We start from the raw sequence: 461,373 nt of genomic DNA, 5'->3' as shown, positions 1-461,373 counted from the left end.
CACACCGCCATGGGCGTGGCGAAGGCCGCCGGAGACGCCCTGGCGCTGCGCCGCCACCTGGCCGAGGCGTCCAGCGTCACCGACGCTCTGGCGCTGTACAGTCATGAGCGCTGCGCCGCTGGTTCCGCCATCACCGCCTATGGCCGCCGCCTGGGCGCGGCATTGGAGTGACCGCCATGGACACGACCGTGACCACCCCCTCGCCCACGTCCGCCGGCGTCCGCTGGCTGCCGCCCGTCCTGCGCACCCTGGCCCTCGCCGGGGCCGGCCTGCTGGTCTGGGTGGTGGCCGGGCACTGGGACCGCTGGCTGGGCGGCGCCCGCCACCAGTCCTCATCCGACGCCTACGTCACCGGCGACCTGACGCCCTTGTCTGCCAAGATCGCCGGCTATGTCCAGACGGTGGCGGTGGACGACTTCCAGACGGTGCGCAAGGGCGACCTGATCGCCCAGATCGAGCCGTCGGACTACCAGGCCCAGCTGGACCTGGCCCAGGCCAGCCTGGCCGCGGCCCAGGCGGCACTGGCCAACCTGGCCAACCAGAAGGACGTGCAGCGCGCCCTGGTGCGCCAGGCCGAGGCCGGCATCGCCGGCGCCGACGCCGACGTGACCCGCACCCGGCTGGAGGCGGCACGCCAGCGCGACCTGCTGCGCACCAGGATCGCGGGAACGGAACAGAAGGTGGAGCAGGCCGACGCCGACGCGGCCAAGGCCGTGGCGCAGTCGCAACTGGCCACCGCCCAACTGGCCCAGCAGAAGGCCCAGCTGGCCAGCCTGGACGTGCAGGAGCAGCAGCTGTCGGCGCAAATCCGTAGCGCCGAGGCGCAGCTGGCCCTGGCGCGCAACAACCTGGCCTATACCCGCATCACCGCCCCCGCCGACGGCATGGTGGGCCAGCGCCAGGTGCGCCCCGGGCAATTCGTCAATGTCGGCACGCAGATCATCGGGGTCATGGCCCTGCCCAGGGTGTGGGTGGTGGCCAATTACAAGGAAACCCAGATGACCCATGTGCGGGTGGGCGATCCCGCCACGGTGACGGTGGACGCCTTCCCCGACCTGAAGCTGCGCGGCCATGTCGACAGCTGGTCCCCCGGCACCGGCAGCGTCTTCACCCTGCTGCCACCCGACAACGCCACCGGCAACTTCACCAAGGTGGTGCAGCGCGTGCCGGTGAAGATCGTGCTGGATCCCGTGCCCGCGCTGGGCACCCTGGTCCGGCCCGGCATGTCGGTCGTGTCCACCATCGACGTGGACGAGGGCAAATGAGCACCGCCACCGCGTCCGCCGCACCGCACCCGTGGCCGCCACTGGACGGCGCGCGGGCCTATATCGGCATCCTAGGGGTGCTGCTGGGCGCCCTTCTGTCCACGCTGGGGGCGCGCGCCACCACCTTCGGCCTGAGCGATCTGCGCGGCGACCTGCACGCCGGATTCGACGAAGGGGCCTGGATCACCACCGCCTATGGCGTGGGCCAGATGGTGGTGGGCGTGGCCTGCCCCTATCTGGGCATCGTCTTCAGCGCCCGCCGCGTCCTGTTCACCGGCATCGGCCTGTTCTTCGTGTCCAGCCTGCTGGCGCCGCTGTCGCCCAACCTGACGGCCTATCTGGCCATGCAGTTCCTGTCGGGTCTGGGGGCCGGCACCTTCATCCCCCTGACCATCCGCTTCATCGTCCTTAACCTGCCGGCGCGGCTGACGCTGTACGGCCTGGCCGCCTATGCCATGAATTCGGAATTCTCCCAGAACATCGGCGCGGCGCTGGAGGGCTGGTACGCCGAGAACTGGTCCATCGCCTGGCTGAACTGGCAGTACTGCCTGGTCCTGCCCCTCATGTTCCTGTGCGTGTGGATCGGCGTCCCGCGGGAACCGCTGAATACCGACCTGCTGAAACAGCACGACTGGCCCGGTGTCGCCTATGCCGCCGTGGGCTTCGGCCTGCTGTACGCGGGATTGGACCAAGGCAACCGGCTGGACTGGACGGGCAACGGCCTGGTGGTGGGCCTGCTGGTGGCGGGCGGCCTGATCACCGCCCTGTTCGCGATACGCGAGCTGATCATCAGCCGCCGCCCCTTCCTGAACCTGCGCCTGATGCTGCGCGGCAACCTGTTCCTGCTGATGCTGCTGCTGGCGGGTTTCCGCTTCATCATCCTGTCCACCGCCTACATCATCCCCGTCTATCTGCAGGTGGTGCAGAACTTCCGCGAGCTGCAGGTGGGCCCGGTGCTGCTGTTCATAGCATTGCCCCAGTTCGCCCTGATCCTGCCGCTGGGCTGGCTGCTGGCGCGGGTGGATGGCCGCTGGGTGCTGGCCGTTGGCGCCCTGCTGATCGCCGTCGCCTGCCTGCAGGCCACCAGCCTGACCGGCCAGTGGGCCACCCTGGACTTCCTGCCGTCCCAGGCCTTGCAGGCGGTGGGGCAGTGCCTGGCGCTGACGGCCCTGGTGGTGCTGGTGGTGCGGAACATCACGCCGGCCGACGCCATCTCCATCGGCGCCCTGTTACAGGCCGCCCGCCTGTTCGGTGGCGAGATCGGCGTCGCCTTCATGCAGACCTTCGTGCGCATGCGCGAACAGCTGCATTCCAATCTGCTGGGCCTGCATGTCGACCCCTTGGCCGGCGCCACCGCCGACCGCCTGGCCCGGTCCCAGGCCGTGCTGTCCGCCCATGGCGTGGACCCCGTGTCCGGCGCCACCCGGCTGCTGGCCAGCGCGGTGGCGCAGCAGGCCTCGGTCCTGGCCTATATCGACGGCTTCGCGGCGGCGGCGGCCGGCGCCTTTGCCTGCATCGCTCTGGCCGCCTGGCTGCGCCCGCCGCCGGCCAAGGCTTGAAGGCGAGGTAGGTTTGTGCGTAAAACGCTGAAATAAAAGGATGATTGCGTCATGCGGTTTGGGGGTTGGCGGTTCGGATGATGAACGAGCAGGGCGTACGCTACACCTTCGGCAGCTTCACCTTCGACGTGCCGCAGATGACGCTGGCCAAGGCGGGGCAGCCGGTGAAGCTGGGCGGCCGCGCCGCCAACCTGCTGGCCGTGCTGGCCGCCGCCGGGGGCGGGCTGGTGACCCGCGACCGCCTGCTGGCCGAGGTCTGGCCCGGCCAGGCCATCGACGAAAGCGCCGTGCGCGTGCACCTGTCCGGCCTGCGCAAGGCCCTGGGCGATGACGGCCTGGTGGTGAACGAGGCCGGGCGCGGCTATCGCCTCACCCTGCCTGTCACCCGCAACGCCCCGGCCCAGACACCGGCGGTGGAGGTCCCCAGCCGCCCGGCCCCCGCCCGCCCGCCCGTCGAACCGCCGGCGCCCCGCCCCCTGGTGCACTTGCTGGGACGGTCGGAGATCGTGGCCACCCTGGCGGCGGAACTGCCGGAGCGGCGCTTCCTGACCCTGGCCGGCCCGGGCGGCATCGGCAAGACCTCCGTCGCCCTGGCCACGGCGGCGGCGCTGGCCCAGATGGCCACCGTGCGCTTCGTCGACCTGGCGCCCGTGTCCGACGCGGCGTGGGTGGAGGGCACCCTGGCCACCGCGCTGGGTCTGCCCGCCTCAGGCGTGGACTGCTTCGCCGCCATCGCGGCCGCCCTGTCCGCCAGTCCCAGCCTGCTGCTGCTGGACAATTGCGAGCACCTGGTGGACGCCGTGGCCGACCTGGCGGAGCGGCTGTTGCTCGCCGTGCCCGGCCTGCTGATCCTGGCCACCAGCCGGGAGCCGCTGCGCGCCGCCGGCGAATGGGTGCACCGCCTGCCGGCCCTGCCCATCCCCGACGGCCAGGCCCAGGACGCGGCCACCGTGCTGTCCTATCCCGCCGCCGCCCTGTTCTTCGAGCGGGCGCGGGCCGTGCGGTCCGACTTCGCCGTGGACGACGCGACCGCCCCCGCGCTGGCCGAGATCTGCCGCCGCCTGGACGGCATCCCCCTGGCCATCGAGCTGGCCGCCGCCCGCGTCGACCTCATGGAGCTGCCGGAACTGGCCAGCCGCCTGCACGACCGGCTGAACCTGCTGACGCGCGGCCGGCGTACCGCCCTGCCCCGCCACCGCACCCTACGCGCCGCCCTGGACTGGAGCTATGAGCTGCTGGCACCGGAGGAGAAGGTGCTGCTGATCAGCCTGTCGGTGTTCCGCGCCGGCTTCGACGCGGCGGACGCCCGAGGGCTGACCGGCGGCGGGGAGATGGAGGTGCTGGACGGCCTGGCCGACCTGGTTGCCAAGTCCCTGGTGGTCAGCAGCCGCGAGGGTGGTGCCGCCCGCTACCGCCTGCTGGACACCACCCGCTATTACGGGCATGAGCGCCTCGCCGACACCGGCATGGACGGCCGCATCCGCGCCGCCCATGCCCGCCACATGATCTCGCTGTTCAGCGATGCCCAGGCCTCGTGGGAGGGCAAGGCACCGCGTGACTGGCTGGCCACCCACAGCCGCCGTATCGATGACGTGCGCGGCGCCCTGGACTGGGCGGTGGGCGAAGGCGGCGACATCGGCCTGGGCCTCACCCTGATCGTCGCCAGCGCCTCGCTGTGGTTCCACCTGTCGCTGCCGCACGAGTTCCTGGGCCGGGCGGAGCGCATCCTGGCCATTCTGGATGAACAGGGCGCCGCCGATCCGGCACGGCGTGTGGAACTGCTGGCCGCCTACGGCCATGCCCTGTGGCACACCCGGGGGCCCGTACCGGAAATGGGCCAGGCCTTCCGCCAGGCGCTGGCTATCGCGGAGAGCATCGGCAACGAGGGCCTGGCGCGCCGCGCCCAATGGGGCATTTGGGCCTACCACACCCTGGCCGGCGCTTACGCGGACAGTCTGGCGGCGGCCGAGGCGTTCGCCGCCCGCGTGGGGCCCGAGGGTGGACTGACGGAGCGGCTTACGGGCATGCGCATGCGCGCCATGTCCCACCATTTCCGGGGGAACACGCGGCAGGCCTGGCGTTGCTGGAAACGGTCATGGCCGCCGATGCCGATCCGGTGCGCGTCAACCTGGCCAACCATGCCCAGGTGGATGCCACGCTGGCCGCCTTGACCCTGCTGATGCGCCTGCGCTGGGCCATGGGGGACGTAGACGCCGCCCTGGACTTGGCGCGCGCGGCGGCGGAGGACGCCACATCCATCGATCACGCCCTGTCGTTGTGCTACTGCCTGGCCATCGGCGCCATCCCTGTGGCCATTGCCGCCGGGGAGAGGGATCTCGCCACCGGCTGGATCGACAGGTTGGCCCAGCGCACCACCCGCCACGCCCTGGACCACTGGAACATCTTTGTCCATGGCTATGGCGCCGCCCTGGGCCGATTGGGGACCCACACCATCGCCACCGCCAGCGCCATGCAGGTTGAGATGTTCGCCGTGGCCGGCAACGCCGAGGCACGGGCCATGGTCCTGGCGCGACCGGAGCCCCGCGCCGGCTGGCACGGGCCCTTGCTTTAACACCCCGGCTTAACGGCGTGGGGACGGTACACAACGCTTCACATCGCTTAACTCCCAGCCTGACGGTCGCCTGACCGACACTGCCTTCATCACGGTCCCCCGCCCGACATGCCCGCGGAAGGGGACGCCCACCGGATGGAGGAAGACATGACCGCCCCTGCCGCCGCCCTGGACGCCTTTCACACCCTGGCCGGCCTGCCCCCCGCCGGCTTCCCAGCCGCCAGCCACCTGGCCACCGTCGCCCGCCTGCTGGAAGAGGCCATGCACGCCGTGGAGCATGACGTGGCCCAGGCGCGCGACCGCATCGTCAAGGTGCGCGACCTGCTGCTGCACCGCCCGCAGGAAGAGGCGGCGCGCGGCGGCCTGGCGCCCTGGCAGGCCCGCCGCGTGGCGGCCCTGGTGGAGCGGCGGCTGGACGGCACCCTGTGCAACGAAGACCTGGCCGCCGAGGCCAAGCTCAGCACCAGCCATTTCTGCGCCGCCTTCCGCCAGACCTTCGGCATGTCGCCGCACGCCTTCGTCGTCAGCCGGCGGGTGGAACGGGCCAAGGCCCTGATGCTGGACACCGATGACGCCCTGGCCGAGATCGCCGACGCCTGCGGCTTCGCCGACCAGGCGCATCTGAGCCGCCTGTTCCGCCAGGCCACGGGCAGCAGCCCCGCCAGCTGGCGCCGCGCCAACGCCGTCGACGTCTCCCTGATCGCCTGATCCCCGCTTCCGGACAGTTCCCATGACCCACGACCCGCCCATCCGGAGCCCCCGGCTGGACTCCGCCGCGCAATGCCTGACCCTGGATCCGGGGGTGCAAAGCTTCCTCGACCGCGCGGTGGAGGCGGACTTGCTGCCCTACGCCCCCGGCCTGGACCCGGCCGCGCGCCAGGACATCGCCGCGCGCCTGCAGGTGGCGGCCCCGCCGCCGGATGGCCCCGTCACCCGCGTGGCCGTACCGGGCGCCGAGGCGATATCGGTGCGCCTTTGCCGCCCCGGCCAAATCCGAGGGCGCGGGGCACCGGTGGTCTTCTACCTGCACGGCGGCCTGTGGGCCCTGGGTGGCTGGAACACCCACGGCGCGGCCGCCGCCGCACTGGCCCGGGCCTGCGGCGCCGCCCTGGTCTTCGTCGACCACGGCCGGGTCCCCGCCGCCCAGGCCCTGAAGCAGGCGCGACCGCCCTGGACTGGACGCGCGCCCAGGCCCCAACCCTTGGGTTGGATCCCGCGCGCATGGCCGTGGCCGGCGACGGCAGCGGCGGGGCCATGGCGGCGCTGCTGGCCGCTAGCCTGCCGCCCAGCGAGGGCTTTCGCCTGCTGATGCTGTTCCACCCCCTGCTGGGGCCGGCCGCGCCCGATGCGCCATCCTCCCCGTGGCTGGACCATTGCGACCTGCCGGCGCTGATGGCCCAAGCCTTCCCCGGGCAGCCGGCCTGGGCCGGCCTGTCGCCCCTGGACCTGCCCCTGGAGCGGCTGCGCCGCCTGCCACCCACCCTGATCCTGACGGCGGAGGCGGACCTGGCCCGTGAGGGCGGCGAAGCGCTGGCCCACCGCCTGATGCGGGCGGACGTGGAGACCAGCGCCCTGCGGTTGATGGGCACCATCCACGACTTCTTCTGGCTGGAAGGGCTGGCGGACACCGCCCCCACCCTATCCGCCCTGGCCGTGGCACGGAGCGCGCTGGCCGACGCCTTCGGCCGCTGATCCCGTCCCATCCGCGACGATCTTCGAGGGAGAGCCCGATGGCGACCAACGCCCCCGCCTTGCGCGTCCTGCTGGCCCTGGCCGGCACCTGCACCGGTCCAGGGCGGTGACGCCCTGCTGCTGGCCCAGGTCGACTGGCTGGTGCCGCGCCTGCGGACCTGGGCCTCGGCGAACTGGGTGCAGGGCGACCGGGCGCGGAGAGGGAAGAAAGAGGGGAGGTTGCCGCTGACAGGCGGAGAATCCGGACAGACGCCCGCCTTTCCTTCAATCCCGCCAGGCTGAGGGCCGGTACCGTCCCCCCACCTCCCACGAGACCGAGGAAATCCCATGAGCATCCTGACCCTGCGCGACGGCACCGACCTCTATTACAAGGACTGGGGACATGGCCAGCCGGTCCTGTTCAGCCACGGCTGGCCGTTGAGCGCCGACATGTGGGAATACCAGATGCTGCATCTGGCCCGGAACGGCTACCGCGCCGTGGCCTTCGACCGCCGGGGTTTCGGCCGGTCCAGCCAGCCCTGGGACGGCTATGACTACGACACCCTGGCCGACGACGTCGCCCGACTGATCGAGCATCTGGACCTGAGGGACATGGTGCTTGTGGGCTTTTCCATGGGCGGCGGCGACGTCGTGCGTTATCTGACCCGCCACGGCGCGGATCGGGTGGCCAAGCTGGCGCTGGTCAGCGCCGTGACGCCCTTCTTCCTGAAGACCGACGACAATCCCGAGGGCATGCCGGCCGAGGGCTTCGCGGGCATGCGCGACGCCCTCGCCAACGACCGCCCCCAGTTCGTGGCCGATTTCAGCACCCTTTACTTCGGCACCAACCGGCCCGGGTCCGCCGTGTCGCAAGGCATCCTCGACCAGACGCTGCAAATCGCGGCGCAAGCGTCCATCAAGGCCACCATCGACTGCGTCACCGCCTTTTCCGAAACCGACTTCCGGCGCGAGATGGCGGACATCCGCCTGCCCACCTTGATCATCCATGGCGACGACGACCAGACGGCACCCATGGGTCCGACCGCGCTCGCCACCGCGCGCCTGATCCCGGGGGCCCAGCTGAAAATCTATCCCGGCGCGCCGCACGCCACCTGCACCACCCACAAGGATCAGGTGAACGCCGACCTGCTGGCCTTCCTTCGCGACTGAGGCCCGGCGAATGCGGGGGCGTGATGGTTTTCTTTCGGAACCCTTCGCGCCACAAACCTACGTAGGGGGGTGGCAAACCTAGGTATGGGATGTCCCGCGACGGACGAAGGAGCACCGTAGCGACGTCAACACGCCCTGCCAGGAGCCTGTCCCATGCAAACGCACCTCCAGACCCAGACGCGGCCCGTTCCCTTCCCCCCGCAGTCCCAGGCCGCCCCCTGGGACGACCGCCGCATCGTCACGCTGCTCACCGCCGCCCAGGCGGCGCTGGACCACGACCTGGAGCGGGCGCGCGGCTGCCTGGACCAGCTGGCCGCGCTGCTGGACGGCACGGACAGGACGCCGGTGGACGAGGCCATCCTGCTGCCGGCGGCACCCACCGCCGACACCGGGGCCAACAGGGGCGGCCTGGCGCCCTGGCAGCTGCGCTGCGTCATGGGTCACATCCAGGCCAACCTGGCCCACCCCCTGCCGGTGGACCAGCTGGCCGGCCTGGCCAACCTCAGCACCAACCACTTCACCCGCGCCTTCCGCGCCAGCGTCGGCGAAACGCCGCACACCTACGTGGTGAGGCGCCGCGTGCGCCAGGCCCAGATCCTGATGCTGACCACCGACCAACCGTTGAGCGAGATCGCCTACGGCTGCGGCATGGCCGACCAGGCGCACCTGACCCGGCTGTTCCGCCAGTTCGTGGGCGAGACGCCGTTGCGCTGGCGCCGCACCTGGCGCCGCCCGCCGCACAGCCTGGATAATTGAGGCCGTCCGTTCCGCTTTCCGGCGTGGGTCGCAGCGTTCCAGGCAACGGGCGGCCCTTGCCCGCCTAACCTTCAAAGCACCGGCACCTCCGACAAGACCGACACCCGCGCAAAGGGAAAGATCGGGATCATCCACATCGCTGACGGCGATAGGGCGCGCCGTGGCCTGAGGAGCGGCGCGCCCGGCGAGGTTGCCCGGGCGCTGCGGGACGAGACGCCGCTGCACGTCGTGAACCGCAAGGTCCTGGGGAACCCATGCCCCCGGGGTCCGTTTGCCCCTGATCCGCCCTCATGAGGAGACCGCCGCCCATGTCCATGACCGTTGCCGACCAATTCGCCGCCACGCTGGCCGCCGCCGGCGTCAAACGCATCTACGGGGTCGTAGGCGATAGCCTGAACGGCCTGACCGACGCCTTGCGCCGGCGGGGCGACATCACATGGATCCCCGTGCGGCATGAGGAGGTGGCGGCCTTCGCCGCCAGCGCCGACGCCCACCTGACGGGCACCATCGCCGTTTGCGCCGGCAGCTGCGGGCCGGGCAACCTGCACCTGATCAACGGGCTGTTCGACTGCCACCGGTCTCGCGTGCCCGTGCTGGCCATCGCCGCCCACATCCCCTCGCCCGAGATCGGATCCGGCTATTTCCAGGAAACCCATCCCCAGGACCTGTTCCGGGAATGCAGCCATTATTGCGAGCTGGTGTCCGACCCGGCGCAGATGCCGCGCAGCCTGGAGATCGCCATCCGTACCGCCATCGGCGAGCGGGGCGTTTCCGTCGTCGTCATTCCCGGCGACATCGCCCTGAAGGAGGCGGCGACGGAGACGCGACCCAAGCCCGCCGGCCTGGTGCCCAAGCCGCCCCTGGTGGTGCCGGCGGACGCGGAGCTGGACGCCCTGGCCGATCTGCTGAACCGCAGCGGCCGCGTCACCCTGCTGTGCGGCTCGGGCTGCGCCGGTGCCCATGATGCCGTGGTGGCGCTGGCGGAAGCGCTGAAAGCTCCCATCGTCCACGCCCTGAAAGGCAAGGAGCATGTGGAATACGACAATCCCTACGACGTGGGCATGACCGGCCTGATCGGCTTTTCCTCCGGCTATTACGCCATGCTGGACACCGACATGCTGCTGATGCTGGGCACGGACTTCCCCTACCACCAGTTCTACCCCAAGGGGGCCGGCGTGGCGGTGGCGCAGGTCGACATCCGCCCCGGGCAACTGGGCCGGCGGGCTTCGCTGGACCTGGGCGTGGTGGGCGATGTCGGCGCCACGGCGCGCGCCCTGTTGCCACGCTTGGCCCCCAAGACGGACGGTGCCCATCTGGAAAAGGCGGTTCGGCACTACCGCCGCGCGCGGGCGGACCTGGATGCCTTGGCCGCCTCCGACGCCGGCGGCGGCGTCATCCACCCGCAGCAGGTGGCCAAGGCGGTCAGCGACCTGGCGGCCGACGACGCCATCTTCACCTTCGACGTCGGCCTGCCCACCGTATGGGCGGCGCGCTACCTGGCCATGAACGGCCGGCGGCGTCTGATCGGTTCGCTCTGGCACGGGTCCATGGCCAACGCCATGCCCATGGCGCTGGGCGCCCAGGCGGCCTTCCTTGGCCGGCAGGTGGTGTCCCTGTCCGGCGACGGCGGCTTCACCATGCTGATGGGCGACCTGTTGACCTTCAAGCAGCGGCGGCTGCCGGCCAAGATCATCGTCTTCAACAACGGCGCCCTGGGCTTCATCGAGGTGGAGCAGAAGTCCACCGGCTTCCTGCCCTTCGGCACCGGCCTGGACAACCCCAACTTCGCCGCCCTGGCGGAGGCGGTGGGCATCAAGGGCATCCGCCTTGAACGCCCCTATGAGGTGGAACCCGGCCTGCGCGAGGCCTTCGCCCATGATGGCCCCGTGCTGGTGGACGCGGTGGTGGCACGCACCGAACTGCCCATTCCGCCGGCCATCAACGCCGAAATGGCCAAGGGCTTCACCCTGTACATGCTGAAGGCGGTGATGAGCGGCCGGGGCGACGAGTTGGTGGACCTGGCCAGGACCAACCTCTGGCGGTAAGGCCTTTGCCCGCCTTCCCCCGGGCCTCTACAGTGCGTCCGGGGGGATCGGGGAATGGATCGGAACGAGAGGCTCCCGCGCCATCTGCTGGGCCAAGCGCACGCTGGAGATTTTCGACCGGCTGGGTGTCGTCGGGCCCATGGTGGACAGGGGCGTCACCTGGAAGGTGGGGCGCCCGTCCACCATGGGCCCCGCCAGGTCTACGCCTTCGACCTGCTGGATCATCTGGGCCGGGGCTTCATCCTGCTGGCCGTGGGCGACGTGCCCCTGATGCTGGCCGCCATCGAGCGGGCACGGACGGCGCTGCCCCACCAAGGTTGCCACGACCAAGGTTGAATGCCACCGGCCGGTCGGCTGTGGCACCTTGGTCCTGGTCCGGGACATGTGCCCCGGCGCGAGGAGGCACGGATGCACGACCGTCATGATCCCGAAGACGCCGGCCAACTCGGCACGGCCAAGGACGGCTTCGTCCGGGTGCGCGGCGCGCGGGAGCATAACCTGAAGAATGTCGACGTGGACATTCCGCGCGACGCGCTGGTGGTGTTCACCGGCGTCTCCGGCTCCGGCAAATCCTCCCTGGCGTTCAGCACGCTTTATGCCGAGGCGCAGCGCCGCTACTTGGAATCGGTGTCGCCCTACGCCCGCCGCCTGTTCCACCAGATGAGCGTGCCGGACGTGGACGCCATCGAGAGCCTGCCGCCGGCCGTGGCCCTGCAGCAGCAGCGCGGGTCGCCCACCGCGCGCTCCTCCGTCGGCAGCGTCACCACCCTGTCCAACCTGCTGCGCATGCTGTACTCGCGCGCCGGCGACTACCCGCCAGGCCAGCCGCACCTGGAGGCGGAGGCCTTCTCCGCCAACACGCCGGAGGGAGCCTGCCCCACCTGCCATGGCCTGGGCCGGGTGCATGAGGTGACGGAGGCGAGCATGGTGCCGGACCCGTCGCTGACCATCCGCGAACGGGCGGTGGCCGCCTGGCCCACGGCCTGGGGCGGGCAGAACCTGCGCGACATCCTGATCACGCTGGGCATCGACGTCGACACGCCCTGGCGCGACCTGCCCCGGGAGACGCGCGACTGGATCCTGTTCACCGAGGAACAGCCCGAGGTGCCGGTCTATCCAGGGTTCAACGCCGCCGAGGTGAAGGAGGCCATCCGCCGAAAGCTGCCGCCCAACTACATGGGCACCTTCTCCAGCGCCCGCCGCCACGTCATGCACAGCTTCGCCACCACGCACAGCGCCATGATGAAGAAGCGCGCGGCCAGCTTCATGGTCGGCAGCCCCTGCCCCACCTGCGCCGGCCGCCGCCTGCGGCCGGAATCGCTGTCCGTGACCTTCGAAGGCCGGGACATCGCGGCCATGGGCCAACTGCCCCTGAAGCGCATCGCCGGCCTGTTCGGCCCTTACGCCGAGGACGGGTCCGACCGGCTGGCGGCGTTGCGCCGGACACGGCCCGAAACCGCCCTGGTCATCACCCGGATCGCCGCCGACCTGTGCCGGCGCCTGGCCGTGCTGATGGATCTGGGCCTGGGCTACCTGACGCTGGAGCGCGGCACACCCACCCTGTCGCCGGGGGAATTGCAGCGCCTGCGGCTGGCGACGCAGGTGGTCTCCAACCTCTTCGGCGTGGTCTATGTGATGGACGAGCCGTCGGCCGGCCTGCATCCGGCCGATACCCAGGCGCTGCTGCGCGCGCTGGACGGGCTGAGGGCTGTGGGCAATTCCCTGTTCGTGGTCGAGCATGACCTGGACGTTGTGCGCCATGCCGACTGGATCGTCGATGTCGGCCCCGCCGCCGGCGAGGGCGGCGGCCAGATCCTTTATAGCGGCCCGCCGCAGGGACTGCGCCGGGTGGCGGGGTCGGAGACCGCCCGCCATCTGTTCGCGGAACGCCAGGACCAAGGGCGGACGCGACGGGAACCCCAGGGCTGGCTGCGTCTGGCCGGCGTCACCCGCAACAACCTGGCCGGCGTGGACTGCGCCTTCCCCCTGGGGGTCATGACCACGGTCACCGGCATTTCCGGTTCCGGCAAGTCCAGCCTGGTCAGCCAGGCCTTGGTCGACCTGGTGGCCAAGGCCCTGGGCGCGCCGGTCGCGGTGGAGGAGCCGCCGGCCGACGCCGAGGCCATGCTGGAACAGGAACCGGTGGCCGAGACCGAGGGCCGCATCGAGGGCGGGCCCAAGGATGCGCTGGGCGGCATCAAGCGCCTGATCCGGGTGGACCAGAAGCCCATCGGCCGCACGCCCCGGTCCAACCTGGCGACATACACCGGCCTTCTGGACCATGTGCGCACCCTGTTCGCGGAGACGCCCGAGGCCAGGCGGCGGCGTTACGATGCCGGCCGCTTCTCCTTCAACGTGGCCAAGGGGCGCTGCCCCCGTTGCGAGGGCGAGGGCTTCGTCATGGTGGAGCTGCTGTTCCTGCCCAGCGTCTACGCGCCCTGTCCCGTCTGCCACGGCACCCGCTACAACGCCCAGACGCTGCAGATCACCTATCGCGGCAAGACCATCGCCGACGTGCTTGGCCTGACGGTGGCGGCGGCGTCCGACTTCTTCCACGACGTGCCCGCCGTGCGCCGGTCGCTGGACGTGCTGCGCCAGGTGGGCCTCGATTACCTGCGCCTGGGCCAGCCGGCCACCGAGTTCTCCGGCGGTGAGGCGCAGCGCATCAAGCTGGCGACGGAGCTGCAGCGGGCGCAGCGGGGTGGCGCCCTGTATGTGCTGGATGAGCCCACCACCGGCCTGCACCCCACGGATGTGGAGCGGCTGGTGGCCCAGCTGGACGCCCTGGTCGCGGCCGGCAACACCGTGGTGGTGGTGGACCACGACATGGGCATGGCGGCGGCCAGCGACTGGGTGATCGACATCGGCCCGGGCGCCGGCGACGAGGGCGGGCGCGTGGTGGCGGCCGGGCGGCCGGAAACGGTGGCGGCTTCGCCCGACAGCCGGACGGCGCCGCACTTGCGGCCTTTCCTGCCCCTGGGTTAGGGAAGGCCGAACCACGCCGCCACCTGAGGCCCGACGCCGATGCCCACCCTTCCCTGGATCGCCCTGGCGCTGGCCACGGCCGCCGCCTGGACGGACCGTTTCCGCCTCTGGGCCCTGGGTCTTCTGGCCGTGGGATACGCGGTGGCGATCATGAACGGGCAGCTGGGCTGGCCGGCGGGCGGGGCCTTGGCCCTGCTGGGGATCGCGGCCTGCGCCGTGGGGCCAAGGCGCCCGCCCCTGATCCGGTACCTGGGCCACGGCCTGTTCCTGGCGCTGGCCGTCGCCCTGTCCGCCCATCTGTGGCCGGGCTTCCACAACCCGCGCGTCATGGGGCCGGCGGCCATCACCCCCGACGCCGTGCCCTTCAGCCTGTACCTGAACCTGGACAAGCCGCTGGTTGGCCTGTGGCTGCTGATGGTCATGCCGGCGATCCGCGACCTGCGCCCCCCGCCGGCCACGCTGACGGCGGCCGCAACCGGATGGCTGGTCGCCTCGGCCGCCTGCCTGACGGCGGCCCTGGCGCTGGGAACCGTCACCTGGGCGCCGAAAGCCCCCGCCGGCGCCGGGCTCTGGCTGTTCGACAACCTGGCCTTCGTGACGGTGGCGGAGGAGGCGCTGTTCCGCGGCCACATCCAGGGCGGACTGACGCGCCTGCTGGAGCGGTGGCGCTGGGGCCAGGGCGCCGCCCTGGTGGCCGCCTCGGTCCTGTTCGGGATGGCCCATCTGGGCGGCGGTCCGCGCTGGGTGGCGCTGGGCGCCATCGCCGGCGTCGGGTATGGCCTGGCCTACCGCCGGGGCGGGTTGCCGGCAGCCATCCTGGCCCATGCCGGCCTGAACGCCACCCACTTTTTCCTGTTCACCTATCCCATGCTGCGAACGGCGGGGTGACGTGCTGCGCTTGGGAACGTGGGCTGCAGGACGATGACCTCAAGCTCATATTCGAGGCCGTCGAGCGGTTCACCGCCGAGGAGAAGGCGACCGCCAAGACCGTCCTCCAGGGGCTGGTCTTGCAGCACCAGGCACGCCGCTGGGCCAACGCCTCTTAGCGGCGGACAAGGCCGGCGGCGGAGAACAACACCTGGTTTTACGGGTGGATCGGGGGTGGCGGGACGCCACAAGCGGCGAGCAGCTCAGCCGCTAAGGTAAGCTGCTGTTCTAAAACAGAAAATCCACATCGGTGTGGATCGGTGTGGACTTTGCTGTGGATCGGTGTGGACTGGTGTGGATTTAGCGGCGACCGATAGGCGCGAGAACTCTGGCTAAACGGCTGATTCTCAATGGAGAATGGGCGTTTTTAGGGCAGCGGCCGCAATCGGCCGCGCCAGGCGCCAAAACGGCGGCAGGGGCGCAAAAACGGCCGCGACCCCGCTCCGCAGCGTCAAAAATGACAGGATTTAGGATTACACCTGTGCATCAGATATGCACGAAAGTTCAACGATAGCCGGTTAGTGCTTTTATTTTGTGGATCATTCAGGATTTTATGTGCCGATGCAGCTGCGCCTGACTTTGACGCTAGCCACCTAGCTTAGATACCTAAGATTCCAAGTCATCACCCTCTGCGAATCATTAGAGATATAACCGGAACGATATAGCGCCTATTCTTCATCAGCGTAAAAAGAATATCCTTTTTTCTTATTAAAGAAATCAAACAATGTTCCAGAATATATTTTGTCTACGCTTATCTTTACATTCCCGCTTCTATTATTCACAGAAAGAGGAGGAAGTTTCCAAGCCGTTTCTTCCTCCGCTCTGGCCTTATTTATAGCTTCCTCAGCACTGAGCGCAAAAACAGTCCTCGTCGTATAAAAACCCACAGCCCTATCATCTGCCGAATCGCAGCCTTCAACTTGAATATCTATACCACTTCCATGTAGTACTACTTTATAAACGCCAAGCATTTTCACCTTCTAAATATTAGCTGCAAGGAAGCCTGCTTGCGCAAGCTCGGGATCCGGTGATTAAGCTCCCATTAATTTCGAATGGCGGCTGCACTGAACTCCCAGGCTTCCCATTTTCATCAGGCTTCCACCTGCTAATATCCTCTATGGTGAAGTGCGGAGCGGAACTGCTACTAGATCTGGGCTCTGTGAAACTGGTGAGAAAATCGAAAGCGTCCTTCGCGTCCGCTACTGGATTGAAGAAATCAATAACGTTAGAAGCGATTTCATTATCTGTATAGTGCGACGCCGTTAGATAAGATGCCATAGAGGATACGATGCCAGCGGCTGAATAGAAGGTGTGCCCATACTTCCCTTCCGTCTGGAAATGCGGCATACCTTTACCTCCACCCTCCAGATCATGGCCTTCATGGTGCAGTATTTCATTAGGATTCTCTGTAGAAGCGCGCTCAACAGCACCTGCAGATTGCCTATTCCTCATGAGAACATTCTTACTCCCATCACGCGCACGAACCGCTTCGGCTTTGTCAAAGAGCGGACGAACCTTCCTGTAACTATCTCCGACTAGCTCGATAATCCAACCGACAGCACTTTTCAGTCCTGTAGGATCAACTTTACTCAGCGGATCGTTCTGAACATAGGCATACCGGTTGAGCCCATCGGCTATCCCCGCCGGGTCCATTTGCAACCAGCGCCCGATGCCCGGCACGTAGGTGCGGTTGGGCGTCACATACAGCCCGATCTCGTCATACCGCATGCCGGCGTAGCGATACGGCGATCCGGTGCTCCCGTCCTGGGCACTCTGGCCAAAGTCATTATAGGAATAGGTACTGGTGGCTTGGCCCGCGCTGTTCAGCACCGCGATCACGCTGCCCTGGCGGTCGTGCACCACCAGCGAGCGGTTGCCACCGCCATCCACCATGCCCACCACATCGCCGCCACCGGCTTCACCCGTGGCGGTAGACCGCACATAGCGCCGCAGCAGGTTACCGTTGACGTCGTAATCGCCCCACTCCACCCCCAGCGCCTCGAACGTCAGCGTCGTCACGCCGTTGATCTGCTTCCAGGCCCGCCCGCCCTCGGGATAATACCCCATGGTCTGTACCGTCGCCCCTTGCTGGAAGCGCGTCAGCATGTTGCGGCTGTCGTAAGCCATGGTCGTCAGACTACCCGCCGCGGTCAGGTTGCCCCGGCCGTCGTAGGTGTAGTTGTTATTGTTCACACTGGGGTAGCCATTGATGGAGTTGGCCGTGCCGTAGTTTTGCGATGCCCCCACCGTCGACAGGAAGGCGTCGTTATCGACGGCCGTGGTGATCAATTGGCCGACGACGTCATAGCCGTAGCCGTAATTCACTGTGCCGCCATTCCAGCCATAGCCCATGCCCGTCAGGCGGCTGGCGTTGTCATAGCTATAAGTCGTACTGCTGCTGACGCTGTTCCCCCGCCACGTTCCCGTCCGCCAACTCAGCACGTCATAGCTGTACGATGACCATGTGAAGCCACCCTCCGTCACCGACGCCACACGCGCCAGACCATCATAGCTCCACGTCACCGTCGACCCGTCCGGCCACCGTGCCGATGTCCGGTTCCCCGCCGCGTCGTACCCGAATTGCATCGTCAGGCCGACAGGCCCCGCCCCCGGACGCGGCACATAGGTCGTCGCCGTCACCAGATGGTTCGCGCCATCATACCCCAGCGACCGGCCCGACGAGCCATCCGACGTCGCTTGCTGGCGCAGGCGGCCAATCAGGTCATAGCCCAGCGTCACCATCGGCAGATTCGCCCGCGTCACGGTCACCAGCCGGTTGGCCGCGTCATAGCTCATCGACGCCCCAGTCCCATCCCGCAGGTGCTGGACCGTCTGGTTGTCGTTCGCGTCGTAATCATACCCGTCCGCCGCACCGTCCGGATAGACCAGCCAGGCCACGCGCCCGAATCCGTCATAGACGTAACTCAGCACGTTGTTGCGCGGGTCCGTGATCGTCGATACCAGGCCGTCGGCGTCATAGGTGTAAGCGGCGGACACCTGCTCCACCGCCGTACCAACCGCGCGACGCTCCCGCACTTTCTGGCCCGCGGCGTCATAGTCCGTCACGCTGACACGGCCCAGAGGGTCCGTCGTCCGTACCAGGCGGTCCACCGCGTCATAGGCGTAGGTCGTCGCCTGGCCCGCCGGATCCGTAACCGTCGCCTTCTGGCCTGTCGCCGTGTAGGTGGTGGAGACCGTCGACCACTGGGTATGTCCAGCGTCCTTCGCCTGACGCTCGTACAGCACCCAGCCATTGGCGTTATAGGACCATTCCGTCCGCGCGCCCTCCGGCAAATCCACCGAGATGGGGCGGCCGTTGGCATCATAGGTGGTGGTGGCGGTCTTGCCCCGGGGGTCGGTCACGGTGGTCGCCTGGCCCTGGGCGTCATAGCCGAAGGTCGAGGTGATGCGCGCGGCGCCGGAATCCACGATCTCCTGCGTCGGGCTGCCATTCACGCCGTCATAGCTGAAGTCCGTCAACATGCCCGTGGCGTTCTGGGTCCGCGTCATGCGGCCCAGGGTGTCGTACCAGAAAGATGTGGTGGGGCGCGTCGTCGACGTGGTGATGCCGTTGGTCGAATCCGCGATAGGCGCGCCGTACATGTTGGACAGCAGGCTGGTGTTGCCGTCGTAGTTCAAGTCCGTGGCGTTGCCTTTGGCATCCACGATGTGCATCGGCTTGGCGAAGTTCTGGTGCCAGTCGACGTGCACATGCGTCGTTCCCAGCGACGAACCTGGCCGCGCCACTCGCCACATGTCGGTGGTGTTGTTGCGCGCGTCATAGGCGAAGGTCTGCTTGCCGCCGGCGGGGTAGTCATACTCCGTCACCCGGCCGCGCCCATCGTACAGGGCCGTCGTCGTCCGCCCCAGCTCGTCGGTATAGCGGAAGGGCATGCCGTAGGTGTCGTACATCACCTCGTATCGACCGCCGGCCGGGTCCGTCCGAAAACCGCGAATGCCGTTGGCGATGCGGAAACCCCACAACCCGCGATCCCCGACCTGCAGGTTTTCCGCATCCATGACCCATACCACCCGCTGCAGCAAGTCATAATTGTATTGCAGGAAGGGCGTGTTGGGCGTGGCCGGGTAATAGACTTGGTCCAAAAGATAGCGGTTGCCCGCGTATCTCGCGTTTATTTTATAGACATCCCAGTTTGTGCCCGTGACCGTCACCGTGCCGGTGCCATCAGTCGCCCCCCGCGCGATGGTGACCTGGCGGAAATCACCGCCCGACAAATTATTATTGAAACCGGTATCGCCGCTGTTGGTGAAGTTGATCTGACGGCCCAGGTTGTTGGACACCGACAGCAGTTCCGGCACGCCGCGGCTGCCTGACCCGTTGTCGTAAGTCAGGGTGATGGTCACCCCTTGCGGGAAGGTCCATTTCTCCAGCCGAAATCCCTTCATGCTGGCGCAGGTGGCCTCGTCCCCCCTGTAGAGGAAGTTCCACTGGTTGAATATTTGGGTATCGGCTTGCGAGCCGGTCACCCGGATCGACATGCCGGTGCTGTCCCAACCGCGCGTCTGCGGTTGGGTCGACTGTGCGGTGACGGTCAAGCAGTCGGTGTTGCGATAGGCCACGCGGTTGCCGATCACGGCGGCGGTAGCAGCGGCACCCGCGCCAGGGCTGACCCAACTGCCGTCGATCAGGTGCACGAACTGCTGGGTGCTGGTTCCCACATTGGTGGTGACGACATTGCCGGTCATCTGGCTGAGCCACCAGGCGGCCGCCAGGGGGCCCGCCACCTCGCGCTGCGCGCTGGGGCTGGCCGTATAGACATCCTGCATGGCGGCGAAGGCGCTAATTGTGGTGGCCGCCGCGCGAAGGTCGCCATCCTGCATCATCTCCAGCGCGCTGGAGGAGATGGAAGCCATGTTGTTCCAGTTGGTGGTCCACGGCGCCTGCGGCTGGGTGTGGACGGTCGGCCCGAATTGACTGGATGTCTTTTCGCCGCCGCGCCAGATCACCTGCGCGCTCAACTGATACGGAAACTTGCCGCTGCCGACCTTCAGGCTTACGGGAACGGTATAGGACAGGCTCCCGGACTTTAGGTCCACGCCCATGACCTTGGAGCGGTCGACGAAGCGCGCCTTCAGCACGTCGGCGGCCTGCGAGGGATCGTACTGCGCCTGGTGCTCGGCCTGGACGCCGCCGCCGCCGCCCTTGGAATTGGTGGTAGGCCCCACCAGGATGTGGGCGATCTCCACCGGGTCGCCATTGCCGTTATAGCGGGTCGCCACCAAGGCGCCGCCACGCTGCTCGCTGGGGCGATGGGTGTAAGTCGTGGTGTTGCCGGTGACCTGGGGCACGAACGCACCGGCGCGGCCCCCCGGCCCAAGGAAGGCCTCTTCCGAGCCCACCACCTTGAAGCCAGCGTTGGTGTAGTTGACGATGGCGGTCGACAGGGCGTTAGCGCGTTGATTGGCCTCGGCACTGCCGATGACGACATTACCGGCGCCGTGCTGGCCGGTGCTGCTGGCATAGGCCGATACCGCCTGCCCTTCGACCTTGGCCAAGGCCAAGGACTGACCTCCATTGGAGTTGTCATAATAATAGAAACGGCGGCCGCCGACATTGGACGGGTCCTCCCCGTCCGAGGGCGGGGCATTGCCCCAGGAGAAGCGGGTGGCCGTGGAACTGGTATCCGGCAGGTCCGATACCTGTGCCACGGCGGCCGATTCCAAGGACTCCAGCGTCGCGGCGATGGCGTGCAGGCCAGCGCGGCGGCGGGCCGAATCCGCCGTCCTGCTGGTCAGGCTGATAGCCGATTCGACATCAATACGGTCGAAATTGTCGGAGATCGAGTAGTAGAGCTGGTTGGTGCTGGACTGCTTGTCGTTGTCGACGACGTTGATCTGGTTGTCCGCGGCGACCACGCCCAGGGAATGATGGTGGCCATAGACGGACTTGGCGATGGCGGCATGAAGGGACGCCGCCTTGGCCGACTGCACGACCCAGGTGGCGGCCAGTTGCTCACGCACACCATCACCGGCGCTGGCGAAAAATTCGTTGCCGCAATTATCGCATCCGAAGCGCGGCACAGTGGGCACGGACTTATCCGGGCGGGAACCCCATTTATCGAGTATGCCCTTGCTGCTGACATCGCCCCAGGCGTGGACGATGGTGAACGGCGTCAAGACCTTAACTGGGCGAGTGACGACCGCATCCATGTAAGTGCCGTTGGCGTTGCCGCTGCCATCGGCCGCGGCGGCGTAAGGATGATTGGCGGTCAAGCTGATGGTGGCGTCCTGGCGGTACGCAATCTTGTCGTCGTTCGAGGTGCTGGTCGCCAACACCTGGGCGGTTCCGAACTCATCCACCAGCTTCAGCGTGCCCGTGAAGTTATTGAGGCTGTCCACATTGGTGCCAGGTCCGGTGAAATTGGTGTCATAGACCAGCTTGCGGCCATAGATCTCGTCCACGAACAGGGTTACGTCAGCCATCGTGACGGTGCTGAGCGTACCGCTCGCCATGTTGGCGACTGGCCTGGAAATCTGCACCCGCAGGCTGGTGCGGTATTGGTCGGGAACATTGAAGGTCCAAGTATGGGTGGCTGTCGCCCCGTAGGGCAACGAGGTCTGCCGCACTGGCCCTTCCTGACGCACGATGATTCCGCCGCCGACCACATCCTGGATGTGCGCGCCCGGCATGGTGTTGATATTGTTCAACAGGTTCTGCGCGTAGGCCTTCATAAAGAGGCTGAGGGCGCCGCTATAAAGCTGGCGAACATAGGGGACGCCATTCGCCGACCCGGTCTCAAACGGCGTGCCCGCGCCGCCGGTTGTCGTCTGGGACAGCAACTGCCCGGGCTGCATGGCCGCCGCCCCGGCCACGTCGATCCCCGACTTCCAGGAGTAGGCTTTATAGCTGGGATCGAACAGATAGGTTCCGCCGGCCACATTGGCGGAGACCCACACGTGGGCCATCTGCACCGAGGTGACGGACGCGCCGCCATAATTGCAATCGGCGTTCACGCCGCCGTTGATCGTGGCCGGGATGCCGCCGCTGGACAGCAATTGGCAAGCGGCGTTGGCGTTGGTGATGCCGGTCCAGTCATAGAACTGCTGACCGTTCAGGGTGATGGTGCCGGCCAGATAATTTGCGGTGTAGCCTGACTGGCGCAGCAACTCGATCATCAGCGCCGCTTGGTCGAACGGGGTGCCGGCCCGGTCCACCAAGGCGCCCATGGCCCCCTTCTGCAGGCCATAGAGGAAGGTGGTATCGATGTTGTTGCGGACGTAGTCGTAGATCAGGTCGGGATCGTTGCGCAGCGCAAGGGCCAACTCAACGATCTCACTGGGGCGGGTGCCGACTCCAAGGCTGTTTGTCCAGTTGGTATTGGCTCCGTAATAGCCCTCCGCCACCGAAGGGGACAGCAAGGCTGCCGTGCCAATCTTGACTGATGGCAGAGGGTCGGCTTGAGACGGAATGGAAGCTAGGGAAATTGCCAGAAAAGCGGAAAAAGAAGCTTTGAAAACAAGTGGCAATTTCTTAAACATGGATGCCCCATATCATTTTATATTGGTATATTTACCAATTCGCAAATTTACTTGTCGCCTTGGCACCCAGCGCCTTTCCGGCTATCCTCGGCAACCCAAGCGGCGTACACCTTTCAGCTTAACCCTATAACTTACCCTAACTTGCAAATCAGCGAAATTCCAGCGCTTCGGAAAATATGTGACGGCGCACCATATCTGATTGACCGAGCGCCTGGGGGTATGGCCATACTTATGCAGATCATATTGTCCTTCACCGCACGTTTCCGGTTAAGTTGCGCATACGGCCAAACGTAATACCCGCGGTATCCAAGATGCCGGTGGCATTTAGAATCAAAGGCTACTGATGAAGCGTGTTGAAAGCCGGCAAGCAACCACTCTCCGCCTGTCGCGGACATATGCGTTTGTGCTCGCCCTCTCCTGCCTTGCCATGCCGGCACGCGCTGGGTCCGTCACCTATACATACGACGCGCTGGGCCGGGTGATCAAAAGCACGACATCTAATGGCGCCACAATCCAGTACAGCTATGACGCCGCCGGAAATAGAACCACGGTAGTCGCGACGGGAACCAGTTCTCCCGCCATTGGCAGCGTATCTGGCAGCCCTGTAGTCGTGCTGCCTTTGCTGGGTGGAATGGTTCTGCCCCTAGCCAAGCCCTGGTAAGTCGCAACCCAGCGCCTCTGACCGCCCGCCAACCACTACGGCTGGGTTGGAAGGCCTAACGGACCTGAATGTCTTTGGGCCAATCTCGGGCACGAGAATCAGCAGTCATCAAGGTAGAACCAACATAAAAGTACGGCAACGCTGCGAAATGACAAAAAAGAAACAAAAATCCATCAAAGAGATGGTGAGTAAAATTGCGGCGGCCGTACTCGTCGCGGAGCTGCTGACTTCGCCCACCGCACTGGCCTTCGACATCCAAGGCGAAGCCAAGGTGGTTGTGGTTGAACCCACCTACATGCCGGGATATGTGACGTTTCAATTAGATACCGACATCGGGCCATGCAAGGCCTACACATGGTTATATTGGTATGCAAGAGGCCCTGACCAGGCATCCCAAAACGCCAACGTCGCCGCCGCGTACTCAACTTTTTTGACTGCGGTATCAACCGGCATGACGGTTAAATTATATGGGAACAGCGGCAATTGTTCTTTTGATTTTTTGAACCTGAAACGCCCTTGATATTTGGCATAGCGATAGAATTATTCCCCACGCCGACAGATTCCTGATCTTAGCCGCATCAGTAGGGGCAACTGGTTCCCTCGGCCACAGGGCGCATCCATTCCAGAACCAACCATGGCGCCGGTGTAATGGTCCGCGCTCCGGGCTGTCGCGCCGGAGTGCCGCGATATAGCGCGATGGTCCGAAAAGCGCCCCCGGTGGTGGTGTCGGTGGCAAGAAGCCGCAGCATGGTGCCCGCGATCAGTCCGCCGCCCCCGCCAAAACCAGTTGTGGCGAACGCCTGCCCTTCCAGGGCGGCTTTTCCCCGAAACGGCGCGCGCGCATGGACGGTTCCCCAAATCTGGAGGCAGGTCCGGACCACGCCATCCAGACTAGGCACCGCATCCAGATCATCGAGTGACCAGAGGGCCGTGCGGCCGTTCATCCTCAGGTTCTTGCCGTCGGAGCCGGGCGGATCCATGCCCCGCCACTGGGCAATGGCGCCTGCCGCTTCCACCGCCTGGCGCTCGGGAAAACCCAGCCCGTGTATCGCCTCCGCCAGGTCCTTGCGGGAGAGGCCGTTCAGGTCGATGCGCCCCACCTCCGACATCACCGTGACGCCCACCATCTTGCCCTCGACGGCAACCGAACCGCCCTGGGAAGAGGACGGCGCCCTGCCGGACGCGGCGACGCCATCCAGCACCTGCCACGTGGCCAGGGCAGCCCGCTCCTCTCCACCCAGCGCCACCGACGCCGACCGCGTGAGCCGACGCGCGGCCACCCCGTTGCCGACGACAACGGCCCCCACCGCCGTGGCGATGGCCAGCAGGAACAGCGTCAGCAACAGGGCATAGCCGCGCTGCCCCGCCCAACGGTCCCCCTCAAGATCAGCGCGGGGCGGTACCATTCGCCCCCGCGAGCGCTTCCAGCTGGTTCATGCGGGCCTTCAGGGCGTCCGTCACCTCCCGGGCCTGGATCACGTTGCGCACGATCACCGGCCGCAGAAAGACCAACAGCTCAGTCCGGCCATGACTGTTCTTGTCACTGCCGAACAGCTTGCCCACCACCGGGATCTCGCTGAGGTAAGGGATGCCACTGCCGGACTTGCTGGAGGTGTCGCTGATCAGACCGCCCAGGGCCACCGTCTCCCCGTCCTGGATGTTGACGATGCTGCTGATCTTGCGCTGCTGGATGGTGGGGCTGTCGATGCCCGAGGTGGTCGTGGTCGCCACGCTGCTGACCTCTTGGTTCACGTCCAGCACCACGGCCCCGCTGTGGTTGATGCGGGGCGTCACCTCCAGGATCACGCCCGTGTTCTGGTACTGGATGGAGTTCACGACGGCGCTGTCGCTGGTCAGCGTGCTGGTCGCCTGCTGCACCACCACCGGCACCTCGTCACCCACCTGCAGCCGGGCCGTCTCATTGTTCAGCACCAGCAGCCGGGGGGCGGACAGGACCTGCACGTCCGTCACGCTGGATAGCGCGTTCAGCACCACCTGGGTGTTGGGCGTCAGGAAGGTGTAGTTGAAGTTGGGGTAGCTGGCACCCAACTTGGCGGCCGTGCCGTAGCCGGCGGTGCTGCTCCCCCGGTCCAGGAACCATTGCACGCCGAAATTGAGGTCGTTGTTGAGGGTGACCTCGGCGATCGTCGCCTCGATCAGCACCTGTTCCCGCGGGGAATCCAGACGCGTCAACGCCTGCTCCAGCATGGCGTACTGGCTGGCCGTGCCATAGATCAGCAGGGCGTTGCGCCGCTCATCGGCCACGACCTTGGCGCCTTTCAACTCCGGGATCGCTTCCCCCTCCCCTCCGCCGTCCGAGCCGCCGAAACCCGCCGATGCCGGGGATGGCACTGGACTGACCGGGCTGGTGCTCAGCGCGCCGCTGGAGCCAAAGCCTGAGGAATTGCTGCCGAAGCCGCTACCACCGGCGGAGGTGCCGCCAAGACCTCCGCCCGTCAGCGAGGAATTGTTCGTCGCGCTTGCCGCGGTCGTACGGCTTGATGAACGGCCGCTTTCGCCACTTCTGTCCGAAGAGGATGAAGAACCGCCGCCTCGGCCCATCAGGCGGTTCAGCGAGGCCGCCAGTTCCGCCGCCGATCCGTTCTGCACCTCATAATAATGCACCATGCGGCCCCCGTCCGTGGAGGTATGGTCCAGCCTCTCCACCCACGATCCGATCGTGGCCAGGAACTCCGGCCGCTTGGCCGCCACCAGCAGCGCGTTCAGGCGCGGCAACGGCACGAACTCCACCATGCCCTGCAGGGGCCCGGTGTTGAGCTGCAGCACCTGGCGCAGTTCCGCCTCAAGCTTGGCCGGCTCCACCGACTGGAGCGTGAACAGCGAGAACGATAAGCCAGCCAGCCAATCGACGTCGAAACTGGCGACCAGTTGGGTGAATGACTCGATTTCCCGGGCGGTGCCGCTGACGATGAAGATGTTGCGGTTGGCGTCCACCATCTGGATCAGGCCGGGCCGGGTCAGCGGCCGGACGATCTTGTCGATGTCAGCCGTGGAAATGAAGCGTACCGGCACGATGGCCGTGCTGAAGCCGGCCGCCTGCTCGGCAGCGGACAGCCGCTGGAAGGGCGCCTGGGCGGCCGCCTCGGAAACAGGAACAACTTGATAGAAGCCATCCCCGGCGATGATGGCGAAGCCTTGGGCCCGCAGGACGGTATCGATCGCCGCCAAGGCCTGGGCGCGGGGCAGAGGGCGCGTGGTGCGGATGGTGACCTGCCCCTGGACCTTGGGGTCGATCGTGTAGTTTAGGTTCAGCATGCCACCCAGGACGGCGTCCAGGACGGCGCGAACATCGGCGTTGACGAAGTTCACGTCGATGGGCTCGCCCTCGCCGCCGCCCAGGCCCCGCACCGAGCCCCCTGGCCGGACGAACTCCCCGGTGCCGCTGAAGGTCTGGGCCGGCTGGCGGGGCGCCGTCGATGCCGGCGCCGTGAACAAGGCGGTGTCCGGGCCGGCTTTTGGCATGGCGGGAGCCGACGGCAGGGGTATGCCGGTGCCCGCCTTCTCAGGTGCGCTGGAACAGCCGGCCAGCGCTACGCTGGCCAAGAGCGGGAAAGAGAGGAATTTGGGAATCATAACGTTGCTTTACCTGGGGCGCGGTGACGGCGCGAGAGGGGGCGGGGTGACGAGGGGATAGTCCTGCACTTGGTCGGCATGGCGCAGGCGAAGACTGGTCCGGGTGATGGCCTCGACTTGCCATTCCCCCAGCGTGTCGCCCGTCCTGAGACGGAAGGGTTTTTGCGCGCGCTTGTCCGTGCCGGTCGCCACCCCGCTGCTGGTCCCGGCGATGATGCCGACGACCTGCAGATCGGGAGGCTGGGCCAAAGTGGACGGGGGCGGCTGCGCCGGCTTCGGCGGAGGTGGCCGGCGGCTTTCAGCGAAAAGGGGGCGGCGGACAGCTTCGCCCATGTCCGCCATGGGCTGGGCCACAGCTGGCGCGGGCACGGTGCTGGCTGGCGGCAACGCCGGCACCGCCACGGCCGTCGGCCCGGCCGCGGACAAGATGCCCACCAGCGCCAGGGCGACACCGGTCGCCGCGCCAACGCCCCCCAGCATCAAGGCCGCGCGGTCAAGGTGGGGTAAGGTCGGCATAGGCGTCGATTTCCAATTCCATGCTCAAGGCCGCGGCGTCGTCGGACATCGCGGGGGCCGGGAGGCGAAGGCGCATGTCCCGTAGCAGTAGTCGCGGGCGGGCCGCTTCAAGCTGGGTCAGCACGTTCTGGACGGCCTCGGCCGTGCCGTCGATGACGAGGCGGCTGGTCAGCCGCTGACGGTGTGGGCCGATGGCTTCCGTTGCGGTGTCGAGACTGCGCAGGGTGGCGCCGGCCGGCTGGACCGCCATGCGTATGGCCGTTTGCGTCCCGGCGACGGTACCGCCCCTTTGGAAGATCGCCCCCTCATCCACCACGCGTTCCAGCTGGGCGGTTCGCCGCGTCAGTTCCTCCCGCTGGGCCGCGGTTCCCCGGGCCACGGCCAGCTGAACGGAACCGGGCCTGGCGCCGCTCCATGGCGGAGGTCACGCGCTCCATCAAAGGCGGCGTCAGCGCGTAAAGGGTGGCGGCGCCCAATCCCAGAACCAGGACCAGAACGAAGCCCGGCCGCAATTGAAGCGTCACTTTCATCGCGCCTCCCCCCTCGTCCCCGCCGCGGAAGAATCCCCGCTTATGGGAAGGACCAGACCGAAAGCGGCCCCGTTGGGCCCGGGCGGCGCCAGGAAACGGGCCCTGGAGAACAGGGGAACTTCCTGGAAGCGGGTAAGAACAGCCTGAGGGTCCGCCGCGCGGACCTGCAGGACAATTTCCCCGCCATGCAAGGATAGCTCCTGCAGCCAGGCGTCGTCGGGCAAGGCCCGCGCGACTTCATCCAGCAGCTGGCGGCGGGATGGCTGAACCAAGGCGTCGCTGTCACGGCTCAGCACCGCGCCCAGCACCTCCGCCCTTTCCTGCAGTTGGCGCACGGCTTTGACCTCGTCCGCCAGGGTTTTGAGCTTCTGCTCCATATGCGCGGTCTGCTGGTCCAGCGTCCAGGCGACCAGCAGGGGCGGAAGCGGCAGAACCACAGCCGCCACAGACAGAAGCGCCAGCATGCGACCCAGACGCCGACGCAACCGCATCACGTCCAGGCGCAGGAATTGCGGCCGCGGCCCCGGACCGGCCGTCGTCACGGACGCGACGCGCCCGCCCGCGCGCAACGCCGCCGCCAGCACACTCCGCCGAACCATGGATATACGGGCGATGACGTCATTGCCCTCCCGGACCGTGACCAGATCCCAAGCCAGCAACTCTGGCTTCAGGGGCATGTAGCGGTGCGCCAGCATGGCCGCCTGTTTCCAGGGGTCGATGCCGATCCCGCGCGGAATGGGCAGATCGACCGTGTAGACATCCTGGCTGTCCAGCAACAGGGTGAGCGGTCCATGTCCCGCCAGCCCCACCATGCTCATTCCCCCCGGCGCCAGTTGCACCGGTTGCGGCGACAGCCCCAGGTACCGCGCCATCCGCCGCGGCAATGCCGCGGCGACAGCCTCCGCCAAACCATCGATCATGCCGGCGGTCAACACCAGGGCGCGTCCGTGTTTCATGACGCGCTCCGCCGGCAGACATTGGCGATGGTGTCGAATTCGCAGAAAACGCCGCCCCCGAGCATCGGCGCCGCGATCATCGGTGGCCACCAGCCTGCGCCGGCCGTCTTCACATCCAACCGTACCAGGTCGGGCAGCGCGTCCCTGCGCGTCCACCGGGCCGACCAGCTGTCCTGCTGCCGATCAAAGTAAGACCAGGCGATTTGGGACGCGTCCTCCACCAACGTGCCGTCGGTCGCGGCAGGCGCATCGGGGCGCAGCCCCGCCACATGCAGATGCAACGCCTGGTGATCCGCAGCCCCCTCCACCGTCATGGTCACCCGGTAGAGGCCGCCGCGTCCCAACCCCGGCGGCAGGGTGGCCAGCAGCTCCAGATGGGTGGCGTCGGCGGCCAGGGGCGTCAATTCGGCCCCCACCGCGCCCAGATCGGCGACGGGCAGGGCGTTCTGCACAATGGCGCGGGTGAAATCGTGGACACGCTCCAAGGCGGCCGCCCCCCTCTGCAACGATCCGCTCCGATCCGACATTCGACTCATCAGGGGCAGCAGTTCCACGCCCGCCAGGGCGAGCAGGCCCAACAGCGCCAACACCACCAAGGCTTCGACCAAGGTCATCCCCCGCTGACCGGTGCCCTGGGAAAGGGTCGCGATCATGGCGTCCTTTCTCCCGGCACACGTTTCGTGGACACGGCCAAGGTCTGGCCGCTGGGCGTCGCCACCTCCACCCGATACGTCGCTCCCCCCTCTCCAAGGGCGCGGTTGTCCCTGAGCAGGAACGGCAGGCCTGTGATGGCGGGATCGGCCTTGGCCATGCTCCCATCCGCACCCACGGGCAGGGCGCCACCCGCGGTCGCCACCGATTGCGCCAGCCGCAGGGCGACGGCCTCGCTCCAGGCCTGTCGGGCGGCCCAGACACCCGACCAGGCGTTATGCGCCAGCATGGCCGTGACCAAGCTGAAAATGGTCAGCGCCACCAGCATCTCCAGCAAGGTGAAACCTCGCATCCCCTTCACGGCTGGCGCTCCTCATGCACGGTGCCCAGAGGCCAGTCCACCAGGACGGTCTTTTCCCGCCCGGCGTCGCGCAGCAGAAGCCGTCCTCCCTTGGACCAGCCGCCTGGCAGGAAACGGATAGCCTCGGGAAAGGCTGGATCCCCTCCCACGACGCGCACTTCCACCGCCGCGATGCGGCGCAGACGGACGCCACGGGCCCCCTCCGTCAGATCCTTGAGGGAGAACTCCGTCTCGCGCCGGGAAACGAGGGCGTCGGACTGGCGGTTGCGCAGTTCCTCCTCAAGGGCGGAGACCGCCGCGTTGAGGCGCAGGCCGGGCAAGCGCTGTTGGAGACCGAGGGAGAGCACGCTCCCGGCCAAGCCGATGATCGCCAGGACCACCAGCAGTTCCACCAATGTGAAGCCGGCGTCGCGCATGCCTACCAGTTCGTGACGTCGCGGGCGTCGCCCTCGCCGCCTTCCTTGTTGTCGCTGCCCCAGGAATAAAGATCGTAGGCGCCGTGTTGGCCGGGCACCTTGTAGCGATAGGCGTTGCCCCAGGGGTCGATCAGGGCCTGGCGCTTGCGCAGGTAGGGTCCACGCCAGTTGGCGTCGCCGGCCGGCGCCGTCACCAAGGCCTCCAGCCCCTCGTCGCTGGTGGGATAGCGGCCCATGTCGACGTAGAACAGGTCGACGGCGGAGACCAGGGTATTGATCTGGGCCTGCGCCGCCTCGCCCTTGGCCTTGCCCAGGCGGGACACGAGGTTGGGCGCCACCAGCAGGCCCAACAGGCCGATGATGACCAGCACCACCAGGACTTCCACCAGGGTGAATCCGCGTTGACCGTCCGCCAGCCGGCGCCGTGTTGTTTTCTCAGATGGCAATGTCATTGAGGCTCATGATTCCCGATATGAGGGCGGCGAAAATCGTACCAACCATTCCGCCAAGGATAAGGGTCAAGGTGGGTGTCAGGAGGGAAAGCGCGCGATCCAACGACGCTGCCCTCTCCCGTTCCAACGCTTTGGATAAGTCCAGCAGGGCCTGCGGCAGGCTGGCCGTCTGCTCCGCAAGGGCGATGAGCCTGACCAGACGCGTCGGGAAAAGCGGTTCACTCCCGAACGCCCGGCTCAATCCCTGGCCGCCCCGCACGCCGACGCGCACCCGGTCCGCGGCATCCGCCAGGGCCCGGTTCGCCATGCATCCGCCCGCCGTCGCCAAGGCGGACGCCAGCGGCACGCCCCCGGCCAGCAAGCTGGCCAGCGTGCGGGTGTAAAGCGTCAACTGGGCGTCACGCAGCAGGCGGCCGAAGGGACCGGTGGCGACCAGCGCCATACGATCGATGCGCAACCGGACTTCGGCCCGCCGATAGAGGCGGAGCAGCCCCAGCAACGCGATAGCCATGACGGCCAGCACACCAGGCCCGTAATGTCCCATAAAGTCGCCGACGGAGAGGACGGCGAGCGTCGCCGTGGGCAGCTTGGCCTTGCTGCCGGCGAACAGGTCCTGGAACTGCGGCAGGACGTAGCCGGTCATCAAGGCCAGGGCCGCCAGGGTCAGCAGCGCGATCAGGGCCGGATAGATCATGGCGCTGGTCAGGCGCTGCCGGAACTGGGCGCGATCCGCCTCCAGCACCGCCAGGTGCTCCAGCGCCGCCGCCAAGGAGCCACTCTGCTCCCCGGCCCCAACCAGCCCGACGAATTCCAGCGGAAAAACCTTGGGATGGCGTTCCAAGGCGCGGGCAAGGTTCTCGCCCGCCCGCACACGCTGCCGCAGATCCGCCACCAGGGTGCCGGCCGCCGGCCGATCCATCTGGTCGGCGACCAGGCCCAGCGCCGGTTCCAGCGCGATACCGGCGGAGACCAGGTTGGCCAGGTCGCGGATGAAGGACAGGCGCTCCGCCCGCGTCAACCCGGGCGCGCGGCGCCACCATCGGGAGACACCCTCCGTCTCGACCGAGATGGGCCGCAGGCCTCGCTGCAACAACTGGTCTATGGCCGCCGCCTCGCTGTCAGCGTCCAGCCCGCCGCGGCTGCGGCGGCCTTCCATGGACACGGCGCTGTACATGTATCGGGGCACTGGGTCAGTCCGCCTTGGTCACGCCTAGATTTTCTCCGGCGACCAGGTGACACGCAGTCCGCGATGGGCAGAGTTCACACATCATGACCCAAGCTTAACTGCAGTTATATTTGCCCTGTCAGCAAAGCAACCCGAAACATAAACCGCAATCGAACGACCGGTAGCGATCGCCGTTGTGACAACGGCCGCCATCATCTGAAAATTCTCCGACGAAACATTATCTAGAAGAATATCTACCCGGTTATTGGTGCCGCATGAATGAACCGGATCTTTCAGATCAAGGGTTATTATCGGGTGCCCAGGGGTTCCCTCAAAATAATTATCGGTAATCTTAGTGAAACCGGACCAGTCCGCCTTTGCGGGCTGCACTACGCACATCAGAATAACAAAGCAGGAATAAGAGAGTGGTTTTCTCATATCATCTCCATTTGACAACATATCATCCCATTTGGGAGTTCGCCTTAATCCGCCTTGGTCACGCGCAAAATTTCTTCAGGCGTTGTTACACCGTCCAACACCCGCTGCAGGCCGTCCTGGTACAGGGGCACCATGCCGCCGGTCGCCACCGCCGCCGCCTCGATCTCAGCCGACGACGCCCCCTGGCGGATCAGCGCCCGCACCTGGTCGTTGACGGGCAGCCACTCGGCGATGGCGCAGCGGCCGCGATAGCCCGTGCCGTTGCAGGCGGGGCAGCCCACGGCCCGGTGCACCGTGGTCATGCGCGCCGGCAGGCCCAGGGCCGCCGCGGCCGCCGCCGACAGGGCGTGGGGCTGGCGGCAGTGGGGGCACAGGGTGCGCACCAGGCGCTGGGCCAGCACGCCGTTGAGGGTCGAGGCCAGCAGGTAGGGGTCCACCCCCATGTCCATCAGGCGCGGCACCGCGCCGGCGGCGTCGTTGGTGTGCAGGGTGGACAGCACCAGGTGGCCGGTCAGCGCCGCCTGCACCGCCACCTTGGTGGTCTCGCCATCGCGCATCTCGCCCACCAGGATGACGTCGGGGTCCTGGCGCAGGAAGCTGCGCAGGGCGTGGGCGAAGGTCAGGCCGATGCCCGGCTTCACCTGGGTCTGGTTGATGCCGTCCAGCAGGTATTCCACCGGGTCCTCGACGGTCAGGATCTTGCGGCGGGCGGCGTCCATGCCCCGCAGGCCGGCGTAGAGGGTGGTGGTCTTGCCGCTGCCGGTGGGGCCGGTCACCAGCACGATGCCGTGCGGCCGGTCCAGCTCGGCCGCCAGCGGGTCCGCCACCCAGGCGGGCAGGCCCAGGCTGTCCAGCCGGCCGCCGGCGGTCTGCTGGTCCAGGATGCGCATCACCACGTCCTCGCCATGCACGGTCGGGGTGGTGGAGACGCGGAAGTCGATCTCGCGGCCCTGCAGGGTCTGGCGGATGCGGCCATCCTGGGGCAGGCGCCGCTCCCCGATGTCCAGGCCGGCCATGACCTTGACGCGGGTGATGAAGCCGGCGGCCACGCGGCGGGGCAGCACCTCCGCCTCGCGCAGGATGCCGTCGACGCGGTGGCGGACGACCAGGCGGTCGGCCATGGGCTCGACATGGATGTCGGTGGCGCCGGCGGCCAGCGCCGCCTGGATGGCGTTGCCCACCAGGCGCACCACCGGCCCCTCGCTGGCAAGGTCCCGCAGGCGTTCCGCATCGCCCTCCAGCAGGTCCGGCATCTCATCCTGGTTGGCCGCCGGCTGCGCCGCCTCGTACAGCCGGTCCAGCGCCGCGGCGATGGCGGTGCCGGTCATCACCACCGGGCGCACCGGCCGGCCGGCCAGGAAGGCGGCGGCCTTCAGCGCCTGGGCGTCCAGCGGGTCGGCCACGGCGAACACCGCCTGGGTGCCGTCGCCCGGGGTGCCGCCCGCGCTCAGGGGCAGCATCAGATTGGTCTTCAGGAAGGCCAGGTTGGCCGTTTCCATCATCACCGGCGCCTCGGGCAGGTGGTCGGCCGGCCACAGCGCCAGGCCCAGGGCCCGGGCGTAGGCCGCCGCCATATGCTCTTCCGACACCAGGCCCAGATCCACCAGCCGACGGTCAACCCGGCCCCCAGCCGCCTGCGCCCGGCCCAGCCCGCCATTGGACAAATGGCCCGCCGACGCCAGCGCGGACAGCACCTGACCCAAGCCATTCATGGGAGCCAGGAGAAGGTCGGAATTGGATGGGTAGTCAAAAGCCAGCATGGGGTATGTCGGACGATGGAAGCGGACGGTGATGGGCCCAACCGACTATACGGCAACCTAGCCAGGAAGGACTACCCCAGCGTGAGCACGAACGCTGACGATCCGCCAAGCAAGGTCGGCGGCGGACTTTTCCCGAGGGGCCGCCAGCATCATCTTCATTGCACGCTTCAGCTTCAGCTTGCCTTAAGGTTGGCCGGTTAGAGAGCGGCATCGCCCTTCCCTCAGCGAGCGGCCATGCCACGTCCTCCTTCCTTCCCCCAACCGCGCACCGGCACCGTGCCGTCCTGGCCTGTGTGGCGCTTGCCGCCAGCCTGGGCTTGGCCCCGGCCTTCGCCGCGACGCCCGACCCGGCACCGACGGCGGGTAGCATCCACGCCCTGTTCCTCCAGGCGCTGGAGCGTGACCCGACGCAGCAGGCGCTGGGCGCTCGGCTGGCAGCCGCCGATGCCAGCCAGAACCACGCCGACGGCCTGTTCCCCGTGCCGCCCCGGGTCCAGGCCTATAACCTGACCGACCGCATGGCCCGCAACCGCGGCTGGCAGGAGGCGGAGGTACAGCTGGCCCTGCCCATCTGGCTGCCGGGGGAATCCGGTGCCCTCGCCCGCAAGGCGGACGCGGAACGCCAGGTGGCCAGCAGCACGGCCCAGCGCCAAACGCTGACCGTGGCGGGCACGGTCCGCACCGCCGCCTGGGACCTGGCGCTGGCCCGCCGGCTGGAGACGCTGGCCCAGGAGCGGCTGAACCTGGCCACGCGGCTGGAAGCGGACATGGGGCGTGAGGTGGCACGAGGCGGGGCCGCCCGCCTGGATCTGTCGCTGCTGCAGGCGGAGCGAGCCAATGCCGCCGCGAACCTGGAGGCCAGGCGCGGTGTTACGGCAATGGCCCGCGAGGCGCTGACGGCACTGACCGACAATGGCGACATCGCCGGTGACCTGGCCGAAACCGATGCCGAAGAGACGGCGGGCAGCGACCCCCGGCTGGAGGTCGCCCGGGCCGGCGAAAGGCTGGCGCAGGAGACGGCCAGCGTCTCACGCATCGCCGACCGCGACCACCCGGAGGTGGGTGTCATCTATCGCCATAACCGCGATACGTTCGGGGGCCCGCCCAGCGATTATGTCGGCCTGCAGGTCACCGTGCCCTTCAGTGGCCCGTCCTACACCGCCCGCACCCGCGCCGCGGAGGCCGACCTGCGCCAGGCGACCGCGGAACGGGTGATGGCGGAGCGGACGGTGACGGCCGGCGTGCGCCAGGCCCAGGCGGCCCTTACCCACGCCCGGGCGCAACTGGCCGCCGAAACCCAGCGCCAAGCCGCCGCCGCCGACCGGGCCGGCAAGATGCAGCGCGCCCGCGCGCTGGGCGAGGCCGCCACCAGCGAGATGGTGCGCGCCCAGCAATCCCTGAACGATGCCAACACCGCCCTGGCCGAAGCGGAGGTGCGGCTGGGACGCGCCCAGTCCGACCTTCTGCAGGCCCGAGGAGTCCTGCCATGATCCATTCCCCATTGCCCCGGTTCGCCGGACCGGCCCTGCTGGCGCTGACCTTGCTGGCCGGCACCGCCTACGCCCAGGCCCCGCAGGAGGCGAGCCCGGCGACCCTGACCCTGACCGATGCGCAGGCCAAGGCCGCCGGCGTCGAAACCCAGACGCCGCGGCCGGCCGCCACCGTGGCCAGCCCCACCTATCCGGCAAGGCTGGATGTGTTCGAGCATTACAAGACCATCATCGCGGCACCGGTGCCGGGCATCGTCGACGAACTGGTGGGCGAGGTGAACGACGCGGTGGCGCGGGGCGCCTTGCTTGCCCGCATGCGCAGCCCCGACATGGCGCAGGCGCAGCGGGACTACCTGCTGGCGCTGGACGCCGCGGCGCTGGCCCAGCGCGAGGCGCAGCGCGACGCCGACCTGGTGGCCGAAGGCATCATCGCCGAGCGGCGGCAGCAGGCCAGCCGCAGCGCCGCCGTGCAGGCCGACGCCCACCTGCAGGAACGTCGCCAGGCCCTGCTGGCCCTTGGCCTGACCGCGGCCGAGGTGGAAACCCTGAAGCGCAGCCGCAAGGTGACGGATGAAATGACCGTCCGGGCGCCGGAGGATGGCATGATCCTGGACCACGGCGCCTTCCCCGGGCAGCGCATCGACAGCAGCGTGCCGCTGTACACGTTGGCGAAGCTGTCGCCGCTGCTGCTGGAGGTGCAGGTGCCGGCGGCCGTCGCCACCACCCTTCATGAAAAGGACAAGGTGCGCCTGGCCGACGATCCGGCGGACGCCGTCGTGGAGTCCATCGGCCATCATGCCGACCCGGCCAGCCAGACCGTGACGGTGCGCGTTTTGGTGGACAACCGGGCGGGACACTTGCGCCCCGGCCTGATGACCGCCGCCTCCTTCCTGTCGACGGGTGCGGGAGCCGCCTGGGCCCTGCCGCACGATGCCGTGGTACAGGTGGCCGGCCGGCCGACGGTGTTCATCCGCCGGGGAGACAAGGTGGAGGCAGCACCCATTTCGGTCCTGTCGGAAACGGCGGACGCCGTGGTGGCGCAAGGGCCCGGCCTCGCCGCCGGCAGCGCCGTGGTCGTGCGCGGCACCGTCGTGCTGAAGGGCATGCAGGCCGGCCTGGGGGGTCAGGAATGATCGCCCGTCTCATCGAATTCTCGCTATCGCAACGCCTGCTGGTGCTGATCCTGATCGCGCTGCTGGCCGGCGCCGGCCTGTTCGCCGCGCGCGGGCTGCCGATCGACGCCTTCCCTGACGTGTCGCCCGTCCAGGTCAACATCGTGCTCAAGGCACCAGGCATGACGCCGGAGGAGGTGGAGAGCCGCATCGCCGCCCCCATCGAGGTGGAACTGCTGGGGCTGCCGGGCAAGCAGGCCTTACGCTCCACCACCAAATACGGGCTGACCAGCATCACCGTGGTGTTCGACGACAGCACGGACATCTATTGGGCCCGCAACCAGGTGGCGGAGCGCTTGCAAGGGGTACGCGACATGCTGCCCCCGGGGGTACAGGGCGGCCTGGCCCCCATCACCACCCCCCTGGGCGAGATAGTGATGTTCACCATCGAGGGGCCGGCCAGCCTCGCGGAAAAGCGCAGCCTGCTGGATTGGGTCATTCGCCCGGCCCTGCGCACCGTTCCGGGCGTGGCCGACGTCAATTCCCTGGGCGGCTTCGTCGAGACCTTCGAGGTGGTGCCGGACCTGGTGGCGCTGGGCGCCCGCGGCGTGTCGCTGGACGCGCTGAAATCCGCCATCGCCGCCAATAACCGCAACGACGGCGCCGGCCGTCTGACGGACGGGGAAGAGGCGCTGCTGGTCCGCAGCGAGGGCAGCCTGCGCAGCCTGGATGATCTGCGCGCGGTCGTCATCGCCACCCCCGGCGGCACGCCGGTCCGGGTGGGCGACGTCGCCCAGGTCCGCGACGGCGGCCTGACCCGCTATGGCGCCGTGACCCGCAGCGGCAAGGGCGAGACGGTGGAGGGCCTGGTGCTGGGCCTGCGCGGCAGCAATGCCCAGGCCGTGGTCGAAGGGGTGCGCCAGCGGCTGGCGGAGCTGAAATCCCAGCTGCCCCAGGGCATTTCCCTGACCGTGTTTTATGACCGCGGCGAACTGGTGGACCATGCCGTGGGCACGGTGACCGAGGCGCTGCTGATCGCCGTGGCCCTGGTGCTGGTCCTGCTGATCCTGTTCCTGGGGGAATGGCGGGCGGCACTGGTGGTCAGCCTGACACTGCCCCTGGCGGCGCTGGCGACCTTCCTGCTGATGCGGGCGGTGGGGCTGACCGCCAACCTGATGAGCCTGGGCGGCCTGGCCATCGCCATCGGCCTGCTGGTGGACGGCGCGGTCGTGGTGGTCGAAAACGCGGTGGAGCGGCTGAATCACGCCCATGGCCGTCCGATGTCGCCCCTGACCGTCATCTACCGGTCCATGGCCGAGGTGACGACGCCGGTGGTGGCCGGCGTCAGCATCATCGTCGTCGTCTTCCTGCCCCTGCTGTCGCTGGAAGGGCTGGAAGGCAAGCTGTTCCGGCCGGTGGCCCTGGCCATCATGTTCGCGCTGGGCGCCTCGTTGCTGCTGTCCCTGACGGCGGTGCCGGTGCTGTCGTCGCTGATCCTGAAGCCGGGGCACGCAGGCGAGCCGTGGCTGATCCGTCATGCCGGCCGGCTGTACGCTCCCTTGATCCGGGGAGCGCTAGCCCGCCCGGCGCGGGTGTTCATCGGCGCCGGCATCGCGCTGGCCGCGGCCTTGGCCGTCTTCCCCTTGGTGGGGAAAACCTTCATGCCGACCATGGACGAGGGCACCATCGTCATGCAGACGGAAAAGCTGCCCACCGTCAGCCTGGCGGCCTCCACCGCGCTGGACACCCTCATCCAGCGCCGGCTCCTGGAACAGGTGCCGGAAGTGACCGGCATCGTCTCCCGCGTCGGCTCGGACGAACTGGGGCTGGATCCCATGGGCCTGAACGAGGCGGACAATTTCCTGACCCTGAAGCCCCAGGACCAGTGGCGCCGCAAGGACAAGGCATGGCTGCTGGACCAGCTGCGCCTGGCCACCGCCGACATCCCCGGCATTTCCTTCGGCTTCACCCAGCCCATCGACATGCGCGTGCAGGAGATGGTCAGCGGCAGCCGGGGCGACCTGGTGGTGAAGATCAAGGGCACGGACATCGCCACCCTGAACCGCCTGGCCGCCGACGTCGCCGCGGTGCTGAAGGAACTGCCCGGCAGCGAAGACGTGCTGACCACCCTGAATGAGGGCATGCAATACCTGACCCTGCGCCTGGACCCGCTGGCCGTCGGCCGGCTGGGCCTGACGGTCGACACGGTGGAGGAGGCGCTGCGCAGCCAGCTTGAGGGCACCCAGGCCGGGTCGGTGGTGCGGGGAAACCGCCGCACGCCCATCCTGGTCCGCGGGCCGGCCGACCTAGCACGGGCGCCGCAAGCATTCGCCAACCTGACCTTGCCCATGCCGGACGGCCGCCTGATCCCACTGTCCGCCGTGGGACGCGTCGAGCGGGTGGACGGCCCCGTGCTGCTGAGCCGGGAGGAGGCGCAGCGCCAGTCCGTGGTGCGGGCCAACGTCCGCGGCCGGGATCTGGTGGGCTATGTGGCGGACGCCCGCGCCGCCATCGCCGCCAAGGTGAGCGTGCCGGCCGGGTATGAGCTGGCCTGGGGCGGCCAGTTCGAGAACCAGCAGCGGGCGGCGGCCCGCCTGGCCATCGTCGTGCCCTGCTGCCTGGTGGTGATCTTCGTCATTCTGTACGGTACCTTCGGCGCAGCGCGCCAGGCCCTGCTGGTGCTGGGCAATGTGCCCTTCGCCCTGGTGGGCGGGATCATTTCCCTGTGGCTCAGCGGCGAATATCTGTCGGTGCCGGCGTCGGTCGGCTTCATCGCGCTGCTCGGTATCGCCGTGCTGAACGGCGTGGTGCTGGTGGCCTGCTTCAACCAGCTGCTGGCCCGGGGAGTGCCCATCGCCGAGGCGGTGCTGCAAGGGGCGCGACGGCGCTTGCGGCCCGTGCTGATGACGGCCACCATCGCCGCTTTCGGGCTGCTTCCGCTCCTGTTCCAGACCGGGCCGGGGTCCGAGGTGCAACGCCCCCTGGCCATCGTGGTGGTGGGCGGGCTGGTCAGTTCCACGGTCCTGACGCTGCTGGTCCTGCCGGCGCTTTACCAACGGTTCGGGCTGCCCCGCCCGAGGAGGGTCACGCCATGACAAGCCCGTCTTGTCCTTCCGCTTCCCCCGAGGCCGTCCATATTCTGCTGATCGAATGTTATGCGGAATTCGAGGCGGACATGGTTGACGTGCTGCTGGACGCCGGAGGCTTGGTCGACCGCTTCAGCATCTCGCCCGTGCGGCTGTATGGACGCGACCTGCCCTTGCCCACCCCCCGCGATCGCGTGGTGGGTTCCCGCCCGGGCCTGAGGGCCGTGGTGGAGGTGCGGGGCGACGTCCAAGTGGTGGCCGGCCGCCTGCGCCACCATCTGGGCCGCGCCGGCCTGTCCATTCAAGCGGTGCAGGGCCACCCCCTGGTGGTGGCCGGCCCGGGCCCGATGGGGGCCTGAGGCCATGCGGCTGCTGCTGGTGGAAGATGACACCCGACTGGCCGAATTCCTGGCCCAGGGTCTGGCGGAGGCCGGCTTCGCCGTCGATACCGTGGCCGAGGCCGGGGACGCGGAAGCCGCGCTGGACACCGTGCCTTACGACCTGCTGATCCTGGATCTGGGCCTGCCCGACGGCGATGGCATGGACCTCCTAGCCCGCCTGCGGGCCCGCGGGGAGATGCTGCCCATCCTGGTCCTGACGGCGCGGGGCGCGCTGGCCGACCGTGTGAGCGGCCTGAACCGGGGGGCGGACGATTATGTGCTGAAGCCCTGCGCCACGGAGGAGTTGGTAGCCCGGGCAAAGGCCCTGCTGCGGCGGCCGGGCGGCGCGCTGGGCGCGGTGCTGACCCTGGGCAATTTGCGCTTCGACACCCTGGCCATGGAATGCGCGGTGGAAAACCGGCCGCTGGACCTGTCCCGGCGCGAGCTGGCGGTCCTGGAGGCCCTGCTGCGCCGGGCGGGCCGCGTCGTGCCCAAACGGGTGCTGGAGGAAAAGGTCTATGGCTTCGACGATTCCGTCGCCTCCAACTCCATCGAGGTGCACATCTCCCGCCTGCGCCGCAAGCTGGAGGCGGAGGGCGCCACCGTCCGCGTGCACACGCTGCGCGGCATCGGTTATCTGCTGTCTGAGGAAAAATGACCCGGCCTGCCCCGTCGCTGCAATGGCAGCTGATTATCCGTGTGCTGGCCTTGACCCTGGCGCTGACCTTGCTGGGCAGCGCCGCGCTGGTGGTGCTGTTCCAGAATACCGTCGACAGCCTGCGCGACCGCAGCCTGCAGGGCCAGGCGGCGGACATTGCGCACCACGTCGCCGCCGGGGCCGACGGCACAGTCACGGTACGGCTGCCGCCGGCACTGGAAGACAGCTATCGCAGCTCGCGCGGTGAATTCATCTACGCATTGCTGGATGCGGACGGCCGGGTGGTAGCCGCGTCCGACGGCATCTCGGTCCCCCTTGTCACGCCATCGCCGGCGCGCGAAGCCGGGCTGTTCCAGATGCCCAAGCAGGGGCGCATCTTTTACGGTGCCAGCCAACCAATCGAGGTGGGCGGGCGAGGCTACTGGGTGCAGGTCGCGCAGGGGCCCAGCCATCATAACGTGCTGGAGGACAGCCTGCTGACGGCCATCGTCAACCAGGGTGGTTGGGCAATTCCGCTGTTCGTCCTGCTGTTCCTGGGGCTGACCGCGCAGACCATCCGGTCGGGCCTTAAACCGCTGGTCCAGGCGTCGGAACTGGCGGCGCGCATCTCGCCTACCAATCTGGAAGTGCGCCTGCCCCTGCGCCGCATGCCCAAGGAGGTGATCCCCCTGGTGCGGGCGGTCAACGGCGCCATCGACCGCCTGGCCCAGGGCCTGCGGGAACAGCAGCGCTTCACCGCCGACGCCGCGCACGAACTGCGTACCCCCCTGGCCGTCCTGCGCGCGAACCTGGACCGTTATCGGGGCCAGCCCTGGGTTCCCGGCCTGCTGGTCGACGTCGACCGCATGACGCGGGTCGTGCAGCAGTTGCTGGACGTCGCCCGGCTGGAGGAGGGCGCCATCGGAGCACCGCAGCCTGAGGTGGACTTGGCCGACCTGGCGGCGGAGGCCGCGGCCTCGCTGGCGCCGGCGGCGATCGAGACGGGGCGGTCGTTCGATCTGCGGGAGCGTGGGCCGAACCGGGTGGCGGGTTACCCCCACGACATCTATTCCGCCCTGCGCAATTTGATGGAAAACGCGCTGGACCACACGCCGGCCGGCACGACGGTGGAGGTCGACGCCACCGTGCCCGGCGTCGTGCGGGTTCGGGACCATGGGCCCGGCGTGCCGGCGGACCAGCGCGCCCATGTCTTCAGCCGCTTTTGGCGGGCCCCGGCGCGGCGCACCTTGCCGGGGGCCGGGCTCGGCCTGTCCATCGTGGCCGAGGTCATGCGCCGCCATGGCGGCAGGGTGGAGATAGAGGATGCGCCCGGCGGGGGGGCCGTCTTCGCCCTGATCTTCAGTCGGACCCCCGGAGCGTAAGCCGCACCTGGATTCATTCTACAGCCTGACGCCGGTCCTGGCGCCGAACACGACTCCGTGCCCGACCACGGCCACACGGCCGGTGCCAGGACATTGCCGCCCGGACGCATCACGTATTGCACGTCGGGCTGCACGGTGGCCCAGCCGATCCCGCAAGGTGGCCAGCGTGGTGGGGCGTCCGCGCTCCACTGGCTGCTTATGCAAGCGGGCGTGGAACCCTTCGGTTGCCAGACGATCGGTATCCACCCGGCAGGAGAACGGCATGCGCACCAACAGCGCCGATGCTGTGCTCCAGCGCTTTTTTCAACTGACCCATCGCGATGACGCTGGACTGGCGCGCCATGCCCAGCCCACATGCCTCACCTAAAGGATATCGCCCCAGTAAGTGGCCGCCGTCGTGTTGGATGACATCGGGATAAGCTCGATCTCTCACGTCGCGTCCCGCCGATGCCACCACCCTCCCCCCAGCGCGACGTAAAGGGCGGCCGTATCAGAGAACCTGGAGGCCATCGCGCCCAAGCGGGCGATGGTGGCGCTCTGATATTGCTCTTCGGCGTTGAGGAGGTCCGCGTAGCCGATCTTGCCGTACTGGTACTGGACTTCCGATATTTCCAGGCTCTGGCGCGCCCGCTCCTCCTGCCGGGTCGTGATCGACAGGTTCCGGGCATCGGCTTCAATCGCGGCCAGGACGTCACAGACATTTTGAAGGGCGCTGAGAACGGTCTGCCGATAGTCCGCCGCCGCCGCGTCATAGGTCGCCCTGCTGGCGTCCTCGCGCGCCGCCAGGGCGCCGCCATCGAACAGGGTCTGGGTCAGGCTGGCCCCCAAACCGATGACGCCGCCGGAAAACAGGTTCTGAAGCGCGCCCGAATTCGTCGACAGCGCCGCCGTCAGGCCGACATTCGGGAGCCGGGCGGCGACGGCCACGCCGATCGCCGCCGACGCCTGGTGCAGCGCCGCCTCGGCTTGGCGGATATCGGGCCTCTGCTCCGTGAGCTTGGCCGGCACGCTGGCGGGCAAGTCCGTCGGCAGCGTCAGGTCGGAAAGCGTGAGGCCGCCACCCGCGAAGGTGGCGGGATCGTCACCCAGGTAGACCGCCAGCAAGTGGCGGATCTGCATCCTCTGGGTCCGCAGCGTCGTCAGCGCGGCCTCGGTACCCAACAGCACGCTTTCCTGCGTCAGCACATTCGCGGGCGATTCCGCGCCGCTTTGCTGCCGTATCCGGATGATCTCCAACTGTTTGGCCTGGCGCGCCCGTATTTCCTCCTCCGCCGAAATTTCGGCGGAGAGCAGCGCCTCCTGCAAGGCGGTGGTGACAACGTTGGACGTGAGGGTGAGATAACTGCTTTCGACGGAGAAGCGCTGCAGGTCTAGCGCCGCCTGCTGCATCTCAATCATCCTGCGGACGCCGCCGAAGACGTCCACGGTATAGGATGCCCCGACGGACGCGCCGTACTGCGACGCCGTCGACGCATATTGTCCCGTCGTCCTGCTCTTGTTCGCCGAAACGGTTACCGTAGCCATGGGCAGCAGGCCCGCCCTGGCGGCGACAAGGTTGGCGCTGGCCGAGCGGAGCGTCGCCTGGGCCGCCTCCAACGTCGGGCTTCCCGCGATGGCGTGGGCGACCAGGGCGTCCAGCTTCCGGTCATGATACAGCGTCCACCAATCCCTTTGGATGTCGTCGGTGGTGCCGAAGCCCTGGGCGGCGCCGGCAGGCCCCTGGGACGCGGCGGTGCGGTCCGGATGCGGCGCCAGCGCATACCCGTCGGACCGGGGCTTCACGAAATCAGGCCCCACGACGCACCCCGCCAACGTGGCGGCGATGGCAAGGGGGACCAGCCTGAGAAGTTTCGGGACGTCGGCCATCAGCTTTTCCCCAGAGCGTCAACGGGATTGAGCCGGGCGGCGTTGCGCGCCGGGACGAATCCGAAAATGAGGCCGATGCTTGTCGAACTTGCGAAGGCGATCAGGATGGTCACCGGCGAGATCACCATGGCCGTGGCCGGGGCGATCTTTGCCAGCACCTCGCCGATACCAATCGCGCACAGGACGCCCAGCACACCGCCAATCAGGCACACGAAGACCGCCTCCAGCAGGAACTGGCTCAGGATATCGCTTTGCCGCGCGCCAACGGCCAAGCGCACGCCGATTTCCTGCGTGCGCTCCGTCACCGAAACCAGGGTGATGTTCATGACCCCGATGCCGCCGACGATCAGGGAGATGACCGCGATCATCGACGTCAACAGGGTCATGGTGTTATTGGCGCCCTCGATCGACTTGCGGATCAGGTCGGTATTATAGGTGTAGAAGTCCTTCCGTCCGTGCAGCAGCGTCAGGAGTTTGGTGACCGCCTGCTCGACAACCTCGGTCGCGTAGCCAGCCTTGGGCCGAACCGTGATGCCATCCAGCCGGGCCACCCCCGTCAGCCTGCCGGAAACGACGCTATAGGGTGTCCAGATGTTCAGGTCGCCCCGGCGTATGGCGCCCAGATTGTCCTCATCGGCGACGCCGATGATCCGGCACGGCACCATGCCCACCAGGATGACTTGACCGAGGGGTTCCATCCCCGATCCGAAGAACTTGTCGCGGACTTTGGAGTCTATGACGATCACAGGCGCGAGCTGGGCAACAGCGTCGTCGGCAAAAACCGTCCCGGAAGACAGCCGGACCCCGTGGACCCGAAAATATTGGCTTCCCACGCCACTGATGCTGGCGTTCGCGGCGAGGTTGCCAAAGCGCAGCGTGCCCTTGCCCGTGACGATTGGAGTGACGCTGTCGATATAATCGTGGCGGCTCAGCGCGGTGACATCGCTTGCCTTCAAGGTCGCGACGGCACCGGCGTGCATGTCGCCCCAGCCGGTCCCCGGATAAATGTCGAGGGTGTTCGTCCCCAGGGTGCTGATGTTGGCGATGACCCGCAGGCGGGCGCCTTCGCCCAGCGCCGCCACGGTCACCACGGCCGCGGTGCCGATGATGATGCCCAGCATGGTCAGCAGCGTGCGGAGGCGATGGGCGTTCAATGACGCCATCGCCATCCGTGCCGCTTCCAGATGACGCCACAGGCCGATCCAGCCGGATGACCGGGCGCGGGATGAGGCCTGCCGCCCCTCCCCCTGGACCACCCGATGGCCGGAATCCGCGATGATGGAGCCGTCCCGGATCTCGATGATCCTGTCGGCGTGCTGGGCCACCGTCATGTCGTGCGTGACGATGATGACCGTATGCCCCTTCGCGTGCAGTTCCTTCAGGGCCTGCAACACCTGCTCACCGGTATTCTGGTCCAGTGCCCCGGTGGGCTCGTCGGCCAGAATGACAGGGCCGCCGTTCATCAGCGCCCGCGCGATGCTGACCCGTTGTTGCTGACCGCCGGAGAGTTGATGGGGCCTATGATCGGCCCTGTCCTTCAGCCCAAGCCTTCCCAGCAGCATTTCCGCCCGGCGCAGCCGGTCGCGGCGCGGCAGGCCGTCGTAGATCGCCGGCATGGAAACGTTGTCGACCGCCGTCAAGCTGGACAGCAGGTTGTAATGCTGGAACACGAAGCCGACTCGCTCCCGGCGCAGCCGCGCCAGATCATCGGACGACAGCGCGCCCGTTTCCTGGCCCGCCACCCTGTAGCTGCCGGCCGTGGGGCGATCCAGGCATCCCAAGATATTGAGCAGCGTGGATTTCCCGGAACCTGAGGCCCCGACGATGGCGACCATCTCACCCGGTTCTATCGTCAAGGAGACGTCCCGCAGGGCGGCGATCGTATTCGGCCCGGAGATGTACTCCCTGGTCACGCGCGTCAGTTCGAGCCGCGTGTCGTTCATCGCCGCCCCCTATCGACGCGTGGATTTCTGGGATCCATCGCCCGGTGTCATCTCCCCGACGATCACGTTTTCGCCGGCCTCAAGCCCGCTTAGGATTTCCGCCTGCTCGTTATTGTCGATGCCGACGCGCACCGTCCGTGTGGAGACTCCCTCCGCGCCAAGGACCCGCACGGTCCGGTTCGGCGGCGGCGGAGGAGCCCAATGCGGGGGGACCCAGCGCGGCGGACGGAACGATCAGCGCGTTCTCCGCCTTGGCCAGCACGATGAAGACCTCCGCCGTCATATTGGGCCGTAACTGCCCATCCGGATTTTCCACATCGAAGCGGCCGTTGTAGTAAACCGGATTGGCCGTGGCCGCCGAACCGCTGCTGCCGTGGCTGCTGGAGCCCGTGTCCATGGAGGACGCGATATCCTCCGGCGCCGGATCTATGGAGCGCAGGGTCGAGTAATAGCGACGTTCATTGGACGCCAGGATCTTGAAATACACAGCCTGGCCGGGCTTCACCTTGACGACGTCCGCTTCGGAGATTTTGGCCTTGACCGTCATGGTCTTCAGGTCAGCCAGCAGGATGATCGTCGGCGCGGTCTGGTTCGCGTTCACGGTCTGGCCTTGCTCCGTCACCACGGAAACGACCGTGCCGTCGATGGGGGCGGAGATCTTGGTGTAGCGCAGATTGACGTTGGCCAGGTCGACGGCGATCTTGGCCTGGGATATCTGGGCGTTGAGCGAGGCGACATCGGCGCGGGCATTGTCGTAGGCCGCCCGCGCCGTCTCATAATCCAACCTTGAATTCGCGTTCCTGGCCGCCATGGCTGTCTCACGCTGGAAGTTGAGCTTGGCCTGCTCCAGCGTCGCCTGCCGCCCCCCGAGTTCGGCCTGGACATTTTCCAGCGCCGCCTCAGCGGCCTTCAGGGCGTTCACCTGCGGCGCGGAATCGATTTCGGCGATCAACTGTCCCTGCGTTACCTGCTGACCCAGCGAAACGTTGAGAAGCTTCACCTGGCCGGACACCTGGGCGCCGACGCTCACCAGCTTTTTGGGGAAGAGGACGCCACTGGCAAGGACCGTCCGCTCGACGGCGCCGCGCTTCACCGGTACCGCCAGGTACTGTGGCGCGGCGTGCGACGGCCACAACACAAGCTTCATCAGGACGCCCATCAGCGTCAGAAACCCGGCGACACTGATATAGGTTAGCTTTTTCACTTTAGAGTATACCCATCATGCCCAGGCCCAATGCGCGTAGGCTGAAGCCCAGCCAGTCTCGCTTACGACCGCGCCCGGACGAATGATTTTGCCGTGTTAAAAAACACCCTGTTCTTTACCGGAAAAGATTCCACACCCCTGCGTTTCCGGGAAAGTGAGGCTCCGATTTGAATAAGTCAATCTCGTTTATCTACAGAAGTGAAGCTTATGACGGCATAAGCATTATTTATATTGATAAAATATTTTCTCGCTTCAAAAAACAAGTGCCAGAATATATTGTTTTTATCTTGGAGTTACGAAATCATCCAATTCCCCCATCTCAATCCCTGAATTGACAAAGGGAAAGACGAAATCTCCGAGACCAGAGAGGTAAGGCGTACTCGGCCGCGGAAGATTCATACCCCTCTCACATTTAATCAAGCGGATACGGCAATGGGCGGCGGCCGGGCTGGAGGATCGGCAGATTCGAAATTCTTCGAACATGCTTCCAGCCAGCCTTCAGATGCGTAGCTGTCGCCGGTGAATAGTTGAAGCGGCCCATTTTCGATCGTCCTTCGTCCCAACCCATCCTCGAAGGAGATGGCGCCACCCCGTGGTGAATGTATCCGAGAATAATAATTTAAATACCCAGGAGATTAATTTGGGCCTCTTGCAAATCAATGGAGAAGATTTCGAGGAAAAGGTGCTGGCTGCCAAGGGGCCGATACTGCTCGACTTATGGGCGAATTGGTGTGCGCCCTGTCATGCCCTGATGCCAACAGTCGAGCGCCTGGCCAAGGCGTACGACACGGTGCTCACGGTCGCGCAAATGGACATGGACGCCAACAAGCCCTTCTGGGATCGCCTGGCGGTCCGCGGCATTCCAACCCTGTTGCTGTTCAGGGATGGCGGTGAAGTCGCGCGCATCACGGGTGTCCAACCCTATGGCAAGCTGGTCGCCTGGTTGGATGCGAATGGCGTGGCGCTGTCCGCGGACCATCCTCAACCCGTTCCGCAAGACGGGGAGTGGTGCGCCTTCCACGGCGACGCGGAGTTGAAGCGCTTTTTCCTCGACAGGGTCTCGGCCCATGCCGAGGCCGGTGAAATCACCAGCGCCCGCATGTCTTATTGGGGTCCCAAGGGGGGCACGATCTCTTCGGCGTTCATGCGGCAGGCGAAGCCATCCGTTTTTGAGCGGGCCACGGGTCTGCCGATTTCGTTGGGTTTGGCCATGGAGTTCGCCGGCATCACCACCGCCGAGCAGGTGGACCGGGTGTTTGATGCCATCCCGCTTGGCGCCAACCTGGCCGACGTCGCGCGGCGCCTGATGCTGGCCTGGCTGGGCGATCCGGCCACGCTGTCCCCGGCCTACCTCGACGATCCCCGTCTCGATGCGATCCGCATGGACTGGGCACGGCATCTGCGGGCGGCGCTGGCCGGCGATACGGTCGCCCCCGCCGTGTGGGTCGAACTACAGCGGCAGGCGGCGAAACTTCGCAAGGAAATGCCACAGGACCGCTCGGTGCCAAGGCATGTCGCCGCGATGCTGGCCGATCTCTCCCCGCCGCCCCAGCCCGATAACGGCGGTGAATGGACGGGCATCCTTTTGCTCCTGGGCAAATACACGATATCCACCCGTCTCTTATTCGAGGCTGGTTATTCGCACTACCATCTTTCCCTGGAAGATGTCCGGTATCAGTTTTGCGAAAAAGTCGCCGACGGGCGTGACCCCACCCGCGAGGTCATCGCGGAAATTCATCAGAAATGGGAAAGTCAGCACGAGGACCTGCAAAATCTCATCGAGACGATGCAGGCGTTCTCCCATGCCAATAGGGATGCGGAACTCAGCCCTTTGATGCCGATGCTCATCGCGGCCATCGAAGACACTGTGTCGTCCTGATACGGCTCCCTGGCCAGGATTTAGCCCGGACGGACACAGCGCCCTTGCCAAGGGAAAGGATACGCTTTGAGTCTTCCACTTCCGCCGATCAACGAGAATTATTTCCAGGAAGCCGCAGCATCCCGACCCTGCTGCTATTCAGGGATGGAGCCGAGGTCGCACAACTCACCGGGGTCCAATCCCATGGCAAGCTGATCGCGTGGTTGGACGCCAATGGTGAGGCACCGCCCGATGGCCACGCCAAGCCGGTGCAGCATGACGCGGCGTTGAGCGCCTTCCACGGCGACGCGGAGTTGAAGCGCTTTTTCTTCGACAGGGTCTCGGCCCCGCGCCCGATCACCGGAAACCAGTCCTCTTGCGGTCTATCAATCGAGCCAACCCCTTAATCAAAACACCCGCGAAGGACGTCTGTGCCCCCCAGCTGAACAGCCGGCGCCAATGAAACGTAAAGAGGTTGGCGACTACCTCATCGCCCTAGCATTGCAGTTGCAAAATTTTCTCAATGTGAGCTTGCCTCGCGCGAGCCTCGTGGACACGCCGCCCTGTTGACCACGTGCCGACATAGAACGGGCAGAAAACCGCGCCGCGATCGGGCGCAAGCGCACGACCAGGCGCGGGCCGGCGGCCTCCATCACGTGCGCGGCAGGGCGGCCGTCGACCCCCGGGCGACGCAACGGCCGGACAGCACCACTTTGCGCGTCGGAGCGTCCGGGGTCCTCAGGCGCTGGAACAACAGGGTCATGGCCTCACGGCCTATGGTTTCGACCGGCTGCTCGATGACGGTCAGGCCCGGTTCAACCAATTCCGTCCAGGGTTCGTTGTCGAATCCCGCGACGGCGATGTCCTGGGGGATGCGCAGCCCCAAGGCGCGGGCCGCCTTCACCACGCCGGTGAGGAACAGCCCATTGCTGACCAGCAGGGCCTGAGGCCGGTCGGGTTGGCGCAGCCAGGCGGCGGCGGCGTTTTCGGCGGCATCCACCGACGGCGGCACAAAGCGCGCCTCCGCCGTCAAGCCCCGGGCCGCCATGGCCGCCAGATAGCCGTCGCGCCGTTCGACGCCGGTGGTGCTGGTGGCACCGAACAGGCCGCCGATGCGGGTGTATCCCCGGGACACCAGATGATCGACCAGGGTGGCGCTGGCCTCGCGATTGTCCAGCAACACGGTGTCAAATTGCCCGCCCGGGACCGGCGCGGTCGATCAGCACCATGGGAAAATCCAGGGCATCGGCCTGTAACCGATCAAGGGTGGCGCGGGTCGGGGCGAAAATCAGCCCCGTCACCCGTTCCTCCTGCATCAGGGTCAGGTAAAGCGCCTCGCGCGCGGGGTCCTCATCGGTGTTGCACAGGATAACCCGCATGCCGGCGCGGTAGGCCGCGTCCTCCACCGCCCGGCCGACGGCGGTGAAGAAGGGGTTGCGGATGTCGGCGACGATCAAGCCGATGGTCTGGGTGCGTTGCGAGCGCAGCCGCCGCGCCGACAGGTTGGGCTTGTAACCGGTCGCGCGTACCGCCGCCTGCACCTGTTCCCGCACCTCAGCGCTGACCGGCCCCTCACCCAAGGCGCGGGAGACGGTGGAAACCGATACACCGGCAACCCGGGCGACGTCCTTGATGTTGACCGTCATGCTCGCAATCGTTTCCAGTTATTTTGCCCCAGTCTAAAGCCTTCCAGCGCGCGTTCAAAGGGAATACGGCGCATACGCCGAGACGCTCCCTGGGGATTCCCTTTGACAATTTTTGTGGAAACGTTACCACTAAGCGCAAGAATGAATTCGGGAGGTTCCGAGAATGCCCTTCGCCGTTGAGAGCGACCTGCTGCCCCGCGAGCTGATCCGCCTCGGCGCGCGTCCGGCTGGAAAGCGTGACGCCATTGGCGAGGCGGCACAGCTACTGGTCGCCGCCGGGTGCGTCGATCCCGCCTACGAACAAAGCATGGTCCGGCGGGAAGAGGTGGCCAACACCTTCCTGGGCCAGGGCGTCGCCATTCCCCACGGCCTGGGGGAGGATCGCCACCTGGTCCGCCGCAACGGCCTGGCCATCCTGCAGGTCCCTGACGGCGTGGAGTGGAACGCCGGGCAACGCGCGCGCCTCGTGGTCGCCATTGCCGCCCAGTCCGACGCGCACATCACCATCCTGCGCCGCCTGACCCGCCTGATCCAGGATGGCGACCGGTTGGATCGTCTGTTGGTGACCACCGACGCCGGCGAGATCGCGGCCGCCCTGGGCCGCGAAACGCCTCCGGACCAAAACGCGGCCGGCGCGGCGGTGGGTGACCTCGCGCCCGGTTTCGACTGGACGGTGGATTATCCCAGCGGCCTGCACGCCCGGCCGGCCGCCCACTGGGTGGACACCGCCCGCCGCTTCGCCGCCCAGGTTCGGATCCGCCACGGCGACCAGGCGGCGGACGCCAAGAACCTGATCGCCCTGCTGCAACTGGGCCTGCGTGCCGGTGATACGGTGGTGGTGTCCGCCGCCGGCGGTGACGCCGCGGGGGCGATGGCGGCCATGCGCCAAGCCATGACTAGCCTAAGCGCCCAGGAAAAGATGGACGCGGCCCTGGCGGCCAGCCGCGCGCGCCAAACACCCCGCACCGGCTGGACGCCCCCGGCGCCGCTGACCACCATCGGCGGCGTGCCGGCGGCACCAGGATTGGCCATCGGCCCCTTGCATGTGCTGAAGGCGGCGGACCCGGTGGTGCCGGACAATCCCGCCGCCCTGGCGGAGGGGGGCAGCCTGCTGCAGGAGGCGTTGAGCCGCACACGCCAACAACTCAAAGCGCTGGCCGACGACACCGCCCGCCGGCTGGGTGCGGCCGATGCCGGCATCTTCAAGGCCCAGGCGGAGTTGTTGAACGACACCGACCTGATCACCCTGGCCTGCCAGTTGATGGTGGACGGTCATGGCGTGGCCTGGGCCTGGAATCAGACGGTGGATCGCATGGCCGGCCGGTTGGCCGCGCTGGGCAATCCCGTCCTGGCCGCCCGCGCCGCCGATCTGCGCGACGTGGGCCGCCGGGTCCTGGGGCATATCGATCCCTCCTTGCGCGCCAACTCGCTGCTCGACCTGCCCGACACACCCTGCATCCTGGTGGCACAAGACCTGTCCCCGTCGGACACGGCCGGCCTGGACCCGGCCCGGGTGGTGGGCTTGGCCACGGCTTCGGGCGGCCCCACTTCACACACCGCCATCCTGGCCCGCACACTGGGCCTGCCGGCCCTGGTGGGGGGTGGCGCCGCCCTGCTGGAACTGGCGGATGGCACCAGCGCCATCCTGGATGGCCAGTCGGGACAATTGTACTTGGAGCCGGGCGACGCCGACTTGGCATCCGCCCGGCAGTGGCTCGCGGTCAAGGCGGAGGCCCGCGCCCGTGAAGCGGAGGCTCGCGCCCTGCCCGCGCGCACCCGCGACGGCCACACCGTGTCCATCGGGGCGAACATCAACCTGCCCGACCAGGCGGCCTTCGCCCTGTCTCAGGGAGCGGAGGGCGTCGGCTTGATGCGCACCGAGTTCCTGTTCCTGGAAAGGGGCGAAAGCCCCAGCGAGGACGAACAGTTCGACATCTATCGCGCCATGGCCGTGGCCCTGGGCAACCGGCCGCTGATCGTCCGCGCCCTGGATATCGGCGGCGACAAGCAGGTGGCCCATCTGAACCTGCCGCATGAGGAAAACCCCTTCCTGGGCGTGCGTGGGGCCCGGCTGCTGCTGCGCCGGCCCGATCTGCTGGAGCCGCAGTTGCGCGCCCTGTACCGCGCGGCGCGCGCGGGCGCCAGCCTGTCCATCATGTTCCCCATGATCACCACGGCGGCCGAGATCATCGCCCTGCGCACGGTCAGCGAGCGCATCCAGGCCGAGGTCGAGGCGCCGGCGGTGCCGCTGGGCATCATGATCGAGGTACCCGCCGCGGCCCTTCAGGCCGAAAGCCTGGCCCGCCATGCCGACTTCTTCTCCATCGGCACCAACGATCTGACCCAGTACACCCTGGCCATCGATCGCCAGAACCCACAGTTGGCCGCGCAGGCGGACAGTCTGCATCCCGCCGTGCTGCGGCTGATTCAGGCCACCGTGGCGGGGGCGGCCAAGCATGACCGCTGGGTTGGCGTCTGCGGCGGCATCGCCGGAGACCCTTTCGGCGCCGCCTTGCTGACCGGCCTGGGCGTGCATGAGCTGTCGATGACCCCGCGTGAGGTGCCGTCGGTGAAGGCGCGCCTGCGCGATAGCGAGCTGACGGCGCTGCGCGCGCTGGCGGCCCAGGCCTTGGCTTGCGAGGCCGCCGAGGACGTGCGGGCGCTGGAAGGAGGCATGGCATGAGCATTGATCTGCACACCGTCACCCTGAACCCGGCGATCGACGAGACCGTCACCCTCGACGACCTGCGGCCAGGCCATGTGCACCGGGCCGCGGCCGTGCGCCACAATGCCGGTGGCAAGGGCGTGAACGTGGCCTCCTGCCTGGCCGACTGGGGCCTGCATGTGGCCGCCACCGGTCTGATGGGCATCGACAACACCGCCCCGTTCGAGGCGCTGTTCGCCGCAAAGGGCATCCTCGACCGCTTCTTGCGCGTGCCCGGCGAAACCCGCACCAACATCAAGCTGCTGGATCGCCACGACGGCCGCACCACGGACATCAACCTGCCAGGCTTGGCGGCAGCCCCGGAAACGGTGGAGCGGATCCAGACCTATCTCGAGGAATCCGTCGGCCCCGGCACCTTGGTGGTGCTGGCCGGCAGCCTGCCCGATGGATTGCCCCCCGACACCTATGCCAGCATGGTGGCCGGCCTGGCCCATACCGGCGCCCGCGTTGTCCTGGACAGCAGCGGTGAGCCGCTGGCGCGGGCCCTGGCCGCCGACGTCCTGCCCCACTGCGTGAAGCCTAACCGACATGAGTTGGAGGGCTGGGCCGGCCGGCCCTTGGCTCCGCCCGACTTGCTGGCGGCGGCGCGGCACCTGCAAGGGCATGGCATCCCCCTGGTGGTCGTATCCTTGGGCGCCGGCGGCGCCCTGTTCGTGGACGCCGGCACCGCCCTGCACGCCCAAGCCCCCGAGGTGCGGGGCAACAGCACCGTGGGCGCCGGTGACGCCATGGTGGCCGGGCTGGCGGCCGGTCTGCATGCCGGCCTGGGATTGGAGGCGGTCGCCCGCCTGGCGACCGCGTTCGCCGTGGCCAAGTTGGGCCGCGCCGGCCCCCACCTGCCGGGGGTGGAGATCGTCCGGGCCCTGGCCGACCAGGTCACGATGACACCCGCCGATGATTGGGCATCAACCACCGCGACGCATGCGCCGCACTGAAGGATGAAGGGCGGGCGGGCCGAAGACCCGCCCCCGGGGAGGAACCATGTCCGCACTGTTGGCTGTAATCGGCGCCGGTGAAATGACCATCCATGCCCTGCTGGCGGCCGAGGCCCTGCGCAGGGCCGCCACCGGCGGGGGCCATACCATCGCCGTGGAGGTGCGCACCGGGCAGGGCGTCCTGGGCGCGTTGGAACCGGCACAGATCCAGGACGCACACGCCGTCCTCCTGGTGGGATCGGGCATCCTGGACGCTGACCGCTTCGGAGCGCTGCCCCACCACAGCGCCAGCATCGAGGCCGTCCTGGCCGATCCCGCCGCGGCCTTGGACGCGCTGGTCCTGGCTGAACCGGAATCGGCCAAGCCGCCTCGGGTCAAGCGGGACCAGGCCGCGGCACTGTCGAAAGCCGAGGGTCCACGACACATCGTGGCCATCACCTCCTGCCCGACGGGCATCGCCCACACCTTCATGGCGGCCGAGGGCCTGCAGCAAGGCGCCAAGACACTGGGGCACATCATCCGCGTGGAGACGCAAGGATCGGTCGGGGCCCGCGACGGCCTGACGGATGACGAGATCGCCGCCGCCGACATCGTCATCATCGCCGCGGACCGCCAAGTGGATCTGGGCCGCTTCGCCGGCAAGCGCGTGTTCCAGTCGGCGACCAAACCCGCGATCTCCGATGGCGCCGGCCTTATCCAGCGGGCCCTGGCGGAAGCGACGCCCCTGGCCGAGGCGGAAGACGGCGCGCCGGACGCGGGGCGGGTCGCAGGCGCTTCGCCGCAAGCCGCTGCCGGGGCGAAGGCCGGGCGCGGCGTGCGCACGGGTCCCTATAAGCATCTCATGACCGGTGTTTCCTTCATGCTGCCGTTCGTGGTGGCGGGGGGCCTGTTGATCGCGCTGGCCTTCGCGCTGGGCGGCATCTACGCCTATGACGACGCCCACAAGGGCACGCTGGCCTACGCCCTGTTCCAGGTTGGGGCCAAAGGGGCGTTCGTGCTGATCGTGCCCGTGCTGGCGGGCTACATCGCCCATTCCGTCGCCGACCGGCCGGGCATCGCGCCCGGCATGATCGGTGGCATGGTGGCGGCCAATCTTCAGGCGGGCTTTCTGGGGGGCATCCTGGCCGGGTTCATCGCCGGCTACGGCACCGCCTTCCTGAACCGCCATATCCGCCTGCCCCGGACCCTGGAGGGCCTGAAGCCGGTGCTGATCCTGCCCTTGCTGGGCACCTTGCTGACGGGCCTGCTGATGATCTACGTCGTGGGCGGGCCGACGGCCGGCGCGCTGGCCGCCCTGACCACCTGGCTGAAGGGCATGCAGGGCAGCAGCGCCATCCTGCTGGGCGTCCTGATCGGCGGCATGATGGCCTTCGACATGGGCGGCCCCATCAATAAGGCGGCCTACGCCTTTTCCACGGGCCTGATCGCCAGCCAGGTCTACACCCCGATGGCGGCGGCCATGGTCGCCGGCATGACCCCGCCCTTGGGCCTGGCCTTGGCCGCCCACGTGTTCGCCAACCGCTTCACGGCGGAGGAACGGGAGACGCGCGGCGCGGCGGCGGTGCTGGGCCTGGCCTTTGTGACCGAGGGGGCCATCCCCTTCGCCGCCCGCGATCCGCTGCGGGTCATCCCGGCCCTGGTGGCGGGGTCCGCCGTAGCGGGCGCCATTTCCATGGCCATCGGCGCGGAACTGCGGGTGCCCCACGGTGGCGTGTTCGTGCTGCCCATCCCCAACGCCGTCAGTCATGTCGGCGGCTATGTCGCGGCGCTGGCCATCGGCGCCGGGGTCACGGCCGTCGCCCTGCGCGTCCTGAAGCGCCCGGTCTGAAGGCCGGGACCACCCAATCAACATGGCCGCCACAAGGCCGTGCCCAGAAGAACCCAGGGAGGGATGATCATGCGTCACATCGCACCTTCGGTGCCGGCCCCATTTTTGCGCCCTGTTGTGGAAACGTTTCCAATGGCCGTCCTGGCCATGATGCTGTCCGGTGCCGCCCTGGCCGCCGAACCAGGCACGGGCGAGACCATCGACTGGCTGGCCAGCTACACGGGCGAGGCGGCAGCCAATCCCAGCGGCGGCATGCGCCAGGGGGCGGCCTATGCCGGCCAAATCCTGCTGGGCGCGGACGTGAACCTGAACAACGCCCTGGACTGGGGCGGGAGCACCTTGCATGTCGCCGCGGTGAACCGCCACGGCAGCAACCTGGCGGCCCAGTATCTGGGCAGCACCACCTCGCTGCAGGAGATTTATGGCGCGCAGAACACGCGCCTGGCCCGCTTCACGGTGGAACAGTCCCTGCTGGACGGCCGCCTGGTGGTGGAGGGTGGGCGCACGGTGGCCAACATCAGTTTCCTCGGGTCGTCGCTCTGCGCCAATTTCCAGATCAACTCCGCCTGCGGCAACCCCACCTTCGTCTTCAAAACCAGCAGCTTCACCTGGTGGCCGGTATCCAGCTGGGGTGCCCACGCCACCGCCTGGCTGACACCGACGGTCTATCTGCATGTCGGCGCCTACGAAGTGAACCCCAGCCACCAGTCCAGCACCGAGCATGGCTTCGATTGGGGCACGGCCACCGCCACAGGCGCCATCGCGCCGATGGCGCTGGGGTATCAGACGACGTTTGACAACGACCGCCTGCCCCGCAAATACGAAGTCGGCGGCTGGTACGATGGCGCCGATTATACCGACCCGCTCCGCGACGCGAGCGGACGCGCCGCCGTGGTCAGCGGCCAGCCCAACGCCACCCTGAACGGCCGATCAGGCGTGTTCTTCCGTTTCGAACAGATGGTGCTGCGCCCCGACGACACGTCGCAGCGGGGCTTGACCTTGTTCGGCGTGGCGATGACGGGCGTGAGTGGCCGGCTGATCGAAGACCATTTCCTGGAATTGGGCTTGGTCCAACGCGGCACCTTCGCTGGGCGCGACGACGATACCATCGGTTTCGTCGTGAACCAGCAGAAGTACAGCCACGACGCCCTGGAGGCGCTACGCCTGGCCCGCGCGGCGGCTGGCGGCCGCGGCACGCCGGCGGATGACCAGATCATGATGGAGTTGAGCTATGGCGTGCAACTGGACCGCGCCGTTCGCATCCAGCCCAACCTGCAATATGTCATCCATCCAGACCAGTTCAGCAACCCCGCCCGCCTGCGCGACGCTCCGGACGCTTTCGTCATCGGCTTGCGGTTCGATCTGGACCTCGCGGCGCTCCTCCGGGGGCGCTAGCACCCCGATACGGACATGCGTCATGGACGCGGGCGGAATGTAAACGTATGGCCCACCCCCTCATGCCGCCACGGCATGCGCCGCATCGACGCCCTGTCCACCCGTCAGGACGGCCAGGCGATGCGCGCCAGTTTATTGGTGAGCGCCGCCACCACGGTGGGATGCCGAGCAGCTTGGGGCGCCAGCCCCAGCCAGGCCGCGCGCAAACGCACGGCCATCACCTACGGCCGCCACCAGTGCCGTCGCGTTGATGCTGCCAATGCCGGGTACGGACGTGACGCCGTCCCCGGCGAAGGAATTACAAGGTTGGCTTCGGCGCCTAACGGCGGTGATCGTCCTTGATCATGGCGGCGGCCTTTTCGGCGATCATGATGACGACGGCGTTGGTATTGCCGGACGTGACCATCGGCATGATGGATGCATCGACGACCCGCAACCCTTCGAGCCCCCTCACCCGCAGCCGTGAGTCGACCACCGCGTCCGCATCCTCCCCCATGCGGCAGGTACTGACCGGATGGTCTCCGCGGAACGCGGCCGAACGTAAATAGGCCGTCCAATCGGCATCGGTTTCGGGCTTGGCGGCGGGCGCGATCATCCCGGTCAGCACGTCTGCCAGGGGCGGCGTGTCCAGTATCCGCATCGCTTCCCGGCAGCCGGCCACCAGATCGGCGACATCCTGGTCATCCCCCAGCAATTGGTGTTCGATGACGGGATGATCCATCGGATCGGACGACCGCAAGGTGATGCGCCCCCGCTGGCGGGGGTGAAGCAGGCACGTCGCCAAACTCATGGCCGGTTTCGGATGAAGGCGCAGGCCGTCCTGCAGGGTTTCCATCTGGTAGGCGGCCGGAACCAAAATCGCCTGGATGGTCGGCAGGGCATGGTCATCGCGCGTCCGGAAGAAGGTCTGGGCATGCCCCACGGGGCTGGTCAGCGGCCCCCGGCGCGTCAGCAGGAAGCGGGCGCCATGGAACAGCGCCTTCCACCACGCCGTCTCGGTGTTGAGCGTGGAGACTTTGGAACCGCGCGTGATCATGACGCAGGGGTGTTCCTGAAGGTTTCCACCGACGCCCGGGGAATCCCGCACCACGTCGATGCCCATGCCGCGCAGGTGATCGGCGGGTCCGATGCCGGACAGCATCAGAAGCTTGGGGGAGCCTATCGCCCCAGCGCTGACGATGATTTCCCGGTGCGCCCGCGCCCCGTATTCCTGGCCTTCCCACCGGTACCTCACCCTGGTCGCCCGCCCCCCTCCGTCTCGATCCGCAGCACCCGCGCCTTGGTGCGGACGAACAGATTGGGGCGCTTGAGGACGGGCTTCAGGAACGAGCGGGCGGAACTGTAGCGGAGGCCGGCCTTCTGCGACGCCTGGCAAGGCCCCACCCCCTCTTGCGCCACGCCATTCTGGTCAGGATTGTAGGGATGACCCAAGGCCATCGCCGCCTGGATGAAGCGGTCGGTCAACTTGTGCTTCAAGCGCAAGGCGGAAGCGGGTTGGGGACCCATTCCGCCGCGGGTTTCCGACGCCCCGCCCTCGTTCGTCTCGGCGCTCTTGAAATAAGGCAGCACCTCCGCATACGACCACCCCCGGCACCCCATCCGGGCCCAGGCGTCAAAGTCGCCGGGATTGCCCCGGACCCACATCATGCCGTTGATGGAACTGCCGCCCCCCAAGATCTTGCCTGCCGACCAGATGTCCCTCAGGCCGTTGCGGGAGGGGTCCGGTTCAGCGGGATACGCCCAGTTGACGTCGCCGGCACCAAACCATTTCCCCAGCGCGGAAAACAGCATCGCCTCGCCCGCCGGGATGTGGATGAAAGGTGAGCGGTCGCGGCCCCCCGCTTCCAACAACAGAACCGACGCGCCATCGACGCTCAATCGATCGGCCAGCACACATCCCGCCGAACCGGCGCCAACGATCACGTAGTCAAAGCTCTCTTCCACCAATGTCATGAAGCACCAGACCGCCAAAGGAAACAACGGCCCCATCGTGCCCGTACGGCGGTCGCCGTCTTTTGATCAGGGCAGATAAAGGATTGCGTGCCACCTTACCGAGGGGGAGGCCATGGCGGCAAAAGGGAATGGGCGCACGCAAAGAACTGCCCCCCTCCCCCAAATGCCGGCGGCGAAACTAACTGCTAGCCTGGTTGGCTGAAGTTCCGCGATGGGAGGCTTAATAGGTGAACAAGCAAGGATCGGGTGTCGGCCCCTCCATGGCGCTGGTGTGGCTGTGCAGCGTCGCGCCCCTCGCGGCGATTCTGGTTCCCCTGCTGCTGCCGGTGTACCAGCAAAGCTACGCGCTGGACGCCAGCGCGATGGGGCTCCTGGCGTCGGCCGACTTGGCCGGGGCCTGCCTGGCGTCGATCAGCGCGCCGCTCTGGCTGGGGCGCACGGGGTGCCGCGGCGGTGTCATCGGGGGCCTGGTGGTGGTCGCCACCGCCAACATCGCCGCCGCCTTCGCCGACACCTCTCTGTTGCTGTTGACGACCCGCCTGGTGGCCGGCGTGGGAACGGGCCTGGTGCTGAGCAGCGCCATTCCCATCGTCTCGGCCAGCCAGCGGCCGGCCCGGCTGATCAGTGCGGTCCAGGTGCTCCAGCTTCTGCTGGCGGGCGCCGCACTGGCGGGCGCCGGGCAATTGCTGGCCGCCGGCGGCCCCCGTCCAGTGCTGTTGGCCGTGGTGGCCATCGCGATCCTGTCCTTGCCCGCGGCGATGCTGCTGCCGGGCCGAAGCGGCCAGGCGCACAGCTTGCCCACGCTTGCCGAGATGCGGCCCGTTTCACTGATCCTGGGCGGCATCTTCATCTATTTCGCCGCCGCCGCCATCATCTCCAACTACGCCGGGCAACTCAGCACGCAGCAGGGGCTGTCGATCGAAGCGGTCAGCACGGCGCTGGCGGTCGGCAACCTGGGGGCCCTGCCGGGCTCGCTCATCGCCATGCTGGCGACCACACCGGAACACCGCCGCCTGATGATGGTGGCCGCCGCGGGACTGCAATGTCTGGCGGTCGCCGTCATGTTGTGGGTGCCCGGCGCGCTGGTGTTCACCGCCGCGTTCTTCCTGGTTCAAATGTGCATCACCATCCTGGGACCCCTGCAGGTCGCGGCCCTGGTCGACCGGGATGCCAGCGGCCGTGGCATCGAGGGCCTGGCCGCCATGCAGAGTGGCGGCCAGGCCCTGGGCCCCTTGCTTGGCGCGTTGTTCATCAGTGGGGGGCGGGTGGACGGCGCCTATCTCTGCGGCTTCGCCATCGTCGTCGTCAGCACCGCCATGGTGGTGCGGCGGCGGTCAGCGATCCGCTGAGCGGCAGGGCCCACCCGCCAGCACCACCCCCTTGATCGCCGTATAGCTGCGCAGGCTGTCCAGGCCGGTTTCGCTGCCGAATCCTGAATCGCCGCGCGGCTCTCCGGCCAGGGACATGCCCGGGCCCTCATAAGGCTCAACTGTGCCGTTGACGGTGATGTGCCCCGTCTTGAGCCGGCGAACCAGGGTTTGGGCCGTGGGATAGTGCGCGGTCCAGACCGTGGCGGCCAGGCCGTAACTGGTACCGTTGGCCAAGCCGACGGCCTCTTCCGTACTCTCGAAGGATTGGACCGTCAGCACCGGGCCGAACACCTCGTCCCGGACGATGGCCATCGCCTGCGACACGTCATCGAGGATGGTGGGGGCCACGCCGCAAGGGCGATCGACGGGGCCGCCGGCCACCATGCGGGCGCCGTCGCGCAGGGCACCGGCGATATGGCCCAGGACACGCTCACACTGGCGCTGCCCGGCCAATGGCCCAAAAGTCGTGGTCGGTTCCAGGGGATCACCCACCGCGTACTGCCGAACCTCCCGCTCCAATGCCGCCATCAGATCGGCCTTGCGTGATGCATGGACCAGCAGGCGGGACCGGGCGACGCAGAGCTGGCCTTGATTGGCGAACGCCTCTCCCAGGATGCGCGGGGCGACCAGATCGGATGCGGGGGCGTCTGCGAAGACAATCTGGGGGGATTTGCCGCCGCATTCGAGAATGACCGGCCGGATGCGGCTTTGCGACGCCGTGGCCATGATCGCCCGGCCCGCCTGGGTCGAGCCGGTGAAGGTCACCATGTCGACCAGGGGATGCCGCGCCAGGGCCGCCCCCGTGGTGACACCGTCGCCCGGTATGACGTTCAGGACCCCCGGCGGAACACCGGCCTCCAGCGCCAGCTCGCCTAACCGCAGGGCCGACCCGGGCGTCAGTTCCGAGGGCTTGAGCACGACGCAATTGCCCGCCGCCAGCGCCGGCATGACCTTGATGACCGCGTTCGGCAGCGGATAGTTCCACGGCGCGATGGCTGCCACGACCCCCCGGGGCTCACGCAGGCTGAAGGCCAAGCTGGCCGCATCGCTGCCGGCCACGTCTCCATAAATCTTGTCCGCCGCCTCCGCATAGTGCCGGCACAAGGTCGGCGCCAGATCACGGATGTCGACCAGGGCGGAGGCGATGGGCTTCCCCATCTCCAGGGTGTCGCGCAACGCCAATTCTTCGTGGTTTTCCACGATAAGTTCGGCCAGGCGCAGCAAGATCATGCCTCGGGCGCGAGGGCTGAAGTCGCTCCATACGCCCCGCTCGCAGGCGCGGTGGGCATCCACAACCGCCTGGTCGACCATATCGGCCGAGCACAGCGCCGCCTCGTACAAGAGACCGCCATGAACGGGCGACCGGACGGCCATCGCCCCCGTCCCTTCACGGCGCGTGCCGCCGATCAGTGGACGGCCGTCCCAGCTCAGCGCGGCGGCGCGCCCACGCCAGTCGGTTTGCATCGCTTCATGTTCAAGATTCACCATGGGAAGAACACACCCCTCAGTCATCAGCGCCGGTCATGACACCGGCTGGCGGAGTCGCCGCCGCCCCTGTCATGGCCGGCTGTCGTGTCGCGATGGACCTCGCGCCAAACGCATCTGAGCCTTCCCAAGACCGGCCTACTTTTGCGTCCCCGTCTGACCTTTTTGCGTGACGCACAACCTTGTCCCGGCGCGGGGCGGACGTCTTGCCGGTGGCGAGCGGCCCCTCCACTCTCGCCTGCGGGATCCGGCGCCGGACATAAGAACCGGCGGACAGAAAGTGAGGGTGGGGATCGTCATGGACGAATTGTTCGACATCATCGTCGTCGGCGGGGGTATCGCCGGGTGCGGCATCGCCGCTTTCCTTGCGGAGCGCGCCCGTGTGCTGGTCCTGGAAAAGGAGGCGCACACAGGCATGCATGCGACGGGCCGGTCGGCGGCCCTTTTCTCGGAAACCTATGGCGCCGACCCCATCCGCGCACTGTCCCGGGCAAGCAACGCCTTCCTGAGCAATCCGCCGGACGCCTTCAACATCGCCTCCCCCCTCCTGCCGCGCGGCTGCCTTTACGTCGCGTCGGCGGCACAGGAGGGGAAGCTGCTGGCGGCCGCGCGGAATCCACTGATGCGGTCGGCCGCGACGCTGCTGAGCCGCGATGAGGCATTGAGCCGCTGCCCCATCCTGAAGCCGGATCATGTGACCGCCGCCCTGTGGGAGCCCGGCGCGCAGGATCTGGAGGTGAACGCCTTGTTACAGGCCTTCATACGCCGCTGCCGGGCGCTCGGCGGCGTGGTGCGGACGGACAGCGCGGTGGTCGACTTCGATCGGAGGGACGGGCTTTGGCGGGTCGCCACGGAACAGGGCCGCTATCAGGCACCGGTCATCGTCAACGCCGCCGGCGCGTGGGCGGACAGCCTGGCGGCGCAGGCCGGGCTGGCGCCGCTGGGCATCCAGCCCCTGCAGCGCACGGCGTTGCTGGTTCCATCCCCGGAGGGTGTCAACGTCGCGCCCTGGCCCTGCGTCATCGACATTGACGAGGCGTTCTACTTCAAGCCGGACGGGGGCCACCTGCTGCTGTCGCCGGCGGACGAACATCCGGTCGAACCCTATGACGCGCAACCGGATGAAATGGACGTCGCCATCGCCGTGGACCGTGTTGAACAGGCCACCAGCCTGAGGGTCAGGCGGGTCCTGCACAAATGGGCGGGACTGCGCAGCTTCGCGCCGGACAGGGTGCCCGTGGTCGGCTTCGATCCCAGGAGCGACGGCTTCTTCTGGCTGGCCGGCCAGGGCGGCTACGGCATCCAGACCGCGCCGGCGCTGAGCCAAGCGGCGGCGGCACTGCTGCTGGACGGCGCCATTCCAGGACAGATCGCGGATCACGGGGTCGATATGGCGGCGCTGCGGCCGGACCGGCTGATCTCGGCGGCCGTCCCGTACTGACACCAGCGGACAAAACACGAGGCGATACGACCATGCGGATATTCACCACCCAACTGGTGACCGAGACGAACACCTTCGCGCCCATCCCGAGCGGGCGTCGGGCTTACGAGGAAATGGGCATATACCAGGGCGACGCCAGCCGTGTCGCCCCTGACGGAGTCTTTGGAACCCTGGCGCTTTGGCGCCGCCTCGCCGAAGCCCAGGGACATGAGGTGGTCGAAGGGCTGGCGGCGCAGGCGCAGCCGGGCGGACGCACGCTGAAGGCGGTCTATGAGGGCTTCCGGGCCGAGGTGCTGCGGGCGATCGCGGCGGCGCCCCCCCTGGACGCCATCCTGCTCAACCTGCACGGCGCCATGTCCGCAGAGGGCTATGACGACTGTGAGGGCGACTTGCTTGAGGAAGTCCGCAGGGCGGTGGGGCCATCGGTGGCGATCGGGGTCGAGTTGGACCTTCATTGCCACCTCACCACCCGGATGCTGCGGGCTGCCGACATCATCGTCGCCTACAAGCACTATCCCCACACCGACATAGCGGACCGGGCGCGGGAAGTGCTGGAACTGACCCTGGCCACGGCGGCGGGGCGAATAAAGCCGGTGATCTCGGTCGCCGATTGCCACATGGTCGGCCTCTGGCACACCACCCGCGAGCCGATGGCCTCATTCGTACGCAGCATGGAAGCGTGCCAGGATGGCAAAGAGGTCCTGAGCGTCTCCCTGGGTCATGGCTTCCCCTGGGGGGACGTGGCCGAGGCGGGCGCCAAGCTCTGGGTCATCACCGACGGCCGCCCCGCCCTGGGTGAACAGCTGGCGCTGGACCTGGCCAACAGGTTTTTCCAGATACGGAAAGACACGGTCCAGCCGCTGCTGTCGATCGACCAGGTGCTGGATGAGGTGACGCGGAGCGACGTCTTCCCCATCGTCGCCGCGGATGGCGCCGACAACCCCGGCGGCGGCGCCCCGTCCGACAGCACCTTCGTGCTGCGGCGCATCCTGGACCGGGGACTGGAAGGGGCGTTGATCGCGTTCTTTTATGACCCGGAAGCCGTCCGGGTTCTGTCCGATGCCGGTGTCGGCGCCACCCTGGACATGCGCATCGGCGGCAAAACCGGCCCGGCGTCGGGCGCGCCGGTGGACCTGCGCGTACAGGTCAGGCAGGTCATCCCCGACCACTACCAGACGGGCCTGGGCCTGCGCTGGCCCCTGGGCGCGACTGTCTGGGTGGGTGGGCCCCACGACCTGGACCTGGTCCTGACCTCGGCGCGCAGCCAGGCGTTCGATCCCGTCTGCCTGGAACAGCTGGGCATCGACCTGTCCCGCAAGCGCCTGATCGTCGTGAAGTCGATCCAGCACTTCCATGCCCTGTTCGCCCCCATCGCCCACGGGGGGGTGCTCTATGTCGCCGCGCCCGGTGCCCTGACACCGGACTTCGCCAATATCCCCTACCAGGTGAAGTCCCTGGACTATTGGCCCCGGCGCGACGATGTCAGGCCTGAAATCATAAGCTATTGATTCTTAATGGAAACACCATGACGGCTCCACATCTCAGCCCGGCCGTGGCGCTGGGTGGCTCGCTTCTCCTGTCCGGCCAGATCGCCTTTGACGACCGGGGCGCGGTGACCGGCGACGTCGCCCAACAGACCCGCCGCTGCCTGGACCGGCTTGAAGCCGTGCTGCACCGGCACGGCCTCGACCGCGACGCCATCGCGAAGACCACGGTATGGCTGACGGACGCGACGTCCTTCGCGGCCTTCAACGACGCCTACGCCTCTTTCTTCGGCGAGCACAAGCCCGCGCGCTCGACCGTGGTGGCCGCGCTGGCCATCCCCGGCGCCCTGGTGGAGATAGAGGCCATCGCGCGGCTGGGCGGCTGATTGCCCGCGGAATGAGAGTGTAACCGCCACATCTGGCTGTGGAGAACTTGCCCGGTCTGCTGTATTCTCAGCCCGTTAATCCTCAAGCAATCATGTGGGAACCATGCTTCAGGAATGGGCTGATGTGGGCCTTCCGCCCAATAGTCCGCCGCAAGATCCGGATGCCGAAATCATTTCCTTTGGCCCGAATTTTTTAGTTGGCCTTTCCCGATTCAACCCAACGGTGGAAATCGTCGATGAGGAGATCGGCCAGGACTGGTTAAAGTTCCACTTTCAGCTGCGCGGCACGGTGTCTTATACCGTGCCGGGGCAGTCGCGGCTGGCCGTTGACGACCTGACCTGCGTGGCGGCCCTTCATGGCCGGGGTATTACAAAAAGGAGCTTCGTCGCCCCACGGCCAGGCTTCGCCGTGACGGTGCTGTGCCGTCCCGAGATGCTGCGCGAACGCTTTGGCGTCCACCCGTCGGACATGCCAAGTCCGTTGTCACGATACTTGGAACAGGGCGAACCCACCTGGTACGCCGAAACCGGCAAGATGACGCCCGAAATGGTGATGAGCGTGCGCGCGCTGGAGGCCATGTCCTTCAAGGGCGCCATGCGCAACGCCTATGTCGAGGCGCGCGGCGTGGAATTGCTTTGTGAATTCTGGTCGCAGATCAGCCGGGGCGGAACACCGCCCAACCCGGCCGTCGATGAGCGCACGCTGTCCAAGGTGGAGCGGGCGCGCGACCATATCGACACCTATTTCAGGGAACCGCTGGCCATGCAGAAGCTGGCCAGGCATGTCGGCACGAACGAGACCAAGCTGTCCCAGGCGTTTCGCACCGTCTTCGGCATGACCATCTTTGAGTACATCCGCGCCCGCCGCATGGAAGAAGGCCAGCGCCTGCTGCGCGCCGGCAAGCTCTCGGTCACGGAGATCGCCTTCGAGGTCGGCTACGACTACTCCTGCAACTTCAGCGTCGCCTACAAAAGGCATTTCGGCATCACACCAAAGGAAGAGCGGGCCACCGCCAGGCGGTGACCCGCTCGGTGATTTCAATACTGGAGATTGAAGTTTATCAGCCGGAAAGCGATCGCGACCCACCATACCTGGGCCAGGGCGGCCAGAAGAACCAACGCCCCCGCCTTACGCCACGCCCTGGAATGCCGTCGCCACTGCGCCATCGTTGAAAGCATCGCCAGCCCCGTGGCGCCACAGAGCAGCAGCAGCGTAACGCCTTCCAGGACGTAGGTGATGCCGTCGGTTCTGGCCGAGAAGTAGGTGAAATCGGCGGACAGGACGGAAAGCAACACGGGATAGCCCGCCAGGGCCGCGATCAGGGCCAGGCTCAACAGCTTCGGGACCCGGTGGTCCAACCATTGTGCACTCGGCTTGTTCTCCAGGCCATAAACGCGCCGGGCCAGCGCACCCGCCGGCAGCGCGAGGCCATGGAGCAATAGCACGGCCAGCGCGCCCACCAGGCCGGGCACGATCCAACCCGGTGAACGCCACCAGGGAACAGGCAGGAAGGCGATGGGTGCCGCGACATCAAAGCCCAGCAGGGCGGGGCGTCCATCCTGCGGCAGAACCTGCATCCTGTCCCGCATGTCGTCCGATCGCCAGAGATTGGGGGCGATCTCGCGCCAGCGCGCCGTGCTACGCGTAGGGATGGAAAAGCTGACGCTGCCATCGCCGTTGTCGTGAATGGCGACGGGGGCCAGAAGGTCTGCCACGCTCAACCACGATGCCGTGTGCCGTTCCGATAGTCCCCAGTATCCCGACAAGGCCTTGGCATCATCGAGAACCGTTGCGGGCGGGGCATCCGCGACGGCGGGACCGTACGCCGGGGCCATGGGCGCCGCCGGGAAATATCGGTCCATGAAGCCGTTGAACAGGGCATTGTGGATCCTGGTGGCGGCCTCGTCGTTCCCGGCACTGTTGAGCGAGATGAAGATCCCCACCCCGTCATCCAGCAGCAGGTGAAGGTCGCTGTGGAAGAACTGGGTGCCGCCATTGTGGGCAATGGACCGATGGCCGTTCCGGGTCGTCTCGTAAAAGCCGGTCGCCATCCCGTTCAAGGCGGGGAACACTTTGGGCTGGAGCGCGTGCATGGCGCTCGCCGACTCTTCCGTCAGGATGCGACCGTCCGCCAACCGGCCCAGCTGAAGGTGAGCCAGCATGAACTTCGCCAAGTCCGTCGCGGTCGATGTCAAGGCGCCGGCGGGCGAAGGTCCGATATATTCGTAATAGCCGGGGGCCGTGCTGGCCGTGATGTATCCCTGGCTCAGGTTCGGGCGCCAGGCCGCCGGCACCGGCTGGTCGAAGGTGGAGTGATCCATGCCCAGGGGGCGCAGGATATGCTGGGCCGCATAGGCGGCGAAGCCCTGGCCGGAAACACGCTCAACCACATAGGCCGCCAGGGCCGTGGCGTAGTTGGAATAGGCGGGGACGGCGCCCGGCGCGTAGATCCGCGGCGGTAACCGCGTCTTCACATAATGCTCCAGGCTCTGAGGCGGGTACCGCCCCATGATGTCCTTCAGCACATCCTCGAAGCCGCTCCTGTGCGTCACGATGTTCCGCATGGTGATTGGCCGGCCGTCATAGTCGGGGATGTGGAAATCCAGATAGCGGTTGATGTCCGCGTCCAGGTCCAGCCGGCGCTGTTCCACCAGTTGCATGACGGCCGTCCATACGAACAGCTTGGAGATGGAACCAGGCCGGATGAGGGTGGTGTCGGCGGCCATGGGCGTGCGGCTGTTCGTGTCGGCATAGCCGTAGCCTTTGGCCAGAAGCAGCTGCCCATCCTTCACGATGCTGACGACACCGCCGGCGATGTCGCCCTGCTGGATGGCATAGGGCAGCAACCCATCCAGCCAGGCCTCCGCGTCCCCTTGTGTCAGGGCCCGGGCCGGCTGCCCACCCTGCGGCGCCGGAGCCTCAGGCTGCGACCAGGCCATGGGGGCCTGAGTGGCCGATACCAGTATCGACAGCAAGGCCCCGCGCAGCAAAGTGATGCAGCGCCGTTTCACACGATTACCCTTCATCGGCAGTCCTTGTTTCAGAGTGCGCTGACAGATGCCCATCATTCCGGTCCCGCCTTTCCCGCCCGCGCGAATGGCAGATGGCGCGTGCGCGCGGAATGCAGCACGAAGCCCGACGACCAGCCATGGGGAAACCACAGCACCGCGCCGAAGGCTGCGGGGTCGGAGCTGGGCCGCATGTGCAGCCAGGATCGGCCAATGGCCGTCAATTTGAAGTCGGACACGCCCCAGGCGTCCCGAAACTGCACGATGGCGGCGCCACCCTGGGGTTGGATCGTGGCCGAAAGCCCGCTCTCTTCGCTTTCATACTGTCCGGCCAGCGCCGCCCAATCCGGCGTTTCATCGGCCGCCGGTGCGGGGAGGCGGTGGAACAATTCCTCGCGCCCCCCGAAGCGCAGGCTGATAGAAGGCTGCCCGTCCGCCCACTCGCACCGCAGGCGTATGGTGCCGATGCCGCTGAGGCCGGTCACCAGGCTGCCATCCGCATCAAGGATCAGCGCCACCGGCGTGGCATATTTGGCGATCCGCAGGCACAAGACCCCGTCCTGGTGTTCCAGGCTGTACAGGAAACCTGTGTCGGCGCTGACGTAATCGCCCAACCAGGCCGCGAAATCCTCCAACAATGGGCGCGGCGCGGGCGGGTCCAGTTTGTCCGCCAGGACGATGTCCATCACGCGGTCCGCGAGCGCCGTTGGCGACGCGCCCGGCGCACCGTTGCTGAGGATGATGATGTCGAGATCCTCATCCACGGCGGAAATGCATTCGGACGCCCCACCGACCACGCCGCCGGGATGCCGCCATATCGCCATTCCCCGGTAGGTGATGGTCATCAGCCCCAGCCCGTACCAGCCGGACGCGCCATCCCCGTCCGCTTGGGACTGAAGCAACTGCCCCCAACTTTCCGGCGCCCCGAAAGCGTCCCGCGAACGTAGGTGCGCGGCCCAGGCGAGCATGTCGTCTACGGTGGAAACGATGCCGCCCTCGCCCAGGATTTCCAATGACGGGTAAAGGCCCCGCCGCCACTGGCCATCCACCAGCGGCGGCAGGTGCATGCTGGCCATGCCCGGCATCATCACATGATCGCTGGGCGCCAGCGTTGTGGATGACATACCCAGCGGATCGAACAGATGGCTTTTGAACAACACGTCCAGCGGCTGCCCCGTCACGCGCGACGCGGCCAGCGAGACCAGATGGTAGCCGCCATTGTTATAGATCATCGCCTCCCCCGGGGGAAAATTGGCGCCGGTCTGCCGCAGCAGCGTCCGCAGGCCGCAGCCCTCTGGCGCGGCAACCATTCCGTGACCGATAAAACCGAGGTCCAGGTGGCACCGCGTTCCGCCACGGTGCTGCAGCAACTGGCGTAGCGTTGGCAGGGCATTGGTCCCCGCCAGCTCCGGCAGATACATGCCGATCGGATTGTCGAGCTGGAGTAGCCCCCTCTCCTGCAACAGCAGAACCAGCAGCCCGAGGAAATGCTTGCTGGTGGAACCGATCCGCATCCGGGTCGTGATGGTGTTGGCGCAGGCCGTTTCCAGGCTGGCCATGCCGAACGCCCGCCGGTAGATGGGACGCCCGCCGCGCTGAACCCCCACCACCAGACCCGGGCAGTCACTCCGGTTCCAGGGCGCGAACAGCGCGTCCAGTTGCGACGGCAGTGTCGCCGCCTGATCCATGATAGTCGTCATTGGGGAACCCCGTACGTCATGGGCGAACACCCGGACACTTCGGATGAGGTGTCCGGGCGAGACAGGGATGGTGAATTCCGGTGTTTCAGTAGTCGTAGCGCAGGGTGATCCCGACCGTACGCGGCCGGCCCAATATCTGCCGCTGGTCCGGCAGCTCCGTATCCACTTCCAGCAATTGCTTGGTATTGAAAATATTGGTGGCGAATATCTCCGCCTGCAGGCCGCTGCTCACATCCATGCCGATACGGGCGTCGACCACGGTGAAATTGCCGGCGGGTTGCGCCTCCGTCGAGGCCCCCGGGAAACGGTTGAGGTAGCCGGAAATGTAGCGGACATCGACCCTGGCGAAGGCGGACCTGTCCACCACCGGGAAATCGTACTGCGCCCCACCCTGCACGCTCCATCGCGGGATACCGGGCAGCCGGTCTCCCTTCTTCCCGCCTATCCCGGTTGAGGGCGGGGAGTCGCTTTGCAGGGTGGCGTCGGTGAAGGACCCTGACGTGTTCAGGGTCAGGCTCTTGGTGACCCGCCAGGAGAAGTCCATTTCCAAGCCCCGGCTGCGGGCGTCGCCGGCGTTGCTGGCGAATGAGAACCCGCAGTTGGGCAGCAGGAAGCCGGTCTGAATGTCCGTCCAGTCGATGTAGAAGGCCGACGCGTTCAAGGATGCGCTGCCGCCGGCCAAGGTCCGCTTGACTCCCGCCTCGTAACTCCACAAGGAGTCGGAGTTGACCGACGACGGCGCCCTCGTAAGGCCGATGGCGGCGAGGTCGGCCGCGCATGTGCTTGGCAACGGCTGGTTGGGCGCGCCGAGCCGGAAGCCCTTGGCGGCGCGGGCGTAGTAAAGGCTGCCCTCTTCGGGCTTGTACTCCACCTGGAAGCTGGGCGTCGGCACCGTTTCCTCGGTGCGGAGCCGAATACGACGTCACCACGTTGCCGTTGAGGGCGCCGTCCTGGAACGCGTCGGTCGTGAGCGTGTAGTTCGCGACACGCAGGCCGGCGGACAGCTTCAGGCTTTCAATGGGGCGGTAGGACAATTCACCGAAGCCGGAAAGCTGTTCACCCACGTTGCGATCGTTCTTGTGGAAAAGCGAGGAGCCTGCCGCCACCGGACTTCCCAACAAGACCGAGGTGAACTCCGGCAGGGATTGGGCCGTGCCATGCCAGGCGGCATCCTGAATCGCGTGGGCGGTCGTACGCGAATAAAAGCCGCCGAGCAGGATGCCGAATGGGTTGAGGGCATCCGACGAGAACCGGATTTCCTGGCTGAAGTTCTTGTTCTCGTTGTCGTCATCCAGGGATATGGGCGCCCCGAGGAAAGAGGCGGAGACGTCCCGATATTGCACCTGGCTGCGGTTCACATACGCCGTGACGGAGGTCAGCCTGCCGAACCCCAGGTCATAATTGATGAGGGCATCGTAAAGCTGATAGTTATCCTTGAGCATTTCCGGCAGGAAACGCGACTGGGTATACGTGCCCAGGGTAGGCATATTTTCCGGCAGACCATTGGCCTTGGAACGCTGCGCCAGGGCGGTGAGGAAGATCTCCAGTTTTTCGGTGGGCTGGAAGGTGACGCCGGCGCGGGCCCCATCCACATTGGCCGCGTTAGCGTCATCCACCGACCGCGCCGGCATGCCGAACGAGGACACGCCCACATCCGCCCACGACGCCCCACCCAGGGCGGCCACAGGCGCCGACGGATTGGGGGAGCCCGGAAACCGGTCCTTGATGAAGCCGGCCTCGTGATAGTGATAGCCGGCGACACGCACGGCCAACGTGTCGCCCAGCGGCGCGTTGACCGCGGCGGCGACCTCATTGCCAAGGCCGCCACCAGCCGTCGACGACAGGGAGGATTCCGCCTTGACTTGCCATTCGCCGATCTTGGCGCGGTTCGGCACCACCTTCACCGTGCCACCCATCGATCCCGCGCCATACAGCGTGCCCTGCGGCCCGCGCAAGACCTCAACCCGCCCTACGTCGAAGGTACGCAGATCGGGGAAGCCATTGGCGTTGATGCCCAGGCCGGAACTGACGGGCACCTCGTCGATATAAAACGCCACCGTCGGATTCTCGGACCCCACCACGGTGGAAATACCGCGAATGACGATCTGGTTGCGCGCGGGGCCACGGTCCTGGATGACGACGCTCGGCTGCGCCAGAAGATAGTCTCCCATCCCTACCAGGCCGCGCTTTTCCAGGTCGGCCCCAGTCAGGGCGGTGATGCTGATGGGAACATCCTGGATACGTTCGGCACGCTTTTGCGCCGTGACGACAATCTCATCAAGCTGAAGGCCGTCGCCCGCGTCCTGGGCAATCGCCATTGCGGGCGCCGCAGCGATCATCAGCGCGCCCAGTCCCCCACCCAGCAGCCTTTTCCGGTTTGGCGCCAAGGCGCTCACCCTGCCCTGTTGTCCCCTCAATGAAGCCTCCATTCGGTGTTTTATGGTGGCATTGTTAAATAAACCTTGGCGAACCCGTGTTTGATCGGCCGTCAAATTTGTTTGCCCCAGCATGGGAGTGTTGCGCCGGATGGGGTGCCCGCAAAACAAACCCCCACGAGCCTCCTATACTCGTGGGGATTCCGGTATTCGCCTTATCTATAAATAATGGAATATGCTTCAGAAGACAGAAGACGAATATCGAGCTGCTCCGGTGTCTGTGTCGCCTCGTTGGAATCCCTGCTTACGCAAGTTTGTCGGCGGCCACCGTGGTTTTCGTATGGCGGGCTCCGGCTTTTGCCTTTTCGGTTCGTGCGTCAAATATGAAACCGAGGAAGTTCAACAAAGTCTGAGCAGCAAGAATTGATGTGCTGCCGGTGGCATCATAGTCGGGCGCCACCTCCACGAGGTCCATACCGACAATGTCGTGTCGATTAGCGAGGTGCTGGAGCATTTCAAGCACCTCATAGTAGAGGAATCCGCCATGACTTGGGGTGCCCGTACCGGGCGCAATCGACGGGCAGAAACCATCAATATCCAGCGTTACATAAACCCGGGCGCCTTCGGGAACGCGCGCGATAACAGCTTCCGGACCCAAAGTGCGCATTTGTCGGACTGAAATGATATCCGAACCCAGCGCCCGGGCCTCTTCATACCCATCCCTGGCTGTAGAGGAGACGTTGCGAATGCCCACCTGGGTCAGGCCCGTGACATAGGATTTCTCCGCAGCCCGGCGCAGTGGATTGCCGTGGCCAAAGCGTACGCCATGGCGCTCATCCACGAAGTCGAGATGGGCATCGATATGGAAGATGTGAAAACTGTCACGACCTTCATAGGCGTCGATGCAGGGAATGTTGATCGAATGATCGCCACCGATCACGATTGGTAGAGCGCCAGCATTCAAAATCGCCTCGACGCCAGTTCGAATATTGGCATGGCTTTGAATTGTGTCGGTATGAATGATGTCCGCATCGCCGATATCAACCATCCGAACATTGGGGCCAAGGTAGATGCGATCATCCTCGTGATCATATGCGCCCGCGTGCCCGAAACTGAACAGCGTGGACGCTTCCCGCACCGATCGCGGCCCGAACCGTGCGCCAGCGCGATATTGCGTGCCGGCGTCGAATGGCGCGCCAAGGATGGCGACGTCGGCATCGATCCGGGACCAGTCCTGCACATAGGGACTTTTCCCGAAGGTGCAGATGCCGACGAAAGGCAGGTTCAATCTCCCTGCTTCATATGCGTGACCGCTCATCAAGCAAACTCCACAATCTGAGGCAATCGACAAGTTGGTCGGTCGTGAGGCGAGAAAATAATCGCCAAATTTTCACCTTATCCTGCCGATAGCGTGACCCGAAGTAACGAATTCTAAGGCCAGAAGCGGCAGATTTCCTTTGAACCCATCCTAAATTTATTTGAGACGCTACGCAAAGCTGAGCATCGGATACCCGCCACTGGTCTGGCGGAGTGACTGTCATCGCATCGCAAACGAAGCAAATTGGAAATCAAACGCGTGTTTGCGCGGACTGCCTAAAGATGTCTGAGGCAACCTTTCGAAGAGCGTTCGGACGGATTAGGAACGGGTGGAGGCTCCATATGAAAAATGTGCAGACGCACGGCGTTATCTACGCCCGGCTCGACCGACCGTGACCTCCAGCTTGGCCATAGAAGGCGCGCTAGCGGAGATCGACGCTGTTGCTTTGTCAAAAGCGGCGCGCATGATCGGCTCGATCTGATGGCAGCTGACCAAAGCGGCGCCGGCGTGCATCCGGCTCAGGGCGGATCAGGGGCTGCGGTGCCATGGCCGTCCAGTCCACGGGGATGGCTCACGGTCGTCATCTTTTTCGTAACGGCGATCCTTTCCTACACGGATCGCCTCATATTCAGCCTGCTCGTCGATCCGGTGAGAAACAGCCTCGGCATTTCCGATTTCCAGGTCGGCCTCGCGCAAGGCACCTCGTTCGCGATCATTTATGCGCTGGCGGGCCTACCGGCAGGCCGGCTTGCCGACATCACCAATCGCCGCAACCTGCTGCTCATCGGCATAATCATCTGGAGTACCGGAACAGTCCTATGTGGCCTGGCCACCGGCATGGCTTCACTGATCGTGGCAAGAATATTCGTCGCTGCTGGTGAAGCTATTCTAGCACCAACAGCCATATCGATGATCTCCGATCTTTTTCCTCAGGAACGCAGGGGCCGTCCAATGGCGGTTTTCCTATCCGGAATGAACGTGGGAAGCGGCCTGGCGATCGTCATAGGTGGAGGGGTTTTGACGCTCGCTCAGTCCGGAGCTTTCAATAGTCTTGGCGGCGGCCATTTCGCGCCGTGGCGGACGACACTCGTGCTCATCGGCCTCCTTGGCTTTCCGGTGCTGGCTCTGCTCCTGCTCATTCGAGAGCCGCAACGAAGAGCCGGTCAAAGCCAGTGGAAACGCCCGTTCAGGGTCGTGCTGAATGAAATGTGGGGCCGTTGGAGGCGTCTTCTTCCCATATTTGTGGCGTTAGCGGCTTTGGCGGCCGTCGATTTTGCGCTGATCAGTTGGATGCCGACGCTGTTGCTGCGCGAATTCTCTTCCTCCGCCTGGGAAATTTCCAATGGCTTTGGACTGGTGGTCCTGATTTGCGGCTTTCTGGGAACGGTAGTCGGCGGATTTGCCGCTGATAGACTATTTATCAGGGGCGGTAACGCGCTTCGGCTTCGCTTCGCCGCCGTGTTGGGATTGTCGGGCGGACTTTCGCTCATCCTCCTTACAACTGCCACCGCCGGATATGTCGTTGCACTAAGCGGATTTTGGCTCTTCGTTTCCGCTGTCGCGACAATCTGTGGCATCGCGACTGCCCAAGATATTGTCCCGGACGATGCCAGAGGCTTATGCATCTCCTTCATCAGCATGGGGAATATCAGCCTAGGGCTGGGAGTTGGCGCCTCGCTGCCCGGCGCTCTGACCAGTGGAGTGATTGTGCGCATTTCCGGATTGTCATGGGCAATCGCAGCGGCCGTGGTTCCTTTGGCGCTGATGGCTGCATTGCTCTTCGGCGCTAGCAACCGGACGCCTCAGGGACACTAACGCATGCCACGCCCCGAAAATCCCCTCCCTGAGAAGGGCATAGAAGCAGTGGATATTGCTGCGGAATCATTCCTTCGTCAGATGATCGAGGCGGAACATTTTTCGGGCGTTGTCATGGTAGCCCGCAATGGGCAGGTTCTGCATAAACGCGCTTATGGCCCCGTGTCCGAACATTTCAAAAATCGCGTCGCTGGTCGCTTCCATGTCGCGTCCATAACCAAGCAGTTCACGGCTGCCGCGATTATGCAATTGATTGAAACGGAAATGGTGCAGCTTGATGGACGGATCAATAAGTTCCTCCCGGAGCCTCACCAATCGGCGATCTGGGAGACTGTCAGCGTGCAACACCTCCTGTCACATACCAGCGGCATCCCCGACTACGCCGTAACACGCGATTATTATGATGTTATTGATGGCTGGGCCTTTGGGAAGACCATGGACGGGATGATCCGCGAGGCGATGACGCTTCCGCTCGATTTCGAACCGGGGACGCAATTTCGCTATTGCAACCTTGGCTACACCCTTTTGGGCGAAATTATTGAGGCCCAGACGGGCCTCCGTTACGCGAACTATATTAAGCAGGCGCTCCTTGATCCTATGGGAATGGAGAATTCGCAGATCCACGATGAGCGCTATATTCCTACGTTGGACGATGCGATCGGCCTCCGATGGGAGGATCAGCTAGGTTGCCATGTGAGAGATGACGTAGTGTCCCTGCCTGTGACACCAGCGGATGGCGGATTGGTGACGACGCTCGACGATTTCGCTCGCTGGGTGACGGTCTACAAGTTTATGGAGCATCCCAGACTATCGGCCGCCTCTCTCGAGCGCATGCTTGCCCAGGCGGCGCCATCTGATACATATCGTTGGCCCGAGCGGAACATCCGGGGTCAAGGTTTCTACGGCTTGGGACTCATGCGAAGCGGTGACTTGATCATGCATGAGGGGTCTATCGTCGGCTTCAGAAGCTTCTTCTTGTACAGCCGCGATGATGATCTCCTGATCGCCGTCTTTTCCAACAATACTTACAATGACGTTTTTCATATTACTTCTGGTATTTTCGGGATTTACGGCCGATCGACTGAATAAATTACTTCGGGTCACCTGCACCGTAGGTTTGGTCGCCGTAAATCGACACTGATCGCGCCGATTATAGGATGGCCCGCCCGCCCCTCTCGAAGCGATGGGTTAAAATCGCAGACCTTTGCGAGAGGGAAAGGAGCAGACCGATGGATATCGTTGTTCTTGGGATCGACCTTGGCAAGAATTCCCGCAGCGTTGCCGGGCTGAACGCCGCCGGCCGAAGCGTGAGTGTGAACCGGCATCGAAGTGGGACTCTTGGGAAAAGCGAGGCAACGTACTGTTCAGATTTACTTTCCTCTTTGTTCCGCCGCCACCAGTGCCGCACAGGCCGCGGCCTGGCGGCGAATGTCAGGGACGGCGATGCACTCCCAGAAGGTGCCGCGCACCATCGGCCCCAAGGCCCAGAGCCCTGACACCACGGTGCCGTCAGCGCCCCTCACGGAGAGGTCGTCACCAACATCGAGCCCGATACCCAGCGGGTCGAGCCGAGCCAGACCGCGCGCCATCAGACGGTCGATCAGGCCGGGACGCACCTCACGCATGCTGGTCAAGCCGACAGCCTCAACGACACGCTGACACAGCAAACGCTGTTCACCACCAGGTCCGTTCCAAGCGACATGCACCCCGTCCGAACCGGGCTTTAGTTCAAACAGCCGGCCCTTTTCTATGCGGAGGTTTCCCATTTCCAGTTCACCAGCCAGTTGGTCGGCAACCGTGGGCGCCATGCGGTGACGGTGGACGTCCCACCAGCGGCGGGCATGGCGCAGGAAACGGCGGCGTTCGTCGAGGTCCCATCCTTGCCATAGCTCGGCGGTGATCGGACGGATCGAATCCACCACCGCCCGCCAATCCACGCCCTCTTTCGCGGCCAAGGCGACCTCCCGGCGCAGGCGACGCATGACGCCGAGGACCGTTTTCCTGCCGCGGGGCTCCAGCGTTGGCAGAGGCCAGGGCGGCGAGGCACGATGCGCTTGCGGCAGCAATCCGCGCCGCGACAAGGCGATGACGGGACCGCCGAAGCCGACCTCCCGCAAGGTCAGCACGATGTCCACCATGGTCAGCGCGGTGCCGCGGATCAGCACCGGCCGCGACGGATCGAGCCCGGCCAGCCATGCGGGATCCCAGGGATCCGTCACATGCCGGGTATCTTCGGCGGGAGGCGGGGCCACATGGCCGGTGGTGAGCACCACCGCCGCGACCTGATATTCGGCACCATCGGCGCTAGTCAGGACGAAACCGTCTTGGGATCGGCGGCAATCGACGATTTCGGCGCCGATCCGCTGGGCGCGGGTTCCCCCTTGCTCATCAAACGTGTCGCACAGATAGCGCGCGTAGAGCTGCCGGGAGGCGAATAACCCGGCCTCCGTAGGGTGACGGTCGCCAGGTTGCCCCGCGTCGTCGGCCAGCCAGCGCTCGAAATGGGAAGGGTCGTCGGGAAAGGCGCTCATATTGGCCGCCCGGACATTGAGCAGATGGCTGGGGCTGACGGTGGCATACGCGAGCCCGGGCCCGACACGGCCGCCGCGCTCGAACAGGATCACCGGCGGGCCGTCGCGGAGCCGGCGCGTCAGGTGGAGCGCCGTCGCGGCACCGCTGAAACCGCCACCCACGACGGCCAGCGGAAGTCGGTTGGTGGCCATCAGCATACCTCCATCGGGAACACGGGGAGTCCGGGACGGGCCACGGACATGGGCCACGGACATGGGCCACGGACATGGGATGGAGGATGCTATCCCGTTTCCCCCGTTGGGAATTTGATGGATGTCATCTTGGGCCGATGTACGCGGCCCTCAGCGTTTGTGGGCAACCCGCCGCGCCAGCCAATCGCCGGCGGACTGCAGGCCCTGCACCAGGCCCACCAGCACCACCACGGTCGCCACCATCACCTGGGTGTTGAAGCGCTGATAGCCATAGCGGATGGCAAGATCCCCCAGGCCGCCGCCGCCGACCACGCCGGCCATGGCGGAGAAGCTGACCAGCACCACCGCCGTCAGGGTGACGCCGGCGACCAGGGCCGGCAACGCCTCCGGCAGCAGCACCATCAGGATGACGTGGCGCAAGGTGCCGCCCATGGACACCACCGCCTCCACCCGGCCGGGATCGACCTCGCGCAGCGCCGCCTCCACGATGCGGGCGAAGAAGGGGATGGCGCCCAGGGTCAGCGGCACCACCGCCGCCGAACTGCCCAGCGAAGTGCCGACGATCAGGCGGGTCAGGGGGATGACGGCGATCAGCAGCACGACGAAAGGCAGGGAGCGGCCGGCATTGACGATGCCCCCCAGCACCGCATGCAGCCGGGGCCGGGATGCCGCCCCGCCGGGTGCGATGATGAACAGCGCCACGCCCAACGGCAAGCCGATGCCCACCGACAGCAGGCCGGACAACCCCACCATGTACAGCGTCTCCGCCGTCGCGGCCGCCAGCAGGGAGAGGAGTTCGCCCCAGCTTTCCGGGTTCATAGCAGCACCGCCCCCACGCCGTGGGTGTTGAGGAAGGAGAGGATGGTTCGGGGATCGGCGACGGCACCCTTCAGGGCCACCTGGAAGCGACCGATGCGGCGGCCGCCGATCAGTTCCACCCCGCCGCCCAGCAGGGTCACCGCCACCGACAGCTCCCGCGCCAGCAGGCCCAGCAGCTGGGTCACCGCCAGCGGGTCGACGAACGTCAGTTCCGCCAGCACGCCGGCGCCATCGTCCTCCGGCACCGGCGCCCGGGCGGGCAATAGGGCGCGCCCCAGGATGGAACCGGGATCGGCCGCCAGATCGGCCAAGCGGCCATGTTCCACCAACCGTCCCCGCTCCAGCAACGCGGCCGAACCGCAGATGGCCTTCACCACCGGCAATTCATGGGTGATCAGCAGGATGGTGACGCCCAGGCGCGCGTTGACGTCACGCAGCAGATCCAGGATGGCGGCGGTGGTTTCGCTGTCGAGCGCGCTGGTCGCCTCATCCGACAGCAGCACATCCGGCTCCGCCGCCAGGGCGCGGGCGATGCCCACCCGCTGCTTCTGGCCGCCCGACAGCTGGCCGGGATAGGCGTCCGCCCGATCGGTCAGCCCCACCAGGTCCAGCAGATCGGTCACGCGGGCGCGGCGGCGGGCACGGTCATGCCCCAGGATCTCCAAGGGCACCGCCACGTTCTCCGCCACCGTGCGGGATTGCAGCAGGTGGAAATGCTGGAAGATCATGCCAATGCGCCGGCGCTGCTGCCGCAGGGCGGCGGCGTCCAGCGCGGTCAGGTCCTGGCCACCGACGACGACCCGCCCGGCGGTGGGCCGTTCCAGCAGGTTCAGGCAGCGGATCAGCGTGCTCTTGCCCGCCCCGCTGTGCCCCAGGATGCCGAAGATCTCCCCCTTGGGCACCGTCAGGGTGATGTCGTCCAGCGCCACGATCTCACGCGCCGTCCGCCCCGCCCCCTGGCGGTAAACCTTCCTCAAACCGTCGATGGCGATCATCAGGGATGGACCGGAATGACGGCGCCCTTGTAGCGCTCACGGATGAAGGCGGCGACCTCCGGCCCGTCCAACAACCGGGCCAGGCGCTGGATGCGCGGGTCATGTTCCAGCGCCGGCGTGGTCACCAGCAGGTTGGCATAGGGGTTGCCCGCCGCCTTTTCCAACGCCAGGGCGTCCTTGGCCGGCTGCAGGCCCGCCTCCAGCGCGTAGTTGCCGTTGATGACCGCCAGGGTCACGTCCGGCAGGGTGCGGGGCAACTGGGCCGCGTCGACCTCGATGATCTTCAGACCTTGGGGGTTGGCGGTGATGTCGCGCGCCGTGGCCAACTGGCTGTCGCGGGCGTCGGCCCCCTGGCGCAGGGTGATCAGCCCGTTCTCCTGCAACAGGTAGAGCGCTCGGCTGAGGTTCACGACATTATTGGGGATGGAGACCTTGGCCCCCTGCGGCAGGTCCCGAAGCGACGTCACCTTGGTGGAATAGACGCCCAGCGGCTCGATATGCACGGCCGTGACGGGCGCCAGGGTCACCCCCAGCATCTTTTCCTCGGACTCCAGGAAGGGACGGTGTTGGAAGAAGTTGGCGTCCACGTCGCCCCTGGCCAACAGTTCGTTCAGGCGCAGGTCACCCGACGCCTCGATGATCTTCAGCTTCAGGTCCGGCGCCAGCTTGCGCTGGACGAACTGCAGGATCTCGGCATGCGGAATGGGGGAGGCAATGATGCGCAGCGGGGCATCCACCGCCCAAGCTGCCTGCCCCGCCAGCATCAGCGCCAGCAGGGCCGCCAGCGGCAGCCAGACCCGGGCCCAAACGCGGGCCATCCGGCCCGGGCCCAACACCATCATCGTCATTCCCTTCAACGGGTCACGGATCTCAGGCATAACCGCCCGCCTGCGGCAGGGCCGCCACCTCGGGCAGGTCGGCGTAGTGGCGGCGGGCGACATCGGGGTGGGAGCGCAGGCGGCCCTTCATGTAGTTGGCGCCGATGTCGCGGAAGAGCGGATTCAGCGGATCGCTGCTCAGTCCCCGCGCCTCCGCCTTCAACTCGGGCGGCAAGGTCAGCAGGGGCATGCGGGCGTCCAGCCGGGCCCCGAGGAAAAAAGCGATGGAGGTGCGCTCCGCGCCCGCGGGGGGCGCCACCACCCGGTGGACGGTGGCGCGGATATAACCGTCCGTGGCCAGTTCCAGCAGTTCGCCCGCGTTGATGATGAAGGTGCCAGGGATGGGAACCGCATCCACCCAGCCGTCGGCCGTTTCCACCTGCAGGCCGCCCTGGTCGTCCTGCAGCAGCAGGGTCAGCAGACCGCTGTCCTTGTGGGCGCCCACGCCCTGGCCGCGCCCCTCCGCCCCCGCCGGATCGTCAGGGGAGCGGCCGGGATAGCGGATGATCTTCAGGTGCTGGTTGGGCGTCTCGGCGAAGATGGGGTCGAAGGCGTCCGCCGCTTGGCCCAGAGCCAGGGCGAAGGCACGCAGCAGCCGGATGGCCACGGCGGTCGCCGCCTCCTGCCAGGCCAGTAACGCGTCGCGCAGCGCCGGCTGCGCCGCCGGCCATTGGTTGGGGCCCGGCAGGCGGGTCCAGGCCGGCGCATCATCCGTGCGCGGCAGGGCGAACCGCTCCGTGCCCACGTCCAGCTGTTCCCGCCAGTCGGGCTGGCCGCGTGTCCGCTCGGCCCCCGCCCTTGTATATCCCCGGAAGTGCGGGGAATTGACCATGTCGATGGCATCCTTGTCGCCCTGCGGCAGGTCGAAGAAGCGATGGGCTTCCGCCCAGGCCGCCGTTGCCAAGTCGTCGGGAATGCCGTGGCCGGACAGGTAGAAGAAGCCCACGTCGCGCACCGCCGCCCGCAAGTCGGCCAGGAAGCCGTCGCGTTCGGCGCGGCCGGCGTCGAAGCGGCTGAGATCGAGGATGGGCAATCGGGCCGTCATGATAGTCTTCCGGAAAGAGGATGGGGACGCGGAACAGGGCAGATGTCCGCGTCCCCAGGCACATCAGAAGTGGTAGCTCAGGACACCGGGGTCAGTAGTCCTGGTCCAGGCCAGCCGTGGCCTGTCCCGTCTTCTTCTCCGCCTTTTCCGTCACCAGGGCCTCGGTGGTGATCAGCAGGCCGGCGACCGAGGCCGCGTCCTGCAGGGCCACGCGCACTACCTTGGTCGGGTCGATGATGCCGGCCTTCAGCAGGTCCGTGAACTCACCCTTCTGCGCGTCGTAGCCGAAGTTGGGATCATTGGCCTCCAGCAGCTTGCCCACGACGATGGAACCGTCGGTGCCCGCGTTCTCGGCGATCTGCCGCACCGGTGCCTGCAGGGCCTTGCGGATGATGGCGATGCCCGCCCGCTCGTCCCCATTGGCCGGAACCAGGGCGTCCACCGCCTTGGACGCCTGCAGCAAGGTGACGCCACCGCCGGGCACGATGCCTTCCTCGATGGCGGCGCGGGTGGCGTGCACCGCGTCATCCACGCGGTCCTTGCGCTCCTTCACCTCGATCTCGGTGGCGCCGCCGACACGGATGACTGCCACGCCGCCCGACAGCTTGGCCAGACGCTCCTGCAGCTTTTCCCGGTCGTAGTCGGAGGTGGTCTCCTCGATCTGCGCCTTGATCTGGCTGATGCGGGCGGCCACGGCCTCGGTGCCGCCGCTGCCGTCGATGATGGTGGTGTCGTCCTTGGTGATGCGCACCCGGCGTGCCGTGCCCAACTGGGCCAGGCCCACATTCTCCAGCTTCACGCCCACATCCTCGGACACCACCTCACCGTTGGTGACGATGGCGATGTCCTCCAGGATGGCCTTGCGGCGGTCGCCGAAGCCGGGCGCCTTCACCGCCGCGATCTTCAGGCCGCCGCGCAGCTTGTTCACCACCAGGGTGGCCAGGGCCTCCCCTTCAACATCCTCGGCGATGATCAGCAGGGGACGGCCGCTCTGCGCCGCGGCCTCCAGTACCGGGAGCAGGGGCTGCAGGCCGCCCAGCTTCTTTTCGTGGATCAGGATGTAGGGGTTGTCCAACTCGGCCACCAGCTTTTCGGCGTTGGTGACGAAGTAGGGGGAGAGGTAGCCGCGGTCGAACTGCAGGCCTTCGACCACGTCCAGCTCGGTCTCCAGGCTCTTGGCCTCTTCCACGGTGATGACGCCTTCGTCCCCCACCTTGGCCACCGCCTCGGCGATGATGCGGCCGATCTCGGCCTCGCCATTGGCGGAGATAGTGCCGACCTGGGCGATCTCCTCATTGGTGGAGACCTTCCGGGAGCGCGCCTTGACGTCGGCCACCACGGCGGCGACGGCGCGATCGATCCCGCGGCGCAGGTCCAGCGGGTTCAGGCCGGCGGCCACCGCCTTGGCGCCTTCCCGCGCGATGGCCTGCGCCAGCACGGTGGCGGTGGTGGTGCCATCGCCCGCCAGATCAGCCGTCTTGGTCGCGACCTCGCGCACCAGCTGGGCGCCCAGGTTCTCGAACTTGTCGGCCAGCTCGATCTCCTTAGCGACGCTGACGCCGTCCTTGGTGATGCGCGGCGCGCCGAAGCTCTTCTCGATGACGACGTTGCGGCCCTTCGGACCCAGGGTCACCTTCACGGCGTCGGCCAGGATGTCCACGCCGCGCAGCAGGCGCTCACGGGCATCGGTGGCGAATTTCACGTCCTTGGCAGCCATTTTCTTATTCCTTCTTCTTTGGGTGGATCAGCGGTCGAAGACGCCGATGACGTCGCTTTCCTTGAAGACCAGCAGGTCGACGCCATCGACCTTGATCTCGGTGCCGGACCATTTGCCGAACAGGACGCGGTCACCGACCTTCACATCCAGGGGCTGAAGGCGGCCGTGCTCATCCCGGCTGCCGGGACCGACGGCCACCACCTCGCCCTCCTGCGGCTTCTCCTTGACGGTGTCGGGAATGATGATCCCGCCCTTGGTCTTCTCTTCCTGGTCCAGACGCCGGACGACGACGCGGTCATGCAGGGGACGGAACGACATGGGAATTGGTTCTCCGTATTGGCTTGATACGTAGAACCCTAGAAATTCACACCGCCATCCGTCAACCAACATAAATTTAACGATTTATATTTGTCATTTTAAACCATGGCGCGGTGCCCGGCGGCAAAGCACAGCCCATGCGCCACCGCCGCCCCTCTAGGGGGCGAAGGCTTGCTCCGGGCTCTTGAGGAAAATTGAATATATTCCCGGCGGATATAATATGCGCCCGCCGAAAGATGCACTTGAGCACAAATAGATATTTAACAGGTTTATCCCGAGTCATCGTTCCTCTCACCAATATTCAGAATTGATGAGAGTTGAGATGACCGCATCTTGGGGGATGTGCGGGCGCGCCGTCTTGCGTCCGGCGATGCGCCGCCACCGGCGATCACCACCGTGCCGCGCCAGGGCAATGAGCCGCGCTGGGAACTGCCGGCGCCACAGCCAACACCGGAGGCGGAGCGCCAGCACCGCAAACAGCGCTTGGCCGCCGCTTTCCGCCTGTTCGCCCGCCACGGCTTTGAATCCGGGCTGGCCGGCCATTTCAGCGCCCGCGACCCCATCCACACCGATCATTTCTGGATAAACCCGCTGGGCGTTTCCTACAGCCACATCCGCGCCTCCGACCTGATCCTGGTGGACGGGCGGGAGGACGTGCTGCACGGCGATGGCCTGCTGAACCTGTCCGGCCTGCCCTATCACGACGCCATCCAGCGGGCGCGGCCGGAGGTGGTGGGCATCGCGCATGCCCATTCCTTCTACGGCAAGGTCTGGTCCGCCTTCGGCCGGCCGGTGGAGCCCATCACCGCCGATGCCGGCCTGTTCCACGAGGACCAGGCCCTGTTCGATCCCGTCCGCACGCCGGGCCGCAGCTATGAGCAGGATCGCGACACGGTGGTGGCGCAGGCGGTGGCGGCGCTGGGCGCGCACAATACCCTGATCTGGCAGAACCACGGCTTCTGGACGGTGGGCGCCACGGTGGAGGCGGCCGCCTGGCGCTTCATCGCGCTGGAGGATGCGGCACGGGCGCAGTTGCTGGCCCAGTCCGCCGGCAATCCCATCGTCACCAGTCTGCCCAGTCCCACGGCCGCCGCCCGCGCGCGGCTGGAGGTGCTGGCCTATCTCAGCTTCCTGCCGCTGTGGGACCGGGTGGTCCGCGAAGAACCAGACCTGCTGGATTGAACGCCATGGCCCTGCGACTGAACCGTCGTGACCTGCTGGCCGGGGCCGGCGCGCTATTGGCGGCGCCCCGCCCGGGCCAAGCCGCCATACCGCCCGACCTGACCCTGTCGGTCTGGCGCTACAAGCTGACAGCCTCCTACTTCTTTGAGGACGCCGGTGTGGCCGACGTGCCCTACCGTGTCGCCTATGGCGACCTGCCAGGCGGCACCATGGTGCTGGAGGCCTTGTCGGCCGGTGCGCTGGACTACGCGTTCATGAGCGAAATCCCGCCCATCTTTTCCGTGCCGTCCAATGTGCCGCTCAGCCTGATCGCGGTGGTGCGCGGCGACGTCAACAATTCCGGCCTGCTGGTCCAAGGCGGTAGCGCCATCCACCGGGTTGAGGATTTGAAGGGCAAACGCGTCAGCTACGTCCGCGCCACCAACAATCACTATTACCTGATCAAGATCCTGGCCACCGCCGGTCTCACCTTCGCCGACATCGTGCCGGTGCCCCTGAGCGTCCAGGATGGCGCGGCCGCCTTCATCGCCGGGCATATCGACGCCATCGTCTCCGGCGGCTACGCCACTTGGCAGTTGCTGCAACATAACAACGCCCGCTGGCTGATCAGCGACATGGAAGGGCTGTATTCCGGCAACTTCGTCATCGCCGCCAACCGCAATTCCCTGAAGGATCCCGCCAAGGCGGAAGCCATCGGCGACTATGTGCGGCGTGAACAGAAGGTGTGGGCCTGGACGGCGCAAAACGGACCCCGCTGGGCCAAGCGCTGGGCGGATGTCACCGGCGCGCCCGAGGCCTTCTACCTGCAGCAATACCAGAACCAGCACCGGCGGTTCCGGCTGACGGCCGTCAGCGAGGACGTGATCCGCGACCAGCAGGACATCGCCGACACATTCCTCGCGGTTAACGCCATCGACCGCCGCATCGACGTCCGCCCGCTGTGGGACACGCGATACAGCGCCCTGCTGGGCACCTGACCCCAAAACACCAAGAAGAGGAAATCATTCCCGTGCGCCGCCGTCCTTCGACCCTCCTTTTGCTGACCACCGCCTTGCTGACCAGCCCGCTGCTGCTGCCCGTGACCGCCAGCGCGCAACAAAGCGCCCCTGACGCGGCCGGACCGGCGGCCGACGCCGCGGGCGACATCGGCGATGTCATCGTCGTGACCGGCATTCGCGGGCGCGGCCGCACGGTGGCCGACAGCCCCGCCCCCATCGATGTCTTCTCCGGCGATGAATTGCAGGCCCTGGGCGCCAACACCAGCCTGCGCGACGCGTTGAGCACGCTGGTGCCGTCATTCCAAACGCAGACCGTCAGCAGTTCCTCCTGGGACAGCCTGGTGCGCCCGGCGGGCCTGCGCGGCCTCAGCGGCGCCCACGTCCTGGTGCTGGTCAACGGCAAGCGGCGGCACAACAGCTCACTCATCAACTTGACGTCCGGCAACCTGGACAATGGCGCCAACCCGGTGGACATCGACCTGATTCCGCAAGGCGCCATCGGTCATGTTGAAATCCTGCGCGACGGCGCCGCCGCCCAATATGGCTCCGACGCCATCGCCGGCGTGATCAACATCATCCTGAAATCCAACGACCAAGGCGGCACCTTCACCGCCACCGCCGGCCAGCGTGAGCCCTACAGCTATGACGGCCATGTCGATGGCCAGAGCCTGCAAGCCAGCCTGGAGCACGCCTTCGCCCTGCCCGGCGGCGGGTTCATCGATCTGGCCGTGGATGCCCGCCGTGACCGTGCCGCCACCCGGTCGGTGGCCGCCACCGGCGCCTTTTATGACACCGTCAGCGGAAAGGCGGACCCGCGCGACGCCACCGTGAACAAGACGGTGTTCGGCGGCGGCCTGCCCAAGTACTGGAAGGCCGACGTCTCCTACAACGCCGAGCTGCCGCTGACCGACGCCATCACCGCCTATTCCTTCAGCACCGTCAGCAAGCGCGACGCCTTCATCGGCCAGAACTTCCGCCGTCCCAATTCCACCAACGACGTGACAGCCATCTACCCCGACGGCTTCGTTCCCTATTACACCTTGTCGGAGGAGGACTTCCAAAGCCTGGCCGGCCTGAAGGGCAAGGCCGGCGGCTGGGATTGGGACCTCAGCTCCACCTATGGCCGCGACACCGTCGACAACGGCGCCACCAACACCCTCAACGCCTCGCTGGGACCCAGCAGCCCCACCAGCTTCAACACCTTCACCTCGGTCTTCAGCCAGTGGACCACCAACCTGGATGTCACCCGGCAGGTGGATTTCGGCCTCACGGCCCCGGTGCAGGTGTCGGGCGGCGTGGAGCATCGCTATGAACGCTACCAGACCATCACGCGCGATGCGGCGTCCTACGCCAACGGCGGTTACATCTACACCAGCGGTTCCCTGGCGGGCAAACCGGCGTCCGTGGGGGCCCAGGGCGCCATCACGGTGACGCCGGGTGACCAGGCCGATCTGGACCGCAACAACTACGCGGCCTATGTCGACCTGGCCTTCAACCCCACGCCGGACTGGTACGTCGACTTGGCCGGCCGCGCCGAATATTACGACGACAGCGCCGGCGACACGGAAAGCGGCAAGATCTCCACCCGCTATGAGATCCTGCCCGGCATCGCCGTGCGCGGCACCATCAGCAACGGCTTCCGCGCGCCCTCGCTGGCGCAGGAGGGCTATGCCCAGACCTCCAACCAGTACACCATCGTCAACGGCGTCAACCAGTTCATCACGTCGAAGTCGGTGCAGGTGGACAGCGCCATCGCCAAGGCGCTGGGCGCCACCCCCCTGCGGCCGGAGGAGTCGACCAGCTACAGCGTCGGCCTGACCCTGGCGCCGACCCACGACATCAGCGTGACCATCGACCCCTACCTGATCGACCTGGACAACCGCATCGCGCAGACCGGCTTCCTGTCGGGGTCGGCGGTGAACGCCATCCTGGTCGCGAACGGCTTCCAGCCCAACCAGTACATCAAGTACTTCACCAACGCGATCGACACCCGCACCAAGGGCGTGGACGTCGTCGCCAGCTACCTGCAACACCTGGATGACTTTGGCAGCCTGCGATGGACGGCGGCGTTCAACTGGAACAAGACACGGATCACCAAGATCAGGGACACGCCGACACAGCTGGCCGGACTGGGCCTAACCCTGTTCGACCGGGCGGCCCAAGGGGCGGTCACCGTCGCCAATCCCGAAACAAAGCTGATCCTGAGCCAGGAATGGTCCGTGGGCGACCTGGCCCTGACCCTGCGGGAAACCCGCTACGACGGGGTCGCCTACCTGAATGTGAACCCGTTGTATGACCAGTTTTACGCACCGCGCTGGTTGACGGACATCGACATCGCCTACGCCATCACCGAACGGGTGACCATCGCCGTGGGCGCCAACAATGTTTTCGATGTCTATCCCAGCAAGAACACCGTGGCCGACACCAACGGCTTCCCACCGTATTCCAGCATCTCCCCCTTCGGCTTTTATGGCGGTTTCTACTACACCCGCCTCAAAGTCTCGCTTTGACGGAAAGGGCCCTGGCCATGACGCAGCGCTTCCTGAAACTGGGCGCCTTCCTCACCGGCAACGGCAGCCACGGCGGCAGCTGGCGCCTGCCCGGCGTGGCGCCCGATGCCGGCACCAGCTTCGACCTCTACCGCCATGTGGCGCAGAAGCTGGAGGTCGGGAAATTCGACGCCCTGTTCATGAATGACACGGTGAGCGTGCCGGAACTGGACCCGCACGTCCTGGCGCGCAACACCCAGGCGACGCGCTGGGACCCGCTGACCCTGTTGCCGGCCTTGGCGGTGGTCACCCGGCACCTGGGCCTGATCGCCACCGCGAACACCACGTACAACGAGCCCTACACCCTGGCGCGCCGTTTCGCCTCGCTGGACCAGCTGAGCGGCGGCCGGGCGGGATGGAACCTGGTGACGTCGCTGGGCGGTGGGGAGAACTACAACCGTGACGACCACGTCCTGCACGCCCAGCGCTATGAACGGGCGGAGGAGTTCTTCGACGTCATCACCGGCCTGTGGGACAGTTGGGACGATGGCGCGGTGGTGGGTGACAAGGACAGCGGCATCTATCTGGACGTGGGCAAGCTGCACGTCCTGAACCACAAGGGCCGGCATTTCCAGGTGAAGGGTCCCCTGAACGCCCCCCGTCCGCCGCAGGGCTATCCGGTGCTGGCCCAGGCCGGATCCTCCGACCCCGGCCGCGAGCTGGCGGCGCGCACGGCCGACCTGGTGTTCACGGCCGCCCAGACGCTGGAGGAGGCGCAGGCCTTCATCCGCGACGTGAAGGGCCGCGCCGCCAAGTACGGACGCGGCCCCGATAGCCTGAAGGTGCTGCCCGGCGTGTCGGTCATCACCGCGCCGACACAGGCCGAGGCCCAGGCGAAGTATGACCAGCTGCAGGACCTACTGGACCCGGCGGCCAGCCTGAAAAGCATTTCCAACTTCATCAACATCGGCGTGGATTTGTCGGCCCACCCACTGGACGGCCCGGTGCCCCTGCCCGATACCATTCCTGAGACCAATACCCATAAAAGCCGGCAGCGCCTGGTGCTGGACCTCATCCGGCGGGAGAACCCGACCATCCGCCAGCTGTTCCGCAAGCTGACCGCTGGTGGCCACCGCATCCTGATCGGCACGCCGGAGGCGGTGGCCGATGACTTCGCCGCCTGGTTCCACCAAGGCGGGGCGGACGGCTTCAACATCATGTTCTCCCACCTGCCTGGCGGCGTGGACGACTTCGTCGACCTGGTGGTGCCGGAGTTGCAGCGGCGCGGCCTGTTCCGCACCGACTATGAAGGCCGTACCCTGCGGGAGAACCTGGGCCTGGAACGGCCCGCCAATCGCTACGCCCAGGGTGGCCGGCCTGTGACGGCCCTGGCCAAATGAAAGGGCCCCTGGAATGGAACGCGATCATGGCGGATCGCGCTCCCTCCAGGGGCCTACGTCGTTGAACCGGCGACGGAGGAACCGCCACCGGAAAGCGTCACGGGGTCACGGCCGTTTCACCGGCTGGAAATGCGATGGGTACTGGACCGGCCGTCCAAACAGCGCGTAGGCCCCAACGTTCTTCACGGCCAGGGTGATGGGGTCGTGCGTCGACAAGGTGCGCACGTCCCGCCAGTAACGATCAAAAGACAGCGCCCGGTTGGTGGTGCGCCCGCCGCCGAATTCGAAAATCTGGGCGGTGATGTCCAGCGCGGTATTGGAGGAGTGGCTGCGCAACGCCAACGTCTCCGTGGCGATCACCGCCCTATCCTCCGGCGTGGAGTTGTGGCGGCGGTCCCACAAGGCCTGGGTTTTGGCAATGATCTGGTCGAAGTAAGCCAGGGCCGCCTGCTGCTTGATCCAGAGCTGGCCATAATGGTTTTGCACCAGCACGTCATCGGCCGTCACTTGCGCGCCTGGCAAGGTGGATTGCCGCCGCGCGCCGGTGGCGAACTCCCGCGCCGCGTCCAGGGCCCCTTGCGTGGCCCCCAGATAAACGGCGGAATAGAAGATGGCGCCAAAGGTGGTCCACAGCGGCAATACCAATTCCTGGACGCCGCCGTGCCCCCAGTGCAGCACCTCGTCGGCATGAACGCGGACGGCATTGAAGGTCAAGGTGCTGGAATCCGCGCCGCGCAGCCCGATCTGGTCCCAATCGTCATGGAAGACCAGGCCCGCGCGGTTGGTGGGAATGTGGGCGTAGATGTAATGGTCGCGGTCGGGATGGACCAGCAGCAGCGTCGTGTGTTCCGCCAGCGGCGTGCCGGTGTTCCACTTCTTCACTCCAGTGATGGTGAAGCCCCCCTCCGGATGCGGTTCGGCCACGAAGTCCTTGTTCACGTACTGGGTGACGTTCCCCCACTGCCACCGGCGGGCCGCAGCCTCCTTCGCCACATGGTCGTTGGCGCCGTTATAGTCCAGCAGCAGCGGCACCAGGGAATTGTAGAAGTGGAAGCACAGCAGGGCGCCGACCGAGGCATCGGCGCGGGCGATTTCATACACCGCGTGCGCGGCGTCGTGGATGGAACCGCCCCCGCCCCCCAGTTCCGCGGGATACAACAGGTTCACCAGCCCGGTTTCCCGTAGCCGGCGCACCTGTTCCACCGGCAATTCGCCGCTGGCGTCGCGGGCCGCGGCGCCGGGGCGGAACTCGTCGGCCAGGCTTTTGGCCAGAGCGGCCCAATCCTCGGAATAGGGCTCCTCGGTGCGGGGCGCGGTGTCGGGCCGGATGGCCGTGGGGGAAAGATCGTTCATGACGGAACTCCCTGATAGGAAATGGCTTTGGAGGAGACGCCGCGCAGCACGGCCCAGCCCCAGACCAGGGCGGCCAGGGCATAGCACGCGGGACCCAGATAGATGGCGGTCGGCAGGCCATAGCGGTCGGACAGGACGCCGAGCAGCCAGGGGGCCACGCCGCCGGAAATGCCGGTTGAGATAAGGGCCGCCAGGGAACCGGCGAAGGAGCGTGCCGCTGGCGGCACCGTCTCCACCGCCAGCAGGGTGAGGCTGCCGGCCGTGGCCCCAAAGGCCACGATCGCCGCCGCTGCCAGCGCTTGCGCCAGCGGCAGTGAGCGGGTGGCGAAGGCTCCGACGAACAACACCGCCGCCAGGCCGGAACTGATGGCCAGCGAGGCGGCCACACCGGTGGCGCGGGGAACCAGGTATTTGCCCGTCAGCCAGCCACCGACAACGCCCACTGGCAGCGTGGCCATCATGACGATGGAGAGATACCCGGCCGCCGCCTGGTTGCTGATGCCGTAAACACGATGCAGGTAGGCGGGGAACCAAAGCTGGGCGGTGGTCACACCGGCGTAGAAGAACACCAGCGCCACCAGATGCACCTTGAAAGCACCGATCTTGAGGATGCGGGCCTGCTCCCGCAGGGTCGGCGCCCGGGCGGCCACCTTCACGCCATCCGCCTCCCCCGGCTTCGGCTCCCGCAGGGTCAGGACGGCCAGCGCGAGGATAACCCCCGGCAGGCCCGTGGCCAGGAACGCGACATGCCAGTCGTAATGGGCGGCAAGCGCTGCCCCCAAACCGAAGGCCAGGGCGCTGCCCACCTTGTTGCGCAGCATGAACAGGGAGAACACGACGCTACGGCCACGGCTGTCGTAAAGGTCGGCGAGCCACCCAGGAACCAGGGCGTGATAAGCGGCGGTGGCGAACCCCGTCAGGCCGCGCCACAGCAGCAGGGCAAGCACGCCATCGGCCAACGCGGCGCCGGCCGAGGTCAGGCTCCATATCACAGCGGCGACGGCCAACAGGGTCCGGCGCGCCACCCGGCCGGCCAGAACGCCGAACAGTGGCGCCCCCACGATGCCGGCCAGGGTGGTCACGGAAACGACCACACCGATCGCCTGGTCCGACAGGCCCAACGCGGCCTTGACCGGGGTGATCAGCGCCGCCATGACCATGCCGTCCAAAGCGTTGAGCGTGCCCAAGGCGAGCAGCACGACCAGGGCCCAATGTCGAAAGCGTATGCCCCCGGCCAAACCAGCCACCGGGGCATCCGTCAGCGGGAGGGGTATGCTCATGCCGCCTTCCCCGCCGCACGGCGCGCTTCCCATATCCGGCGGGCCTCCGCCAGGGGGGCGGGATCGACGATGTCGGACAGATCAAGGTCGCGGGCGATCAGGCCGTGCTTCAGCAGGAAGGCCTTCTGCACCGTCAGGGCCTCAAGGTCGACCGGCTCCAGCGACAAGGCCACGCCCTGGGCCACATTCTCGTAATAGGCGGCCACGGCCTCCGGCGCCAAGGCCAGGTCTTCAGCGATCAGGCGCAACGCCTGCAGGGGATTGGCCAGGGCGAAGTCGGCCGCCTCCAGCAGGCGGACCAGGACGCGCACCACGATGTCCGGACGTTCGCGCAGCAAGGGGCCGCTGACCACCACGCCGCGCAGCACGCCGGGATGCACCCGCGCCAAGGGGTCCGCGGCCAGGCGCGTGTCGTACAGCACGTTGAACGCGGGGATGTCACCGGCATCGGGCGGCACGGGCCAGGTGCCGGCATCGGCCTGATTATCGCCCAGAATCTGCAGCAGGTCCAAAAAGCGCTGTCGCCATGCTTGCCCGGGCGGCACCTGGTGGAATTCCGTGGGCGGCGCCAGGGTCACCAGTTCCACGTCATCCAACGTCAGCCCGGCGGTTGCCAGGGTCGTCTGGTAAATCTTGAGCTGCTGGTTGACCAGAAGATCAAACGCGCTCTTGCCCTTGAAGACCACCAGCCGCCGGCCCCGCAGCGCCGCCACATCGCTGATACCGGACGACGCCAGGCTGATGACGGGATAGGTCCCGTCCAGAAAGGACAGGCCGACGAACTTGGAATCAACGCCTTGGGCTTGCTTCCACAGGCCCGGCGCGTGCCCGGCGTTGCGGATCCAGAAGCGTTCGTCGTGGCCGTAATCGATCTTGGGCGAGAAGCCCACGGACTTGTGGTCCACCTGGATGTCCGGCTCATCGGCGAATTCCGCCTGCAACAGGCCCAACTTGTAGGCCAGGGCGCTGATCGTGGGCACCGCCGGGCAGCGGGTGTAGGAGATGATGGCGCGGGTCATGGAACGGGCACTCCTATGGTGCGGCGGCTTAAAGGGGACGGACGTGACGGGACAGCAGCGCCTGGGCGTTGCCGGCGAAGATGGCCGCGGCCTCCGCCTCATCGCGGGCGGCAGCGCGGACACGGCCGATGACCGGCGCCGTGTCGGGTACCGGTCCGAAGTCGGTGCCGAAGACGATGCGGTCGGCCCCCAGGACGCGGACAGCGGCGGCGATCGCGGCGCTGCCGCTGCCCGCCGCCCCGGTATCCAGCCAAATCTGCCGGAAATTCTCCCGCACATCGGGAACGAGGCCGGCGGCCTCCGCCTGTTCCGCCACGGTGGCGGCGAGGCCGGACCCGCCCAGCATGGCCACCTGCACCGTCACATCGGGGAACGGCGCCAGGAAGTCGCTGAAGGCCAGGGTGGTGACGCCGCTGGCGAAATGCCAGGCACTGTCCAACAGCCAATTCAAACGGTTGCCCAAGGCGCCGGTGTTGGCGGGCGGCTGGTGCGGCACGCTGGGATGGGCGAAACCGGTGTGCAGATAGATATGGCTCTTGAAATGCTGCGCCGCCTCGAAGATGGGCAGGAAAGACCGCGCCGTCTCCTTGCTGAAAAAGCCATTGACCGGCAGGGTGCCGCCAATCAGCCCCAGCTTGGTATGGGCGCGCTCCAGTTCCCGCACCGACCAGGCGATATCGCTGGTGGACAGGGCGGCGAGACCACTGAAGCGCCCGGGGTGGCGGGACACCAGGGCCGCCACGTCGTCATTCCATATTTCCCACAACGGCAGGGACTCCTGCGCGCTGAGCGCCGCGTCCACACCCAGCGTGGTCGGCCAGGAAATCAACTGGTGGGCGATGCCATTGTCATCCAGGTGCTTGAGACGCGCCTCGACATCGAACCACTGGGGGCCTAAGGCCAGGCCACCGCCGTCACGGTCGCTGTGACGAATGCGCAGTGTGTCGCCCACCTGCTCGATGCGGGGAACCGCCGAGCGGCCGCGCAGGAAATCGATGGTGGAACCACTGAACCAGTGGGCGTGCAGATCGTAAATCGGCTGCGATGTCATCTATCGCCCTCCTCAGAAATGATATTTCGCGGAGACCAGCCAGGTGCGTGGCGCGCCGTACTGGTAGTAGAAGAGCTGTGTCGTGGCGGAGTATGGCTGGACCTGAACCTTGTATCGGGTGTCAGCGATATTGTTTATGATGCCACTGAACTCGAAATTGCTGTTCTTCGGGACGAAGAGTAGATGAACATCGCCCAGAAAATAGCCGTCTTGCTGAAGGGCCGGTGCCGTTTCATTTGAGACGATGAAGAAGTAATGCCCAGTGTAGTTCCAGTTACTGCCGACGCTGAAATCACCCACCGTCGTGTCAAAGCTGTAGTCGGCGCCCAGGTTGGCGGTGAAATGCGGTGCGCGGGCGAACTGGTTCCCGTTGAGGGAGGCGGAACTGGGGCCGGTGAAGTCCGTGAACCGGGTCTGCAGAACGCCGACATTGCCGCTGACCAGCAGGGCCTGGGTGGGGCGGGCCCTGAAGCTGAACTCCCCCCCATAACTTTCGCCGGACGCCGCATTGGCCAAGGAGATCACTGTGGCCTTGGTGGCGGCGTTGGTCGCGGTCCAGGAAACCTGGATATTGCTGTAGTCGCCGTAGAAGCCATCGACCGCCAGTTCCAGGCGCTTGTCGAACAAGGTCGCCTTGTAGCCGACCTCATAGGAGATCAGGCTTTCCGGGTTGACCACGCCCGGCCCCTGCAAGGGTGTCGCACCGGGAGAGGTCGGGTTGACCGTCAGCTGGGTGTTGAAATTGCCGGCGCGGTAGCCGGTGGCCACGCGGATGTAGAACATCTGGTCCGGCGTCAGGTGGAACTCCGGCTCCACTTCCCAGCCCAGCTTACGCCAACTGCGGGTCGTGGACAGCCGCGCCACTTGCTTCAGAGGGCTGGAGACCGAGGACGGGTTCCACCAGTTCGTGAGGTTCGACCAGCTGACGCTGCCCGTTCCTTGGACCCCCGTGTAGTCGATGGCCATGTTGTCATGGGTCCAACGCAAACCGCCGGAGATCGAGAACTGGTCGTTGAAGCGATAGGTCAGGTTGCCGAAGACGGCGGCGCTGTTGGTCGACTGGTCGTATGAGGCGGACGAGAACGCGGGCTGGCCCAGGATCGCCGGCGTGGTTGCCGCCCCCGGCGGCAGGATGGCGCTGGATGTCCTGTCGGACAGATCCTCGTGGAAGAAATACGCGCCGGTGATCCAGCTGAAGGGCTGATCGGTGGCGGAAGCCAGGCGCAATTCCTGACTGACCTGTGTCGGCCGCGTGCGGTAGTAGCCCCGCCCATATTCCTTGGCCGTGTTGTCGGTATCGGTCACCCCCTCGCGGTCGCCACGCTCGACGGCCGAAATGGATGTCAGCTTCAGTGTGTCGTCGAAAGCCCAATCGACCTTGGCGCTGGCCCCGATCTGGGTCAGTTTTTGCCGGCTGTTGACGTTCGCCGTGGTGGTGTCGTAGCCGCCCAGCCGCAAGGGGGTGTTCACGTTGCTGGCGGGCGACGCGTAATAGGGTGTGCGGGTGCCAAGATAATCCCGGCCGTGGACGTTGATCAGGATTTCCCGGCCTTCGGCGATGCGATCCCGTATCTGGAAGCGGCCAGCCAGATCCCCGAAATCGCCGCTTTGCTTGCCGGTCGTGATGTCCTTGGCCCATCCGTCCTGGTTTTCGTAGCGCACCGACAGCCGGCTGGCCAACTGATCGTCGACCAGGGGGGTGTTCAACACCACCTCCCCCCGCCTTTGGCCGAAATTCCCCAGATCGATGGCGGCGGATCCGGATGTTTCGAATTCGGGCACGTTGGAAATGAACTGAAGCGCACCGGCGGTGGCGTTCTTGCCCCACAACGTGCCCTGAGGGCCGTTCAGCACCTCAACCCGCGCCTGGTCGAACAAGGGGAATCCCTGCAGGGACAGGTTGTTGAGATAGACTTCGTCGTTGTAGACGGCGACGGCGCCCACGGCGTTGTCGGCGACGTTGCCGTTGCCAATGCCCCGGATGTAGAAGCGGGGCCGTTCCCGGCCGTCCATATTCCAGCCCGACGCATTGGCGGCCAAGCGGGGGATATCCACCGTGCTGTCCAGATGACGCTCGGCGATGTCCGCCGGGCTGACGACGGTCAGCGCGCCCGGCACGCTTTGGGCGGATTGGGTCCGGCGGGTGGCCGTTACGACAATGGTTTCCAAACTGTCGGACGCCCCCTCGACCTCCGGTGCCGGTACAGAGACCGGGCCCTGGGCGTGGCCAACGGTAGGGGCGGTGACAGCGAGCAGGGCCAGGGCCGGCAGGAACTCCAGTTTGATTCGCATTGTAGAACCCATCAATCCACAAGTTATATTGGTTATACACACCACCCAGACGGACCTTCCCCATCAGGTCCAGGTCAGGGGCGCGGCTCAGCGATACCGCCAGGTCCTGGCAGTCTCATTATTCAATGGCTTGTCGGATGTTTCGTGGGTGCCGCCTACCGTCCGGGGACGGTGATGGCTGGCACCTGAGTGTCCCGGCCGCGTAGGCTGTTGAACGCTCGCGCTGTTCGCAGCCGCCATCCGCCGGGACATTCACCATGCCCAAAACATGGGATTGATGGTAGTAACGGTTATATAGAATCTTGTGGTAACAGTTTATTATACATTATTTGTTTGTTTTTTTAAGAGCGGCTTGATGGCGGTGGCGAGCCTGGCCACCGCCTCGCCCATCACACCCTCTGGGGTCGCGGCATAGTTGAAGAGCAGGGTCCGTTCCGGGGAAACAGCTTGTGGCTGGCGGGAGGGTGGTGCCAGCCGGGCCACAATGCCAATTCCCACCCGCTGCGCCGCCTGCGCCAACACCGTGGTGTCCGGCGCCCCGGGCGGCAAAAGATAGGTGAGGCGCGGTCGCACCCGTACCCCAGAGGCGTGAACGTGGGCAGGTGCTGCCCGACATGGTGCATCAGGGCATCGCGCCGCGCCCGGTGCAGCGTGCGCTTGCGCCGCAGATAGGCATCCAGTTCGCCGGACACGATGAACCGTGTCAGGACCGTTTGATCCAGCCAGGATTGGCCACTATCCATGCCAAGCTTCACCTGGATGGCGCCATCCACCAGCGCCGGTGGCATCACCATGAAGCCGAGCGCCACCCCGGCCCCCAAGACCGGCGCCAGCACGCCGGCGAAAATGGCACGATCCGCCGCGACCAGGTTGCTCAGGACGGGAAGATCGGGGCCGTCCAGCCGCAGCATGTCGTACATGGTTTCCTCAACCAGCCAGGCGCCATTGGCGGCCAGCCAGGAGGAGACGGCACGACGCCGGGCCAAATCCATGGTCACGGCCGTGGGCAATTGGCTGCCCGGGTTTACGCACAGCAACCGTACAGGCCCGGCCGGCAGGCCATTGGGATCTATGCCCTGACGGTCGACGGGCACCGGCACCACCACGGCCCCCACCTTGTGGTAGAGGATGGGCTTCCCCTCATAACAAGGGCTTTCCACCACCACCCTGTCCCCGGCGGAGATCAGCAGTTGCCCGATGATGGCATGGGCCTGCTGCAAACCGGAGGTGATGAGGATCTGTTCGTGATCCGCCCTGAGGCCAAAATGAACCTGTATCCACTGCGCCAAGGCCTGGCGTAAGGCCACCATGCCGCGATTGGGCTGGAACTGCCCACCAAGCCCGCCGTTGCGCAGCAGGACCTGCTGGGTGATCCGGCGCCAGCTTTGCTGACGGAACACCGGATAATCGTCCGTATGGTCGAAAGAAACGGGAGGGCCATGGTCCTCCGGCAGGATCACGGGCGGGGCGTTGAAAAACACCAGGTCGTTGGGGCTGGACGATGCCGTGTCGCGGCTTGGACGCGGCGCCTCCTTCAGGGGCCGCGGGGGACTGCGATGCACGAAGGTGCCGCGTGCCGGCTGGGTTTCCAGATACCCTTCGTCAACCGCCCGCGACAAAACCAGGATGACGGTATTGCGTGACACCGACCAGCCCTGCGCCAACTGGTTGATGGACGGCAAGCGGCTGCCGGCGACCAGATGGCCTTGCTCGATCAGACGGGTCAGATACGCATAGATTTGATCCTGAAGGGATATCAGACTGGTGCGGTCGAGCGGAATATGGAAGGGCATGAGGGCTCGGGCGAGGTGCGGACAGGGCGCCTGATCATCCCCGATGGCGCCCCCCTAGGCCAGGGGCACGCGACCGATGCCAGATCCTATCCGGTCAAACGGGCGGCGATCCGCTCCCGCATATCTGGCGATACGCCCAGCACTGATTCAATATAGCCCTCAACCGACCCATGCCGGTCGGTGAGCGACCGGAATGCCCCGTCCAGGAAATCGGGCCGCACCTCCATGACCGCACGCACAGCCGCTTCCGACGGGAAGACAGCGCCATGAATGGCGGCCAAGCCAGCCGCGACCTCGGCGCCATGCACCTCGTAGGGCCAATGGGTGTTGGTGGCCAGATAATCGGCCAGGATATCGTCACGATGGACGCCCAGGAGATGATGGGTGAGCGCGATCACCAGGCCGGTGCGGTCCTTGCCGCCGGTGCAATGGACCAGCAGGGCGCCTGGTCCATCCGCCAGAGCCTGGAAATAGCGGGCGAACAGGTCGACATGCCGCGCCTGGAAAGCGGCCTCGGCATAAAAGCGGCGGATATACTCTTCCAGGGCGGCGGCACTGAGATCGCTGGCGCGCAAGAAATCTGGCCATGGATCGACCGCACCGCCAATATCGCTGGTGACCACCGCGAACGCGCCCGCCCATGGGCCGGTGGGGTGATGGCGCCGCTCGTCCGGCCATCGCAGATCGACGATGGTGGCGACACCCAGGTCACGCAGGGTGGCGACATCCGAGACGGTGGCCTGGGCGGGGCGGCCTGACCGATAAAGCCGACCCTTGCGCACGGCCCGGCCATGACGGGTGGCATAGCCACCGGCATCGCGGAAGTTGGGCACCCCTGACAGCATGGTCCCTCATGCGAAAAAGCGGTTGCGCGGCACGGGCAAGCCCAGTGTATCGCGCAAGGTACGACCAGGGTAATCCTGGCGGAACAGGCCGCGGCGCTGCAACTCCGGCACCACCAAAGTGACGAAATCCTCAATGCCGGCAGGGGCCGATGGGAACATGATGGTGAAGCCATCGGCGGCGCCGGTGGTGAACCATTCCTCGAAATCATCGGCGATGCTTTGCGGGGTCCCCACCAATACCCGGTGACCGCCGGCGGTGAACTTGCGGTACAACTGGCGCACGGTGGGGCGATCCTGACGGATCCAGTCCACCATCAGGCGCTGCCGGCTTTTGTGGCTGTTGGTTTCCGCGATCTCGTCCGGCAGCCGGATGGGCTCATCGAACGGCAAGGTGGACAGGTCCACGCCCAGGCTGGCGTAGTTGGACAAGCCACGCAGGGTGGCCACCTGGTCACGGTACCGCAGCAGATCCTCGTACTTGTCCTCCGCCTCCCCTTGCGTGCGGCCGACGAAGGGGGAAACGCCGGGCAGGATGCGCACATGGCCGGGGTCACGGCCATGGCGGGCCGCCCGCGCCTTCACGTCGGCGTAAAAGGCGCGGGCCAGGCCGATGTCATGTTCCGCCGTGTACAGCACCTCCCCCACCCGGCCGGCCAATTCCTTGCCATCATCCGACGCGCCGGCCTGGGCGATGACCGGATGCCCCTGCACGGGGCGAGGCGTGTTCAGCGGCCCCTGCACCTGGTAGAAGCGGCCCTTATGGTTCAGCACATGGACCTTGGACGGGTCGGCCCAGCGCCCTGACGCCTTGTCCTTCACAACGGCGCCCTCGGCGTAGCTGTCCCATAGGCCCGTGACCACGTCGTGGAATTCATGCGCGCGCTGATAGCGCTCAGCATGGTCGACATGGGTGTCGAGATTGAAATTCTCCGCCCCGCCGGTGGCGGTCACCAGGTTCCACCCCGCGCGGCCGCCGCTGAGATGGTCCAGCGACGCCAGGCGGCGGGCGAGATTGTAGGGTTCGTTGAAGGTGGTGCTGGCCGTACCGATCAGGCCGATACGGTCCGTCACCACCGCCAAGGCGGCCAGCAGGGTCAGCGGCTCCCACCGTGGCAGGCCAGGGTTGGCGGTCAGCAAAGCGGGGTCCGGAACGCCAAGGACATTGTCATAAAAGAACAGGGCGTCGAATTTCCCCCGCTCCAGCGCCTGGGCATAGGCCTTGTAGCGCCCGAAATCGAGATCGGCGCCGATGTCGCTGTCGGGGTGGCGCCAGCTGTCGCCATTGACGGCGGATCCGCTGAGGAAAGCGACCAGGTTCAACTGGGTGCGGGGCATGGGACCCTCCGGTTGTGGCCCGTCACCACGTGTAGGTCAGGCGGGCGTAGTAGTAGCCGCCCTCCGACCCGTAGATGGACGCGGAGCTGTAGCTGGGGTTGGTCTGGTAGATGGGCGACGCCGCCTGGGCCAGGGCGCTCAATGTCTCCGGCCGCTTGTCGAAAATGTTGTTGCCGCCGATGGAGGCCTTCAGCGTCTTGGTGACGGCATAGGTCACGTCCAGATCGAAGATGTAGGCGGGCCGCACGATCTCGTCATAAGCCGCCCCACGGTCGCTGTAGGTGCGGGTCCAGGAATAGCGCGACACGCGCAGCGTCGTCTCCCAGTCATCCAGGAACCAGGTGGCGGACGCGCGGGTGGTGTTGCGCGGATAGGCCGCCGTCAACGCGCCGTAGGTGGACCGTGGCAGCGGCTGCACCGCCGATCCCAGGTTCACGGTCAGCGGATTGACCGATACCACCTCATGCACGCTCTGATTCACCTGCAGGCCCCACAGCACGTCACCCAGCGCCTGGGTGCCGATCTCGCCCAACCGGGTGCGATAGTGCAGGTTGAGATCCAGCCCCTGGGTCCGGGTGGGGGCGGCGTTGCGTTCGTAAACCACGGCGTAGTAGCGGCCGTCGTTGGGCACCACGCCGGCGGCGTGCAGCAGGTTCATGACCGCCGTGCCATTGACACCGGCACCCGACACGGTGATGGGCACGATCTGGTTACGGATGTCGATGCTGTAGGCGTCCAGGCTGAAGTCCAGGTCGGGCAGCGGGTTGGCAACGATGCCGACGCTGTAGTTCTCCGACTGCTCCGGTTTCAGCGGTGCGGCGCCCACCGCCTTGGCCAGCGGATCGGTCACGGCAGCGTAGTAGCTGAGGGTCTGGACGATGGAGTTGTCGGTCAGCGTGGTGTAGCTGAGCGTCGTGCCCCGGTAATATTCCTGCTGCAACGTCGGGGCGTGGAAGCCGGTGCTGGCCGTGCCGCGGACCGCCAGGCCATCCAGCAGCTGGTAGCGGCTGGAAACCTTGCCGCTGCTGGTGGTTCCGGCGTCGCTGTAGCTTTCATACCGGCCGGCCAGCGCCACTTCCCATTCGGGGGTCAGCTTCTGGCTGAAGTCCAGGTAGGCGGCACCGTTGTCACGCGAATGCTCCCCCGCCTGGGTGGGGTTGTAGGACCCCAGGGCCGAGGCGCCGGGAAGGGACTTGCCGCCGTTGGGGAAGATGTAGCTGACGGGGAAGACGTAGCCGCCATCGGCGTACGCCGAGGGGTCGCCCGCCTTGATTTCAAAGCTGTCGTAACGGTACTCCGCCCCCGCCGCCACATTCAGGGGTGCCGAGAACAGGCCGGTATCGACCGGTCGCCGGACATCGAGATTGGTCGTCCATTCGCTGTTGATGAGGGAGCCGAGATAGAAGTTGTGCGGGCTGTTGACGCCCAGCGAGGTGTTGATGGAATTCTCCACCCCGATCCAGCTGTCATCGCGGCCATAGGTGGTGCTGAGATCCCAGTCCCAACCCGCCAGGGCCCCCTTCAGGCCGGCGGTGGCCTGGAAATCCGTATCGTCGGTGACGTCGCGCGGGATGTAGCCCTCAGGGTAGACCTGGATCAGGTTCTGCTGGGAATTGCTGGGGCGGTACCAGGCCCAGGCGCGGCTGTAGCGGTGGGAGAAGGTGGAAAAGGAATAGGCGGTGACGTCGTCGCCCAGCGGCAGCTCGGCGTTATAGGACGCGGACTCCTTCACGATCTCCGGCAGGCCGGAGACCTGGCGGTAACGGTCGCCCTTCTCCCGCGGGTCCTGGCTGCCATTGGCCAGCAGGGGATAGATCAGCACCGGCTTGGCCGTCGTCCCCGTCGGCACATAGCCGGCGGTGTTGGTGTAGTCGTTGCCCACCACGTCCAGGCTGAGGCTGATGAAACCACCCTTGCCGATGTCGAAGCCCTGGTTCAGCAGCAGGCTGCCACCCCGGCCAAAATTGCCCAAGGGGCCGACGCTGCTGCCGTACTGCCCATAGGACAGTTGCGCCGCACCGCCATCGGCATTGGATTTCAGGATGATGTTGAAAACGCCGGCGATGGCGTCGGAACCGTACTGCGCCGCGGCACCGTCCTTCAGGATTTCGATATGGTCCACCGCCGCCGTGGGAATGAGGTCGATGTCCGTGGGCGACTGACCCGCCCAGGAACCGCCGAAGAAGATGGACGACATGGTGTGGCGCCGCTTGCCGTTCACCAGCACCAGCGTCTCGTTGGCGCCCAGGCCCCGGAACGACGCCGTCTTGGTGGCGAAGCCCAGCTGTCCGGGATATCCGGGCGTGTTGTCAAAGGACGGGTCCAGGTTCACCAAGGCATCGCGCAGATTGGGTCGGCCGGTGGCCAGCAGGTCGCCGCTGTTGACCACGGAGACCGGCGACAGGCTTTCCGCCAGGGTCTTACGCTCCCGCGTGCCGGTGACGATGATGGTGGACAGATCATTGGCGTCATCCCCGCTGGCCGCGGGGCCGGCCGTGGTGTCCGAAGAGGTGGCCGGAGCCGGCGGGTCCGCCGCCATCGCCGGGGCGGCCAGCGCCAGTATCGCCAGCGCCGTGGTCAAGAGCAGGCGCCGCCGTTCCCCAAAATTAAGTCCACCTGACCGTCCAACCATGCCGACCCCCGTCACGCTCTTTGGCGCTGTTCTCGTTAAAACAAGTCGGGGCCATAATCGTTCTATTACGGACAATATCCATCGACTAAGACAAAACTGTTAGATCAATATTTGTTAACTTAACACTCACATAATTACATTTTTATCACTACAAATGTATTCAGGCTTGATGGCAGGCGACAGTCCGTTCCGTCGCCATGGGGCGCAGCACCGGCGCCTCCTCCCGGCAGCGGGCGGTGGCGTAGGGGCAGCGTGGATGAAAGGCGCAGCCGGTGGGTGGATTGGCGGCGTCCGGCGGATCGCCCGCCAGGGCCGGGGGGCGCCGCGCCGTGCCGGGAACGCTGGACGGGACGGCCGCGATCAAGGCGCGGGTGTAGGGATGCAGCGGCTCCCGCCACAGCTCATCCCGGGTGCCGGTTTCCACGATGCGGCCCAGATACATGACCGCCACCCGGTCGGCGATGTGCCGCACCACGGACAGGTCGTGGGAGATGAACAGGTAGGCGGCCCCCATCTCCGCCCGCAAATCCATGAGCAGGTTCAGCACCTGGGCCCGCACCGAGACGTCCAGGGCGGATACCGCCTCATCACAGATCACCAGATCGGGGCGCAGCATCAGGGCGCGGGCGATGCCGATGCGCTGGCGCTGGCCGCCGGAGAAATGGTCGGGATAACGCTGCGCCATGTCCGGCCGCAGACCGACGCGGGCCAGCATGGCGGCCACCGCCTCGCGCCGTTCCGCCGCCGTGCCGCGCCCATGCACGGCCAGCGGCTGCTCCAGCGTGCGGCCCACGGTGGCACGGGGGTTCAGCGAGGCCATCGGGTCCTGGAACACCATCTGTATACGGGCGCGACGGGCCAGGCGGTCCTGGCGGGGCAGTGGTGCCGCCAGGTCCTGCCCATCCAGGGTGACCCGGCCCGCATCCAGCGGCAGCAGTTGCACCGCGGCCTTGCCCAGGGTGGACTTGCCGCAGCCACTTTCGCCCACCAGGCCCACCACCTCGGCCCGGCGCACGGCCAGGTCGATGCCCGCCAGCGCCTGCACCGCGCCATAGCGCTTGGCCACGCCCTCGAAGCGCAGCAGGTCGGTCGTCACGCTCATGACAGCGCCAATTCCGCGATACGCTCGGCCCGGGGGATGGACAGCACCTCGGCCCAGCAGGCCGCCTGCCATCCATCCCCGCCGTCCAACATAGAGGTAGCCAGCACGGGGGTCGCCAGGCGGCAGGCGTCGGTGGCCTGGCCGCAGCGGGGCGCGAAGGCGCAACCGGGCGGCAGGTCCAGAAGCGACGGCACCGTGCCCGCGATCTCCGGCAGGCGTGTGCCGGGCACCGCATTTTCCAGCCGCAAGGAGGCCAACAGGCCCCGGGTGTACGGATGCCGGGGCCGGTCGAACAGGCCGGCCACCGGCCCCTGCTCCACCACCCTGCCGGCGTAGAACACGGCGGCGCGATCCGCCACCTCCGCCACCACACCCAGATCGTGGGTGATCAGGATCAGGGCCATGCCCATGTCACGCTGCAGGTCGCGCAGCAGGTCAAGGATCTGCGCCTGGGTGGTGACGTCCAGCGCGGTGGTCGGCTCATCCGCGATCAGCAGGTCGGGTTGGCAGGCCAGCGCCATGGCGATGACCACGCGCTGGCGCATGCCGCCCGACAGCTCATGCGGGTAGCTGCGGGCACGCGTGGCGGCGGCGGGAATGCGGACCCGGTCCAGCAGCTCCACCGCCCGGTCCCAGGCCTGGCGCCGGCTGACGGGACTGTGCAACCGCACCGCTTCCGCCACTTGGGCGCCCACCGTCATGACGGGGTTCAGCGCCGTCATCGGTTCCTGGAAAATCATGGCGATGCGACCGCCGCGCAGGGCGCGCAGACGGGCGGCGTCCAGGGTCAGCAGGTCGACGCCGTCGAACAAGGCGCGGCCCCCCACCACACGGCCAGGCGGCGCCAGCAGGCGCAACAGGGAATAGGCGGTGACGGACTTGCCGCTGCCGCTTTCCCCCACCAGGGCCAGCGTCTCCCCCCGGTCGACATGGAAGTCCACACCGTCCACGGCGCGGACCGTGCCGCGCGCCGTGTCGAACCAGGTCTTCAGGCCCCGTACCTCCAGCAGTGCCATGGCCCCCTCCTATCGCTCGCCGAGACGGGGGTTCAGGGCGTCGTTCAGCCATTCCCCCAGCAGGTTGAAGGCCAGCACCGTGACCAGGATGGCCAGGCCCGGCAGGCCGCAGACGTACCAGGCGCCCATCAGGTCCTGCTGCCCCGCCCCGACCATGCCGCCCCAGGTCATGACGTTGGGATCGCCCAGGCCCATAAAGGCCAGCGCCGCCTCCGTCTGGATGGCCAGGGCCACCGTCAGGCTGGACATGACGATGATGGGCGGCAGGGCGTTGGGCAGGAACTGGGTACGGATCAGCTGCCAGTCGCCCATACCCAGGGTGCGGGCCGCCTGCACGAATTCCCGCTCCCGCAAGGCCAGGAACTGCGCACGCATCAGACGGGCGGTGGGCGGCCAGGAGACGACGCCGATGGCGATGACGATGGTCGCCACCGATGGCTTGATGATGGCGACCAGCACCACGGCCAGGATGAACTGCGGCACAGTCTGGAACAGCTCTGTCACGCGCATCAGCACCGCGTCCACCCGGCCACCGTAATAGCCACCCAGGGCACCGATGGTCATGCCCAGGCCCACGGTCAGCGCGGCGCTGACCAGGCCGATCAGCAACGAGACGGGAGCGCCGGCGGCGATACCGGTCAGGATGTCGCGGCCCAGCGCGTCGGTGCCCAGCGGGAATTGGTCATCCTCCCCCGGCCACAGCAGCGGCGGCCCCGCCATCTCCCACGGGTCGCCGCGCACGATGAGGCGGACCAGGGTGGCTGTGGCGATGACACCCAGGGGCAGCACCAAACCCAGGAGCAAGGGGCGCAGGCCGCCGTGCCGTGCCCGCAGCCGGGACAGCCGGCCGGCGCGGGGTCCTTCGACCTTGGACAGGATATCCGCCGTCATCGCCGCCCCCCGACCGCGACGCGGGGGTCCAGCAGGCGATAAGCCACGTCCACCGCCACGTTCAGCAGCGTGACCAGGATGGAACTGAGGAACAGGATGCCCAGCAGCAGGTTCAGATCCCGAGCCAGCACGGCGTCAAAGATCAGGCGGCCCAGGCCGGGCCAGCCGAAGACGGACTCCACCACCACCGAGCCGCTGAGCAGCGAGGCCAACTGATAGCCCAGCATGGTGACCAGCGGCAGCAGGGCGTTGCGCAGGGCATGCACCAGGATGACGCGCGCCTCGCCCGCCCCCTTGGCCCGGGCCGTGCGGACGAAATCCGCCCCATGCAGCTCCAGCAGGGAGGAGCGCACCAGCCGGGTGTAGACTGCCAGGTAGAAAACGGCCAGCGTCGCCGCCGGCAGCACCAGATGGCGGGCGACATCCAGCACCAGGGCGCCCCAGCCCTGCCCCGCCCGATCCAGCGAGACCATGCCGCCCGAGGGCAGCCAGCCCAGCTTGGCCGAGAACAGCACAATGGCCATCAGGCCCAGCCAGAAGCCGGGGATGGAATGCGCCACCAGCACCAGGATGGAAATGCCCTGGTCCACCCAGGTGCGCACCCGGGTCGCCGACAGCACGCCCAGCGCCGTGCTGACCGTCACCGTCAACAGCAGCGACACCCCCATCAGCAGCAGGGTGGACGGCAGGCGGCTGGCGATCAGCGCGAAGACCGGCATGCCATGGCGGTAGGCGTAGCCGAAGTTGAATTGCGCCAGGTTCAGGAGATAACGGTAGAACTGTACCCACACCGGCTGATCCAGGCCGAAGCGATGGCGCAATTCGGCCATGTATTCCGGCGTGGCGCCGCCGGAATCCCCCGCCAGCACGTCGACGATGTCGCCCGGCGCCAGGTGCAGGATGAAGAAATTCAGCACAGCGATGCCCAGGACCACAGGCACCACCTGCGCCAGCCGGACCAGGATGAAGCGGCCGAGGCCGCGGGCGCGTGGTGACAGGACGATCATGCCGTCAGCCACGCGTCGGCCAAGGTGTCGAACAGGCCGTCGCCCTGGGGCGTGGGCCGCCGCAAACGGGTGGTGGCCACCGTCACCCACACCTGTTCCACCAGATCCAGGATGGGCACGTCCGTCGCCGCGATCTCCTGCCAGCGGGTGATCAGGGCCTGGCGCTTGGCGTCGTCCGGCTCCCGCTGCGCCGCTTCCATCACCTGGTCCAGCTCGGGATTGGCGTAGCCGGAGCCGTTGGTCCAGGGCGCGCCCTTGACGATGTTCTTGGACCAGTACAGCCGCTGCACGCCCAGCGTCGGGTCGGGCAGCATGTGCAGACCGACCAGCGACAGGTCGAAGTCATTGTCGGTGAAGATGCGACGCAGGTAGTTCACCTGGTCGCTGGCGCGGATCTGCACATCCACGCCCACCTTGCCCAGCTGCTGCTTCAGCACGTCGGCGGCGTGGGTCTGGTCGGCGCTGGGGATGTCCAGCACCAAGCTGAGACGGGTGCCATCGGCCTTGCGCTTGAACCCGGCCTCATCCAGCAGCGCCTCCGCCCTTTTGGGATCATAGGGGAAGGCCGGCACCTTGTCGGTGTAGTAGCGCTTGTTGGTGGACGGCACCGGGCCGGTCGCCGCCTTGGCCAGGCCGCGATAGACCAGCCGCACCAGGGCGTCGCGATCGATGGCCGACAGCACCGCCTGACGGACCCGGCGATCGGCGAACTGCGGCCGGCGGGTGTTGAAAAAGGCCAGGGTGATGGACGACAGGTAGCGGCCGTCATCCGTGTTGATGGAATAGCGCCCCTTGTCACCGAAGCGGTTGATGGCCGAGGGCAGGATGGCCCCGCCCAGCGCCAGCTGCACCTCCCCCGATTCAACGGCCACGGCGCGGGCGGAGGCGTCGGGGATGAAGCGGAAGATCACCTCGTCCAGGTAGGGCAGGCCCGGCCGCCAGTAGCTGGGGTTGCGCGCCAGACGCACATGGCTGCCGCGCTGCCATTCCTTGAAGACGAAGGGGCCGGTGCCGATGGGGGCGGCGTTGGCGGGATTGGTCAGGATGTCGGTGCCGTCATAGATGTGCCGGGGCAGAACCTGGGCGCCGTAGACGTTGAGATAGCCGAACAGGTACTGCGCCGGGGCCGACAGCCGCACGATGGCGGTGTGGGCGTCGGGCGTGTCCACGCCCGTGACGGTGGCGAAGGCGGCGCGGCCGAAGGGGTGCAGCGCCTTCCACACCTTCATCATGGAGAAGGCCACGTCGGCGGAGGTGAAGTCGTGGCCGTCGTGCCATTTCACGCCCTGGCGCAAGGTGAAGGTGATGGACTTGCCCCCATCCCCCACCACCCAGGCCGTGGCCAGCGCCGGCTGCGGGTTCAGGTCCAGATCGTAGGTGACCAGACCTTCCAGCACCTTGGCCCCGACCATGCCGATGGTCATGGTGGAATCGAAGGCGGAGACCAGATGCGTCGGCTCCCCGGGAATGGTGGCGACCAAGGTGCCGCCGCGCCTTGGACCGGCATCCGCCAGCGCCACCGGGACGGGTGCCATGCCCGCCAGCAACCCTACCCCCGCCATGCCTTCCAGGAAATCCCGCCGCCGCATGCCTTGTCCCTGCCATCAGACCGGCGTCCTTCACGCCCAGCCCCAGCATGCATGGGGAAGTGCGGTTGATAAATACTTTTACATCATAAATATGTATATTTAAAATCTTTCACATATATTCGCCATAAGATCAACCGGTTGGTTTTCATATGGTATTTCGCACCTCCCCCGACATCTGGTTGTTTTTCTTGGGCGCGCGCAACACCAGCGCGCGCAGGCCATGCGGACGCGCTTGCAATCCATGTGTCCGGCGCATGCCTCGCTCTTTTGCCCGTAGCCCACAGGTGGCCTCGCAAGGTCAAGGCGACGCCCCCCTCACGCCCATATGGAACAGGCCGAAGGCCCGCCCCACCTGTGGCCGGGGCGGGCCTTATGTTAACACTTTGACGCCAGCAGGGTCATCCGCATCAGACTGGTCTGGACATCCAGGATCATGGCCAGGTGGCCTTTCTCCCTGCCGTCCCCAGCTTGGTGGGCGTGATCTCTACCTGACAGCGGCGGATCAGATCCCCAGGGTGTTGCGCTCCGCCTCGGCGCGACCGACGAGGGCGCCACGGGAAATTTTTGATTTCGTCTCGGCGGCCCAACGCTTGGCGCAGTCCTGGCCTCAAAGGTTTTGGATTGGATTGGGTGAGGAGGCTGTTACGCCGGATGTTCACCTGGTAGCCAATGACTTGGCGGTTCCGGTTCTTCCAGGAGGCGATGGTCGCCACGGGAATACAGTCTCGCCGGGTGTCCCGCGGATCCATCTGTCCCAGATTGTCCCGCAAAATCCAGCCGAAACGCTGGAAGCGTGGTGTCCCCTACGGGATTCGAACCCGTGTCGCCGCCGTGAAAGGGCGGTGTCCTAGGCCTCTAGACGAAGGGGACATGAGGCGGATGGAGGGTAATCCATCCTATGTGCGGCCACCCGGGGGATGGCCTTCCTACGGCAGACTTCACCGCAAGGGGATACAAGATACTGTATTCGCTTGCGGAAAATACGCCACCTCTTGAAAAAATCGGGGCGCCGCAAGCGGGGTGAACATATGGCACATGGGATCGGCTTGGCGCAACTGGGTTTCGCAGATGTCCGACATCTTTCTGACGCCGCCCTGCAAGGCTTAGACTCTCCACGCCTTCCGCGCCCAGGGGGTCCTTGAAGACGGGACCTATGGCTTTGCCAGCCGTCAACCTCTGGCGGCTAGGTGGCCTTTGAAAATCCACCCCGCCATCCCGCACTAAAGCGATAGCAACTTACCAGCGTATTGATGCCACGCTCTTTACCGTGTATCCGGGATCCGGACACTGGTGGGGGATGATGTCATGTCGCAGTCGGAACTGGAAAAACTGAAGGCCCTGATCGCCTCGGACAAGAAAATACTGAAGGGCATAGCCGGCGGGGGCGATGTGAAGGCGGCGGCCAAGGCGTTGGCGGACTTCGCGGCCACGCGCGGCATCCAGCTGACCGCCGACGAGATCGAGGGCGTCTTCGCCGCCCGGGCCGGCAGCGCGCCCACCCAGATGGAACCGCTGGACGACGACGCGCTGGACCATGTTTCCGGCGGCGGCTCCCCCTACTGCATATACACCAAAGGCTGCTACTGCATTTTCACCAGGTAAGGCCGGGCAAGTCGCCCGCAGTGACGGCGTCGCCTGTGGACACCCCGTTCCTGGACATCCTGGCGCCGCTGGTCGACCGGGCGGCGGAGCGTCTTGACCGGTCCCTGGCCGGCGGCGTCGTATTGCCGCTGTCGGCCCGGCGAGGCGCGATCGGGGCGCTGGCAGCCCGCCTGAGCGAGGTCGCCGGCCCGGCCCTGACGGCGGCGTTCCAGGAGATCGAAGCGGTGCCCGCCATCGCCCGCCTTTATGATGAGCCGCCAGCCTGGGTGCCCCGCGACCGTTATCGCGCCTTCGCCACGGCCGCCCGGGGACCGCACGTCGATACGCTGCTGGCCGACTGGCCCATACTGCGCCGCCGCCTGGACCGGATGTGCACCGATTGGGTGGACGCCATCACGGCCTTCGCCCGCCATTTCCACCAGGACGCCGCCGCCCTGGCCGTCCGGCATCCCGCGTGGCGGGGCACCGTGCCGGCGATCGCCGACGGCACCCCCGGCCTGTCCGACCCCCATGGCGGCGGCTGCACGGTCATCCGCGTGACCTTGGCCGACGGCACACGCATAGCCTATAAGCCCCGCGCCCTGGCGGCGGAGGCGGCGTTCGGGCACCTGCTGGACCGGCTGAACGCCGCCGGCACCGCCCCGGCCCACCGCGTCCCGTGGGTGATGGACGGCAGCGACCATGGGTGGATGGAATGGGTGGACCCTGCCCCCCTGCCCGATGCGGCCGGGGCGCACGCCTATATGGAACGGTGCGGCGGCCTTCTGGCCCTGATGTTCCTGCTGCGCGGCAGCGACATCCATCCCGACAACTTGATCCCGGCGGGCCTCTTTCCCGTCATCGTCGACCTGGAATGCCTGTTCCAGCCCGGCCCGGCGGATCTGGGTGTGGCCGATCCCCTGGACGACCCGCACCTGTTCGCCAACGGCATCCTGCCGGTCTATACCTCCTTCGACGGAGGGGCGACGCTGGCGCCCCTGGCCGCCGCTGGCTCCGGCCCCCTGGCGCCCCGGCCGCAAACCGTGGTGCGTCACGCCGGCACGGATTGGCTGCACCTGGGCGAACAGCCGGTGCCCAGCTTCGCTCCCGGCCCCAGTCTGGGCAGCGTCCCCCTGGACGTACGGAATTTCAGCACGGCCGTCCTGGACGGCTTCCAGGCCACCCTGCGCACCCTAGTGGCGCACAAGACGGCGCTGATGGCGCCGGAGGGTTCGCTGGCCCGGTTCCGTAATGTCCGCTGCCGCCTGCTGCTGGCCGCCACCAACCTCTATGGGCTGGTCCTGGCACCCGCGCTGATCGGCGAGGGGGCCAAGGATGAGGCCGCCTTCACGCGCCAGGTGGCGCGGGCCGCCGGCCGCGCGCCACTGCTGGGCGATCCGGCCGCCTGGCGGCGGGCGCTGGCGGCGGAAGCGCGGGCCCTGGACCGTCTGGACATCCCGGCCTTCACCTTCCGTCCCGGCGGCCGCGAGGCCTGGAGCGTTGAAGCCGCCGGCACGGCCGCCAGCCCCCTGGGCCCGGTATTCGCCATCCCCCCGTACGACCAGGTGACGGCGGCGCTCGCCGCACTGGATGATGCAACGATCAACCGAACAACGGCCCTGCTACGCGCCGCTCTGCGCCCCCCCGCCCGGCGTCCCCCCACCCTGCCTCCCCAGGACGTGGGCGTCGTAGCGGAAGCCGTCCCAGGCCCCGACTTCCGCACCACCCTGCGCGCGCTGGCCGACCGGGTGGCCGATCTGGCCGTGGGTCAGGAACCGGGAGCGCTGCGCTGGGTGCGGCTGTGGGAGCAGATGCCGGCCCTGACCGCCCCGGCGGGGCCGGGCCTGTGCTACGGCGCCGGTGGCATCGCCGTCTTCCTGTCGGAGGCCGGGCGCGCCTTGGACGACGAGCGCCTGCTGGACCTGGCGCGGCAGGCGCAGCAGCCCTTGCGGGCCGCCATCCATCGGGGGGAGGCACCGCGCCTGGCCCGCCGCTTCGGGCCCGGCTATGGGCGCGGCCTGGGGGGGATGATCGCCGGCTTGGCCTGGTGCGCCCGTCTGCTGGCCGACCCGGCCCTGGCCCATGACGCCCTGGCGCTGGCGGTCGAGACGCCCCTGGCGCTGGCGATCGAGAATGGCCCGGTGGGCGATGCGTCCGATGTGATGGACGGCGCCGCCGGCCTGGCCTGGGGTTTGGCCGTCCTGGAACCCGGGCCGGTCGTTGCCCAGGCCATGGCCGCCTGCGGAACGGCACTGCTGGCCGCCTCCCAAACCGATGGCGTGGGTGGCCGGCACTGGCCCGGGCGGCGGCGGGCGGGGTTGGCCGGCCTGTCCCACGGCGCCGCCGGCATCGCCACCGCCTTGGCCCACATCCATGCGGCCACCGGCGATGCCCGGTGCCACGCCGCGGCATGGGAGGCCGTGGCCTACGAGAACGCGCTGTTCAATCCGGCCGCCGGCGATTGGCAGACAGGCCGCCAGCAGGGCTCGTCCACATGGTGCCATGGCGCGCCCGGCATCGCCCTGGCCCGCACGCTCTTGATGGATATGCTGGGGGACAAGGACGGCCGGCTGGCCGCCGACCTGCACACCGCACTGGCAACCTTGCGAGCGTCCCCCCTGGACCAGGTGGACGACCTGTGCTGTGGCGAGGCCGGACGGCTGGAGATCCTGGCCACGCTGACCACCCGGTCGCCGGGCGTGGAGGATGAAATCGACACCGCCCTGAACACCCGGCTGGCCGACTGGGCGGCCGGGCGGGGCCGACTGATGGTGGCGGACGTGGCGGGCGCACCCGACGATGCCGCCCTGTTCCGGGGCCATGCCGGCCTGGGACACCTGCTGGTCCGACGCCTGGCGCCGGACTTCGCCTGCGACGTGCTGCTGCCCCGTCAGGTGTCTCGCGTCAGTTGACGCCGGGCGAAGGCGGCGAAGAAGCCGTCGCGGGCCATGAGGGTATCGAAGGCGCCCTCTTCCTCCACCCGGCCCTGGTTCAGCACGATGATGCGGTCGGCCCGCCGCACCGTGCTGAGGCGGTGGGCGATGACCAGGCGGGTGCCGGCGATCTTGTCCAGGCTGGCGGTCACTGCCGCCTGGGTATGGTTGTCCAGCGCGCTGGTCGCCTCATCCAGCATCATGATGCGTGGCCGGGCCACCAGGGCACGGGCCAGCAGCAGGCGCTGGACCTGCCCGCCCGACAGGCCGGCGCCGCCGTCGGTGATCAGGGTGTGAAGGCCCATCGGCATGCGCCGCACGTCGTCGGCCAGTGCCACCTGGGCCAGCGCGTCCCAGGCGGCCTCCTGCCCCAGATGGGTGGCGGCACCCAGCACATTGTCCATCAAGGTGCCGGGCATCAGGCGGCCGTGCTGCAGGACCACGCCGCACTGTCGGCGCACGGCCCGCAAATCCAGACCCGCCAGGTCGACGCCATCATAGAGCACCAGGCCGGCGTCCGGCCGCTCGAAACCCAGCAGCAGGCGGAACAGCGTCGACTTGCCCGTACCGGACGGGCCGACGAAGGCCACGAACTCCCCAGGCCGGACGCTGACCGACAGGGCGTCCAGGATGCGGGGAGTGTCCGGCTGATACTGGAAGGTGACGCGCGACAGCTCGATGGCGCCGGTCAGCGTGCCCGGGTCGGCCTTATCCGCCGCCTCCGGTAGGGCCTGGAGGATGGGGCGGGCGTGCTGCACGATGGGCGCCAGGCCCACCATTTCCACGGCAGCCGCCGCCAGGCCGCGCAGGCCTTCCAGGGCGGCGGTGAAGGCGGTGACGAAGGCGGCCAGCAGGCCCAGGGCGACGGTGTCGGTCCAGCCGCCCATGACGCAGACCGCCAGCAGCGCCGCCGTGGCGAAGGCCTGGTAGCCCACGCCCACCGTGTCCAGCAGGCCGGCCGCCCGGTCGGCGCCGAACTGGGCGCGGCTGGCCTCGGCGTACAGGCGCGCCCAGCGCAGGAAGGCCCGGTCCTCCGCCGCCGCCAGGCGCAGTTTGGCGATGCCGCTGGCGAGTTCCAGCGTCAAGCCGGACATGCGGGCGTCCCCCCGGATGGCCGCGGCCTCGTGCCGGACGCGCAACAGCCCCAGCACCACGGTCACGACGGCCAACATCAGGGTCAGCGCGATAGCCACCAGGCCCAGGCGCCAGGAATAGCCCAGCATGACGGCGTAGGAGACCAAGGCCACCATCCCCGTCATCACAGCATTGATGGTGGAGGCGGTCAGCGCCTTTTCCAGGCGGGCCACGGCCATGACCCGGGTTGCCATGTCGCCGGTGGAGTAGCCCCGGAAGAAGCCGGTGGGCAGGCGCAGCAGGCGGTCCATCACCGCCGCCTGCACCCGGCTGCCCTCCAGCCCCTCAATGCGCAGCATGGTCAGTTGGGTGGCCAGGCGCAGCAGCAGGGTCATGACCGCCAGCAAGGCCAGGGCGACGGCCACCTGCACCACCCGGCCCAGATTGCTGTCGGGGATGGCGCCTTCCAGCAGGTAGCCCATGGCCAGCGGCACACCCATGGTGAACACGCCGGCCAGCAGGGTGCCGCCGGCCAGGGTGGCGATGTCGCCCATCCGGGCGCGCAGCAACCCGTTGGCCAGGCTGCCCGGCGTCAGTGCCTGGTCCGGCAGCGGCGGGTACAGGGCGTAGGCCTGGCCGGCCAGCAGCACCGCCTCGGCCGCCGGCAGCGGCCGCGCCACGCGTGTGTCGGGATCATAAACGGTGTAGCGGCCCCGCCCGCCGGGGCTGAGCGCCAGGGGCGACAGCGGCGCCGGCCGTAGCAGCAGGAAGGCGCCGCTGTCCTGCCGCCACCAGCCGGGATCCAGTTGGACGCCCCGAAGGCGCACGCGGCTGGCCTGGGCCAGCGCCTCCAGCGCCGGCATCGGCGCCCCCTCCTGCTGGCGGGGCGGCAGGCGCACCTCAAAGCCCAGCACCGCGCCTAGATGCGCGAAGGCCAATACCAGGGGCTGTTCCGACAGGGGAGCGTAGGTGGCGCTGCGGTCCGGTCCCAATACCCCGCCCAGCGCCTGTATGGCCAGCAGGCCGGCATGGCGATCGCGGGCTGCCCGCTCCTCCCCCTCCAGCCGGTCGGCATCCTCCATGCTCACGACTCCACCAACTGGCGATAGGCGCCGCCCGCCGCCATCAGCGCCTCATGGCCGCCGCGTTCCAGCACCCGGCCGTCCTTCAGGACGATGATCTCGTCACAGTCGCGAATGGCGCTGAGGCGGTGGGCAATGATCAGGCAGGCGCAGCCGCGACGGCGGACATTGTCCATCAACGCCTGTTCTACCGTCGGATCCAGGGCGCTGGTGGCCTCGTCCAGGATCAGCAAGCTGGGCTCCATCACCAGGGCGCGGGCGATTTCCAGCCGCTGGCGCTGGCCGCCGCTCCAGTTGCGGCCGGCCTCCTCCACCCGGCCACCGTAGCCGCCGACGCGGGCGACGATGTCGTCGTGGATCATGGCGTCCTTGGCCGCGCGGATGATCCGGGCTTCGGGCACGGCCTCGTCCCACAGGGTCAGGTTGTCGCGCACCGTGCCCTCGAACAGCAGGATATCCTGGTCCACCATGGCCAGCGACGCGCGCAGCCGGTCGCGCGGCACGGCGCGCAAGGGATGGCCATCCAACAGGATGTCGCCGCCCAGCGGGTCGAACAGCCCAGCCACCAGACGGCCGACGGTGGACTTGCCGCTGCCCGACGCCCCGACCAGGGCCACCCGGGCGCCGGGAGCGATGTCCAGATCCACGCCGTTGACCACCATCGCCCCTTGAGGGGTGTAGCCGAAGGCGAGGTCGCGGACGGCCAGGGCGCCGCTCAGCTTGGCGCCATCGCGGACGGTGGGTGCCGCCGGCGCGTCCGGCCGGTCGCCCGCGAATTCCCAGGCCAGGGGCGTGGTGGCGACGTCGGCCAACTGGTCCAGCGGGCTGCGCACCTGCTTCAGGCTGGTGACCTGACGCATCAGGGTGGACAAGGCAGCGGCGAAGGCGGTGATCAGGGTCTGGAAGGCGGCTAGTTCGCCCACCGTCATGCTGCCCGCGATGACGAAGCCGGCGGACAGGGCCAGCACCAGGCCCCGGTTCAGCAGCATGACACCGTCGGGCACGGCGCCCAGCAGCGCCTCGATACGGCCGGCCGCCTGACGGTCGCGCACCAGGGCGGCCAGCAGGCCGGCCCACTGGCCGAAGAACACGTCGTCGGTACCGCTGGCCTTCAGGGTTTCCACCATGCCGATGCCCTGGACGGCCCGGCCATGCACCTTGATGGCCGCCATACCGGCCTTGCGGACCCGCTCCTCCAGCCGGCGTTGCGTCAGCGCCAAGGCAGCGATGGGAATGGCCGCGGCCAGCAGGGTGACCAGGGTCAGGATGGGGCTGTAGAGCAGCATGGCCAGGGTGAAGAAGACGCTGGACGCCAGGGCCAGCGCCGCCTTCACCGGCTGTTCCGCCGCCTGCAGGCCCAGGGGACGGGCCAGGTCCACCCGGCCGGCCAGGGCGCCGGCGTGGCGCTGGCCGAAGAAGCGCACGGGCAGGCGCAGCATACGCCAGACCATGCGGCCGGCCGCCAGGATGGCGATGCGGGTGTGCAGGCGCACCAGCAGGCTGTTCTGCAGGCCCGTCAGTCCCCACTGCACCACCGCCGTGGCCAGCAACACCCCCAACAGGGGCACGCCCCAGTCCGCCTGGCCCTGCACAAGATAATAGTCGACGAAGACCTGCGTCGCCGCCGGCACCACCAGCCCAGGCAGGATCAGGGCGACGCCCGCCAGCACCGCCAGCGCCAGGGGCCCATGTGTTCCCGCCACAAGGGCCGCGATGTCGCGCCAGGTGCTGGGCACGGCGCCGGACCGGCGGAAATCCGCCCCCGTCTGGAAGGTCAGCACGATGCCGGAAAACAACGCGTCGAACTCCGCCGCTGTCAGGACGCGGCGGCCGGCAGCGGGGTCGTTCAGCTGCACCCTGCCGCCCGTCATGCCCTCCAGCACCACATAATGGCTGAGATCGACGAAGACGATGCAGGGCATGGCGATGTCGGCCAAGTGGTGCGGCTCACAGCGGAAGCCCTTGGCCTCCAGCCCATAGGCCCGGGCCGCCCGCACGATGTTGGAGGCGCGGCTGCCGTCGCGGGAAACGCCGCAGGCCTCGCGCAACTCCGGCAGGGGCACCCATTTGCCGTGGTGGGCCAGCACCATGGCAAGGCAGGCGGCGCCGCATTCCGCCGCCTCCATCTGGAAAACCGTTGGAACGGGGCGTGGACGTGCCGCCATCGCCTTCCGGACCGCGCCGGACACCGCCGCCGCTGCCGTCACGGCTCAAGCCCCAGGGCGTCCAGCACCGGTTCGATGGCGGGGAAGGCCAGGGCGATGATGCGCGTGCGCTCCACCACCACCCCGCCCTTGATGACGGTACCGCTTTCCACCGGCCGCGCGGCGCCCCGGGATGATGACCAGGCGAAACCGCTGACGGTCGCGGGATCGCGCCGCAGGGCCACCCGCACCTCGAACGGCGGACCGTTGGCCATCAGACTGGTGACGAAGGCGTCGTTCTTCAGCGTCTGCTGCACCGCCTCCCGCGTCGCCGCCGTCTCGGACACGCGGATGACCTCGCCATGGATGAAGCCGTCACGCTCCACCTTCACGGTGGAAGGAATGATCTGCACCGCCATGCCGGGGCGTATCTTCTTACCATCGGCTGGGGCGACGTAGAGGATACCCACCAGCCCGTCGCCCGCCACCACCCGACCTTCCGGTACCAGGCGCATCAGGGCCGAACCCGCGGCCACCCGGTCGCCGGTGGCGGCCGACAGCTCAATCACCCGGCCGGTGATGGGGGCGCGAACTTCGGTCCGTGCCGCGCGTTCGGCCATAGCCTCGGCCAGATCCTGTCGACCCTGACCGATCTTGCTCTCCAGTTCCAGCATCTCGCGCTCATCCTCGATGGCGCGCTCGTCCGCCTCCACGCCTAGGGTGTTCAACGCGTTCAGGGCGGCGGTGATGTCGCGCTGGGCCTGGGCGCGGTCGTTCTCCGTCATCAGGATGCGCTCACGCGTGGCATAACCGCGGCCCATCAGCTCATGCTGGCTGGCCAACACCTGGCCCAGCGCCGCCTCCCGCTGGCGGGCCTGCTGCAAGGCCTGCTCCCACCCCTGGCGCCGCTGCTCGTCATCGCGGGTGCGGGCCGCCCGGGCGCGGGCCTGGAAGTCCTTCAGCCGCCCCTCCTCCGCCTCCAGCCGGGCCAAGCGGGCCTGGACCGTCTCCAGCCGGGCGTTCAGCACGGGGTCCGCCAGCACGGCGACGATCTCCCCCTCATTAACGGCGCCGCCGACACTGGCCTTCAGCGCCGTGATGGCGGCACTGCTGGGCGCCGTCACCAGGGCCACGCCGCCGCTGCCCTGCAGCACGCCGTTGCCCGCCACCTTGACCGGCGCAGTGGCGACCAGGGACCAGGCCAGTCCGCCCAGCACGGCCGCCAGGAAGATGCCGAACACCAGCCAGCCCAGCGGGAACGACACCCGCACCATGCGGTCGAGCTGGTCCGGGTTCGCAGGCCGGAAGGCGGGGGCGGAAGAACTCATAAAGGCGACCGCTATGACGGGAAACAAACGTCATTGGTGCGGAAGTTCATCCGAAAAGGCAAGGTGCGCGAGGAGGATGGAAAGTAATGCCAACGGCATGAGACCGGCGACTGCCTTTGCAAAATGCGATCGCAACCCCCGGTGCGGTCGCGACTTTTCCGTCCAGGCCGGCACCACGCCGCGTCATCGATCTGACAGGCGGCCTGGATTAAACAGGCTCCACCCCGTGGCCTCGGCCAGGCGCTCCAGGGCGAGGCTGCCCAGCTGGGAGTTGCCGTTGGCGTTCAGGCCGGGGGACCAGACGGCGACGGAGGCCCGGCCGGGAACGATGGCCAATATGCCGCCGCCGACGCCGGACTTGGCCGGGATCCCGACGCGGAACGCGATGTCGTCGCTTGCGTCATAGTGGCCACAGGTCAGCATCAGGGACAGGATGCGGCGGGCCCGTATGGATGAAATGGTGCGTCCGCCCCCGGGATGGCGGCCATCCAGCATCAGGTAGCGTCCGGCGGCGGCAAGCTGGCGGCAGGTCATCTCGATGGCGCAGGCATGAAAATAGGTGCCCAACACCAGGTCGGGCGCATGCCGCAGCACGCCATAGGATTTCATGAAATGGGCCAGGGCCCGGTTGCGCTCGCCTGTGCGCTCCTCCGAGCGGGCGACCTCTTCATTGATGGCGATGGTTTCATCCTCCGCCAGATAGCGGACGAACTGGACCAGTTCGCCGATGGCCTCACGGGGCGAATGCCCCGCCAGATTCACATCCGTCACGACGATGGCGCCGGCATTGATGAAGGGGTTCCGCGGAACGCCCCGCTCCGCTTCGAGCTGGACGATGGAATTGAACGCTGTGCCGGATGGCTCGCGCCCCACCCGTTCCCACAGCTGGTCCCCCGCCTTGCCCAGGGCCAGCGTCAGGGAAAAGACCTTGGATATCGACTGGATGGAAAAGCCGACCTCGTCATCCCCGCCGGCGTGGCATTCCCCATCGACGGTATAGACCGCCATGCCGAACCTGGCGGGGTCGACCTTGGCCAGGCTGGGGATGTAGGTCGCGACCTTGCCACGATCAGGCGCGGCCCGCATCTCGTCGACGATGTCCTGGATGATACCTTGGAGAGTCACGGGCGCTGCCATATCAGACGGGCGGGAAAGGGGCCGATGCCCCGGCGGTTGGGCAGGGTAGCAGCCGCGCCCAGCAGCGTCACGCCGCCACCGGGCCGGTCCCTTGGGATCAACCGGGCCATTTGGGGATTAGCGGGCCGCCTGTGGCAGATGGAGCGAGACGCTGAGCCCACCGGTCGGCGATGTGTCCAGGCTGAGGCTTCCGCCATGAAGGCGCGCCAACTCCTCCGTTATCGTCAGCCCCAGGCCGGTACCCGGCACCGCCTCGTCCAGGCGGGCGCCCCGGGCCAGAACGTCCGACCGCCTGTCCGCCGGAATGCCGGGCCCATCATCCTGGACGGTGATGACAACCCCGCCGCTGGCCGCCGTGGCCGTCACCCGGACCACCGCTGTGCACCATTTGGCGGCGTTGTCGATGAGATTGCCGGCCATTTCCTGCAGGTCCACCGGGTCGGCTCGAACCCGGGCTAGCGCGTCGCCATCAACCTGGATATCGACCCCGCGCTCGGCATGCAGGTGAGCCACGGTGCGGGCGATCTGCCGCAGCACCGGCAGGACAACCGTTCCGCCTGAGGAATGAAGCAGCGCCGGCGCGGCCCGCGCCCGGGCCAGGTGCCGTTCGATCTGACCCCGCATGCGATCCGCCTCGGCCGCCACCACCGCCGGGTCCATGCCGCCCGGCGCGGCGGCGGCGTTGGCGATGACGGCCAGCGGGGTTTTCAGCGCATGCGCCAGATCAGCCGCCTGCGCCCGCGCCCGCTCCACCATCATCCGGTTCTCCTCCATCAGCAGATTGAGGTCGTCCACCACGGGCTGGACCTCGCCAGGGAAGGCGCCCTCCAGGCGGTTCGACCGTCCGGCGCGCAGATCGGCCAGGGCCGCCCGCATCCGCCGCAGCGGTCCCAGCCCCAGGCGCACCTGGATGGCCGCCGCCGCCAGCAGACCGGCGGCCAGCACCGCCAGCGACAGGCCCAACACCCGGGAAAAGCCGGCCGTCGCGGCCTGCACATCGCTGGCGTCGACGATCACGGCCGCGCGCACCGGTGTTGCCGTTCCCGGCAGGCGCAGGCTGCGCTCCCATGCCACCAGCGGGGCCCGGTTCGGTCCCGTCAGGCTGTGGCGATGAACCTCACCATCCTTGGGGGTGTCCGCCGGCAGGTCCAAGGCCTGGTCCCAGAGCGACCGCGACCGCAGCACCTGGTTCCCAGGGCCATCGACCCGCCAATACAACCCTGACAGCGGGCGGCGGAACCGGGGGTCGCTCAGGTCCCGGGCCAGCGCCACCGCGCCGTCCGGCGTCACTTCCAGCACCGCCGCCAACTCATCCAGGTGCTGGGCCATGCGCCGGCTCAACTCCGCCTCGGCATGGGTGCGGAACAGGTCGGTCAGGATGATGCCGGTGATGACCAGCGCCGGAGCGATCCAGAGGACCGACAGCAGCAAAAGGCGCCGGGTCAGTGAGGAGGTCGTCAGCGAAGAAGGTATCACCGCGCCGCCTCCAGGCGGTACCCCAGGCCCCGTTCCGTCCGGATGAGGTCGCCGCCCAGCTTGCGGCGCAGTCGGCCGACGAACACCTCGATGGTGTTGCTGTCGCGATCGAAATCCTGCGCGTAGACATGCTCGGTCAATTCGGTGCGGGACACGACCTTGCCGGGGTGGTGCATGAGATAGGACAGCACCTTGAACTCATGCGCCGTCAGTGCGACGGGCCGGCCGTCCACCGTCACCCGGCCGGTGCGTGTGTCCAGCGTCACGGGGCCGCAGCGCAGTTCCGCCGCCGCCAGCCCACCGGCCCGGCGGATCAGGGCGCGCACGCGGGCCAGCAGTTCCTCCATCCGGAACGGCTTGGCCAGGTAGTCGTCGGCGCCGGCGTCGATGCCGGCCACCTTCTCCTGCCAGGTTCCACGGGCCGTGAGGATCAGCACTGGCACCGTGATATCCGCCGCCCGCCACGCGCGCAGGACGGACAGGCCGTCGCGCACCGGCAATCCCAGATCCAGCACCACGGCGTCATAGGGCTCACTCTCCCCGAGGAAGGCGGCCTCCTCGCCGTCAGGGGCCATGTCGACGGCGTAGCCTGCATCCGCCAGCGCCTCTGCAAGCTGACGGCGCAGCGCCGGATCATCCTCGGCGAGCAGTATCCTCATGGCCTGCGGTCTTTCTCCGTCCCCCGTTCCTTGACCGCGAGGAGGTCGCCCGTTCGGGCGTCGTAATGCAGCTTCACGACACGCCCGCCGTCCATCAGCAGTTTGATCTCATAGACCAATCGGCCGTGCTCCTCCTCCAATTCCGCTTCCAGAAGCTGGCCGGGGAAGCGGGCCGCCGCGCGGTCCAGGATGGTGCGCAGGGGCAACGCGCGCCCCTGTTCCACGGCGGCGCGCGCGCGGTCCTGGTCCTGGTCCGCGTCCGCCAGGGCGGCGGGCATGGCCAGCAGGGGCAGCAGAAGGGCAACGGTCCATCTCATCGGCATAGTTGACCGTTCCTTTCCTGAACGCAGCCTGAACGCGCCGTTCAGGTCCCGTTCAACGGAACCCCGCCAGGATGATGCCACCATCCAATCCCAATACGGAGGACACCATGATGTATGGCAAAATCGCCGCGGCGGCGCTGCTGGCGGGTTCCCTGGCCATCGGCGGCTACGCGCTGGCTGTCGAGACCGCGCCCCCCGGTCAGGCTCAGCCGGGGAAAGCAGCGGACGCAAGCGCCCTGACCGTCCCGCAGTTGATCGAGCGCCTGACCGCCCAGGGCTATTCCGACATCACCGAAATCAAGCGGCACCGCGACAGGAATTACAAGGTCGAGGCCCGCGACCCGCAGGGCAAGCGCGTCGAACTGGCCATCGACGCCCGCACGGGCGATATCCTGAAAACGGAAAAGGACGAGGACTGATGACCATGCCCATCCCCTCCGACGGCGCCCCCACGGGCGCCGCTACTCCCAAAGTGTCCACCGGCACGGTGACGGTGTGGGATCCGGTCATCCGCCTCTTGCACTGGACCATCGCCGCCTCCTTCGTCGTCGCCTGGCTGTCGGCCGAAGAGGTCATGCCCGTGCATGAGGCTGCCGGCTTCGTGATCCTGGTGGCGGTCGGGGTGCGGTCCCTGTGGGGCCTCATCGGCACCCCGCATGCCCGGTTCGCCGAGTTCGTGCCCAGCCCAGGCGGCTTCCTCTCCTACATGGGAGCCTTGGTGAAGGGGCGGGCGGGCCGGTATATGGGCCACAACCCGGCGGGCGGCGCCATGATCGTGGCGCTTCTGGTCAGCCTGCTCCTGACCGTGGCCACCGGCATCGTTCTGGATACGGGTGGCGGCGTTCTGGGAGAGGACGCGATGGAGGACATCCACGGTGCGGCGGCCACGGTAACCCTTATCCTGGTGGTCCTACATGTCGGCGGCGTGATCCTGTCCAGCATGTTGCACCGGGAAAACCTGGTCCGCGCCATGGTCACGGGGCGCAAGCGGGCCTGAGGCCCCACGGCCTGCGTGAAACCCCTGCCTTAGGTGAACCAGATGGGGTTTTGGCGCCGATCAGCACGGTAACCGTTTGATGCCATTGGGATCAGCAGCGTCATTCCCTAGCTGCCCAAACCGCCCAGGCACACATACTTGGTATCGATATAGTCATCGATACCCTGGCGCCCCCCTTCCTTGCCAATTCCGGATTCCTTGAAACCGCCAAAAGGGCCCTCAACAGTGGTGATCAAACCTTCATTGATGCCAACCATGCCGTACTTGAGACTACCCATGACGCGGAAGGCGCGGGCGAGGTCGGCCGTATAGAAGTATGCGGCCAACCCGAACTCGGTTTCGTTGGCTCGGGCGATTGCCTCCTCTTCGGTTTCGAAGCGGGACACCGGCGCGATGGGACCAAAGATCTCCTCCTTCATGCACAGCATTTCGGAGCCGGCGCCAGAGATGACGGTGGGCTCGAAGAAGTTTCCACCAAGCGCATGACGCTTGCCGCCGATGGCGATGCCCGCCCCCTTGTCGATGGCGTCCCGGATCAATTCCTCAACCCGCTCCACCGCCCTTAAATCGATAAGCGGACCTTGTTGCGTGCGCGGTTCCAAGCCGGGGCCAACTCTCAGCTTCCCAGTCTCCGCCGCCAGCTTCTCGACGAACCGATCATAGATGCGCGACTGTACCAGGAACCGGTTGGTGCAAACGCAGGTCTGGCCGGAATTGCGATATTTCGAGGTGATGGCCCCTTCCACGGCGCGATCGATATCGGCATCGTCAAAGACGATGAAGGGGGCGTTGCCGCCCAGCTCCATGGACACCTTCTTCACAGTGGCGGCGCATTTCGCGAGGAGGACCTTCCCGATTTCGGTCGACCCGGTGAAGGTCAGCTTCCGGACAATGGGACTAAAGCAAAGCTCGTCGCCGATCTCGCCGGCGCTGCCGGTCACAATGTTGACGACGCCCTGGGGGAAGCCGGCCTCTTCACACAGCACCCCCCAGGCCAAACCCGAGAAGGGCGTCTGGGTCGCCGGCTTGGCGACAACCGTGCAACCGGCGGCGAGAGCGGGGGCAAGCTTGCGGGCCAGCATCGATGACGGGAAGTTCCAGGGCGTGATCGCAGCTACCACCCCGACGGGTTCCTTGGTGACCAGAATGCGGCGGTCGGCCCAGGGGGAGGGCACCACCTCACCATAAACCCGCCGCGCCTCCTCGGCGAACCAAAGGACGTAAGCGGCGGACGCGCGAATTTCACCCGTAGCCTCGGCCAACGGCTTCCCCTGTTCCAGCGTCAGCAGTTCAGCCAAGGCCTGCTGATTTTGCAGGATCAGGTCATGCAGCTTGCGCAGGAGTTGCGACCGCTCCAGCGCGGTCGTCCGGCGCCAGGTTTGAAACGCGGCATCCGCCGCCGCTATGGCGCGCCGAGTTTCCATCTGGCCAGACCTCGGAACGGTGCCGATGCGCACCGAAGTCGCGGGGTCGATAACGTCTATCGTGGCCCTCGAATCCGCGTTCACCCACTTGCCGTCGATATAATTTTGTTCGCGCAGATAGCGATTTGCCACGATACGTCTCCAACCCAAGCGTCTAAATCAGGACCCAGTGCCGTCAAATCATCCGCGAAAGCGGATCATTGTTTTTATTCTTGTCGAAGATGCGATGCTTCAACGCCCCCAATACATGGATGACGATGACGGCCAGCAGTGTGTATGCCAGCACCGCGTGAATGGAACTCAACGTCTCGGAGAGTGCGTCGTTCTTCCCCAGAAGTTCCGGGACCTTGAGACCGAACAAGGTAACGCCGTCGCTTTCCGAGAAAGTGCTCGAGCGTGAATATCCGATCACAGGAACGACGATCATCAGCACATAAAGCGCCACATGGGCGATTTTGGCCGCAATGGCCTCGAACTTCGAAAGGCCAGTGGCCAGCGCCGGCGTCGGCACGAGCACCCGCAATACCAGCTGGACGGCCACCAGGATGATCACCACGAGGCCGAATGACTTATGAAGGGGGTAAAAATCCTCGAACTTCGCCGGGATGTTGTCGCCCAGCGACACCATCTTCCAACCAAGCCAGATCATCCCCAGGACAATCGCGGCGCGGAACCAATGAATGAGCCGCATGGCCAAAGGGTATTTCTTTGCTGAGTTCAAAACTCCCTCCGGAAATTTGTGGATCTCGGGCCAAGGCCCGGGTCGGCGTTCCAAGCCGGCCCGGGCCCTACACCAAGAGCGCTCAGAACTCCGTCTCCGCCGTGACGCCGATCGTCCGGGGCCGGTTGATGAACACGCGGGCATAATAAGGGTTGTTTTGGGCCACGTTCCGATTGATGCCGGTGACCGCGCGGCGGTCAAACAGGTTGTCGACGTAAAGCGACGTCGTCCAGCTGCCACCCGCCAACCCGATGCGCATGTCGACCAGGTCGTAGGCTGGCTTTTGGAAATAACTGGCCGGCACGGCGCTGTAATCGTACTGCGCATCGACAAACCGGTTCGTCACCAGGGCGCTGAAGGTCAGATCGCCGGCTATGTCACGCGAATATTCCAGGGAGGTCGTCGCCGTCCAACGCGGCACATCGGGAAGCTGCTGACCGATCGGGGAGTTTCCGGGCAAGGCCGCATCCGTCAGCGCCGACCGCGTCGTCCCCAGCGACTGGTTGAGCCGAAAGCCACCCCCCAGTTTCACGCTGGCCTCAACCTCGGCACCCTCCGAATAGGCTTTGCCCGAGTTGGCGGTAAAGAAATACCCGCATGCGAGCGTGGTCTGGAGTTGGATGCGCTGCCAGTCGATATAATAGAAGGACGAATTCAGCGTCATCCGGCCATCGAGAAGCTTCGCCTTCTCGCCGATCTCATAGTTCCAAACCGCGTCCGGACCGAAGGTCGACGGCTCCGTCTTGATGCCCAGCTGCTGGTATGAGGAGGAACAATCGACGACGCCGCTGGTCGGGATGGGCAGGTTGGGACCGCCAGGACGATAGCCTTTTGAGGCCGTGGCATAAAAAAGAAGGTTCTTGTCCGGCGTATAGGTCAGGGTGAATTTGGGCGTCAGGCCATAGGCGCCGGCGGCGCCGCTGAACGTCCCCGTCTGGGCGGCCAGACCATCGGCGTTCTGCTGATATTCGAACCGGTAGTGGAAGTAACGCAAGCCAACCGTCGCCTTCCAGTCCGGCAGGAACTGATAGTTGACCTCGCCGAAAAGCGCCTGTTGCGTCAGGCTGTCGGGCTCGACGTCGGTGAACGCATTGGCGGTGCCATAGATCGGAACCAAGTCGTTCACCGTGTTGCGCACCAGGAGATGGTCGGAGAAGCGGCTGTAAAAGCCGCCCGCCACCCATTGCAGGATGGAGTCATCGTTCGAGGATACGCGCAGCTCCTGATTAAACTGGTGTGAGGAATGCCGTTCGGTCGTGCTGTTGTCCGTGGGCAATCCCGTTGGCCCCATGGGACCGAACGCGAAATACTGGCTTTCGGCATCATCCTCTTTGACGTAGGAACTTCCCCGGAGCAAAGACGTGATCGACTGCAACGATATATTGCTCAAATCATACTTGATCCGCAGGCTGTAGTCGTCGAACGCCTGTAAGGAGGACTCCGGCACGTCATAAGGCTGGTAATGCGCCATGGTGCCGGGCGGCATGTCGATGGCCGACAATGCGCCGGTGGTGAGCCGCTGATGGAATATCGCCGGCTCGATGCTCAGATCCTCGGTGGGCTTGAAAAGCAAGGTCGCGCGGAAGCCGGTTGTCCTATCGTCATTATCATTGGAATGGACCTTCGCCACCGGCGCGCCGGCGACGTCGCCGCGCATCGTGCCGTTCGGCAGCGGGAAATCGTTGGTCACAATACGGTCGATGAAGCCTGAATTGTACTTTTCCGTTCCAACCAGGCGTAGCGCCAGCTTGTCACTGACAATCGGGACGTTCAGCATGAAATTCCCGCTATAATTGACTCCACCGCCGTCGGTGCCGGATACACCCGCCTGGACACGCCCGGAGAAATGTTCGAGATCGGGATCGTTGGTGATCAGACGGATGGTGCCGCCCATCGAACTGGCGCCGTACAAGGTGCCTTGGGGGCCTCGGAGGATTTCCACGCGTGCCAGATCATACAAATCTGGATCGATCATGACCTTCCCGGCCGATGCCAGCTGCGATGTCGGCGGCGTAACCGGCACGTCATCCAAGTAAAAGCCCACCGTCGGCGATGACCCACCGGAACTGGACAGTCCGCGAATGTTGAACTGCGTCCGCCCTGGGCCCTCGGACGCCATGGCGATACCCGGAACCTGGGACGCCAGGCGCCCCACGTCAGTGATCCCTTCCTTCGATAACTGGTCGCCACTGACGGCGGTGATGCTGATCGGCGTCTGTTGAACCGTCGACACACGCTTTTCAGCTGTGATCACGATTTCCGTCAGTTGGTCCCCGTCGGTCGATGGTCCTTGCTGTTGCGCCCACGCCCCGCCAGGCAACCCAGCCAAGATGACCGGCAGCATGATGGGAAGGAGTCGTGACGGCTTGCCCGAGCCGCCCCTGCTGGATAATTCCATAAGACAACCCTCTCTGTTCACGGCCATCGAGTTTTTTCGACGGCATGTTATTTTCGTCTGGATTGCATTGTTTTTTCTTATGGGGGCCTTTGATTGGACCCATCACTTGGTGGCGGGCAAAAGGACATACCCGGACGTTTTTTTTCTTAAAACTGAGACTCCGCCGCTTTCCATCTCCCAGCATCAGGCGGAGCCAATAACGTGATCGGCATTTGGCCGCGAAGGTCAGGGCAGATCGACCTGGATCAGGAAAGGACCCGCCTCATCGAAGCCCTGCTTCAGCGCCAGCTGCAGATCCCGGCGGCTGGCCACACGGGTGGCGGGAACGCCGTATCCCTGCGCCAACGCTGTCCAGTCCACCCGGGGATTGTCGAGCCGGGTCAAGCGGCCCGTCACATCGCCATCGATGGAAGCGTCCGCCCGCTTCAACTCGGTCTGCAATATTCCATACCGGTGATTGGCCGCGATGATAACGGTGACCGGCAGCTTCTCGCGGGCGATCGTCCAGAGGGACTGCACGGTGTATTGGGCGCTGCCATCGGATTGCAGCGACACGACGCGCACACCCGGCGCCGCCAGGGCAGCCCCGGTGGCACAGGGCAAGCCCTGGCCGATCGCGCCACCCGTATTCGTCATCACGCGGTGCTTGCGGGCACGGTAGGCGCGTTGCAGAAAGGGGCCACCGAGGGTGGAGCCCTCCAGGGAAATGATCGCCCCCTCCGGTAGGCGGTCGATTAGATCATCGACGACATCCACCGGGGAGAGAGGCCCGGCGCCGCCCGCGTCGGATGGCACCGCTGGCGTGGCAGCGGTTTCCGCAGCCAGCGCCGGCGCCTCCATCCGGGCCACCAGGGCTTCCAGCGCCGCGACGCTATCCTCATCCGGCCGCGACAGTTCGATGATGCGGTCCGATTGAACCAGCGCGCTGGGTTGCCCTTCGTATCCGAAGTAGCTCACCGGCGCTTTCGCCCCCACCAGGACCACTGTGGCCTCCCCCACCTGCTTCAGGACATCCTGCGGGAAGTAGGCCAGGCGTTCGAGACGCGGGAGATCGCCGCCCAGACTTACGATCGCCGGATAGGATTCCATGAGCAGCCGTGCGGACACGGCACCGGCGACGCGCGCCGCCGCGCGCTGTCCCCGCTCCGTAAGGGCGTCGGCGCCGAGCAACAGGATAAGCGGACCACCGCGTGACAGCGCCGCCGCAGCGGCATCGACAGCGACATCCGAAACGGCGCCTTTGCCCGATGGCCGCGTCGGCGAAGGGGAAGTCGCCTCCGCCACCTCGGCATCCATCACGTCCGTCGGGGCGATCACGGTGACCACCGCGCCATTCGGCCCCGACGCGATGTCGAACGCCTCCTGCAACTGGGCCGGCAAGCTGGCCGCGTCCCGCAAATAGATGACGGCCTTTGACACCGGCTTGGCGAAAGAGTTGATGTCCGACGTCAGCGGCGCATCGAACGGCAGATGCCAGGTGGCATGATCGCCCACGATGTTCACCACCGGCGACCTGGCGCGCCGCGCGTTGTGCAGGTTGGCCAAGCCGTTGGCCAGGCCGGGACCGAGGTGCAACAGGGTGAGCGCCGGCTTGCCGGAAACCCGGGCGTAGCCGTCGGCCGCGCCAGTGCACACACCCTCGAACAACCCCAGGACGGGCCTGATGCCGGGAACATCGTCAAGGGCGCTGACCAGGGTCAGTTCCGTCGTTCCGGGATTGGCGAAGCAGATGTCTATTCCTCTCGCCCGGGCGGCCCGCAGCAGACGATGGGCCCCGTTCCAGCGGGTGGTCGTCATGATACCTCCTGGGCGACGGCGTCCAGCCCCGCCTTGAAGAGGGAGATGATTTCATCGAGGTCGGCCTTGGTGGCGACCAGCGGTGGCGCGAACACCATCGTGTCGCCCAGGGCTCTGGAAATCAGGCCGCGACCAACGAGGTCCTTCAGCAGTTTGCGCCCAACGCGCAGCTCCGGCGCGAACGGCGTCTTCGCCGCGCGGTCGCGCACCAGCTCGATGCCCATCATGAACCCCAGACCGCGGATTTCGCCCACCAGCGGGTGGTCCCCCACGGCTTCGCGCATGGCCGCGTGGAAATAGGGGCCCAGCTGTGCCACATTCTCCACCACGCCCTCCTGGTCAATGGCCTTGAGGGTGGCCAACGCCGCCGCCGCCGCGACCGGGTGAGCCGAATAGGTGTAGCCATGGCCGAACAGCCCGGCCTTTTCCGATCCCGCCTCGATCACGTCCCATACCTTCGGCGACACGAAGCAGACGGACATGGGGAAGTAGCCGCTGGTCACACCCTTGGCGGCCGTGATCAGGTCAGGTTCCAGGCCAAACCGCTGGCTGCCCCAGTAAGTGCCCAGGCGGCCGAAGCCCGACACCACCTCGTCCAGGACCAGCAGGATGTCGTGCTTGCGCAGGATGGGAACGATCTCCTCGAAATACCCTTCGGGAGGAGGAATGAGGCCACCGGCGCCCATGACGGGTTCGGCGAAGAAAGCCGCAATCGTCTCCGCCCCCTCGCGGGCGATCAGCGCCTCGAGTTCGGCGGCGAGCTGACGGGAGAACTGCCGCTCGGACACCCCCTCAGGCGCCTTGCGATAGTGATGGGGATTCGAAATATGGAGGATCGGTCCCTGCGGCAGATCGAACAGCGCGTGCATGCCCGGCAGCCCGGTCAGGCTGGCAGTGGCCACACCTGATCCGTGATAGCTGTTCCACCGCGCGATGACCTTCTTCTTCTTCGGCAGGCCCCGCAGATTGTTGTAGTACCAAATCAGCTTCAGCTGGGTCTCGTTGGCGTCACTGCCCGACGCCCCGAAGAACACGCGGGCCATCGGAACCGGCGCCCGCTTCAACAGGGCGTGGGCGCATTCGATCGCCACGTCCGTCGACAGGCCGTTGAAGGTGTGGAAGAAGGACAGCTTGGTGCTCTGCGCGGCGATGGCGCCGCTGATGTCTTCGCGCCCATACCCTAGGTTGACGCACCAAAGACCGGCCATGCCGTCGAGGTAGCTTCGCCCCTCGATATCCTTCAGGCGCACGCCCTTCCCTTCGGCCATGATCAGGGGCCCGTCGCGCATCAGGTCGGCCACGGAGGTGAAGGGATGGAAAAGGGAAGCGCGATCGATTTGCCCGGCGCGTTGGATGTCGAACGTCATCATTGTTTCCTGTCAGCTTGAACCGAGCGGATGTGCGGCCAGGAACCGGCCGACATGCTGGGCGTAAGGGATCGGGGCGTCGTCGTGCACGTAGTGGCTGGCGCCGGCGACCGTGACCGAAGAAATGTTGGAATTGCGCCGGGTCATCTCGCGAACGGTATCGGCGGCGCAAAAGTCGGAACGCTCCCCCCGGATGACGAGGGTTGGAACACGCAGCGCCTCCACGGCCGGCCACAGGTCGACAATCCGCTGCGGGTTGGGGGCGATCCGTGTGTGGCTGATCCCCTCGGCGTCGTAACGCCAGGCGATGCGGCCGGCGGCGTCCTCTCTCAGGCTCTCGGCCATGCGCTGCTCGATGGCCTCGGCACTCAGCATCGGCCGGCTTTTACGCCAATACGCCCGCGCCTCGCCCCAGGTGGCAAACTCCCGGGGCAGCGCTGCCATCTCCGCAACGATGCGCTCAGCACCCGCCCCCCGCGCCGAAGAGCCCGGCGCGATGTCCTCGATGATCAGCGCCGCCAGGCGCGTGGGGTGCTTGGCGGCATAGACATAAGAGGTCGTGCCGCCCATGGAGTGGCCTATCAGGTGGAAGCGCGTCAAACCGAGGCTGTCGACGACGCCCTCAAGGTCGGCCAGGTAGCTGTCCGTATAATAATTGCGGCCGGGATCCCAATCGCTGTCGCCACGGCCACGCTGATCGACGGCGATGAGCCGATGGGACGGAGCAAGCGTCCGCGCCAGGGTCCGCCATGTGCTGGAATATCCGCGAAGCCCATGAAGAAGCACGACCGGCGGCGCGTCCGGCGGACCCCACTCGCGAACCGCGAGCCGCAGGCCATTGATCATCCGGATGCTTAAACGTTCACCGGGAAGCAGGCCTTCGGCGACGGGGCGGTCATTGCCCGGGGCCGGTGAGGTGGGGTCCGTCATCGCCATCCGCCCTTAGCGCAGCCCGTCTTCGCCGATGATCTCATCCACCGAGATGCCGCCCAGGCGGGCGTGCAGGCGCCCACGCGTCGCAACCGCCATGGCGATGACGACCTCGTCCGGGCCGGGGGAGTCGGTGAAGGTCACGGAAAAGGTGTCGTAATGGGAACGGACGTAAAGGGCGTCCTTGTGTGCCAGCGGAATATCGATCTCCGTTCCCGGCCCGCCACGCTTGCCGGTGGACGGGACCCAGGCCTTGCCCCCGCCGACGGCTTCGCGAATGGGTTCGGCGAAGGCCGTGGTCAGGAAGGCGTTGCCGTGCTCGTACTCGCCGTTGGCGCCGACCAGAGCCGCCTTGCCGTAGCTCTGCACCGCGCGGCCGGCGAGCCGGGTGGTCAAGCGCCGCGCGAACTCGATACCCAGATGTTCGGACGCGGCGATGACCTCGTCAAACGAGGCGACGAAGCGCCCGGCATTGGGATTGGCGATGGCGGCCGCCACCACCAGTTTCACGACCGGTTCACCATCGGCCAGCGGCCCGGTCTCAATGGCGAGGGTCTCCTCCTGGAACTCATACCACTTGCGGATATGCAGGCCGTGGAAGTTGGCGGGGCGGCTGGACATGGGAACTCCCGTTCGCTGAGTTGTCAGTTTCTTGAAGGAACTTTTTCACAACAATATGGCTATATCAAGTTAATAGTTCCTTTTTCGGAACAATCACACTTGGTGCATTCCGATCAGAGGAACACCGCCCGGGACAGTCCCCCGTCCACCGCGATGGACTCGCCCGTAAGGCCGCTGGCAAGCGAAGACGCCAGGAACACGATGGCGTTCGCCACCTCATCGGCTTCCAGCATCCGCCGGATCGCCGCTGGGTCCGCCGCTTCACGCTTGATGATGGCGTCGACGCTGGTGCCTTCCGCCCGTGCCATGTCGGCGAACCAGGCCTCGATGTGCTCGGTCCGCGTCACACCGGGATGGACGATGTTGACCGTGATGCCATCGACACCCAGTTGATCGGACAAAGTCTTGGTCAGGTGGACCAAGGCCGCGTTGCGCATACCGCTGAGGGCTTCGGTGGAACGCGCGGTAAGGCCGCCCACGTTGACGATGCGTCCCCAGCGCGCCTGACGCATGTGGGGAACGCACGCCTTGCACATTCTGAAATAGCCGACCAGCTTGGTGTTCAGGTCCGCAATCAGGCCGTCTTCGTCCGCCTTTTCGATCTCGTTGCGGACCAGCCCCCCGGGAGCCGCCGCGCAATTGACCAGGATATGCACACCGCCAAACCGCCGGACGGTCTCGGAAACGAGGTTTTCGACCGACGCACGAAGGGTCGTGTCCACCGGGACGGCAACGATCTCGCCACCGGTTTCAGCCCGCAACGCCTCGGCCGCAGCCTCAAGGGCATCGCGCGTCCGGGCGGCAATGACCACCTTCGCGCCCTGTCTGGCCAACTGTCGCGCCGTCTCCTTGCCGATGCCGACGCTTCCCCCGGTCACGATCGCCACCCTGCCGGCAAGGCCGTAATCCACACTCATACCCTGTCCTCCTTCAGCCCGAATGCCTGAACAAACCTCATCGACACGCTACCGAGCGAGCCGAAGGTCGCCGTCACCTCTTCATCAGGTCCGAGTACCGTCATGCCGGTGCAGCTGCCACTGGCGACGAGCTGGCCTGAGCGTATCCCTTCCCCCCTCGCTGCCAGCCAGTTGGCCAGCCAGGTCGCCGCCTCCAGCGGATGACCGAGGACTTTCGCGGTGGAGCCGCGCACGTCGGGCCGCGTCCTGCGGATCAGCGTGACCGTGAGGCCCCGCAACGCCTCTTCCGACCAGTCGCGCAAGGGCTCCCCCACGACCAGCAGATCGGCATTGCCATTATCGGCCACGATACGCGCGAGGGTGTCATCATCGCCCATGAACCGCGTGTCGCACACCTCGATGCCCGCGAAGGCGCAGCCGATACCGCGCATCACGTCGGCTTTTGAAAACGGTGCCGCTTCGGGCGGAAGATCCTGATCGAAACGGAAAATCACCTCCGCCTCGACAATCCTGAGATGGCTGCCCGCCTCTATCCGTGCCGGGGAAAACCTGATGTCGGGCGGCGCCAGCCGGCCCGCTATCGGTTCAACCGCCCCCAAACCTTCCTGCGCCGCAGCGCTGGTGAGGCCGATCTTGAATGCTGCCACTGCGGCGCCCCTGAGCCTCACGGCCGCCGCCTGTACTTCATAAGCCTCGGCCAGATTGGCCGGAAGGTACGCTGCCGTCGCAGGGTCAACCGGACGCCCTGTACAGCGCGCCGCCACCAGGGCCGTGGCGAGTTCAATGGCAGGGGACGGAACCATGGGATCACCTTGTCTAGGGTGGGCGTCCCGTTCTATGCCCGAATTGTCCCGATTACGCAACAGTTCATCGATATCACGCTCATTGTTTATTTTTGTTGACCATGCTATCTAAGCCGCCATAAGCCATTCAGGACATCCTTCAACGTCGGGACCGGGAGCAAGCGCGTGACGACAACGACCGCCATCGAAAGAGCCGAGCACCTCAAGGCAGCCTTGAAGGCCCGACCCCAGCGCCTTTTGATCGGCGGGGAATGGGTCGACGCCCTGTCGGGCCGTACGTTTGAAACCGTCAACCCCGCCACGGGGGAAGTCCTGGCCCATGTCGCCCACGGCGCGGCGGCGGATGTTGACTTGGCCGTGCGCGCCGCCCGGAAGGCCCTGAGCGATCCCGCCTGGAGCCGCATGACCGCGGTGGACCGGTCCCGCGTCCTGCTCCGCCTGGCGGACCTGGTCGAGCGCGACGCCGAGAACCTCGCGGTTCTCGAGTGTCTCGACAACGGAAAGCCGGCGACCTTGACGCGTGCCGTCGAGGTCGAGGGAACCATCAGGACATTCCGCTACTTCGCCGGATGGCCCACCAAGTTCGGTGGCGAAACGCTGCCGGTGTCGCCGCGCAGTGGCGCGCAGATCCTGAACTATACGACCCGTGAACCCGTTGGGGTCGCGGGCCTCATCGTTCCCTGGAACTATCCGCTGTCGATGGCGGCGTGGAAGGTGGCGCCCGCGCTGGCGGCGGGATGCGCGGTGGTTCTGAAGCCCGCCGAACAGACCCCGCTGACCGCGTTGCGCCTGGGTGAATTGGCGCTGGAGGCGGGTGTTCCGCCCGGTGTCTTCAACATCATCACCGGCTTCGGCGATGCCGGTGCCGCCCTGGTGGAACATGACGGCGTCGACAAGGTGGCGTTCACCGGTTCCACGGCGGTCGGCAAGGCCATCGTCAGGGCCTCGGCGGGCAACTTGAAGAAGGTGTCACTGGAACTGGGCGGCAAGTCGCCGCAAATCGTGTTCCCGGATGCGGACCTAAAAGCGGCGGCGGCCTCAATCGCCCAGGGCATCTTCTTCAACCAGGGACAGACGTGCACCGCCGGATCGCGCCTTTACGTCCATAAGAGCCGTGCCGATGAGCTGCTGGACGCCATCGCCGGTGCCGCGGCCCGGCTCAAGATCGGCGACGGGCTGCGGCCTGACGTGGACTTCGGCCCGCTGATTTCCCAAGAGCAATGGGACCGGGTCAATCATTACGTCGAGGTAGGTTCCACGGAGGGTGCCAAGCTGGCCGCCGGCGGGCGGCGCCCTCCCGCCCTAGACAAGGGATTCTTTTTCGAGCCCACCATTTTCGTCGATGCGGCGCCCACCATGCGCATCGTCCGCGAGGAAATTTTCGGGCCCGTCCTGGCCGCGCTGACCTGGTCCGACCTGGACGACCTGGTGGCTCAGGCCAACGATTCCGAATACGGCCTGTCCGCCGGAATCTGGACCAACGACATCAAGGCGGCCCACCGCACCGCCGCCGCCATCAAGGCCGGCACGGTTTGGGTGAACTGCTTCAACATGATCGACCCCGCGAGCCCCTTCGGTGGCTTCAGGCAATCGGGATGGGGGCGGGAGCATGGCCGGCAGGCCATGGAACTCTACAGCGAAACCAAGAGCGTCTGGGTGAACCTCTCCTGACGCCACGCCGGCGATTTGCAGTCCGCGATAACGAGGCAACCGACATGAACAAGACATTGATCGTTTCGACCGACGGCCAGGCGGTCCTGCGCAGCCATGACAATGGCGCCACGTGGCGACGGCTGACCATCAACCAGGAACTGGAATACGACGACTGCGTCCGCTGCCTTTTGGCCGATCCGCGCGATCCCCAGGCCCTGTTCGCCGGGACGGAGAAAGGCCTATTCCACAGCAGCGACTGCGGCGCCAACTGGACCCGCATCGACAGCGCCCTGAACGACTACACCATCTGGAAGCTGGCTGTGCATCCGGATCATCCCGACATCATGTATGCCGGGACCGGTTCCCCGTCGCTCGCCATCCTGTTCCGTTCCCGCGACGGCGGTAAGACCTGGAGCCGGACCGGGCTGGAAATGCCGCCGAAATGCGCCGGGGTGAGCCGCCCCCGCATGCTGGCCCTGGCCGTCGACCCTGACGACCCCTTGGGCGTGTGGGCCGGAGTGGAGGAAGGCGGGCTTTTCCGGTCGCGCGACGGCGGCAACTCCTGGCAGCGCGTGGATACCGATTGGGCGCCCAGTCGCGGCAACTCGGACCTGCACGACATCGTCGTGTTCCCCGGCGAACCGAAAACCATCCTGGCCCTGGTCGTCAACGGCATCTACAAATCGGTTGACGATGGCGTGACCTGGACCAGAATGGACGCCAAGGAAACCTGGGGGCTCTATTACACGCGTGTCCTGCGACGGCGCCCCCAAAGCGGTGAGCTGATCCTGGGCATCGGCGATGGCACGCCTGGCTCGACGGGCGTCATCCTGCGATCCGAAGACCGGGGGCGTACCTGGAGGGAAACTCCCTTGCCCACCCAGCCGAACTCCTGCTTCTGGGCCATCGGCACCAACGTGGCCGACCCGGACTTCATCCTCGCCGGCACGAAGTTCGGCCACCTTTACCGGAGCGAGGACGGTGGCCTCAGCTGGCGCAAGGAGTGGCGCGAATTCAGCGAGATCACCGACATTGTCTGGCTGCCGGCGGTACCCGGCGCGGAGGCTGACGACCATGCCCATCACCCCTAAGGTCAAGCGTATCGGCCATGTGGTCCTTTATGTCCGCGACCCGGAAAAGTCCGCCCGGTGGTACGGCGAAATCCTGGGCATGAAGATCAGCGCACGCGTTGCCGAGGGCCCCTACGCGGGCGGCATTTTCTTGAGCTTCGGTTATTACGATCACGACATCGCCTTGTTCCCGGGCGGAACCGATGCCCCCAAGGGCAAGGAGTTCGAGCATATCGGCCTCGAAATCGATGTCGGCGGCGATATCGGCAAGCTCAAGGACATATACGCCACCTTCCTTGAGAAGGGCGTCGTCATCCACGAGGTCCTGGACCACGGCGTTTCCAACGGGATTTATTTCTATGATCCGGATGGACATCAGCTGGAAGTGTTCGCCCAGATCATTCCGCCCGACAATGGGGCCGCCATCGCCGAGTTGGGCGCGAACCAGGGGCAGGCTGACCTGATCACGTTCGATCGCTGATGCCGTCCATCCTCCGGTGGCCCAAGCATGCGCAGTCACGTCCGCCCCGCAGGGACGGGCGTGATTGCCGTTTGGCCATCATCACCCATGCCCGCTGTGCCCAGTTTCAGGCCCCGGCAAGGCGCCTTTTGCGAGAAAAACATTGGCGGAGACCGATCGAATTGTTGACCTTCAGGCCAACCTTGGCGCTATTGTTCACTTAATGCAAAAATAACGACGCATGCGTGCCATGGATGACAAGATTGAAGTTGGGAATGCCGTCGCCTTGATGTCGTTCGCGGCGGTGGTCAGCACAGGTAGCTTTTCGGCGGCCGCGAAGTGGCTGAATTGTTCGAAGGCGGCGGTCAGCCGCCAGATCGCCCAGTTGGAAAGCGACGCTGGCACCAAGCTTCTGGACCGGACGACCCGCAGCATCTCGGTCACGCCCGCCGGGCAGCAGATCTACGACCGGTGCGCCCGCATCATCGACGAGGTCAACGAGGCCAACCAGGTCATGGCCGGAATGCTGACGACACCCCGCGGCGACCTGAAGGTCAACGCCCCCGTCGTGGCGTCCCTATTCCGCGTGACCGAGTTCATTCCCCAATTCCTGACCCAGCATCCCGATGTCCGGGTCCACCTGAACCTTTCCGACAGCCAGGTGGATCTGCTGCGCGGGCATTTCGATGCGGCCTTCTGGGTCGGGGAGCCTTACGATTCCGCTCTCGATGCCGTCAAGCTTTGCGAATACGACATGGTGCTGGCGGGATCGCCGGATTATTTCGCCAAGCACGGCACCCCCTCCTCCCCGGCGGAGTTGAAGGAACACGACTGCGTCGTTGAAACCCATCTCTCCCGGCCGGGGGAATGGCAACTTTCCAAGGACCTGGTTGTCCCCGTCGTCCGCGGCCAGTTGACCTCAAACAGCGTCCGGATGACCCGCCAGGCCATCCTCGCCGGCATGGGGATCGCGTTCCTTCCCCGTTTCCTGCTGGAGCAGGACATCGCCGGCAACAGGCTGGAGGTGGTGCTTTCAAACCACGTCTCGGCCAAGGTGCCGCTGTACCTCATCTTCCCCAGGGGCAACTACCTTCTGGCCAAGGTCAAGGCGTTCGTCGATTTCCTGTCCGCCAACCTTCCCTCCGCCAAGGCCCGAAGCGATGATGAGGCCTTCGGATATGCGGACGCCTCGTAGGACGCCGCCGGAACGGGGCGTCGCGCGGACGCCCCGCCATCCCGCTTAGATATCCCCCGCTTAGATATCTAGGGAATCGTTATCAAATCCGAAACGCACGGCGCCCAGGTTGCGGGCATACGGGTAGGGATTGTTGGCCACGTGGGCCCGCGCCGTGTGAATGTCCAGGAATGCCTGCTGGACGGGGTTGCCCCGGAACACAGCCTTGGCGCCACTGAACGCCATCAAGGTGTCGATGGCACCGACACAGCGATCCACCATGCCGGTGGTCGATGCCCCCAGCGCCGCTCGTCTCTCGACTGGCCAGTCGCCGCCGATGGCCCTTTCCATCAATTCGCGGCAATCCCGGTCCAGCACGAGGGAAAGCTCGTCCAGCGCCCTTTCCACCTGGGCCACGGCGTATTGGATGGTGGTGTCCCGGGCGAGACGATCACCGGTGTAGGTGGCCCTCTTCTCCTTCGTTGTTTCGACGAAGACATCCAAGGCGCGTTTCAGCGCGCCCAGGGAGGTGGTGGACACCGTCCTGTTGAAGATCTGCGCGAACGGCATCTTGTAGAGGGCCGCCGTGTTGTGGGCATGCCCCGGACAGTTCATGTTGAACATGTCCAGTTCCCTGATAGTCCGATGCTCCGGCACGAAGGCATCGTCGACGACGATGTCGTTGCTGCCCGTCGCGCGCAGTCCCATGACATCCCAGTTCTCGACGATCCGGTAATCGGACCGGGGGATCAGGAAGTTGCGCGGGTCGGGCCTGCCGCCCGGTTCCGCCGAGGGCACCATCGCGCCAAGGATGACCCAGTCGCAATGCGCCGAGCCGCTTGAGAACGCCCATCGCCCCGACAGCCGATAGCCACCGGGGACCACCGTGACCTTGCCCACCGGCATGTAGGAAGAGCTGATGCGTACGGCCTGGTCCCCGCCCCATACCTCCTGCGCCGCGCGATCGTCGAACAGCGCCAGTTGCCAATTGTGGACGGCGATGACCGCGTAGACCCAGGCACTGCTCATGCATCCCTCGGCCAAGGTCCGGGCGATGGCGCAATACACCTGCGGCGGCAGTTGGTATCCGCCATAGCGCGCGGGCTGCAGCACCTTGAAAAAGCCGGCGTCCGCGAAGTCCTGAATTGTTTCCGCGGGAATTTGCCCCGCTTCGATGGCCCCCCGCGACCGCGACCTCAGCGTCGGGACCAAGTCTTCGGCCCGCCGCAGCAAACCGGCGACCAGGTCCGACGCGTCGTTGGCCACCTGGCCCGACCTGGGGGCCTGGGTATATGCGGACGACGCCCGCGCCTCCTCTGTCTGCACAATTCTTCTCCTTACAAGTAGATGCCCCGCGTGATGCCGCCATCGACCGCGAGGGACTCCCCCGTTATGGCGGCGGCCAAGGGCGACGCGAGAAAGGCAACAGCGTACCCCACCTCCTCCGCCCGAATGACACGCCGAATGGGCGTGGCGGCGGAGAATTCGGCCTCGATCTCGGCGGGCGTCACGCCGCGCTTGGCTGCCTCGGCCTCAAAAAGCTCCACGATGTGCTCGGTCTGGGTGACGCCGGGATGCAGGGCGTTCACCGTCACGCCGTCGGGGCCCAATTGATCCGACAAGGTCTTGGTCAGGTGGCAGACGGCCGCGTTGCGCATGCCGCTGAGCAGGCTGGATGACCGGCCGGTCAGTCCACCGATATTGATGATCCTGCCCCAACGGCGCCGCGCCATGTGGGGGGCCACGGCCTTCGCGCAGCGGGCATAGCCCACCACCTTCGTGTCCAGATCGCCCAGCAAGGCGCCGTCATCCAGATGCTGAATCTCGCCATGCGCCGGGCTGGACGGGTTGGCGGCACAGTTGACGAGGATGTCGATGCGGCCGAAGGCGTCGATGGCGGCCGTCACCATGCTGTCGACCCGGGCTTGGTCGGTCGTGTCCGAAGGAATGGGCAGGACTGTCCCCGCCGTCTCCGCCTCCAGTTCCGCCGCCGCCCTGCTCAACTTGTCGCCGCACCGGGCGGTGATGACCACCCGGGCGCCCTCTTGCGCCAGCACCTTGGCCACGGCCCGGCCAATGCCGGAACTGCCGCCCGTGACGATGGCGACGCGCTCATTCAATTCCAGCTTCATTTTCTTCCCAACATGTGCGGCTGCGTTCACGGCACAGCGGAATTGTGGGGTAGGGCTTGCAGACCACGGGCCCGCAAGCCGCCGAGGACGATGGCGAGGCTGCAGATCAGGACCGCCGTGCTCATCCACGCCGCCGGCACGAAGTTGTGGCCCGTCAGCAAGGCCGCCGCCAAGGCGGGGCCGACGCCGAAGCCCACGGTCTGGATGCATCCCATGGCAACGACGACACGCCCCCTCGCATCCGCTTCCGCGCAGACGCCGGAAAGGAGGGGTTGGGCGAGGTTCCATCCGAAATTGAAGAGGATGCCGGCGACGAACAGCTGCGCAGCCGACACGGTCCCCATCAACAGCCAAAAACTCAGCAAGGAGATGGCGCCGCTGCCGGCCAGCAACCAGGCGCGGCTGACCCGGTTCGTCAGAAGAACGGCGACCAGCGCCCCGCCCGTGCCTGAAAAGGAGGAGACCCCCATGGCCTGGCCGATGATGTCCGGGTCAATGCCGTTGCTCGCGCCAATCCGCTCAAAGTAGCTCCACATGGCACCTTGGGCGATGAAATACAGGAACACGCCCGCAAGCCCGGCGACCGTCAGGACCTTTTGGACGGAAACACCGTCCAGGGCGTTGGCGGCGGACATGGAACTGTGGGTTGGCAGCCATTTCACGACAGCGGCGGCGGACACGGCAATCAGCGCCAGCCCGATGAATATCGCCGACGGCCCGATCGACACCTGCAGGGCGGGCAGGACCACAAGGATCCCGGCGCTCACCGCCAGACCGACCACCAGGTAAATGCCGAAAGCGCGATCGGGATTGGGGGCGCTTCCCAAGGCGGCGAACGACACCGCGATCGCCAGCCCCTCGCCGCACCCGGCCAGCACACGCGCGGCGACAACCGCGGGATAGGTCCCGCACGTGGCCGTCCAGAGATTGCCGATACCGATGATCGCCAGGGCGAGAAGCGCCAAATGGCGCCAGTTGAACCGGGAGATGAGAAACGTCCCGGCGCCGATTGCGACAGCCATGGCGTTGATGTCCCATGACGCCACATACCCAAGTGACTGATCGTCCAGTCCGGTGAGACTGCCGACCAAGCCAACAAAGCCGGGCACGATCATGATCGTCAAACCGCCCAGGGTGCCAAGCACCACGGCGGCGAGCAGTCCCGGTGTACCAAGCCGGGTGGGATGCGCCATCACCATATCCGCACGGCGAAGGCCGGCCCCTGAGGCCAGGACACGGGCATGCTCTCTGCAGTCATTCTGGATAGCCCCCCAACAAATTATATGGCCCGGTAAGCATACCTCAATTGTCTCTCTTTAGCAACGTTTGTCTTGTTAACCGATGATTGTTCCAATTATGATCCAAAAACCGGCCAGCGCGGCGTTGGAACGCGGTCCGGACCAATGCATCGGAGAGAGACCATGCCGGTGGAAAAAGATCAGTTCCGGGCTGCCATGGCGCGGCTGGGGGCGGCCGTCAGCATCATCACGTCCAACGGCCCCGCCGGCCGCCATGGCATGACAGTCTCAGCCGTCTGTAGTGTCACCGACCAGCCGGCGACCTTGCTCGCCTGTATCAACCGGTCGTCGCGGGGCTACCAAACCTTGAAGACAAACGGCGTCGTCTGCGTCAATGTCCTGGCCGCGCGGCATGAATCCCTATGCAGGCTGTTCGCGACACCGGGTTCCCCGGCCGCTGAGCGATTTGCGAACGAATTGGAGTGGGACACCCTCCAGACCGGCGCGCCGGTCCTGCGCGACGCCGCGGTGGCCTTGGACTGCACGGTGGACGCCATAAACGACGTGGGCACCCATGGCGTGCTTTTCGCCCGGGTGCAGGCCATCCGCATCAATGATCGCGCCGATGGCCTGATCTATTTTGACCGGGCCTTCCATTGCGTCCGCCAGTCCGTGGCGTCAGGCGCCGACACCACGGACTGAACCATCCCCCGGTCAGCGGGGGGCCGCTGACTCCGGATACCAGAAGGTAACGTGGCACCCCTCGCAAGCCTGGTCGATCTTGCCGCCCGCCACGACCAGCGCCTTGACGTCCCGCTTGTCGATGGCTGCGAGGGCCTCGAGCGTGGTGGCCCTGACATCGTCGGCGAAAGCGGCGAATGAGGGCTTGTTCGCCCGGATGAGGACGTCAATCTGCTTGGGGTCGAGTTCGCCGAGCTTCGGCTGAGCCCCCGGCGGCGCGGCGTGGCGCCCCTCCATCACCACAAGGTTCATCGCCTCGAGAAGAGTGAGCGCATGGCGTCGGACTTCCTGCCATTCCTCCGGCGTCCGCGGCTCCCGCTTTTCGACGCCCGCCTCGGTGCTGATGACCGCGACGGAATCCCAAACGCCGTCCGCCGCAGGGTCGACCGTACTGTCCATAAGCTCCTGGATGGTCGCGAACACCTTGAAGGGCGATCCGGACTTCGCCTCACGCGCTGAGGCGACCTGGGCCGATTCCGCACGCGAAACGTACCAGCGCCCGCCCCCAGCCACAGCACCGCATACCAAAAGGATGGCCACCGTGGTGCGGGACAGGCGCAGGCGGGGCCGCGGGGCGGCCGCCATAGTTGCACGGGCTTGGTTTTCCCTTCCAACGTCGGGCCTGGTCATACGCGGTCACCGGAGCAATGGGTTGCGCCAGGATCGGCACCGCCGGCGGCAGGCCCGCACCCGTCCCGCAGCACGATACATCTTCCACTCTTCATGACTGAAACCTCCACATCTCGGCTCGCCCGTTGTCCCTAGGGATGGACGGCACGCCTCGCAACGTGCCGGCCGCTTCCGGCGGGGCGCTTTCGAACGATCGCCCGCGCGCGGGTTCCTCATGACAGGGTAACGGTTCTGAAACCGTTCGAACCTGGGGTGACGCGCCCGGCGTCGACTACCGCCGGGCGCCGCGATTGGCGTTTTCCAGTAAACGCCTGCCGCCACGGATTTCAGAAATCGACCTTGTACTGGATACCGATCTGGCGAGGCCGGCTTACAGCAGCCATTGGCAAGCTTTGGGAGGTTCCGTTCGGCAGGAATTGCTGGCGGACGAAGCCGGACGGATAGAGGTTGCCGTAATTCAAATGTTCATTGAACAGGTTCTTGCCATAGACTGACAGCGTGGACCCACCGAAGCGCACACCAATATTGCCGTTGACGATATTGAAAGGCTGACGCCTCAAAAAGCCGTCGGCGCCGATATTCGGGACCAGGACCGACCCCGTATAGCTGTAGTCCGCCGCGACGAACAGATCGGTGGAAGCGTTGATCGGGGTTTCATAATATCCCGATACCGTCCCGGTCCATCTCGGGACCTGGGTCAGGCGGGTGTCCGGCGCCTGGGGAATAAGGCCAGGGTCCTGCAGCACGGCGTCGGTATATCCCAAACCGAGTTGAAGTGTCAGCGGGATGTCGGCGAACGGGCGCCCCGACAGCTCCAGCTCCCCGCCGCGAATTTGCGCCCGGCCGGCGTTGGTCAGGAAACTGTAGGAGCATTGAGGAAGCTGGACCTGCTGCTGAACTTGTGACCAGTCGATTTGGAACCCGGCCACCGAGATGTTCAAGCGCCCATCGGCCAGCCGGTCTTTGGCGCCGACCTCGTAGCTCCATAGGGAGTCGGGCTGGTAACGTTGCGCCTTCTCCGCGCTGACACCGATCGCCGCGAGATCCGCCGCGCAGAAGGCGGGCAAGGGCGCCTGCGCCCCGCCGACGCGGAAGCCTTTGGCCGCCGAGGCATACACCATCGCATCGTCGTCGATCTTGTAGGACACCACCCCTTTGGGCACCAGGCCCGACTGGTAATTGTTCAGCTCCGGAGCGTAGGCCCCATCGGGGGGGTTGACCACGCCCGTGGCCACATGCGCGTCGCCATGCTGCGTGATCCAGTATTGCCGCAAGCCGAGCGTGACGGTCAGCTTTGGCACGACCTCATAATACAGCTCACCGAATGCGGCGACGTTTTCTTCCTGCGTCGGGATCGTATCCGAATTCTGGTAGTCCTGCGGAAGGCCGGCGGTAATGAAATCCGGCACCTGAACCGGCGGCTGACGGAAGGTCACGTCTTTTTCTTGATAGAAGACACCGGCTACCCCGGACAGATGAGGCAGGAGGGTACCCTCGTCGAAGGAAATTCGACTTTCTTGCGTGACTCTTTTATCTTGCACAATATCAATGACATAGAGCGCGGGGTCATTCGGGAGATTGATGCCCAAACCGGACTGGAAGTATTGATTCGTGCCCTCGGTATCGTCCTCCAGTTCCCGTACCTTGCGGTCGAAATAGCTGGTGGAAGATACGACGGAATAGCCGTTGCCGTTGTAGGTCAGGACCAGGGAACCGAGACCCCAATGATCCTTGGAGTATTCCTGAACATCCCGGTCACGATGAACGGTGTAGGAAACCGGCTTGAAGTCCGGCAGGGGAACATAGGCGGCTGGAAAGCCATGCAGTTCGGACACCTCCCCCATCGCGGTGAGTGAGGCCTCCAGATCCTCGGTCAATTGGACACGCAAGGTGGTCATTCCCGAGAAGTCGTCCTGGCGTCCCTGCCCGTCCCTGGTAACAGGATTGCCCCCGGCGTCCGGGAAAACACGTTTGATATAACCGGAGTCCCGCTGCGCGCCGGCGGCGAAATTCATCGCCACCTTGCCCGGCGTTATGACCACGTTCGTCAGCGCATTGCCGCCTACGTCCATGCTGCCGCCGTCCGTACCCCCCGCCTGGACCTGGACCGAGGATTCGCTGTTCGTAAGGGACGGCTTCTTGGTGATGAAGCGCACGTTGCCGCCCATCGAACTGGCACCGAACAGCGTCCCTTGCGGCCCCTTGAGAACCTCGATGCGCTCAAGGCCCAATGTCTGCGGGCTCACCGTTTCCGGTATCGGTGTGTCATTGAGATAGTATGCGGTGGTGTTCGTCCCGGTAACCCCGCGTATCGTCGTCTGACGCCCGCCGCTGAATCCTACCGACGTTCCATCCGATCCCTGCCCGTATTGGAACGTCAAGTTGGGGATTTTGGTCGCGTAGTCGGCAAAGCTTTGTATGTTCTGCTTTTCCAGGAAGTCCGAAGACATCGCCGTTACGGAAACAGGAACGTCCGTCAGCCGCTCGTCCTTCCGGCGTGCGGAGATGACGATTTCCTGCAAGGGCGGCTGCTCGTCGCCGGCGGAGGTGGATGCGGAATTATTCTGCTGTGCCGCGGCCGTACCAGCCTGGAGCACCGTCAAGGCGTAGCCCGCCAGCAGTGCGCAGGAGGCAGCCCGCCTCATGAACCGGCGTTTGCTCACCATAACCCGCCCGCCAGCCGAAATCTTGGCCGCCACCGCCAGCGGCCGCGGCTCACTATTGAACATCATGTCTCCTAACTCCCTGCTTTGTCATTTTTCTCTATTCCGCGGTTGAGCCTGCGGCCCATACCGGGGAGAGCGTGAACGCTCTGGATCTTGTCGCCACCCCATCACCGGAGCGGGTGCATGACTGGCGCGACGAACACCTTTGGCGGAATGACCAAAACGGCCAGCCTTGCCCAAGCCACCGATTGATCGACCGAAGTGGACGTCCTGGGGCACCGGGGACCTGAACGGTCACGTCCATCTCCGCGCCAGACACCTTTTCCTCCGACCTCGCGTGCCAGCCGGCCCCGCGACGGCTGCCACACCCGGCCAATAAAGACAGGCGTACGCCCTGTTACGGTTAAGTTAACGGTTGCGAAACCGTTTGATGGGTGAACAGCCCCGCCGCTTTCCATAGCTTTCCGGATCGAGTGAACGGCCGCACTGGTCGTGAGGCGGCTGAACGTCCTTGAGCGTCGAACCGGATGGAGGACGCGATTATTTTCCCTGACGCCGACCGCAGTTATGTCCTATTCCCGCCCCTCGCGCCTCACCGCGCGTTGGGCCACCACGTTGACGGTCAGGGTGAAGATGTCGGGCCGCGCATAGTGGCCCGCGACGTCAAAGTCATATTTGCCGCGTACCACGTCAGCCGGATCAATATCGGCATACAGGATGGATTCGCCACCGAAGTGCGGCCCGGCGAGCACCGTCCCGAGGGGGGCCACGATCATCGAACCACCGCGCAACAGGACCGTGCCGGGATCGTCCCCCAATGCGCAATCAAAGTCGGCGGGATATGCGCCCCGCGTGATGTGCTGGCAGGCCGACAGGACGAAGCAGCGCCCCTCCAAAGCGATATGCCGCATGGTGGCGGCCCAACTGTCGCGGTCGTCCGCCGTGGGCGCGCAATAGAGCGTGATACCCTGGTCATACATCGCCATGCGCATCATGGGCATGTAATTCTCCCAACAGATGACGGCGCCGATCCGCCCCAGCGGCGTCTCGATGACGGGCATCGTCGATCCGTCGCCGAAACCCCAGATCAGCCGCTCCGCCCCCGTGGGCATCAGCTTGCGATGCTTGGCAACCAGGCCTTTTTCCCCATCGAGGAACAACGCGGTGCAATAGACCGTCCCGCCGTCACGTTCGATCACCCCGATAACGACGAACGTCCCTGTCGCCGCCGTCGCTTCGGCCAGCAGCTCGACCTCGGGCCCGTCCAGCGCGATCGCCGCCTCATGATACCGGCGGTAATCCTCACGCCCTTCGGGCATGCGCATGCCCACGGGCGTGCCAAACGAGGCCCCTTTGGGATACCCCCCCAGAAAGGCCTCCGGGAAAACCACCAGGCGCGCACCGGTCACCGCCGCCTCACGAATGAGGTCCGCCGCTTTGCGCGCCGACGCCAACGCGTCGTGCGGCAGGGACGCCGCCTGCACGACGGCGACACGAAACTGCGACGAGGGCATGTCGATCCTTTCCACGCTGGATGCGCCTTCAAGGCGCCGATATGCCCGCCAAGATACTTGCATTTGGCCAGCAAGCAAGATATTTTAAACCTAAAGCATTGACCTTCAGGGGAACATGCGCTGCGCCGGCACAAAGAAAGCCCGAAGGGCACATCAATTGCGGCGCATGCGTATATTATATTGTTTTTTCAGTATATTTTTAAATAGCGAAGCCGCTATCCACACTGGCAGGAGGCTTCCATGAGCCATGCCTCGCCCGTTATGGACCGGCTGCGTTGGGCACACATATTTTAATTTAAGCGTAAACAAAATTTGGCAGACGCCTATCGGCTGACACATCGACATGCAGGGGCCGCTGCTCACGATAACGTCGCAGCCCCCGCTGACCAGTTCGCGACACATCCCCACCGCCTTCCCTCCCACCCCTGGACTGCAATCCGTCATGACCCGTCCCGCATCCTATCCTGCCCCCCGAACCGGTCTCTTTCCCGGCATGCTGGGGACGGGCGACATCATTTTCATGATCCTAGCCTGCGCGGCCCCTATGGGCGTGCTGGCGGGGATCATCCCGCTGGCCTTCGCTTTCGGGAACGGTGCCGGAATGCCGGGAACCCAGCTCGGCATTTGCGGCGTCATGCTGCTGTTTGCGGTCGGATATGTCCGCATGATACCACATGTGAGGAACGCGGGCGCCTTCTACGCCTATATCGCCGCCAGCCTGAACAAGGAGGCGGGGATCGCCGCCGCCTATACCGCCGTGCTGGCCTATATCTGCGCTGGCACCTCCACGCTCGGCGCTATGGCTTTCTTCGCCGCGGACTTCCTGCGCAGCACCTTCGGCATCGAAAGCCGGTGGGAATTGTGGGCCGCGGCCGGCATCGCGATCATCGCCTGGCTGGGTTATCGCAAGATTACGATGGCGGCCAAGGTCCTGACGGTGGCGTTGTTGCTGGAAGTGGGCCTCATCCTCCTGATCGACGGTCTGGTCCTTTATGAGAAGGGCTTCTCGGGACTGGATTTCAGCAGCTTCACGCCATCGACCGTGTTCGCGCCGGACCTGGGCATATCCGTGATTTACGCCATCAACGGCTGCATCGGCTTCGAGGCCACCGCGATTTACCAGGAAGAGGCGAAGGAACGGCAGGTCACCATTCCGCGCGCCACCTATGGGGCGGTGCTGATACTCGGCACCTTCTACGTGCTTTCCGCTTGGTGCCTGGTGCTCGCCGTTTCACCCGACGCCATCAAAACGGTCGCTCTCGCCGATCCAGGTCGGCTTGTCACAGGTATTGCCGGACGCTATCTGGGCGGGCTTGGCCGGGATGCGCTCAACCTTCTCACCGTGACCAGCCTGTTCGCCGCGGCGCTTGGCTTCTTCAACAACATCACGCGCTACCTGTTCGCGTTGTCGCGCGATGGGCTTCTGCCCGCCCCGCTGGGAAAGGCGCATCCCGTCCACGGGTCGCCCTACATGGCATGCGCGTTATTGACCGCGATCTTTTCAGGCATCGTCGCCCTTTTTGCCCTGGCTGGCCTTGACCCGCTGCTGAATCTGGCCACCAGCCTTTCCTCGATGGGGGCGGTCGGCCTTGAAATACTCCTGACGGCGACCTCGCTTTCGATCCCCTTGTACTTCGCCCGCCGGCGCGAATTCTCAGCGGGCAAGACCGCCGCGCCCTTGATCGGCGGGTTCCTGATCGCGGTCGCCACCTACTTATCCCTGCGGAACTACTCCGCCCTGACCGGCACGGACCTTCTCGCCATCAACTGCCTGCCTTTTCTTTTCCTGGCGGTCGCGGCGATTGGCCTCACCCACGGCACCTGCCTCCGGAAGTTCCACCCGGACATGTATGCGCGTGTTGGCGCGACGCAAATCGAAGAAGTCCTCCCGGGGGAGGACATCCACGAGATCAAGGTCAAGGCGACCGCGTGACGACCGCGCCGCCCGCATCGGAATGGCCATGCGGCCATCGGCGCGGCGGCCAACCTTCCTGGAGTGAACAATGACGTCGAACGAGTCCGAACGGGCGCCTTCCGGCAAGGCGGCCATCCCACCCTCGCCGCCCCTGCCCAGCGGCCTGCTGCTGATCGACGGCCAGTTGGCCTCCCCTCTCCGGCCAGGCCGGATGATCGATGCGCTCGATCCATCGACCGGCCGTAGGATTACTCAGTTCCCCGCCTGCTCCCGTGCGGATGTGGATCGCGCGGTGATGGCGGCGCAACGCTGCTTCGAGAGCCGCGCGTGGCGCATGATGCGCCCCTTGGACCGCGGCAGGCTGCTGGAACGCCTGGCCTTGCTGGTGGAAAAGCATAGGGAGGAACTGGCGGCCCTGGAGTCGCTGGACAGCGGCAAGCTGTTGGCCGTCACGCGGGCGATTGATCTCCAGTTCACCATCGACGGCCTGCGGCACTACGCGGGGTGGGCTTCGAAAATCGCGGGTGACTATGTCTCCCATTCGCCGCTGGTGCCTGAAGACGCCGTCTATCGCGCCTACACCCAACGGCGGCCCCTGGGCGTCGTCGGCGGCATCACCCCATGGAACTTCCCCCTGGGCCAAGCGATCCAGAAGATTGCGCCGGCCATCGCCTTTGGCTGCACCGTTGTCCTCAAGCCTTCGCCGGAAACCTCCCTGACCACACTTCGGCTTGGTGAACTGATCGTGGAGGCCGGCTTTCCGGCAGGGTCGGTCAATATCGTGACCGGCGACGGCATGGAGATTGGCGCTGCCCTTGTTGGTCACCCGGCCGTGCGCAAGGTCGCCTTCACCGGCTCCACGGCCACCGGCCAAAGCATCCTGGCCGCCTCGGTCGCGACGATGAAACGGGTCACCCTCGAATTGGGTGGCAAGTCGCCGACAATCATTCTTGCCGATGCCGATCTGGACCGTGCAATTCCGGGCGCGGCGGCGGCCATCTTCGCCAATTCAGGTCAGATTTGCACCGCCGGTTCGCGGCTGCTGGTCGAGGCGCCCATCTTTGACAGGGTGGTCGAGGGTGTGTGTGAAATCGCGCGCGGCCTGAAGATTGGCTCGGCCTTCGATCCGGCCACCCAGATGGGGCCGCTCATCTCGGCCCAACACCGCGATCGGGTTGATGGCATCGTGGAAAATGGCCTGGCTGAAGGCGCCGTGGCCTTGGCCGGCGGCGGCGCCGTCGACGGTGGCGGGTGGTTCTACAAGCCCACCGTGCTCGGCGGCGTATCGGCGCAAATGTCCGTGATGCGGGAAGAGATCTTCGGACCCGTGGTCTGCGCCGTACGTGTCGAGGACCCGGGTGACATCGTGCGCATGGCCAACGACACGCCTTTCGGCTTGGCCGCCAGCATCTGGACGCGCGACCTCGACCGCGCGCACCTGCTGGCGGAACGGATCGACGCCGGCACGGTGTGGCTGAACACCCACAACGTCCTGGATCTCACCATGCCATTCGGGGGGCACAAATTGTCGGGCCTGGGGCATGAGTTCGGCGGCGACGCGATGCAGGCGTTTACCGAGCCCAAGGCCGTGTGCATGCGGCTCGACCCCGGTTCGATGCGGTACTGAGGTGTCGCCGGCGGCTTAAGCCCTCTCAGGCCAGCGGCGGCACAGTCAAGGCCCGCCGCGTTTTTGCCCATCACGCGGCGGGCCATTTTTTGCTCAAGGACCGATCAGACCTGGAAACGATCAAGCCGGTAGGGAGCCGGGTCGATGAGCGGGACCCTGCCCATGACCAGGTCGGCGGCAAGCTGTCCGGCGGCCGGTGCGGTTCCGAAGCCGTGGCCGGAAAAGCCGGAGGCCAGGATCAGGCCGGGGATTCCAGCCACCGGACCGATCACCGGCAGCGAGTCCGGCGTGACATCGATCATCCCACCCCATGCCTGCGCCACCCACGCCTTGCGGAAAGCCGGCCAGGCCGCCGTGAGGTTAACCATGGCTTCCTCGTTGAGGCCCACATTGACCGGCGGGTCCATCGTGCGGACCAGCTCGAACGGGGAAACCGAGTCCGGCCCCCAGCGCCGCGGCAACGCCAGATCATCCAGGAAGTCCCGGCCCAGCGTGACGCGCAGATTCTTCCATTGCGCCATCAGCGTTGAAAGATAGCGGGGGCCGATCAGCAAGTGATCGAGCAGCAGCGGCGCGAACAGCGCGCCCCGCTGTGTGATGGTGTAGCCGCCGTCGTGCCGCTTCCGGAAAGAGAAATCCGGTCCGCCGACGGCGATATCGGTGGGGCCCTGCATCGGATCAGTGCGCAACACGGACGCGACCAACGGCAAGGTCAACAACCGGATCCCGAGATTCCCCAGGAAGCGCCGCGACCAGACGCCGCCAGCCAGAATGACCTGCTCACACCGTATTTCCCCGCGTTCGGTCACAACGCCGCCGACGGCACCCGCCGCCGTCGACAGTGTACGGACGGCACAGTTCTCGACGATGACCGCCCCCTTCGCCATGGCCGCCCGGGCGATGGCACTGGACGCGAGCGTGGGTTCGGCTCGGCCGTCGGACGGAGTGTATATGCCACCGACAAACGGTTCCGCCGCTCCTGGCGCCAGTTCCGTGATTTCCCGGGGACTGAGCAGGCGGCTGTCGAGCGACGCCCCCTTGACCGAGTCCAACCAACGCTCGTGCGCGGCCATTTCCGCCGGCGTTCGGGCGACGTACATGATGCCGGCCGGACGATAGCCGCAATCGCCGCCAACCCGCCGCGGCATCTCCGCCCAAAGGCCCTCGGCTGCCTGAGCCATCGGCAAATCCGGTGTCGGCCGCAGCATCTTGCGCACCCAGCCGAGGTTGCGGGACGACTGTTCCCCGGCAATGCGGCCCTTTTCCAGCACCACCACCGGAACGCCACGCTCCGCCAGCGTCAGCGCCGCCACCAGGCCGACGATGCCGCCACCAATGACGACGACGGTGGTTGCGGCCGGAAAATCCGAGGACGTTTCTACAGGTATTATGTCAGGAGCCATGGTCCGTTTCTTCAAACTGGATGCAGGCGCCCATCCCCCATGCCGCCAACGGGCCGCCACGCGGGGTGGACGCCACGCTCACAGGGTGATCCGCATTTCCTTCACAGTCGCCTTGGACGCGCCGCGCCAGGCCGTAACCTCGATTTCCACCTTGTATTGAAGGGAGCCGAGCGGCGGGCAGGTCATGGTCAGCGTGGGGTTGATCCCCCGCATCCGGCTTCCGTAGGCGGCCATGACGGTTTCCACATCGTCCGGGAACTGCACGAAAACCCGCGCGGCAACCACGTCCTCCAGCGTGGCGTCGACCGCGGCCAGCGCGCCTTCGATATTGCTCAGCGCCTGCAGGGCCTGTTCTGCCGGATCATCGGACAGCACCTTGGTGCGCGGGTTCCGGCCGGCTGTGTTGGACACGAAGATCAGATCGTCGACGGCAACCAAACGCGAGTAGCTGCCGTGTTCCTCGAACTTATTCCCGGTCTTGATCTTGATGACATCGGGCATCTCAAGCTCTCCATGCGATATGAGGTGTATGGGTAGGGGGGGATTTGCGGCGGGTGGCACGGGGGGGGTTATCGCAGGGCGGGCTCGTCCCACAGGCGCAGGCTCACGCCAATTCCGTTGGCCAGAGCGTTGCGGTAGACCCGCGTGCCCCAGGCGACGTCTTCCACGGCCATGCCGCCGACCGACAGGATGATGATCTCATCATCGTTGCGGCGGCCGGGGGCATCGCCCGCGGCAATCCTGCCGAGATCCTCAAGCTGCCCGCGCGCGATGCGGCCTTCGTCCACCAAATCGAAGAAACGCACGCCCACCGCCGGGATAAGGTTATGGACCGGCTTGGGATTCTCTTGCTGATAGGTTTCGTAAAGGCCGGTGAAATCCAGCACCTTCCGAATTTCCGGAGCCTCCATCCCTTCGTCGATATTGCAGGGCGCGGGCATCGACAGAAAGGTCCCCGGGCTGACCCAGTCACGCTTGACCGTCGGGTACTTGGATGGGTCACCCGTCGCGACCGACGCGCAGAAGGTGGCGATGTCGGAACCGCGCACCACCTCCTCATCGGTGTCTACCACCGTCACGGTGGTGACTTGCGGATAGGTCTGCTTCAGCCAGGCGAGGAAGGTGTCGATGTTCTGCTGCCCCCGCCCCTTCACCTTGACCGTATCGATGTGGGGGCAGGTCGCCATGAAAGCCGAAAGCGAGGTCTTCGCCATAACCCCCGGGCCCAGGATGCCGACCACCCGCGACTCTTTCCGTGCCAGATGCCGGGCGCCCACCCCCGGCACCGCGCCGGTCCGATAAGCCGACAGCAGGTTGGCCGACATCACGGCCAGGGGGGCGCCCGTGTCGGCATCATTGAGGATGAACATCAAGATGGAACGGGGCAGGCCCTTACCGCGGTTCTCGATGTTCGAGCCGTACCACTTCATTCCCGCGGTCCGGAAGCTTCCCCCAAATAGGCGGGCATGGCCATGAACCGTCGATCCGCCGTCGGTTTCGGCATGTCCGGAAAAGGCAAGTCCTCCGGAAAGACCACGATGGCGCCGTGCGAATTGCTGTCCGGCCCCGCCATGCGATAGTCGCCGACATGGAGCAGGCGGAACATTTCCTCCATGGTGTCGACACAGGCGGCCATATCGGTCACGCCGGCCCGGATCATGTCCGGTTCGGAAAGATAGATAAAATCGATCTTGGGCAAGGTGTTCATGATTCCAGCTCAGGAGAGGGGCGGGTTGCTGACGACCTGGACAGGCCCCGTAGCGGCGCGGCACCGCGGCGGCCTGAACTGGCGTCGATTGATGGAACCGCTCAGGACGGAAACGACCGCCGTCAGCATTTCCCCGAACCTTGCGGTCACCGGCCGCCGTGGCTGGGAAGCGGTCCTGGTCTTGTGCGGACAAGGGCAATTTCAACGAAGGGGAAGAATGTGTAAATTGCAGGGGGGGACCGCTGCTTTGCAGAATTGGTCAGGGAAGGTTCCAAGAAATGCCTAAAACCGCTGCCGCATCGCCGAATGATGCCGACGCCGCAATGATCGATCAGCCGACGATCCGGGTGCTATTTCTCACCGCACTGTTGAACGTCCTCTCTGAGGTGGACGACCGCATCGATCCTTTGCTGCGGGACTATGGGTTTTTCCGGTCACAACTTGATAAGCCCTACGAACGCGTGCCTCTGCATCGCTACGTCGCGCTGCTGGAACATGCTGCCGCCAAGTTCCAGCGACCAGACCTTGGTCTTGAGATGGGGCAATCGTTCGGCCTCGCGGATCTGGGACCATTCCACGCCCTGCTACGCGCGTCCGGGACGTTGCGCGGCGCATTGGACTGTCTCACGCTGTTCCAGTCGCGCTTGCAGAGCAAAACCTCGTTCGACAGCCAAATCGGCCCCGACCGCACCACCTACAGCTATCGCATCGAGGACCCGCGGATCTGGCCCCGGCAACAGGACGCGGAATTCGCGCTTTCGGGATACGCCAACCTGGTCAGGCAACTGACGTCCGCAAAATGGTCCCCGGCCGAGGTTCATCTCGAACATCCGATCACCGGACGGGACGCGTTCCTCTCGCGGTTTTTCCGAGCGCCGGTTCTGGGCAACCAAGTGGCCAACGCGCTGATCATCCGCAACGAAGACCTCGACAAGCCACTTGTGAGCGTGTTGTCTCCCGAGGATGAAAAACTCAAGTCCGTCCTGGAACGGCATCTGCTGGACCTGATGGGGCCGGCGGCCGCGCCGGGCGGAGGGCTGGTCGCCCTGACTAAGGATATTATCGCCCGCAGGCTGGGACGCGCCCGGGTCGATTGCGCCTTGGCCGCGGCGGAACTGAAGCTTTCCGAACGTTCCCTGCGCCGGCGCTTGATGGAGGAAGGAACCTCGTTCCGGGCGCTGCTTCAGGAGGCCAGGCAGGAGCGGGCAAGGCTGATTCTGGCGGCAGCCGATCTTCCGCTTTCCGTAGCGGCCGAACAGCTGGGATATTCGGACACGGCGACTTTCTCACGCGCTTTCAAGGACTGGACCGGCATTTCACCTGGTCGCTACTCAAAAAATACGCGATAGCCCCATCATGTGGCGGGGGCATGCCAATACGCCAATTCCCGGCGCAGGACCAACATGGCCAGCGACCGGAAAGCCCCGGGCCTGCCCAGCCAGAATGACGCATTGCGAGGTTTTTGGCGCGTCATTAACAAAACATTTTTGAAAGGCTGTGATCCTTGCTGCTACCCTAGCAATTCCTCGCGATCGGCCGGCGACCGGCGCCGTGCCGGGGAGAGATTTCCGCAACACAAGGGGCAGGTGCGCGGCTGGGTGGCCGACGACGGGCCGTGATCGGATAAAAACTTGACCGATACAGAATGGAGCGAGGCGTGAAGGTTCCCCGGTCAGGTGATACCCCCGTTTCTGCGTCAGCGTTCGATGAGGAGGTGGCGAAATTCAGGGTCGCGCTGACAGCCGCCCGATCGGCCGCCCTGCTGCAGCTGTTCGATTTTCTGGTCGAGCGATCCAATGACGAGCGCGCGCCGAAGGAGATCGAAATCGCCTTCGCCGTGTTTGGCCGAAACGACGCTCCGGGTGCGACATCGCAGTCGCTGGATTCCGGGGTCCGCGTCTATGTCCATCGGCTGCGAAAGCGGCTTCATGACTTCTACGCCGGCCAGCCGGGTCCCAGGTTGGAAATTCCCAAAGGCGAATACCGCATCGTCCTGGCCGTACCGCCCGGCAAACCCGACGGCCGCGCCCCGAGGCTGACGCCGGGGAATTGGGCCTGGCCGAAGCTGGGCACGCGGCCGCGGCTTGTCGTGCTCGGCGCGTTGTTGATCATGACCTTCAGCGGGCTTGCGTTCTGGTTCCCGGGGCCAGTGCATTGGGCAGAGCGGGGGGACCAGGAGCAATTGCGGTCGACGGCGTTCTGGCGACCGCTGGCGACGGACGAAACGGCGCAGTTGGTGGTGGGTGACGCTTTCATGGTCGCCGAAACGGAAGACCAGCGGGAAGTGCAGCGCATGATCCTGGAGCCCGGCATTCGCTCGCGCGACGATCTCGGGGCTTATCTGAAAACGCATCCCGATGCGTTCTACCGGCTTTACGACCTGGATCTGAATCTCGCACCGGCCGGCACGGTGGTCGCCGCCTGGACCGTGCAGAACGCCATCGCGCGATCCCGTCCGGACAATGCCAGCCAGATGCAGCTCGTCCCGGGGTCGAAACTCAGAGTCGACCTTCTGGGAACGGAAAACCTCGTCTACGTAGGGCGGTTTTCCGACCTGGGGCGCGTGGCTGCCTCAATATTCCAAACCTCCCACCTGCGACTTGGCGATTCCTATAACGAACTGGTTGATGCGACCTCCGGCAATCGATTTGCTGCCGATCTGGATGCCCTCCAGGAAAACAAGCCCGTGGTGGATTACGGCTATATCGCCAGCCTGCCCGGCCCCATGGGCAAACATATTTTCGTAGTTGCCGGGATCGGGGATGCGGCCGTGCGGAATATGGCCGGTCTTGTTTCCAATTCAAAGCAACTGCGGACCATCGAATCCCGGGCTGACATTCACGGGGACTATGAAGCCCTTTTCGAGATCCGCGTCGTCAATGGCGTGGCCCTCAGCCAACGTCCGGTTTTCGTGCGGGCGATCCGCTGAAGCGTCGGCGGCCGACCGCCCCCAACCTGGTATTGCGGATTTCCGGCGCCGAACCCAGGATATCCGGGTCCGGGTAATCCACTTGGACAAACCGCCTTCTTGCTTTAAACCTAAACTAAAGCGGAGACGGCTGGGCCAGCCGCGGCCAAGGGCCAGCGGATTCCTGTCATCCAGACGCACACATCCAGACGCACAAGAGTACACATGACTGCCGATAGCGAGACGAGTGACGAGCGCTCCCCCATCGGGGCGGGTTCCACGGAACTGCGCATGTGGGTTCGATTACTCGGCTGCGCCAAGATTGGCGAGAAGCGCCTGAGGCGCAATTTCGAAGAACAGTTCGACACCACGCTGCCGCGGTTCGATGTCATGGCCGCGCTTTACCGTGTCCCGGGCGGCCTCAGCATGGGGGCCCTGTCGCGGGCGCTCCTGGTCTCGAACGGCAACGTGACTTCCATCGTGCGCCAGCTGCAGGTGCAGGGGTTGGTGCAGTCGGCGGTTGACCCGCAGGACGCCCGCTCCGCGATCGTGTCCTTGACCAAGGCTGGACGGGCGCGGTTCCTCACCCTCGCCGAGGCCCACCACCAATGGATCGCGGATGTGTTCCGCGACTTCCCCCCTGAGCGGATGGCGACATTGCTGGAGCTTCTGACGGACCTCCGGTCGCTTCTTTCCAAAGAGAACTGACATGCCTTTCGAAACCACCACCCAGGTCCGCTTCGCCCACATCGACGCGGCCGGCATCGTCTTTTATCCACGCTATTTCGAGATGCTGAATGCGGCGGTAGAGGACTGGTGCGCGCAAGCGCTCGGACAGGACTTCAGGACCCTGCATCTTCACCACCGCATTGGGGTACCGACCGTCAAGCTCGACGTCGAATTCGTCTCCCCCAGTGAACTTGGCGATGTGTTGACGATCTCCATATCCCCGCGTGAAGTCGGCCGCAGCAGTTGCCATCTGCACGTCGTGTTCAGCGGAGACGACCGGGTGAGATTGCAGGCCAATGTGGTTTTGGTCTGCATGGATCTGCAAACCCGTCGAGCGACCCCATGGCCCCAGGACATGCGGTCAAGCATTTTGGAGGGAATTGTTCACGCGGTCTAGCGCGCCCGGTTCCCGACCTCCAAAGGGTAACCGCCGCCCTGCTGCGGCGAGGGCGGCGATGTCGGGGTCAAAAGGACGTACGATCAGAAAAGTATGTCCAACGTGAACCCGATCCAGCGGCCGACATAAATCACCGCCACCCATAATATGAGGGATGTCACCCCGGCCAACCGCGCGGCGGTCGGCGGTGGCACGCTGTCCCACACGGCGATGCGCCGATGGGCGGTCATATGGAAGATCACCATGTTGACGCCCGCCGCCAGCATCACCAGCATTTTGAGCTGGAACTGGGTGTTATTCGCATAAGCTGGGGCGTTCGCCGTGAAAAGCAGGCTTCCCGTCACCACAGCGAGGATAAAGGCCCCCCAGGTGAAGGGCAGCAGTTCGGCGATGAGCTTGTTGGCGCTTCGCCGGTGCGAGGCAAAGCCGAGCAGACGCAGATCGACTATCATGATCGTGCCGAAAACCAACGTGATGGCGACCACGTGCAGCGATTCAATGATGGGGAAGATGGCGGGGTTCTGGCGGATCCACAGGGAGAGGCCGGAATTCTGAATACTCTGCAGGACGGTTTGCAAGGACATGATGGGCCCCCTGGCTTAAGTCGAATAACGATCGCGCGCCATGTGGCTGGATCAGGTGTAGGCGATGAAACGGCCGCAAAAGATCACGGCCAGCCAAAGGCCCAGCGAAAGCCAGGCTGCGGACTTCGTCATGGTTGACCTGTCGGGGCCATTGTCAGCCGACTGGCGGTTGAGCAGCGGCTTTTGGAAAACCAGCGTCAGCACGAAGGCGAACAAGACCAGCGCCATCTTGGTCCAGAAAACCGCATTGTTCAGCGTGCGGCCCGGCTCGGCCACGATCAGCAGAAGGCCCGTCAGCAGCAGAACCGCCAAGGCGCACCACATCCAGGGCAGATAACGGCGTATGATCGTCGTGGGCGCCTCATCAGCCGCGAAGACGCCGGCCAGCCGCAAATTGGAAACCAGGGCCGAGCCGACCAGAACCGCGATGGAAAGGATATGAATGGCCTGGACCGTGGGAATGACCCAGACGGTCTCACGGATGGCGGCTGCGGCAGGCGTCGTGTAGAGCCACTGGCCGAATGCTTGTACAGACATCCCTCGATTTCCCCCTGATGGGTGATGGGCGACGCGGCGGCCAATGGGACGGGCCCCCGATGTTTCTCTGTCGATGACAGTCGTGCGGCGCCGCGTGGGGCGCGTTAGGACTATCCCGCTGCCAGGAATACCGCCATGCCCCGCCATCCCGGCATGGTGAAACGGTTTGATACGGGAACAACACGCCATGAAACGGTAATGCACATGGACCATACAGCGCGGGCTTTGGGGTGATGTCGGTGCGATCAGCCCGAAGCCCGCGAATGGATGAAAGCCTGCCCCTCCCTTACGCGACCAAGGCGATCACGCGCAGTGGACTCCCCGAACCGCCCTTGATCTTGAGCGGCATCGCCATCACCACCGCGCCGAAGGTGGGCAGCCGGTCGAGGTTGGTCAGGCATTGCAGGCCGAAGCGCCCGTTGCCATGCAGGATGGAGTGCGCCGGCAGGGGCTCATCGAAATGCGCGGCCTGCCCGGCGTCGGTGCCGACGGTTTCAACACCCAGGCCGACACAGTCGCGGTCATGCACCAGGAAGCGCATGGCAGTCGCATCCGGCCCGGGTGAATGGGCGCCATCCTCCCTGAGGTTGAGATAGGACACGGTACCCACCCGCTTCGACCAGTCACTGCGCAGCAAAATCCAGTGCCGGGGCGGAATCGCGCCGTTACGGGCCTCCCAATCTTCAAGGAAAGCGCGGGTCAGGACGAAGTCCTCGTCGGCGGCGGCCTCCCGGCTGATATCAATGACCACTGCGGGGTGGATGAAGTCGTCGGGGTTGACCTCGTCCACCGTGCCGTTCGGCACATCGCGGCCCGTGATCCAATGCGCCGGCGCGTCGAAGTGCGTGCCGGTATGCTCGTTCATCGAGATATTGTTCCAGTACCAGGCGGGGCCGTTCCCGTCATAGCGGGAAACGGTTTCCATCCTGAACGGCTCGCATTGGCCGAACTCCGACGGCAGGACGATGACCGGAAAATCCGGTGACAGCGTATTGGTGAGATCGACGGTGCGGATCCGCCGTGAAGCGATGCCGGCGAGCAGGCCGGCAAGCGTTGGGTCCATCGCGATCATAGGTTCTTCTCCCTCATGTAAAGCGCGGGATCGGCCAGCCAACGGTCCATGGCGTCGACGGCGACATCACCAACGCATGAAACCTCCCGCCCCGCCTCCAGCGCCTCGATGATCGCCCGGGCGAGCCGCAGGGGCGCGACCTTGGGGGGCGGAGCCGATTGATAATCCTCGTCATCGCTGGGTCCGGTGAAGACCGACAGCACCCGGACCCCCACGGCGCGCATTTCGTGACGGAAGCTCTGCAAGAGGGAGTGCCGGGCCGCTTCACCGGCTGCATAGCCGGCGCAATCGGAATCGCCGGCCAGCGCCTGTGCGGACAGGAGGTCGACGAAGGCGCCGGATGGACGGCCCTGCAACAGGGGGGCGCTGGCCTGTGCCAGGCGCATGAACCCCAGAACGGCGATGTCCAGCATTCGCCGCTGCTCCACCAGGTTGCCGTCCGCGCTGACGCCACCGCCCCGCACCAGGCGTGCGGTGTTGATGACGATGTCCAAGGGCCCGGCTATCTTGCTCATGCATTCCGCGACCATGACCGGATCGGTCAGGTCAAGGGGGACCGGCTGAACCCGCGTCAGTCCCGACACGCCGTCTGACTGGTCCGCCACCCGGGCGGGTGGGGCCAGTCCGGCAACGATGTGGCCGGCGCCGGCCGCGTGCAGCGCGTGGACGACAGCGCGGCCGATCGCGCTGCGGGCGTCACTGACCAGGATCGTGCGGTCCTTCACCGGAACGACAAATTCGCGCCATTGCCGATCGCCCATGTCGGGTTCCCTTCCGGCGGGCAGGGCGAAAAGCGCCGCATTTCCACCCCTGTCCAGCATCAACCGCATCTCAGCCCGTTCTCCCACCTTCAGACCGGCGTGCAGATGGGCAAGCGCCACCGGACCGGCATCCAATTCGACCTTGCCCATGCGCCAGGGCAGCTGGCCGCAGAAGTAAAGATCGGTCGAAACACGGATGGTGGTTTCCGACAGCACGCGCGCCCCCCGGTCGCGGTCAGTCCATTGCAGCTCACCCCAGCAACGGGGACAGGCATCGCGCGGGGGATAGGTGACCTCGCCGCAGTCCACGCACCCCTGCAACACGAAGCGCCCCATGGCCGCCCTGGCGGACATTGCATGCATCGCGCGGCTGCGCGCACCTGGGGGGACGTGCCGTTCCTTGCGTCGGGCGAGCGGGTCGCGCTTCTCACGGTTCATCGGCATGCCTCGACAATGGCGGCGGCGGTGCACACGCCGCGGTCGTAGTTCACCAGGCCGAACCCGGATATCGCCGCGATATCGGCATCCGGCACTTGGGTCCCCAATGGCTGGCGCAGCACCTGGCGCAGCGCTTCCGTCACGTTCTGGAAACCACCCGCCGCCCCCGCCTGACCGAACGACAGCTGGCCGCCATTGGTGTTCAGCGGCAGGTCGCCGCCAATCTCGAAGGTGGTCGCCCGAATGAATTCCGCGGCCCCGCCTTTGGCGCAGAAGCCCAGATCCTCAAGCTGCATCGCCACGATCACCGGATAATCGTCATAAGCCTGAAGCATATCGACCTCGGCCGGGGCGATCCCTGCCGACGCCCACAGGGAATCGGCATCCATCGCCCATCCCCCGCGCAGTTGCACCGGATCGTCCGGATAGGCGTTGTGCCGCTCGATCGTCGCCAGGATGCGCGCCATCTGCAGACCACGCCGCGCGGCGATCTCCGGGGTCGTCACAATGAAGGCTTCCGCCCCGGCGCAGGGCATCACGCAATCGAAGAGATGGACGGGATCGGAAATCGGCCGCGCCCGCAGGTAGTCGTCCAACGTCAGTTCCCCGCGCTGAAGGGCGAGCGGGTTGGAGCGCGCATTGCGGCGCTGGGCGACACACAGCTTGCCAAAATCGTCGCGTGTGACGCCATAGGCGCGCATGTAGGCATCGGTGATAAGGGCGAAGGTCGCGTTCGGCCCGCCGAAGCCATAGGGATAAACGGCATCCTGGGAGAAACGCGAGAACGTCGCCAGGGTGTGCCGGAAACTGTCCAAGCGGTTGGTGTCGGCGGCCACGCAGGCGACGACATCCGCGTCACCGCCCTGCACCGCGCGGGCGGCGCGGCGCAGGGCCATGACGCCACTCGCGCCGCCGGTCGGAATATGGTCCAGCCAGCGGGGGGAGAGGCCCAGATGCTGGACCAGGCCGACCGCCGTGTCCGGCATCGCCGAAAAGCTGGCGAAGCAGAAGCCGTCGATATCGGCCGGGCCGAACCCTGTCGCTTCGGCAAGAGACCGCATCGCCCGCCCAGCCCACCAGTGGGCAGGCTGGCTGGAATAGCGCTGGTAAGCCACCGTCACCGGCGCGCAGAGGACGACACCATCGTAGGAAGCTTGGGCGCGGATCATGTTTGCCGCCGCTTCAGCGCGCGCGTATCGAAGAAGGCGCCCCCGTCCATTTTCTCGGCAACCAGCGCCTTGAGCGCCGCCCGCAGGATCTTCTCCGTCGGGGTCCGCGGCAATTCCGCCACGAAAGCGACCCAGCCCGGCACCTTGTAGTAGGCTAATTGCCCCAGGCTCCACCGCACTATTTCCTCAGCCACCCCCCTGCCCGCTTCGGTAGCGGGCGTTACGATCAGCGCCGCCACCTCATCGCCGCGCAGGTCGTCGGGTGTGGCGGCGACGGCCGCCTGCTTCACCAGCGGATGCTTCATCAGGACCGCCTCCACCTCGACCGCGGCGATGTTCTCGCCAGAGCGGCGAATGACGTTCTTTTTGCGATCCACGAAATGGAGATCGCCATCGTCATCGCGGGAAACGATATCGCCAGTGTGGAACCAGCCGCCCTGCCAGGCTTCCTGTGTCGCCCCGGGATTTTTGAGATATTCCTTGAAGAAGCCGTAACCTGGATTGTCCCCCGCCCGCCGGACGAGCAACTCGCCCGGCGCGTTGGGGGCGGCCTCCCCACCCGCGTCGTCGATAATGCGCACCTCGACATCCCCCGTCGACCGGCCGAAACAGTTGGTGCCGATCTTGCGCGGCGCATGGCTGGCGCAAATGACGCCGCCGCTGCCCGTCTCGGTCATCGCCCAAGCCTCGATCAAGGGAAAGCCAAAGCGTTCCTCAAAAGGCGCGTGAAGTTCGCGGGGCGTGCCGGCACCGAAGCCGAAGCGTACCGAATGATTCCGGTCCTGATCGCTTGCCGGCGCCTTCATCAGCATGGATGGCATGACCCCAAGGTAATGCAGGCAGGTCGCACCGCTGCGCCGCACGGAATCCCACCAAGTGGTGGGATGGAAGCGGTCCAGGATGGTCAGGCACCCGCCAACGGTGATCATGGCCAGCACCGATACGGCCATCGCGTTCATATGGAACACCGGCAGGGGGGTAAGCATGCGCTCCAGCCCAGGGCTCAGCGAAATCAGCCCCCCAACATCGCGATACCAGTCACCGGAATGGAGGAAATATTCATTGGCCAGCACGCAGCCCTTGGGATCGCCGGTGGTGCCGGATGTGTAAAGCAGGGCCGCCTCCGTGGATCGATCCGGAGCCGTCAGGTCAGGTGCCGCCCCCGGGAATTGCGGGAGCGGTTCTTGCGGTAGCAGCGTGACCATGGCGCTGCCAATGGCCTGTGCCGCCGCGGCCACCTCCGCCCGCCGATCCTGCAGAACGAAAGCGGCATTCATTTCCGAATGGCCGATCAGATATTCGAGTTCGCTGCGCCGCAGGTCGGGATTGATCGGCACCACCGAAGCGCCAAGCCCATTGGCCGCGAACCAGATCTCGATGAAGTCCGGCCTATTTTGCAGCAGAAGACCGATCCGGCTGCCCTTGCCGAACCCAGCAGCGCGCAACGCCTTCTGCCGCGCCCGCACCCGCTCCAGCATGACGGCATAGGTGATCTCCCCGGCGTCGATGCCATATATCTCCGCCGTTTCGGGAAGCACGTTCAGGAAAGGGTTGCCCGGATATTTGCCGGCCGCCGACACGAACCTCGAAAAGACAGTTTCGCTGCTCACAACACCCTCACTCAAACAGGCGCGCAGCCTGATGTCGATGCACCGGGGCTTATGGGCCCATGTGTACGAATTACTATTTTAGGCCTAAACTTTTTAAATTCAGGCCTGCAGGCCTGGTCCGGGAATCGCACCGGCGAAGACTCTCTCCCTGCCTGCGGGCGCCTCTTCAGGATCCAGTTGGGCCAGCGGCGCGGAACCCGTCGAGCGGTACTTGCCGTCGCGATTCCAGCCTGCTGGCCATGGTGCTTTTCACCACCGGCCATTCGTCATTCGAGACGCTGAAGACGACCACGTCGCCGAATGTGCCATCGCCCATGGGGATCACGCGGCGCAGCATCCCGTCCTGGCGCGCCCCCAAACCGGCGATAGCGCGCCGTGACGGCAGGTTGCCTTCATATACGAGGAATTCGACCAGTATGCAGTTCAGCACGTCGAACGCGAAGGACATGAGCAGGAGCTTGGTCTGAAGGTTGGCGATGCCCTTGCGATGGGGCGCAGCGTACCAGGTGAAGCCAATCTCCAACTTCCTGCGCCATGGATCGAACACCCGGAACCAGCTGGTACCGATCGGTTCCCCCGTCTCCAGACACACGGCGAATGGAAAGCTCCGCCCCGCCCGCAGATCGTAAATCGCCCGGCTGACATAGACCTTCATGTCGTCTGGCCTGGGAACGAAGCCCATGTCCCATTCATGGTCGGTCGCGGTCGCCGCCGCCTCGGTCAAGCCCGCGACATGATCCAGGGACAGCGGCTCAAGCCTGATGCCACCGCCCTGCAGGTTCCTGATGCCCTCCGGCCATACCCACGACATTCAACGAGCCTCCTGAAGCGTCACAGGGTGTGTTCACTATAATAAACAATATATGTAAATTTACGTCATTGTCTCATAAATGATCCGCTGCGTGCCACCTTTCAGAAATCATCCGGCCTTGCGATCGGAACCAGACGCGCAGCGTCCGCTGGCAGCAGATAGCCTTGCTTTTCGGAAAGCACCTTCGCCGCCTCGAACTTGCGGGCATATGCGGCGAAGTTGCCGTAGAGCGATCTCAACGTGTCCCGCGCATAGGGCACCTTGGTGTCGTAGACCATGCCGCAGCCGGTCTCCTGGTCGGTGAGATAGGCCGCCGCAGGGACCTCGACCCAGGCGGGCCGCACGCCCCCCACCATGTTCCCGGTTCGCGCGTCCCGCGCGATGCCCCGCCCCTCCCGCTTGAAACGGGGGGCCCTGGGCATCGGGCGGCCCTCGCGAACCCAGCGGTCCATGTCGTCAAAAAGGGCGAACATGATCATCTGCGCGGGTTCGTCATAGAGATGGCGACAGCGCGGGTCCGACTCCTTGCCCACATCCGCCGGCAAATCCTCAATTTCCTCGGTTCCCAAATCGGCAAGGCGCAGGTGGGAAACACCGGCAACCTCGTAATAGCGCAGGCGCGGCCGGTCGCTGTCGACCGGCAGGTCGATCTGTTCAATCGCGTCGTGCATGGCTTCCGATTGACTGTAGACAACCACGAACGGGGCATCGTCCGGCATGTGACGGGGCACGCGGATGGCATCACCCCCAACCTCACCGAAGGACATCTTGCCCGTCATATAAGCGTCGATTAGGGGCCGACCGTCCGGCATGCGCCACTGCTGGTGCCGGCCTTGATCCAGATAGTCCATCCAGACCTGCGCCGTGACCGCCCAGCTGTCGACATAGACCCGCCTTACCTCCAGCCCCCGCACCGGACCATCCGCAAGATTTGACTTCAGCGCCAAAGCAAGCTGAGCGCCTATACCCTGGGACTGCGGAACGAAGGGATCGGCGTGACCGCCCCGCTGGAACCGCGCGGGATCGTAATACGTCCCGAGAGAGGCGTAGCGCGCGTAGTCGAACCGGCGCATGAAGTCGAGGTTGAGGTCCTGCGGTTCCGGATCGGGCCGCCAATCGAGATCGGTGGTGGTCTTGGGATCCTGCGCGGGCTTGTTGATGTTGAGGGTGTATCCCACCCATGCGTAGCCCTGCCGGATCAGATAGTCCTTGGTCAAAATCCAGCCCGCCCCGCGCTCGCCGATCCAAGTGAAAGGCTCCATCACCACGGTGCCGTTGAACTTCCTTGGATCCTTGGGCTTACGCACCAGAATGCGGGTGATATAGGGGACCTGGAAAAGGGTCGCTCCCTGCGCCGTGATCGCGGGGGCGACGCCCGACATATAATACTCCTCCTCGGCATAGCCGCTCCCGTCGAGATCGATATATTCGGTCCCGGGGTTGGTGACCCGCAGCGCCGAGGACAGGGGCGGCTGGTCGCTCGGCGGCACCGGAATGATCGTCGGCATTGCAGGCACCTCTCCCGACGCGCCGCAGGCCCAGCCGGCAAGCATGAGGAAAGCCAGGAACCCCATCCTCCGGGAGACATCCTCCAGGAAAGAAAGCCGGCGGCGCATCGTCCACGCACTCACCTCCGGACAGCCTCGGCCCATCATCAGCAGAAGGAGCGGATCGTGCGGATCAAGCCGTCCAGATCGCCCCCCTCCCCGTCCTTGATGGCGGTTTCACGCAGGCGCCTCGCCCAGTTCGCCGCATCATCGCGGTGGGCGAGACGGCGGATTTCCGCGATCACCTTGTCGAACCTCGAAAGTCCCCGCGCGTGCGTGTCCGAATAGCCCTTGACCAGCCGGCGGCATTTCAGCACCTCCCCGCCCAGGACATAATCCTTGCGGACAAGGTCGCACGCGCAGGCCAGCCAGACCTCGCGGTGCGCCACCTCCTCGGCATGCCGCAACGAGCGCCGGCGCAACCACCGCATCCCGCCCAGCGTGTAGAGCGTCAGGAACCAGGCGGGCGAATAGGTCCGCACGCGGCGCCCCTTGTTCACCCGGCGGTCCAGCCACGCATAGATCGCACCCTGCCGTTTCAGCCAGCGCGCAAAGCCGGCCGGCAACAGGCCGGCGATCTCCTCCATGCGAGGATGCATGAATTCGGTGGTGGTCAGCACATGGTGCGGCCCGGCCCCCACCTCGCTTGCGATCCGGCTGCGCCGGCCAGCGCGCGTCTTCAGGTCGGCGACCCGGATGACATCATCGTAGGTCATCGCGTTCGCGACATACTTGGCCGCCGTCACGGTGAAGTCATGGCCTCGGTCCTGGCCCCCCGCCTGCCGGTCGACGGCATGCAGGCGCGCCAGAATTTCCAGATACTCGGTCCCGTAGCGCTCATCCTGATAATCCACGACTTTACGCAGGCCCGCCCACGCCATCGGCCAGGCGGCCTCGGGCAGGGAGGTGCGCAGCAGGTCAAGCAGACGGGCCACGCGCGGATCGGCGGAGGATGAGGGCACACCGGCCGTCCGCGACGCGGCCGGGATTTCCGCCCCGACATGCGGCGGGGACGGATTTGCCGCCCGTTCAAAGGCGGCGTCGAAGGTCTTCAGGCTTGCGGCCACCCCCTTGCCGTCCTGCCTGATCACGGCGTGATACGCGTCGCGGTCGAAGGGAAGCCCCCCCGATCCGGCCAGCGCGCCGAACATCGCCGAGGAGATGACGCTGCCGTTGCGCGCCGCCAGCTCATCCATGTTGAAGATGATCTGCCGCCGCGCCGTCACGCCGATGGCATCGGCCACCGCATCGCTGTCGGCGATGCCATTGCCGGGCGCGCTCTTCTCGGAAATCGCGAAGGAGCGGTGGTCGGAAGCGATCAGGATCGTCCGTTCGGGGGTGACGATCCCCCTTAGGATCGAGCGGCCGGCCTCCATGAATTCCGACGCCAGGACGACGTCGACATCGCCCGGCGTCGGCATCTGCGCCAGTATGGGCTTCCGGCCCGCCGCGAGCGGCATCATCTCGATATAGTAGATGGTGGCGCCCGTACGTTGCGCCACGCCGGGCACCGATGTCGACTGCGCCACCCAGCCGGCATTTTCGGCCAGCTGGACGATCCACCCGGACAGGACGCCACCGCCCTGTCCCCCCATGGCCACGATGGCGATGGAAATGGGCCGTTCGGTCGCGGCACCCGCGGCGGCCAGCGGCAGCCGGACAATATTGTCCCCCATCACGCCACCTCGAAGGCGACGCGGCGGCGCGCTCGCCGCTGCTGCAGGAAGCCGATCAAGGCCATGGAAAGCCGAGCCGTCACCCTGTCCCACCGCGTCGGATTGTGGATCACCTCGGCACGATAGAAGGACGGGCAGAGGGCGGCCGCCTCCGATACCTCGCCGCAATTGCCACAGCCGACACAGGAATTGTCAATCGCGGCGACCGGATCGTCACGCAGTGGATCGTCGAGTTGCTTGACGGAAAGAGACGGGCAGCCGGACAAGCGGATGCAGGCATGATCGCCGGTGCAGACATCTTCATCGACGCCGAAGCGCTCCTTGACTACGCGCTTGCCGTCCTTGATCGACTTCGCCGTGAGGGGCCTCTCCCGCCGCTGCCGGTTGAGCATGCATTCGGAGGAGGCGATGATGATCTTGGGCCCCTCCTCCTTGGTCGTCAGCGCCTCTTTCAGCACCGCGCGCATCCTGCCCACATCGTAGGTGCGATCGACCTCACGGACCCAGGTGGCGCCCACCCCCTTGACCGCCTTGGATATGGGGTTGTTCGTCTGGCGGCTTTTGTTGTGCGCGCGGGAGGAAAGGATGTCCTGCCCGCCGGTCGCCGACGAATAGAAGTTGTCGACGATGACGAAGACGCCGTCATGCTTGTTGAAAACGGCGTTGCCGATCCCGCTGGTCAGGCCGTTATGCCAGAAACCGCCATCGCCCATGACCGCGATCGAGCGCTTGCCGGTTCCTTTGCTGAAGGCGGCGGCCGAGGCGGCACCCAGGCCGAAGCCCATGGTGGTCGTCCCGATATTGAAGGGCGGCAGGATGGAGAACAGGTGGCAACCGATGTCGGCCGACACGTGATGGTCGCCCAGCTCCTGCTGCGTCAGCTTCATGGCGGCGAAGATCGGGCGTTCCGGGCAGCCGGTGCATAGGCCCGGCGGACGGGGCGGGACAACGGACTTCAGCCTTTCGACCTTGGGATCCGCCAGCACCGGGCTGGCATCCGGAACCGGGGGGCGGTTGCCCAGCAGATTGGGGGAATGATCGTCCAGGAACGCCTGAATGCCCTTCGCGAGCGCCTGTATTGTGTAGTCGCCGGCCATCGGAAGGACGTCCTTGCCGCGGACGCGCGTATTGATATCGCGCCGGCGCAGCACCGTATTGACGGCCTGCTCCAGATATTCGGGCTGTCCTTCCTCCACCATGAGGATGGCGTCCTTGCCCATGGAAAAATCGGCGATCTCGCTGTCGATCACCGGATAGGTGACGTTCATGACATAAAGCGGGACCTGCGTGTTGCCGTACGCGTCCGAAAGGCCGAGATACTGCAAGGCGCGGATCACGTTGTTGTACATTCCACCCTGCAGGGCGATACCGACCTTGCCCGTGGCCGGACCAAACAGTTCGTTCAGCCGGCGCGCGCGAATGAAATCGACCGCCGCCGGCAGGCGCCGGGCGATCTTTTCCCGCTCATGATCGTAGGCCGCCGGGGGCAGCACGATGCGGCTGAGATCCCGCTTCGGCGCGTTCAGCGCGTCATCGATGGTGAAGGATGGGCGGACATTGTCCTTGCACACGAAACTGCCGTGCATGTGGCAGGTGCGGACCCGGACCTCCAGCATGACCGGCGTGTTCGAGGTTTCCGACAACTCGAAGCCACGGGCGATCAAATTGACGATGCACGCATGGTCAGGGCGCGGGTCGAGCAGCCACATCTGCGATTTCATCGCGAAGGCGTGTGTGCGCTCCTGCATGATGGAGGAGCCCTCACCATAATCCTCGCCGATGATGACCAAGGCGCCGCCGGTGACGCCGCCGGACGCGAGATTGGCCAGCGCATCGGATGCCACATTCGTTCCGACCGTGGATTTCCATGCCACCGCTCCCCGCAGGGGATACATGACGGAGGCCGAAAGCATGGCCGCCGCCGTGGCCTCGTTCGCCGAGCTTTGAAAGTTAACGCCCAGCTCGTCGAGGATGTCCTTCGCATCAGCCAGGACATCCATAAGGTGGGAAATGGGGGAGCCCTGGTATCCGCCCACATAAGAGACGCCGGCCTGAAGCAGACCCTTGGTGATCGCCAGAATGGCCTCGCCCCGGAAGACGTCGCCGTCTCCCAGTCGCAGATGCTCAACTTCTCTGGCAAAAGAACGCTCAGCCATGTCCGTCATCCATTGATATGCATGCGCATATGTTTAGGCCTAAAGTATTCCGCCGGTTTTCATTCCAACCGCTTGGCCCGGGGCGGTACGGCTCTTGCCCTCAGCCGAGAACCAGGTCGATCCGCTGCGCGTTGAAGGAAAAGCCCGGCATGTACTGGTGAAGGAAGTTCGCCTCGATCCCGGCCCGCGCCTGGGCGCCATCCGCCTTTTCAAGCGCGGCTGCCAGCCGGTCTTCATCCTTCGCGAAGGCCCGGATGCCGTTCAGGTCGGCCCAGGCCAGCCAAAACGACTTGCCGTCAGGCGCGATCCACTTCGGCGCGATCTGGGGCCCGTAGGCGCGCGCCGCAATGTCACCCCCGGGCATCCAGGCGGTTTCTTCATGCACCTGCCGCCAGGGCCCCCACGGCGCCGAGGCAACCCACAGGCCGAGATAGCTGGGCTTGCCGAACTCCGTTCCATCGGGCGCGCAACCGATGCCGGCGCTGGCCATCATGTAAAGGTCGAGTGGCTCATTGTAGACGACGCTGGGCAGCCAGGATTCCAGGACGAGGTCACCTGGGAACAGGTTGGCATGATTGACCCATCCGCGCGGAAAGGTGTGCACCGGCTTGCGATCCGCGATGTTCCCGACCCAGCGCGCATCGCCCCCCGCGAGGTGGCCGCCGAAGAACTCATAGGCGCGCCGCTCAAGGATATGCTCGACACGCACCCGGAACATCACGAGCTCATTCATCCGGCCATCACGGCTTCCATTCGGGCTGTAGACATAGACATGGCCATCGCGATTGGCGCGATAGTCCTGCCCCATCTGCAGGATCGAAAGCAGCGAGAAGCACCCGTCCTGCTCATCGAAAAACGCGAACCGGTCACGGTTCTGGTCCCCCCAGTCCTCCCATACCACCGGTGCGGAGCCGTCCTGGTTACGCCAGCTAAGGCCGCCGTCATCGGAATGGATAAGCTTCGCCCCCGTCCAGTGCCGTGGCCGGTCCTTGGCATCGTCCAGCGTGCTCAGGAACTGGTACAGCCGGCCACGCACCGACAGCAGGCCAAAACCATAATAGGACGGCGCACCTTCCGGCCGCGTGGCGCGGTCGAGTTCAGGGTAGCCGGTGATGTCGCCGAATGTCGCGCCTTGGGCGGGCCCGTCCATCGCCCACAGTCGCGTGTTGTAGAAGGCGGCGGGGGGATCGGCCCAGCCGGTGCCGTCATTGACGATCACGACCTGGCGATCGGCGGCGGTCCAGGTCATGTGATAGCCGTCGCCCAGGTTCCGCGACCGTCGGGTCGTGTCGTCGCGCCGGATGGCCGAGACGATGTCGTGGGCACGGCTGGCACCCGGCCGGGCAATGGCAAGGATCGCCGGGGCGTACAGGGTGTGCGCCGCCCCGACCCCTGTTGCCAGGGCCCGCTTAAGAAAATTCCGTCGATGCGACATGCTGTCCTGCTCCCGGGAAAAGCGAGCGGCTTGCCTGGGGGAAACGCGCGGCCGCCCGAAAGCGGCCGACGGTGCGGAAGGGCTGACGACAGGGCCGCCGTACCGGCGGGGCGATCCGAAACCCGTTTACTTGATTTCGCTGATTGATTTCATTTCGATGGTCCCATCCGGCTTGACCTTGAACAGCGGATCTTCCCGGTCACAGTAGTATTCCATGATCTGGTATTTATCGTTCCGCTTGTAACCATAGGTGAAGCGGTAGGGTTCGAGGAGCATCTTGGGGTCATCGATCGTGATCTGGTCTTCCATCATGTCCGGCGCGGTCAGACGGATGCGCTCCGTGATCGTCATGTCGCCGCTGTGAGGAATTTCAAAGAAGCGAACGTCCTCCTTCACGCCACGCGTCGTGACGACCAGGGTATCACCCTCCCAATGGCCGATGGACATGCCGTAGTAGGATGGCACCAGCTTGTTCGGGGGGGGCATCGGCCGGTCGAGATAAATCCGCCGCGTCTGGCTGAGGAACTCGGCCAGCACGGTCAAGCGCCCCTTGGTCTGGAGGAATTCCAGCGGGAAAATGGCCCCCATGATCGTTGGCATGCCTTCGGGCAGGCACAGCGTGCTGGCATCGACGAGCGGGGTGCCGGCCTTGAGCTTGGCGTCACGCTCAGCCCGAAGCGCTTTCCACTGGGTCGCGTATGGCTCTTTCAGGTGCGGCCCGTCGCCGGGCACCGGAAGCTCCTTGAAGGTGTTTTCGTCGCCGGCGAAAGGGTCGGGATATATTTCCCAAATACCGGTCATGTAAGGCTCCGCCGCATGACGCGCGGGCGCCGCGGTGGCATGCCCCGCCGGCCCGGCGCAGATCGCCGCCACAGCCACGGCGAGCAGCAGGGGCTTCCCCATTCTCATCACAAACCTCCCAGTCCCTTTGACTCTTTATAAATTGGTCGCCATCCGGCACGCGGCGCCAAGGCGCCAGCAAGGGGATGCTGGTCAGGGCGCCGCGCCCTCCGCCATCGGCATCACCAGCCGCTCAAGGTCCTGCCATCCGGAACCGTGATCGTCTTCAGCATCCCGCCGGGCCGCCCATCGCGGAGCGGATAGAACGCGATGTTGACGGTGTCGCCCGCCTTGATCGTCGTCGGATCCCACCCCGCGGCACTCATCATGTTCACGCTGCTGCATTCCAAGGCGTAACTGGTCTTTCCATTCGCCCCCTCGGCGCTGACGACGACAAACGAATGCGGGTTGGCGAAGCGGAATTCGGTGACGGTCGCCTTGTTCAGCTGATCGATCTTCGTCTGATCGAACATCGCGAACGAGTGATGAGCCAAGGCCGGCATGGCGACCACGGCCGCGACGAGACCGACGCCGACAGCCGCCGATACCGCTTTCTTGACCAGTTTCATCAATCAACTCCTGTTTATTTAAGACCGCGTGTCGCGCGCCGCGCGGCCACGCCGTCGCCTTCATCCGGACGATGCGAAAAACCAAGGCGGGAACGTTCAGGCGCGTGTCTGAAGCAATCCCTGGCGCCCGATCCCTTGCTCCCTTTATCCGGCCGCCACAGGCGCTTCCCCGTTGCCACGTGCTGTTCCCACGTGCGGCTCGGACCCCGGCGGATGTCTCGCGCCGGTAAGGGATGCCCTGGAAAAGTCTTAGCACTTGCTCCGAACTCGTGGCGGCGATTACAGTTGTGAAACCGTTACAGGGCGGGAACGCGGGGACGTTTCAATAGGGTTTCCGGCATCTTCCCCATTAAAATTGCTCCGTAATGGCCCCCGAATCCCTAAGCCAACCAGCCAGCGGCGGCAGCGCCGTGACAGTGGGGGAAGCGTTACAGGATTTGGACATTCCTGAAATGGACGCGCGTTGCTGAAGGTTTGAACGGCATGAAGCTTTGGTCTCATCGGCAACCTTCCCCACCCCAGCACGGTGCCGAGGAACCGGCTCCCGCTGGAGACGGCGCTCCACTCCGCGGAGACCGGTTGCGCGAAGCCGCGCAGGTCCTGCGCGACGAACTGGGCTCCAAGCGGTCGGACAAGCTTCTGCGCCTGTTCGATTTCCTGTTGGAACGAACCATCGACCTGCGGCCGCCGACAGAGCTGGAGATAACAAACGAAATATTTTCCACCGGCAGGACGCTGGACGCGCCCCAGGATGCGACGGTCAGGGTGTACATCCACCGCCTGCGCAAACTGATGGATGAGGTTTACAAGGACCGCCCCGACCCAGGCCTCATGATTCCCCTGGGGCAGTACAGCGTCCAACTGACCGGCGTTGCCGAAACGGTCGTGCCGAAGGTGGCCCCCGCCGAGCAGGTCCCTCCGGGCCGGGCGCGATCGGTGCCGCGCTCACGCCTGGCGCTGGGCGCTGCCTGCCTGGTGGCGCTTCTTGCCATTCTTTTCCTTTTTCCGGCCGTCCAGGACCGGCCGACATGGCCCGCCATCTGGCGGCCCCTTGCCAAGAGCGACCGGCCGATAACCATCGTGATGGGCGACTATTTCCTGTTCGGCCAGATGGGAAGCCAGGGCCCCACGTCCACCGCAGTGCCCCGTCTTGTCTGGGATCATTCCATTCTCACCCGGGACGACCTGGACATCTACCTGATGCGCCATCCGGAGGAGGGTGAACGCATTACCCCTCCCAGGGAGCAATATGTCTCATCCAGCACCATTATGGCGCTGGAGAAGGTCCAGGCCATCCTACGCGACCTCACGCGAGGGCAAGCACGCCCCATCAAGCTGATTTCGGCCTCGCAACTGGTTCCTGACGCATTCAAGTCGTCCGACGTTGTCTACGTCGGCCTGTTGAGCGGCCTCAGCGTCCTGCTGTGCGATCCCCTGTTCCAGGCTTCGGGCTTCACGCTTGGTGACACGTTCAATGATTTGACCGACGCCGCGACTGGCACGAAATATCAGTCCGACGGTGTCGTCCTGACCGAGGAGCGCATACCGCGCGTGGATTACGGCTATATGGCCAGCCTGCCCGGGCCCGCCGGAAACACCATCATGATCATCGCGGGAACCCGCGATCCCGGCCTGTTGGAAATGGCTGAATTGGCGGGTGATCCCGCTCGCATCGCCGCGGCCGGGTTTAACGGGAACGTATCCTTTCGTGGCCTTGAAATGCTTTACCGGGTTCGTGCCATGGCGAACCTCAATATTGGCGCCACCCTAGTCCTGCATCGCGAACTGCGGTCCCAGGGTATCTGGGATAAATCCGCGACAGCGGATGGCACACCATCACCATCGGACACGCCAGCGGCAGCACCGATCCCACACTAAGCTGTCAGGCGCACCGGGCTGACGGACGACCGCTTTCGCCAAGGAAATGACCGCTTCGGCAATTGTTCCATTTTTCCCCGTCTGCAAGGGTATTCGCCATGAACAGGATCGAATACCTTCTGGCCGCTGCCATTCTGCTCGGAATGCCGGCGCGCGCGACCGCGGAACCGGTCAATGACTACATCGCCGCCGAGATGACCCGCGAGGGCATTCCCGGCCTGGCGGTCGCGATTGTGCGCGACGGCAGGCTGCTGCGCGCCCAAGGATACGGTTCAGCCAACCTGGAGCATCAGGTGCCCGTCCATGCGGACACGCTGTTCAAGACCGGGGCGATCGGCATGCAGCTCACGGCCGCCGCAGTGATGCTGCTGGTCCAGGATGGGAAAATTCGGTTGGGCGATTCCATACGTCTCCACCTTCCCGAAGTGCCACCCAGTTGGCGGCCCATCACGATCCGCCAACTGCTCAACCACACGTCGGGCCTGCCGGCGACGCCGAATGGCGATTTCCGCGCCGACTACACCGATGCGCAATTGCTGGACATCATCGCGAACCAGAAGCTGAATTTCCCCGCCGGCGCCCGCTGGCGGTTCAGCTATTCCGATTACATCGTCCTCGGCTTCCTTGTGAAGCGGGTGAGCGGTCAATATTACGCCGACCTCTTGCGACAGCGCGTGTTCACGCCACTGGGAATGCGCACCGCGCGCGCCATCGATGAGACGGCCGTGATCCCCAACCGGGCGGCAGGCTACGAGGCGCGGGACGGCACGCTGCGCAACGCCGAATGGATCTCGCCAACCGCCAACTCGACCGCCGACGGGTCCCTGTACCTGTCCGTGCTCGACTATGCGGCCTGGGCGGTGGGCATGGCAGACCGCCTGGTGCTGACCGACGATTCCTGGGCCCAGGTCGCGAAGCCGGCCCGCCTGAACGATGGCTGCGTTTACCCTTATGGATTCGGCTGGTTCCAGCAAACCGACACCCAAAACAGCGTGTGGTGGCATTCCGGCACTTGGCAGGGATTCCAGACCTATGCCGTCCGCTATCTCGAAGGCCGCCTGACGGTGGCCGTCTTTGCCAACAGCGACAACGCCGACGCCGGGACCATCGCCCGCCATGTCGCGGAAATCGTGGAACCTGGCCTCGCCCGCGCACCCGCCACCCCGGCGAACGACGGGGAACCGCCCATGACCGAGCGGGTGAAGCGCCTGCTGGGCGATATAGCGGCGGGTCGGATGGCCTATGGCGACTTCACGGATTACGCCAAGCTGGACTTCACGGAATTGATGGCCGGCTACACCAAGACCATATCCGCGCTCGGCCAGTTGCGGGAGCTGGCACCGTTCGGCCGGCAGGACATGTGCGGCGACACGCTGTATCGCTACCGCGCGCGCTTTGAAGGTGGCGTCATCGAAGCCAGTGTCACCATCGCCGCCAACGGCAAAATCGGCAACCTAATCATCACCCCCCTTCGCGTCTGGGATGCGCCCCTGTAATCAGCCCGCCGCCCCCGGCCACTCCGAATAGGAGGGCCGTGAAAGCTGGAACAGGTCGGTCGAGCGGGTGTACCAGCCGGCGCCGTGCATCCGCGCGACCAGCGCCATGGCCAACGTGTCCACATGCAGGCGCCGTGGATCAACCAGATCGTCACGGATGTGAAAGTGCAGCACCTCACCCAGGACGACCGTGGACTGCCCGGCATCGACATGGTGGAAAAGCCGGCATTCCATCGCGACCGGAACAGAGGCGATCCGTGGAGGAGCGACCGCGACCGAGGGCGCGACGGCGACCCCCGCATGCTCCAGTTCGTCAAATTCCGGGGGCGCGTCAATGCAGGTGAAGTTCATCGCCGGCGCGTCCGTCTCGCTTACCAGATTCACCACGAATTCGCCCGTCTCCAAGATGTTCCTGGCGCTGTCCTTCAAGGTGCCGTCGGGGCGGCGCATCAATCCGATGGCAATCAGAGGGGGCTCCGAGCCCATCATGTTGAAGAAGCTGTAGGGCGCGGCGTTGCGATACCCCTCGGCCGAGAGGGTGGTCAGCCAGGCAATGGGCCGGGGGGTTATCGCGGCACTCATCAGCTTGTAGCGGTCCGCCGCCACCAGTTGCCTGAAATCGAAGTCCATATGCACGGCCACCCTCCCGCTTCCATCCGTGGACGCCTTGGCGGCGTTGTTGTTCCCGCCAAGATACTTGCATCTGCCGACCTGGCAAGATATTTTAAGCCTATAATAAATCCTTGGAGGGCGTCATGCCCGAGCTCAGCTACGACGCGTATCGGGAGGATGTCGTTGGCCGCGCCAATGTGTCCGATACACCTGAATTGATTGACTATTATCGGCGGCTCAGCCGCTTGGGAACGGGTGCGCTGTGGACCGTCGCGAACAAGATCGAACCGTGGCAGCCCAGATCCTCATCGGTTCCGATGATCTGGCGGTTCCAAGACCTGCGCCAGGACGTGCTAAGGGCGCTTGACCTCGTGACGCCTGAGCAGGCTGGGCGCCGCGTGGTTTACCTGGAGAACAAGGGACGGTCGGATGTCGTCGCCGCGGTGGGATGGCTCTATGCCGGACTGCAGGTGATGAAACCAGGCGAGTGCGCGTCCAGCCACCGCCACAGCGCGTCGGCGTTGCGCTTCATCATGGAAGGCAGCGGCGCCTTCACCAATGTCGATGGTCACAAGATGACCTTGGGCGCCAACGACTTCGTGCTGACGCCGAACGGCACGTGGCACGAACACGGCGTGGCGGAGGACGGGACGGTCTGCATCTGGCAGGACGGGCTCGACATTCCCTTGATGAACGCGCTAGACGCCAATTTCTACGAGGTCCACCCGGAGCTTCAGCAGGCCGTCGCCCACCCCGTGGACGACAGTCTCGCCATGTGGGCCGGATCCGGCTTGCGGCCGGCGGGCCAGCACTGGGCCAAACGCTATTCGCCGCTGCTCAAGTATGAGTGGGCGCCGACCTATGAGGCGCTGTCGCGCTATGCGCGGGTCTCGGACGGCTCACCCTTCGACGGCCTCATCATGGATTACGTGAACCCGGCCACGGGCGGGCCGGTGATGCCGACCATCGGCGCGACGATGCAAATGCTGAGACCCGGGGAGAGAACCAAGGCCCACCGCCAGACCGGCAGTTTCGTCTATCAGTGCGCCAAAGGCCGGGGCTGGTCGGTGATCAACGGGCAGCGTTTCGACTGGCGGGAGCGGGATATCTTCGTCGTCCCATCCTGGATGTATCACGAACACGCCAACGCCTCCGCCACCGAGGACGCCTGCCTGTTCAGCTTCCACGACCTGCCCGTCATGCACGCGCTCGGTCTCTATCGCGAAGAAGCCCTGGGCGAGAACGGCGGACATCAGCCGGTCCTCTCCTGACCAACCCTGAAGGAATTTCAATGCGTCTCGTCACCTACCGCGCCGATGTGGAGTCGGCGGCGCGCCTCGGCGCCATCGCCGGCGATCTCGTGATCGACCTGGCCCGCTTCGGCGGCGCGAAAAACGTTCCCTTCCCCTCTTCGATGCTGGAATTCATCGATCTGGGTCCGCGAGCGGTGGCGATCGCCACCCGGTTGATCGCGGAGTGCGAAGGAGGGTTCCCACTCGGCACCGCCGTCCCGTTGGCGAACGTGACGCTGCTGGCGCCCATCCCCCGCCCCCGCAAGAACATCTTCGGCATCGGCCTCAACTACACCCAGCACGTCGCCGAGAGCGCCAAGTCGCTCGACACCTCGCCGGACCTGCCGCGCCAACCCGTGATCTTCTCCAAGCCGCCGACCAGCGTCATCGGACCGGGCGAGCCTATCCTGCATGACGGCAAGATCACGCAGCAGCTTGATTGGGAGGTGGAACTGGCGGTGATTGTCGGCACCAAAGCCAGAAGCGTGCCCCGTACCGACGCCCTGCGCCATGTCTTCGGCTATACGGTGTGCATCGATATGAGCGCACGTGATTGTCGCCGCGCCGGCCAATGGATTTATTCCAAGGGGCAGGATAGCTATTGCCCCTTGGGACCGGTCGTCGTCACCGCCGATGAAATCCCCGATCCGCAGTCACTCGACTTGTGGCTGACCGTCAACGGCGTGGAGAAGCAGCGCAGCAACACCGCGTACATGCTGTTCAAGGTCGACGAACTGGTCGCCGACATCAGCCGGGGCATCACGCTGGAGCCAGGCGACATCATCGCGACCGGCACACCCGCTGGCGTCGGCGCCGGCCGGGACCCGCAGGAATGGGTCTGGCCGGGCGACGTCATTGTCGCGACGGTCGATGGCATCGGCACGCTGCGCCATCCCGTGGTCGCGCGCTAGCCGGTACTCCCCGGGGGGGGGGTGCCTTTTCATCTCCAGGAAGAAGCCATGAAACAGATGCTTCGGCGCGCCAGGCGCGCCCTCACGATCGCGGCCGCCGGTATGGCGTTACTGACTCAGCAGGCCGTCGCCGCCGACCGCGACGACGTGATGAAGACCGTCAACCAATGGGTGGACAGCCTGAACCGGGGCGACGTCGCGACCGCGATCGCCGCCTGTGCCGAGGAAACGTCGATCGTTGACGAATTCGCGCCCTTTCAGTGGCACGGCAAGGACACGTGCGCCCATTGGGCGGCGGGACTGGCGGCATTCAACCAGTCGATCGGCCTGACGGACGGGGTCAACAAGCTGCGCAAGCCCTGGCGGGTGGATGTCGAGGCGGATAGCGCATACGTCGTCGTCCCCGCCGATTTCCGGTACAAGCTCAACGGCAAGCCGGGCGCGGAATTGGGGGCGATCTTCACCGTCGCCTTGCGCCGGGAAGGCGCCGGCTGGCGCATCGCCGGCTGGGCCTGGTCGCGGCCCAAAGGATCATAGGGGCCCGTCGCGTCTCGTCGCGCCGCAACCGCCTTCCCTGTCGTCCCGATGAGCGGATCGCGCCAACCCTGTTACCGGTGTCGCGCGATCCGCCCTGGGATGAACATCCACGGGAGTCAGAATTGGCGGGCGACGGTGAAGCGGACGGAGCGAGGCTCCAGCGGATGGATATGCATGTCGGGAACGCCTGACGCCGGTTCGCCCCGCAGGCGGTCGGTGTAATAATAGTCGGCGGCATCGTCCTTGCTGTTGAACATGTTGTAGACGCCGATACCCAGGCGCAGGCCGCTCTCCAGCTTATAGTCCAGGCTCAGATTCCATTCGCTATACCCGTTGGACTGGATGCTGTTGTCCTCGATCAGGGGATGGGAGCCGAGATAGCGGAATTCCAGCCCGCCCGAGAGCCGCCCTTCCGCCCAGGTGCCGGCGGCCCACGGCCCCACCCCGCCCCATGATCCCAGGTCCTTCAGGTACAGGGCCAGGGAACCGATGTATTTAGGGGCATCGGGGATGAAATCGCCCGCAGGATCGCGGTCGGTATAGCGGGCGTGGCTGAAGGCGACGCTGCCATAGAGTTCCAGCCAGGACCAGGGCGCGTAGGTGGTGTTCAGTTCCAGCCCCCGGCGCCGGCTGGGACGTCCCGCCGTCGTCTGGCCCGCGTCGGCGTTGTACGTCAGTTCCGACACGAAATCCATCTGGAAGGCCGTCAGCGTGGCCGTGAGGTTGGGAAGGAGGGTGCTGCGCAGGCCTACCTCCGCCCCGTCCACCTTGGGCAGCAGCGGCGCGTTGCCCTGCGTTGTGCCGCGCACGTCATTGCTATGGAAGCCGCGACCCGCGCTGACATAGACCTCCGTGCTCTCCCAGGGCGTGACGATGACGCTGCCCTTGGGCTGCGCCAGGCGGGCAGCCACCACGCCGGCGTTGGTGCCATGGTCAGTGCCGGTCAGGTAATCCTCGCGCGCGCCGACAACGGTGCGCAGCCAGGGTGTCCAATGGCTGATCGCTTGAAGGTAGGCGCCGCCGCCGGCCTCCCGGACGTTGTCGTCGCCCAGTGCCTCATAAAGCACGCGCTGGTGGGTGGCCAGCAGATCAACATTCACGTCGTCGAAACGAACATCCAGGCCGGTTAGCAGTTCATGGTCGACACCGAACAAGGACAATGTCTTGGCGTAGCTGACCGCCCCACCCGCCACCATGCGGTTCTCGTTTTGCTCGTGCTGGTCTCCCAGAACCGGATTATCCAGGAAATGGGTGAAGTTGTTCCACAGGGTCAGCTGGTTGTTGACGACATAAGCGTTGGCCTTCACGGCGCCGCCGGCCAGCCAGCCCTTGTCCACCGGCAGGGCGAGGGTGCCGGACAGGCTCATGCGCTGAGCCTTGCCGCCATCCGACGGGTCCAAGGTGCCGTAGCGGCCGATCAAGCCGTCATCGATGGCGCGCGCCGGCTGATCGGTCGTGGCGTTCCATAAGGCATGGTAATACATCGCGGTGACGGTGAAGCCATCGTAATGGTCGCCTTGGCCGTAACGCAGCACGGCGTTCCCCTTGCGCAGGTTGTCCGGATGGTCCCAGGGGCCGTCGTAATGCACCAGTTCCCCACCCGCGGTGAGGTGACCGGGCCCGAGATCGGTCGTGCCGGCGGCAAAGGCACGCTGATAGCCCAGCGTGCCGGCCGTCAACGCCATCTGGCTCGCAATCTGGTCGCCGTAGCCCATCTGGACCGATCCAACCGCCGAGAAGTCGCCCTGGGCCGCGAAATAGGGGCCCTTGGTATAACCCAAGCCGTTGGCCAGTTCCGGGATGACGAAGTTCAGGTCGGTATAGCCCTGGCCATGGGCATGGGTGCGCATGTTGACAGGCATGCCGTCGATACTGACGGCCAAGTCGGTGCCGTGGTCCAGATTGAACCCCCGCAGCAGGTATTGGTTGGCCTTGCCCTCACCGCTATGACTGGTCACCACCAGACCCGGCACCGTTTCCAGCATCTGGCCCACGCGATAGGCCGGCAGCAGGTCCAACTCGTCCTTGACCACCACTCCCTGACTGGAGGTCAGTGCGCTGCCGATCAAATCACGGCGCTCGGCGGTCACGATCACGTCTTCGGCGATATTGTTGTCCGTCTCCGCCAACGCGATGTGGCTGACAGTTGAAATCAGACAACCTGTCAGCATGGTCACCTTGAGGGCGCGTGTTCCTTTCCAACAGCTTCCAGCCTCACACGCGCGGCGTCCGCCCTTCTGGACCGCCCCTAAATCCTGCACGGTTCACCTCCCTTTTGTGCTTTCCACCCATATCCGGCAGGGGAAGGCTCAGCGCGCAAGTTACGTACGGTTACGACGCCAATGAAGCGGCGCGACAACAGACGCGCTCTTCCAGTCACGATGCCAAGACCCGGTAGCTGATGGAGATGGAAATCCAGGAATTGACTGGGACTGGCCTGTCAATCTGCACCGAACATTGACCCGGTACTGGAGTGCACTCCTTGGGGTGAACAGTTCCAAGCCGCAGAATTGACCGGTGGCCAGGAAGCCGTTGGTATTCGTGATGACTTGGTGCGGCGAACCACGCGCAGCAGCGTGCCGATGCCCACGCATCATCAACCGTAGCGCCAGGGCCGATGCCGGTCGCGCCTTGCCGTCCTAGTCACGCCTTCGGGGTCACGCCTTCGGGGTCACGCCTTCGGGCCCCCTGGTCGCCTTGACATGCTGTCCCTCCAACCGCGACCGGGGAACGTACACACGTACGGGCGCTCTCGGACGACGTTACGGGATACTCCGAAACGTTTCCGGACAGTTTCAAGCAGCCTTGCTGCGTTTATCTCGGGCATCGTTTACATTAAGCAACAAATATGCGTATTCAGCTTCATTGTTGTGATCCAAAAACGACCGCCAAGGCCGGCGAAGCACCAGCCAAATGACGGTGTCGAGGCTTGAACCGCGACAAGCGCTGACTGGGAGCGAAGCGCAAGCTGGCCAACAAACATATTTTCAAAATCGGGGAGAGCAAACCGTCATGACGGGTTTGAAGAATCGGCTGGTCTTGGAATGCGGCACCGCAATTCCAAATGAACGAAAAACGTTCATGTCTTTACGCGTACTACTGCTCGCCTGTTCCGTCCTGTCCACCCCAATGGGCGTGGTCTATGCACAGGAGCAAGCCACGAAGCAGAATGACGGCAGCGATGGACTCAATATTGCCGAGATCGTCGTATCGGCCAGGCGGAAGGATGAGAAGGCATTGGACGTCCCAGCCTCCATCACCGCCTATTCGTCCGATTATCTGAAGACGCAGAACATTCAGAATTTTACCGATTATGCGACCCGCATTCCCAACCTGACCTTCCAATATGGTCAAGGAGCGGATCTGTTGTGGAGCGGTAGCCGCCAGACCACCATTCGTGGCGTGGCCGGCAGTGGGACGACATCCTACTATATCAATGACACGCCGGTGCCCTCATCCGTCAGTCCGTTGACGCTGGACCTCGATCGCATCGAAGTGCTCAAGGGCCCCCAGGGAACCCTGTTCGGTGCCAGTTCCATGGGGGGCAACGTGCGCTTCATCACCCGCAAGCCTTCATTGACTGAGAATTCGGGCGAGGTGCAGGTGCAGGGCGGCGGAACCGAAGGCGGGGGGCTTGATTATGATGGCAACGTCGTCGCAAACGTCGTGCTTGCTCCCGGTCAGCTCGGCCTCGATGTCGCCATTGCCGATACTCGGGATTCCGGATTCATCACGCGCCGGTTTCCCGATGCTTCCGGCAATCTTGTCTCCAGGGATGGACAGGGTCGCAATGACACCTACGCGGCGTCGGTCACGCTTCGGGCCAAACTGACGGACGAGGTGGAGGCGACCATCAGCGCCATGGGCCAGTCAAGCGACCTGCACGGCTTTCCGGCCGCCTACGTACCCTACCCCGATTATAAACCCTTGTCCTACACGGTGGACCGTGCCCAAGACGTGCAGGAATATTCCCGAGATCGCTGGGGTATTGGGTCGTTCGTCCTGAACTATACCGGAGACGATTTCTCCGTGGCTTCTTCCACCAGCTATTTCGCGCGCCGGATCAACGAGCGGGAAGACGACACCGAGGGGAGCAACCTGTACCTTACCCAGGCTACGGGGATCGACTTCGGCAATACACCCATTTACCAGGATACCCACCATACCGAAACGCGGCTCACGCACGAAAGTCGCGTTTCCTTCGATGATGGCACGCTATTACCGCACCTTTCCGGCATTGCCGGGGTATTCTACCAGCATCAGAACCGCCGTGACACCGTGCCGGTCACTCCGATTCCGGCGCTGGCCGACGCGGGCTTCAATCCGTCCTATCTCGCCGCCAATGGCACGTTCATTCACAGCAACGATGCGGCGCTTTTCGGCGAACTATATTATGAGATCATCCCGAAGCTGACCGTCACGGCAGGCCTGCGGCAATATTGGACAAATCAGAAGACCGACGCAAACGAGGACCAGGGATTCGTCTTCCTACCCGCCGGGTCATCCTATGTGCCAGCCATTGGGAACAGCGAGTTGGGGCTCATTCCCAAAGCCGTGGTCTCCTATAAGCTGGACGAGCAGGGCAATATCTATGCCTCTGTGTCCAAGGGCTTCAGGGCCGGGGGCGCGCAGCAATCCCTCCCAGCGGATCTTTGTTCGGCCGACCTTGCGCATTTGGGCCTGAATGGGGATGCGTTGCGGCAGTATCGATCCGACACGCTGTGGAGCTATGAGGCCGGAATCAAGAGCCGGCTGGCAGAGGGCCGGCTCAGTGCGTCCGCGGCGGTCTTTCAAATTGACTGGTCCGACATCCAGCAGTCGGTTTATTTGCCCACCTGCACCCTGTCCGTCACGACGAATGCGGGTAAGGCGCGTATCCGGGGCGGCGAAATGGAGGTTTCCGGCCGTCCCTTCGCCGGGGTGCCGTTCACGATCGAGTTGGGGCTCGGCTATACCGATGGCGTCCTTCTGGATCCCGGCGTGCTGCCGCAACCCGCGAACAGTCCCCTTTCTCAGGTTCCGCAATGGAGTGGGACCATATCTGGATTCTACCAGGTGGACCTCAGTCATGACTATCAGCTCTTTATTGCTGCCGACTACAGCTATACTGGCTCCGTCGATGTCCCGACCGGGCGCGGAGGCTTTGTGGTGCGCCAGGCGTTCAACATGGTCAACGGCAATATCGGCGTGAGTTTCGGGCAATCCCAGGTCTTATTTTACGTCAAGAATCTGCTGGATGAACGCCTGAACTTTGGTGACCAGCCTGCCGCGGGCTTCGAACGCCAGATGCTTCTTGCTGACGGAACCTATGAACGCTACCCCCGTGGCGTGGTCAGCCGCCCACGCCAGTTCGGCGTGCAGTTCCAGCAGAGTTTCTGAGGCGGACTTCGCGGCGACCTGAATTCGAAGGTCGCCTGCTTGACCGGCCAGGGGCAGCCAGCCAGCCGAGGCGGCCCGCCCCGGCTGGAAAAAACCTCAAGTTCCTGCAGGGTGACCAACGCCTCGATCACGGAGTGATCTCGCATGCCGCAAAGACGCGATTTCCTGATACAGGCCCTGGCAATGGGTATGGCGGCCCAGACGCTGCCTACCGCCAGCACCGGTGTGCTGGCGGCACTCCGCCCTTCGGGGGGCGCCGCTTCCGTCCGGTCCCTGCGGCGGCAAGACGAAACGATACTGAGGCTGCCCAGCCTGGGGGACGGTTATAAGATGAGTTGGGGTGCGGACGATCGTCAATTGGTCGTCGTCAATGACGGGCCAGGTTGGCTCAATCCTCCCACGAAATCCTTCAAGAGGTCCTTGTGGAGCATCGGTGGCGGCCCGACCGACGCCACCGTGACCCAATTCGATGGTTACCCGCATGTCGATGAAGCCGGCGAACCGGAAGACGCCCCTCATTATCACGGACATGGCCTGCTGGCTGTGGGCGGCCGGATATATCAATTTCTGAGCGCGCTGGACCAGGCGGCAGAGCGGCCCCGCCGCTGGACAGCCGCCAAGCTCATTCAATCCGATGACGGTGGGCGGTCATGGCGCAATCAGGACGGTACCTCTCCGGTCAGATGGGAGGGATGGAGGGAGCAGTCGCGCAAGCGGCTCGCTTTCTTCAACGAACCAAACGGCTGTTTCTCACTGCTTTCCATTCTCCAGATGGGCCAGGATTATCGCGCGAACCGCGACGGGTATATTTATGTATATGGCCCGAATGGCAATATCGATGGCCTGATGAACGAGCTGATGATGTTCCGGGTGCCCATCGACCGGATACCCAACCGCGACGCCTATGAGTTCTTCGGAGGATGGGCGGGCCATGGCGTGGCACGATGGGTGGCTGACATCGGCGGACGAAAGCCGGTCCATGTATTTCCGCGTGGCTGGGTCAACCGCTCCAACCTTTTCCCCGGCGACATCGTCGTCGAAACATGGTTGCCGAGCGTGGTCTATAACGAACCCCTGGATTTGTACATGATGGTCAGCGCCGGGACGGGCTGCGCCCCTGACGGCACTGAATTCGCCAAGCCCGGCTATTTGGGCTTCTGGGTCTCCGCGACACCTTGGGGGCCCTGGCGTCAGGTACATGAGGAGGCCGCCTGGACGCCCGGTGGCGACCCCGCCGCGCGGGCGTATTCACCCCAGATCGCGCCTAAATGGATCGCACCCGATGGCAAGTCCTTCTGGCTTGTCTGGGCCGATCTCAAAGGAATCCGCGAGTTCAGCGGAAATACGGACCGTACCGGCACCGCGGGCCCGGTAACCTCGGAGGAAACGGCCATTGCCGAATCCGCCCTGATGCGGAGAGCCATGCCCGGCTACTCCTTCAACGCCCAGCGCGTCGACCTGGATATAGGTTGACGCGACGATCCAGGCCGTAACCGGCCGTGCTTGACGATAGGCCCCGGTTTCGCCAGCCTCGTCGCTGCAATGCCGAACTGTTTGAACAAAGGGGGGCGCATTGACACTCCGGATGGGGCAGGACGAGATACCTCCTGCTGGTAACCATTATGCGGTCGAACCTCACCGTGCCAACTGATCAGCCCGGCGATGAGAAAGAAGCGCTGATCGCCGCTGAGGCCTCGCAGTTCCGGGCGGTGCTGCTGGGTGAAAACCGCTCCGTGATCCTGACGCAGCTATTCGACTATCTTTTGGAGCGTTCGGCGGATCGCCGGGCTCCCAAGGAAATCGAAATAGCCATGGCCGTATTCGGCAAGAGCGCGGCGTTCGACACCTCGCAGGATTCGATGGTGCGAGGGCATATGTCCCGGCTCCGCCAGCGGCTGGATCATTTCAATACGGGAAAAAGCGGACCTCGCTTGCAGATCCCCAAAGGGGAATATCGCCTGATCTTGGCCCCCGGGCCTGAGGATACGGAGGAGAAGGAAGCCGTACCCCCTCCTGAACCGCCGCCCGCCCGAAGTGCGGCTTGGCGGCGGCTCGCGGTCATGTTCGCCGCGAGCGTGCTTGGATGGGCTGCCTTCTTCCTTTTCGAGCAGCTGAACCGTGGCCCGTCGCCCCTCTGGCAGACGGCCTTTTGGCGGCCGGTCGCGGTGCATAAACGGTTGCCTGTGATCGCCGTAGGCGACTTCTATGTGGTTGTAGAAAGTGGCCCCGATGGCAAGCCACGGCGCCTTATAATGAATCCTCTAATCCAGTCAGGACGGGATCTCGATAATTACCTGACTCTGCATCCCGACGACTTCAGCAAGCTGCACGATCGCGACATTCACCGGGTGCCGGCGCGCGTGGCCACCGGAGCGGCGGCGATCTTGCCGTTGGTATCGGCCATGCGCGCCGACCACGGCATTCCGGACATGACCCCGGTGTCGCAACTATCCCAGGACGCGATTGACTCGGGGAACGTCATATTTATCGACTATTTCGCACAGCTGGGGACGCCGCGTTCCCCCATCCTTCAAATGTCCGGTTTCGTCCCCAGCCAAAATTTCGATGAGATGAGGGACATAGCCTCAGGCAAAGTATTCACGGCGCGATCCGAATCCGCACAGAATTCGGACGCCACGCATCCAGCCGCGCCGGCCTACGGTTATGACTATGGCTATGTCGCCAGCTATCCCGGGCCGTCGGGCAACCAGATCCTTGTCATCTCCGGCATCGAGGATGCCGGGCTTTCCCGTATGGTCAAGCTTGTGTCCGACAAGCGTGAACTCGACCTGCTGGCCCGTCAGACGCATGGCGCGGCGGCGTTCGAGGCGCTCTATCAGGTCCGCACCGTTGGAGGGCTGATATTCGACACGAGCCTTCTGATCGCGCGACCACTGAAAACGGAGGGCCAGGGACCGCCAGTCGTTAGGGCACGGAACCATTATTTACCGATGTTTCCCAAATCCGGTCGGAATTGATCGGCCGGGCAATCAAAAGCAAATTTCCATAGCTCTGACTGAACATTGTGCGCACCTGGTACAGGGCCTCAAATGATCTGAGGTTCCCTCCGACCCGTTGGCGAAGCTCCTCTAGCTTGTTCGCGTCGGTGACGATGCCGGCCATCTGCGTAACTCCGGCGTCCCCCGTGCCGGAAACGATCAGGACCTGATTACCCGAAGGTCCCGGAAAGCCCGCTATATAGCCATAGTCGCGCCGGGGGATGATCCCGTCATCCAACAGGTAGGGGCTGTCGGAGAGGAACCGTCGGCCGGACGGCCTATCGACCAACTCGTAGCACGTGGTCGCGCAGTTGAATTGCGAAGCGCGGAAAAGCGGGTTCTTCAGCAATGGGTTAAGAGCATCGAGCGCGCCGACATAGACGATATTCGACGTTTTCATGATATTGGGATCAAGCGCCGACGATGCCACAGCGGTGAGCCGGTAATCCTTGAGGTAGGACCACAGCCTGCTGATCGAACCCACAATGTCCGAACTCACCGCATAGAGATCCTCGTTTCTGAGGCTGTCCCTTTCGCTTGCCGTCTTGGTGACATATTCATAAAACGTATCGGCAGAGTCGATGGACGGATCCTGGATGATTTCCTCAACCCCTTTTTCACTCGGCTTGCTGATGAACATGAAATAGTCGCCCATAGCGAAGACGGTGGTTTTTTCCCCGAACGACCGCCAGAACGCCGGTTGGTCAGCCGGGCCGCCAACGCCGATGGTGCCTCTGAAAAGCAACCAGACCAGGGCGACATTCGCTAAAAGCAGGATAGAGGCAGCCACTCGAACGGAGTGGCCATGGCGCGGCCGCACACGTTCGTCTTCGGCAGGCGCTTTTTCATTGTGGTTGGAGGCATCCGGCGATTTGAGGACGAACCCGTACTCGCCCTGCGGAATGATGAGGCGCTTCCCGGGCTTGTCCGCATAATAGAGATCAAGTTTTTTGCGGAGGCGATAAATGCCGACCCGTACCTGTGAGCCCTGGACGCCCGAAGCGGCAGGGCCCCCTGGAAACACCTCCACGGCGATCTCCGTTTCCTTGGGTCGCCGCCCCTCGATCGACTGCCGAAGAAGAAAATCGAAAAGACGCAGGAGGGTTTCGGATCGATTGGAGGCGATGAAATCCCGCACTTCGCGCGCCTCTTCGGCCAGGGCGTGCGAAGTCGCATCGGGTGCCGAGGTACTGATGGTCTTCATTTGCCTTCTTGGGCTGGCTCCGGCGGCGCGCCAGCGGTCAATGGCGCGGCGCTCCAGGGCAAGAGCAGGAGCGCCGCGAGACTATAAAGCGCCCTGAAGCCGTTGCGATTCATTTTACCCCTAGGGACACGGTCCCATCGGAATTGATCACGTCAAGGCGATGATCGCAAACATATTCGGATATCCGGTATTTGTCATTCCGCTTGTATTCATATGTAAAGCGGTATGGCGTATTGAGATATACTGGATCCTCAATGGAGATATCTACCCTCAGCCTGTTGGGCTTGATCAGTCGGTAATGTTCCGCGATGGTCATCGCATCGCTATGAGGAATTTCGAAGAACTGGACGTCCTTCCGAATACCGCGTGTTTTTACAACAAGGGTATCTCCATGCCAATGCGCGGATGAAAAACCATAATATGATGGCGCAAGGTCATCGGGCGCCGGAAACGGCTGGTCAATGTAGACGCGGCGGGTCTGCATGAAAAGCTCCGCCAGAACCGTGATTTGCCCCGGAGTCTGGAGGATCTGGATGGGATAGATGGCTTGCATGATCGTCGGCATGCCTTCAGGCAGACAACGCGTACTAGCGTCAACAAGTGGTGTGCCGGCGTCCAGCGCCGCTTGGCGTTTGGCCTCTTGAGCTTTCCACTGGCTGGCATAGGGCTCCTTCAGGTCGGGTCCATTACCGGGTGGTGGAATGTCGTCGAAGGCGGTGACCCCCTCCGGGAAGGCGCTAGGATAACGTTCCCAGACGCCGGTGATGTTCGGCTCACCCTTGGTGCGGGCGGTGGCCGTATCCGCCAACGCGGTGTCGGCGACCCACTCCGTACAAATAGTCAGCGCAAGAGCGAATCTCGCTATATCTTTAAAGTCCATTTTAGGACCTTCCCTTGTCCTTTTTTATTCTGATACGGGCTTGCAAGCGTCGATCATCACGCTTCCAACTTCTTGCCGTCGGACAGAGTCGCGACTTTGAGCGCTCCTCCCGGCTTGCCGTTGTGTAGCGGGTAAAACACGACGTCGATCTTGTCACCACCCTTGAGCGTATTGAATTTCCAGCCCGTCTCGCTCATGTTTGAAATACTTCCGCATTCCAGCGTGTAGGTCGTCTCGTCACTTTTGACAATAATATAGACGTGTGGATTGCCCCATGTGTATTGAACCACCGTCACGCTCTTGAGTTCGGACAGTTTGTTCTTGTCGAACATGGCGAAGGAATGATGCGCCATGGCGGGCTCCGCGAGCACGGCAGCGCAGATGCCCAAAGCCAGGGCATACTTTCCTATCCTGTACATCCGAAAATCACTCCTCTTCTGCGGCGCAAGGCGCCGCGCCTCACGGCACGGCATCCAAGCCGGGGCCTTGCGACAGCGTCGGCCGAGCCGGCCCGGTACCGTTCTAAAATAGCGGTCGCGATGGACCGGGAAATCGAGAAGCGGTCGTGAAACGGTTGTGCACATGTTGCGTAACATCGCGCACGCCGCATTTTTCCTATACATGTGCCCTGAAAAAGGTGGTCCTTCGTGCTGTCGATCCAAATTGGAACATCCTGCTCCATCAAGCTCGAGACCATCTGTCCGAGGACTGGAGTCTGCTTGACAACTCTATGGGTGCGCGAGGTGAAGCGCGCCGGGATTGTCGGAGGCTTTCACTCCTGAGAGGCTGAAGCCACGATGAGCAAGACGACGAACAAGTTTTCCCCGAAGTTCGGTCCCGCGCGGTGCGGCTGGTGCTGGATCATGAGAAGGATCATCCGTCCCGTTGGGCGGCGGTGATGTCGATCGCGGCGAAGATCGGCTGTTCGGGCCAGACGCTGAACGAATGGGTTAAGAAGGCCGAGGTTGAAGCAGGCACGCGGGCCGGTGTGCCCAGCGATGTGGCGGAACGGCTGAGGGCGCTGGAACGGGAGAACCGGGAACTGCGCCAAGCAAATGAGATCCTGCGCAAGGCGAGCGCGTATTTTGCGGCGGCGGAGCTCGACCGCCGGTTCAAGCCATGATTGCCTTCATTGATGAGCATCGGGGTGCGCACGGGGTCGAGCCGATCTGCCAGGTGTTGCCGATCGCCCCGTCGACCTATCACCGGCATGCGTCGCGGCGTTCCGACCCGGACCGCCTGCCGGCGCGGGCCAAGCGGGACACACGGTTGAAGGTCGCGATACGGCGGGTGTTCGACGAGAACTTCGCCGTCTACGGCGTGCGCAAGGTCTGGCACCAGCTCAAGCGGGAGGGCCACGCCGTCGCGCGTTGCACGGTCGCCCGACTGATGCGGGAACTGGGCCTGCGAGGTGTAATCCGGGGCAAGCCGGTGAGCGACAAGGCAGCGCCCTGTCCGCTGGACCACGTCAATCAGCAATTCCATGCGCCCCGGCCGAACATGCTGTGGCTGTCGGATTTGACCTATGTCGCCACCTGGCAGGGCTTCGTCTACGTGGCCTTCGTCATCGACGCCTACGCCCGGCGCATCGTCGGCTGGCGGGTGTCGCGGACGGCCCATGCCGCCTTCGTGCTCGATGCCCTGGAGCAGGCCCTGCATGAACGACGCCCAGCCAAGCACGGCGGCCTGGTTCACCATTCGGACAGGGGCGTTCAATACGTCAGCATCAAATACACCGAGCGCCTGGTGGACGCCGGGATCGAGCCCTCGGTCGGCAGTGTCGGCGACAGCTACGACAACGCCCTGGCGGAAACCATCAACGGCCTCTACCAGGCCGAGGTGATTCACCGGCGTGGGCCATGGCGATCCTTCGAGGCCGTTGAATACGCCACCCTGGAATGGGTCGATTGGTTCAACCACCGGCGGATCCTAGGGCCCATTGGCAACATCCCGCCCGCCGAAGCTGAGGCTCGCTTCCACGCCATGACGGACACTCCGGCGATGGCCGCCTGACTCAAACCAAAACGCCTCCGACAATCCCGGCGCGCTTCATTAGCGTACCGTTGCGGGTTGTCCACCACCAGCCTGAACAACATTGAACGCGGCCTGACCACGCCCAAGGACGTCACGGTCAACGCCATCCGACGAGCGTTTGAGGAGGAAGGCCTGGCGTTCATCCCCGCCAGCGGCACCTTGGGACCAGGCGTAAGATTATGCTTCTCCACCCCACCAGCTGTCATCGGCGGCCACCCCGTGATCCGCCCGGAAGGACTGAGCAGCGATAGAGTCTGCCGCCTCTTGGGCGAGGCGGTACAGGAACCGGGCTGCCAATCGCTGAGGCTATTCCTGTTGCCGAATAGCGTACCCGGAGCCCATTACAAATATACCCTTAATGCATTGCTCGAATTTGACGACCGGTGTTTGTTGACCGATCGCTCGACATTGTACCTGGCGCTGGACAATTTAAGACGCATGGCGGAGGTCCGAGCGGTCTATGATGCGGCCCTTAAGGGCCAGCAGTTGATGGAGTTCGTCCGCGCGCCCATAGCTCAGGATACCGAACCTTTGGAGGCGGCCGAAGCTCTGGACCTTATTCGCAAGCAGCCGGTCGATAAGCTTGTTGATTTCGAACAGCTGGAAGCCCTAGGTCGCGCATATCCTGCCCTTGTCACCACCGATGCGGAATGGTTCTGAACAGCCATTTCTTCATTAGCGCCTCAAGCATGACCACGCTGTTGAGCTTTACCCTCACGCCAGCCGCTGAGCCAGTTCCTCCGCATCGGCGTGGTAGTACCGGCTCAGCATCGACAGCGTCTTGTGCCCGGTGACCCGCATTAGCTCCAAGGGATTGGTGTAAACCTTGGCGAGCCGGCTGGTCGCCTCGTGCCGAAGGTCGTGGAAGGTCAGGTCGGGGATCTTCTTCCCCACTGTACGGGCGAAGGTGATTTTGAGCGCGTTCTGGTCGACCGGGAAAAGCCGGCCGGCCTTGGCCCCGAACCCGGGGAGAGAACGAATGGCCTCCACCGCGGCACTGGAAAGGGGCACCCTACGCACGTCGCCGTTCTTGGAGCCTACGCCGCTCAAGCCACGGATGGTCATGACCCGCTTCTCCAGGTCCACGTCCTTCCAGTCGAGCGAGCACAGTTCGCCCTGCCGCGCGGCGGTCTCGATGGCCAGCCGGGCTAGTGGCACCGTCAGAGCCGCGTGACGGCCCACCGCAAGCGCCTTGAACAGGATTTCCTCCTCTGCGGGATATTCCTCCTGTCCCGCGATGACGCGGGCGGGCTGCAACCGGCGTTCCCGCTTCCGGTCAGCCCCCTTCGGGCGCGCTGTGAGCTTGGCCGACGCCATATTGTCGACCACATGGACACCCCATTCAGACCGGGCGTGGTTGATGACGGTCGCGATAAGGTTCAGCCGGCGGACGATGGTCGCCGGAGCGTAAGCGGCGGCGGCCATCCGATCACGGAAGGCGCCCACGTCCTTCGACGCCAGCATGGTCATCCGCATCAGGCTGATCTGGTCATCCAGGATCACCGCCAAGTGGCCCCTCTCCTTGACGCCTCCCAGCTTGGTGGGTGTGATCTCCGCCTGATACCGGCGTATCAAGTCACCCAGGGTGTTGCGCTCCGCCTCGCTGCGATCGACGAAGACGCCACGGGAGATTTCCGATTCCATCTCGGCGGCCCAACGCTTCGCGTCGGTCCTGGTCTCGAAGGTTTTGGATTGGGCGGGGAAGCCGGTACGCCGGATCTTCACCTGGTAGCCAATGACCTGGCCGTCCCGGTTCTTCCGGGGGGCGATGGTAGCCATGGGAATGCTGTCTCCGCTGGATGTCCCGCGGATCCATTTGTCCCCAGATTGTCCCGCAAAATCCAGCCGAAACGCTGGAGGCGTGGCGTCCCCTACGGGATTCGAACCCGTGTCGCCGCCGTGAAAGGGCGGTGTCCTAGGCCTCTAGACGAAGGGGACATGAGGCGGATGAAGGGTGATCCATCCTATGTGCGGCCATCCGGTGGATGGCGTCCCCTACGGGAGGTTTCGCCATCTATGGCTCAGCTATTGATTTAGCTGAAACTCCAGCCTCGCGATCTGGAAGATCGCGAATGGCACCACAGTACGTCACGTCTCCGTAGGCTGCAAGAGCTGAAAGTTAAGATCTCGGTGCGGGGGCAAGCGCTGAAGTGTGGGAGGTTAGGGTTATCGCTTCACTATCTTCGAAGTCAGTTGGCATTCAGTCTCGGAGCAACTGCTATGGGGTCGTCTCCTGCCTGTCTGGTTGATGGCCCCCAACTGGGATAACCGCCATTCCCGACATCCACTCTTCGGTATCGGCTGCCGACAACGCGCCCAAGACTGGTCATATGTGCAACGCGGAATTAGTTGCGTCGCTACCGAGAGGTTGCTTAGGCGCCCCTGCTGCCGGCCGGAGATCAAGAGCGAGAGTACTGAGTGCTGCGATCTTCTCGTCACTGCCGCGCGCAAGGTGATTGACCAAATCCTCCTGGTTCGGCTGACCAAGGGCCAGGCGGTACAGCAAACGCTGGCGCTGGAGATGATCGAAGCGCGCGATCTCGCGGCTCTTCAACAATGCCAGAACATGTCGGTCAATATCGGCGTTCTCGAACGTCCACCACGGCGACAGTCCAGTGTCGTTGGCGAACAGCTCCTCGCCGAGTGCAGCAGCCGCATTCCAAGGCGATCGCCCGAACCTGCCGGCAGCCACCGCGTCCTCGCGCACCTTTTCGCCGAGCGGCCGGCGGACCAACAAACCGCCATAGCGCGATATTCGTCCTTCGCGTTGCTCAAGGTCGACCGGGTTCGACGGGAGATCCCAATGGACGATCCGCCGACACCAGCTGTGAAAATCGAGTCCCTCCTGACCGATCGACGTCGTGGCGAGGACATGCGGCCAGAACGGCGTGTTGAAAGCGCGTCTGAGACCCTCGGCACGCGGCGGCACATCCACCTCGGAATCGGAAAGCGCTCGCTCGGTCGTCTCGGCATCGGCCTTCTCCGTGCCGCTGAACGGCACGGCGGCGTGGCATCGCAGACGTATCGTATTTGCGGATGTCGGCATGCCGCGAAAGGTGAACCAGCCGCGCGAGGCGTGCAGCGCCGAGCCGAGCTCGTCCAGCAGCTGCGCGGCATCGACTTGCCCTTGTGCGAGCCAGAAATGCTCGTCGAGCACGCTTTCGAGGCAGCCATCCCGCACCGCGGCGACCAGCACTTCGGTGATGCTGCCATCGCCGAGCCGGCCCCAGAAGACACGATTGTCGAGATAGGTGCGGAGACGATGCCAGCAGAACCAAGTAAGATCGTAAACATGCTCGGCGCCGATAGCCTTCGGAAAGTGGCGCAGAAGCGCGCGACCAACGGCCACGGCAGGCGACGACAGCGCGATCTCGGCGAGGCGGTCAAATTCCTTGGTGCTGATCCACTCAATCGCCTCTAAGTCATCACGCTCCGCGACGATCCGCCCAAGCACGGCTTCATCACCTGCCGTTGCGACCCATGCCGCCTGGGTGGCGTCATAATCGCCCGATTTTTTCTCGATCGCGGCAAGTAGGCTCCACAGTGGGCGGGAGCGCTCTGCGTCTTTCTTCGGCTTATCGCGGACGGCAATTTTGAGAGCGCTCAGCGCGCGGCGGAGCTGGTTGGTCACAGTCTTGAGTGCAGAACTCACCTTTGCGTGGTGACCCTTTAGCGGATCTGTGGTGCGGATCAGGAACGGAGAAGGGTGAAATAGCCCCATCACCGGCAAGCCGGACTGTGGCGCGAGACGCTTGCTCTCCCACGTGCGACGGCGATCGGCGCCCACCGTGTTGAGGTAGGCATTTTCGACCCAAAGGCTCATCAGTGCGGCGACGCTCTGCGGCGTCGCACGAAAGCGGCTGAACAGCAGGACCTTCTGTGAGGGCGCGTTGGCCCATGGCCCCGCGAGCCGCCACCACCGCATTGAGGGCGCGACCCAAGGGAGCGCTAGTTCCTGGCTCTTCGCGATCTCTTGGAGCGCTCGCAGCTTCGCGCTGCCCCAGCCTTCCTTCGCCTCGGCAAGATGCTTGCCTGCCCGCAGATAAGGGGCGCCAGGCATGCGGTCGAACTGGATCTTATCCGCAATCTTGTAGCGGGATCCGAGCGCCTGCGCGGGGAGCGGGACTGACAGCCAGTAGGCTGATGCGGCAGTCTTGTTCCTTGCCGATACCTTACTAGCAAACTGCTTGAACACCCGCAGATCGCACGGTGAGACTGGGAGGGGAATGCAGCGTGTCCGATAATCCTCGCTGGTCGACGGCGGGCGCTCGGTTCGCGCGATGCATGGCCGCAACAGCGCGTCGATGCGGTCGCGTGTAGCTTCCGCGCGCTCGCGCAATAGGTGATCGATGACATCCCCCTCCGCGTCGCCGATCGCCCGCAGGATCTCGCCGAAGCTGGTAAACAGATGCTCGGCTTCCGCGCGGGCATCCTTGCTCCGGGTCAGGAACTCGATCGTCTCGAACAGTTCTTCATGCGCCTGCGGCCCGTCCTTGCCATCCCAGGACTCGCCGTAGAGGCGGTAGGGTGTCGCCGACAGAAGCAACATGGCCGGCTTCTTCCGCCCGATCCCGAGCAGCGCCCAGCCGAGGCGATCACGGGCTGCGGGAGCCAACATCTCTCGGAAGCGCTGAAATTCGTCGAATATGATGAGATCGGGCGGCGTGGCTTCCAGACACGCCTCGGCAAGCAGCCGCCTCAAGACGATCAGGGTGCGCGAGTGGGGTTTGGTGTCTGCAGCAGCGGCAATGCGGTCGGCCAGGCTAGGTTTCTTCTTGCCTTCCGGGTTGAAGCGCGCCTCCAGCGCGTTGCGATAGGTATCGACGAGCTTCGGATCGATACCGCCTATGAGCCGATCGGCGGTGCGACATGCGCCTTCCCAACTCTTTCCGGCGCGCTGCTGGATGAACAGCGCGGGCAGCTTCTCCGACACCCCCGGTACGGCGCGTTGGAGCAGGAGGCCGAGGAATGCCCTTTCGACGGCCGCCCCCGGCGACTGATGCTTGCCTTCGACCGGAAACGAGGTCTGCGGTGCAAGCGAATAAACCCGAAGCAGCGACCGCGGCTCGGTAAGCGGTCGTTGGTCGAGTGGGATCATCGACAGCCGGTCGACCTTAGAGAGCGCCCGCCGCCTAGCACCCTTGTTCCCAAGAAAGTCCACGAGGCGAGATGCATTCTGATCGGAAACGCGCGTGTTGTTGGTGACGTAGAACACTGTGAACGGCTTGGTGCCGCCTCGCGACAGATGACGCAGGACTTCGCGTGCGACCGTGGTCTTGCCCAATCCGACTTCGTCAGCGACGAGGAAGCGGCGGCTCCCCTTGCCGGTGAGCGCCTCGACGGCGGCGGCGACCGTGGCCTCCTGAAACGGGCGTGGGGTGCTACTCATTTCTTCAACAGCACGTCGCGTGCGACGCTCCAGGTCCCCTGAAGCGCCATGAGGTCGGCGCGATCCTCCTTCGAGAGATGCTCGCCATGCGCGAGGACGGCCTCGACATAGCGATCGAGCATCGCGTCGACCCGCCTAAGGGAATTGGCTTTCTGCACCTGATCCTTCGCCCAAGCCGTCAGGATATCCTCGAGCGCGAAGCCGTCATGCTTCCAGCTCTTGCGCCGGCCCACCCTTCCATCCGACTCAACATCCCAATCGTCCTCGGCACCCGCGCCGGCCTTACCCTCCAACATTTCGCGCAGCCAAGCCTGTATGCCGCCGACGCCGAGGAAGCGACTGATCGCCGCGGAATTGCGGTCGCCGTCGATCATCGGTGCGATCGGCACGCGCAGAAGCCAGGAAGCCGTCGGCAGGTCGCCGAGCGTCAGGCGGAACTGGACGAGATCGGTCTGCAGCGAAAGCGGGGCCTCGCCGAGCGCGACCTGCATCGCGCCGTGCTCCCAAGGATATAGCGCCATCGTCGCGAGGCCGACCTCGAGGCGGGCCGAGGCCGGCAGTGATGGTGCCTGTTCACTCTCAAGTGTGAATAGTTTTCTATCGCGCCGGAGCGTCAACGGCATGTCCGCCAGCATCCATCGAACCTGCTCCAGCTGGTGCTTGGGCGCATTGGCTTCCCCCTCGTCAGAGAGCACCTCCAGCAGCGCCGCCGATATCGGTGTGGCGGAGTTGATGATCGCGATGACGCCGTCTATCTCAGCGATGCCGCCGCTAAACCGGGCAACCGCCTCTGCATTGTGGCCCGACCAGGCGCGATCCGTGGCGTTGGCGCTGCCGGCGACGATGTCGATGCGCCCGCCGTTGATCGAAGCGAACAGCTTGGCATGCAAACCGGAATGCGCCGTGCCGGCCTGCCCCTCATCCTCCTCATCGGTCGCGGAATTGCGGGCGGCTTCGCGCGGGATGTCCTCCACATCACTCCCATTCGGGCTCGGCACGGCGAGCGAGAGCAATTTGAAGTCGGATAGGCCGGCGCGCCCGTCCGCCCCGAGCTTGCGTACCGCTGACAGGGTCGTGACGAGCGTGCGGTCGGAGCAACCAGCCGTCATATCGTTGAGTGTGGCGGCGAACGTGTCGCACAGGAAGGGGCTCAGGACCACGATCTTGCGAGCTTCCGGCCTGTCAAACGGCGGCACCGGCTCTGCGTCGCGCGTCCAGAGATCTACGCTGTCCACATGGATGCCCTCCGGGGCCATCCACCGAACCGTCTTTAGCTCACCCGCTAAATCGTCGGGATCGAGGTCGGCGAGGCCCGCCTCCCGCGCCAAGGTCGCACCAAGCGCGTCGATGCCGCTGATCGCTTGGCTTCCCTTGCGCCGGCGGCTTTCGCCGTCGAGCACGAGCCCAAGATCGAGGTCCCGGCTGGTCGTGAGGTTGCGGCTGCCTATCCAGAAGCGCCAGAAATGGTGCAACTTGTCGTCCTCGTAGCAGATCAGCGCGACCTTCGGGTGCCAGCTGTTCGAGCGCTCGCGATACGGCATCTCGACCACGAACTGGTCGAGCACTGCGGCGATCCGTGGAAGCTTGGGGCCGCGATGGATGCGCCCGCGCTGGACGATGAACCGGACCCGGTCGCGCAGTGCCTCGATTGCACCGGCAAAGTCGGACTTATTCCCGCTGGCATTGTCGCGGCCGCGCGCATGCAGGTTGAGCAGGGCGCCTCCCAGCACGATCGGATCGGCTGAATAGGCGGCAAACAGCGCGAACCGCGTGCGCATGAGCTTTGGCGGTCGCAGCAGTTCGAGAAACGCCTGGCCCGGGAAATCCTTCGGAGCCTTCTTCATGCGCCCACGAGATCCCTGAGCAACATCTGCACCCGGTCCCATCGATAGTGGAGCGGCTCGCCGCGCGGATGGTGATCATTGTCCCAGTTGGCACGCTGATCGAGCCCGGATTGATTGCGCGACAGCCGCGCGCGGCGGCCCTTCCGATGGATCTCTGCATCACGGTACACCGCCTCGAGCCGCATCGGATCGCTATGCCCGGCGCGGATCCACGACAACGTATCGCCCAGCGCGACCGAGACGACGGGCGAGAATTCGCTCCTGTCCTGCATGTCCTCGAGAAAAGCCGTCCAGTCGAGCCGGTCGGCCTGCCCCCCCATCGCTCCAGGACCTCCGGCAATGCGTCGCGCTGGGTCGAGGAGCGCTTGCTTCCGTCTAGCGTGTCGCACAGCGTCTCGACCTGCGCAGCATAGACAGCACGGCCGATCGCCGCCAACGCGGCGGCCCACCCCGCGCGCTCGAGCGCCGGCCGTTCGGTTTCGGCAAGGTCACGGATTTGGGGACTCCATGCGGTCCGGCTCGATGACACGTCTTGCCCGACCAAGAGCGAAAAGATCGACCGAGCCCCCGGGTTCTTCGGTGAGGTGAGGCTTCGCAGCCGCTTCGCCAGGAACTTCTTCTCTTTCGCGGTGAGATCGAAGCTGAGCGTGCCTTCCCCCTCCTGATACCATTCTTCGGGGGGCTCGGGACACACGAAAGGCCAGGAGATACCGTTCAGCAACGTCCCCTCGTCGTCCTTCAGTGGGCCGCCGGCTTTACCGGAAACGATGCGCTCGACCTGATACCGGCTGAGTGGCCCTGTCCCCTCCTGCTCGCGCACAATGCCCCAGCGTTGCAGCGCCCCCCAATATACCTGGCTGGGACGCTGCTCGACAGGTAGGGGGTAGTTTCGGATGCCGATGACGCCGAACGGTTCTTTCATCAGCCGCCCCGTGAGCAGATATTCGCGGCGCATTACACTGTCTTGGGTCCGCTGCCCCCTTGCCGGCTTCGCTTGTTCGTCTCGGTAGAGCCAAGGCACGAACAGGACGTAACGCAGCCGGGTGTGCAGGACCGAGGTGCCAGGAAAAAAGCGGTCAGCATAACGCTGATGGACGATCAGGAAGCCGATCTCGTCACGGACACCTTTTTGATCCGCGTTCATGAACTTGCGCGCATCGCGCATCGCGTCCGGCGAAAGATATGTCATCCCGAAAGAAGCCAAACTCCACTCCCCAATGCCTCGTCACCGAATAAAGGAGAAAGCCGCGTGGAACCAAGGCGTTCTCGTTGAGCTTGTATCTGCTTGCACGCCTCCTCGGCTCGAGCATCTCAAATTCTGGTGCATAAGCAACAGTGAATCCACCCACTTTCCATCTTTGCGCGAAATATACGGACCAGGATTTCCCAGATGACTTCGTGGTTTCGTGACGCCTGATTGTGAATCAGGCATAAAAATCAAGGTGATGTTTTTGGCAAGAACGCGGTGAAGTGAACCCGGCTGTCATGCCGGACGATGAAGGCCAGCGCGGTACGGCTCCAGCTTCACGCCCTGGCCTACAACCTGTCCAATTTCCTGCGCACCTGGCTCTGCCCGACGAGATTGAAAGCTGATCGTTGACTACCATCCGCGATAAGGTGGTGAAGATCGGCGCGAAGGTGCTCGCTCGCGCCCGCTACATGACCCTTGAGACCATCGCCCCGCTCAGCGATGATCCAGCCATCATGCTGGCAACCATGGCAGCATGACACAGCCGGCTATGCCGGAGAGCACGACGCCAAGGCGCGAGCTACACCACGTTCGGGGACGCGATCACAAGCGATAGGCGAAGTGTGTCCAACCTGTTGCAAAGCAGCCTAGAATTGTTCCACTGAGGCCCGGTCATGGCCGTCGGATTGGCGATTTTGCTGCGGCGAAAGCTGTCGCCGCGCCACTCCGCCTTTCGGTTGGACAAGGATCAGGCTATTCTGGCGAAAATCGGGGGCGGATGGCCATCCATATGGGAAATCTCGATTGAACCAGCTCTGTGCGACGGAAACACTAACACTGTATTCACCGATTAACCCCATGCCAGAGGCGATGGATTAGGAGAAAAACGGTGCTTGTCAAAGCTCTTTGCTACGAAACGGGCCTTATCGAACCAGCCGAATTGGCGCGAGACAAGCGTCGGGCAGGAATAGAGCATCATTATCTGTGTACTTTCAAAGACTGCTACGTGGAGGTTCATCCGAAGAAAAGCAGTCCAGCGAAAGGACCAGGGGTTCATTTCTATTCCGCGCAGCCACACGGGCATAAATCGTTGTGCGAGCATTACAATGAGCCGCGGAATGGCGACGGAACGGGCGTTCCTCCGCCGAAGAATCCTGAGACTGAGGAACCACTCATTCCGTCTGTTCTCGGGTTGATCGAACAACTGCCCAAGCGGAAGTGGAACGGGATACCGAATCCGGCTGAAGTGGCATTGATTTTGGCAGAGGCTCGTGCTGCAGAAATCCCAGGGACTCTGGAGCAAGTCGTAACGGCGTGGGAGACACTCGCGCCGGAGGTACGCAAGACCACAACGCTCCGAATTAACAACGTATGGACGAATTATAACGATGCGTTCGTACACATTAGTTTAATGCGTGACCCAATCGAGAGTAGTGACTGGGAAAATCGTATCATTTATGGAGAATATAATTTTACGCCAGGAAAAGTAAATGGATATTTTTTTGCCGATTCTAACGAACTATTCACTCTGGATTCAAAAAAGGTGAAGGTATCACTCCTTATCCGGCCAGAAATGTACGCGGATGAAAAAAGCTATGTTGCTGAGGTGTGCGCACGCGGCTCCGGAAATCTTTTTTGGCACGGTCCTGAGCCTCGTCCGTCAAAAAAGGGCAGATGGTTCGACTTGCAAATATCCGGCGACGGCAGATATGCGGGCTTTGCGCTACGCGACCAGACATAGCGGTGACTAACAGGCTGTTGAAGAAGTCAGATTTTTTGGGCTTTTAGGGTGACCTCGTCATCGTTGTCGTATGAGAGTTCGACTTCGAGTGTCCCGTCATCGTTGAGTTCGGCGGAGCCTGAGCCCGTAACCTCATCGCCCTCGTCGAAGCCGCCCCACCGGAAGAAGACGATGGATCGGCCCTATTGCAGGTCCAGGCTGGCTTGCATTTCGCCGAAGGCCATTTCACCGTGGCCGTCGTTGCCGATGGTCAGCGTGGCGGGCCCGGCCAGGTTGAGGTAGCTGCCATCCCAGAGATCAGCTTCAACGATCCGCCAGCGGCCGAGGACCCTGCAATCCGCCGGGCCGCTCATGGGGTGACCGCCAGAAGCTTGGGCAGGCGCACCAGGTCGTAGGCTGCGGCCGTGAAGGCGAAGGCCCAGTCCACCTTGGCAAGGCCACGCAGCTTGGTTCGGCGCAAGCCAGCCACCGTCTTTATCCAGCCGAAGGCCTCCTCGATGCGCTTGCGCGCCTTCAGGGATGCCGAATAGCCGGGGTGGCGGGTGGTGCGCCCATCGATGGCCGAACGCCGCCCGCTGGTGTTCTGGGCAACATGCGGGCGCACATTGAGCGTCCGCAGTTCCTCCACGAAGTCGGCGGCGTCATAGGCCCGGTCACCACCCAAGGTGATGGCGCGAGGCCGGTTGGCCCAGCCTTCGATCATCACCAGGGCAGCCAGTCGTTCCGCGTCCCCGATGCGCGGGTCAGCCGTGTGTCCACGATCAGCCCCAACCGGTTCTCCATCAGTCCATGCCCGATGAAGCACAGCCTGGCTTCCATACCGGCACCCTCCCGGTAGAGCCTGGCATCGGGATCGGTCGTGCTCTCATGCGTTTCGTTGGAACGTTTCTCACCGCGGAAGTCCGCAGGAGCGTTTCGCCCGCCACCAGTACCGCCATCTCCGTCGTCACCTTGGCCGTCCGGGGACGCCTTCGGCTTGAAGCTCTTCTGCGAGGCCCAAGCCTCAATCAACGTCCCATCGACACTGAAGTGTTCGCTCGATAACAACCGCTTCACCCGGGGCTGGGCCAGCACCGCAGCCAGGAACTTCGACGCAATTTCCCCGTCCAGCAGGCGGTCCCGGTTCTTGGAGAAGGTCGAATGATCCCACGCCGGATCATCCAAGCCCAAGCCCACGAACCAGCGGAACAGCAGATCGTATTCCAGCCGCTCCATCAACTGTCGCTCCGAACGGATCGAGTAGAACGCCTGCAACAGCATGGCCCGCAGCAGCATCTCCGGCGCGACCGACGGCCGTCCCATGCCGGAATAAAGCGCGCCGAAGTCACCCGACAGAACCGCCAGCGCCGTGTTCGCCATCTCCCGGATCGGGCGGAGTGGATGGTCCGCCCGCACCCGCATCTCAAGATCAACGTAGGAGAACAACTCCCCCGACCGTTCGTCCGATCCCCGCATGCCGCCCTCGGCTCCGTTCCAAGGCTAACAGTGAATCATGCCAACACTCGGGCAGCCATAGGCTTTTTCAACAGCCTGCTAACTGGCTGGCCGGCGCTTAAACAAATCACTTGCGATTACTGGAATCATGCCAGCATCTACGCGTTCATTCGCATAGCATCGGGCCAATAGATCATCCCCAAGGTATCCGTCGTATATGGCCCGCTTCATATCCGGCACCAGCCTCGCAAGCGCAACCGGTTCTGGCGCCGTTTCATCGGCCAGGCCTTGGAGAAAGGATTCCAGACAGAAGTATGGACTCGTTCTGTCCTACCGGACGCACAAAAGCCGTATCTCCTAATAAGATGTCATTCGACGCACCGCTTGGGAATGGCAGCAAAGTCCCAATCCCCGTCCTTGGGTCAGGCAGGTGCCGGTACGCCGGGGCAGCAGGTTTTTAGAAAGGAGCATCGGGCGCAGGAACGAACCAGATGGGACGCAAAGCAGACGTTGTCGGTATTCGTAGCGGCCTTGTTGCCTAGTTTCCCAGCCGGTTCATTCGGTTGTGACTGGTGGTGATCGCTGGATCAATTCACCCAGCACCAAGCAGGCATCCGCATCCAGCGCCTGAGCCACTTCAATGAATTCCACAACGTCCAGCCTCCGCTCACCGCCCTCGTACTTCGCGACGAAAGACTGGGGGCGGCGCAGCCGTGTCGCCACGTCGGTCTGCGTCAGGCCCTTCGCCTTACGCAATTCGATGAGCAGGTTTTGCAGTTGTTGTTGCTGGGGCGAACGAAGGGACTTGGGCATGAAAACCGGCGGATTGCTGAGGCCGATTTTTTCGATAATCCCAATTGCGGATTATCCCATTATAGGATAATGTGGTTTTGTAAGCCCGACAGAGCCCAGAGAACAGGCCCTATCATGACTGCCCTCCCCGTCGCCACCGGCATAAAACCTCGGTCGTCCTGAGGCGTTAATCGCCCTCGCTGTCCACCGCGTCCAGCAACGCACCCGGGGCCAGTCCCACGGCGCGGCAATAGCGGACGTAATCGATGACGTCGACCCGCCTTTCCCCCCGCTCCAACTTCGACACCTGCGATTGGTCCGTTCCCATGCGGGCGGCCACGTCCCCTTGCGTCAGTTTCCTGGATTTCCTGGCCGCGATCAGCCCCTCCACGATCCGCCGGTAGGATTCCGAAAATCGGTCCTTGTTCCCCATTTTTCACTCCACTGCCTATAGACAGCGGATAGGGCGTTCTGGCATAAAAGGACGAATTGCCCTATTTTGCTTCGCGTATCGGTAGCACCCCTAAACTCCATCTTCCCTCAAGCGGAATTACCCATCATGGCCGTCTTCTTCCGCACCACCACCCGCCTCACCGTGATCGCCAGCGTCGGCCTGCTGCTGACCGCCTGCGGCGACAACAACCCGGTGCTGGGGAAATGGGAGATGTCCAAGGCGGCCACGAAAGAGCAGCAGGAGGCGGCCATCTTCGGTGAGACAGTCGAGTTCACCGCGGGCGCTATGGTCCCCAGCAACGGCTTTCCTGCCGTCCCGGTGAGCTACAAGCACGATGGCGACACCTGGTTCATCGTCACAGCCGATGGTCACAGCATCACCGCCCACCGCACCAGGAACGACCTGACGCTCGAGGTCCCGATGCTCGGTTCCGTCCCCTACGTCAAAGCCAAAGGCTAGGCAGTCGCCAAGGCGGCTGCCGTATTCCCCGCCCCCGGCCCCAGCCGGCGGCCCACCTGGATTTGTGGTTTGAAAGCCCTTCCGGTTCGGCCGCCGTGCGCCCCGACAGACGTAGGTGCATCATGAGATCAGTGACTGGAAGACTCAGCCTTCTTGGCAATGGCATCGTTGCAGGAAAGTTCAGCAAGTATTCCGTGGTGAAGATCGGCGACATCGTCCTGAACAATATTCATATCGCGGAATCGCTGGATAGCTTCCTCAACGTCCACGCCCAAGGCGATACGACCATTTATTGGAACGGAAACTGGCTGAGTGGCCGACAAATCCGGGCGATCAGGACACCCTCTGGCGACCTGTACTACCTCAAGAGGTCCATTCTCTTCGTCACGTTCTTCGTTGTTTTCAGCATCCTGACTATCCCCATCCTGGGGTTTGGCCTCCTGCTACTGCCGGCCCTCCTCGCCGACTTCAACTATTGCCTCGCCGCTACCGAGTTCAAGGCTCAGGGCGGTATCCCGATCCCACTCTGACCGCCGGATAAAGGACAATCATCATGACCATGCGCGCCAAAACCAAACGTCCGCCGGTGGCCATAGCCACGGCTTAAGCGCGCCTGGGCTTCGCTGGCCTGGGCACTGTCCCAGGCCAGTTCCGGAGCCCCATCATGGTCCGTGTTGCCCTTTTTCCGACCTCCACCTCAATTCCGCCCCCTGGACACCACCCACCGACCTGCAGGCCGATATCGTCGTCCTGGCTGGTGATCTGAACGTCAAGGCCCGTGGCCTGCCCTGGCCCGACGCCAGGGCCATGTTCGGCTGCGACCATGTCCTGGCCGTCGCCGGCAACCACGACTTGTTCGGCACCAGCATCGATGACGGCATGGATAGGCTACGGACCAGGCTGGCCAGCCTGGGCGTAACCTTGCTGGAACGCGACGAGGCGGTCGTTCAAGGCATTCGTTTTTTGGGTTGTACCCTCTGGACCGACGTCCGGCTGTTCGCCGGTGCCGACGACCGCCTGGTCAGGGCCGATGCAGCGATGTTGGTCGGCGACGCCTACAGCCCGCACATGCGGGACTATCGGCAGATCCGGGTAGCCGGGGACGGCTACCGCCGCCTGCGCCCCCTGGACACGGCCACCCTCCACCATCAGTCGGTGGAATGGTTGGAAGGCCGGCTGGCCGCCCCGCACACCGGCCCCACCATCGTGGTCACTCACCACGCCCCGTCCGCGCGGTGCCTGCCGGCCTGGGCGCAGCAGGATCGGTGGTCCTGCGCCTACGCCAGTCACTTGGACTGGCTGGTGGAGCGGTACCAGCCGGATGCCTGGTGCTACGGCCACATCCACGACCCGCCACCCAACCTCGCCGTCGGCCGGACGCCCCTGTGGGCCAATCCCCGCGGCCATGGCGACAGCATTCACGATCACAACCCCTCTTTCGATCCCTACGGCTTGCAACAGGAGTTCTGAAGCATGGACAATCTTGACTGCCTCACCATCGCCGATGTGGAGCGTTTGCTCGACGCGGCCCCCGCCCACCCCGTCCTGCCCATCGACGTGGAGTTCGCCCGTCGGATGATCCTGGACACGATCGAGGGTACGGACTTGGACCTGCAATTGGGGGGCACCCAGAGCAGTGACCATCAGGTCATCCCCGATGCCCAGACCGCCGCGCTGCTGCTGGTACCGAGTGCTGATTGGCTCCGGCCGGTTCGGGCGGCCCTCCGCCACCTGCTGAACAACCGGACGGCCGACGACACTGCCGACCACACCGACGACCCGTGGATGGTGCCGGAAAGCCCCGGCCCCCTTTCGTGGGATACCGCAGGGGCTGCGGTGACGGACGCCTGGCATCGGGGACGAAGCATGGTCGGGGTGGCTTTCTCAGCCGATGACCTGCCCCTCGAGTTCTGGTGCTTGCCGAGGCGCGGGCAGGCCCGGCTGCCGGGGCCGACGAACCTGCAGGTCATGCAATTCATCGACGACCGGACGGGACAGTGGCCCAACTTCCCCTACGAACTGCTACCGGACCCCTTCGCCAGCCAGGTGGTCCCCGGTGACCTGGCACTGGGGTGGTACGACGGGATCACAGCCGACGATTGGCTGGCCGCGGTCCGCAAGTCCCTTGCCACGCGGACGAGTTTTCAGCGGGGAATGCAGGCGGCCACCGAAGCGCCGCCGGCACCCGAGGTTCAAGGACCTCCGGCGGGGCCGACGCTGGATCAGCTGGCGGGAATGGATGAAGCGGTGGCCTGGGGGCGTCAGTTGGCCGAGGACCTGGTCGACTACGGCGCGGGCCGGATCGGGTGGGACGCGGTTGAACACGGCGTCGTTTTGGCCGGCCCGCCGGGCACGGGCAAGACCACATTCGCGGCGGCCCTGGCGCGCAGTTGCGGCGTGCCCCTGATCCTCGGCTCCCACGCCAGTTGGCAGGCGGCGGGACACCAGGGTGAGATGCTGAAGGCCATGAACGCCACCTTCGCCGAGGCATCCGAGGCCAGCCCCTGCATCCTGTTCATTGATGAGATCGATGGCTTCACCAGCCGCACGGCCAACTCCCACGGCTACAACAGCACCTATCAGCGCCAGATCGTCAACGCCTTGCTGGAGCACTTGGACGGCGTGGCCGGCCGGCCGGGAGTGATCGTCGTAGGGGCCACCAACATGCCGGAGGTGGTGGAACCGGCCCTGCTACGGCCCGGCCGCCTGGAACGGGTGATCAGCATCCCGGTACCGGACACAGCGGCGCTGATCGGCATTTTCAGGCACCATCTGGGGACGGACCTGCCCGGTGCCGACCTCTTCCAAGTGGCGGCCATCGCCGCCGCCGCCGGCGCCACGGGGGCTCATGTGACGCAATGGGTACGGGGGGCGAGGCGGGCCGCCAGGAAGGCGCGGCGGTGCATGCGCCCGGGTGACCTGATGCAGCAGTTGGCGTCACTGGATCCGGCGGCTGATGAAACCGCCATCGCGGTCCTCGTCCCCATCGGCGGAATGCAGTGAACCCCCAACGACCACGCCAAGACACCCTGCGGATGCCCGAAAGGGCACCGCAGGCGCTTTCAACCAAGTGGCGACGTCCGCGGCAGCCACCGGCTTGGCCGCAGCCTTATTCGCTGTACCCGCGAAGGAGAGTGATGCTGTCGCCCCGAAAAACCTAAGACCAGTGACGAGCTGCTGCAGTTACTGGACGACACAGCCTAGGTGCCGTCCGGCTTGTACAATTCAAAACACGTTTATGTATTGTGATCTCCTTGGTGACCGCACTGTAAGAACCTCTATTCAAGGTGAAGAAGGTCAAAAATCTCAACCAGTTCAGGCGCACTCCGGCACTTATCAATAATGCGTGGGATCAACAGGTAAATCTTCTGACATCGGTACCCACGACGCCCAGATACTAGAGCAGATCTACAGCAAGAAAAGACCTGCCGACCTGATTCCGCGAACTGAGAGTTGGCGTGGAATGGAGATATCATCGACATTGTCGAATTGGGAAAGCCTCAACCGCGTTCGACGCCCGTTATTTACATGCCGTTCAGCTTCGAATTCCGTCGTTTTCCGGGGGTGATGTCTGCAACCGATCTCATGACACTCGCCTCCAGTTGGAGCCTCCGGCGAAGCCGGTACCGTTCAGATGTTTTTGCTGAGACCAAGCAAAATTCCTATCCCCCTAGGTGGTGGCCAATCAGAAAATTCCTTGCCAGAGTAGAGCCAGTGAGCCTACATCGACGTAGTCGCACAAATGAACATATTCTTGTTTTCGTCGAGTATCTTTGATTGGAACCCTTTCTGGTAGCGGCAATAAGATTTGGACAATCCGGCGTTCGCATAACATTGGATGTGTCAGGGCGCCCTGGGGGCTGATGTCCCGAGTAAGACCTCGAGGCGGAATGAGCGGCAGCTTGGGCTCATTGGGTGGTATCTCTCATGAGAAGGTACAGTCATACAGCTTGGTCTCGGCAAAAAGCACCCAAGAGGCCAGTACGTCGCTCCACCCAATGCGGAGGATACTCTGGCCATCTTCGCGGAAAGGCCGAATGCTTGCCTTATGAATGAGCCGACTCTCCTCGAGCGGAAGCGAATGACGCCCATTCTCCGGATGGCGGTCCTGTCTGGAGTCACGGCATCAGTGCAACTGCACCTTCGCCTTGGCGGGGCCGTCGACGCCATGGACGACAAGGGGCGGACGCCCCTCATCCTTGCCGCTTCCCGAGGCCATTCCGAAATTTGCCAGCTTCTGCTCGACGCGGGCGCAAATCTCACCCACGTCGACATGGACGGCAACGACGCGTTACGGGCAGCAACCACAAAAGGCCATCATGTTGTCGCCGGGATTATCCGAGCAGCGTTGTCCCTTCCGGAACCTACGCCAATCCGACAACAGGTGATCAGCCCCAACAGTCCAACCTTCCCGGCGGCAACCGCAACAGCTTCGTCTGTCGATCGGTCGATGATCGAACCATTTGCACACACCAGCCCCGCCAGCCTGTCCGAATTGGCGGAAAGCAGCACCAGATCAGCGTGCATTCCTCCAGACCCGGAAGTTCCGCAGAAAGCTCCGAACGGAGCCTTGCATGAGGCCACCTGTGGGTGGGCCCCCGCCCCTCCAGCGGACAGCGGAGGGGAGTTCGATCTATCGGGGTGGGAAGAGGAAACCGACTCTCCCCCTCCCCCGGCCGACCCCACCTGTGCCAGCCGGGCGGATAATCTCCAACAGCGGCTCTCTCGTCACACTCCCATCGACCCGGATGCGGGGTGGGAAGAGGTCAACATTGAACTGCCAGATATCCTGGTTTCAGTGCACCGAAGGGAGACGCTCGACGAGGATGAGGAGGCAGACCTCAAGGAACTCGTCATGGCGGCCATCGTGAACGGACGGATAAGGGAGGAAAACTTGATCCGGGTCGCACGGCGCGATCCGGACGATCCCGATCAGCCAGATCCTGATTATGTCACCAATCTTCGTACAATGTTCGGAGACATGGGGATTATCCTAGATGATGATCCTATCGCCCCCGACAACCTTGGTAGTCCGGAGGACAACGACCGCCTTTACGACGACATGGCGGAAGGGTTGGCGTTCTTGCGGAATCTCAATTCCAACAAGGCAAACCCTCTAACCCACTATGTAAGCAGGCTGCCCAGCGATCGCCTGACCCGCGAAGGCGAGGCGCTCCTGGCAACGGAGATCGAGCGCGGCACAAAGGCTGCATTGACTGCAGTTGCGATGAGTCCGGCTGCCGTGTCCGACCTTCTTGCGGCAATCGAAGCAGTCATCGCAGGGCAGATGGCTCCTGAGACGTTCCTCGAGTTTGACCAGGAGGATGACGCCCATCCCGAAGAGGATGGCGACCACGTCGCTGAGACGGACGATGCACAGGCGGAACCGTCACTGCCACCGGAGCTGCTGCATCGTCTGGAGGTGGTCCGGGAGCTCTGCCGGCGGTTGCTACAAGGGCAGGGCAGCAGCTTCGCCCAACAGTTCGGAGAGCGGCTAGCCACCCTAGGCCTTTCGCGCACTTTCGTTTCCCATCTCCAACATGCCGTGGAAACAGACCCATCGGGAGGTGATGCCCGCCGTGTAATGACGGCCGGTCTCGAAGACGCGCGGCAGGCAAAGGAGAGGTTCGCTCTCGCCAATCTCAAGCTGGTCGTGTGGGATTCCAGGAAATTCAGAGGCCTGACTTGGCCTGACAGGATACAGGAGGGGAACCTCGGGCTGCTCAAGGCCGTCGAACGGTTCGATCACCGTCGTGGTAACAAGTTCTCCACATATGCGACTTGGTGGATCAGGCAGGCAATCACCCGGGCAGTTGCAGATACGGAGCGCACCATCAGGATTCCCGTTCACATGCAGGAATCCATGCGCAAGCTGCAGAAGGTGCAGAACCAAGTCCTGGCGCTTACGGGCCGCGACGCGCTTCCGCAGGAGCTCTCCTCCTTGACGGAGGTTCCACTACAGCATGTCTTGAGGTTTCTGGCGATCGCCGAAGAGCCGCTTTCCCTGGACACTGAGGACATAGGCCATCATGCGGCAGAGATGGCATCGCCGGAACCAGATCCGGAAGAGAGTCTCGCCGCTGCGGAAATCAAAGCGCTGGTCAAGCAACAACTCGAACATTTGCCCACACGTGAGGCCACGGTCATACGCTTACGGTTCGGCATTGGATACGAACGGGAGTACACGCTCGAAGAGATCGGACAGCGGTTTGGAGTCACCCGGGAACGCATCCGCCAGATCGAGGCAAAGGCGCTTGGAAGACTAAGCCATCCCGGTCGTATCAAGACATTCCGGGATTGCCGCTGATGGAGCACATACCGATGCCTCCAGCGAGATCGCGATCGGCACCGCCTCGCGCGTCCGCCATGATCGAAGCGTTACGTGGACTCGGCTATTCCACGGCTACCGCGCTTGCCGACATCATAGACAACAGTTTGTCTGCAAACGCCCGCAACGTGTCGCTGATTTTCAGCTGGGCTGGCGGACGTAGCCATGTCGCCGTCCTCGACGATGGCAAAGGAATGGACGCCCTCACTCTTGACCTTGCAATGCGTCTCGGCGAGCGCAGCCCTCTTGACCAGCGAGAGGCTGGAGACCTTGGCCGGTTCGGCCTGGGCCTGAAGACTGCGTCCTTTTCCCAGTGCCGTCGGCTCACGGTGGCATCGGTGAACAGGGGTGAGATCAACTGTCTGCGTTGGGACCTCGATGTGCTCGCGGCTTCAGATGACGGTTGGCACCTTCTGGAAGGACCTGCCGATGGCTCCGAGGGACTGATCGCCCCCCTGGCCGACGCCGGCAAGGGAACGCTGGTTCTATGGGAATGTCTTGATCGTATCGTCACGCCCGGTTTCAAGGAACAGGATTTCCTCGATCTCATCGACATGGTTGAGCGGCACTTGGCCATGGTCTTTCACCGCTATTTGAGCGAGCCGCGTCCCAAACTCCGATTGACCATCAATGGAAGGTCAGTCTCCCCTTGGGATCCCTTCATGGCTTCTCATCCCGCCACATACAGCTCTCCTGTGGTTCCATTGGGCGATGTCCAGGTCCAATGCCACGTCCTGCCACATAAGGACCGCCTGACACCTGATGAGGTGGAGAGCGGCGGTGGACCGCACGGCTGGACGGCACAGCAGGGATTTTACGTCTACAGGAATGAACGCCTTCTGGTGGCGGGTAGCTGGCTTGGTCTTGGCCATGGACGGTCATGGACGAAAGAAGAAGCCCACCGTCTTGCCCGGATCAGACTGGACATCCCGAACTCTGCCGATGCGGCATGGAAGATAGACATACGGAAGTCCTCCGCGAAACCGCCTGTCGGTCTTCGGCCAGCGCTGACCAGGCTCGCTGAGGATGCCCGCTCACGCGCGCGGAAGGTCTTCGCGCACCGCGGCCAGCCTGTCCGCGTCGGTGGAGCAAAGCCCGTTGTCCAGGCATGGCGAGCCGAGCACTTCAAGGGAGGAGTGCGGTACCGCATCGATGATTCCCATCCCGCTGTCCGCGAGGTGCTGGACCAGGCCGGCCATCTTGCCCCGCAGATCAAAGCGATGATCAGAGTCATCGAGGAGACTGTCCCAGTGCAGCGAATGTGGCTGGATACAGCCGAGGGCAAGGAGACGCCGAGAACAGGTTTTGCGGGCGAAGCACCCGCCGAAGTCCGCTCAGTCCTCCTGCCCATGTACAGGAACTTCATCCTGAGGAAGGCCATGTCGCCCGAACTCGCACGGGAGCGCCTTCTCAGCACCGAACCTTTCCACAACTACCCGGAACTTGTCAGGAGCCTGCCCGACGTTCCGGATGCAGAGGGATGACATAATGTCTGCAGCCGATGAGACCCGTCAGAAGGTCGTCAAGCTGGTGCAGGAATTGCTGGTTGACGAAGACGACAGGTCAACAATCACCCCTGCCCTGATCTCCGAGAAGATCGACCAAGTCCTTTCCATGAAGCCCAAATGGGCTGAAGGCCTTGATCGCGAAGCGGTCACCGATGAATTGATACGTCGCTTCAGTCTCTGGATAGGCGAGGATACGACCCTGAAAAGCAACTCCGGTCATGACCCTTGGTTAGTGGCGGCGCGCAAACAGGATTGGAGATATTGGCAGCGTTATAGGGAGTGGCTTGAGCGCAAGCTGTCCTACAAGGCGGTCGAAGCCCTCGACAAATCGACGGACTCAGTTCTGGCCATGCTTGAGGATCCACGCCGTGAAGGGCCATGGGACCGGCGTGGTCTTGTCGTCGGCCATGTGCAATCGGGCAAGACGGGCCACTACAGCGGCTTAATCTGCAAGGCGGCCGATGCGGGTTACAAGATCGTTATCGTCCTCGCCGGCCTACACAACAACCTGCGATCCCAGACCCAAATGAGGTTGGACGAGGCTTTCCTGGGATACGAGACGAAGCCCAACCACGAGGACATCCTGCCGATCGGCGTCAGTGAGATAGACAGCGATCCGGCAATCCGCCCCAACTATGCCACCAACCGCACCAATGGCGGCGACTTCAACGCCGGCATCGCCCAGAAGCTCGGCATCACCCCAGAGCAACGTCCCTGGCTGTTTGTGGTCAAGAAAAACAAGACGGTGCTGGAGCGTCTCTTGCGTTGGATCCGCAATCACGTTGCCAACGTCCACGACCCTGAAACCGGCCGCAAGATCGTGACCAATCTGCCGCTGCTCCTCATCGACGATGAGGCGGACCACGCCAGTGTGGATACGGGCGAGACCGTGCTGGATTCCGATGGCAAGCCCGACCCTGACCACCAGCCCACAGCGATCAACAAGCTGACAAGACGAATCCTCCATTCCTTTTCGCGGTCAGCCTACGTCGGCTACACGGCCACTCCCTTCGCCAACATTTTCATCCATGAACGCGGGGAGACCCGAGAAGAAGGCCCGGATCTTTTTCCAGCCAGTTTCATCGTGAACCTCGCCGCTCCGTCGAACTACATCGGCCCCGGCAAGGTTTTCGGGGCAAGTGGCAAGGAAGGTCGCGAGGGTGGACTTCCGCTGGTCAGGCAGATCGATGACTACTGCACATCCGACGGCCTGAATGGTTGGATGCCGCCCAAGCATCGTAACGGCCACCAGCCGCTCATAAATGGGAAGGACGCGCTTCCCGAATCATTGATTGAGGCAATCAATGCCTTCGTGCTGGCCTGCGCGATCCGCAACTTGAGGGGACAGGCAGACGAACACAGTTCGATGCTCATCCACGTGACCCGGTTCACTGCTGTGCAGACTGCGGTCCACTCACAGGTTGAGGAACGCCTCCGTCAAATCAAGCAGCGTTTGACCAGGCGGATCGGCCATGAGCCGATTGTCTCCGCGCTCAGGCAGCTCTGGGAAAGAGACCTCAAGCCAACAACCTCCGGCATGACCGTAAGCCACCCTGATCTGGTGATTGGAGATACGTTCGGCTGGGACGAGATCGAAGCCAAGCTGGCGGACACCGTCTCGGACATCCAGGTCCGCATGATCAACGGTACAGCCAAGGATGCCCTCGACTATGCCGACCATGATGGCGCCGGTCTCAAGGTAATCGCCATTGGTGGTGACAAGCTTGCCCGAGGCCTGACGCTTGAGGGCCTGACGATCAGCTATTTTCTCCGTGCATCGAAGATGTACGACACCCTCATGCAAATGGGGCGTTGGTTCGGCTACAGGCCTGGCTACCTCGATCTCTGCCGCCTGTACACTACGGGAGAACTTTGCGCGTGGTTCGGCCATATCGCTGATGCGTCCGAGGAGCTTCGCGAGGAGTTCGAGTTGATGGCGAATAGCGGCGCGACACCACGGGATTACGGACTGAAGGTTCAATCTCACCCCGTACTTCTCGTGACATCGCGGCTGAAAATGCGCTCGGCCCGGAACCTCATGCTGTCGTTCAGCGGCCTGCTCCTCGAAACTGTGGCGTTCCACCGGGAGCGCGATGTGCTCGAGCGAAATCTCTCGACAGCCAGAAGGTTGGTGTCATCCCTTGGCACGCCGGAGGAAAACCCCACCAGGACCAGGGGCGGAACCAGGCAGACATGGCAGGGATACCTGTGGGAGGGGGTCCCCCCTTCCGATATCATCGACTTCCTCACCGCCTACAAGACTCACCCGGAAGCCCACAAGGTCAATGGCGCGCTGCTTTCCCAGTTCATAACGTCTCTCGTCGCGGAGGGAGAGCTGACCAGCTGGACAGTCGCGCTTATTGGCGGCGGCGACGGTATGCCTGTGCAGTTAAGGGCCGGCGTCTCCGTGGATATGCTTCGACGCGCAGCACACGGGTCCCATACCGACCGCTATTCGATCCGCCGCCTGATGTCACCCCGCGATGAGACGATTGATCTGGACGAAGCGAGCTGGAACGCTGCGCTCTCCATCACGCGGGCTGCATTCCACGCGGACCCGGCGAGGCACGGGTCGGGTGAACCTCCCGAAGCCCCCAATGGCCCATCCATACGGCGCGTAAAAGGCTTTGGGGCCGAGGGTGTTCCAGCCCGTCCGGATCGGGGAATACTGTTCGTATATGTCATCGATCCCAGTCTCGCCGGCGATGAAGCAGGTCTGCCGACCGATGCGCCTCCTGTGGTTGCTTTCTCCATCAGCTTTCCGGACAGCAATTCGGGCACCAAGGTGGAATACAGGGTCAACAACGTTGCATGGGAGCAGGAATATGGCGCCGCTGACTGACGCCGAGAGTCTGCGCCAGGCGTGGCGAGCCCTTTCCTGCAAAGACGGCGGCGAAGGATGGCGCACGATCCCCATCCAGTTGGACGCCCCATGCCGACTGCTTGCAGGGCGACACTGCCCTGGAGACGAAGAGGCAATCATCGTCGGCTTCCGCGGCATCAGGCCGCCACCGGAGGCCCACCTCCCGCAGGGCCACGGCTTCAGCGTCGCCAAACCGTTCACTGAAATATTGGGTAGCACACACGCCTGGCTGGCCCTTTCCCGCAAGGCCGCAGGAGGTCTCGATCTGTTCGCCATGATGGCAGGAGACGTGGTGCGACTGCTTGAAGGGTGTGCCACCGTCGGTGAGGAACGGCTTTTCCAGCTTTTTCTGGCGAGAATCCGCGCGTGGCAGGACTTCATGGAGCGCGGCCATGATGGTGTTCTCGGTAAAGAGGTTGAGACGGGCCTATTCGGTGAGATGGTGGTGCTGAAATCCCTGCTCGGAGCAGGCATGCCAGCCACTTCCGTCCTGGATGCCTGGCACGGCCCCCTCGACGGCCTCCATGACTTCCTTATTGGTCCCGGCGCCATCGAGGTGAAGACCACCCTGTCCGCCAACGGGTTTCCGGCCACGGTCAGCTCTCTGGAGCAACTCGACGAAACGCTCCGGCAGCCCCTTTTTGTTGCCGCAGTGCGGCTCACGCTCGGTAGCGCGGGCGTCAGCCTGCCGGAATTTGCCGACGACATCAGGGGAATTCTCTGTGCGGAACCGACGGCTCTCGGCACCTTCGAGAGCCGGCTGGTGCAGGCCGGCTATCTTCAGGCCTTCGCGGATAGGTATGTGCGTCGTTTCACGCATTCAGGCACGTCCATCCTGCCTGTCGAAGGCGCCTTTCCCAGGCTGACCCGGATGACTGTCAATCCGGGCATCGGAAAGGCTCGCTATGAGGTCGACCTTGACCTCTCCGGTGCTATCGATGTCGGCCTTGTGCATGCGCTTGAGATGTTAGGGGGAAAATAAATGGAGCTTGAGGAGTTTCTCAGACAGACCCAGGCCGAGGTCCGGGGCGAAACCGAGCTATTGTACCCCGAGCTCGTCTTCGCCGAGGTCGTGATGCAGCACATGGCAGAAGTGGGCATGACCTTTGAGCCGGTCGTATGCCACTACCTCCATACCGGCAGGGGAAACGTCGGAACGTTACGGCTGAGTGGATACGCCATCTCGGAGGAGGCTGATCAGATCGATCTTTTCGTCAGCCTTTATGCCGGCGTGGATGCGGTAACGTCCATCTCGGACGCGGACACCAAAACGGCGGCCGAGCAGTGCATCCGTTTCCTCACCCGAGCTGCGGACGGCAGCCTGCTCCAGAATATGGAGGAAACTCACGAGGCATATGGGCTGGTGCTCAACATAAGGGAAACTTACGAAAATCTGGACCAGATACGCATCTATGTCCTAACGGATCGCCTGGCAAAAGCGAAGAACTTCAAGACCCGAGAGGTGAAGGGCAAGACCATCAAGCTCGAGGTCATGGACATTGAGCGTCTGCACCGCCACTGGTCATCGGGCAAGCCACGCGACGAGCTGGTGGTAAACTTCGCGGAAGCATCGGGAGGGGCGCTGCCCTGCGTGTATGTGCCGGGCCAGGCGGCCGATTACGACTACGCGCTGACGGCCATTCCGGGCGAGGCGCTCAGGTTTATCTACGAGAAATACGGCGCCCGGCTGCTTGAGGCAAATGTGCGGTCGTTCCTCTCCGTCACCGGCAAGGTGAATCGCGGCATCCGGGACACATTGCGCGACGACCCGGAAAAGTTCATGGCCTACAATAATGGCATCGTCCTCGTCGCCGACGAAATCCATCTCGGAAAGACGGATGACGGTACCCCTGGCATCCTCTGGCTCAAGGGCATGCAGGTGGTCAACGGCGGCCAGACCACCGCTTCCATCTACTTCACCAAAAAACGCAATCCCGAGGTCGATCTGGGACGGGTCCGCGTTCCTGCAAAAATCATTGTCCTGAAGTCGAAGGATGGACCGGACGAAGAAGCCCTGATCGCTGACATCTCAAAGTACGCCAACAGCCAGAACGCAGTTAAGATGTCGGATTTGTCCGCCAACAAACCGTTTCACGTCGAGATGGAGCGTCTTGCCCTGTCAACCTATTGCCCGGACGGCATCGGCCGCTGGTTCTACGAACGCGCGGCGGGGAGCTACAACACGATGCTGGCGCGGGAAGGTTCCACGCCCGCCAAGCTCAGGGACCTGAAGGAGGCAATTCCCGCCGCGCGGAAGATCACGAAGACCGACCTGGCGAAATATCTCCATGCTTGGGACCGCAAGCCGCACCATGTCTGCTTCGGCTCCCAGAAGAACTTCGAGCGCTTCATGGAAGGGTTCAAGGAAGTCGATGGACAGCCCGCAGCAGCCCTACCTACCGTGGCGGATTACAAGCGGATGATCGCCAAGGCCATCATTTTCAAGAAAGTTCAGAAGCTCGTCCGTCCGATGTTCCCCGCATTCCAGGCGAACGTGGCCGCATACACGGTCTCCATCCTGGCAGACCGGCTTGGCCCAAAGATGGACCTGGATGGGATCTGGATCCATCAGGACCTCTCAATGCAATTGCAGGAACAGATCACGACCTGGGCGAAGGGCGTCAACGATGTCCTTCACTATTCAGCTGAGGGCAAGATGGTCTCGGAATGGGCGAAAAAGCCCGAATGTTGGGATGCTGTCCGGGAAAGCACCTATTCGGCTCCCATGGATAACATCCCCGAGATGCGCTGATGGGAGAGCCCGATGGCCGATCGTGTATCCAAAGCCGTCCGCAGCAGGATGATGGCGGGGATCCGCGGCAAAAATACCAAACCCGAGTGGGCAGTCCGGAAGGCACTGACTGCAGCAGGAGTGCGCTATCGCCTGCACCGCAAAGACCTCCCAGGCGCGCCCGACCTGGTCATGGCTGGTCGCCGGGCGGCCGTGTTTGTTCACGGCTGCTTCTGGCATTGCCACAAAGGATGCCGTCACGCAAAGGTCCCTTCGTCCAACACCGAGTTCTGGAAAGCGAAGCTGGAACGCAACGTGCAGAGGGACAAGGCCGCCGTCACGGAACTGCTCGCGGCAGGCTGGCGCGTCCTCACCGTGTGGGAATGCACGACAAGGAGCAGTTCGGAGACCGATCTGAAAGACCTTCTCGTGCGCTGGCTGGAAGGAACCGACCAAGGAATCTCCGAACTGCCACACCTGGAGGGATGTGAGGATGGAAATGGTCAATGAAGTGGAAAAGAGCTCCACAAGCCGGTAATTGTTGACGATGCGACTGAGAACGATCGATCTTTTCTGTGGCGGCGGCGGGAGCAGCTGGGGCGCGAAGAATGCGGGGGCGGAAATCGTCTGCGGCGTGGACGCATGGGACATCGCGACCAAAACCTATGAGGCAAACTTCGCCAACGCAAAGGCCGTGAACGTCAGGATGGAGGAGGATTCCGGCCCCTCCATTCTTGGCGAAATCGGCGAAATTGACCTTCTCCTTGCCTCTCCGGAGTGCACCAACCACACCTGCGCCAAGGGCTCCCGCCCGCGTGACGAGGGAAGCAAGAAGACTGCCCATTACGTCACAAATTTCGCAAGGGAGCTGCAACCGCGCTGGATCGTGATTGAGAACGTGGTCCATATGCGGAGCTGGGATGGATACGATCCGCTTGTCTCGGACCTCAATGGGCTAGGCTACAACGTCCTCCCGCAGGTGCTCGACTCTGCCGACTTCGGAACTCCCCAGTCCCGGCGGCGGCTGTTCCTGCTTTGTGATCGGGAAGCGGTACCCGTTCCCGTATCCCCACCCTGCAACTTGCCACCGGGTACAATAGCTGACGATGTCCTTGTGGACGGCGGTTGGCAGTCGAAACCACTCTATCGGCCCGGTCGGGCCGAAGGCACCATTGCCCGCGCCGAGCGCGCCATGAAGACCCTCGGAACGGGTGTGCCCTTCCTGATCGTGTACTACGGCTCGGATGGCGGTGGTGGCTGGCAGCCACTCGACCGTCCGATCCGGACGCTGACGACGCTTGACCGCTTCGGGTTGGTCACATGGAAGGATGGCGAGCCGATGCTTCGCATGCTCCAGGTGCCCGAACTCCGCCGTGCCATGGGCTTCGGGAGTGGTTATCAGCTACCCGTCGGATCGCGTAGGGACCAAGTCAGGCTGCTAGGCAATGGAGTATGCCCGCCGGTGATGGAGGCTATCGTCCGGTCCCTGATATCGGAGCAAAGAGTAGCGCTAGCTGCCGAATAATACTTGCAGAATCCCTAAGCCCATTGACAACAATCGCCTAAATGTGGGGCCGTATATCCATGGAATACAATCTGTGGATTTACGTTTTTATTAAAAAAACTCCCTTTGAATGGTCTTCAAACTCGCCTATTTTTCTAAAAACTCCATAATATGTATATTCTGATTTCATTTCATCTCGAGCAAATACGTGAATCGGAATATCTGAAGACCCCAAAAGAAGATGGTTATCTTTGCTATATTTTATATAGCCATCATTTATTTTCATTATCTTTAGGTAGTATTTAATACGAACACCCCTTTCCACCCATTCGTTTTTATATTTTGCCGACGACAATTCATTTTTATGATCAAAATATATTCCAACCGTTGCCTTTATTATGACGGCAGAATAGGCTCTATTTTTCCCAATCGCATAAATACCACCATGGCGATTACTGTAGACTTCAGAGAAAGTCGATATCAAATGACTGCTATATTTTTCGCCTATCTTAAAATCTTCTATTGTCCATTTATATTTTCTATATTTCCCATATTTTTCCACAAACTGCGCCGCCACAGCCTCAATCGATTGGAAAGAGGAATCGAAATCCAATTGCAGTTGCCTTTTATTTATCGGAGAATTCTTCTTATCCATGTAGACAATAATATCCCCTATCCTCTTCATCTCATTTATCCATGAGTGAATTGCGGCTGCCTTTGCCTTAGCTCTTCGAGGAATATTTCTTGTGTTTCTAATTTTTTCGAAATACTCCCTGCTAAGAAAATCTTTTGCCTCCATAAGGACAAGATCAATAGTCTCATTACTATCTGGACTATCACTATAATCATGGCCAATCTCCTCAACAACTATCGCCGATATCGCCCATATATTTTGTATCTCACCTAATATTTCGACACTATTTCCATTTATATGTTTTAATACATCTGATATTTTATCATAAAAAATACAGTCTCCCCTTACGTTATCAGAATATATAGTGATACTGTTATTGCTCATTCTTACTCTGATTAACTCTGCAATTCTCGGCAGCCCGTTATTTTGCTTGCTGTCTAAGTACGCCTCTACGTATAGACGCACAATGGGCGTAATTGCAGTCTCAAGAACCCATGAATTGGCAACCGAATCAGATGCAGAACGCGCTAACCATGTATATGCGTCACGGGCATCGATCGACAGTCTTTCTTTAAGACAAAAAAATGAACTAATCTGAAATCTTAATACTGGAAAATCGCGAAATACGCCTTCGTCCAGATTCGATGAAATTACATTACGTAAGGTCTCCTTCTTTCCAACGTAGAGCTTACCATCAGGGCATTTTATCGCATAAATTCCAGAACCCCCTACGTCGGCCCGCATTGATATACCTATGAATTCAAATTCTATATTTTCAGAAGCGAAATCTCTCCAAGAAACCACTATATCCGCGCTATTTATATTCTGAATACACATCGAATTGGATCCAGGAACGGAAAAAACCGGAACCTGAAATCCGAACACTCCTGGCATTGGGAAAAATATGCCAATCACATTGAGCGAATCAGTCATTCAAATAACCCTTTTCTTCCAAAAAAGTTCTCACGAGATTTTCTATAGATGCACAACATTCATTTTGCGTAAATCGACCATTTAGCGGATAAAGTAGTGGCTCCGCTCCCCAATCCTTTAATATATTTTGTATTTCATCTCGACACTGATATAGCGTATCAGCCATTGCCACAGCAATCACCGTACCGGCCAATTCAACTTTTCCCGCGAATTGTATCTCAATACTGTTAAGCCTGGAGTCGCCCAGATTGCTTCCCGTCCTCGATATCAAACTAACAAATGTCTCAACACAAGTATTATGAGTTGGATCTACACCAAACTCCGTTTTTGGATTTTCATCATAGTAATCTTTGTTCGATCCAAAGAATACGCCGACTATTTTCCCAGCCGCCGATCTACTTCTTGATTCAAAAACGTCTTTCTTCAGTCTTCTATGCGCATGCCCTTCACTGGTCATGACACCATTATGGTAAGCACCACTATCGAAAGGCAATACTCTTTTCGGCTCCACACCATCTGGAATTTTCAATACAAGACAAACAGGAGCAAATTGCTTCATCGAAGCTTTATGGATCTTTTCTCCGTCTTTGGGACGATAAGATGGCTTTCCATAAAATAAATATACTAACTCTTCATTATAGACCGGGCACTTCTCTGCCTTAAGCACTCCATCTGGACCTATGTGAAATTCAAAATCTACAGAAGATGTTGTATGAACGAATGGAAGCTCGGGACCTATAATGGCCGAATTGGCAATAGCATCATAGAATACTTTTGGCATCATATTTCCTTATTTTACAGCCACAGATAGCAATTTTTCCCGAAAATCCGCTTAATTCCTTGGTATTTTACCACGCCTGCGCGCTACGTTAAGAGAAATTCACACGTAGGTATCGTGGCAAGTTGCTACAGCGCTTATATATTCTAACAAGGTCACTGCCGATCTGGGCGGCATCTTCGGGCCCACCAGATGGCGCCGGATGCTGTCGACGGTGGCGGTCGATGGCGTCGTAAATCGCCAGGTCGCGCGGCGTGACGATCTCGCCGGGCCGCCGTAATGGTGGCGCCTGAGGAACACTTTGCCGGGGTGTCGTGCTGTTGACAGGTGGCGGCAGGACACGATGCCCGGCGATCAGGTGTCGGCGCCCACGCCCTTCCAGCACAGGGGGGACGGCGATCCGGCGGCCTTCCTCCAGGATGTGGACCTGGTCGGCGGTGAGGTGCACTTCGACGGCGCGGCGCCGGGTGCTGTCGGGGACGGAATAGAGGTTGCCGCCGACGGACACCATGCCGTCCTTGGTGATGCGGCGTTCCAGGGACAGCACGGTGGCATAGGGGATTGCGGGGACGGGCTTGAGGTGGGGCCGTTCATCGGCGTAGTGCTCGACGACGATGCGCTGGGTGGTGGCGTGGCGGCGGATATTGGCGACCTGGTCCAGCCATAGGCGCAGTTGGCCGTTGAGGTCATCGAGGTTGCGGAAGGTACGTCCCAGGAAGAAGTCCTGGCGGATGTAGCGGAAGGGCCGCTCGACCTTGCCCTTGGTCTTGGCGCGATAGGGTTTGCAGGCCTTGGGCAGGAAGCCGTAATGGGTGGCTAGGTCCAGCAGGCGGGCGTTGTAGGCGATGCCGCCATCGGCGCCGTCATCCTCCACCGCTTCGCCCAGCACGGCGGTCTTCATGCGGTCGTAGAGGATGCGGGCGGGTACGCCGCCCAGAGCCTCGAAGGCGGCGATATGGCACCTCAGCACGGTGGCCAGGTCCTGGCGGGCGACGAAGCGCGCCCACAGCATGCGGCTGTGGCCCAGCACCAGGGAGAACAGCCACACCACCCGTTCCACGCCGGGCTCATCGGTGAAGCTGGTCTTGAAGTGGGCGAAGGCCACCTGGGCCTGATGCCCCGGCGGCGTCTCGAACCGCTGCTCAAAGCCCTTGGCCGCTGCCGGTCGCACGGTGCGCAGGTAATCCTTCACCGCCGTATAGCCGCCGGGATAGCCCAAGGCCTGGATCTCCCGCAGCAGACGGCGGGCGCTCAGCCCGGGCACCGCGATCACCCGCTGGCGCAGGTAGGCTTCATAGGGCCCAACCACCGTGGGCTTGGGCGGCCGGAGGGTATAGCGGGGCGGCTCCAGCCCCTGGGCGATGTAGCGACGGACGGTCTTGCGGTCCAGGCCGGTCTGCCGGGCGATGGCGGAGATGGTTAGCCCTTCACGGGCGAGTTCCAGGATCATGACGAGTTCCCCAAGTGTGACCACCAGTCCCCTCCCTCGCTCCTGCGAGGACAGTCTGGGTGACCAAGCGGCCGCGAGGTCCCGGGGGCATGCCCCCCGGGACCTCGCCGGTCAGCGAAACTGGGGAAAATTCAGGCGCCACTTCGACGCGCCCGCCGCCGTGGACGCCATCCGCCCCGGCGCCTGGGCCGGCCTGCCCTATGTCTCCCACGTGCTGGCGGAGCAGCTGGTGCGCCGCTGCGACCCGGCGCAGCTGACCGACGCCCTGCGCCAACTGGTGGAGCGGCGGCGCGACCTGGACTTCCCCTGGTACCCCGCCCGCGTCGTCGGGCCAGACGGCCCTGGTGGACCTGGCGGGCCTGCGCGACGCCATCGCAGATCAGGGCGGTGACCTGACCAAGGTCAACCCGGTAGTACCCACGCAGCTGATCGTGGACCATTCCCTGGCCGTGGAATACGGCAGCCATGATCCCCAGGCGTTCGAGAAGAATTGCGGCGCGGAGTACACCGCTTGTCGGCCACTGCGGCGCACGTCTAGCGGGCTGCTACGCCCTAGATGGGCGGCGAGCCGGCTCTTGCCCGACACCAAGATCTGGCTACGGGGCGTAATGGAGAGCCATCGCTAGCTCACAGTACGCTCGTATTATCGCCAGCCAATATCTGACCAAACCCCTTTGGTGGCTGCCTAGGCTAGCTGGATGCCGGTTCTATCAGGGCAGTTTGAGGGCTTCAATGCGGGCACCAGCCGAGTCCTGTTTCAGCGCTTTTGAACACGGTAGTGGGAGTCGCTCGCCGACCGGCAGAGGCGGGGGTCCGTTACCCGGATCAGGATGATCCACTTCGACCGATCGAGTGATCCACCGACGCCAGATAAAGAGTGCCAATGTCGACGTGTTCGTGGACCGGGCCGATCTCGATAGAACCAGTCCAGAAAAGTGGGAACCGGGAGGCTCTATGTACGTAAGTGTGAAATTTGGACTCTGTCGGAAGGCGAACCGTAGGAAATTTCCTAGCTTTCGAGGCGGGATTTCACAAAAGTTCACTTTTTCTTTGTGCATCAATTAGTTGCATATAAAATTTGTTGCAGATCTCGTGCGCAACCAAATGAGGTCGAATTCCCATCCTATCTTGGCTCCGCGCTTCGTTCATGGCGCCCCTAATTCTGATTAACGATTCTGTTAATCTGCCAACATGGGGGTCGGCACGCAACCTATTGATATTAATGTGCTTTATTGACAACCAGCAAATCGGAGATCCTTTCTTTCCAGAGGGAAAGGGGGGAGTGTGTGAAATCCGCTGTCCATCCCCCGCTTAACAGAACTGTTAAGCTGCGTCGGCGCAGGTCGGCGTATAACGTATTGACTTCTATGGAAATCTGGACATCTCCAACGTCAAAGCCGGCTTTGGAAAAGTTGCAACCTACCCAAAGCGCTCTTTTTAGTTGATATCAACCGTGCCAGTCGGCCTCAGTCCCTATCGCGACCACCCCTTCCCCGACCCCCTGACATATACGACCGCCTCTGACGGGCAGCACCGTCGAGACAATTCATCAATCAACCACTCCGCAAAGTCCCGCTCAGTCCACCCACGCTGTTGGCTCCCTGTTTATGCGTGGGATCACCCGGAACACCGCCATGACCCGACAGAACGAGATAGTACATTTGTACTTTTTATGCGGAATGCAGTGTCGCTAGAAACCATTGACCTGCGTCCGCCTCGTCCTTCGGCTTTGGCCAGCGCGTGCCTGTTGGCAAGCATCCGCCCGGCGACGCCCAGCATGGCCGAATGTGGATTTTTGATTGAAGCTGGGCGGATATCTGGCTGAAGTCGGTCAGCACTCCGATCTGAAGCTGGCCAAGCGGCAGGCAGCATTCTGCGTTTTCCCTTCGGTCCGCAACTTGGGCATTGGGCATCTCGTGGTCATCGACGAGGCCCCCTGATGCTGGCGAATAGAGAGCTGATGAAGCGGCAGAGACTGCAGGTCTGACCTGGCTGACCCCACCGACAACACGCTGGAGGCCCTGCTATTCGCCAGGCCGGCGTTCAACAAGGATCCCCCCACGCAGCGGAACCAAATTGGCCGGCGCTGGCCCACGAGTTGAAGTGGCCGGGCGTCACACTGGCGGTGTTATGGAAGACGCACCCGGAATATTCTGGCCGCACCCGGTTCTGCAGCTCATTCCGCACGTTCGAGCGGCGCCTGTCGGACTATGCCCTCCGCTGACAGGCTGAACTGGGAAATGAATGAGCTTGACGATGCGTTCGGCCCGGACGTCGCCCCCATGGTCAACACCCTGGAAGAGGTCCGGTAGTTAATGATGGAGAACCAGTGATCACTCCGTTTCCTCGCCACATCCGTCCGTGGGGCGGCAATCACATCGCCCACGGCAAGGCGACGGAACACAGGCGGGATCATCCCTTCACCTGTCCGGCGTGTGGTGCCTCGATGTGTTCAAAGTACCGGAGCGTCCATACGGGCACGCTCCTCCTTGCGACGGACGTCGTGGCCTTGTACCTCCATGCCTACATTTCGAGGCTGGCTGCTGGCGCTGGAGCCGCGGCGATCTTCCTGGCGTGGCCTTTGGCAGTGCTGAAACCAGGAAACAGCTCATGGGTCTCGCCCCCGGTCGGCCTGGTTCGGCCGCCGGTTGGCGAGTGGAGGCGACAAGTCTGCAACAGCCAAGGCCGTGCCCCTCGCATTAGGCGCTGGGCACTCCTGTGGCTTCTTTCGGTCAAAAATCCACCTCAGCGCCCACGAGGCTGGGCGCCCTTATGCGATATCCCTCCAAGCCTGCAGGCGTCATGCCTGATGGATGAATAGGTGCTCCAGGTTCACCGGCAGCTTAACCCTTTCAATCACCTGGGCGGCCTCGGCGGCGGCGAGTTCTCGACCGTAGCCGGCGCCGACCGAATCCCCTTCATGCCCGAAGACCTTGTCGATCAATTCCGCGTGTAAGCCTGCTGTCCGCAGCGCTTGGCGGAACGAATGCCTCAGCGAATAAGTCACGAGGTTGGGCGCCTTGAGCCCAATGTTCAGCAGGTAGCGATTCGTCCACTTGGACCAATCGTCGTAGGCGTTCGGCCCCTGTACCATGCCCAGACCCAGGCGGCGCCGGCCATCCGCCCATCGCCGCAGGCCCATCTGCCAGAGCGCCGGCAACACGGGCACGAGGCGCGGACCTGCGGCGGTTTTGCCGGCGTGCATGAAATCGAAACACTCGACCGATCCAACCGTCACGAACTCGGCCGGCAGGTTCGCGACCTCCTCGACGCGGGCCCCTGTCAGGGCAGCGATCGTAAAAAACCAAAAGGGTTCATCCCGGTCGCGCATCTCTCCCGGCGTAGAGCGCTTGGACTGGTTTTTGAACCCGACGAACAGCGGACTGCCGAAGAGCTTGGCCAATTCCTCGTCATTGAAAGCCCGGCGCTTCTCCCGCCCCATCCTTTCATCGCGGGTCTCCGCCCTGGGCTGGACACCGGCAGCCGGGTTTCCGGTCGTCAAAAGCCCGGCGGAGACTGTCCAGTCCAGGTAGCCGCGGATGTGGCCCAATAACTTTATGATATTGTCGCGCGACATGGCGGTTCGCCCCGCCCGATTGATAGGACGGTCTCGGAGATGGTCACAGAAGGCCTTGATATCGGCCTTTGTAATTCCGCCCAGCTTCTTTCCCGGGAATAGATCGTTGAATTCACGAAACGCCTGCCTGTAACTGGCGAGCGACCCTTCGCCGAGGCCCGGCTTGTCGCGGTAGAATCCCTCCGTGAAGGCATCCCAGGGCATGTTCTCAGCCGGCGACGGTGCCGTGGCCGTTGGTGGAAGTGATGGTGGTGCCGGTCCCATCATGCGTAGCTGGGCCACCCCAGCCATGATTTCACGCAGCAAGGCCTTGGTCTCAGCCTGCTCGGCCAAGTCTCGCTTCTGTACAGACAGCTCCCGCGCCTTGCCGGACAGATCCAGGGCCATCTTATGAACGCGATGCAGCAGGTCCTGGCCCGCTTCCAGGCGCTGACGGTTCTCAACGATATTTGCCAGGCGCCGCGTCTCCATCGCCTGTCGGTCAGCTTGAACCTCAAGCCGCTCCGCCTCGAGTTCATCGCGCTCGGCCTGCAAGTCCATGCGGTCGAGCGCAGCCACCAGTTGGGCGCAGACCCGTGCCCGCTCCTGTTCCGGCAGGCCGTCGATCTGCGCATCAGTCAGGAACGGCAAATCGTCAGCCGTCACATCGTCGATCGACTTCCCCAGCAAGCTCGCGACCATGGACCGGCGCGCCTCCTTCCACTCGCTATGGGCCCGCGCCAGCAGCCCGGCCGCGGTGGGACGGGCTCGGCGAATATCCGCCGTCCGCAGGGACCGCGTGAGATGGCTCCGCCCCGTCAAGGTAGCGATATCCGAGGGCAGCCGGACGCGCAAGTAGAGCCCATTGCGGCGCTGAACGACGTATGGAATGGGGGACATTTTGACCTCCGCAGCGTGTGTCACATCCGTGTGTCACGCGATTTTTCCAGCGGAGGCTGATATGCGAGCTAAATCAGGCACTTAGCCAAATTTGGCGTCCCCTACGGGATTCGAACCCGTGTCGCCGCCGTGAAAGGGCGGTGTCCTAGGCCTCTAGACGAAGGGGACGGCGGGGTGGATACATAATGATCTGGCCCCCATAAGGCAAGCGGATAAAAAGCCCCGCCCGCCGGTTTTCGCGCATAGGGGGTCTGCCTGTTAGCGCGGCCGGGTCGGGCGGGAAAACGGGAGGACTCCTGGTCAGCGGAAACGTTCGATGGCGCGTTCCGCCTTCAGGATCAGGTCCAGCATGGGTTCGGTCTTGGGCATGGAGCGCAAGACCTTCTCCAACGCCTGCAACTGGGCGGACACGGCCTTGTTCTTGCCGCGTGCCCGCAGATATTCGAAACGGAAGGTGATGGCGGTGTGGAAGGTGGCCTCCAGGTCCGCCTCCTTGGCGCGGATGGACCGGTCGAAGCCTTCCTTTTCCGCCACCTTGCGGCAGGCGGTGAACAAGGTCGCGGCCGCCTGGGCCACCGACACCTCGTCATCCGTGGGGCTCTGGGCCATGTCCGGCACCAGCCGCACCTCCAGCTTTTCCCGTACCTCCTTCTGGGGCAGCACAAGGGCCGCATCGCGCACCGCCACGCTGGCGAACTGATCGGCCGCCTGGGTCACCTTCTGCCGGGCCTCGACCATCATGGTCTCCCACCCGGCGTTGCCGAATTCCTTCACCTCTTCCGCCATGCCCTGCACCATGGCGCCGGCGTCGGAGATGAGGCGGGCACAGGTCATCAGCCACACCCGGCGGGTCATGCCGCGGTCGCCCGCCGCCGTGCGCCCGATCTCCGCCAAGGTGCGGGTCAGGTCGCCGAACAGCTTGGCCGGAATCATCTGCAGTCCGGCATTGTCGCCGCCGGCGCGCAGCAGGTCGGCCGACAGCAGGCGCACCAGGCGCAACGATTGCCACGGCTGGGCCAGCAGGCGCAGCAGGCCGTGGAAGTAATAGTCGACCACCTCCCGGTCGGCGGCATGCAGGTGCATGTAGCCGTTCTTGGCGATGACCGTGCCCTGGGGGTTGAAGTCGTGCACCCGGCCGTCGGCCGTGCGCGGGCACACGGCACGGATCTGGTCGAACCAAGGGGTTAGCAACGGATCCAGGCCCAGAATGCGCGCGATCTCCGCCGCGTCCTCGAACGCGCGCTCGCTGCCCAGCAGCACCTCCAGTTCCCGCTTGCGCACCGCGGATTGCGCCGCCTCCGCCAGCAGGGTGGTGGTGGCCTCCGCCGCGATGCTGCGGCCGAACTGGACGACGGCGTCGATCTCATCCTGCCGTTCCGACGCCACGGCGTTGCGATACTCGGCCGTGGCCGCCGCCAGGCGCGGCCGGTAGGGGGAGCCCATGAGCAGGCGCCACCAAGGCGCCAGGCTGGAGCGGGACACCACCGCGCGCCGGATGGCGCCCACGGGAATCGAATCCACCAGGTAGGGTTCCAGGCAGACGCACATGGCGCGCTGGAAAGTGGGCACGCGCACGGGCCGCAGGCTGCGCAGCATGGGCCGCAGGCAAGTGAGGATCTGTTCGTCGGAGGCGGCACCCGTCTCCGTCGCCCGGGCCTTCTCCACGGCGGCGGCGACCCGGACCAGCGACCCTTCATCCAGGGTACGGAAGTGGGATTCCAGGCGGCTGAGGGTCGTTTCCTGCGTCCCGACATCAGCCGGTGTTTCCGGCGCGGCCGCGACCACCCGTTTCGTTCCAGGCTGTCCCGACATCAATACCCCCTCATCCCCCCCGGATATCCTTTTCGGCTGCCCGGGCGGACCCTTGGAACCTTCCTGCGTTGTAATGATCGGCCCTGCGGCTTTATGGCGGCCGGCCGCTCGAGAACAGCCCACCGCTAATAACGGCGAGATGGAACAGCCCCAGCGCCTTAAGGATCGTTTAATGCAATGCCGCTGTCAATCCAGTCCTTCCCTGAATCGGAAAATGATGAACCGGTGACAGCCCGGTTACGGCCAAGCATAAATTGGCACCAGCAGACGCCGCTACTGTCTGGAATCTCGAATACGCCAGGCAATAATTTGAAAACACCCGGTAATGAAGAAGGACCGATGGGGCTGCAATTCAAGCTGGATGGAAAGATGATTTTGGTTAAACCACCCAGCGCAACGGCAATTAGCCTCGGGCGCGCGGGCATAACGGCCGTCGGCACCTAGTGTAAATGGCGTTACGACCAGCATCATACATCCAAGCCGGGCGTGGAAAATGTGGATTGACCGCCGCCGTAGGTCTGGCAGGACCTGATGACGGTTTTCTTACTTTCGTACAATGGCCATCGGTGCAGACACAGCGCGGCTGCCCCACCCGACCGATATAAATGTCGCCGCCCTCATGATACGCCGGGCAAAGCGGCGTCGTCGATGGTCAGCTGCACGCCCTCCGCCCGGTTCCAGCGGTCGGCGCGCAGGGTGCCGGCCAGATGCATGGGGCGACCGCCGTGGTTCAGCAGCGCCGGGCCCAAATCCTCATCCATGGCGCGGAAGGCGATGGCCTTGAGGCGCGCGCCATCCGTGGAGGACAGGACACAGCGCACATGGTTGCCCCCCACCACGTCAGCCCGCACGATGCGGGCATCGGCCACCGCCAGGCGCGGTTCGGAATTGCCGGTGCCGAAGGGGCCCAGCCGGGTGATGTGGCCCAGCAGATCGGCGGAGGCGCCGCGCACCGACACCACGCCATCCAGGTGCAGGGTGGGCACCAACGGGCCCTGCCCCGCTGTCTGCTGCGCGATACGGTCGGCCAGGAAGGCGCGCAGGTCGGCCAGCCTGTCCTCCGCCACGGTGAACCCCGCCGCCATGGCGTGGCCGCCGCCGGCCATCAGCAAGCCGGCCTGGCGGGCGGCGATGACGGCCGAGCCCAAGTCTATGCCCCGGACCGAGCGGCCCGAAGCCTTGCCGATGCCACCCTCCAGCGCCACCACACAGGCCGGCACGCCATAGCGCTCCTTGAGGCGGGAAGCGACGATGCCGATGACACCGGGATGCCAGCCCGCCCCCGCGATCACCAGTGCCCCGGCGCCGGCCCCAGAAGTCAGCAAGGCGTCGGTGGCGGCTTGCGCCTCCACCATGGCGATGGCCTCTTCCAGCACCAGTGCCTCGATGGCCCGGCGCTCGGCGTTCAGGGTATGCAGCTGCGCCGCCAGCTCACGCGCCTCGACCGGGTCTTCGGTGGACAGCAGGCGGGTGCCCAGGTCGGCACGGCCCACCCGGCCGCCGGCGTTGACACGTGGCCCCAGGATGTAGCCGGCGTGGTAGGCGTCCATGCGTTCATTGATGCCGGCGACGTCGGCCAGGGCCGCCAGACCCACGTTGTTGCGGCGGCCCATGACCTTCAGGCCCTGGGCCACCAGGGCGCGGTTCAGGCCCACCAGGGGCACCACGTCGCAGACGGTGCCCAGCGCCACCAGGTCCAGCCAGCCCATCAGGTCCGGTTCCACCCGGCTGGCGTACCAGCCGGCGGCGCGCAGGACCCGGTTGACGGCCACCACTAGCAGGAAGCTGACGCCCACCGCCGCCAAGGTGCCCAGGCGGTCGGTCACGGTCTCGTCCAGGCGGTTGGGGTTGACCACCGCCCGGGCGGTGGGCAGGGCCGGCTCCGCCTTGTGGTGATCGACGACGATGACCTCCAGCCCGGCCTGCGCGGCGGCGGCCAGGGGTTCGAACGAGGTGACGCCGCAGTCGACGGTGATGACCAGGTCCACCCCGGCCTCACGCAGGCGCAGCAGCGCCGGGGCGTTGGGGCCGTAACCTTCATTGATGCGGTCGGGGATGTAGGCCTGGATGTCGGCGCCCACGGCCCGGAAGAAGCGCACCAGCAGAGCGGAGGAGGTGGCGCCGTCCACGTCGTAATCGCCGAAGACGGCCAGACGACGACCCCGCCGCACGGCATCGGCCAGATGCTCGGCCGCTGCCTGCATGTCCAGCAGGGCGTGGGGATCGGGCAGGAAGCGTTTCAGCGTGGGGCCCAGAAAATCCTCGGCCTGGTCCAGGTCGACGCCGCGCGCCGCCAGGACACGGCCCACCAGTTCCGGCAGGCCACCACGCTGGGCATGGGCCAGGGCCAGCCGCTCGTCATGCGGACGGGCGAGCCAGCGCCGACCGGTGGCCGAGCGGGCGACCCCTAAAAGGGGCCGTGGCTCACCGGCCGGGGTTTCCCCCGCCGGCGAGCCCACAAACGTAAGGTTATTCTGCATCCGGAATGAATTTGGTCTTGGTGCGGAGATTGTGATGCGCCTCGACATAGCGCACCGTGCCGCTCTTCGACCGCATGATCACCGAATGGGTGTAGGCGCCGCCCGGATAGCGGCGCACGCCGCGCAACATGGTGCCGGTGGTCACGCCGGTGGCGGCGAACATGACGTTGCCGCTGGCCAGATCCGTCAGGCCGTACTTGCGGTCCAGGTCGGTGACGCCCCAGCGCTTGGCGCGGGCGCGTTCGTCGTCATTGCGGAACAGCAGGCGGCCCTGCATCTGGCCGCCGATGCAGCGCAGGGCGGCGGCGGCCAGCACGCCTTCCGGCGCCCCGCCGGAACCGACATACAGGTCGATGCCGCTGTCGGGCTGCGCGGTGGAGATGACGCCGGAAACGTCACCATCGCCGATCAGCATGATGCGGGCGCCGGCGGCGCGCACCCGGGCGATCAGTTCGCGATGGCGGGGGCGGTCCAGGATGCAGACCACCAGTTCCGCCACGTCGGCATGCTTGGCCAGGGCCAAGTTCTTCAGGTTGGTCTCGATCTTCTCATCGATGTCGACCACGCCCTCCGGCAGGCCGCTGCCCACGGCGATCTTGTCCATGTAGACGTCGGGGGCGTTCAGGAAGCCGCCCGACTCCGCCATGGCGATGACCGCAAGGGCGTTGGGGCCACCGGTGGCGGTGATGGTGGTGCCTTCCAGCGGGTCCAGCGCGATGTCGATCTTGGGGCCGTTGCCGCTGCCCACCTTCTCACCGATGTACAGCATCGGCGCCTCGTCGCGCTCACCCTCGCCGATCACCACGGTGCCATCGATGGCCAGGCTGTTCAGGGCCTTGCGCATGGCGTCCACGGCCGCCTGGTCGGCGGCCTTCTCGTCACCGCGGCCCATCAGCAGCGAGGCGGACAAGGCGGCGGCCTCGGTCACGCGCACCGCTTCCAGGGCCAGGTTGCGGTCCATCACCAGGCTGATGTCGCCCTTCGGATCGACGGGCGCCTCGATAGCCTTGCTCATAGTCATCTTCCCCTGAGTTTGTTTGCCGTCGGACCCCTTATTATAAGGGCGGGGTCGGTGACGGTGGTGTGTCAATAATCCTCGATACGGATCATGCGCGGGGTTTCCTGAACCGCGTCCAGGCCGCCAATGACCGCCAGGGCGCGCAACATCGCCACCTCTTCCGTATCGTGGGTGGTCAGCACCACCGGAACAGCCTCACCCGGCGCCCGCCCCCGCTGCAGGAACGACTCCATGGAGACGTTCTGGTCGCGCAGGGCCGCAGCGACGTCGGCGATGACGCCCGGGCGGTCGACCACCATTAGGCGCACATAATACCGTCCGCGCCGCGCCGACAAGGGGGCAGGCGTCAGGGGTGCCAGTTGGCTGGCGGGTACGGCGAAGGTTGGGGTGCGCCGGCCGATGGCGATATCCACCAGGTCGGCGACCACGGCGGAAGCGGTAGGTCCGGCCCCGGCCCCCCGGCCCACCAGCGCCACCTTGTCGGCGAAATCGCTGTCGGCGACCACGGCGTTGAACACGCCGTCGGTGGCCGCGATGAGGGAACCCACCGGCACCATGCAGGGATTCACCCGCTGTTCGATGCCATTCTCCGTGCGGCGCGCGATGCCCAGCAGCTTGATGCGGTAGCCCAGCTGCCCGGCGTAGTCGATGTCCAGGGCGGAGATGTGACGGATGCCCTCGACATGCACATTGGCGAAGTCCACCCGCGTGCCGAAAGCGACGGAGGTGAGGATGGCCAGCTTGTGCGCCGCGTCCACGCCGTCGATGTCAAAGCTGGGGTCGGCCTCGGCATAGCCCTTGGCCTGGGCCTCGGCCAGCACGTCGCCGAAGTCGCGGCCCGTGGTCCGCATCTCCGTCAGGATGTAGTTGCAGGTGCCGTTCAGGATGCCGTGCACCTCGCGCACCTGATTGGCGGCCAGGCCTTCCCGCAGCCCCTTGATGACTGGGATGCCGCCGGCCACCGCCGCCTCGAACGCCAGGGTCAGGCCCTGGGCCTCGGCCTGGGTGGCCAGCGCCGTGCCGTGGTGGGCCAGCAGCGCCTTGTTGGCCGTGACGACGTGCTTGCCATGGGCCAGCGCCGTCTCGACGGTGCGGGCGGCGATGCCGTCCGACCCGCCGATCAGTTCCACCACCACGTCGACCTGGTCGTCCGCCGCCAGGTCGACCGCGTTGTGGTACCAGCGCACGGACGAGAGGTCGACGCCCCGGTCGCGGGCGCGGTCACGGGCGCTAACGGCCGTGACCACCAGCGGCCGGCCGCTGCGCCGGGCCAGCAGCCCGCCCTGGGTGGTGAGCACCTTCAGGACCCCGGCGCCGACGGTGCCCAGACCCGCAATGCCCACGCGCAGCGGTGCCGTACCCATGCTCTCTTCCCCCTCGACCTTAACCATTGGACCTCAGACCACTTTTTTGCCGGCGGCTTCCGCGCCGTTGCCCGTTCAGGTGCAGGAAGCCCCGGATGTTGCGGCAGGCCTGGCGGATGCGCTGGACGTTTTCCACCAAGCCGAAGCGCACGTGCTCGTCGCCATACTCGCCAAAGCCGATGCCGGGGGAGACGGCGACCTGCGCCTCCTGCAGCAGCAGCTTGGAGAATTCCAGCGAGCCCAAGGCGCGAAAGGGCTCCGGAATCCGGGCCCAGACGAACATGGTGGCGGCCGGCGGCGGCACGTCCCAGCCGGCGGCGGCCAGGCCGTCGATCAGGGCATCGCGGCGCGCCTTGTACATCTGCCGGATCTCCTCCACGCAGTCCTGCGGTCCGTTCAGCGCGGCGGTGGCCGCCACCTGGATGGGGGTGAAGGCGCCGTAGTCGACGTAGGACTTGAACTTGGCCAGCGCGCCGATGAGCTTCTTGGACCCCACGCCGAAGCCCACGCGCCAGCCCGGCATGTTGTAGGTCTTGCTGAGGCTGTTGAATTCCACCGTGATGTCGCGCGCCTCGGGGATCTGCAGGATGGACGGTGGCGGGTTGCCGTCGAAATAGATCTCCGCGTACGCGATGTCCGACAAGATGTAGATGCCATGCTTCAGGCACAGCTCCACGATCGGGCGGTAGAAATCCAGCGTGACCGTCTGCGTCGTCGGGTTGGCCGGGAAGCTGACGATGACGGCGATGGGCTTGGGCACCGAATGGCGGATGGCGCGTTCCAGCGTCTCCACGAAATTGTCCAGGCCCTCCACCACCGGGATATGCCGCAAGGCCGCACCCGCCAGCATGAAGCCGAAGGGATGGATGGGGTATGAGGGATTGGGCACCAGGATGACGTCGCCCGGGCTGGTGATGGCCTGGGCCAGGTTGGCCAGCCCTTCCTTGGAGCCGATGGTGACGCAGGCCTCCGTCTCCGGATCGATGTCGACGTCGAATTGGCGCTTGTAATAGGCGGAGATCGCCTTGCGCAGGCCGGGGATGCCGCGGGACATGGAATAGCGGTGCGTCTTGGGATTGCGCACGGCCTCCACCAGCTTTTCCACGATGTGGGGCGGGGTGGGCTGGTCGGGGTTGCCCATGCCGAGGTCGATGATGTCCTCACCGGCCGCGCGAGCTCGCGCCTTCATCGCGTTCACTTCGGCGAACACATAGGGCGGCAGGCGCTTAATGCGGTGGAACTCTTCGTTCATGGGACGGTCTGTACCGATTTCAGGGTGGATGGGAGGCATGGATCGCCGATGGTTTGTATCGTCCCGGCCGAAACCGGGCGACAGCAATTTCCACAGGGCGGGCATCCCGTTTCAAGACATTTGCTTACAAGAACGCCCGCACCCAGCTAATTTTCCGCCCCAATCCAGTCCCCAGGGGACACGAGTGGCCCCGGGGATGTGCCGGATCAGTTCTGGGGGGTCTGGCTGGTGCCGTTGGCGGCGGGGGCACCAGCCTGGCTAGCGGCGGCGCCGGTAGCGGCAGGAGCGGCGGTCGCGGGGGCGGCGACGGGGGCGGCCGGAACGGCATCGGGCACGCGGCCCGGGACCGTGGGCGGCGCGCTGGGCACAACCGGCATCTTGCTCTGGCTGGGCGCGGCCGATCCGCTGGACGGGCCGAACAGCGCGCTGGAGGAGGAACCGGCGCGCTGCACCGACTGCTGGTCCGGGGAGGCCTGATATTTGTTCAGGTCCGTGGCGATGGAACCCGCCGCCGTCCGGTTCGCCAGCAGCGCGTCCATGTCCTTTTGCCGAGTGGCGGGATCCGGCACGTCCTTCGGCCGCTCCGGCACCGAGGCCAGGTTGGGCCACACGGCGGGCGGCGGCCCCACGCGGCGCACGGGCCGCTCACCCAGCAACAGGGCCTTGCTGCTGGCGTCATTGGCCATGGGCTCCGGATCTTCGGGGCCATCGTGGAACAAGGCCTGAGGCACCAGCTGGCCGGCGCACCCGCCCAGGCTCAAACCAGCGCCCGCAAGGACCAGCGCCAGCAGGCCGCGACCGGCCAGGGCGCGCGCGCCGAGGACGGGGCGGGAACGGTTGGAGTGACCATCCTGGGTGGCTGCACCCGTGGGCCGTGCGTCAGCGTCGGTGAAAATCATGGCCGGATCGTGTATGAAATCCCCACGGGCCGCAAGCGCCGTGACCAGCCGTAACCCAGCCTTCTTACGGCGGCGGAACGGCCGGGCAGCGGGCGGGCGTCCTTACCGGGTCCCCGCGGAACACCTCGCGCGGGCGCCGCTTCCATCAGAACAGCCCCCTGGTAATCGAGGCGAAGGAACAAGAAAGCATGGCCGATACCCCGCCCAAGCGTACCCGGTCCCCGCGCGTTTCCAAAACTGCCCCCGAAACCGTCCCTCCCGCCCCGACCCAACCGGCGCCCCCTCAACGGGCCAGGGCCACCGCAGCGAAGGCGACGACGCCCAAGGCCCCGCCGCCCAAGCCGGCCGCCAAGGCCGCGCCCGTGAAGGCGCCGCCGGCGAAGAACACGGCCGCCAAAGCCGCGAGCGCGCCCAAGGCCGCCGCCAAGACCGCGGCCGCGCCGAAAGCGAAAGTGGTGCGCGCCACCCCCATCGCCCCGCCCGTGCCGGGCGCGCCGCACCTGAAGGCGCACAAGAACCTGACCCGGGAGCCGCTGGCCCCCGTGCCCGTGGCCGGTGTGACGGCGGAAAAAGCCAAGGACGCTCCGGGTGCCGCCCGAGGGCGCGCGAAACAGCCGGCCAAGGCCGCCGCCGCCCCAGCCGTGGCCGCCAGGGCCCCGCGCCGCAAGGCCGTCCCCCTGCCACCCAGCGTGGTGATGCCGGCCACCGTCCCGGAGGCGCCCAAGCCGCCGCCCTTCAAGCCCGTCGAAGCGCCTAAGGCCGAAGCGCCCAAGGCCGAGGCACCCAAGGCCGATATGCCCAAGGTGGAAGCCACCAGGCCCGCGGCCAAGGATGCGCCCGCCAAGGATAAGGATGGGCCGAAGGATGGCGAGGTCCGCCTGCCCGATCCGGTGGAAATGACCCTGGCCATGAACCGCATCGCGGAACAGGCGCAGAGGCTGGTGGCCGATTTCGTGGGCCGGCAGGCGCAGACGCCGGCCGACGGCACCGCCGCCGCCGACCCCATGTCCATCGCCGCGCCCTTCAGCAGCCTGCCGGCCAACCTGTCCAACCTGGACCCGTTCAACCTGGGCGGCGCCTTCATGGAGATGACGGCCCGGCTGATGGCCGACCCCAACCGCCTGATCGAGGCGCAACTGGGCCTGTGGCAGGACTACATGGCCCTGTGGCAGCGCACGGCCCAGCGCCTGATGGGGGAGGAGGCCGAGCCCGTCATCAGCCCGGCCAAGGAGGACAAGCGCTTCAAGGACAAGTCCTGGGAGGAAAGCGCCGTCTTCGACTTCATCAAGCAGTCCTATCTGCTGACCGCCAAGTACGTGCAAACCGCCGTGCGCGGGGTGGAGGGGCTGGAGGGCAAGACCGCCAAGAAGCTGGATTTCTTCACCCGCCAGTTCGTGGACGCGCTGTCGCCCACCAACTTCCCCCTGACCAATCCCGAGGTGCTGCGCGTCACGCTGGAGACGGGCGGCGACAACCTGCTGAAGGGCCTGGAGAACCTGCTGGGCGACCTGGAGCGCGGCCGCGGCCAGCTGGCCATTTCCATGACCGACTATTCGGCGTTCGAGGTGGGACGCAACATCGCCGTCACCCCGGGCAAGGTGGTCTTCCAGAACGATCTGATGCAGTTGATCCAGTACGCGCCGCTGACCGAGACGGTGCACAAGACGCCGCTGCTGATCATCCCGCCGTGGATCAACAAGTTCTACATCCTGGACCTGAAGCCGGCCAACTCGCTGATCCGCTGGCTGACGGAGCAGGGCCACACCGTCTTCGTCATCTCCTGGGTCAATCCCAATGAGAAGCTGGCGGCCAAGGATTTCGAGGACTACATGGTCGACGGGCCGCTGGCCGCCCTGGACGCCATCAAGGACGCCACCGGCGAGGAGGGCGTGAACGCCATCGGCTACTGCATTGGCGGCACCCTGCTGTCGGGCACGCTGGCCTATATGGCCGCCAAGAAGGACGCGCGCATCAAGAGCGCGATGTACCTGGTGACCCTGACCGATTTCACCGACGTGGGCGAGCTGTCGGTGTTCATCGATGAGGAGCAGCTGGGCGCCCTGGAAACCCGCATGAAAAGCCGGGGTTACCTGGACGGCCAGTCCATGGCCACCACCTTCAACATGCTGCGCTCGAACGACCTGATCTGGTCCTTCGTGGTCAACAACTACCTGCTGGGCAAGGACCCCTTCCCCTTCGACCTGCTGTACTGGAATTCCGACAGCACCCGCATGCCGCCGGCCATGCACAGCTTCTATCTGCGCAACATGTACCAGAAGAACCTGCTGGTGCGGCCGGGCGGCATCACCCTGAAGGGCGTGCCCATCGACCTGCGCACCATCAAGACGCCCACCTTCATGCTGTCCACCCGCGAGGACCACATCGCGCCGTGGAAAAGCACCTACGCCGCCACCCAGCTCTATGGTGGGCCGGTGAAGTTCGTGCTGGCCGCCTCCGGCCATATCGCCGGCGTGGTCAACCCGCCGGCTGCCAACAAATACAGCCACTTCCTGAACGACAGCCTGCCCGCCACGCCGGACGAATGGCTGGCCGGTACCACCCAGGTGCCCGGCAGCTGGTGGCCCGTCTACGCCGACTGGCTGAAGCCGTACGCCGGCCCGCAGGTCCCGGCCCGCGTGCCCGGTGAAGGCAAGCTGAAGGCCATCGAGGACGCCCCCGGCAGCTACGTGAAGGTGCGGGTGGTGGAGTAAATGTGGTTCCCGTCGAGCAGGGGATTTTCAGTCCCCTGCTCGACGGCCTTATTCAAGCCCCCTCGCGCTTGCGCCGGCGGAACTCCGCCACCTTGGCCTTGGTGCCGCAGCCTTTCATGGAACACCAGCGGCGGTCGCCGGCACGGGAGGTGTCGACGAAGAACAGGGTACAGGCGGGCGATTGGCATTGCCGGACGGGTGCCCCGCTGCCGAACAGATGCACCGCCTCGCGCGCCACGGTGGCGATGAAGGCCGACATGGGGCCGTGGAGCGCCACGGCCGCCGTGGAGCCCGCCAGCGCCAGGGCGGGTGTCGCCGCCGGCAGGGCGGCCACCTGGTTCAGCACGTACAACGCCGAATTGAGGCTGCCACCGGGTGGGCCGCTGCCGCCATGCCGATGGACGGCCAGATCGTAAATGGCCTCGCGCAGGCGCCGGGCCAGCGCCAAATCCCCCTCGCCCGCCGGCGGTGCCGTGTCGGTCAGGCCGGCCGCCACCATCCAGCGCCGCACATCCTCCGGCGTCGCCAGTAGTTCGCGCGGCGCGGGCTTCAGCCGCGCCTGCAAGGTGGCCGGCAGATCGATTGCGGGGCAACCGCCGCGGAAGCGGAAGCCGTCACGTTCCTCCGCCATAGGGTCGCTCTGTCTCATGTAACCGTATTGACAGGTTTCAGGAATGAGGGCAACCATCGTGTCACTGAAACCAGATGAACCGGTTACAAGAAGAAGGAAGCGATCATGCGTTTCGAAAGAGGGTTATCCGTCCTGGCCATGCTGGCGGCCATCGGCACATCCGCCGGCGCCCGCGCCGCCGATCTGCCCTCCCTGGAAGGCACCTGGGTGATGGACGCGGCGTACGAGATCCATGCCGACGGCAGCCGCACGACCAATTATGGCGAGCACCCGCTGGGCCTGCTGACCGTCAATTCGGCCGGCCGCTACAACATGCAGATCTTCCGGGTGGGCCGGCCCGCCTTCGCCAGCGGCGTGAAGGCCCAGGGCTCGGCGGAGGAGTACCGACAGGCCGTCCTGGGCTCCAGCACCCACTTCGGTACCGTCCAGATCGACCGGGAGCATCACCAGCTGGTGTTCGACGTGCAGGCGGCGTCATTCCCCAATTGGGAGGGCAAGCGCCAGGTGCGCGACTACACCTATGACGGCCGGCTGCTGAGCTATGGCGTGCCGGCCAGCGCCTCGGGCGACGGCACCGTGGCCTATTCGGTGTGGCGCAAGGCGCCGTGACCCCTGGCCGCACGACAGGACGTCAACCGCACCCGGCCTTGTGAAGCCACCCCGAGTTGCTTACAAGAAGGGCCCATGTCCATCCTGACCCCCTTCCTCTGCCTGTTCCTGCCCTTCCTGCTGGCGCTTGGCCTGGTGGGGGCGGCCACCTGGTGGCTGAAACGCCGCCAGGTCATGGACCAGCCCAATGAACGCTCCAGCCACATCTCGCCCACGCCCCGCGGCGGCGGGCTGGGTGTCGTGCCGGCCCTGCTGGGCGCCTGGGCCGTGACCGGCCTGGTGGCGGGGGACATGGACACGCTGTGGCCCACCATCGCCGCCGCCTTGGCCCTGGCCGTCATTTCGTGGTCCGACGATTTGGGTGGCGTGCCGCCCGGCTGGCGCCTGCTGGCCCAGGTGCTGGCCGTGGCCGTGGGCCTGTCGGCCCTGCCGGGCGAGGCCCTGGTGTTCCAGGGCTGGCTGCCGCATTGGCTGGACCGCTTCGTGGCCGGCCTGGCGTGGGTGTGGTTCGTCAACCTGTTCAATTTCATGGATGGCATCGACGGCATCAGCGCCGTGGAAACACTGTGCCTGGGCCTGGGCCTGGCGGCCGCCTACTTCGCCGCCGGCCTGATGGGGTTCATGAGTTCCTACGCCCTGGCCCTGGCCGGCGTGGCCCTGGGCTTCATCGCCTGGAACTGGCACCCGGCCCGCGTCTTCCTGGGCGATGTCGGCAGCGTGCCCCTGGGCTTCCTGTCCGGCTGGCTGCTGCTGCGCGCGGCGGGCGATGGCCTGTGGCTGCCGGCCCTGATCCTGCCGCTGTATTACCTGAGCGACGCGACCCTGACCCTGGCCAAGCGCCTATGGCGGCGGGAGCCGGTGTGGCAGGCCCACCGCCAGCACTTCTACCAGCAGGCGGTGCGCCGCCTGGGCCGGCACGATCTGGTGGCCCTGGCCATCCTGGCGGCCAACGCCGCCCTGGCCGCCAGCGCCATCCTGTCCTTCACCGACCCCAGCTGGGTGGTGGTGGCCCCCGTCACCGTCGCGGCCCTGCTGGCCTGGATGGCCCACGTCAAGACGGCCTCCAAAGGCCAGGCCAGTGATGGCGGCGCCACCTGAGTGGCAAGCGCCAACAGGTTCCTTATCCAGCCTTGAGAGGAGCGGGAGGCGGCCCTTCAAAAATTTAAGTTTGCTTGAGCCGCCAAATCGCCTAAATACAGAATTCGCGACGCACCCGCACGTGCCACTGGCCCCTGGGTCCCGGTCATTGAACATGGCCCGAACCCTTGGATGGTTAAGCAACGACGTTAGGCGTCCTTTTTAAGCAGATCCGGCCAAAGTGACTGGGCCGGGCCTTGAGAGGGAACCAACATCATGCTTTCCACCATAAAACGGGCGGTGAAGCGGTAAGCCCCTTCTGGTCCTGACGCGTCTGTTGACGCTTTGAGGTCTTAAGGTCGACGGATCGACCCGATGGCCCGGCAATCACGACGCTAGACCAGATCATTCCCCCTTCCCACCGATCGCTGACGTTGAACGGCCCCTGGCGTCACCCGCCACGCCCGTTTCCCCGCGCGGTCCCTGGATCAGCCGAATGAAGCCGGTTCCCCGTACGCCCGAGGGCGACGACCGAGCCGGACAGGGGTATTGCTATGGCCTATCGTTTCCGTTCCGCCGTTTCCCCCCTGCGCCGCGTGCGCGCGCAGTCCCGTCCCTCCGCCGTTACGGCGCCCGCCCCCACCGTGGACAGCCTGGTCGCCAGCCTGGCGCCGGCGGAGCCGATGCACTGCCTGCGTCCGCGTCAGGTGGCCGCCAACGCGCGCGAGTTCATCGCCGCCTTCCATGACGCGGTGGAGCAGGCGCTGGGCGACGGCGAGCGCGGCACCGTCATGTACGCGGTGAAGTGCAACCCCGACCCCACCATGCTGCGCGCCCTGACCGAAGGCGGCCTGCGCCATTTCGACTGCGCCTCGCCCGCCGAGATCCGCCTGGCCCGCCAGATGTACCCGTCGGCGGCCGTGCACTACATGCACCCGGTGAAGAACCGTGCCGCCATCCGCGCCGCCTATTTCGAGCAGTCGGTGCGGGACTTCTCCCTCGATTCGGCCGATGAGCTGGCCAAGATCGTCGAGGTGGTGGCCGAGGGCGTGCCCGGCGGTGACGGCGTGGACGCCCGCCTGGACCCGGTGGCGGCCGACCTGGGCCTCATCATCCGGCTGGGCATGCCCAAGGGGCAGGCCGCCTACGACCTGTCCGCCAAATTCGGCGCCGCCTTCGACGAGGCGGTGGCCCTGCTGCGCGCCGCCCGGCCGCTGGCGATGCGCGTGGGCGTCTGTTTCCATGTCGGCTCGCAGTGCATGGACCCACAGGCCTACACCCGCGCGCTGGCCATCGCCGATCGCGTGGTGAAGGCCGCCGGTGTCGCCATCGACGTGGTGGACGTGGGCGGCGGCTTCCCCGCCCGCTACCCGGACATGGACCCGCCTCCGCTGGCCGACTACATGGCCGCCATCCGCGACGGCCTGATGGCCATGGATTCTGGCGTCCAACGTCCAGGTGTGGTGCGAGCCGGGCCGTGCCCTGGTCGCCACCGGCGCCTCGGTCGTCGTCCAGGTGGAACGCCGCCGCGGCTCGGAGCTTTTCATCAATGACGGCGCGTACGGCAGCCTGGCCGACGCCGGCGCCTTGGGCATGCGGTTTCCCGTGCGCCTGATTTGCCCGACACAGGCCGAGGCGCTGCAGGAGTTCAGCTTCTGGGGTCCCACCTGCGACAGCGCCGACTATATGCGCGGTCCCTTCCTGCTGCCCGCCGACATCCGCGAGGGCGACTGGATCGAGATCGGGCAATTGGGCGCCTATGGCGCCGCCTTGCGTACGGCCTTCAACGGCTTCGACCAGGCCCGCCTGGTGGAGGTCCGCGACGCCCCGCTGGTGGCGACCGCAGGCCTGGTCTCCGCCCCGGTTCGGCGGAATTCGCGATACGGCATATTGCGTCGCCGCATCGCTTGAGGCAAACACGGCGCTCTTAATTCAACAGAGGGGCCGGCGCCCGTGAAGGAACGCCGGCGAATTCGCGACAGCAACAGACGGTCGGTCAACCGTTGGTAAAGCCCGGAGAGTTTATGATGTCCCATTCCGTGAAACATGCCGCCATCCCCGGGCGACTTTATATCATCGGTTTCGGCAGTATCGGCCAAGGCGTGCTTCCCCTGGTGCTGCGGCACCTGGACATCACCGCCGACCGCATCACCATCATCACGGCCGACGCGCGTGGCCGGGACGAGGCGGCGCATTACCAGGTGGATTTCCAGATCCGTCCGCTGACCCGCGACAACCATCGCGACATCCTGGTGCCGCTGCTGCGCAAGGGCGACTTCGTCCTGAACCTGTCGGTCGACGTCTCGTCCTTGGCGCTGGTGGAGCTGTGCCAGGAGGCCGGCGCCTTCTACCTCGACACCTGCATCGAGCCCTGGGTGGGCGGCTACACCGACCCCAGCCTGTCGCCGTCGCTGCGCAGCAACTACGCCCTGCGCGAGGCGGCGCTGGAGCTGAAGACCCGCTATCCCGGCGGCCCCACCGCCGTGCTGACCCACGGCGCCAACCCGGGGCTGGTGTCGCACTTCATGAAGCAGGCGCTGCTGAACATCACCCAGGACAACGGCCTGGACGTGGCCGTGCCCACCACGCGCGACGGCTGGGCCCGTCTGGCCCAGCGCCTGGACATCAAGACCGTGCATGTGGCCGAGCGCGACACCCAGGTGGCCGACCGACCGCGCGAGCGGGGCGAGTTCGTCAACACCTGGTCCATCGACGGCTTCGTCAGCGAGGGCTGCCAGCCGGCGGAACTGGGCTGGGGCACGCATGAGCGCCACTTCCCCGCCGATGGCCAGCGCCACGACTTCGGCAGCCAGGCGGCCATCTTCCTGAACCGCCCGGGCATCAGCACCAAGGTGCGCACCTGGACACCCATGGAGGGCCCCTTCCACGGCTTCCTGGTCACGCACAACGAGGCCATCTCCATCGCCGACTATTTCACGGCGCGGAACGAGGATGGCAGCGTCGCCTACCGCCCGACCTGCCACTACGCCTATCACCCCTGCGACGACGCCATCACCTCGATCCACGAATTCGTGGGCAAGGGCTATGTGCAGCAGGAGCGCCAGCGCCTGCTGATGACCGAGATCGTCGACGGCATCGATGAGTTGGGCGTGCTGCTGTGCGGCCACGAGAAGGGCGCCTACTGGTACGGCTCGCAGCTGACCGTGGCCGAGGCGCGCGAACTGGTGCCCTACAACAACGCCACCAGCCTGCAGGTCTGCGCCACCGTCCTGGGCGGCATGGTCTGGGCCCTGGAGAATCCGACCCAGGGACCGGTCGAGGCCGACGAGGTTTCGTTCGAGCGGGTCATGGAAATCGCCACGCCTTACCTGGGGCCTGTGGTGGGCGTCTACACCGACTGGACCCCCCTGGACGGCCGCGAGACCCTGTTCCCTGAGAACCTGGACCGCGAGGACGCCTGGCAGTTCAAGAACGTGCGGGTGGTGTGAAGGGGGCAAAGCCCCCGCCCTTCTTGGCCTTAAGTTGGCGGCATCAATCCGAATAAGGTCAGAAAGTCACGAACAGTCAGAATTTTAGTGCCCTCGAACCGCCGTAGGCTCAGCAAATCCTGTTTATCGCCAGTAATCAGGAAATCCGCGTCACCTGCCAATGCGGTGGCCAGCAGGTAATTGTCAAAGGGATCGGGTGAGGCGGAGACTGTCGGCAGAGGCTCCACAATCTCCGCAATCTCACGCATGTCATTGATCAACTGACCCGCTATGGCCGGCGGCAGACGCGCCCGTATCTTCGGGTAGCGGGTGACACGCATCAACTCGTCCAACTGGGGCGTCGAGACAAGCAGGCTGAAGCGCCCCTCTCGCCAAAGGGTCACCAAGCGGGCCGGCAGTGAGGCTTTTGCCAGCAGCGCGCTGATCAGGACGTTGGTATCAACGACGACGCGCACCGGTCAGTCAGGCTTTGGGCGTGCGATCTTGCCGCGTCGCGGCGACGGCTTCGTTCAGGAGATCATCCAGATCGTCTGGCGACATGTCATCGAACCCGCCACGTGCCTCCGCCATGGTCTGCTCGAACACCCGCCACTTGACCGCCTCCTCAATGAACTTGGAGAGATCGCCTTTCTTCATGCCACGTTGGGCCAGGAAAGTGCGAACGGCGATATCGGTCTTTTTAGAAACCGAAACGCTCCAGCGCGTTGTTTCAGAAGAGGTGTCGGACATGGCGCAGCCTATAGGCGGATAAGCATATAAGAGTATAAGCGCTTACCCGCCGAATACGAGAGGCTTCGCCTCAGTTTCTTGTGCTCCCTAAAGGCCAGGCACACGGTGAGGTTGGCCCCGCATGCCCCCTCCCCAGCGGGCGCGGGGCTTAAACAATTGCGTGCCGGGCGGCCAGCGATTAAAGACCCGTAACGGGCACTGTCGCCCTTACGACGCCCGGGACCCTTCTGCATTATGACTGACAGCGCCGACGAGGCCATTGCGGCCAAGGCCCTGCTGCCGGCCGGCTTGCGCGACCTTCTGCCGCCCGCCGCCCAGCACGAGGCCCGCATCGTGGAACAGCTGATGGCGGACTTCGGCCGCCATGGGTACGACCGGGTCAAGCCGCCGCTGATCGAATTCGAGGAGGGTCTGCTGGCGGGCCCAGGCGCCAAGCTAGCGCACCAGACCTTCCGCCTGATGGATCCGGTGTCCCAGCGCATGATGGGCCTACGGGCCGACATGACGCTGCAGGTCGCCCGCATCGCCCAGACCCGCCTGGGCAAAGCCCCCCGCCCCCTGCGCCTGTCCTATGCCGGCCAGGTGCTGCGCGTGAAGGGCTCGCAACTGCGCCATGAGCGCCAGTTCGGCCAGGTGGGCGTGGAACTGGTCGGCAGCCTGCGCGCCGAGGCTGATGCCGAGATCGTGCTGCTGGCGACCGAGGCCCTGACCAACCTGGGTGCCGAAGGCCTGACCGTGGACCTGACGGTGCCCACCCTGGTGCCGGCGTTGTTCCGTTCCCTGGGCCTGGATGAGGCCACTCAGCGCGCCGCGCGCGAGGCCCTGGACCACCGCGACGCCGCCGGCCTGGCCGCCATCGGCGGAGCCGCCGCCGAGCTGCTGGGCCGCGTGATGGCGTGCTGCGGCAACGCCCCCGCCGCGGTGGAGGCCCTGGCCGCCGTCGAACTGCCGGCGGAGGCGGAGCCGGAGCGCCAGCGCCTGGCCACCGTGGTGAACCTGATCGTCAGCGCCGCCCCGCACGTCCAGATCACGATCGACCCCGTGGAACAGCGCGGGTTCGAGTACCAGACCGGCGTCAGCTTCACCATTTTCGCCCGTGGCGTGCGCGGCGAGATCGGGCGCGGCGGCCGCTATCGCACCCTGGCGGGGGAACCGGCCACCGGCTTCACCCTGTTCACCGACACGGTCATTGAGTCCGTGCCCGGCCCGGCGCCGGCCCGCCGCCTGCTGCTGCCCCACGGTACCCCGGCGGCCCAGGCCCAGCGCCTGCGCGAGAAGGGCTGGGACACGGTGGCGGCGCTGGAGCCGCTGGACGATGACGCGGCCGAGGCCAAGCGCCTGGGCTGCAGCCATCTGCTGCGGGACGGCTGGACCGTCGAGGTCTGAGCGTCCATCTGAGTTGAGATTTCGCGGGGCCCGCGGCCAATCCCGCCGCCCCGCGTCCGTCATTGAGAGCGCCGTTTTAGAGGGAGAAGCATCATGGCCAATGTCGCGGTCGTCGGCTCGCAGTGGGGTGACGAAGGCAAGGGCAAGATCGTCGACTGGTTGTCCAGCCGCGCCGACGTCATCGTCCGTTTCCAGGGCGGCCACAACGCCGGCCACACGCTGGTCATCAACGGCGTCACCTACAAGCTGTCGCTGCTGCCCTCTGGCGTGGTGCGCCCGGGCAAGCTGTCGGTCATCGGCAACGGCGTGGTGGTCGATCCCTGGGCCCTGCTGCGCGAGATCGAGAACATCGCCGCGCAGGGCGTGCAGATCACCCCGGAAAGCCTGATCGTGGCCGAGAACGCCACCCTGATCCTGCCGCTGCACAGCGCGGTGGACAAGGCCCGCGAGGAGGCGCGCGGCGCCGGCAAGATCGGCACCACCGGCCGCGGCATCGGCCCGGCCTATGAGGACAAGGTGGCCCGTCGCGCCATCCGCCTGTGCGACCTGGCCGACGAGGCCGTGCTGGAGCACAAGGTCGACCAGCTGCTGTTCCACCACAACGCCCTGCTGCGCGGCCTGAACGCGCCCGAGATCGACCGCGCCGAGCTGCTGGCCCAGCTGCGGGAGATCGCCCCGCGCATCCTGCCCTACAGCGCCGTTGTCTGGCAGCGCCTGGAAGAGGCCCGCGCCCAGGGCAAGCGCATCCTGTTCGAGGGCGCCCAGGGCGCCATGCTGGACGTGGACCACGGCACCTATCCCTTCGTGACCTCCTCCAACACCGTGTCGGGCAACGCCGCCGCCGGCAGCGGCATGGGCCCCGGCGCCGTCGGGCATGTGCTGGGCATCACCAAGGCCTACACCACCCGCGTCGGCTCCGGCCCCTTCCCCACCGAGCTGTTCGATGACATCGGCGAACTGATCGGCGCCAAGGGCAAGGAATTCGGCGTGGTCACCGGGCGTAAGCGCCGCTGCGGCTGGTTCGACGCCGTGCTGGTGCGCCAGGCGGTGAAGGTGGGCGGCATCGACGGCATCGCCCTGACCAAGCTGGACGTGCTGGATGGCATCGAGGAGCTGAAGGTCTGCACCGGCTATCGTTACAAGGGTGAGGTCATTCACCACCTGCCGGCCGGCCAGACCGCCCAGGCCGAGGTGGAGCCTATTTACGAGACCTTCCAGGGCTGGACCGAAAGCACCTACGGCGCCCGCTCCTGGGCCGACCTGCCGGCCACGGCCATCAAGTACATCCGCCGCATCGAGGAACTGATCGAAGCGCCGGTGACCCTGCTGTCCACCAGCCCCGAACGCGACGACACCATTCTGATGCGGGATCCGTTCCAGGGTTAAGTTGGCTCCCAGACGAGGAGAGAGCCCGATGGCGTGCCTCACGCCATCGGGTAGCCCGCGACTGCGGGCGCCGGAGCGAGCACCGAAGGGCGCAGCGAGGACAGCCAAGCGGCCGGATGGCCGCGCCGGCGCTTGAGGAACAAGGAAAAAATGGGTACGGGCGCGACAACCATCATTCCGCCGCAGGGTCCGCTGAAGGGCCGGGTGGCGCCGCCGGGGTCCAAGTCCATCACCAACCGCGCCCTGCTGTTGGCAGGTCTGGCGGCCGGCACCAGTCGGCTGACCGGCGCCCTGAAAAGCGACGACACCCGCTATATGGCCCAGGCCCTGCGCGACATGGGTGTCGCGGTGGATGAGCCGGACGACACCACCTTCGTCGTCCATGGCACCGGCCGCCTGAACGCGCCGGCCCAGCCCCTGTTCCTGGGCAACGCCGGCACGGCCACCCGCTTCCTGACGGCGGCGGTGGCCGCCGCTGTGGACGGCACCGTGGTGGTGGATGGCGACGCGCATATGCGCAAGCGCCCCATCGCCCCCCTGGTCGCCGCGTTGAAGACCCTGGGCATCGCCATCGACGCCCCCACCGGCTGCCCGCCCGTCACCGTCAACGGCCAGGGCGGCTACAAGGGTGGCCGGGTGGAGATCGACGGCGGCCTGTCCAGCCAATATGTTTCCGCCCTGCTGATGATGGGCGCGTTGGGGCGCGAGCCCACCGACGTGGTGCTGACCGGCGCCGACATCGGCGCCAAGGGCTATGTCGATCTGACCACCGCCGCGATGGCCGCCTTCGGCGCCCAGGTCAGCCACCCCAGCGACACCGTCTGGACCGTGGCCGCCACCGGCTATCAGGCCGCCGATTTCGCGGTGGAGCCCGACGCCTCGGCCGCGACCTACCTGTGGGCGGCGGAAGCCCTGACCGGCGGCGCCATCGACCTGGGCACCCCGGCCGACGCCTTCACCCAGCCGGACGCCCGCGCCTACGACTTCATCCGCCTGTTCCCCCACCTGCCGGCCGTCATCGACGGCTCGCAGATGCAGGACGCCATTCCCACCCTGGCGGTGCTGGCGGCCTTCAACGCCACGCCCGTGCGCTTCACCGGCATCACCAACCTGCGGGTGAAGGAATGCGACCGCGTGGCGGCGTTGGCGACCGAGCTGTCCCGCATCCGTCCCGGCCTGGCAGTCGAGGAGGGCGACGATCTGCTGGTGGCTGGCGATCCCGGCCTGGCGGGCCAGAGCCTGCCCACCCGCATCGAAACCTACGCCGACCACCGCATCGCCATGAGCTTCGCCCTGGCCGGCCTGAAGATCAGCGACATCACCATCCTCGACCCGGGCTGCGTCGCCAAGACCTATCCGGGTTACTGGAAGGCGCTGGCCGGCCTGGGTGTGGCACTCAAGGACGGGGCCTGAATCAGGCCAGCAGAGGCAACACCTCGGCAAAAGACCACACCCAGGCACGCTGCTCGTCCGTATCCGGCACGGGCATGCCCCGCGCCTGGGCGATGCGCGCGAACGCCGTCGCCGCATCCAGGCCAGCGCAAGCCATCACGCAGGCCGCCAGCAGCGACGACCGGCCGATGCCCGCACGGCAGTGCACGGCAACGGGGCGGCCCGCCGCCAGCTCCTGGGACAAGCGCCGCGCCAGGGCGGTCACCTGGCGCAGCGAGTTTGGCACGCCCCGATCCGGGATGGGTAGGGTAGTGAAGGCCATTCCCCACCCCCGGCACAGCGCCTCCTCCTCCATCAGGGCCAGTTCCCTAACCTCCGCCGGTTCCAGCAGACTGACCACTTCGGCGACCCCGGCAGCATGCCAGCCGGCGACCTCATCCTCCAGCCAATCGCCCGCCCGGGGCCGCGCCATGATGGCCAACCGGCCCGTCCAGGGCAGGTCCTGGGCGTCTATCCAGTAAAGTGCCGCGTACATTTGAGTCCCCCGCGCCGGACGATGAGCGCCGACGTTTCACGATTCTCAGGACCAGCGTGGGGCCCGGCTTCCAAAAGAATGACACGTCCCCGGACCAGGCGCGGGATCGGCGCCGCGAGACGTCTGAGGATCTTCACGGCGGTGGTAACACCCATAACCGGCCTGTTCCTGATCCTGAATTTGGCAGGTGCGGCTGGACTGGGCGGCGATGCCTGTGACCGCATCCTGGAGTGGCCGGGCCAACCGTCCGGTGACGAACAGTCCATCGTCGTGCTTGCGATGATGACCTGCATCGGATTGATACTTCAAGGCTTTCTGAATGGCCTTCCCAAGCTCTTCGGGCTGGAATAGGCGTGGAGGTCAAGGACGAGGCCTGACCCCTCGCCCCTGACCCATCGCATAGCTATGCGTCTTATAGTTGCAATGACGCCCTAGTCAGCCGACACTACCGGCCTTCGCGCGGCCGCCGGCCAACAGCGGCGCGCCTCGCCCCCAGGATCGAACGGCTGGCCCGGCAGATGGACAATGCGGCGTTGTCATCCGGCACCATGGCGCGCGTGAGGAAGGGCCGGATCTTTATCGTCCTGCTCATGCCCGTCGTCGGCATCCTGCTGGTCCTGAACCTGGCGGAGTTCTGGGGCCTGGCCCCCCTGGTGGCGGGGCGGGGCGTCTTGGCCTGGCTGGGCTTGCCGCCGGCGTCCTGGGAAAGCATCCGCCTCTTGCTGCTGATCGCTTTTTTCGCGGGCGTGCTGCACCGCTATTTCCGCTTCATCGAAAAGTCGTTCGCCGTTTCCTCCGGCGGCGGAGACGTATAATCAGTCTCAAGGGCGCACACGGGCGCCCCGGGGAGGAGATGCCTTGAAGAAGCGCGGCGGTCCGGTCACGGAAGAGATGGGCGATGAGGCTGGCGGCGACCGGCAATTCGTCACGGCGCTGTCGCGTGGGCTGGACATCCTGCGTTGTTTCGAGCCCACCGATGGTCCCCTGGGCAATGCCGACCTGGCGCAGCGCTGCGGCCTGCCCAAGGCCACGGTGTCACGCCTGACCTACACCCTGGCCAAGCTGGGCTATCTGGATTACCTACCCGACAACGGCAAGTACCGCATGGGTGTGGCCGTGCTGGGCCTGGGCTATGCTTGCCTGGGTGGGCTGAAGATCCGCGAGACGGCGCAGCCCTACCTGCAGGCCCTGGCCGACCACGCCGGCGACGGCGTGCTGACCGCTCTGGCCGGCCGCGACGACCTCAGCATGGTCTACATCGCCTGCGCCCGGGCGCCCGGCATGGTCAGCCTGCAACAGGACGTGGGCTCGCGCCTGTCCCTGGGCCGGTCCAGCATCGGCCGCGCCTATCTGGCGGCCTTGGATCAGCCCACCCGCGCGCCCCTGATGGAACGCCTGCGCCAACGGGCGGGCGAGGAGTTCTGGCCCATGGTGGAGCGGGGCATCCTGCGCTCCGCCGATGAGATCCGCGCGCGCGGCTTTTGCCTGAACGTGGGCGAATGGGTGCAGGGGGTGAATTCCGTGGCCGTTCCCCTGCGCCCCACCCAACCGGGCCAGCCGCCCCTGGCGTTCAATTGCGGCGGCCCGTCCTACATCCTGACACCCGAGCGGTTGGAGAGGGAACTGGGCCCCCGCCTGGTGGAACTGGCCAACCGTGTGGCCCTGGTCGGCCGGGCGCTCTGATCCCTTCCCCCGTCCCGTTCTCCCGTTGACGGGTCGCGCCATCAGATTTACATTGTAGAAGAAATAGGGAAGCAGGGTGGGCGTGATGGGCAGGAACACACTGGGCACGTTGGAACAGGCGGTGATGATGGTCATCCTGGCCCTGGGCGACGGCGCCTACGGCGTGGCCATCCGCGATGAACTGAGCCGCCGCACCCGGCGGGAGCACACGCTGGGCGCGGTCTACACCACCCTGGACCGGCTGTCGGCCAAGGAACTGCTGGAGTCCTATCTCGGCGAGCCGACGCCGACGCGCGGCGGCCGGGCCAAGCGCTATTTCAAGCTGACCGGCGAGGGTCGTCAGGCGCTGGACCACGCCGTCAACACCCGTCACGAGTTGGAATACGGCCTGGGTCTGGCGGGCAAGGGGGCCTGAGCCATGACGACGCCGTCCGAAAACAGCAACGCCGTCGCCACCCCAGCCGTCCTGCCCCTGTTCCCCCGCCTTTGCCTGATGCTGGTGGCCACCCCCGATGAGGTGGAGGACCGCATGGGCGACCTGGAGGAATCCTACGTCAACGCCTTGGCGATCCTGGGGCCGGACGCCGCCCTGAACCGCTATCGCCGCGACATCGCCTCAAGCATCCTGGCCATCGCCAACCGGCGGCTGGAGAACCTGGTGCTGCTGCGCTTCCTGGATCGGGGCCGGCTGCTGCTGTCTCTGGCCACGATCGCCCTGGCTTTCAGCGTCTGCTACGCCATGATGTCGGTGCTGGTGCCCGCCCCATGGTGGATACGCGCCGGCATGCCCAGCTATCCCGGCCAGTTCCGGGGCTTCAATCAGCCCGATTATCCCGTCTGTCAGGCCTGGACCGACTATCAGGGCCGGAGCCGCCTGGCGCGCGACCTGCGCGGGCCCGGCATCCACGTGACCGAGGTCACCACCCGGGGCGCGGTGCGCCAGGGCACGGAACAGGATCTGGCGGTCCTGCTGCCCCAGGCGGCCAAGGTGACCGCCATCTATTGCGGCATCAGCCGGCCGGGCGCGGGGAGAACCGCTGTCGAAGAATGTTCCCGCGGTGGCTGCGGCACCGGTGTCTCGGCTTTCGTCGAGGATAGCGCCTACGTCAAAGGCCGTGTTCTGACCTTGGCCATGTCCACCCGCTCCGCCGGCCCCGAGGACGGCGTCACCGGCCATTTCTGGGTGGCCTGGCGCGACGACGGCAACAGCGTCCCCTGAATCCCCTACCCCGCTTCGCCCTTCTCAATGGGTGCGCTAATTTCTTCTACATTGTGCAATAAATTGGAAAGGGCGAAAGCCATGGACGCGAATTTGTCGCTTGAGGCCCAGATGCCGCTCCCCGTCGCGGTCATGGGGCGGTTTCTGGTGTCCCTGATCTCGGCCGCCCTTTCCGTCAGCCTGGTCTATGCCCTGATGACCGCCTCGATACCGGACCCCTGGTGGCGGCAAGCGGGACTGCGCACCAACCCCGGTTATTTCCGGGGCGCCAACGTCGTGGACTATCCCTTCTGCCAGGCCTGGAACGATTACCAGGGCCGGAACCGCATGGCGCGGGACCTGGGCGCCCCCGGGGTGCGGGTGACGGAGGCGCAGACACGGACCACCATCCGCCCCGGAGGGGAAGAGAACCTGTTCGTGGAACTGCCCGGGACCGCCCAGGTCGTCGCCATCTATTGCGGCATCTCGCAGGATGGGGCGCCCATGGGCGAATGCGCCCGCTATGTCTGCGGCGACGGGGTCGCCACCTTCGTCGGCGACAGCATGTACACAGGCAGCGAGTACAGCGGCACCCTGCAGGATGGCAACCGGATCCTGACCCTGACCCTCATGAACAAGCGGGCCGAAACGCGGCGGCGGACCACGGTCCGCTTCTGGGTGGCCTGGCAGGACGACACCCCACCACCCGAGGCCACGGCCCCGCAAACGGTCCCTCCGGCCCTGCCCCCAAAAGCCACGGCGAAGCCGTTTTCCAATCCGACCTGATCCGACCGACAGGGAACGGCGCCATGAACGGATCGAGAGGGCCAAGGCATTGTAATCCCGCCGGGCGCACAATAAATTCCGCTGCGCGGAATCATATTTCGCAAATCTTGCATCGTGTCGGAGCTTTGTTACTGTCGCTCCCGGAAGGCGCCGACCCAACCAGGCGCCGGTTTCGGGAGAGAGGTTCCATGGACGCCAGCGGCATCGCCACCGACCGCACCCCCGTGCGCTATGAGCGCCAGGGACGCACCGGCATCATCACCGTCGACCAGCCGCCCGTGAACGCGCTGGGTCAGACCGTGCGGGCGGGACTGCTGTGCACCCTGGCCCAGGGCCAGGCGGATGGGGAGGCGGACCTGCTGGTCCTGCTGGCGGCCGGCCGCACCTTCATGGCCGGCGCCGATATCCGCGAATTCGGCCAGGCGCCGCTGGTGCCCTTCCTGCCCGATGTGGTGGCGGCGCTGGAGGCCAGCTCCAAGCCCGTCATCGCCGTGCTGCACGGCACGGCCTTGGGTGGCGGGCTGGAGGTGGCGCTGGGCTGCCATTTCCGGGTGGCGCTTCCAGGAACCAGGCTGGGCCTGCCGGAGGTGAAGCTGGGCCTGCTGCCCGGCGCCGGCGGCACCCAGCGCCTGCCCCGCCTGGTCGGCCCGGCCAAGGCGCTGGAAATGATCCTCAGCGGCGATCCCGTCACGGCGACCACTGCCCTGGACATCGGCCTGGTCGACTGGGTGGCGACGGAGCACGACCCCTTGGAGGCGGGCCTCGCCTATGCCAAGCGGGTGCGGGCCAAGGGCCTGATGCCCCGGCGCACCGGTGCGCGGGGGGACCGCATCGCCGCCGTCAGCCCCCTGCTGTTCTCCGCCGCCCGCGCCGACCTGGCCCGGAAATCCCCCCATCTGTTCGCCCCCCATCGCTGCGTCGAAGCGGTGGAAGCGGCCTGTGCCCTGCCCCTGGCCGAGGGGCTGAAGCGGGAGCGCGAGCTGTTCCTGGCCTGCATGGACAACCCACAGCGCGCCGGCCTGATCCATTCCTTCTTCGCCGAGCGGGCGGTGGCCAAGGTGCCGGGCCTGGCGCTTGACGTGATGCCTCGCTCGGTACGGCGCGTGGCCGTCATCGGCGCCGGCACCATGGGCGGCGGCATCGCCATGTGCTTCGCCAACGCGCACATCCCCACCGTGCTGCTGGATATGACCCAGGAGGCGCTGGACCGGGGCCTGTCCACCATCCGCCGCAACTACCAGGCCAGCGTGGCCAAGGGCAGGCTGAGCCAGGAAGAGGCGGACACGCGCCTTGGCCTGATCCGCCCCAGCCTGGCTTATGACGACCTGGCCGACGCCGACCTGGTGATCGAGGCGGTGTTCGAGTCCATGGACCTGAAGAAGAGGATCTTCACCCGGCTGGACCAGGTGTGCCGGCCGGGCGCCATCCTGGCCACCAACACCAGCACCCTGGACGTCGACGCCATCGCCGCCGTGACCGCCCGGCCCCAGGACGTGGCCGGCCTGCATTTCTTCAGCCCGGCCAACGTCATGCGTTTGCTGGAGGTGGTGCGGGGCCGGGAGACGGCGCCCGACGTGCTGGCCACGGCCATGGACGTGGCCAGGCGCATCGGCAAGGTCGGCGTGGCCGTGGGCGTCTGCTACGGCTTCGTCGGCAACCGCATGCTGCATCAGCGGGCGCGCGAGGCCACGGCCCTGGTGGACGAAGGCGCGGCGCCGGAACAAGTGGACCGCGTGCTGACGGATTTCGGCTTCCCCATGGGCCCCTTCGCCATGGGCGACCTGGCCGGGCTGGACGTGGGCTGGCGCATCCGGGAGGAGCGACGCAAGGCCGGCGACCCCGACACCCCGCCGCCCGGCTGGCTGGACCGCCTGGCCGAACAGGGCCGCTACGGCCAAAAGACGGGAGCCGGCATCTACCGCTATGAGGCCGGCAGCCGCGCGCCCCTGCCCGACCCGGTCACGGCCGACCTGATCGCCAAGGACCGCGCCGCCAAGGGCATCACCCCGCGCAGCGTCACGGATCAGGAGATACTGGAGCGCTGTCTGTACGTCATGGTGAACGAGGCGGCGAAAATTCTGGAGGAGGGTGTGGCCGCCCGCGCGCTGGACGTCGACATGATCTGGGTCCACGGCTACGGCTTCCCCGCCTGGCGCGGCGGTCCCCTGTTCTGGGCTGACCAGGTGGGCCTGGGCGCCATCCTGGATGCCATCACCCGGTTCCATCAGGCGACAGGCGCCAAGCAATGGCAACCCTCGCCGTTGCTGGAGCGCCTGGTGCGCGACGGCCACGGCTTCGCCAGCCTGAACTGAGGGGGCGATTGCGATGGCCTTGGATCAAGAGACGCTGAGCCAGCTGCTGGACACCGTGAGCCGGTTCGTGCGCGACCGGCTGGTGCCCCTGGAACACCAGGTGGCGGAGGATGACGCCATCCCGCCACATATCGTGGACGAGATGCGGGATCTCGGCCTATTCGGCCTGTCCATCCCGGAAGAGTACGGTGGCCTGGGCCTGACCATGGCGGAAGAGGTGCAGGTGGCCTTCGAACTAGGCCAGACCTCGCCGGCCTTCCGCTCCCTCATCGGCACCAATAACGGCATCGGCTCGCAAGGGCTGGTCATCGACGGGACGGAGGAACAGAAGCGCCATTACTTGCCCCGGCTGGCGGCCGGCGACCTGATCAGCGCCTTCGCCCTGACGGAACCGGAGGCGGGATCGGACGCCGGTTCCTTGCGCACCAGCGCCCGGCGCGACGGCGACCATTATGTGCTGAACGGCACCAAGCGCTTCATCACCAACGCGCCGCATGCCGGCCTATTCACCGTCTTCGCCCGCACCGACCCCGCCAGCCGCGACGCCAAGGGCGTCACCGCGTTCCTGGTGGAGGCCGGCACGCCGGGCGTCAGCGTCGGCCCGGCGAACCGCAAGATGGGGCAGAAGGGCAGCCATACCGCCGACGTGGTGTTCCAGGACGCACGGGTGCCGGCGGCCAACATCATCGGCGGGCGCGAGGGCCAGGGCTTCCGCACCGCCATGAAAGTGCTGGACAGGGGGCGCCTGCACATCGGCGCCGTCTGCGTGGGCGTGGCCGAGCGCCTGATCCGCGACAGCCTGGCCTATGCCCTGGACCGCCAGCAGTTCGGCCAGCCCATCGCCGAATTCCAGCTGGTGCAGGCCATGCTGGCCGACAGCCGGACGGAGGCCTATGCCGCCCGCTGCATGGTGCTGGAGACCGCCCGCCAGCGGGACGCCGGCCGCGACGTGGGCACGGAGGCCGCCTGCACCAAGCTGTTCTGTTCCGAGATGGTGGGGCGTGTGGCCGACCGCGCCGTGCAGATCCACGGCGGCGCCGGTTATATGGCCGACTACGGGGTGGAGCGCTTCTACCGCGACGTCCGCCTGTTCCGCATCTATGAGGGCACCAGCCAGATCCAGCAGCTGGTCATCGCCCGCAACATGATCCGGGACGCGAAGGGCGGACGCTGAGGCTCAGTCGTCGAACAGCCAGACCTGGCCAACTCGGGCCAAGCCGGCCACCGCCTGCGCCACGGCACCACCCTCCATATCCGCGAGGGCCGGCTTTAGCTCCCCCAGTCGGGCGCCGTCCGTGGCCAGCAACTGCGTCAGCACCCGCCGCTGATCCGGCGGCAGTTTGGATGGAACCGGCCCCGGACCACGCGCGGCGGGATGGATCTCCGTGGTGTCCGACAGGGTGTGATCCAGGCCCAGGTTCATGGGCTGGAACGCCTCCCGCTCCCCATCCAGCTGGGTGAACAGCGCCGCCACGTCCGGCTGTTCAAGGGCGCCCCGCAGTAGGTCGGCCTGTGCGGACAGCTGCCGGCGCGTCGCCGCCCCGTCCGCCACGGCCATGACCTCTTCCCGGAAAGCGGCCTCGTCCCCCTCCAGCCGCCCGGCCAAGGCCCGCAGCATGTCGCGGGCCCGCAGGCCGCCCAGGTTGATGGTCAGGTGGACGGAATGGCCGCCCTCCGCCACCGCCGCCCAGTGGATGTCGCCACGCGGGATGTACAGCAGGTCCCCGGGGCGCAAGGTGTCCTCCCACTCCATCGGCCCCGCCTCCGCCACGGTGGGATAGCTGCGGCTGACCAGGGGATGGACGGCGCGAGCGCCATGGCAGTGCCAGCGCTTCTCCCCCGATATCTGCAGGATGATGACGTCGTGGTTGTCCCAGTGGGGCCCCAAGGCGCCGTCGCGCTGGAAGCTGACATAGGCGTTGGCGCCTCCCCGCACGCGATAGCGCCGCTCCACCACCGCGACCAGGGCGGCGATGCGGGGGGAGACATGGTGCAGGTGGTTCAAGGCGAGGCTGAGACCCTGATTGATCTGCTCCTGCAAGGCGGCGGCTTTGAGGGCCAGCACGCCCGCCTTGCTGCGGCCCACCACCGTTTCATAGGGCAGATCCTGGCCGACGCGGACCAGGCGCAGGCGCCCATTGTGCAACCCCGTCAGCGTCACCTGGGCGTTGATCAGCGACCAGGGCAGCAGCCGGGCGAAGACATCCGCCTGATTGGTGCGCAGATGCAGGCGCCGCTTTTCCAGAAGGGCCCGGTCCAGTTCGGCCGGGTCATGAGGGCGGACCAAGGCCGCCACGCCACCAAGCATATGCCCCCCAATTCCGGGCCATCCCGCCCACACCTAGGGGGCAAAGGATAGCATCCGGCGCTGCGAGCCCGCCACTTTTACGCGCCTTACGGGCGGGAGGTGTGATCCACCAAGCGGATATGAAGGTCCGGACGCCCCCCGTCCCCTTGTTCGGCGCCACGCAGCTGAAGCAGCCGCTCCATCTGGTTCACCGAGGCCGCGATCAGCGTGGCCGCCGCCAAGTGCCCCTTTCGGAACAAATCCACCACCATGGGGTCCGGCAGTTCCGCCAAGGCGGACGGCGACAGGGTATAGAGCCCGCTCACCTCATGCTCGGCACCATTGGGCAGGCGCAACACGACCTCAAGCGCCCTGACCAAATCCAGTTGGACGAAACCATCCACCATGTCGTGGGCGGCGTTGAGGTCGGCCACCAGACGCCGCAACCGGACGCGCATGGCTTCGACCGCCGCTGTTGGCGCCCCATCCGTCCCGAACAAGGGCTGTCCGGGCGCGGCGAACCGGTCGCTGTCCTCGTCAACGAGCAGACCCAAGGCGCTGCCGGCATCCAGGCGGAAGCCCTCCGCCATCACCGCGTCGGGCACGTAGGTGCATCGCCACCCGCCGTCCCGCCAATAGAGGTTCCGTGGCTGGTCCAGGCTGAGAAGCGCCACCAGGGTGAACCGGCCGGTCTCGCCATCCTTGGCGACGCACAACGGGAAGTCGGCGGACGCGAGGGGGACTTCGGACAAACCGACCCAGGCGTACCGCATCGCGCGCGCGTCCGCCGTGGGGCGCATTTGGACCGTCCCGTGCCGGGTGGGGTCGAGAGGGCGATACCGCGTCATAGGCGCTGCAATCCATGTTGGCGTATGGCCCGGATAAGGCTTCGGTGGGGCGGCAAACGGGCCATCGCGTCCGAGCGCTGGGCCGCCGCCCGCGCGAACAGCCGCGCGGCGGCCCTGCGTTCCGGCCCCAGCGTCGGATGCCCGGCATACCGGGTGGGGAAGCCCATGCCGTGCAGCACATACTGATAGCTGGGCCAGGAAAACACCTCGCGATGGCGGGGGAAATCCGCCGCGCAAGGCGGGTGATGGCGCCACAATTCCAGCCGTTCGCTGAGACCGTCAGGGAACGAGGCGGGATCAAGGTTGTCTTGCCAGAAGGGCTCCGGCCGGCGGGTCAGGATGTAGTGCAGCTTCAGGAACTCGATCACCCGCGCCCAGTGGTGATGAAAGTCGGCGTTGAACTGCCGGGCGATGAGGTCCATGGCCCGCCGGGTGGCCGGCAGCCGATCCGCGATCGTGTCCATGGACAGTTCGATCAGCATCAGCGCCGACGCCTCCAGCGGCTCGATGAACCCGGCGGAAAGTCCCACGGCGACACAGTTGTTGATCCAGAAGGTCTCACGGTGGCCCGCATTGATGTCGATGCTGCGCACGGACAGCGCCTCCGCGCCGGGCCCCGCATAGGCGCGCAAGGTTGCCTCCGCCTGGTCGGCCGAGGTGTGGGCGCTGGAATGGACATAGCCGACGCCGCGCCGGCTCCACAGACCGATGTCCCAGATCCAGCCGGCGGTCTGGGCCGTCGCCACGGTGTGGCAGGCGATGGGGGCATCCTCGACGGAATAGGGAATCTGAAGGGCCAGCGCCTTGTCGGCGAACAGGTATTGGCGGCAGCTTTTCAGCGGAACCCTGTAGACGCGGTCGATCAGCACCCCTTTGAAACCGGTGCAGTCCACGAACAGGTCGCCCTGGATCATCGTTCCGTCCGCCAGGCGCAGCGACTGGATATCCCCCTCCGCTGTCCGGTCGGCGGCCACGACGTCGCCCACGACGTGCCGCACGCCCAAGCGGCCCACGGCGTGGTCGCGCAGCAGCGTCGCGAACTTGCCCGCATCCAGGTGATAGGCGTAGTTGGCCAGCCCGGCGAATTCGGGATGGGTGATGGCCTTGGGCGCCAACCCCGCGTCGCACAGCGCCCCCTGAAAATCGACGCTGTGGGCGAAGTCCCCGGCCGATGGTCCCGTCGCGGCCCTTTCCTCCCAATGGGGCGACAGGTTCACCTCGCCCGCCCCCACCGGGGGATTCAGGGGGTGGTAATAGGCGTCATCGCCCCCCCAGGTCCAACCGACGAACCGGGCGCCCTGTTTGAACACGGCGTCGGCGCTGCGGATGAAATCCGTCTCCGACAGCCGGATCTTCGCCAGGGTGTTGCGCATGGTGGGCCAGGTGCCCTCGCCCACGCCGATCGACGGCTCCGTCGGCGACTCCACCAACACCACCGTGACGCCGTCGCCCCCGGAATCGCCCTCGGGGTCCGCATTGCGGGCGGCGATACGGGCGGCGGCGATCCACCCGGCGCTGCCGCCCCCGACGACGACGACGCGACGGATGGCGTCATTTTCGCTTGTCCCAGATGGGCCTTCGGTCATGGCCTCCCTCATTCTTGGCCATCCTCTTTTGGGGTCGAACGGCGGCGGGCGCGGATAGGCCCGCCACCATTCCCGGATCACCGCCGGCTGGACGGCGCCCCCAGGCTGGATTTGTAGCTTCCGTAATTGACCAGGGAAACCTCACCTAACCCGCCCGGCCCCTCTTCCGTCTTCCAGACGGCGATGTCGATGGTGTTGTCGCCCTGGGGCAGCAGCACGCCGTTGGGAATGGGGAAGCTGCGCTGCGGTCCGATATCGGAAACGTACTGGCCCATCTGCCAACCGTTCACGAACAGGAGCGCGCGATAGTGCCCGTCTGGCGGATCGCGAAACTCCACCCCCAGCGATGTATCCTGGTCCTTGGGCAAGGACAGCGCCACATGGGTGCGATACCAGGTCACGCCCGGCGCCTGCCCGCTGGCCGGCAGGGTGACCGGCTTGCCCTGGGGCAAGGCGCCGGGCTTGAGATGCCAGCCCTCACGCTCGCCGAACAGGCCGCCCTCGTTATAGGGGCCGCGCACCGGGTCCATCGCCGCCTCGGCCCCGGCGTGGCCCTGGATGCGCCAGGAAATGGCGTGGTCGGAGGCGCCCAACGCCGCGGCGTAGGCGATGCCCCGGCCGGTCCGGTTCTCGTTGCGGCTCTGGTAGTCCTCCTCGTGCCCCATGTTGACGGTCAGGACGGAGACGACGTTGTCGCCCTTTTCGATCCAGCCCTGGGGGAAGGGGAAGGTGCCGTCGTCCCCGCGCCGCACGCTGCCCAGGAAGTGGCCGTTCAGCCAGGCGGAGAAGGCGCCGCCGGTGGCCCCGCTCAACACCCGCAGGCGCAGGCCGCGCGGCACATCGGCACCGGCGCCGGAGAAATGCCCCCGGTACCAGGTGTTGCCGGTGTGGAAGCCGTAATCATCCGCCAGCAGCACGGGGTGGGACAGCGGGTTGGTGATGCTGTTGGACGTCGTCAGATCCGCGACACGCCATGTGTGGTCGTCAAAGCCGGGCGCGATTTCCGGGGCACCATCGCGCGCCTGCCAGTCCTTGAGCGCCGGCAGGGCCACGGGCACCGGCGTCGGCAGGGTGACCGCCAAGGCGCCGTCTTCCACGCCGGACGGCGTGATCGGGATGGACGCCCCGTTCCAGGTGACGGCGACGGCGCCGGGGCCGAACACGATGGCGTCCTTGTCGGTGTCGGAATCACCGGCCAGCGCCAAGGTCTTGCCGTTGATCGCGGCCGAGCGCAGCAAGTGCGATCCGACCATCAGCACGGGGCCGGCGGCGGTCTCCGTCCGCCAAATCCGTTCCGTGGCCTGGCGATCCGCCAGCAGGATGACCAGCGGCCGGTCCCCACCGGTGACCACCACCTCCGCCAAGTCGTCATGGGTGTAGTCCAATGACAGTTGGCCGTCCTTGATCTCGCTGTGGACCGCCCCGCGCACGACCCGCGCCTGGGCGTTCGCCGGGACGCGGAAACTGGCCTCGCCCGCGGTTCCCCGGTCCCCGTACAGGACCAGGAAGTCCCGGCCGCCGATGGTGGCGGCGGTCATGACCTCCGAGGTGGAATAACGCAGGTGCTGGGCGCCGAAGGGATACCCCACGACGATCATCTTCGCCTGGCGCCCATTGATGGCCAGGGCCGTCCCCACCTTTTGGGGAACGGTGATGCCTTGTCCATCCACGGTCACGGCGAAGCGGGCCGACGATTGGGCCGTGGAGGTCGAATCCGCATGCCGGATCAGGTGGAATTGCGTCCCCGTCTCGGGATTGACGCGGGCGATGTCGACCAGGCCGCGATCTTCCAGCCAAGCCGACGGCATGGGGTCCGTCCGGGCCAGGGGCGCCGTCGTCGTCACGAAATAGCCGATACGCTTGTCCTCGTAATATTTCCCCTCGAACTGTCGGGATTCGGTGATGGCCGCCCCATAGTCGTAGGACGTGTAGTTTTGCGGGATCGCCTGCCACCCCCAGGAGGTGCCGCCGTAGAGCATGTAGAAGTTCTGGCCGGTGGCGCCCGCCGCGATATTGGATTTGTAAAAGACGTTGGCGAAACTGTCGTTGATCAGTTCCGCGCATTTGGCGTAGCCGGGCCCGCCCCATGGGTCGAACGCACCACCCTGGAACTCGGCGGTGAACAGGGGCTCCCCCTCCTTGCGGCTGCGCGCCATGTCGGGCGCGGGCTTCCAGACCGAGGGGTTGGAGCAATCGAAGCCCTGCGGATAGAAGTCCCAGCCGCTGACCTCCATGGCCCCCTTGCCCTCGACATAGGCGCCGTCATGGTTGCCGAGCAAAGGGACGCGGACGCCATCGGCCCGGGCCTTCTGCTTCAGATGCTCCATATAGGTGCGGTTGTCCTCGCCATTCAGATAATATTCGTTTTCCACCTGATAGCCGATGACCGTGCCGCCCCCGTCGACCAGTTGATGGCGGGCGATGATGCGGTCGACCTGGGTCAGCCACTCGTCGGCATGGCGCAGATACTCCGGATCGGCGCTGCGGTTGTTCACCTTCTTCGTCGTCAGCCACAGGGGCAGGCCGCCGCTGTCCACCTCGGCGTTGATGTAGGGGCTGGGGCGGGCGATGACGTACAGGCCGGCATCGCGGGCCGCGTCGAGCATGCGATCGATGTCGCGGATGCCGGTGAAGTCGTAAACGCCCTCGCGCGGGGAGTGATAGCCCCAGGAGAAGTAAATCGACACCGTGTTGAACCCGGCCGCCTTCATCTTTTGCAGGACGTCGGACCACAGGGCCGGGCTGGGCAGGCGGAAGGGATGGAATTCACCGGACCAGAGATAGACGCGCTTTCCATCGATGAGGAAGCTGTGGGAATCGAAGGTCACCTCATGCGACGGCGCGGGTGCCGCCGTCGCCTGGGGCCCGGCGGCCCATGCCCCCGCCAACGCCAGGGCCGCGACCCGATTGAACCATCCCCGTCGTTCAGCCTTCAAACGGCGCTTCACGGCAACTTCCTCCGATCGTTATTACTGGTTCGCGGTCCTGGCAACCACAGGACCGCTGAGGGATGGCGGCGGCATTCCCGCCGCCATCCGGGCAAGGATGGAAAGATCCTCAGAATTTGTAGCGGACGCCAATATCGTAGCGGGCGCCATAGTCATACCAACCGCGAAGCTGATTGGAGTAGCGCGCGGTCGTCACGTATTTCTCGTCGGTGATGTTCGTTCCCTCGAACAGGATCTGCACACCGTCCATGATCTCGTAAGAGACGCTGGTGTCCACCTGGCCATAGGGCATCACGAACAGCGGCTCGCCACCATATCCTTGGGAAATCGATGACAGGAACCCGCCACGGTGGTTGTAGGCGATACGGGCGGACAGTCCGTATTTCTCATAGAACAGCGTGGCGTTCTGGGAATTGCTGAGACCGACGATGGCGAACCGGACATTGGGCGACATGTTGCCGAACGTGCGGTCGGTGGTCACGAAGGTGGCGTTGATCTGCACGCCGAAGCCATCGAAGGGATGGGGCATCCAGTCGAAGGTGTGGACCAGGTTCACCTCGGCCCCCTGCACGTTCACCTTGCCAAGGTTGTGCGGACGCGCGGCGGCGAAGCTGGCCGTATGGGGACCGGTGATGAAGCCGCCCACCGGCAGATTGCCGGAATTGGCGATGGTGACGGTCTCGGTCTCAATGGTCGTGACGATGTAGTCCTTGATGTCCTTGTTGAACAAGGCGCCGGACAGCATGGTCGTCTGGGTCGGATACCATTCGACCGAGATGTCGACATTGGTGGACTTGTAGGGTTTCAGGTCCGGATTGCCGCCGCTCAGCTCCATGTCCGCCGGACGGAGGACGTCATAAGACGTGACCGGGCGCAGATCCCCCAGGTTGGGCCGCGTCAGGGTCTGCGATCCAGCCAGGCGCACCACCGTGTCCGACGTGGGCTTGAGCGTCAGGTTGAAGTCCGGAAGGAAGGAATAATAGCGATGGCTCGCGGCGACGGGCACGTACTGGCCGTTGTTCTGATAGACGGCGTTGTAGATGGTTGGGTCGTTGGTGACCGGCAGCAGATCGACCAGGGCGCGTGACTGGGAACCGGCGCTCATGTCCGTGACCACGTAGCGGGCGCCCAGGTTCAGCAGCCAGTCGACACCATAGACATTGCCCTTGAAATCGGTCTCGGCATAGGCCGCGTAGACCTTTTCCTGAACGAAGTCCGCCGGATTGGCCACGGAATTGAACCCATTGCCCTGCGACTGCGATTGCAGGTTGGCGGCCGAGGTCCCGGGGGCCAGGTTCTGGGCGGCGTCCAGCGCCGCGAGCGCGGCCGGGCTGCTGAGATAGGCAAGGTAGGCGTTGGGGTCGTAGGCCAGGAACGACGTCGGCAGGTTGCCGCCCAGGCCCTTGACGGTGAAGGTGGACAAGAGCGACGACGGCGTCAGGGTGGGATAGCCGCAGTACAGGCAATTAACGTTCAGCGTGCCGGCGCTGAACGTCGTGCGCTTGCGGTCGGTGTAGCCGAACCCGCCGCGCAGGGTGTGAAACAGGCCGTAGTCCGGCGTCCAATCGAGGTCGAGCTTGGTTTCGGTGACCCGGTCGACCACGTCGTTGCCGGAACGCTGCGCCAGGTGGGTGTAGGCGCCGTTGGTGTTGGTGGTGGCACCCGGCGTGAAGCCGTAAACCGACGGCAACTCACCCACCGCCCCTTCGGTGAAGCTGTAGGTCGTGGGCACGCCGGTCACGGTGAAGAAACTTTTGCCCGCGCCATCGTTATGCGCCCGCGACGCCGTCGCATCCAGAACCACATGCAGCGTGTCGGTGGCCTGCCAATCGGCGTTGAGGCCGCCTTCATACGTGGTGGTGTCGCGCATGCTCGACTGGTTGATCATGTCGGCGTGACCGGCGGTGGTCAGCGACGTGACGGTGCGATTGGCGTTGATGGCGGCGGCGGTGTACTGGGACGGTTCGAACCACAATCCCAAGGACTTGTTGTCACCGTCGTCCTTGAAGTGGTCATACAGGCCGTCGACCGTGATGGTCAGGTCGCTGTTGGGCTTGAACTGGCCGACCAGGGTGGCGCCCAGCCGCTCACGATGATCCAGGGAGTTGTTGACGTTGATGTTTCGCGGCGCATAGACGTCCTGATACAGCGGGGCGGACGCGGGCCCGACGGCGACGTTCGGCAGATAGCCGTCGCTGGTCACGCTGTTGATGGAAGGACTGCGCTTTTGATAGGACACCGAGGCGAGCACGCCCAGCTTGTCCTGGGCGAAGGTGTCGCTGAGCAGCGCGAACGCCTGCGGTTGCTTGTCATCGCCGGCCGTCTCGAAATTCTCCTTGAGCGCGACGACGCCGTGCGGCCCCGGCAGATCGAAGGGACGGGCCGTATGCAAGTTGATGGTGGCGCCGATGGCGCCTTCCTGAACGCGCGCGACGGAGGTCTTGTATGTGTCGGCCCCGCTGATCAATTCGGCCGGCAGCAGGTCGAAGGAGAAATCCCGCCCATAGCTGTCGTTCGCCAAGGTGCGGCCATTGAACAGCACGGTATTGAATTGCGGACCCAATCCGCGAACCGTGACTTTCTGGCCCTCGCCGCTGCTGCGGTCGATGGAAATACCGGGCACACGCTGCAATGACTCGGCCACGTTGGCGTCGGGGAACTTGCCCAAATCCTCCTGCGCGATCGAGTCCATGATCAGGTCGGCATCGCGCTTGCGCTCAGCGGCACTGGCGATGCTCTTGCGAATGCCGGAGATGACGATGTCCTGCAGGTCGCCCCCATCATCGGCACTGGCGCCCGGAACCAATTCCGCCGCGCGAACCCCAGTGCCGGCCGCCATGCTGAAAGCGGCGCCGATGGCAACAGCGCAAACAGACTTATAAAGCCCCTCTTTACGGCCCCGGCGCCGAATCTTGTTCATAGCCACTTTTTACCCTCCCGATTTATTCTCATATTCTTGAATAGAAGGCAGAATTACTTCACATCGCCCGCGGATTTCCGCAAACGATATTGTTATCGTAGTTGTCAGGGACAGCTACGACGCAGCCTTCGCCGACGTGAGCCTGTCCGGCCCTTCATTTGCGAAAATTGAAAACCGACCTGAGAGGAATACCGGACCACAAGGCCATCAGCCCTCTTGAAAGGCGTCGACCATCCGAAGTGCGTCCGACATCACACCGGAAGCCACCAGGCCTTTTGATGCCATTTGTCGACATGGCATTTCCCTCCCCGCTTGTCGCCGATTTTGATTCATGCGGCTTATTTGTAATCTTACTTATATGATTAATGGACCAGCGACGCAATACCTTTAGGGGCATTGTCGCGACCAAAAACACTAATGCATTGAAACTTCGCGACTATCGCGCGATTCAGACCCGCCGGGAAAGCGTTGCGATGGCAAACCATTCAGGGTCGGAAAGGGCGGACGAACGGCCCCGTCGACCCCGGGGATGGGCGGGCGAGCCTGGCAACTTGGCCATGCACAGGCCGTCAATCGGGCACGAGGGCCGTTACTTCGGCCCTTCACCGCCGGCGGAAGTCCCGCCGCCGGCCTTGCCCGAGCCTTTCCGGGGGGCGGGCCTGGCCTCCGGCTTGCCATCTTCGTCCGTAGGGGACAGGAAGAACAGGTTGCGCAGGAAGCCGGGGGCCAGGACGGCCAGGGGGTTGACCGACACGTCCAGGTCGTCCAGCGGGCCCTTCACCCGGTATGTCGCGGATAGCAGGCCCTGCCCCTCGCCCCCCGTCAGGAGGTCACCGACGATGGGGATGGCGCCCAGCAGCTTGTTGAAGGTGCTGAAGGGCACGATGGTACCCTGAAGATCGGCCATGCCGCGGCTGAGGTTGATCTCCCCTTCCATGGTCAGGCCGATGGCCGCACCCGAGGTGCGTACGTCGTGGAAGCTGACGCCGGTGTCGGTCCAGTGGAAACCGCCTTCCAGCTTGCTGAAGGTGATGGGGGCGCCGCTCATGAAGTCGGAGAAGCCCTGAAAGCTGGCGGCCGACAGCAGGCGCGCCATCACCGGCGCCTCCACCACCTGGTAGTCGGTGACGTCCAGGGTGCCGTCCACCACCTCATGCGGGTCGCCAGGCGTGCTGTGGCCCTTCACCACCAGCTTGCCGCCGCGCAGATGGTCCAGCACGTCCAGCTGCTGCAGGGCCGCACCCGCGTCGTCGGAGGTGATGGTCAGCGCCATGGCGTTGCCGTCGGGCACATAGCGCAGGGCGAGGTGGCCGGCGTTATCCTTGCCGACCCGCGTGTCCAGCACGACGGAGCGCCAGCTGCGGCCCCGGCGGGCGAACTGGCCCTTGCTGGCGCCGATCTCGCGCCCGCCGTTGGCCGTCACCACCTTGTCGAAGTTGAAGTCGATGTCCAGCGGCGGCCGGGCGTCCAGCGCCTTGAGCTCCGCCTCCGTCAAGGGCCGGCCGTTGCCGCCGCCGCTGGCGGAGCGGCGGAAGGGCCGAGCGTCCATGGACGGGCCGGCCGCCTTGATGCGCATGCCGCCGGCATCGTCCACGTCCACCGTCATGGCGGCGTCGGTGCGGCCCTGGCGATAGCGGTCCACCGCGATGTGACCGATGGAGAAGTCGTGCTTCAGGTCCATACTGCCTGACGCCTCCATCCCATCCGACTTCAGCTGGAAGCGGGTGACATGCAGGGGACGGCCCTGGTCGAAGCCCACCTCGACGTGGCCGGACGCCGGCACGCCCGTCACCTTACGCCAGTCCATCAGGGACACGGCCAAAGCGGACTTGGTCAGGTCCAGATCGGCCAGGATGGTCTCCTGATGCTGGGCGTCGCGGGTATAGACCATGCTGACGCCCACGGGGCCGCGCACCCAGTCGGGGAAGTCCAGGTGGAACAGCTGGCGGTCGCGGTCGGTGGCGGTGGCCAGCAGGGCGACACGGGTGCCGATGGGCGCCTCCGCCGGGAAATTCTCGCGCCACAGGATGCGGGCCGGCATGCCGTTCAGGCGGGCGGTGCCGTTGGTGTCCATGCCCTTGTTGTCCAGCACCAGGTTCAGGTCCCCGTCCGACGCCTTGATGTCGGCGACGATGCCGTCGGCCGCGACGTTCTTCAGGTGCGCCTGCACGCCCAGCTTCACCTGGTCCATCTTCAGGGTGGCGACCAGCGGGAAGTCGAAGCGCAAGGTCATGTCGGCCGTGCCCGCCACCGTGGCCGGCACCAGGCCCACCTTCCTGGCGTAGCCCAGGGGCGGGGTGTCGATGACGGTGAGCGCGGAGGAGATGGGGCCGCTGACCGGCAGCGTCATTTCCATCTTCTGCGCCGTCTTGTCCAGGCCGGTGATGTCCAGGCGGGAGGTGCCCAGCGCCAGGTCCAGCAGACGGCCCTGCGTCAGCTCGATGCCCAGGTGCCCACCGTCGAAGGTGGCGGTGCCGCCCACATCCTTCACCTTGGGCAGGCCGTCCATGTAGTTCACGGTGGCGCCGGAAAAGGCGAAATTAGCCGTCATCCGGCTGGGCACCATGTCCGACAGGTCGGCCGGGGCGCTGCCCTCCAAATTGAAGGTGACCTTGTCGAAGGCGCCGTCCGACAGGTTCTGCATGATCCAGGCGCGCGGCTTGGGCAGAGCGTCCAGGGGCCACAGCGCATCCAGCGCGTTCAGCGGCACGGACTTGACTTCGGTGGCCAGGGTCACGCGATAGCTGCCGTCGTCCCGCTTCACCCCCCTGCCCGTCAGTGTGACCGTGGATCCGGGGGCGGCGCCGTTGGCCCCGGGCAATGTCAGGTTCAGGTGATTGAGGGTCAGGCCCCCCGGCTCCAGCCGCGCCTGCAGGTCCAGGTTGGCCACGGCCAGCGGCGCCTTCAGCCGGCCCGGCAGGGTGACCGTGCCGGCGGTGCCGCTGAGCGCCACGTCGAAGATGCGGGGGGAGAAGTCGGAGGCGAGGTCCAGCGTCACCGTGCCGGCCAGGGGCATGTCGATGCCGCCCACCGCCGCCAGCACGCCGTCGGACGCGCGGGTGACGCGCGCCAGATCCGCCGGGCTGACGCCGGAGAAATGGGCCACGGCGCTGACGGTGCCATCGGCTAGGCGATAGCCCAGGTCGGCCGCCACCTGCGTCATGTGCCCGCCCAGGTCCACCACCAGCTGGGCGTTGCCGGTGATGCCCCGGCGGTCACGGGTCAGGAAAATGTCGGCCCGGGGGGCGGACCACACCAGGCCCAGCTGGCGGTTGTCCACCGACAGCCGCGCCTCGGACACCACCAGCTTGGTCAAGGCGCCCAAGGGTTCCAGCGGATCCGGCGGCCGTTTCAGGGCGCTGATCAGATCCGCCATGAAGTCGTTGCCGTCGTCGGTGTCGTCATCCGACATCAACGCCAGGCGGAACCGGCCGTCCACCTCGCGGATGGCGTTCAGACGGGGCCGGACCAGGACGATGCGGGTGGGCGCCAGGCGGCCGTGCAGCAGGGCCGGCACCGACAAGGCCACGCGGAACTCCGGCAGCGTCGCCACCGTGGCGCCGCCCGTGCCGGTCAGCACCACGTCGTCGGCCAGGATCTCCACCGTGGCGCCCTTGACCGCCCTGGCCAGCATCACCTTGTGCACGGAGATGTGGACGGGGCCGCCGGAATTCACCGCCTGCTCAAGATAGGGCGCGAACCAGGAGATGGGCATGGGCCCCCGGCTGAGCCGCCAGGTCAGCAGGCCTACCGTGACCAGGGCCACCAGCAGCAGGCCCGCCGCCAGTTCCAGGACGACCAGGGCCGTGTGGCCGATAACGCCCCGGCGCTTGCGCGCCCTGCGCGGCGACTTGGGCGGCGGCGGTTCGGTGGGCCCGGCGGGACGCCGGCCAGGCACGCGCAGCCCCATCGCCTGTTCGCCGCCACCCTCGAGGCCGGACGCCTGCGTCCCGGTCGACACCTCGGAAGGCGCCTCGGCGGGGGGGATGGGCGGGATCGGACGGGGCAAAGGCTCAGACTTCCGGCATGGCTTGACCGCGTTGCGGGCCCTTGGGCACTCTGCCCGGGGAACCCACAACCGCGAAACGGCGAACAGCGAACGGGGCCCCGCCCCATCTCTTGTCCAGTCCCAGCAACATAGGGTCACGATGGACAGGTTTACACGGGGGCAAGACCCGTTTCCTGGCATAGCCCGGTCAGACATCCATGTTCAATGCGAAATCCCTACCCCAAGCGGCAGATACCGAACTTCTGGCCCGCGGGCTGGAGTCCTGGCAGCGCCGGGCGGAGGAGTCCGGCGACGCGGATCTGGCGGAATTCGCCCGGACCTACGCGGCCGACGAGGCGGGTGGCGCCCTGCTGCGGGCCATTTTGGGCAACAGCCCCTTCCTGGGACAGGCCTTGCTGAAGGAACAGTCCTTCTTCCGACAGGTGGCCACCGCCGGTTTCGACGCCGCCTTCATGGACATGCTGGAAGGGCTGTGGGGTGATGTCGGCGGGCCGACCACCACCGACCGTCTGATGAAGGCCCTGCGCGTGGCCAAGCGCCGCGCCGCCCTGCTGATCGCCGCCGCCGACATCGCGGAGGCATGGACGCTGGAGCAGGTGACCGGCGCGCTGAGCCAGTTGGCGGAGGCGGCGTTGCGGCTGACCGCGCGCCACCTGTTGCGCCAGTTGGCTGCCAAGGGGGACATCCGACTGCCCGACGCCGAGAACGATCCAGAGGCCGGCAGCGGCCTGATCGTGCTGGCCATGGGCAAGTTCGGGGCGCTGGAGCTGAACTACTCCAGCGACATCGACCTGATCGTCCTTTACGACGACGGCGTGGTGCAGGCCCGCGACCCGGATGAGATGACACGCACCTTCGTGCGCCTGGCCCGCGACCTGGTGCGCATCATGGAGGAGCGGACGGTGGACGGTTACGTCTTCCGCACCGACCTGCGCCTGCGCCCCGATCCCGGCGCCACGCCCCTGGCCGTCTCCGTCTCCGCGGCGGAGGCCTATTACGGCAGCTTAGGCCAGAACTGGGAGCGGGCGGCCATGATCAAGGCGCGGCCGGTGGCGGGCGACCGCAAGGCCGGCCAGGACTTCATGAGCCTGATCCGCCATTTCGTCTGGCGCCGCAACCTGGACTTCGCCGCCATCCAGGACATCCATTCCATCAAGCGCCAGATCGGGGCCCACAAGGGCCATCGCGACAAGGCGGTGAACGGCCACGACATCAAGCTGGGCCGGGGCGGCATCCGCGAGATCGAGTTCTTCGCCCAGACCCAGCAGCTGATCTATGGCGGGCGCGACGCCCACCTGCGTACCCCCGCCACCATGATGGCGCTGGACGCCTTGGTGGCCGCCGGCCGGGTGGGCGAGGACGCGGCGGAGGATCTGAAGGCCGCCTACCGCTTCCTGCGCCGGGTGGAGCACCGGGTGCAGATGGTGGACGACCAGCAGACCCACAAGCTGCCGGTGGACGACAAAGGGGTGGCGGCCGTCGCCACCTTCCTGGGCTATGCCGATCCGGATGCCTTCCGTACCGAGCTGCTGGCCACCCTGGGCCGGGTGGAGGACCGCTACGCCGCCCTGTTCGAGGAGGCCCCGCCCCTGTCCGGTCCTGGCAACCTGGTCTTCACCGGGACGGAGGACGACCCCGACACCATCACCACCCTGCGGGGCCTGGGGTTCCAAAACCCTTCCGCCGTGGCGGCGCAAATCCGCGCCTGGCACCATGGCCGTTACCGCGCCACCCGCAGCACCCGGGCGCGCGAGCTGCTGACGGAACTGGTGCCCAGCCTGCTGGCGGCCCTGGGCGGCACGGCCCAGCCGGACCAGGCCTTCCTGAAGTTCGATGAGTTCCTGAACCGCCTGCCCGCCGGTGTGCAGCTGTTCAGCCTGTTCTACGCCAACCCCAAGCTGCTGGAGCTGGTGGCCCTGATCATGGGCACGGCGCCGCGCCTGGCCGACAGCCTGTCCCGCCGCCCGTCGCAGCTGGACGCCGTGCTGACCCCCGGCTTCTTCGACCATTTGCCCGATGCCCAGGAATTGCGCCAGGGCCTGTTCCGCCTGCTGGCCGACGCCCACCACTTCGAAGAGGTGCTGGACCTGACGCGGCGCTGGACCAGCGACCAGCGCCTGCGCGCCGGCATCCAGATCCTGCGCCACCTGACCGATGGCGACCGGTGCGGCCCCTTCCTGACGGACGTGGCGGAAACCGCCCTGGCCGTCCTGCATGAGCGGGTGGAGATCGAGTACAGGCCCCGCCATGGCTGTTTCGAAACCGGAACGGATGGGGGTGCCGGCATGGCCATCCTGGGCATGGGCCGCCTGGGCGCCGGCTCGCTGTCGCTGGGGTCGGACCTGGACCTGATCACGGTCTATCAGGTGCCGGATGGGGCCGACCAATCCAATGGGCCCAAGCCGCTGTCGCCCAGCGAGTATTACATCCGCCTGACCCAGCGCCTGATCAACGCCATCACCGCCCCCACGGCGGAGGGCGCGCTGTATGAGGTCGACATGCGGCTGCGGCCCTCGGGCAACAAGGGGCCGCTGGCCGTCAGCCTGGACGCCTTCATCCGGTATCAGCGGGAAAGCGCCTGGACTTGGGAACACATGGCGCTGACCCGCGCCCGGGTGCTGACCGGCCCGCCGGCCCTGCGGGCGCAGCTGACCGAGGCCATCCGCGCCGTGCTGGTGCAGCGCCGGGATCCGGACAAGCTGCTGGCCGACGTGGCCGACATGCGCGCCCGTGTGGACCGGGAGCACCACACCAAGGACCCCTGGTCGGTGAAGCATGTGCGCGGCGGCATGGTCGACATCCAGTTCCTGGTGCAGTATCTGACCCTGCGGCATGCCGCCGATCATCCGGGCATCCTGGACCCCAACACCACCGGCGCCCTGACCCGCCTGCGCGACGCCGGGCTGCTGGACGCGGCGGACGCCGACGCCCTGATCGACATCCACCGCCTGTGGCGCCGGGTGCAGGCCTTCCTGCGCCTGACGGTGGCGGGGGAGGTTAAGGTGGCCGAGGCGCCCCCGGCCCTGCGCCTGGCCCTGGCCGAAGCCGTGGGCGACGGCCTTGACTTCGACGCGGCGGAGGCAAAGATCCGGGCCGCGGCCGCGCAGGCCCACGCCCTCTTCCAGAAGGTGGTGGAGGAACCCGCCGGCCGCCTGCCGGCGCCGGCCGCCTGATCCAACCGGCGGGCTGGGCCGTATCAGCGGCGCACCGTCATAAACCTAGGCCCGAACCCAGGAAGGAAAAGCACCATGGCCGTTGAGGTCGGAACCCCCGCCCCGGATTTCACCATGCCCACCGACGGGGGCGGCAGCGTCACCCTGTCGTCCCTGAAGGGCCGTCCGGTGGTGCTGTATTTCTACCCCAAGGACGACACCACCGGCTGCACGGCCGAAGCCTGCGGCTTCGGCGAATCCCTGCCGCATTTCGAAAAGGTGGACGCCACCATCATCGGCGTGTCCAAGGACAGCGTGGCCAGCCACGACAAGTTCAAGAAAAAGTACAACCTGCCCTTCACCCTAGCGTCCGACGCCGACAGCGACGTGTGCGAACGCTATGGCGTGTGGGTGGAAAAGAACATGTACGGCCGCAAATACATGGGCATCGAGCGCGCCACCTTCCTGATCGACAAGGACGGCCAAGTGGCCCAGGTGTGGCGCAAGGTCAAGGTGCCCGGCCACGTCGACGCCGTGCTGGCGGCGGTGAAGGCGCTGTAAGCAGAGGTAAGGCGGCGGGCCGGATACGCCCGCCGCTGGTCATCAAAGCGCCGTCCTCAAAGCGGCGCCCAAGGATCATAGGTGCCGAAGCTCCAGCTGTTTCCTTCCGGGTCGCGGGCGTGGTAGCCGCGGCCGGGGTAGCCTTCATTGTCGTGCGGCGGGGTCACGATCTCCGCCCCGGCGGCGCGGGCGCGATCGTGGTGGGCGTCCAGGTCGTCGACGATGATGTAGACGCACGCCGTGACGCCCCCAGCCTCCGCCGCCGTTTTCCAGCGATAGGCGTCGGTTGACAGCCCGGGCCGGGCTGATCCCAGCATGACCATGCCGTCGCCCAGCGTCAGCTGGGCGTGGTGGATGAGGCTGGGGTCCTGGTCGTCGGCGTAGACGGCGTGGCGTTGGAAGCCGAAGGCGGCGCATAGGAAGTCGATGGCGGCCGGCGCATCCTGATAACGCAGGCAGGGAATCAGGGAACGGGTGGGCATGGGGGCTCAGTCTCCTGTCAGGCGGCGACGATGCCGCTGGCCCGACCATAGGGCCGAACGGCGCGGCCTGGATTGGATCTAAATAACCTCCACCATCCCGGCCTCCACCAGGCCGCCGCCGTCCGGAAGGGACTGGGCCAAGTATTGCCCCGGCGTCAGCCTGGCGAACTCCCGAAATTCCCGGATCATGTGCGACTGGTCGCAATAGCCGGCGTCGATGGCGATGCCGGCCCAGCCGCCGCTGCCCTCATCCGGCGGCCCGGCCCCCAGCCGCTTGGTCAGCGTCTCGAACCGCATCAGGCGGCGGTAGGTGCGCGGCCCCACGCCCAGCGCGTCCTTCACACGGGCGGCGAGATGCTTGGCGCTCCATCCGATGTCCCGCGCGATGTCTGCTATGTCCAGGTCGGGCCGGTTGCGCAGCAGGGCCAGCGCGTGCGTCTGGGCCCCTGGTAGGGCGGGCATGGCGGCGAAGCAGCGGGTCAGCGCGTCGTCCAGCGCGGCCATGCGGCCGGTCCCGTCCGGCGCCTCCGCCAGCGCCTGGCCCAGCCGCGTCCCCGCCGGGCCCAGGACGGCGTCCAGAGGCACCGCGCGGTCGACCAGATCCGTCAACGGGCAGCCCAGCAGGCGCCGCAGGCTGGCGAGCGGCAGGAAGACATGCATCCCCGCCTGGGTGCCGCCCGACCGGGACAACGCCGGCGCCAGGTGGGCGCCGGCCACGAAGCCCTCCCCGGCCCGCAGGGTGACCGGCCGCCCGTCGCCGCCCACGATGCCGATCGGTTCCGCCAGGTTGACGATCAGCACGGCCTGGGCGTGGGGCAGTTCCCGGCGGGTGGTGAAACTGGTCCGCTCACGATAGTCGGCATACCCATCCACCAAGCCCGACAGCACCGGCGGGGGCGCCAGGTTGGCCACATGCCAGGCGTCCCGCGGGCCGTCATGGCGGCGGATGGACAGCAGGCGGGAGGACGGAACGGTCATGGACGGGCCCCGACAGCGCGGCTGCCGGCCAGCTTGGCACAGAACGCCCCGGCTGGGGAGGGCCCGGCGCCGACGCGCGGGCGTCCCGGTCCGCCAGCACCTACTTCAGCGGATAGTCGAACACGGCATAGTGCCCGCCATGGTCGAACCGCCGATTGGGCATGTCCGGGCGATGGTTGATGCCGGTGTAGTGGCCGATCAGCGACCGCCGCTCCACCCCCGGGCGGTTCGGCGCCGAGCCGCGGTGCATCAGCCGGCCGTGCCAAATCAGCACGTCGCCCTTTTCCCCCAGGAAACGCCGCGTTTCCACCCCCTGGGCCGCGATCTCCGCCTCGATGGCGGGAGTGACGAAGCGTTCCGTCAGATGGGGCCAGGAGGCGCTGCCGGTGGTGCCGGTGACGCGGTCGCGCTCCGCCGCGGACAGGAACTGCCGCACCTTCTCCCCCTGCAGCAGGGGCCAGCGGTGGGAGCCGGGCACGTATTCGAACGGCCCGGAATCCGGGTCGATACGGTCCAGGGCGATCCATACCGCGGCGTACCAGCCGTTGACGAAGGGCGGGCTGAGATATTCGTCCTGGTGCCAGTTGCGCTCGGTCGAGGCCCAGCCGGTGAGGTTCAGATGCAGCATCATCTCCTCCCCGATCAGGCCGTTCATGATGGCCATGAGCGGCGGGTGCAGGCAGATGCGCCGCAACTCCTCCACCTGCATATAGGGGGTGGGGGTGATCCAGCCCAGCGCCCGGTCCACCTGTTCGCGCCGTTTGATATAGGGGTCCAGCAGGTCGTCGTCGAGGAAGCCCTTGAGCAGGACGACACCCTCGCGCCGCCATTGCCTCTGTTCGGGGGTCAGCGCGCCCTCATCCACCGCCGGCTGGTCCAGGGGCGGCAGGCCCTCAGGGTCCGGATGGTCGCTCAACATGGAAAAGCGGATGCCGCCGCTGGCGTCCGGCGGCGTGCCGTAGCACAGGGCGCCCAGGGGCGGCCGGTCACCCAGCGTGCGGGCCAGGGCCAACAGCGCGGGCGTCAGCGCCTGGGCGTCCGGCGCCTCGTCCGCCTCGGCCACGAACAGCCAGTAGACGGGGCCGCACCCCATGGGGAACGCTGGCACGGTGACGCGGTCACAGCGCAGGTCGCCGTCGAACAGGCCATCCGGCGTGCGTGACACCAGCGGGCCCTGGCGCGCCAGACCGGTGGCCTCGTCGACCAGCAGGGCGTGCAGCTTACGCTCCGCCCGGCCGCCCCGGATGTCGCCCGGCACCTCCACGACCTCCAGGTTGGCCACCCGCGTCACCACCCGCTCTACGATCAGCAGCGGCGGAAGTGCGGCCGCCGGCGTGGCGACGGCGGCGGGATTCGGCCGGCGGCCGAGGAGGCGGGACAGGAGGTTCATGGGGAAGGCCGGCTCATGGAGTGGGGGGAGGTCATATCAGGGGGGTGTGGAACACGGCGTACTGTCCGCCCCCTTCGAACCGGCGGTCCGGCATATCGGGGCGGTGGTTCACGCCGGTGTAGTGGGCGATGAGCGACCGCCGCTCCAACCCCGGTTGCCGCGCGGGGGAACCACGATGCATCAGGCGGCCGTGCCAGACGAGCACGTCACCTTTTTCCGCCAGGAAGGCGCGCTTTTCGACACCGCGCCGGGCGATCTCCGCCTCCACGATGGGCGCGACATAGGACTGGGTGACGCTGGGCCAGGCGTCATAGCCGCTATCGGTCACGGCGGCGAGGCGCCGTTCCTCATCCGTCATGAACTGGCGCACGCGCGCGCCGCGCAGCAGGGGCCAGCGGTGGGAACCGGGGATGTATTCGAAGGGGCCGGCATCGGGATGGATGCGGTCCAGCGCGATCCACACGGCGGCGTACCAGCTGTTCACGAAGGGCGGGCTCAGATACTCGTCCTGATGCCAGTCGCGCTCGGTGGACACCCAGCCGGTGAGATTGAGGTGCAGCAGCATCTCCTCCCCCACCAGGCTGTTCAGCAGGCCCATCAGGGGCGGGTGCAGGCAGATGCGCCGCAACTCCTCCACCTGCATGTAAGGCGTGGGGGAGCGCCAGCCCCCCGGCCGGCCCACCTGCTCACGCCGCGCGATGTAGGGATCCAGCAGATCGTTGGGCAGGAAGCCCTTGAGGATGGCCACCCCCTCTTCCCGCCATTGCCGCTGTTCCGGCGACAGCGTGCTTCCGTCCACCACCGGTTGATCCAGGGGCGGCAGGGTGGCGGCCGGCGGCTCGTCGCTGATCATGGCGAAGCTGAGCTGGGCGCGGTCCAGGCGGGGGCCGTCGCAGCCCACCGCCAGCAGCGGCCGCTGCCCCAGGCTGGCGGCCAGGGCCAGCAGGGCCGGCACCAGCGGGGCGGGATCGGCCTCGCCCAACGGTTCGACCACGAACAGCCAGAAGGCGGGGCCCGTCCCGTCCGGGAATTCCGGGAAGGCGATGCGATCGACGCCGGGAGCGGACTGGGTGATCTGCCCCACCCGGACCTCGGCCCCCGCCTCATCCATGACGATGGCCTGCAGCGGCCGCCCGCCGCGGATGGCGCGCAGGTCACCGGGCACGGTGATGGCGTTCAGCCGGTGGATGAAGGCATGGAACGGTTCGGCGATGACCACGTCCGGCAGAACCGGCGCCGCCACCTCCACAGGTGCGGGCGAACGGCGCGAAAGCAGGCGCGACAAGATTTGCATGGCAACCCCAACCCAGCGCCGCCCAAGCCCCCCAGGCGGCTGGTCGGGTATACACCGCCGCGCGCGCCCCGTGCAATGAAGGCACCCGCGCGGATGCAGCCCAGCCTCAGGCGCTGGCGCTGCGGGTTCCGGACACCAGGGTACCGCCCAGCCGGGCCAGGATTTCGCCGGCCAGGGCGGCGATTTCCTCCGACCCCTTGGCGCGGCGGTCGGTTTCCTGCAGCGACAAGCCATCCATCATGGCGCCGGCGAAGCCGACGCGGTTGCCGATGGCAGCCTCGGCCATGGGCACGCCCAGGCCCGCCACCGCCTCCGTCAGCCGGTTCGCCAGCTTGGCGCGGGGCGGCACGCGGTTCAGCGCCACCAGCACCGCCCGCTTTTCCGCCTTGGCCATCTCCAGCGTGGGGCGGGTGGCCCACAGGTCCATGGGGCTGGGCTGCACCGGCACCACCACCAGGTCGGCCACGCGCACGGCGATGCGCGCCTCCGTCTCGGCATGCGGGGGGCTGTCGACCACCACCACGTCATGTTCCCGCGCCAGGCGTTCCACCTCTTTCTGGGTGCGCCAGCCGTTGATCTGCATATGGGTCAGACCGGGATCGTCCAGGGCCTGGGCGCGCAGGCCGAACCAGGCGGTCAGGCTGCCCTGGGGGTCGATGTCCACCACCGCCACGCGCAGCCCGGCCAGCGACCAGGCGACGGCCAGCTGGATGGCCAGCGTGGTCTTGCCCGCCCCGCCCTTCTGCTGCGCGATGGTGACGACGTGCCCCGCCATGATGGCTCCCCCTTTCAGGAATGACCGTGGCCGGCAGTGTGGACCCGGCGGAGGTGGCGGGCAAGTGTGCAGTGCACAATGGGTGATGCCCCAAAAGGGGAGGCCGGCCCTGCGGCCAGTGCCCTTGGACCGGGCGGACGGGTGGGCTAGATAGGGTGACCCCTTTTGCCAGGTGCCGCCCCGTGACCGAGTCCCATACAGCCCCCGACATGTCCCCGCCCACCAGAGAAGCGCTGGAGCGCGCGTCGCAGGCGCTGGCCGGCGGCAAGCTGGTGGCCTTCCCGACGGAGACGGTCTATGGCTTGGGCGGCGACGCCGGCAACGACCAGGCGGTGGCCGACATCTTCGCCGCCAAGGGCCGCCCCAGCTTCAACCCCCTGATCGTCCACCTGCCGGATGTGGCGGCGGTGGAGCGCTACGTCGTGATGGATGAGCGGGCGCACCAGATGGCCGACCTGTACTGGCCCGGCCCCCTCACCCTGGTCCTGCCCCGACGGGCGGATGCCGCCCTGTCGCTGCTGGTCAGCGCCGGGCTGGACACGGTGGCGGTGCGGGTGCCGCGCCATCCCACCGCCCGCGCCCTGCTGCAGGCCAGCGGCCGGCCCATCGCCGCCCCCAGCGCCAACCGGTCCGGCCACGTCAGCCCCACCGCCCCCGTCCATGTGCGCGAGGAATTCCGTGATGGCGGCGGCGGCCGCCTGGCCCTGATCCTGGCCGATGGCCGCTGCCCGGTGGGGGTGGAGTCCACCGTGCTGGACCTGTCGGGCGAGCACCCGGTGCTGCTGCGCCCCGGTTCCATCACGCCGGAGGAGATCGAGGCTGTGCTGGGCCCCATCCAGCGCGCCGCGACCCCGGGCACGGGCATAAAGGCGCCCGGCATGCTGGAAAGCCATTACGCCCCGGGCCTGCCGGTGCGGCTGAACGCCTTGAACGCCGCCAAGGATGAAGCGCTGCTGGGCTTCGGCCCCGACCGCTTCGTGCTGGGCGGGGCGGAGCGGCTGAACCTGTCGCCCACCGGCGATTTGAACGAGGCCGCCGCCAACCTGTTCGCCATGCTGCGCAAGCTGGACAAGCCCGGCCTCAGCGGCATCGCCGTCATGACCATCCCCGACGTGGGCTTGGGCCTGGCCATCAATGACCGCCTGCGCCGGGCGGCCGCGCCCCGGCCCTAAGACGGAACCGGTTAACGGACCACACCGTTAGCACTTGATCACAGCGGGCGGGAGCGGACACTCTGGCGCCAAACGCCCCTGGCTTCCCCGAGGTCCCGCCCATGGCCGATCCCCGGCACATCGTCCTTCTGGCCCAGTACAACGCCTGGATGAACGCCAAGGTGCTGGAGGCGGCGGCGCGCCTGCCGGCCGAGGCCCTGACCACCGACCGGGGGGCCTTCTTCCACTCGATCCTGGGCACGCTGAACCACCTGATGGTGGGCGACCTGTTGTGGCTGCGCCGCTTCCGCACCCACCCCGCCGGCTACACCACCCTGGACCCGGTCATGGACTTGCCGGTGCCCACGCGGTTGAACGAGGATCTTTATCCCGATCTGGCCAGCCTGGCGGCCGACCGCCAGACCATGGATGCCGCCATCAGCCGTTGGGCCGCCTGTGTGCGCCCTTGCGACCTGAACCACGTCCTGGCGTACACCAGCAGCGCCGGCAAGACCTGCGCCCGCCGTTTCGGCGACTTGATCGTGCATTTCTTCAACCACCAGACCCATCACCGCGGCCAGGCCACCACCCTGCTGACCCAGGCCGGCCAGGACGTGGGCGTCACCGACCTGGTGGCCCTGATTCCGGATGAAACCCCATGAGCCCCCGCCTTTCCGCCGTCGCCCAAGCCTGCCTGGCAGCCCTTTCCGAACTGCTGGGTCCCAGCGGCTACATCACCGACGCGGAGGCGCAAGCCCCCTATCTGGCGGAGGCGCGCGGCAACGCCGTCAGCACCCCGCTGGCCCTGCTGCGCCCGTCGACCACGGAGGAGGTGGCCGCCGTGGTGCGCCTGACGGCGGAGGCCGGCATCGCCCTGGTGCCCCAGGGCGGCAATACCGGCCTGGTGGGCGGCGCCCTGGCGGCGGAGGGCACCCTGCTGCTGAACCTGGGCCGCTTGAACCGCATCCGCGAAGTCGACCCACTGGACCATACCATGACGGTGGAGGCCGGCGTCATCCTGGCCACGGTGCAGCAAGCGGCCAACGACGTGGATCTGATGTTCCCCTTGAGCCTGGGCGCGGAAGGCAGTTGCACCATCGGCGGCAACCTGTCGACCAACGCCGGCGGCATCCTGACCCTGCGCTACGGCAACGCCCGCGCCCAGGTGCTGGGGCTGGAGGTGGTGCTGCCCGACGGGCGGGTGTGGAACGGCCTGCGCCGCCTGCGCAAGGACAACACCGGCTATGACCTGAAGCACCTGTTCCTGGGCGCCGAAGGCACGCTGGGCATCATCACCGCCGCCACCCTGTCGCTGGTGCCCCGGCCACGCCAGATGGAAACGGCGCTGGTGGCGGTGCCGGACGTGACCGCCGCCCTGCGCCTGCTGAAGCGCCTGCGCCAGGCCAGCGGCGACGCCGTCTCGGCCTTCGAGATCATGCCGCGCTTCGCCATCGACGGCGCCGCCCGCTATCTGGGCGAACAGAACGACCCGCTGTCGGAGCCGTCGCCCTGGTACATCCTGACGGAGCTGACGGCCGGCACGCCCGGCGACGCCCTGCGCGACACGGTGGAGGCGGCCCTGGCCGAGGCCATCGAGGCGGGGGAGGCGACGGACGCCACCCTGGCCGCCAGCGGCGACCAGCGGCAAAAGCTCTGGCGCCTGCGCGAGGGGTTGCCGGAGATCGGGCGCAAGGTGGGCGGCGCCCTGCATCATGACGTGGCCGTGCCGGTCAGCCGCATCCCCCAGTTCATCGAGCGGGCCGACCGGGCGGTGGCGGAGTTGAGCCCCGGCGCCCGGCCCTACCCCTTCGGCCATCTGGGCGACGGCAACATCCATTACAACATCGCGCGCCCCGACACGGACGACCCCGTCGACCGCGAGGCCTTCCTGGCCCTGGGCGAAAAGATCATGCGGGCGGTGCACGACGTGGTGTTGGACCTGGACGGGTCGATCAGCGCCGAGCACGGCATCGGCAACAAGAAACGCAACGAACTGGCCCGAGCGCGGTCAACCCTGGAAATCGATTTAATGGCAAGCTTGAAACGTCTGCTGGATCCGCGCGATCTCATGAACCCGGGAAAATCTTACCCCAATAGACAGGATTTGGCGCCAAAACCGGGCGCCGGCATAGGCCAACACTGACCTTTGGCGTCAATTGACGGCGACTCGGGGGGCATGAGACCCTTGGTTGCAGAGATAAAGGAGTCCGTGGCGTCCCCGTGTTTGATCCGGCGGCCCACCCCAAGAGAGGGAGAGAGCCTATGCCTGGCAAGACCTCGACCCCCATTGGCCCCCATACCTCCCCAATGTCCCTTTACCTTAGGCTGCTGCGGGGTGGTGCCACGACAGGCCGAGCCCCCCTGGCCCATGACACCGATGCGCCCGTGTCGGTCCCGCCGCAGATGGCGGGTGGCGTCTGTGGTGGCCAGATGATGGCCGGCCGGTCGGAAGATCCGGCCCTGGTGCATTTCTGACCACGCTATTTCTGACGGCTGTATTTCCAACGATCCTAGCCATCCGCAGTAGTGCGTTCGGCCGAGGCGACTGTATGATCGGCCGCCATGAAGCCGTTCATCACCACCTTCCTGTCCCTGCGGCAGCGATCGGCGCCCGTCCGCTATACCGGAGCCGCCTTGCTGGTGTGCCTGTCGTTCGGCGTGCGCATCGCGCTGGACGACGTGCTGGATGGCTATCCCGTCGTGCATTTCTTCCCGGCCCTGGTGCTGGGAACGCTATGGTTCGGGGTGGGGCCGGGACTGCTGGCCGTGGCCCTGAGCACCACGCTGGCCCTGCCCTTTTTCGCCCCCGCCGACGACGTCATGCCCTGGACGCAGCAGCTGGCCACGCTGCCCGACCGGTTGGCCGCCCTGCCGCCCAAGGGTTGGGCCGGGCCCGCCCTGTTCGTCGTCATCAGCCTGGTGGTGGTGTCCATCATCGCGGCATTGCATGACGCCCTGGACACCTTGGCGGCGGGAGAGCAGCAGCAGGCCATGCTGTTGCGCGAAATCTACCACCGCATCCGCAACGACCTTCAGTCCGTCTCCAGCTTGCTGATGGTGGCGGAAAGCCGGGCGGGCGCCATCGAGGCGGGAGAGCTGGCCAAGGCGGGGGAACGGGTTCGCGTCCTGGGGCTGGTCTATTCCAGCCTGCAGCGGTTGCAGCGTGAACCCTTCGTGCCGGCCCGCGCCTTCCTGGGACAACTGGTGGAGAACCTGGCCGCCGCCCATGTCGCCGGCCGGCCCATCACCTTCACCGTCGAGGTCGAGGATCTGAAGCTGCCGCAGCGGGCGGCCGTGACCCTGGGCCTGGCCGCCAATGAGCTGCTGACCAATGCGCTGAAATATGCCTTCCCCGACGGGCGCCGCGGCACCGTCGCCGTGCACCTGGCGACGGAAGGAACCCGGTGGGTGCTGCGGGTGGAGGATGATGGCGTGGGCTTGGCCCACTGCGGACCCAACGGCCAAAGCCCGGCAACAACGACCGGGTCGGCAGAAGATTCCGATGCTTATAGGCCGCGGCGCGCCGGCCTGGGCCATTTGCTGCTGGAACAGCTGGCGCGGCAATGCGGCGGCCAGTTGGGGCAGGTCAGCGACGGCGGCGTGAAGGCCTGGATGGCGGTGCCGGTGACACCGGACGCCCCAGGGCCTTGAGCGGGCCGCTCAGGCGCTGGCCATGTAGGCGGCGGCCATGTTGGGGGCACGGTTGATGGTCATGCGCTGTTCCTGCTGGCTGTAGCCGTCCTTGTTGTCCTGGTCGTCCTCCTCGGTGGGCGCGGCCAGGGCGTTCAGCATCATGATGGTGTAGGTGGACAGCGGCATCTTGGACGAGCTGGCGCCCCGCACCATGTCCCACGGCTGGGACGTGCTGTCGGCCGTCTGCACGGTGCCCAGCGTGGTGGACCCGGCATATTTGTCCGCGCTGGCACCGCCCGTGCCATCGAACTTCTTGGCGAAGCGGTCGTAGACCTGACCCAAGGACAGAGCCCTGCCGTTGTTGTCATAGAAGACGGCGTCGTTGGCGTCCGCCGCGTCCGGTACGACGGCGTCCGCCGCCTGGTTGGGGTTTTTCTTCAGCGCGTTCAGGAACTTGGAGGCGCCGCCGGCACCCAGGAAGTGGGCCAGGTAGAGTTCCGTCCCACCGATGGTGCCGCCCACCTGCTGCTGCAGGGTGGTCTTGTTGTCCTGGGCCAGCGCCGCCGCCATCATGGCGGAGGTGTCGGCGTCCTTGCGCAGATCGAGAATCTTTTGCCGGGTGGCGGGGTCGGAGACATAGGCGCTGCCGTCGCCACGGGTCTTGATGGCGCTGGCGTATTGGCCCAGGCCCACCTCGGCCCCGTGCTGCTGCACCATGTTCAGCCACGTGGAGTCGGTGAACTGGTAGAGGCCGGTGGCGCTGCTGGTGCTGGCCTTGGCATTGGTGTCGTAGCCGCTTTCCACCGATGCCTGCTTCAGCAGATAGGAAAAATCTACCCCGGCCTTGGTGCTGGCCTGCTGCACCGCCGCCACGATCCTGGCGGGGGCGGAGGACGCCAAACCCTGTGCTGCAGTCAACTGCGTGGTGGACAGTGCGCTGATCACGACCGGACCTCACTTACCTGGAAAACGACCGGCCAAGGGGGCCGATCCGATGCTGGCCCGGTGGGAAAGCAAGGTACGTGCCAGTCTGTCGCGTCTTCCCGGATCAGGGCGGATTTTCGGCGACGCTTGCCCGCCCGCCGCCATCCCGGCAGGATGGGCCCCGCGTCGACGGGACGTGGCCCTTCCGCTCAATGATCGGGCCCGCCCGCCCAATAACATTGAGCATACCCGCCGGCCGTGCCGGGTCCCGCCCCCTTGTCCTGAAGCGATGGGCGCCGGGCCCCACCGGCGGGTTCCCCGGGAGGACCCGAGAGACCATGACCTATCAAGCGCCCCTGAAGGAAATCCGTTTCGTCCTGAATTCCGTCGTCGGCCTGGACAAAGTTGCCGCCTACCCCGCCTTCGAGGCCGCCACCCCCGACTTGGTGGACGCCGTCCTGGAGGAAGGCGCCAGGCTGGCCGACAACGTGCTGGCGCCCCTGAACGTGGTGGGCGACCGCCAGGGCTCCAAGCTGACGGACACGGGCGTGCGCACCCCCGACGGCTTCAAGGACGCCTACCGCCAGTTCGTCGAGGGCGGGTGGAACAGCGTGCCCTTCGACCCCGATCATGGCGGTCAGGGCCTGCCCTGGACCCTGTTCATCGCGCTGCTGGAAACCTGGACCAGCGCCAACATGTCCTTCGCGCTCGGCCCCCTGCTGACCCAGGGGGCGGTGGAATTGCTGACCGCCCACGGGTCGGATGAGCAGAAGACGCTGTATCTGGAAAAGCTGATCTCCGGCGAATGGGCCGGCACCATGAACCTGACGGAGCCGCAGGCCGGTTCCGACGTGGGCGCCGTGCGCACCCGCGCCGTGCGCCAGGACGACGGCACCTATCGCATCAGCGGCCAGAAGATCTTCATCACCTATGGCGACCATGACTGGACGGACAACATCGTCCACCTGGTGCTGGCCCGCACGCCGGACGCGCCATCGGGCACCAAGGGCATCTCGCTGTTCATCGTGCCGAAGTTCCTGCTGAACGCCGACGGCACCCCGGGTGAGCGCAACGACGCCTATTGCGTCAGCCTGGAGCACAAGCTGGGCATCCACGCCAGCCCCACCGCCGTCATGAGCTATGGCGACAAGGGTGCCTGCGTCGGCTACCTGGTGGGCGAGGAGAACCGCGGCATCGAGTACATGTTCACCATGATGAACAACGCCCGCTTAGGAGTCGGCCTGCAGGGCGTCTCCATCGGCGACCGCGCCTACCGGCAGGCGCTGGAGTACGCCAAGACCCGGGTGCAGAGCCGCGACGTGGCCGGCGGGCCGCAGCCGGTGACCATCATCCACCACCCCGACGTGCGCCGCATGCTGCTGACCATGCGGTCCAAGGTGGAGGCCGCGCGGGCCATCGTCTATTTCACCGCGTCGTCCCTGGATGGCCGCCACCATCATCCGGACGCGGAGGCCGCCAAACAGGCCGGCCTGCTGAACGACCTGATGACCCCAGTGGCCAAGGCGTGGAGCACCGACATCGGCGTGGAGGTCGCCAGCCTGGGCGTACAGGTGCATGGCGGCATGGGCTTCATCGAGGAGACGGGGGCCGCCCAGTACTACCGCGACGCCCGCATCGCCCCGATTTACGAGGGCACCAACGGCATCCAGGCCAACGACCTGGTGTTCCGCAAGCTGGGCCGCGACGGCGGCGCCACCGCCCGCGCCCTGTTCGCCCTGATGGCGGAAACGGCCGACGAGGCGACCGCCCAGCCGGGCGACGACCTGGCCGCCATCGCCCAGGGCCTGAAGCGGGGCATCGCGGCGCTGGAGGATGCGACGTCCTTCCTGGTGGACCATGTGAAGGCGGACGCGCGCGCGGCGGCGGCGGGGGCCGTGCCCTATCTGACCCTGTTCGGCAACGTCGCCGGCGCCTTCCTGTTGGCCCGCGGCGCCATCGCCGCCAACCAGGCGCTGGCCCAGGGCCAGGACGCCGCCTTCCACGAGGGCAAGCTGGTCACCGCCCGCTTCTTCGTGGAACAGGTGGTGGCGCCGTCCTTGGGCCTGGCCGACCTGATCCGCACCGGCCACCGCACCCTGATGGCCCTGTCGGAGGACCAGTTCTGAGGTGAAGCACCGTTAGGGGGAAGAGGCCGGGGCGATGTCCCCGGCCTTTTTTCTTCAAATCCCCCCGCCGTCCATCAGGTCGGACAGCCGGTCGCGGATGCGGGTGGCCAGGGCCCGGGCGGCGTTGTCGTCGCGGGCACGGGGACGGGCGGTGCCTATCCTGTCCTCCGACCGCACGGTGGCGGGCGATCCCGCCAGCAGGATGACGCGATCGGCAAGGTAGACGGCCTCGTCAATGTCGTGGGTGACGAACAGGATGGTCTTGGAGGTGCGCCGCCACAGGTCCAGCAGTTCGTCCTGCAGGGTCTGGCGGGTGATGGCGTCCAGGGCGCCGAAGGGTTCGTCCATCATCAGCAGGTCGGGGTCGATCGCCAGGGCGCGGGCGATGGCCACGCGCTGGCGCTGGCCGCCCGACAGCTGGTGCGGCCAGCGGCCCGCCTTGTCGGCCAGGCCCACCAGGGCCAGGGCATCCTCCGCCCGCCGCCGCCGCTCCGCCCGCGCCAGGCCCAGCCCCTCCAACCCGAAGGCGACGTTGGAGCGCACGGTGCGCCAGGGCAGCAGGCGGGCGTCCTGGAACACCAGGCCATAGGGCCGGCGGCCCTTCAGATCACCACTTTGGGCATGGCTGACCGTGCCGCTGTTGGGCGGCACCAGGCCCGCCACCACGCGCAGCAGGGTGGACTTGCCCACGCCGGAGGCGCCGACGATGGCGATGAACTCCCCAGGCGCGACCAACAGGTTGAAGTCACGCAGCACCACGGTGCGACCGTCGGCCGACGCCGGGTTGGCACCCGTCGGGTTTGGAAACGCCAGGCTAAGATCACGGATCTCGATCATGGGAGCATTGGCCATCTCAGGGCTTCCACCGCATCAGCCGGTCGCGCAATGCGACAAAGCCCATGTCGACCAGACCGTAGAACAGGGCCATGGTGGCCATGTAGACGATGACGATGTCGGTCGCCAGCAGGGAACTGGCCTGCATCATGCGCTGGCCCAGGCCAGGCACGCCGAACAGCTCCGCCGCCACCACCGACATCCAGGCCTGGCCCAGGCCGGTGCGCAGGCCCGCCAGGATGGCGCCGGACGCGGCCGGCAGCACGATCTTGACCAGCTTGGCCAGGGTGGAGCGGTGGCCGAAGGCGTCGGCCAGTTCCAGCAGGTCGCGGTCCACCGCCTGCACCGCGCCCAAGGCGGCGAAATAATTGATCCAGAAGACGCCCAGCACGATGATGAAGGTGGCCGCCGTGGGCGTGACGCCGAACCAGATGATGGCGAAGGGTACCCACGCCAGCCCGGGGATGGGGCGCAGCAGGCGCACCACCCAGCTGGTGAAATCCTCCAGCCGCCGGGACATGCCGGTCAGCACGCCGGCGGCGATGCCGCCCAGGGACCCGATGCCCAGGCCCCATGAATAATGCACCAGGCTGTGCAGGATGGCCTCCGTCCAGGCACCGCTGCGCACCTCCGCCACGAAAGCCTGGGGGATGGCGCTGGGCGGCGGCAGCAGGACGGGGCGCACCAGGCCCAGGCGGGGCACCGCCTCCCACACCGCCAGGAAGGCGATCACGCCCAGCAGCGCCCACAGGCCGCGATACCGCTTGGACGGCTTGGCCAGAAAGGCGGATGGCGGAATGCGCTTACCCGGGACGACCACAGGGGCCGTCCCGGGCGCATCAGGCGGTGCGGGAGGGGTCAAACGACGATGCTCACTTATGGAGTTTTTCGTAATAGCTGGCGTCGAACAGCGTATCCAGCGGCTCCGCCTTCTTCAAGACGCCGGTCTTGACCTGGAAGTCCTGCAGGGTCTTGGTCTTTTCCACGATGCGACGGGGGTCGACCACGAACTGCGAGGCGGGGGACGTGAGGGCGCGCTGCATGGTCTTCACGTCCACGATGCCGCGGCCCAGCACCTTTTCCACGTCGGCGGCGGCGCGGGCCGGATCCTGGGCGATCAGGGTGACCGCCTTGTCCACCAGTTCCACCAGCTTCTGCACCAGTTCCGGATGGTCCTTGACCAGGGCGCCGGTGACGCCCAGCACGGTGCCCGGCTGGTCCTTGATCATGTCCTTGCCATAGGCCAGCACCTTCACCGCCGGCTGGCGGTCCTGGATGATGGTCAGGGCCGGCTCGCGCACGGTGGCGGCGTCCACGGCCCCGGCCAGCAGCGCCTGCTGGGTGGCGTCGATGCCCATGGGCACGATCTGCACCTTGGTCAGGTCGACGTGCTCATCCTCCTGCAACCAGTATTTCAACACCGTGTCGGGGATGGAGCCCACGGGCTGGGTGGCGATCTTCACCGGCCGGCCCAGCTTGGCCGCCAGGCGGGCGATGGCCTCGGCCTTGGAACCACCCTTGGCCGCCTCGGCCGACAGCTCCGGCCCGCCGGCCACCACCAACTCCTCCACCGCGGTGGAGGCCACGACCTTGACCGTGATGCCCTGCGAGCCCGCGACCATCAGGGGGCCGATGCCGCCCATGTAGGCCTCCAGCGTGCCCGAGGCCAGGCCCAGGATCATGTTGGGACCGCTGTCGAACTGCGTCAGCTTCAGCTCGAATCCCGCCTGCTTGTCCCAGCCCTCCTGGCTGATGATGTAGGCCGGCGCCGCGCCCAGCACGGGGATGTAGCCGATATGGACCACCGGCTCGGCGGCCTGGGAGGCGGGGGCCGCCAGCAGCGCGCCGATCAGCGGCAGGGCCGTCAGCAGGGACGAATAGGCACGACGCATGGGGCGGTTCCCTTTCGAGGTGTGACTGGAAATGCGGGGATTAAGCCGGCCGGCATAGGATCAGCGTGCGCGGGCAACTGTCAATGCCCGTGCCCGCGCGCGTGATCTACCATAAATTCAACACGACAATATGTTGAATTGCCGCACACCCGAACGGGGTAGTGGATGCGTGACGCCCGTCACCGACGGCTATCGTCCCTGCCGGCATGCTCCACCCCGCCGTCGCATGGGGACAGAGTCCCAGGAAAACAGCCATCCTGGACGGATCTTCAATTCAACATTAAAGATTCGTCATTATTATGCTTATTGACAGTGCGGATGGCGGATGACAGCCTTGGCGTCAAGGAAGGCGGCTTCCCAGCCCCCTTCCCGGCCAGCGCCGGGCCCCCCGCCATCAGGAACAACCGCCCGTTCGTTCCCATTCCTGGTGAGGGGCCCGGCCAACCGGCCCGCGGCCATTTGACGGAGCAGCTTGCGCCGCGTCACCAACCGCTAAAGCGCCACGAAGCCCCTTCGTGGTTCCTCCGGAACGTGAAGGACCAGGCCATGAACAGTACTTCCCCGACCCGACGCCCACTCCACCGCCAGGCTTCCGCCCTGGCCGGCCGCTGTCCCCTCATGCGCATGGGTTGCCGCTGTTGACGTCCGCCGGGTGCCGGTTGGCACCCGCCCCGTCCGGCCGCAGCGCTCATACCCCAGGGTCTGAGCCATAAAACCATCGTGTTGTTTTCACACCCCCGTAATGGCGGGGGTGTAGAGGGAGCTCATCATGAGCCAGCGAATTCAAAATCAGGACATCGTCCGGGCGCCCGCGCCCGCCGCCGTCATCATCGAGACCGCCCGCCACACGGCGGGGCTGGCCGTCCAGGACGGCCGGGACGTCCAGTTCTTCGCCTCGCACAGCCTGTTCCAGGCCCTGGACGGGCAGCGCTTCCGCAGCGTGCGCGCGCTGGAGCGGGCCGTGAGCAGCCTGGAGGCGGCCATCGCCGACCAGCGCCGTACCCGGGACAGCCGCGGCCAGATCTGGCGCAGCTGGGAAGGTCCCCAGCTGGACGGCAACGGGGCCGGTCAGCCCGAAGCGGCCTGATCCTTACCCGTCCTATCCTCGAAATACGTATCCCCGAACTCGGCGATCATCGCCTGGGCCTCGTCCACCAAGGCGCGGACCAGGCGGCGGTCGGGATGGGTGCATAGCGTCTCGTTCACGGCCTTGCCCAGCAGGGCCTGGGCCTGGGCCAGCAGCTTCACCGCCAACCGGTCTTCGAGTTCCATGCCGCTCATCCCTCTCCTAATGACCCCGGCGCCGGGGTCATTTCCCTTACCGCAAGCTTCTCAGGCCGCCTCGGCCAAAACCTCGGCATAGAAGGCCGGGTCGACATTGCCGCCGGACAGCACCACGGCGATGGTGCGGCCGGCCGCCTGGACCTTGCCGGACAGCAGCGCCGCCAGGGCGGCGGCCCCGCCGGATTCCACCACCAGCTTCAGGTTCGCGGCCGCGAAACGCATGGCGGCGCGCACCTCCGCCTCCGTCACCACCAGGCCGGGGCCCAGCAGCGCCTGGGCCAAGGGGAATGTGATGGTGCCGGGGATGGGTGCCAGCAGGGCGTCGCAGGAGGATTTGGCGCCCGGCGCGTTGGCCACCCGTTCGCCGGCGACCAGCGACCGCGCCATGTCGTCGAAGCCTTCGGGCTCCACCGTGTGGACGCTGGCCTGGGGACAAGTCTGCTTGAGGCCCAGGGCCGTGCCGGTGGCCAGGCCCCCGCCGCTGCAGTTCACCAGGCAGGCGTCGACCGCCAAGCCCAGCGCCGCCGCCTGGCGCCCGATCTCCAGCCCCACGGTGCCCTGGCCGGCGATGATGTGCACGTCGTCATAGGATGGCACCAGCACCGCGCCGGTGCGGGCGCTGAGATCCCGGCCGATGACTTCGCGGTCCTGGGTATAGCGGTCGTAAAAGACGATTTCCGCGCCCAGGGCGCGCGTGCCAGCCACCTTGATGGCCGGGGCATCGGCCGGCATGACGATGGTGGCCCTGGTGCCCACCAGGCGGGCGGCCTCCGCCACACCTTGGGCATGGTTGCCGGAAGACCAGGCGACCACGCCCCGCGCCCGCTCCTCGGCGGTCAGGCGGCCCAGGCGGTTGTAGGCGCCGCGGAACTTGAAGGAACCGGTGCGCTGCAGCACCTCGGGCTTCAACAGCACGCGGGCCCCCACCGCCGCGTCCAGGGCCGCGTTGGTGATCAGGGGCGTGGCCACCGCCTTGCCCGCCAACAGCTCCGCCGCCGCCTCGACATCGGCACCCGTCACCGCCATCGCCATGATCCGTTTCCCCTCGTTGAAGCAAGGGGGTCAGGCTGGACCGCCGCCCCGCCGAAGGCAAGCCGCCGCCAGGCATGGCGCCTATTCGCCGCCTATTCGTACCGCAGGGCCTTGACCGGCTTGGCCGAGGCCACCCGGGCGGCATGGCCCGCGACGGTGATCCAAGCGATCGCTAATGCGACCGCGCCGGCCGCGACGAAGACCAGGGGGTCGAGCGGCGTGCGCAACGTGAACCCCGCCAACCAATGCCGCAGCCCCAGCCAGGCAAGGGGCCAGGCGATCATCTCCGCCAGCAGGACGGGTTTGGAAAATTGCCAAACCATAAGGTGGACGATGTCGAGAATGCCTGCCCCCATGACCTTGCGCAGCCCCATCTCCTTGGTACGGCGCTCGGCGGTGAACGCCGCTAGACCGAACAGCCCCAGGCAAGCAATAACCAAGGCCAGTCCGGTGAAAACGCCCAACAGCAGGGCCTGGCGGCGTTCCTGCTGGGACTGGTCCGCCAGACTGTCGGTCAGGAAGCGGCGGATCATCGGCGCATCCGGATACATTCCCCGCCATAGCGCGTCGATGGCCGCCAGCGTGTCCGCCCCAGCGTCATCCGTCAATCGGATGGCCAGACTGCGAATCGACGCTGGATCAAGAACGTAGACCACGGGCTGCGTTGCCATGCGAGCGTCGGTGTAGCGCACCGGGTCCACCACACCGACGATGGTCATGGGATAGTTCTTGCCGAAGATCACCGTCTGGCCCACCGCCTCTTCCGCGGCGGCAAAGCCCAAGCGCCGGGCTGCGTCCAGGGAAAGCACGATAGTCCTTCCCGCCGGGTCCTGATCTTCGGGGGCGTCCACGCGCAGGGCATCGGCGGGGGCGGTACCGTCGAATAGGCGTCCAGCCAGCAGGTGGACGCCCAGCGCCTTCAGGAATTCGTAATCCACCGGCTCCGTCCGCAGGATGGCTGCGCCGTCATCGGGTGCGTCGGGCCGCCGAAAACTCTCGGCGTCGTCCGCGCCGTCACCTGGCATGGCGGGCGCGCCGCCAGCAGTCACCACGCCTTTGAGATGCGCGACCTGTTCCCGGAAAGCCTTCAGCCGGGGCAATTGCTCACCGGGACGGGGAAATCGGTCCCGTACCACCACCACCCCGTCGGGCTGGAAGCCCAGCGCCTGGGTGCTGGCATACCGTGCCTGCTGGAAAATAACGACGGCGGCGATGGCCAAGGTGATGCTGGCAGCGAACTGGAAAACCACGAGGCCCATGCGGAAGCCGGCACCGGCCACCGCGCCCTCGCCTTTCAGCAAGGTGGCGGGCACGGGACGAGAAAGGACCAGGGCCGGGTAAAGGCCGCCCAGCAGGCCGACACTGACGGCACCGGCGACGTTAGCCCCCAACAGCCAGGGACTGACCAGGAAGCGCGTGTCGATGCGAACGGCCAGGGCCTGCAGCAAGCTGGGCATGGCCAGTTCCAGCAGCACCTGCCCTGCCACCATGGCCACCAATGCCAGCAACACCGATTCCAGCAGAAACTGGGCCACAAGGGTTCGCCGCGGGGCGCCCAGAACCTTACGCAGCGCCACTTCCTTTGCCCGCAGGGAGGAGCGCGCCGTCGACAGGTTGACGAAATTGGCGACGGCGATCAGCAACACCAGAAGCGCGACACCCAGGAAGCCCTGAACCCCGGCGCCATCGGCGCCCTGTTCCAGGTTGATGTCGCCCAGGGCCGTCAGCGACAGGGCAATGGTCTCCTTCCCCGTCGCAGGCTCCCGATAGCCGGGGAAATGCGCGGCCAGGAAGCCGGGATAGCGGGCCGCAAGCGCCGCCGCATCGGCGCCGCGCCGCAGCAACAGGTAGGTGTCGACGAAATAACTGTCCCAGATCGTGGCCCGGTGGGCCAATTTGTCATCGATGCCGGTATTCAGCCGGGTATCAAGCCGCGTAACCAGGTCCCCCTGCAAATGGCTGTTGCTGGGCCGGTCATGCATCACGCCGGTCACCGTCAGGCTGGCGCCGGACGCCAGGGTCAGGACACGGCCTACGACATCGACGGTGCCGAAATACTTGCGCGCCAGCCTTTCGGTCAGGACGGCGGTGCCGGGCCGGTCAAGGGCCGTGGCCCCCTGCCCGGCCAGGAAGGGAAAATCGAACAGGCGGAAATAATCCGCGTCCGCCATGGCGGCAATCTCGGCAAAGGACGTGCCGTCGCGCATCACCGCGAGGCGTTCGTAATCCACCCGCACGATCCGCTCGACCTCGGGAAAATCGCGCAGCAGCGGCGCCGCCATGGGCAGCGACGTGACCGGATAGCTTACGGGTGCCCGGCCGGGTAGATATTCCGTAGTTTCAAGGCGATAGATACGGCCGGCGTCGTGGAAAAAGCCGTCGTAGTGCGTTTCGTGCCAGACAAAGAGGCCGATCATGGACGCAGCCGCCAAGCCCAGTGCCAGCCCGGTGACATTCAGCGCGGTATAGACACGATGACGCAAGAGGATGCGCACGGCGACGAACAGCAGGTTCGGCAGCAGGGCCATATTATTCATACCGCCTCCTTATTCATACCGCAGCGCCGTAACCGGCTTGGCCGAGGCCACCCGGGCGGCATGGCCCGCGACGGTGGCCCAGGCGACCAGTAGGGCGGCCAGGCTGGCCAAGGCGAAGACCAGGGGATTGAGGTCGATGCGATAGACGTAGCCGCCCAGCCACCTGCCCATCAGCATCCAAGCCACGGGCCAGGCGACCAGGTTGGCCACCAGCACCGGCTTGCTGAACTGCCAGATCAGCAGCTGGACGATATCGGCGACGGTGGCGCCCAGCACCTTGCGGATGCCGATCTCCTTGGTCCGCCGCTCCGCCGTGAAGGCAGCCAAGCCGAACAATCCTAAGCAGGCGATCAGGATGGCGAGGCCGGAGAACAGGGCCAGAAGATCCCCCTGCCGCGCCTCGTCCGCGTAGACCTGGCGGATGTGGTCGTCGAGGAACTCGCGCTTCAACGGCAGATCGGGGAACAGGCGCCGCCAAGTGTCGTCGATGGCGGCCAGGGTGGCGGCGTCGGCCGTGGGTGACAGGCGCACCAGCATGGCCGACAGCTCATCGCGCATGGCGAGGTAGACCGTGCCCTCCAACGCCTGGCGCGCCGTGCCGAACTGCACGTCCGCCACCACGCCGGCGACGGTCAGGGGCAGGCCCGCGCCATAGACCACCGTGCGCCCCACCGCCCGCTCCGGCGCGCCCAAGCCCAGGCGCGCCGCCGCCGTGACCGACAGGACCACGGGAATGGTGGTGCCGGCCGTTCCCGCCCGGATGGCCGCGTGGCTGGTGACGTCGCCTGGCCGCGCCGGGTCGAACAGGCGGCCGGCCAGCAGCGGCACGCCCAGGGCCTGCAGATAGTCCACGTCGACGGGCTCGGTACGGAACAGCAGATCGGGCGCGCCCTCCGGCGCCTCGGGCAGGCGATAATTGTTGGTCCATTCGCTGCGGTCGCTGGGCACGTTGGCGGTGGCGCCGACGGCGGCGACGCCGGGGATGCGCAGCACCGCGTCATGCAGGGCGTTGATCCCGGCCAGCCCCGCGGGCCGGTCCAGGCCGCGCAGCACCATGGCCCCGTCCGCTCGGAAGCCGAGGTTTTGCGTGCTGGCATAGCGCGTCTGCTGACCCATCACGATGGTGGCGATGACCAGCACGACGGCGGCTGTGAACTGCAGCATCACCAAGCCGGCGCGCAGCCGCCCGCCCCCCGCGGTCCGCGACTCCCGCAGCAGGTCGGTGGGCAGCGGCCGGGAAAGGACGAAGGCTGGATAAATCCCGCCGGCCAGCCCCACCACCAGGACCAGCGGCAGGATGGCCGCCACCAGCCAGACGCCCGACAGGAAACCCGCATCCATGCGCACGGTGAGCAGGCTGAGGAAACGGGGCATGGCCAGTTCCACCAGCACCAGGCCCAGCAGGCCGGACAGGCCGGCGACCAGCGTCGATTCCAGCAGGAACTGCCCCACCAGCTGGCCGCGCCGGCCGCCCAGGGTCTTGCGGATGGCAACCTCCCGCGCCCTCAGGGTCGCGCGGGCGGTGGACAGGTTGACGAAATTGACCACGGCGATGCCCAGAACCAGGCAGGCGATGGCGATGAAGGCCACCAGGGTGCCGGGCGCGATGCCCAGACCCGACAGGGGGTCGGTGTGCATGGCCGTCAGGGGCTGCAGTTCCAGCGTTTCCACCAGGCCCGGCACCACCGCCTGCAAGCCTTCGCGGTGGGCCGCCAGCAGCCCCGGGAAGCGGGACGCCAGGGCGGCCGGATCCACCCCCGGCCTCAACATCACGAAGGTCTGGAGGAATTCGTCCCGCCACCGCCCGTCCTTGGCAGCGAACAGGGGATCCCAGCCATCCTGGAACCGGGTGGCGATGCTGGTCCACAGCGTGGCGGGGAATTCGCGGCTGAACAGCGTGTTGGATGGCAGGTCGCGCACCACCCCCGTCACCACCAGGCCGGCACCCGACGTCAGCGTCAGGGTGCGACCCAGGGCGTCGGCCGTGCCGAAATAGCGGCGCGCCCGGCTTTCCGTCATGACCACCGTGCCCGGCTGAACCAGGGCTGTAGCCGGGTCGCCCGCCAGGAAGGGAAAATCAAACAGCCGGAAGAAGGGGGCGTCCGCCAGGTAAACGGTATCCTCCACCGGCGCCACGCCGTCGCGCAGCACGATGGCGTGGCGCACCACCCGCACCACGGTTTCCACCTCCCCGGCCAGATCCTGCGCCAGGGCGGGCCCAAGCGGCTTGGACGTTTCGATCCTGCGGGTGGGGGCCAGGGCGGGCGCGTATTGCGCTTGGATGACGCGGAAAATGCGACCGCCCTGGCTGTGGAAACCGTCGAAGTGTGTCTCATGCCAGACGAACAAGCCCATCATGGCCGCCGTGGCGATGCCCAGCGCCAGGCCCGCCACGTTCAGGGCGGCGTAAAGCCGCTGGCGCACGAGCACGCGAAAGGCGACACGCAGATGGTTCAGCAGCATGGGACGGACATCCTATTCGTAGCGCAGGGCGCGCACCGGCTTGGCCGCGGCTACCCGGGCGGCGTGGCCCGCCACCGTCACCCAGGCGATCAGCAGCGCCACCAGGCCGGCGATGACGAAGACCAGGGGGTCGCGGTCGACGCGGTAGACGAATTCCCCCAGCCAGCGCCCGGCCAGCACCCAGGCGACGGGCCAGGCGACCAGCGTCGCCACCACCACCGGCTTGCTGAACTGCCAGACCAGCAGGCGCACGATGTCGGGCACGGTGGCGCCCAGCACCTTGCGCAAGCCTATCTCCTTCGTCCGCCGCTCCGCCGTGAAGGCGGCCAGGCCGAACAATCCCAGGCAGGCGATCAGGATGGCCAGGCCGGAGAACAGGCCCAGCAGTTGGCCCTGATGGGCGGTGGCGGCATAGGTGTCGCGGATGTGGTCGTCCAGGAATTCCCGCTTCAGCGGCAGGTCGGGGTAGAGGCGGCGCCAGGTGTCGTCGATGGCGGCCAGGGTGACGGCACCACCCCCGGCGGCCACCCGCACCGCCATGACGTCCGTGAACCGGGGCTCGATCAGGTAGAGGGTGGGCTCCAGCACCGACTTGGCGCTGTCGAACTGCACATCGTCCACCACGCCGATGACGGTCACGGCCGTGTGGTCGCCATAGATCACCGTGCGGCCCAGGGCTTGCTCCGGCGACCCCAGGCCCAGCCGCGTCACCGCCAGGGCGGACAGCACGACGCTGTCACCCTGGGGCGCCTCCTCATCCTCCGGCGCGTCGGGTCGGGTGACCTGGCCGTCCATGGGGTGGGCCTGGTCGAACAGCCGGCCGGCCAGCACCTTCATGCCCACGGCCTGCATGTAGCCGAAGTCCACCCCCTCGGTGCGTAGCGCCAGCTCCTTCTCCTTGGGCGTGTCGGGCAGGCGGTAGGAGGAGAAGCGGTCGGCGCCGTCGCCCGGAATCCACAGGCTGCCGCCCGCCGCGATCACGCCCGGGATGCGCAGCAGCGCCTCACGCAAGGCCTGCTGGTGGGCATGGCCGGCCGGCGTGTCCAATCCGCGCAGCAGCACCACGTTTTCCGGCATGAAGCCCAGGCGCTGAGTGCTGGCGTAGCGCGTCTGCTGCAGCATGACGACGGTGGAGATGCCCAGCACGATGGCGGCGGCGAACTGGGCCACTACCAGGATGGCGCGCAACCGCCCGCCGCCGGCCGCCATGGGCCCGCCCTTCAGCAGATCGCCCGGCCGGGGCCGCGACAGGACCAGCGCCGGGTAAAGGCCGCCAGCCAAGCCCACCACAGCCACCAGGGGCAGCGACACCGCCGCGATCCACAGACCGGATATGAAGTGCGCATCCATGCGCAGGTCCAGCAGCGCCAGGAAGCGGGGCATGGCCAGTTCCACCAGCACCAGGGCCAGGGCGCCGGAGATGAGGGCCAGCAGCACCGATTCCGTCAGGAACTGCATCACCAGCATGCCGCGCCGCCCGCCCAGCGTCTTGCGGATGGCCACCTCTCGCGCGCGCAAGGAGGAGCGGGCGGTGGACAGGTTGATGAAGTTGATGACCGCGATCCCCAGCACCAGCGCCCCCACGCCCAGGAAGGTGACCAGCAGGCTGAGAGGCACGCCGTCGTCACTGATGCCCTCGACATGCACCCGGGTCAGCGGCTGCAGGTCCAGGGTCGCGCTGGGCTTGCCCGTGGCCGTGTCCAGGTACTCCGTCATGCGGGCCGCCAGGAAGCCGGGGAAGCGTGCCACCAGGGACGCCGGCTCCACCCCCGGCTTCAGCAGCAGGTAGGTGCGCAGGAAGCTGTGGTGCCACTGGGTGTCGGCCGCAGCGAAGGGCTCATCCCAGCCGTCGTTGAGACGGGTGGCGATGTTGGTCAGCATTTCCATATGGAAGACGGTGTTGGACGGCAGGTCACGGATGACGCCCGCCACTGTCAGCGTCACGCCCGAGGTCAGGGTGACGGCGCGGTCCAGGATGTCGACGCTGGAAAACAGCTTGCGCGCCGTCGTTTCCGTCAGGACCACGGTACCGGGTTGGCTGATGGCCGTGGCGGGATCGCCCGCCAGGAAGGGCCAATCGAACAGGCGGAAATAGTCCGCGTCGGCCAGGGTAAGGTGCACCTCGAACACGGCGCTGTCGCGACGCACGGCCACGGCATGGTTCACCACCCGCACCACGGCCTCCGCCTCCGGGAAATCGCGCGCCAGGGCCGGGCCCATGGGCTTGGCCTGTGCCGCCACGGTCACGGCGGCGCCGCTGGGCGTGTGGAAGGTGCGGATCAGGCGATGGATGCGGTCCGCGTGGGAAAAGAAGCCGTCATAGTGCATCTCATGCCAGACGAAGAGGCTGATCATGGCCGCCGTGGCCATGCCCAGCGCCAAGCCGGCGATGTTCAGGGCGGTGTAGAGGCGCTGGCGCACCAGGACCCGCACGGCGACCTTCAGGAAATTGCCGAACATGATGCCCCCTTCCTCTTCCCTCAGGGCGCCGGGCGCCCACATCCGTGGCCTTGGCTATCCTCGTTCCGCCCCCCTTTTACCGTATTGAGGGGTGCCCGCTCCGGCGGCCGCGGTCGCGGCCTAGTTCTTTCACTTCTACTCGTAGCGCAGCGCGTCCACCGGCTTGGCCGCCGCCACCCGGGCGGCGTGGCCGGCCACCGTCACCCAGGCGATGACCAGTGCCGCCAGCCCGGCGACGGCGAAGACCAGCGGGTTCAGCGCGATGCGGTAGGCGTAGCCCTGCAGCCAGCGGCTGAGCCCCAGCCAGGCCAGCGGCCAGGCGATGAGGTTGGCCACCATGACCGGCTTGCTGAACTGCCAGACCAGCAGGCGCACGATGTCGGTGACGCCGGCGCCCAGCACCTTGCGCAACCCGATCTCCTTGGTGCGACGCTGGGCGGTGAACGCGGCCAAGCCGAACAGACCCAGGCAGGCGATCAGGATGGCGAGGCCGGTGAAGCCCGCCAGCAGGGTTCCCTGGCGCATCTCGCCCGTGTAGGCGTCGCGGATATGGTCGTCCAGGAACTGCCGATTCCCGGGGATGGTGGGGAAGGTGTCCTTCCACAGCTGGTCGATGGCGGCCAGCGTCGTGGCCCCGGCGGCGGGCGTCAGGCGGACGGCCATGACATCCAGGCCCCGTTCGTCCAGCAGGAAGGCGGTGGGCTGCAGTTCCGTCCGGGCGCTGTTGAACTGCCAGTCGTCCACCACGCCGATGATGGTCAGCGGGTAGTCGACGTCATAGATCACCTGGCGGCCCACCGCCTCTTCCGCCGTATGGAAGCCCAGGCGCTGGACGGCCCGCCACGACAGCACCACCGTGCGGCCCAGGGGGTCGGTGGGGCGCACATTGTTGAGGCCCTCACTCGGGGCCGCCGCCGCTGGGTCGCGCAGCGCATCCGCCGTGGCGGCGCGGTCGAACAGGCGGCCGGCCAGCAGCCGCACGCCCATGGCCTGCAGATAATCGTGCCCGATGAATTCGCTGCGGAAGACGATGGTGCCGTCATCCACCGTGCCGGGCACATGATAGTTGTCGGTGCTGTCCGACCCGTCGCTGGGTGCGTGGAAACTGGCACCCGCCTGGGCCACGCCGGGGATGCGCAGCAGCGCCTGGCGGAAGCTTTCGATGTGGGTGCGTGCCTCCGGCTGGTGCAGCTCGCGCACCAGCAACACACCCTCGGCGTTGAAGCCCAGCTGCTGGCTGCTGACGTAGCGCGTCTGCTGGAAGATGACGATGGTGGAGATGGCCAGCAGGATGGCGGCGCTGAACTGCGCCACCACCAGCAGGGTGCGCACCGCCGATCCGCCCGACGACACCGTCCCGCCTTTCAGCAGGACCGAGGCGGTCGGCCGCGACAGGACCAGCGCCGGGTAAAGGCCGGCCAGGCCGCCCACCGCCAGCACACCCGCCAGTTCCGCCACCAGCAGCCAGGGGCTGTAGAGGTAGCCCCGGTCGAACCGGATGCCCAGCACGGACACGAAGGTGGGCATGAGCATTTCCAGCAGGACGTACCCCAGCACCGCCGCCACCAGGGTCAGCAGCACCGATTCCACCAGGAACTGGCCGACCAGCAGCCCGCGCGGCGCGCCCAGCGCCTTGCGCACCGCCACCTCGCGCACCCGCAGGGAGGACCGCGCGGTCGACAGGTTGACGAAGTTGACGATGGCGATGCCCAGCACCACGGCGGCCACCGCGACCAGGCCGCGCAGCACGCCCAGCAGGTTGGCGCCGACCCCGGTGGGATCGGTGTGGATGTGGGTCAGGCCGGTCAGCACCAGGGCCTTGGCCGGCTTGTTGGTGCCGGTCGACAGATAGTTGGGGTCGCGTGCCGTCAGGAAAGCCGGGAAACGCGCCGTCAGCGCCGCCGGGTCGGTGCCCGGCTTCACCAGGATATAGGTGCGGATGAAGTTGGTGTTCCACACCGTGTCCATGCGGGTGAACCAGCCGTCGAAATTCTCGCCCAGGCGGGTCCCGATGGTGGTTAGCATGGCCCCGCGCCGCAGGTGGGTGTTGGTCGGCAGGTCGCGGATGACGCCGCTGACCGTCAGGCTGACGCCGTTGGTCAGCGTCAGCGTGCGGCCCAGGATGTCCACGCCATTGAAATACTTGCGCGCCACGCTTTCCGGCAGCACGACGGTGCCGGGGGCGGCCAGGGCCGTGCCCGGATCGCCGGCGATGAAGGGCAGGTCGAACAGCCGGAAAAAATCGGCATCCACCACGAGCATCCACTCGCGAAAGGCGTTGCCGTCGCGCGACGCCACCACCGCCTCGCTGTGGATGCGCACCATGGCCTCGATCTCGGGGAAGTCCTGCTTCAGCGCCGGCCCCAAGGGCTTGGCCGTGGAATCGTAGGTGATGGGCATGCGCCCAGGCACGAATTCCGTCTTGTCCACGCGGTAGATTTGGCCAGCCTTGCTGAAGAAGCCGTCGTAGTGCGTTTCATGCCACACATAGAGGCCCAGCATGCTGGCGGCGGCGATGCCGATGGCGAGGCCGGCCACGTTCAGCAGCGTGTACAGCCGGTCGCGCACCAGGATGCGCACCGCCACCCGCAGGAAATTGCCCAGCATCTTCATGGCGAGGACTCCTTATTCATAGCGCAAGGCGACGACGGGTTTGGTGGCCGCCACCCGGGCGGCGTGCAGCCCCACCGTGGCCCAGGCGACCACCAGGGCCGACAGGCCGGACGCCACGAACAGCAGGGGATTGAGGGAAACGCGGTCGGCGAAGCCATCCAGCCAGTGGCGCATGGCGACCCACGCGACGGGCCAAGCGATGACGTTGGCCACCAGCACGGGCTTGGAGAACTGCCAGACCAGCAGGCGCACGATGTCGGTGACGCCGGCGCCCAGCACCTTGCGCAGCCCGATCTCCTTGGTCCGCCGCTCGGCGGTGAAGGAGGCGAGGCCGAACAGGCCCAGGGCGGCGATGACGATGGCCAGTCCCGAGAAGGCGGCGAACAGCTGGCCGGTCTTGGTCTCGCGCTCATAGACGCTTTGCAGCTGGGCATCCAGGAAGACGCGCGGCACGGGCCGGTCCGGCACCAGCTGGCGCCAACTGCGGTCGATCAGGTCCAAGGCTCCGGGCATCTCCCCCGCCTTCACCCGGATCAACAGCTGGCTGTAGTTCTTGGGCGTCACCAGGAATATCTGCGGCGCCACGGCGGTGTGGACGCTGCCCTGGTGGAAGTCTTCCACCACGCCCACCACCGTGATCTCCACCCCCGCCTCACCCTCCTTGCCGGGCAGCATCAGCGGCTGGCCCAGAGCCGCTTCGGGCGAGGCGTAGCCCAGGCGCCGCACGGCCGACTGGTTCAGGACCACACCGCCATGGCGCAGCTTCTGCGGATTGGCCGGGTCGGCCGGAGGAATGGTGTCGGCTGGATGGTCACGATCGAAGACGCGGCCGGCCACCAGCCGAACGTCGAGGGTGACGAAATAGTCCGGGTCCACGGCGTCGCGGCGCAGCACCAACGCCCCGTCATCGGCCGGTGCCCCAGGATGGTTCACGCCCGTGTTGTTCTCCGTGCCGCTGCCGGGATAGGAGTCGGCCAGCGACGCCGAGGCGATGCGCGGGTCCTGCCGCAGGGCGTCGCGCAGGGTCTCCGCCTTCCGCTGCAGGTCCGGGCCGTACAAGTCGGTCAGCACGACGACGTTTTCCTTGTTGAAGCCCAGCGCCCGGCCCTGGGCGTAGGCCAGTTGGCCGTAGACCACGCCCGTCGCCACCATCAGGCTGATGGAAATGGCGAACTGCAGCACCACCAGGGCCACGCGCAGGCGCCCGCCCGCCCCGCTGCCCCCGCTGTTGCCCTTCAGCACCGGCCCCGGCTGGAAGGCGGACAGGAAGACGGCCGGATAAAGCCCGCCGACACCGCCCACCACCAGCACCAGGGCCGCCAGGCAGCCCAGCACCCGCGCGTCGCGCAGATAGTTGAAGGCGAGCGACGGCTTGCCCAGGAAGGCGGCGAAGGACGGCAGCAGCACCTCCACCAGCGCCACCGCCAGGATCAGCGCCAGGCCGGTCAGCAGGATGGATTCGCCCAGGAACTGCGCCATGATCTGGCCGCGGCTGGCACCCACCACCTTGCGCAACGCCACCTCGCGCGCCCGCAAGGAGGCCCGCGCCGTCGCCAGGTTCATGAAGTTGATGCAGGCGATGGCCAGCACCAGCACGGCGACGGCGGTGAAGATGCCGACCTCCAGGGGGCTGGTCCCCTCCACCATCGCGTTGCGCACCGGATGCAGGTGGGCCTGCGTCAGTGGCACCAAGAAGAACTTGAACACCTCGCCCAGATGGACCTCGCCCGTGCTGGTGCGGATGGGCGGGATGGCGGCGCCGAAGGCGGGAAGGCCGGCCCGGATGGCGTCGGCGCCGGCCTGCGGGTCGATCTCCGGCTTCAGCTTCACAAAGGTCAGGGTCATCAGCCCTCCCCAGTGGTCCCGCAGGTAGTCCGGGGTCTGGTTGGCCTGGCTGTCCATGGGCAGCAGCAGGGCGAAGGCGAACTGGGTGTTGGCCGGCAGGTCGCGCATGACACCCGTCACCCGCAGCGGATGCCCGTCCACCAGCAGCGTCCGGCCCAGCGCGTCGGCGTCGCCGAAATACTTGGCGGCGGTCTTGCGCGTCAGCACCACGGAATTGGGGTCGTCCAGCGCCGTGGCGCGGTCGCCGGCCAGGAAGGGCCAGTCGAACAGTCGGAAGAAGCTGGCGTCGGCCACGGCCACCTGTTCGCTGAACAGCGTTTCATCCCGCTTGAGGCTGGATGTCTGGGGCAGGATGCGGGCCATCTCGGCCACCTGCCGGGGGAAAGCCTGCTTCAGCGCAGGCCCCACGGGCATGGGCAGCGCCGCCCCATCCTCCGGCGCGCGGCCGGGCAGGGTGGCGGTGACCAGCACCTGCTGGATGTGGTCGGCGTCGGTGACGTCGCGGTCGTAGGTCAGTTCGTTATGGACGAACAGGCCGATCAGGATGGCCGACGTCAGGCCCAGCGCCAGCCCCGCCACCGTGATGGCCGAATAGAGCTTGTGCTTGATCAGCGTGCGCAGCGCCACGGTCAGGTAATTGGCGAGCATGGGGCGGCATTCCCCCTTTCCGGCGAAGGGCGGCGGCAGACAGCGGGCGGGCGGACGAAAGGAAGCGCGGCGTCAGGCGGCGCGCAGGTTTTCCGCCACCACCTGGCCGTCGAACAGGTTGATGATGCGCCGGGCGTACTGGGCGTGGGGCATGGAGTGGGTGACCATGACGATGGTCGTGCCCTCGGCGTTCAGCTCGGTCAGCATGTTCATGACCTCTTCGCCGTTGGCGCTGTCCAGGTTGCCGGTGGGCTCGTCCGCCAGCAGCATGCGGGGGCGCGAGACGACGGCGCGGGCGATGGCGACGCGCTGCTGCTGGCCGCCGGACAGTTGCTGCGGCAGATGGCTTTCGCGATGGGCGATGTTGACCTTGGCCAAAGCCTCCTTCACCCGCTCCTTCCGCTCGCGCGCCGGGATGTCGTGGTAGAGCAGCGCCAGCTCCACGTTCTCGAACACCGTCAGCTCGTCGATCAGGTTGAAGCTCTGGAAGATGAAGCCGATGTTCTTCTTGCGGATGTCGGCCAGCTTACGCTCGCCATAGCCCGCCACATCCTCATCCCCGAACCAGTATTGGCCGCTGCTGGGGTTGTCCAGCATGCCCACGATGTTCAGCAACGAGGACTTGCCGCAGCCCGACGGGCCCATGATGGCCACGAACTCGCCCTGCTTGATGTGGATGTTCACCTGGTTCAGGGCCGTGGTCTCCACCTCTTCCGTGCGGTAGACCTTGGTCAGATCGACTAGCTTCAGCATCCTTGCCATCCCCGTCTTATGACAACAAATTCAATGATCGTTTCGCGAACGGATCAATTTAGTTCGATGCGGTCCATGCGCGCCAGGTCCCCGTAGGAGGAGACGATGACCCGATCGCCCGGCGCCAGGCCGTCGCGCACCTCGATCATCTGGGCGTTGCGCCGGCCCAGATGCACGCGCCGCTTCTCGGCATAGGCGCCACCCGGCTGCACCACGAAGATCCAGTCGCCGCCCGTGTCCTGGTAGAAGCCGCCGTTGGGGATCAACAGCGCGGCGGTGGCGGCCCCCAGCTTCAGGCGCATCTGCAGGGTCTGGCCGCTGCGAATATCCTGCGGCGCGGCTCCTAAGAATTCCAGATCCACCTGGAACTGACCGTCACGGACCTGCGGATAAATCTTGGCGACCTTCAGCTTGTACTCGCCGGCGCCGATGGCGGCCTCCGCCGTCTGGCCCAGTTCCAGGCGCGACAGGTAGAATTCGTCCATCTGGGCCTGGACCTTGAACCCGTCGTCACGGTCGATGCGGCCCAGGCGCTCGCCCTTCTGCTTGGTCTGGCCGATCTCCACGTCCAGCACGGTGATCTGACCGTCCACCGGCGCCCGCACCACCAGGCTGTCCAGGTTCTTGCGCGCCATGGCCAGGTTTTCCTCCAGACGGCGGGTGCTGTCCTGCATCTCGGTGTACTGGCTGGCGCGCATCTGGTCAGTGGTGCGCATGGTCTCCAGCGTCAGCTCGCGCCGGCGCTCGTACCATTTGATCTGGTCGCGGATGATGTCGATGTCGCGCTGCGAGGAGGCGCCCGTCTTGATCAGCGCCGTCTTGCGCTCCAGGTCCTTGGACAACCAGGAGACGTTGTAGTCGCACTCCGCCAGCTCGCGCTGGTTGCTGATGCGGTTGGTTTCCAGCTGCAGCTCGGTGTCGTGCAGGCGATTGATCTGTTCCATCACCTGCGCCTCGCGCGAGATGATGTCCAGCTGCAGCTGGGTGTTGGACAGCTCCACCAGCGGCTGGCCGGCCTTCACCTTCTGGCCCACCTCCACCAGTTTCTTTTCCACCCGGCCGCCCTCGATGCTGTCGAGGTAGACGCTGTTCAGCGGCTCCACCGCGCCGCGCACGGGAATGAAATCCTCGAACGTGCCCTGGGACACCGTGGCCACGGTCAGGCGCGATTCCGCCACGCGCACAGTCTGGCCGCCCTGGGTCTGGGTCAGGACGATCGCCCCGCCGGCCAGGGCCAGCACCACCGCGCCGGCCGCCCAGGCGCGCTTGTCGGTGCGGGCGCGGTGCACCCAGCCCTTCCAGCCCTTGGGCTTTTCCACGCGGCGGTCCATGCCGGCCCCCATGCCGCCGGTGCCGCTCACGCCCGTCGCCTTGACGATGTGAACGCCGCCGCCAACGGGCCCCTCCACGCTGGGCGAACCCGGCGCGCCCATCACAGCGCCCCCAGGCAGCGGATGGCCACCACCAGCAGGGCGCTGACCAGCCACAGGTCCGGATTGACCGACAGCAGCGCATCCTCGACCCGCTCGATCAGCGACCGGGTGTCGGCGACCTCTGGCATATCCAACAGGATGTCGTTCCGGACCATCATGACCCCACTTCCTTTTCAGTCGGGCAGGGCGGGCCGGGAAGGGCCACCCCGCCAGCGTCCCATCACAAGGCGGACGCTGCGGGCTTCCCAGTGGCAAAGGGTATGCCAGATCTAGATTTTGTTATTTATCAATGGATTGAACGCAAACACCCCGCGTCCGTTTGCGGACACTGTCCGGATGCGGACACCTGAGGGTGCGCGGAATCAGGCGGCGGGTGAAGGTCCGATGATCGGAAGCATTGAAAGCTGAAGCCACGCCGCCACTCCGTCACTTGGCTGGAGGATCATCCTCCATGATGTTCATCGTTGGACCAACAGCCCAGCGATGATATCTGTAAACGAACCATTTCCCGAAAACTTTTATCGCCATGAATTCGCCAGCACAAGAGGTGTTACAGAGTTTTACTTCTGATAAATATCTAAATAGCATCCTTTCAAATGTCACATACGCGATATTATATTTATGGCATTCCTTATTTTTCTCATATTCCAAAAAACTTGAACAACCATCTAATTCACTCACATTGTGAACTCTAGACTTATTGCTGGTGATTGTGTTTTTGAGGTCATCAGTCGGATCATGGTAATTAATAGAGAGATATATATCCTTCTTTCCCTCACTATCATCAACAAATCTTCGTGCAATCACATTTGCCGACTGATCAAGGTCCTCCGCAGAGAGATTCATATTGTCGCAATTCAGTATATATAGGAAAAATAGAGAAATTATGAAAGATAAGATCCCAACAAATCGAATAAATATTCGAATTGACATACGAATGCATCGCATCTCAGCCACCTATTTTCATATGAGATAGCGCAAAATCATCCGCGCAGCATTCCGCACCTGGATTGTCATCGGTCTTCACACCGCAATGACCACCTTGGTTCTGATGTCCCAGCTCATGTAGAATCACAAAGCGCATCATTTGCTCGCGGGTGAGGTTTTGAAGTCCCGCAATATTGCCTGATGCTGCGGCGCTCATGTAAATCGTCGAGGTGTTTGTTTCCGGATCCGTCAGACCGCCGGCCACTCGACCGCCTTTAAGTTGGCTTGCCGCAAATTTCGCCGCATCAAACGTTCCCAACTCTTGTGGATTTTTCATTCCATCCCCGATGGCGGCGTATGAAGGAGCAAAAGTATATGTTTGGTGGAAAATTTCATTATATAAACTTTCTTTTGGAACAAGTCCCTCCTCTCTCAACCCCGCCAATACCTTATCATACAACACCCTGGCAGCCGCAGGCTGAAGCAGGGTCTTCGGATCGATGTCGGCTACCCCACAGATCCTTGGAGAAGGGGCGGCAGGCACTGCGGATTTGGCCGGCGCGCCGCGACCGTTCGACGCCTTCGGCTTCACCTCAAGCGGCGCACGCGCCCCATTTCTCGCCCTGCCTTCGTCCGCAAAGCGCCCACCATCGTCGCGCAGCTGGTCGGGACTGTACTTCGCCAGGTTGTCATTGGCCCGCGCCAGGCGGACGGCAGCGTCCCAGTCCAGCTCGGGCAGGCGCAGGTGCACGGCGCGGATCATGGCTTGGGCCAGGTCGCCCCGGTTTAGGGCATCGGCGATCTTGGCCAGGCCAGGCAGTATAGCGGCCCCCTGCTCGGCACCGGCATAGGCGCGGCGCAGCAGTGCTTCCACTTCCGTCCCCGGTCGGGGCTGGAAGCCTCGCGCCCCCTTGACCAGCAGGGGCACGCCGGCCAGGGCCACGCCCTCACCCGTGCAGCTGACGCCCAGGCCGCCCGGGCAGTTATTCAAGCGATACCGACGCTGCCAACCATCCATGTTCGCTCTCCCTTATTGACGAAAGAGCAACATATGTTCCTTTTTTGTTCTTGTCAACCTTAAGCGGATCGTTCCGGGGATGCCCGCCCTGGAACGCGAACCTGGCGGTTCCGGCACTACCGCGTCACGCCGCCCGGATGCCGGTGAGGAAGGCCTCGATCTCGCGCTTCAGGGTGGCGGCCTGGCCGGAGAGGGAGCCGGCGGCGGACAGCACCTCGCCGGCCGCGGCGCCCGCCTGGCCGGCGGCGCGGGTGACGTGCACCACCCCGCTGGTCACCTCCCGCGTGCCCACCGCCGCCTGGGCGACGCTGCGGCTGATCTCGGTGGTGGTGGCGTTCTGCTGCTCCACCGCCGAGGCGATGGTGGTGGTGATTTCCGAGATGTCGCCGATGGTGGCGGCGATGGCCTGGATGGCGTCCACCGCCCCGCCCGTGGCCGTCTGGATGGCGGCGATCTGGCCGGAGATCTCCTCGGTGGCCTTGGCGGTCTGGTTGGCCAGGCTTTTCACCTCGCCCGCCACGACGGCGAAGCCCTTGCCGGCCTCGCCCGCCCGGGCGGCCTCGATGGTGGCGTTCAGCGCCAGCAGGTTGGTCTGGCCCGCGATGTCCTGGATCATCTGCACCACGGCGCCGATGCGGGTGGCGGCCTCCGCCAGGCTCTGCATGGTCTGGTTGGTGGCGCGGGCGTCGTCCACGGCGCGCGACGCCACCTGGGACGAACGCACCACCTGGCGGCCGATCTCGGCGATGGAGCTGGTCATCTCCTCCGTCGCCGCCGCCACGGTCTGCACGTTGGCGGAGGTCTGCTCCGCCGCGGCGGACGACATGGTCGCCTGCTCCCGCGTCTCATTGGCCATGCTGTTCATGGTGCCGGCGGCGCCGTGCAGGCGGTCGGCGGAGGTCGAGACATTGTCCAGCACGACGGCGACGGCGTGGTCGAAGTCCAGGATCAGCCGCTCCACCACCTGGGTGCGGCGCATGCGCTGTTCCTGCGCCGCCACCTGTTCCAGGGCCAGCATCTCAGCCCGCTGGGCGTTCTGCTTGAACACCTCCAGCGAGCGGGCGAGCGAGCCCACCTCGTCCTTGCGCGCCGTGCCCTCCACGATGATGTCCTGGTCGCCGCCGGCCAGGCGTTCCATGGTGTGCGCCATGCGCACCAGCGGGCGCGCCACCAGGCGCTGCACGATCAGCCACAGCACGGTGACGGCAGCACCCAGGCCAATGGCGCTGGCCACCACCAGCAGCATGACGGCGCGGCGGCCCTCGTCCGCCGCCGCCGCCTTGCCGGCCGCCAGCTCGCCGTCCGTCATCTTGACCTGCAGATTGATGGCGGCGGTCGCGGCCTTGCGCGCCGTGCGGCCTTCCTTGGCGGAGAAGTCGTAGGCCTGGTCCAGTTCCTGGCGCAACCCCATGGGGGCGACGATGTCCGACACCTCCGCCCGACGCTTCACCGCCTTGACCATCTCTTCCGTCAGCTGGCGGTCGGCGGTGGTGTCGACCTGGGCCAGGCGCAGGTTGGCCAATTCCACCGCCTGGGTGAAATAGTCCCGCCGCTGCTTGTCGAAGTTGGCGCGGGCCTCGGCGTTGCGCTCCAGCAGCAGGTTCTTCTCGGCGATGGTGCCCTCGTTCATGGCGTTGGCCAGTTGCATCACCGTCTGCCGGCGCAGGGCCAGCACGTCGACCAAGTGGTCCGCCTGGCGGTTCAGCGCGGTCATCGCCGCCCCGGCATAGAGGATGAGGCCGCAGACCACGATCAACAGCATGCCCAGCGGTATGGCCATCTTGCGGGTCAAGGCCAGATCGGAAACCCAACGCATCGTCATCACTCCTGAAACTTGAGGGGTCCGAGACCTGAGGAACCCCCCTCTCACACCGGCATTCTGTCCTGGGAGTCTGGTGAATCCCGTTAACGGCGACGACTTATGCTGAGGGATATGACCTTGACCTGGATCAACGCCCCGGCGGCGGGACGGGTGGAAAAGGAGGCATCGCCAGAGGGTCCGTCCCGGCTGGCCCCTCTCAAGGTCTCCGATCCATGCCCGCCCTTTCCTCCCCCGCCCCATCCGCGGTCCCCGTGCCGCCGGCCAACCGGACGGATGGCGTCCTGAACCTGGATGGCCTGCGCGCCTTGCGCCCGGCCACGGAACCGTTCCCCCACCTGGTGATGACGGGCTTCATCGCCCCCGTCGTGGCCGTCACCGCCCGCCACGACTTCCCCGACAGCCCCCACGGCGGCCTGGTGCCCGCGCCCTCGCGCGCGGAGCTGGAGCGGGGCGACCTGGACGGGTTCACCCGCCTGCTGGCCGCCTTGACGGCGCCAGAAACGACCCAGGCCTTCGCCGAGACCTTCGGTCTGGACCTGGACCCCGATGCCTTGATGGTCACGGTGCGCAGCCGTTGCGTGCCCAAGGACGGGCGCATCCACACCGACAGCGTGACCAAGCGCCTGACGGCGCTGCTGTACCTGAACGACACATGGACCGCGCCCGGCGGCCGCCTGCGCCTGCTGCGCAGCGCCGACGACATGGAGGACATGCTGGCCGAGGTGCTGCCCCTGGACGGGACGCTGGTGGCCTTCCGCCGCACCGACAATTCCTTCCACGGCCACAAGCCGCATGACGGCGTGCGCCGTTACATCATGCTGAACTGGATGGTGGATGCCGGCACCGCCCGGCGCGAGACCCTGCGCCACGGCGTCACTGCCGGACTGAAGCGCCTGGGCAACGCCTTCTCCGGCAAGGGAGAGATGTGATGAGCATGCCGGCCCCGTCCGATACCCTCGCCTTCGACCCCCAGGCCTTCGACGCCGCCACCGGCCGCCACGTTCGCGCCTGCCTCAGCGCGGCGGACCGGGACGATCGTCCCTACCGCCACTGGTATCTCAACAGCGTCTTCCCGACCGCCGTGGCGGAAGCGCTGGCCACCCTGCCCTTCGCGGCGCCGGAGATCGATGACACCCGGGGCCGGCGGGAGACGCACAACTCCACCCGCACCTTCCTGTCGACCGACAACCAGCTGCTGTATCCGGTGTGCGGCGCCGTGGCCGCCGCCTTCCAGGCGCCGGAAACGGTGGCCACCCTGGCGCGGCAGTTCGGCGTGGACCTCATCGGATCGTCCCTGCGCATCGAATATTGCCTGGACCGCGAGGGATTCTGGCTGGAGCCACATACCGACATCGGCGCCAAGCTGTTCACCATGCTGGTCTATCTCAGCACCGGTCCGGATGCGGAAACTCTCGGCACCGACATCATGGATGGGCCTGGGGGCGGCCATGCCGGCCGGGCGTCGGGCCAATTCAACACCGGCCTGGTGTTCATTCCCGGCGGCGACACCTGGCACGGTTTCGCCCGCCGCCCCTTCCGGGGCGTCCGTCGCACCATCATCATCAACTACGTGAAGCCGGAATGGCGGGCGCGGCATGAACTGGCCTTCCCCACCGAGCCTGTCGGCCTAACCTGAACGCAACTAAAAGGATAGGCCGCAACGCCATTGGAGATGGCCTAAACCCGACCATATGATCGGCCCTGGCCTGGATTCAGGGGCGCAAGGGCGGTCGTGACGGTCGATTCCGACATCGGAGCGGCGGGGGTGGCGGAGGCGGAGCGGTCGCGCGGCCCCTCCGCCATGGCGGCATTGCGACTGCAGATGCTGGCCGCCGTGCTGATCCCCCTGGCCCTGCTGGCCGCGGCGGGACTGGAAAGCCGGCGGGACATCGTCGCCCAGGCCGCCGACCGGGTGGAGCGCATCGCGGTCGCGATCGACGAACACGCCCAGAAGGTGATCGAGAGCGACCGGCTGATCCTGGACCGGGTGCGTGACCTCGACCCCGCCCATTCCCCGGACCAGGACGAGGTGCGTGCCGCCCTGGCGGGCATGGTCGCCGGCATCCCGCAGATCCAGACGCTGTGGCTATGGGATGCGGCGGGCCGGCCCCTGGCCGCGAGCCGCCACCATCCCGCCGCCGGCAGGCCCGACATCACCGATAGCCCCGCCTATGGCCAGCTGCGCGCCGGCCAGACGGAGTTGCTGATCCCACCAGCCGACAGCCTGGGGGCCAATGCCGGGGAATGGGCCGGTCAGCGCGTCTTCAGCCTGGCCCGCCGCCTGAGCCACCCCGACGGCAGCCTGGCCGGCATCGCCGCCGTCTCCATGTCGCTGGCTTATTTCGATGATTTCTACCGGCGGGTGACGCAGGACGACCCGGCCACGACCGTCATGCTGGTCAATCGCGAGGGCACCGTCATGGCCGCCCGCCCAATGGCGGCGGATGGCGCGCGGGTCGATCCCGCTTGCCCCGGCACCCGCGCCACCTGGCGCCCGCCCGCCCCCGAAGGGAGGCCCAATGATGGATGGGAGCGGCTGACGGCCTGCCGGCTGATCGCCAACGCGCCGCTGACGGTGATGGTGGGCGTGAACCGGGCGCAGTTGGATGCATTGTGGCAGCGGCGCCTGGGCTGGCTGGCGCTGCTGACCCTGCCTGTCATGGGCACGCTCTGCGCCACCACGCTGCTGGCCCTGCGCCGCACCCGGCGGGAGACGCTGGCGGCCCGGGCCCTGCGCGCGGCGGAGGCCCGGCGGAAGCAGGCGGAGGGCGCGCTGCTGCGCACCCAGCGGCTGCAGGCGCTGGATCAGATCACCGGCGGCGTCATCCACGACTTCGCCAACCTGCTGATGACCGTGCGCAGCGGGGCGGAGGTGCTGTGCCGCCGTCCTCACACCGAACCCCAGCGCGAGGTGCTGGACGCCATGCTGCAGGCCATATCCTGGGGGGAGCGGCTGACACACAATTTGCGCACCTTCAGCCGCCGACCCCGCCTGCACCTGGACCAGGTGCGGCTGTCGGACATGGCGGAGGACATCGCCGACCTGCTGCGCCCGGCGTTGCGCGGCGACATCCGGCTGGAAACGGCGCTGCCGCCCGGCCTATGGTCCTTGCGGATGGACAGGACGGAGTTCGACCTGGCGCTGCTGAACATGGCGGTCAACGCCCGCGACGCCATGCCCCGGGGCGGCGTGCTGCGCCTGGCCGCCGCCAATGTCCACATCGACCCGGCCAGCGACGAGAGCGAGCGCACCGGCGGCCTGATGGGCGATTTCGTGCGCCTGACGGTCTGCGACACCGGGTCGGGCATCCCGGCCGATATCCTGGACCGGGTTTTCGATCCCTTCTTCACAACGAAGCGGGACGGCCAGTCCACCGGCCTGGGCCTGGCCCAGGTGCACGGCCTGGCCCGCCAGTCCGGCGGCGCGGCCTTGGCCGACAGCCTGAACGCCGCCGCCCCGAACAGCGCGGCCGGCACCACCATCACCCTCTACCTGCCCCGGGCGGAAGAGGACGGCGCCACCCCGGTCGATGCGGTTCCGAACGTCGCCGGCAACGGGCGCCAGATCCTGCTGGTGGAGGACAACCCGGCGGTGTCCCGGGTGATGCAGGACATGGTGGAGGCGCTGGGCTTCCACGTCCTGGCCGCCACCACCGCCGACGCCGCCCAGTCCCTGTTGGCCGACCGGCCGGACATCTCGCTGATGGTCAGCGACATCGTGCTGCCAGGTGGCCGCGACGGCCTGGAACTGGCGCAGGCCGTGCGCCACCTGCACCCGGGCCTGCCCGTCCTGCTGGTCAGCGGCTATGGCGACCGGGTGGCGGAGGCGGAGAGCCTGGGCTTCGTCATCGTGCCCAAACCGCTGGACAGCACCCACCTGCGGCAGGCGTTGGCCCGCTGTCTCAGCACCCCTTCGTGAGCCGCCATCGGGAGTGGGACTACCCCGTTAAGAAAGGCGTCACCCATCCCCCATCGCGCCGGGTTTCATGAAACGCCCGTCGCTGCTATATCTGGGGCGCAGACCAGCCGCCGGCGGGTGACGCCGGCGCGAATGGAGGATGGGTGTGACCAGACACGAGGAACGGGTTTTCCGCTCCGCCAAGCCGAAAACGGACCTGGCGACCTTGCGCAATCAGTTGCAGCGCCTCAAGGGCGACCTGGAACAATATCTGGCGCGCAATCGCAGCAGCCCGATGATCGCCCCCTTGAAGGAGCGTATCCGCGAACTGGAAGGCACCATCGCCGCCGCCGAGGAGCGCAGCGCGCGCCCGCGGTCGTCCGGCTGGACCGGCTCCATCGACGGCGCCGCCGCGCAGCGGGCCGAAGCGCCGCCGCGCAGCCATGGCGGGCCCGCCGGGGGCGACCGCTTCCCGCCCCGCCGCCGCGCCGCGCCAGGCCCGACCGCCGAGGGCGACAGCGAAGAGTGACCGTGGGGGCCGGCGGGGCCCGGCATCATGCCGATGGCTCCGCCCCTCCCGCTCAGCCAGCCCCCACCAGCGTCAGGCGCCAGCGGCCCCTGGCTTTGTGGCGTCCTTGGGCGTCGCGTCCTTAGCCGCGCCGTCCCCATCCCTGTCGTGATCCCCGCCCTTGCCCTTGGGGTCCGGCGGCACGGCGATGATCTCCCGCACCGGCACGCGCAGGTGCAGGGGCTCGCCGATGATCTCGATATCCATGGGGGAACAGACCCAATCCGACCCGCCCGGTTTGGTCACGATGGCCAACTGCAGGCGGGTGGACAGGTCGGGCTGCGGCATGAACAGCTTCAGGTCATAGCGCTTGTTGACGCCCACACGGATGCGCACCGTGTAGGGGTCGATGCTGTTCCAGCCGTCGATGTCGCGGGTGAAGAAGCAGGCCGGCTGCGCCGCCATGGGCTTGGCGCCGGGCGCCTCGCTCGCCGGGACGGCGGCACCGCCGGCCGGGCTGTCCTTGTTGGCCGCGTCCGGTGGGGTGGACTGGCATCCCGCCAAGGCCAGAGCCAACACCGCCCACATCCGCATGTACCGCCTGGTCATCGCCCATACTCCCGAATTGCCGTGGAAACGGCCCTGGCAGGCGCCGGTTCCACACCCCTTATACGGGGGAGGCCCGGCCGGACCCGCTTGCGACAAAAATTCTACCCTGCCGCCGGGGCCGGGTGTACTTTCCCTAGTGGTTCAGGGGCTGTGGCATGACTAAAGCCTTCCCCTTCCGGAACAATCCGGTGGCACACCCCGCCGGACAGGAGACGACGATACATGGCGATCCGGGTACGTGAAGATTACCGGGGTCTGACGGGGCCGGAAAAGGCCGCCGTGCTGATGCTGGCGCTGGGCGAGGAACATGCCAGCCGCCTGTTCGCCCTGATGGCGGAAGACGAGATCAAGGAACTGTCCCAGACCATGGCCAACCTGGGCTCGGTCAGTTCCAACATCGTGGAGCGCCTGTTCGTCGAGTTCGCGGAGCAGATCAGTTCCACCGGCTCCCTGGTCGGCACCTTCGACAGCACCGAACGCCTGCTGATGAAGGTGCTGCCCAAGGAAAAGGTCGACACCATCATGGAGGAGATCCGCGGTCCCGCGGGTCGCACCATGTGGGACAAGCTGGCCAACGTGAACGAGCAGGTGCTGGCCAACTACCTGAAGAACGAATACCCGCAGACCGTCGCCGTCATCCTGACCAAGATCAAGGCCGACCATGCCGGCCGCGTGCTGCAGCTGCTGCCCGAAAGCTTCGCCATGGAAGTCATCATGCGCATGCTGCGCATGGAATCGGTGCAGAAGGAAGTGGTGGACGATATCGAGCGCACGCTGCGCACCGAGTTCATGTCCAACCTGGCGCGCACCAACCGCCGCGACGCGCACGAGATGATGGCGGAAATCTTCAACAGCCTGGACCGCAGCACGGAAAGCCGCTTCATCGCGGCGCTGGAGGAACGCAACCGCGACAGCGCCGAGCGCATCCGCGCCCTGATGTTCACCTTCGAGGATCTGGGCAAGCTGGACCCCTCGGGCGTGCAATCGCTGCTGCGTTCCGTCGACAAGGCCAAGCTGGCGACCGCGCTGAAGGGCGCCTCGGAAACGCTGAAGGACCTGTTCTTCACCAACATGTCCGAGCGCGCCGCCAAGATCATGCGCGAGGACATGGCCGCCATGGGCCCGGTGCGCCTGCGCGACGTGGACGAGGCGCAGATGTACATGGTGCAGCTGGCCAAGGACATGGCCGCCCGCGGCGAAATCGTCATCGCTTCCGGCAAGGGCGACGACGAACTGGTGTATTAGTGTTGTCGTTTGTTCCCTCAGGCGCCGGGCGCGGGCATCCGCCCGCTTGGCTTGTCCTCGCTTTCCAGTCCGCTCACGCTCCCCAGAAAGCTCCGGCGGACGCGGTCGCGTCCTACAGCGGCACAAGTCAAAGCCTCATGCCGCCGGCATGTCCCGCTGTGATGGGGGCCACGGCATAGCGACACTGACTGATGCACGGTGCCTGCCTCAGCCCCCGCCTGCCGGAAAGCCTGTCCCATGTCCAAGCGCCTCAGCATCGACTTCGTTTCCGACGTTTCCTGCCCCTGGTGCGTCATCGGGCTGAAGGGTCTGCAGGCGGCGCTGGCGCGGCTGGAGGGGGAGGTTGAGGCCGACATCCACTTCCAGCCGTTCGAGCTGAACCCCCAGATGGGGGCGGCGGGCCAGGACCTGGATGAGCACATCAGCCAGAAGTACGGCTCCACCCTCGACCAGATGGCCCAGACGCGGGAGATGATCCGCGCCCGCGCGGCGGCCGTTGGCTTCACCATGTCGGCCACCGGCGCCAATGGCGGCAAGCGCCGCATCTATAACACCTTCGACGCCCACCGCCTGCTGCACTGGGCCGAAACCCAGGGGTCCGAGCGCCAGCTGGCGCTGAAGCTGGCCCTGTTCGAGGCCTACTTCACCCGGGGGGAGGCGCCGTCCGACACGGGGGTGCTGCTGGCGGCCGTGGCCCAGGCCGGCTTGGACGTGGAGGAGGCCCGCGTCCTCCTGGCCGGAGACCGCTATGCCGCCGAGGTGCGCGAGGCGGAACAGCTGTGGCTGTCACGCGGCATCCAGTCGGTGCCCGCCGTGATCGTCAACGGCCGCTACCTCATCTCCGGCGGCCAGCCGCCCGAGGCCTATGAGAACGCGCTGAAGAAGATCGCCGCCGCCTGACTGGGCTTAACGGTCGCGCCGCAGCCCCCGCTTCTCGAACCAGTGCTGGGCGTAGGGATTGTCGTTATAGGGCGGAATTTCGTCATAGCCGTTGCGGGCGTAAAGCTTGCGGGCCTCGGTGAGGCTGCCGTTCGTGTCCAGCTGCAGCACGTCCACGCCGGCGGCGGCCGCACGGTCCTCCAGGGCCCGCAATAGACGTCGGGCGAGGCCCAGGCCACGAACGGGGGGCGCCACCCACATGCGCTTGATCTCCCCGTAGCCATCCCCCTTGATTTTCAGCGCGCCGCAGCCGACAGCCGCTCCGTCCAACCGCGCGACCAGGAACCAGCCTGAGGGTGGCACCAGATCCCCGGGCTCCGCCGGAGCGCTGCGCGCGGGATCGAAACCGGTGTCGAAACGCGCCGCCAACTCTTGGAAATAGGCCTGGAGGCAAGCCTGCGCCTCGTCGCCGAGGGGGTCGGCGGGCTCGATCACCACCGCCGACGCCCGCAGGAACCGCTCCACCTCCGCCATCGCGTCCAGCAGGCGTTGGCGCTGCGACGGACCCAGCGGTTCCAGCAATGCGACCGCCCGATCCCGCGAGCGCTGGTCGAGCATGTCCCATTCCCTTTCGCCCTTGGGCGTCAGGGTGACCCGCCGCACCCGCGCGTCCCGCGCGTCGGGCTCGGATCGCGTCAGCTGTTCCGCCTCGAAGGTCCGCAGCAGGCGGCTGACATAGCCCGAATCCAAACCCAGGCGTGCGCGTAGCTCACGCACCGTCGCGCCGTCCCGGCCAATCTCGAACAGCAGGCGTGCCTCACCCAGCGGGCGGCCGCTGCCCAGATAGTTGCCATCCAGCACGCCGATGCGGTGGGTCACCGCCCGGTTGAAACGACGCACGCGCGAGAGTTGATCGTCATCCATATTTCTGACTTTAGTCAGGCAATATCCGGGCGTCAATCGTCCCCACCCAATAACAAGCGGCCCGGGAGGTTTCCCCGCCGGGCCGTTGTCATCTGTGCGCCTTGCCGTCTTACCAGCTGAGGCGGAAGCCGGCGGTGAAGACGTGGTCGGTCTCGTGCCGGCGGAGCGTGCCGTCGTAGTTGGCGTAGAGGTTCAGGTTGTCGCCTTCCTGCAGCGTCAGGCCGCCACCGATCCCCAGCGCGTTGGCGCCGGTGTCGGGGCCGGTCACGGCGAAGGTGGTGCCCGCCAGCGCGGCCTGGCTGGTCAGTGCCCGGTCGCGGAAGTCGTGCAGCCAGGCCGCGCGCAGGGCCGGGGTGATCACCGTGCCGCCGTCCGTCTTCCAGCTGGCCGAGGCCCGGCCGCCCACGCTGCTCTGCAGCGCCGTGGCGTCCAGGTCCTGCAGCACCAGGTCCAGGGCGCCCGCCCCCGTCTCGGTGAAGCCGTCGCGGCCCACCTTCAGCCACTGGATGCCGGCCTGCGGCTCCAAGGTCAGGTTGGACACCCGCACCCGGTAACCGGCCGTGACACCCGCCGACAGCTCGTCACCCTTGGTGTGGCCGAAGGCCGTGCGGCTGAGGCCGCCGAAGCCAAGGGTCCGCGCCGTGTCGTACTGGTCGTAGGTGTAGCCGGCGTTGCCGGTGACGAAGAGGCCATCCCCCAGGTCGACGTTGCCGTAGGCCGACAGGCCGTAGCTGCTGGTCTCATTGGACCCGCCCGAGGTGCTCTGCAGCAGCACGCCGGCCAGGCCCACGGTCACCCCTGGCGCCACCGTGCGGTCGCCGCCGAACAGGCCGCCGCCGGTGTTGCTGTGGCCGCCCGCGGCGTTGCCGTCACTGTCCACCCGGGTGAACGCCCCCAGGCCCTGGGCCCAGAAGTGCCAGCCCGCCTCCGGCGCCGAGCCGGCCGCCGCCCCGCGCTCGTCCGCCACCGGCATCGCCACGGCGTCGCCGCCGCTGGCGACGCTGGTGTAGAGCGTGCGGCCGACCAACTGGGCCTGCATCGTACCCTGCATGCCGCCCGCCACGCCGTCCCGCACCGCCGCCAGGCGCTGGCCCAGCACCTGCGTCACCGCCAGGCCCCGGTTCAGGCTGTAGGCCACGATGTTCGCCTGGCTGCCGCCGCCGATCTGCGCCAGGGCATCCAGCGACGCCCCCACCGTGGGCAGGCCGTACAGCGCCTTCAGCACGGTGTTGAGGTCGGCGTTGCCGGCCCCGGTCAGCCCCGCCACCACGCGGCCCATGGTCCGCTGGTTCGTGTTGGCGCCCAAGGACGCCAAGCTGCCATAGGTGGGGGTGACGTACAGGTCGATGGCGTTGCCGCCATACAGCGCCGTGAACTGCGTGCCGGCCAGCAGCCCGCTGCCGGGCTGGGTGATGCTGGCGAAGGTGCCCTGCACGCCGCCAGCCGCCTGCACGATGGTGAAATCCGTGCCCAGGCCGGGAGTGTAGGTGTTGGTGGCCTTGCCCGACATGCCGCGCAGGTTGGGCTGCAGCACCGCGCCGGAACCGATGACGTAGCTGCCGCCCGTCACCAGGACGCGCGAGTAGTTGCCGTAGCCGGCCCCGGTGCCCGTGCCGTCGATGTCGATGGACAGCACCGACTTGGCCGCTTGCGTCAGCCCATTGGTGAAGGTCAGCGTGCCCGGCGAGTTGCCGGGCGCCAGGATGCCGGAGACGGAGGCCTGGCCAGTCACCACGCCGGCGCCGCGCAACGCGCCACCGGAACCAATGGCCACATTGCCGCTGATGGTGCCGTTCATCGACACCTTGCCCGCGTCCACCGTCACCGACTGGCTGATGGTGCCACCGGCATCCACCGTCATGACCGGCGTGGCGCTGGCGATCTGCGAGGCCGAAACCGTCGTGCCCGACACCTGCACCGGCGCGTTCACGTTGCCGGAGATCGACAGGCTGCCGCCCGTGACCTGCACCGGCTGGCTGCTGACGATGGTGCCGCCGCTGGCCACCGACACGTTGCCCCCGCTGACCGTCACCGGCGCCGTGATGGTGCCCGCCACGTTCACGCTGCCCGCGCTGGCCGTCACCGACTGCGTCACCACGCCGCCGCTGCTGATCGACACGCTGGCCGTACCGCTGTTGACCTGCACCGGCGCCGCGATCACGCCCGATACGTTCACATTGCCGCCCGATACCGTCACCGGCTTGTCGCTGGCGACCACGCCGCCGCTGGCGATCGACAGGCTGCCCGAGGACACTTGGATGGGGGTGGAGGTGTTGACCACGCCGCCGCTGGCGATCGACACGTCGCCGCCGCTGACCGCCACCGGTGCCGTGATGGTGCCCGCCACCGCCACCGAACCGCCGCTGACGTTCACCGTCTGCGTGCCGGCGATGGTGCCGCCCGCACTCAGATTGACCAAGCCACCGCTGACCTCACCTACCGATGGGCTGCTGCCGGCGCCGATGTTCACCGTGCTGCCCGAGCCGATGGTGCCGATGGTGGGCGAACCGTCGGACACGTTGACCGTGCCGCCGGAGACGGTGCCGACGTTGGCCCCACCACCGATGGTGGCGATGCCGCCCGAGCCAATGGACCCGATGGTACCGCCGCCAATGCTGCCGCCACCGCCATTGCCGCCGCCACCGATGGTGATGACCAGGTCGGTCAGGCCGCCGATGGTGGTGGCCGTGGCCGTCAGGCTGTGGCCCGGCGCCACCAGGTTGTAACCGGCATAGGAAGAGCCGCCCTTGGCCGCCACGATGGTGTAGGTCTGGCCGTCCACCAGGTCGAAGCCGCTGCCGGCGTTCAGGATGATGGCGCCGCCGCTGATGGCGGCGTTGCCGGTGACGTTCAAGCCGCCGTAGATGCTGGTCGACGCCACGTCGATCAGCAGCGCGCCCGAGCCGCCCTGCGCATAGTTGCCCACCACGTTGACGATGGTGTCCAGCCGCAAGGTGGCGCTGCCGGTGTTGGTCAGCGTGTGGCTGCCCACGTTCACCACCACGCTGCCGTCCAGCGCGACGTTGCCGCTGGACAGCACCATGTTGCTGAAGGTGTTGGTGATGGTGGCGCCGGCGATGGAGCGGCCCGTGTACGCCAGGTCGGTGAACAGGCCGTAGGTGTCGCCGCTGCCGCCGACGACCACCAGGTCACGGGACGAATTGTTGATGATGTTGCCGGCGACGATGCCGCTGTTCACCAGGGTGCCCAGCACGCCCGTGCCGCCGATGGTGAGCGCGCCCAGCGTGCCGCCGATGCTGCCGCCCGCCAGGTTCACGATGCTGTCGATGGTGCCGGCGCCAAGGTCGATGCCATAGCCGTTGCCGCCGATCAGCCCGCTGTTGGTCAGCACGCCGATGCGGCCGCCCAGCACCACGGCGGTGGTGCTCTGGTTGATCACCCGGCTGTACGCCGCGAGGCCATCGTTGCCACCGGTGATCGAGCCGCTGTTGCTCAGGCTGAGGATGGTGCCGCTGTTGGCGATACCGACGTCGTCCACCGCGATGGTGCCGGCATTGACCAGGGTGCCGATGGTGGCGACCAAGGTTGCCGCACCGGCGACGCCCTGCGTGATCATGCCTTCGTTCATCACGCCGACGGAGCCGGTTACCGCGCCATTGTTCCCCAGTGTGGCGATGGTGCCGCCCAGGTTGTCGATGGCCATGTTGCCGACGGTGATGCTGCCATTGATGGCATAGCTGCCGCTGGCGTCGATGGTGCCGTTGTTCACCAGGAGCGCGATATAACCGTTGGCGTTCTGCACGCCCGCCGCCGGCGCGATGGCACTGACGATGCCGGCGATCTCACCATTGTTGGTCAGGGTGCCGATGGTGCTGTGGACAGTGAGGCGGGTGCCGGACTGGCCGCCGAAATTACCCAGGCCGGTGCCACCAAAGATTCGGCCGTTGTTGGTCAGGTTGGTGATGGTGCCGGCGCCGTAGACACCACCCGAGGTATTGACCAGGCCGTAGGAGATGGTGTTGCCGTTGATGAGGCCGCTGGCCTCGTTGATCAGCGTGCCGATGCTGCCGCCCTGATTGGAGACACCCGTGCGCTCGCCGCCCGTCAGCTGGCCGGCGTTGTCCAGCGTGCCGATGGCGTTGTTGTTGCGCACCCCGTACCAGGTGCTCGTGATGATGCCCGCGGCCTCGTTCAGCAGGGCGCCGATGGTGCCCAGATTGTCGAGGCCGTAGTTCCGGCTGCTGGAGCTGGATGCGGTGATCAGCCCGGCATTGTCCACCAAGCCGATGGTGCTGTCCGTCGACTGGTTGTTGAGGCCGGCGGCCACACCCCGGATGGTGCCGCTGTTGTACACCGTCCCGATGCCACCGCCGTACAGATAGGTATGGGTGCTGGCGGAAACCGCCGTGCCCACGGTGGTGAGCGTCTGGTAGCTGACCGTGCCGGAATTCCGCAGGCCGAACTGGGTGGTGCCGACCAGGGTACCGGTGTTGGTCACCGTACCGATGACGCCGCTGTTGGCGATGCCGGCGGTGGCGCCGCGAACGGTACCGCCGTTGACGATGTCGGTGATGGTGCCGTTGGTGCGGGTGCCGAAGAGGGTGCCCGACGCGCCCACCTGGACGGGCGTCATGTCGGCCTCGTTGGAGATGCCGATGCTGCCGCTGATCAGCGCGGTGGCGTTGGTCCGGATGATGCCGATGCTGCCGGCGTAATTTTCCACGCCCATGGCCACGTTGGCGCCGTTGGAGGCGCCGCCGGCGACGATGCTGCCGGTGCCCAGGGTACCCGAGCCGTTGTCGGTGATGAAGGCGATGGCGCCGAAGATGTTCTGCACACCCACGCCCGGCGTCACCACGCCGTACACCGTGCCGCCCACGGCGTTGATGAGACCGGTGTTGAGGATGGTGCCAATGGTGGGACTCTGGGCGCTGGACCCGTTGTTGCCGACGCCGGAGCCGCCGACGATGGTGCCACTGTTGGTGATGGTGCCGATGACGCCGTGGCCGGTGATGTTGGTGGCGTTGACCACGCCGTAGGCATAGGTGACGCCGCTGATCACGCCGCCGGCAAGGTTCACCAGGGCACCGATGCCGCCCCAGTTGTAGACGCCGCTGCGGTCGGTACCCGCGATCGTGCCGCTATTGGCCATGGTGAGCAGGACGCCGCCGGCGTTACGCACACCCCACCAGCCCCCGATGCTGCCCCGGTTGGAGAGGGAGCCGATGGTGCCGGTGTTCTCGATCCCACCCTGGTGGACGTCGGTTTCCACCCGGTCGGTGCTGAGGATGGTGCCGGCGGTGCCGTTGACGATGATCCCGATGCTGCCCGGATTCACCACGCCGCCTTCCAGGCCGCTGATGATGCCGCCGTTGGCCAGCGTCCCGATCCTGCCGGCATAGATGGCGGCATTGGAGGCGGTGCCGGCAGAAATGGTGGCGATGCCGATGGTGGACAGGTTGGCGATGCCGGCGCCCGTGGAACCGATGAGGGTGCCGTAGTTGTTCAGGGTGCCGATGGCGCCGGAGTTGGCGACGCCCGTGCGCGCGGCCCGGATCAGGGCGCCGTCCAGGTTGGTGGCGGTGCCGATGGTGGCCGCCTGCAGCGCCCCGCCCGAGGTGGTGGTGCCCGACACGATGATGGGGCCCACGGCCTGTTCGTTGCTGATGCCGACCGTGCCGAAAATGCTGCCGGTGTTGGTCAAGGTGTTGATGGTGCCGCCGGCGTTCTGGATGCCCTCGGGCACATAGACGTTGGCCACCGTGCCGAGGCCCAACGACGGCCCGCGGCCGGCGATGACGCCCGCGTTGTTCAGGAGGCCGATGACGCCGTTGACATTCTGGATGCCGATGCCCGGCACGGGGTTGCCGTTGACCGTGCCGCCAACGGCCGAGATGCCGCCGCCCGCCGCATTGACCAGGGTCGCGATGGTGCTGCGCACGCCGCCCTGGTCACCAACGTTGCCGATGCCCGAGCCCCCCGTCAGCGTGCCGCTGTTGGTCAAGGTGCCGATGGACCCGCCCACGCCGGCCTGGGTGCCGTTGACGACGCCGTAGGCGTCCGTGGCGCCCGATATCACGCCACCGACGCTGTTGCTCAGCGTGCCCGCCTTGCCGCTGTTGTAAACGGCGCTGCGGCGGGTGCCGATGATGGTGCCCTGGTTGGTCACCTGGGTGATGGTGCCGGCGTTGCTGATGCCCCACCAGCCGCCGACCGTGCCGCCATTCGTGATGCCGCCGATGACGCCGCCGTTGGCGATCGCCGCTTGGTGGCCGGAGACCGCCTCGTTGGCGTCGGTGCCGAGGATGGCGCCGAGGTTGCTGATGGTGCCGATGGCCCCACTGGCCAGCGTGTTGACCACGCCGCCCAGGACGCCGCGGATGACGCCGTTGTTGACGATGACGCCGATGGTGCCGCCGATCGTGCCGGCGGTGGGGGCGGCCAGCAGGCCCAAGGCCACCTCGGGCGTGCCGTCGTTCTCCAGCGCCACGCGGCTGTAGGCGACGATGGTGCCATCGTTTCTCAGCGTGCCCGTGACGCCGCTGTTGATGATGGCGATCTGCCCGCCGACGATGGTGGCGCCGGAGACGTTCGTCAACTGCGCCAGGGAGCCCGTCACCGATGTGGTGGCGAAGTTGAAGACGCCGACGGTGCCGCCGTTGATGGTGCCGTGGTTTTCCACCAGGGTGATGGCGCCATCGCTGGCGACGGCGCCATGGCTGCCAGACAGGACGCCGAAGTTGGCCAGCGTGGCCATGTGACCGGTGGACGTCAGCGCGACCGCGCCGGTGCCGGAAACGATGCCGCTGTTGGTCAGCGTGCCGATCGTGCCGAAATCAAGGATCGCCTTGCTGCCGGACTGGATGGTGCCGCCGGCGACATTGACCAATTGGTCGATGATGCCGTGCGTGATGGTGTTGGTGACCGAGGCGCTGTTGCCCCTGTGGTCCTGGACCACGATGGCGTTGGCGCCCCCGGTGATGAGGCCGGCGTTGGTCAGGGTGCCGATGGTGGCGGTGTTGTAGAGGCCGACCGCCTGGGTGGAGGCGCCACCCCGGATCACGCCACCGGCCTGGTTCGTGAAGGTGGCGATGTCGCCGGTGTAATAGGTGCTGCTCACCAGGGTGCCGTTGACACGGACGCCGACGTCCGCGGTCGCGTTTACGAAGGCGGTGCCGTCGGCCTGGATGGTGCCGGCGTTGAGGACGTTGGTCAGCGTGGTCCGGGTGTAGACCGCCGGGGTGGTGCCGGCGCCGGTGATGGTGCCGGTGTTGGTGATGGTCAAGCCACCGGTGATATCCGTGATCGGACCCGCCACAGGGGTGGACACGATGGTGTCCGCCCGGGCGATGCCGGATGCCGTGAGCATCGTGACGATGGCGAGAGCGGATGTGCCGGCGAGAAGCGCGCGCGCACGATCGTTACGGCGGGCGGCGCCCACCGTCTGCTGAATGGCCTGCATGCTTAAATGCCCCTTCCCAACGTTCAAAGGGCTGGCCCTTCTGCCGGAGCCGCCCCACCCCAACCCGCCACGACAGCGTACCGTCGTAGCCCCCGAAGAAAACCCCTACTGATTTTGAGGTATGCCGTCAAGTCTTGGAGCTGATTTCATTCAAACATGCCGGCGAAACCATGACGTTAACCGCCGTTAACAATGATGTTTTTTCTCTCCTATCGAGCGATATCTTGATTCAAGTTACCCGAGATGATTCCACAACACGAATGCCGGAGCGGTGATTAGCGTCTTTATTATATTAAGTCAGGAATATCGCCCATTTGACACTTATAAATAAAAGCTCGCCGCGAATCGCGGAAGGCGCAATAAGTATCTGCCCGAAAAAATTTATCGGTAACATTTAAATAATGATGACAATATTTGATATTTTGTTTATATATCTATGGTCATACGCCCAACGACAAAATTACATAAACACATATCGTCTAGTTACACGCAGACAAGGACACAGATAATTATTTATATTGCGCTTTAGTTATAAACCAGACACCCAATATGAGCTTGGGCTCACATCCGCAAGCCACCGGAACCCTTCCCAGGACAGGTCGCAGGCACCCTTTTTCCTGACAGTCGCCAGCATCCGGAACAAACACAGCCCCTTTATTCACATGAACCTTTGCCGGCCGTGAATTGAATCTATCGCCTCGGCACATGCGTCCGGCATCGTTGAACGATCCGGGGTGAATGGCGATCCCGGCCCCGGCAACAACCCGCCCGTCCATCCCCGCCCTCGGCAGCCCCCACCCTGCCGCCCGTGGCGGCCTTTATTCACTCACCGCCTTCGGCGGCTGGGCAAACTGGATCAGATAGTTGGCGTAGTCGCCCACCTTCAGCTTGAAGTCCAGGCTTTCGTTGCCGGCCATGGCGCGGGCCACGATCAGGTGGTTGCCCACGGCGGTGGGCGTCAGCTTATACACGCCGGCAGCCCCCTTCAGGCGGGGATAGTAGTTGGGGTCGACGGGCTTTTCCTTGGCGGACAGGCGTTCCAGCGCCTCTTCCTCCGTCCAGTCGCCAACCTCGACCTTCTTCACCAGGGTCCAGTCCTTCTCCCCCGCCCAGCCGGCGGCCAGCGCGGCGGCCACGGCATCGACGCCGCCATCGACCACACCCACCTTGAAGATGTTCTTGGGCAGGCCGACATCGGACGCCCATTTCGACAGGTTGGCGCTGCGCGCGACGAACAGGGTGGCCATGATGAAACCGGTCTGTTGTTGAAAGGCGATGTCCTGGTCTACCCCAGGGCACCGGCGGAGACCAGATTTAGACGACCCCCAATCGCGACACTTTCGGAATTCGCGCAAACGTGTCACGGAAGCGGATGCAACGCCGTCCGCATCTGGGTATGGTGGGGCCGCAAACGCCGGGGGGCGGCGTTCAAGTAGACCCATATACCGTTATTTAACACCTGCGGCCGCATTCACACGCGCTGTACTAAAACGCTACAAGAGTTGGGCGATCATCCATGTCGGCACTTCACCGGTTCCGTTTCACCCGCTTCACGCGGTTCCTGGCCAGGACCCTGGCGGGCGCCCTGATGCTGTTCACAGGGCTGCTGTCCACCGGCGCGCTGGCCTCGTTCCGCCTGATCCCCATAGAAATGGACATGGAGCCCAGCGGGCGCGGCGCCACCCAGATCTTCCGGGTGGAGAATGACGGCAAGGACCCCGTGGCCATCGACGTCAAGGTCATGACCCGCGGCATGGACCAGGACGGTCAGGACGTCCTGACCGACGCCGAGGACAGCTTCGCCATCGTGCCCGAGCAGATCATCCTGCAGCCGGGCGAGAACCAGTCCATTCGCGTGCAGTGGTCGGGCGATCCCAAGCCGGCCAAGGAACTGCCCTTCCGCCTGGTGGCGGAACAGCTGCCCATCGACCTGGGGGGCACGCCGGTGCAGGGCGGCCAGGTGAAGCTGCTGGTGAAGTACGTCGCCTCGCTCTACGTCGTGCCGGAAGGGGCCAAGCCCAAGTTGACCGTCGTGTCCGCGGGCCCCAAGCCCGCCGCCGCCCCGGCCACCGGCACCGTCATGGAGGTGGTGGTGCGCAACGACGGCACCTCGCGCCAGGTCATGCGCGACCTGGAGGTGACCGCCCAGGTGAATGGCAAGACCGTCACCCTGCGCAAGGAGCAGCTGACCGGCATGGTCGGTGAAAACGTCCTTGCCGGGGTCACCCGCCGTTTCCATATCCCCTGGCCGGCGGACCTGCCCCAGGGCCCCGCCACGGTGACCCTGTCGGTGCCCTGATACGAGGACGGCGTTGCGCCTGTCGCGCCTGAATACCGGTAACCGCTTGATCGGCGGCGCCTTTTCCCATGACCGCCCCGGCCGTCTGCGCCGGGGCGCGCTTGTTTGCGCCCTGATGGCGGTGCTGGCCGGGATGCCAGCGGTGGCGCGGGCCCAGACGTCTCCCTCCGCCAACCAGAACACCGAGGCCCTGTTCGAGAAGACCTTCGGCAAGAAAAAGAAGGCGGAGAAGGCCACCACCCTGGACCTGCCGGTGAAGGTGGAGGGGCGCGAGGTCGGTCAGGTGCCGGCCAAGGTGGCGCCCGATCCCGCCGAGACCCAGGTGGACCTGAACCGCTTGGCCCTGCTGCTGCGCGACTTCGTCCAGCCCAAGGCGCTCAGCGACCTGGTGGCCCAGGCCGGCCCCGACGGCTATGCCAAGCTGAGCGCGCTGAGCCTGGGCGGCCCGGGTGCGGCCGCCATTTCCATCACGGTGGACCCCAAGGAGCTGACCCTGTCGGTCAAGGTGCCGCCGCAGCTGCGCGCCGTGCGCAACCTGACGGTGGTGAACCGCGCCAACGCCGCCAGCGGCTACCAGGTGCTGGAGCCGGCGGATGCCGCCGCTTATATCAACCTGCGCACCGCCCAGGTCTTCCTCGCCCAACCCGCCACCGACAGCGGCAACTACCGCCAGCCCCTGAACATCGGGCTGGATGGCGGCGGCAACATCGACGGCTGGTCCTTCGAATGGGAGGGGCAGTACCAGGAACAGTACAGCCACCACTTCATGCGCGGCACCACCCGGCTGATCCGCGACTTTCCCGAGGACGCCGTGCGCCTGCAGGCCGGCGACCTGGACTATTCCATCACCGGCATCCAGACCAACCGGCCCCTGACCGGGCTGTCCATTGCCCGCAATTACACCCTGCAGCCCTATCGCGCCATCCAGCCCACGGGCAGCCGCGACTTCATCCTGGATTCGCCGTCGCAGGTGGAGGTGCTGGTGAACGGCCGCCCCACCCGCGTCTTCCGTGAGGATGCCGGACCCGTGAACCTGTCCGACTTCCCCGGCACATCCGGCACCAACGACGTGCAGGTGCGCATCACCGACGCCTACGGCCAGACGCGCACCATCGACTTCCCCTTCTTCTTCGATTCCGAGCTGCTGGCTGAAGGCGTGTCGGAGTTCAACTACACGGTGGGCATCCCCTACACCACCGGCAGCGACCGCCTGATCTATGACCGCGGCCGCCCGACCTTCTCCGCCTACCACCGCCAGGGCATCACCGACGACCTGACCCTGGGCGCCAGCCTGCAGGCGGACAAAAGCCAGCAGGTCATAGGCACGGAGGTGCTGTTCGTCACCGGCCTGGGCACCATCGGCCTCAACCCCGGCGCCAGCCTGGGCGCATCGCGCGGGGCGTCGGTGGACCTGACCTACCGCGACTACACCAACGATGAGCAATTCTACCAGCAGCGCACCCTGACGGCGCAGGGCAGCTGGCGGTCCGGCGGCTATGCCAGCCTGGGCACGCTGGACCCGCGCAACACCGTTTCCTACGACCTGTCCGCCCGCTACGGCCAGCCGCTGGACGAGGATCTGACCGCGACCTTGAGCGGCCGCTACCAGCTGGTGCGCGACGACAGCCAGATCGACGGCTATTCGGTGGATTTGGGCTTTCGCCGCCGCTTCGGCCGCCACGCCACGCTGGAACTGACCTTCAGCCGCGCGCGCAACACCGTGACGCGCGAAGCGGACAACAGCGCCTACCTGGCCTTCCGCTACACCTTCGGCGACGGCGTGCAGTCCGCCGGCTTCACCATGGACACGCTGAGCCGCCAGCGCGAGCTGGACTGGCGCTACCAGGATCCGTGGCCCACCAATTCCTGGAACCTGTCGGTGGACGCCACCAACACCACCGGCACCTACCAGGCCAACGGGTCCGTCGGCTACACCATGGACCGGTTCGAGACGTCCATCCGCCATGACTACAGCCAGCGCCTGTCCACCCTGGACGAACCGCTGCAGAATGACGAGCGCACCACCCTGAACTTCGCCACCGGACTGGTCTTCGCCGACGGCCATGTTGGCGTCACCCGGCCGGTGACCAACAGCTTCGCCCTGGTGGTCCCCCATCCGCGCATCGCGGATGAGGAGATCGGCGTCGACCCCGTCACCGGCCACTACCTGTCGTCCAGCGACTGGCTGGGCCCGCCGGTGGTGCCCAACATCTCCGCCTACCTGGTGCGGCCGCTGCTGCTGGACGTGCCGGACGCGCCCATGGGCTATGACATCGGCAACGACCGCCCGGCCATCGTCCCCGGCAACCACACGGGCACCCTGGTGCCCATCGGCACCGACGCCACCGTGTCGCTGGATGGCGTGCTGCTGGATCCGGAGGGCAAGCCTGTGCCGCTGGCGGCCGGCGTCCTGCATCGCACCGACGGCAAGGGCGTGAAGGCCGTCAACGCCAAGGACCCCAAGGCCGGGCAGGAGGTGCAGTTCTTCACCAACCGCAAGGGCCGCTTCCGTGTGGAAGGCGTGCGTCCCGGCGAGTGGCAGATGCAGCTGACCGGCGTGCCCCACAGGCCCATCCCCGTGACGGTGCCGCCCCAGGCCGAAGGCATGTTCCCGCTGGGCACGCTGAAGCTGGAGGCGCTGCCCGGCCAGACCATCAACCTGTCGCCCGCCAAGCCGGCGGCGACGAGCGGCGGGCCATGAGGATCATGGGGATAGGATCCGGCCGCCAAGCCGCGAAGCAGGCCCGGCCGGAACGCTTCTTGCTTGCAGGCCCGCCATCGCCCGACGGCCCCCGCCGCCGGGCCCATTCTCTTGACCGGGTGCGCCCGGGCCGGGACGCCGCTATTTTGGATGCCATGGACCAGCCGACAAGCCTTAGCCCCACCTTCGCCAACTGGCCGCGGAGCGTTCACTTATGGATCCTGCTGGCGCTGACCCTGCTGATGGCCCTGCCCGCGACCCCGGCCCGGGCGCTGCAAACCTGCTACGCCCAGCTGAGCGGCCTGTCGCAGGTGACCCCCGTCACCAGCTATGACCCCTTCGCGGCCCTGCAGCCGCCCACCTACAACACGGTGACGGTGCAGTACATCGCCGGCAGCAACTGCACCTTCGGCATCGGCATCGACAGCGGCCTGTGGGGCGGCACGCGACGCATGTTGGGCCTCAGCGGCAATTGGCTGAGCTATGACCTGTACAAGGACGCCGCGTTGACCCAACGGGTGGGCGATTATGGCACCGGCAACGTCAACAACCTGATCACCGGCGCGGTCAACAACGGCCGCGGCACCCAGACAGTCACCACTGGCTTCTACGCCTCCGTCCCCGCTGGCCAGCTGGTGGGGTCCAATTACTACTTCGACCAGGTGACGGTGACGCTGTACCAGCTGAACAGCTCGGGCGGTGTCGTCGCCGTCATGGACAGCGCCATCGTCCAGGTGCGGGCGACCGTGCGCACCTCCGTCTCCGCCACCGTCAATGTCGGCGGCGTGCGCAGCAACCTGGGCGCGTCGACCGCCAACGTGGATTTCGGGGAACTGACCACCGGCGCCAGCCGCAGCTTCGACCTGGAGGTCTCGGGCAACACCGGCTACAGCGTGTCCATCCAGTCGCAGAACGGCGGCCGGCTGGAGAACAGCGGCGCCGGCACCTCAATCCCCTACAGCATGACGGTGGACGGTCGGGGCGTGCCGTCCAGCGGCACCACCTTGACCTATTACAGCTATTCCAGCCTGGACCGGCACACCTTCATCATCGTCATCGGCGACGTCACCAAGGTCATCGCCGGCACCTACACCGATTATCTGTTGATGACGGTGACGGCCAACTGACATAAGATCTGGATCAGCGTCCCGGATCACCCAATTGATCCAGGATAGGGTGCCGCAGAAGGCGGTGGCCCGTCATGAACGACAGATGGCGCCGGTTCGGCCGTCGCCCTTGGAGACTAAAATGTCCCAGCATCTGCCCAATACGCCCCATGTGCATGCGCGGGGCGTTTGTCTGGCCCTGACCGTCGCCACCACCCTGGCCCTGGCTTCTTCCGCCTGGGCGGCCGGCGCGACGGGCGCCATCCACATCAGCGCCACCGTGCCCACCGTGTGCACCGTCGCGGTCACCGACAGCAACGCCACGCTGGATCTGGTCAACGGCCAGAACGCCGTGACCGTGGGTTCGGTGACGGAGCAGTGCAACGCCGGCAACGGCTATACCGTCTCGGTCGCCTCGGCGAACAGCGGCACGCTGAAAAGCGGCGCCACCGGTTCCAGCGCCGTGGCCTACAACCTGACCTACGACAACACGACCGCCGCCAAGAACGGGTCGCTGACCACCGACCGCGCGGGTTCCCCCGACAGCCGCCAGAGCACCCTGGCCGTCAGCCTGCCAGGTAACAACCAGGCCGTGGCCGGGCAGTACCGGGACACGGTCACCATCTCGATCGCCGCCAAGTAAGCTTCCTCTTAAATCACTTGCCCTGTCCGGGTCCGGGGATTGATCCTGCGGCCCGGAAGGCGGCCCCCAGACGGTCGTCATGAGGAATGAAGGGGAAGCGATGCGTCGTTCGATGGTAGCCGCCCGGCTGGCGGTGGCCCTGGTTTGCCTGTCCGCCACCGCCCATGCCGCCGATGCGGCCAAACCGGCCGCGGCCAAGAGCGGCCCCATCGCCGCCGATGTGCTGGCCGCTTCCAGTCCCGCTGATTGGCGGTCCCCGGATCCGGAAAACCTGCTATACATGGACCTGGCCCAGGGCCGGGTGATCATCGAGCTGGCGCCCGCCTTCGCCCCGGCGCATGTCGACAACATCCGCAAGCTGGTGCGCGAGGGCTGGTTCGATGGCCTGGCGGTGGACCGGGTGCAGGACAACTACGTCACCCAATGGGGCGACGCCGACAACACCCGCACGCCCAAGACGGCGCAGACCAAGCTGGCGCCGGAATTCGTGGTGCGTGGTGCCGCCGTGGCCAAGCTGCCCTTCACCCCCCTGCCCGATCCCGACACCTACGCCCCCGAGGCGGGCTACAGCGACGGCTTCCCCGCGGCGCGCGACGCCAAGGGCCAGCAGGCTTGGCTGGTCCATTGCTACGGCATGGTCGGCGTGGGCCGCGATATGGCGCTGGACACGGGCAGCGGAGCGGAACTGTACGCCGTCATCGGCCAGGCGCCGCGCCACCTGGACCGCAACATCACCGTGGTGGGCCGGGTCCTGCGCGGCATGGACATCCTCAGCAGCCTGCCACGCGGAACCGCCGCCCTGGGCTTTTACGACAAGCCGGAGCAGCGCGTCCCCATCACCAAGGTGCGGCTGGCGGCCGACATGGCCCCCGACCAGCGCGAGAAGCTGACCGTGCTGCGCACCGACACCCCCACCTGGGCCGCCTATGTCGAGGCGCGTCGCAACCGCCGGGAAGATTTCTTTCCCGTGCCGGCCGGGCATGTGGACGTTTGTAATATCCCCCTACCCGTCCGTACGTCGGACGCGCCCAAATAGAGCCCATGGGGTAGAGGCGAGAGCGGGAACCCTCGCCCACCCTAACCCAAAGAACATGTTCCCGGCATTGCATCCTGCAAGGTCCGGCGTTGACAGCGCTGGGCGATTGCTTGAAAAACTGCAAGCTGCAATGCCTGACGCATTTCCGCCGAGGATAAGCGCAGGCTTCAAGTCTCGGTGAAAGCCTCCGCCCCATGGAAACCCGTCCGCGCCGCGTCCTGATCGTCGAACCCACGCCGTCCCTCGCCGCCGCCTACAGCCAGGCGCTGCGCAAGGATGGGCATGCCCTGCAGGTAGTGGACACGGCGCCGGCCGCCCGCCGGGCGCTGGCGGAGGCACCGGCCGACGTGGTGCTGCTGAACCTGCAGCTGCCGGGCGGCAACGGCCTGGATCTGCTGAAGGAGCTGAAGGCCGACGCCAAGGCGCCGCAGGTGGTGGCGCTGACGGCCCAGGGCTCGGTGCAGATGGCGGTGGACGTCATGCGCGCCGGTGCCGTCGACGTGCTGCTGCTGCCGGCGGGCACGGAGCGCCTGCGCCAGGCCATGGCCGCCGCCCTGGCCGAAAGGGCAAAGGTGCTGGAGGCGGCGCCGCCCGCCGCCCCGGTGGAGGATCCGCTGGGCTATCTAGGCTTCGTCGGCACCTCGCCCGCCATGCGCGGCGTCTACCGCATGATCGAGGCGGCGGCGCCGTCCAAGGCCACGGTCTTCATCACCGGCGAGAGCGGCACGGGCAAGGAGGTCTGCGCCGAGGCCATCCACCGCCGCAGCCCGCGCGCCGGACGCCCCTTCATCCCGGTGAACTGCGCCGCCATTCCCAAAGACCTGATGGAAAGCGAGATTTTCGGCCACGTGAAGGGCGCCTTCACCGGGGCGACGACGGATCACGCCGGTGCCGCGCTGCAGGCCGACGGCGGCACGCTGTTCCTGGACGAAATCGGCGAGATGGACCTGTCGCTGCAGGCGAAGCTGCTGCGCTTCCTGCAGACCGGCATGGTCAAGAAGGTGGGCAGCGAGAAGGCGGAGGCCGTGGATGTGCGCATCGTCTGCGCCACCAATCGCGACCCCTTCGCCGAGGTGCAGGCCGGCCGCTTCCGCGAGGATCTGTTCTATCGCCTGCAGGTCATTTCCATCGAGCTGCCGCCCCTGCGCGACCGTGGCGAGGACATCCTGCTGATCGCGCGGGAATTCCTGGCCAAGTACACGCAGGAGGAGCGCAAGTCCTTCACCGGCTTCAGCGATGAGGCGGAGGAGATCATGCGCACCTACAATTGGCCTGGCAACGTCCGCCAGCTGCTGAACGTGGTGCGCAACGTGGTGGTGCTGAACGACGGCGCCGTCATCCAGCCCTTCATGCTGCCGCCGCCGCTGAACAAGCCCACCATGATCGTGCCCCCCATGCTGAACGACCCGCGCTGGTCGGCCATGGCGGGGCCCATGCCTTTTCCGTTCACCCCGCCGCCGCCCGCCAACCTGGCCGGCCCGGTTCCTGGAGGAACGTCCCTGGGTGGCGTCGCCCCCACCGGATTCGGCATGCCGCCAATGGCCCCGGCGTCACCAGCGCCGGGGGGCGTGTCGGTGGGCGGTGTCCGCATCCCCGGCGTTCCCGCCGGCGCAACCAGCTGGGCCGCCCCCATTCCGCTGGACGACGCGCCCACCGCCCCCGAGTCCGATCCCAATCCCGAGCGCCGCATCCGGCCGCTGTGGATGGTGGAGGAGGAGACGATCGAGGAAGCCATCCGCCTCTGCCAGGGCAACATCACCCGCGCCGCGGCGCTGCTGGAGATCAACCCCTGCACCATCTACCGCCGCCGCCAGAAGAAGCGCGCCACGGCCTGAATTCCAAGGAAACGGTCATGATCACGGAAATCCGGCACATCATTTTTTCCAATGACGAACTGAAGCTGGTCTTCCAGACGGTGCCGCTGGAGGGCTTCGACGCCGGCCGCCGCATCCTGAGCATCCAGGTGGTGGAGGGCCCGCCGCCCACGGTGAAGCTGTCCAGCGACCTGCCCACCGGCGGCGGGCGGGAGGAGATCCAGGTGGAGTCCTACCAGCTGGCTCGCCTGATCGTCGCCTACTGCCGGGAAAAGCGCATCCCGCTGCCCAAGGACGCGCTGAAGACCCTGCACGCCCAGGGCGACCAGCTGTGCTTCAGCATCATGAGCTCGCTCAGCTAACGGAAGCTTCACAAAGGCGCCCGACTCTATGCCTTGAGCGGCGAGCCGATCAGCGCGATACTGCAAGCAATCGGCCGCCCCGTTAGACGCGGTCCCCGGAGTGGTTCAGATGCAGATCGACAGTCAGGCCGCCGCGGCCACCGCCGCCAACGTGCTGCAGGCCAGCCTGCAGTTCCAGGTGCAGGCCCTGAAGCAGACCACGGACGCCCAGTCCGCCGTCGCCACCGAACTGCTGACCGGGCAGAGCGCCGGCCCCGCCCCCACCGACGGTCGCGGCCAGCTGATCGACATCAGCGCCTGATTCCCCTTGGCGTCCCTATCCGAAGTATTGTCCACCGCCGTCGCCCATCATGAGGCCGGCCGGCTGGACGATGCGGAGGCCATTTACGCCGCCATTCTCGAGCAGGTGCCGGACCAGATCGATGCCCTGCACCTGACGGGCGTCCTGATCCTGCAGCGATCGCTTGGCGCCGTGCCGGCCGATCCCTCCCGGGTGGCGGCCGGCGTGGCTCTGATCCGCCGCGCCCATGCCCAGCCCGCCGCCGCCGCCATTCCGGACATCGCCGCCAACCTGGGTCGCGGGTTGAGCGCCCTGGCGCGCGCGTATGCCAGGACGGGCGCCAATACCAAGGCGCTGGAAGCCCTGCTGGAGGTGGACGATCTGGGCCTGCCCTTGACGCCGGCCGATCGCTTGACCCTGGCCGACACCCTGTCGCTGGCGCAGGCGGGGAAGGAGGCGGAGGGGCATTATCGCGCCCTGCTGTCGGCTGGCCCGGCTGCCCGCGCCGAAGAGCTGCCGGCCCGGGTGGGCCTTGCCAAGCTGTTGATCGCGCGCGAACGCCGGACTGAGGCCTTGTGTCTGCTGGACGGCCTTCCGCCACCGGACTCCCCGCAGGCCGTGCCCAACGCCGATGCCCAAGCCACGGCCCAGGGCCTGCGCGCGCAACTGCTCATGACCGCGAGGCCGCAAGACGCGGCGACCGCCCTGGCCGAGATGGAAAGCGGCGGGGGTGTCAGCGCCGACCTGCGCCATCTGTCTGGCATGCTTCTTCAGGTCCAGGGGAACATCGCCGGCGCCCGGGCCCTGTATGCCCAGGCCCTGGCGCTGGAGCCGGGCCACGCCGCAGCCCGGCTGGCCCATGCCGAGGCCTGCCTGCGCCTGGGCGCGTGGCGGGACGGCTTCGCCGATCTGTCGTGGCGCTGGATGCAGCCCACCGCCGCCCGTCTCCATGGAACCATCCCGCTGTGGGAGCGGGCGGATCAGGACATTTCCGGCCGCCGCCTGCTGGTCTGGGATGAGGTGGAGCCGGACGCCCTGCCCCACTTGGCGCGCCTTCTGCCCCGCCTGCGTGACCGGGGGGCGGAGGTGATCGTGGAGGTGTCGCCCGGCTGGGCCGCCCTGCTGCCCACGGGGCCGGGCCAGCCCCTGGCCGGCATCACCGTCGCCACGCGGGGAGTGGACGCCGTACGGGCCGATTTCCAAGTTCCTCTGCAGGAACTGCCCGACCGGCTGTCGCTATGGGATTCCAACCACTTCTGGAGCGGCCCGTATATGGCGGCACCAGGCGGCGCACTGCCGCAGCCTTTCAAAGGGCCAGGGGTGGGCGTGGCCGACGCCCCGCCATCCCTCGCGCCCCCCCTGCCGCCGGGCGTGACGGCCGTGCCCCTGGCCGTGCCCGCCGCGGATGAGCCCGAGGCCTGGGGCCGGCTGGCGGCGACCCTGGCCGCCGTCGATGCCGTGGCGCTGCCCGCCGGTCCGCTGGCCCATCTGGCCGGCGCCATCGGCCGCCCCGGCGTGGTGCTGGTGCCGGCGGATGCCGACTGGCGCTGGCCGGCGTCGGGGGAACGGACCCCCTGGTATCCGTCCCTGCGCCTGGCGCACGGCGCCAACTGGCCCGCCAGCCTGGGCCTGATCCCGGGAACGGTGCCATGAGCGGCATCCTGTATGTCACCGGCGCCGATGAGCGGTATTTCGCCACCACGCTACTGCTTCTGGAAAGCTTCGCCCGGCGCTTGCCGGACGCGCGGCTGATGGTCTGCGATTACGGCCTGGCGCCTGGGCAGCGGGCCTATCTGGCGGAACGCGGTCAATTGCTGCCGCGGCCCAGGGACCTGCCGGAAAGCCTGCATCCCTATGCCAAGAAGGCCGCCATCCTGGACTATGCCGGCGACCTGCCCTGGCGGGCGCTCTGCTGGATCGATGCCGACATGCTGGCGGTCGGTCTGGATGACACCGTCATGGCCCAGCTGCTCCAGCGCCTGGAGGCCAGCGGCGCCGACATCGCGCTGACCACCGACATCAACAGCCTGACCCTGTCCGACGTGGCGGTCATGGACAAGGGCGGCACGGGCATGGCGCCCTTCCGCGCCCTGCTGGCCGACAGCGGCGCCGATCCCGCCGCCCCTTATATCAGTGTCGGCTTCTGGCTGTGCCGCTCGCGGGCGCTGCTGACCGAGTGGGACCGGCGCAGCCGGGGAATGCGGCCGCATTCCTTGTTCGAGCAGAACGTCATGGCCCTGCTGATCCACGGCCCCCGCTGGGGGCATGCCGGCCGGGCGCTGTTGCTGGATCCGGTGGAATGGCAGCCGCAGAACCATCTGCTATCGCTGATCCGCCCGGCGGGCGACGGCTACACGGTGCGGGGCCGAACCGTGCGGCTGGTGCACTGCACATCGTGCGGCTACTGGTTCATGGACATCTACAAAAGCCATGTGGAAGTGAACGGACAAGCCTTGGCGGGGTATTTCCGCATCCTGCATAATCCGGCGTTGCGCACCCTGCAGACGAACCTTTTGCATGACCATGTGACGCGCCATGGTGACGCACTGGCCCGCCACGGCCTGCTGCAGGCCGCGTCGGCTGGGCGAAATCCCTGAAATGGCCGGTAAATCGGCGCCTGGTGGGCATATCTTGCCTCTGTTCACCAAGGGCGGCGCCCCCTATCCTCTCGCGATGAGAGAAGCAAGGCGGGCCCCAGGGGCAATCCCGGGACGGGGCCGGCCGGCGGAGGAAGCATGACCGACACGACCGACAGCACGCCCGCCACCCCGGAAGACGCGGCCGCCCTGACCCTGCAGGCGGAAGGCCTGGCGGCATTGGAAAGCGGCGACAACGCCCAGGCGGTATCGCTGCTGACCCAGGCCGTGGGCCTGCGCCCCGACGACGCCGTCCTGCGGGCCGACCTGGGCATGGCCCTGGAACGCCAGCAGGACAACGAGGCCGCCAAGGGCGCCTACGCCATGGCCGTGGCGCTGGACCCCGACAATCCCATCTACCGTTTCAACCTGGGTGCCGCCTGCCAGCGCCTGGGCCATGGGCATGAGGCCGCCACCCATTACCTGGACGCGCTGGAACGCGAACCGATGCTGGCGGAGGCCTATTTCAACCTGGCCACCCTGTTCCAGGACGCCGGTCACCTGGACATCGCCGAGCAGCACTATCGCAACGCCCTGGAGGCGCGGCCAGCCTATGTCGAGGCCGCCGCCAACCTGGGCCTGGTCCTGCGACGCCTGGGCCGGCTGGGCGAGGCGCTGGATTACCTGCGGGCCACGGCCCAGGCCCAGCCCGATGTGGCGCAAACCTTTTCCAACCTGGGCCTGGTCCTGAACGAGGCCGGCGAGTACCAGGAGGCGCTGGCCGCCTTCGACCGGCTGGCCGCGCTGCGCCCGTTCGAAGCCGCCCCCCACGTGGGACGCGCCCACGCCCTGCGCGGCCTGGGGCACCTGACCGAGGCGGCGGCGGCCATCCGCGAGGCGCTGAGCCGGCCGGAACCGACCGTTTCAGCGGAGCTGGAGGCGGCGCAGGTCGCGGGCGCCCTGCAGGCCGGCGGCAACGGGGCCGCCGCCCAGGCCCTGGTGAGCGCTTGGCGGGCCTGCGGCGTCACCCCCATCCTGCGCCATACCGAGGCCGCCTTGGGCGTGGCCCCCACGCCCCCCGGGCCGATCCCGCCTATCTGCGGCAGATGTACGACGCCCAGGCCGCCATGCTGACCGAGCAGACGGTGGCCAGCGCCGCCGCCACGCTGTCGCCGGCCCTGGCCGGCACCCTGGCGCGCCATTTGGGCCCGGCGGCCGGCACCCTCCAGGTGCTGGAGATCGACTGCGGCGTGGGTGCCCTGGCGCCGCTGCTGAAGCCCTACGCCGCCAACCTGGTGGGCGTCCACCCATCCGATTCCGCCCTGCGGATGGCGGCACGCAGCGGCCTGTACGACCAGCTGGTGCATGGTGATCACGCCCAGGTGCTGGAGCAGTCGGCCGGCAGCGCCAACCTGATCGTATCGACGGACATCGCCAACCATCTGGGCGACCTGGCACCCCTGGCGGCCGCGGCCGCCGACGCGCTCCTCCCCGGCGGCGCCGTCACCCTGGTGATGGACGCGGCGGAGCCCTGGGCCCCCGCCGTGGCGCTGAAGGAAAACGGTCGCTATCTGCACCGCCGCGACGCCGTGGAGACGGCCCTGCGCCAGGCGGGCCTGACGGTGCTGGAGGCGGTGCCCCTGCCGCCCGCCACCACCGCCGGCGTCGAGCGTCTGCTGGTCGTGGCCCGCAAGGGCTGACCGCGGCCCAGTGCGTCCGCCCGCCATGTCGCCACTCCCGTCCCCCGCCCCCCACCCTTCGGGGCGGGTCTTGGCCTTGCCCCGCTATGACCGGCTGGGGGCCAGCAGCCGGCTGCAATTCTTCGACCCGTTGCCCCATCTGGCGGCTGCGGGCCTGGGGGTGACGACGGCGCCCTTTTTCGACGACGGCTATCTGCGGCGCCTGTACGCCGGCCAGCCCGTCAACGGCTGGGCCTTGGCCGGCCGCTACCGCCGGCGCATGGCGGCCCTGAAGGCCGCCGGCAAGACGGATCTGCTGTGGATCGAGAAAGAGGCGCTGCCCTGGCTGCCCCCGGGCGTCGAGCGCCATCTGTTCCGGGGCCGGCCCTACGTGCTGGATTTCGACGACGCCTGGCACTTGCGCTATGCCGGCCATCGCCTGGCACCGGTGCACCGGCTGCTGGGGGACAAGCTGGAACGGCTGGTGGCGGGCGCCGCCCTGACGGTCGTGGCCAATGAGGCCCTGGCGGCGTGGGCGGAAAGCGCCGGCGCCGGCCGCCTCCTGCGCCTGCCCACGCCGGTGGAGCTCGCCCGTTACCAGGCGGCGCCGGCGCCGGAGCGGCCGGTGGGGGAGTTTCGCGTGGGCTGGATCGGTACGCCATCGTCCGCCCGTTACTTGGCCGCCCTGGCGGAACCGCTGGCGGCCCTGGCGGCCAGCGGCCCCTTGACCCTGGTGACCATCGCCAGCCACCCCGTTAACCTGCCTGGCGTGCCGGAGGAATTCATTCCCTGGAGCGAGGCGGGGGAAGCCGCCGCGCTGGCCGGCATCGACGCCGGCATCATGCCCCTGCCCCACACGCCGTTCGCGCAGGGCAAATCGGGCTTCAAGCTGCTGCAGTACATGGCCGCCGGCAAGGCGGTGGTGGCCAGCCCGGTGGGGGAGAACCGCCGCATCGTGGCCGACGGCGTCACCGGCCTTTGGGCCGACAGCCCGGAAGGCTGGGTGCGCGCCCTGGCGGCCCTGCGCGGCGACCTGGACCTGCGGCGGCGCCTGGCGGCGGCGGGCCGGGACTTGGTGGCTCGCGACTATGACTTGGCCGTCCTGGGCCCCCGTCTGGCGACGGCGCTGGCCCAGGTCGCCGGATAAACGCGAGGCCGTCCCGCGCGACCCGGCCAGGGAGCCTTAGGCCGGGAACGGGGTGCCGATGTCCGCCAGGGTGGGCTGCTTGCCATCCTTGTCCGACAGCACGGCGCCGGCGAACGCCGGCCATTGGATACCCAGCGCCGGATCATTCCACAGCAGGCCGCGGTCATGGGCGGGGCTGTAAAGCGCCGTCACCTTGTAGGCGATCTCGGTATCCGGGACGAGGGTGCAGAAGCCGTGGGCGAAGCCCACCGGGACCCACAGCTGCCAGCCTTCCTCGGCGTCCAGTTCCACGGCGACGTGGCGACCATAGGTGGGGGACCCTTGGCGCAGATCCACCGCCACGTCCAGGATGCGCCCGCGCACAACGCGTATCAGCTTGCCCTGGGCCGCCGGGGCCAACTGGAAGTGCAGGCCGCGCACCGTGCCCTGAATCCGCGATAGCGACTGGTTGTCCTGTACGAAGGGACCCGTGATGCCGGCGGCCGTGTGCTTTTCGTCGTTCCAGGTCTCCACGAACCATCCCCGCTCATCGCCGAAGCGACGGGGCTTCACCATGACCAAGCCATCGATCTCCAGGCGCTTCACGTCCATGCTGGGGTCCTATTTTGTCTGCCGGTTGTGCCGTGCCGCCCGGGATACGCCGGAGACCATCAGAAGTCCAGGGCCGCGCCGTCCCGCAGCACGGCGTCGGCCGCCGGCGTGTAGCGCCCGCCCTCATCATGCAACACCAGGCCCGACAGCAGGCGGGCCGGGGTGCGGGCGCCCAGGCGGGCGCGGACGATGACGCGCTTGGCCTCCGTTCCGGCGCGGGGCCACAAGGGATAGAGCACCACGGCGCCGAAGCGGCCAGCCAGGCGGGCCAGGATCTCATCCACCCGGTCGGCGCGGTGGATCATGGTCAGGGTGCCGCGCGGCGCCAGCAGACGGGCCGCCGCCGCCACCCAGGTGGCGAGGTCGGCCGTGCCCTCGCCGTGGGACGCCGCCTTCCCCGCGCGAGGGGAGCGGGTATGACGTCCGCCGGGATGGAAGGGCGGGTTGGTCATGACATGGTCGAAGCGCCCGGCCACCAGATCGGGGTCCGACTCCGGCGGCAGATGGACCGGGGCCTGGGCGGCGTCGCCCACCGTGATGCGCACCCGGGCGGCGACCTCGTTCAGGTCGGCGTTGCGCCGGGCGAGTTCCGCAGCCTCGGGCTGCAGTTCCAGCCCCGCCACCCGGACGCCGGGCAACCGGGCGGCCAGGCAGAAGGAAGCGGCCCCGGCGCCACAGCCCAGATCCAGCACCCGGTCGCCCTCTTCGGCCGGCGTGGCGGCGGCGAGCAGCACGGGGTCGATGGCCGCCCTGTATCCTTGCCCCGGCTGCAACAGACGCACGCGGCCGTTCAGCAGGCGGTCCTCGGTGATACCGCCGTCCATGGAACCTTCCACCGGGGGCTCCGGAGCGGCGGTCGCGGAAATCACGGCGCGGACTCCAGCTGCGCCCGCGCCACGGCCAGGGCGGCGGTGGCGGCCACGACGGCACCGTCCGCCACCATCAGGCGGCGGGGAATGGCGCTGATGCTGCCCTCCACCCCCGCGGTGTAGTCGTCCAGCAGCACCGTCTCGATGCCGGCGTCGGCCAGCACGGCCCGCGCCCAGGATATCTCCACCGCGTTGTTGCTGGTCAGGATGGGTTGCATGAAGGCCTCATTGGGGGTGCGCCGGTTGGGATGCGCCGGGTGCCGATTGACGCACGCGGCATAGATGGGGGGCGGCGATGCGGTCTGCCAGCTTGACCACGGGGGTTGCGCCGGTATGCTCGCTGTCCTATCCAGGGCCGTCAACAGGTCTGCGTTCCGCCACCGTTGGCCCCCACTGGCAGGAGTTCGTTTCGTGGCCGTCGTCACCCCCCTCGATCCCAAGCGCCGGAAGGCCGGCACCGATGCCCTGGAGGCGCTGGTGGAATTGGTGGCGACCGACCTGGCGGCGGTCAACGACCTCATCATTCGCCGCATGCATTCCGATGTGGAGATGATCCCGCGGCTGGCGGGCTACATCGTGGCCAGTGGCGGCAAGCGCCTGCGCCCGGTGCTGACCCTGGCCGCCGCCCGCCTGTGCGGTTACCAGGGGGAGCGCCACCAACCGCTGGCGGCCTGCGTCGAATTCATCCACACCGCCACCCTGCTGCATGACGACGTGGTCGACGAAAGCGACCTGCGGCGCGGCCAGCCCTCGGCCAACGCCGTCTTTGGCAACAAGGCCAGCGTGCTGGTGGGCGACTTCCTGTTCTCCCGCGCCTTCCAGGTGATGACCGAGGACGGGTCGCTGGACGTGCTGCGCATCCTGTCCAGCGCCTCCGCCGTCATTTCCGAGGGCGAGGTGCTGCAGCTGATCACCGCCAACGACACCACCACCAGCGAGGAGGCCTATCTGGAGGTCATCCGCGCCAAGACAGCGGAGCTGTTCGCCGCCGCCTGCCGCATCGGCGCCGTGGTGGCCGGCCGCCCGGCGGCGGAGGAGGAGGCGCTGCGCAGCTACGGCCTGAACCTGGGCATCGCCTTCCAGGTGGTGGACGACGTGCTGGACTATTCCGCCGTGCAGGCCCGCCTGGGCAAGTCCATCGGCGACGACTTCCGCGAGGGCAAGATCACCCTGCCCGTCGTCCTGGCCTTCCGCCGGGGTGATGACGAGGAACGCGCCTTCTGGCGCCGCACGCTGGAGGACATCGACCAGCGGGATGGCGACCTGGAGCATGCGCTGGCCCTCATGCAGCGCCACAACACCCTGCGCGACAGCGTGGAACGCGCCCGCCATTACGGCGCCATGGCCCGCGACGCCCTGGGCCTGTTCCCCGCCAGCCCCATCAAGCGCGCCCTGCTGGACGTGATCGACTTCGTCGTCGACCGGGATTTCTGAACTCATTCGAATCCGGATTTCGGAAAGGCGCGCCCTCACCGGCGCGCCTTTTTGCTTGGCTGTGGATGCCATCGCCCCAAAAGCGAAACGGCCGGCTTCGGAAGAAGCCGGCCGCTTGTGCGTCCCTGAGATGGTCGGAGAGAGAGGATTCGAACCTCCGGCCCCTGCCTCCCGAAAGCAGTGCTCTACCAGGCTGAGCTACTCTCCGTCTCGGGGTGGGCGGGTATATATCGACATCCGCCGGCCGCCGCAAGCCTTCTCTTTCATCCCATCGCACATCGCCGCCGCATGGGTGTCCCGCAGGGGGTACGGGGGCGACCTGTTGCCCATTGGCCACAGGGTTCCCAGGAGTCTGCGCCTGCCCCTGGAAGTTCCGGTTCTCGCCATGGTTCCGCCACGGTTGGCCGCGAGTTTCAATTCCACGCCCATCAGTCGTTCGGCCTAGCAGAAGACGCCGCTCGGGGCCGATCGTTTTATGGAGGTGGTACTATGACGACCGTTCGCAGCCTGCTCACCGGCCTGTTCCTGGGCCTGCCCTTCCTGGTCGCCCCCGCCATCCTGGTCGCGGCACCGCGCCCCGATGTCGCCGCCGTGGCACAGGGGACGCCCGCGCCCGCCGCGACGCTGGCGTCCTCGCCTTCCGGCAAGCTGAAGGTCATTCCCACCCGCGTGGACGGCGGTACCGCGGGAGCCGTCGCCGTGCCCTGCAAGGCCACGACCACCACCATCATCAAGGCCCATGCCGGACGCAGCGTCCCGCATCAGCTGATCGCCCTGAACTGATCAGCACGCACCTGGGACAGGCGCCGGCACCGGAACGACCGGCCCGCCCCATCCGAGTATCCTCATGAAGGTTGAAGCGCAGAGGGCCGGTCAGTGTCGCCACTGACCGGCCTTCATGCTACCCCCGCCAGGCCTTCAGGCGGCGGGCGGCCTCCACCATCTCGGCCTCGGCGCCGGCGAAGCTGATGCGCACCGTGTGATGGCCGCGCACGGGGTCGAAATCCACGCCCGGGGTCAGGGCCACGCCCGTCTCGTTCAGCAGGCGGGTGCAGAAGGCCTGGGAATCGTCCGCGCGGTCGGAAATGTCGGCATAGATGAAGAAGGCGCCGTCGGCCGGGGCCAGCCTGCCGAATCCGGCGGCGGGCAGCAGATCCAGCAGGATGTCGCGGTTGCGGCGGTAGCGCGCCACGTGGCCTTCCAGTTCGTCCACGCACTCGAAGGCCGCCACCGCCGCGTGCTGCGACAACGTGGGCGGGGAGATGTAGAGGTTCTGCGCCAGGCACTCCACCGACCGCACCAGCCGCTCCGGCACCACCGCCCAGCCCAGGCGCCAGCCGGTCATGGAAAAGTATTTGGAGAAGCTGTTGACGGTGATCGCGCCCCCGCCCCCGTCCATCGCCAACGCCGTGGCCGCCGGCACCGTGCCGTATTCGATGCCGTGATAAATCTCGTCCGAGATCAGCCAGACGCCATGGCGGCGGCACCAGTCGCCCAGGGCGGCCATGGCGGCGGGGTCCAGCATGGTGCCGGTGGGGTTGGAGGGGCTGGCCACAATCAGCCCCCGGATTGGTTCCCCGCCCTGCGCCAGCAGACCGTCCAGCAAGGCGGGCGTGGGCTGGAAGCGCGTCTCGGGCCCGGCGGGCAATTCCACCGGCACCAGGCCAGCCGTCTTCAGGATGTTGCGATAGGCCGGATAGCCCGGCGCGGCCAGGGCCACGCGGTCGCCCGGATCGAAGGCCGCCAGGAAGGCCAGGAGGAAGGCGCCGGACGATCCCGTGGTCACCACCACCCGCTGCGGCGGAATCACCACCCCATGGCGATCTTGGTACCAACGTGCTATGCCCTCTCTCAAGGCTGGCAGGCCCAGGGCATCGGTGTAGGCTAGGCGATCGGCGGCCAGGGCGTGGGCGGCCGCGGCGATCACCCCCTTCGGTGCCGGGGTGGACGGCTGGCCTATTTCCAGATGCAGGACGTCGCCGCCGGCGGCCTGCCGTGCGTTGGCGGCGCGCAGCACCTCCATCACCATGAAGGGAGAGATGGTGCTGGCGCGTATAGCGACAGCCGGGTGCCTCGCCGCGCGTGGAAATTCATCCTTGGAGTATGTAGGGATCATACCTTACCGCTCGCCTGTTCGGGTATCGACGGCACCGCCGATGGAATTGACAATGTTCTTGCGACCGCGCCGCCTTGCCCGCCTGATCCTGGTCAGCCTGCTATCCTCGGTCCTGGCCGTGGAGCCGGTGCTGGCCCAGGATCGCGGCATCAACCTGGTGCGTGACGCGGAAATCGAACACACGCTGCGCGTCTTCGCCACCCCCATCTTCCGCGCGGCCGGTATCGTCCCCGACGCGGTCACCCTGGTGCTGGTCAACGATGACGAGTTGAACGCCTTCGTGGCGGGCGGCCAGAACATGTTCGTCAACACCGGCCTGATCATGGCCGCGGACACGCCGGAGCAGTTGATCGGCGTCCTGGCCCACGAAACCGGCCACATGGCCGGCGGGCATCAGGTGCGCACGCGCGACGCCATCGAGAACGCCGTGATCCTGTCCACCCTGGCCACGCTGCTGAGCGTGGCGGCGGCCATCGGCGGCACGCGGCGGGGCGATGGCGGCGGGGCGGCCATGGGCGGCATCGCCGGCGCGCAGGAACTGGGCGCCCGCTCCTTCTTCGCCTTCAGCCGCGCGCAGGAGGCGTCGGCGGACGAGGCCGGCTTGTCCTACATGGAAGCCAACGGCTATTCGTCCAAGGGCATGCTGGAGTTCATGGAAAAGCTGCGCCGCCAGGATGCCGGGCTGCCGCAGACCAAGCAGGTGGAGTTCCTGATGACCCACCCGCTGACCAAGAACCGCGTGGAATACATCGAGAACTTCGTCGATCATATCTCGAAGTTCACCAACGCCAAGATGCCCTCGGCCTATTACGACATGCACCAGCGCATGCGGGCCAAGCTGTACGGCTTCATCCATCCCGACCTGGCCCTGCGCAAATACGCGGAGAGCGATACCAGCGTCCCGGCGCGCTATGCCCGGTCCATCGCCTATTACCAGGTGGGCGACATCAACAAGGGCCTGAAGATCGTCGACGGCCTGATCGAGCAGGAACCGAAGAACCCCTACTTCTATGAGTTGAAGGGCCAGATCCTGTTCGAGAACGGCCGCGCCAAGGAAGCGGTCGACCCCTACCGCAACGCCGTCAAGTACGCCCCCGACAGCGCCCAGCTGCGCATGGCCCTGGGTCACGCCCTGCTGGAGGCCGGCGATGACAAGCTGGTGCGCGAGGCCATCGACGTCCTGCGCTCCTCCGCCCGGGATGAGCCGCTGGTGGAGCTGACGTGGTTGCTGCTGGCCAGCGCCTACGCCCGCGCCGACATGGCGCCGCAACTGGCCTATGCCCGCGCGGAGGAGGCCCTGGCCCGGGGCGACATCCGCGCCGCCCGCTATCACGCCGACCGGGCGGAGCAGATGCTGCCGGCTGGGTCGCCCGACTGGGTGCGGGCCCAGGACATCCGCGTGCTGGTGGAAAGCCGCCTGCCGCACAACATGCGGCCGCAACTGGCGCCCGGCAGCGGCCTGGTTTCCCCCGATACGCCCATCATCTCCACCGGGCGCATGCCGGAGGACGCGCTGTCCACTGGCGGCGTCTCCGCCATCGGCCCCGGTTTCCCCGGCGTCGCCGACCTGCCCGGCGGCACCACCATCGGCAGCGGGCCCACCGGCCTGGGCACGCTGGGAACGCCCCTGGGGGGAACGCCCCTGGGGGGAACGCCCCTGGGGGGAACGCCCTTGGGAGGCACACCGGTGAGCGCCCCGGGCGGCCGCTGATCCCGGTTCAGAAAAGGCGGGGACGCACCGTCAACCCACCCGCACCGTCCGCAGGAAACCCGACGCCTCGCGGTCCAGAACGGCGGACTGGGTGGACAGTCGCTGCGCCAGGCCAGTCACGCCCTGGGCGGCATCCCCCACCGCCCGCGAGGCGCCAGTCAGATCTCCCAGGCTGCCGGCGACGTCGCCGATGCCCTGGGCCGCCTGCTGGACGTTGCGGGCGATCTCCTGCGTGGCGGCGCTCTGCTCCTCCACCGCCGAGGCGATGGTGACCGTCAGCTCGTTCACGTCGGCGATGGTGCCGCCGATGCGGCGGATGGCCGCCACCGTCTGGGTGCTGCGGCCCTGGATGGCGGTGATCTGGGCGGCGATCTCCTCTGTCGCCTTGGCCGTCTGGTTGGCCAGGCCCTTGACCTCGTTGGCGACGACGGCGAAACCCTTGCCCGCCTCCCCCGCCCGGGCCGCCTCGATGGTGGCATTGAGCGCCAGCAGGTTGGTCTGCGCCGCGATGGCCTGGATCAGGGTCAGCACCTCGCCGATGCGGCGGGCGTCCCCGTCCAGGCCCTCGACCACCGTGTCCGTCTCGCGCACCACGGCCAGCGCCTCGCCGGCGATGGTGGCGGAACGGACGACCTGGGCGCTGATCTCACTGATGGAAGCCGACAGCTGCTCGCTGGCCGCCGCCACGGTGTTGACGTTGGCGGAGGCGTCGGCCGCGGCGCCAGAGGCCGCGTGCGCCTGGGTCTGGGCCTGATCCGCCGCCCGGGCCAGCGTACCGGCCAGCCGCTCCAGATCGGTGGCGGCCTGGGTGACGGTGCCCACCACGCCGACGACGCTGGACTGGAAGGTGTCCGCCACGGCGCCCAGCGTCTGGCGCTGGCGGGCGGCGGCCTCGGCCTCGGCCCGCGCCTGCTCGGCCCTGAGGGCGGCCGCCCCCCGCATGTGCTCGCGGAACAGCGCCACCGCCCGGGCGATGCGGCCGATCTCGCTGCGGTCGGCCGTGTATTGAATGTCCACTGTCAGGTCATCGGCCGCCAACCGGTCCATGGTGCCGCACAGATCGGCCAGGGGCCGGGTGATGCTGCGGGCGATCATCACGGTGAACAGGCCGGCCACCAGTAAGCCCACCAGGGTGCAGCCGCCGGTCCACAGGCCTTCCCGCCATAAGGCGGCGTCGATGTCATCGATGTAGACCCCGGCCTGGACCGCCCATTTCCAGGGTTCATAGGGCGCCGCGTAGGCCAGCTTGAGCGCCGGCACCTCCGCCCCCGCCGTGCCGCGCGGCACCAGGTAGGTGGTCAGGCCCCCGCCAGCCCGCGCGGCGGCGATAATCTCCGCCACCACGCGCGTGCCCCTGGGATCCTTGAACTCCATGCGGTTCACACCTTCGTTCTTGGGGTTGGCATGGACCAGGGTGACGCCGTCGAACTGGTAGACGCCGTAATAGTCGCCCTCGCCCCAGCGCAGGGCGCGGATGGCCTTCTTCGCCACCTCCTGCGCCTGATCCAGCGGCATCCGGCCGGCCTTGACCTCGTCATCGTAGGCGCGGATCAACTTCACCACGCTGCCCACCATGTCGTGCAGCTTCTGCTCGCGCTCGGCATAGATGGCCTGGCGCAAGCTCCACACCTGCGCGCCGGAGATGGCGAGCATCGACACCACCATGATGCCCATGATGATGGCGATGCGGAAAATGAGGGAAAAATTGCGCACGGCGCACGGTCCTTCGTTCAGGCGTTCAACCTGCGCGGACATGTAGCATGGTTAAGAAACGGAGGAATGGACGCGAAAGGCGAGCCTGGCGCCAAAGGCGGTCAGGCGGGCTCGCGCGCCTGTTCCAGGGCCCAGGCGGTGACCAGCGCGTCGGCGATGCGCATCATCATCAGCAAGGCCAGCCGGCGCGCGATCTCATCCAGGGGGCGCACCAGATGCAGGTGCAGCATGGCGACGGCCCCGGCATGGGCGCCGCCGCCGGAGGCCTGGGGCGTCAGCGGCCAGGCCAGCGTCATGGCGTCGTCGGTGAACTCGTGCCGCAGGTCCCCCGGGCTGCGCAGGGCGGTGGCCAGGGCGCCGGTGTCGGCCACGGTGGCCAGGGGATGGCCGGCCGCGTCCTGATAGCGTCCGCGTCCCGCCAGGATGCGGGCCGACAGCCGGTCGGCACCGTAGATGACGCAGAACAGGCCGTCCGCCGGCTGTTCCAGCACCTCGGCGATCTGGTCCAGGGCGGCGCCGGCGGCGGAGGACGGACCGGACAGCGCCATCTGGCACAGGCCCAGGCCCGCCACCCGCTCCATCCCCAGGCAGGAGCGTTCCAGGGTGCGGATGTGGTGGTAGGCGCGCAGCGCCGTGATGGTGGCGGTGACCAGCTTGCGCGCCGTCAGTTCCGTCTTGGCCTTGTAGTCGTTGACGTCATAGCCGGCGATGACCGCGTCCTCCGGCGCCTGGCCCGGCTGGCCCGTGCGCAGGATGATGCGCACCGCCCGGTTGCCCAACTCATCCCGGATGCGGGGCACCAGCTTCAGGCCGGCGTCATCGCTTTCCATCACCACGTCCAGCAGGATCATGGCGATGTCGTGCTCGCCCTTCATGACCTCCAGCGCCTCGGCGGCGGAATAGGCGGAGATGAAGGCCAAGCCGCGGCCCTGGAACGCGAACTTGCGCATGACCAGGCGGGTCATGGCATGGACTTCGGGATCATCGTCGACGATCAGCACCTGCCAGGGCGGCATGCCCGGGACGAGTTCCGAGACCTCGTCAGCCTCGTCCTCTTCGTCATCCTCATCCTGGAACAGGAAATCGTCATCATCATCCGCCATGGTCATGGCCAACCCCACCGTCGTGCCCGGGCGTGGAAACACATCCCCGCCGGCGAAATCCTACGTGACCCCAGGCCCACCCATGACCGCACAGCGCCGCCGCCCTGGCAAGCGCGACGATGGACAACCTACAAACGTAGGCACCCGGCCATCGGCGCAGGACGCCGCACCCCCGGGCCCGCCAAGGCTGCGGGATTGCGCCCCGTCGCCGCCTGGTCCATGCTGCCGGCCTTCGCCGTTCCCCTCGAGGTCCAGGCCGCAACCGGAGTTCGTCTCGATGTCGCGTACCATCGCCGCCACCCTCTACGCCACCGTGGCGCTCGCCGGCCTGGCGGTCGTCAGCCCCGTCTTCGCCGCCGACAAAGCGATGAGCGACAAGCCGGTGGCCGACAAGGGCCCCTACGACAAGGCGCAGGTGGAACAAATTGTCCACGACTACCTTCTGGCCCATCCCGAGGTGATCGCCGAGGCGGTGCAGGCCCTGCAGGACAAGAGCGAGGCGGAAGAGGCCAAAGCCGCCGCCGATGCGCTGGTGAAGCACAAGGATGAGCTGTTCGCCTCCAAGACCTCGCCCGCCGGCGGAAACCTGAAGGGCGACGTGACGATGGTGGAATTCTTCGACTACCAGTGCGGCTATTGCAAGCACACCCAGCCGGAGATGGACGCCGCCATCAAGAAGGATGGCAAGGTCCGCATCGTCTACAAGGAATTCCCCATCCTGGGCCCGGCATCGGTCATCGCCGCCAAGGCCGCCCTGGCCGCCAACCTGCAGGGCAAGTACGACACCGTGCACGCGGCGCTGATGGCCGCCACGGGCAAGCTGGACAAGGACCGCATCCTGTCCATCGCCAAGGACGCGGGCGCCGACACCGACCGCCTGGCCAAGGACATGGAGTCCCCTGCCGTGCAGAAGGAGATCGACGCCAACCTGGCGCTGGCCGACGCGCTGAATATCCACGGCACGCCGGGCTTCGTCATTGGCAACACCCTGGTGCCGGGCGCCATCGGCGCCGACGCCTTCAAGGATCTGTTCGCCAAGGCCCGCGGCGCCAAGAGCTGACCCTGGCCGGCTGGCGCAGTAGGCGTCGGGCCGGTTCCAGCCCCGGGGCGCATGGGGGCCCACCGGTGTCGCCCTCGGTCTTCATGCGCGTGGATTCTTGCCCCCGCTGCTGCCCGTGTTATAAAGCGGCCTTCGACGAACGTCGTCCGGGGGACGCATACCCCCGCACGTTCGGTTTTTGAGACGTACGTACGCAAAGGCGATATACCCTTGGCCATCGCGCCCTCCGTCCTGATCCTGAACGGTCCGAACCTCAACATGCTGGGGATTCGCGAGCCGCACATCTATGGCGCGGAGACGCTGGAGGATATCGAGAACGCCTGCCAGGAGACGGCCGCGCGCCTGGGCCTGGAGGTCGATTTCCGCCAGTCCAACCATGAGGGCGAGCTGGTCACCTGGATTCAGGAGTCCCGTGGCGAACACGATGCCATCATCCTGAACGCCGGCGCGTACACACATACATCCATCGCCATCCACGACGCGCTGAGCGCCGTGGGCCTGCCGGTGGTCGAGGTGCATTTGAGCAACATCTTCCGGCGCGAGCCGTTCCGGCACCATTCCTACGTGTCGCCGGTCGCGAAGGGCGTCATCTGCGGCTTCGGCTCGCAGGGCTACCTGCTGGCGCTCCAGGCGGCGGCCCGCCTGATCGACAGTCCCTCGACACCCGCCTGACAGCGGGCAGACCGGCCTATCCCACAATCGACCGACCCATCGGCGGCTTAACCGCAGCCCAGTACCCAGGATCATGACAATGGCGACCTTCGAACTCGACAGCGAATTCGTGCGCAAGTTGGCCGAGCTTCTCGGCGAGACCGGTCTCACCGAGATCGAATACGCGGAAGGCGAAAAGCGCATCCGCCTGTCCCGCGCCGCCCCGGCCGCCGCCGTGGCACCGATCGCCGTGGCCGCCGCCCCGGTAGCCGCCGTGGCACCCGCCGCCGCCCCCGTGGCGGCCGTGCCGCCGGCCCAGCATCCGGGCGCCGTGAAGTCCCCCATGGTCGGCACCGCCTATCTGGCGCCGGAGCCGGGCGCCGGCACCTTCGTGAAGGTGGGCGACGCGGTGAAGGTGGGCCAGACCCTGCTGATCATCGAGGCCATGAAGGTCATGAACCCGATCAAGGCGACCAAGGCCGGCACCGTGACCCAGATCCAGGTTGGCGACGCCCAGCCCGTCGAATACGGCGAAGTCCTGCTGATCATCGAGTGAGGGTTTGACCATGGGCGGCCTGTTCGAAAAGGTCCTGATCGCCAATCGCGGCGAGATCGCGCTTCGCATCCACCGCGCCTGCCGCGAGATGGGCATCAAAACCGTGGCGGTGCATTCCACCGCCGACGCCGACGCCATGCATGTCCGCCTGGCGGACGAGAGCGTGTGCATCGGCCCGCCCTCGGCCAAGGAAAGCTACCTGAACATTCCGGCCATCCTGTCGGCGGCGGCCATCACCGGGGCGGACGCCATCCACCCGGGTATCGGCTTCATGTCCGAGAACGCGCAGTTCGCGCAGATGGTGGAGGAACACGGCTTCGCCTGGATCGGCCCGTCGCCGGAACACATCCGCATCATGGGCGACAAGGTCACGGCCAAGCGCACGGTGCTGGAGCTGGGCCTGCCGGTCGTCCCCGGTTCGGACGGCCCGGTGGAGACGGTGGAGGCCGCCCTGGTCAACGCCGCCCGCATTGGCTACCCCGTCCTGATCAAGGCGGCGGCCGGCGGCGGCGGCAAGGGCATGAAGGTGGCCTGGGCCGAGTCCGAGCTGCGGGAGGCTTATCAGTTGGCCCGGGGCGAGGCGCGCGCCGCCTTCGGCAACGACCAAGTCTACATGGAAAAGTACCTGGCCAAGCCGCGCCACATCGAAATCCAGCTGCTGGGCGACCACCACGGCGCCGTGGTGCATTTCGGCGAGCGCGACTGCTCCATCCAGCGCCGCCACCAGAAGGTGGTGGAAGAGGCGCCGTCGCCGGCGCTGAACGCGGAAGAGCGCGCCTTCATCGGCAACCTGGCGGCCAAGACGGCGGCGGCCTTCGGCTACCGCGGCGTCGGCACGATGGAGTTCCTGTACGAGAACGGGCAGTTCTACTTCATCGAGATGAACACCCGCTTGCAGATCGAGCACACGATCAGCGAGATGGTCACCGGCGTCGACCTGGTGCGCGAGCAGATCCGTGTCGCCACCGGCGCGCCGCTGGGCTACGGCCAGGACGACATCAAGTTCAACGGCCATTCCATCGAGTGCCGCGTGAACGCCGAGAACCCGGTGACCTTCGCCCCCAGCCCGGGCAAGATCGACGGCTATCACGCCCCGGGCGGCCTGGGCGTGCGCGTCGACAGCGCCCTGTACGACGGCTACCGCGTGCCGCCGCACTACGACAGCATGATCGCCAAGCTGATCGTCCATGGAAACAGCCGCAACGAGTGCCTGATGCGCCTGCGCCGCGCCATCGAGGAATTCGTCATCGGCGGTATCGACACCACCCTGCCCCTGCACCAGCGCATCATCGCCCAGCCGGACTTCATCAACGGCGACTATGACATCCGCTGGCTGGAGGAATGGATGAAGAACCAGCCCGCCGGCTGATCCTTCCCCATCGATCCACGCGTCAGGCCCGGGCCCGGGATCGACCGCCACACGGTCGGCCCCGGGCCTGTCGCTTTTCCGGGCCTGCGCGGGGCGGGGAAATGCACTACCCTTCCTGTCACTGAGCGCGATCCTGGGACCGGCATGGCCTTTCTTGTCTTCATCGCCCTGATGGTGGCCCTGTGGGCCCTGATCCGCAGCGAGAAGGCGGAGCGCCGCCTGGCGGAGATGAACGCCCGGCTGGAGGCGCTGACCGGGCGGTTGAGCCACCCGGAGGGGGGTGTCCCACCCGCCCAGCCCGCGATGGCGCCGCCGCCCGCCCCCGCCTTCCCGGCCTCCGTCCCGCCGCCCGGCCCAGTCGCCCCACCGCCGCCGGCACCCATTCCCAAAGCCGTTGCACAGCCTGCTTACCGGCCCGCCGCCCCGTCGCTGGAACAGGCGCTGGGCACGCGCTGGCTGGTGTGGCTGGGTGCGCTGGCCGTGGCGCTGGCCGGCGTGTTCCTGGCCAAATATGCCGTGGACCAGGGCCTGCTGGGCCCCGCCGTGCGTCTGACCCTGGGCGGCCTGTTCGGCGCGGCCCTCGTTACCGCCGGTGACGTGATGCGCGGCCGCGCCGGGGACGCGACCACAACCAAGGCGCCCCTGCCCGCCGCCTCCATCCCCGCGGCCCTGACGGCGGCGGGCCTTGCCATCGCCTTCGCCTGCGTCTATGCCGCGCACGCCCTGCACGGGCTGATCGGCCCCGGCGCCACCTTCGCCGGCCTGGGCGCCCTGTCGGCCGTGGCTTTCCTGTTGGCTCTGCGCCATGGCGGGGGGACGGGCTGTCCCCAGGCGCCTTCATCGCCCTGCTGGGCCTGGGCGGCGGCCTGGCCGTGCCCGCCCTGGTGCCCAGCGACCACCCCTCCGCCTGGGCCCTGTTCGGCTATCTGGCCCTGCTGAACACCGCCACCCTGGCCGTAAGCTGGCGCCTGCCCGCGGCTTGGCTGGGCCTGCCCGTGCTGGCCGGGGCGGCGTTATGGGTAGTCACCGCCGCCGCGCATACCGTGGAAGCCACGCCCATCGTCCTGTTCCTGGTGGCCTTGTCCGCCACCGGGCTGGGCTTCGGCCTGCTGGACCTGCGGCGGGAGCGGCCGGTTGTCACCGATGCCTGGGTCGTCGCCGCCCTAGGTGGCCTGCCCATGGTGCTGGATTGGTTGTTGCTGGTGGCCACGGACTACGACGCCGCCGGCGTGGCCGGGCTGGCGGCCCTGGCCCTGCTGGCCGTCGCCGCCGCGCGCGCGCCGTCCCACAGGCCGGAGGTGACGGAGGCGCTGGCGCCCATCGCCGCCCTGCTGGCCACGCTGGCATTGGCCCAGGGCTATACCGTGCGCACCGCCGGCCTGTCCTATCCCGTTCAGCTGGGCGTGGCCGCCGCCTTCGGCCTGGGCTTCGCGGCTGCAGGGCTGCGGGCCCTGACCGGCACGCACCGCCTGCCCCGGGCCTGGGCTTGGGGTGCCGCCCTGCCCCTTGTGGGGCTGGCCTGGGCCGGCTGGACCTTCGACCATACTGGCGCGCTGCCCGACCTCGCCTGGGCGGGCGGGGCCGTGGCGCTGGCCGGCGGCATGGCCTGGGCCGCCGCCTGGGCGGGGCGGGCGAGCGCCCCCAGCCCGTGCCGGGCGCCTTCGTCCTGGCGGCCTTGGCCCTGGCCGGGTTGGCGCTGGCCGCCCTGCTGCGCACCTCCTGGCTGACCGCGGCTTTGTCGCTGCTGGTACCGGCGGCGGCGCTGATCGAAAGCCGCACGACGGTCGCCCCGCTGGCCGATGCTCTGCGGCGCGGGGCGGTGGCCGTGGCGGTCGTGGTGGTGGCGCGCCTGACCCTGAACCCCTGGCTGCTGGACTATCCGCTGAACGGCACCTCCCCCCTCAACTGGCTGCTGTGGGGCTATGGTGTGCCGGCGGTGGCCTGTACTGCTGGCGCCTGGTTGCTGCGGCAGCGGCGGGACGACCGGCCGGCGCAGGGGCTGGCAGCGGCGGCCCTGGTGCTGGGCCTGCTGTTCGCCTGCCTGGAAATCCAGGTCATACAGGCCGGTAGCCTGGCCAGCGATCCCTTCGCCCTGTTGCCCACCAGCCTCCGCAGCGTGCTGTTCCTGGCGGTGGCCCTGGTCCTGACCGGGCGGGCCGGCAGCACCGCCGGGCCCGTGGCGCACCCCGTCGCCCATTGGGGCGCCCGCATCCTGGTACGGGCGGCGGCGGCCCAGGTGGTGCTGGTGCAACTGGGGGTGCTGAACCCCCTGTGGGCGGTGGAGCCGGTGGGGCCCTGGCCGGTGTTCAACCTGCTGCTGCTGGTCTACGCCCTGCCCGCCCTGCTGTTTGGCCTCGCGGCTTGGCGGCGGGAAGCCGGACTGGCCCGCCGCGCCCTGGTCATCCTGGTGCTGGTCCTGGCGTTCACCTGGGTGTCGCTGGAGGTGCGCCAGGCCTTCCACGGCAGCACCCTGACCCTGTGGGCCCATGGCGGCGAGCGCACGGACGCGGAGTGGTACAGCTATTCCGCCGCCTGGCTGGCCTTCGCCCTGGCCCTGCTGGCGCTGGGCGTGCGCACACGCCGGGCGGACCTGCGCTATGCCTCGCTGGCCGTGTTGCTGGTGACGGTGCTGAAGGTCTTCCTGTCCGACATGGCCGACCTGACCGGACTGCTGCGCATCCTGTCCTTCCTGGGGCTGGGCCTGTGCCTCATGGGCATCGGCTACGTCTACCAGCGGGTGGTGTTCGCGCCAGCACGGGTGCCGGCCAATCCAACGCCAGGTGAGACCTCGTGATGCGCCTGACACCGGAACTGCTGCTGCGCGCCTACGCCATGGGCGTCTTTCCCATGGCGGAGTCCGCCGATGACGACGAAATCTTCTGGTTCGACCCGCCGGAGCGGGGGATCCTGCCCCTGGACGGCTTCCACGCGCCGCGCCGCCTGCTGCGCACCGTGCGCCAGGGGCGCTTCCAGGTCAGCGTCGATACCGACTTCGAAGGGGTGATGCGGGCCTGCGGCAAATCCACCACCGACCGGCCGGACACCTGGATCAACGCCCAGATCCTGGAGGCCTACGTCGCCCTGCACCGCCAGGGCCATGCCCATTCCGTGGAATGTCGGCGGGAAGGCCAACTGGTGGGCGGCCTCTACGGCGTGTCGATCGGCGGGGCGTTCTTCGGGGAGAGCATGTTCTCGCGCGAGACGGACGCCAGCAAGGTGGCCCTGGTTCACCTGGTGGCCCGCCTGCGCGCCGGCGGCTACAGCCTGCTGGACACGCAGTTCGTCACCACCCACCTGTCGCAGTTCGGCGCGGTGGAAATCCCCCGCGCCGAGTATCAGGCCCGGCTGGCCCGGGCGCTGCCCCGGCCGGCGCGGTTTCACTGCGATTTGCCAGAGGGAAGTTTGGACGAAGGCGCCTTGGTCGCCGGGTTCTTGCAGTCCACCACCCAGACGTCATAGACGGGGTCTTCCATCGCCGACAGGGCGGGGCTAGAGGCGAACATCCAGCCGGTGAAGACCTTGGCCGCCGGATCGTCCGGCTTGGCCTCCACGATATCCAGGAAGGCGGCCGATTCCGGTTCCTCGATGGGCGTGGTCTTGCGGCAGGCCCGGGCGGCCACCGTCAGCTGCCCGAAGCGGCCGGTCTGGCCCACCGCGATCTCCACAGTGGAGACGCGGCCCGTCACCTTGTCCAGGCCGCCCAGCACGGCGATCTTCATATCCTCGAAGGTGCGCGCCACGGCTGGCTGCGGCGGCAGGGGCGGCAGCGGCGTCACGGGCGAGGCCGCGCCCTCGGCCGGGGCTGCGGCGGCGCCCTCCGCCGGGGCCTGCTGCGGCGGCTGGCCGGCGGCGCCGGGCCCGGTCACGGGCTGGCTGGTGGGCGGCTGCTCCTCCGGGGCCTGGTCACCGGACTTTTTCTGATCCGGAGTCGCGGCGGGCGGGGCCGGCGGCGTGCCGGGAATGGTGGGGGCGTTACCAGTAGGCGCGTTCTGGGGCGCGTTCTGGGCCCAGGCGCCGGCCGCGGCGGCCAGCACCAGGCACGAGGCCGCCGCCATCAGCAGGCGCCGCTGGCTCATTTGCCGCCGCCGTTCAGCAGCCCCTTGGACGGGTCGGCCTTGGGTTGCTGGGTCTGGGCGGGCTGCTGCCCCTGCGGGGCCGGCTGGGCGGGCTGCCCCTGCTGGCCGGCGTCGCCCCCCTTGTTGGCGTTGTTGCCACCGGCGCTAAAGATGAAGCGGCCGAGCAGGTCTTCCAGGTTCACCGCCGACTGGGTGTACTGGATGCGGCCGCCGGGCTTCAGCATTTCTTCCTCGCCACCGGGCTGCAGGTTCAGGAACTTGCCGCCCAGCAGGCTTTCGGACGCGATGCCGGCGCTGGTGTCCTCGGGCAGCTTCACCTGATTGTCGATCTGCATCTCGATCACGGCCTGGTAGGTCTTGGGATCGAGATAAGCTTTGGTGACCGAGCCCACCTTGACGCCGCTGATGCGCACGTCGCTGCCGGCGGTCAGGCCGCCGGTGCTGGCGAAGCGGGCCTGCAGGGCATAGCCCGACACGGCGCGGATGTTGGCCGTGGTGTAGGCGAAATAGAGGAAGAACGCCGCCACCACCAGGACGACGGCCCCCAGCACGGTCTCGATCACATTGCTGCGCATTCGCTTCCTCTGGAAAACCCTAGAAATAAGGCGGGTCCGGAAAGACGCAAGGCCCCGGGAGGGGCCTTGGCCGACGCCTGTCGGGGGAATGCCGGAGCCTTCGCCCCGTCCCCAGCCCTGTCACCCAACCTGTCACGATATGGTGGCCGCGTCACCGTCGGTGATCGCCCCAGCCCTTTCATGCCGGCCGGCAGCCCCTTACGCGGGGGTCCAGGGCTCGTAATCGCCGGTGGCGGCGGCGCGGTGGCCGCCTTCGTAGGTGTGCCCCGGCGGACGGTACGCATCCACGGTGCCGGTCTGGTTGGCCTCGTGCGGCTTCACCCACGGCTTGTGGTAGGCGCTGTTCTCCGGCAGGGGCTGTTCCATGGAGTAGTGCAGCCAGCCGTGCCACTCGGCCGGAATGGCCGAGGCCTCGGGCTCACCCGCGAACAGCACCCAGCGGCGCACCTTCATGCCCGGACGCGCCTTCTTTTCCCGGAAGTAGCGGTTGCCGAACCGGTCGGTGCCCACCAGTTCACCCCGCCGGGAAATCAGCAGGCGGATCGACAGTTGGGACAGCCAGGTCAGGATGGAGATGCGTTGGGTCATGGGCCAAAACCAGAAAGTGTGAACAGGGCCAAGCGCCTGGCAGCGGGCCCCCCGAACCGAACCGGCCGGACTATGGCAGTTTCAGCCTCCCGCGTCCATACGCTGAGGGGCCGCAGCCAGCGGGTAGCTCCCCCGCGTGACGTCTATTGGGATCGGCCGGCCTTGCGCGCCCGCCAGCGGCGCCAGGCGGCGACGGGGCCGTGGTCGGCGCGGATTTCCCAGGTCAGCAGCAGGATGCCGGCCAGGACCAGGGGCAGCACATAATACAGGAATTGATAGGCCAGCAGGGCGCCGATGGCGCCGCCGGCGGGGCCGTGGTCGCGCAAGCCCAGCAACAGGATGGTCTCGAACACGCCCAGGCCGCCCGGCACGTGGCTGACGATGGCGATGGCCAGGCCGGCGCAGAACAGGGCGGTGAACTCCATGAAGCCCACGCCCGTCTCCGGCGGCAGCAGGGTCCACAGGGCCGCCGCCGACAGCAGGATCTCCAGCGAGGCGATGACGATCTGCGACAGCATCACGCCCGAGGATGGCAGGGCGAAGGACCAGCGCCACAGGCGCACGGGCTTGTGCGTCACCGCCGCCGCCACCGTCATGGCACCCAGGCCCACCAGCACCAGGCCGGCGACACCCTGCAGCAGCCAGGCCGGCACGTTCAGCAGACCGGCCCCCACCTCCGGCCCGATGGCCACGCCCAGCGCTCCGGTGAAGGTGATTCCCAGGGTGAAGGTGGTGGTGGAGAAGACGACGATCTTGGCGATGTCCGCCGCCGACAGGCCGGCCACCGAATAGACGCGATAGCGCACCGACCCGCCGCTGATGACGGCGAAGCCGACATTGTTGGAAATGGCGTAGCCGGCGAAGCTGCCGAAGCCCACTGTGCGGTAGGGCAGCTTGATACCGAGATATTTAAGGGCGGATACGTCATAGAGTGTCATCACCAGGTAGGCGCCAGCCACCAGGCCCGCCGCCTGCGCCACGCTGGCCCAGGGCAGCAGCCGGACATAGGCCCAGACCTCCGCCGGGCGGAAGTCGCGCGCGACATGGCGGATGGCCAGCATCACCAGGCCCACCAGCACCAGGGCGGTGATGAGGGTGGTCAGGCGCTTCATCCAGTTGGGCTTGGCCGCATCACCGCCCACCGCCTTGTCATCCACCGCGCTTCCTTCCGGTTTTCCCCCCGCCGGGACGCGCGCCGCCGGATCGATGACCACCGGGTGATGATAAGTCGGTCGGTCGGGGCGCTGGTCTGGGCTGCGCTCAGGGGGCATTCGGGACGGGGATTCTCAAGGACAAGGGGCCAAGACGCCGCACCGCCAGCGGTGCCGAGGGGGCACCCTGCCATCTTCCAGGGGGGTTGGAAACCCAAAAGCGCGGGCGCGCCGGGGTTGTGCCCGAGCCTTTGGCGCCCTCAACCGGAAAGCGGGCGGCCGGACGCATTCTTCAGCTTGCGAACCAAGGTGAGCCAAAACCATGAAAGGCTCGGTTTCGTTGAAGAATCGCCCCCTACCCGAAGTGTCAACCACAACCGGTATGCACCTCCCCTTTAGAGACCACAAAATGTCGTTGATGGTCGAAACATGGTGGCATACGCTTGCCTGACATACAGCATCTAGGGGTGCTGTCGCGGCGTAGAGCACCGGGAACCAGCCCAGGTTTTGGGGTGGTTTTGCCTGTTTCCAGGACCCCAGGTCCGGACAACGATCTCCGGAATCGGCGCCCCCGCGACACCCACCCCACCATCGCGGCATTTCATTCGGGGGTCGGGGCACCATGCGCATCGAAAGACGGTTCACGGTCGACGGTCGGGACGCTTACGAGGGGATCGCCTTCCGCACGGCGACCAGCGAGATCCGCAACCCCGACGGCTCGGTGGTTTTCCAGGCCAAGGACATCCAGGTGCCGGCGGACTGGAGCCAGGTGGCCTGTGACATCCTGGCCCAGAAGTATTTCCGCCGCGCCGGCGTGCCGGCCCGCCTGAAGAAGGTGGAGGAGAACGACGTCCCGTCCTTCCTGTGGCGCCAGGTCGCCGACGAGGACGCGCTGGCCGATGTGCCCGCCAAGGAGCGTGTGGGCGGCGAGACCTCCGCCCGCCAGGTCTTCGACCGCCTGGCCGGCACCTGGGCCTATTGGGGCTGGAAGGGCGGCTATTTCGATTCCGAGGCCGACGCCAGCGCCTATTTCGACGAGATGCGCCACATGCTGGCCCGCCAGATGGCGGCGCCCAACAGCCCGCAGTGGTTCAACACCGGCCTGCACTGGGCCTATGGCATCGACGGCCCCGCGCAGGGCCATCACTATGTCGACTTCAAGACCGGCGAGCTGGTGGCCAGCACCTCGGCCTATGAGCACCCGCAGCCCCACGCCTGCTTCATCCAGTCCGTCGCCGACGACCTGGTGAACGAGGGCGGCATCATGGACCTGTGGGTGCGTGAGGCCCGCCTGTTCAAGTACGGCTCCGGCACCGGTTCCAACTTCTCCCGCCTGCGCGGCGATGGCGAGCGGCTGGCCGGCGGCGGCAAGTCCTCCGGCCTGATGAGCTTCCTGAAGATCGGTGACCGCGCCGCCGGGGCCATCAAGTCGGGCGGCACCACCCGGCGCGCCGCCAAGATGGTGACGGTGGACCTGGACCACCCGGACATCGAGGCCTACATCGACTGGAAGGTGGTGGAGGAGCAGAAGGTCTGCGCCCTGGTGGCGGGCTCCAAGCTGGCCAACAAGCATCTCAACGCCATCATGGCGGCGGCGACGGAAGGCATGGGCCCCGACGCCGATCGCCTGGACCCGACGAAGAACAAGGCGCTGAAGCGGGCCATCATCGACGCCCGCAAGGTCATGATCCCGGAAAACTACATACAGCGGGTCATCCAGTTCGCCGGCCAGGGCTATACGGAGATGGAGTTCCAGACCTATGACACGGACTGGGATTCCAGCGCCTACCTGACCGTCTCCGGCCAGAACTCCAACAACTCCGTCCGCGTGCCCGACGCCTTCATCCGCGCGGTGAAGGAGGATGCCGACTGGAACCTGATCCGCCGCACCGACGGCAAGGTGGCCAAGACGCTGAAGGCCCGCGACCTGTGGGACAAGATCGGCCATGCCGCCTGGCAGTCGGCCGACCCGGGCGTGCAGTACGACACCACCATCAACGATTGGCACACCTGCCCCGAGTCCGGCCGCATCAACGCGTCCAACCCCTGCTCGGAATACATGTTCCTGGACGACACGGCCTGCAACCTGGCGTCCCTGAACCTGATGGAGTTCCGCCGGGCCGACGGCTCGTTCGACACCGACGCCTTCAGCCACGCCTGCCGGCTGTGGACGGTGGCGCTGGAAATCTCCGTGCTCATGGCGCAGTTCCCCTCCAAGGAGATCGCGCGCCTGTCGTATGAGTACCGCACCCTCGGCCTGGGCTTCGCCAACGTCGGCGGCCTGCTGATGGCCGAGGGCATTCCCTACGACAGCGCCGAGGGCCGGGCCATCTGCGGCGCCATCAGCGCCATCATGACCGGTGTGGCCTATGCCACCTCCGCCGAGATGGCGGGTGAGCTGGGCACCTTCCCCGGTTATGCCCCCAACGCCACGGCCATGCTCCGCGTCATCCGCAACCATCGCCGCGCCGCCTATGGCGCCGGGGAGGGGTATGAGGGCCTGTCGGTCACCCCGGTGCCGCTGGATGCCGAGGATTGCCCGGACCAGCGGCTGATCGTGGCCGCCCGCCGCGCCTGGGATGAGGCGTTGGAGCTGGGCCAGAAGCACGGATATCGCAACGCCCAGGCCACCGTGGTCGCCCCCACCGGCACCATTGGCCTGGTCATGGACTGCGACACCACCGGCATCGAGCCGGACTTCGCCCTGGTGAAGTTCAAGAAGCTGGCCGGCGGCGGCTACTTCAAGATCATCAACCGCGTGGTGCCGGAGGCGCTGTCGCGCCTGGGCTATTCCGCGACGGACGTGGCCCGCATCGAGCGCTATGCCGTGGGCCACGGCACGCTGAAGGGCGCGCCGGGCGTGAACCATGAGACGCTGGCGGCCAAGGGCTTCGGCGCGGAACAGCTGGAGAAGCTGGAAGCGGGCCTGGCCAACGCCTTCGACATCAAGTTCGCCTTCAACAAGTGGACGCTGGGCGCCGACTTCCTGACCGGGGCCCTGGGCGTGCCGGCGCACAAGCTGGAGGAGTTCGGCTTCGACCTCTTGTCCCACCTGGGCTTCGCCAAGGCCGAGATCGAGGCCGCCAACGTCTACTGCTGCGGCGCCATGACCCTGGAGGGCGCGCCGGGCCTGAAGGCCGAGCATCTGCCCGTGTTCGACTGCGCCAGCCCCTGCGGCAAGATCGGCACCCGCTATCTGTCGGCGGAAAGCCACATCCGCATGATGGCGGCGTCGCAGCCCTTCATCTCCGGCGCCATCTCCAAGACCATCAACATGCCCAACCACGCCACGGTGGAGGAATGCAAGGACGCCTACATGCTGTCGTGGAGCCTGGGCCTGAAGGCCAATGCGCTCTACCGCGACGGCAGCAAGCTGTCCCAGCCGCTGAACGCCCAGGTGCTGGAGGAGGATGACGAGGACGAGGCCATCGCCGAGACCACGCTGGAAAAGGTGCTGGAGGCCCCGGCCGCCGTCCGCGTCGAGGTGGTGACCGAGCGCATCGTGGAAAAGGTGATTGAGAAGGTGGTGCGCGCCCAGCGCGAGCGCCTGCCCCACCGCCGCAAGGGCTACACCCAGAAGGCCACGGTCGGCGGCCACAAGGTCTATCTGCGCACCGGCGAGTACGAGGATGGCAAGCTGGGCGAGATTTTCATCGACATGCACAAGGAGGGCGCCGCCTTCCGCTCGCTGATGAACAATTTCGCCATCGCCATCAGCCTGGGCCTGCAATACGGCGTGCCGCTGGAGGAGTATGTGGAGGCCTTCACCTTCACCCGCTTCGAGCCGGCCGGCATGGTGCAGGGCAACGACGCCATCAAGATGGCGACGTCCATCCTGGACTATGTGTTCCGGGAGCTGGCCATCAGCTATCTGTCGCGCACGGATCTCGCCCACGCCACGCCGGACGACATCCTGCCCGACACCATGGGCGGCGGCGTGAAGCAGAGCGACCTCCCTCCGCACGCGGCCGAGGTGGCGGAGGAGACGCTGAACGCGGTGGCCCGCATCACCTCCACCGGCTATGTGCGCAACAACCTGCCCAACCTGCGGGTTCTGCCCGGCGGCCAGGCCGGCCGCGCCGTCGCCGCCTTCCAGACGGCCACCGCGACCGCCAGCGTGGAAACCCACGTGGCCACCGGCACCCACGGCGCCGCCCAGGCCTTCTCGGCCCTGAGCCGTGCTGAAAAAGTGGTAACCGGCACCAGCTACGGCGGCGCCGTCTCCGGCGGCGGCGACGCCCGCTGGGAAAAGGTCAAGGAAGCCCGCGCCAAGGGCTACGAAGGCGACCCCTGCCCCGAGTGCCAGAACATGACCCTGGTGCGCAACGGGACGTGCCTGAAGTGCGACACCTGCGGCAGCACGACCGGGTGCAGCTGAGGGTGGGGCGGGCGGCTGTTGTGAAGCGTCACAGAGTTTGGCCAAACGTCACTTAGTTTGGCCGGAAACGTCAGAAAGAAAGGTCGCACCCCTCGGGTGCGGCCTTTTTTGCCTCCAGGCTCCAGATGCCTATTATTCTGAAAAAAGCGCCGGAAAGAGCACTTCGACCGCCTGAACAGTGAAGTTCAGATAAAGCTCGCTCTTCGGCGTATCGGATCGAACAATACCGTTGGCCACCAGCTCCGACACCAGCTGGCGCGCCGTTCGCTCCTTAAGGCCGCTAACGCGAGGAGCGTCGCCGCGGGGCATTTCACCGCGAAGCAAAAGGTGGTGGAGAACATCCCTCGCCTCCGGACGCAGCCCCTGACGGATGACATAGTCCGCGAGCCTCCGCTCCAGTGTCACGAAATCGAACAAGGACCCCATGAACCGGATCTGGTCGAGGCAAACCCTCAGGAACCAGTCCGTGAAGGCCACAAGCGCCTTGAGAGAAAGATTGCCGCGCCCGTCAAGATCACCCTGCCGGGGCATGTCGGCATGATCCATGAGAAGCTTGTAGTCGCCCCGGCTTTCCAGCCCGCGCGCGAGACCCCGGCTGATCGACCAAAGTCCATGGGCACCGATACCGGCCTGCCGCGCCATTGCGTGGCTCATCAGGCGACTGACCCGCCCGTTGCCATCCGGGAACGGATGGATGTAGTTCAGACGATGATGGGCGGCCGCCATCGCCAGGATCTGTACGCCCTGGCGTGTGGGATCAAGCTTATACCGCTCCTCGAAGCGCTCCATGAAGGCCACGACGCGCTGGCTCGATGGCGGCAGATGGCGGCCCACCACAACATCGTGCTCAGCCTCGGTGCGGTACTCGCCCGGTACCATCGTGAAGGAGGTGGCGCCATGCTGAATGCGTAAATGCTCCGGCGGAGCATGGCGGTAAAACTCACGGTGCAGGTATTTGATAAATTCCTGGGAGGTCGGTTGCCTCCGCCCCTCGACCAGCGCCTTGTCGGTGTCGATTAGTTCCTGGACACGGATGTGATTGATGGCCTCCGTCAGCAGGTCGCGCCGACTAGCGTTATCAGGCACGCCTTCCGCCCCCGGGTGGGCTTCCCCAGTGAGCGCGCGTTCGATGTCCCGGGGGTGAGTTTTATGTCCCTCGATAAGGTTGCTGTAGAAGGAATTCATAAGGCGCACAAGAAAGCGCAGGCTCGTCGCCGTCTTGGGATGAACCCTGTTGCCAAGTTCGGTTGATGCAGAAGCGATCATGGCGACAACATCGGTCGTTTCCGGCGACACCGCTTCAATGAAACAAGGCTCGATGCGTGTCACCGCCTCGATAATATCCGCCATTGCCATTGCCGATCTAAAAAGAGGTCAACCGCCTGTAATATAAAGGAAAATGGACGTGATTTTAAGAAGTGTGCCGATATAGGCTGCCGATCCGGGAATCCATAATAACATTATGTTTTCAAAACGAAAATAAACGTCACATTGGCCAGAATTGCCGATGTGATGGGAAACGCGACGGTGCCCGGATGAGGACTTATGTGACCCTGGCCCCGGTGTAAGTCAAAGAAAATCAGGCATGCGTACTGGCGGCGGGCCCCCTCACGTCCATTCCGGAAACTGCGACCGATTGAGGTCCAGCCTAGCGATCTGGCCCATCTCGTCGGCGTCCAGATGGAAGTCGAAGATGGCCAGGTTCTCCCGCCGGTGGGCCGGGTTGGAGGAGCGGGGGATGGCGATCACGCCGCGCTGGTGATGCCAGCGCAAGGTGACCTGGGCGGCGGTCTTGCCGTGCGTGCGGCCGATGGCCTGCAGGGTGGGGTTGGTGAACAGGCCGTTGCGGCCCTCGGCGAAGGGGGCCCATGCCTCCATACGGATGCCGGCGGCCGTCAGGGAGCCGAGCGCCGCCGTCTCCTGGAAGTAGGGGTGGGTTTCAACCTGGTTGACGGCGGGCTTCACCGTGGCGTGGGCCATCAGGCCGGCCAGCTGGGCGTCGTCGAAGTTGCTGACGCCGATGGCCCTGATCTTGCCCGCCTTGTGCAGTTCCTCCATGCCCCGCCAGGCACCCGCGAGGTCGCCGCGCGGCCGGTGGATGAGATAGAGGTCGAGATAGTCGAGGCCCAGCTTGTCCAAGGTGGTCTGGAAGGCGCGCTTGCCGGACTCATAGCCGGCGTCATCGACCCAGATCTTGGAGGTCACGAACAGGGCCTTGCGGTCGATGCCGCTGTCCCGGATGCCGGCGCCGACCTCTTCCTCGTTGACGTAGACCTTGGCGGTGTCGATCAGGCGGTAGCCGGCGGCGATGGCGTCGGCCACGCTTTCGCGGCAGACGTCGCCGCGCAGGCCGTAGGTGCCGAAGCCCAGGGCCGGCATGACTACGCCGTTGCCCAGCGGCACCGTGGGGATGGCGGGCGCCTCAACGGCCAGGGCCCAGCGCCCGCCCCCGAAAGCCAGCGCGACCGCGGCGGCGGCGCCGCCGGCGAGCACAGTACGACGTCCCAGCATGTCCTGATCCCTATCCCATCTTTCCAATGGCCGACCTATCGGGGGGCGCCGGCTACAGCCCGCCGCCCACCACCGAGCCGTCCTTGCGGCGGGACAGCTGCACCTGACCGTCCATGCACTTCACATAGGTGGTCTTGCCGAGCACCAGCCCGTCGCAAATGATCACCAGGGCCCGCGGCAGGCCGCCGAACTCCTTGGAGCCGCGCGCGCCGGCGTTATAGGTCTCAAGATAGGTCTTGAGCGCCGCCTTGCGGACGGGCTGGCCGTTCTGGTCGATCATTGGTGGCGCGCGCTCCCTCACGGAATTTGGGGGATCATCACCCAAAGGGGAGGCGCGCCGCCAGCGGCATTTCACAAAAAGGAGCGACCCGGCGCCGTCACGGCAGCGGCAGGCAGTCCGGGTTCAGCTTGTTGGCGGTCTTGCCGGTGTAGAGCTGGCCGTCCTTCAGGTAGACGGCACCGGTGAAGCTGTTGCTTTTCCACAGGGGCTGGCAACTGGTGGTGCTGAGCACGAACAGCCTGCGGCTGCCGCCGGCCGAGGTGGTCACCAGCAGGTGCTGGCCGTCGCTGTACAGCGTGCCCTCGATGGGGCCCACGGCGGCATCGGCGGTGCAGGTGGTGCCATCCTGCTGGGTGATGGTCAACGGCCCCCTCCACGACTTGCCATCCCCATTGGCGGAGGGGCCCAGGTCCAGCGTCAGGACATCGGCGCGGACCTTGCCGGACGCGGGTTCCACCGGCTGATAGGGGCAGACCACGGGCAAGCGGCGCTGGGGGGCCGCCTGGGCGGCGACGGAAACGGTGGCGGCCAGCAGGGTGGCCAAGGGGACCCGGGCTTTGGCGAAAGCGTTCATGGGGCGCACCTGTCGTTAGGGAAGCCTGTCTCGATCAAGAGATCCACCCGCGCACGTCATCCGGCCACCCCACCCCGCCGGATTACCCCGTTGGGCAGCTAGGGGATATCGACTTCCGGCAGGCAGTGCGGCCCCAGTTTCCAGGTCTTGCGGCCGGTGCGCAGGGCGGTCGCCGACAACGCCACGCCGCCGGTGAAGGCCGGGCTTTTCCACAGCACCCGGCAGGTGGCGGCCTCGATGAAGAAGACCGTCTGCTGTTCGGCCGCGTAGGTCGTCATCACGAAGTTCTGGCCATCGGTGAAGAAGGGCCGTTGCAGCACGCCGGTGTGAAGGTCGGTGATGCAATAGCTGCGGTCCGGCCGTGTCATGATGATGGGACCCTGCCAGGTCTCCGGCGTCCTGGGGTTGTCGCCCGGCCCCAAATCCAGGGTTACCCAGCCCATCCGCATGCGGCCGGGGCTGGGTTCGAAAGCCTGGTAGCTGCAGGCCGGTACGCCCTCGGTCGACGCGGCCGTCAGGCGGGCGGTCGGAAGGCACACGGTCGACAGGCACAGGACGGCGGCGGGAAGACGGCTGATCCGCATGGCTGGGCGGCTCCTGCCCGCCCCGTCAAAGAATTGAATGCGTTGCCCGTTTCGCGCAAGCGACCCTAAAGAATATCCATCACGCGATGGGCTTCACGCTGGGCAGGAATTCCCGGCCCCGTTCCACCAGGAATGCCTTGACGGCCGCCGCCGCCGGGGCCAGGCGCTTGTCGGACCGCTTGGCCAGGAACCACTGGCGCACGATGGGCAGGCCTTCCACATCCAGGGGCGCCAGGCGACCGCTTTCCAGTTCCGCGGCGATGGTGTGGGCGGAGATGAAGGACAGGCCCAGGCCGGCCATCACCGCCTGCTTCACCGTCTCATTGCTGCCCACCTCCATGCTGATTGGGGGATGCAGGTCGGCCTGGGCGAAGAACCATTCCATCAGCATGCGGGTGCCGGACCCGACCTCGCGCACCAGGAAGGTCTCATGCGCGAATTCCGCCAGCTTCAGGTGGCGGCGGCCCACCAGCGGGTGGTGCGGCGGGGCGATCATGATGTGCGGGTGGTCGCCGATGGCATGCATGTCCACCTGCAGATCCCTGGGTGGGCGGCCCATGATGGCGATGTCGATGCTGTCGGCCTTCAGCGCCGCGATGACGTCCTCGCGGTTGCCCACCATCAGCGACAACTCGATCTGCGGGTATTCGGCGCGGAAGGCGCCCAGGGCGTAGGGCGCGAAGTACTTGGCGGTGCTGACCACCCCCACCGCCACCCGGCCGCCGGAGAGATTGCGCAGGGCCTCCATCGCGGCGGCACAGTTGTGCAGCTCCGCCTCGATGCGGGTCGCCGTCTCGATGACCTCGCGCCCCGCGTCGGTCGGCTTGAAGCGCTCGCCCAGCCGGTCCAGCAGCGGCACGCCCAGCAGGTCTTCCAGCGCCTGCACCTGCATGGTGACGGCCGGCGGCGTCACGTGCAGGCGTTTGGCCGCCGCCGTCACCGAGCCCGTTTCCGCCACCGCCGCCAGGGCGCGCAGTTGCTTCAGCGTCACGTTGCGCATGGGGTCCTCGGCATCGTTTTCAGGAAAATTGAACCTGGCGCTAAGTTTATTCGAATTTTCTAATGGCGCAATCGTCCGCACACTCCCCCTAACGAACGACACGGGGACGAAGAACCCGGCCACAGCGGGAGGACATCATGGCGGACGCCACGACATTGGCACGGCATCTGGTAGGCTGGAGCAACGCTACTCACAACGGCGCGGCGCATCGGCGGGCGGACGTGGTCCGCACCATCCTGGCCCTGGCCGACGCCGGCCTGGCCATCGCCGACCTGGTGGCCATGGGCCCCCTGGCGGGCGAGATGGCGGCCGTCCGCGGCGAAAGCAACGGCGACACCCAGAAGGAACTGGACCTGCGCGCCCACGACATCGTCATCGACCGCCTGGCCGCGGCCCCGGTGGCGGTGGTGGGGTCGGAGGAGGCCGACGCCCCCGTCTTGCTCAACCCGGCGGGCACGCTGGCGGTGGCCATCGATCCCCTGGATGGGTCCAGCAACATCGAAACCAACGTCTCGGTCGGCACCATCTTCTCCATCCTGGGCGTGGAGGATGCCGGCGATCCGGCGGCCTCGCTGCTGCAGCCCGGGCACCGCCAGCTGGCGGCGGGCTTCCTGGTCTACGGGCCCCAGACCGCCCTGGTCCTGACCCTGGGATCGGGCACCGAGATCTTCTTTCTGGACAAGCGGCCGGTGGCGCCCGTGGTGTCGGTGCAGGCCGGCAACGGCTGGGCCGCGCCGCCCCCGCCCACGCCCACGGCCGAGTTCGTGCGCATGGCCGGCCCCATCACGGTGGCGGCGGAAACCAAGGAATTCGCCATCAACGCGTCGAACCAGCGGCATTGGGCACCCAGCATCCGGGGCTATATCGACGATTGCCTGGCGGGGTCGGACGGACCGCGGGCCAAGAACTACAACATGCGCTGGATCGCGTCCCTGGTGGCCGACGCCTTCCGCATCCTGCGGCGGGGCGGGGTCTATCTCTATCCGACCGACGAGCGCCCCGGCTATCGCACCGGCCGCCTGCGCCTGGTCTACGAGGCCAATCCCATCGCCCTGGTCATCGAGCAGGCGGGCGGGGCCGCCACCGATGGGCGGACCCGCATCCTGGACCTGACGCCCGGCCACCTGCATGAGCGCACGGCCCTGGTCTTCGGCTCACGCGCCGAGGTGGAGCGGGTGGCCGACCACCATGCCGCCCCGCCCATCCTGGCCGACCGCGCCCCCCTGTTCGGGCAGCGCGGCCTGCTGCGCGCCTGACGAAAAGGACCGACAGCATGTCCATCCGCCATCCCATCATTTCCGTCACCGGCTCGTCGGGCGCCGGCACCACCAGCGTGCGCCAGATTTTCGAACATGTTTTCCGACGCGAGGGGGTGAACGCCGTCTGCATCGATGGCGACGCCTATCACCGCTATGACCGCGCCCAGATGAAGCAGGCCATCGCCCAGGCCGACAAGGACGGCGACCACCATTTCAGCCATTTCGGCCCCCACGCCAACCTGCTGGGCGAGTTGCAGGAGCTGTTCCGCCGCTATGGCGACGAGGGCACGGGCCGCACCCGCCACTATGTCCATGACGCGGCGGAAGCGGAGCATTACGGCTGCCCCCGGCACCTTCACCCCGTGGGAGGAGCTGCCGGGCCCCAGCGACCTGCTGTTCTATGAGGGCTTGCATGGCGCGGTGGTGGCCGACGGCTATGACATCGCCGGTCACGCGGATCTGAAGATCGGCGTCGTGCCGGTGATCAACCTGGAATGGATCCAGAAGATCCATCGCGACCGTACCGCGCGGGGTTACAGCACCGACGACGTCATGACCACCATCCTGCGGCGCATGCCGGACTATGTCCGCTACATCTGCCCGCAGTTCACGCAGACGGACATCAATTTCCAACGGGTGCCCACGGTCGACACCTCCAACCCCTTCATCGCCCGTTGGATACCGACCCCGGACGAATCCATCGTCGTCATCCGCTTCCGCAATCCGCGCGGCATCGACTTCCCCTACCTGCTGTCCATGATCGCCGGCAGCTTCATGTCGCGCGCCAATTCCATCGTCATCCCGGGCGGCAAGCTCGACCTGGCCATGCAGCTGATCCTGACGCCGCTGATCCTGCAGCTGGTCGAACGCAAACGCCGCGCCGGCTGAAGGAGGCAGGCATGACCCCGACCCTATCGCTGCGCCAGGTCGAGACCACCCACCCCCAGGCCGACCCCCAGGCCGCCCCCGATCTGGCCGACATGGCCAACGCCGTGCGCATGCTGGCCGTGGCGGGGGTGGAGGCGGCGAAATCCGGCCATCCCGGCATGCCCATGGGCATGGCCGACGTCGCCACCGTGCTGTTCGCCCGGGTGATGCGCATCGATCCCGCCCGCCCCGACTGGCCCGACCGCGATCGCTTCGTCCTGTCGGCCGGCCACGGCAGCATGCTGCAGTACGCCCTGCATCATCTGCTGGGCTACGCCGACATGGGGGTGCAGGAGCTGAAGCGCTTCCGCCAGCTGGGGTCCAGGGCGGCGGGGCATCCGGAATACGGCCACGCCCAGGGCATTGAGACCACCACCGGCCCCCTGGGCCAGGGCATCACCACCGCCGTGGGCATGGCATTGGCGGAGCGTCACCTGAACGCCCGCTTCGGCGACGCCCTGGTCGACCACCGCACCTATGTCATCGCCGGCGACGGCTGCCTGATGGAGGGCATCAGCCAGGAGGCCATCGACCTGGCCGGCCACCTGGCCCTGTCCCGCCTGGTGGTGCTCTGGGACGACAACGGCATTTCAATCGACGGGCCCACCGGCCTGTCCACCCGCACCGACCAGATGGCCCGCTTCGCCGCTTCCGGCTGGGCGGTGGAGCGGGTGGACGCCTACGACCATGAGGCCATCGAGGCGGCCCTGGACCGCGCCCGGGCCAGCGACCGCCCCACCCTGGTCGCCTGCCGCAGCGTCATCGGCTATGGCGCCCCCACCAAGGCCGGCACCTGCGGCGTGCACGGCGCCCCTCTGGGGGCTGAGGAAGCGCAGGCCGCGGCATCGGCCCTGGGCTGGGACAGCCCGCCCTTCACCGTGCCGGACGACATCCGGGACTCCTGGCGTGCCGTGGGCCAGGCCGGCGCGGAAGCGCGCGAGGCCTGGGAGCGGCGCGTGGCCAGCCACCCGGCCCGCGCCGATTTCTGGCGGGTCATGGCGGCGGAGCCGGGAGCGGCCGTGGCCGACGCCCTGGCCGCCTACCGCCAGGAACTGGTGGAAACGCGGCCCCGGATGGCCACGCGCAAGGCCTCGCAGCTGGTGTTGGGGGTGGTGAACGCCGCCACCGACCTGACGGTGGGCGGCTCCGCCGACCTCACCCATTCCAACCTGACCCAGACCAAGGGAATGGGGGTGCTGGACGCCGGCGCTTACGCCGGGCGCTACATCCACTATGGCATTCGCGAGCACGCCATGGCCGCCGTTATGAACGGTCTGGCCTTGCATGGCGGCGTCATTCCCTACGGCGGCACCTTCCTGGTGTTTTCCGACTACGCCCGGGGCGCCATCCGCCTGTCGGCCCTGATGGGCGTGCGCGTCATCCATGTGCTGACCCATGACAGCATCGGCCTGGGGGAGGACGGACCCACCCACCAGCCGGTGGAACATCTGGCCATGCTGCGGGCGACACCCAACCTGCACGTCTTCCGCCCGGGCGACGCGGTGGAGACGGCGGAGTGCTGGGAGCTGGCGCTGACCAGTCCCGGCACGCCGTCGGCCCTGTGCCTGTCGCGCCAGGACCTGCCCACCCTGCGCCGGGACGCCTCCTGGAACCGCAGCGCCACCGGCGCCTACATCCTGCGCGAGACTGACGGCCCGCGCGACGCCACCCTGCTGGCCACGGGGTCGGAGGTGGCGTTGGCGGTGGAGGCGGCGGAGCGCTTGGCCGAAGAGGGCATCGCCGCCGCCGTGGTGTCCATGCCCTGCTGGGAACTGTTCGAGCGGCAGCCGCCCGCCAACCGCGCCCTGGTGCTGGGCTCAGCGCCCCGCATCGGGGTGGAGGCGGCGGTGCGCTTCGGCTGGGACCGCTGGCTGGGCGACCAGGGCGCCTTCATCGGCATGGGGGGCTTCGGCGCATCCGCCCCCGCGCCGGACCTCTACCGTCATTTCGGCATCACCGTCGACGCCATCATGGCCGCCGTCCGCGCCCGCGTCGCCTCCCCTTGAAACCTGAGGAAAACCTGGGACGCGACCGCGTCCGCCGGAGATTTACGGGGAGCCGAAGGCGGACTGGAAATCGAGGATAGCCAAGGGGCGGACGCCCCGCCGGCGCTTGAGGAACACGAAAGGGAACCCCATGGCCCGTATCACCTTGCGTCAGCTCTTGGATCACGCGGCGGAACGCGATTACGGCGTGCCGGCCTTCAACATCAACAACATGGAACAGGGCCTGGCGGTCATGGAGGCCGCCGCCCAGGTGGACGCCCCCGTCATCCTGCAGGCCAGCCGGGGCGCCCGGTCCTATGCCGGCGACATCATGCTGGCCCACATGATCGACGCGCTGGAGGCGCTCTACCCCACCATCCCGCTGTGCCTGCACCAGGACCACGGCAACAGCGAGGCCACCTGCCTGACGGCCCTGCAGCACGGCTTCACCTCCGTCATGATGGACGGGTCGCTGATGGCCGACGCCAAGACGCCAGCACCTTACGACTACAACGTCGACATCACCCGCCGCGTGGCGGAAGCCGCCCATTGGGTGGGCGCCTCGGTCGAGGGCGAACTGGGCGTGCTGGGCAGCCTGGAGACCGGCCAAGGCGAGGCGGAGGACGGCCACGGCGCCGAGGGCGTGCTGTCGCTGGACCAGCTGTGCACCAATCCCGACCAGGCGCTGGACTTCGTGGCCGCCACCCGCGTGGACGCCCTGGCCATCGCCATGGGCACATCCCATGGCGCCTATAAATTCTCACGCCAACCGGATGGCGACATCCTGGCCATGGACGTGGTGGAGGCCATCCATGAGCGGCTGCCCAACACCCATTTGGTGATGCACGGCAGCTCCTCCGTCCCGCAGGAGCTGCAGGACCTGTTCAACGCCTATGGCGGCCAGATGCCCCGCACCTGGGGCGTGCCGGTGGAGGAGATCGTGCGCGGCATCCGTCTTGGGGTGCGCAAGATCAACATCGATACCGACTGCCGCCTGGCCATGGCGGTGCAGTTCCGCAAGACCGCCACGCAGAACCCGGCGGAGTTCGATCCGCGCAAGTTCCTGAAGCCGGCCATGGACGCCATGAAGGCGCTGTGCCGGGACCGCTTCGAACAATTCGGCGCCGCCGGCAACGCCAGCCGCATCACGCCCTTGCCCATGGCCGCCATGGCCAAGCGCTACGCCACCGGCGCGCTGGACCCGCGCCTGGGCAGCACACCGGTCGCGGCCGAGTAACCACCACCACCGCCCCGCCACGCACCTCAACCCTAGGCCCCGACCGGGGCCGCCGGAGATTTCCGGGGAGCGTCAGCGGACTGGAAATCGATAGCCCAAGGGGCGGATGCCCCGCCGGCGCTTGAGGAGGAAGAACATGAACGCGATCGACAAGCGGGACCGCCGCGACCGTTACGCCGCCGGGGTCATGAAGTACCAGGACATGGGCTACTGGCAGCCGGACTACGTGCCCAAGGACACGGACGTCATCGCCGTCTTCCGCATCACGCCGCAGGACGGGGTGGACCCCATCGAAGCGGCGGCGGCCGTGGCCGGCGAATCCTCCACCGCCACCTGGACCGTGGTGTGGACCGATCGGCTGACGGCCTGCGACAAGTACCGCGCCAAGGCGCACAGGGTGGAACCGGTACCCGGATCGCCCGAGAGCTGGTTCGCCTACATCGCCTATGACATGGATCTTTTCGAACCCGGATCGATTGCCAACCTGACGGCGTCCATCATCGGCAACGTCTTCGGCTTCAAGCCCCTGAAGGCCTTGCGGCTGGAGGACATGCGCCTGCCCGTGGCCTACGTGAAGACCTTCGACGGGCCGCCCACCGGCATCGTTGTGGAACGGGAACGGTTGGACAAGTTTGGCCGTCCCCTGCTGGGCGCCACGGTGAAGCCCAAGCTGGGCCTGTCGGGGCGCAACTATGGCCGCGTGGTCTATGAGGCGCTGAAGGGCGGCCTGGACTTCACCAAGGATGACGAGAACATCAATTCCCAGCCCTTCATGCATTGGCGCGACCGCTTCCTCTACTGCATGGAGGCGGTGAACCGCGCCCAGGCGGTGACGGGCGAGGTCAAGGGCACCTACCTGAACGTGACCGCCGCCACCATGGAGGACATGTACGAGCGGGCGGAGTTCGCCAAGTCCATCGGCTCGTGCATCGTCATGATCGACCTGGTCATCGGCTACACCGCCATCCAGTCCATGTCCAAATGGGCGCGGCGCAACGACATGGTGCTGCACCTGCACCGCGCCGGGCATTCCACCTACACCCGGCAGAAGAGCCACGGCGTCTCCTTCCGCGTCATCGCCAAATGGATGCGCCTGGCGGGCGTGGACCACATCCATGCCGGCACCGTGGTGGGCAAGCTGGAGGGTGATCCCGCCACCACCAAGGGCTATTACGACATTTGCCGCGAGGACTTCCTGCCCCAGCGGCTGGAGAACGGCATCTTCTTCGACCAGTCCTTCGCCTCGCTGCGCAAGACCATGCCGGTGGCCTCGGGCGGCATCCATGCCGGGCAGATGCACCAGCTGCTGGATCTCTTCGGTGATGACGTGGTGCTGCAGTTCGGCGGCGGCACCATCGGCCACCCCATGGGCATCCAGGCCGGCGCCACCGCCAACCGCGTGGCGCTGGAAGCCATGGTGCTGGCCCGCAACGAGGGCCGCGACATCGTCAACGAAGGCCCGGACATCCTGGCCGCCGCCAGCCGCCACTGCACGCCCCTGCGCCAGGCCTTGGACGTCTGGAAGGACGTGACCTTCAACTACACCTCGACCGACGCGCCGGACTTTGTGCCGACCGCCAGCGTTGCTGGTTGACGCCCTCAAACGGCGGGCGGCCGCATCCGCGGCCTTGCCTTACGGACCTGACCGGTCCCCAGAGACGTAAATGGCCCGGCAGTCGCCAGCCTCCGGCGGCATGAAAGCCGCCGGTGCACCTCACCTTCGACCGAGGAAATCGTCATGCGCCTCACCCAAGGAACCTTCTCCTTCCTGCCCGACCTGACGGACGAGCAGATCACGGCCCAGGTGCAGTACTGCATCGACCAGGGCTGGGCGGTGAACATCGAGTTCACCGACGACCCGCACCCCCGCAACACCTATTGGGACATGTGGGGCCTGCCCATGTTCGACATCCGCGACGCCGCGGGCGTCATGGGCGAGCTGGCGTCCTGCCGCAAGATCTACGGCGACCGCTACATCCGCATCTCCGGCTTCGACGCCAGCCACGGGTGGGAGAGCGTGCGCCTGTCCTTCATCGTCAACCGGCCCGCCAACGAGCCCGGTTTCGCCCTGGAACGCCAGGAAAGCGACGGCCGGCGCGTCCGCTACACCACTCGGTCCTACGCCACCCAGTTGCCGGAAGGGGAGCGGTATTCGTGATGGCCGCGACCCTCATGGCAATCCCGCCGGACGCCGCCGACGCGGCGCCGGCGGCCCCTGGGGCGGCCCCTGGGGCGGCCCCAGGAGCGGTGGATCTACGCAACGACTTCGAGGCCTCCGGCCTGCCGGAGATCTTCGACCAGCTGGACCGGGAAATGGTGGGCCTGGCGCCCATCAAGGGACGCCTGCGCGAGATCGCCGCCCTGCTGCTGGTGGACAGGGCGCGCCAGCGCTTCGGCTTGGCGGTGGGCGCGCCCACCCTGCACATGAGCTTCACCGGCAATCCCGGCACGGGCAAGACCACCCTGGCGCTGAAGATGGCGGCCATCCTGCACCGGCTGGGTTATGTCCGGCGCGGGCACCTGGTGACCGTCACCCGCGATGACCTGGTGGGCCAATACATCGGCCACACCGCGCCCAAGACCAAGGAGGTGCTGAAGCGCGCAGCCGGCGGCGTGCTGTTCATCGATGAGGCGTACTACCTCTACCGGCCAGAAAACGAGCGCGACTATGGGCAGGAGGCCATCGAGATCCTGCTTCAGGTCATGGAGAACCAGCGTGACGACCTGGTGGTCATCCTGGCCGGTTACGCCGATCGCATGGAGCGCTTCTTCCAGGCCAATCCCGGCTTCCGCTCCCGCGTCGCCCACCACATCGATTTCCCCGACTATGGCGAGGAGGAGTTGCTGGAGATCGGGGAGCGACAGCTGGAAACCATGAACTACCGCCTCAGCCCCCGGGCCCGGACGGTGTTCGCCCAGTACATCGCCCTGCGGCGGGGCCAGCCGCATTTCGCCAACGGCCGGTCCATCCGCAACGCCCTGGATCGCGCCCGCCTGCGCCAGGCCAGTCGCCTGTTCCGGCGTGAGGATGGCCCGCTGTCGGTGGACGACCTGACGGTGATCGAGGCAGAGGACATCCTGGCCAGCCGGGTGTTCGCCGGCAGCCCGGACAGCCAGACGGGAGAGTGGGAGGCGGCGTCATGACCCAGCCCTTGATCGCGCCCAGCATCCTGTCCGCCGACTTCGCCAGCTTAGGGACGGAGGTGCGGGCCATCACGGCGGCGGGGGCCGACTACATCCATGTCGACGTCATGGACGGCCACTTCGTCCCCAACCTCACCATCGGCCCCGCCGTGGTGAAGGCCCTGCGCCCCCACACGCGGCACCCCTTCGACGTGCATCTGATGATCAGCCCGGTCGATCCTTACCTGGAGGCCTTCGCCGAGGCCGGCGCCGACATCATCACCGTGCAGGCGGAGGCCACCACCCACCTGGACCGCACGCTGGAACGTATCCGCGGCCTGGGGAAGAAGGCCGGCGTGGCGCTGAACCCGTCCACGCCAGAGAGCACGGTCGCCTACGTGCTGGACCGGCTGGACCTGGTGCTGGTCATGACCGTGAACCCCGGCTTCGGCGGCCAGTCCTTCATCCCCGCCATGATCCCCAAGATCCAGGCCCTGCGTACGATGATCGGCCGGCGGCCCATCCAGATCGAGGTCGACGGCGGGGTGAACGCCGAGACGGCGCGCCTGTGCGTGCAGGCGGGGGCCGAGGTGCTGGTGGCGGGCTCCGCCGTATTCCGGGGCGGAGCGGGCCGTTATCAGGCCAACATCGCGGCGTTGCGCGGATAGGTGGCAATAGCCCATCACCCCTCTAGCAAAGCAGGCAGGCGGTTAAGAGGGGGACATGACCTATCGTATCCTGACGTTGGACGGCGGCGGGCCCCGGGCCCTGCTGGAGGCCATGTCCCTGGGCGACCTGTCGCCGCTGGCCCAGACCACCCTGGACGATCCGCCCGACACCGCCAGCCTGGAGGCGACATCCTGTCCCAACGCCTGGCCGGTCGGGATCCGGCCGCCTTGGGGCTGGTGCGCCTGAACATCTCCGTCCGGCCGGTGCTGGAAAGCGGGGTGTGGACGGCGCCGCCGGGCTTGGCCGACGGACGTTTCGCCCCGGTGGCGGCCCTGCCGGCCGACGCGGTGGAGCCGGCGCAGATCGCCCTGATCGCGCAACTGGGCCGCGGCTGGATGGCGGCCGACGTGCCCGACCAGCCGCTGATCACCCGCCTGCCGCAGTTGGACTGCGTGCCGGATGACGGCACCTATGGCGAGGCCAAGGCGCGTTGGCTCACCCTCACCCAGGCATGAGGCGCCACAACCAAAAAGACAAAAGATCGGGTGGCGGCACCCGCCTTATGGCATGATGGCCGGGCAGAGCGGGGCGACCGTTCCGGCGGTCGCCGCCCGCGCCAGCAACCGGGAGGAAAGCCTTGTCGCCCTTCGGCGTGTTCGCCTTGGCCGTCCTGGCCTTCGCCGTCGTCCTGGTCTACAGCAGCGTCAAGACCGTGCCCCAGGGCATGGAATACACGGTGGAGCGGTTCGGCCGCTACACCCGCACGCTGAAGCCGGGCCTGGCCATCATCGTCCCCTTCGTCGACCGCATCGGCGCCCGCCAGACCATGCAGGAGGTGGTGCTGGACGTGCCGTCGCAGGAGATCATCACCAAGGACAACGCCATGGTGACGGTGGACGGCGTGCTGTTCTTCCAGGTGCTGGACGCCGCCAAGGCCAGCTATGAGGTGCGCAACCTGGATCGCGCCGTCCTGAACCTGACCATGACCAACCTGCGCACGGTCATGGGCTCCATGGATTTGGATGAGCTGCTGTCGCAGCGCGACGCCATCAACGCCCGCCTGCTGACGGTGGTGGATGCCGCCACCCACCCCTGGGGCGTGAAGATCACCCGCGTGGAAATCCGCGACATCCAGCCGCCCCGCGACCTGGTGGACAGCATGGCCCGCCAGATGAAGGCGGAGCGGGAGCGCCGCGCCCTGATTCTGGAGGCGGAAGGCCAGCGCCAATCCGCCATCCTGCGGGCGGAGGGCGAGAAGCAGTCCGCCATCCTGCAGGCCGAAGGCAAGAGGGAGGCCGCCTTCCGCGAGGCCGAGGCCCGGGTGCGCCTGGCGGAGGCGGAGGCCACCGCCACCCGCGTGGTGTCCGAGGCCATCGCCGGCGGCAGCGTGCAGGCGGTGAACTACTTCATCGCCCAGCGCTACGTCGACGCGCTGAAGGGCTTCGCCGCCAGTCCCAACCAGAAGATCCTGTTCATGCCCATGGAATCGACCGGCATCCTGGGTGCCCTGGGCGGCATCGCCGAACTGGCCAAGGACAGTTTCGCCGGGGCTCCGCCCCCCAGCCAAGCCCGCCCCGCGCCACGCCGCCCGGATCCCCCGGTCCCGCCCCCCACCGGCGGCCCCTGGACCACGCCCGGCAGCTAAGGGAGATCCCCCATGCCCGACCTGGCCGACTGGACACCCCACGCCTGGCATTGGTGGGCGGCGGGCGTCGCCCTGGCGCTGGTGGAAATGGTCACCCCCGGCTTCGGCCTGCTATGGCTGGGGCTGGCGGCGGTGCTGGTGGGCACCGTGCTGTTCCTCATCCCCTCCTTCGCCCTGATGGGCCAGGCGGTGCTGTTCGCCGCGCTGGCGGCCGCCCTGCTGATCGCCACCCGCCGCTGGCTGGGTGGCGCCGGCGGGGGCGGGGAAACAGCGCCCTATCCCCCCTGAACGCCCGCGCCAGCCAGTATGTCGGCCGCGTCCTGACGCTGGAGACGCCCATCACCAACGGCCAGGGCCGCGCCCGCCTGGACGACGGCGCCTGGATCGTCCATGGCCCCGATGGCCTCCCGGCCGGATCCTCCGTCCGCGTGGTGGGGGTGGACGGCACGGCGTTGAGGGTGGAGGCGGCGTAGACGCGCTTACGCCTGCTTCGCCCCCGGCTTGCCCGGTTCCACCACGAAGCTTGCGCGGGTGCTGATGGCGCCGCCGGGGGTGGTGACATGGTCCATGACGCGGAAGTTGGCCGTCAGCTTGTCATGGCCGATGTCGCACATCAGATAGCCGCGCTGGTCGTTCATGAAGCGGATGTGCGGGTTGCCGCGCATGATCTCCTCATGGCGCGGGCGCTTGTCGGCGCCATCGCCGCCGGAGCTGATGGAGGTGCCGACGAATTCGGTGGCGACCACGCCGGCCTTGTCGCTGTGGTAGTCGGTCTTGAGGTCGCCCACGAAGTTCTGGTGCTCATCCCCCGTCAGCACCACCACATTGTTCAGGCGGCGATCATTGAGGTGGCGCAGCAGGCGCTGGCGCGGCTGATGATAGCCTTCCCAGCTGTCCATGTTGTAGATGGGGCCATGCCAGGGCTCGCGGTTCATGGTCATCATCATGACCTGCTGGCCGATGAGGTTCCAGCGGGCGCGGCCGCGGTCCAGCCCTTCGAACAGCCAGCGTTCCTGGTCCTCGCCCATCATCTCGGCGTCGTCGCTGTCCTGCCCCTCGCAGGCGGGCTTGAAGCCGTCGCCGCAGGGCTGGTCGGTGCGGAATTGGCGGGTGTCCAGCAGATGCAGGTCGATCAGATTGCCGAAGGCCAGGCGGCGGTAGATCTGCATGTCCGGCCCCTTGGGCCAGGAGGCGCGGCGCAGGGGCATGTGCTCGAAATAGGCCTGGGCCGCCGCCGCCCGGCGCAGCAGGAAATATTCCGGCGGGGCGATGCCGGCGCCGTCGACGGTGCCGGTCCAGTTGTTGTCGACCTCATGGTCGTCCCAGGTGACCATCCACGGGCAGGCGGCGCGGGCCAGCTGCAGGTCCAGGTCCAGGGTGTACTGGGCGTAGCGGCGGCGATACTCATCCAGGGAATAGGGCTCGTCCCCCAGGTGCCGGCGGGCGGTGGGCTGGGCCAGGCCGCCGTAATAGCGGCTGGTCTCGTGCGTCCGCACCCGATTCTCGTAGATGTAGTCGCCGTAGTGGAAGACGAAGTCCGGCCGTTCCTCCGCCAGGTGGCGGAAGGCGGTGTAGTAGCCGTCCTCGTAATTCTGGCAGCCGACCATGCCCAGGCGCACGCGCTCCACCTTGGCGCCCAGGGCCGGGGCGGTACGGGCGCGGCCCACCATGCTGCGCTCCGCCCCCACGGTGAAGCGGTAGTAATAGTCGCGCCCCGGTTCCAGCCCGCCCACCTCGGCATGGATGGCGTGGCCCAGTTCCGGCCGCGCCACCTCGGTACCGCTCTGGACGATGTTGCGCATGCGCTCGTCCGTCGCCACTTCCCAGTCCACCTCCACCGGGCGCTTGGGCATACCATAGCCGAAGGCCAGCGGTTCGGGCGCCAGGCGGGTCCACAGCACGAATCCGTCCGGCAGCGGATCGCCCGAGGCCACACCCAGCGAGAACGGGTCGTTGCTGAACGCCGCCTGCGCCAGGGCCGAGCCCATGGACGACGGCAGCAGGAAGGCCGTGGCGGCGCTGGCGCCGAAGGTCTTCAGCAGGGCGCGGCGGGTGGCCTCAGGAACGGGGCTGAACCGGGTCATGGGCGGCATCTCGGACGCAGATAGGCTTAAGGGATGGAGAATGCGCGGCAGAGTGCCCGCCGGTGGAACCGCGTTCAACCATGAAAACCTTTGGCGGACGCCCTGTCATGAAAGTGTCGCCAAGACCTTGCAACCTCGACGTATCGTGGGCCGCAACCCTACATGGCGAACCCGCCGGGCTTGCGCCCCATCTTGACCATTTGGTCAGGATCGGCCAGGGTTGGTTCCCGTGCCGTGCCCCCTAAGCCCCCGACTTGCCGGGACCTTGGGAAATGGACTAGGTTTCAGCAGAGCAGGCGGTGCGGCGCATCCCGTTCGCCACCGTCCAAAAGTATGCCCACGGAGGCAGGGACCCTTCATGAGTAGAGCGATCCGTGCGGCGTTGGCGGCGGCCGCCCTGTTGAGCTGCGCCTTCTTCGTCCCTGGGTCCGCCCCCGCCCGCGGGGCGGAGGCTGCCTTCTTTCCCGGCGTAGTTTTCGATTACGGCGGCAAGTACGACAAGTCCTTCAACGAAGGCGTCCTGACGGGCATCGAGCGGTTCCACCGCGAAACCGGCATCAATTACAAGGCGCTGGAGATCAGCAACGACGTCCAGCGCGAACAGTACCTGCGCCGCCTGGCGGAGCATGGCGCCGACATCATCCTGGCCGTGGGCTTCAGCCAAGCGCCGGCGGTGGCCAAGGTCGCCAAGGAATTCCCGGAGATCAAGTTCACCCTGATCGACGGCGTGGTGAAGCTGCCCAACGTGCAGTCCATCCTGTTTTCCGAGCAGGAGGGATCGTACCTGGTGGGCATGCTGGCGGCGCTGAGCAGCAAGACCCACACCGTGGGCTTCGTCGGCGGCATGGACATCCCCCTGATCCGCCGATTCGCCTGCGGGTATGAGCAGGGGGTGAAGGCCGTCGCCCCGGACGACCACATCATCGCCAACATGGTGGGCACCACCCCCGCCGCCTGGTCCGACCCCACCCGGGGCGGCGAGCTGGCCAAAAGCCAGTTCGACCGGGGCGTGGACGTGGTGTTCGCCGCCGCCGGGCAGAGCGGCATCGGCGTGCTGCAGGCCGCCAAGGACGCAGGACATCTGTCCATCGGCGTCGACAGCAACCAGAACCACCTGTTCCCCGGCTCGGTCCTGACCTCCATGGTCAAGCGGGTTGACGTGGCCGCCTACAACGCCATCAAGGCGGCGCGGGACGGCACCTGGCAGGCGGGGGTGCGCACCCTGGGCCTGAAGGAAGAGGGCGTGGGCTGGGCGCTGGATGAGAACAACGCCAAGCTGGTGACGCCGGAGATGAAGGCGGCGCTGGACGCGGCGTCCCTGGAAATCCAGGCTGGGACCCGCAAGGTCGCCAATTACGACGAAACCAACGGCTGCAAGTACTGACAGGCCACCCCATCCACGCCTCGGGGCCCGTTCCGGCCCCCCAAGAACCAGAGACCAGCCGCCCCGTGTCGCAAACCGTTCCCCTCTCCATGCCGCCGCAGCCGGGCCCCTGGGCCGTGGAACTGGTGGGCATCGACAAGCGCTTCGGCCCCGTCCACGCCAACAAGGCGGTTTCGCTGCGGATCCGCGCCGGGTCCATCCACGGCCTGGTGGGGGAGAACGGCGCCGGCAAATCCACGCTGATGAGCATCCTCTACGGCTTCTACCAGGCCGATGAGGGGCAGATCCTGGTGAACGGGGCCGAGGTGCGCATCCGTGAGCCCAAGGATGCCATCGCCCTGGGCATCGGCATGGTGCACCAGCACTTCATGCTGGTGGAGGAATTCACCGTGCTGGAGAACCTGATGCTGGGGGCCGAGGGCGGCGCCCTGCTGAAGGACGGCATCAGGAAGGCGCGGGCCGAGGTGGAGCGGCTGGAAAAGGCCTACCGCCTGGACGTGCCGCTGGACGCCAAGGTCGCCGACCTGAACGTGGGCATCCAGCAGCGGGTGGAGATCCTGAAGGCGCTGTACCGGGGCGCCCAGGTGCTGATCCTGGATGAGCCCACCGCCGTGCTGTCGCCGCCGGAGGTGCAGGACCTGTTCCGCATCCTGGACGCGCTGCGCGCCCAGGGCCGCACCATTCTGATGATCACGCACAAGCTGAAGGAGATCATGGCCATCACCGACGCCGTGTCGGTGCTGCGCCAGGGGGCGGTGGTCGCCAACTTCCACACCCAGGATACCAACGAGGCGGCCCTGGCCGAGGCCATGGTCGGACGGCGCGCCAACCCCGCCGTGCGGCGGCCGGGCGCGCCGGCGGGCGCGCCGCTGCTGACGGTGGAAGACCTCAGCGTGTTCGACGAGCGTGGGGTGGAACGGCTGAAGCACGCCACCTTCCGTGTGCGGGCGGGCGAGATCGTCGGCGTCGCCGGCGTCGCCGGCAACGGCCAGTCGGAGTTGCTGGAGGCGCTGTCGGGCATGACGCCCTTTCAGCGCGGGCGCGTCCACGTCAACGGGCGCGACGTGACGCCGGAGTCGCCCATGGATCCGGCCCAGGCCCGGCGCCAGGGCATCGCCCATGTGCCGGAGGACCGCCTGCGCCGCGCGGTGGTGAAGCCCTTCCCCGCCTTCCAGAACGCGCTGCTGGGCTATCAGGCCGACCCGGCCATGGCCGACGGCCCGCGCCTGAACTGGAAGCGCGTGGCCGCCGCCACCGCCCGGCTGATGGAGGATTGGGACGTCCGCCCGCGCCAGCCATCCCTACGCACCTCGCTCTTCTCCGGCGGCAACCAGCAAAAGCTGGTGCTGGGCCGCGAGATGGAGCGCGACCCCAACGTGCTGCTGGTGGGCCAGCCCACCCGCGGCGTGGACATCGGCGCCATCGAGTTCATCCACCGCCGCCTGCTGGCCATGCGCGACGCCGGCAAGGCCATCCTGCTGGTCTCCGCCGAGTTGGAGGAGATCATGGCCCTGTCCGACCGCATCCTGGTGATGTGCGATGGCGCCATCACCGGCGAGTTGGCGGCCGAGGACGCGACCGAGGGCCTGATCGGCCGCCTGATGGCCGGCATCACCGACGAGACAGAACACGGGTCGCGCGCTGACGCGGCCGGAGGGGCGGCATGAGCGCATCCACCAACAGCGACGGCCTGCCGCGCTGGGCCACGCTGGCCCTGCTGCCGGCCATCAACCTGGGCGCCGCCCTGGTGGTCTCGTCCCTGGTCATCCTGGCCATCGGTCAGGACCCCCTCTCGGCCCTGGCCTTCATGGTCAAGGGGGCGGTGGGCCGCGGCACGGGCCTCAGCTACACCCTCTATTACGCCACCAGCCTGATCTTCACCGGCCTGGCCGTGGCCATCGCCAACCATGCCGGCCTGTTCAACATCGGCGGCGAGGGCCAGGCCTATGTCGGCGGCCTGGGCACCGGCCTGGTGTGCCTGGCGCTCAGCGGCTGGCCCTGGTACGCGGTGCTGCCGGTGGCGGTGCTGGCGGGCGCCCTGTTCGGCGCGGTGTGGGGCCTGGTCCCAGGGTATCTGCAGGCCTATCGCGGCAGCCACATCGTCATCACCACCATCATGTTCAACTTCCTGGCCAGCGCCCTCATGGTCTATCTGCTGGGCGGGCCGCTGATCGAACATGGCCAGATGGCGCCGGAAAGCCGGGAATTCGCCGAAAGCACCTTCCTGCCGGCGGTGAAGGAGATCGCCGCCAGCCTAGGCTACCGCACCAGCACCCTGCCGCTGAACCTGTCGCTGCTCCTGGCGCTCTTATGCGCGGCCGGCGTCTGGTTTCTGATCTGGCACACGCGCTGGGGTTTCCAGATGCGCACGGTGGGCGCCAACGAGGCGGCCGCGCGCTATGCCGGCATCAACGCCCGCACCACCATCGTCATCGCCATGGCCATCTCCGGCGCGCTGGCCGGCCTGGTGGGCATCAACGAGCTGCAGGGCGTGCAGCACCGCGTCACCCTGAACTTCCAGGCCGGCATGGGTTTCACCGGCATCGCCGTCGCCCTGATGGGCCGGGGCCATCCGGTGGGCATCGTCCTGTCCTCGCTGCTGTTCGGCGCCCTGTACCAGGGCGGGGCCGAGCTGTCGTTCGAGTACAATGAGATCAGCCCCCGCCTGGTGGTGGTCATCCAGGGCGTGGTCATCCTGTTCTCCGGCGCGCTGGAGCACATGTTCCGCCCGGCGCTGGTGCGGTTGTTGAAGCCCAGGGCCCCGGCGACCGCCGGCCAGCGCGCTTAAATCCCCGGGGAAGAGATCATGGACGATACCGCCCTGTGGATCGTGTCGCTGCTGGCCAGCACCGTGCGCCTGGCGACACCACTGGTGCTGGCCTCGCTGGCCGGTTTTTATTCGGAACGCGCCGGCGTGGTCGACATCGGCCTGGAAGGCAAGATGCTGACCGGCGCCTTCGCCGCCGCGGCCACGGCCGCCGTCACGGGTTCCCCCTGGCTGGGCCTGGCCGCCGCCATCGCGGCCTCGCTGCTGCTGGCCCTGGTGCACGGCTTCGCCTGCATCACCCACCGGGGCGACCAGGTGGTCGCCGGTGTCGCCATCAACACCATCGCCGCCGGCCTGACCGCCGTGCTGGCCAACGCCTGGTTCGACCTGGGCGGCCGCACGCCCTCGCTGGACGGCGGGCAGCGCTTCCTGGGCCTGCACTTCCCGTTGGCCGAGGCCGTGCGCGGCGTGCCCCTGCTGGGCCGCTTCTATGGCGAGGTCATCGGCGGGCAGAACCTGCTGGTCTACCTGGCGGTGCTGGCCGTGCCCGCCACCTCGTGGGTGGCCTACCGCACCCGCTTCGGCCTGCGCCTGCGCGCGGTGGGGGAGAACCCGGCCGCCGTGGACACCGCCGGCATTTCCGTGCCCTGGCTGCGCTATCGCGCCGTGTTGATCACCGGCCTGCTGTGCGGCGTGGCCGGCGCCTACCTCTCCATCGCGCAAGGCGCGGGGTTCCAGGAGAACATGACCGCGGGCAAGGGCTATCTGGCCCTGGCCGCCCTGATCCTGGGCAAGTGGCGGCCCTACCCCACCCTGGCCGGCTGCCTGCTGTTCGCCGCCACCGACGCGCTGCAGGCGCGGCTGCAGGGCGTGGCCCTGCCCGTGGTGGGCGCCGTGCCGGTGCAGATCATCGAGGTGCTGCCCTACATCCTGACCGTGCTGCTGCTGGCGGGCTTCGTCGGCAAGTCCATCCCGCCCAAGGCGGCGGGCCAGGCCTATGTCAAAGACCGCTGAGCGACCTACATCAAAGCCGGTGGCGATGGCGTGGGTGTAACACCGCGCCTGTAGAGCCAAGGTGGGCCGGAATCCGTCCGGCCCCAGCCGCCTGTTCCCCGATACAGATCAAGGATGCCCCGCCATGCCCGCCTGCCGCCGCCTGGCCGCCCTGCTGTTGACCGGTGCCATGGTGCTGGGAGGCGCCAACGCGGGAGCGCAGGAGGCCAAGCCCGACCAGATCGACGTGCAGATCCTGTCGACCACCGACCTGCACATGAACGTCATGGATTACGACTACTACGCCGACAAACCCGCCCCCGGCATCGGCCTGGTGCGGGTGGCCAGCCTGATCCGCAAGGCACGGGCGGAAAAGCCCAACACCCTGCTGGTGGACGCCGGCGACCTGATCCAGGGCACCCCCATGGGCGACTATGTCGCCCGCGTCCAGGGCCTGGGGCCGGGAAGGTTCCAGCCCATCATCGCCGCCCTGAACCGGCTGGGCTATGACGCCGCCGTCATGGGCAACCATGAGTTCAACTTCGGCCTGGACTATGCCGTGGCGGCGGAGAAGGAAGCGAAGTACCCCGTGCTGGCCGGTAACGTGAACCGGGTGGAGGATGGCCAGCCCCTGTTCCCCGCCGGCGTCATCCTGGACCGCGACTTCACCGACGGCGCCGGCGCCAAGCACACGGTCCGGGTGGGCGTGGTCGGCGTGCTGACGCCCCAGATCGTGCTGTGGGACAAGGACAAGCTGGAGGGCAAGGTCACCACCTCCGACATCGTGGAGGTGGCGGCCAAGACCGCCTGGGATCTGAAGGCCCAGGGTGCGGACGTGGTGGTGGCGGTCATCCATAGCGGCCTGTCGGCGGCCCCCCACCAGAAGATGGCGGAGAACGCTGGCGTCGCGGTGGCCGCCATCCCTGAGGTAGATGCCGTCGTCACCGGCCATGCCCACCGCGTCTTCCCCGCCGCCGACTATGCCGACCTGCCGGATGCCGACATCCCGCACGGCCTGATCCACGGCAAGCCGGTGGTCATGGCCGGCTTCTTCGGCGACCATCTGGGCGTGATCGACCTGATCTTGTCGCCGGAGCCCAAGGCCCATGGCGGCAAGGGTGGCTGGATCGTGGCTGGCGGCCATGCCGAGACGCGGCCCGTTCTCACCCGCGTGAACGGCAAGGCCACGCCGCTGGTGGAGCCGGACGCCGAAGTGGCCGCCATCGCCAAGGACGCGCACCAGGCGACCCTGGATTATGTGCGCCAGCCCGTGGGCAAGAGCACCGGCCGCATCGAGACCTATTTCAGCTTCATCGCCGACCAGCCGGCCTTGGACATTGTGGCGGACGCCCAGCGCCAGTACGTGGCCAAGGCCCTGGCGGGCGGTCCCTACGCCAAGCTGCCCATCCTGTCGGCGGCGGCCCCCTTCAAGGCCGGCGGCAAGCCTGGCCCCGACTATTTCACCGACGTGGCCGCCGGGGAGATCAGCCTGCGCAACGTGGCCGACCTCTACCTTTATCCCAACATCGTCGCGGCGGTGAAGGTGACGGGCGCCCAGGTGCGCGACTGGCTGGAGATGGGTGCCCGCGTCTTCAACCGCATCGACCCGGCCAGGAAGGAGCCGCAGATGCTGGTGAACCGCGCCATCCCCAGCTTCGACTTCGACGTCATCGACGGCGTCACCTGGCGGGTCGACGTGACCCAACCGCCGCGCTTCGGCGCGGACGGCACGCTGGCGCCGGGTGACAACCACCGCATCGTCGACCTGCGCCACAATGGCCAGCCGGTGAAGGACGGGGATGAGTTCATCGTCGTCACCAACAACTACCGTGCCAACGGCGGCGGCAATTTCCCCGGCCTGGATGGCAAGAACATCGTCTATGCGGGAACGGAGACGATCCAGGAAATCCTGGCGGACTATCTGAAGGCCCAGGGCACGCTGATGCCCGCCACCAACCACAGCTGGGGCTTCGTGCCGATCACCGCCCCCGTGACCGTGCTGTACGACACCAGCGCCAAGGCCGCATCCCTGCTGACCCAGTACCCCAACCTGAGCGACGTGGGCCCGGGCGACCCGGGGCTGGAACTGTTCCGCGTCGACCTGTCGCCCACGGCGCTTACCGGCCAGGTGCTGGGCAAATGACGACGGGAAAAAAGGTCTGGCGGGCCTATCTGGCGGGGCCGGAGGTGTTCCTGCCCGATCCGGCGGCGGCGGCCGAGTCCCTGCGGGCCTTGTGCGCCCGCCACGGCATCGTCGGCGTCTTCCCCTTGGACGGCGCGGTGAAGGCGGCCCCGGGCGAGCCGCCGGCCGCCCATGCCGCGCGCATCCGCGCCGCCAACCTGGACCTGATCCGCGCCACCGACCTGGTGCTGGCCAACGCCAGCCCTTTTCGCGGGCCGTCGGCCGACGACGGCACGGCCTATGAGATGGGGTTCGCCACCGCGCTGGGCCGGCCGGTCTTCGCCTACGCCGACACCGACGCCAGCCTGCTGGAACGCACGGGCGCCCATTTCGCCCTGGCCCGGGACGGGGGCGGGGTGTGGCGCGACCCGGAAGGCCGGATGGTGGAGGATTTCGGCCTGGGCGCCAACCTGATGCTGACCGACCCGGTGGTCAGGGCCTGGGGCGTCGCTGGCCCGCACGGCCTATACCAGGGCGCGGAAGCCGCCGTGGCCGCGGCGGCGGCCTGGATCGCGGCCCAAAGTCCGGCCTGAAAAAGGAACAGCCGGGACGTTGCCGGCCCGGCTGTGTCGGTCCTTAACTTTCCACGCGGCGTCAGGCGGCGTTCTGCGACACGCCCATGCGGCGGAACCGGTCACTGTCCAGCACCACTTCCAGTGCCAGGCTGAGGCGGTCGCTGGAGCGGCCGTCGACCAGGAATTCAACATGGGGCGGATGACCCGCCCGCTGGTGGATGGCATGGACCAGCAGGCGACGCTTGGGCAGCTTCACCTCTTCCATCCATTCACCCGGTTTGGGCGGCTCGACCCCGCGCCTAGACAACACCATAGCTTCCCTACTCCTTAACAGCCCCAGGGCCCCTGCTTGCGCGGTACCACCTCATGGGGGTCGGCTCTCGAAACCCGGGCCGTTCGCCGGGCAGCTCGGCCCCGGGGACTGAACCCATGGGCTGTTGCGGTCAGCATAATCCAAATCAAATGCCAGGAGATATAGCTTAGGGGTACGTCATCACCTTGTCACCCGCCATCTTCCCCCGATTTTTTGGCCGTTGACGCCGGAGGAAAAATCCGCGTGGTTCCGAGGGGGCCCCCGAAGTCGTTACGAAATGATAACAAACCTTTCCTGGCTTATGTTTCCATTGGCCTCAGCCAGGCGTCAGCCAGCCGTCCCGCCAGGCGCTGGCGGCCTCGATATCACCCAAAGAGCCAAGCGCGTCGTCCTGATCAAAAGGATTAGACAAAAGGGCGTGCCCCTCGCGCCGGGCGGCACGTCCCATGGCATAGGCGATCAGCGAGAGCCCGGTGAGTTCACGGCCAAGGCCGCCGAAAGCCGGGGATGGAAATGACGACGCGGCGGTGGTGAGGATGTTCATGGAGGGATGTCTTCCTGACTACCGTTTCCGGGTGGGGCCCCAGGAATAGACCCCAGGAATAGACCCCAGGAATATCCGTCATCAGCCGCACCGTCCTTGAGCTGGATCAATCGGTGGGCGATTTGTTCGCCCGCCGATCTTTTCCAAGCCTCAGCCGAAGGCCTGCAGGCCCGTCTGCGCCCGACCCAGCACCAGGGCGTGAACGTCATGGGTGCCTTCGTAAGTGTTCACCGCCTCCAGGTTCAGGACATGGCGGATGACGGGGTATTCGTCGGACACCCCGTTGCCGCCGTGCATGTCGCGGGCGGCGCGGGCGATATCCAGCGCCTTGCCGCAATTGTTGCGCTTCATCAGGCTGATCATCTCCGGCGCCGCGCGGCCCCGGTCCATCAGCCGGCCCAGGCGCAAGGCGCCCTGCAGGCCCAAGGTGATTTCCGTCTGCATGTCGGCCAGCTTCTTCTGGATCAGCTGGGTCGCGGCCAGCGGCCGGCCGAAGGCGGTGCGATTCAGGGTATAGTCGCGCGCCGCGAACCAGCAGGCCTCCGCCGCGCCCATGGCGCCCCAGGAGATACCGTAGCGCGCCTTGTTCAGGCAGCCGAAGGGGCCCTTCAGCCCTACAACGCCGGGCAGCAGCGCCGTTTCCGGCACGATCACGCCATCCATCACGATCTCGCCGGTGATGGAGGCGCGCAGGGAAAACTTGCCCTCGATCTTGGGCGCCGACAGACCCGTCATCCCCTTTTCCAGGATGAATCCCCGGATCTGCCCTTCGTCATCCTTGGCCCAGACGACGAAGACGTCGGCCACCGGCGCGTTGGTGATCCACATCTTGGATCCGGTCAGGACATAGCCGCCGGCCACCCGCCGCGCCCGCGTCTTCATGGCGGCGGGATCGGACCCGGCGTCCGGTTCGGTCAGGCCGAAGCAGCCGATCAGCGTGCCGGCCGCCAAGCCGGGCAGGTAACGTTGCCGCTGCTCCTCACTGCCATAGGCGTGGATGGGATGCATGACCAGGGAGGACTGGACGCTCATGGCGGAGCGGTAGCCGCTGTCCACCCGTTCCACCTCGCGCGCCACCAAGCCATAGCTGACATGGTTCACGCCGGCGCAGCCATAGCCGTCGATGGTCATGCCCAGCAGGCCCAGGGCGCCCATCTCGGCCATGATGGCGGGGTCGAACACCTCATGCCGGAAGGCGTCGCGGACACGGGACGCCAGCCGGTCCTGGCAGAAGGCGCGGGCGCTGTCGCGCACCTGGCGCTCATCCGCCTCCAGCTGGTCATCCAGCAGCAGGGCGTCGTCCCACTGGAAACCGCCCTTGCCCTCATTGCCGCTCGCCATGGGTCTCCCCTCTGATTGGTGTTTGTTAGCCCACATTACAGGGATCCGCATTGCAGGCGGGAAGGTCGGGGCGGTCAAGAACATCCTGCGAACTTGCATTATGCAATGCGTATTTCGACGAACCTATCCCAAGGGCTCGATGCATGTTGCACCGCAAAACCAATAAGAAAGGACCTGTACCGTAGGAATAGGTTAAGGCTCGTTAAGACGCTATTATGTAACCAATTGAAATCAATAGACTTATGGCGATTCGACGGGGTCTTGGCACGTTGCCTGCTTATAACCGGATATGAATGAAACGGGCAAAAGCCCACTCGAACCGATAGGACTTTTCGTCATGATCCGCCGCATCGCCGCCGCCGTCGCCGCCTCCGCCCTGGTGACCACCCTGGTCTCCGCCCCGGCCCTGGCTGACACCTCGGGCACCATCAAGCTGAGCGGCACCGTATCGCTGACCTGCACCGTGGCCGTCACCGATGCCGGCGCCCAGCTGAACATCCTGTCCGGCTCCAGCAACGTCGCCGTCGGCAGCGTGGTCGAGAACTGCAACGACGGCGCCGGCTACACCATCACCGTCGCCTCGGCCAACAACGGCACGCTGAAGTCATCGGCCACCGGCGCCCAGGCCATCAGCTACACCACCAGCTACGACGGCACCAACGGCTCGGGCAGCAGCTTCGCCGTCACCCGCTCCGGCGCCCAGTTCAACAAGACCTCCAACGTCTCCGTCACGGTCCCGGCCAACGCCCAGGCCATCGCCGGCAGCTACGCCGACACCCTGACCATCACCATCGCCGGCAAGTAAGCCGCCAGCGACGGTCACCCACAGGTTCGGGAGAGGGCGCCCCACGCCGGGGCGCCTTTTCGCGCATCTGGCGAAGCGCAAAGCCTAATGCGTTGATTCCACGGGCATCCTAACCTTTCGCATGGTGCGTGACGCAACGGCGCGGCCGGTGTCGCCTGGGCACGCCTCGCGGCGATAAATCAGATAAATTAATAATATCAATGCATTAACCGATTAATGCCGCACCATCCCCGGTTCTGGCACCGCGATTGCTCTTACATCCCCCATCAAAGCAATCGGGCAACAAGCCCAGCCGAACCGATAGGAACCGTCATCATGATCCGCTTCGCCGCCGCCGCCCTGATCGCCGCCGTCTCCCTGGCCGCCACCCCCGCCTTCGCCGCCGCCGGCACCTCGGGCACCATCCAGCTGAACAGCTCCGTCGCCCAGACCTGCACCGTCAGCGTCACCGACGCCGGCGCCCAGCTGAACATCCTCACCGGCTCCAACGCCGTCACCGTCGGCAGCGTCGTCGAGACCTGCAATGACGGCGCCGGCTACCAGATCAGCGTCCAGTCCGCCAACGGCGGCACCCTCAAGTCCTCCGCCACCGGCGCCCAGCCCGTCAGCTACACCCCCATCTACGACGGCCAGTCCAGCGGCAGCAGCGTCAACGTCGTCCGCTCCTCCGCCCAGTTCAACAAGACCGCCACCGTCGCCGTCACCGTCCCCGCCAACGCCCAGGCCATCGCCGGCAGCTACACCGACACCCTCACCATCACCATCCAGGGCCGCTGATCCCGCCCCCCAACGACCGCGCCCCCGGCCGCACCGGTTCGGCTGACAATACGGCCCCGCCTGGATCACCCAGGCGGGGCCGTCGCCGTTGTGCGGTCGCAACAAAAAGACGGTGCGGCGCAGGTAATAAAAAACCCCGGCTGCCAGAAGGCGCCGGGGTTGAGTTTTCAGAAGGGAGGAAAACGCAACCAAGTTGCACCCCTGTTATCGCATCGAACTATGAATAATTCCTTTACCGCACCGCACACCCAATCCTTGGCGCGGCGCCCCGCGGACGGGGGCGCCGCCCCTGTCCAAGCGGCAAACGATCCTGTAATATCAACGCGGTCAGCCCTGGCGCGGCAATGACAAGGCCAACCCCGTACCGGCACCGGTCGCCCGGCACACCGGCCCGAGGGCCAGAGAATTCGAGGTAACCCCTGCGGCCAGGACTGGGGTGCGGGATTTCTTGGGAGGAAACGGAATGAACGGAACCGCCGGACGGCTCGTCTGGCTGATTGTGGCGCTTGTCGGCGCCGCGTCGCTGGGCGTCGTCGCGCTGTCGCGCGGCGAGACCGTCAACGCGCTGTGGGTGGTTGTGGCGGCCCTGTGCACCTACACCATCGCCTATCGCTTCTACAGCCTGTACATCGCCAACACCGTCCTGAAGCTGGACGGCGCGCGCTCCACCCCAGCCATGCGTCACAACGACGGCCTGGATTACGTGCCCACGGACAAGTGGGTGCTGTTCGGCCACCACTTCGCCGCCATCGCCGGCGCCGGTCCCCTGGTGGGCCCGGTGCTGGCGGCCCAGATGGGCTATCTGCCCGGCACGCTGTGGATCCTGATCGGCGTGGTCTTCGCCGGCGCCGTGCAGGACTTCATTGTGCTGTTCGCCTCCACCCGCCGCGACGGCCGGTCGCTGGGCGACATGATCAAGTCCGAGATGGGCACGGTGCCGGGCGTCATCGCCCTGTTCGGCGTGCTGCTGATCATGATCATCCTGCTGGCCGTGCTGGCGCTGATCGTGGTCAAGGCCCTGGCCGGCAGCCCCTGGGGCACCTTCACCGTCTTCGCCACCATGCCCATCGCCGTGCTGATGGGCGTCTACGGCCGCTTCATCCGTCCGGGCCGGGTGGGTGAGATGTCGGCCATCGGCCTGGTCCTGCTGCTGCTGGGCATCATAGGCGGCCAGTGGGTGGCCGAGGATCCCGCCTGGGCCGCCGCCTTCACCTTCAAGGGTGAGACGCTGGCCCTGATGCTGATCGCCTACGGCTTCATCGCCTCGGTCCTGCCGGTGTGGCTGCTGCTGGCGCCGCGCGACTATCTGTCGACCTTCCTGAAGATCGGCACCATCATCGCGCTGGCGGTGGGCATTCTGATCGTCATGCCCGAGTTGCACATGCCGGCGGTCAGCCGCTTCGTTGACGGCAGCGGCCCGGTCTTCTCCGGCCAGCTGTTCCCCTTCCTGTTCATCACCATCGCCTGCGGCTCGGTCTCTGGCTTCCACGCCCTGATCTCCTCCGGCACCACGCCCAAAATGCTGGAGACGGAGGCCCAGGCCCGCATGATCGGCTATGGCGCCATGCTGGCCGAAAGCTTCGTCGCCATCATGGCCCTGATCTCGGCCTGCGTGTTGCACCCCGGCGTCTATTTCGCCATGAACACCCCCGCCGGCGTCATCGGCACCACCGTGGACCAGGCGGCCCAGGTGGTCAGCAACTGGGGCTTCGCCATCACGCCCGACGAGCTGGCCCAGGTGGCCAAGAACGTGGGCGAGACGACCATCCTCAGCCGGGCCGGCGGCGCCCCCACCCTGGCCGTGGGCATGTCCACCATCCTGTCCAACCTGGTGGGCGGCCAGTCCATGACCGCCTTCTGGTATCATTTCGCCATCCTGTTCGAGGCGCTGTTCATCCTGACCACGGTCGACGCCGGCACCCGCGTCGCCCGCTTCATGATCCAGGACCTGCTGGGCACAGCAGTGCCGGCCCTGCGCGTGACCCAGAGCTGGGGCGCCAACCTGCTGGCCACAGCCATCGCCGTCGCCGGCTGGGGCTATTTCCTGTACCAGGGCGTGGTCGACCCGCTGGGCGGCATCAACACGCTGTGGCCCTTGTTCGGCATCTCCAACCAGATGCTGGCGGCCATCGCCCTGATGCTGGGCACCGTCATCCTGTTCAAGATGAAGCGGGAGAAGTTCGCCTGGGTCACCATCCTGCCCACCACCTGGCTGGCCATCTGCACGCTGACCGCCGGCTGGCAGAAGCTGTTCGATGACAACCCGGCCGTGGGCTTCCTGGCGCACGCCCGGAAGTTCTCCACCGCGCTGGCCGACGGCAAGGTCCTGGCCCCGGCCAAGACGACGGAGGCCATGGCGCGGGTCATCACCAACGACTATGTCGACGCCACCCTGTGCGGCCTGTTCATGGCCGTGGTCGTGTCCATGCTGGTGTTCGGCATTCTGAACATCCGCAAGGCCCTGGCCAACCCGCGCGCCACGGCGCACGAGGTCGGGATCGGTGGGGCGGCCATCGCCGCCGGGGACGACTGATGGCGGCCCAGGCCCAAAACGGCGGGACGCCCCTGCCCTTCGCCAAGCTGGTGGCCCGCATGGCCAACCTGATGGTGGGGTTGCCGGACTACGACAGCTATGTCGAGCACCGGCGGCTCAACCATCCGGACCAGCCCGTCATGTCGCGGGAAGCGTTCTTCCGCGAACGGCAGGAGGCGCGCTACAGCGGCAAGGTCGGCCGCTGTTGCTGAAACCACCGGATTTGTTTACCGAGAGGGGGCCCTGATCGGCCCCCTCTTCTTTGCCTGACGAAAGCCCCCGCATGCGCATCATTTCCGCCAACCTGAACGGCATCCGCTCCGCCACCACCAAGGGCTTCTTCGACTGGATGGCGGCCCAGGACGCCGACGTCGTCTGCGTGCAGGAACTGAAGGCCCAGGCGGAGGACATGACGCCCCTGATGCTGGCGCCCTCTGATTCCGCCGGCGTCACCTATAACGCTTATTTCCAGTACGCGGAGAAGAAGGGCTACAGCGGCGTCGGCGTCTACAGCCGCAAGGCCCCCGACCGCGTGATCATTGGCCTGGGGCATGAGGACATCGACGCCGAGGGCCGCTATGTCGAGGCGGTGTTCGGCGACCTGTCGGTCGTCTCCGTCTACCTGCCCTCCGGCTCCAGCGGGGAGCACCGCCAGGCCGCCAAGTTCGCCTTCATGGACCGCTTCCTGCCCCACATGGCGGCCCTGGCCCAGGCCGGGCGCCAGGTCATCATCTGCGGCGACTGGAACATCGCCCATAAGGAGATCGACCTGAAGAACTGGAAGGGCAACCTCAAGAACTCCGGCTTCCTGCCGGAGGAGCGCGCCTGGCTGACCCGCCTGTTCGACGAGCAGGGCTGGGTCGACGTCTATCGCCGCCTGTACCCCGACGCGGGCGAAGAAGGCTACACGTGGTGGTCCAACCGGGGCCAGGCCTGGGCCAAGAATGTCGGGTGGCGCATCGACTATCAGATCGCCACCCCGGACGTGGCCGCCACCGCCCGGACAGCCGCGATCTACAAGGAGCAGCGCTTCAGCGACCATGCGCCGTTGACCGTGGATTACGCTTAAGCCCTTCCTCAAACGCCGGCGGGCGCCGGCCTTGTAAAAACGGGCGAAAAAACCTCTTGAGCCGAACCTTGGGTCATACCCGCACCATTCGTTCATCGACGATGATCGGGGACGGACGGTGCTTACAAGAGCGAACGGCATGACCAGGAAGCAGGCGGCGGAACCGATGCTGACGGCGGCGGAAGCGGCCGCGCGCACCGGGCTGACCGTCCGGGCGCTGCGCGTCTATGAGGCCCGTGGCCTGCTGGACCCGCCGCGCACCGGGAAAGGCTGGCGGCTGTACGGCCCGCGCGAGTTCCAGCGCCTGGGCGTCATCCAGGCGCTGAAGTCGCTGGGCCTGCCGCTGGCCGAAGTCTCCAAGGTCCTGGCGGGGGACACCCCGTCGCTGCGGCGCGTGCTGGAGGTCCAGGCGGCCCTCTGGCGTGGCCGGCTGGCGGCGGCACAGGCGGGCCTGGATTTGGTGGAACAGGCCCTGGCCCGCACCGACACGTCCCGCCCCGGCACCACCCCGATCTCCGTCGAAGACCTGTGCACCTTGATCCGGAGATTGGACATGAACACGATGCCTGAAACCCTGCGCACCGTCCTGGCCGAGGACTACACGGCTGAGGAGCGCGCCACCCTGATGACACCCCGGGGGACCGAGGAGGCGGCGACCGAGGGCGCCCGCGCCTGGAACCAGCTGATCGCCGACATCCAGGCCCTGCGCCAGGCCGGCGTGCCCGCCAGCGACGCCCGCGCGCGGGACGCCGCCCGTCGTTGGCAGGGCCTGGTCGCCGCCTTCACCCAAGGCGACGCCGACGTGGCGCAGCGCACCGCCGGCCTGTGGCGGAAGGCGCTGGACCGCGACCCACAGGGCCAGGGCCTGCCCTTCGACCAGGGTCTATGGGACTATGTGGCTGCCGCCATGAAGACGCCCCAGGCCTGATCGAGCTGAAGAAAAAGGGCGGCGGCCGTTTGGCCATCGCCCTTTCTTTTTCCCGGCAGCCCGCGGTTACTTGACGGCCGGTGCCGCCGGGGCGGGAGCCGCGGCGGGCGCGGACGTCGGGGCCGGCGCGGCGGCGCCGACCGGCACCAGGGTAATGTTCACCGGGCTGTCGTACTTGTTGTCGGCACCACTGGCGCTGTCGATGGCCCAGCCAATGCCGCCGCCGGCCAGGATATTGCCGACCGTGGCGCCGGCGGTGCCGGATTTGTCCAGGAAGGTCACTTCCTGGAAGCCATCCTTGGTGCAGCGGACGGTGATGTCGTGCTTGGTCTTCTTCACCGTGGCCGACGCCGGGGTCTGGCTGACCCGGGCGATGACCGTGCCTTCCCGCTCCAGGGCGCAATTCGCACCGGCCGGATTGGTGTTCACGGTGATTTCCTGAGAGGTGCCCTCAATGATTGAGGAGCAGGCCGACAGGCTGAATATGGCGAAAGAGGCAGCAAGCGCTAACCGAATATGCATGAGGAGTCACCACTTAAGAGATAGAATGGCGCCAGCATATTGATTGCGGGTTTGTTGTTCATCGCATGATTGTGGTTAACCGCAGCCATGGATGGCGACATAGTGTCGCAGCGTCATGCCGCCTCATTCCTTACGTGGGGCGATCGCCCATGACGGCGTCGTAGGCCTGGCGGCTGGCGCGGATGGCGGGCTGGTGCAGGAAGGCCCATTGGGCCAGTTGCGCCAGGCGGGCGGAGAAGCTGCGGCCCAGATCGGTCAGGGCGTATTCCACCTGTGGCGGGGTGGTGGGGAACACGGTGCGGCTGGCCAAGCCGTCGCGTTCCAGCTTGCGCAGGGTCTGGGCGAGCATGCGCTGGGAAATGCCCTCGATGGCGCGGCGCAGGGCGTTGAAACGGGCGGGGCCCCCGTCCAGGTGACGGATGACCAGGACGCTCCACGCGTCACCCAGGCGGTCCAGCACGTCGCGCACCGGGCAGACACCGTCCCCCGCGTCCGGCTGGTAGCCGGCGGCCACCACATCCTCGGCGATGGCGGTCTCCACGGGGGTTGCCGGCGTGCGTCCGTCCATGGGTGTCTCCGTCATAAGCGCGCCAACCCGTGCAAGTACCAATTCACAGGGGCGCCGGGTGGTAATGCCGCGATAACCAGGGCACCGGAACATGCCTTCTTCAAACCCGGCGGCCAAGGTGCCGGCTCGCTGGAGGTGGCGCCCGGCGTGGCCCTGATCGACACGCCGGAATTCCCCGCCGCCTACAAGGCCGAGGCCAGCGCCGGCCGCGATGTGCTGAACGCCCTGCGCCAGGGTGCCGGCCAGGGCGTGGAATGGACCTTCCTGTCGCCGTCCGCCTTCTTCTTCGCCGGGGAGCGCACCGACCGGTTCCGCCTGTCCGACGACCAGCTGCTGGTCGATGCCACGGGCAAGAGCCAGATCAGCCACGAGGATTTCGCGGTCGCGCTGGTGGATGAGGTGGAGAGCCCGGCGCACGCCAACCGCCGCTTCACCGTCGGTTATTGATAATACTGGGAAATGGGGTGCGGCTATCCGCCGCCCCCGGGGGTCTTTGGTTTGATGCGGCGCAACAAAAATTACTCGGACAGGGAATGGTTTTCCGGGAATGCATCCGCCATCCTGGTCATCCCTTCGTCCGGGTATCGGTCCGCCGCCAACGTCCAGCAACCATCCCGCCTGTCGACCGGTCCCGGTGCTTCCCCCCTTTAGGCCCCGAATGCCTGGGAGTAGTGCCGACATGAATCGTGACGAGATCCTTTCTGCCAGCTCCATGCCCCTGTTCAGCCCCAGCTATCCCCGGGGGCCGTACCGCTTCATCCGCCGCGAATATCTGATCATCACCTATGAGAGCGATCCGGAGGCCATCCGCCGGGCCCTGCCGGAGCCGCTGGAACCGGCGCCGGGCAACCTGTGCTTTTACGAGTGGATGAAGATGCCGGACAGCTCCGGCTTCGGCGATTATGAGGAAAGCGGTACCGGCATCGTCGCCCAGCTGAATGGCGAGCCCTGCAACTTCTCGGTCCAGATGTACCTGGATGACGAGCCGCCCATCACCGCCGGCCGGGAGATCTGGGGCTTCCCCAAGAAATACGGCGTTCCCCGCCTGAAGGTGCAGAAGGACACGCTGACCGGCACCCTGCACTATGATGAGGAGCGGGTGGCCATGGGCACCATGACCTACAAGCACTTTAGCCTGGCCGACCGGCTGGACGAGGTCGCCAAGGGCATAGGCAAGCTGAACGTGAACCTGAAGTTCATTCCCGACGTGGACGGCGGGCCCAAGGTGGCGCAACTGGTCGGCTATAACCTGACGGACATCCATGTCCACGGCGCCTGGGACGGCCCCGCCCGCCTGCACCTGACGCCCCACGTCAACTGCCGCGTGGCCGACCTGCCGGTGCGCCGCATCGTCGGCGGCCGCCACCAGGTGGTGGACTTCACCCTGCCCTTCGGGCGGGTTCTGCACGATTATCTGGATTGATCCCGCTGGTGGGCGCGTCCGCGCCCACCTTCCCCGCGTTCCGGTTCCGTTCTTCAGAAATCTGCTGCGGTCCCCGATCGGGGACCGCCACATGCCGCTGGCTTCAGCGCGCCAAGGCCGCGTCGCGCACGGCGTCCGCCATCAGGCGCAGGCCCAGCGCCCCCATGACCGTGCCAGTCAGCCGGTCGATGCCGCCCTTGGCCTTCAGGTAGGCGCGGCGTGGCGCCTCCAGCGAAAAGGCCAGGGCCACGACACTGTACCAGCCGGCCTCGATCAGGAAGATGACCGGCGGCAGGACCAGCAGCAGATGGGGTGGCCGATCCCCAAACTCGGACTGGGCGGGCAAGAGGGCGGCGAAGATGCTGGCGTAGGCGACGGCGGTCTTGGGATTGCTGAGCTGGGTCGCCAGCGCCACGACGAAGGCCCGGCCCAGGGACGGCGCGCGGCCATCGGCGAGCATGCCCGCGCCCATGGCGAGCGGCGTGCCCGCCCCCTGCCACATGCGCAGGGCGAGATAGAGAAGGTAGAGGCCGCCCGCCAGGCGCAGCGCCATGTTCAGCCAGGCGACCTGGGCCAGCAGCGCCGTCAGGCCCAGCAGGGCCAAGGTTCCGAAAAAGGTCCCGCCCACGCCCATGCCGGCGGCGGCGGCCAGGCCATTGCGGCGGGACTGGGTGACGGCGGTGCGGGTGACCAGCACGAAACTGGGGCCGGGGGCCATGGCCCCCAGCAGCAAGGCGACGAGGATGGGGATCAGACTGGCAAGCATGGGACGCCCCTTTCCGTTCAAGACGGGTGGATGGCCCAGGCGTGCGGCACGAGGGTGCGTCCGCGCTTCCCGATGGTGCCCCATCTAGCCCCGCTGGTCGGGGGCCTACGCCAGTCACGCGGATGGAAAGAGCGTAACCGCCGCGGCCTTAGCCCGCAACCAGGGTGTGCCGGCCCGCCCGCCGGCCGAAGACCAGCGCCATGCCCAGGATGGCGGCGCCACACGCGGCCATGACCAGGGGCGTGGGCAAGAGGTTCAACAACGTGGGTGCCGCCGTCATGGCCGTCAGCGTCCCCAGGCAGTCCAGCACCAGGAACAAGCGGAAGACGGCGGCGATCTCACCCCCGCTGAACCGCGTCTGGCGCAGGGTGGTGATGGGGATCTGGCACAGCGGGCCGCCCGTGGCGGTGGCCGCGGCGGCCAGCGCCAGGGCCGGCAAGGTCCAGGGGGCGGGCACGACGGTCGCCAACGCCATGACGACGAAGCCGCCGCCCACCAACGCATCGCCCGCCACCACCAGGGCCATGGGCCGGCGTGTCAGCATGCCGCCCGGGTGCAGGCTGCCCACTACCAGATTGCTGATCAGGTTGCCGGCGCCGTAGGCCGAGAACAGCAGGGCCAGGGCCGACAGTCCGCTGAGGCCGAAGCCAGCCAAATCCTGCTGGCGCACCAGCAAGGGCAGCGACAGCCAAATGGTCAGGGTCCACAGGCCACCGGTCAGGCCGCTGCGCCACAGCAGATAGGTGAAGGGCGGTTCCCGCCGCGTCAGCCGCCAGCCGGCCAGCAACCGCCCCGCGAGGGCTTCCACCGCCGCCTTCCGCATGGGCGTCCGCGCCGCGGGATCGGCCAGATGCGACCTCACGCTGAACACCGCGCAGGCGGAGGCCAGGAAGCTGAGGCCGTTCACGCCCATCAGCGCCACGGGCGGCATCAGTGTGGCCAGGGCGCCCGCCAGGGTGGGGCCCACCAGGCGCGCCAGGCGCAGGGTGCCATCGAACAGGGCGTTGGTGGCGGCCAGCAGGCTGCGATCCGCCGTCAGACGGGGAAGGGAAGCCTGCAACGCCGGATCGAACAGTCCCGCCAACGCGGACAGCGCCACCGACGGCACCACCAGGGTCCAGAGGGTGAGATGGCCGGTCAGCGCCGCCAGCACCGGCACGGCCGCCAGGCCGGCGCGCGCCAGGTCGGCCGCCATCATGACGCCGCCCTGGTCCCACCGCTCCACCCAAGCGCCGGCCAGCAGGGCCACGGCCATCAGCGCCACCGTGTCCGCCGCCGCGACATAGCCCGTGTCCGGCCCCACCAGCCCAACGGCCAGCCAGACCAGGGCCATCTGATGCAGCTGGTCACCCACCGCCGACAGCGACAACGCGCCCCATAGACGGGCGATGGGGCCATGGGCCAAAGGTTTCAGCAGGCGCATGCGAAGACGTCGAGGATGGCGGTTGGACCGATCAGGCTCCCCTGCTTACAGCAAGCCGCCGAACTGTCCAGTGTCGTTCCCCACAGCTACCAATCCTTGCGGTCGGACTTCTCAAGATCGTCGCCTCTGCACAGCTTTGCGGCAACATGCCTGTAACAATCCTGAATTGCCCAATCGCTGTGCGACTGACCCGCCGCCATCGCCGCTGGAATGCTAATATCGCAGCCGCGAACGAATTGGCCCGCTTATTGCTGATAAACCCTGACAGAGTGAAAACGGTCTCACCTTCCTGAAAAAGGATGTGGGGTCGGAGTTTTGGCAGTTGGGTCGATAGAAGAGAAGCGCCAGAAAAGTTCCATACCACCCCAAATTTGACAGAGACGCATGACGAAACGGGCCGTCACCATCATTGTCAAAGACATATGCCGAATTCTGGGACAGATTGGCCTGGGCAAGATTCGGCACAAGGGAATGACTCCGACTCGCGTCGCTTATAATTTCACGGATTATAGTGTGGCCTTGGCCGCCCATGCGGGCGGCCATTCGCATTTTCAGCGTCCATTTCCTTTCCATACCCCTATCAACCCCAGCATGAGGACCCGCCCCGGCAACCGCGCGCGGCGCTGACCCGGCAGCGCACCCCTGTACCGGCCACTTGGGGAGCCTTGTGCATCGCACACTCTCCTGGTCGCCGCCGACTACCCCACTCCGCCCGCCGGGCCCGGCCCGGCGGGCCGGAGACGAAAATCCCGCCGCCCGAGAGGCGGGATGAAATCAAAAGTGGCACCGGCCACCCGGTTACGGCGGGTGCGCTGATACGGGACCACAAAAATAACGGAACAGGAGAGCCTTGCCTTGACCACGAATTCCCCCCGCAGTCCCGAGCGCCGCATGGTCCGCTTCCTGGGCGCCCTGGCCCTGACCGCTGTGCTGGCCGCCATCATCACCGAAGCCGGCATCATCTCCTCCAGCGGAACGGCGACCGCCAAACAGCCCATCACCCGCACCGACGCCGTCGGCGGGTTCCCCATCTCCGCCGCCGTTTCCGTGCCGGCGGGATCGGACGTGGTGTACCTCAGCGGCATGACGCCCTCGGTGGCCGACCCCAACGCGCCCAAGGGCAGCCCGCAGGCCTATGGCGACACCGCCACCCAAACCGTGAGCACCCTGAACAAGATCAAGGAGGCGCTGGCCGCCCAGAAGCTGACCTTGGGCGACGTGATCATGATGCACGTCTACCTGGTGGGCGACCCGGCCCATGACGGCAAGATGGATTTCGCCGGCATGATGTCCGGCTATACCCAGTTCTTCGGCACCGCCGACCAGCCCAACAAGCCCGCCCGCACGACGGTGCAGGTGGCGGGCCTGGCGGCTCCCGGCCTGATGGTCGAGATCGAGGTGATCGCCGCCCGCGCCCCCTGACGCCGCTGCGGCGGCCAAGAGGCCAAGTGACGCCCGTCGTGAACCGGCGGGCGGTCCCGCGATGCGGACAAGGAGGGGTGCATATGCCTGCCATGAGGAACCTGCCCGGCGCCGGTGTGACACGGCGCCATTTTCTGGAGAAGGCGGCGCTGCTGGGCGGCAGCGCCATGGTGATGACGGCGCTGAACGCCTGGGGGGCGGGCATCGCCTCGATGGCCAGCGCGCCACCGGCCCTGCGCGGTTCCGGCGCGGGACACAAACTGCTGATCCTGGGCGCCGGCGTGGCCGGCATGACGGCGGCCTATGAGATGTCCAAGCTGGGCTATCAGGTCACCATCCTGGAGGCCCGCGCCTTCGGCGGCGGCCGCTGCCAGACGGCGCGCAAGGGCTTCAAGTTGACGGAGCTGGGCGGGGAAGAGCAGGAGTGCAAGTTTGACGAGGGTCTGTACCTTAACCACGGCCCCTGGCGCATCCCGTTCTGCCATCGCTCCACCCTGCACTACACCAAGACCTTCGGCATCCCGCTGGAGGTCTTTGTCAACGAGAACGACGCCAGCTACGCCCAGTTCGACACGGTGAAGGGCCCGCTGGCCGGCAAGCGCGTGCGCCAGTTCGAGGTTCGGGCCGACATGCGCGGCTACACCTCGGAACTGGTGGCCAAAGCCGCCACCTCGGGCAAGCTGGACACCGGCCTGGCCAAGGACGATGTGGAACTATTCATCGAGTACCTGCGCGGCGAAGGCTATCTGGAGAGCGACCTCAGCTATCGCGGCACGGAAGGCCGCGGCTACAAGGTCAAGCCGGGCGCCGGCATCGACGACCCCGGTCCCGGCGTGCCCAGCGTGCCCTATGCCTTCCCCGACCTGGTGCAATCCAGGCTATGGCGCATGGTCCAGTCGGTCGGCACCTTCGACCAGCAGCACACCATGTTCCAGCCCGTGGGCGGCATGGACCGCATCGCCAAGGGTTTCGAGAAGCATGTCGGCCACCTGATCAAGTACAACGCGGAGGTGGAGCGCATCCGCCAGTCCGACAGCGGCGTCACAGTGGACTATCTGGACACCAAGACGGGCAAGCGCGCCACGGTCAGCGCCGATTACTGCCTGTGCACCATCCCGGTCAGCGTGCTGCGGACCATCGATGCCGACTTTTCCAGCGCCTATAAGCAGGCCATGGGCATGCTGTCCTATGATCCCGTCTGCAAAATCGGCCTGCAGATGAAACGCCGCTTCTGGGAAGAGGACGACGCCATCTACGGCGGCCACGTCTACACCGACGCGCCCGGCATCAATTTGATCAGCCTGCCGTCGTCCGGCTGGCAATCGGCCAAGGGCGTGCTGCTGGGTTATTACATGTTCGGCGCCGACGCGACGGACATGAGCGGCAACACCCCGGCGGAGCGCGCGGCCATCGCGCTGGAGGCGGGGCAGCGCATCTTCCCGCAATACAAGGACAGCTTTGAGACCGCGTTCTCCGCGTCCTGGCACCTGATCCAGTACAATCTGGGCGGCTGGGGCAACTGGAGCGCGGAGGCGCGGGCGACCGCCTATCCGGTGCTGGTCAAGCCCGACCGCCGCATCTATCTGGCGGGGGAGCACATCAGCTACATCGGCGGCTGGCAGGCCGGGGCCATCGAGTCCGCCTGGCACCAGATCGCCCAGATCCACCAGCGCGTGGCGGCGTGAGGGAGGGGAACGATGCGCAAGACCATCATCCTCACCGCCGCTGTCCTCACCGCTGGTGTCGCCGGCCTGGCCATGACGCCGCCCGCCCTGGCGCAGGACGTGGCCAAGGGCCAGGACCTGTTCAACCACAAATGCGCCGCCTGCCACCAGAAGACCGGCCTGGGCGTGAAGGGCGCCTTCCCGGCGCTGGCGGGCGACCCCTTCGTGCAGGGCGATCCGGAGCCGGTGGTGCGCACCGTGCTGCAGGGCCGGGGCGGCATGCCCACTTTCGCGGCCCTGCTGAGCGAGGAGCAACTGGCGGATATCATCAGCTACGTCCGGCAGGCCTGGGGCAACAAGGCCCCGGCCGTGGACACGGGCTTCGTCGCGCAAGTGAAGGCGAACGCCCATCCGCAGGACAAGGCGCCGACCGTCACCCATTGAGCGGGACGGCCGGTGCTGGGTTCAACGGGTCTTGAAGGACACTTTTCCTGGACGGGGATCGGGAAGCCCCCAGGCCAGAAAAAGGTCCGAAAAGCCCAAGGCGAGGGAAAGGAGTACTTCTGTAAGTCAAACCGCCTTTTAAAAAGGCAAGTTCACTTCCGCATCGCAATGGATGAGGAATTTGAAAAGAGGCGGCCGGGACAATGAGTTGCTTCATTTCATAAAATTCGTGGGGAATCGCGCCATCAAGCTGCCGTGATCTAACAAAACTTCCAAAGATCAGGGGGCCAACATGACGCTTACAAACAACACCAACGCCATAAGTGCGCGTAAAGCCTTCAGTATCGCCCTGCTGTGCTCAGCGGGTTGGATGGCCATGGGCACTGCCCTGGCGGCACCGGCGCCGGCGCCGGCCGCCGATGCCGACACCCTGTCGGAAATCGTGGTGACCGGTAGCCGCCGCGTCGACCGCTCGGTGGCAGACAGCCCGTCGCCCATCGACGTGTTCACGCCGGACGACCTGTCGCGCCAGGCGGGCGGCGACACCAACGACCTGCTGCGCCAGTTGGTGCCGTCCTTCAACGTCGCCCGCTTCTCCATCTCCGACGGGTCGACCTTCGTGCGCCCGCCGACGCTGCGCGGCCTGCCGCCCGATGAGACGTTGGTGCTGATCAACGGCAAGCGCTTCCACCGCTCGGCCCTGGTGCAGATCGGCGCCAACGGCCTGACCGTGGGCTCGCAGGGCCCCGACCTGGCGCAAATCCCGGCCATCGCCATCAAGCAGCTGGAAGTGCTGCGCGACGGCGCCGCCGCCCAGTACGGTTCCGACGCCATCGCCGGCGTCATGAACTTCACCCTGAAGGACAGCGCCGACCAGGGCACGGTGGTGGCCCAGTGGGGCCAGACCTATGCCGGCGACGGCGGCAGCGCCCACATCCAGGCCAATTCCGGCCTGCCGCTGGGCGACCGCGGCTTCGTGAACATCAGCGCCGAGTATGTGAAGAACGACCCGACCTCGCGCGGGACGCAGCGCCCCGATGCCGCCAAGCTGGCGGCTCAGGGCCTGACCATCCCCAACCCCGCGCAGCGCTTCGGCGACCCGGCGGTGGAGGCGGAGCGGCTGTTCATCAACAGCGGCGTCGACCTGGGCGACAATTCCAAGATCTACCTGTTCGGCAACTTCGGCCACAGCTATGCCAAGGAAAGTTTCAACTACCGCAACCCCACCACGGTGTCGTGGCTGATCACCCCGTTCACCCTGGCCAATGGCGCCACGTTCAAGTGGAACAGCGTCTTCCCCAACGGCTTCACGCCGTGGTTCTACGGCGACATCTTGGATAGCAGCATCACCGGCGGCTACAAGACGACGCTGAAGAACGGCCTGATCATCGATGCCAGCGCCAGCTACGGCAAGGATGAGCTGCGCTACAGCATCCGCAATACCGTCAACCCCTCGCTCGGGCCCAGCAGCCCGCACCAGTTCTATGTCGGCACCCAGATCCAGGAGGAGACCAACCTGAACCTGGACCTGACCTATCCCATCAACCTCAGTTGGCTGGCCAGCCCCCTGACGCTGGCGGGCGGCGGTGAATACCGGCGCGAGACCTACACCATCAAGTCGGGCGACGTGGCCTCGTACCAGGCCGGCCAGTACTACACGGCCGGCATGCCCATCGGGTCCAACGGCTACCCCGGCTTCACCGCCAACGACGCTGGCCAATACCCACGCGGCAACTACGCCTTCTACGCCGACGCCGAAGCCGACATCATCAAGGACCTGAGCGCCGGCGTGGCCCTGCGGTATGAGGACTTCGACGATTTTGGCGACACCACCAACTGGAAGATCTTCGGCCGCTACCAGCTGACCGACTGGGTGGCCGTGCGGTCGTCCATCAACACCGGCTTCCGCGCCCCCACGCCCGGCCAGTCGCACATCAGCAGCACGCAGACCACCTTCAAGGCGGGCAGTCCGGAACCCATCGTGTTGGGCACCTTCCCGGTCAACAGCGTGGTGGCCCAGTACTACGGCGCCAAGACGCTGAAGCCCGAGACCTCCTTCAACATCGCCGGCGGCCTGGTCTTCGACTTGCCGGGCGGCGTCAACCTGACCGTCGACTACTACAACATCAAGGTCGAGGACCGCATCGGCATCACCAGCGACTTCACCGTCTCCGCCGCCGACCAGATCAAGCTGGCGGCGCTGGGCGTGGTGGGCGCCAACACCCTGGGCAACGTCAACTTCTTCACCAACGCCTTCGATACCCGCAGCCAGGGCGTGGACATCGTCGCCAACAAGACCTTCGAGGTTTATGACGGCGACCTGCACCTGACCGCGGCGGCCAACATCAACCACACCGACGTCACCAAGTACGACGCCAGCGTGATCGACGCCAACCGCAAGGCGGATATCGAGAACGGCCTCCCTCATTATCGCGTGAACCTGACCGCCACCTATGACATCGGCGCGCTCAGCCTCATGTACCGTGGCAGCTACTACGGCGCCTGGCAGGACAATTCCAGCGCCGGCCAGCATTACGACCCCGCTTGGATCTTCGATGCGGAGATCGGGTACAAGGTGACCGAGGCTCTGACCGCCACCGTCGGCGCGCAGAACCTGTTCGACAAGTACCCGCAGAAGAACCGCAGCGCCGGCCGCCTGAACTATGGCGACCAGTACCCGGACACCTCGCCGTTCGGGTACGATGGCGGCATGTACTATTTCCGCGTGGCCTACAAGTGGTAAGCGCCTGATCCAGCCGTGATCAAGGAGGCCGCCCGGGTGACCGGGCGGCCTTTTCCTTTGGTGTTTGCCAACACCCCGGCACCCGGCATAGTGGGTCCATAACAACCTTTGGGGGACGTCCTTTCCATGGCCGTTATCGCGAATATCCTGGTGGCCGTGGTGGCCCTGCTGCACGCCTGGTTCCTGGTGCTGGAGATGGTGCTGTGGACCAAGCCGCTGGGCCTGCGCACCTTCCGCAACTCCCCGGAAAAGGCCGCGCAGACGGCCGTGCTGGCCGCCAACCAGGGCCTGTACAACGGCTTCCTGGCGGCGGGCCTGGTCTGGGGCCTGACCTATCCCGACCCGTCGGCGGCGCTGCACATCAAGACCTTCTTCCTGCTGTGCGTGATCGTGGCCGGCGCTTACGGCGCCTGGTCCGTCAGCCGCCGCATCCTGATGATCCAGGCGATGCCGGCGGCCGTGGCCCTGGCGACGCTGTGGCTGGCGTGAAAATCTGACAAGGCCCGGGGCAGCGTCAGGCCCCGGACTTGGCCGCGCTTCGCGTCGCGTCGGCGACGACGCGGCGGGCTTCGGCGATGGCGTCCGGGGTGCTTTTGCCGCCCTTGGCGATGGTGTCGGCCAGGCCCATCAGCGCCTTGCCGGTGACGGAGCCGTTGTTGGCCTCCTCCGTCACGCTTACCCCCTGGTGCCGGGCGATGGCCTGGTCCCAGGCGGCACGCACAGCCGCCCAGTAGGTGGACGTCTTGGCCCAGTAGTCGTCGGCCGCCGCGACGGGGAAATCGCTGAAGCGGACGTAGGTGTTGACCACCGTCTCATGCACGAAGGTCACCAGCGCGCCGTCACGAACGCCCAGCTTGGCGTTGTCCTGCTCATGCACCCAGCCGGCGGGCGTGAGCGCGTGGCGATTGGTGCCGCTGTAGCGGTCATAGGGCGGATGGCGGGTGGCGTCGCGGCGGGCCAGGGGCCGCCACGTCTCGTCGCCGGTCCAGCGCGAGACGCCGGCATCGTGGCGCCAGCGGCCCACCCCGCCATAGCGCGGGGAATCGTCCGTCTGCCAGACGGTCTGCGACCAGGCGCCCTTCGCGGCGGCGTCCACCGGGGTCAGCGACCAGCGGCCGGTGCCCTGGTAGGTCAGCACGGTGGCGGGCTGATAAACCCAATCCTGGCGCCAATGCTTCACCACCACGGGCAGGCCGTCGTCGCCGTCCACCACCAGGATGTGCTGCAGGCGGATGATGGAACCGGTGTCCTCCACCACCCGCACCACCTCCTCCCCGCCGCTGACCTTGGGCGCGATGGGCTTGTAGTCGGCCAGGAAGGCCGTGGTTTCCCGGAAATCGAAGGTCACCTTAAAGGTGCCTGCCATGGCCAGGATGGCTTTACGGTCCTGTTCCGGCGCGGTGGAGGAGGTTGCGGTGGTTTCGGCCGCGCGGGCGGCCGGTGGCAGGTGGGCGGTCACGCCCAGCAGGGCGGCGCCGGTCAAAAAAGACCGGCGACCGGTCTTCAGGGTGTCATGCAGGGTCATCGGTGGGCCTCTTGGGGCAGGTCATGCGATCGGGGAGGAAGGTGGCGGCGGGCACGGGCGGGGCCCGCCGCCACGCGCGACCCGGCCAGGCGTTCCCCCCACCGGCCGGATCGGGATCAGAGCTTCAGGGTCACAGCTTCAGGGTCAGGGAGGCGCCGACGTTGCGGCCCGGCTGGGTCCAGGCGTCCAGCACGGTGGACGTGGAGGCTTGGCCGCGCACGTCGCCCCACCACCAGTACTTCTCATCCGTCAGGTTGAAGATTCCGGCGCGGATGCTGGCGTTCTCCGTCACATTCCAGTAGGCGGTGGCGTCCAGGATGGTGAAGGCCCCAGGAATGAAGTAGGTCGCGCTGCTGACGTCGGACCGGTCCTTGGCCCCGGAATGGGTCATGGTGACCTGGCCGCCGAAGCGGCCCGCCGGGTCGCGGTAGGTGACGCCCAGCACCAGCTTCCACGGGTCGACACTATCCAGCGGCGTGGTGACGCCGCCCGACGTGCTTTCGCCGTGGGTGTAGGAGAAGGCGGCCAGCGCGCCGATGCCCGAGTTCAGGGTGACCTGGCCCTTGGCCTCCGCCCCCTGCAAGGTCACCCGCGACAGGTTCACGTACTGGTAGACGGCCGGGTTGGCGGCGGTGAAGGTACCGCCGACCTGCACCTGGTCGATGAAGTCGCGGTAGCGGCCGGCATAGCCGGTGACGCTGGCGTCCCAGCGGCCGCCGCCCAGCACAGCGTTCTCGACACCGGCGCCCCCCGTCTTTTCACCCCAGCCCCCGTTGAACTTGAAGCCGCCCTCGATGGTCTGGCTGGTCTCCGCCTTCAGGTTGGGGTTGGAAACGGACTTGTAGTTCTGTGTGGGGTTGGCGAAGCCGTTGTTCACCTGCGACGGCGCCGGCGCCTTGAAGCCCTCCGCCAGGTTCACGAACACACCCACATCCGGCAGCAGGTGGTAGAGGATGCCCAGCTTGGGCGAGACGTGGCTGTCGTTCTTGGAAATGGGCGTCAGCGCCGTGAACAGCGGGTCGTCCTTCTTGGGCGACAGGTCGTAGTAATCGAAGCGCACGGCCGGGTAGAGGGTCAGCCGCTTGTCGAAGGCGTTGATCTCGTCCTGCAGGAAGATGCCGGCCAGGGTGTAGTCGGTGGTGGGATAGGCCCGCGAGGGGAAGGCGTCACCGGCCGAAGGCACCGTACCGTCGCGCAACAACTCCTGATGGGTGACCGAGTAGTCGCCGCCGTACACGAAGGTGTGCGTCAGGTCGTGGCCCAGCGTCTTGCTCTGCCCCTGGAGGTCGAAGCCGTAGACGTTGGTATCGAAGGTGCTGTCGCGCGTGCGGTCGACGGCGGTGTTGCGATCCTCCGCCCCGTACTGGGTGGCGTGGGTCTCCTGGTAGTACGCCGTCCAATGCAGGCTGTCGATGACGTCAGTGCCGATGTCGTAACGGTGGTCGACGCTGACGCGGTTGCGATCCTGCCGATCCCTGGCGATCAGGCCCAGCACGCTGGTGGCGGCCAGTGGCGGCTTGGCGATGGCGCTCAACACCGTGGTGTTGGTGTGGTTGTCGTCATGGTCGAAGGTCAGACGCAGGCGGTGCGCGTCCGACGGTTCGTACACCACTTTCGCCAGCACGGCGTTGGAGTAGATGTCCTGCGGGTTGGCGGTGGTGCGGTCGGTGTTGGCGGCGTTGTTGCCGCCGTTGGTCGCGGTCTCGTTGCCGTCGCGGCGGGTGTAGGCCACCAGGGCCTGCAACTTGCCCACCCGGCCCGCGGCCACGGCCCCCTTGGACCAGGCGCCGTCGGCGGAGGTGTAGCCCACCGACCCTTGGGCCGCCCAGTCCTTACCTGCGGTCAGGAAATCATCCGGGTCCTTGGTGATGAAGCTGACCGCGCCGGCCACGCCGTCGCTGCCGTACAGGGCGGAGGCGGGACCGCGCAGGATTTCCACGGATTTCAGCAGGCCCAGGTCGACATAGTCGCCGCGCCCCATGTTCTGAGCGCCGAAGCTGTAGGCGTCGGGCACACGGATGCCGTCGGTCAGCATCAGGACGCGGTTGCCCTCCAGCCCCCGGATGTTGAAGCCGCTGTCGCCGTCGCGCCCGGTGGACCCACCCGCCAAGGTGAAGCGCGCCGGGCTTTTGCGGACGGAGACGCCGGGCTCGTACCGCACCAGATCCTTGATGTCCGTCGCCAGCTGTTCGTCGATCTGCTGGCTGGTGATGACGCTGACGCTGGCCGGCACGTCGCTGATGTCCTTGGCCGTGCGCGTGGCGGTCACGGTGACCGTCGCCGCCGGATCAGCATCGGCGCCATCAGCGGGGGCCGGGTCGGGAGCCGCCGCCAGCGCGGTATGGGCCAGAGTGACGCCCCCCAGCGCCACCAACAGCCAAACCGGAACGGTCGCCTTCAACAGCGTTTGCCGCATTCTTGTTTTCCCCATCAGGTTGGTTCCTGGTGCACCTATATGACTCATGAAATTAAGAATCAATCGCATTTTCATTGCTGGGTCCGGCACTGGCGCAACCCGGCCCTGAGCAGGCAGAGGTTTGACCCGGCGGCGGGAATCCGCCAAAAAGCCGCCAATCCCAATGCAGTTCGTGGCTTGCCCCACCCCGCGCGTCCAGCGGCGGGCACGGCAGTGCCGCCCTTTCAGGATGACAGTCCCGTGACGATTTCCCACCGCCGCCAAGCCCGCCTGATGCACTCCGTGGCGGTGATCGCCCTGGTTATGGCCGGGGCCGCGCAGGCCGAGCCGGCCGATCAGCCGGCCACCGTCATCGTCACCGGCGTGCGCGACCAGGGATTCCGCGCCAACGACACCCAGTTCGGCGCCGCCGGCACGGTGCTGGACACCCCGGCCTCGGTCAGCGTCGTCACCCGCGACCTGATGGACGACCAGCAGGCCCGGCGCCTGAGCGACCTGATCCGCAACGACGCCTCGATCGGGGAGAACTACGCGCCGGAGGGCTATTACGAGGACATCGCCATCCGGGGCTTCCCCCTGGACCTGGCCACCGGCCTGCGGATCAACGGCCTGACCATCGCCGGCGAACAGCCGGTGGCGCTGGAGAACAAGGAACGGGTGGAGTTCCTGAAGGGCCTGGCCGGGGTGGACGCCGGCGTGGTGGCCCCGGGCGGGCTGGTCGATTACGTCACCAAGCGGCCGGCCGACGTGCAAAGCCTGACCCTGGGCACCGACAACCGCGGCGGGTTCTATAGCGCGGTGGATGTCGGCAGCCTGTTCGGCGCGCGCAAGCAGTACGGCCTGCGCCTGAACGCGGCGCATGAGGACATCGCCAGCTACGTCGACCATGCCGACGGCTATCGCAATTTCGGGTCCATCGCCGGCGACTGGCGGGCGACGCAGGACGACACCTTCACCCTGGACCTGGAGTACCAGCGCCGGGTGCAGCACTCCGTCTCCGGCTATCAGCTGCTGGGCGGCACCACCCTGCCGGCGCTGGACACGGTGCCGCCCTCGCGCATGCTGGGCGCCCAGTCCTGGACCAAGCCCGTCACCATCAATGCCCTGAACCTGTCCGGCCAGTATGAGCACCGCTTCAGCGACGACTGGCGCCTGACGGTGCAGGTGGGCCACAGCCGCACGGTCATCGACGACAACGTCGCATTCGCCTATGGCTGCTATTATGTGGCCAGGTGTGCCGCCGGCAACTCGCCCGGCTATTACTTCGCGCCCAATGGCGATTTCGACGTCTACGACTACCGCAGCCCCAACGACGCGCGGGAGGATGACCAGGCCCAGGCCCAGCTGCTGGGCAAGGTGGCGACGGGCGCCATCGGCCACAGCCTGACCCTGGGCGCCAGCGTCTTCCGCCGCACGGTGACGCAGACCGACTACGTCTATGACTATGTCGGCAGCGACAACATCTACAACCCCACGCCGCTGGCCTTCGCGCCCTCGCCCAACAATCCCGGCGCCAATTACGAACGGCTGGACAGCCGCCAGTACGCGATCAGCGCCATGGACCGCATCGACCTGGGCGCCCTGGTGACGGGGCTGGAGCTGGACGCCGGGGTGCGCACCGTCTTCCTGCGCGAGCGCGCCTACGACATCGACCACGCCACCGTCCGCAACACGGCGGAGACCCTGCCCCTGCCGCAGGTGGCCCTGGTCTACAAGCCGCTGTCGACCGTGACCCTGTACGCCAGCCATTCCCGCGGCCTGTCCCTGGGCGGCCAGGCCCCGGCCTGGGCCACCAACGCCAGCGAGATCCTGTCGCCGTCCCTGTCCTGGCAGGATGAGGTGGGCGCCAAGTACGACTGGAACGGCCTGTTGCTGGGCGCCAGCGTCTTCCGCCTGAGCAAGGCGTATGAGTACGCCAAGCCCGACGACAGCGAATACGGCTTCACCTATGTGCGCCAGGGGACGGAGCGGCACGACGGCCTGGAACTGAACGCCGCTGGTCAGGTGACCGAGGCCCTGCGCCTGACGGCCAGCGCCACCTTCATGCACGCCGTGGCCTATGGCACCGGCACGCCCAGCTATGACGGCCACCAGGCCATCAACGTGCCCCACGTGCGCACCGCGCTTTACGCCGACTATACCCTGCCGCACCTGGACGGGCTGGCCCTGCTGGCCGGCTGGCAGTACGTGGGTGAGCGGGCGGCGGCGCGTGACGCCGTGGCCACCGCGCCGGCCTATCATCTGTTCACCGCCGGCCTGCGCTACGCCCCCAGCGCGCTGGACAACAAGCTGACCCTGCGGCTGTCGGTCGACAACCTGCTGGATCGGCGCTACTGGAAAGATGTTGGCGAGAGCGCCGGCGACGCCTATCTGCATCTGGGGGCGCCGCGCACGGCGCGCTTCACGCTGCAGTATTCCCTGTAAGGTCTTTTGCCCGCTTCATGAGCGCCTCCCTCGCCCGGTCCACGTCACAGAACCTGCACCATGCCCACGGCATGGGCGTGGGCGCGGTGCTGCCCGACTGGCCGCCCCTGACGGGGACGGAGGTGGCGGGCCTGCTGCGCCATTACCCGGACGCCGGCACGGTGCGCGGCATCCTGAGCCACAGCCCCCGCCCCTTTTCCGCCGCCTCGGTGGTGGCGACGGCCGGTGGGGCGCGTGCGGCGGTGTTCGTGAAGCGCCACCATGTCCGGGTGCGCACGGCCGCCCAGCTGGAGGATGAGCACGCCTTCATGGACCATCTGCGCCGGCGCGGCGCGCCCCTGGGCGTGCGGATCTGCGACGTGCTGGCGACGGCGACCGGGGCGCGCGCCCTGACCCTGGGCGAGTGGACCTATGAGGTGCACGGGCTGGCGCCGGGCCTGGACCTGTACCGGGACGCCCTGTCCTGGACCCCCTTCCGCGACGTCGGCCACGCGCGCGCCGCCGGCGCTGCCCTGGCCCGCCTGCACCAGGCGGCGGAAGGGTTCGACCGGCCGCACCGCCGGGGCCAGGCCCTGGTCTCAGGCTTCAACCTGTTTTCCGGCGACGACCCGCTGGCGGCCATGGCGGATTATGTGGCGGCCCGCCCGGCGTTGGCCGATTACCTGTCGACCCGCCCCTGGCGGCGCGACACCCAGCGCCTGCTGCTGCCCTTCCACGACGCGCTGCGGCCGCACCTGGACCGGTTGCCCAGCCTGTGGACGCACAACGACCCGCACGCATCCAACCTTACCTGGACGGATGCCGGCCCCACGGCCGGCGTGGCGGCGGTGCTGGACTTCGGCCTGGCCGACCGCACCACGGCGCTTTACGACCTGGCCACGGCCATCGAACGCAACACGGTGGAATGGCTGGCCCTGACGGAAGGGCGGCAGCCCACCGTGCACCACGACCAGGTAGCCGCGCTGATGGCGGGATACCATGCCGTCAGTCCCCTGGACGCGCCGCGGCGCCAGGCGCTGGCGGCCCTGCTGCCCCTGGCGCATGCGGAATTCGCCCTGGCGGAGACCGACTACTTCCACGGCGTCACCCGGTCGGCGGAGAACGCCGGCCTGGCGTACGAGGGCTATTTTCTGAGCCATGCCGCCTGGTTCCACGGGGCCGACGGCCAGGGCCTGCTGGCCTTCATCCGTGACCTGACCCTGTAACACCGAACAGCGGCGCGCTTGCCCCCATGTCCCCCTTGGAAATCGTCGCCGTCATCGTCAGCGCGCTGGCCGTCTGGACCACCACCCGCCGGTCCTTGTGGTGCTGGCCTTTGGGCCTGGCCTCCGTCGCGCTCTATGGCGTGGTCTTCCTGGAGGCCAAGCTGTACTCCGACATGGCCTTGCAGGCCGTGTTCGGCGCCTTCCTTGTTTATGGCTGGATCTGCTGGTGGCGGGGGGTGCAGGACGACGGCCAAGTGGTGGTGCGTCCCCTATCCGCCCGCGACGCCATCCTCGGCCTGGCCGCCGGCGGTGTCGCCAGCGCCGTCCTGGGCTTGGCCATGGCCCGGTGGACCGACGCCTCCCTACCCTATCTGGATGCCACCCTGGCCGGCTTCAGCCTGGTGGCGCAATACTGGACGGCGCGCAAGCACATCGCCAACTGGTGGCTGTGGATCGCCGTCGACGTGGTCTATGTCGCCATGTACATGGTCAAGGACCTGTACCTGACCGCCGGCCTTTACGCCGCCTTCATCGTCCTGGCCATCCTGGGCCTGCGCAGCTGGCGGGTTGGGACGGAAGCACCAGCCGTGCAGCCTTTGTAACTTAAGTCTCGGACCAGCGGCATGGCCCCATGCCGCTGTAGGCTGCGACCGCAGCCGCCGGAGGTTTCCGGGGAACGCAGTGGACTGGAAACTGAGGACAAGCCCAGGCCGCGGATGCGGCCGCCCGGCGCCTGAGGGACGCCTAAATACTCCCCGCGACTTGATGCACGCCCACCACGCCGCGAAACAGGGCGGCCACGCGCTCGCTGTAGGCCGACGCGGTGTCGGGCAGCTGGATGTCCACCTCCAGCATGTCCTCGCCCGGCTGGTCGGCGCGGTGGCGGGCGTAGACGTGCAGGGGCACGATGTCCAGGCGGGCCAGCGTGCCCATCAGACGGGACAGCAGGCCAGGGCTGGCGTCGGCCGCCACCGACAGCATGACGGGGCTGGCGTTCGACGGCGCGGCGGTGGCAACGGCGACGGTCATACCCGGGTCTCCGGCAATCCTGCGACCGGCACGGCGGCCACGGCGACGGCGCGGCGCACGGCGGCCTCGGCCGCGTCCCCCTCATACCCGACGACGACGGCATGGGCCGTGGCCCAGGGTCGGCCAGCGCGGCGGTCGGCCTCCCCCCGGTGGCGGGCCACCGACAGGGCGTAGTCGATGGCGGCGTCCAGGCCGTCGGTGTTCTCCAGCGGGTCGAGGCGGCTCCAATCCAGGGTCACGTCCACCGGGCCGGCGCGGTTCACGGCCAGGGCCACGAAACCATCGCCGCTGCGCACCAGCGTCAGGGTGGGATGCAGGACGGCATAGTCGGCGGGGGAGCAATCCAGGGGGGGCATGGTGGCGGCTCTTCAACAAATCGTGTTCCGATGAGAGCAACAATAGCGACGAAGGCGCGCATAGTCTTTGCGAAGACTGTTCGAAATCGCCATCATCAACATGACTCATGTTTTAAAACGGCCATATGGAGATGGATCATGCGGCACAAGCTGGACGGGCTGGATTGGAAGATCCTCGACGTGCTGCAACAGGACGGCGCCGCCTCGGCCGCCGACGTGGGCGACAAGGTGGGACTGTCGCAATCACCCTGTTGGCGCCGCATCCAGCGGCTGGAGGAAACGGGGCTGATCCGCCAGCGCGTGGCCCTGCTGGACCGGCGGGAGTTGGGCCTGAACTTCCTGGTCTTCGCTCATGTGAAGCTGGAGGCGCACGCCGGCGACAGCCTGGACGCCTTCCGCCGCGCCATCGCCGACATACCGGAGGTGCTGGAGTGCTTCGTGCTGATGGGCCAGGTGGATTTCCTGCTGCGCATCGTCGCCAAAGACGTCGAGGCCTATGAAGCCCTGTTCTTCAAGAAGCTGTCGCAGTTGCCTGGCGTGCGCGAAATCAATTCGATGATGGCAGTGTCGACCGTCAAGGAGACGACTGCACTGCCGTTAGGGCAGCTGCGCGCTGAATTGGGGTAGTCCAGGCAGGGGGCCTTGACCATCTGACCGGGCAATCCCCTCCGCCGGCGTGCCCACACCATGACCCCCACCCGCCGCACCATCCTGTCGCTCTTGCTGGCGCTGTCCGCCAGTGGCATGGGGTCGGGTATCGCGGCGGCGCAGACGGCGCCCCAGCCCATCCGCGTGCTGGTGCCGGAACTGCCGGTGCTGGGTGAGCGGGACGCCGACGGCCAGGCTAGGGGATTGGTGGTGGAGCAAGCGCAGGCCATCCTGGACCGCGCGGGCATCCGCGCCACCGTCGAGCTGCTGCCGGTGGTGCGCGTGTATGCCGAGCTGGCGCGGGAACGGCCGCCGGGCGGCCCCAAGGTCTATGGCATGGTCGCCGTGCCCATCCGCGACCCGTACCGGGCCATCGTGCCCCTGGCCCTGACCATGGGGACGCAGCTGGTGGCGGTGGCGCGGCAAGGCGTGACGCTGGCGAGGCCCGATGACCTACGGACGGTGGGCCCGGTGGCCGTGACGGCCACGGGCACCCAGGCCCTGATCCCGGTCATCCAGCAATACGGGCTCACCGTGCAGACGGTGCCGTCCATGCTGAACGGCCTGCGCATGATGGCCCATGGCCGGGTGAACGCCGTGATGGGCATCTCCTCCGTCATCGACGTGGTGGCACGGGAAAACAACCTGACCGACCAGCTGGGCGACCGCGTGCAGGTCAGCACCATGGAGGCTTGGCTGTCCTGCGACCCCGCCACCCGCGACGCCCCCGAGACGGCAATCCTGCGTGACGCGGCCGAGGCCCTGTACCGCGAAGGCCGGCTGGACGCGATCGCCCGCCGGCATTTCCAGAAGGCGGCCACGGGGAGCTGACGCCGCTTTCCCGGGCGCCCAAAGAATAAGGGCGGCGGGGTCGCCCCCGCCGCCCTCAACCTTCGACGCGAAACGGCCGCTTACGCCTCGCTGGCGGGCTTCTCGCCCATCAGCGCCGCCTGCGCCGCCGCCAGGCGGGCGATGGGCACGCGGTAGGGGGAGCAGGAGACGTAGCTGAGGCCCACCTTCTCACAGAAATAGACGGAGGCCGGGTCGCCGCCGTGCTCGCCGCAGATGCCCAGCTTGATTTCCGGACGGGTCTTGCGGCCCCGTTCGGCGGCGATGGACACCAGTTCGCCCACACCCTCGGTATCCAGGGTCACGAAGGGGTCGTGCTCGAAGATCCCGGCCCGCTGGTAATCCGGCAGGAAGCTGGCGGCGTCGTCGCGGCTGATGCCGAATGTCGTCTGCGTCAGGTCGTTGGTGCCGAAGCTGAAGAACTCGGCCGACTGGGCGATCTCCGCTGCCCGCAAGGCCGCGCGCGGCAGCTCGATCATGGTGCCGACCAGATAGTCGATCCGCACGCCGGAGGACTGCTTCACCTCACCGGCCACCCGGTCGATGACGGCCTTCAGGATGTCCAGTTCCTTCTTGGTGCCGACCAGGGGGATCATGATCTCCGGGATCACGGTCTGGCCGTCCTTGCCCACCTGCACCGCCGCCTCGAAGATGGCGCGGGCCTGCATCTCATAGATTTCGGGGTAGGAGATGCCTAGGCGGCAGCCGCGATGGCCCAGCATGGGATTGGCCTCGTGCAGCTGCAGGGCGCGGTGGCGCACCCGCTGGATGTCCGTGCCGGCGGCCTTGGCCACCTCGTCCATCTCCGCCTCGCTGTTGGGCAGGAACTCGTGCAGCGGCGGGTCCAGCAGGCGGATGGTGACCGGCAGTCCGGCCATGATGCGGAACAGCTCCACGAAATCCTGGCGCTGCATGGGGGCGATCTTGGCCAGGGCGGCGCGGCGGCCGGCCTCGGTCTCCGCCACGATCATCTCGCGCACGGCCACGATGCGCTCGGTATCGAAGAACATATGCTCGGTCCGGCACAGGCCGATGCCCTCGGCCCCGAACTTCACCGCCGTGCGGGCGTCCAGCGGGGTTTCCGCGTTGGTGCGCACCTTCATGCGGCGGAAGCGGTCGGCCCAGCCCATCAGGGTGGCGAAGTCGCCGGACAGTTCCGGCTGGATGGTGGGCACGTGGCCCAGCATGACCTCGCCGGTCGACCCGTCGATGGTGATGACGTCGCCGGCGGCGATCTTTTCGCCCCGCACGGTCATGACCCCGGTCTTGTAGTCGATGCGCAGCTCACCGGCGCCCGACACGCAGGACCGGCCCATGCCGCGCGCCACCACCGCCGCGTGGCTGGTCATGCCGCCGCGGGTGGTCAGGATGCCGGCGGCGGCGTGCATGCCGTGGATGTCCTCCGGACTTGTCTCCACGCGGCAGAGGATGACCGCCTCGCCCATCTGGGACTGGCGCTCCGCCTCATCCGCCGAGAACACCACCTTGCCGCAGGCCGCACCCGGGCTGGCCGGCAGGCCCTTGGCGATGATCTTGCGCTCGGCCTTGGGGTCCAGGGTGGGGTGCAGCAGCTGATCCAGCGACTTGGGCTCGATGCGGCGCACGGCCTCGGCCTCATCGATCAGGCCTTCCCGCGCCATGTCCACGGCGATCTTCAGCGCCGCGGCGGTGGTGCGCTTACCGTTGCGGGTCTGCAGCATGTACAGCTTCTTCTGCTGTACCGTGAATTCGATGTCCTGCATGTCGCGGTAGTGCCGCTCCAGCTTCAGACGCACGGCGTCCAGCTGCTGGAACACCTCCGGCATGCTCTCTTCCATGGCCGGCAGGTCGGACCCGTTGGCCTCGCGGCCGGCTATGGTCAGGTGCTGCGGCGTGCGGATGCCGGCCACCACGTCCTCGCCCTGGGCATTGATGAGGTATTCGCCGTAGAAGGCGTTCTCACCCGTGGACGGGTTGCGGGTGAAGGCCACGCCGGTGGCGCAGTCGTCGCCCATGTTGCCGAACACCATGGCCTGGACGTTGACCGCCGTGCCCCAGCTGGCCGGAATATCGTGCAGCTTGCGATAGGTGATGGCGCGCTGGTTCATCCAGCTGCCGAAGACGGCGCCGATGGCGCCCCACAGCTGTTCCTGCACATCCTGCGGGAAGGGGCGGCCCAAGGCTTCCTGCACCACCTCCTTGTAGCCCTCGATCACCGTCTGCCAATCGCCGGCTTCCAGGTCGGTGTCGTAGTTCAGGCCCCGGTCGCGCTTGTGGCTGTCCAGGATCTCTTCGAAATGATGGTGGTCCACGTCCAGGACGACGTTGCCGTACATCTGGATGAAGCGGCGGTAGCTGTCATAGGCGAAGCGTTCGTCGCCGGCGCGCTTGGCCAGGCCCCGGACGGTGACGTCGTTCAGGCCCAGGTTCAGCACCGTGTCCATCATGCCGGGCATGGAGGCGCGGGCGCCGGAGCGCACGGAGACCAGCAGCGGGTTCCCGGCATCGCCAAAGGTGGCGCCGATGATGCCCTCCACCGCCTTCAGGCCGGCGGCCACCTGGTCCTTCAGCTCGGCCGGGTATTGGCGGCCGTTGTCATAGAACCAGGTGCAGACCTCGGTGGTGATGGTGAAGCCGGGCGGCACGGGCAATCCCAGATTGCTCATCTCCGCCAGGTTGGCACCCTTGCCACCCAGAAGGTTCTTCATCTCGGCCCGGCCCTCGGCCTTGCCATCACCGAAGCTGTACACCCACTTGGACACGCTCATGGTTCCTCACCCGATGAGTTCGGCGGAGCCGCGGCCGGTTCGCTTATGGGCCGCCACTCGCCAGTTTCCCCGAAGTTTTCACTGCGATTTGTGTTTTTTCAGGATCCGGTCAAGCCGGGCCCCGTTTTGTCACGCGTACTGAAATCAAAGCCTTGCAGACTATCCTGGCCAACGGAAGGGCCAAGATTGTGACCGCAAGCGCCAAACGAAAACGGGGGCCGGTTTCCCGGCCCCCGCGACTTAACCCTCGATGACCGAGAAGTCCGCCACATGGTTCAACGTGCGACGGATACCGGCCAGCAGACACAGCCGATTGGCCCGCAGGGCCGGATCGTCGGCGTTCACCGTCACCTTGTCGAAGAAGGCGTCCACCGGGCCGCGCAAGCTGGCCAGGGCGGCCATGGTGCCCACATAGTCCTCGGCGGCCAGCGCCGGCTCCGACGCCGTGCGCGCGGCATCCAGCGCCGCCGCCAGCGCCTTTTCCTCATCCACCTGCAGCAAGGCCGCGTCCGGCACGCCATCATGGGCGTGGCCGTCCTTCTTTTCCTCGATGCGCAGGATGTTGGCGGCGCGGCGGAAGGCGGCCAGCAGGTTGGCGCCATCGTCGGTGTTGACGAAGCCGGCAAGCGCGTCCACGCGGGCCAGCAGGCGGACCAGGTCGCCCTCGGCCCGGCCGGCGAGCGCGGCCGCGATCAGGTCGTGGCGCACGCCCTTTTCGCGCAGGGCAACCACCAGGCGGTCGGCGAAGAAGGCCAGCAGTTCGCCGTCCAAGGCGGCGTTGTCCAGGGCCAGCTGGCCGCGCGCCACCAGGAACAGGTCGCCGAGGTCCAGGCGCAGGCCGTTCTCCACAACCAGGCGGATGACGCCCAGGGCGGCACGGCGCAGGGCGAACGGATCACGGGACCCCGTGGGCTTCTCATCGATGCCGAAGAAGGCCACCAGGGTGTCGATCTTGTCGGCTAGCGCCACCGCCACGGAGACCGGGGCGGTGGGGCAGCTGTCGCTGGGGCCCAGGGGCTTGTAATGGTCGGCGATGGCCTCGGCCACGGCGGCGCTCTCGCCCTGTTCATAGGCGATGTAGCGGCCGACGACGCCCTGCACCTCGGGGAATTCGCCCACCAGGCCGGTCACCAGGTCGGCCTTGGCCAACCGGGCGGCGCGGCGGGTGGCGTCCACGTCGGCATGGATGGCCCGCGCGATGACGGCCGCCAAGCCTTCCACCCGGTGGACCTTGGCCGCCGTGGTGCCCAGCTTGGCATGGAAGGTGATGTCGGCCAGCTTCTTGGCCTGGTCCTCCAGCGGCACCTTGCGGTCCAGGTCCCAGAAGAACTTGGCGTCCGACAGGCGGGCGCGCAGCACGCGCTCGTTCCCGGCCACGACGGCCTTGCCGCCATCCTCGGTGGTGCGGTTCGCCATCAGGATGAAGCGCGGCGCCAGCTTGCCGTCACTTGTCTCCAGGGCGAAATAGCGCTGGTGCGTGCGCATGGAGGTGGTCAGCACCTCCGCCGGCACGTCCATGAAGGCCTGGTCGATGGTGCCGATCAGGCCCACCGGCCATTCCACCAGGCCCGCCACCTCTTCCAGCAGGCCGGGATCGTCGCGCAGGGTAAGGCCCTCGGCGGCGGCGAGCGTGTTGGCCTGTTCCAGGATGCGGGCCTTGCGCGCCTCACGATCCAGCACGACGAAGGCGCCGGCCAGCTTTTGCTGGTAATCGGCGAAATCGGTGATGGTCAGCGTGCCCGGCGCCAGGAAGCGGTGGCCGCGCGTGGTGTTGCCATAGGGCAGGGTGACGGCCGTGGGCTCCCCGCCCAGGCAGACGTTGCCCTCCGACGCCTCGGGCGCCGGCTCGGCCGTCTTCAGGGTGAGGGAACCCGGCACCACCGCGCCGTCGAACAGCGCCAGGATGGACTGCAGCGGCCGTACCCAGCGGAAGGTGTTGTTGCCCCAGCGCATGGACTTGGGCCAGGGCAGCTCGCGGATGGCGGCGTCGATGATGCCCGGCAGGGCGTCGACCGTGGCCCCGCCCGGCTTTTCCACCACGGCGAACCAGAACACGCCCTTGCCCGTGTCGCGCTGTTCGCACTGGTCCAGGCTGGTCAGGCCGGCGCCACGCAGGAAGCCCTGGACGGCGGCGTCGGGGGAACCGACGCGCGGGCCCTTGCGCTCATCCCGCACGTCGGCCTGGCGCACCGGCAGGCCGGTGACGGCCAGGGTCAGGCGGCGCGGGGTGGAATGGGCGATGGCGTCGGTGAAGGCCAGGCCGGCATCCACCAGCTTGGCCGTCACCAGGCGCTTGAAGTCATCGGCCGCGCGCACCTGCATGCGGGCGGGGATTTCCTCGGAAAACAGCTCGATCAGCAACTCGGCCATGGTTCAGGCCCCCTTCACGGCGCCGGCGCCTGGCAGCGTCCAGTCGACTTTCTTATCCCCAGCCACCCAGGCCTCGCAGCAGGCCTTGGCCAGGTTGCGCACCCGCAGGATGTAGCTTTGCCGCTCCACCACGGAAATGACGCCGCGCGCGTCCAGCAGGTTGAAGTTGTGCGAGGCCTTGACGCACTGCTCATAGGCGGGCCAGGCCAGGCCGCGCTTCAGCAGCTCGGCGCACTCATGCTCCGCGTCTTCGAAATGGCGCAGCAGCATGGCGGTGTCGGCGGCCTCGAAGTTATAGGCGCTCTGCTCCCGCTCATTGCGGTGATAAACGTCGCCGTACTTCACGCCCTGGCCGTTGAAATCCAGGTCGTACACGTTCTCAACGTTCTGGATGTACATGGCCAGGCGTTCCAGGCCGTAGGTCAGCTCCGCCGCCACCACCTCGCACTCGATGCCGCCGACCTGCTGGAAATAGGTGAACTGCGTCACCTCCATGCCGTCGCACCACACCTCCCAGCCCAGGCCCCAGGCGCCCAGCGTGGGGCTTTCCCAGTCGTCTTCGACGAAGCGGATGTCGTGTTGCGCCGGGTCGATGCCCACGCGGCGCAGGCTTTCCAGGTAGATCTCCTGCACGTTGGCCGGCGAGGGCTTCAGGATCACCTGGTACTGGTGATGCTGGTGCAGGCGGTTGGGATTCTCGCCATAGCGGCCGTCCTTGGGCCGGCGCGACGGCTGCACGAAGGCGGCCTTCCATGGCGTGGCGCCCAGGGCGCGCAAGGTGGTGGAGGGATGGAAGGTGCCGGCCCCCATCTCCATGTCATAAGGCTGGAGGATCAGGGCCCCCTGCTCCGACCAGAACTGGTGGAGCGTCAGGATAAGTCCCTGGAAACTGAGCTTCGCCGCGCCTGAGGCCGCCATTGCCTGACCGTCTTCACACTGGAAGGGCGGAAAAGGAACTTTTGGGGTCCGAAAACCCGTCCTCCCCGGCCCCTTGTTGCGTTGCGGCGCACCTTACAAGGCGGGCGAACCCCAAATCAAGGCGCCGACCGGCGCGTTTCCCGCATGCGCGCCCCGTTTTGACGGGGGTGTGGCCCGAAGGTTTCGCCGGCAGGTCGGATTTCGCGAATGCCACAGGTTCCGCGCGGCGCCAGTTCCGCAAAGAAACGGATGTACCGCCGCTTGATCCCGCTCAAGGCGGTGGAACCGCCATCGGGCCTATCGTTTTTCCCAGAGGAACCTTTGGCGCCGCATCCGCCAGGGGTCCCAGCCTTCTTTTTGGAGTTTGCCCCATGGACGACCAGACCGAGACGCTCGCCTTCCTGGCCCATCCGGAATCCTTCGGCGCCAGGGGGCGGGTGGAGCGCATCGACACCCACATCTCCCACGTCTTCCTGGCGGGCGACCGTGCCTACAAGCTGAAGCGCGCGGTGCGCTATTCCTATCTGGATTATTCCACGGTGGACCGGCGGCGGCATTTCTGCCTGGCGGAGCTGGCGGTGAACCGGCGCTTCGCCCCCAACCTGTACCTGGGCCTGCAGCCCGTGCTGCGGGCCCCCGACGGCCTCACCCTGGGGCCGGAATGGGCGGCGGGGGAGGATGAGCCGCCGCTGCCCGGCGCCCAGGTGGTGGACTGGCTGCTGGTCATGCGCCGCTTCGACCAGGACACGCTGCTGGACCGCATGGCGACCCAGGGGCGCCTGACCCCACAACTGATGCTGGACCTGGCCGACCGTCTGGCCCGCCTGCACCGGGCGCAGCCTGGGCGCACCGACGGGGGTGGCGCCAAGGGCCTGGGTGAGGCCATCGCCATCACCCGCGCCAACCTCAAGCCGGGCGACGCCTTCGCCGGGCCCGACATCCGCGCCTGGAACACCAAGGCGCAGGCGGCCCTGGCGGCGCAAGGCGCCCTGCTGGACGCCCGGCGCGACGCCGGCCGGGTGCGCGACTGCCATGGCGACCTGCATCTGGGCAACGTCTGCCTGGTGGACGGGACGCCCACGCCCTTTGACGCCATCGAGTTCGACCCCAGCCTGGCCCGCACGGACGTGCTGTATGACTTGGCCTTCCTGCTGATGGACCTCTGTTTCCGCGACCGCGCCGACCTGGCCAGCCTGGTGCTGAACCGCTACCTGGATCTGACGGGGGAGGATATGCCGGGCCGGGAGGGCCAGGCCCTGGGCGGCCTGCCGGCCCTGCCCCTGTTCCTATCGGTGCGGGCCGGCGTGCGGGCCCAGGTGACGGCCGCGGCCGCGCGGCGCCAGACCACGCCGACGCAGAAGACGGCCGGGGCGGTGGAGGCCGATCGCTACCTGCAGCTGGCGCTGGACTTCCTGCGCCGCGACCGGCCGCGCCTGGTGGCGGTGGGCGGCTACAGCGGGACGGGCAAGTCCACCCTGGCCCGCGATCTCGCCCCCCTGCTGGGCACGGCGCCGGGCGCCCGCGTCCTGCGGACCGACGTCATCCGCAAGCAGCTGTTCGGCGTGGCGCCGGAGCAAGCGCTGACGGCGGAGGCCTACAGCCCGGCGGTCAGCGCCGCCGTGTACGACCGGCTGCGCACCCAGGCCGCCGCCTGCCTGGCCGCCGGGCGCAGCGTCATCCTGGACGCGGTGTTCGCCGATCCCGCCGAACGCGCCCTGGCGGCGGATGTGGCGGCCCAGGCCCACGCGCGTTTCACCGGCCTGTGGCTGCAGGCGCCGGAGGAAGTGCTGGCGGAACGCCTGCGCCGCCGGGGCGAGGGGCCCGCGCGGGATGCGTCTGACGCGGATATGCCTGTCTTGCTAGACCAGATGCGCAAGGGCGCCGGCGAGGTGCGCTGGGCTATCCTGGACGCCGGGCCCACCCCGGCCACCGTGCTGCACCAGGCGGAAGCCCTGCTGCGGCCCCCGGCGGGCCCAGCCAAGTCTGGTTGTCCCACTGGCGGCCGCCCCCCGACCGGCCGCATGATCGCATCGCCTGGCCCATCCCCTGGAATGAGGTAGCCCCCGGTGGATCCCTACGCCCTGCTGGGCGTCGCCCGCGACGCCGACGAGAAGACCATCCGCAGCGCCTATCGCGCCCTGGCCAAGAAGCACCATCCGGACCTGAATCCGGACAAGCCGGAGGCCGAGGCCAAGTTCAAGGAGATCTCCGCCGCCTACGCCCTGCTGTCGGACGCGGAGAAGCGCGCGCGTTTCGACCGGGGCGAGATCGATGCCACCGGGGCGGAGACGCCCCCGCGCGGGCCCGCCGGCGGAAGCGGCTATTACCGGCAATACGCGGGCGATCCCTTCGCCAGCGGGCACGGCCGCTATTCCGCCGGCGCCGAGGACTTCGGCGGCTTCGACCATGATGACCTGGAAAGCCTGCTGCGCCGCGCCTTCAATCAGGGCGGCGGCGCCGGAGCCGGCCGCGCCGGCGGATTCCCGCTGAAAGGCCAGGACGCCCACTATTCCCTGACGGTGGATTTCCTGACCGCCGCCAGGGGCGCCACCCGCCGCCTGACCCTGCCGAGCGGCCAGGTGCTGGACGTCAACATCCCCGCCGGGCTGAAGGACGGCCAGGCGCTGCGCCTGGCGGGCAAGGGCGGGCCGGGCGTGAACGGCGGCCCCCATGGCGACGCCTTCGTGGAGGTGACGGTGTCACCCCACCCGCTCTACCGCCGCGACGGCGACGACATCATCATCGAACTGCCGGTGACGCTGAAGGAGGCGGTGCTGGGCGCCAAGGTCAAGGTGCCGACCATCCACGGCAGCGTCATGCTGGCCATCCCGCCCCGCTCCAGCAGCGGCACCCGCCTGCGCCTGAAGGGCCGGGGCATCCGCGAGGGCCACCAGGTGGTGGAGCTGAAGGTGGCGCTGCCGGCCGGAGAGGAGCCGGAGCTGGCGGCCTTCCTGGAAGGCTGGACGCCCCGCCACGACACCAACCCGCGCGCCGGCCTGGCTGACCTGGACCGTGAGGGAACCTGACCCATGAGCACGCTGACCCTGTTGACGCTGGAGGCCGTGAGCGCCCGTTTCCCCGACGTGGGCGTGCAGGAGATCCGCTGGTGGGTGACGCAAGGCTGGGTGCGCCCCGACGGCGACCGCGCGCCGGAGCATGCGGACGATTGGCGCTTCCACCCCGTGGACGTCGCCCGCGTGGGGCTGATCCGCGACCTGCGCCACGACATGGGCGTGGCCGACGACACCCTGCCCCTGGTGCTGTCGCTGATCGACCAGGTCTACAGCCTGCGCGCCGCCCTGCGGGGCGTGGCCGGGGTGCTGGACCGCCTGCCGGCCGACGTGCGCCAAGCGGTTCTGGCGATCACGGAAGAGGAAGATTCGCCCGGTCCTTGACCCATCTCAAGGCCGCACCGGGCCCACCGGTATCTCCTGTCGGCGAACGAACGGTTGCCCGTTCGCCCCTCGATAGGAAGGACCATTCCCCATGTCTTTGCCCCGGACCATGAAGGCCGCCGTCGTCCACACCCTGGGTAAACCCCTGGACATCCGCGAGGTCGCGGTGCCGGAAGTCGGCCCCGGCCAGATCCTGGTGCGCATCCAGGCCAGCGGCGTCTGCCATACCGACCTGCACGCCGCCGACGGCGACTGGCCGGTGAAGCCGCAGCCGCCCTTCATCCCCGGCCATGAGGGCGTGGGCTATGTCGCCGCCGTGGGCGCCGGCGTCACCACCGTGAAGGAAGGCGACCGGGTGGGCGTGCCCTGGCTCTACACCGCTTGCGGCCATTGCGAGCATTGCCTGACGGGATGGGAGACGCTGTGCACCGCGCAGCAGAACACCGGCTATTCCGTCAACGGCGGCTATGCCGAATACGTCCTGGCCGATCCCAACTTCGTCGGCCGCCTGCCGGACAACGTGGGGTTCGAGGAGATCGCCCCCATCCTGTGCGCCGGCGTCACCGTCTATAAGGGTTTGAAGGAGACGGAGGCGCGCCCCGGCCAGTGGGTCGCCATCTCCGGCATCGGCGGGCTGGGCCATGTGGCCGTTCAGTACGCCAAGGCCATGGGCCTGCACGTGGCCGCCATCGACGTGGCCGACGACAAGCTGGATCTGGCCCGGCGGCTGGGCGCCGACCTGACGGTGAACGCCCTGACGGAGAATCCGGCCAAGCGCCTGCACAGCGACATCGGCGGCGCCCATGGCGTGCTGGTGACGGCCGTGTCCCGGCCCGCCTTCACCCAGGCCGTGGGCATGAGCCGCCGCCACGGCACCGTGGCCCTGATCGGCCTGCCGCCCGGCGAATTCGGCCTACCCATCTTCGACGTGGTGCTGAACCGCATCACCGTGCGCGGCAGCATCGTCGGCACCCGCGCCGACCTGGCCGAAGCCCTGGCCTTCGCCGGCGAGGGCAAGGTGAAGGCGGAGGTGGAGGTCCAGCCCCTGGACGCCATCAACACCATCTTCGACCGCCTGCGGGCGGGAACAGTGAACGGCCGGGTGGTGGTGAGGGTGTAGGGTCTCAGGCTTGGGTCGCGATGGGGTTGGGACGAATGATGCTTTCTCCCTCACCTCATCGCACAACCCATGTGAGGCGGCTAGACCTGCGGCGGGCTGGACCGCAAATCCCTATCGGCTAAGCTAGGCATTCAGCGTGTATGCCGCCGCATAGGGTTGCGGCTGGACCGCAAATCCCTATCGGCTAAGCTCATGTCCGCCAGCGACCTGGTGGTGCGGCTGTTGCGGCTGGACCGCAAATCCCTATCGGCTAAGCTAGCGGCGGCGTCGCCAGCTACCTGTCGCCCGTTGCGGCTGGACCGCAAATCCCTATCGGCTAAGCTGGGTGTCGTCAACGCGACGGCGCAGTTGCAGTTGCGGCTGGACCGCAAATCCCTATCGGCTAAGCTATGTTCCTATTGCCTTTCGAGCTGATCCGCGTTGCGGCTGGACCGCAAATCCCTATCGGCTAAGCTGTTGCGGTGGTTGGTATCGACGGCGGCGGCGTTGCGGCTGGACCGCAAATCCCTATCGGCTAAGCTACGCTGTACACGCTGCTGATGGTTGAGATGGTTGCGGCTGGACCGCAAATCCCTATCGGCTAAGCTGCCGGTACTCGCTTGCCGAAGATGCCGGTAGTTGCGGCTGGACCGCAAATCCCTATCGGCTAAGCTAATCGCCATGCTCTTCGCGCGCCTGGTCGGGTTGCGGCTGGACCGCAAATCCCTATCGGCTAAGCTTAGTACCACTGCCGATCCGTGCGTATCGTGGTTGCGGCTGGACCGCAAATCCCTATCGGCTAAGCTTAGTACCACTGCCGATCCGTGCGTATCGTGGTTGCGGCTGGACCGCAAATCCCTATCGGCTAAGCTACGTGGGTGCGCACGCCCTACCATCAGCTGTTGCGGCTGGACCGCAAATCCCTATCGGCTAAGCTCAGCGGGTCGCCGACTACAACGCCAGCCCCGTTGCGGCTGGACCGCAAATCCCTATCGGCTAAGCTGGCTATCCTCGCCCTATTGCAGGCGTTGCTGTTGCGGCTGGACCGCAAATCCCTATCGGCTAAGCTCGGCCGAACCGCCTTCGTTGAGCGCCATCTGTTGCGGCTGGACCGCAAATCCCTATCGGCTAAGCTATAGGTGGACAGGGCATCACTCACGATACTGTTGCGGCTGGACCGCAAATCCCTATCGGCTAAGCTATGCCTAGGGGTACCGACCTGATCGATTGCGTTGCGGCTGGACCGCAAATCCCTATCGGCTAAGCTGGTATCCGGTATGTCGTCGTCCATGCCGCTGTTGCGGCTGGACCGCAAATCCCTATCGGCTAAGCTCAACCCCTGAGCCGTGCGCTGCACCACCCAGTTGCGGCTGGACCGCAAATCCCTATCGGCTAAGCTGCGATATTATGTAGGAAATGCCACCTTGGATATAGTATAAATACATAAAGTAAATGTTATTAACAATAATAAGAGGGATAAATTATGAAATCATATTATAAATGGTTAAAAAGCAAACCATTAAGATTGAAGTGGAAAATAATAAAATTTGTTATCATGAGTTCGTTGTGTAAAAGAATGGGCTTGCCATTAACGACCGACACGATGAAATACGGAATATATATGGAAATGGAACACCGTCACAGGTATCATTCATAATATTTAATCAAGCTGGCCGCAGATATTTTATAAGAGAAAAAATCATATTGTGCGATTGCTGGCTAATATTTCCAAAAATATATGCCCTTTTGTGATTCATTCTTCTGATCATAAAATGGTCATCAACAGTCAGTACTGACTTAAGATCATCTTTAATGGCAACAATGGATGAATCCGACTCGAAAACTACGAATGAAGTAGTTTCCGACCATTTGTACCCACCGTTAATATGCTTATCTAGTTCTTTGTGAAAATCTTTATATGCATCATTGTATCTGACTTTGTCCTCTTCCTCTCCGTAAATACGGTAACTAACCCAAAACACTCGATCCTGACTAATATTTTTATTTTCCTGAGCGGCATTTTTCTTTTTGGCTAACATTTCTTCCAATTCTTTTAGAAGGCTCATGATTTCTCTTCACGTTATATATTCCATAGATACGCTATCAAAAGAAAGCGGCAAGTCAATACGTTAACGTGTTAATATAAAATGTTTCACACCCATCTGTTAATTTATCCGCTGATAATGTATAATAGCCAAAGGATAGATTAGATGGAGAGGATGTATGACGTCACATGTTGTATCGGGCTTACGAGAAAAGCATGCAGAGATATCTGGTAGGATTATAGAACTAGAAAAAGAAATTGCGTCTTTACGGATTAATCTGAAGTCAGTTGAAGATACCATTAAGCTCTTTGATAAGAATTTTAAGTTATCTGAGATACGACCGAAGCGAACTCATAAGAAAAATAATTGGTTCATTCGTGGAGAAATACCTAGGACAATTTTCCTGATATTACGAACTGAAAAAGAAATAGCTGTTAGCGACTTGATTGCTCGGATCATGGAACGCAAAAAGATTGTTGGCAATCACGAAGCGGAAAACACAATCCGTAACTCGATTAGCCGCATGAAGGGTTATAACCAGATCATTATCGAGAACAAGATAGTGAAACTACCGAATAACTAATGATGCCAGTACCGATTAAATATTTCTGACTTTCTATTATTCATGATGAGCTTCAGGAGCACGTTGAGTTGATCACCATTTGGCATCCTCCTGTTATTTTCACGCCAAGCCATCTCACCGGCATATCTGTCCAGATATGGGCCAATCACTCGATGATGGTGGCCAACCTCACCTCTGCGTAAACGAGAGAAGAAACTCTCAGCTTGGTTCGTGCAGGCCCCATTCAAGCTATAGGCCTCGGAATGGTTGATCCGCATAACATTGTAGCTGGCGTGCAATGCGTTCCAACCGGGAGCCTCATCAGCATGAATGGTGGTTCCTGGGGCTACATGCTCTCGGATGAAGCTGATGCTTTCCTGCTCAGACTTGAACACAGCCGTTCGAGCCAAACCACCTCGTTGCCTGATAACCACAACAACGCGCTTGCCGGGCTTGTAAATCTTACGGCGGTCAATGCGTTCGGACTTCAGGTTTCGTGGCCGGATGTAGCCACCGAAATAGGCCCCATCGACCTCAACTTCGGTCTCTTGGCCACCCAGCTCGATCTTGGAAACCTCGGTGGACATAGCTTCCCGAATCTTATGGGCAATAACGAAGGCCGTCTTGTATTGCACATTCAGATCACGCGACAAAGCCAACGCGGCCTTGCCCTTCACCTCATTGATGAAGATCGCAATGGCGGCCAGGTAGACTTGTAGATGGAGCTTATGGCTCGCAAATAAGGTCCCGGATGTCAGGGTGAAATCCTTATAGCAGCCCTTACAACGCCATCGCTTGCTGCCATTCTTTCGAGGGCATTCAAAGCAGACTATAGATCCACAATGAGGACAGAAGGGTTCACCGTTGTTATCGGCAAATCGCACAGCTTTAAATTGCTCAAAAATCTCGTAGTCAGAAGCTCGTAGGATATTGATCAGTGATAATGACCTCGCTTTTGATGATAAAAGAAAATGCTGTGTCAAATCTATGTTGCCTCACATCATTGTTGTTATTTTATTTCCTTTCCATATTCAGAGCAAGACGTCCGGCGATAATTTGCCGATCATATGCCCGAAATAACGGCTTATAATGTTTTAAAGAATATCTATTTAGAGTAGCAATCTGACTCCGGCCAAAGAGATTCAGAATATGTTCCGTGGTGATATATTCGACAGTCGTTCATGTTCCGTACATGAACGATCTGAGGACCATATTGGCCGATAATCTACGTCGGTTAAGAAAAGCTAAGGGCATATCTCAAGAAGAGTTAGCCGGGTTAGCTGAGGTCGATCGTACATATATCAGCTTGATCGAGCGCAAAAGGAATTCGATCAGTCTTGATAAATTGGAGCAGATTGCCGTTGCTCTCAATGTCCAGGCTTATGTGCTGATTAAGCCGGACGTTGATTAATTTGTACTTGACTCATCTCCAAAAGTCAAGACATCCACCCAAAATTATCTTAAAAATTTACAGGTAATTTAATTGCGCAATGCCATTGATGGGCTGCGCTTAAGGCTGGATTTCGGTTGCGAATTCCGAATATATTCTGCAAAATATGCTCATATGATGCGCACTTGCGCACATACCGAAACCTCAAAAGGAGGCCCCATGCGCACCTGGAAAGCCCGCGTCAAAGTCGGCAACAACTCTATCGAAGTCCGAATCCAGGCTAATAACTATCTCGATGCGAAAAATTTGCTCGAAGCCCAATATGGAAAAGGCAATATCGCCTTTAATCCAGTCGAAATAAAATAACCATAAAAAGGAGCAATATCATGAAAGCTAAAGCTCTATCGGCTTTGGTAGCGATTTCTGCTGCCTACTTTCCTTATAACCATGCTGCATCGGCTGGAGAGATGAGCAACGATCCGGAAATTATTAAAAGCATATGCACGCCAAATATCAAAATGACTCAGTTGGCCGTGACATATGGAGGAAACAACGGTGGAGATTCCTCAACCGTTTATGAATTTATTACAATATCTAGGGATAATGGCATGGGGTGGGTTGCTCATTATGAGAATGGACAATGCATGCTCGACTTGAAAACTAGTGGGATTGTCCGCGGAAACTCAAAAGTTGTTACGATGAAATGCAGCGTCGATTATGTGACAAAGGACAATACCGGCCAACCGATAGTCAGTATGCTACAATCTTGTAGATAATATTAACAAGTTAATATACCAAAGTTACTTGCTGGTGCCGAGCGAGTTCCGTATCCTTTGATGTGATGTCTTTTATGGAGGAACTCCATGCCCAAAAAATCTGACTGGGACAAAATGACTACCGATGAAAAACTAAAGAATCTGAAGAAAGCCCTGGACAGATTAGAAGAGCTTGCGGAAAGACAGGAATCCGCATTAGATCAAATTACTTCTCAGATAAATGCTGCTCTTTCTGTTGTAACGAAACGTCTTGACGATCTAGAGAATCGCTGTCCTCATCATCAAGAGGATAAATCTCATCCCACTTCTTGAACATTTCTATAAATTCCCTACACGTAAATCCATCAGCCCATGATCTCTTTTTCTTTTGTTCCATTCTTATAAACCCTCATATTGTATTTTGTGCGTAATTTATGTTATTTATGCTTGGTGGCATCTCCTACATAATATCGATGTTGCGGCTGGACCGCAAATCCCTATCGGCTAAGCTTGGATCGGAAGCAGCCCTTTGAAAAAAGGACTATTTCCGGCCCTTGCACTTACAGAAAACCGATCTCCCCACCCCTCAAAACAGGGCGAGTTGGCCGGGATTCTGGTTGGTCTTGCGGCGTTTGCCATCGTAGGTGCCGATGTTTTGGTACTGTTTGTCGGTGATGGTGACGATCTGCACGCTACCTTTGGACGGGATGTTGCCCGCCACTTTCCGCGACAGCGCTTCCACCTGTTCCTTGCCCACGCACCAGCGCAAATAGACGGAAAACTGAGCCATATGAAAGCCTTGGTCCAATAGGAACAGGCGGAAGCGGGTAGCGGCCCGCCGCTGTGGCTTGGTCAGGACGGGCAGATCAAACAGCACCATCATCCACATGATCCTGTATCCATTCAAAGCCATCGTCCGGCCCCTCCGTGGCGCCCTGGTTTTGTCCCGAGTTGGCGGAAACCAGGTCCAGCGGCAAGGGTGTGAGGGGGAGCTCCAGGTCCGGCTGCCCGGTTTCGAACGCCAGCGCCAGTGAGGTGGCCAGGCGGACGATGCAGGTGGCCAGGGGTGTGGTGCCCCGACTGGTGGCCATGTCCATAAGCAGCAGGGCGGCCAGCTGGCGCTTGGCCTCCGGCGTCACCTGGTCCACGCCCTGGCGAACCAGATCCACTACCAGCGCATCCACCAAAGGGCGGAACGGTTCCATGACGTCGTCCACCAGACACAGCGGATTGCCCCGATTGGCGTGATGCACGCCGATGGAGGGATGCAGCCCCGCCGCCAACACCGCCCGGGCCACCGCCCCGCGCAGCACGGCATAACCGTAATTCAGCAGGGCGTTGGCGCCCCCCGCGTCAGTGTCGCGCCGGAAGTCCGCGCCCATGAGCAGGGGCCAGTAACGCCGCGCCGCCTGCGCCTCGACATTGTCCGGGTCGCCGGAGCGGACTGCCCGGGCCAGGGCGGCGAAAGCGCCGTGCGGCACACCCATGCGGGCCAGCACCGCCCCCTGGTTTTCCACCTTGGCCCGCACCAGGCCCTGCCACAGCCGCTTGGTCAGGGGCTTGCCCGCCTCGATCTGGTCGCGCACGCGGCCCGCCTGGGCGTGATGGCCCACCACCGGCATCAGCACCGACACCGGCTGGTGGTTGGTGCCGCATACCACCAGGCCCACACCCCGCTCGGCCAGGGCCTGCAGCAGGTTGGCGGAGAAGGTCAGCGCCCGGGCGCTGGCGATGACCGCCTCCACATCGTCCAGGGGCACGCGGCCGACTTCATCCCCGCGTTCCTCCACCACCAGGAAGCCGCGGTGCACGGACAGGTGCCGGCCGTCGGTCGCGATATCAACCACTCGTCCCGGCACCCGCCCCACCATGGCCGCCTACTCCGCCGCCGAGGATGTAGGGTCGGGCGCGGGTGTCGCGGCCGGTGGCGGCCCCGGATCACGCAGGCGGCCCGAGGGGGTCACCACCACTTTGCGGGCGGCCTTGCGGCGCAAGACGTTAAAACTGGCGAAGGTCCAGCGGAATGCGTCCGCCGGATCGTTGTGGCGCTTGTCCATCTCGCCCCCTTCCTGGTGGGGGGCCAGGCGCAGGCGTTGGTTGACCACGTCCAATCCCTACACGCGCATCACCTGCAGCCGTCCATCCTGCTCCAACCGGATCATGTCGCCCTTGTAGAGACGCATGACCACGTCGGGCCCCGGTGCTGGCAGATTTCCGCCTGCGCCGGCCTGCTTGGCGGCGGCGAACAAGGTGACGGCCCGGCCCATCCACTTGCCATCGGGCAGGCGCGTGATATCCACACACAGGTTGTCGCCGGGAACCACGGCACGATAGGCAGCACCGGTGCGCCGGTGGCGGATGACCTCGAACGAGGCTTCGGGCTTGGTCAGGCGCACATGGCGCAGGCCCTGCCAGACATGATCATCCCGTTTCGTAAAGCTTTCCAACGCCTGGCGATGGTCCCGACCTTGGATGGCCTCGCTCGCGATATGGGTCAGCAGCGTCTCGCGCAGCAGCGGATCGCGAATGCGCGCCACCTCCTTGGGCGTCAGGGTATCAAATGTCTTACGGTAGACCAGCGTATGGCCGGTGGGGACGTATGGCGCCTTTCCTCCCTCCGGATCATCCGGCTTGGCCGTCGGCAAGATGCCATAGCTGGTGTCCTCATGCAGACGACCGGTGACGCCGTGGTCGGGTTTCACCGACACGACGATGCGGGCCAGATGATCGCGCACCTGGTCGTGGAACCAGTTGTGGCGCGGGGAGAAGTCCTCCAGCAGGCGGGCCAGGTCCTTGGCTTCCGCCGCTCGTGCCGCCGTCTGCACCGCCTGGATGGTACCCTGGTCCAGAACGGCGATGACGGCCGCGTCCACGGCGTGGTGTCGGTGGTCGTTGCGGTTCTTCTCCCCATCCAGGGCCAGGAACTCATTCAGTCCCCACTTGCGCCGCAGCAGCCCGACCAGGGTGCCCGGCATGGCCCGCACCCGCTCCCCATCGGTGCGCAGATTATAGAGACAACCAAGGTAGTGCCGCGCCAGGCGGGAAAGGTAGCGGGTGTCGTTCATGTGCCGCTCCAGGAACGCGTCCTGGTTGTCGAAGCGGTCCATGGCATCGGGCTGGAACCGCCATTGCTTATTGCGCGGCAGGCGCCAGACGCGATCCAGGATGTCGGCCCAATCGTATCCCGGACGGCGGTTGTCACCAAACGCCTCCCACGGGGATTGGTTGCGCTTGTCCCGGTTGGCGTGGCGCACGCACAGGATGCGGTTGGCCACGCTGTCATCCAGGGTGCGGCTGTAGGGCAGGATGTGGTCGATATCGATGTCGCCATCGAACAGACGCTTCAGCCCAATGGGCTCACCCGTGTAGACGCATCGCCGTTGGACGCCATCGAAGGGCAGTTCATCGTAAAGGCGCAGGCGGATCAGGTTGTCCCCTGTCACGCGCTGGTTCAGCTCAGCCAGCTGCTTGCGCCGCCGGTCATTGGCCCGCTGGTTTTCCGCCTGCTCCCGCAGTTTCTTGCGGCGGTCCTCGGCGCTGTCGTTCAGGTCACGGGCCAATTCAACCACGATGTCATGGGGCTTGCCATATTCTCGGATCAGATCGTTCACCAGGGTGCGGATCTGGTTCAGGCCGATGTGCACCGTGGGATTTGCGATGCGGCCGATGCGCACGAAGGGGTCCTTGTCTTTTTCATCGCCCGTGCCGAAGGACAGGAAGCGCTCCAGCACCGGCACCTCGGCATAGGGCGGCAGCGTGGGGAGACCTTCGCCCACGCCGCGCAGATCGGAATGATGCAGGCCGATGGCCTCCGCCGCCTTGGTGTAGTCCAGCCCCTGCTCCACCATGGGCGGCAGCAATTCGGCTACGGCTCGACGGCCCAGGCGGCAATGGCCCTCCGGCAAGCGGGCGGCGGAAACAGCCTTGGCTTGCTCCTCCGTCAGGCCGAAGCGGTCCCGCAGCCAGGGCAGCAGATCGTCCTCCCGTTCCGCCTCCAGTAGGCGTTTCACGACCTCATCCTGCTCATCCGGTGTCAGGCCGTACCACAGCTTGCCGAAGCACTTCTTGCCCGACAGCACGGTGGCGGTGCCGTCGCCCATCAGGCGGTCACGGCGCTCATCCGATAAATTCAGAACCTCCCCCTCCGCCAGATCCAGCAGCGTGGCGATGGCGGTGAAGGTCACGTTCGACTTGGCCACCAGCTTTTCCAGCAGGGCGGTCCGCTGGGCGAGTGTCAGCTTGCGCGGGTTCCGCCCGCGCGCCAGCACCCGCAGGTTCGCCACCTCCTGCGCCATACGGAAGCGTTGAGCGATGGGATAGGCCCAGGCCAGGCGCTCATCCTGGGGGTAAAAGGTGCAGCGGCCGGGGTTCACCGGCTTCAACGGTCGCTGGTGGAAGATCACGCCGCGCAGATGGTCCCAGTCCGTTGGCGTGATGCCGGGTTGGTAAGGCGCCTGGATCTCACGGATACGATCGAACTCCCGCTCCGCCAACGACCGCGAGGGGTAAAAGGGATATCGCGCCTTGGCACCCGCCCCTTCCAGTCGCGCACGCACTGTGTAGACGGCCTTGTCCACATCGGAAGCACGGAGTTGCCGCCGCGCCGCCAGCCAAGCACCCAGGGTGGCGACACCAGCCGCTGCGATCTGCTGCTCCAGTTGTAACACGCCGTCGGCGATCTTACCGGCCACATCAGGCGCTTCCCCGCCCTTGCGGGAAGACCGGAATCCTCGGCGCTGGTTCAGGTGGAACAGCACACGCCCCAGTTCCAATGGCGCCAGAGCCCGATCCAGGGCCGCCGCCCGTAACGGATAGGGGTCAAGCGCCGCCTGCGCCCTTCGGCCTGCCTCATCCGCAGGCACCAGCCCCAAGCACGCCAGCGCCGCCAACAGGCGTCGCTGGCGCTGTAGGAACCGGTCACGCCGCCGCCGGCCGCTTCGTGCCAAGCGCCTGTCCATGGCAAGGCTGGTTCCAGATTGCGGGTCGCGGCCATCGGGAAACACGCGGACGCCCATACGCAGGATGCCGATGGGTTCGAGCTTCTCTGAGCTTAGCTCCAAGGCGCACCAGCCAATGGAGGTGGCGCCGACATCAAGGGAGAGACGGTATAGCTTGGGCATTAGCGGCGGCACCCGGAAGCAGGCGGAAATCACATCCTATGCTTGCATCCTACTCTCATTATGCGCCTTTTTGCAAATCGGCGGGTTGGCAGCCAGACCGCAAACCCACCTTGCCGACTGGCAAGGATCGACCTAAGCTTGGCGCAGGATGCCTGCTTCCAAGTCTTAGCCGATAGGGATTTGCGGTCCATCCGTTAACACGTGCTGGGTTCGTCCCATGCGCACCGAATGCGGGGCGGTCCTTCGGGGCCGCCCCCTTCGTTTTGGGCTTCGTGAAACGGGAGCGGAGGACGCTTTCACCGCCGCTGCGGGCACTCGGGCTTGCCGCAGGGGGTGGAGGCCCGGGCGACGTAGGCGCCGCAGATGCCGCAAGCGTGCAGGTCCTCGGCGGCGGGCTCCGATGCGCGGGGCGCGCCGCCGCGGGGGCGGCTGGTGGCCGGGGCGCCGGCCGCTGTCTTGCGCCGCTGGGCCAGGGCGCCCCACTGATAGGCCTTCCACACCAGGACGACCAGCCCGACCAGGACCACCAGTTTCGCCAGCATCAGAGCGCCTGCGCGGGGGTGGCGGAACGGGAAGGATGACGGTGTGTCATGGGCGGTCGTCTTGGAACAGGCGGATGGCGGCAGGCGTGGCCATGGCGGCGGAGCTTAAGCCGCCGCCGCTCGCGCGTCAAAGCGGCATGTCGTTGCCGTCAAAGGACACCGAGGCGCGCGAGGCGGGACAGGGCGTCGGGGGGCATGACCACCTGGCCCGCCCAATGGGCGGCCAGGGCGCCCATCTCCTCCACCGAGGCCATGACGCCGCCGCCGGTGACAGCGGAAGCCAGGCGTTCCGGCAGGCGGATTTCAGAATCCAGGGTGGCGCCGGTCATCAGGCTGTCGGCCAGCAGGGCCCGGTTCAGGCGGCGCACGCCCGGCAGGGCCGCCTGGATCTGGGCGTCGGCCAGGCAGGGGGCCAGCACGTCGCCCGCCACCAGGATGGCCAGCGCCCGCAAAAGATGGCCGGCGCTGTCGGGCCCCCAATCGGCCATGGCGCGGGCCAGGTGTTCCACCAGGTCCGCCAGGGTGGCGGGCCCGCCGGCCAGCACCGCCAGCACGGGATGGAACAGGCGCGAGACCTCGGGATCGGGGGCGCCCAAGGGCAGGGCGAAGTCGGGCAGGGCCGCCCCCGGTTCGCCCAGGGCCACCAGGCGCAAGGCGCCCAGGCGGGCCACGCGCTGGCGGGCGTCCAGCGCCAGGGGCCCGCGCACGAAGACGTCGCGGCGCAGGGGCTGGTTGGTCACGTAGTCCTTCACCGTTTCGGCCAGCGCCCGGGTGGGGGCCGCCGCCGCCATGTCCTGCTGCGCCCGGGTCATCATCAGGTCGGGGAAGTTTTCCACCCAGGCGGCGCTGCCGGCATAGCTGAGCTTGGCGGCCGCCAAATGGTCGGCCACCTGGGCGTGGTAGGCCGGCTGCCAGCCGCTGTGCATGTATTCGTGCACCAGGTAGGGGGCGGTGGCGCCGCGCAACCGGTCGGCCCGGGCGCTGGCCGCCGCGTTGCCGGTGAAGTAGCCGGCGCCCTGGTTCAGCAGGTGCAGCAGCAGGTCGCGCGCCTGGTCGCCAGCGGCGGCCTTGGGCCCCGGCAGCGCCTGGCCATAGGCGTTCAGCAGGAACTGCACCGGCATGGCCGCCGCCCACCCCGGCAGGCAGTTGTAGCTGAGGTAGACGGCCCCGCCGGGCTTGAGCCGCCGGGTGATGAGGCGGGCGATGTGCCCCCGGCTCTCCATCCCCACCCAGGTGTAGACGCCGTGCAGGGCGACGTAGTCCAAGGGTGGCAGCAGCCCCGTGGTGTCTTCCGCCAGCTCGGCGAAGTCGGCCTCCATCAGACGAATGTTGGCGAGGCCGGCGGCCTGGGCCAGGCGCTGGGCGCCGTGGATGTGGGTGGGGTTGAAGTCGACGGCGATGACCGTCATGTCCGGCCGCGCCGCCGCCAGCGCCAGGGCCGACAGCCCATGGCCGCAACCCAGTTCCAGCCACACCGGGCCATGTTCCGCCGGCTGCGGCGGCGCCACGCCCGCCAGCGCCAATGCGGTATCCAGCCACAGGGGCGACAGCTCGCGGTACCAGCCCCGGGTGTAGTCGATGTCGGAGGCGTAGCCCCGGGTCCAGTCGGTGGTCATGGATGCGTCTCTCGGGACCTGAAAAACGACTGATACGGCGCGGCCCCGGCGGCGGCAAGCCCGGCTTTAGGGTTGGGGCCGCCGCGCCAGGCCCTGCCACAGCCCCCCGGCGAAAGCCGCCAGCTTGGGCAGGCGGTCGCGTTCCATCAACGCGATCTTGAGCGCGGTGGAGACCAGGATGCGCAGGGTCCAGCCGGTCAGCGCCGGCACCGCACGGCCATGCAGCCGCCAGGTCCACAGCGCGTTGCGCGCCTGGAACCAGCGGCGGCGGGCGCCATGGTGGGTGACGGCCAGCGGCCGCCCGCCCGCCTGGACATGCGTGACGGCGCCCAACCGGTGATCCACCAGGGCGTCGCGCACCGCCACCAGGCGGAAACCGGCGCGGCGCAGGCGCAGGGCGTATTCCACATCGACCCAGTCGATGAAGAAGTCGTCGCGCAAGGGTCCGCACGACCGGGCGGCCCGGGCGCTGACCAGGCTGCCCGACGCCGGGGCCAGCAGCAGGTCGGGCAGCAGCGGACCATCGATACGACGCGCCACCGTCCAACGCCGGCCGTCGGCGCTGACCACCCAGGGCGAGTCGGGGGCGCCACCCGCCCCCACGCCATTGGGTTCCAGGTTGCGGGCGGCCAGCAGGCCGGTGTCCGCCGGGGCGGCCGCCAGGGCGGCGGCATAGGCGTCGCGCAGACCCGGGCGCGGCACGCTGTCCTGGTCCAGGAACAGCAGCCAGTCGGCACCCTGCGTCAGGGCCCGCTCCATCAGGCGGTTCTGCGCCGCCGCCAAGCCGATGTTGGCGGCATCCGCCAGCAGGGTGGCGCCCGCCGCCGCCGCCGCCCGGTCCACCCGCGCGTCGTCGCCCGCATCCCGGCCCCGTTCCTGCTGGAACAGGTGGACACTGTCGGCCACGCCGGCGGCGGCGGCCAGGCAAGCGGCCAAGCCCTCATCGGGCCGATAGGCCACGACCAGGGCCGCGACACGGCCGGGAAACGGGATGGCGGGGGCGGGGGGCGGGACGTCCATGGCCGTCTTGGATAGCAGCCGGCCCCGGCCTTGGCGACACCCCTTCTGCGGCGGCGGGCACGGAGGGGGCCCCCGCATTGCCGCTTGACCCGGGGCCGCCCTGTCCCCCATGAATCGCCTGATAACGACATGGGCGGCCCCGACGGGATGAGGGGACCGGCCGGTTGGGGAAGCGCCGATCAGTGCCGGGTTGAACCCGGGCGCGGGGTTGGCGCTTTGTTGTTTCTGGGACCGGGGCGCCGCGGGCGCCAACGGAACCGAAAGCTGTTCTTCAAGAGGCGGGGCAACCGGCACGTGGATCAGAAGAACCCGGACCACCCCCCGGCAAGGGGATCGCAAGACGCGGTGGCCGCGCATGACCTCGAAGGGGCGCCCCTGGGCGCGCACCCCGGCAGCATGCATGTGCCCGGCACAGCCATAGACGCGGCCCCACCCCCGCCCACGAAACCCCTGCGCGGGCCCACGGGCATGGCGCTCATCCGGGCGGTCGGCCGCATGGTGGCCCACGGCCAGTTCGGCGACGTGGCCAGCCGCCTGTGGCAGTCGCTGGCGCCCCGGTCGTTCTACCGCGCCTGGACGCTGCGCCGCGATGGCCCCCGCCGCACCGAGGCGGGCGAGATCTCCGTGGCCTTGGCCCGCCTGCCCGCTCCGCCGCGCGTCAGCCTGATCATGCTGGGGCCGGAGAACAGCGGCCTGAAGCCGGCTGCCTGGTCCGTCGCCGTGCGCCGCACGGTGGACAGCCTGACCCGCCAGATCCACGACAATTGGGAATTGTGGCTGCCCGCCGACACCGCCGCCGATTTCCGCGACCCGCGCGTGAAGCGCCGGGGCGCCGGCCTGCCGGCCCTGTCCCAGGTGGAGGGTGACACCGTCGCCCTGCTGTCGCCGGGCGATCTGCTGCCCCGCCACGCCCTGGCACTATGCGTGTTGGCCATGGCGCAGACCCCCGATATCCAGATCCTGTACACGGATGAGGAGTGGGCGGATCGCCTGGGCCACCCCCTGCGCCCGGTGCTGAAGCCCGCCTTCGACCCGGATCTGCTGTACGGGTCCAGCGGCGTTTATCCCGGGCAACTGCTGCTGATGCGCGCCACCCTGGCGCGCCGTGCCATGGCCGTGGGACAGCAGCCGGGCCATTTGGACCGTTACCGCCTGCTGCTGGAGGCCACTCACCTGGCGGGGCGGAAGCATGTGCGCCACATGCCGCGCGTGCTGATGCGCCGCCGCCGGCCCCTGCCGCTGGGCGGGCTGCCGGCCCTGCAGTCCTTCCTGGCGACCTACCATCCGGGCGCGGTGGCCGAACCGGTGACGGAGACGGACACCAAGGGCGAGGGCCACACCGCCCGGCGCGTCATCTGGCCCCTGCCGGATCGCCTGCCGGTGGTCAGCCTGCTGATGCCCACGCGCGACCGGGTGGACCTGCTGCGCCCCTGTGTCGAGGCCATCCTGGGTGAAACGCGCTATCCCGCCTTCGAACTGCTGGTGATGGACCATGAGAGCCGCGATCCGGAGGCCCTGGCCTACCTGGAGTCGCTGCGCGACCGTCCGGGGGCGCGGGTCATCCCACATCGCGGCCCCTTCAATTTCGCCGACATGATGAACCGCGCCGCCGTCACCGCCGCCGGCGAGGTGCTGGTGTTCCTGAACGACGACATGGAGCCGCAGCACCCCGAATGGCTGCGTGAGCTGGTGTCGCAGGCCCTGCGCCCCGACATAGGCGCCGTGGGGCCGAAGGTATTGTCCACCAATGGCACCATCATGCACGGCGGCATCGTCCTGGGCCTGGGCAACGGGCCGGGTGCGGCCCGGCTGGCCGGGTCGCGCTTCGCCGGCCGGCCGGGCGACACCGTGGGCGATCTGGGTATCGGACTTTGCGCCCACCGCGTCAGCGCCGTGGCCAGCGCCTGCATGGCCATCCGCCGCAGTTGCTTCGAAGCGGTGGGCGGTTTCGACGCCGACACCTTCCCCATCGCCTTCAACGACGTGGACATCTGCCTGCGCCTGGAACAGGCGGGTTACGCCACCCTGTGGACGCCCCACGCCGTGCTGACGGCGCTGGAGCCCTACGCCTCCGACCGCCGGGAGCGGGTGGAGCAGGAACGCATGGCCTTTCTGGAGCGCTGGGGGGCCGCCATCGGCCACGACCGGTCCTGGAATCCCGGCCTGTCGTTGGACGGCCCCGAGGACTGGCTGGCCCTGCCTGGCCTGGTGCACGGGCCGGTGACGCGTTGAGCCGTCCGCTCCGGCGGAGGCGGTGGCGCCCTACAGCGGCACGAGCCATAATCTCGCGCCGCTGGTATTGGACGCCGGCGCTAACTGGACGCCGCCTTGGGCCCGGGTGGCGTGCCCTCATCCGCACCGGGTTGCGGCCGGTCGTAGGTTTCGCGCTCGTAGGGGTCCATCAGGGTGGTGTCACCCAGGCCGGCCAGCCTGGCCAGCGGCTCCAAGGGCGGGGTGTCGGCCACGAGCGTCGCCGCCCCGTCATCGCCCGCCGCGTCGCCGGAAGGAACGATGGCCCATCCCATCCGCGCCGCCCGCTCCACCTCGTTATAGGCCAGCACGGTGCGGTTGCGACCACCCTTCTTGGCCTGGTAGAGGGCTCCGTCGGCCCGCGCCAGCAGATCCTCCAGCGTCTCGTCAGGACTGCGCCACTGGGCCACGCCCAGGCTGGCCGTCACCTGGGCCACCTGGCCGTCGTAGGCGACCTCCAACTCCGCCAGGCTGGTGCGGATGCGCTCCGCCACCACCTGGGCGCCGGCGATATCCGTCTCCGGCAGCAGCAGCATGACCTCTTCCCCGCCAAAGCGGGCCAGCAGGTCCACGGCGCGGCACGCCTTGCCCGCCACCGTCACCGCCGCGCGCAACACCTCGTCCCCCATCAGGTGGCCGAAGGTGTCGTTGATGCGCTTGAAATGGTCCAGGTCGAACAGAATGACGGAGAAGGTGCGGCCGTAGCGGCGTGAGCGGTCGCATTCCAGCCGCGCCAGCTCGAAGAAGCGGCGACGGTTCAGGATGCCGGTCAGCGGATCGGTGCTGGCCAGCTGTTCCAGCTTGGTGTTGGCGGCACGCAGGTCGCGGGTGCGGGCGGCGACGATGCGGCCCAGGGCCCTTTCTCGGCGCATCTGCGCCTCGGTCCGCACCGCCAGAGCGCAGGCCATCAGCGCCACCAGGCCGAAAACCATCAGCAGCCGGAACCAGGCCTGTTCGTACCAGTGGGGCAGGACCTTGAGATGGAAGGCCAGCTCGGCCATGGGCGCGATGGACAGCGCCTCGGCCGTGTTCTGGCCGGGCTGTGCCACCGGCTCCGCATCGGGGTCGAAGCCGGCCGTCGCTTCTTGCCGGTTCGTCAGGGCCAGACCCGGCAGGTCGGTCCAGGCGCGCACGCGGAAGGTGTAATCGCCCTGCGGCAGGTTGGTGTAGACGGCCTGGGGCTGAGCGCCGTTCACCTCCACCCAATCCTCGTCGAACCCGTCCAGGCGATAGGCGTAGCGGGTATCGTGGGGCGCCCTGAAATCCAGCAGCGACAGGGCCAGGCGGATGGTCTTCACCCCCGCCCCCAGAGTCAGGGTACCTCCCGGTTGGGGCAGCCGGCCCGGCGGTTGCGCCTTGTGGTTCACGTCCAGCGCGGTGACGGCCAACAGGCCCACGGGCACGGCCGGGCCCAGCATCCCGGGCCGCATGACGGTCAGGCCGCCCACGCCGCCGAACAGCACCTCGCCCCCCGCGCCTCGGCCCGCGGCCTTGATATTGAAGGAGCGGACGATGACGCCGTCGCGGGCGCCCAGGACCCGGGGCGGAAAGCCCAGGCCGTTGAACTTCACCAAGCTCGCGGCGGCGGCCCAGACGCTGCCATCGCCGTCAACCGCCAGCGCGGACACGGCGTTGTCGGCCAGGCCCTGCGTCTCATCCACCACCAGCGGCGTTATACCCACGCGCCCCGCCAGCGCGTCGCGCATCTGTGCCGGCGCCAGCACGGCCACGCCGCCGCCGTAGGTGCCGGCCCACAGGTTGCCGGCGCCGTCCAGGACCACGTCGTTGACCACGTTGTGCGGCAGGCTGCCCACGGCGCCCGCCTGCGGCCCCCGCCTCAGGGTGTGGAAGCGCAGACGCGGCAGGTCGCCCAGGCTGGCCACGGCCAGGCCGCCAGAGGTGGCCAGCCACAACGTGCCCTGAGGGGCGTCGGCGCTGGGGGGCAGCACCAGAACCTTGTTCACCTGGTCGGCCGGCAGGCTTTCCGCATCGGCCGCGTCATGGACCAGATGCGCCAGGGTGCCGTCAGGCTGGCGGATGTACAGCCCGTCATAGCCGCCCAGCAATATGGCGGTTCCGGCAGGTGTGGTCGCCGTGGCCAGCGACAGGACGACGATGCCGTCCAGCGCCGGTATCCAGGACGAGGTACTGGCCAGGGTGACTGGGTCGACGCGCGTGACGCCGCGCCCGCCCGCCAGCACCGCCCCGTCGGGCAGCACCGCCAGGCTGTAGATGTCGCGGCCCTGGTCCACCCCGGGCAGGACGACATGGCGCAGGATGCCGTCGGCGGGGTCGACCACGTCGATCAGCCCGCGCCCCAGGGCCAGCCACACCCGCCCCCGGGCATCGGTGGTCAGGGCATGCACGTCGGCGTCGGCCAGGCCCACGCCACCGGGCGGAGCGGCCTGGACGGTGGAAACCAGTCGCTGCCCCGCCTCCACCCGGTCGGCGCCGCGCTGGGTGCCCACCCAGACATTGCCGCTGCGGTCACGCAGGAAGGCGCGCACGACGTCACCCGCCAGCGAGGTCGACACCATCTCGGAATGCGCCAGGGCGCCAACTTGGCCGCCCGCATCCAGCGTCAGGATGCCGACGCCGTCGGTGGCCAGCCAAAGGGGGCCGCCGGGCCCCTCCGGCTCGATGATGGCGCGCACGGTGTGACGGGCCGCCAGGCTGTCCACGCCGCTGATGCCCTTGACCGCCAGCGGGCGCCCGGCGACGGCATCCAGGACGAAGGCCCCGTTCTCGCCGGTGCCCACCCAGACGCGGCCGCCGCCATCCTCATACAGGGCCCAGATATCGTCGGCCAGGGCGCGCGCCAGGGCCGGATCATCCGCCGGGGCGACCACGCGGGTGAAGGCGGCCTCGCCCGCGCCACGCCGGAACAGCCCCGGATGGCCACCCAGCCACAGCGCGCCCCGGCTATCCTCCAGCACAGTGAACAGTCGGGGGCTGACACCGCCGGCGCCGGCATCGGCCACAGCCGACGCCGTGGCGGTGTGGGGATCGTAGTGGTCCAGCCCCTGGTCCGACACCACCCAGGCGCCACCGTCGCGGGCGGGTCCCATCGCCATGATACGGGTGGCGACGTCACCGTGGGTGATGGGCACGGGACGGAAGCCGTACGCGTCCATGTCGAAGCGCACCAGGCCACCGGCGTTGGTGCCGATCAGCAGGCCACCGCCATCGACGGACAGCAGACTGCGCACATAGGCGTCGGGCAGGACGTGGGAAGGCGGTGGCACGGCGGCTCCCGGCTTGCCGGCGGGGGCGCCAGTGGCCGCACTGGTGTCCGTCGCCCCGCGATAAATCTGCGTGCGATAGCCGTCGAAGCGCACCAGGCCGCCGAAGGTACCGAACCAGACCACGCCGGGGCGGGTCTGCGCCAGGCTGGTCACCACATCGCTGGGCAGGCGCAGGGAGGGCGGGAAATGATCGAATTCCGGGCCGGAGAGCCGGCTCCAGAGGTCGGGGGCGCTGGCCGGGGTGTCCGCGGCGCAAGCCGGCATGATGGCGGCAGCGAGAAGCAGCGCCAAGCCCAGCCGCCGCACCAGGGCGCCCCCCGCCCGCAAAAAGCGCCGCCCAGTCATGACCGGATCCGCATTCCTTTCCCAAGAATTCGCCACGTCAGGCGACCACCGAGCATGGTTAACGCCAAATGATTACCAAATCCTCGCCAACCGGGGCGTCCGCCCCGTCCTCCCATCGATTTCTGCCTGGAGCGGGGTGCGAAGGCCAGGGACCGCGCGCGCGGGGGCCGGTGCAAAAGGTTAGGCGTCCGCCAGCGGCGGTATCCGGAAAAACGCCTCCGGCGCCACCACCGCCTGGGCAAGGCGTCCGTCGATGTCGGGCAGCGGGCCTTTTCCGGCACGATGGGTACCAACGGCGGCGGCCCCGTGCCGGCACACCTTCCCTAAAATGCCTGGGAGAGCGCCATGCCACACCGGCTGGCGGGGGAGCTGACTTATGATAAACTGACGATTGTCGACACAAACTCGACCAAGCAGGCCAGGCCGCACCAGCATGTCCAGGGAAACGGCGTCGCCGCCGGCCCTCATACCCGACGCCCGGCGCCGCCCTCAAGAGGGGCGGCGGCCGCGTGACACTGACCAATCCCGTCGATATCGGGCCACCCGGCAGAAGATCGCCCAGCTGAACGAGGCGGTGCGCGCGCTGGGCGCCGACTGCGCCCGCACGCTGGCGGCGGAGCCGCACGCGGATAAGGCCTATGCCACCCTGCGCCGCCTGTCGCCCCTGTTCAGCGAGGTCCTGTCCTTCGTCGCCGTCATCGGCACCCAGGTGGACACGCTGGAGGAGCCGCGCCGTACCGAGGCGATCGAGCAGCTGGCCCTGTTGGAACGCCACCTGGCGCGGCTGGAGCTGGAGACCAGCGCCACGCTGATGGACCAGGTGGCGGCCTCCACCGCGCCGCGCGCCCTCGGCACGCGCCACGTGCTGGAACGCTGGCTGGGGGGGATGGAGGGGCTTGAGGAAAAGCTGGATCCGGACGACCAGGAGCGGCTGGAGCATATGCGCGCCCTGGCGCGGGCGGTGGCCGACGCCTGCCCGGAGCTGCCGGATTTCTCCACGGCGCAGGCGCTGCGACCCGAGGCGAGCGGGCGTGGGGAGGCCGTTCCCCTGCTGGCCCGCGCGCCCGCGGCGGCCAGATCCGACACCGGCACCGTGCAGCTGGCGTTCCGCACGGGCGAAAAAGGCGTGCACATCGACCCTGGCCAGTCGCACAATCTGGCGGCGGAGGTGCGGCGGCTTAAGCTGCAGGTGGCCATCGCCGCCGTGCTGGACATCACCCCGGCCAACGTGGCCCTGGTGCTGACCGGCCGCGATCCGTTCCGTGCCGTCCAAGCCACGGCCTTGGCCGACGTGCTGCGGCGGCACATCGGCGCCGACCGGCTGGTGGTCAGCGGACCTTAAACGTCCTGCCGGCGGGCATGGGAGAGCAGCCAGCAGCCCAGCAACGCCAGGGCGATGGTGCCGCCGGTGGCCGACACCGCCAGCCACCCGCCCAATTCCCAGGCCAGGCTGGCCACGGCCGAACCGCAGGCGCCGCCCACGAAATAGGTCGTCAGGTAGACGGTGGTGACGCGTCCCCGGGCGCCGTGGTTGCCGGCGTAGATGACGCTCTGGTTGGTGATCTGCAGACCCTGCACGCCGATGTCCAACAGCAGGATGCCGGCGGTCAGCGCGATCAACGACCAGTGGGTGATCGCCATCAGCCCCCAGGCGGCCAGGCAGGCCGCGGCGAACAGGCCGGTGGCCCCGTGGGCGTGGCCCTTGTCGGCCAGGCGGCCAGCCCGGCTGGCGGCCAGGGCGCCGGCCAGGCCCGCCAGGCCGAACAGGCCGATGGCGGCCTGGTCGAAATGATAGGGCGCGTCGCTGAGCACGAAGGTCAGGCCCGTCCACAGCACGCTGAAGCCGGCGAAGCCCAGGGCGCCCATCAGCGAACGCCAGCGCAGCACCGCGTCGGTGCGGGCCAGGTGCAGGACGGAGGCCATCAGCCGGCCGTAGGGGATGCTGGGCCGGGCGGCGTCGGCCGGCAGCGCGCGCGCCAGGAGCGCGCCCAGCACGGTCATCGCCACGGCGGCGGCGACATAGACGGCCCGCCAGCCGGCGTAGTGGGCGATGGCGCCGGCGATGGTGCGGGCCAGCAGGATGCCAAGGATCAGGCCGCTCATGACGGTGCCCACGGTGCGGCCCCGGCTGTGGTCGGGCGCCAGGGACGCGGCGAAAGGCACCACCACCTGGGCGGCGCAGGACAGCACGCCCACCCCCAAGGAAGCGGCGGCGAAGGCAAGGAAGCTGGGGCTGGCCGCAGCCCCCACCAGCAGGGCGACGCACAGGGCCAGCAGGATCAGGATCAGGCGCTTGCGGTTATGGGTGTCGCCCAGGGGCACCACCAGCAACAGCCCCAGGGCATAGCCCACCTGGGTCACCGTCACCAGCATGCCGGCCCGGCCCACACCCACCTGGAAGCTGGCGGCGATGTCGGCCAGCAGCGGCTGGACGTAATAGATGTTGGCCACCACGGCGCCGCAGGTGATGGCGAACAGCAAGGTCAGACCGGCGGACAGGCCGCCTGACGCTGCGCCGGGCGTGGTTTGGGGCGACACGGTCATGGGGGAAGGCGAACCTGCGCTGGGACGTGAGGGCGGGCGGCCGTTCTCAGTACCGGGTATCGCCTAAATAGGAAACGGTTAGTTGCGAAAACCAGCCCCGGCGGCGCCGGGGGCTTGACGGTGCTTCCTCACCCTTGTTCCAGCACCCGCAGCAGGGGCCAGCGGTCCAGCCACCGCTTGTCGCGCACCCGCTGGCGCAGAATGTCCAGCTTGGCCCCCCGGAAGGCGGGCGTGGGACGGATGAGACGACCGAACAGGTCGTCCAGCCCGAAGGGCGCCAGGATCTCCAGCGCGTTCTCCGGCGTCAGGCGCACGGCGACGGCCGTGGCCGTTTCCGGCCAGTGGCGCAACGCGTCGGCGCAACCGGCATAGGGCGCGTCACCATTGCGGCCGTGCATGCGGGCCTGGTTCTTCACCGACCAAGGGACGTCGGGCGCCGCCGCCAGAAGGCGGTCGGTCAGGTCGCGGTCCAGGGCGATGGAGGGACGGGCGGGATCGAACCAGACCACGTCCACGTCGCTTTCCGGCGTCTCGGCCCCCGTCTGGGCGGCGGCCTGCGGGCGGTGCAGCTGGTCCCAGACGGCGTTGCGCACGAAGCCGGCACCAATCCAGCAGTCCGGCAGGTCCAGGGCGCGGACGTGGCCGAGCAGCTTCATGCGCCGGCCATCCGCCCGGATCAGTGCCTGCAGGCGGTCACCATAGGTCAGCTGATGCATGGGCGACATCCCATCCTAACGCGAAAAAAGAATGGGCTTCGCCGGCTGCCCGGCGAAGCCCTGGAAAGATATATTGCTTTTTACATATTCCCGGCGGCGCAAAAGGTCACACCACCATAAAGCGCCCCTGCTTAGAACTTCTTGCGCACGGAGACGAACACGGCGGCGGGCGCGCCGGCCTGCAGGGTCTGGAAGGTGCCCGTCGGATCGCTGACGGTGTAACCATTGGTGCCGATGGACGAGATGTAGTGGCGGTCGAACAGGTTGGTGACGTTGCCTTGGATTTCCAGGTCACGCTGCCAGCCGCCGCCCTGGAAGCGGTAGCCGAAGCTGAGATCCACGGTCATGTAGCCGGGAACCTTGCCGTCGTTGATGTAGGTGTAATACCGCTCGCTCATGTAGTTGCCCGAGACGGCGCCGAACAGCATGCCATTGTCGAACGACAGCTCGGCCTTCACCATGTTCTGCGGGCTGTCCACGGTGATCTTGCCCTTGGTGGCGGCGTACAGGGTGCCGTCGCCGTTCCGGGTGTCATCATCGTACGTGGACTTGTTGTACGAGTAGGAGCCATACAGCGACCAGTTCTTCACGAACTTCCAGGTGCCGGCCAGCTCGATACCCTTGGAGGTGACGCCACCCACGTTGGACAGGGCCGACGGGTTGCCTTGGATGCCCGAGCCCACGGTGGTGGCCAGCAGGCGGTCGTGGAAGCTGACGTAGTAGGCGGCGGCCACGGCCTCGAACGTGTCGACATGGGCGCGGGTGCCCACTTCAAAGGCGTCGGAGGTTTCGGGCTTCAGCTTGTCCTTGATGGCGTTGAAGCCGGACTGGGTGGTGGAGAACGGACCGTCGGTGTGCGAGCTGACGAAGGCGCGGGCGTTCTTGGCGTAGTCGCCGAACAGCTCGGCCTCGTCGGTCAGCTGGTAGTTGAAGCCCACCTGCGGCAGGAAGCCCTTGGACGTGTCGATGGAGCCGTTGATGATGTCGCTGGCCGAGGTGTAGCGCTGCGTCTGGCTCTCGTTCTCCACCTTGATCGACTTGAAGCCGTAGTTGAGCTTCAGCTTGTCCAGGGCCTGCCACGTGTCCTGCAGGTGGAACACGTAGGTCTTGGTGTTGAAGGCGTACTGCCACTGGGTGGCGAAGGGGTTCTCCTGGAACTCATCCGCGGTGCGGCCGGGGCTGGCCAATCCCAGGCCGTAGTAGCGCCGGGCCTGGTCGAAGTCGTTGTTCTCGAACCACAGGCCGCCTTCGATGGTGTGGTCGGCCAGGGTGTAGGTCAGGCTGTCCACCGTGCCGATGCGCGACACCGTGTATTCGGTGGTGCGCATGGAGATGGGGGAGCCGCCGAAGGCGGCGGGGGTCGGCACGTAGGGCGTGTCCCAGGTGCCCATGCCCTTGTCGTGGTGGCCGTAGACCATGGCCTTCAGCGACAGGCGATCGTTGATGGGATATTCCAGCTGGGTCGAGCCGATGATGTCTTCACGGTTGCCGGCGCCGTCGAAGTAGACGTCGTCGGGCGTGGAGTAGGGCGCCGGAATGGGCTTGCCCGCCTGGTAGGCGGTCGCGATGGCCTTGGCCAGGGTATAGTTGTCCGAGATGTTGTCCAGCTTGTAGCCGAACTTGCCGATCAGGGCCAAGGACAGGTCCTGGTAGTCGTTCTCATGCCGGTCGGAGTAGTTGACCATGGTGGTCAGCGTGCCCTCGCCCACCGGCTGGACGAACTTGCCGTTGGCCTGCTGCTGCCACTGCTCGCCCTGGCCCTTCCACTTGTTGCCGTGCTGGTAGTCGTAGCTGAGGTAGCCGCGGCCGCCGCCGTCGATCTCACCCGTTTCGATGCGGCCGAAGGCCCGCACCGTGGCGTTGCTGCCGTAGCTGACGGCGGCCAGGCCGCCGGCGGTGGTTTCCGGATCGGCCGACTTGAACTTCAGCGTGCCGCCCAGGTTGGAGGTGGAGGCGGTGTCCAGGGCGCCGGTGCCCTGGGCCATCTGGGTGACGCCCAGGTTCTCGGATGAAATGGCGCGGCTGATGTGCAGGCCGTTGTCGTTGGCGTAGCTCATGTCGCCCAGCGGGATGTCGTCGAGCGTGAAGCCCAGCTGGTTCTGGTTGAAGCCGCGCACGGAAATGCGCACCGCCCATTCGTAGGCGCCGTAGGGATCGGCGGCCTGGTAGTTCACGCCCGGCAGCTTGGAGATCACCTTGATGGGGCTGGCGCCCGGAACGGCGATCTGCATGTCCATGGGCGTGATGGCCTGCACCTGGCGGGTTTCGCCGCGGCCGAACACGACGATTTCCTGCAGCGCGTCGGCATCCGCCGCGGCGTCCGGCGCCGTCTGCGCGAACGTGGCGGTGGAAATACCGAGGATGAGAAGAGACACACCTGCCAACAATCAATTCTTCAGCATCGAATTTCCCCCTTCGATTTATTTAAAATCTTCCCCATCCGGCAATACACAAAAGTGATATGGCCACCCTTATGCCCGGTTTGAAAGCGCATGCTGCATAGCAACGTGATGTGAATATTTTAAGACAGTGCGATTACCGATCTGTTTACTAGTAACGGTGTGACATTTTTGGTATACGGCTTTCCATCACGCGGGTTGCGGGCGCTCCACCCCGAGGGTGGGTCGTGGCCGGCAGCCGCGAGCGGCCGAGCGTGATGCGCCCAACGCCAGCGGGGCGGCGGCCCAGCAGCGACAGGGCCCGGCGGCGGCTCACCAAGGTCATGGACGATCATCCGGCGAGGGTTGGGGAGACCGTCCGTTACGCCATCCACTTGAAGGCACGGCGACATATTGGTTAACGATTCATGACCGCGTCGGCCGTGGACGCCGACGCTGGCGCCCACGCGCCGGCTGGGGCACCTTAGGCGCCGGGGGCCGGACGCCCCCGGGGGAGAGGTCATGCGTATCGTTCTGTTCAAGGGCCAGTCGCAGTACGGCTCGCTTCGGCTGCATATCGACCAGCTGGCGGCGGCTTTCACGGCCATGGGGCACGAGGCCATCGTGATCGACCTCGCGGCCCCGGACGGCGTGGCGCGACTGAACGCCGCACTGTCCCGGCACGTGCAGTTCTTCTACGCCCTGAACAGCATGGGGGTGGACCTACGCGTCGGCGACCAGACCCTGTTCGACGCGGTCGACAGTGTGTTCATCACCCTGCACGTCGACCATCCGGTGCACCTGTGGCCCCGGCTGGAGACCAAGATGGACCGGCGCTTCGTCGTCAGCTTCCTGGATGAAACCCACGTCAAACTGACGCGGGACTGCTTCCCGCCCGGGCATTTCGCCGCCTTGTCGCTGATGCCGCCGGGTGCCAACACCAGCATCCCGCCGGCCATGCCGGACGAGGACACGCTGTTCCGGGACTGGGCGGAGCGGCGCGACATCCCCCTGCTGTTCACCGGCACCTATCGCGGCACGCCCCAGCGGGGATGGCACGGCGCGGAGCGCAACTTCGTCACCACCCTGTTCGACGACGCCGCCGACCTGGCGCTGAGCCAGGACACGCTGGCGCTGGAGGACGCCATCGACCAGGTGCTGGCCGCCCGCGACACCAGCCTGTCGCCGGCCGCCCGCACCCAGCTGATCTGCAAGTCGCGTGAGGTCTACCAGTATGTGGAGGCCTATCGCCGTCACCAGATGCTGGCGACCCTGAACGCCGCCGGCGTACCGCTGGTGGTCTATGGCAAGGGGTGGGAGAATCGGCCCTTCCCCGCCTTCGACTGGCGGGGCGAAGGCAGCTTCGAGGAGACGCTGCGCCTGCTGCGCCGGACGCGCCTGGTGCTGAACAGCAACAACAACTTCGTCGCCGGCGGGCATGAACGGGTGTTCGCGGCGCAAATCAATGGCGCCGCCGTCGTGTCCGACACCAGCCGCTATTACGACCGGCACTACGCCGATGGGCGCGACATGCTGTTCTACCGCTGGACCGCCCTGGACGCCCTGCTCACCCGTATCGAGGCGGCGTTGGCCGACCCCGGCGGCCTGGCCGCCGTCGCCCAGGCCGGCTTCCGCCAAGCCACGACCCACCACACCTGGGACGTCCGCGCCCGTCACATCTTGGACCTGTTCGCGGCCGTCAACATCCTGACCCGCTGATCGCCGGGGCCGGCGGCGACCCGCTGCGTCATAGTGGCGCAGCGGCCGCGACCGGCGCCATGAAAATCATTATCAGTATAGGGTCGCAGCCGTCCTTGGAATTCATGTCAAACGGTGATCAGTGCCAAAATCGGATTAACGGGCACCAAATGATTCCGCCGGATTCTCGCATCCAGCGTATCAAAATTAACGAAATGTTTAATTTCTAACAGAGCCGTTATTCTTTTCGCGACGGAAACAAATTCTTCGAACGCAATAATACTGAAATAAACAGTCAACCAAAATTTAACGTGCACCCCCAACGCGCGAAACCTAGTGAAGCGCCACGTTTTCATGGGGGAGCCGAAAAATGTTCAACAAAACAAGAAGCAGCCGCTGTTTCCTTCGCGCCGCTTTACTGGCTGGCAGCGCCATCGGCATGGCCTGGTCCGGCGGCGCCTGGGCGGCGCCCGCTGATGCCGCCACTGACGCCAATGGGGACACCGGCGGGAGTGCCAGCCGCTCCACCGCCGGCACCGGGTCGGAAGGCGTGGACGTGGACACCATCCTGATCGAGGCGGAGCGCAACCGCGCCGCCGCCGAGGCGCCCGTGAAGGCGTCGCTG

Annotated in this window: 373 protein-coding genes, 4 tRNA genes, 7 pseudogenes, 1 CRISPR repeat array, 1 riboswitch and 1 other annotated feature (2 of these 387 running past the window's edge); of the genes and pseudogenes, 187 read left to right on the top strand and 197 right to left on the bottom strand. The window is 66.4% G+C overall.

The genetic code is table 11. From position 1 onward, the window contains the following. The 14 genes from UAA55_RS15095 to UAA55_RS15030 all read left to right on the top strand — a co-directional run. Positions 1-171, top strand: the final stretch of a protein-coding gene (locus tag UAA55_RS15095; protein ID WP_322953721.1) for an FAD binding domain-containing protein. It extends 945 nt beyond the left edge of the window; the window shows 171 of its 1,116 coding nt (coding positions 946-1,116); its start codon lies off the left edge, out of view; the stop codon is at positions 169-171. A gap of 5 nt (positions 172-176) precedes the next feature. Further along, the gene (locus UAA55_RS15090) at positions 177-1,265 is read left to right on the top strand and encodes an HlyD family secretion protein (protein WP_322953719.1); all 1,089 of its coding nucleotides are present in this window, start codon (positions 177-179) and stop codon (positions 1,263-1,265) included. After that, a complete protein-coding gene (locus UAA55_RS15085) occupies positions 1,262-2,824 on the top strand; it encodes an MFS transporter (RefSeq protein WP_322953717.1) in 1,563 nt (520 codons plus the stop codon). Before UAA55_RS15090 ends, UAA55_RS15085 begins: the two co-directional genes overlap by 4 nt. Before the next feature lie 77 nt (positions 2,825-2,901). Continuing rightward, positions 2,902-4,995: an ATP-binding protein gene (locus UAA55_RS15080; protein ID WP_322953716.1), complete on the top strand. Its 2,094-nt coding sequence runs from the start codon at positions 2,902-2,904 to the stop codon at positions 4,993-4,995. After that, positions 4,920-5,396 (top strand): hypothetical protein, encoded by a 477-nt coding sequence (locus UAA55_RS15075; RefSeq protein ID WP_322953715.1) that lies wholly within the window; start codon positions 4,920-4,922, stop codon positions 5,394-5,396. Before UAA55_RS15080 ends, UAA55_RS15075 begins: the two co-directional genes overlap by 76 nt. A 147-nt stretch (positions 5,397-5,543) precedes the next feature. After that, the gene (locus UAA55_RS15070) at positions 5,544-6,104 is read left to right on the top strand and encodes a helix-turn-helix transcriptional regulator (RefSeq protein ID WP_322953714.1); all 561 of its coding nucleotides are present in this window, start codon (positions 5,544-5,546) and stop codon (positions 6,102-6,104) included. Positions 6,105-6,126: 22 nt separating this feature from the next. Then, a complete protein-coding gene (locus UAA55_RS15065; protein WP_322953713.1) occupies positions 6,127-6,705 on the top strand; it encodes a hypothetical protein in 579 nt (192 codons plus the stop codon). Beyond that, a complete protein-coding gene (locus tag UAA55_RS15060) occupies positions 6,603-7,088 on the top strand; it encodes an alpha/beta hydrolase fold domain-containing protein (protein ID WP_322953712.1) in 486 nt (161 codons plus the stop codon). Before UAA55_RS15065 ends, UAA55_RS15060 begins: the two co-directional genes overlap by 103 nt. 327 nt (positions 7,089-7,415) lie before the next feature. After that, positions 7,416-8,237, top strand: a complete 822-nt coding sequence (locus UAA55_RS15055) for an alpha/beta fold hydrolase (RefSeq protein WP_322953711.1) — start codon at positions 7,416-7,418, stop codon at positions 8,235-8,237. 153 nt (positions 8,238-8,390) lie between these two features. After that, the gene (locus UAA55_RS15050; RefSeq protein WP_322953710.1) at positions 8,391-8,993 is read left to right on the top strand and encodes an AraC family transcriptional regulator; all 603 of its coding nucleotides are present in this window, start codon (positions 8,391-8,393) and stop codon (positions 8,991-8,993) included. 308 nt (positions 8,994-9,301) lie between these two features. Beyond that, the gene (gene poxB, locus UAA55_RS15045) at positions 9,302-11,038 is read left to right on the top strand and encodes a ubiquinone-dependent pyruvate dehydrogenase (RefSeq protein WP_322953709.1); all 1,737 of its coding nucleotides are present in this window, start codon (positions 9,302-9,304) and stop codon (positions 11,036-11,038) included. Positions 11,039-11,092: 54 nt separating this feature from the next. Further along, positions 11,093-11,374, top strand: a complete 282-nt coding sequence (locus tag UAA55_RS15040; protein ID WP_322953708.1) for a hypothetical protein — start codon at positions 11,093-11,095, stop codon at positions 11,372-11,374. 72 nt (positions 11,375-11,446) lie between these two features. After that, on the top strand, positions 11,447-14,023 hold the full coding sequence (locus tag UAA55_RS15035; protein WP_322953707.1) for an excinuclease ABC subunit UvrA: 2,577 nt from the start codon (positions 11,447-11,449) through the stop codon (positions 14,021-14,023). Between the two features lie 39 nt (positions 14,024-14,062). Next, positions 14,063-14,911, top strand: coding sequence for a CPBP family intramembrane glutamic endopeptidase (locus UAA55_RS15030; RefSeq protein ID WP_322953706.1), 849 nt, complete (start codon positions 14,063-14,065; stop codon positions 14,909-14,911). Positions 14,912-15,618: 707 nt separating this feature from the next. Here the strand turns inward: UAA55_RS15030 and UAA55_RS15025 are convergent. Continuing rightward, positions 15,619-15,921, bottom strand: coding sequence for a hypothetical protein (locus UAA55_RS15025; protein ID WP_322953705.1), 303 nt, complete (start codon positions 15,919-15,921; stop codon positions 15,619-15,621). A 16-nt stretch (positions 15,922-15,937) separates the two neighbouring features. Next, entirely contained in the window at positions 15,938-22,450 is a 6,513-nt protein-coding gene (locus tag UAA55_RS15020) for an RHS repeat-associated core domain-containing protein (protein ID WP_322953704.1), read from the bottom strand. A gap of 809 nt (positions 22,451-23,259) precedes the next feature. Between UAA55_RS15020 and UAA55_RS15015 the strand changes: the two genes are divergently transcribed. Beyond that, a complete protein-coding gene (locus UAA55_RS15015; protein ID WP_322953703.1) occupies positions 23,260-23,631 on the top strand; it encodes a hypothetical protein in 372 nt (123 codons plus the stop codon). A gap of 58 nt (positions 23,632-23,689) precedes the next feature. Here UAA55_RS15015 and UAA55_RS15010 read toward each other — a convergent pair whose 3' ends face one another. The 12 genes from UAA55_RS15010 to UAA55_RS14955 form a co-directional block, all read right to left on the bottom strand. Next, positions 23,690-24,454: a hypothetical protein gene (locus UAA55_RS15010; protein WP_322953701.1), complete on the bottom strand. Its 765-nt coding sequence runs from the start codon at positions 24,452-24,454 to the stop codon at positions 23,690-23,692. A 43-nt stretch (positions 24,455-24,497) separates the two neighbouring features. After that, positions 24,498-26,705 (bottom strand): type II secretion system secretin GspD, encoded by a 2,208-nt coding sequence (gene gspD, locus UAA55_RS15005; RefSeq protein ID WP_322953700.1) that lies wholly within the window; start codon positions 26,703-26,705, stop codon positions 24,498-24,500. 9 nt (positions 26,706-26,714) lie between these two features. Beyond that, positions 26,715-27,221 carry a hypothetical protein gene (locus UAA55_RS15000; RefSeq protein ID WP_322953699.1) on the bottom strand — a complete coding sequence of 169 codons (507 nt, stop codon included), beginning with the start codon at positions 27,219-27,221 and terminating at the stop codon, positions 26,715-26,717. Then, the gene (locus tag UAA55_RS14995) at positions 27,199-27,600 is read right to left on the bottom strand and encodes a GspMb/PilO family protein (RefSeq protein ID WP_322953698.1); all 402 of its coding nucleotides are present in this window, start codon (positions 27,598-27,600) and stop codon (positions 27,199-27,201) included. The genes UAA55_RS15000 and UAA55_RS14995 overlap by 23 nt, the downstream gene beginning before the upstream one ends. Before the next feature lie 147 nt (positions 27,601-27,747). After that, positions 27,748-28,707 (bottom strand): PilN domain-containing protein, encoded by a 960-nt coding sequence (locus tag UAA55_RS14990; RefSeq protein WP_322953697.1) that lies wholly within the window; start codon positions 28,705-28,707, stop codon positions 27,748-27,750. Then, positions 28,704-29,360 (bottom strand): prepilin-type N-terminal cleavage/methylation domain-containing protein, encoded by a 657-nt coding sequence (locus tag UAA55_RS14985; protein WP_322953696.1) that lies wholly within the window; start codon positions 29,358-29,360, stop codon positions 28,704-28,706. The genes UAA55_RS14990 and UAA55_RS14985 overlap by 4 nt, the downstream gene beginning before the upstream one ends. Next, positions 29,357-29,710, bottom strand: coding sequence for a type II secretion system protein (locus tag UAA55_RS14980; protein WP_322954468.1), 354 nt, complete (start codon positions 29,708-29,710; stop codon positions 29,357-29,359). The genes UAA55_RS14985 and UAA55_RS14980 overlap by 4 nt, the downstream gene beginning before the upstream one ends. Positions 29,711-29,715: 5 nt before the next feature. Then, positions 29,716-30,135 (bottom strand): prepilin-type N-terminal cleavage/methylation domain-containing protein, encoded by a 420-nt coding sequence (locus tag UAA55_RS14975; protein WP_322953695.1) that lies wholly within the window; start codon positions 30,133-30,135, stop codon positions 29,716-29,718. Between the two features lie 2 nt (positions 30,136-30,137). Beyond that, positions 30,138-30,587, bottom strand: a complete 450-nt coding sequence (gene gspG, locus UAA55_RS14970; RefSeq protein ID WP_322953694.1) for a type II secretion system major pseudopilin GspG — start codon at positions 30,585-30,587, stop codon at positions 30,138-30,140. Further along, positions 30,571-31,773, bottom strand: a complete 1,203-nt coding sequence (locus UAA55_RS14965; protein WP_322953693.1) for a type II secretion system F family protein — start codon at positions 31,771-31,773, stop codon at positions 30,571-30,573. Before UAA55_RS14965 ends, gspG begins: the two co-directional genes overlap by 17 nt. Before the next feature lie 81 nt (positions 31,774-31,854). Next, on the bottom strand, positions 31,855-32,190 hold the full coding sequence (locus UAA55_RS14960) for a hypothetical protein (RefSeq protein WP_322953691.1): 336 nt from the start codon (positions 32,188-32,190) through the stop codon (positions 31,855-31,857). 44 nt (positions 32,191-32,234) lie between these two features. Next, positions 32,235-33,902, bottom strand: coding sequence for a GspE/PulE family protein (locus UAA55_RS14955; protein WP_322953689.1), 1,668 nt, complete (start codon positions 33,900-33,902; stop codon positions 32,235-32,237). Positions 33,903-34,243: 341 nt separating this feature from the next. Here UAA55_RS14955 and UAA55_RS14950 point away from each other — a divergent pair, with 341 nt between their 5' ends. From UAA55_RS14950 to UAA55_RS14925, 6 genes are read left to right on the top strand one after another with little or no spacing between them, the layout of a single operon-like run. Further along, positions 34,244-35,440: a TolC family protein gene (locus tag UAA55_RS14950; protein ID WP_322953688.1), complete on the top strand. Its 1,197-nt coding sequence runs from the start codon at positions 34,244-34,246 to the stop codon at positions 35,438-35,440. After that, entirely contained in the window at positions 35,437-36,573 is a 1,137-nt protein-coding gene (locus UAA55_RS14945; RefSeq protein WP_322953687.1) for an efflux RND transporter periplasmic adaptor subunit, read from the top strand. Before UAA55_RS14950 ends, UAA55_RS14945 begins: the two co-directional genes overlap by 4 nt. Continuing rightward, positions 36,570-39,647 (top strand): efflux RND transporter permease subunit, encoded by a 3,078-nt coding sequence (locus tag UAA55_RS14940; protein WP_322953686.1) that lies wholly within the window; start codon positions 36,570-36,572, stop codon positions 39,645-39,647. Before UAA55_RS14945 ends, UAA55_RS14940 begins: the two co-directional genes overlap by 4 nt. After that, positions 39,644-39,997 (top strand): DUF3240 family protein, encoded by a 354-nt coding sequence (locus UAA55_RS14935; RefSeq protein ID WP_322953685.1) that lies wholly within the window; start codon positions 39,644-39,646, stop codon positions 39,995-39,997. Before UAA55_RS14940 ends, UAA55_RS14935 begins: the two co-directional genes overlap by 4 nt. Before the next feature lie 4 nt (positions 39,998-40,001). Beyond that, positions 40,002-40,676 carry a response regulator transcription factor gene (locus tag UAA55_RS14930; protein WP_322953684.1) on the top strand — a complete coding sequence of 225 codons (675 nt, stop codon included), beginning with the start codon at positions 40,002-40,004 and terminating at the stop codon, positions 40,674-40,676. After that, entirely contained in the window at positions 40,673-42,037 is a 1,365-nt protein-coding gene (locus UAA55_RS14925; protein ID WP_322953683.1) for a sensor histidine kinase, read from the top strand. Before UAA55_RS14930 ends, UAA55_RS14925 begins: the two co-directional genes overlap by 4 nt. 429 nt (positions 42,038-42,466) lie before the next feature. On the opposite strand, the gene UAA55_RS14920 is transcribed toward UAA55_RS14925, so the two are convergent. The 3 genes from UAA55_RS14920 to UAA55_RS14910 form a co-directional block, all read right to left on the bottom strand. Next, positions 42,467-43,903 carry an efflux transporter outer membrane subunit gene (locus UAA55_RS14920; RefSeq protein WP_322953681.1) on the bottom strand — a complete coding sequence of 479 codons (1,437 nt, stop codon included), beginning with the start codon at positions 43,901-43,903 and terminating at the stop codon, positions 42,467-42,469. Next, entirely contained in the window at positions 43,903-45,846 is a 1,944-nt protein-coding gene (locus UAA55_RS14915; protein ID WP_322953680.1) for a MacB family efflux pump subunit, read from the bottom strand. Before UAA55_RS14915 ends, UAA55_RS14920 begins: the two co-directional genes overlap by 1 nt. Before the next feature lie 109 nt (positions 45,847-45,955). Continuing rightward, positions 45,956-46,993: an efflux RND transporter periplasmic adaptor subunit gene (locus UAA55_RS14910; RefSeq protein ID WP_322953679.1), complete on the bottom strand. Its 1,038-nt coding sequence runs from the start codon at positions 46,991-46,993 to the stop codon at positions 45,956-45,958. 697 nt (positions 46,994-47,690) lie between these two features. Here UAA55_RS14910 and UAA55_RS14905 point away from each other — a divergent pair. After that, positions 47,691-48,929 (top strand): thioredoxin family protein, encoded by a 1,239-nt coding sequence (locus tag UAA55_RS14905; protein WP_322953678.1) that lies wholly within the window; start codon positions 47,691-47,693, stop codon positions 48,927-48,929. Between the two features lie 631 nt (positions 48,930-49,560). Here the strand turns inward: UAA55_RS14905 and UAA55_RS31345 are convergent. Together UAA55_RS31345 and UAA55_RS31340 are read right to left on the bottom strand one after the other, a co-directional pair. Further along, positions 49,561-50,088 carry a substrate-binding domain-containing protein gene (locus tag UAA55_RS31345; RefSeq protein WP_416235195.1) on the bottom strand — a complete coding sequence of 176 codons (528 nt, stop codon included), beginning with the start codon at positions 50,086-50,088 and terminating at the stop codon, positions 49,561-49,563. A 7-nt stretch (positions 50,089-50,095) separates the two neighbouring features. Beyond that, on the bottom strand, positions 50,096-50,554 hold the full coding sequence (locus UAA55_RS31340) for a LacI family DNA-binding transcriptional regulator (RefSeq protein WP_416235194.1): 459 nt from the start codon (positions 50,552-50,554) through the stop codon (positions 50,096-50,098). 163 nt (positions 50,555-50,717) lie between these two features. Between UAA55_RS31340 and ptsP the strand changes: the two genes are divergently transcribed. The 4 genes from ptsP to UAA55_RS14880 all read left to right on the top strand — a co-directional run bounded on the left by ptsP (position 50,718) and on the right by UAA55_RS14880 (position 57,437). Then, positions 50,718-53,237 carry a phosphoenolpyruvate--protein phosphotransferase gene (gene ptsP, locus UAA55_RS14895; RefSeq protein WP_322953677.1) on the top strand — a complete coding sequence of 840 codons (2,520 nt, stop codon included), beginning with the start codon at positions 50,718-50,720 and terminating at the stop codon, positions 53,235-53,237. Beyond that, on the top strand, positions 53,234-54,214 hold the full coding sequence (gene pfkB / locus UAA55_RS14890; protein WP_322953676.1) for a 1-phosphofructokinase: 981 nt from the start codon (positions 53,234-53,236) through the stop codon (positions 54,212-54,214). Before ptsP ends, pfkB begins: the two co-directional genes overlap by 4 nt. A gap of 46 nt (positions 54,215-54,260) precedes the next feature. Next, entirely contained in the window at positions 54,261-56,042 is a 1,782-nt protein-coding gene (locus tag UAA55_RS14885; RefSeq protein WP_322953674.1) for a fructose-specific PTS transporter subunit EIIC, read from the top strand. Between the two features lie 132 nt (positions 56,043-56,174). Next, positions 56,175-57,437 carry a carbohydrate porin gene (locus UAA55_RS14880; RefSeq protein WP_322953672.1) on the top strand — a complete coding sequence of 421 codons (1,263 nt, stop codon included), beginning with the start codon at positions 56,175-56,177 and terminating at the stop codon, positions 57,435-57,437. 319 nt (positions 57,438-57,756) lie between these two features. Here the strand turns inward: UAA55_RS14880 and UAA55_RS14870 are convergent, their stop codons facing one another. Further along, positions 57,757-58,671, bottom strand: coding sequence for a GMC family oxidoreductase (locus UAA55_RS14870; RefSeq protein WP_322953671.1), 915 nt, complete (start codon positions 58,669-58,671; stop codon positions 57,757-57,759). Continuing rightward, positions 58,668-59,390, bottom strand: a complete 723-nt coding sequence (locus tag UAA55_RS14865) for a GMC family oxidoreductase (protein ID WP_322953669.1) — start codon at positions 59,388-59,390, stop codon at positions 58,668-58,670. Before UAA55_RS14865 ends, UAA55_RS14870 begins: the two co-directional genes overlap by 4 nt. A 227-nt stretch (positions 59,391-59,617) precedes the next feature. Here UAA55_RS14865 and UAA55_RS14860 point away from each other — a divergent pair, with 227 nt between their 5' ends. After that, positions 59,618-60,739: an MFS transporter gene (locus UAA55_RS14860; RefSeq protein ID WP_322953668.1), complete on the top strand. Its 1,122-nt coding sequence runs from the start codon at positions 59,618-59,620 to the stop codon at positions 60,737-60,739. On the opposite strand, the gene UAA55_RS14855 is transcribed toward UAA55_RS14860, so the two are convergent. Next, complete coding sequence (locus UAA55_RS14855) at positions 60,725-62,248, bottom strand: aldehyde dehydrogenase family protein (protein ID WP_322953666.1); 1,524 nt, start codon at positions 62,246-62,248, stop codon at positions 60,725-60,727. The two genes, UAA55_RS14860 and UAA55_RS14855, sit on opposite strands and share 15 nt — an antisense overlap. Positions 62,249-62,543: 295 nt before the next feature. On the opposite strand from UAA55_RS14855, the gene UAA55_RS14850 reads away from it, so the two are divergent. From UAA55_RS14850 to UAA55_RS14835, 4 genes are all read left to right on the top strand, one after another. Continuing rightward, positions 62,544-63,686: an NAD(P)/FAD-dependent oxidoreductase gene (locus UAA55_RS14850; RefSeq protein WP_322953665.1), complete on the top strand. Its 1,143-nt coding sequence runs from the start codon at positions 62,544-62,546 to the stop codon at positions 63,684-63,686. Between the two features lie 32 nt (positions 63,687-63,718). Continuing rightward, on the top strand, positions 63,719-65,194 hold the full coding sequence (locus tag UAA55_RS14845) for a M81 family metallopeptidase (protein ID WP_322953664.1): 1,476 nt from the start codon (positions 63,719-63,721) through the stop codon (positions 65,192-65,194). Positions 65,195-65,211: 17 nt separating this feature from the next. Beyond that, entirely contained in the window at positions 65,212-65,556 is a 345-nt protein-coding gene (locus UAA55_RS14840; RefSeq protein ID WP_322953663.1) for a RidA family protein, read from the top strand. A gap of 223 nt (positions 65,557-65,779) precedes the next feature. Next, on the top strand, positions 65,780-66,580 hold the full coding sequence (locus tag UAA55_RS14835; RefSeq protein WP_322953662.1) for a helix-turn-helix transcriptional regulator: 801 nt from the start codon (positions 65,780-65,782) through the stop codon (positions 66,578-66,580). A 14-nt stretch (positions 66,581-66,594) separates the two neighbouring features. Here UAA55_RS14835 and UAA55_RS14830 read toward each other — a convergent pair whose 3' ends face one another. From UAA55_RS14830 to speB, 5 genes and pseudogenes are all read right to left on the bottom strand, one after another. Continuing rightward, on the bottom strand, positions 66,595-68,583 hold the full coding sequence (locus UAA55_RS14830) for a serine hydrolase domain-containing protein (RefSeq protein ID WP_322953661.1): 1,989 nt from the start codon (positions 68,581-68,583) through the stop codon (positions 66,595-66,597). 38 nt (positions 68,584-68,621) lie between these two features. Beyond that, complete coding sequence (locus UAA55_RS14825) at positions 68,622-70,253, bottom strand: serine hydrolase domain-containing protein (protein ID WP_322953660.1); 1,632 nt, start codon at positions 70,251-70,253, stop codon at positions 68,622-68,624. A gap of 97 nt (positions 70,254-70,350) precedes the next feature. Beyond that, positions 70,351-71,136 carry a TonB-dependent receptor domain-containing protein gene (locus UAA55_RS31335; protein WP_416235208.1) on the bottom strand — a complete coding sequence of 262 codons (786 nt, stop codon included), beginning with the start codon at positions 71,134-71,136 and terminating at the stop codon, positions 70,351-70,353. A gap of 1,045 nt (positions 71,137-72,181) precedes the next feature. After that, positions 72,182-72,583 (bottom strand): annotated as a pseudogene (locus UAA55_RS31330) (TonB-dependent receptor plug domain-containing protein); the annotation flags it as partial. Between the two features lie 361 nt (positions 72,584-72,944). Next, entirely contained in the window at positions 72,945-73,958 is a 1,014-nt protein-coding gene (gene speB, locus UAA55_RS14815) for an agmatinase (protein ID WP_322953658.1), read from the bottom strand. 480 nt (positions 73,959-74,438) lie between these two features. Between speB and UAA55_RS14810 the strand changes: the two genes are divergently transcribed. Together UAA55_RS14810 and UAA55_RS14805 are read left to right on the top strand one after the other, a co-directional pair. Further along, positions 74,439-75,773, top strand: a complete 1,335-nt coding sequence (locus tag UAA55_RS14810; protein WP_322953657.1) for an MFS transporter — start codon at positions 74,439-74,441, stop codon at positions 75,771-75,773. Positions 75,774-75,776: 3 nt separating this feature from the next. Next, complete coding sequence (locus UAA55_RS14805; RefSeq protein ID WP_322953656.1) at positions 75,777-76,862, top strand: serine hydrolase domain-containing protein; 1,086 nt, start codon at positions 75,777-75,779, stop codon at positions 76,860-76,862. A gap of 281 nt (positions 76,863-77,143) precedes the next feature. Here UAA55_RS14805 and UAA55_RS14800 read toward each other — a convergent pair whose 3' ends face one another. The 7 genes from UAA55_RS14800 to UAA55_RS14770 form a co-directional block, all read right to left on the bottom strand. Further along, positions 77,144-78,496: an FAD/NAD(P)-binding protein gene (locus tag UAA55_RS14800; protein WP_322953655.1), complete on the bottom strand. Its 1,353-nt coding sequence runs from the start codon at positions 78,494-78,496 to the stop codon at positions 77,144-77,146. Positions 78,497-78,646: 150 nt separating this feature from the next. Next, positions 78,647-79,315, bottom strand: a complete 669-nt coding sequence (locus UAA55_RS14795) for a methionine ABC transporter permease (protein ID WP_322953654.1) — start codon at positions 79,313-79,315, stop codon at positions 78,647-78,649. Beyond that, entirely contained in the window at positions 79,312-80,310 is a 999-nt protein-coding gene (locus UAA55_RS14790) for a methionine ABC transporter ATP-binding protein (protein WP_322953653.1), read from the bottom strand. The genes UAA55_RS14795 and UAA55_RS14790 overlap by 4 nt, the downstream gene beginning before the upstream one ends. Then, positions 80,310-81,152: a MetQ/NlpA family ABC transporter substrate-binding protein gene (locus tag UAA55_RS14785; protein ID WP_322953652.1), complete on the bottom strand. Its 843-nt coding sequence runs from the start codon at positions 81,150-81,152 to the stop codon at positions 80,310-80,312. The genes UAA55_RS14790 and UAA55_RS14785 overlap by 1 nt, the downstream gene beginning before the upstream one ends. A 28-nt stretch (positions 81,153-81,180) precedes the next feature. After that, positions 81,181-82,233, bottom strand: coding sequence for an isopenicillin N synthase family dioxygenase (locus tag UAA55_RS14780; protein WP_322953650.1), 1,053 nt, complete (start codon positions 82,231-82,233; stop codon positions 81,181-81,183). 91 nt (positions 82,234-82,324) lie between these two features. Further along, positions 82,325-83,950 carry a chaperonin GroEL gene (groL, locus tag UAA55_RS14775; RefSeq protein ID WP_322953649.1) on the bottom strand — a complete coding sequence of 542 codons (1,626 nt, stop codon included), beginning with the start codon at positions 83,948-83,950 and terminating at the stop codon, positions 82,325-82,327. Positions 83,951-83,977: 27 nt separating this feature from the next. Then, positions 83,978-84,268, bottom strand: coding sequence for a co-chaperone GroES (locus tag UAA55_RS14770; protein WP_322953647.1), 291 nt, complete (start codon positions 84,266-84,268; stop codon positions 83,978-83,980). 342 nt (positions 84,269-84,610) lie between these two features. On the opposite strand from UAA55_RS14770, the gene UAA55_RS14765 reads away from it, so the two are divergent. From UAA55_RS14765 to UAA55_RS14750, 4 genes are read left to right on the top strand one after another with little or no spacing between them, the layout of a single operon-like run. Then, on the top strand, positions 84,611-85,450 hold the full coding sequence (locus UAA55_RS14765; RefSeq protein WP_322954467.1) for a class II aldolase/adducin family protein: 840 nt from the start codon (positions 84,611-84,613) through the stop codon (positions 85,448-85,450). Between the two features lie 5 nt (positions 85,451-85,455). Continuing rightward, the gene (locus tag UAA55_RS14760) at positions 85,456-86,427 is read left to right on the top strand and encodes an ABC transporter substrate-binding protein (RefSeq protein WP_322953646.1); all 972 of its coding nucleotides are present in this window, start codon (positions 85,456-85,458) and stop codon (positions 86,425-86,427) included. 32 nt (positions 86,428-86,459) lie between these two features. After that, complete coding sequence (locus UAA55_RS14755; RefSeq protein ID WP_322953644.1) at positions 86,460-88,958, top strand: TonB-dependent receptor plug domain-containing protein; 2,499 nt, start codon at positions 86,460-86,462, stop codon at positions 88,956-88,958. A 17-nt stretch (positions 88,959-88,975) separates the two neighbouring features. Further along, a complete protein-coding gene (locus tag UAA55_RS14750) occupies positions 88,976-90,337 on the top strand; it encodes an LLM class flavin-dependent oxidoreductase (protein WP_322953642.1) in 1,362 nt (453 codons plus the stop codon). Positions 90,338-90,442: 105 nt separating this feature from the next. On the opposite strand, the gene UAA55_RS14745 is transcribed toward UAA55_RS14750, so the two are convergent. The 15 genes from UAA55_RS14745 to UAA55_RS14675 all read right to left on the bottom strand — a co-directional run bounded on the left by UAA55_RS14745 (position 90,443) and on the right by UAA55_RS14675 (position 110,412). Further along, positions 90,443-91,690, bottom strand: a complete 1,248-nt coding sequence (locus tag UAA55_RS14745; RefSeq protein ID WP_322953641.1) for an acyl-CoA dehydrogenase family protein — start codon at positions 91,688-91,690, stop codon at positions 90,443-90,445. Next, positions 91,687-92,970, bottom strand: a complete 1,284-nt coding sequence (locus UAA55_RS14740; RefSeq protein WP_322953640.1) for an MFS transporter — start codon at positions 92,968-92,970, stop codon at positions 91,687-91,689. Before UAA55_RS14740 ends, UAA55_RS14745 begins: the two co-directional genes overlap by 4 nt. Then, the gene (locus UAA55_RS14735; protein WP_322953639.1) at positions 92,967-93,989 is read right to left on the bottom strand and encodes an aliphatic sulfonate ABC transporter substrate-binding protein; all 1,023 of its coding nucleotides are present in this window, start codon (positions 93,987-93,989) and stop codon (positions 92,967-92,969) included. Before UAA55_RS14735 ends, UAA55_RS14740 begins: the two co-directional genes overlap by 4 nt. A gap of 28 nt (positions 93,990-94,017) precedes the next feature. Continuing rightward, a complete protein-coding gene (locus tag UAA55_RS14730; protein ID WP_322953638.1) occupies positions 94,018-95,040 on the bottom strand; it encodes an amidohydrolase family protein in 1,023 nt (340 codons plus the stop codon). Between the two features lie 12 nt (positions 95,041-95,052). Continuing rightward, positions 95,053-97,332: a TonB-dependent receptor gene (locus UAA55_RS14725; protein WP_322953636.1), complete on the bottom strand. Its 2,280-nt coding sequence runs from the start codon at positions 97,330-97,332 to the stop codon at positions 95,053-95,055. 389 nt (positions 97,333-97,721) lie between these two features. After that, on the bottom strand, positions 97,722-99,125 hold the full coding sequence (locus UAA55_RS14720) for an aminotransferase-like domain-containing protein (RefSeq protein ID WP_322953635.1): 1,404 nt from the start codon (positions 99,123-99,125) through the stop codon (positions 97,722-97,724). Positions 99,126-99,211: 86 nt separating this feature from the next. Continuing rightward, positions 99,212-99,970: a tyrosine-protein phosphatase gene (locus UAA55_RS14715; protein WP_322953633.1), complete on the bottom strand. Its 759-nt coding sequence runs from the start codon at positions 99,968-99,970 to the stop codon at positions 99,212-99,214. A gap of 6 nt (positions 99,971-99,976) precedes the next feature. Next, positions 99,977-101,305: an LLM class flavin-dependent oxidoreductase gene (locus UAA55_RS14710; protein ID WP_322953632.1), complete on the bottom strand. Its 1,329-nt coding sequence runs from the start codon at positions 101,303-101,305 to the stop codon at positions 99,977-99,979. 22 nt (positions 101,306-101,327) lie between these two features. Beyond that, on the bottom strand, positions 101,328-103,886 hold the full coding sequence (locus tag UAA55_RS14705; RefSeq protein WP_322953630.1) for a TonB-dependent receptor plug domain-containing protein: 2,559 nt from the start codon (positions 103,884-103,886) through the stop codon (positions 101,328-101,330). Between the two features lie 211 nt (positions 103,887-104,097). After that, complete coding sequence (locus UAA55_RS14700) at positions 104,098-105,039, bottom strand: ABC transporter ATP-binding protein (protein WP_322953628.1); 942 nt, start codon at positions 105,037-105,039, stop codon at positions 104,098-104,100. Continuing rightward, positions 105,036-106,055 carry an ABC transporter ATP-binding protein gene (locus UAA55_RS14695; protein ID WP_322953626.1) on the bottom strand — a complete coding sequence of 340 codons (1,020 nt, stop codon included), beginning with the start codon at positions 106,053-106,055 and terminating at the stop codon, positions 105,036-105,038. Before UAA55_RS14695 ends, UAA55_RS14700 begins: the two co-directional genes overlap by 4 nt. Before the next feature lie 9 nt (positions 106,056-106,064). Beyond that, positions 106,065-106,946, bottom strand: coding sequence for an ABC transporter permease (locus UAA55_RS14690; RefSeq protein ID WP_322953625.1), 882 nt, complete (start codon positions 106,944-106,946; stop codon positions 106,065-106,067). Next, positions 106,943-107,965 carry an ABC transporter permease gene (locus UAA55_RS14685; protein ID WP_322953622.1) on the bottom strand — a complete coding sequence of 341 codons (1,023 nt, stop codon included), beginning with the start codon at positions 107,963-107,965 and terminating at the stop codon, positions 106,943-106,945. The genes UAA55_RS14690 and UAA55_RS14685 overlap by 4 nt, the downstream gene beginning before the upstream one ends. Further along, positions 107,950-109,542: an ABC transporter substrate-binding protein gene (locus UAA55_RS14680; RefSeq protein ID WP_322953620.1), complete on the bottom strand. Its 1,593-nt coding sequence runs from the start codon at positions 109,540-109,542 to the stop codon at positions 107,950-107,952. Before UAA55_RS14680 ends, UAA55_RS14685 begins: the two co-directional genes overlap by 16 nt. Positions 109,543-110,336: 794 nt before the next feature. Then, a tRNA-Glu gene (locus UAA55_RS14675) sits at positions 110,337-110,412 on the bottom strand. Positions 110,413-110,847: 435 nt separating this feature from the next. Between UAA55_RS14675 and UAA55_RS14670 the strand changes: the two genes are divergently transcribed. Both UAA55_RS14670 and UAA55_RS14665 read left to right on the top strand, forming a co-directional pair. Next, positions 110,848-111,144, top strand: coding sequence for a Nif11-like leader peptide family natural product precursor (locus UAA55_RS14670; protein ID WP_322953619.1), 297 nt, complete (start codon positions 110,848-110,850; stop codon positions 111,142-111,144). 35 nt (positions 111,145-111,179) lie between these two features. Further along, on the top strand, positions 111,180-114,035 hold the full coding sequence (locus tag UAA55_RS14665; protein WP_322953617.1) for a type 2 lanthipeptide synthetase LanM family protein: 2,856 nt from the start codon (positions 111,180-111,182) through the stop codon (positions 114,033-114,035). On the opposite strand, the gene UAA55_RS14660 is transcribed toward UAA55_RS14665, so the two are convergent. The 7 genes from UAA55_RS14660 to UAA55_RS14630 all read right to left on the bottom strand — a co-directional run bounded on the left by UAA55_RS14660 (position 114,014) and on the right by UAA55_RS14630 (position 123,273). Then, complete coding sequence (locus UAA55_RS14660) at positions 114,014-116,212, bottom strand: NHLP bacteriocin export ABC transporter permease/ATPase subunit (RefSeq protein ID WP_322953616.1); 2,199 nt, start codon at positions 116,210-116,212, stop codon at positions 114,014-114,016. The two genes, UAA55_RS14665 and UAA55_RS14660, sit on opposite strands and share 22 nt — an antisense overlap. Positions 116,213-116,214: 2 nt before the next feature. Then, on the bottom strand, positions 116,215-118,377 hold the full coding sequence (locus tag UAA55_RS14655; protein ID WP_322953614.1) for an NHLP family bacteriocin export ABC transporter peptidase/permease/ATPase subunit: 2,163 nt from the start codon (positions 118,375-118,377) through the stop codon (positions 116,215-116,217). Positions 118,378-118,415: 38 nt separating this feature from the next. Further along, entirely contained in the window at positions 118,416-119,684 is a 1,269-nt protein-coding gene (locus UAA55_RS14650) for an NHLP bacteriocin system secretion protein (RefSeq protein WP_322953613.1), read from the bottom strand. Between the two features lie 183 nt (positions 119,685-119,867). Next, the gene (locus tag UAA55_RS14645) at positions 119,868-120,809 is read right to left on the bottom strand and encodes a glutaminase (RefSeq protein WP_322953611.1); all 942 of its coding nucleotides are present in this window, start codon (positions 120,807-120,809) and stop codon (positions 119,868-119,870) included. Positions 120,810-120,938: 129 nt separating this feature from the next. Continuing rightward, the gene (locus tag UAA55_RS14640) at positions 120,939-122,297 is read right to left on the bottom strand and encodes a sensor histidine kinase (protein ID WP_322953609.1); all 1,359 of its coding nucleotides are present in this window, start codon (positions 122,295-122,297) and stop codon (positions 120,939-120,941) included. Further along, a complete protein-coding gene (locus UAA55_RS14635) occupies positions 122,294-122,956 on the bottom strand; it encodes a response regulator transcription factor (protein ID WP_322953607.1) in 663 nt (220 codons plus the stop codon). Before UAA55_RS14635 ends, UAA55_RS14640 begins: the two co-directional genes overlap by 4 nt. Continuing rightward, a complete protein-coding gene (locus UAA55_RS14630) occupies positions 122,953-123,273 on the bottom strand; it encodes a PepSY domain-containing protein (protein WP_322953605.1) in 321 nt (106 codons plus the stop codon). Before UAA55_RS14630 ends, UAA55_RS14635 begins: the two co-directional genes overlap by 4 nt. 113 nt (positions 123,274-123,386) lie before the next feature. On the opposite strand from UAA55_RS14630, the gene UAA55_RS14625 reads away from it, so the two are divergent. Further along, positions 123,387-123,698 (top strand): PepSY domain-containing protein, encoded by a 312-nt coding sequence (locus tag UAA55_RS14625; protein WP_322953603.1) that lies wholly within the window; start codon positions 123,387-123,389, stop codon positions 123,696-123,698. Continuing rightward, on the top strand, positions 123,698-124,276 hold the full coding sequence (locus UAA55_RS14620; RefSeq protein ID WP_322953601.1) for a cytochrome b/b6 domain-containing protein: 579 nt from the start codon (positions 123,698-123,700) through the stop codon (positions 124,274-124,276). The genes UAA55_RS14625 and UAA55_RS14620 overlap by 1 nt, the downstream gene beginning before the upstream one ends. Before the next feature lie 107 nt (positions 124,277-124,383). Here the strand turns inward: UAA55_RS14620 and UAA55_RS14615 are convergent, their stop codons facing one another. The 3 genes from UAA55_RS14615 to UAA55_RS14605 form a co-directional block, all read right to left on the bottom strand. Further along, a complete protein-coding gene (locus UAA55_RS14615; protein WP_322953598.1) occupies positions 124,384-125,832 on the bottom strand; it encodes an NAD-dependent succinate-semialdehyde dehydrogenase in 1,449 nt (482 codons plus the stop codon). A 43-nt stretch (positions 125,833-125,875) separates the two neighbouring features. Then, positions 125,876-126,391, bottom strand: coding sequence for a cytochrome b (locus UAA55_RS14610; RefSeq protein WP_088872924.1), 516 nt, complete (start codon positions 126,389-126,391; stop codon positions 125,876-125,878). 112 nt (positions 126,392-126,503) lie between these two features. After that, positions 126,504-128,765, bottom strand: coding sequence for a TonB-dependent receptor (locus UAA55_RS14605; protein ID WP_322953596.1), 2,262 nt, complete (start codon positions 128,763-128,765; stop codon positions 126,504-126,506). On the opposite strand from UAA55_RS14605, the gene UAA55_RS14600 reads away from it, so the two are divergent. Beyond that, a complete protein-coding gene (locus UAA55_RS14600; RefSeq protein WP_322953594.1) occupies positions 128,752-129,024 on the top strand; it encodes a hypothetical protein in 273 nt (90 codons plus the stop codon). The two genes, UAA55_RS14605 and UAA55_RS14600, sit on opposite strands and share 14 nt — an antisense overlap. Positions 129,025-129,044: 20 nt before the next feature. On the opposite strand, the gene UAA55_RS14595 is transcribed toward UAA55_RS14600, so the two are convergent. The 6 genes from UAA55_RS14595 to UAA55_RS14570 all read right to left on the bottom strand — a co-directional run bounded on the left by UAA55_RS14595 (position 129,045) and on the right by UAA55_RS14570 (position 135,254). Continuing rightward, positions 129,045-130,616 carry an acetolactate synthase large subunit gene (locus UAA55_RS14595; protein ID WP_322953593.1) on the bottom strand — a complete coding sequence of 524 codons (1,572 nt, stop codon included), beginning with the start codon at positions 130,614-130,616 and terminating at the stop codon, positions 129,045-129,047. Continuing rightward, entirely contained in the window at positions 130,613-131,986 is a 1,374-nt protein-coding gene (locus UAA55_RS14590; protein ID WP_088872921.1) for an aminotransferase, read from the bottom strand. The genes UAA55_RS14595 and UAA55_RS14590 overlap by 4 nt, the downstream gene beginning before the upstream one ends. Before the next feature lie 9 nt (positions 131,987-131,995). Beyond that, entirely contained in the window at positions 131,996-132,913 is a 918-nt protein-coding gene (locus tag UAA55_RS14585) for an alpha/beta hydrolase (protein ID WP_322953590.1), read from the bottom strand. 12 nt (positions 132,914-132,925) lie between these two features. After that, entirely contained in the window at positions 132,926-133,534 is a 609-nt protein-coding gene (locus UAA55_RS14580) for an amino acid synthesis family protein (protein ID WP_040843183.1), read from the bottom strand. A gap of 113 nt (positions 133,535-133,647) precedes the next feature. Then, positions 133,648-134,451 carry an SDR family NAD(P)-dependent oxidoreductase gene (locus tag UAA55_RS14575; RefSeq protein WP_088872919.1) on the bottom strand — a complete coding sequence of 268 codons (804 nt, stop codon included), beginning with the start codon at positions 134,449-134,451 and terminating at the stop codon, positions 133,648-133,650. Then, entirely contained in the window at positions 134,448-135,254 is an 807-nt protein-coding gene (locus UAA55_RS14570) for a 2-keto-4-pentenoate hydratase (protein ID WP_322953589.1), read from the bottom strand. The genes UAA55_RS14575 and UAA55_RS14570 overlap by 4 nt, the downstream gene beginning before the upstream one ends. Positions 135,255-135,419: 165 nt before the next feature. Between UAA55_RS14570 and UAA55_RS14565 the strand changes: the two genes are divergently transcribed. The 4 genes from UAA55_RS14565 to UAA55_RS14550 all read left to right on the top strand — a co-directional run bounded on the left by UAA55_RS14565 (position 135,420) and on the right by UAA55_RS14550 (position 139,632). Then, positions 135,420-136,925 (top strand): aldehyde dehydrogenase family protein, encoded by a 1,506-nt coding sequence (locus tag UAA55_RS14565; protein ID WP_088872917.1) that lies wholly within the window; start codon positions 135,420-135,422, stop codon positions 136,923-136,925. Between the two features lie 44 nt (positions 136,926-136,969). Further along, complete coding sequence (locus UAA55_RS14560; RefSeq protein WP_322953586.1) at positions 136,970-137,998, top strand: WD40/YVTN/BNR-like repeat-containing protein; 1,029 nt, start codon at positions 136,970-136,972, stop codon at positions 137,996-137,998. Then, on the top strand, positions 137,982-138,458 hold the full coding sequence (locus UAA55_RS14555; RefSeq protein WP_040843187.1) for a VOC family protein: 477 nt from the start codon (positions 137,982-137,984) through the stop codon (positions 138,456-138,458). Before UAA55_RS14560 ends, UAA55_RS14555 begins: the two co-directional genes overlap by 17 nt. Before the next feature lie 229 nt (positions 138,459-138,687). Next, complete coding sequence (locus UAA55_RS14550; RefSeq protein ID WP_100085346.1) at positions 138,688-139,632, top strand: LysR family transcriptional regulator; 945 nt, start codon at positions 138,688-138,690, stop codon at positions 139,630-139,632. 60 nt (positions 139,633-139,692) lie between these two features. On the opposite strand, the gene UAA55_RS14545 is transcribed toward UAA55_RS14550, so the two are convergent. From UAA55_RS14545 to UAA55_RS14535, 3 genes are all read right to left on the bottom strand, one after another. Further along, positions 139,693-140,877, bottom strand: coding sequence for an acyl-CoA dehydrogenase family protein (locus UAA55_RS14545; protein WP_322953584.1), 1,185 nt, complete (start codon positions 140,875-140,877; stop codon positions 139,693-139,695). Positions 140,878-140,948: 71 nt separating this feature from the next. Further along, a complete protein-coding gene (locus tag UAA55_RS14540; protein ID WP_322953583.1) occupies positions 140,949-141,743 on the bottom strand; it encodes an SDR family oxidoreductase in 795 nt (264 codons plus the stop codon). 26 nt (positions 141,744-141,769) lie between these two features. Continuing rightward, positions 141,770-142,936, bottom strand: coding sequence for an MFS transporter (locus tag UAA55_RS14535; RefSeq protein WP_322953581.1), 1,167 nt, complete (start codon positions 142,934-142,936; stop codon positions 141,770-141,772). A 228-nt stretch (positions 142,937-143,164) separates the two neighbouring features. Here UAA55_RS14535 and UAA55_RS14530 point away from each other — a divergent pair, with 228 nt between their 5' ends. Next, a complete protein-coding gene (locus UAA55_RS14530; RefSeq protein WP_040843189.1) occupies positions 143,165-143,683 on the top strand; it encodes a flavin reductase in 519 nt (172 codons plus the stop codon). Between the two features lie 12 nt (positions 143,684-143,695). Here UAA55_RS14530 and UAA55_RS14525 read toward each other — a convergent pair whose 3' ends face one another. From UAA55_RS14525 to UAA55_RS14515, 3 genes are all read right to left on the bottom strand, one after another. Further along, positions 143,696-144,145: a hypothetical protein gene (locus UAA55_RS14525; protein ID WP_322953580.1), complete on the bottom strand. Its 450-nt coding sequence runs from the start codon at positions 144,143-144,145 to the stop codon at positions 143,696-143,698. A gap of 533 nt (positions 144,146-144,678) precedes the next feature. Beyond that, entirely contained in the window at positions 144,679-147,084 is a 2,406-nt protein-coding gene (locus UAA55_RS14520; protein WP_322953579.1) for a TonB-dependent receptor, read from the bottom strand. A 506-nt stretch (positions 147,085-147,590) separates the two neighbouring features. Beyond that, entirely contained in the window at positions 147,591-148,610 is a 1,020-nt protein-coding gene (locus UAA55_RS14515) for a carbon-nitrogen hydrolase family protein (protein WP_322953578.1), read from the bottom strand. 364 nt (positions 148,611-148,974) lie between these two features. On the opposite strand from UAA55_RS14515, the gene UAA55_RS14510 reads away from it, so the two are divergent. Then, on the top strand, positions 148,975-150,465 hold the full coding sequence (locus tag UAA55_RS14510; protein ID WP_322953575.1) for an APC family permease: 1,491 nt from the start codon (positions 148,975-148,977) through the stop codon (positions 150,463-150,465). Positions 150,466-150,535: 70 nt separating this feature from the next. Then, positions 150,536-152,074, top strand: a complete 1,539-nt coding sequence (locus UAA55_RS14505; RefSeq protein ID WP_322953573.1) for an aldehyde dehydrogenase family protein — start codon at positions 150,536-150,538, stop codon at positions 152,072-152,074. A 104-nt stretch (positions 152,075-152,178) separates the two neighbouring features. On the opposite strand, the gene UAA55_RS14500 is transcribed toward UAA55_RS14505, so the two are convergent. The 4 genes from UAA55_RS14500 to UAA55_RS14485 all read right to left on the bottom strand — a co-directional run bounded on the left by UAA55_RS14500 (position 152,179) and on the right by UAA55_RS14485 (position 155,185). Further along, the gene (locus tag UAA55_RS14500; RefSeq protein WP_322953572.1) at positions 152,179-153,477 is read right to left on the bottom strand and encodes an NAD(P)/FAD-dependent oxidoreductase; all 1,299 of its coding nucleotides are present in this window, start codon (positions 153,475-153,477) and stop codon (positions 152,179-152,181) included. Positions 153,478-153,555: 78 nt separating this feature from the next. After that, the gene (locus tag UAA55_RS14495) at positions 153,556-153,978 is read right to left on the bottom strand and encodes a Rid family hydrolase (protein ID WP_322953571.1); all 423 of its coding nucleotides are present in this window, start codon (positions 153,976-153,978) and stop codon (positions 153,556-153,558) included. A 68-nt stretch (positions 153,979-154,046) separates the two neighbouring features. Further along, complete coding sequence (locus tag UAA55_RS14490; protein ID WP_322953570.1) at positions 154,047-154,907, bottom strand: tyramine oxidase subunit B; 861 nt, start codon at positions 154,905-154,907, stop codon at positions 154,047-154,049. Then, positions 154,904-155,185, bottom strand: a complete 282-nt coding sequence (locus UAA55_RS14485; RefSeq protein WP_322953569.1) for a Rossmann-fold NAD(P)-binding domain-containing protein — start codon at positions 155,183-155,185, stop codon at positions 154,904-154,906. Before UAA55_RS14485 ends, UAA55_RS14490 begins: the two co-directional genes overlap by 4 nt. 278 nt (positions 155,186-155,463) lie before the next feature. Here UAA55_RS14485 and UAA55_RS14480 point away from each other — a divergent pair, with 278 nt between their 5' ends. The 4 genes from UAA55_RS14480 (at position 155,464) to UAA55_RS14465 (ending at position 159,219) form a co-directional block, all read left to right on the top strand. Beyond that, positions 155,464-156,534, top strand: a complete 1,071-nt coding sequence (locus UAA55_RS14480; protein WP_322953568.1) for an AraC family transcriptional regulator — start codon at positions 155,464-155,466, stop codon at positions 156,532-156,534. Between the two features lie 308 nt (positions 156,535-156,842). Next, positions 156,843-158,114: a hypothetical protein gene (locus UAA55_RS14475; protein WP_322953567.1), complete on the top strand. Its 1,272-nt coding sequence runs from the start codon at positions 156,843-156,845 to the stop codon at positions 158,112-158,114. A gap of 204 nt (positions 158,115-158,318) precedes the next feature. Next, entirely contained in the window at positions 158,319-158,801 is a 483-nt protein-coding gene (locus UAA55_RS14470; protein WP_040843198.1) for a MarR family winged helix-turn-helix transcriptional regulator, read from the top strand. A gap of 1 nt (position 158,802) precedes the next feature. Beyond that, on the top strand, positions 158,803-159,219 hold the full coding sequence (locus tag UAA55_RS14465; RefSeq protein WP_088872905.1) for an acyl-CoA thioesterase: 417 nt from the start codon (positions 158,803-158,805) through the stop codon (positions 159,217-159,219). An 83-nt stretch (positions 159,220-159,302) separates the two neighbouring features. Here the strand turns inward: UAA55_RS14465 and UAA55_RS14460 are convergent, their stop codons facing one another. The 13 genes from UAA55_RS14460 to UAA55_RS14400 all read right to left on the bottom strand — a co-directional run bounded on the left by UAA55_RS14460 (position 159,303) and on the right by UAA55_RS14400 (position 174,424). Next, on the bottom strand, positions 159,303-159,803 hold the full coding sequence (locus tag UAA55_RS14460; protein WP_322953565.1) for a DUF6644 family protein: 501 nt from the start codon (positions 159,801-159,803) through the stop codon (positions 159,303-159,305). Between the two features lie 51 nt (positions 159,804-159,854). Beyond that, the gene (locus UAA55_RS14455) at positions 159,855-160,340 is read right to left on the bottom strand and encodes a DUF6644 family protein (protein ID WP_040843202.1); all 486 of its coding nucleotides are present in this window, start codon (positions 160,338-160,340) and stop codon (positions 159,855-159,857) included. Between the two features lie 286 nt (positions 160,341-160,626). Continuing rightward, positions 160,627-161,412 carry a cyclase family protein gene (locus tag UAA55_RS14450; protein WP_322953563.1) on the bottom strand — a complete coding sequence of 262 codons (786 nt, stop codon included), beginning with the start codon at positions 161,410-161,412 and terminating at the stop codon, positions 160,627-160,629. Continuing rightward, on the bottom strand, positions 161,409-162,611 hold the full coding sequence (locus tag UAA55_RS14445) for an SDR family NAD(P)-dependent oxidoreductase (protein ID WP_322953561.1): 1,203 nt from the start codon (positions 162,609-162,611) through the stop codon (positions 161,409-161,411). Before UAA55_RS14445 ends, UAA55_RS14450 begins: the two co-directional genes overlap by 4 nt. Continuing rightward, positions 162,608-163,780, bottom strand: coding sequence for a thiolase family protein (locus tag UAA55_RS14440; protein ID WP_322953560.1), 1,173 nt, complete (start codon positions 163,778-163,780; stop codon positions 162,608-162,610). The genes UAA55_RS14445 and UAA55_RS14440 overlap by 4 nt, the downstream gene beginning before the upstream one ends. Continuing rightward, a complete protein-coding gene (locus tag UAA55_RS14435; RefSeq protein WP_322953559.1) occupies positions 163,777-165,390 on the bottom strand; it encodes an AMP-binding protein in 1,614 nt (537 codons plus the stop codon). Before UAA55_RS14435 ends, UAA55_RS14440 begins: the two co-directional genes overlap by 4 nt. 166 nt (positions 165,391-165,556) lie before the next feature. After that, positions 165,557-166,201: a GNAT family N-acetyltransferase gene (locus tag UAA55_RS14430; RefSeq protein ID WP_322953558.1), complete on the bottom strand. Its 645-nt coding sequence runs from the start codon at positions 166,199-166,201 to the stop codon at positions 165,557-165,559. Positions 166,202-166,302: 101 nt separating this feature from the next. Next, the gene (locus UAA55_RS14425; protein ID WP_322953557.1) at positions 166,303-167,775 is read right to left on the bottom strand and encodes an alpha/beta hydrolase domain-containing protein; all 1,473 of its coding nucleotides are present in this window, start codon (positions 167,773-167,775) and stop codon (positions 166,303-166,305) included. Positions 167,776-167,855: 80 nt separating this feature from the next. Beyond that, a complete protein-coding gene (locus UAA55_RS14420) occupies positions 167,856-169,424 on the bottom strand; it encodes an indolepyruvate oxidoreductase subunit beta family protein (RefSeq protein WP_322953556.1) in 1,569 nt (522 codons plus the stop codon). Then, the gene (locus UAA55_RS14415; protein WP_322953555.1) at positions 169,424-171,580 is read right to left on the bottom strand and encodes an indolepyruvate ferredoxin oxidoreductase subunit alpha; all 2,157 of its coding nucleotides are present in this window, start codon (positions 171,578-171,580) and stop codon (positions 169,424-169,426) included. Before UAA55_RS14415 ends, UAA55_RS14420 begins: the two co-directional genes overlap by 1 nt. Before the next feature lie 100 nt (positions 171,581-171,680). After that, positions 171,681-173,015, bottom strand: a complete 1,335-nt coding sequence (locus UAA55_RS14410; RefSeq protein WP_322953553.1) for a hypothetical protein — start codon at positions 173,013-173,015, stop codon at positions 171,681-171,683. A gap of 126 nt (positions 173,016-173,141) precedes the next feature. Beyond that, entirely contained in the window at positions 173,142-173,918 is a 777-nt protein-coding gene (locus tag UAA55_RS14405) for a hypothetical protein (RefSeq protein WP_322953552.1), read from the bottom strand. A 119-nt stretch (positions 173,919-174,037) separates the two neighbouring features. Beyond that, entirely contained in the window at positions 174,038-174,424 is a 387-nt protein-coding gene (locus tag UAA55_RS14400) for a DUF6152 family protein (protein ID WP_050897937.1), read from the bottom strand. Between the two features lie 579 nt (positions 174,425-175,003). On the opposite strand from UAA55_RS14400, the gene UAA55_RS14395 reads away from it, so the two are divergent. Both UAA55_RS14395 and UAA55_RS14390 read left to right on the top strand, forming a co-directional pair. Next, on the top strand, positions 175,004-176,302 hold the full coding sequence (locus tag UAA55_RS14395) for a hypothetical protein (RefSeq protein ID WP_322953551.1): 1,299 nt from the start codon (positions 175,004-175,006) through the stop codon (positions 176,300-176,302). A gap of 98 nt (positions 176,303-176,400) precedes the next feature. Continuing rightward, on the top strand, positions 176,401-177,798 hold the full coding sequence (locus UAA55_RS14390; protein ID WP_322953550.1) for a serine hydrolase domain-containing protein: 1,398 nt from the start codon (positions 176,401-176,403) through the stop codon (positions 177,796-177,798). Here UAA55_RS14390 and UAA55_RS14385 read toward each other — a convergent pair whose 3' ends face one another. After that, complete coding sequence (locus UAA55_RS14385; RefSeq protein WP_322953548.1) at positions 177,799-178,428, bottom strand: flavin reductase family protein; 630 nt, start codon at positions 178,426-178,428, stop codon at positions 177,799-177,801. Between the two features lie 125 nt (positions 178,429-178,553). Between UAA55_RS14385 and UAA55_RS14380 the strand changes: the two genes are divergently transcribed. From UAA55_RS14380 to UAA55_RS14370, 3 genes are read left to right on the top strand one after another with little or no spacing between them, the layout of a single operon-like run. Next, a complete protein-coding gene (locus UAA55_RS14380) occupies positions 178,554-179,681 on the top strand; it encodes a cupin domain-containing protein (protein ID WP_322953546.1) in 1,128 nt (375 codons plus the stop codon). Between the two features lie 20 nt (positions 179,682-179,701). Next, positions 179,702-180,613 carry a fumarylacetoacetate hydrolase family protein gene (locus UAA55_RS14375; RefSeq protein WP_322953545.1) on the top strand — a complete coding sequence of 304 codons (912 nt, stop codon included), beginning with the start codon at positions 179,702-179,704 and terminating at the stop codon, positions 180,611-180,613. Positions 180,614-180,661: 48 nt separating this feature from the next. Beyond that, positions 180,662-181,150, top strand: a complete 489-nt coding sequence (locus tag UAA55_RS14370; RefSeq protein ID WP_322953544.1) for a nuclear transport factor 2 family protein — start codon at positions 180,662-180,664, stop codon at positions 181,148-181,150. A gap of 116 nt (positions 181,151-181,266) precedes the next feature. Here the strand turns inward: UAA55_RS14370 and UAA55_RS14365 are convergent, their stop codons facing one another. Next, entirely contained in the window at positions 181,267-183,321 is a 2,055-nt protein-coding gene (locus tag UAA55_RS14365) for a TonB-dependent receptor (protein ID WP_322953543.1), read from the bottom strand. Positions 183,322-184,162: 841 nt separating this feature from the next. Between UAA55_RS14365 and UAA55_RS14360 the strand changes: the two genes are divergently transcribed. The 3 genes from UAA55_RS14360 (at position 184,163) to UAA55_RS14350 (ending at position 189,507) form a co-directional block, all read left to right on the top strand. Then, positions 184,163-186,529 carry a TonB-dependent receptor gene (locus UAA55_RS14360; protein ID WP_322953542.1) on the top strand — a complete coding sequence of 789 codons (2,367 nt, stop codon included), beginning with the start codon at positions 184,163-184,165 and terminating at the stop codon, positions 186,527-186,529. A gap of 144 nt (positions 186,530-186,673) precedes the next feature. After that, on the top strand, positions 186,674-188,002 hold the full coding sequence (locus UAA55_RS14355; protein WP_322953541.1) for a hypothetical protein: 1,329 nt from the start codon (positions 186,674-186,676) through the stop codon (positions 188,000-188,002). Between the two features lie 149 nt (positions 188,003-188,151). Further along, positions 188,152-189,507: a hypothetical protein gene (locus tag UAA55_RS14350; protein WP_322953540.1), complete on the top strand. Its 1,356-nt coding sequence runs from the start codon at positions 188,152-188,154 to the stop codon at positions 189,505-189,507. On the opposite strand, the gene UAA55_RS14345 is transcribed toward UAA55_RS14350, so the two are convergent. From UAA55_RS14345 to UAA55_RS14335, 3 genes are all read right to left on the bottom strand, one after another. Continuing rightward, positions 189,455-190,732: a hypothetical protein gene (locus tag UAA55_RS14345; RefSeq protein ID WP_322953539.1), complete on the bottom strand. Its 1,278-nt coding sequence runs from the start codon at positions 190,730-190,732 to the stop codon at positions 189,455-189,457. The genes UAA55_RS14350 and UAA55_RS14345 overlap by 53 nt on opposite strands. 109 nt (positions 190,733-190,841) lie before the next feature. Next, positions 190,842-191,612 (bottom strand): hypothetical protein, encoded by a 771-nt coding sequence (locus UAA55_RS14340; protein ID WP_088872888.1) that lies wholly within the window; start codon positions 191,610-191,612, stop codon positions 190,842-190,844. A gap of 56 nt (positions 191,613-191,668) precedes the next feature. After that, entirely contained in the window at positions 191,669-192,031 is a 363-nt protein-coding gene (locus UAA55_RS14335) for a DUF6152 family protein (protein ID WP_050897941.1), read from the bottom strand. Between the two features lie 378 nt (positions 192,032-192,409). Between UAA55_RS14335 and UAA55_RS14330 the strand changes: the two are divergent. Both UAA55_RS14330 and UAA55_RS14325 read left to right on the top strand, forming a co-directional pair. Next, positions 192,410-193,625 (top strand): annotated as a pseudogene (locus UAA55_RS14330) (IS3 family transposase). Then, positions 192,690-192,806, top strand: a sequence feature (AL1L pseudoknot). Its footprint overlaps the pseudogene before it by 117 nt. Before the next feature lie 57 nt (positions 193,626-193,682). Continuing rightward, positions 193,683-194,306: a hypothetical protein gene (locus UAA55_RS14325; protein WP_322953537.1), complete on the top strand. Its 624-nt coding sequence runs from the start codon at positions 193,683-193,685 to the stop codon at positions 194,304-194,306. Positions 194,307-194,360: 54 nt separating this feature from the next. On the opposite strand, the gene UAA55_RS14320 is transcribed toward UAA55_RS14325, so the two are convergent. The 6 genes and pseudogenes from UAA55_RS14320 to UAA55_RS31325 form a co-directional block, all read right to left on the bottom strand. After that, the gene (locus tag UAA55_RS14320) at positions 194,361-195,425 is read right to left on the bottom strand and encodes a site-specific integrase (protein WP_322953535.1); all 1,065 of its coding nucleotides are present in this window, start codon (positions 195,423-195,425) and stop codon (positions 194,361-194,363) included. Positions 195,426-195,508: 83 nt separating this feature from the next. Further along, positions 195,509-195,584 (bottom strand) — tRNA-Glu (locus UAA55_RS14315). A gap of 388 nt (positions 195,585-195,972) precedes the next feature. After that, positions 195,973-199,035 (bottom strand): DEAD/DEAH box helicase, encoded by a 3,063-nt coding sequence (locus UAA55_RS14310; RefSeq protein ID WP_322953534.1) that lies wholly within the window; start codon positions 199,033-199,035, stop codon positions 195,973-195,975. Then, on the bottom strand, positions 199,032-200,879 hold the full coding sequence (locus tag UAA55_RS14305; RefSeq protein ID WP_322953533.1) for a phospholipase D-like domain-containing protein: 1,848 nt from the start codon (positions 200,877-200,879) through the stop codon (positions 199,032-199,034). The genes UAA55_RS14310 and UAA55_RS14305 overlap by 4 nt, the downstream gene beginning before the upstream one ends. Then, positions 200,876-201,199 carry a hypothetical protein gene (locus UAA55_RS14300; RefSeq protein ID WP_322953532.1) on the bottom strand — a complete coding sequence of 108 codons (324 nt, stop codon included), beginning with the start codon at positions 201,197-201,199 and terminating at the stop codon, positions 200,876-200,878. The genes UAA55_RS14305 and UAA55_RS14300 overlap by 4 nt, the downstream gene beginning before the upstream one ends. Positions 201,200-201,708: 509 nt before the next feature. Continuing rightward, positions 201,709-202,044, bottom strand: a pseudogene (locus tag UAA55_RS31325) (DUF6361 family protein); the annotation flags it as partial. Between the two features lie 288 nt (positions 202,045-202,332). Between UAA55_RS31325 and UAA55_RS14295 the strand changes: the two are divergent. After that, positions 202,333-202,550: pseudogene (locus tag UAA55_RS14295) on the top strand (transposase); the annotation flags it as partial. Positions 202,551-202,957: 407 nt separating this feature from the next. Continuing rightward, entirely contained in the window at positions 202,958-203,809 is an 852-nt protein-coding gene (locus UAA55_RS14290; protein WP_322953531.1) for a hypothetical protein, read from the top strand. A 182-nt stretch (positions 203,810-203,991) separates the two neighbouring features. Here the strand turns inward: UAA55_RS14290 and UAA55_RS14285 are convergent, their stop codons facing one another. The 4 genes and pseudogenes from UAA55_RS14285 to UAA55_RS14270 all read right to left on the bottom strand — a co-directional run bounded on the left by UAA55_RS14285 (position 203,992) and on the right by UAA55_RS14270 (position 206,468). Next, the gene (locus tag UAA55_RS14285) at positions 203,992-204,162 is read right to left on the bottom strand and encodes a hypothetical protein (protein WP_322953530.1); all 171 of its coding nucleotides are present in this window, start codon (positions 204,160-204,162) and stop codon (positions 203,992-203,994) included. Further along, positions 204,159-205,264: pseudogene (locus tag UAA55_RS14280) on the bottom strand (IS5 family transposase). Before UAA55_RS14280 ends, UAA55_RS14285 begins: the two are co-directional and overlap by 4 nt. 534 nt (positions 205,265-205,798) lie before the next feature. Next, entirely contained in the window at positions 205,799-206,056 is a 258-nt protein-coding gene (locus tag UAA55_RS14275; protein ID WP_322953528.1) for a helix-turn-helix domain-containing protein, read from the bottom strand. 166 nt (positions 206,057-206,222) lie between these two features. Beyond that, on the bottom strand, positions 206,223-206,468 hold the full coding sequence (locus UAA55_RS14270) for a helix-turn-helix domain-containing protein (protein ID WP_322953527.1): 246 nt from the start codon (positions 206,466-206,468) through the stop codon (positions 206,223-206,225). A gap of 126 nt (positions 206,469-206,594) precedes the next feature. Between UAA55_RS14270 and UAA55_RS14265 the strand changes: the two genes are divergently transcribed. From UAA55_RS14265 to UAA55_RS14215, 11 genes are all read left to right on the top strand, one after another. Beyond that, positions 206,595-206,948 carry a hypothetical protein gene (locus UAA55_RS14265; RefSeq protein ID WP_322953526.1) on the top strand — a complete coding sequence of 118 codons (354 nt, stop codon included), beginning with the start codon at positions 206,595-206,597 and terminating at the stop codon, positions 206,946-206,948. 122 nt (positions 206,949-207,070) lie between these two features. Then, a complete protein-coding gene (locus tag UAA55_RS14260) occupies positions 207,071-207,478 on the top strand; it encodes a hypothetical protein (protein ID WP_145733600.1) in 408 nt (135 codons plus the stop codon). Next, the gene (locus UAA55_RS14255; RefSeq protein WP_322953524.1) at positions 207,381-208,418 is read left to right on the top strand and encodes a metallophosphoesterase; all 1,038 of its coding nucleotides are present in this window, start codon (positions 207,381-207,383) and stop codon (positions 208,416-208,418) included. The genes UAA55_RS14260 and UAA55_RS14255 overlap by 98 nt, the downstream gene beginning before the upstream one ends. 3 nt (positions 208,419-208,421) lie before the next feature. Next, positions 208,422-209,951, top strand: coding sequence for an AAA family ATPase (locus UAA55_RS14250; RefSeq protein WP_322953523.1), 1,530 nt, complete (start codon positions 208,422-208,424; stop codon positions 209,949-209,951). Positions 209,952-211,029: 1,078 nt separating this feature from the next. Beyond that, the gene (locus UAA55_RS14245) at positions 211,030-213,255 is read left to right on the top strand and encodes a sigma-70 family RNA polymerase sigma factor (protein WP_322953522.1); all 2,226 of its coding nucleotides are present in this window, start codon (positions 211,030-211,032) and stop codon (positions 213,253-213,255) included. 59 nt (positions 213,256-213,314) lie between these two features. Continuing rightward, a complete protein-coding gene (locus UAA55_RS14240) occupies positions 213,315-214,760 on the top strand; it encodes an ATP-binding protein (protein WP_322953521.1) in 1,446 nt (481 codons plus the stop codon). 4 nt (positions 214,761-214,764) lie between these two features. Then, complete coding sequence (locus UAA55_RS14235; RefSeq protein ID WP_322953520.1) at positions 214,765-217,626, top strand: Z1 domain-containing protein; 2,862 nt, start codon at positions 214,765-214,767, stop codon at positions 217,624-217,626. Next, complete coding sequence (locus tag UAA55_RS14230; protein WP_322953519.1) at positions 217,610-218,629, top strand: PD-(D/E)XK motif protein; 1,020 nt, start codon at positions 217,610-217,612, stop codon at positions 218,627-218,629. The genes UAA55_RS14235 and UAA55_RS14230 overlap by 17 nt, the downstream gene beginning before the upstream one ends. Then, on the top strand, positions 218,630-220,399 hold the full coding sequence (locus UAA55_RS14225) for an AIPR family protein (protein WP_322953518.1): 1,770 nt from the start codon (positions 218,630-218,632) through the stop codon (positions 220,397-220,399). A 12-nt stretch (positions 220,400-220,411) separates the two neighbouring features. Then, on the top strand, positions 220,412-220,888 hold the full coding sequence (locus UAA55_RS14220) for a very short patch repair endonuclease (RefSeq protein WP_322953517.1): 477 nt from the start codon (positions 220,412-220,414) through the stop codon (positions 220,886-220,888). Positions 220,889-220,925: 37 nt separating this feature from the next. Next, positions 220,926-221,903, top strand: coding sequence for a DNA cytosine methyltransferase (locus UAA55_RS14215; protein WP_322954466.1), 978 nt, complete (start codon positions 220,926-220,928; stop codon positions 221,901-221,903). Positions 221,904-221,982: 79 nt separating this feature from the next. Here UAA55_RS14215 and UAA55_RS14210 read toward each other — a convergent pair whose 3' ends face one another. The 3 genes and pseudogenes from UAA55_RS14210 to istA form a co-directional block, all read right to left on the bottom strand. Beyond that, positions 221,983-223,449 carry a hypothetical protein gene (locus tag UAA55_RS14210; RefSeq protein ID WP_322953516.1) on the bottom strand — a complete coding sequence of 489 codons (1,467 nt, stop codon included), beginning with the start codon at positions 223,447-223,449 and terminating at the stop codon, positions 221,983-221,985. Continuing rightward, complete coding sequence (locus UAA55_RS14205; RefSeq protein ID WP_322953515.1) at positions 223,442-224,230, bottom strand: hypothetical protein; 789 nt, start codon at positions 224,228-224,230, stop codon at positions 223,442-223,444. Before UAA55_RS14205 ends, UAA55_RS14210 begins: the two co-directional genes overlap by 8 nt. 196 nt (positions 224,231-224,426) lie before the next feature. Next, a pseudogene (gene istA / locus UAA55_RS14200) lies at positions 224,427-225,701 on the bottom strand (IS21 family transposase); the annotation flags it as partial. A 136-nt stretch (positions 225,702-225,837) separates the two neighbouring features. Here istA and UAA55_RS14195 point away from each other — a divergent pair. Next, positions 225,838-226,068, top strand: coding sequence for a hypothetical protein (locus tag UAA55_RS14195; protein ID WP_322953514.1), 231 nt, complete (start codon positions 225,838-225,840; stop codon positions 226,066-226,068). Between the two features lie 1,408 nt (positions 226,069-227,476). After that, positions 227,477-227,617 carry a hypothetical protein gene (locus UAA55_RS14190; RefSeq protein ID WP_322953513.1) on the top strand — a complete coding sequence of 47 codons (141 nt, stop codon included), beginning with the start codon at positions 227,477-227,479 and terminating at the stop codon, positions 227,615-227,617. 860 nt (positions 227,618-228,477) lie between these two features. On the opposite strand, the gene UAA55_RS14185 is transcribed toward UAA55_RS14190, so the two are convergent. The 4 genes and pseudogenes from UAA55_RS14185 to UAA55_RS14175 all read right to left on the bottom strand — a co-directional run bounded on the left by UAA55_RS14185 (position 228,478) and on the right by UAA55_RS14175 (position 231,945). After that, entirely contained in the window at positions 228,478-229,935 is a 1,458-nt protein-coding gene (locus UAA55_RS14185; RefSeq protein WP_322953512.1) for a site-specific integrase, read from the bottom strand. Positions 229,936-229,950: 15 nt separating this feature from the next. Continuing rightward, a pseudogene (locus UAA55_RS31320) lies at positions 229,951-230,133 on the bottom strand (DUF6538 domain-containing protein); the annotation flags it as partial. Positions 230,134-230,225: 92 nt separating this feature from the next. Beyond that, positions 230,226-230,301, bottom strand: a tRNA-Glu gene (locus UAA55_RS14180). 132 nt (positions 230,302-230,433) lie between these two features. Beyond that, on the bottom strand, positions 230,434-231,945 hold the full coding sequence (locus UAA55_RS14175) for a hypothetical protein (protein WP_322953511.1): 1,512 nt from the start codon (positions 231,943-231,945) through the stop codon (positions 230,434-230,436). A 177-nt stretch (positions 231,946-232,122) separates the two neighbouring features. Here UAA55_RS14175 and UAA55_RS14170 point away from each other — a divergent pair, with 177 nt between their 5' ends. Beyond that, on the top strand, positions 232,123-232,389 hold the full coding sequence (locus UAA55_RS14170; protein ID WP_322953510.1) for a hypothetical protein: 267 nt from the start codon (positions 232,123-232,125) through the stop codon (positions 232,387-232,389). A 173-nt stretch (positions 232,390-232,562) separates the two neighbouring features. On the opposite strand, the gene recJ is transcribed toward UAA55_RS14170, so the two are convergent. The 6 genes from recJ to UAA55_RS14140 all read right to left on the bottom strand — a co-directional run bounded on the left by recJ (position 232,563) and on the right by UAA55_RS14140 (position 239,424). Beyond that, the gene (recJ, locus tag UAA55_RS14165; protein ID WP_322953509.1) at positions 232,563-234,425 is read right to left on the bottom strand and encodes a single-stranded-DNA-specific exonuclease RecJ; all 1,863 of its coding nucleotides are present in this window, start codon (positions 234,423-234,425) and stop codon (positions 232,563-232,565) included. Further along, a complete protein-coding gene (gene glpX, locus UAA55_RS14160; RefSeq protein ID WP_322954465.1) occupies positions 234,415-235,386 on the bottom strand; it encodes a class II fructose-bisphosphatase in 972 nt (323 codons plus the stop codon). The genes recJ and glpX overlap by 11 nt, the downstream gene beginning before the upstream one ends. 125 nt (positions 235,387-235,511) lie before the next feature. After that, complete coding sequence (locus UAA55_RS14155) at positions 235,512-236,807, bottom strand: homoserine dehydrogenase (RefSeq protein WP_322953508.1); 1,296 nt, start codon at positions 236,805-236,807, stop codon at positions 235,512-235,514. Between the two features lie 19 nt (positions 236,808-236,826). Beyond that, positions 236,827-238,059: an LL-diaminopimelate aminotransferase gene (locus UAA55_RS14150; protein WP_322953507.1), complete on the bottom strand. Its 1,233-nt coding sequence runs from the start codon at positions 238,057-238,059 to the stop codon at positions 236,827-236,829. A 206-nt stretch (positions 238,060-238,265) separates the two neighbouring features. Next, entirely contained in the window at positions 238,266-238,958 is a 693-nt protein-coding gene (locus UAA55_RS14145) for a hypothetical protein (RefSeq protein WP_322953506.1), read from the bottom strand. Between the two features lie 283 nt (positions 238,959-239,241). Continuing rightward, positions 239,242-239,424, bottom strand: a complete 183-nt coding sequence (locus UAA55_RS14140) for a hypothetical protein (RefSeq protein WP_322953505.1) — start codon at positions 239,422-239,424, stop codon at positions 239,242-239,244. A gap of 430 nt (positions 239,425-239,854) precedes the next feature. Here UAA55_RS14140 and UAA55_RS14135 point away from each other — a divergent pair, with 430 nt between their 5' ends. After that, positions 239,855-241,669 (top strand): PHA/PHB synthase family protein, encoded by a 1,815-nt coding sequence (locus tag UAA55_RS14135; protein WP_322954464.1) that lies wholly within the window; start codon positions 239,855-239,857, stop codon positions 241,667-241,669. Positions 241,670-241,721: 52 nt separating this feature from the next. Here the strand turns inward: UAA55_RS14135 and UAA55_RS14130 are convergent, their stop codons facing one another. Then, a complete protein-coding gene (locus UAA55_RS14130) occupies positions 241,722-242,300 on the bottom strand; it encodes a CGNR zinc finger domain-containing protein (protein ID WP_322953504.1) in 579 nt (192 codons plus the stop codon). A gap of 105 nt (positions 242,301-242,405) precedes the next feature. Between UAA55_RS14130 and UAA55_RS14125 the strand changes: the two genes are divergently transcribed. The 5 genes from UAA55_RS14125 to UAA55_RS14105 all read left to right on the top strand — a co-directional run bounded on the left by UAA55_RS14125 (position 242,406) and on the right by UAA55_RS14105 (position 247,435). Continuing rightward, entirely contained in the window at positions 242,406-242,909 is a 504-nt protein-coding gene (locus UAA55_RS14125; RefSeq protein WP_322953503.1) for a lipocalin-like domain-containing protein, read from the top strand. Positions 242,910-242,984: 75 nt separating this feature from the next. Then, positions 242,985-244,007, top strand: coding sequence for an MraY family glycosyltransferase (locus UAA55_RS14120; RefSeq protein WP_322953502.1), 1,023 nt, complete (start codon positions 242,985-242,987; stop codon positions 244,005-244,007). A 533-nt stretch (positions 244,008-244,540) separates the two neighbouring features. Then, positions 244,541-245,539 carry a type III PLP-dependent enzyme domain-containing protein gene (locus tag UAA55_RS14115; RefSeq protein ID WP_322953500.1) on the top strand — a complete coding sequence of 333 codons (999 nt, stop codon included), beginning with the start codon at positions 244,541-244,543 and terminating at the stop codon, positions 245,537-245,539. Further along, a complete protein-coding gene (locus UAA55_RS14110; RefSeq protein ID WP_322953498.1) occupies positions 245,502-245,897 on the top strand; it encodes a type III PLP-dependent enzyme domain-containing protein in 396 nt (131 codons plus the stop codon). Before UAA55_RS14115 ends, UAA55_RS14110 begins: the two co-directional genes overlap by 38 nt. 116 nt (positions 245,898-246,013) lie before the next feature. Continuing rightward, a complete protein-coding gene (locus UAA55_RS14105) occupies positions 246,014-247,435 on the top strand; it encodes a homospermidine synthase (protein ID WP_322954463.1) in 1,422 nt (473 codons plus the stop codon). Positions 247,436-247,464: 29 nt separating this feature from the next. Here the strand turns inward: UAA55_RS14105 and UAA55_RS14100 are convergent, their stop codons facing one another. Further along, positions 247,465-247,890: a putative toxin-antitoxin system toxin component, PIN family gene (locus UAA55_RS14100; RefSeq protein WP_322953496.1), complete on the bottom strand. Its 426-nt coding sequence runs from the start codon at positions 247,888-247,890 to the stop codon at positions 247,465-247,467. A 7-nt stretch (positions 247,891-247,897) separates the two neighbouring features. Beyond that, on the bottom strand, positions 247,898-248,164 hold the full coding sequence (locus UAA55_RS14095) for a ribbon-helix-helix domain-containing protein (RefSeq protein ID WP_088872782.1): 267 nt from the start codon (positions 248,162-248,164) through the stop codon (positions 247,898-247,900). 234 nt (positions 248,165-248,398) lie between these two features. Between UAA55_RS14095 and UAA55_RS14090 the strand changes: the two genes are divergently transcribed. The 3 genes from UAA55_RS14090 to UAA55_RS14080 all read left to right on the top strand — a co-directional run bounded on the left by UAA55_RS14090 (position 248,399) and on the right by UAA55_RS14080 (position 252,349). Further along, positions 248,399-249,550, top strand: a complete 1,152-nt coding sequence (locus tag UAA55_RS14090; RefSeq protein ID WP_322953495.1) for an ATP phosphoribosyltransferase regulatory subunit — start codon at positions 248,399-248,401, stop codon at positions 249,548-249,550. Between the two features lie 93 nt (positions 249,551-249,643). Beyond that, positions 249,644-250,936 (top strand): adenylosuccinate synthase, encoded by a 1,293-nt coding sequence (locus UAA55_RS14085; RefSeq protein WP_040847901.1) that lies wholly within the window; start codon positions 249,644-249,646, stop codon positions 250,934-250,936. Between the two features lie 150 nt (positions 250,937-251,086). Beyond that, positions 251,087-252,349 (top strand): 3-phosphoshikimate 1-carboxyvinyltransferase, encoded by a 1,263-nt coding sequence (locus tag UAA55_RS14080; RefSeq protein WP_322953494.1) that lies wholly within the window; start codon positions 251,087-251,089, stop codon positions 252,347-252,349. 1 nt (position 252,350) lies between these two features. Here UAA55_RS14080 and UAA55_RS14075 read toward each other — a convergent pair whose 3' ends face one another. Then, positions 252,351-252,863, bottom strand: a complete 513-nt coding sequence (locus tag UAA55_RS14075) for a phosphatase domain-containing protein (RefSeq protein WP_322953493.1) — start codon at positions 252,861-252,863, stop codon at positions 252,351-252,353. Positions 252,864-253,004: 141 nt separating this feature from the next. Between UAA55_RS14075 and UAA55_RS14070 the strand changes: the two genes are divergently transcribed. From UAA55_RS14070 to UAA55_RS14035, 8 genes are all read left to right on the top strand, one after another. Next, complete coding sequence (locus tag UAA55_RS14070; RefSeq protein WP_322953492.1) at positions 253,005-253,214, top strand: hypothetical protein; 210 nt, start codon at positions 253,005-253,007, stop codon at positions 253,212-253,214. Between the two features lie 167 nt (positions 253,215-253,381). Further along, on the top strand, positions 253,382-253,678 hold the full coding sequence (locus UAA55_RS14065; RefSeq protein ID WP_322953491.1) for a hypothetical protein: 297 nt from the start codon (positions 253,382-253,384) through the stop codon (positions 253,676-253,678). Positions 253,679-253,721: 43 nt separating this feature from the next. Then, the gene (locus UAA55_RS14060; RefSeq protein WP_322953490.1) at positions 253,722-254,546 is read left to right on the top strand and encodes an IclR family transcriptional regulator; all 825 of its coding nucleotides are present in this window, start codon (positions 253,722-253,724) and stop codon (positions 254,544-254,546) included. Positions 254,547-254,631: 85 nt separating this feature from the next. Then, on the top strand, positions 254,632-254,961 hold the full coding sequence (locus UAA55_RS14055; protein WP_322953489.1) for a PadR family transcriptional regulator: 330 nt from the start codon (positions 254,632-254,634) through the stop codon (positions 254,959-254,961). Positions 254,962-254,964: 3 nt separating this feature from the next. After that, complete coding sequence (locus tag UAA55_RS14050; RefSeq protein ID WP_322953488.1) at positions 254,965-255,765, top strand: hypothetical protein; 801 nt, start codon at positions 254,965-254,967, stop codon at positions 255,763-255,765. 111 nt (positions 255,766-255,876) lie between these two features. Continuing rightward, positions 255,877-256,530 (top strand): hypothetical protein, encoded by a 654-nt coding sequence (locus UAA55_RS14045; RefSeq protein ID WP_322953487.1) that lies wholly within the window; start codon positions 255,877-255,879, stop codon positions 256,528-256,530. Positions 256,531-256,718: 188 nt separating this feature from the next. After that, positions 256,719-258,842 carry a 3-hydroxyacyl-CoA dehydrogenase NAD-binding domain-containing protein gene (locus UAA55_RS14040; protein WP_322953486.1) on the top strand — a complete coding sequence of 708 codons (2,124 nt, stop codon included), beginning with the start codon at positions 256,719-256,721 and terminating at the stop codon, positions 258,840-258,842. A gap of 13 nt (positions 258,843-258,855) precedes the next feature. After that, on the top strand, positions 258,856-260,016 hold the full coding sequence (locus UAA55_RS14035; protein ID WP_322953485.1) for an acyl-CoA dehydrogenase family protein: 1,161 nt from the start codon (positions 258,856-258,858) through the stop codon (positions 260,014-260,016). Positions 260,017-260,019: 3 nt separating this feature from the next. Here UAA55_RS14035 and UAA55_RS14030 read toward each other — a convergent pair whose 3' ends face one another. The 6 genes from UAA55_RS14030 to UAA55_RS14005 all read right to left on the bottom strand — a co-directional run bounded on the left by UAA55_RS14030 (position 260,020) and on the right by UAA55_RS14005 (position 273,392). After that, complete coding sequence (locus tag UAA55_RS14030; protein WP_322953484.1) at positions 260,020-261,129, bottom strand: JmjC domain-containing protein; 1,110 nt, start codon at positions 261,127-261,129, stop codon at positions 260,020-260,022. Positions 261,130-261,236: 107 nt separating this feature from the next. Then, the gene (locus UAA55_RS14025; protein WP_322953483.1) at positions 261,237-261,977 is read right to left on the bottom strand and encodes a SapC family protein; all 741 of its coding nucleotides are present in this window, start codon (positions 261,975-261,977) and stop codon (positions 261,237-261,239) included. Then, entirely contained in the window at positions 261,974-263,575 is a 1,602-nt protein-coding gene (locus UAA55_RS14020; protein WP_322953482.1) for a tryptophan halogenase family protein, read from the bottom strand. Before UAA55_RS14020 ends, UAA55_RS14025 begins: the two co-directional genes overlap by 4 nt. A gap of 65 nt (positions 263,576-263,640) precedes the next feature. Then, entirely contained in the window at positions 263,641-266,511 is a 2,871-nt protein-coding gene (locus UAA55_RS14015) for a beta-galactosidase (protein ID WP_322953481.1), read from the bottom strand. Positions 266,512-266,620: 109 nt separating this feature from the next. After that, complete coding sequence (locus tag UAA55_RS14010) at positions 266,621-269,350, bottom strand: TonB-dependent receptor (protein WP_322953480.1); 2,730 nt, start codon at positions 269,348-269,350, stop codon at positions 266,621-266,623. A 670-nt stretch (positions 269,351-270,020) separates the two neighbouring features. Further along, the gene (locus UAA55_RS14005) at positions 270,021-273,392 is read right to left on the bottom strand and encodes a YhdP family protein (protein WP_322953479.1); all 3,372 of its coding nucleotides are present in this window, start codon (positions 273,390-273,392) and stop codon (positions 270,021-270,023) included. Positions 273,393-273,637: 245 nt separating this feature from the next. Here UAA55_RS14005 and UAA55_RS14000 point away from each other — a divergent pair, with 245 nt between their 5' ends. Both UAA55_RS14000 and bcp read left to right on the top strand, forming a co-directional pair. Further along, positions 273,638-276,613 carry a bifunctional [glutamine synthetase] adenylyltransferase/[glutamine synthetase]-adenylyl-L-tyrosine phosphorylase gene (locus UAA55_RS14000; protein ID WP_322953478.1) on the top strand — a complete coding sequence of 992 codons (2,976 nt, stop codon included), beginning with the start codon at positions 273,638-273,640 and terminating at the stop codon, positions 276,611-276,613. A gap of 75 nt (positions 276,614-276,688) precedes the next feature. After that, positions 276,689-277,153 (top strand): thioredoxin-dependent thiol peroxidase, encoded by a 465-nt coding sequence (gene bcp / locus UAA55_RS13995; protein ID WP_322953477.1) that lies wholly within the window; start codon positions 276,689-276,691, stop codon positions 277,151-277,153. Positions 277,154-277,209: 56 nt separating this feature from the next. On the opposite strand, the gene UAA55_RS13990 is transcribed toward bcp, so the two are convergent. The 5 genes from UAA55_RS13990 to parA all read right to left on the bottom strand — a co-directional run bounded on the left by UAA55_RS13990 (position 277,210) and on the right by parA (position 282,072). Then, positions 277,210-277,635, bottom strand: a complete 426-nt coding sequence (locus tag UAA55_RS13990) for a VOC family protein (protein WP_322953476.1) — start codon at positions 277,633-277,635, stop codon at positions 277,210-277,212. Between the two features lie 78 nt (positions 277,636-277,713). Beyond that, positions 277,714-278,613, bottom strand: a complete 900-nt coding sequence (locus UAA55_RS13985; protein WP_322953474.1) for a helix-turn-helix domain-containing protein — start codon at positions 278,611-278,613, stop codon at positions 277,714-277,716. Between the two features lie 100 nt (positions 278,614-278,713). Then, positions 278,714-280,003, bottom strand: coding sequence for a phytanoyl-CoA dioxygenase family protein (locus tag UAA55_RS13980; protein WP_322953472.1), 1,290 nt, complete (start codon positions 280,001-280,003; stop codon positions 278,714-278,716). A 31-nt stretch (positions 280,004-280,034) separates the two neighbouring features. Then, the gene (locus tag UAA55_RS13975) at positions 280,035-281,297 is read right to left on the bottom strand and encodes a phytanoyl-CoA dioxygenase family protein (protein WP_322953470.1); all 1,263 of its coding nucleotides are present in this window, start codon (positions 281,295-281,297) and stop codon (positions 280,035-280,037) included. Between the two features lie 106 nt (positions 281,298-281,403). Next, positions 281,404-282,072 carry a ParA family partition ATPase gene (parA, locus tag UAA55_RS13970; RefSeq protein WP_322953468.1) on the bottom strand — a complete coding sequence of 223 codons (669 nt, stop codon included), beginning with the start codon at positions 282,070-282,072 and terminating at the stop codon, positions 281,404-281,406. 209 nt (positions 282,073-282,281) lie between these two features. Here parA and UAA55_RS13965 point away from each other — a divergent pair, with 209 nt between their 5' ends. The 5 genes from UAA55_RS13965 (at position 282,282) to UAA55_RS13945 (ending at position 286,874) form a co-directional block, all read left to right on the top strand. Next, on the top strand, positions 282,282-283,244 hold the full coding sequence (locus UAA55_RS13965; protein ID WP_322954462.1) for an L-threonylcarbamoyladenylate synthase: 963 nt from the start codon (positions 282,282-282,284) through the stop codon (positions 283,242-283,244). A 101-nt stretch (positions 283,245-283,345) separates the two neighbouring features. Further along, the gene (locus UAA55_RS13960; protein ID WP_322953466.1) at positions 283,346-283,885 is read left to right on the top strand and encodes a DinB family protein; all 540 of its coding nucleotides are present in this window, start codon (positions 283,346-283,348) and stop codon (positions 283,883-283,885) included. Next, positions 283,882-285,366 (top strand): FAD-binding oxidoreductase, encoded by a 1,485-nt coding sequence (locus UAA55_RS13955; RefSeq protein WP_322953464.1) that lies wholly within the window; start codon positions 283,882-283,884, stop codon positions 285,364-285,366. Before UAA55_RS13960 ends, UAA55_RS13955 begins: the two co-directional genes overlap by 4 nt. A gap of 119 nt (positions 285,367-285,485) precedes the next feature. Then, positions 285,486-285,698, top strand: a complete 213-nt coding sequence (locus UAA55_RS13950; protein WP_322953462.1) for a hypothetical protein — start codon at positions 285,486-285,488, stop codon at positions 285,696-285,698. Between the two features lie 87 nt (positions 285,699-285,785). Then, a complete protein-coding gene (locus tag UAA55_RS13945) occupies positions 285,786-286,874 on the top strand; it encodes a sensor histidine kinase (RefSeq protein ID WP_322953461.1) in 1,089 nt (362 codons plus the stop codon). A 9-nt stretch (positions 286,875-286,883) separates the two neighbouring features. Here UAA55_RS13945 and UAA55_RS13940 read toward each other — a convergent pair whose 3' ends face one another. Next, the gene (locus UAA55_RS13940; RefSeq protein WP_322953459.1) at positions 286,884-287,801 is read right to left on the bottom strand and encodes a transglycosylase SLT domain-containing protein; all 918 of its coding nucleotides are present in this window, start codon (positions 287,799-287,801) and stop codon (positions 286,884-286,886) included. A 317-nt stretch (positions 287,802-288,118) separates the two neighbouring features. Between UAA55_RS13940 and UAA55_RS13935 the strand changes: the two genes are divergently transcribed. Continuing rightward, positions 288,119-289,906 carry an acyl-CoA dehydrogenase gene (locus UAA55_RS13935; protein ID WP_322953457.1) on the top strand — a complete coding sequence of 596 codons (1,788 nt, stop codon included), beginning with the start codon at positions 288,119-288,121 and terminating at the stop codon, positions 289,904-289,906. Between the two features lie 54 nt (positions 289,907-289,960). Here the strand turns inward: UAA55_RS13935 and UAA55_RS13930 are convergent, their stop codons facing one another. Genes UAA55_RS13930 through UAA55_RS13920 form a run of 3 tightly spaced genes read right to left on the bottom strand, consistent with a single transcriptional unit; the run spans position 289,961 to position 292,632 of the window. Then, positions 289,961-290,758: an ABC transporter ATP-binding protein gene (locus UAA55_RS13930; RefSeq protein ID WP_322953455.1), complete on the bottom strand. Its 798-nt coding sequence runs from the start codon at positions 290,756-290,758 to the stop codon at positions 289,961-289,963. Position 290,759: 1 nt separating this feature from the next. After that, positions 290,760-291,560, bottom strand: coding sequence for an ABC transporter permease (locus UAA55_RS13925; protein WP_416235193.1), 801 nt, complete (start codon positions 291,558-291,560; stop codon positions 290,760-290,762). Between the two features lie 52 nt (positions 291,561-291,612). Then, positions 291,613-292,632, bottom strand: coding sequence for an ABC transporter substrate-binding protein (locus UAA55_RS13920; RefSeq protein ID WP_322953454.1), 1,020 nt, complete (start codon positions 292,630-292,632; stop codon positions 291,613-291,615). Between the two features lie 769 nt (positions 292,633-293,401). Here UAA55_RS13920 and UAA55_RS13915 point away from each other — a divergent pair. Next, complete coding sequence (locus UAA55_RS13915) at positions 293,402-293,719, top strand: hypothetical protein (protein ID WP_322953453.1); 318 nt, start codon at positions 293,402-293,404, stop codon at positions 293,717-293,719. Here the strand turns inward: UAA55_RS13915 and UAA55_RS13910 are convergent. The 13 genes from UAA55_RS13910 to UAA55_RS13850 all read right to left on the bottom strand — a co-directional run bounded on the left by UAA55_RS13910 (position 293,701) and on the right by UAA55_RS13850 (position 313,461). Beyond that, positions 293,701-293,904 (bottom strand): hypothetical protein, encoded by a 204-nt coding sequence (locus UAA55_RS13910; protein WP_322953452.1) that lies wholly within the window; start codon positions 293,902-293,904, stop codon positions 293,701-293,703. The two genes, UAA55_RS13915 and UAA55_RS13910, sit on opposite strands and share 19 nt — an antisense overlap. 60 nt (positions 293,905-293,964) lie before the next feature. Next, complete coding sequence (locus tag UAA55_RS13905) at positions 293,965-294,948, bottom strand: threonine ammonia-lyase (RefSeq protein WP_322953451.1); 984 nt, start codon at positions 294,946-294,948, stop codon at positions 293,965-293,967. Between the two features lie 92 nt (positions 294,949-295,040). Next, the gene (locus UAA55_RS13900) at positions 295,041-297,476 is read right to left on the bottom strand and encodes an ABC transporter permease (protein WP_322953449.1); all 2,436 of its coding nucleotides are present in this window, start codon (positions 297,474-297,476) and stop codon (positions 295,041-295,043) included. A gap of 18 nt (positions 297,477-297,494) precedes the next feature. Continuing rightward, on the bottom strand, positions 297,495-299,948 hold the full coding sequence (locus UAA55_RS13895; protein ID WP_322953448.1) for an ABC transporter permease: 2,454 nt from the start codon (positions 299,946-299,948) through the stop codon (positions 297,495-297,497). Positions 299,949-299,960: 12 nt separating this feature from the next. Next, positions 299,961-302,408: an ABC transporter permease gene (locus UAA55_RS13890; protein WP_322953447.1), complete on the bottom strand. Its 2,448-nt coding sequence runs from the start codon at positions 302,406-302,408 to the stop codon at positions 299,961-299,963. 135 nt (positions 302,409-302,543) lie between these two features. Further along, positions 302,544-305,021: an ABC transporter permease gene (locus tag UAA55_RS13885; protein WP_322953446.1), complete on the bottom strand. Its 2,478-nt coding sequence runs from the start codon at positions 305,019-305,021 to the stop codon at positions 302,544-302,546. Positions 305,022-305,033: 12 nt separating this feature from the next. Further along, positions 305,034-307,514, bottom strand: a complete 2,481-nt coding sequence (locus UAA55_RS13880) for an ABC transporter permease (protein WP_322953445.1) — start codon at positions 307,512-307,514, stop codon at positions 305,034-305,036. A 72-nt stretch (positions 307,515-307,586) separates the two neighbouring features. Next, positions 307,587-308,267 carry an ABC transporter ATP-binding protein gene (locus UAA55_RS13875; RefSeq protein WP_322953444.1) on the bottom strand — a complete coding sequence of 227 codons (681 nt, stop codon included), beginning with the start codon at positions 308,265-308,267 and terminating at the stop codon, positions 307,587-307,589. 53 nt (positions 308,268-308,320) lie between these two features. Next, on the bottom strand, positions 308,321-309,700 hold the full coding sequence (locus UAA55_RS13870) for an efflux RND transporter periplasmic adaptor subunit (RefSeq protein WP_322953443.1): 1,380 nt from the start codon (positions 309,698-309,700) through the stop codon (positions 308,321-308,323). Continuing rightward, positions 309,700-309,858, bottom strand: coding sequence for a hypothetical protein (locus tag UAA55_RS13865; RefSeq protein ID WP_322953441.1), 159 nt, complete (start codon positions 309,856-309,858; stop codon positions 309,700-309,702). The genes UAA55_RS13870 and UAA55_RS13865 overlap by 1 nt, the downstream gene beginning before the upstream one ends. 268 nt (positions 309,859-310,126) lie before the next feature. Next, entirely contained in the window at positions 310,127-310,546 is a 420-nt protein-coding gene (locus UAA55_RS13860) for a hypothetical protein (protein ID WP_322953440.1), read from the bottom strand. 103 nt (positions 310,547-310,649) lie between these two features. Beyond that, positions 310,650-311,645, bottom strand: a complete 996-nt coding sequence (locus UAA55_RS13855) for a hypothetical protein (protein WP_322953438.1) — start codon at positions 311,643-311,645, stop codon at positions 310,650-310,652. Positions 311,646-311,769: 124 nt separating this feature from the next. After that, positions 311,770-313,461 carry a methyl-accepting chemotaxis protein gene (locus tag UAA55_RS13850; protein ID WP_322953437.1) on the bottom strand — a complete coding sequence of 564 codons (1,692 nt, stop codon included), beginning with the start codon at positions 313,459-313,461 and terminating at the stop codon, positions 311,770-311,772. 218 nt (positions 313,462-313,679) lie between these two features. Between UAA55_RS13850 and UAA55_RS13845 the strand changes: the two genes are divergently transcribed. The 4 genes from UAA55_RS13845 (at position 313,680) to UAA55_RS13830 (ending at position 317,894) form a co-directional block, all read left to right on the top strand. Then, positions 313,680-314,396 carry a 2OG-Fe(II) oxygenase gene (locus tag UAA55_RS13845; RefSeq protein WP_322953436.1) on the top strand — a complete coding sequence of 239 codons (717 nt, stop codon included), beginning with the start codon at positions 313,680-313,682 and terminating at the stop codon, positions 314,394-314,396. After that, positions 314,396-315,103 (top strand): 2OG-Fe(II) oxygenase, encoded by a 708-nt coding sequence (locus tag UAA55_RS13840; protein ID WP_322953435.1) that lies wholly within the window; start codon positions 314,396-314,398, stop codon positions 315,101-315,103. Before UAA55_RS13845 ends, UAA55_RS13840 begins: the two co-directional genes overlap by 1 nt. Before the next feature lie 96 nt (positions 315,104-315,199). After that, positions 315,200-317,386, top strand: coding sequence for an ATP-binding protein (locus tag UAA55_RS13835; RefSeq protein ID WP_322953434.1), 2,187 nt, complete (start codon positions 315,200-315,202; stop codon positions 317,384-317,386). A 145-nt stretch (positions 317,387-317,531) separates the two neighbouring features. Next, complete coding sequence (locus UAA55_RS13830; protein WP_322953433.1) at positions 317,532-317,894, top strand: hypothetical protein; 363 nt, start codon at positions 317,532-317,534, stop codon at positions 317,892-317,894. Between the two features lie 72 nt (positions 317,895-317,966). On the opposite strand, the gene UAA55_RS13825 is transcribed toward UAA55_RS13830, so the two are convergent. Then, complete coding sequence (locus UAA55_RS13825) at positions 317,967-318,482, bottom strand: DUF6491 family protein (RefSeq protein ID WP_322953432.1); 516 nt, start codon at positions 318,480-318,482, stop codon at positions 317,967-317,969. A gap of 222 nt (positions 318,483-318,704) precedes the next feature. Between UAA55_RS13825 and fliG the strand changes: the two genes are divergently transcribed. Both fliG and UAA55_RS13815 read left to right on the top strand, forming a co-directional pair. Then, positions 318,705-319,727 (top strand): flagellar motor switch protein FliG, encoded by a 1,023-nt coding sequence (fliG, locus tag UAA55_RS13820; protein ID WP_004271656.1) that lies wholly within the window; start codon positions 318,705-318,707, stop codon positions 319,725-319,727. A 237-nt stretch (positions 319,728-319,964) separates the two neighbouring features. After that, the gene (locus tag UAA55_RS13815) at positions 319,965-320,627 is read left to right on the top strand and encodes a DsbA family oxidoreductase (protein WP_322953431.1); all 663 of its coding nucleotides are present in this window, start codon (positions 319,965-319,967) and stop codon (positions 320,625-320,627) included. A 6-nt stretch (positions 320,628-320,633) separates the two neighbouring features. On the opposite strand, the gene UAA55_RS13810 is transcribed toward UAA55_RS13815, so the two are convergent. From UAA55_RS13810 to UAA55_RS13800, 3 genes are all read right to left on the bottom strand, one after another. Further along, positions 320,634-321,530 carry a bifunctional helix-turn-helix transcriptional regulator/GNAT family N-acetyltransferase gene (locus UAA55_RS13810; RefSeq protein ID WP_322953430.1) on the bottom strand — a complete coding sequence of 299 codons (897 nt, stop codon included), beginning with the start codon at positions 321,528-321,530 and terminating at the stop codon, positions 320,634-320,636. Between the two features lie 109 nt (positions 321,531-321,639). Next, positions 321,640-328,953 carry a hypothetical protein gene (locus UAA55_RS13805; protein WP_322953429.1) on the bottom strand — a complete coding sequence of 2,438 codons (7,314 nt, stop codon included), beginning with the start codon at positions 328,951-328,953 and terminating at the stop codon, positions 321,640-321,642. Between the two features lie 818 nt (positions 328,954-329,771). Further along, positions 329,772-330,200, bottom strand: a complete 429-nt coding sequence (locus UAA55_RS13800) for a hypothetical protein (RefSeq protein ID WP_322953428.1) — start codon at positions 330,198-330,200, stop codon at positions 329,772-329,774. Positions 330,201-330,469: 269 nt separating this feature from the next. On the opposite strand from UAA55_RS13800, the gene UAA55_RS13795 reads away from it, so the two are divergent. The 13 genes from UAA55_RS13795 to UAA55_RS13735 all read left to right on the top strand — a co-directional run bounded on the left by UAA55_RS13795 (position 330,470) and on the right by UAA55_RS13735 (position 344,596). Continuing rightward, positions 330,470-331,252: a fimbrial biogenesis chaperone gene (locus UAA55_RS13795; RefSeq protein ID WP_322953427.1), complete on the top strand. Its 783-nt coding sequence runs from the start codon at positions 330,470-330,472 to the stop codon at positions 331,250-331,252. A 13-nt stretch (positions 331,253-331,265) separates the two neighbouring features. Beyond that, the gene (locus tag UAA55_RS13790; RefSeq protein ID WP_322953426.1) at positions 331,266-333,953 is read left to right on the top strand and encodes a fimbria/pilus outer membrane usher protein; all 2,688 of its coding nucleotides are present in this window, start codon (positions 331,266-331,268) and stop codon (positions 333,951-333,953) included. Positions 333,954-334,108: 155 nt separating this feature from the next. Continuing rightward, positions 334,109-335,080, top strand: coding sequence for a spore coat protein U domain-containing protein (locus UAA55_RS13785; protein WP_322953425.1), 972 nt, complete (start codon positions 334,109-334,111; stop codon positions 335,078-335,080). Positions 335,081-335,201: 121 nt separating this feature from the next. Further along, positions 335,202-335,702, top strand: coding sequence for a spore coat protein U domain-containing protein (locus tag UAA55_RS13780; RefSeq protein ID WP_322953424.1), 501 nt, complete (start codon positions 335,202-335,204; stop codon positions 335,700-335,702). A gap of 100 nt (positions 335,703-335,802) precedes the next feature. After that, positions 335,803-336,738, top strand: a complete 936-nt coding sequence (locus UAA55_RS13775) for a peptidylprolyl isomerase (RefSeq protein ID WP_322953423.1) — start codon at positions 335,803-335,805, stop codon at positions 336,736-336,738. A gap of 194 nt (positions 336,739-336,932) precedes the next feature. Then, positions 336,933-338,573, top strand: coding sequence for a sigma-54 dependent transcriptional regulator (locus tag UAA55_RS13770; RefSeq protein WP_322953422.1), 1,641 nt, complete (start codon positions 336,933-336,935; stop codon positions 338,571-338,573). 17 nt (positions 338,574-338,590) lie between these two features. Beyond that, positions 338,591-338,914 carry a hypothetical protein gene (locus UAA55_RS13765; RefSeq protein ID WP_040848345.1) on the top strand — a complete coding sequence of 108 codons (324 nt, stop codon included), beginning with the start codon at positions 338,591-338,593 and terminating at the stop codon, positions 338,912-338,914. 109 nt (positions 338,915-339,023) lie between these two features. Continuing rightward, on the top strand, positions 339,024-339,215 hold the full coding sequence (locus UAA55_RS13760; RefSeq protein WP_145728893.1) for a hypothetical protein: 192 nt from the start codon (positions 339,024-339,026) through the stop codon (positions 339,213-339,215). A 6-nt stretch (positions 339,216-339,221) separates the two neighbouring features. Beyond that, positions 339,222-340,847, top strand: a complete 1,626-nt coding sequence (locus UAA55_RS13755; protein ID WP_322953420.1) for a tetratricopeptide repeat protein — start codon at positions 339,222-339,224, stop codon at positions 340,845-340,847. Beyond that, the gene (locus UAA55_RS13750; RefSeq protein ID WP_322953419.1) at positions 340,844-341,791 is read left to right on the top strand and encodes a hypothetical protein; all 948 of its coding nucleotides are present in this window, start codon (positions 340,844-340,846) and stop codon (positions 341,789-341,791) included. Before UAA55_RS13755 ends, UAA55_RS13750 begins: the two co-directional genes overlap by 4 nt. Before the next feature lie 138 nt (positions 341,792-341,929). Next, positions 341,930-342,904, top strand: coding sequence for a tetratricopeptide repeat protein (locus UAA55_RS13745; RefSeq protein ID WP_322953418.1), 975 nt, complete (start codon positions 341,930-341,932; stop codon positions 342,902-342,904). Beyond that, positions 342,877-343,470, top strand: coding sequence for a class I SAM-dependent DNA methyltransferase (locus UAA55_RS13740; protein ID WP_322953417.1), 594 nt, complete (start codon positions 342,877-342,879; stop codon positions 343,468-343,470). The genes UAA55_RS13745 and UAA55_RS13740 overlap by 28 nt, the downstream gene beginning before the upstream one ends. A gap of 70 nt (positions 343,471-343,540) precedes the next feature. Continuing rightward, complete coding sequence (locus UAA55_RS13735) at positions 343,541-344,596, top strand: glycosyltransferase (RefSeq protein WP_322953416.1); 1,056 nt, start codon at positions 343,541-343,543, stop codon at positions 344,594-344,596. Positions 344,597-344,632: 36 nt separating this feature from the next. Here UAA55_RS13735 and rfbC read toward each other — a convergent pair whose 3' ends face one another. The 3 genes from rfbC to UAA55_RS13720 are packed head-to-tail and all read right to left on the bottom strand — an operon-like array spanning position 344,633 to position 346,274. After that, positions 344,633-345,187: a dTDP-4-dehydrorhamnose 3,5-epimerase gene (gene rfbC, locus UAA55_RS13730; RefSeq protein ID WP_322953415.1), complete on the bottom strand. Its 555-nt coding sequence runs from the start codon at positions 345,185-345,187 to the stop codon at positions 344,633-344,635. Between the two features lie 59 nt (positions 345,188-345,246). Further along, positions 345,247-346,011, bottom strand: coding sequence for a tRNA1(Val) (adenine(37)-N6)-methyltransferase (locus UAA55_RS13725; protein ID WP_322953414.1), 765 nt, complete (start codon positions 346,009-346,011; stop codon positions 345,247-345,249). 41 nt (positions 346,012-346,052) lie between these two features. Next, positions 346,053-346,274 (bottom strand): putative signal transducing protein, encoded by a 222-nt coding sequence (locus tag UAA55_RS13720; protein ID WP_322953413.1) that lies wholly within the window; start codon positions 346,272-346,274, stop codon positions 346,053-346,055. Between the two features lie 193 nt (positions 346,275-346,467). On the opposite strand from UAA55_RS13720, the gene UAA55_RS13715 reads away from it, so the two are divergent. After that, positions 346,468-347,490 (top strand): polyprenyl synthetase family protein, encoded by a 1,023-nt coding sequence (locus UAA55_RS13715; RefSeq protein ID WP_322953412.1) that lies wholly within the window; start codon positions 346,468-346,470, stop codon positions 347,488-347,490. Positions 347,491-347,621: 131 nt separating this feature from the next. On the opposite strand, the gene UAA55_RS13710 is transcribed toward UAA55_RS13715, so the two are convergent. Next, a tRNA-Pro gene (locus UAA55_RS13710) sits at positions 347,622-347,698 on the bottom strand. A 281-nt stretch (positions 347,699-347,979) separates the two neighbouring features. Here UAA55_RS13710 and UAA55_RS13705 point away from each other — a divergent pair. Next, positions 347,980-348,273: a hypothetical protein gene (locus UAA55_RS13705; protein WP_322953411.1), complete on the top strand. Its 294-nt coding sequence runs from the start codon at positions 347,980-347,982 to the stop codon at positions 348,271-348,273. A 118-nt stretch (positions 348,274-348,391) separates the two neighbouring features. Here the strand turns inward: UAA55_RS13705 and UAA55_RS13700 are convergent, their stop codons facing one another. Then, a complete protein-coding gene (locus tag UAA55_RS13700; protein WP_322954460.1) occupies positions 348,392-349,513 on the bottom strand; it encodes a pyridoxal phosphate-dependent aminotransferase in 1,122 nt (373 codons plus the stop codon). A gap of 145 nt (positions 349,514-349,658) precedes the next feature. Here UAA55_RS13700 and UAA55_RS13695 point away from each other — a divergent pair, with 145 nt between their 5' ends. Then, positions 349,659-351,317 (top strand): M48 family metalloprotease, encoded by a 1,659-nt coding sequence (locus UAA55_RS13695; RefSeq protein WP_322953410.1) that lies wholly within the window; start codon positions 349,659-349,661, stop codon positions 351,315-351,317. Positions 351,318-351,347: 30 nt separating this feature from the next. Here the strand turns inward: UAA55_RS13695 and UAA55_RS13690 are convergent, their stop codons facing one another. After that, on the bottom strand, positions 351,348-353,030 hold the full coding sequence (locus UAA55_RS13690) for a methyl-accepting chemotaxis protein (protein ID WP_322953409.1): 1,683 nt from the start codon (positions 353,028-353,030) through the stop codon (positions 351,348-351,350). Between the two features lie 101 nt (positions 353,031-353,131). Beyond that, positions 353,132-354,139, bottom strand: coding sequence for a DUF3369 domain-containing protein (locus UAA55_RS13685; protein WP_322953408.1), 1,008 nt, complete (start codon positions 354,137-354,139; stop codon positions 353,132-353,134). A gap of 271 nt (positions 354,140-354,410) precedes the next feature. Here UAA55_RS13685 and UAA55_RS13680 point away from each other — a divergent pair, with 271 nt between their 5' ends. The 8 genes from UAA55_RS13680 to aat all read left to right on the top strand — a co-directional run bounded on the left by UAA55_RS13680 (position 354,411) and on the right by aat (position 361,228). Continuing rightward, a complete protein-coding gene (locus tag UAA55_RS13680) occupies positions 354,411-355,193 on the top strand; it encodes a DsbA family protein (protein WP_322953407.1) in 783 nt (260 codons plus the stop codon). 210 nt (positions 355,194-355,403) lie between these two features. Continuing rightward, the gene (gene aroQ / locus UAA55_RS13675) at positions 355,404-355,865 is read left to right on the top strand and encodes a type II 3-dehydroquinate dehydratase (RefSeq protein WP_322953406.1); all 462 of its coding nucleotides are present in this window, start codon (positions 355,404-355,406) and stop codon (positions 355,863-355,865) included. 79 nt (positions 355,866-355,944) lie between these two features. After that, on the top strand, positions 355,945-356,400 hold the full coding sequence (gene accB / locus UAA55_RS13670) for an acetyl-CoA carboxylase biotin carboxyl carrier protein (RefSeq protein ID WP_322953405.1): 456 nt from the start codon (positions 355,945-355,947) through the stop codon (positions 356,398-356,400). 19 nt (positions 356,401-356,419) lie between these two features. Next, entirely contained in the window at positions 356,420-357,769 is a 1,350-nt protein-coding gene (gene accC / locus UAA55_RS13665; RefSeq protein ID WP_322954458.1) for an acetyl-CoA carboxylase biotin carboxylase subunit, read from the top strand. A gap of 144 nt (positions 357,770-357,913) precedes the next feature. Beyond that, complete coding sequence (locus UAA55_RS13660) at positions 357,914-358,708, top strand: DUF2339 domain-containing protein (protein ID WP_322953403.1); 795 nt, start codon at positions 357,914-357,916, stop codon at positions 358,706-358,708. Next, positions 358,642-359,496: a DUF2339 domain-containing protein gene (locus UAA55_RS13655; protein WP_322953402.1), complete on the top strand. Its 855-nt coding sequence runs from the start codon at positions 358,642-358,644 to the stop codon at positions 359,494-359,496. The genes UAA55_RS13660 and UAA55_RS13655 overlap by 67 nt, the downstream gene beginning before the upstream one ends. Beyond that, a complete protein-coding gene (locus UAA55_RS13650; RefSeq protein WP_322953401.1) occupies positions 359,418-360,563 on the top strand; it encodes a DUF2339 domain-containing protein in 1,146 nt (381 codons plus the stop codon). The genes UAA55_RS13655 and UAA55_RS13650 overlap by 79 nt, the downstream gene beginning before the upstream one ends. Continuing rightward, positions 360,563-361,228, top strand: a complete 666-nt coding sequence (gene aat, locus UAA55_RS13645) for a leucyl/phenylalanyl-tRNA--protein transferase (protein ID WP_322954457.1) — start codon at positions 360,563-360,565, stop codon at positions 361,226-361,228. Before UAA55_RS13650 ends, aat begins: the two co-directional genes overlap by 1 nt. On the opposite strand, the gene UAA55_RS13640 is transcribed toward aat, so the two are convergent. The 4 genes from UAA55_RS13640 to UAA55_RS13625 form a co-directional block, all read right to left on the bottom strand. Continuing rightward, complete coding sequence (locus UAA55_RS13640; protein WP_322953400.1) at positions 361,147-361,845, bottom strand: DUF2155 domain-containing protein; 699 nt, start codon at positions 361,843-361,845, stop codon at positions 361,147-361,149. The genes aat and UAA55_RS13640 overlap by 82 nt on opposite strands. Next, the gene (gene mlaD / locus UAA55_RS13635; RefSeq protein ID WP_322953399.1) at positions 361,842-362,420 is read right to left on the bottom strand and encodes an outer membrane lipid asymmetry maintenance protein MlaD; all 579 of its coding nucleotides are present in this window, start codon (positions 362,418-362,420) and stop codon (positions 361,842-361,844) included. Before mlaD ends, UAA55_RS13640 begins: the two co-directional genes overlap by 4 nt. Before the next feature lie 198 nt (positions 362,421-362,618). Beyond that, positions 362,619-363,008, bottom strand: a complete 390-nt coding sequence (locus UAA55_RS13630; RefSeq protein WP_322953397.1) for an NADH:ubiquinone oxidoreductase subunit NDUFA12 — start codon at positions 363,006-363,008, stop codon at positions 362,619-362,621. 143 nt (positions 363,009-363,151) lie between these two features. Continuing rightward, a complete protein-coding gene (locus UAA55_RS13625; protein WP_322953395.1) occupies positions 363,152-364,165 on the bottom strand; it encodes a putative bifunctional lysylphosphatidylglycerol flippase/synthetase in 1,014 nt (337 codons plus the stop codon). Positions 364,166-364,781: 616 nt separating this feature from the next. On the opposite strand from UAA55_RS13625, the gene UAA55_RS13620 reads away from it, so the two are divergent. Then, a complete protein-coding gene (locus UAA55_RS13620; RefSeq protein WP_322953394.1) occupies positions 364,782-368,537 on the top strand; it encodes a vitamin B12-dependent ribonucleotide reductase in 3,756 nt (1,251 codons plus the stop codon). Positions 368,538-368,669: 132 nt separating this feature from the next. Here the strand turns inward: UAA55_RS13620 and UAA55_RS13615 are convergent, their stop codons facing one another. From UAA55_RS13615 to UAA55_RS13590, 6 genes are all read right to left on the bottom strand, one after another. Then, positions 368,670-369,887 carry a Fic family protein gene (locus UAA55_RS13615; RefSeq protein WP_322953393.1) on the bottom strand — a complete coding sequence of 406 codons (1,218 nt, stop codon included), beginning with the start codon at positions 369,885-369,887 and terminating at the stop codon, positions 368,670-368,672. A 258-nt stretch (positions 369,888-370,145) separates the two neighbouring features. Beyond that, complete coding sequence (locus UAA55_RS13610; protein WP_322953392.1) at positions 370,146-371,048, bottom strand: aldo/keto reductase; 903 nt, start codon at positions 371,046-371,048, stop codon at positions 370,146-370,148. Positions 371,049-371,100: 52 nt separating this feature from the next. Further along, positions 371,101-371,328, bottom strand: coding sequence for a hypothetical protein (locus UAA55_RS13605; RefSeq protein WP_322953391.1), 228 nt, complete (start codon positions 371,326-371,328; stop codon positions 371,101-371,103). A gap of 97 nt (positions 371,329-371,425) precedes the next feature. Beyond that, the gene (locus UAA55_RS13600) at positions 371,426-371,902 is read right to left on the bottom strand and encodes a hypothetical protein (RefSeq protein ID WP_322953390.1); all 477 of its coding nucleotides are present in this window, start codon (positions 371,900-371,902) and stop codon (positions 371,426-371,428) included. A 98-nt stretch (positions 371,903-372,000) separates the two neighbouring features. After that, entirely contained in the window at positions 372,001-372,486 is a 486-nt protein-coding gene (locus UAA55_RS13595) for a hypothetical protein (RefSeq protein WP_322953389.1), read from the bottom strand. A 79-nt stretch (positions 372,487-372,565) separates the two neighbouring features. Continuing rightward, positions 372,566-373,486 (bottom strand): LysR family transcriptional regulator, encoded by a 921-nt coding sequence (locus tag UAA55_RS13590; protein WP_322953388.1) that lies wholly within the window; start codon positions 373,484-373,486, stop codon positions 372,566-372,568. Between the two features lie 137 nt (positions 373,487-373,623). Between UAA55_RS13590 and UAA55_RS13585 the strand changes: the two genes are divergently transcribed. From UAA55_RS13585 to UAA55_RS13525, 14 genes are all read left to right on the top strand, one after another. Further along, a complete protein-coding gene (locus UAA55_RS13585) occupies positions 373,624-374,742 on the top strand; it encodes a class 1 fructose-bisphosphatase (protein ID WP_322953387.1) in 1,119 nt (372 codons plus the stop codon). Between the two features lie 17 nt (positions 374,743-374,759). Beyond that, positions 374,760-375,149 carry a nucleoside/nucleotide kinase family protein gene (locus UAA55_RS31470; protein ID WP_463667848.1) on the top strand — a complete coding sequence of 130 codons (390 nt, stop codon included), beginning with the start codon at positions 374,760-374,762 and terminating at the stop codon, positions 375,147-375,149. Continuing rightward, on the top strand, positions 375,058-375,633 hold the full coding sequence (locus tag UAA55_RS13580) for a hypothetical protein (RefSeq protein WP_463667847.1): 576 nt from the start codon (positions 375,058-375,060) through the stop codon (positions 375,631-375,633). Before UAA55_RS31470 ends, UAA55_RS13580 begins: the two co-directional genes overlap by 92 nt. Positions 375,634-375,725: 92 nt before the next feature. Further along, a complete protein-coding gene (gene tkt, locus UAA55_RS13575) occupies positions 375,726-377,678 on the top strand; it encodes a transketolase (RefSeq protein WP_322954456.1) in 1,953 nt (650 codons plus the stop codon). Between the two features lie 130 nt (positions 377,679-377,808). Then, on the top strand, positions 377,809-378,894 hold the full coding sequence (gene fba / locus UAA55_RS13570; protein ID WP_322953385.1) for a class II fructose-bisphosphate aldolase: 1,086 nt from the start codon (positions 377,809-377,811) through the stop codon (positions 378,892-378,894). Positions 378,895-379,030: 136 nt separating this feature from the next. Then, complete coding sequence (locus tag UAA55_RS13565) at positions 379,031-380,488, top strand: form I ribulose bisphosphate carboxylase large subunit (RefSeq protein ID WP_322953383.1); 1,458 nt, start codon at positions 379,031-379,033, stop codon at positions 380,486-380,488. Positions 380,489-380,632: 144 nt separating this feature from the next. Then, the gene (locus UAA55_RS13560) at positions 380,633-381,052 is read left to right on the top strand and encodes a ribulose bisphosphate carboxylase small subunit (protein ID WP_322953381.1); all 420 of its coding nucleotides are present in this window, start codon (positions 380,633-380,635) and stop codon (positions 381,050-381,052) included. Further along, positions 381,052-382,038 (top strand): CbbX protein, encoded by a 987-nt coding sequence (gene cbbX, locus UAA55_RS13555; RefSeq protein WP_322953380.1) that lies wholly within the window; start codon positions 381,052-381,054, stop codon positions 382,036-382,038. The genes UAA55_RS13560 and cbbX overlap by 1 nt, the downstream gene beginning before the upstream one ends. Next, complete coding sequence (gene rpe / locus UAA55_RS13550) at positions 382,035-382,685, top strand: ribulose-phosphate 3-epimerase (RefSeq protein ID WP_322953377.1); 651 nt, start codon at positions 382,035-382,037, stop codon at positions 382,683-382,685. The genes cbbX and rpe overlap by 4 nt, the downstream gene beginning before the upstream one ends. A gap of 55 nt (positions 382,686-382,740) precedes the next feature. Beyond that, positions 382,741-382,932: a hypothetical protein gene (locus tag UAA55_RS13545; protein ID WP_322953375.1), complete on the top strand. Its 192-nt coding sequence runs from the start codon at positions 382,741-382,743 to the stop codon at positions 382,930-382,932. Then, positions 382,914-383,201 (top strand): hypothetical protein, encoded by a 288-nt coding sequence (locus UAA55_RS13540; protein ID WP_322953374.1) that lies wholly within the window; start codon positions 382,914-382,916, stop codon positions 383,199-383,201. Before UAA55_RS13545 ends, UAA55_RS13540 begins: the two co-directional genes overlap by 19 nt. A 122-nt stretch (positions 383,202-383,323) precedes the next feature. After that, positions 383,324-384,331, top strand: a complete 1,008-nt coding sequence (locus UAA55_RS13535; protein WP_322953372.1) for an SPFH domain-containing protein — start codon at positions 383,324-383,326, stop codon at positions 384,329-384,331. 12 nt (positions 384,332-384,343) lie between these two features. Beyond that, positions 384,344-384,619, top strand: a complete 276-nt coding sequence (locus UAA55_RS13530) for an NfeD family protein (RefSeq protein WP_322953370.1) — start codon at positions 384,344-384,346, stop codon at positions 384,617-384,619. Then, on the top strand, positions 384,568-384,804 hold the full coding sequence (locus UAA55_RS13525; protein WP_322954455.1) for an NfeD family protein: 237 nt from the start codon (positions 384,568-384,570) through the stop codon (positions 384,802-384,804). Before UAA55_RS13530 ends, UAA55_RS13525 begins: the two co-directional genes overlap by 52 nt. Positions 384,805-384,810: 6 nt before the next feature. Here UAA55_RS13525 and UAA55_RS13520 read toward each other — a convergent pair whose 3' ends face one another. Then, the gene (locus UAA55_RS13520; protein WP_322953367.1) at positions 384,811-386,415 is read right to left on the bottom strand and encodes an alkaline phosphatase D family protein; all 1,605 of its coding nucleotides are present in this window, start codon (positions 386,413-386,415) and stop codon (positions 384,811-384,813) included. Between the two features lie 358 nt (positions 386,416-386,773). Between UAA55_RS13520 and UAA55_RS13515 the strand changes: the two genes are divergently transcribed. The 6 genes from UAA55_RS13515 to UAA55_RS13490 all read left to right on the top strand — a co-directional run bounded on the left by UAA55_RS13515 (position 386,774) and on the right by UAA55_RS13490 (position 394,274). Continuing rightward, entirely contained in the window at positions 386,774-387,799 is a 1,026-nt protein-coding gene (locus tag UAA55_RS13515) for a BMP family lipoprotein (protein ID WP_322953365.1), read from the top strand. A 65-nt stretch (positions 387,800-387,864) separates the two neighbouring features. Then, positions 387,865-389,466 carry an ABC transporter ATP-binding protein gene (locus UAA55_RS13510; RefSeq protein ID WP_322953363.1) on the top strand — a complete coding sequence of 534 codons (1,602 nt, stop codon included), beginning with the start codon at positions 387,865-387,867 and terminating at the stop codon, positions 389,464-389,466. Then, the gene (locus tag UAA55_RS13505) at positions 389,463-390,587 is read left to right on the top strand and encodes an ABC transporter permease (protein ID WP_322953361.1); all 1,125 of its coding nucleotides are present in this window, start codon (positions 389,463-389,465) and stop codon (positions 390,585-390,587) included. The genes UAA55_RS13510 and UAA55_RS13505 overlap by 4 nt, the downstream gene beginning before the upstream one ends. Positions 390,588-390,605: 18 nt before the next feature. After that, positions 390,606-391,580: an ABC transporter permease gene (locus UAA55_RS13500; protein WP_322953359.1), complete on the top strand. Its 975-nt coding sequence runs from the start codon at positions 390,606-390,608 to the stop codon at positions 391,578-391,580. 124 nt (positions 391,581-391,704) lie between these two features. Continuing rightward, complete coding sequence (locus tag UAA55_RS13495) at positions 391,705-393,702, top strand: bifunctional 2',3'-cyclic-nucleotide 2'-phosphodiesterase/3'-nucleotidase (protein WP_322953357.1); 1,998 nt, start codon at positions 391,705-391,707, stop codon at positions 393,700-393,702. Further along, a complete protein-coding gene (locus UAA55_RS13490; RefSeq protein ID WP_322953356.1) occupies positions 393,699-394,274 on the top strand; it encodes a nucleoside 2-deoxyribosyltransferase in 576 nt (191 codons plus the stop codon). Before UAA55_RS13495 ends, UAA55_RS13490 begins: the two co-directional genes overlap by 4 nt. 61 nt (positions 394,275-394,335) lie before the next feature. Here UAA55_RS13490 and UAA55_RS13485 read toward each other — a convergent pair whose 3' ends face one another. The 3 genes from UAA55_RS13485 to UAA55_RS13475 form a co-directional block, all read right to left on the bottom strand. Next, positions 394,336-394,569, bottom strand: coding sequence for a hypothetical protein (locus UAA55_RS13485; RefSeq protein ID WP_322953355.1), 234 nt, complete (start codon positions 394,567-394,569; stop codon positions 394,336-394,338). A gap of 316 nt (positions 394,570-394,885) precedes the next feature. Then, a complete protein-coding gene (locus UAA55_RS13480) occupies positions 394,886-395,113 on the bottom strand; it encodes a hypothetical protein (RefSeq protein WP_322953353.1) in 228 nt (75 codons plus the stop codon). Positions 395,114-395,263: 150 nt separating this feature from the next. Continuing rightward, positions 395,264-396,454, bottom strand: a complete 1,191-nt coding sequence (locus UAA55_RS13475) for an acyl-CoA dehydrogenase (protein ID WP_322953352.1) — start codon at positions 396,452-396,454, stop codon at positions 395,264-395,266. A 337-nt stretch (positions 396,455-396,791) separates the two neighbouring features. On the opposite strand from UAA55_RS13475, the gene UAA55_RS13470 reads away from it, so the two are divergent. The 6 genes from UAA55_RS13470 to UAA55_RS13445 all read left to right on the top strand — a co-directional run bounded on the left by UAA55_RS13470 (position 396,792) and on the right by UAA55_RS13445 (position 402,566). Next, complete coding sequence (locus UAA55_RS13470; protein WP_322953351.1) at positions 396,792-397,259, top strand: Csu type fimbrial protein; 468 nt, start codon at positions 396,792-396,794, stop codon at positions 397,257-397,259. Positions 397,260-397,574: 315 nt separating this feature from the next. Beyond that, the gene (locus UAA55_RS13465) at positions 397,575-398,036 is read left to right on the top strand and encodes a spore coat protein U domain-containing protein (RefSeq protein ID WP_322953350.1); all 462 of its coding nucleotides are present in this window, start codon (positions 397,575-397,577) and stop codon (positions 398,034-398,036) included. A gap of 463 nt (positions 398,037-398,499) precedes the next feature. Next, positions 398,500-400,569 carry a carbon starvation CstA family protein gene (locus tag UAA55_RS13460; protein WP_322953349.1) on the top strand — a complete coding sequence of 690 codons (2,070 nt, stop codon included), beginning with the start codon at positions 398,500-398,502 and terminating at the stop codon, positions 400,567-400,569. Beyond that, entirely contained in the window at positions 400,569-400,781 is a 213-nt protein-coding gene (locus tag UAA55_RS13455; RefSeq protein ID WP_322953347.1) for a YbdD/YjiX family protein, read from the top strand. Before UAA55_RS13460 ends, UAA55_RS13455 begins: the two co-directional genes overlap by 1 nt. A gap of 71 nt (positions 400,782-400,852) precedes the next feature. After that, the gene (locus UAA55_RS13450) at positions 400,853-401,638 is read left to right on the top strand and encodes an exodeoxyribonuclease III (protein WP_322953345.1); all 786 of its coding nucleotides are present in this window, start codon (positions 400,853-400,855) and stop codon (positions 401,636-401,638) included. A 139-nt stretch (positions 401,639-401,777) separates the two neighbouring features. Then, entirely contained in the window at positions 401,778-402,566 is a 789-nt protein-coding gene (locus tag UAA55_RS13445; RefSeq protein WP_322953343.1) for a MerR family transcriptional regulator, read from the top strand. A gap of 66 nt (positions 402,567-402,632) precedes the next feature. Here the strand turns inward: UAA55_RS13445 and UAA55_RS13440 are convergent, their stop codons facing one another. Further along, positions 402,633-402,995 (bottom strand): hypothetical protein, encoded by a 363-nt coding sequence (locus UAA55_RS13440; protein ID WP_322953341.1) that lies wholly within the window; start codon positions 402,993-402,995, stop codon positions 402,633-402,635. Between the two features lie 223 nt (positions 402,996-403,218). After that, positions 403,219-403,656 carry a winged helix-turn-helix transcriptional regulator gene (locus UAA55_RS13435; protein WP_322953339.1) on the bottom strand — a complete coding sequence of 146 codons (438 nt, stop codon included), beginning with the start codon at positions 403,654-403,656 and terminating at the stop codon, positions 403,219-403,221. A gap of 147 nt (positions 403,657-403,803) precedes the next feature. Between UAA55_RS13435 and UAA55_RS13430 the strand changes: the two genes are divergently transcribed. Then, positions 403,804-404,103 carry an NAD(P)-dependent oxidoreductase gene (locus UAA55_RS13430; protein ID WP_322953337.1) on the top strand — a complete coding sequence of 100 codons (300 nt, stop codon included), beginning with the start codon at positions 403,804-403,806 and terminating at the stop codon, positions 404,101-404,103. Positions 404,104-404,335: 232 nt separating this feature from the next. After that, complete coding sequence (locus UAA55_RS13425) at positions 404,336-405,079, top strand: acetoacetate decarboxylase (RefSeq protein WP_322953336.1); 744 nt, start codon at positions 404,336-404,338, stop codon at positions 405,077-405,079. A 103-nt stretch (positions 405,080-405,182) separates the two neighbouring features. Here UAA55_RS13425 and UAA55_RS13420 read toward each other — a convergent pair whose 3' ends face one another. Continuing rightward, complete coding sequence (locus UAA55_RS13420) at positions 405,183-405,845, bottom strand: LysE family translocator (RefSeq protein WP_322953335.1); 663 nt, start codon at positions 405,843-405,845, stop codon at positions 405,183-405,185. Positions 405,846-405,871: 26 nt separating this feature from the next. After that, a riboswitch (ZMP/ZTP riboswitch) is annotated at positions 405,872-405,973 on the bottom strand. Between the two features lie 20 nt (positions 405,974-405,993). After that, on the bottom strand, positions 405,994-407,268 hold the full coding sequence (locus UAA55_RS13415) for an MFS transporter (RefSeq protein WP_322953334.1): 1,275 nt from the start codon (positions 407,266-407,268) through the stop codon (positions 405,994-405,996). Positions 407,269-408,123: 855 nt separating this feature from the next. Here UAA55_RS13415 and UAA55_RS13410 point away from each other — a divergent pair. From UAA55_RS13410 to UAA55_RS13390, 5 genes are all read left to right on the top strand, one after another. Further along, positions 408,124-408,690 carry a RidA family protein gene (locus UAA55_RS13410; protein WP_322953332.1) on the top strand — a complete coding sequence of 189 codons (567 nt, stop codon included), beginning with the start codon at positions 408,124-408,126 and terminating at the stop codon, positions 408,688-408,690. 83 nt (positions 408,691-408,773) lie between these two features. Then, positions 408,774-410,375, top strand: coding sequence for a flavin monoamine oxidase family protein (locus tag UAA55_RS13405; RefSeq protein WP_322953331.1), 1,602 nt, complete (start codon positions 408,774-408,776; stop codon positions 410,373-410,375). Between the two features lie 12 nt (positions 410,376-410,387). Continuing rightward, on the top strand, positions 410,388-410,798 hold the full coding sequence (locus tag UAA55_RS13400; protein ID WP_322953330.1) for a c-type cytochrome: 411 nt from the start codon (positions 410,388-410,390) through the stop codon (positions 410,796-410,798). Positions 410,799-411,090: 292 nt separating this feature from the next. After that, a complete protein-coding gene (locus UAA55_RS13395; protein WP_322953329.1) occupies positions 411,091-413,541 on the top strand; it encodes a TonB-dependent receptor plug domain-containing protein in 2,451 nt (816 codons plus the stop codon). 126 nt (positions 413,542-413,667) lie between these two features. Next, complete coding sequence (locus tag UAA55_RS13390) at positions 413,668-414,030, top strand: DUF1304 domain-containing protein (RefSeq protein WP_322953328.1); 363 nt, start codon at positions 413,668-413,670, stop codon at positions 414,028-414,030. A gap of 25 nt (positions 414,031-414,055) precedes the next feature. On the opposite strand, the gene UAA55_RS13385 is transcribed toward UAA55_RS13390, so the two are convergent. Together UAA55_RS13385 and UAA55_RS13380 are read right to left on the bottom strand one after the other, a co-directional pair. Then, complete coding sequence (locus UAA55_RS13385; RefSeq protein WP_322953327.1) at positions 414,056-415,066, bottom strand: DUF6607 family protein; 1,011 nt, start codon at positions 415,064-415,066, stop codon at positions 414,056-414,058. Positions 415,067-415,196: 130 nt separating this feature from the next. Continuing rightward, entirely contained in the window at positions 415,197-417,482 is a 2,286-nt protein-coding gene (locus UAA55_RS13380) for a TonB-dependent hemoglobin/transferrin/lactoferrin family receptor (protein WP_322953326.1), read from the bottom strand. 240 nt (positions 417,483-417,722) lie between these two features. Between UAA55_RS13380 and UAA55_RS13375 the strand changes: the two genes are divergently transcribed. Genes UAA55_RS13375 through pnuC form a run of 3 tightly spaced genes read left to right on the top strand, consistent with a single transcriptional unit; the run spans position 417,723 to position 421,713 of the window. After that, positions 417,723-419,906, top strand: coding sequence for a TonB-dependent siderophore receptor (locus tag UAA55_RS13375; protein WP_322953325.1), 2,184 nt, complete (start codon positions 417,723-417,725; stop codon positions 419,904-419,906). A gap of 17 nt (positions 419,907-419,923) precedes the next feature. Beyond that, a complete protein-coding gene (locus UAA55_RS13370) occupies positions 419,924-421,111 on the top strand; it encodes a phosphotransferase enzyme family protein (protein WP_322953324.1) in 1,188 nt (395 codons plus the stop codon). A gap of 26 nt (positions 421,112-421,137) precedes the next feature. After that, positions 421,138-421,713 carry a nicotinamide riboside transporter PnuC gene (gene pnuC, locus UAA55_RS13365; protein ID WP_322953323.1) on the top strand — a complete coding sequence of 192 codons (576 nt, stop codon included), beginning with the start codon at positions 421,138-421,140 and terminating at the stop codon, positions 421,711-421,713. Positions 421,714-421,855: 142 nt separating this feature from the next. On the opposite strand, the gene UAA55_RS13360 is transcribed toward pnuC, so the two are convergent. Together UAA55_RS13360 and UAA55_RS13355 are read right to left on the bottom strand one after the other, a co-directional pair. Next, complete coding sequence (locus UAA55_RS13360) at positions 421,856-422,140, bottom strand: hypothetical protein (RefSeq protein ID WP_322953321.1); 285 nt, start codon at positions 422,138-422,140, stop codon at positions 421,856-421,858. Beyond that, positions 422,137-422,496, bottom strand: a complete 360-nt coding sequence (locus tag UAA55_RS13355) for a hypothetical protein (RefSeq protein WP_145608790.1) — start codon at positions 422,494-422,496, stop codon at positions 422,137-422,139. Before UAA55_RS13355 ends, UAA55_RS13360 begins: the two co-directional genes overlap by 4 nt. Positions 422,497-422,634: 138 nt before the next feature. Here UAA55_RS13355 and UAA55_RS13350 point away from each other — a divergent pair, with 138 nt between their 5' ends. Together UAA55_RS13350 and UAA55_RS13345 are read left to right on the top strand one after the other, a co-directional pair. Beyond that, positions 422,635-423,123 (top strand): Lrp/AsnC family transcriptional regulator, encoded by a 489-nt coding sequence (locus tag UAA55_RS13350; RefSeq protein WP_088873899.1) that lies wholly within the window; start codon positions 422,635-422,637, stop codon positions 423,121-423,123. A gap of 60 nt (positions 423,124-423,183) precedes the next feature. Then, on the top strand, positions 423,184-423,975 hold the full coding sequence (locus UAA55_RS13345) for a substrate-binding periplasmic protein (protein ID WP_322953319.1): 792 nt from the start codon (positions 423,184-423,186) through the stop codon (positions 423,973-423,975). Positions 423,976-424,055: 80 nt separating this feature from the next. On the opposite strand, the gene ppdK is transcribed toward UAA55_RS13345, so the two are convergent. The 3 genes from ppdK to UAA55_RS13330 form a co-directional block, all read right to left on the bottom strand. After that, on the bottom strand, positions 424,056-426,740 hold the full coding sequence (ppdK, locus tag UAA55_RS13340; protein WP_322953318.1) for a pyruvate, phosphate dikinase: 2,685 nt from the start codon (positions 426,738-426,740) through the stop codon (positions 424,056-424,058). Positions 426,741-426,980: 240 nt separating this feature from the next. Continuing rightward, entirely contained in the window at positions 426,981-429,110 is a 2,130-nt protein-coding gene (gene glyS / locus UAA55_RS13335) for a glycine--tRNA ligase subunit beta (RefSeq protein ID WP_322953317.1), read from the bottom strand. A 3-nt stretch (positions 429,111-429,113) separates the two neighbouring features. Beyond that, positions 429,114-430,028, bottom strand: coding sequence for a glycine--tRNA ligase subunit alpha (locus UAA55_RS13330; protein ID WP_322953316.1), 915 nt, complete (start codon positions 430,026-430,028; stop codon positions 429,114-429,116). Between the two features lie 371 nt (positions 430,029-430,399). Between UAA55_RS13330 and UAA55_RS13325 the strand changes: the two genes are divergently transcribed. The 4 genes from UAA55_RS13325 (at position 430,400) to adhP (ending at position 434,543) form a co-directional block, all read left to right on the top strand. After that, positions 430,400-432,088: a bifunctional aminoglycoside phosphotransferase/ATP-binding protein gene (locus tag UAA55_RS13325; RefSeq protein ID WP_322953315.1), complete on the top strand. Its 1,689-nt coding sequence runs from the start codon at positions 430,400-430,402 to the stop codon at positions 432,086-432,088. A gap of 6 nt (positions 432,089-432,094) precedes the next feature. Then, a complete protein-coding gene (locus UAA55_RS13320; protein WP_322953314.1) occupies positions 432,095-433,054 on the top strand; it encodes a DnaJ C-terminal domain-containing protein in 960 nt (319 codons plus the stop codon). Between the two features lie 3 nt (positions 433,055-433,057). Further along, positions 433,058-433,423 (top strand): chaperone modulator CbpM, encoded by a 366-nt coding sequence (locus UAA55_RS13315; RefSeq protein ID WP_322953313.1) that lies wholly within the window; start codon positions 433,058-433,060, stop codon positions 433,421-433,423. 91 nt (positions 433,424-433,514) lie between these two features. After that, positions 433,515-434,543: an alcohol dehydrogenase AdhP gene (gene adhP / locus UAA55_RS13310; RefSeq protein ID WP_416235192.1), complete on the top strand. Its 1,029-nt coding sequence runs from the start codon at positions 433,515-433,517 to the stop codon at positions 434,541-434,543. A gap of 89 nt (positions 434,544-434,632) precedes the next feature. After that, positions 434,633-435,921: a CRISPR direct-repeat array (repeat unit 36 nt; unit sequence GTTGCGGCTGGACCGCAAATCCCTATCGGCTAAGCT). Positions 435,922-436,186: 265 nt separating this feature from the next. Here the strand turns inward: adhP and UAA55_RS13305 are convergent. Continuing rightward, positions 436,187-436,588, bottom strand: a complete 402-nt coding sequence (locus UAA55_RS13305) for a hypothetical protein (protein ID WP_322953312.1) — start codon at positions 436,586-436,588, stop codon at positions 436,187-436,189. Between the two features lie 157 nt (positions 436,589-436,745). Here UAA55_RS13305 and UAA55_RS13300 point away from each other — a divergent pair, with 157 nt between their 5' ends. Continuing rightward, positions 436,746-437,150: a hypothetical protein gene (locus UAA55_RS13300; RefSeq protein ID WP_322953311.1), complete on the top strand. Its 405-nt coding sequence runs from the start codon at positions 436,746-436,748 to the stop codon at positions 437,148-437,150. Here UAA55_RS13300 and UAA55_RS13295 read toward each other — a convergent pair. Further along, positions 437,147-438,112, bottom strand: coding sequence for an IS1595 family transposase (locus UAA55_RS13295; RefSeq protein ID WP_322953310.1), 966 nt, complete (start codon positions 438,110-438,112; stop codon positions 437,147-437,149). The two genes, UAA55_RS13300 and UAA55_RS13295, sit on opposite strands and share 4 nt — an antisense overlap. Positions 438,113-438,321: 209 nt before the next feature. Here UAA55_RS13295 and UAA55_RS13290 point away from each other — a divergent pair, with 209 nt between their 5' ends. The 4 genes from UAA55_RS13290 (at position 438,322) to UAA55_RS13275 (ending at position 439,607) form a co-directional block, all read left to right on the top strand. Further along, complete coding sequence (locus tag UAA55_RS13290; RefSeq protein WP_322953309.1) at positions 438,322-438,540, top strand: helix-turn-helix domain-containing protein; 219 nt, start codon at positions 438,322-438,324, stop codon at positions 438,538-438,540. Positions 438,541-438,738: 198 nt separating this feature from the next. Next, positions 438,739-438,885 (top strand): hypothetical protein, encoded by a 147-nt coding sequence (locus UAA55_RS13285; RefSeq protein WP_322953308.1) that lies wholly within the window; start codon positions 438,739-438,741, stop codon positions 438,883-438,885. A gap of 20 nt (positions 438,886-438,905) precedes the next feature. Further along, positions 438,906-439,295, top strand: a complete 390-nt coding sequence (locus UAA55_RS13280; RefSeq protein ID WP_322953307.1) for a hypothetical protein — start codon at positions 438,906-438,908, stop codon at positions 439,293-439,295. 87 nt (positions 439,296-439,382) lie between these two features. Continuing rightward, positions 439,383-439,607, top strand: a complete 225-nt coding sequence (locus tag UAA55_RS13275) for a hypothetical protein (RefSeq protein ID WP_322953306.1) — start codon at positions 439,383-439,385, stop codon at positions 439,605-439,607. Positions 439,608-439,860: 253 nt separating this feature from the next. Here UAA55_RS13275 and cas2 read toward each other — a convergent pair whose 3' ends face one another. The 7 genes from cas2 to UAA55_RS13240 form a co-directional block, all read right to left on the bottom strand. After that, positions 439,861-440,157 carry a CRISPR-associated endonuclease Cas2 gene (gene cas2 / locus UAA55_RS13270; RefSeq protein WP_322953305.1) on the bottom strand — a complete coding sequence of 99 codons (297 nt, stop codon included), beginning with the start codon at positions 440,155-440,157 and terminating at the stop codon, positions 439,861-439,863. After that, the gene (cas1, locus tag UAA55_RS13265; RefSeq protein ID WP_322953304.1) at positions 440,141-441,121 is read right to left on the bottom strand and encodes a type II CRISPR-associated endonuclease Cas1; all 981 of its coding nucleotides are present in this window, start codon (positions 441,119-441,121) and stop codon (positions 440,141-440,143) included. Before cas1 ends, cas2 begins: the two co-directional genes overlap by 17 nt. A 30-nt stretch (positions 441,122-441,151) precedes the next feature. Beyond that, a complete protein-coding gene (locus tag UAA55_RS13260) occupies positions 441,152-441,379 on the bottom strand; it encodes a hypothetical protein (RefSeq protein WP_322953303.1) in 228 nt (75 codons plus the stop codon). A 9-nt stretch (positions 441,380-441,388) separates the two neighbouring features. Then, positions 441,389-444,394, bottom strand: coding sequence for a type II CRISPR RNA-guided endonuclease Cas9 (gene cas9 / locus UAA55_RS13255; protein ID WP_416235191.1), 3,006 nt, complete (start codon positions 444,392-444,394; stop codon positions 441,389-441,391). Between the two features lie 296 nt (positions 444,395-444,690). Next, positions 444,691-444,936: a hypothetical protein gene (locus UAA55_RS13250; RefSeq protein ID WP_322953300.1), complete on the bottom strand. Its 246-nt coding sequence runs from the start codon at positions 444,934-444,936 to the stop codon at positions 444,691-444,693. Between the two features lie 149 nt (positions 444,937-445,085). Continuing rightward, on the bottom strand, positions 445,086-446,552 hold the full coding sequence (locus UAA55_RS13245; RefSeq protein WP_322953298.1) for a class I SAM-dependent methyltransferase: 1,467 nt from the start codon (positions 446,550-446,552) through the stop codon (positions 445,086-445,088). A 66-nt stretch (positions 446,553-446,618) separates the two neighbouring features. Further along, a complete protein-coding gene (locus UAA55_RS13240) occupies positions 446,619-447,572 on the bottom strand; it encodes a glycosyltransferase family protein (protein ID WP_322953296.1) in 954 nt (317 codons plus the stop codon). Between the two features lie 345 nt (positions 447,573-447,917). Between UAA55_RS13240 and UAA55_RS13235 the strand changes: the two genes are divergently transcribed. Further along, positions 447,918-449,804 carry a glycosyltransferase gene (locus UAA55_RS13235; protein ID WP_322953294.1) on the top strand — a complete coding sequence of 629 codons (1,887 nt, stop codon included), beginning with the start codon at positions 447,918-447,920 and terminating at the stop codon, positions 449,802-449,804. Between the two features lie 80 nt (positions 449,805-449,884). On the opposite strand, the gene UAA55_RS13230 is transcribed toward UAA55_RS13235, so the two are convergent. After that, on the bottom strand, positions 449,885-453,412 hold the full coding sequence (locus tag UAA55_RS13230; protein WP_322953292.1) for a diguanylate cyclase: 3,528 nt from the start codon (positions 453,410-453,412) through the stop codon (positions 449,885-449,887). Between the two features lie 433 nt (positions 453,413-453,845). Between UAA55_RS13230 and UAA55_RS13225 the strand changes: the two genes are divergently transcribed. Then, positions 453,846-454,754 (top strand): hypothetical protein, encoded by a 909-nt coding sequence (locus UAA55_RS13225; protein ID WP_322953291.1) that lies wholly within the window; start codon positions 453,846-453,848, stop codon positions 454,752-454,754. Here UAA55_RS13225 and UAA55_RS13220 read toward each other — a convergent pair. From UAA55_RS13220 to UAA55_RS13210, 3 genes are all read right to left on the bottom strand, one after another. Continuing rightward, on the bottom strand, positions 454,751-455,956 hold the full coding sequence (locus tag UAA55_RS13220) for an MFS transporter (protein ID WP_322953290.1): 1,206 nt from the start codon (positions 455,954-455,956) through the stop codon (positions 454,751-454,753). The two genes, UAA55_RS13225 and UAA55_RS13220, sit on opposite strands and share 4 nt — an antisense overlap. Before the next feature lie 128 nt (positions 455,957-456,084). Beyond that, a complete protein-coding gene (locus tag UAA55_RS13215) occupies positions 456,085-456,672 on the bottom strand; it encodes a nucleotidyltransferase family protein (protein WP_322953289.1) in 588 nt (195 codons plus the stop codon). 131 nt (positions 456,673-456,803) lie between these two features. After that, on the bottom strand, positions 456,804-459,047 hold the full coding sequence (locus UAA55_RS13210; RefSeq protein WP_322953287.1) for a TonB-dependent receptor: 2,244 nt from the start codon (positions 459,045-459,047) through the stop codon (positions 456,804-456,806). A 525-nt stretch (positions 459,048-459,572) separates the two neighbouring features. Between UAA55_RS13210 and UAA55_RS13205 the strand changes: the two genes are divergently transcribed. Together UAA55_RS13205 and UAA55_RS13200 are read left to right on the top strand one after the other, a co-directional pair. Then, positions 459,573-460,769 carry a glycosyltransferase gene (locus UAA55_RS13205; protein ID WP_322953286.1) on the top strand — a complete coding sequence of 399 codons (1,197 nt, stop codon included), beginning with the start codon at positions 459,573-459,575 and terminating at the stop codon, positions 460,767-460,769. A 349-nt stretch (positions 460,770-461,118) separates the two neighbouring features. Beyond that, on the top strand, positions 461,119-461,373 hold the 5' portion of the coding sequence (locus tag UAA55_RS13200) for a TonB-dependent receptor (RefSeq protein ID WP_322953285.1). The gene runs 2,046 nt beyond the window's last position; the window shows 255 of its 2,301 coding nt (coding positions 1-255); its start codon is at positions 461,119-461,121; its stop codon lies beyond the right edge, outside the window.

The sequence above is a fragment of the Nitrospirillum guanabarense genome, assembly GCF_034653355.1.
GTDB lineage: Bacteria > Pseudomonadota > Alphaproteobacteria > Azospirillales > Azospirillaceae > Nitrospirillum.
Note: the sequence above shows the minus strand (reverse complement) of the source record. Positions and strands in the feature narration are given on the sequence as shown.

Coding starts and splice junctions, on each gene's coding strand:
- UAA55_RS15090 (WP_322953719.1), top strand. CDS start 177: ATGGACACGACCGTGACCACCCCCTCGCCCACGTCCGCCGGCGTCCGC.
- UAA55_RS15085 (WP_322953717.1), top strand. CDS start 1,262: ATGAGCACCGCCACCGCGTCCGCCGCACCGCACCCGTGGCCGCCACTG.
- UAA55_RS15080 (WP_322953716.1), top strand. CDS start 2,902: ATGATGAACGAGCAGGGCGTACGCTACACCTTCGGCAGCTTCACCTTC.
- UAA55_RS15075 (WP_322953715.1), top strand. CDS start 4,920: ATGGCCGCCGATGCCGATCCGGTGCGCGTCAACCTGGCCAACCATGCC.
- UAA55_RS15070 (WP_322953714.1), top strand. CDS start 5,544: ATGACCGCCCCTGCCGCCGCCCTGGACGCCTTTCACACCCTGGCCGGC.
- UAA55_RS15065 (WP_322953713.1), top strand. CDS start 6,127: ATGACCCACGACCCGCCCATCCGGAGCCCCCGGCTGGACTCCGCCGCG.
- UAA55_RS15055 (WP_322953711.1), top strand. CDS start 7,416: ATGAGCATCCTGACCCTGCGCGACGGCACCGACCTCTATTACAAGGAC.
- UAA55_RS15050 (WP_322953710.1), top strand. CDS start 8,391: ATGCAAACGCACCTCCAGACCCAGACGCGGCCCGTTCCCTTCCCCCCG.
- poxB (WP_322953709.1), top strand. CDS start 9,302: ATGTCCATGACCGTTGCCGACCAATTCGCCGCCACGCTGGCCGCCGCC.
- UAA55_RS15040 (WP_322953708.1), top strand. CDS start 11,093: ATGGATCGGAACGAGAGGCTCCCGCGCCATCTGCTGGGCCAAGCGCAC.
- UAA55_RS15035 (WP_322953707.1), top strand. CDS start 11,447: ATGCACGACCGTCATGATCCCGAAGACGCCGGCCAACTCGGCACGGCC.
- UAA55_RS15030 (WP_322953706.1), top strand. CDS start 14,063: ATGCCCACCCTTCCCTGGATCGCCCTGGCGCTGGCCACGGCCGCCGCC.
- UAA55_RS15025 (WP_322953705.1), bottom strand. CDS start 15,921: ATGCTTGGCGTTTATAAAGTAGTACTACATGGAAGTGGTATAGATATT.
- UAA55_RS15020 (WP_322953704.1), bottom strand. CDS start 22,450: ATGTTTAAGAAATTGCCACTTGTTTTCAAAGCTTCTTTTTCCGCTTTT.
- UAA55_RS15015 (WP_322953703.1), top strand. CDS start 23,260: ATGACAAAAAAGAAACAAAAATCCATCAAAGAGATGGTGAGTAAAATT.
- gspD (WP_322953700.1), bottom strand. CDS start 26,705: ATGATTCCCAAATTCCTCTCTTTCCCGCTCTTGGCCAGCGTAGCGCTG.
- UAA55_RS15000 (WP_322953699.1), bottom strand. CDS start 27,221: ATGCCGACCTTACCCCACCTTGACCGCGCGGCCTTGATGCTGGGGGGC.
- UAA55_RS14990 (WP_322953697.1), bottom strand. CDS start 28,707: ATGAAACACGGACGCGCCCTGGTGTTGACCGCCGGCATGATCGATGGT.
- UAA55_RS14985 (WP_322953696.1), bottom strand. CDS start 29,360: ATGATCGCGACCCTTTCCCAGGGCACCGGTCAGCGGGGGATGACCTTG.
- UAA55_RS14980 (WP_322954468.1), bottom strand. CDS start 29,710: ATGCGAGGTTTCACCTTGCTGGAGATGCTGGTGGCGCTGACCATTTTC.
- UAA55_RS14975 (WP_322953695.1), bottom strand. CDS start 30,135: ATGCGCGACGCCGGCTTCACATTGGTGGAACTGCTGGTGGTCCTGGCG.
- gspG (WP_322953694.1), bottom strand. CDS start 30,587: ATGACATTGCCATCTGAGAAAACAACACGGCGCCGGCTGGCGGACGGT.
- UAA55_RS14960 (WP_322953691.1), bottom strand. CDS start 32,190: ATGAGAAAACCACTCTCTTATTCCTGCTTTGTTATTCTGATGTGCGTA.
- UAA55_RS14955 (WP_322953689.1), bottom strand. CDS start 33,902: ATGAATGGCTTGGGTCAGGTGCTGTCCGCGCTGGCGTCGGCGGGCCAT.
- UAA55_RS14945 (WP_322953687.1), top strand. CDS start 35,437: ATGATCCATTCCCCATTGCCCCGGTTCGCCGGACCGGCCCTGCTGGCG.
- UAA55_RS14940 (WP_322953686.1), top strand. CDS start 36,570: ATGATCGCCCGTCTCATCGAATTCTCGCTATCGCAACGCCTGCTGGTG.
- UAA55_RS14935 (WP_322953685.1), top strand. CDS start 39,644: ATGACAAGCCCGTCTTGTCCTTCCGCTTCCCCCGAGGCCGTCCATATT.
- UAA55_RS14930 (WP_322953684.1), top strand. CDS start 40,002: ATGCGGCTGCTGCTGGTGGAAGATGACACCCGACTGGCCGAATTCCTG.
- UAA55_RS14925 (WP_322953683.1), top strand. CDS start 40,673: ATGACCCGGCCTGCCCCGTCGCTGCAATGGCAGCTGATTATCCGTGTG.
- UAA55_RS14920 (WP_322953681.1), bottom strand. CDS start 43,903: ATGGCCGACGTCCCGAAACTTCTCAGGCTGGTCCCCCTTGCCATCGCC.
- UAA55_RS14915 (WP_322953680.1), bottom strand. CDS start 45,846: ATGAACGACACGCGGCTCGAACTGACGCGCGTGACCAGGGAGTACATC.
- UAA55_RS14910 (WP_322953679.1), bottom strand. CDS start 46,993: ATGAAGCTTGTGTTGTGGCCGTCGCACGCCGCGCCACAGTACCTGGCG.
- UAA55_RS31340 (WP_416235194.1), bottom strand. CDS start 50,554: ATGACGGTCAACATCAAGGACGTCGCCCGGGTTGCCGGTGTATCGGTT.
- ptsP (WP_322953677.1), top strand. CDS start 50,718: ATGCCCTTCGCCGTTGAGAGCGACCTGCTGCCCCGCGAGCTGATCCGC.
- pfkB (WP_322953676.1), top strand. CDS start 53,234: ATGAGCATTGATCTGCACACCGTCACCCTGAACCCGGCGATCGACGAG.
- UAA55_RS14885 (WP_322953674.1), top strand. CDS start 54,261: ATGTCCGCACTGTTGGCTGTAATCGGCGCCGGTGAAATGACCATCCAT.
- UAA55_RS14880 (WP_322953672.1), top strand. CDS start 56,175: ATGGCCGTCCTGGCCATGATGCTGTCCGGTGCCGCCCTGGCCGCCGAA.
- UAA55_RS14865 (WP_322953669.1), bottom strand. CDS start 59,390: ATGACATTGGTGGAAGAGAGCTTTGACTACGTGATCGTTGGCGCCGGT.
- UAA55_RS14855 (WP_322953666.1), bottom strand. CDS start 62,248: ATGGTGAATCTTGAACATGAAGCGATGCAAACCGACTGGCGTGGGCGC.
- UAA55_RS14850 (WP_322953665.1), top strand. CDS start 62,544: ATGGACGAATTGTTCGACATCATCGTCGTCGGCGGGGGTATCGCCGGG.
- UAA55_RS14845 (WP_322953664.1), top strand. CDS start 63,719: ATGCGGATATTCACCACCCAACTGGTGACCGAGACGAACACCTTCGCG.
- UAA55_RS14840 (WP_322953663.1), top strand. CDS start 65,212: ATGACGGCTCCACATCTCAGCCCGGCCGTGGCGCTGGGTGGCTCGCTT.
- UAA55_RS14830 (WP_322953661.1), bottom strand. CDS start 68,583: ATGAAGGGTAATCGTGTGAAACGGCGCTGCATCACTTTGCTGCGCGGG.
- UAA55_RS14825 (WP_322953660.1), bottom strand. CDS start 70,253: ATGGATCAGGCGGCGACACTGCCGTCGCAACTGGACGCGCTGTTCGCG.
- speB (WP_322953658.1), bottom strand. CDS start 73,958: ATGAGCGGTCACGCATATGAAGCAGGGAGATTGAACCTGCCTTTCGTC.
- UAA55_RS14810 (WP_322953657.1), top strand. CDS start 74,439: ATGGCAGCTGACCAAAGCGGCGCCGGCGTGCATCCGGCTCAGGGCGGA.
- UAA55_RS14805 (WP_322953656.1), top strand. CDS start 75,777: ATGCCACGCCCCGAAAATCCCCTCCCTGAGAAGGGCATAGAAGCAGTG.
- UAA55_RS14800 (WP_322953655.1), bottom strand. CDS start 78,496: ATGGCCACCAACCGACTTCCGCTGGCCGTCGTGGGTGGCGGTTTCAGC.
- UAA55_RS14795 (WP_322953654.1), bottom strand. CDS start 79,315: ATGAACCCGGAAAGCTGGGGCGAACTCCTCTCCCTGCTGGCGGCCGCG.
- UAA55_RS14790 (WP_322953653.1), bottom strand. CDS start 80,310: ATGATCGCCATCGACGGTTTGAGGAAGGTTTACCGCCAGGGGGCGGGG.
- UAA55_RS14785 (WP_322953652.1), bottom strand. CDS start 81,152: ATGATGGTGTTGGGCCCGGGCCGGATGGCCCGCGTTTGGGCCCGGGTC.
- UAA55_RS14780 (WP_322953650.1), bottom strand. CDS start 82,233: ATGACGGCCCGATTGCCCATCCTCGATCTCAGCCGCTTCGACGCCGGC.
- groL (WP_322953649.1), bottom strand. CDS start 83,950: ATGGCTGCCAAGGACGTGAAATTCGCCACCGATGCCCGTGAGCGCCTG.
- UAA55_RS14770 (WP_322953647.1), bottom strand. CDS start 84,268: ATGTCGTTCCGTCCCCTGCATGACCGCGTCGTCGTCCGGCGTCTGGAC.
- UAA55_RS14760 (WP_322953646.1), top strand. CDS start 85,456: ATGGCCCTGCGACTGAACCGTCGTGACCTGCTGGCCGGGGCCGGCGCG.
- UAA55_RS14750 (WP_322953642.1), top strand. CDS start 88,976: ATGACGCAGCGCTTCCTGAAACTGGGCGCCTTCCTCACCGGCAACGGC.
- UAA55_RS14745 (WP_322953641.1), bottom strand. CDS start 91,690: ATGAACGATCTTTCCCCCACGGCCATCCGGCCCGACACCGCGCCCCGC.
- UAA55_RS14740 (WP_322953640.1), bottom strand. CDS start 92,970: ATGAGCATACCCCTCCCGCTGACGGATGCCCCGGTGGCTGGTTTGGCC.
- UAA55_RS14735 (WP_322953639.1), bottom strand. CDS start 93,989: ATGACCCGCGCCATCATCTCCTACACCCGCTGCCCGGCGGTGCCCACG.
- UAA55_RS14730 (WP_322953638.1), bottom strand. CDS start 95,040: ATGACATCGCAGCCGATTTACGATCTGCACGCCCACTGGTTCAGTGGT.
- UAA55_RS14725 (WP_322953636.1), bottom strand. CDS start 97,332: ATGCGAATCAAACTGGAGTTCCTGCCGGCCCTGGCCCTGCTCGCTGTC.
- UAA55_RS14720 (WP_322953635.1), bottom strand. CDS start 99,125: ATGCCCTTCCATATTCCGCTCGACCGCACCAGTCTGATATCCCTTCAG.
- UAA55_RS14715 (WP_322953633.1), bottom strand. CDS start 99,970: ATGCTGTCAGGGGTGCCCAACTTCCGCGATGCCGGTGGCTATGCCACC.
- UAA55_RS14710 (WP_322953632.1), bottom strand. CDS start 101,305: ATGCCCCGCACCCAGTTGAACCTGGTCGCTTTCCTCAGCGGATCCGCC.
- UAA55_RS14700 (WP_322953628.1), bottom strand. CDS start 105,039: ATGAGCGTGACGACCGACCTGCTGCGCTTCGAGGGCGTGGCCAAGCGC.
- UAA55_RS14695 (WP_322953626.1), bottom strand. CDS start 106,055: ATGGCACTGCTGGAGGTACGGGGCCTGAAGACCTGGTTCGACACGGCG.
- UAA55_RS14690 (WP_322953625.1), bottom strand. CDS start 106,946: ATGACGGCGGATATCCTGTCCAAGGTCGAAGGACCCCGCGCCGGCCGG.
- UAA55_RS14680 (WP_322953620.1), bottom strand. CDS start 109,542: ATGCGGCGGCGGGATTTCCTGGAAGGCATGGCGGGGGTAGGGTTGCTG.
- UAA55_RS14670 (WP_322953619.1), top strand. CDS start 110,848: ATGTCGCAGTCGGAACTGGAAAAACTGAAGGCCCTGATCGCCTCGGAC.
- UAA55_RS14660 (WP_322953616.1), bottom strand. CDS start 116,212: ATGGAGGATGCCGACCGGCTGGAGGGGGAGGAGCGGGCAGCCCGCGAT.
- UAA55_RS14655 (WP_322953614.1), bottom strand. CDS start 118,377: ATGGCGGCACGTCCACGCCCCGTTCCAACGGTTTTCCAGATGGAGGCG.
- UAA55_RS14650 (WP_322953613.1), bottom strand. CDS start 119,684: ATGAGTTCTTCCGCCCCCGCCTTCCGGCCTGCGAACCCGGACCAGCTC.
- UAA55_RS14635 (WP_322953607.1), bottom strand. CDS start 122,956: ATGAGGATACTGCTCGCCGAGGATGATCCGGCGCTGCGCCGTCAGCTT.
- UAA55_RS14630 (WP_322953605.1), bottom strand. CDS start 123,273: ATGAGATGGACCGTTGCCCTTCTGCTGCCCCTGCTGGCCATGCCCGCC.
- UAA55_RS14625 (WP_322953603.1), top strand. CDS start 123,387: ATGATGTATGGCAAAATCGCCGCGGCGGCGCTGCTGGCGGGTTCCCTG.
- UAA55_RS14620 (WP_322953601.1), top strand. CDS start 123,698: ATGACCATGCCCATCCCCTCCGACGGCGCCCCCACGGGCGCCGCTACT.
- UAA55_RS14610 (WP_088872924.1), bottom strand. CDS start 126,391: ATGCGGCTCATTCATTGGTTCCGCGCCGCGATTGTCCTGGGGATGATC.
- UAA55_RS14600 (WP_322953594.1), top strand. CDS start 128,752: ATGACCGGCAGCATGATGGGAAGGAGTCGTGACGGCTTGCCCGAGCCG.
- UAA55_RS14605 (WP_322953596.1), bottom strand. CDS start 128,765: ATGCTGCCGGTCATCTTGGCTGGGTTGCCTGGCGGGGCGTGGGCGCAA.
- UAA55_RS14595 (WP_322953593.1), bottom strand. CDS start 130,616: ATGACGACCACCCGCTGGAACGGGGCCCATCGTCTGCTGCGGGCCGCC.
- UAA55_RS14590 (WP_088872921.1), bottom strand. CDS start 131,986: ATGATGACGTTCGACATCCAACGCGCCGGGCAAATCGATCGCGCTTCC.
- UAA55_RS14585 (WP_322953590.1), bottom strand. CDS start 132,913: ATGACGGACCCCACCTCACCGGCCCCGGGCAATGACCGCCCCGTCGCC.
- UAA55_RS14580 (WP_040843183.1), bottom strand. CDS start 133,534: ATGTCCAGCCGCCCCGCCAACTTCCACGGCCTGCATATCCGCAAGTGG.
- UAA55_RS14575 (WP_088872919.1), bottom strand. CDS start 134,451: ATGAGTGTGGATTACGGCCTTGCCGGCAGGGTGGCGATCGTGACCGGG.
- UAA55_RS14570 (WP_322953589.1), bottom strand. CDS start 135,254: ATGGTTCCGTCCCCTGCCATTGAACTCGCCACGGCCCTGGTGGCGGCG.
- UAA55_RS14560 (WP_322953586.1), top strand. CDS start 136,970: ATGAACAAGACATTGATCGTTTCGACCGACGGCCAGGCGGTCCTGCGC.
- UAA55_RS14555 (WP_040843187.1), top strand. CDS start 137,982: ATGCCCATCACCCCTAAGGTCAAGCGTATCGGCCATGTGGTCCTTTAT.
- UAA55_RS14550 (WP_100085346.1), top strand. CDS start 138,688: ATGGATGACAAGATTGAAGTTGGGAATGCCGTCGCCTTGATGTCGTTC.
- UAA55_RS14540 (WP_322953583.1), bottom strand. CDS start 141,743: ATGAAGCTGGAATTGAATGAGCGCGTCGCCATCGTCACGGGCGGCAGT.
- UAA55_RS14535 (WP_322953581.1), bottom strand. CDS start 142,936: ATGGCGCATCCCACCCGGCTTGGTACACCGGGACTGCTCGCCGCCGTG.
- UAA55_RS14530 (WP_040843189.1), top strand. CDS start 143,165: ATGCCGGTGGAAAAAGATCAGTTCCGGGCTGCCATGGCGCGGCTGGGG.
- UAA55_RS14520 (WP_322953579.1), bottom strand. CDS start 147,084: ATGATGTTCAATAGTGAGCCGCGGCCGCTGGCGGTGGCGGCCAAGATT.
- UAA55_RS14510 (WP_322953575.1), top strand. CDS start 148,975: ATGACCCGTCCCGCATCCTATCCTGCCCCCCGAACCGGTCTCTTTCCC.
- UAA55_RS14505 (WP_322953573.1), top strand. CDS start 150,536: ATGACGTCGAACGAGTCCGAACGGGCGCCTTCCGGCAAGGCGGCCATC.
- UAA55_RS14500 (WP_322953572.1), bottom strand. CDS start 153,477: ATGGCTCCTGACATAATACCTGTAGAAACGTCCTCGGATTTTCCGGCC.
- UAA55_RS14495 (WP_322953571.1), bottom strand. CDS start 153,978: ATGCCCGATGTCATCAAGATCAAGACCGGGAATAAGTTCGAGGAACAC.
- UAA55_RS14490 (WP_322953570.1), bottom strand. CDS start 154,907: ATGAAGTGGTACGGCTCGAACATCGAGAACCGCGGTAAGGGCCTGCCC.
- UAA55_RS14485 (WP_322953569.1), bottom strand. CDS start 155,185: ATGAACACCTTGCCCAAGATCGATTTTATCTATCTTTCCGAACCGGAC.
- UAA55_RS14480 (WP_322953568.1), top strand. CDS start 155,464: ATGCCTAAAACCGCTGCCGCATCGCCGAATGATGCCGACGCCGCAATG.
- UAA55_RS14470 (WP_040843198.1), top strand. CDS start 158,319: ATGACTGCCGATAGCGAGACGAGTGACGAGCGCTCCCCCATCGGGGCG.
- UAA55_RS14465 (WP_088872905.1), top strand. CDS start 158,803: ATGCCTTTCGAAACCACCACCCAGGTCCGCTTCGCCCACATCGACGCG.
- UAA55_RS14460 (WP_322953565.1), bottom strand. CDS start 159,803: ATGTCCTTGCAAACCGTCCTGCAGAGTATTCAGAATTCCGGCCTCTCC.
- UAA55_RS14455 (WP_040843202.1), bottom strand. CDS start 160,340: ATGTCTGTACAAGCATTCGGCCAGTGGCTCTACACGACGCCTGCCGCA.
- UAA55_RS14450 (WP_322953563.1), bottom strand. CDS start 161,412: ATGATCGCGATGGACCCAACGCTTGCCGGCCTGCTCGCCGGCATCGCT.
- UAA55_RS14445 (WP_322953561.1), bottom strand. CDS start 162,611: ATGAACCGTGAGAAGCGCGACCCGCTCGCCCGACGCAAGGAACGGCAC.
- UAA55_RS14440 (WP_322953560.1), bottom strand. CDS start 163,780: ATGATCCGCGCCCAAGCTTCCTACGATGGTGTCGTCCTCTGCGCGCCG.
- UAA55_RS14430 (WP_322953558.1), bottom strand. CDS start 166,201: ATGTCGTGGGTATGGCCGGAGGGCATCAGGAACCTGCAGGGCGGTGGC.
- UAA55_RS14425 (WP_322953557.1), bottom strand. CDS start 167,775: ATGGGGTTCCTGGCTTTCCTCATGCTTGCCGGCTGGGCCTGCGGCGCG.
- UAA55_RS14420 (WP_322953556.1), bottom strand. CDS start 169,424: ATGGGGGACAATATTGTCCGGCTGCCGCTGGCCGCCGCGGGTGCCGCG.
- UAA55_RS14415 (WP_322953555.1), bottom strand. CDS start 171,580: ATGGCTGAGCGTTCTTTTGCCAGAGAAGTTGAGCATCTGCGACTGGGA.
- UAA55_RS14410 (WP_322953553.1), bottom strand. CDS start 173,015: ATGTCGCATCGACGGAATTTTCTTAAGCGGGCCCTGGCAACAGGGGTC.
- UAA55_RS14405 (WP_322953552.1), bottom strand. CDS start 173,918: ATGGGGAAGCCCCTGCTGCTCGCCGTGGCTGTGGCGGCGATCTGCGCC.
- UAA55_RS14400 (WP_050897937.1), bottom strand. CDS start 174,424: ATGAAACTGGTCAAGAAAGCGGTATCGGCGGCTGTCGGCGTCGGTCTC.
- UAA55_RS14390 (WP_322953550.1), top strand. CDS start 176,401: ATGAACAGGATCGAATACCTTCTGGCCGCTGCCATTCTGCTCGGAATG.
- UAA55_RS14385 (WP_322953548.1), bottom strand. CDS start 178,428: ATGGACTTCGATTTCAGGCAACTGGTGGCGGCGGACCGCTACAAGCTG.
- UAA55_RS14380 (WP_322953546.1), top strand. CDS start 178,554: ATGCCCGAGCTCAGCTACGACGCGTATCGGGAGGATGTCGTTGGCCGC.
- UAA55_RS14375 (WP_322953545.1), top strand. CDS start 179,702: ATGCGTCTCGTCACCTACCGCGCCGATGTGGAGTCGGCGGCGCGCCTC.
- UAA55_RS14370 (WP_322953544.1), top strand. CDS start 180,662: ATGAAACAGATGCTTCGGCGCGCCAGGCGCGCCCTCACGATCGCGGCC.
- UAA55_RS14365 (WP_322953543.1), bottom strand. CDS start 183,321: ATGCTGACAGGTTGTCTGATTTCAACTGTCAGCCACATCGCGTTGGCG.
- UAA55_RS14360 (WP_322953542.1), top strand. CDS start 184,163: ATGACGGGTTTGAAGAATCGGCTGGTCTTGGAATGCGGCACCGCAATT.
- UAA55_RS14355 (WP_322953541.1), top strand. CDS start 186,674: ATGCCGCAAAGACGCGATTTCCTGATACAGGCCCTGGCAATGGGTATG.
- UAA55_RS14350 (WP_322953540.1), top strand. CDS start 188,152: ATGCGGTCGAACCTCACCGTGCCAACTGATCAGCCCGGCGATGAGAAA.
- UAA55_RS14345 (WP_322953539.1), bottom strand. CDS start 190,732: ATGAAGACCATCAGTACCTCGGCACCCGATGCGACTTCGCACGCCCTG.
- UAA55_RS14340 (WP_088872888.1), bottom strand. CDS start 191,612: ATGGACTTTAAAGATATAGCGAGATTCGCTCTTGCGCTGACTATTTGT.
- UAA55_RS14335 (WP_050897941.1), bottom strand. CDS start 192,031: ATGTACAGGATAGGAAAGTATGCCCTGGCTTTGGGCATCTGCGCTGCC.
- UAA55_RS14320 (WP_322953535.1), bottom strand. CDS start 195,425: ATGGCTACCATCGCCCCCCGGAAGAACCGGGACGGCCAGGTCATTGGC.
- UAA55_RS14310 (WP_322953534.1), bottom strand. CDS start 199,035: ATGAGTAGCACCCCACGCCCGTTTCAGGAGGCCACGGTCGCCGCCGCC.
- UAA55_RS14305 (WP_322953533.1), bottom strand. CDS start 200,879: ATGAAGAAGGCTCCGAAGGATTTCCCGGGCCAGGCGTTTCTCGAACTG.
- UAA55_RS14300 (WP_322953532.1), bottom strand. CDS start 201,199: ATGGGGGGGCAGGCCGACCGGCTCGACTGGACGGCTTTTCTCGAGGAC.
- UAA55_RS14285 (WP_322953530.1), bottom strand. CDS start 204,162: ATGAGCGGCCCGGCGGATTGCAGGGTCCTCGGCCGCTGGCGGATCGTT.
- UAA55_RS14275 (WP_322953528.1), bottom strand. CDS start 206,056: ATGCCCAAGTCCCTTCGTTCGCCCCAGCAACAACAACTGCAAAACCTG.
- UAA55_RS14270 (WP_322953527.1), bottom strand. CDS start 206,468: ATGGGGAACAAGGACCGATTTTCGGAATCCTACCGGCGGATCGTGGAG.
- UAA55_RS14265 (WP_322953526.1), top strand. CDS start 206,595: ATGGCCGTCTTCTTCCGCACCACCACCCGCCTCACCGTGATCGCCAGC.
- UAA55_RS14260 (WP_145733600.1), top strand. CDS start 207,071: ATGAGATCAGTGACTGGAAGACTCAGCCTTCTTGGCAATGGCATCGTT.
- UAA55_RS14250 (WP_322953523.1), top strand. CDS start 208,422: ATGGACAATCTTGACTGCCTCACCATCGCCGATGTGGAGCGTTTGCTC.
- UAA55_RS14245 (WP_322953522.1), top strand. CDS start 211,030: ATGACGCCCATTCTCCGGATGGCGGTCCTGTCTGGAGTCACGGCATCA.
- UAA55_RS14240 (WP_322953521.1), top strand. CDS start 213,315: ATGATCGAAGCGTTACGTGGACTCGGCTATTCCACGGCTACCGCGCTT.
- UAA55_RS14235 (WP_322953520.1), top strand. CDS start 214,765: ATGTCTGCAGCCGATGAGACCCGTCAGAAGGTCGTCAAGCTGGTGCAG.
- UAA55_RS14230 (WP_322953519.1), top strand. CDS start 217,610: ATGGCGCCGCTGACTGACGCCGAGAGTCTGCGCCAGGCGTGGCGAGCC.
- UAA55_RS14225 (WP_322953518.1), top strand. CDS start 218,630: ATGGAGCTTGAGGAGTTTCTCAGACAGACCCAGGCCGAGGTCCGGGGC.
- UAA55_RS14220 (WP_322953517.1), top strand. CDS start 220,412: ATGGCCGATCGTGTATCCAAAGCCGTCCGCAGCAGGATGATGGCGGGG.
- UAA55_RS14215 (WP_322954466.1), top strand. CDS start 220,926: ATGCGACTGAGAACGATCGATCTTTTCTGTGGCGGCGGCGGGAGCAGC.
- UAA55_RS14210 (WP_322953516.1), bottom strand. CDS start 223,449: ATGACTGATTCGCTCAATGTGATTGGCATATTTTTCCCAATGCCAGGA.
- UAA55_RS14205 (WP_322953515.1), bottom strand. CDS start 224,230: ATGCCAAAAGTATTCTATGATGCTATTGCCAATTCGGCCATTATAGGT.
- UAA55_RS14185 (WP_322953512.1), bottom strand. CDS start 229,935: ATGGTCGCGAGCTTGCTGGGGAAGTCGATCGACGATGTGACGGCTGAC.
- UAA55_RS14175 (WP_322953511.1), bottom strand. CDS start 231,945: ATGTCGGGACAGCCTGGAACGAAACGGGTGGTCGCGGCCGCGCCGGAA.
- UAA55_RS14170 (WP_322953510.1), top strand. CDS start 232,123: ATGCCGCTGTCAATCCAGTCCTTCCCTGAATCGGAAAATGATGAACCG.
- recJ (WP_322953509.1), bottom strand. CDS start 234,425: ATGCAGAATAACCTTACGTTTGTGGGCTCGCCGGCGGGGGAAACCCCG.
- glpX (WP_322954465.1), bottom strand. CDS start 235,386: ATGGACCGCAACCTGGCCCTGGAAGCGGTGCGCGTGACCGAGGCCGCC.
- UAA55_RS14155 (WP_322953508.1), bottom strand. CDS start 236,807: ATGGGTACGGCACCGCTGCGCGTGGGCATTGCGGGTCTGGGCACCGTC.
- UAA55_RS14150 (WP_322953507.1), bottom strand. CDS start 238,059: ATGAACGAAGAGTTCCACCGCATTAAGCGCCTGCCGCCCTATGTGTTC.
- UAA55_RS14145 (WP_322953506.1), bottom strand. CDS start 238,958: ATGATTTTCACCGACGCTGACGCACGGCCCACGGGTGCAGCCACCCAG.
- UAA55_RS14135 (WP_322954464.1), top strand. CDS start 239,855: ATGACCCTGGCCATGAACCGCATCGCGGAACAGGCGCAGAGGCTGGTG.
- UAA55_RS14130 (WP_322953504.1), bottom strand. CDS start 242,300: ATGGCGGAGGAACGTGACGGCTTCCGCTTCCGCGGCGGTTGCCCCGCA.
- UAA55_RS14125 (WP_322953503.1), top strand. CDS start 242,406: ATGCGTTTCGAAAGAGGGTTATCCGTCCTGGCCATGCTGGCGGCCATC.
- UAA55_RS14120 (WP_322953502.1), top strand. CDS start 242,985: ATGTCCATCCTGACCCCCTTCCTCTGCCTGTTCCTGCCCTTCCTGCTG.
- UAA55_RS14115 (WP_322953500.1), top strand. CDS start 244,541: ATGGCCTATCGTTTCCGTTCCGCCGTTTCCCCCCTGCGCCGCGTGCGC.
- UAA55_RS14105 (WP_322954463.1), top strand. CDS start 246,014: ATGTCCCATTCCGTGAAACATGCCGCCATCCCCGGGCGACTTTATATC.
- UAA55_RS14095 (WP_088872782.1), bottom strand. CDS start 248,164: ATGTCCGACACCTCTTCTGAAACAACGCGCTGGAGCGTTTCGGTTTCT.
- UAA55_RS14090 (WP_322953495.1), top strand. CDS start 248,399: ATGACTGACAGCGCCGACGAGGCCATTGCGGCCAAGGCCCTGCTGCCG.
- UAA55_RS14085 (WP_040847901.1), top strand. CDS start 249,644: ATGGCCAATGTCGCGGTCGTCGGCTCGCAGTGGGGTGACGAAGGCAAG.
- UAA55_RS14080 (WP_322953494.1), top strand. CDS start 251,087: ATGGGTACGGGCGCGACAACCATCATTCCGCCGCAGGGTCCGCTGAAG.
- UAA55_RS14075 (WP_322953493.1), bottom strand. CDS start 252,863: ATGTACGCGGCACTTTACTGGATAGACGCCCAGGACCTGCCCTGGACG.
- UAA55_RS14065 (WP_322953491.1), top strand. CDS start 253,382: ATGGACAATGCGGCGTTGTCATCCGGCACCATGGCGCGCGTGAGGAAG.
- UAA55_RS14055 (WP_322953489.1), top strand. CDS start 254,632: ATGGGCAGGAACACACTGGGCACGTTGGAACAGGCGGTGATGATGGTC.
- UAA55_RS14050 (WP_322953488.1), top strand. CDS start 254,965: ATGACGACGCCGTCCGAAAACAGCAACGCCGTCGCCACCCCAGCCGTC.
- UAA55_RS14045 (WP_322953487.1), top strand. CDS start 255,877: ATGCCGCTCCCCGTCGCGGTCATGGGGCGGTTTCTGGTGTCCCTGATC.
- UAA55_RS14040 (WP_322953486.1), top strand. CDS start 256,719: ATGGACGCCAGCGGCATCGCCACCGACCGCACCCCCGTGCGCTATGAG.
- UAA55_RS14035 (WP_322953485.1), top strand. CDS start 258,856: ATGGCCTTGGATCAAGAGACGCTGAGCCAGCTGCTGGACACCGTGAGC.
- UAA55_RS14025 (WP_322953483.1), bottom strand. CDS start 261,977: ATGACGCGGTATCGCCCTCTCGACCCCACCCGGCACGGGACGGTCCAA.
- UAA55_RS14020 (WP_322953482.1), bottom strand. CDS start 263,575: ATGAGGGAGGCCATGACCGAAGGCCCATCTGGGACAAGCGAAAATGAC.
- UAA55_RS14010 (WP_322953480.1), bottom strand. CDS start 269,350: ATGGCGGCCGGCACTGGGGTTCGCGCGGCGGAATTGGTTCCGGGCGCC.
- UAA55_RS14000 (WP_322953478.1), top strand. CDS start 273,638: ATGTTCAATGCGAAATCCCTACCCCAAGCGGCAGATACCGAACTTCTG.
- bcp (WP_322953477.1), top strand. CDS start 276,689: ATGGCCGTTGAGGTCGGAACCCCCGCCCCGGATTTCACCATGCCCACC.
- UAA55_RS13990 (WP_322953476.1), bottom strand. CDS start 277,635: ATGCCCACCCGTTCCCTGATTCCCTGCCTGCGTTATCAGGATGCGCCG.
- UAA55_RS13985 (WP_322953474.1), bottom strand. CDS start 278,613: ATGACCGTTCCGTCCTCCCGCCTGCTGTCCATCCGCCGCCATGACGGC.
- UAA55_RS13980 (WP_322953472.1), bottom strand. CDS start 280,003: ATGAACCTCCTGTCCCGCCTCCTCGGCCGCCGGCCGAATCCCGCCGCC.
- UAA55_RS13975 (WP_322953470.1), bottom strand. CDS start 281,297: ATGCAAATCTTGTCGCGCCTGCTTTCGCGCCGTTCGCCCGCACCTGTG.
- parA (WP_322953468.1), bottom strand. CDS start 282,072: ATGGCGGGGCACGTCGTCACCATCGCGCAGCAGAAGGGCGGGGCGGGC.
- UAA55_RS13965 (WP_322954462.1), top strand. CDS start 282,282: ATGTCCCCGCCCACCAGAGAAGCGCTGGAGCGCGCGTCGCAGGCGCTG.
- UAA55_RS13960 (WP_322953466.1), top strand. CDS start 283,346: ATGGCCGATCCCCGGCACATCGTCCTTCTGGCCCAGTACAACGCCTGG.
- UAA55_RS13955 (WP_322953464.1), top strand. CDS start 283,882: ATGAGCCCCCGCCTTTCCGCCGTCGCCCAAGCCTGCCTGGCAGCCCTT.
- UAA55_RS13950 (WP_322953462.1), top strand. CDS start 285,486: ATGCCTGGCAAGACCTCGACCCCCATTGGCCCCCATACCTCCCCAATG.
- UAA55_RS13945 (WP_322953461.1), top strand. CDS start 285,786: ATGAAGCCGTTCATCACCACCTTCCTGTCCCTGCGGCAGCGATCGGCG.
- UAA55_RS13935 (WP_322953457.1), top strand. CDS start 288,119: ATGACCTATCAAGCGCCCCTGAAGGAAATCCGTTTCGTCCTGAATTCC.
- UAA55_RS13930 (WP_322953455.1), bottom strand. CDS start 290,758: ATGGCCAATGCTCCCATGATCGAGATCCGTGATCTTAGCCTGGCGTTT.
- UAA55_RS13920 (WP_322953454.1), bottom strand. CDS start 292,632: ATGCGTCGTGCCTATTCGTCCCTGCTGACGGCCCTGCCGCTGATCGGC.
- UAA55_RS13915 (WP_322953453.1), top strand. CDS start 293,402: ATGAGCCAGCGAATTCAAAATCAGGACATCGTCCGGGCGCCCGCGCCC.
- UAA55_RS13910 (WP_322953452.1), bottom strand. CDS start 293,904: ATGGAACTCGAAGACCGGTTGGCGGTGAAGCTGCTGGCCCAGGCCCAG.
- UAA55_RS13905 (WP_322953451.1), bottom strand. CDS start 294,948: ATGGCGATGGCGGTGACGGGTGCCGATGTCGAGGCGGCGGCGGAGCTG.
- UAA55_RS13900 (WP_322953449.1), bottom strand. CDS start 297,476: ATGGCCCTGCTGCCGAACCTGCTGTTCGTCGCCGTGCGCATCCTCTTG.
- UAA55_RS13895 (WP_322953448.1), bottom strand. CDS start 299,948: ATGCTGCTGAACCATCTGCGTGTCGCCTTTCGCGTGCTCGTGCGCCAG.
- UAA55_RS13890 (WP_322953447.1), bottom strand. CDS start 302,408: ATGTTCGGCAATTTCCTGAAGGTCGCCGTGCGGGTCCTGGTGCGCCAG.
- UAA55_RS13885 (WP_322953446.1), bottom strand. CDS start 305,021: ATGAAGATGCTGGGCAATTTCCTGCGGGTGGCGGTGCGCATCCTGGTG.
- UAA55_RS13880 (WP_322953445.1), bottom strand. CDS start 307,514: ATGCTCGCCAATTACCTGACCGTGGCGCTGCGCACGCTGATCAAGCAC.
- UAA55_RS13875 (WP_322953444.1), bottom strand. CDS start 308,267: ATGCTGAAGCTAGTCGATCTGACCAAGGTCTACCGCACGGAAGAGGTG.
- UAA55_RS13870 (WP_322953443.1), bottom strand. CDS start 309,700: ATGGGCGCGCCGGGTTCGCCCAGCGTGGAGGGGCCCGTTGGCGGCGGC.
- UAA55_RS13865 (WP_322953441.1), bottom strand. CDS start 309,858: ATGATGGTCCGGAACGACATCCTGTTGGATATGCCAGAGGTCGCCGAC.
- UAA55_RS13860 (WP_322953440.1), bottom strand. CDS start 310,546: ATGAATCTCTCTGCGGAGGACCTTGATCAGTCGGCAAATGTGATTGCA.
- UAA55_RS13855 (WP_322953438.1), bottom strand. CDS start 311,645: ATGGATGGTTGGCAGCGTCGGTATCGCTTGAATAACTGCCCGGGCGGC.
- UAA55_RS13850 (WP_322953437.1), bottom strand. CDS start 313,461: ATGCGTTGGGTTTCCGATCTGGCCTTGACCCGCAAGATGGCCATACCG.
- UAA55_RS13845 (WP_322953436.1), top strand. CDS start 313,680: ATGCCCGCCCTTTCCTCCCCCGCCCCATCCGCGGTCCCCGTGCCGCCG.
- UAA55_RS13840 (WP_322953435.1), top strand. CDS start 314,396: ATGAGCATGCCGGCCCCGTCCGATACCCTCGCCTTCGACCCCCAGGCC.
- UAA55_RS13825 (WP_322953432.1), bottom strand. CDS start 318,482: ATGACCAGGCGGTACATGCGGATGTGGGCGGTGTTGGCTCTGGCCTTG.
- fliG (WP_004271656.1), top strand. CDS start 318,705: ATGGCGATCCGGGTACGTGAAGATTACCGGGGTCTGACGGGGCCGGAA.
- UAA55_RS13815 (WP_322953431.1), top strand. CDS start 319,965: ATGTCCAAGCGCCTCAGCATCGACTTCGTTTCCGACGTTTCCTGCCCC.
- UAA55_RS13810 (WP_322953430.1), bottom strand. CDS start 321,530: ATGGATGACGATCAACTCTCGCGCGTGCGTCGTTTCAACCGGGCGGTG.
- UAA55_RS13805 (WP_322953429.1), bottom strand. CDS start 328,953: ATGCAGGCCATTCAGCAGACGGTGGGCGCCGCCCGCCGTAACGATCGT.
- UAA55_RS13800 (WP_322953428.1), bottom strand. CDS start 330,200: ATGGCCACCCTGTTCGTCGCGCGCAGCGCCAACCTGTCGAAATGGGCG.
- UAA55_RS13795 (WP_322953427.1), top strand. CDS start 330,470: ATGTCGGCACTTCACCGGTTCCGTTTCACCCGCTTCACGCGGTTCCTG.
- UAA55_RS13785 (WP_322953425.1), top strand. CDS start 334,109: ATGGACCAGCCGACAAGCCTTAGCCCCACCTTCGCCAACTGGCCGCGG.
- UAA55_RS13780 (WP_322953424.1), top strand. CDS start 335,202: ATGTCCCAGCATCTGCCCAATACGCCCCATGTGCATGCGCGGGGCGTT.
- UAA55_RS13775 (WP_322953423.1), top strand. CDS start 335,803: ATGCGTCGTTCGATGGTAGCCGCCCGGCTGGCGGTGGCCCTGGTTTGC.
- UAA55_RS13770 (WP_322953422.1), top strand. CDS start 336,933: ATGGAAACCCGTCCGCGCCGCGTCCTGATCGTCGAACCCACGCCGTCC.
- UAA55_RS13765 (WP_040848345.1), top strand. CDS start 338,591: ATGATCACGGAAATCCGGCACATCATTTTTTCCAATGACGAACTGAAG.
- UAA55_RS13760 (WP_145728893.1), top strand. CDS start 339,024: ATGCAGATCGACAGTCAGGCCGCCGCGGCCACCGCCGCCAACGTGCTG.
- UAA55_RS13750 (WP_322953419.1), top strand. CDS start 340,844: ATGAGCGGCATCCTGTATGTCACCGGCGCCGATGAGCGGTATTTCGCC.
- UAA55_RS13745 (WP_322953418.1), top strand. CDS start 341,930: ATGACCGACACGACCGACAGCACGCCCGCCACCCCGGAAGACGCGGCC.
- UAA55_RS13740 (WP_322953417.1), top strand. CDS start 342,877: ATGTACGACGCCCAGGCCGCCATGCTGACCGAGCAGACGGTGGCCAGC.
- rfbC (WP_322953415.1), bottom strand. CDS start 345,187: ATGGACGTGAAGCGCCTGGAGATCGATGGCTTGGTCATGGTGAAGCCC.
- UAA55_RS13725 (WP_322953414.1), bottom strand. CDS start 346,011: ATGGACGGCGGTATCACCGAGGACCGCCTGCTGAACGGCCGCGTGCGT.
- UAA55_RS13720 (WP_322953413.1), bottom strand. CDS start 346,274: ATGCAACCCATCCTGACCAGCAACAACGCGGTGGAGATATCCTGGGCG.
- UAA55_RS13705 (WP_322953411.1), top strand. CDS start 347,980: ATGACGACCGTTCGCAGCCTGCTCACCGGCCTGTTCCTGGGCCTGCCC.
- UAA55_RS13700 (WP_322954460.1), bottom strand. CDS start 349,513: ATGGAGGTGCTGCGCGCCGCCAACGCACGGCAGGCCGCCGGCGGCGAC.
- UAA55_RS13695 (WP_322953410.1), top strand. CDS start 349,659: ATGTTCTTGCGACCGCGCCGCCTTGCCCGCCTGATCCTGGTCAGCCTG.
- UAA55_RS13685 (WP_322953408.1), bottom strand. CDS start 354,139: ATGACCATGGCGGATGATGATGACGATTTCCTGTTCCAGGATGAGGAT.
- UAA55_RS13680 (WP_322953407.1), top strand. CDS start 354,411: ATGTCGCGTACCATCGCCGCCACCCTCTACGCCACCGTGGCGCTCGCC.
- accB (WP_322953405.1), top strand. CDS start 355,945: ATGGCGACCTTCGAACTCGACAGCGAATTCGTGCGCAAGTTGGCCGAG.
- UAA55_RS13660 (WP_322953403.1), top strand. CDS start 357,914: ATGGCCTTTCTTGTCTTCATCGCCCTGATGGTGGCCCTGTGGGCCCTG.
- aat (WP_322954457.1), top strand. CDS start 360,563: ATGCGCCTGACACCGGAACTGCTGCTGCGCGCCTACGCCATGGGCGTC.
- UAA55_RS13640 (WP_322953400.1), bottom strand. CDS start 361,845: ATGAGCCAGCGGCGCCTGCTGATGGCGGCGGCCTCGTGCCTGGTGCTG.
- mlaD (WP_322953399.1), bottom strand. CDS start 362,420: ATGCGCAGCAATGTGATCGAGACCGTGCTGGGGGCCGTCGTCCTGGTG.
- UAA55_RS13630 (WP_322953397.1), bottom strand. CDS start 363,008: ATGACCCAACGCATCTCCATCCTGACCTGGCTGTCCCAACTGTCGATC.
- UAA55_RS13620 (WP_322953394.1), top strand. CDS start 364,782: ATGCGCATCGAAAGACGGTTCACGGTCGACGGTCGGGACGCTTACGAG.
- UAA55_RS13615 (WP_322953393.1), bottom strand. CDS start 369,887: ATGGCGGATATTATCGAGGCGGTGACACGCATCGAGCCTTGTTTCATT.
- UAA55_RS13610 (WP_322953392.1), bottom strand. CDS start 371,048: ATGCTGGGACGTCGTACTGTGCTCGCCGGCGGCGCCGCCGCCGCGGTC.
- UAA55_RS13605 (WP_322953391.1), bottom strand. CDS start 371,328: ATGATCGACCAGAACGGCCAGCCCGTCCGCAAGGCGGCGCTCAAGACC.
- UAA55_RS13600 (WP_322953390.1), bottom strand. CDS start 371,902: ATGAACGCTTTCGCCAAAGCCCGGGTCCCCTTGGCCACCCTGCTGGCC.
- UAA55_RS13595 (WP_322953389.1), bottom strand. CDS start 372,486: ATGCGGATCAGCCGTCTTCCCGCCGCCGTCCTGTGCCTGTCGACCGTG.
- UAA55_RS13590 (WP_322953388.1), bottom strand. CDS start 373,486: ATGCGCAACGTGACGCTGAAGCAACTGCGCGCCCTGGCGGCGGTGGCG.
- UAA55_RS13585 (WP_322953387.1), top strand. CDS start 373,624: ATGGCGGACGCCACGACATTGGCACGGCATCTGGTAGGCTGGAGCAAC.
- UAA55_RS31470 (WP_463667848.1), top strand. CDS start 374,760: ATGTCCATCCGCCATCCCATCATTTCCGTCACCGGCTCGTCGGGCGCC.
- UAA55_RS13580 (WP_463667847.1), top strand. CDS start 375,058: ATGACGCGGCGGAAGCGGAGCATTACGGCTGCCCCCGGCACCTTCACC.
- tkt (WP_322954456.1), top strand. CDS start 375,726: ATGGCCAACGCCGTGCGCATGCTGGCCGTGGCGGGGGTGGAGGCGGCG.
- fba (WP_322953385.1), top strand. CDS start 377,809: ATGGCCCGTATCACCTTGCGTCAGCTCTTGGATCACGCGGCGGAACGC.
- UAA55_RS13565 (WP_322953383.1), top strand. CDS start 379,031: ATGAACGCGATCGACAAGCGGGACCGCCGCGACCGTTACGCCGCCGGG.
- UAA55_RS13560 (WP_322953381.1), top strand. CDS start 380,633: ATGCGCCTCACCCAAGGAACCTTCTCCTTCCTGCCCGACCTGACGGAC.
- cbbX (WP_322953380.1), top strand. CDS start 381,052: ATGGCCGCGACCCTCATGGCAATCCCGCCGGACGCCGCCGACGCGGCG.
- rpe (WP_322953377.1), top strand. CDS start 382,035: ATGACCCAGCCCTTGATCGCGCCCAGCATCCTGTCCGCCGACTTCGCC.
- UAA55_RS13545 (WP_322953375.1), top strand. CDS start 382,741: ATGACCTATCGTATCCTGACGTTGGACGGCGGCGGGCCCCGGGCCCTG.
- UAA55_RS13530 (WP_322953370.1), top strand. CDS start 384,344: ATGCCCGACCTGGCCGACTGGACACCCCACGCCTGGCATTGGTGGGCG.
- UAA55_RS13520 (WP_322953367.1), bottom strand. CDS start 386,415: ATGACCCGGTTCAGCCCCGTTCCTGAGGCCACCCGCCGCGCCCTGCTG.
- UAA55_RS13515 (WP_322953365.1), top strand. CDS start 386,774: ATGAGTAGAGCGATCCGTGCGGCGTTGGCGGCGGCCGCCCTGTTGAGC.
- UAA55_RS13505 (WP_322953361.1), top strand. CDS start 389,463: ATGAGCGCATCCACCAACAGCGACGGCCTGCCGCGCTGGGCCACGCTG.
- UAA55_RS13500 (WP_322953359.1), top strand. CDS start 390,606: ATGGACGATACCGCCCTGTGGATCGTGTCGCTGCTGGCCAGCACCGTG.
- UAA55_RS13495 (WP_322953357.1), top strand. CDS start 391,705: ATGCCCGCCTGCCGCCGCCTGGCCGCCCTGCTGTTGACCGGTGCCATG.
- UAA55_RS13490 (WP_322953356.1), top strand. CDS start 393,699: ATGACGACGGGAAAAAAGGTCTGGCGGGCCTATCTGGCGGGGCCGGAG.
- UAA55_RS13485 (WP_322953355.1), bottom strand. CDS start 394,569: ATGGTGTTGTCTAGGCGCGGGGTCGAGCCGCCCAAACCGGGTGAATGG.
- UAA55_RS13480 (WP_322953353.1), bottom strand. CDS start 395,113: ATGAACATCCTCACCACCGCCGCGTCGTCATTTCCATCCCCGGCTTTC.
- UAA55_RS13475 (WP_322953352.1), bottom strand. CDS start 396,454: ATGGCGAGCGGCAATGAGGGCAAGGGCGGTTTCCAGTGGGACGACGCC.
- UAA55_RS13470 (WP_322953351.1), top strand. CDS start 396,792: ATGATCCGCCGCATCGCCGCCGCCGTCGCCGCCTCCGCCCTGGTGACC.
- UAA55_RS13465 (WP_322953350.1), top strand. CDS start 397,575: ATGATCCGCTTCGCCGCCGCCGCCCTGATCGCCGCCGTCTCCCTGGCC.
- UAA55_RS13460 (WP_322953349.1), top strand. CDS start 398,500: ATGAACGGAACCGCCGGACGGCTCGTCTGGCTGATTGTGGCGCTTGTC.
- UAA55_RS13455 (WP_322953347.1), top strand. CDS start 400,569: ATGGCGGCCCAGGCCCAAAACGGCGGGACGCCCCTGCCCTTCGCCAAG.
- UAA55_RS13450 (WP_322953345.1), top strand. CDS start 400,853: ATGCGCATCATTTCCGCCAACCTGAACGGCATCCGCTCCGCCACCACC.
- UAA55_RS13445 (WP_322953343.1), top strand. CDS start 401,778: ATGACCAGGAAGCAGGCGGCGGAACCGATGCTGACGGCGGCGGAAGCG.
- UAA55_RS13435 (WP_322953339.1), bottom strand. CDS start 403,656: ATGGACGGACGCACGCCGGCAACCCCCGTGGAGACCGCCATCGCCGAG.
- UAA55_RS13425 (WP_322953336.1), top strand. CDS start 404,336: ATGAATCGTGACGAGATCCTTTCTGCCAGCTCCATGCCCCTGTTCAGC.
- UAA55_RS13420 (WP_322953335.1), bottom strand. CDS start 405,845: ATGCTTGCCAGTCTGATCCCCATCCTCGTCGCCTTGCTGCTGGGGGCC.
- UAA55_RS13415 (WP_322953334.1), bottom strand. CDS start 407,268: ATGCGCCTGCTGAAACCTTTGGCCCATGGCCCCATCGCCCGTCTATGG.
- UAA55_RS13405 (WP_322953331.1), top strand. CDS start 408,774: ATGCCTGCCATGAGGAACCTGCCCGGCGCCGGTGTGACACGGCGCCAT.
- UAA55_RS13400 (WP_322953330.1), top strand. CDS start 410,388: ATGCGCAAGACCATCATCCTCACCGCCGCTGTCCTCACCGCTGGTGTC.
- UAA55_RS13395 (WP_322953329.1), top strand. CDS start 411,091: ATGACGCTTACAAACAACACCAACGCCATAAGTGCGCGTAAAGCCTTC.
- UAA55_RS13390 (WP_322953328.1), top strand. CDS start 413,668: ATGGCCGTTATCGCGAATATCCTGGTGGCCGTGGTGGCCCTGCTGCAC.
- UAA55_RS13385 (WP_322953327.1), bottom strand. CDS start 415,066: ATGACCCTGCATGACACCCTGAAGACCGGTCGCCGGTCTTTTTTGACC.
- UAA55_RS13380 (WP_322953326.1), bottom strand. CDS start 417,482: ATGCGGCAAACGCTGTTGAAGGCGACCGTTCCGGTTTGGCTGTTGGTG.
- UAA55_RS13370 (WP_322953324.1), top strand. CDS start 419,924: ATGAGCGCCTCCCTCGCCCGGTCCACGTCACAGAACCTGCACCATGCC.
- pnuC (WP_322953323.1), top strand. CDS start 421,138: ATGTCCCCCTTGGAAATCGTCGCCGTCATCGTCAGCGCGCTGGCCGTC.
- UAA55_RS13360 (WP_322953321.1), bottom strand. CDS start 422,140: ATGACCGTCGCCGTTGCCACCGCCGCGCCGTCGAACGCCAGCCCCGTC.
- UAA55_RS13355 (WP_145608790.1), bottom strand. CDS start 422,496: ATGCCCCCCCTGGATTGCTCCCCCGCCGACTATGCCGTCCTGCATCCC.
- UAA55_RS13350 (WP_088873899.1), top strand. CDS start 422,635: ATGCGGCACAAGCTGGACGGGCTGGATTGGAAGATCCTCGACGTGCTG.
- UAA55_RS13345 (WP_322953319.1), top strand. CDS start 423,184: ATGACCCCCACCCGCCGCACCATCCTGTCGCTCTTGCTGGCGCTGTCC.
- ppdK (WP_322953318.1), bottom strand. CDS start 426,740: ATGAGCGTGTCCAAGTGGGTGTACAGCTTCGGTGATGGCAAGGCCGAG.
- glyS (WP_322953317.1), bottom strand. CDS start 429,110: ATGGCCGAGTTGCTGATCGAGCTGTTTTCCGAGGAAATCCCCGCCCGC.
- UAA55_RS13330 (WP_322953316.1), bottom strand. CDS start 430,028: ATGGCGGCCTCAGGCGCGGCGAAGCTCAGTTTCCAGGGACTTATCCTG.
- UAA55_RS13325 (WP_322953315.1), top strand. CDS start 430,400: ATGGACGACCAGACCGAGACGCTCGCCTTCCTGGCCCATCCGGAATCC.
- UAA55_RS13315 (WP_322953313.1), top strand. CDS start 433,058: ATGAGCACGCTGACCCTGTTGACGCTGGAGGCCGTGAGCGCCCGTTTC.
- adhP (WP_416235192.1), top strand. CDS start 433,515: ATGTCTTTGCCCCGGACCATGAAGGCCGCCGTCGTCCACACCCTGGGT.
- UAA55_RS13305 (WP_322953312.1), bottom strand. CDS start 436,588: ATGAGCCTTCTAAAAGAATTGGAAGAAATGTTAGCCAAAAAGAAAAAT.
- UAA55_RS13300 (WP_322953311.1), top strand. CDS start 436,746: ATGACGTCACATGTTGTATCGGGCTTACGAGAAAAGCATGCAGAGATA.
- UAA55_RS13290 (WP_322953309.1), top strand. CDS start 438,322: ATGAACGATCTGAGGACCATATTGGCCGATAATCTACGTCGGTTAAGA.
- UAA55_RS13285 (WP_322953308.1), top strand. CDS start 438,739: ATGCGCACCTGGAAAGCCCGCGTCAAAGTCGGCAACAACTCTATCGAA.
- UAA55_RS13280 (WP_322953307.1), top strand. CDS start 438,906: ATGAAAGCTAAAGCTCTATCGGCTTTGGTAGCGATTTCTGCTGCCTAC.
- UAA55_RS13275 (WP_322953306.1), top strand. CDS start 439,383: ATGCCCAAAAAATCTGACTGGGACAAAATGACTACCGATGAAAAACTA.
- cas2 (WP_322953305.1), bottom strand. CDS start 440,157: ATGATGGTGCTGTTTGATCTGCCCGTCCTGACCAAGCCACAGCGGCGG.
- cas9 (WP_416235191.1), bottom strand. CDS start 444,394: ATGCCCAAGCTATACCGTCTCTCCCTTGATGTCGGCGCCACCTCCATT.
- UAA55_RS13250 (WP_322953300.1), bottom strand. CDS start 444,936: ATGCTGGCGAAACTGGTGGTCCTGGTCGGGCTGGTCGTCCTGGTGTGG.
- UAA55_RS13245 (WP_322953298.1), bottom strand. CDS start 446,552: ATGACCACCGACTGGACCCGGGGCTACGCCTCCGACATCGACTACACC.
- UAA55_RS13240 (WP_322953296.1), bottom strand. CDS start 447,572: ATGGACGTCCCGCCCCCCGCCCCCGCCATCCCGTTTCCCGGCCGTGTC.
- UAA55_RS13230 (WP_322953292.1), bottom strand. CDS start 453,412: ATGACTGGGCGGCGCTTTTTGCGGGCGGGGGGCGCCCTGGTGCGGCGG.
- UAA55_RS13225 (WP_322953291.1), top strand. CDS start 453,846: ATGTCCAGGGAAACGGCGTCGCCGCCGGCCCTCATACCCGACGCCCGG.
- UAA55_RS13220 (WP_322953290.1), bottom strand. CDS start 455,956: ATGACCGTGTCGCCCCAAACCACGCCCGGCGCAGCGTCAGGCGGCCTG.
- UAA55_RS13215 (WP_322953289.1), bottom strand. CDS start 456,672: ATGCATCAGCTGACCTATGGTGACCGCCTGCAGGCACTGATCCGGGCG.
- UAA55_RS13205 (WP_322953286.1), top strand. CDS start 459,573: ATGCGTATCGTTCTGTTCAAGGGCCAGTCGCAGTACGGCTCGCTTCGG.